Annotated in this window: 441 protein-coding genes, 6 tRNA genes, 3 rRNA genes, 1 pseudogene and 1 riboswitch; of the genes and pseudogenes, 194 read left to right on the forward strand and 257 right to left on the reverse strand. The window is 58.3% G+C overall.

Annotated elements, in window-relative coordinates:
* From Q1B27_RS05620 to Q1B27_RS05635, 4 genes are all read left to right on the forward strand, one after another.
* The coding region (locus Q1B27_RS05620) for a hypothetical protein (protein WP_299844943.1) at positions 1 to 356 on the forward strand (356 nt) is incomplete at its 5' end.
* Positions 357 to 817: 461 nt separating this feature from the next.
* Entirely contained in the window at positions 818 to 1,162 is a 345-nt protein-coding gene (locus Q1B27_RS05625; RefSeq protein WP_299844944.1) for a YbaB/EbfC family nucleoid-associated protein, read from the forward strand.
* 13 nt (positions 1,163 to 1,175) lie between these two features.
* Complete coding sequence (recR, locus tag Q1B27_RS05630) at positions 1,176 to 1,769, forward strand: recombination mediator RecR (RefSeq protein WP_299844948.1); 594 nt, start codon at positions 1,176 to 1,178, stop codon at positions 1,767 to 1,769.
* An 82-nt stretch (positions 1,770 to 1,851) separates the two neighbouring features.
* Positions 1,852 to 2,880, forward strand: a complete 1,029-nt coding sequence (locus Q1B27_RS05635) for a hypothetical protein (protein ID WP_299844951.1) — start codon at positions 1,852 to 1,854, stop codon at positions 2,878 to 2,880.
* Between the two features lie 82 nt (positions 2,881 to 2,962).
* Here the strand turns inward: Q1B27_RS05635 and Q1B27_RS05640 are convergent, their stop codons facing one another.
* Positions 2,963 to 3,715 carry a DUF1013 domain-containing protein gene (locus tag Q1B27_RS05640; protein WP_299844954.1) on the reverse strand — a complete coding sequence of 251 codons (753 nt, stop codon included), beginning with the start codon at positions 3,713 to 3,715 and terminating at the stop codon, positions 2,963 to 2,965.
* 131 nt (positions 3,716 to 3,846) lie between these two features.
* Between Q1B27_RS05640 and Q1B27_RS05645 the strand changes: the two genes are divergently transcribed.
* Entirely contained in the window at positions 3,847 to 4,476 is a 630-nt protein-coding gene (locus Q1B27_RS05645; protein WP_299844957.1) for a ribonuclease T2, read from the forward strand.
* Between the two features lie 3 nt (positions 4,477 to 4,479).
* Here the strand turns inward: Q1B27_RS05645 and Q1B27_RS05650 are convergent, their stop codons facing one another.
* The 9 genes from Q1B27_RS05650 to hemP all read right to left on the reverse strand — a co-directional run bounded on the left by Q1B27_RS05650 (position 4,480) and on the right by hemP (position 11,863).
* Complete coding sequence (locus tag Q1B27_RS05650) at positions 4,480 to 5,547, reverse strand: DUF1513 domain-containing protein (protein WP_299844960.1); 1,068 nt, start codon at positions 5,545 to 5,547, stop codon at positions 4,480 to 4,482.
* Position 5,548: 1 nt separating this feature from the next.
* Positions 5,549 to 6,556, reverse strand: coding sequence for an imelysin family protein (locus Q1B27_RS05655; protein ID WP_299844963.1), 1,008 nt, complete (start codon positions 6,554 to 6,556; stop codon positions 5,549 to 5,551).
* Entirely contained in the window at positions 6,556 to 8,097 is a 1,542-nt protein-coding gene (locus tag Q1B27_RS05660; RefSeq protein ID WP_299844966.1) for a di-heme oxidoredictase family protein, read from the reverse strand. The genes Q1B27_RS05655 and Q1B27_RS05660 overlap by 1 nt, the downstream gene beginning before the upstream one ends.
* Positions 8,057 to 8,542, reverse strand: coding sequence for a bacterioferritin (bfr, locus tag Q1B27_RS05665; protein WP_299844969.1), 486 nt, complete (start codon positions 8,540 to 8,542; stop codon positions 8,057 to 8,059). Before bfr ends, Q1B27_RS05660 begins: the two co-directional genes overlap by 41 nt.
* Entirely contained in the window at positions 8,485 to 8,784 is a 300-nt protein-coding gene (locus tag Q1B27_RS05670; protein ID WP_299844972.1) for a (2Fe-2S)-binding protein, read from the reverse strand. The genes bfr and Q1B27_RS05670 overlap by 58 nt, the downstream gene beginning before the upstream one ends.
* 9 nt (positions 8,785 to 8,793) lie before the next feature.
* A complete protein-coding gene (locus Q1B27_RS05675) occupies positions 8,794 to 9,819 on the reverse strand; it encodes a hypothetical protein (protein ID WP_299844975.1) in 1,026 nt (341 codons plus the stop codon).
* A gap of 106 nt (positions 9,820 to 9,925) precedes the next feature.
* Positions 9,926 to 11,203 (reverse strand): imelysin family protein, encoded by a 1,278-nt coding sequence (locus Q1B27_RS05680; protein WP_299844978.1) that lies wholly within the window; start codon positions 11,201 to 11,203, stop codon positions 9,926 to 9,928.
* A gap of 16 nt (positions 11,204 to 11,219) precedes the next feature.
* Positions 11,220 to 11,699, reverse strand: coding sequence for a hypothetical protein (locus Q1B27_RS05685; RefSeq protein WP_299844981.1), 480 nt, complete (start codon positions 11,697 to 11,699; stop codon positions 11,220 to 11,222).
* Positions 11,696 to 11,863 (reverse strand): hemin uptake protein HemP, encoded by a 168-nt coding sequence (gene hemP, locus Q1B27_RS05690; protein ID WP_299844984.1) that lies wholly within the window; start codon positions 11,861 to 11,863, stop codon positions 11,696 to 11,698. The genes Q1B27_RS05685 and hemP overlap by 4 nt, the downstream gene beginning before the upstream one ends.
* A gap of 509 nt (positions 11,864 to 12,372) precedes the next feature.
* Here hemP and Q1B27_RS05695 point away from each other — a divergent pair.
* From Q1B27_RS05695 to Q1B27_RS05725, 7 genes are all read left to right on the forward strand, one after another.
* The gene (locus tag Q1B27_RS05695; RefSeq protein ID WP_299844987.1) at positions 12,373 to 14,196 is read left to right on the forward strand and encodes an ABC transporter ATP-binding protein; all 1,824 of its coding nucleotides are present in this window, start codon (positions 12,373 to 12,375) and stop codon (positions 14,194 to 14,196) included.
* Positions 14,197 to 14,378: 182 nt separating this feature from the next.
* Positions 14,379 to 14,558 (forward strand): periplasmic nitrate reductase, NapE protein, encoded by a 180-nt coding sequence (locus tag Q1B27_RS05700; protein ID WP_299844990.1) that lies wholly within the window; start codon positions 14,379 to 14,381, stop codon positions 14,556 to 14,558.
* A gap of 22 nt (positions 14,559 to 14,580) precedes the next feature.
* Positions 14,581 to 15,069 carry a ferredoxin-type protein NapF gene (gene napF, locus Q1B27_RS05705; protein ID WP_299844993.1) on the forward strand — a complete coding sequence of 163 codons (489 nt, stop codon included), beginning with the start codon at positions 14,581 to 14,583 and terminating at the stop codon, positions 15,067 to 15,069.
* Entirely contained in the window at positions 15,066 to 15,329 is a 264-nt protein-coding gene (locus Q1B27_RS05710; protein ID WP_299844996.1) for a chaperone NapD, read from the forward strand. The genes napF and Q1B27_RS05710 overlap by 4 nt, the downstream gene beginning before the upstream one ends.
* 22 nt (positions 15,330 to 15,351) lie before the next feature.
* Positions 15,352 to 17,856: a nitrate reductase catalytic subunit NapA gene (napA, locus tag Q1B27_RS05715; protein ID WP_299844999.1), complete on the forward strand. Its 2,505-nt coding sequence runs from the start codon at positions 15,352 to 15,354 to the stop codon at positions 17,854 to 17,856.
* 4 nt (positions 17,857 to 17,860) lie between these two features.
* Positions 17,861 to 18,325 (forward strand): nitrate reductase cytochrome c-type subunit, encoded by a 465-nt coding sequence (locus tag Q1B27_RS05720; RefSeq protein WP_299845002.1) that lies wholly within the window; start codon positions 17,861 to 17,863, stop codon positions 18,323 to 18,325.
* A 32-nt stretch (positions 18,326 to 18,357) separates the two neighbouring features.
* Positions 18,358 to 18,963, forward strand: coding sequence for a NapC/NirT family cytochrome c (locus Q1B27_RS05725; protein WP_299845005.1), 606 nt, complete (start codon positions 18,358 to 18,360; stop codon positions 18,961 to 18,963).
* Between the two features lie 93 nt (positions 18,964 to 19,056).
* On the opposite strand, the gene Q1B27_RS05730 is transcribed toward Q1B27_RS05725, so the two are convergent.
* The 4 genes from Q1B27_RS05730 to Q1B27_RS05745 form a co-directional block, all read right to left on the reverse strand.
* Entirely contained in the window at positions 19,057 to 21,228 is a 2,172-nt protein-coding gene (locus tag Q1B27_RS05730; protein WP_299845008.1) for a hypothetical protein, read from the reverse strand.
* 230 nt (positions 21,229 to 21,458) lie between these two features.
* Complete coding sequence (locus Q1B27_RS05735) at positions 21,459 to 22,229, reverse strand: enoyl-CoA hydratase-related protein (RefSeq protein ID WP_299845011.1); 771 nt, start codon at positions 22,227 to 22,229, stop codon at positions 21,459 to 21,461.
* Between the two features lies 1 nt (position 22,230).
* Positions 22,231 to 23,544, reverse strand: a complete 1,314-nt coding sequence (locus Q1B27_RS05740; protein ID WP_299845013.1) for a hypothetical protein — start codon at positions 23,542 to 23,544, stop codon at positions 22,231 to 22,233.
* Positions 23,541 to 25,172 (reverse strand): amino acid adenylation domain-containing protein, encoded by a 1,632-nt coding sequence (locus tag Q1B27_RS05745; protein WP_299845016.1) that lies wholly within the window; start codon positions 25,170 to 25,172, stop codon positions 23,541 to 23,543. The genes Q1B27_RS05740 and Q1B27_RS05745 overlap by 4 nt, the downstream gene beginning before the upstream one ends.
* A gap of 152 nt (positions 25,173 to 25,324) precedes the next feature.
* Here Q1B27_RS05745 and Q1B27_RS05750 point away from each other — a divergent pair, with 152 nt between their 5' ends.
* The 4 genes from Q1B27_RS05750 to Q1B27_RS05765 all read left to right on the forward strand — a co-directional run bounded on the left by Q1B27_RS05750 (position 25,325) and on the right by Q1B27_RS05765 (position 29,199).
* Positions 25,325 to 26,137 carry a DUF6502 family protein gene (locus tag Q1B27_RS05750; protein WP_299845018.1) on the forward strand — a complete coding sequence of 271 codons (813 nt, stop codon included), beginning with the start codon at positions 25,325 to 25,327 and terminating at the stop codon, positions 26,135 to 26,137.
* 1 nt (position 26,138) lies between these two features.
* Entirely contained in the window at positions 26,139 to 27,026 is an 888-nt protein-coding gene (locus Q1B27_RS05755; RefSeq protein ID WP_299845021.1) for a DUF5666 domain-containing protein, read from the forward strand.
* Between the two features lie 142 nt (positions 27,027 to 27,168).
* On the forward strand, positions 27,169 to 28,017 hold the full coding sequence (locus tag Q1B27_RS05760) for a crotonase/enoyl-CoA hydratase family protein (protein ID WP_299845024.1): 849 nt from the start codon (positions 27,169 to 27,171) through the stop codon (positions 28,015 to 28,017).
* Between the two features lie 135 nt (positions 28,018 to 28,152).
* Positions 28,153 to 29,199 carry a serine/threonine protein kinase gene (locus Q1B27_RS05765; RefSeq protein WP_299845027.1) on the forward strand — a complete coding sequence of 349 codons (1,047 nt, stop codon included), beginning with the start codon at positions 28,153 to 28,155 and terminating at the stop codon, positions 29,197 to 29,199.
* 121 nt (positions 29,200 to 29,320) lie between these two features.
* On the opposite strand, the gene Q1B27_RS05770 is transcribed toward Q1B27_RS05765, so the two are convergent.
* The 12 genes from Q1B27_RS05770 to Q1B27_RS05825 form a co-directional block, all read right to left on the reverse strand.
* Complete coding sequence (locus Q1B27_RS05770) at positions 29,321 to 29,965, reverse strand: RluA family pseudouridine synthase (RefSeq protein ID WP_299845030.1); 645 nt, start codon at positions 29,963 to 29,965, stop codon at positions 29,321 to 29,323.
* Positions 29,966 to 30,077: 112 nt separating this feature from the next.
* Complete coding sequence (locus tag Q1B27_RS05775) at positions 30,078 to 32,525, reverse strand: FAD-dependent oxidoreductase (protein WP_299845035.1); 2,448 nt, start codon at positions 32,523 to 32,525, stop codon at positions 30,078 to 30,080.
* 135 nt (positions 32,526 to 32,660) lie between these two features.
* Positions 32,661 to 33,626 (reverse strand): GlxA family transcriptional regulator, encoded by a 966-nt coding sequence (locus tag Q1B27_RS05780; protein WP_299845038.1) that lies wholly within the window; start codon positions 33,624 to 33,626, stop codon positions 32,661 to 32,663.
* Between the two features lie 9 nt (positions 33,627 to 33,635).
* A complete protein-coding gene (locus tag Q1B27_RS05785; protein ID WP_299845041.1) occupies positions 33,636 to 34,538 on the reverse strand; it encodes a homocysteine S-methyltransferase family protein in 903 nt (300 codons plus the stop codon).
* A 94-nt stretch (positions 34,539 to 34,632) separates the two neighbouring features.
* Positions 34,633 to 35,688, reverse strand: a complete 1,056-nt coding sequence (locus tag Q1B27_RS05790) for an alcohol dehydrogenase family protein (RefSeq protein ID WP_299846804.1) — start codon at positions 35,686 to 35,688, stop codon at positions 34,633 to 34,635.
* Between the two features lie 2 nt (positions 35,689 to 35,690).
* The gene (locus Q1B27_RS05795; RefSeq protein WP_299845044.1) at positions 35,691 to 38,135 is read right to left on the reverse strand and encodes an FAD-dependent oxidoreductase; all 2,445 of its coding nucleotides are present in this window, start codon (positions 38,133 to 38,135) and stop codon (positions 35,691 to 35,693) included.
* 68 nt (positions 38,136 to 38,203) lie between these two features.
* Entirely contained in the window at positions 38,204 to 38,581 is a 378-nt protein-coding gene (locus Q1B27_RS05800; RefSeq protein ID WP_299845047.1) for a GFA family protein, read from the reverse strand.
* Positions 38,578 to 38,967, reverse strand: coding sequence for a GFA family protein (locus tag Q1B27_RS05805; protein WP_299845050.1), 390 nt, complete (start codon positions 38,965 to 38,967; stop codon positions 38,578 to 38,580). The genes Q1B27_RS05800 and Q1B27_RS05805 overlap by 4 nt, the downstream gene beginning before the upstream one ends.
* A 2-nt stretch (positions 38,968 to 38,969) precedes the next feature.
* Positions 38,970 to 39,587 (reverse strand): LysE family translocator, encoded by a 618-nt coding sequence (locus Q1B27_RS05810; protein ID WP_299845053.1) that lies wholly within the window; start codon positions 39,585 to 39,587, stop codon positions 38,970 to 38,972.
* Between the two features lie 4 nt (positions 39,588 to 39,591).
* The gene (locus Q1B27_RS05815) at positions 39,592 to 40,164 is read right to left on the reverse strand and encodes a helix-turn-helix domain-containing protein (protein ID WP_299845056.1); all 573 of its coding nucleotides are present in this window, start codon (positions 40,162 to 40,164) and stop codon (positions 39,592 to 39,594) included.
* Positions 40,165 to 40,480: 316 nt separating this feature from the next.
* Positions 40,481 to 40,933, reverse strand: coding sequence for a GAF domain-containing protein (locus Q1B27_RS05820; RefSeq protein ID WP_299845059.1), 453 nt, complete (start codon positions 40,931 to 40,933; stop codon positions 40,481 to 40,483).
* 28 nt (positions 40,934 to 40,961) lie between these two features.
* Positions 40,962 to 41,333 carry a hypothetical protein gene (locus tag Q1B27_RS05825; protein WP_299845062.1) on the reverse strand — a complete coding sequence of 124 codons (372 nt, stop codon included), beginning with the start codon at positions 41,331 to 41,333 and terminating at the stop codon, positions 40,962 to 40,964.
* A 91-nt stretch (positions 41,334 to 41,424) separates the two neighbouring features.
* Between Q1B27_RS05825 and Q1B27_RS05830 the strand changes: the two genes are divergently transcribed.
* Positions 41,425 to 42,021, forward strand: a complete 597-nt coding sequence (locus Q1B27_RS05830; protein ID WP_299845065.1) for a TetR/AcrR family transcriptional regulator — start codon at positions 41,425 to 41,427, stop codon at positions 42,019 to 42,021.
* A gap of 1 nt (position 42,022) precedes the next feature.
* Here the strand turns inward: Q1B27_RS05830 and Q1B27_RS05835 are convergent, their stop codons facing one another.
* Complete coding sequence (locus Q1B27_RS05835; protein WP_299845068.1) at positions 42,023 to 43,195, reverse strand: acetyl-CoA C-acyltransferase; 1,173 nt, start codon at positions 43,193 to 43,195, stop codon at positions 42,023 to 42,025.
* 94 nt (positions 43,196 to 43,289) lie between these two features.
* Between Q1B27_RS05835 and Q1B27_RS05840 the strand changes: the two genes are divergently transcribed.
* The 4 genes from Q1B27_RS05840 (at position 43,290) to Q1B27_RS05855 (ending at position 46,323) form a co-directional block, all read left to right on the forward strand.
* On the forward strand, positions 43,290 to 43,628 hold the full coding sequence (locus tag Q1B27_RS05840) for an STAS domain-containing protein (protein ID WP_299845071.1): 339 nt from the start codon (positions 43,290 to 43,292) through the stop codon (positions 43,626 to 43,628).
* 36 nt (positions 43,629 to 43,664) lie between these two features.
* Positions 43,665 to 44,105, forward strand: coding sequence for an ATP-binding protein (locus Q1B27_RS05845; RefSeq protein ID WP_299845074.1), 441 nt, complete (start codon positions 43,665 to 43,667; stop codon positions 44,103 to 44,105).
* Between the two features lie 229 nt (positions 44,106 to 44,334).
* Positions 44,335 to 45,912: a gamma-glutamyltransferase family protein gene (locus Q1B27_RS05850; protein WP_299845077.1), complete on the forward strand. Its 1,578-nt coding sequence runs from the start codon at positions 44,335 to 44,337 to the stop codon at positions 45,910 to 45,912.
* A 21-nt stretch (positions 45,913 to 45,933) separates the two neighbouring features.
* Positions 45,934 to 46,323, forward strand: a complete 390-nt coding sequence (locus Q1B27_RS05855; RefSeq protein WP_299845080.1) for a rhodanese-like domain-containing protein — start codon at positions 45,934 to 45,936, stop codon at positions 46,321 to 46,323.
* 19 nt (positions 46,324 to 46,342) lie between these two features.
* On the opposite strand, the gene hspQ is transcribed toward Q1B27_RS05855, so the two are convergent.
* Positions 46,343 to 46,669 (reverse strand): heat shock protein HspQ, encoded by a 327-nt coding sequence (hspQ, locus tag Q1B27_RS05860; RefSeq protein WP_299845083.1) that lies wholly within the window; start codon positions 46,667 to 46,669, stop codon positions 46,343 to 46,345.
* Positions 46,670 to 46,925: 256 nt separating this feature from the next.
* On the opposite strand from hspQ, the gene Q1B27_RS05865 reads away from it, so the two are divergent.
* Positions 46,926 to 47,537 (forward strand): transglycosylase SLT domain-containing protein, encoded by a 612-nt coding sequence (locus tag Q1B27_RS05865; protein WP_299845086.1) that lies wholly within the window; start codon positions 46,926 to 46,928, stop codon positions 47,535 to 47,537.
* 44 nt (positions 47,538 to 47,581) lie between these two features.
* Here the strand turns inward: Q1B27_RS05865 and Q1B27_RS05870 are convergent, their stop codons facing one another.
* The 4 genes from Q1B27_RS05870 to Q1B27_RS05885 form a co-directional block, all read right to left on the reverse strand.
* The gene (locus tag Q1B27_RS05870; protein WP_299845089.1) at positions 47,582 to 48,187 is read right to left on the reverse strand and encodes an outer membrane lipoprotein carrier protein LolA; all 606 of its coding nucleotides are present in this window, start codon (positions 48,185 to 48,187) and stop codon (positions 47,582 to 47,584) included.
* A gap of 175 nt (positions 48,188 to 48,362) precedes the next feature.
* Complete coding sequence (locus Q1B27_RS05875; RefSeq protein ID WP_299845093.1) at positions 48,363 to 51,221, reverse strand: DNA translocase FtsK 4TM domain-containing protein; 2,859 nt, start codon at positions 51,219 to 51,221, stop codon at positions 48,363 to 48,365.
* 18 nt (positions 51,222 to 51,239) lie between these two features.
* Positions 51,240 to 52,418: an aminotransferase class I/II-fold pyridoxal phosphate-dependent enzyme gene (locus tag Q1B27_RS05880; RefSeq protein WP_299845096.1), complete on the reverse strand. Its 1,179-nt coding sequence runs from the start codon at positions 52,416 to 52,418 to the stop codon at positions 51,240 to 51,242.
* Between the two features lie 220 nt (positions 52,419 to 52,638).
* A complete protein-coding gene (locus Q1B27_RS05885; protein ID WP_299845099.1) occupies positions 52,639 to 53,967 on the reverse strand; it encodes an amidase in 1,329 nt (442 codons plus the stop codon).
* A gap of 91 nt (positions 53,968 to 54,058) precedes the next feature.
* On the opposite strand from Q1B27_RS05885, the gene Q1B27_RS05890 reads away from it, so the two are divergent.
* Entirely contained in the window at positions 54,059 to 55,276 is a 1,218-nt protein-coding gene (locus Q1B27_RS05890) for an FAD-dependent monooxygenase (protein ID WP_299846806.1), read from the forward strand.
* Positions 55,277 to 55,325: 49 nt separating this feature from the next.
* Here the strand turns inward: Q1B27_RS05890 and Q1B27_RS05895 are convergent, their stop codons facing one another.
* The 3 genes from Q1B27_RS05895 to Q1B27_RS05905 form a co-directional block, all read right to left on the reverse strand.
* A complete protein-coding gene (locus Q1B27_RS05895; RefSeq protein ID WP_299845102.1) occupies positions 55,326 to 55,772 on the reverse strand; it encodes a hypothetical protein in 447 nt (148 codons plus the stop codon).
* Between the two features lie 67 nt (positions 55,773 to 55,839).
* Positions 55,840 to 56,400 carry a 16S rRNA (guanine(966)-N(2))-methyltransferase RsmD gene (rsmD, locus tag Q1B27_RS05900; protein ID WP_299845105.1) on the reverse strand — a complete coding sequence of 187 codons (561 nt, stop codon included), beginning with the start codon at positions 56,398 to 56,400 and terminating at the stop codon, positions 55,840 to 55,842.
* On the reverse strand, positions 56,397 to 57,608 hold the full coding sequence (locus tag Q1B27_RS05905; protein WP_299845109.1) for an FAD-dependent oxidoreductase: 1,212 nt from the start codon (positions 57,606 to 57,608) through the stop codon (positions 56,397 to 56,399). The genes rsmD and Q1B27_RS05905 overlap by 4 nt, the downstream gene beginning before the upstream one ends.
* Positions 57,609 to 57,700: 92 nt before the next feature.
* Here Q1B27_RS05905 and Q1B27_RS05910 point away from each other — a divergent pair, with 92 nt between their 5' ends.
* The 13 genes from Q1B27_RS05910 (at position 57,701) to Q1B27_RS05970 (ending at position 68,925) form a co-directional block, all read left to right on the forward strand.
* Entirely contained in the window at positions 57,701 to 58,189 is a 489-nt protein-coding gene (locus Q1B27_RS05910; protein ID WP_299845112.1) for a peroxiredoxin, read from the forward strand.
* A gap of 176 nt (positions 58,190 to 58,365) precedes the next feature.
* A complete protein-coding gene (gene gpmI / locus Q1B27_RS05915) occupies positions 58,366 to 59,889 on the forward strand; it encodes a 2,3-bisphosphoglycerate-independent phosphoglycerate mutase (RefSeq protein ID WP_299845115.1) in 1,524 nt (507 codons plus the stop codon).
* A complete protein-coding gene (locus tag Q1B27_RS05920) occupies positions 59,880 to 61,013 on the forward strand; it encodes a peptidase M23 (RefSeq protein ID WP_299845118.1) in 1,134 nt (377 codons plus the stop codon). Before gpmI ends, Q1B27_RS05920 begins: the two co-directional genes overlap by 10 nt.
* A gap of 7 nt (positions 61,014 to 61,020) precedes the next feature.
* Positions 61,021 to 62,355, forward strand: a complete 1,335-nt coding sequence (locus tag Q1B27_RS05925) for a S41 family peptidase (protein WP_299845121.1) — start codon at positions 61,021 to 61,023, stop codon at positions 62,353 to 62,355.
* A 187-nt stretch (positions 62,356 to 62,542) separates the two neighbouring features.
* A complete protein-coding gene (locus tag Q1B27_RS05930; protein ID WP_299845125.1) occupies positions 62,543 to 63,247 on the forward strand; it encodes a M50 family metallopeptidase in 705 nt (234 codons plus the stop codon).
* 339 nt (positions 63,248 to 63,586) lie between these two features.
* Positions 63,587 to 64,537 (forward strand): 4-hydroxy-3-methylbut-2-enyl diphosphate reductase, encoded by a 951-nt coding sequence (gene ispH / locus Q1B27_RS05935; RefSeq protein WP_299845127.1) that lies wholly within the window; start codon positions 63,587 to 63,589, stop codon positions 64,535 to 64,537.
* 246 nt (positions 64,538 to 64,783) lie between these two features.
* Positions 64,784 to 65,056 carry a hypothetical protein gene (locus tag Q1B27_RS05940; protein ID WP_299845130.1) on the forward strand — a complete coding sequence of 91 codons (273 nt, stop codon included), beginning with the start codon at positions 64,784 to 64,786 and terminating at the stop codon, positions 65,054 to 65,056.
* The gene (locus Q1B27_RS05945) at positions 65,053 to 66,057 is read left to right on the forward strand and encodes a hypothetical protein (RefSeq protein WP_299845133.1); all 1,005 of its coding nucleotides are present in this window, start codon (positions 65,053 to 65,055) and stop codon (positions 66,055 to 66,057) included. Before Q1B27_RS05940 ends, Q1B27_RS05945 begins: the two co-directional genes overlap by 4 nt.
* A gap of 123 nt (positions 66,058 to 66,180) precedes the next feature.
* A complete protein-coding gene (locus Q1B27_RS05950; RefSeq protein ID WP_299845136.1) occupies positions 66,181 to 66,792 on the forward strand; it encodes a LysE family translocator in 612 nt (203 codons plus the stop codon).
* A gap of 4 nt (positions 66,793 to 66,796) precedes the next feature.
* Entirely contained in the window at positions 66,797 to 67,249 is a 453-nt protein-coding gene (locus Q1B27_RS05955) for a DUF3429 domain-containing protein (RefSeq protein WP_299845139.1), read from the forward strand.
* Positions 67,246 to 67,836: a class I SAM-dependent methyltransferase gene (locus Q1B27_RS05960; RefSeq protein WP_299845142.1), complete on the forward strand. Its 591-nt coding sequence runs from the start codon at positions 67,246 to 67,248 to the stop codon at positions 67,834 to 67,836. Before Q1B27_RS05955 ends, Q1B27_RS05960 begins: the two co-directional genes overlap by 4 nt.
* Positions 67,829 to 68,305 (forward strand): ribonuclease HI, encoded by a 477-nt coding sequence (rnhA, locus tag Q1B27_RS05965; RefSeq protein WP_299845145.1) that lies wholly within the window; start codon positions 67,829 to 67,831, stop codon positions 68,303 to 68,305. Before Q1B27_RS05960 ends, rnhA begins: the two co-directional genes overlap by 8 nt.
* A complete protein-coding gene (locus Q1B27_RS05970; protein ID WP_299845148.1) occupies positions 68,302 to 68,925 on the forward strand; it encodes a trimeric intracellular cation channel family protein in 624 nt (207 codons plus the stop codon). The genes rnhA and Q1B27_RS05970 overlap by 4 nt, the downstream gene beginning before the upstream one ends.
* On the opposite strand, the gene Q1B27_RS05975 is transcribed toward Q1B27_RS05970, so the two are convergent.
* On the reverse strand, positions 68,926 to 69,186 hold the full coding sequence (locus Q1B27_RS05975) for a DUF167 domain-containing protein (protein WP_299845151.1): 261 nt from the start codon (positions 69,184 to 69,186) through the stop codon (positions 68,926 to 68,928).
* Between the two features lie 109 nt (positions 69,187 to 69,295).
* On the opposite strand from Q1B27_RS05975, the gene Q1B27_RS05980 reads away from it, so the two are divergent.
* Complete coding sequence (locus Q1B27_RS05980; protein ID WP_299845154.1) at positions 69,296 to 69,874, forward strand: nitroreductase; 579 nt, start codon at positions 69,296 to 69,298, stop codon at positions 69,872 to 69,874.
* Positions 69,871 to 70,575 carry an EI24 domain-containing protein gene (locus Q1B27_RS05985; RefSeq protein ID WP_299845157.1) on the forward strand — a complete coding sequence of 235 codons (705 nt, stop codon included), beginning with the start codon at positions 69,871 to 69,873 and terminating at the stop codon, positions 70,573 to 70,575. The genes Q1B27_RS05980 and Q1B27_RS05985 overlap by 4 nt, the downstream gene beginning before the upstream one ends.
* On the opposite strand, the gene Q1B27_RS05990 is transcribed toward Q1B27_RS05985, so the two are convergent.
* Together Q1B27_RS05990 and mce are read right to left on the reverse strand one after the other, a co-directional pair.
* The gene (locus tag Q1B27_RS05990; RefSeq protein WP_299845160.1) at positions 70,544 to 70,825 is read right to left on the reverse strand and encodes a DUF1467 family protein; all 282 of its coding nucleotides are present in this window, start codon (positions 70,823 to 70,825) and stop codon (positions 70,544 to 70,546) included. The genes Q1B27_RS05985 and Q1B27_RS05990 overlap by 32 nt on opposite strands.
* Positions 70,825 to 71,229, reverse strand: a complete 405-nt coding sequence (gene mce / locus Q1B27_RS05995; RefSeq protein WP_299845163.1) for a methylmalonyl-CoA epimerase — start codon at positions 71,227 to 71,229, stop codon at positions 70,825 to 70,827. Before mce ends, Q1B27_RS05990 begins: the two co-directional genes overlap by 1 nt.
* 150 nt (positions 71,230 to 71,379) lie before the next feature.
* Between mce and Q1B27_RS06000 the strand changes: the two genes are divergently transcribed.
* Positions 71,380 to 72,096: a response regulator gene (locus Q1B27_RS06000; protein WP_299845166.1), complete on the forward strand. Its 717-nt coding sequence runs from the start codon at positions 71,380 to 71,382 to the stop codon at positions 72,094 to 72,096.
* On the opposite strand, the gene Q1B27_RS06005 is transcribed toward Q1B27_RS06000, so the two are convergent.
* The 6 genes from Q1B27_RS06005 to Q1B27_RS06030 form a co-directional block, all read right to left on the reverse strand.
* A complete protein-coding gene (locus tag Q1B27_RS06005) occupies positions 72,093 to 72,809 on the reverse strand; it encodes a GNAT family protein (protein WP_299845169.1) in 717 nt (238 codons plus the stop codon). The genes Q1B27_RS06000 and Q1B27_RS06005 overlap by 4 nt on opposite strands.
* A gap of 64 nt (positions 72,810 to 72,873) precedes the next feature.
* Positions 72,874 to 74,103 carry a DUF1501 domain-containing protein gene (locus Q1B27_RS06010; protein WP_299845172.1) on the reverse strand — a complete coding sequence of 410 codons (1,230 nt, stop codon included), beginning with the start codon at positions 74,101 to 74,103 and terminating at the stop codon, positions 72,874 to 72,876.
* 12 nt (positions 74,104 to 74,115) lie between these two features.
* Positions 74,116 to 75,510 carry a DUF1800 family protein gene (locus Q1B27_RS06015; RefSeq protein WP_367181337.1) on the reverse strand — a complete coding sequence of 465 codons (1,395 nt, stop codon included), beginning with the start codon at positions 75,508 to 75,510 and terminating at the stop codon, positions 74,116 to 74,118.
* 92 nt (positions 75,511 to 75,602) lie between these two features.
* A complete protein-coding gene (aspS, locus tag Q1B27_RS06020; RefSeq protein ID WP_299845174.1) occupies positions 75,603 to 77,378 on the reverse strand; it encodes an aspartate--tRNA ligase in 1,776 nt (591 codons plus the stop codon).
* A gap of 202 nt (positions 77,379 to 77,580) precedes the next feature.
* A complete protein-coding gene (locus Q1B27_RS06025) occupies positions 77,581 to 78,225 on the reverse strand; it encodes an aminotransferase class IV family protein (RefSeq protein ID WP_299845177.1) in 645 nt (214 codons plus the stop codon).
* Positions 78,180 to 79,304, reverse strand: a complete 1,125-nt coding sequence (locus Q1B27_RS06030; RefSeq protein WP_299845180.1) for an aminodeoxychorismate synthase component I — start codon at positions 79,302 to 79,304, stop codon at positions 78,180 to 78,182. The genes Q1B27_RS06025 and Q1B27_RS06030 overlap by 46 nt, the downstream gene beginning before the upstream one ends.
* A 201-nt stretch (positions 79,305 to 79,505) precedes the next feature.
* Between Q1B27_RS06030 and carB the strand changes: the two genes are divergently transcribed.
* Entirely contained in the window at positions 79,506 to 82,805 is a 3,300-nt protein-coding gene (gene carB / locus Q1B27_RS06035) for a carbamoyl-phosphate synthase large subunit (protein ID WP_299845183.1), read from the forward strand.
* A 205-nt stretch (positions 82,806 to 83,010) separates the two neighbouring features.
* On the opposite strand, the gene Q1B27_RS06040 is transcribed toward carB, so the two are convergent.
* Entirely contained in the window at positions 83,011 to 83,751 is a 741-nt protein-coding gene (locus Q1B27_RS06040) for a methyltransferase domain-containing protein (protein WP_299845186.1), read from the reverse strand.
* Positions 83,752 to 83,813: 62 nt separating this feature from the next.
* Here Q1B27_RS06040 and gloB point away from each other — a divergent pair, with 62 nt between their 5' ends.
* Together gloB and clpA are read left to right on the forward strand one after the other, a co-directional pair.
* On the forward strand, positions 83,814 to 84,581 hold the full coding sequence (gene gloB / locus Q1B27_RS06045; RefSeq protein WP_299845189.1) for a hydroxyacylglutathione hydrolase: 768 nt from the start codon (positions 83,814 to 83,816) through the stop codon (positions 84,579 to 84,581).
* Positions 84,582 to 84,737: 156 nt separating this feature from the next.
* Positions 84,738 to 87,071: an ATP-dependent Clp protease ATP-binding subunit ClpA gene (gene clpA, locus Q1B27_RS06050; RefSeq protein ID WP_299845192.1), complete on the forward strand. Its 2,334-nt coding sequence runs from the start codon at positions 84,738 to 84,740 to the stop codon at positions 87,069 to 87,071.
* 116 nt (positions 87,072 to 87,187) lie between these two features.
* Here the strand turns inward: clpA and Q1B27_RS06055 are convergent, their stop codons facing one another.
* The 3 genes from Q1B27_RS06055 to Q1B27_RS06065 form a co-directional block, all read right to left on the reverse strand.
* A complete protein-coding gene (locus tag Q1B27_RS06055) occupies positions 87,188 to 89,146 on the reverse strand; it encodes a peptidoglycan -binding protein (RefSeq protein ID WP_299845195.1) in 1,959 nt (652 codons plus the stop codon).
* 3 nt (positions 89,147 to 89,149) lie between these two features.
* A complete protein-coding gene (locus tag Q1B27_RS06060; RefSeq protein ID WP_299845198.1) occupies positions 89,150 to 90,346 on the reverse strand; it encodes a biopolymer transporter ExbB in 1,197 nt (398 codons plus the stop codon).
* A gap of 68 nt (positions 90,347 to 90,414) precedes the next feature.
* Complete coding sequence (locus Q1B27_RS06065) at positions 90,415 to 90,945, reverse strand: gamma-glutamylcyclotransferase (protein WP_299845201.1); 531 nt, start codon at positions 90,943 to 90,945, stop codon at positions 90,415 to 90,417.
* 73 nt (positions 90,946 to 91,018) lie between these two features.
* On the opposite strand from Q1B27_RS06065, the gene Q1B27_RS06070 reads away from it, so the two are divergent.
* Complete coding sequence (locus tag Q1B27_RS06070; protein ID WP_299845204.1) at positions 91,019 to 92,017, forward strand: DUF2125 domain-containing protein; 999 nt, start codon at positions 91,019 to 91,021, stop codon at positions 92,015 to 92,017.
* A 106-nt stretch (positions 92,018 to 92,123) separates the two neighbouring features.
* On the opposite strand, the gene Q1B27_RS06075 is transcribed toward Q1B27_RS06070, so the two are convergent.
* From Q1B27_RS06075 to Q1B27_RS06095, 5 genes are all read right to left on the reverse strand, one after another.
* Positions 92,124 to 92,738, reverse strand: coding sequence for an extensin family protein (locus Q1B27_RS06075; protein ID WP_367181338.1), 615 nt, complete (start codon positions 92,736 to 92,738; stop codon positions 92,124 to 92,126).
* A gap of 3 nt (positions 92,739 to 92,741) precedes the next feature.
* Positions 92,742 to 93,656 (reverse strand): prephenate/arogenate dehydrogenase family protein, encoded by a 915-nt coding sequence (locus Q1B27_RS06080; RefSeq protein WP_299845207.1) that lies wholly within the window; start codon positions 93,654 to 93,656, stop codon positions 92,742 to 92,744.
* Positions 93,653 to 94,738: a histidinol-phosphate transaminase gene (hisC, locus tag Q1B27_RS06085; RefSeq protein WP_299845209.1), complete on the reverse strand. Its 1,086-nt coding sequence runs from the start codon at positions 94,736 to 94,738 to the stop codon at positions 93,653 to 93,655. Before hisC ends, Q1B27_RS06080 begins: the two co-directional genes overlap by 4 nt.
* Positions 94,739 to 94,849: 111 nt before the next feature.
* The gene (rpsD, locus tag Q1B27_RS06090) at positions 94,850 to 95,470 is read right to left on the reverse strand and encodes a 30S ribosomal protein S4 (RefSeq protein WP_085802413.1); all 621 of its coding nucleotides are present in this window, start codon (positions 95,468 to 95,470) and stop codon (positions 94,850 to 94,852) included.
* A 278-nt stretch (positions 95,471 to 95,748) separates the two neighbouring features.
* Positions 95,749 to 96,813 carry a Hint domain-containing protein gene (locus Q1B27_RS06095; protein WP_299845218.1) on the reverse strand — a complete coding sequence of 355 codons (1,065 nt, stop codon included), beginning with the start codon at positions 96,811 to 96,813 and terminating at the stop codon, positions 95,749 to 95,751.
* A 216-nt stretch (positions 96,814 to 97,029) separates the two neighbouring features.
* On the opposite strand from Q1B27_RS06095, the gene Q1B27_RS06100 reads away from it, so the two are divergent.
* Positions 97,030 to 97,812, forward strand: a complete 783-nt coding sequence (locus Q1B27_RS06100) for an arylmalonate decarboxylase (protein WP_299845220.1) — start codon at positions 97,030 to 97,032, stop codon at positions 97,810 to 97,812.
* A gap of 170 nt (positions 97,813 to 97,982) precedes the next feature.
* Here the strand turns inward: Q1B27_RS06100 and Q1B27_RS06105 are convergent, their stop codons facing one another.
* The 11 genes from Q1B27_RS06105 to Q1B27_RS06155 all read right to left on the reverse strand — a co-directional run bounded on the left by Q1B27_RS06105 (position 97,983) and on the right by Q1B27_RS06155 (position 106,804).
* Positions 97,983 to 98,564: a GNAT family N-acetyltransferase gene (locus Q1B27_RS06105; RefSeq protein WP_299845223.1), complete on the reverse strand. Its 582-nt coding sequence runs from the start codon at positions 98,562 to 98,564 to the stop codon at positions 97,983 to 97,985.
* Positions 98,561 to 98,953, reverse strand: coding sequence for a ketosteroid isomerase-related protein (locus Q1B27_RS06110; RefSeq protein ID WP_299845225.1), 393 nt, complete (start codon positions 98,951 to 98,953; stop codon positions 98,561 to 98,563). The genes Q1B27_RS06105 and Q1B27_RS06110 overlap by 4 nt, the downstream gene beginning before the upstream one ends.
* On the reverse strand, positions 98,950 to 99,411 hold the full coding sequence (locus Q1B27_RS06115) for a low molecular weight phosphatase family protein (RefSeq protein WP_299845228.1): 462 nt from the start codon (positions 99,409 to 99,411) through the stop codon (positions 98,950 to 98,952). Before Q1B27_RS06115 ends, Q1B27_RS06110 begins: the two co-directional genes overlap by 4 nt.
* Positions 99,412 to 99,416: 5 nt before the next feature.
* The gene (locus Q1B27_RS06120; RefSeq protein WP_299846811.1) at positions 99,417 to 99,896 is read right to left on the reverse strand and encodes a UPF0262 family protein; all 480 of its coding nucleotides are present in this window, start codon (positions 99,894 to 99,896) and stop codon (positions 99,417 to 99,419) included.
* A gap of 109 nt (positions 99,897 to 100,005) precedes the next feature.
* Complete coding sequence (locus tag Q1B27_RS06125) at positions 100,006 to 101,211, reverse strand: RidA family protein (RefSeq protein ID WP_299845231.1); 1,206 nt, start codon at positions 101,209 to 101,211, stop codon at positions 100,006 to 100,008.
* Positions 101,212 to 101,339: 128 nt separating this feature from the next.
* Complete coding sequence (locus Q1B27_RS06130) at positions 101,340 to 102,326, reverse strand: MBL fold metallo-hydrolase (RefSeq protein WP_299845234.1); 987 nt, start codon at positions 102,324 to 102,326, stop codon at positions 101,340 to 101,342.
* Positions 102,327 to 102,447: 121 nt separating this feature from the next.
* On the reverse strand, positions 102,448 to 103,398 hold the full coding sequence (locus Q1B27_RS06135; protein ID WP_299845237.1) for a LuxR C-terminal-related transcriptional regulator: 951 nt from the start codon (positions 103,396 to 103,398) through the stop codon (positions 102,448 to 102,450).
* A gap of 55 nt (positions 103,399 to 103,453) precedes the next feature.
* Complete coding sequence (gene hisD / locus Q1B27_RS06140; RefSeq protein ID WP_299845239.1) at positions 103,454 to 104,755, reverse strand: histidinol dehydrogenase; 1,302 nt, start codon at positions 104,753 to 104,755, stop codon at positions 103,454 to 103,456.
* A 152-nt stretch (positions 104,756 to 104,907) separates the two neighbouring features.
* Positions 104,908 to 105,378 carry a DUF2948 family protein gene (locus tag Q1B27_RS06145; RefSeq protein ID WP_299845242.1) on the reverse strand — a complete coding sequence of 157 codons (471 nt, stop codon included), beginning with the start codon at positions 105,376 to 105,378 and terminating at the stop codon, positions 104,908 to 104,910.
* A complete protein-coding gene (gene murA, locus Q1B27_RS06150; RefSeq protein WP_299845245.1) occupies positions 105,375 to 106,643 on the reverse strand; it encodes a UDP-N-acetylglucosamine 1-carboxyvinyltransferase in 1,269 nt (422 codons plus the stop codon). The genes Q1B27_RS06145 and murA overlap by 4 nt, the downstream gene beginning before the upstream one ends.
* Before the next feature lie 5 nt (positions 106,644 to 106,648).
* Entirely contained in the window at positions 106,649 to 106,804 is a 156-nt protein-coding gene (locus Q1B27_RS06155; protein WP_299845248.1) for a hypothetical protein, read from the reverse strand.
* 86 nt (positions 106,805 to 106,890) lie between these two features.
* Between Q1B27_RS06155 and Q1B27_RS06160 the strand changes: the two genes are divergently transcribed.
* Positions 106,891 to 106,965 (forward strand) — tRNA-Thr (locus Q1B27_RS06160).
* Here the strand turns inward: Q1B27_RS06160 and Q1B27_RS06165 are convergent.
* Both Q1B27_RS06165 and Q1B27_RS06170 read right to left on the reverse strand, forming a co-directional pair.
* Positions 106,944 to 108,509, reverse strand: coding sequence for a recombinase family protein (locus Q1B27_RS06165; protein WP_299845251.1), 1,566 nt, complete (start codon positions 108,507 to 108,509; stop codon positions 106,944 to 106,946). The genes Q1B27_RS06160 and Q1B27_RS06165 overlap by 22 nt on opposite strands.
* Positions 108,496 to 108,828 carry a hypothetical protein gene (locus Q1B27_RS06170; RefSeq protein ID WP_299845254.1) on the reverse strand — a complete coding sequence of 111 codons (333 nt, stop codon included), beginning with the start codon at positions 108,826 to 108,828 and terminating at the stop codon, positions 108,496 to 108,498. The genes Q1B27_RS06165 and Q1B27_RS06170 overlap by 14 nt, the downstream gene beginning before the upstream one ends.
* Before the next feature lie 214 nt (positions 108,829 to 109,042).
* Between Q1B27_RS06170 and Q1B27_RS06175 the strand changes: the two genes are divergently transcribed.
* Positions 109,043 to 109,765, forward strand: a complete 723-nt coding sequence (locus Q1B27_RS06175; RefSeq protein WP_299845256.1) for a hypothetical protein — start codon at positions 109,043 to 109,045, stop codon at positions 109,763 to 109,765.
* Here Q1B27_RS06175 and Q1B27_RS06180 read toward each other — a convergent pair.
* From Q1B27_RS06180 to Q1B27_RS06195, 4 genes are read right to left on the reverse strand one after another with little or no spacing between them, the layout of a single operon-like run.
* Positions 109,738 to 110,454, reverse strand: a complete 717-nt coding sequence (locus Q1B27_RS06180; protein WP_299845259.1) for a hypothetical protein — start codon at positions 110,452 to 110,454, stop codon at positions 109,738 to 109,740. The genes Q1B27_RS06175 and Q1B27_RS06180 overlap by 28 nt on opposite strands.
* Entirely contained in the window at positions 110,429 to 110,929 is a 501-nt protein-coding gene (locus Q1B27_RS06185) for a TIR domain-containing protein (protein WP_299845262.1), read from the reverse strand. The genes Q1B27_RS06180 and Q1B27_RS06185 overlap by 26 nt, the downstream gene beginning before the upstream one ends.
* 12 nt (positions 110,930 to 110,941) lie before the next feature.
* Complete coding sequence (locus Q1B27_RS06190) at positions 110,942 to 112,390, reverse strand: SIR2 family protein (protein WP_299845265.1); 1,449 nt, start codon at positions 112,388 to 112,390, stop codon at positions 110,942 to 110,944.
* Between the two features lie 15 nt (positions 112,391 to 112,405).
* A complete protein-coding gene (locus Q1B27_RS06195) occupies positions 112,406 to 112,777 on the reverse strand; it encodes a TIR domain-containing protein (RefSeq protein ID WP_299845268.1) in 372 nt (123 codons plus the stop codon).
* Positions 112,778 to 113,665: 888 nt separating this feature from the next.
* Between Q1B27_RS06195 and Q1B27_RS06200 the strand changes: the two genes are divergently transcribed.
* Positions 113,666 to 114,172 carry an antirestriction protein ArdA gene (locus Q1B27_RS06200; protein ID WP_299845271.1) on the forward strand — a complete coding sequence of 169 codons (507 nt, stop codon included), beginning with the start codon at positions 113,666 to 113,668 and terminating at the stop codon, positions 114,170 to 114,172.
* 30 nt (positions 114,173 to 114,202) lie between these two features.
* Here the strand turns inward: Q1B27_RS06200 and Q1B27_RS06205 are convergent, their stop codons facing one another.
* The gene (locus Q1B27_RS06205; protein ID WP_299845274.1) at positions 114,203 to 115,021 is read right to left on the reverse strand and encodes a hypothetical protein; all 819 of its coding nucleotides are present in this window, start codon (positions 115,019 to 115,021) and stop codon (positions 114,203 to 114,205) included.
* 210 nt (positions 115,022 to 115,231) lie between these two features.
* Between Q1B27_RS06205 and Q1B27_RS06210 the strand changes: the two genes are divergently transcribed.
* Together Q1B27_RS06210 and Q1B27_RS06215 are read left to right on the forward strand one after the other, a co-directional pair.
* Complete coding sequence (locus Q1B27_RS06210) at positions 115,232 to 115,903, forward strand: recombinase family protein (RefSeq protein WP_299845277.1); 672 nt, start codon at positions 115,232 to 115,234, stop codon at positions 115,901 to 115,903.
* Positions 115,904 to 116,026: 123 nt separating this feature from the next.
* Positions 116,027 to 116,245: a hypothetical protein gene (locus Q1B27_RS06215; RefSeq protein WP_299845280.1), complete on the forward strand. Its 219-nt coding sequence runs from the start codon at positions 116,027 to 116,029 to the stop codon at positions 116,243 to 116,245.
* Positions 116,246 to 116,256: 11 nt separating this feature from the next.
* On the opposite strand, the gene Q1B27_RS06220 is transcribed toward Q1B27_RS06215, so the two are convergent.
* From Q1B27_RS06220 to Q1B27_RS06245, 6 genes are all read right to left on the reverse strand, one after another.
* Complete coding sequence (locus Q1B27_RS06220; RefSeq protein ID WP_299845283.1) at positions 116,257 to 116,838, reverse strand: hypothetical protein; 582 nt, start codon at positions 116,836 to 116,838, stop codon at positions 116,257 to 116,259.
* Positions 116,831 to 118,768: a type IV secretory system conjugative DNA transfer family protein gene (locus Q1B27_RS06225; RefSeq protein ID WP_299845286.1), complete on the reverse strand. Its 1,938-nt coding sequence runs from the start codon at positions 118,766 to 118,768 to the stop codon at positions 116,831 to 116,833. The genes Q1B27_RS06220 and Q1B27_RS06225 overlap by 8 nt, the downstream gene beginning before the upstream one ends.
* 64 nt (positions 118,769 to 118,832) lie before the next feature.
* Positions 118,833 to 119,000, reverse strand: coding sequence for a hypothetical protein (locus Q1B27_RS06230; protein ID WP_299845289.1), 168 nt, complete (start codon positions 118,998 to 119,000; stop codon positions 118,833 to 118,835).
* A gap of 84 nt (positions 119,001 to 119,084) precedes the next feature.
* Positions 119,085 to 120,143: a hypothetical protein gene (locus Q1B27_RS06235; RefSeq protein WP_299845292.1), complete on the reverse strand. Its 1,059-nt coding sequence runs from the start codon at positions 120,141 to 120,143 to the stop codon at positions 119,085 to 119,087.
* 111 nt (positions 120,144 to 120,254) lie between these two features.
* Positions 120,255 to 121,520, reverse strand: coding sequence for a relaxase/mobilization nuclease domain-containing protein (locus Q1B27_RS06240; protein WP_299845295.1), 1,266 nt, complete (start codon positions 121,518 to 121,520; stop codon positions 120,255 to 120,257).
* Entirely contained in the window at positions 121,517 to 121,873 is a 357-nt protein-coding gene (locus tag Q1B27_RS06245) for a hypothetical protein (RefSeq protein WP_299845298.1), read from the reverse strand. Before Q1B27_RS06245 ends, Q1B27_RS06240 begins: the two co-directional genes overlap by 4 nt.
* Before the next feature lie 321 nt (positions 121,874 to 122,194).
* Between Q1B27_RS06245 and Q1B27_RS06250 the strand changes: the two genes are divergently transcribed.
* Genes Q1B27_RS06250 through Q1B27_RS06275 form a run of 6 tightly spaced genes read left to right on the forward strand, consistent with a single transcriptional unit; the run spans position 122,195 to position 128,739 of the window.
* Positions 122,195 to 123,241 (forward strand): rod shape-determining protein, encoded by a 1,047-nt coding sequence (locus Q1B27_RS06250; RefSeq protein WP_299845301.1) that lies wholly within the window; start codon positions 122,195 to 122,197, stop codon positions 123,239 to 123,241.
* 31 nt (positions 123,242 to 123,272) lie between these two features.
* A complete protein-coding gene (gene mreC, locus Q1B27_RS06255) occupies positions 123,273 to 124,199 on the forward strand; it encodes a rod shape-determining protein MreC (protein WP_299845304.1) in 927 nt (308 codons plus the stop codon).
* Positions 124,192 to 124,725: a rod shape-determining protein MreD gene (locus tag Q1B27_RS06260; RefSeq protein ID WP_299845307.1), complete on the forward strand. Its 534-nt coding sequence runs from the start codon at positions 124,192 to 124,194 to the stop codon at positions 124,723 to 124,725. Before mreC ends, Q1B27_RS06260 begins: the two co-directional genes overlap by 8 nt.
* Positions 124,722 to 126,665, forward strand: coding sequence for a penicillin-binding protein 2 (gene mrdA / locus Q1B27_RS06265; RefSeq protein ID WP_299845310.1), 1,944 nt, complete (start codon positions 124,722 to 124,724; stop codon positions 126,663 to 126,665). Before Q1B27_RS06260 ends, mrdA begins: the two co-directional genes overlap by 4 nt.
* Positions 126,662 to 127,801: a rod shape-determining protein RodA gene (rodA, locus tag Q1B27_RS06270; RefSeq protein ID WP_299845313.1), complete on the forward strand. Its 1,140-nt coding sequence runs from the start codon at positions 126,662 to 126,664 to the stop codon at positions 127,799 to 127,801. The genes mrdA and rodA overlap by 4 nt, the downstream gene beginning before the upstream one ends.
* Before the next feature lie 5 nt (positions 127,802 to 127,806).
* Complete coding sequence (locus Q1B27_RS06275; protein WP_299845316.1) at positions 127,807 to 128,739, forward strand: glyoxylate/hydroxypyruvate reductase A; 933 nt, start codon at positions 127,807 to 127,809, stop codon at positions 128,737 to 128,739.
* Here Q1B27_RS06275 and Q1B27_RS06280 read toward each other — a convergent pair whose 3' ends face one another.
* Positions 128,740 to 129,516, reverse strand: a complete 777-nt coding sequence (locus Q1B27_RS06280) for an SseB family protein (protein ID WP_299845319.1) — start codon at positions 129,514 to 129,516, stop codon at positions 128,740 to 128,742.
* Positions 129,509 to 130,096: a uracil-DNA glycosylase family protein gene (locus tag Q1B27_RS06285; protein ID WP_299845322.1), complete on the reverse strand. Its 588-nt coding sequence runs from the start codon at positions 130,094 to 130,096 to the stop codon at positions 129,509 to 129,511. The genes Q1B27_RS06280 and Q1B27_RS06285 overlap by 8 nt, the downstream gene beginning before the upstream one ends.
* A 182-nt stretch (positions 130,097 to 130,278) precedes the next feature.
* Here Q1B27_RS06285 and Q1B27_RS06290 point away from each other — a divergent pair, with 182 nt between their 5' ends.
* The 4 genes from Q1B27_RS06290 (at position 130,279) to Q1B27_RS06305 (ending at position 133,681) form a co-directional block, all read left to right on the forward strand.
* A complete protein-coding gene (locus Q1B27_RS06290) occupies positions 130,279 to 130,623 on the forward strand; it encodes a helix-turn-helix transcriptional regulator (protein ID WP_299845324.1) in 345 nt (114 codons plus the stop codon).
* Complete coding sequence (locus Q1B27_RS06295) at positions 130,616 to 131,644, forward strand: permease (RefSeq protein WP_299845327.1); 1,029 nt, start codon at positions 130,616 to 130,618, stop codon at positions 131,642 to 131,644. Before Q1B27_RS06290 ends, Q1B27_RS06295 begins: the two co-directional genes overlap by 8 nt.
* Positions 131,645 to 131,758: 114 nt before the next feature.
* The gene (locus tag Q1B27_RS06300) at positions 131,759 to 133,006 is read left to right on the forward strand and encodes a Na+/H+ antiporter NhaA (protein ID WP_299845330.1); all 1,248 of its coding nucleotides are present in this window, start codon (positions 131,759 to 131,761) and stop codon (positions 133,004 to 133,006) included.
* 119 nt (positions 133,007 to 133,125) lie between these two features.
* Positions 133,126 to 133,314: riboswitch (cobalamin riboswitch) on the forward strand.
* Positions 133,315 to 133,417: 103 nt separating this feature from the next.
* The gene (locus tag Q1B27_RS06305; RefSeq protein ID WP_299845333.1) at positions 133,418 to 133,681 is read left to right on the forward strand and encodes a hypothetical protein; all 264 of its coding nucleotides are present in this window, start codon (positions 133,418 to 133,420) and stop codon (positions 133,679 to 133,681) included.
* Positions 133,682 to 133,956: 275 nt separating this feature from the next.
* Here Q1B27_RS06305 and Q1B27_RS06310 read toward each other — a convergent pair whose 3' ends face one another.
* The gene (locus Q1B27_RS06310; protein ID WP_299845336.1) at positions 133,957 to 134,178 is read right to left on the reverse strand and encodes a DUF1127 domain-containing protein; all 222 of its coding nucleotides are present in this window, start codon (positions 134,176 to 134,178) and stop codon (positions 133,957 to 133,959) included.
* Positions 134,179 to 134,427: 249 nt separating this feature from the next.
* Here Q1B27_RS06310 and Q1B27_RS06315 point away from each other — a divergent pair, with 249 nt between their 5' ends.
* From Q1B27_RS06315 to Q1B27_RS06330, 4 genes are all read left to right on the forward strand, one after another.
* On the forward strand, positions 134,428 to 135,501 hold the full coding sequence (locus tag Q1B27_RS06315; protein WP_299845339.1) for an Mrp/NBP35 family ATP-binding protein: 1,074 nt from the start codon (positions 134,428 to 134,430) through the stop codon (positions 135,499 to 135,501).
* 126 nt (positions 135,502 to 135,627) lie between these two features.
* Positions 135,628 to 135,930 carry a hypothetical protein gene (locus Q1B27_RS06320; RefSeq protein WP_299845342.1) on the forward strand — a complete coding sequence of 101 codons (303 nt, stop codon included), beginning with the start codon at positions 135,628 to 135,630 and terminating at the stop codon, positions 135,928 to 135,930.
* A gap of 2 nt (positions 135,931 to 135,932) precedes the next feature.
* Entirely contained in the window at positions 135,933 to 136,625 is a 693-nt protein-coding gene (locus Q1B27_RS06325; protein ID WP_299845345.1) for a response regulator transcription factor, read from the forward strand.
* Positions 136,610 to 137,599, forward strand: a complete 990-nt coding sequence (locus Q1B27_RS06330) for a HAMP domain-containing sensor histidine kinase (RefSeq protein ID WP_299845348.1) — start codon at positions 136,610 to 136,612, stop codon at positions 137,597 to 137,599. The genes Q1B27_RS06325 and Q1B27_RS06330 overlap by 16 nt, the downstream gene beginning before the upstream one ends.
* Before the next feature lie 113 nt (positions 137,600 to 137,712).
* On the opposite strand, the gene Q1B27_RS06335 is transcribed toward Q1B27_RS06330, so the two are convergent.
* Together Q1B27_RS06335 and Q1B27_RS06340 are read right to left on the reverse strand one after the other, a co-directional pair.
* Positions 137,713 to 138,459 (reverse strand): 2-dehydro-3-deoxygalactonokinase, encoded by a 747-nt coding sequence (locus Q1B27_RS06335; RefSeq protein ID WP_299845353.1) that lies wholly within the window; start codon positions 138,457 to 138,459, stop codon positions 137,713 to 137,715.
* Between the two features lie 6 nt (positions 138,460 to 138,465).
* Positions 138,466 to 138,882, reverse strand: coding sequence for a TIGR01244 family sulfur transferase (locus tag Q1B27_RS06340; RefSeq protein ID WP_299845355.1), 417 nt, complete (start codon positions 138,880 to 138,882; stop codon positions 138,466 to 138,468).
* A gap of 120 nt (positions 138,883 to 139,002) precedes the next feature.
* On the opposite strand from Q1B27_RS06340, the gene Q1B27_RS06345 reads away from it, so the two are divergent.
* The 4 genes from Q1B27_RS06345 to Q1B27_RS06360 all read left to right on the forward strand — a co-directional run bounded on the left by Q1B27_RS06345 (position 139,003) and on the right by Q1B27_RS06360 (position 143,909).
* Positions 139,003 to 142,578, forward strand: a complete 3,576-nt coding sequence (locus tag Q1B27_RS06345; protein WP_299845358.1) for a hydantoinase B/oxoprolinase family protein — start codon at positions 139,003 to 139,005, stop codon at positions 142,576 to 142,578.
* A gap of 138 nt (positions 142,579 to 142,716) precedes the next feature.
* On the forward strand, positions 142,717 to 143,175 hold the full coding sequence (locus Q1B27_RS06350) for a MarR family transcriptional regulator (RefSeq protein WP_299845361.1): 459 nt from the start codon (positions 142,717 to 142,719) through the stop codon (positions 143,173 to 143,175).
* Entirely contained in the window at positions 143,172 to 143,549 is a 378-nt protein-coding gene (locus Q1B27_RS06355; RefSeq protein WP_299845365.1) for a hypothetical protein, read from the forward strand. Before Q1B27_RS06350 ends, Q1B27_RS06355 begins: the two co-directional genes overlap by 4 nt.
* A gap of 45 nt (positions 143,550 to 143,594) precedes the next feature.
* On the forward strand, positions 143,595 to 143,909 hold the full coding sequence (locus tag Q1B27_RS06360; protein WP_299845367.1) for a monooxygenase: 315 nt from the start codon (positions 143,595 to 143,597) through the stop codon (positions 143,907 to 143,909).
* A 127-nt stretch (positions 143,910 to 144,036) separates the two neighbouring features.
* Here the strand turns inward: Q1B27_RS06360 and Q1B27_RS06365 are convergent, their stop codons facing one another.
* Positions 144,037 to 144,504, reverse strand: coding sequence for an Lrp/AsnC family transcriptional regulator (locus Q1B27_RS06365; protein WP_299845369.1), 468 nt, complete (start codon positions 144,502 to 144,504; stop codon positions 144,037 to 144,039).
* Positions 144,505 to 144,651: 147 nt separating this feature from the next.
* On the opposite strand from Q1B27_RS06365, the gene Q1B27_RS06370 reads away from it, so the two are divergent.
* A complete protein-coding gene (locus Q1B27_RS06370; RefSeq protein ID WP_299845372.1) occupies positions 144,652 to 145,086 on the forward strand; it encodes a universal stress protein in 435 nt (144 codons plus the stop codon).
* A 26-nt stretch (positions 145,087 to 145,112) separates the two neighbouring features.
* Positions 145,113 to 146,657, forward strand: coding sequence for a sodium:alanine symporter family protein (locus Q1B27_RS06375; protein ID WP_299845375.1), 1,545 nt, complete (start codon positions 145,113 to 145,115; stop codon positions 146,655 to 146,657).
* Positions 146,658 to 146,745: 88 nt separating this feature from the next.
* Here Q1B27_RS06375 and Q1B27_RS06380 read toward each other — a convergent pair whose 3' ends face one another.
* Together Q1B27_RS06380 and Q1B27_RS06385 are read right to left on the reverse strand one after the other, a co-directional pair.
* Entirely contained in the window at positions 146,746 to 147,492 is a 747-nt protein-coding gene (locus tag Q1B27_RS06380; RefSeq protein ID WP_299845378.1) for a class I SAM-dependent methyltransferase, read from the reverse strand.
* Between the two features lie 146 nt (positions 147,493 to 147,638).
* Positions 147,639 to 148,121 carry a GNAT family N-acetyltransferase gene (locus Q1B27_RS06385; protein WP_299845381.1) on the reverse strand — a complete coding sequence of 161 codons (483 nt, stop codon included), beginning with the start codon at positions 148,119 to 148,121 and terminating at the stop codon, positions 147,639 to 147,641.
* Between the two features lie 138 nt (positions 148,122 to 148,259).
* Here Q1B27_RS06385 and Q1B27_RS06390 point away from each other — a divergent pair, with 138 nt between their 5' ends.
* On the forward strand, positions 148,260 to 148,985 hold the full coding sequence (locus tag Q1B27_RS06390) for a metallophosphoesterase family protein (protein WP_299845384.1): 726 nt from the start codon (positions 148,260 to 148,262) through the stop codon (positions 148,983 to 148,985).
* A gap of 189 nt (positions 148,986 to 149,174) precedes the next feature.
* Positions 149,175 to 150,350, forward strand: coding sequence for an acetyl-CoA C-acyltransferase family protein (locus tag Q1B27_RS06395; protein ID WP_299845387.1), 1,176 nt, complete (start codon positions 149,175 to 149,177; stop codon positions 150,348 to 150,350).
* 15 nt (positions 150,351 to 150,365) lie between these two features.
* Here the strand turns inward: Q1B27_RS06395 and pbpC are convergent, their stop codons facing one another.
* Genes pbpC through Q1B27_RS06410 form a run of 3 tightly spaced genes read right to left on the reverse strand, consistent with a single transcriptional unit; the run spans position 150,366 to position 158,419 of the window.
* Positions 150,366 to 152,414 (reverse strand): penicillin-binding protein 1C, encoded by a 2,049-nt coding sequence (gene pbpC, locus Q1B27_RS06400; protein WP_299845390.1) that lies wholly within the window; start codon positions 152,412 to 152,414, stop codon positions 150,366 to 150,368.
* The gene (locus Q1B27_RS06405) at positions 152,401 to 152,979 is read right to left on the reverse strand and encodes a putative glycolipid-binding domain-containing protein (protein WP_299845393.1); all 579 of its coding nucleotides are present in this window, start codon (positions 152,977 to 152,979) and stop codon (positions 152,401 to 152,403) included. The genes pbpC and Q1B27_RS06405 overlap by 14 nt, the downstream gene beginning before the upstream one ends.
* Positions 152,980 to 152,992: 13 nt before the next feature.
* Entirely contained in the window at positions 152,993 to 158,419 is a 5,427-nt protein-coding gene (locus Q1B27_RS06410; RefSeq protein WP_299845396.1) for an alpha-2-macroglobulin family protein, read from the reverse strand.
* Between the two features lie 134 nt (positions 158,420 to 158,553).
* On the opposite strand from Q1B27_RS06410, the gene Q1B27_RS06415 reads away from it, so the two are divergent.
* Entirely contained in the window at positions 158,554 to 160,758 is a 2,205-nt protein-coding gene (locus Q1B27_RS06415; RefSeq protein WP_299845398.1) for a response regulator, read from the forward strand.
* Here Q1B27_RS06415 and yaaA read toward each other — a convergent pair.
* The 3 genes from yaaA to Q1B27_RS06430 all read right to left on the reverse strand — a co-directional run bounded on the left by yaaA (position 160,755) and on the right by Q1B27_RS06430 (position 163,954).
* Complete coding sequence (gene yaaA / locus Q1B27_RS06420) at positions 160,755 to 161,519, reverse strand: peroxide stress protein YaaA (protein ID WP_299845401.1); 765 nt, start codon at positions 161,517 to 161,519, stop codon at positions 160,755 to 160,757. The two genes, Q1B27_RS06415 and yaaA, sit on opposite strands and share 4 nt — an antisense overlap.
* A gap of 27 nt (positions 161,520 to 161,546) precedes the next feature.
* Positions 161,547 to 163,586 (reverse strand): DNA helicase RecQ, encoded by a 2,040-nt coding sequence (gene recQ / locus Q1B27_RS06425; protein WP_299845404.1) that lies wholly within the window; start codon positions 163,584 to 163,586, stop codon positions 161,547 to 161,549.
* A 77-nt stretch (positions 163,587 to 163,663) separates the two neighbouring features.
* Complete coding sequence (locus Q1B27_RS06430) at positions 163,664 to 163,954, reverse strand: YggT family protein (protein ID WP_299845407.1); 291 nt, start codon at positions 163,952 to 163,954, stop codon at positions 163,664 to 163,666.
* Positions 163,955 to 164,081: 127 nt separating this feature from the next.
* On the opposite strand from Q1B27_RS06430, the gene Q1B27_RS06435 reads away from it, so the two are divergent.
* The 6 genes from Q1B27_RS06435 to radC all read left to right on the forward strand — a co-directional run bounded on the left by Q1B27_RS06435 (position 164,082) and on the right by radC (position 169,457).
* Positions 164,082 to 164,618 (forward strand): acyl-CoA thioesterase, encoded by a 537-nt coding sequence (locus tag Q1B27_RS06435; RefSeq protein WP_299845410.1) that lies wholly within the window; start codon positions 164,082 to 164,084, stop codon positions 164,616 to 164,618.
* Between the two features lie 53 nt (positions 164,619 to 164,671).
* Positions 164,672 to 166,057, forward strand: a complete 1,386-nt coding sequence (locus tag Q1B27_RS06440; RefSeq protein ID WP_299845413.1) for an MFS transporter — start codon at positions 164,672 to 164,674, stop codon at positions 166,055 to 166,057.
* Positions 166,036 to 166,959: a penicillin-insensitive murein endopeptidase gene (gene mepA, locus Q1B27_RS06445; protein WP_299845416.1), complete on the forward strand. Its 924-nt coding sequence runs from the start codon at positions 166,036 to 166,038 to the stop codon at positions 166,957 to 166,959. Before Q1B27_RS06440 ends, mepA begins: the two co-directional genes overlap by 22 nt.
* A 91-nt stretch (positions 166,960 to 167,050) precedes the next feature.
* The gene (locus Q1B27_RS06450; RefSeq protein WP_299845419.1) at positions 167,051 to 167,674 is read left to right on the forward strand and encodes a queuosine precursor transporter; all 624 of its coding nucleotides are present in this window, start codon (positions 167,051 to 167,053) and stop codon (positions 167,672 to 167,674) included.
* Between the two features lie 310 nt (positions 167,675 to 167,984).
* Entirely contained in the window at positions 167,985 to 168,407 is a 423-nt protein-coding gene (arfB, locus tag Q1B27_RS06455) for an alternative ribosome rescue aminoacyl-tRNA hydrolase ArfB (RefSeq protein ID WP_299845422.1), read from the forward strand.
* Between the two features lie 102 nt (positions 168,408 to 168,509).
* A complete protein-coding gene (gene radC, locus Q1B27_RS06460) occupies positions 168,510 to 169,457 on the forward strand; it encodes a DNA repair protein RadC (RefSeq protein ID WP_299845424.1) in 948 nt (315 codons plus the stop codon).
* A gap of 124 nt (positions 169,458 to 169,581) precedes the next feature.
* On the opposite strand, the gene Q1B27_RS06465 is transcribed toward radC, so the two are convergent.
* The 7 genes from Q1B27_RS06465 to Q1B27_RS06495 form a co-directional block, all read right to left on the reverse strand.
* On the reverse strand, positions 169,582 to 170,781 hold the full coding sequence (locus tag Q1B27_RS06465; protein WP_299845427.1) for a hypothetical protein: 1,200 nt from the start codon (positions 170,779 to 170,781) through the stop codon (positions 169,582 to 169,584).
* Complete coding sequence (gene pncB, locus Q1B27_RS06470; RefSeq protein ID WP_299845430.1) at positions 170,778 to 172,070, reverse strand: nicotinate phosphoribosyltransferase; 1,293 nt, start codon at positions 172,068 to 172,070, stop codon at positions 170,778 to 170,780. The genes Q1B27_RS06465 and pncB overlap by 4 nt, the downstream gene beginning before the upstream one ends.
* A gap of 208 nt (positions 172,071 to 172,278) precedes the next feature.
* Positions 172,279 to 172,536 (reverse strand): YjhX family toxin, encoded by a 258-nt coding sequence (locus tag Q1B27_RS06475; RefSeq protein WP_299845433.1) that lies wholly within the window; start codon positions 172,534 to 172,536, stop codon positions 172,279 to 172,281.
* Positions 172,537 to 172,791: 255 nt separating this feature from the next.
* Complete coding sequence (locus Q1B27_RS06480) at positions 172,792 to 174,840, reverse strand: hypothetical protein (RefSeq protein WP_299845435.1); 2,049 nt, start codon at positions 174,838 to 174,840, stop codon at positions 172,792 to 172,794.
* Complete coding sequence (locus Q1B27_RS06485) at positions 174,837 to 177,584, reverse strand: DUF4159 domain-containing protein (RefSeq protein ID WP_299845437.1); 2,748 nt, start codon at positions 177,582 to 177,584, stop codon at positions 174,837 to 174,839. The genes Q1B27_RS06480 and Q1B27_RS06485 overlap by 4 nt, the downstream gene beginning before the upstream one ends.
* Entirely contained in the window at positions 177,581 to 178,459 is an 879-nt protein-coding gene (locus tag Q1B27_RS06490; protein WP_299845440.1) for a DUF58 domain-containing protein, read from the reverse strand. Before Q1B27_RS06490 ends, Q1B27_RS06485 begins: the two co-directional genes overlap by 4 nt.
* Positions 178,456 to 179,463 (reverse strand): MoxR family ATPase, encoded by a 1,008-nt coding sequence (locus Q1B27_RS06495; protein ID WP_299845443.1) that lies wholly within the window; start codon positions 179,461 to 179,463, stop codon positions 178,456 to 178,458. Before Q1B27_RS06495 ends, Q1B27_RS06490 begins: the two co-directional genes overlap by 4 nt.
* Before the next feature lie 69 nt (positions 179,464 to 179,532).
* Between Q1B27_RS06495 and Q1B27_RS06500 the strand changes: the two genes are divergently transcribed.
* Positions 179,533 to 180,120 carry a DUF1285 domain-containing protein gene (locus Q1B27_RS06500; RefSeq protein WP_299845446.1) on the forward strand — a complete coding sequence of 196 codons (588 nt, stop codon included), beginning with the start codon at positions 179,533 to 179,535 and terminating at the stop codon, positions 180,118 to 180,120.
* A 1-nt stretch (position 180,121) separates the two neighbouring features.
* Complete coding sequence (locus Q1B27_RS06505; protein ID WP_299845449.1) at positions 180,122 to 180,826, forward strand: SDR family NAD(P)-dependent oxidoreductase; 705 nt, start codon at positions 180,122 to 180,124, stop codon at positions 180,824 to 180,826.
* Here the strand turns inward: Q1B27_RS06505 and glcF are convergent.
* From glcF to Q1B27_RS06525, 4 genes are read right to left on the reverse strand one after another with little or no spacing between them, the layout of a single operon-like run.
* On the reverse strand, positions 180,823 to 182,145 hold the full coding sequence (glcF, locus tag Q1B27_RS06510) for a glycolate oxidase subunit GlcF (protein WP_299845452.1): 1,323 nt from the start codon (positions 182,143 to 182,145) through the stop codon (positions 180,823 to 180,825). The genes Q1B27_RS06505 and glcF overlap by 4 nt on opposite strands.
* Entirely contained in the window at positions 182,142 to 182,510 is a 369-nt protein-coding gene (locus Q1B27_RS06515; protein WP_299845455.1) for a hypothetical protein, read from the reverse strand. The genes glcF and Q1B27_RS06515 overlap by 4 nt, the downstream gene beginning before the upstream one ends.
* A complete protein-coding gene (gene glcE, locus Q1B27_RS06520; RefSeq protein ID WP_299846813.1) occupies positions 182,507 to 183,643 on the reverse strand; it encodes a glycolate oxidase subunit GlcE in 1,137 nt (378 codons plus the stop codon). Before glcE ends, Q1B27_RS06515 begins: the two co-directional genes overlap by 4 nt.
* A 53-nt stretch (positions 183,644 to 183,696) precedes the next feature.
* Positions 183,697 to 185,136: an FAD-linked oxidase C-terminal domain-containing protein gene (locus Q1B27_RS06525; protein WP_299845457.1), complete on the reverse strand. Its 1,440-nt coding sequence runs from the start codon at positions 185,134 to 185,136 to the stop codon at positions 183,697 to 183,699.
* Positions 185,137 to 185,218: 82 nt separating this feature from the next.
* Here Q1B27_RS06525 and Q1B27_RS06530 point away from each other — a divergent pair, with 82 nt between their 5' ends.
* Entirely contained in the window at positions 185,219 to 185,938 is a 720-nt protein-coding gene (locus Q1B27_RS06530) for a DUF599 domain-containing protein (protein ID WP_299845460.1), read from the forward strand.
* A 35-nt stretch (positions 185,939 to 185,973) separates the two neighbouring features.
* Positions 185,974 to 186,333 carry a hypothetical protein gene (locus Q1B27_RS06535; RefSeq protein WP_299845463.1) on the forward strand — a complete coding sequence of 120 codons (360 nt, stop codon included), beginning with the start codon at positions 185,974 to 185,976 and terminating at the stop codon, positions 186,331 to 186,333.
* A gap of 41 nt (positions 186,334 to 186,374) precedes the next feature.
* Here Q1B27_RS06535 and Q1B27_RS06540 read toward each other — a convergent pair whose 3' ends face one another.
* On the reverse strand, positions 186,375 to 187,169 hold the full coding sequence (locus Q1B27_RS06540) for a DsbA family protein (protein ID WP_299845466.1): 795 nt from the start codon (positions 187,167 to 187,169) through the stop codon (positions 186,375 to 186,377).
* Between the two features lie 216 nt (positions 187,170 to 187,385).
* On the opposite strand from Q1B27_RS06540, the gene ampC reads away from it, so the two are divergent.
* Complete coding sequence (gene ampC / locus Q1B27_RS06545; protein ID WP_299845468.1) at positions 187,386 to 188,543, forward strand: class C beta-lactamase; 1,158 nt, start codon at positions 187,386 to 187,388, stop codon at positions 188,541 to 188,543.
* Positions 188,544 to 188,597: 54 nt separating this feature from the next.
* On the opposite strand, the gene Q1B27_RS06550 is transcribed toward ampC, so the two are convergent.
* Complete coding sequence (locus tag Q1B27_RS06550) at positions 188,598 to 188,777, reverse strand: zinc-finger domain-containing protein (protein WP_299845471.1); 180 nt, start codon at positions 188,775 to 188,777, stop codon at positions 188,598 to 188,600.
* 74 nt (positions 188,778 to 188,851) lie between these two features.
* Between Q1B27_RS06550 and Q1B27_RS06555 the strand changes: the two genes are divergently transcribed.
* Positions 188,852 to 189,781 (forward strand): ABC transporter ATP-binding protein, encoded by a 930-nt coding sequence (locus tag Q1B27_RS06555; RefSeq protein WP_299846815.1) that lies wholly within the window; start codon positions 188,852 to 188,854, stop codon positions 189,779 to 189,781.
* A 20-nt stretch (positions 189,782 to 189,801) separates the two neighbouring features.
* On the opposite strand, the gene Q1B27_RS06560 is transcribed toward Q1B27_RS06555, so the two are convergent.
* The 14 genes from Q1B27_RS06560 to Q1B27_RS06625 all read right to left on the reverse strand — a co-directional run bounded on the left by Q1B27_RS06560 (position 189,802) and on the right by Q1B27_RS06625 (position 201,285).
* A complete protein-coding gene (locus Q1B27_RS06560) occupies positions 189,802 to 190,272 on the reverse strand; it encodes a DUF1203 domain-containing protein (protein ID WP_299845473.1) in 471 nt (156 codons plus the stop codon).
* A gap of 88 nt (positions 190,273 to 190,360) precedes the next feature.
* Positions 190,361 to 191,068, reverse strand: coding sequence for a VPLPA-CTERM sorting domain-containing protein (locus Q1B27_RS06565; RefSeq protein ID WP_299845476.1), 708 nt, complete (start codon positions 191,066 to 191,068; stop codon positions 190,361 to 190,363).
* Between the two features lie 130 nt (positions 191,069 to 191,198).
* Entirely contained in the window at positions 191,199 to 191,987 is a 789-nt protein-coding gene (locus tag Q1B27_RS06570) for an ion transporter (RefSeq protein ID WP_299846817.1), read from the reverse strand.
* A gap of 132 nt (positions 191,988 to 192,119) precedes the next feature.
* Complete coding sequence (locus Q1B27_RS06575; protein WP_299845479.1) at positions 192,120 to 192,410, reverse strand: SCP2 sterol-binding domain-containing protein; 291 nt, start codon at positions 192,408 to 192,410, stop codon at positions 192,120 to 192,122.
* Positions 192,411 to 192,583: 173 nt separating this feature from the next.
* Positions 192,584 to 193,027: a molybdenum cofactor biosynthesis protein MoaE gene (locus Q1B27_RS06580; protein WP_299845482.1), complete on the reverse strand. Its 444-nt coding sequence runs from the start codon at positions 193,025 to 193,027 to the stop codon at positions 192,584 to 192,586.
* Between the two features lie 3 nt (positions 193,028 to 193,030).
* Positions 193,031 to 193,276 carry a molybdopterin converting factor subunit 1 gene (gene moaD / locus Q1B27_RS06585; RefSeq protein ID WP_299845485.1) on the reverse strand — a complete coding sequence of 82 codons (246 nt, stop codon included), beginning with the start codon at positions 193,274 to 193,276 and terminating at the stop codon, positions 193,031 to 193,033.
* Positions 193,276 to 193,941: a CDP-diacylglycerol--glycerol-3-phosphate 3-phosphatidyltransferase gene (pgsA, locus tag Q1B27_RS06590; protein WP_299845488.1), complete on the reverse strand. Its 666-nt coding sequence runs from the start codon at positions 193,939 to 193,941 to the stop codon at positions 193,276 to 193,278. Before pgsA ends, moaD begins: the two co-directional genes overlap by 1 nt.
* A 46-nt stretch (positions 193,942 to 193,987) precedes the next feature.
* On the reverse strand, positions 193,988 to 195,859 hold the full coding sequence (uvrC, locus tag Q1B27_RS06595) for an excinuclease ABC subunit UvrC (RefSeq protein ID WP_299845491.1): 1,872 nt from the start codon (positions 195,857 to 195,859) through the stop codon (positions 193,988 to 193,990).
* A gap of 294 nt (positions 195,860 to 196,153) precedes the next feature.
* On the reverse strand, positions 196,154 to 196,933 hold the full coding sequence (locus tag Q1B27_RS06600; protein WP_299845494.1) for an SDR family oxidoreductase: 780 nt from the start codon (positions 196,931 to 196,933) through the stop codon (positions 196,154 to 196,156).
* A gap of 13 nt (positions 196,934 to 196,946) precedes the next feature.
* Positions 196,947 to 197,912 carry a calcium/sodium antiporter gene (locus tag Q1B27_RS06605; RefSeq protein WP_299845497.1) on the reverse strand — a complete coding sequence of 322 codons (966 nt, stop codon included), beginning with the start codon at positions 197,910 to 197,912 and terminating at the stop codon, positions 196,947 to 196,949.
* Positions 197,913 to 198,080: 168 nt separating this feature from the next.
* Positions 198,081 to 198,878: a S49 family peptidase gene (locus Q1B27_RS06610; protein ID WP_299845500.1), complete on the reverse strand. Its 798-nt coding sequence runs from the start codon at positions 198,876 to 198,878 to the stop codon at positions 198,081 to 198,083.
* Positions 198,879 to 198,996: 118 nt separating this feature from the next.
* Positions 198,997 to 199,758: an ABC transporter permease gene (locus tag Q1B27_RS06615; protein ID WP_299845503.1), complete on the reverse strand. Its 762-nt coding sequence runs from the start codon at positions 199,756 to 199,758 to the stop codon at positions 198,997 to 198,999.
* On the reverse strand, positions 199,755 to 200,681 hold the full coding sequence (locus tag Q1B27_RS06620; RefSeq protein WP_299845506.1) for an ABC transporter ATP-binding protein: 927 nt from the start codon (positions 200,679 to 200,681) through the stop codon (positions 199,755 to 199,757). Before Q1B27_RS06620 ends, Q1B27_RS06615 begins: the two co-directional genes overlap by 4 nt.
* 100 nt (positions 200,682 to 200,781) lie before the next feature.
* A complete protein-coding gene (locus Q1B27_RS06625) occupies positions 200,782 to 201,285 on the reverse strand; it encodes a CoxG family protein (RefSeq protein ID WP_299845509.1) in 504 nt (167 codons plus the stop codon).
* Positions 201,286 to 201,405: 120 nt separating this feature from the next.
* Between Q1B27_RS06625 and Q1B27_RS06630 the strand changes: the two genes are divergently transcribed.
* The 4 genes from Q1B27_RS06630 (at position 201,406) to Q1B27_RS06645 (ending at position 205,085) form a co-directional block, all read left to right on the forward strand.
* Entirely contained in the window at positions 201,406 to 202,392 is a 987-nt protein-coding gene (locus tag Q1B27_RS06630) for a DMT family transporter (protein WP_299845512.1), read from the forward strand.
* A 60-nt stretch (positions 202,393 to 202,452) separates the two neighbouring features.
* On the forward strand, positions 202,453 to 203,535 hold the full coding sequence (locus Q1B27_RS06635; RefSeq protein ID WP_299845515.1) for a CaiB/BaiF CoA-transferase family protein: 1,083 nt from the start codon (positions 202,453 to 202,455) through the stop codon (positions 203,533 to 203,535).
* 318 nt (positions 203,536 to 203,853) lie between these two features.
* On the forward strand, positions 203,854 to 204,327 hold the full coding sequence (locus tag Q1B27_RS06640; RefSeq protein ID WP_367181340.1) for a hypothetical protein: 474 nt from the start codon (positions 203,854 to 203,856) through the stop codon (positions 204,325 to 204,327).
* Positions 204,324 to 205,085, forward strand: a complete 762-nt coding sequence (locus Q1B27_RS06645) for a hypothetical protein (protein ID WP_299845521.1) — start codon at positions 204,324 to 204,326, stop codon at positions 205,083 to 205,085. Before Q1B27_RS06640 ends, Q1B27_RS06645 begins: the two co-directional genes overlap by 4 nt.
* Here the strand turns inward: Q1B27_RS06645 and Q1B27_RS06650 are convergent.
* From Q1B27_RS06650 to Q1B27_RS06660, 3 genes are all read right to left on the reverse strand, one after another.
* Positions 205,082 to 205,477: a cytochrome c gene (locus Q1B27_RS06650; protein ID WP_299845524.1), complete on the reverse strand. Its 396-nt coding sequence runs from the start codon at positions 205,475 to 205,477 to the stop codon at positions 205,082 to 205,084. The two genes, Q1B27_RS06645 and Q1B27_RS06650, sit on opposite strands and share 4 nt — an antisense overlap.
* A gap of 105 nt (positions 205,478 to 205,582) precedes the next feature.
* Positions 205,583 to 205,837 (reverse strand): hypothetical protein, encoded by a 255-nt coding sequence (locus tag Q1B27_RS06655; RefSeq protein WP_299845526.1) that lies wholly within the window; start codon positions 205,835 to 205,837, stop codon positions 205,583 to 205,585.
* Between the two features lie 142 nt (positions 205,838 to 205,979).
* A complete protein-coding gene (locus tag Q1B27_RS06660; RefSeq protein ID WP_299845529.1) occupies positions 205,980 to 207,557 on the reverse strand; it encodes a lysine--tRNA ligase in 1,578 nt (525 codons plus the stop codon).
* Between the two features lie 118 nt (positions 207,558 to 207,675).
* Between Q1B27_RS06660 and Q1B27_RS06665 the strand changes: the two genes are divergently transcribed.
* The 3 genes from Q1B27_RS06665 to Q1B27_RS06675 all read left to right on the forward strand — a co-directional run bounded on the left by Q1B27_RS06665 (position 207,676) and on the right by Q1B27_RS06675 (position 209,561).
* On the forward strand, positions 207,676 to 208,101 hold the full coding sequence (locus Q1B27_RS06665; RefSeq protein ID WP_299845532.1) for a tellurite resistance TerB family protein: 426 nt from the start codon (positions 207,676 to 207,678) through the stop codon (positions 208,099 to 208,101).
* A gap of 61 nt (positions 208,102 to 208,162) precedes the next feature.
* A complete protein-coding gene (locus tag Q1B27_RS06670; protein WP_299845535.1) occupies positions 208,163 to 208,399 on the forward strand; it encodes an Lrp/AsnC ligand binding domain-containing protein in 237 nt (78 codons plus the stop codon).
* 19 nt (positions 208,400 to 208,418) lie between these two features.
* On the forward strand, positions 208,419 to 209,561 hold the full coding sequence (locus Q1B27_RS06675) for an ABC transporter substrate-binding protein (RefSeq protein ID WP_299845538.1): 1,143 nt from the start codon (positions 208,419 to 208,421) through the stop codon (positions 209,559 to 209,561).
* A gap of 69 nt (positions 209,562 to 209,630) precedes the next feature.
* Here Q1B27_RS06675 and ade read toward each other — a convergent pair whose 3' ends face one another.
* Positions 209,631 to 211,325: an adenine deaminase gene (gene ade / locus Q1B27_RS06680; protein WP_299845541.1), complete on the reverse strand. Its 1,695-nt coding sequence runs from the start codon at positions 211,323 to 211,325 to the stop codon at positions 209,631 to 209,633.
* A gap of 109 nt (positions 211,326 to 211,434) precedes the next feature.
* On the opposite strand from ade, the gene Q1B27_RS06685 reads away from it, so the two are divergent.
* A complete protein-coding gene (locus Q1B27_RS06685) occupies positions 211,435 to 211,824 on the forward strand; it encodes a DUF2147 domain-containing protein (RefSeq protein ID WP_299845544.1) in 390 nt (129 codons plus the stop codon).
* A 23-nt stretch (positions 211,825 to 211,847) separates the two neighbouring features.
* Here the strand turns inward: Q1B27_RS06685 and Q1B27_RS06690 are convergent, their stop codons facing one another.
* The 4 genes from Q1B27_RS06690 to Q1B27_RS06705 are packed head-to-tail and all read right to left on the reverse strand — an operon-like array spanning position 211,848 to position 215,029.
* Positions 211,848 to 213,119, reverse strand: coding sequence for a beta-ketoacyl synthase N-terminal-like domain-containing protein (locus tag Q1B27_RS06690; RefSeq protein ID WP_299845546.1), 1,272 nt, complete (start codon positions 213,117 to 213,119; stop codon positions 211,848 to 211,850).
* Positions 213,116 to 214,294, reverse strand: coding sequence for a beta-ketoacyl-ACP synthase (locus Q1B27_RS06695; protein ID WP_299845549.1), 1,179 nt, complete (start codon positions 214,292 to 214,294; stop codon positions 213,116 to 213,118). The genes Q1B27_RS06690 and Q1B27_RS06695 overlap by 4 nt, the downstream gene beginning before the upstream one ends.
* A complete protein-coding gene (locus tag Q1B27_RS06700; protein ID WP_299845552.1) occupies positions 214,272 to 214,553 on the reverse strand; it encodes an acyl carrier protein in 282 nt (93 codons plus the stop codon). The genes Q1B27_RS06695 and Q1B27_RS06700 overlap by 23 nt, the downstream gene beginning before the upstream one ends.
* Before the next feature lie 2 nt (positions 214,554 to 214,555).
* Entirely contained in the window at positions 214,556 to 215,029 is a 474-nt protein-coding gene (locus Q1B27_RS06705) for a hypothetical protein (protein WP_299845555.1), read from the reverse strand.
* On the opposite strand from Q1B27_RS06705, the pseudogene Q1B27_RS24505 reads away from it, so the two are divergent.
* The 3 genes and pseudogenes from Q1B27_RS24505 to Q1B27_RS06715 form a co-directional block, all read left to right on the forward strand.
* Positions 215,017 to 215,106 (forward strand): annotated as a pseudogene (locus tag Q1B27_RS24505) (hypothetical protein); the annotation flags it as partial. The gene Q1B27_RS06705 and the pseudogene Q1B27_RS24505 overlap by 13 nt on opposite strands.
* 48 nt (positions 215,107 to 215,154) lie before the next feature.
* Positions 215,155 to 217,239 carry an ATP-binding cassette domain-containing protein gene (locus tag Q1B27_RS06710; RefSeq protein WP_299845557.1) on the forward strand — a complete coding sequence of 695 codons (2,085 nt, stop codon included), beginning with the start codon at positions 215,155 to 215,157 and terminating at the stop codon, positions 217,237 to 217,239.
* Between the two features lie 100 nt (positions 217,240 to 217,339).
* Entirely contained in the window at positions 217,340 to 218,425 is a 1,086-nt protein-coding gene (locus Q1B27_RS06715) for a 3-oxoacyl-[acyl-carrier-protein] synthase III C-terminal domain-containing protein (protein ID WP_299845560.1), read from the forward strand.
* Between the two features lie 124 nt (positions 218,426 to 218,549).
* Here Q1B27_RS06715 and Q1B27_RS06720 read toward each other — a convergent pair whose 3' ends face one another.
* The 21 genes from Q1B27_RS06720 to msrP form a co-directional block, all read right to left on the reverse strand.
* The gene (locus Q1B27_RS06720; protein WP_299845562.1) at positions 218,550 to 220,514 is read right to left on the reverse strand and encodes a vWA domain-containing protein; all 1,965 of its coding nucleotides are present in this window, start codon (positions 220,512 to 220,514) and stop codon (positions 218,550 to 218,552) included.
* A 2-nt stretch (positions 220,515 to 220,516) separates the two neighbouring features.
* Entirely contained in the window at positions 220,517 to 221,854 is a 1,338-nt protein-coding gene (locus tag Q1B27_RS06725; protein WP_299845564.1) for a serine/threonine-protein kinase, read from the reverse strand.
* Positions 221,855 to 221,886: 32 nt separating this feature from the next.
* Complete coding sequence (locus Q1B27_RS06730; RefSeq protein ID WP_299845566.1) at positions 221,887 to 223,509, reverse strand: SUMF1/EgtB/PvdO family nonheme iron enzyme; 1,623 nt, start codon at positions 223,507 to 223,509, stop codon at positions 221,887 to 221,889.
* A complete protein-coding gene (locus Q1B27_RS06735; RefSeq protein WP_299845569.1) occupies positions 223,487 to 224,536 on the reverse strand; it encodes an ABC transporter in 1,050 nt (349 codons plus the stop codon). Before Q1B27_RS06735 ends, Q1B27_RS06730 begins: the two co-directional genes overlap by 23 nt.
* A 134-nt stretch (positions 224,537 to 224,670) precedes the next feature.
* On the reverse strand, positions 224,671 to 225,348 hold the full coding sequence (locus Q1B27_RS06740) for an ATP-binding cassette domain-containing protein (protein ID WP_299845572.1): 678 nt from the start codon (positions 225,346 to 225,348) through the stop codon (positions 224,671 to 224,673).
* 26 nt (positions 225,349 to 225,374) lie between these two features.
* Entirely contained in the window at positions 225,375 to 226,622 is a 1,248-nt protein-coding gene (locus Q1B27_RS06745) for a trypsin-like peptidase domain-containing protein (protein ID WP_299845575.1), read from the reverse strand.
* Positions 226,622 to 227,728: a serine/threonine-protein kinase gene (locus Q1B27_RS06750; protein ID WP_299845578.1), complete on the reverse strand. Its 1,107-nt coding sequence runs from the start codon at positions 227,726 to 227,728 to the stop codon at positions 226,622 to 226,624. The genes Q1B27_RS06745 and Q1B27_RS06750 overlap by 1 nt, the downstream gene beginning before the upstream one ends.
* A 1-nt stretch (position 227,729) precedes the next feature.
* Complete coding sequence (locus Q1B27_RS06755; protein WP_299845580.1) at positions 227,730 to 228,947, reverse strand: protein phosphatase 2C domain-containing protein; 1,218 nt, start codon at positions 228,945 to 228,947, stop codon at positions 227,730 to 227,732.
* Positions 228,947 to 229,591: an FHA domain-containing protein gene (locus tag Q1B27_RS06760; RefSeq protein ID WP_299845582.1), complete on the reverse strand. Its 645-nt coding sequence runs from the start codon at positions 229,589 to 229,591 to the stop codon at positions 228,947 to 228,949. The genes Q1B27_RS06755 and Q1B27_RS06760 overlap by 1 nt, the downstream gene beginning before the upstream one ends.
* A gap of 27 nt (positions 229,592 to 229,618) precedes the next feature.
* Positions 229,619 to 231,142, reverse strand: a complete 1,524-nt coding sequence (locus Q1B27_RS06765) for an FHA domain-containing protein (protein WP_299845584.1) — start codon at positions 231,140 to 231,142, stop codon at positions 229,619 to 229,621.
* Positions 231,143 to 231,164: 22 nt separating this feature from the next.
* On the reverse strand, positions 231,165 to 231,623 hold the full coding sequence (locus Q1B27_RS06770) for a hypothetical protein (protein ID WP_299845586.1): 459 nt from the start codon (positions 231,621 to 231,623) through the stop codon (positions 231,165 to 231,167).
* A gap of 59 nt (positions 231,624 to 231,682) precedes the next feature.
* The gene (locus tag Q1B27_RS06775) at positions 231,683 to 232,426 is read right to left on the reverse strand and encodes a hypothetical protein (RefSeq protein ID WP_299845589.1); all 744 of its coding nucleotides are present in this window, start codon (positions 232,424 to 232,426) and stop codon (positions 231,683 to 231,685) included.
* Between the two features lie 144 nt (positions 232,427 to 232,570).
* A complete protein-coding gene (locus tag Q1B27_RS06780; RefSeq protein WP_299845591.1) occupies positions 232,571 to 233,527 on the reverse strand; it encodes a dialkylrecorsinol condensing enzyme in 957 nt (318 codons plus the stop codon).
* A 177-nt stretch (positions 233,528 to 233,704) separates the two neighbouring features.
* Positions 233,705 to 233,781 (reverse strand) — tRNA-Met (locus tag Q1B27_RS06785).
* Between the two features lie 77 nt (positions 233,782 to 233,858).
* Positions 233,859 to 233,973, reverse strand: a 5S ribosomal RNA gene (rrf, locus tag Q1B27_RS06790).
* A gap of 82 nt (positions 233,974 to 234,055) precedes the next feature.
* Positions 234,056 to 237,496 (reverse strand): 23S ribosomal RNA (locus tag Q1B27_RS06795).
* Positions 237,497 to 237,905: 409 nt separating this feature from the next.
* Positions 237,906 to 237,981 (reverse strand) — tRNA-Ala (locus tag Q1B27_RS06800).
* Between the two features lie 20 nt (positions 237,982 to 238,001).
* A tRNA-Ile gene (locus Q1B27_RS06805) sits at positions 238,002 to 238,078 on the reverse strand.
* Positions 238,079 to 238,246: 168 nt separating this feature from the next.
* Positions 238,247 to 239,712, reverse strand: a 16S ribosomal RNA gene (locus Q1B27_RS06810).
* Together the 16S, 23S and 5S rRNA genes with 3 tRNA genes alongside form the textbook arrangement of a ribosomal RNA operon.
* Before the next feature lie 908 nt (positions 239,713 to 240,620).
* On the reverse strand, positions 240,621 to 241,226 hold the full coding sequence (gene msrQ / locus Q1B27_RS06815; RefSeq protein WP_367181341.1) for a protein-methionine-sulfoxide reductase heme-binding subunit MsrQ: 606 nt from the start codon (positions 241,224 to 241,226) through the stop codon (positions 240,621 to 240,623).
* 36 nt (positions 241,227 to 241,262) lie between these two features.
* Positions 241,263 to 242,186: a protein-methionine-sulfoxide reductase catalytic subunit MsrP gene (gene msrP / locus Q1B27_RS06820; RefSeq protein WP_299845592.1), complete on the reverse strand. Its 924-nt coding sequence runs from the start codon at positions 242,184 to 242,186 to the stop codon at positions 241,263 to 241,265.
* Positions 242,187 to 242,535: 349 nt separating this feature from the next.
* On the opposite strand from msrP, the gene Q1B27_RS06825 reads away from it, so the two are divergent.
* Positions 242,536 to 243,015 (forward strand): fasciclin domain-containing protein, encoded by a 480-nt coding sequence (locus tag Q1B27_RS06825; protein WP_299845595.1) that lies wholly within the window; start codon positions 242,536 to 242,538, stop codon positions 243,013 to 243,015.
* 49 nt (positions 243,016 to 243,064) lie between these two features.
* Here the strand turns inward: Q1B27_RS06825 and Q1B27_RS06830 are convergent, their stop codons facing one another.
* From Q1B27_RS06830 to clpB, 4 genes are all read right to left on the reverse strand, one after another.
* Positions 243,065 to 244,678, reverse strand: coding sequence for a hypothetical protein (locus Q1B27_RS06830; protein ID WP_299845598.1), 1,614 nt, complete (start codon positions 244,676 to 244,678; stop codon positions 243,065 to 243,067).
* Between the two features lie 133 nt (positions 244,679 to 244,811).
* Positions 244,812 to 245,753 (reverse strand): hypothetical protein, encoded by a 942-nt coding sequence (locus Q1B27_RS06835; protein WP_299845601.1) that lies wholly within the window; start codon positions 245,751 to 245,753, stop codon positions 244,812 to 244,814.
* Positions 245,740 to 247,824, reverse strand: a complete 2,085-nt coding sequence (locus tag Q1B27_RS06840; protein ID WP_299845604.1) for a glycosyltransferase family 2 protein — start codon at positions 247,822 to 247,824, stop codon at positions 245,740 to 245,742. Before Q1B27_RS06840 ends, Q1B27_RS06835 begins: the two co-directional genes overlap by 14 nt.
* 294 nt (positions 247,825 to 248,118) lie before the next feature.
* Entirely contained in the window at positions 248,119 to 250,737 is a 2,619-nt protein-coding gene (gene clpB / locus Q1B27_RS06845; protein ID WP_299845607.1) for an ATP-dependent chaperone ClpB, read from the reverse strand.
* Between the two features lie 237 nt (positions 250,738 to 250,974).
* Between clpB and Q1B27_RS06850 the strand changes: the two genes are divergently transcribed.
* A complete protein-coding gene (locus Q1B27_RS06850; protein WP_299845610.1) occupies positions 250,975 to 251,286 on the forward strand; it encodes a hypothetical protein in 312 nt (103 codons plus the stop codon).
* 88 nt (positions 251,287 to 251,374) lie between these two features.
* On the opposite strand, the gene Q1B27_RS06855 is transcribed toward Q1B27_RS06850, so the two are convergent.
* A complete protein-coding gene (locus Q1B27_RS06855) occupies positions 251,375 to 252,217 on the reverse strand; it encodes a spondin domain-containing protein (protein ID WP_299845613.1) in 843 nt (280 codons plus the stop codon).
* A gap of 238 nt (positions 252,218 to 252,455) precedes the next feature.
* On the opposite strand from Q1B27_RS06855, the gene pyrF reads away from it, so the two are divergent.
* Together pyrF and Q1B27_RS06865 are read left to right on the forward strand one after the other, a co-directional pair.
* The gene (gene pyrF, locus Q1B27_RS06860) at positions 252,456 to 253,148 is read left to right on the forward strand and encodes an orotidine-5'-phosphate decarboxylase (RefSeq protein ID WP_299845616.1); all 693 of its coding nucleotides are present in this window, start codon (positions 252,456 to 252,458) and stop codon (positions 253,146 to 253,148) included.
* 341 nt (positions 253,149 to 253,489) lie between these two features.
* The gene (locus Q1B27_RS06865; RefSeq protein WP_299845618.1) at positions 253,490 to 254,743 is read left to right on the forward strand and encodes a DNA polymerase IV; all 1,254 of its coding nucleotides are present in this window, start codon (positions 253,490 to 253,492) and stop codon (positions 254,741 to 254,743) included.
* A gap of 7 nt (positions 254,744 to 254,750) precedes the next feature.
* Here Q1B27_RS06865 and Q1B27_RS06870 read toward each other — a convergent pair whose 3' ends face one another.
* Positions 254,751 to 255,614, reverse strand: coding sequence for an N-formylglutamate amidohydrolase (locus tag Q1B27_RS06870; RefSeq protein ID WP_299845621.1), 864 nt, complete (start codon positions 255,612 to 255,614; stop codon positions 254,751 to 254,753).
* A 146-nt stretch (positions 255,615 to 255,760) separates the two neighbouring features.
* Here Q1B27_RS06870 and Q1B27_RS06875 point away from each other — a divergent pair.
* Both Q1B27_RS06875 and ykgO read left to right on the forward strand, forming a co-directional pair.
* Positions 255,761 to 255,835, forward strand: a tRNA-Val gene (locus Q1B27_RS06875).
* Between the two features lie 76 nt (positions 255,836 to 255,911).
* The gene (gene ykgO / locus Q1B27_RS06880; RefSeq protein ID WP_005850168.1) at positions 255,912 to 256,037 is read left to right on the forward strand and encodes a type B 50S ribosomal protein L36; all 126 of its coding nucleotides are present in this window, start codon (positions 255,912 to 255,914) and stop codon (positions 256,035 to 256,037) included.
* 78 nt (positions 256,038 to 256,115) lie between these two features.
* Here ykgO and Q1B27_RS06885 read toward each other — a convergent pair whose 3' ends face one another.
* Positions 256,116 to 257,591 carry a PLP-dependent aminotransferase family protein gene (locus tag Q1B27_RS06885; RefSeq protein WP_299845625.1) on the reverse strand — a complete coding sequence of 492 codons (1,476 nt, stop codon included), beginning with the start codon at positions 257,589 to 257,591 and terminating at the stop codon, positions 256,116 to 256,118.
* Between the two features lie 171 nt (positions 257,592 to 257,762).
* Between Q1B27_RS06885 and Q1B27_RS06890 the strand changes: the two genes are divergently transcribed.
* Genes Q1B27_RS06890 through Q1B27_RS06910 form a run of 5 tightly spaced genes read left to right on the forward strand, consistent with a single transcriptional unit; the run spans position 257,763 to position 263,586 of the window.
* Positions 257,763 to 259,319 carry an ABC transporter substrate-binding protein gene (locus Q1B27_RS06890; protein ID WP_299845628.1) on the forward strand — a complete coding sequence of 519 codons (1,557 nt, stop codon included), beginning with the start codon at positions 257,763 to 257,765 and terminating at the stop codon, positions 259,317 to 259,319.
* Positions 259,320 to 259,332: 13 nt separating this feature from the next.
* On the forward strand, positions 259,333 to 260,289 hold the full coding sequence (locus tag Q1B27_RS06895; protein ID WP_299845631.1) for an ABC transporter permease: 957 nt from the start codon (positions 259,333 to 259,335) through the stop codon (positions 260,287 to 260,289).
* The gene (locus tag Q1B27_RS06900) at positions 260,286 to 261,113 is read left to right on the forward strand and encodes an ABC transporter permease (RefSeq protein WP_299845633.1); all 828 of its coding nucleotides are present in this window, start codon (positions 260,286 to 260,288) and stop codon (positions 261,111 to 261,113) included. The genes Q1B27_RS06895 and Q1B27_RS06900 overlap by 4 nt, the downstream gene beginning before the upstream one ends.
* Positions 261,110 to 262,750: an ABC transporter ATP-binding protein gene (locus Q1B27_RS06905; protein WP_299845635.1), complete on the forward strand. Its 1,641-nt coding sequence runs from the start codon at positions 261,110 to 261,112 to the stop codon at positions 262,748 to 262,750. The genes Q1B27_RS06900 and Q1B27_RS06905 overlap by 4 nt, the downstream gene beginning before the upstream one ends.
* Positions 262,750 to 263,586: an alkaline phosphatase family protein gene (locus Q1B27_RS06910; protein ID WP_299845638.1), complete on the forward strand. Its 837-nt coding sequence runs from the start codon at positions 262,750 to 262,752 to the stop codon at positions 263,584 to 263,586. The genes Q1B27_RS06905 and Q1B27_RS06910 overlap by 1 nt, the downstream gene beginning before the upstream one ends.
* 281 nt (positions 263,587 to 263,867) lie before the next feature.
* Here the strand turns inward: Q1B27_RS06910 and Q1B27_RS06915 are convergent, their stop codons facing one another.
* From Q1B27_RS06915 to Q1B27_RS06945, 7 genes are all read right to left on the reverse strand, one after another.
* A complete protein-coding gene (locus Q1B27_RS06915; protein ID WP_299845641.1) occupies positions 263,868 to 265,013 on the reverse strand; it encodes an iron-containing alcohol dehydrogenase in 1,146 nt (381 codons plus the stop codon).
* Positions 265,010 to 266,413 carry an aldehyde dehydrogenase family protein gene (locus Q1B27_RS06920; RefSeq protein ID WP_299845644.1) on the reverse strand — a complete coding sequence of 468 codons (1,404 nt, stop codon included), beginning with the start codon at positions 266,411 to 266,413 and terminating at the stop codon, positions 265,010 to 265,012. Before Q1B27_RS06920 ends, Q1B27_RS06915 begins: the two co-directional genes overlap by 4 nt.
* A gap of 27 nt (positions 266,414 to 266,440) precedes the next feature.
* A complete protein-coding gene (locus tag Q1B27_RS06925; RefSeq protein ID WP_299845647.1) occupies positions 266,441 to 267,796 on the reverse strand; it encodes a glutamine synthetase family protein in 1,356 nt (451 codons plus the stop codon).
* An 80-nt stretch (positions 267,797 to 267,876) separates the two neighbouring features.
* Positions 267,877 to 268,914, reverse strand: coding sequence for a TRAP transporter substrate-binding protein (locus Q1B27_RS06930; protein WP_299845649.1), 1,038 nt, complete (start codon positions 268,912 to 268,914; stop codon positions 267,877 to 267,879).
* 62 nt (positions 268,915 to 268,976) lie between these two features.
* Positions 268,977 to 270,302 carry a TRAP transporter large permease subunit gene (locus Q1B27_RS06935; RefSeq protein WP_299845651.1) on the reverse strand — a complete coding sequence of 442 codons (1,326 nt, stop codon included), beginning with the start codon at positions 270,300 to 270,302 and terminating at the stop codon, positions 268,977 to 268,979.
* Complete coding sequence (locus Q1B27_RS06940) at positions 270,302 to 270,856, reverse strand: TRAP transporter small permease subunit (protein WP_299846821.1); 555 nt, start codon at positions 270,854 to 270,856, stop codon at positions 270,302 to 270,304. Before Q1B27_RS06940 ends, Q1B27_RS06935 begins: the two co-directional genes overlap by 1 nt.
* Positions 270,857 to 270,890: 34 nt before the next feature.
* Entirely contained in the window at positions 270,891 to 271,676 is a 786-nt protein-coding gene (locus Q1B27_RS06945) for an N-formylglutamate amidohydrolase (protein WP_299845653.1), read from the reverse strand.
* A 143-nt stretch (positions 271,677 to 271,819) separates the two neighbouring features.
* Between Q1B27_RS06945 and Q1B27_RS06950 the strand changes: the two genes are divergently transcribed.
* Positions 271,820 to 272,692 (forward strand): MurR/RpiR family transcriptional regulator, encoded by an 873-nt coding sequence (locus tag Q1B27_RS06950; RefSeq protein WP_299845656.1) that lies wholly within the window; start codon positions 271,820 to 271,822, stop codon positions 272,690 to 272,692.
* An 18-nt stretch (positions 272,693 to 272,710) separates the two neighbouring features.
* Here the strand turns inward: Q1B27_RS06950 and Q1B27_RS06955 are convergent, their stop codons facing one another.
* Positions 272,711 to 273,742, reverse strand: coding sequence for a zinc-ribbon domain-containing protein (locus Q1B27_RS06955; RefSeq protein ID WP_299845659.1), 1,032 nt, complete (start codon positions 273,740 to 273,742; stop codon positions 272,711 to 272,713).
* Positions 273,743 to 273,903: 161 nt separating this feature from the next.
* On the opposite strand from Q1B27_RS06955, the gene Q1B27_RS06960 reads away from it, so the two are divergent.
* The 5 genes from Q1B27_RS06960 to Q1B27_RS06980 all read left to right on the forward strand — a co-directional run bounded on the left by Q1B27_RS06960 (position 273,904) and on the right by Q1B27_RS06980 (position 277,966).
* Positions 273,904 to 274,581 (forward strand): cell division ATP-binding protein FtsE, encoded by a 678-nt coding sequence (locus Q1B27_RS06960; protein WP_299845662.1) that lies wholly within the window; start codon positions 273,904 to 273,906, stop codon positions 274,579 to 274,581.
* On the forward strand, positions 274,578 to 275,483 hold the full coding sequence (locus Q1B27_RS06965; RefSeq protein WP_299845664.1) for an FtsX-like permease family protein: 906 nt from the start codon (positions 274,578 to 274,580) through the stop codon (positions 275,481 to 275,483). Before Q1B27_RS06960 ends, Q1B27_RS06965 begins: the two co-directional genes overlap by 4 nt.
* Positions 275,480 to 276,220 (forward strand): 1-acyl-sn-glycerol-3-phosphate acyltransferase, encoded by a 741-nt coding sequence (locus tag Q1B27_RS06970; RefSeq protein WP_299845667.1) that lies wholly within the window; start codon positions 275,480 to 275,482, stop codon positions 276,218 to 276,220. Before Q1B27_RS06965 ends, Q1B27_RS06970 begins: the two co-directional genes overlap by 4 nt.
* Positions 276,207 to 276,809 carry a pyridoxamine 5'-phosphate oxidase family protein gene (locus Q1B27_RS06975; protein ID WP_299845670.1) on the forward strand — a complete coding sequence of 201 codons (603 nt, stop codon included), beginning with the start codon at positions 276,207 to 276,209 and terminating at the stop codon, positions 276,807 to 276,809. The genes Q1B27_RS06970 and Q1B27_RS06975 overlap by 14 nt, the downstream gene beginning before the upstream one ends.
* Positions 276,810 to 276,925: 116 nt before the next feature.
* On the forward strand, positions 276,926 to 277,966 hold the full coding sequence (locus Q1B27_RS06980) for a sterol desaturase family protein (RefSeq protein ID WP_299845673.1): 1,041 nt from the start codon (positions 276,926 to 276,928) through the stop codon (positions 277,964 to 277,966).
* A gap of 51 nt (positions 277,967 to 278,017) precedes the next feature.
* Here Q1B27_RS06980 and lpdA read toward each other — a convergent pair whose 3' ends face one another.
* The 9 genes from lpdA to mdh form a co-directional block, all read right to left on the reverse strand.
* Positions 278,018 to 279,412 carry a dihydrolipoyl dehydrogenase gene (gene lpdA / locus Q1B27_RS06985; RefSeq protein ID WP_299845675.1) on the reverse strand — a complete coding sequence of 465 codons (1,395 nt, stop codon included), beginning with the start codon at positions 279,410 to 279,412 and terminating at the stop codon, positions 278,018 to 278,020.
* Between the two features lie 127 nt (positions 279,413 to 279,539).
* Positions 279,540 to 279,929 (reverse strand): MAPEG family protein, encoded by a 390-nt coding sequence (locus Q1B27_RS06990; protein ID WP_299845678.1) that lies wholly within the window; start codon positions 279,927 to 279,929, stop codon positions 279,540 to 279,542.
* A 59-nt stretch (positions 279,930 to 279,988) separates the two neighbouring features.
* The gene (locus Q1B27_RS06995; protein WP_299845680.1) at positions 279,989 to 280,492 is read right to left on the reverse strand and encodes a hypothetical protein; all 504 of its coding nucleotides are present in this window, start codon (positions 280,490 to 280,492) and stop codon (positions 279,989 to 279,991) included.
* Positions 280,493 to 280,670: 178 nt separating this feature from the next.
* On the reverse strand, positions 280,671 to 282,194 hold the full coding sequence (odhB, locus tag Q1B27_RS07000) for a 2-oxoglutarate dehydrogenase complex dihydrolipoyllysine-residue succinyltransferase (protein ID WP_299845683.1): 1,524 nt from the start codon (positions 282,192 to 282,194) through the stop codon (positions 280,671 to 280,673).
* Between the two features lie 3 nt (positions 282,195 to 282,197).
* Positions 282,198 to 285,158 carry a 2-oxoglutarate dehydrogenase E1 component gene (locus Q1B27_RS07005; protein ID WP_299845686.1) on the reverse strand — a complete coding sequence of 987 codons (2,961 nt, stop codon included), beginning with the start codon at positions 285,156 to 285,158 and terminating at the stop codon, positions 282,198 to 282,200.
* A gap of 111 nt (positions 285,159 to 285,269) precedes the next feature.
* Positions 285,270 to 286,151, reverse strand: a complete 882-nt coding sequence (gene sucD, locus Q1B27_RS07010) for a succinate--CoA ligase subunit alpha (RefSeq protein ID WP_299845688.1) — start codon at positions 286,149 to 286,151, stop codon at positions 285,270 to 285,272.
* 4 nt (positions 286,152 to 286,155) lie between these two features.
* Positions 286,156 to 287,349 (reverse strand): ADP-forming succinate--CoA ligase subunit beta, encoded by a 1,194-nt coding sequence (gene sucC / locus Q1B27_RS07015; RefSeq protein WP_299845690.1) that lies wholly within the window; start codon positions 287,347 to 287,349, stop codon positions 286,156 to 286,158.
* A gap of 148 nt (positions 287,350 to 287,497) precedes the next feature.
* Positions 287,498 to 287,872, reverse strand: a complete 375-nt coding sequence (locus Q1B27_RS07020; protein ID WP_299845692.1) for a thiamine-binding protein — start codon at positions 287,870 to 287,872, stop codon at positions 287,498 to 287,500.
* Between the two features lie 91 nt (positions 287,873 to 287,963).
* Positions 287,964 to 288,926, reverse strand: coding sequence for a malate dehydrogenase (mdh, locus tag Q1B27_RS07025; protein ID WP_299845693.1), 963 nt, complete (start codon positions 288,924 to 288,926; stop codon positions 287,964 to 287,966).
* A gap of 160 nt (positions 288,927 to 289,086) precedes the next feature.
* Between mdh and Q1B27_RS07030 the strand changes: the two genes are divergently transcribed.
* The gene (locus Q1B27_RS07030; RefSeq protein WP_299845696.1) at positions 289,087 to 289,842 is read left to right on the forward strand and encodes a sulfite exporter TauE/SafE family protein; all 756 of its coding nucleotides are present in this window, start codon (positions 289,087 to 289,089) and stop codon (positions 289,840 to 289,842) included.
* Between the two features lie 38 nt (positions 289,843 to 289,880).
* Here the strand turns inward: Q1B27_RS07030 and Q1B27_RS07035 are convergent, their stop codons facing one another.
* Positions 289,881 to 290,192: a hypothetical protein gene (locus Q1B27_RS07035; protein ID WP_299845699.1), complete on the reverse strand. Its 312-nt coding sequence runs from the start codon at positions 290,190 to 290,192 to the stop codon at positions 289,881 to 289,883.
* Between the two features lie 206 nt (positions 290,193 to 290,398).
* Between Q1B27_RS07035 and Q1B27_RS07040 the strand changes: the two genes are divergently transcribed.
* The 4 genes from Q1B27_RS07040 to Q1B27_RS07055 are packed head-to-tail and all read left to right on the forward strand — an operon-like array spanning position 290,399 to position 293,057.
* Complete coding sequence (locus Q1B27_RS07040; RefSeq protein WP_299845701.1) at positions 290,399 to 291,259, forward strand: CoA ester lyase; 861 nt, start codon at positions 290,399 to 290,401, stop codon at positions 291,257 to 291,259.
* Between the two features lie 6 nt (positions 291,260 to 291,265).
* Positions 291,266 to 291,823 (forward strand): NnrU family protein, encoded by a 558-nt coding sequence (locus Q1B27_RS07045; protein WP_299845702.1) that lies wholly within the window; start codon positions 291,266 to 291,268, stop codon positions 291,821 to 291,823.
* On the forward strand, positions 291,820 to 292,023 hold the full coding sequence (locus Q1B27_RS07050) for a DUF1737 domain-containing protein (RefSeq protein ID WP_299845704.1): 204 nt from the start codon (positions 291,820 to 291,822) through the stop codon (positions 292,021 to 292,023). The genes Q1B27_RS07045 and Q1B27_RS07050 overlap by 4 nt, the downstream gene beginning before the upstream one ends.
* Before the next feature lie 2 nt (positions 292,024 to 292,025).
* Positions 292,026 to 293,057, forward strand: coding sequence for a MaoC family dehydratase (locus Q1B27_RS07055; RefSeq protein ID WP_299845706.1), 1,032 nt, complete (start codon positions 292,026 to 292,028; stop codon positions 293,055 to 293,057).
* Between the two features lie 272 nt (positions 293,058 to 293,329).
* Here Q1B27_RS07055 and Q1B27_RS07060 read toward each other — a convergent pair whose 3' ends face one another.
* Entirely contained in the window at positions 293,330 to 294,151 is an 822-nt protein-coding gene (locus Q1B27_RS07060) for a helix-turn-helix transcriptional regulator (protein WP_299845707.1), read from the reverse strand.
* Between the two features lie 168 nt (positions 294,152 to 294,319).
* Between Q1B27_RS07060 and Q1B27_RS07065 the strand changes: the two genes are divergently transcribed.
* The 5 genes from Q1B27_RS07065 (at position 294,320) to Q1B27_RS07085 (ending at position 301,494) form a co-directional block, all read left to right on the forward strand.
* Complete coding sequence (locus tag Q1B27_RS07065; protein ID WP_299845709.1) at positions 294,320 to 295,855, forward strand: ABC transporter substrate-binding protein; 1,536 nt, start codon at positions 294,320 to 294,322, stop codon at positions 295,853 to 295,855.
* A 71-nt stretch (positions 295,856 to 295,926) separates the two neighbouring features.
* Entirely contained in the window at positions 295,927 to 297,972 is a 2,046-nt protein-coding gene (locus tag Q1B27_RS07070; protein ID WP_299845711.1) for a CocE/NonD family hydrolase, read from the forward strand.
* Positions 297,973 to 297,996: 24 nt separating this feature from the next.
* Positions 297,997 to 298,932 carry an ABC transporter permease gene (locus Q1B27_RS07075; protein ID WP_299845714.1) on the forward strand — a complete coding sequence of 312 codons (936 nt, stop codon included), beginning with the start codon at positions 297,997 to 297,999 and terminating at the stop codon, positions 298,930 to 298,932.
* Positions 298,932 to 299,801 carry an ABC transporter permease gene (locus Q1B27_RS07080; protein ID WP_299845716.1) on the forward strand — a complete coding sequence of 290 codons (870 nt, stop codon included), beginning with the start codon at positions 298,932 to 298,934 and terminating at the stop codon, positions 299,799 to 299,801. Before Q1B27_RS07075 ends, Q1B27_RS07080 begins: the two co-directional genes overlap by 1 nt.
* A gap of 7 nt (positions 299,802 to 299,808) precedes the next feature.
* Positions 299,809 to 301,494: an ABC transporter ATP-binding protein gene (locus Q1B27_RS07085; protein WP_299845718.1), complete on the forward strand. Its 1,686-nt coding sequence runs from the start codon at positions 299,809 to 299,811 to the stop codon at positions 301,492 to 301,494.
* A gap of 243 nt (positions 301,495 to 301,737) precedes the next feature.
* On the opposite strand, the gene Q1B27_RS07090 is transcribed toward Q1B27_RS07085, so the two are convergent.
* The 7 genes from Q1B27_RS07090 to Q1B27_RS07120 form a co-directional block, all read right to left on the reverse strand.
* Complete coding sequence (locus tag Q1B27_RS07090; protein WP_299845721.1) at positions 301,738 to 302,517, reverse strand: succinate dehydrogenase iron-sulfur subunit; 780 nt, start codon at positions 302,515 to 302,517, stop codon at positions 301,738 to 301,740.
* A 13-nt stretch (positions 302,518 to 302,530) separates the two neighbouring features.
* Positions 302,531 to 302,854, reverse strand: coding sequence for a succinate dehydrogenase (locus Q1B27_RS07095; protein ID WP_299845724.1), 324 nt, complete (start codon positions 302,852 to 302,854; stop codon positions 302,531 to 302,533).
* A gap of 2 nt (positions 302,855 to 302,856) precedes the next feature.
* Entirely contained in the window at positions 302,857 to 303,651 is a 795-nt protein-coding gene (locus Q1B27_RS07100) for a hypothetical protein (RefSeq protein WP_299845726.1), read from the reverse strand.
* A complete protein-coding gene (gene sdhA, locus Q1B27_RS07105) occupies positions 303,651 to 305,456 on the reverse strand; it encodes a succinate dehydrogenase flavoprotein subunit (protein WP_299845729.1) in 1,806 nt (601 codons plus the stop codon). Before sdhA ends, Q1B27_RS07100 begins: the two co-directional genes overlap by 1 nt.
* Before the next feature lie 18 nt (positions 305,457 to 305,474).
* Positions 305,475 to 305,846, reverse strand: a complete 372-nt coding sequence (sdhD, locus tag Q1B27_RS07110; RefSeq protein ID WP_299845732.1) for a succinate dehydrogenase, hydrophobic membrane anchor protein — start codon at positions 305,844 to 305,846, stop codon at positions 305,475 to 305,477.
* A gap of 12 nt (positions 305,847 to 305,858) precedes the next feature.
* Entirely contained in the window at positions 305,859 to 306,242 is a 384-nt protein-coding gene (gene sdhC / locus Q1B27_RS07115; RefSeq protein ID WP_299845735.1) for a succinate dehydrogenase, cytochrome b556 subunit, read from the reverse strand.
* A 404-nt stretch (positions 306,243 to 306,646) separates the two neighbouring features.
* The gene (locus Q1B27_RS07120; protein ID WP_299845738.1) at positions 306,647 to 307,024 is read right to left on the reverse strand and encodes a rhodanese-like domain-containing protein; all 378 of its coding nucleotides are present in this window, start codon (positions 307,022 to 307,024) and stop codon (positions 306,647 to 306,649) included.
* Between the two features lie 112 nt (positions 307,025 to 307,136).
* On the opposite strand from Q1B27_RS07120, the gene mutL reads away from it, so the two are divergent.
* The 3 genes from mutL (at position 307,137) to Q1B27_RS07135 (ending at position 310,790) form a co-directional block, all read left to right on the forward strand.
* On the forward strand, positions 307,137 to 308,972 hold the full coding sequence (gene mutL, locus Q1B27_RS07125) for a DNA mismatch repair endonuclease MutL (protein WP_299845741.1): 1,836 nt from the start codon (positions 307,137 to 307,139) through the stop codon (positions 308,970 to 308,972).
* The gene (locus Q1B27_RS07130) at positions 308,969 to 310,204 is read left to right on the forward strand and encodes a DNA recombination protein RmuC (protein ID WP_299845744.1); all 1,236 of its coding nucleotides are present in this window, start codon (positions 308,969 to 308,971) and stop codon (positions 310,202 to 310,204) included. The genes mutL and Q1B27_RS07130 overlap by 4 nt, the downstream gene beginning before the upstream one ends.
* Positions 310,205 to 310,340: 136 nt before the next feature.
* Positions 310,341 to 310,790, forward strand: a complete 450-nt coding sequence (locus Q1B27_RS07135) for a GNAT family N-acetyltransferase (protein WP_299845745.1) — start codon at positions 310,341 to 310,343, stop codon at positions 310,788 to 310,790.
* Between the two features lie 25 nt (positions 310,791 to 310,815).
* On the opposite strand, the gene Q1B27_RS07140 is transcribed toward Q1B27_RS07135, so the two are convergent.
* Together Q1B27_RS07140 and Q1B27_RS07145 are read right to left on the reverse strand one after the other, a co-directional pair.
* On the reverse strand, positions 310,816 to 311,658 hold the full coding sequence (locus Q1B27_RS07140; protein ID WP_299845747.1) for a DUF1989 domain-containing protein: 843 nt from the start codon (positions 311,656 to 311,658) through the stop codon (positions 310,816 to 310,818).
* 262 nt (positions 311,659 to 311,920) lie between these two features.
* On the reverse strand, positions 311,921 to 313,900 hold the full coding sequence (locus Q1B27_RS07145; RefSeq protein WP_299845749.1) for a protein meaA: 1,980 nt from the start codon (positions 313,898 to 313,900) through the stop codon (positions 311,921 to 311,923).
* Positions 313,901 to 314,099: 199 nt separating this feature from the next.
* Between Q1B27_RS07145 and Q1B27_RS07150 the strand changes: the two genes are divergently transcribed.
* Entirely contained in the window at positions 314,100 to 314,897 is a 798-nt protein-coding gene (locus Q1B27_RS07150; protein ID WP_299845751.1) for a hypothetical protein, read from the forward strand.
* Positions 314,898 to 314,909: 12 nt separating this feature from the next.
* On the opposite strand, the gene Q1B27_RS07155 is transcribed toward Q1B27_RS07150, so the two are convergent.
* Entirely contained in the window at positions 314,910 to 315,521 is a 612-nt protein-coding gene (locus tag Q1B27_RS07155; protein ID WP_299845753.1) for an N-acetyltransferase, read from the reverse strand.
* A gap of 51 nt (positions 315,522 to 315,572) precedes the next feature.
* Here Q1B27_RS07155 and Q1B27_RS07160 point away from each other — a divergent pair, with 51 nt between their 5' ends.
* From Q1B27_RS07160 to Q1B27_RS07180, 5 genes are all read left to right on the forward strand, one after another.
* Positions 315,573 to 316,943 (forward strand): 1-acyl-sn-glycerol-3-phosphate acyltransferase, encoded by a 1,371-nt coding sequence (locus Q1B27_RS07160; protein WP_299845756.1) that lies wholly within the window; start codon positions 315,573 to 315,575, stop codon positions 316,941 to 316,943.
* Between the two features lie 142 nt (positions 316,944 to 317,085).
* Positions 317,086 to 318,375: a crotonyl-CoA carboxylase/reductase gene (gene ccrA, locus Q1B27_RS07165; RefSeq protein WP_299845759.1), complete on the forward strand. Its 1,290-nt coding sequence runs from the start codon at positions 317,086 to 317,088 to the stop codon at positions 318,373 to 318,375.
* 178 nt (positions 318,376 to 318,553) lie between these two features.
* Positions 318,554 to 320,188 carry a GMC family oxidoreductase gene (locus Q1B27_RS07170; protein ID WP_299845762.1) on the forward strand — a complete coding sequence of 545 codons (1,635 nt, stop codon included), beginning with the start codon at positions 318,554 to 318,556 and terminating at the stop codon, positions 320,186 to 320,188.
* A 12-nt stretch (positions 320,189 to 320,200) separates the two neighbouring features.
* Complete coding sequence (locus Q1B27_RS07175; RefSeq protein WP_299845765.1) at positions 320,201 to 321,301, forward strand: mandelate racemase/muconate lactonizing enzyme family protein; 1,101 nt, start codon at positions 320,201 to 320,203, stop codon at positions 321,299 to 321,301.
* Positions 321,302 to 321,377: 76 nt separating this feature from the next.
* The gene (locus Q1B27_RS07180) at positions 321,378 to 321,527 is read left to right on the forward strand and encodes a hypothetical protein (RefSeq protein WP_299845768.1); all 150 of its coding nucleotides are present in this window, start codon (positions 321,378 to 321,380) and stop codon (positions 321,525 to 321,527) included.
* A gap of 139 nt (positions 321,528 to 321,666) precedes the next feature.
* Here the strand turns inward: Q1B27_RS07180 and Q1B27_RS07185 are convergent, their stop codons facing one another.
* Positions 321,667 to 322,731 carry a ferredoxin--NADP reductase gene (locus Q1B27_RS07185; RefSeq protein WP_299845771.1) on the reverse strand — a complete coding sequence of 355 codons (1,065 nt, stop codon included), beginning with the start codon at positions 322,729 to 322,731 and terminating at the stop codon, positions 321,667 to 321,669.
* Positions 322,728 to 323,510: an MOSC N-terminal beta barrel domain-containing protein gene (locus Q1B27_RS07190; RefSeq protein ID WP_299845774.1), complete on the reverse strand. Its 783-nt coding sequence runs from the start codon at positions 323,508 to 323,510 to the stop codon at positions 322,728 to 322,730. Before Q1B27_RS07190 ends, Q1B27_RS07185 begins: the two co-directional genes overlap by 4 nt.
* A 451-nt stretch (positions 323,511 to 323,961) precedes the next feature.
* Here Q1B27_RS07190 and Q1B27_RS07195 point away from each other — a divergent pair, with 451 nt between their 5' ends.
* Positions 323,962 to 325,374 (forward strand): alpha/beta fold hydrolase, encoded by a 1,413-nt coding sequence (locus Q1B27_RS07195; protein ID WP_299845777.1) that lies wholly within the window; start codon positions 323,962 to 323,964, stop codon positions 325,372 to 325,374.
* A 245-nt stretch (positions 325,375 to 325,619) separates the two neighbouring features.
* Here Q1B27_RS07195 and Q1B27_RS07200 read toward each other — a convergent pair whose 3' ends face one another.
* The 5 genes from Q1B27_RS07200 to Q1B27_RS07220 all read right to left on the reverse strand — a co-directional run bounded on the left by Q1B27_RS07200 (position 325,620) and on the right by Q1B27_RS07220 (position 329,447).
* On the reverse strand, positions 325,620 to 326,606 hold the full coding sequence (locus Q1B27_RS07200; RefSeq protein WP_299845779.1) for a hypothetical protein: 987 nt from the start codon (positions 326,604 to 326,606) through the stop codon (positions 325,620 to 325,622).
* A 273-nt stretch (positions 326,607 to 326,879) separates the two neighbouring features.
* Entirely contained in the window at positions 326,880 to 327,203 is a 324-nt protein-coding gene (locus tag Q1B27_RS07205) for a hypothetical protein (RefSeq protein WP_299845782.1), read from the reverse strand.
* 49 nt (positions 327,204 to 327,252) lie between these two features.
* Positions 327,253 to 327,498, reverse strand: coding sequence for a GlsB/YeaQ/YmgE family stress response membrane protein (locus Q1B27_RS07210; protein WP_299845784.1), 246 nt, complete (start codon positions 327,496 to 327,498; stop codon positions 327,253 to 327,255).
* 47 nt (positions 327,499 to 327,545) lie between these two features.
* Positions 327,546 to 328,373, reverse strand: coding sequence for a 2,3,4,5-tetrahydropyridine-2,6-dicarboxylate N-succinyltransferase (gene dapD, locus Q1B27_RS07215; protein WP_299845787.1), 828 nt, complete (start codon positions 328,371 to 328,373; stop codon positions 327,546 to 327,548).
* A gap of 153 nt (positions 328,374 to 328,526) precedes the next feature.
* Positions 328,527 to 329,447: a threonine/serine dehydratase gene (locus Q1B27_RS07220; RefSeq protein ID WP_299845789.1), complete on the reverse strand. Its 921-nt coding sequence runs from the start codon at positions 329,445 to 329,447 to the stop codon at positions 328,527 to 328,529.
* A 79-nt stretch (positions 329,448 to 329,526) separates the two neighbouring features.
* On the opposite strand from Q1B27_RS07220, the gene Q1B27_RS07225 reads away from it, so the two are divergent.
* Positions 329,527 to 330,348 (forward strand): LOG family protein, encoded by an 822-nt coding sequence (locus tag Q1B27_RS07225; RefSeq protein ID WP_299845792.1) that lies wholly within the window; start codon positions 329,527 to 329,529, stop codon positions 330,346 to 330,348.
* Here the strand turns inward: Q1B27_RS07225 and Q1B27_RS07230 are convergent.
* From Q1B27_RS07230 to Q1B27_RS07250, 5 genes are all read right to left on the reverse strand, one after another.
* Positions 330,345 to 330,722, reverse strand: a complete 378-nt coding sequence (locus Q1B27_RS07230) for a hypothetical protein (RefSeq protein ID WP_299845795.1) — start codon at positions 330,720 to 330,722, stop codon at positions 330,345 to 330,347. The genes Q1B27_RS07225 and Q1B27_RS07230 overlap by 4 nt on opposite strands.
* A 10-nt stretch (positions 330,723 to 330,732) precedes the next feature.
* On the reverse strand, positions 330,733 to 331,506 hold the full coding sequence (locus tag Q1B27_RS07235; RefSeq protein WP_299845798.1) for a DUF6478 family protein: 774 nt from the start codon (positions 331,504 to 331,506) through the stop codon (positions 330,733 to 330,735).
* A 343-nt stretch (positions 331,507 to 331,849) separates the two neighbouring features.
* Positions 331,850 to 333,124 carry a folylpolyglutamate synthase/dihydrofolate synthase family protein gene (locus Q1B27_RS07240; protein WP_299845801.1) on the reverse strand — a complete coding sequence of 425 codons (1,275 nt, stop codon included), beginning with the start codon at positions 333,122 to 333,124 and terminating at the stop codon, positions 331,850 to 331,852.
* Complete coding sequence (gene accD, locus Q1B27_RS07245) at positions 333,121 to 334,056, reverse strand: acetyl-CoA carboxylase, carboxyltransferase subunit beta (RefSeq protein WP_299845804.1); 936 nt, start codon at positions 334,054 to 334,056, stop codon at positions 333,121 to 333,123. The genes Q1B27_RS07240 and accD overlap by 4 nt, the downstream gene beginning before the upstream one ends.
* 63 nt (positions 334,057 to 334,119) lie before the next feature.
* On the reverse strand, positions 334,120 to 335,007 hold the full coding sequence (locus tag Q1B27_RS07250) for a type II CAAX endopeptidase family protein (protein WP_299845807.1): 888 nt from the start codon (positions 335,005 to 335,007) through the stop codon (positions 334,120 to 334,122).
* A 127-nt stretch (positions 335,008 to 335,134) separates the two neighbouring features.
* On the opposite strand from Q1B27_RS07250, the gene ilvD reads away from it, so the two are divergent.
* Positions 335,135 to 336,862 (forward strand): dihydroxy-acid dehydratase, encoded by a 1,728-nt coding sequence (gene ilvD, locus Q1B27_RS07255; protein WP_299845810.1) that lies wholly within the window; start codon positions 335,135 to 335,137, stop codon positions 336,860 to 336,862.
* 260 nt (positions 336,863 to 337,122) lie between these two features.
* Here ilvD and Q1B27_RS07260 read toward each other — a convergent pair whose 3' ends face one another.
* The 5 genes from Q1B27_RS07260 to Q1B27_RS07280 all read right to left on the reverse strand — a co-directional run bounded on the left by Q1B27_RS07260 (position 337,123) and on the right by Q1B27_RS07280 (position 339,806).
* Positions 337,123 to 337,683: a F0F1 ATP synthase subunit B gene (locus tag Q1B27_RS07260; protein ID WP_299845813.1), complete on the reverse strand. Its 561-nt coding sequence runs from the start codon at positions 337,681 to 337,683 to the stop codon at positions 337,123 to 337,125.
* A gap of 4 nt (positions 337,684 to 337,687) precedes the next feature.
* Complete coding sequence (locus Q1B27_RS07265; protein WP_299845815.1) at positions 337,688 to 338,269, reverse strand: F0F1 ATP synthase subunit B'; 582 nt, start codon at positions 338,267 to 338,269, stop codon at positions 337,688 to 337,690.
* 90 nt (positions 338,270 to 338,359) lie between these two features.
* Positions 338,360 to 338,596 (reverse strand): F0F1 ATP synthase subunit C, encoded by a 237-nt coding sequence (locus Q1B27_RS07270; protein ID WP_085799500.1) that lies wholly within the window; start codon positions 338,594 to 338,596, stop codon positions 338,360 to 338,362.
* An 84-nt stretch (positions 338,597 to 338,680) separates the two neighbouring features.
* Positions 338,681 to 339,472, reverse strand: a complete 792-nt coding sequence (locus Q1B27_RS07275) for a F0F1 ATP synthase subunit A (protein WP_299845829.1) — start codon at positions 339,470 to 339,472, stop codon at positions 338,681 to 338,683.
* Positions 339,462 to 339,806 (reverse strand): AtpZ/AtpI family protein, encoded by a 345-nt coding sequence (locus Q1B27_RS07280; RefSeq protein WP_299845834.1) that lies wholly within the window; start codon positions 339,804 to 339,806, stop codon positions 339,462 to 339,464. The genes Q1B27_RS07275 and Q1B27_RS07280 overlap by 11 nt, the downstream gene beginning before the upstream one ends.
* A gap of 314 nt (positions 339,807 to 340,120) precedes the next feature.
* On the opposite strand from Q1B27_RS07280, the gene Q1B27_RS07285 reads away from it, so the two are divergent.
* On the forward strand, positions 340,121 to 340,999 hold the full coding sequence (locus Q1B27_RS07285) for a DMT family transporter (RefSeq protein WP_299845837.1): 879 nt from the start codon (positions 340,121 to 340,123) through the stop codon (positions 340,997 to 340,999).
* Here Q1B27_RS07285 and Q1B27_RS07290 read toward each other — a convergent pair whose 3' ends face one another.
* The 3 genes from Q1B27_RS07290 to Q1B27_RS07300 form a co-directional block, all read right to left on the reverse strand.
* Positions 341,000 to 341,422 (reverse strand): universal stress protein, encoded by a 423-nt coding sequence (locus Q1B27_RS07290; protein ID WP_299845840.1) that lies wholly within the window; start codon positions 341,420 to 341,422, stop codon positions 341,000 to 341,002.
* A 141-nt stretch (positions 341,423 to 341,563) separates the two neighbouring features.
* Complete coding sequence (locus Q1B27_RS07295; protein WP_299845843.1) at positions 341,564 to 343,012, reverse strand: PepSY domain-containing protein; 1,449 nt, start codon at positions 343,010 to 343,012, stop codon at positions 341,564 to 341,566.
* A gap of 46 nt (positions 343,013 to 343,058) precedes the next feature.
* The gene (locus Q1B27_RS07300) at positions 343,059 to 343,430 is read right to left on the reverse strand and encodes a DUF2946 family protein (RefSeq protein WP_299845846.1); all 372 of its coding nucleotides are present in this window, start codon (positions 343,428 to 343,430) and stop codon (positions 343,059 to 343,061) included.
* A 164-nt stretch (positions 343,431 to 343,594) separates the two neighbouring features.
* On the opposite strand from Q1B27_RS07300, the gene Q1B27_RS07305 reads away from it, so the two are divergent.
* Positions 343,595 to 343,942: a metalloregulator ArsR/SmtB family transcription factor gene (locus Q1B27_RS07305; RefSeq protein ID WP_299845849.1), complete on the forward strand. Its 348-nt coding sequence runs from the start codon at positions 343,595 to 343,597 to the stop codon at positions 343,940 to 343,942.
* Positions 343,943 to 344,087: 145 nt separating this feature from the next.
* On the opposite strand, the gene Q1B27_RS07310 is transcribed toward Q1B27_RS07305, so the two are convergent.
* Both Q1B27_RS07310 and Q1B27_RS07315 read right to left on the reverse strand, forming a co-directional pair.
* The gene (locus tag Q1B27_RS07310) at positions 344,088 to 344,969 is read right to left on the reverse strand and encodes a DMT family transporter (RefSeq protein WP_299845852.1); all 882 of its coding nucleotides are present in this window, start codon (positions 344,967 to 344,969) and stop codon (positions 344,088 to 344,090) included.
* A complete protein-coding gene (locus Q1B27_RS07315) occupies positions 344,966 to 345,847 on the reverse strand; it encodes a LysR family transcriptional regulator (protein ID WP_299845855.1) in 882 nt (293 codons plus the stop codon). The genes Q1B27_RS07310 and Q1B27_RS07315 overlap by 4 nt, the downstream gene beginning before the upstream one ends.
* A 239-nt stretch (positions 345,848 to 346,086) precedes the next feature.
* Here Q1B27_RS07315 and Q1B27_RS07320 point away from each other — a divergent pair, with 239 nt between their 5' ends.
* The 17 genes from Q1B27_RS07320 to rpmE all read left to right on the forward strand — a co-directional run bounded on the left by Q1B27_RS07320 (position 346,087) and on the right by rpmE (position 356,521).
* Complete coding sequence (locus tag Q1B27_RS07320; RefSeq protein WP_299845858.1) at positions 346,087 to 346,899, forward strand: peptidoglycan-binding protein; 813 nt, start codon at positions 346,087 to 346,089, stop codon at positions 346,897 to 346,899.
* Positions 346,900 to 347,016: 117 nt separating this feature from the next.
* A complete protein-coding gene (locus Q1B27_RS07325) occupies positions 347,017 to 347,559 on the forward strand; it encodes a hypothetical protein (RefSeq protein WP_299845860.1) in 543 nt (180 codons plus the stop codon).
* 183 nt (positions 347,560 to 347,742) lie between these two features.
* Positions 347,743 to 349,248, forward strand: a complete 1,506-nt coding sequence (ffh, locus tag Q1B27_RS07330; protein ID WP_299845863.1) for a signal recognition particle protein — start codon at positions 347,743 to 347,745, stop codon at positions 349,246 to 349,248.
* Positions 349,245 to 349,754 carry a GNAT family N-acetyltransferase gene (locus tag Q1B27_RS07335; protein ID WP_299845866.1) on the forward strand — a complete coding sequence of 170 codons (510 nt, stop codon included), beginning with the start codon at positions 349,245 to 349,247 and terminating at the stop codon, positions 349,752 to 349,754. Before ffh ends, Q1B27_RS07335 begins: the two co-directional genes overlap by 4 nt.
* Positions 349,751 to 350,278: a GNAT family N-acetyltransferase gene (locus Q1B27_RS07340; protein WP_299845869.1), complete on the forward strand. Its 528-nt coding sequence runs from the start codon at positions 349,751 to 349,753 to the stop codon at positions 350,276 to 350,278. Before Q1B27_RS07335 ends, Q1B27_RS07340 begins: the two co-directional genes overlap by 4 nt.
* A complete protein-coding gene (locus tag Q1B27_RS07345; RefSeq protein ID WP_299845872.1) occupies positions 350,275 to 350,805 on the forward strand; it encodes a GNAT family N-acetyltransferase in 531 nt (176 codons plus the stop codon). Before Q1B27_RS07340 ends, Q1B27_RS07345 begins: the two co-directional genes overlap by 4 nt.
* Positions 350,802 to 351,323, forward strand: coding sequence for a GNAT family N-acetyltransferase (locus Q1B27_RS07350; protein ID WP_299845875.1), 522 nt, complete (start codon positions 350,802 to 350,804; stop codon positions 351,321 to 351,323). The genes Q1B27_RS07345 and Q1B27_RS07350 overlap by 4 nt, the downstream gene beginning before the upstream one ends.
* Positions 351,320 to 351,892: a GNAT family N-acetyltransferase gene (locus tag Q1B27_RS07355; protein ID WP_299845878.1), complete on the forward strand. Its 573-nt coding sequence runs from the start codon at positions 351,320 to 351,322 to the stop codon at positions 351,890 to 351,892. The genes Q1B27_RS07350 and Q1B27_RS07355 overlap by 4 nt, the downstream gene beginning before the upstream one ends.
* A 1-nt stretch (position 351,893) precedes the next feature.
* Entirely contained in the window at positions 351,894 to 352,499 is a 606-nt protein-coding gene (locus tag Q1B27_RS07360; RefSeq protein WP_299845881.1) for a GNAT family N-acetyltransferase, read from the forward strand.
* Positions 352,492 to 352,791 carry a chorismate mutase gene (locus Q1B27_RS07365; RefSeq protein ID WP_299845884.1) on the forward strand — a complete coding sequence of 100 codons (300 nt, stop codon included), beginning with the start codon at positions 352,492 to 352,494 and terminating at the stop codon, positions 352,789 to 352,791. Before Q1B27_RS07360 ends, Q1B27_RS07365 begins: the two co-directional genes overlap by 8 nt.
* Positions 352,792 to 352,848: 57 nt before the next feature.
* Positions 352,849 to 353,268 carry a 30S ribosomal protein S16 gene (gene rpsP, locus Q1B27_RS07370; RefSeq protein ID WP_299845886.1) on the forward strand — a complete coding sequence of 140 codons (420 nt, stop codon included), beginning with the start codon at positions 352,849 to 352,851 and terminating at the stop codon, positions 353,266 to 353,268.
* Positions 353,269 to 353,285: 17 nt separating this feature from the next.
* A complete protein-coding gene (bluB, locus tag Q1B27_RS07375) occupies positions 353,286 to 353,915 on the forward strand; it encodes a 5,6-dimethylbenzimidazole synthase (RefSeq protein ID WP_299845889.1) in 630 nt (209 codons plus the stop codon).
* 3 nt (positions 353,916 to 353,918) lie between these two features.
* Positions 353,919 to 354,062, forward strand: coding sequence for a hypothetical protein (locus Q1B27_RS07380; RefSeq protein ID WP_299845892.1), 144 nt, complete (start codon positions 353,919 to 353,921; stop codon positions 354,060 to 354,062).
* Positions 354,059 to 354,568: a ribosome maturation factor RimM gene (rimM, locus tag Q1B27_RS07385; RefSeq protein ID WP_299845894.1), complete on the forward strand. Its 510-nt coding sequence runs from the start codon at positions 354,059 to 354,061 to the stop codon at positions 354,566 to 354,568. Before Q1B27_RS07380 ends, rimM begins: the two co-directional genes overlap by 4 nt.
* Before the next feature lie 84 nt (positions 354,569 to 354,652).
* Positions 354,653 to 355,450, forward strand: coding sequence for a tRNA (guanosine(37)-N1)-methyltransferase TrmD (gene trmD, locus Q1B27_RS07390; protein ID WP_299845897.1), 798 nt, complete (start codon positions 354,653 to 354,655; stop codon positions 355,448 to 355,450).
* Positions 355,451 to 355,903: 453 nt separating this feature from the next.
* Positions 355,904 to 356,287: a 50S ribosomal protein L19 gene (gene rplS / locus Q1B27_RS07395; RefSeq protein WP_299845900.1), complete on the forward strand. Its 384-nt coding sequence runs from the start codon at positions 355,904 to 355,906 to the stop codon at positions 356,285 to 356,287.
* Positions 356,288 to 356,299: 12 nt separating this feature from the next.
* Entirely contained in the window at positions 356,300 to 356,521 is a 222-nt protein-coding gene (gene rpmE, locus Q1B27_RS07400; RefSeq protein ID WP_085800384.1) for a 50S ribosomal protein L31, read from the forward strand.
* Between the two features lie 277 nt (positions 356,522 to 356,798).
* Here rpmE and Q1B27_RS07405 read toward each other — a convergent pair whose 3' ends face one another.
* Complete coding sequence (locus tag Q1B27_RS07405; RefSeq protein WP_299845908.1) at positions 356,799 to 357,323, reverse strand: hypothetical protein; 525 nt, start codon at positions 357,321 to 357,323, stop codon at positions 356,799 to 356,801.
* Between the two features lie 429 nt (positions 357,324 to 357,752).
* Between Q1B27_RS07405 and Q1B27_RS07410 the strand changes: the two genes are divergently transcribed.
* The gene (locus Q1B27_RS07410) at positions 357,753 to 358,898 is read left to right on the forward strand and encodes a YwqG family protein (protein WP_299845911.1); all 1,146 of its coding nucleotides are present in this window, start codon (positions 357,753 to 357,755) and stop codon (positions 358,896 to 358,898) included.
* Positions 358,899 to 359,110: 212 nt separating this feature from the next.
* On the opposite strand, the gene Q1B27_RS07415 is transcribed toward Q1B27_RS07410, so the two are convergent.
* The 4 genes from Q1B27_RS07415 to Q1B27_RS07430 all read right to left on the reverse strand — a co-directional run bounded on the left by Q1B27_RS07415 (position 359,111) and on the right by Q1B27_RS07430 (position 361,767).
* Positions 359,111 to 359,242 carry an entericidin A/B family lipoprotein gene (locus Q1B27_RS07415; protein WP_299845914.1) on the reverse strand — a complete coding sequence of 44 codons (132 nt, stop codon included), beginning with the start codon at positions 359,240 to 359,242 and terminating at the stop codon, positions 359,111 to 359,113.
* Positions 359,243 to 359,324: 82 nt separating this feature from the next.
* Positions 359,325 to 360,917: a histidine kinase dimerization/phosphoacceptor domain -containing protein gene (locus Q1B27_RS07420; RefSeq protein ID WP_299845917.1), complete on the reverse strand. Its 1,593-nt coding sequence runs from the start codon at positions 360,915 to 360,917 to the stop codon at positions 359,325 to 359,327.
* A gap of 152 nt (positions 360,918 to 361,069) precedes the next feature.
* Positions 361,070 to 361,624: an RNA polymerase sigma factor gene (locus tag Q1B27_RS07425; RefSeq protein ID WP_299845920.1), complete on the reverse strand. Its 555-nt coding sequence runs from the start codon at positions 361,622 to 361,624 to the stop codon at positions 361,070 to 361,072.
* Positions 361,621 to 361,767, reverse strand: a complete 147-nt coding sequence (locus Q1B27_RS07430; RefSeq protein WP_299845923.1) for a NepR family anti-sigma factor — start codon at positions 361,765 to 361,767, stop codon at positions 361,621 to 361,623. Before Q1B27_RS07430 ends, Q1B27_RS07425 begins: the two co-directional genes overlap by 4 nt.
* A gap of 142 nt (positions 361,768 to 361,909) precedes the next feature.
* On the opposite strand from Q1B27_RS07430, the gene Q1B27_RS07435 reads away from it, so the two are divergent.
* Positions 361,910 to 362,728, forward strand: a complete 819-nt coding sequence (locus Q1B27_RS07435; protein ID WP_299845926.1) for a response regulator — start codon at positions 361,910 to 361,912, stop codon at positions 362,726 to 362,728.
* A gap of 65 nt (positions 362,729 to 362,793) precedes the next feature.
* Here the strand turns inward: Q1B27_RS07435 and Q1B27_RS07440 are convergent, their stop codons facing one another.
* Positions 362,794 to 363,291, reverse strand: coding sequence for a DNA starvation/stationary phase protection protein (locus tag Q1B27_RS07440; protein WP_299845929.1), 498 nt, complete (start codon positions 363,289 to 363,291; stop codon positions 362,794 to 362,796).
* 79 nt (positions 363,292 to 363,370) lie between these two features.
* A complete protein-coding gene (locus Q1B27_RS07445) occupies positions 363,371 to 363,541 on the reverse strand; it encodes a DUF1328 domain-containing protein (RefSeq protein ID WP_299846823.1) in 171 nt (56 codons plus the stop codon).
* Between the two features lie 162 nt (positions 363,542 to 363,703).
* Between Q1B27_RS07445 and Q1B27_RS07450 the strand changes: the two genes are divergently transcribed.
* Both Q1B27_RS07450 and Q1B27_RS07455 read left to right on the forward strand, forming a co-directional pair.
* Positions 363,704 to 364,033, forward strand: a complete 330-nt coding sequence (locus Q1B27_RS07450) for a hypothetical protein (RefSeq protein ID WP_299845932.1) — start codon at positions 363,704 to 363,706, stop codon at positions 364,031 to 364,033.
* The gene (locus tag Q1B27_RS07455) at positions 364,033 to 364,407 is read left to right on the forward strand and encodes a phage holin family protein (protein ID WP_299845935.1); all 375 of its coding nucleotides are present in this window, start codon (positions 364,033 to 364,035) and stop codon (positions 364,405 to 364,407) included. Before Q1B27_RS07450 ends, Q1B27_RS07455 begins: the two co-directional genes overlap by 1 nt.
* 33 nt (positions 364,408 to 364,440) lie before the next feature.
* Here Q1B27_RS07455 and Q1B27_RS07460 read toward each other — a convergent pair whose 3' ends face one another.
* Entirely contained in the window at positions 364,441 to 364,845 is a 405-nt protein-coding gene (locus Q1B27_RS07460; protein WP_299845938.1) for a hypothetical protein, read from the reverse strand.
* Between the two features lie 81 nt (positions 364,846 to 364,926).
* On the opposite strand from Q1B27_RS07460, the gene Q1B27_RS07465 reads away from it, so the two are divergent.
* On the forward strand, positions 364,927 to 365,658 hold the full coding sequence (locus Q1B27_RS07465) for a Crp/Fnr family transcriptional regulator (protein ID WP_299845941.1): 732 nt from the start codon (positions 364,927 to 364,929) through the stop codon (positions 365,656 to 365,658).
* Between the two features lie 63 nt (positions 365,659 to 365,721).
* Positions 365,722 to 366,771, forward strand: coding sequence for an AI-2E family transporter (locus Q1B27_RS07470; protein WP_299845944.1), 1,050 nt, complete (start codon positions 365,722 to 365,724; stop codon positions 366,769 to 366,771).
* Positions 366,772 to 367,025: 254 nt separating this feature from the next.
* Here Q1B27_RS07470 and Q1B27_RS07475 read toward each other — a convergent pair whose 3' ends face one another.
* The 4 genes from Q1B27_RS07475 to Q1B27_RS07490 all read right to left on the reverse strand — a co-directional run bounded on the left by Q1B27_RS07475 (position 367,026) and on the right by Q1B27_RS07490 (position 371,126).
* On the reverse strand, positions 367,026 to 367,214 hold the full coding sequence (locus Q1B27_RS07475; RefSeq protein WP_299845947.1) for a PLD nuclease N-terminal domain-containing protein: 189 nt from the start codon (positions 367,212 to 367,214) through the stop codon (positions 367,026 to 367,028).
* 72 nt (positions 367,215 to 367,286) lie between these two features.
* A complete protein-coding gene (locus tag Q1B27_RS07480) occupies positions 367,287 to 368,225 on the reverse strand; it encodes a mechanosensitive ion channel domain-containing protein (RefSeq protein ID WP_299845950.1) in 939 nt (312 codons plus the stop codon).
* Between the two features lie 231 nt (positions 368,226 to 368,456).
* Complete coding sequence (locus tag Q1B27_RS07485; RefSeq protein ID WP_299845953.1) at positions 368,457 to 369,548, reverse strand: Hint domain-containing protein; 1,092 nt, start codon at positions 369,546 to 369,548, stop codon at positions 368,457 to 368,459.
* Positions 369,549 to 371,126 carry a Hint domain-containing protein gene (locus Q1B27_RS07490; protein WP_299845956.1) on the reverse strand — a complete coding sequence of 526 codons (1,578 nt, stop codon included), beginning with the start codon at positions 371,124 to 371,126 and terminating at the stop codon, positions 369,549 to 369,551.
* Between the two features lie 299 nt (positions 371,127 to 371,425).
* Here Q1B27_RS07490 and dapE point away from each other — a divergent pair, with 299 nt between their 5' ends.
* From dapE to rnr, 3 genes are all read left to right on the forward strand, one after another.
* Complete coding sequence (gene dapE / locus Q1B27_RS07495) at positions 371,426 to 372,577, forward strand: succinyl-diaminopimelate desuccinylase (protein WP_299845959.1); 1,152 nt, start codon at positions 371,426 to 371,428, stop codon at positions 372,575 to 372,577.
* 4 nt (positions 372,578 to 372,581) lie between these two features.
* Entirely contained in the window at positions 372,582 to 373,148 is a 567-nt protein-coding gene (locus Q1B27_RS07500; RefSeq protein ID WP_299845962.1) for a TIGR04282 family arsenosugar biosynthesis glycosyltransferase, read from the forward strand.
* A 191-nt stretch (positions 373,149 to 373,339) separates the two neighbouring features.
* Positions 373,340 to 375,592 (forward strand): ribonuclease R, encoded by a 2,253-nt coding sequence (gene rnr / locus Q1B27_RS07505; protein ID WP_299845965.1) that lies wholly within the window; start codon positions 373,340 to 373,342, stop codon positions 375,590 to 375,592.
* Here rnr and Q1B27_RS07510 read toward each other — a convergent pair.
* Positions 375,576 to 375,983, reverse strand: a complete 408-nt coding sequence (locus Q1B27_RS07510) for a DUF1801 domain-containing protein (RefSeq protein ID WP_299845968.1) — start codon at positions 375,981 to 375,983, stop codon at positions 375,576 to 375,578. The two genes, rnr and Q1B27_RS07510, sit on opposite strands and share 17 nt — an antisense overlap.
* 84 nt (positions 375,984 to 376,067) lie before the next feature.
* Here Q1B27_RS07510 and Q1B27_RS07515 point away from each other — a divergent pair, with 84 nt between their 5' ends.
* Both Q1B27_RS07515 and Q1B27_RS07520 read left to right on the forward strand, forming a co-directional pair.
* Positions 376,068 to 376,748: a YafY family protein gene (locus Q1B27_RS07515; RefSeq protein WP_299845971.1), complete on the forward strand. Its 681-nt coding sequence runs from the start codon at positions 376,068 to 376,070 to the stop codon at positions 376,746 to 376,748.
* Between the two features lie 102 nt (positions 376,749 to 376,850).
* On the forward strand, positions 376,851 to 378,194 hold the full coding sequence (locus Q1B27_RS07520) for a lytic murein transglycosylase (protein WP_299845974.1): 1,344 nt from the start codon (positions 376,851 to 376,853) through the stop codon (positions 378,192 to 378,194).
* A gap of 116 nt (positions 378,195 to 378,310) precedes the next feature.
* On the opposite strand, the gene Q1B27_RS07525 is transcribed toward Q1B27_RS07520, so the two are convergent.
* The 6 genes from Q1B27_RS07525 to Q1B27_RS07550 form a co-directional block, all read right to left on the reverse strand.
* A complete protein-coding gene (locus tag Q1B27_RS07525; protein ID WP_299845977.1) occupies positions 378,311 to 378,940 on the reverse strand; it encodes a tetratricopeptide repeat-containing protein in 630 nt (209 codons plus the stop codon).
* Complete coding sequence (locus Q1B27_RS07530) at positions 378,891 to 379,598, reverse strand: ABC transporter ATP-binding protein (RefSeq protein ID WP_299845980.1); 708 nt, start codon at positions 379,596 to 379,598, stop codon at positions 378,891 to 378,893. Before Q1B27_RS07530 ends, Q1B27_RS07525 begins: the two co-directional genes overlap by 50 nt.
* Positions 379,583 to 380,356 (reverse strand): ABC transporter ATP-binding protein, encoded by a 774-nt coding sequence (locus Q1B27_RS07535; RefSeq protein WP_299845983.1) that lies wholly within the window; start codon positions 380,354 to 380,356, stop codon positions 379,583 to 379,585. The genes Q1B27_RS07530 and Q1B27_RS07535 overlap by 16 nt, the downstream gene beginning before the upstream one ends.
* On the reverse strand, positions 380,353 to 381,333 hold the full coding sequence (locus Q1B27_RS07540; protein WP_299845986.1) for a branched-chain amino acid ABC transporter permease: 981 nt from the start codon (positions 381,331 to 381,333) through the stop codon (positions 380,353 to 380,355). The genes Q1B27_RS07535 and Q1B27_RS07540 overlap by 4 nt, the downstream gene beginning before the upstream one ends.
* Entirely contained in the window at positions 381,326 to 382,195 is an 870-nt protein-coding gene (locus tag Q1B27_RS07545; RefSeq protein ID WP_299845989.1) for a branched-chain amino acid ABC transporter permease, read from the reverse strand. Before Q1B27_RS07545 ends, Q1B27_RS07540 begins: the two co-directional genes overlap by 8 nt.
* A gap of 66 nt (positions 382,196 to 382,261) precedes the next feature.
* Positions 382,262 to 383,554, reverse strand: coding sequence for an ABC transporter substrate-binding protein (locus Q1B27_RS07550; protein WP_299845992.1), 1,293 nt, complete (start codon positions 383,552 to 383,554; stop codon positions 382,262 to 382,264).
* 478 nt (positions 383,555 to 384,032) lie between these two features.
* On the opposite strand from Q1B27_RS07550, the gene Q1B27_RS07555 reads away from it, so the two are divergent.
* The 3 genes from Q1B27_RS07555 to Q1B27_RS07565 all read left to right on the forward strand — a co-directional run bounded on the left by Q1B27_RS07555 (position 384,033) and on the right by Q1B27_RS07565 (position 386,502).
* A complete protein-coding gene (locus tag Q1B27_RS07555; RefSeq protein WP_299845995.1) occupies positions 384,033 to 384,761 on the forward strand; it encodes a FadR/GntR family transcriptional regulator in 729 nt (242 codons plus the stop codon).
* 505 nt (positions 384,762 to 385,266) lie between these two features.
* Positions 385,267 to 385,722 (forward strand): glycine/sarcosine/betaine reductase selenoprotein B family protein, encoded by a 456-nt coding sequence (locus tag Q1B27_RS07560; protein WP_299845998.1) that lies wholly within the window; start codon positions 385,267 to 385,269, stop codon positions 385,720 to 385,722.
* 78 nt (positions 385,723 to 385,800) lie between these two features.
* Complete coding sequence (locus Q1B27_RS07565; protein ID WP_299846001.1) at positions 385,801 to 386,502, forward strand: hypothetical protein; 702 nt, start codon at positions 385,801 to 385,803, stop codon at positions 386,500 to 386,502.
* Between the two features lie 89 nt (positions 386,503 to 386,591).
* Here Q1B27_RS07565 and selD read toward each other — a convergent pair whose 3' ends face one another.
* The 5 genes from selD to gcvH all read right to left on the reverse strand — a co-directional run bounded on the left by selD (position 386,592) and on the right by gcvH (position 392,650).
* A complete protein-coding gene (selD, locus tag Q1B27_RS07570) occupies positions 386,592 to 388,793 on the reverse strand; it encodes a selenide, water dikinase SelD (protein WP_299846004.1) in 2,202 nt (733 codons plus the stop codon).
* 33 nt (positions 388,794 to 388,826) lie between these two features.
* Positions 388,827 to 388,922: transfer RNA gene (locus Q1B27_RS07575), tRNA-Sec, on the reverse strand.
* Positions 388,923 to 388,925: 3 nt separating this feature from the next.
* Positions 388,926 to 390,863: a selenocysteine-specific translation elongation factor gene (selB, locus tag Q1B27_RS07580; protein ID WP_299846007.1), complete on the reverse strand. Its 1,938-nt coding sequence runs from the start codon at positions 390,861 to 390,863 to the stop codon at positions 388,926 to 388,928.
* On the reverse strand, positions 390,860 to 392,254 hold the full coding sequence (selA, locus tag Q1B27_RS07585; protein WP_299846010.1) for an L-seryl-tRNA(Sec) selenium transferase: 1,395 nt from the start codon (positions 392,252 to 392,254) through the stop codon (positions 390,860 to 390,862). Before selA ends, selB begins: the two co-directional genes overlap by 4 nt.
* A gap of 36 nt (positions 392,255 to 392,290) precedes the next feature.
* On the reverse strand, positions 392,291 to 392,650 hold the full coding sequence (gcvH, locus tag Q1B27_RS07590) for a glycine cleavage system protein GcvH (protein WP_299846013.1): 360 nt from the start codon (positions 392,648 to 392,650) through the stop codon (positions 392,291 to 392,293).
* Between the two features lie 169 nt (positions 392,651 to 392,819).
* Here gcvH and Q1B27_RS07595 point away from each other — a divergent pair, with 169 nt between their 5' ends.
* Entirely contained in the window at positions 392,820 to 393,707 is an 888-nt protein-coding gene (locus Q1B27_RS07595) for a LysR substrate-binding domain-containing protein (RefSeq protein WP_299846015.1), read from the forward strand.
* A gap of 10 nt (positions 393,708 to 393,717) precedes the next feature.
* Here Q1B27_RS07595 and Q1B27_RS07600 read toward each other — a convergent pair whose 3' ends face one another.
* The 10 genes from Q1B27_RS07600 to Q1B27_RS07645 all read right to left on the reverse strand — a co-directional run bounded on the left by Q1B27_RS07600 (position 393,718) and on the right by Q1B27_RS07645 (position 406,459).
* Positions 393,718 to 394,356 (reverse strand): glutathione S-transferase family protein, encoded by a 639-nt coding sequence (locus tag Q1B27_RS07600; protein WP_299846018.1) that lies wholly within the window; start codon positions 394,354 to 394,356, stop codon positions 393,718 to 393,720.
* 12 nt (positions 394,357 to 394,368) lie between these two features.
* Positions 394,369 to 395,145: an SDR family NAD(P)-dependent oxidoreductase gene (locus tag Q1B27_RS07605; RefSeq protein WP_299846021.1), complete on the reverse strand. Its 777-nt coding sequence runs from the start codon at positions 395,143 to 395,145 to the stop codon at positions 394,369 to 394,371.
* Between the two features lie 3 nt (positions 395,146 to 395,148).
* Entirely contained in the window at positions 395,149 to 396,012 is an 864-nt protein-coding gene (locus Q1B27_RS07610; RefSeq protein ID WP_299846024.1) for a CoA ester lyase, read from the reverse strand.
* Positions 396,013 to 396,039: 27 nt separating this feature from the next.
* Entirely contained in the window at positions 396,040 to 397,467 is a 1,428-nt protein-coding gene (locus Q1B27_RS07615) for an aldehyde dehydrogenase family protein (protein WP_299846027.1), read from the reverse strand.
* 17 nt (positions 397,468 to 397,484) lie between these two features.
* Positions 397,485 to 398,660 carry an iron-containing alcohol dehydrogenase gene (locus tag Q1B27_RS07620; RefSeq protein WP_299846030.1) on the reverse strand — a complete coding sequence of 392 codons (1,176 nt, stop codon included), beginning with the start codon at positions 398,658 to 398,660 and terminating at the stop codon, positions 397,485 to 397,487.
* Between the two features lie 21 nt (positions 398,661 to 398,681).
* Positions 398,682 to 399,863: an aminomethyltransferase family protein gene (locus Q1B27_RS07625; protein WP_299846033.1), complete on the reverse strand. Its 1,182-nt coding sequence runs from the start codon at positions 399,861 to 399,863 to the stop codon at positions 398,682 to 398,684.
* A complete protein-coding gene (locus Q1B27_RS07630; RefSeq protein ID WP_299846037.1) occupies positions 399,860 to 402,190 on the reverse strand; it encodes a molybdopterin guanine dinucleotide-containing S/N-oxide reductase in 2,331 nt (776 codons plus the stop codon). Before Q1B27_RS07630 ends, Q1B27_RS07625 begins: the two co-directional genes overlap by 4 nt.
* Positions 402,187 to 404,262 (reverse strand): proline/glycine betaine ABC transporter permease, encoded by a 2,076-nt coding sequence (locus Q1B27_RS07635; protein ID WP_299846040.1) that lies wholly within the window; start codon positions 404,260 to 404,262, stop codon positions 402,187 to 402,189. The genes Q1B27_RS07630 and Q1B27_RS07635 overlap by 4 nt, the downstream gene beginning before the upstream one ends.
* Before the next feature lie 3 nt (positions 404,263 to 404,265).
* The gene (locus tag Q1B27_RS07640) at positions 404,266 to 405,342 is read right to left on the reverse strand and encodes a glycine betaine/L-proline ABC transporter ATP-binding protein (protein ID WP_299846043.1); all 1,077 of its coding nucleotides are present in this window, start codon (positions 405,340 to 405,342) and stop codon (positions 404,266 to 404,268) included.
* A 166-nt stretch (positions 405,343 to 405,508) separates the two neighbouring features.
* Entirely contained in the window at positions 405,509 to 406,459 is a 951-nt protein-coding gene (locus Q1B27_RS07645) for an ABC transporter substrate-binding protein (RefSeq protein WP_299846046.1), read from the reverse strand.
* A 179-nt stretch (positions 406,460 to 406,638) separates the two neighbouring features.
* Between Q1B27_RS07645 and betI the strand changes: the two genes are divergently transcribed.
* Positions 406,639 to 407,322 carry a transcriptional regulator BetI gene (gene betI, locus Q1B27_RS07650; protein ID WP_299846049.1) on the forward strand — a complete coding sequence of 228 codons (684 nt, stop codon included), beginning with the start codon at positions 406,639 to 406,641 and terminating at the stop codon, positions 407,320 to 407,322.
* On the opposite strand, the gene Q1B27_RS07655 is transcribed toward betI, so the two are convergent.
* A complete protein-coding gene (locus Q1B27_RS07655; protein WP_299846051.1) occupies positions 407,319 to 408,224 on the reverse strand; it encodes a DMT family transporter in 906 nt (301 codons plus the stop codon). The two genes, betI and Q1B27_RS07655, sit on opposite strands and share 4 nt — an antisense overlap.
* Before the next feature lie 212 nt (positions 408,225 to 408,436).
* On the opposite strand from Q1B27_RS07655, the gene Q1B27_RS07660 reads away from it, so the two are divergent.
* The 3 genes from Q1B27_RS07660 to Q1B27_RS07670 are packed head-to-tail and all read left to right on the forward strand — an operon-like array spanning position 408,437 to position 411,689.
* Positions 408,437 to 410,092: a choline dehydrogenase gene (locus Q1B27_RS07660; protein ID WP_299846053.1), complete on the forward strand. Its 1,656-nt coding sequence runs from the start codon at positions 408,437 to 408,439 to the stop codon at positions 410,090 to 410,092.
* Between the two features lie 30 nt (positions 410,093 to 410,122).
* Positions 410,123 to 410,512 (forward strand): VOC family protein, encoded by a 390-nt coding sequence (locus Q1B27_RS07665; RefSeq protein WP_299846056.1) that lies wholly within the window; start codon positions 410,123 to 410,125, stop codon positions 410,510 to 410,512.
* Between the two features lie 7 nt (positions 410,513 to 410,519).
* A complete protein-coding gene (locus tag Q1B27_RS07670; protein WP_299846058.1) occupies positions 410,520 to 411,689 on the forward strand; it encodes an aminomethyltransferase family protein in 1,170 nt (389 codons plus the stop codon).
* A gap of 18 nt (positions 411,690 to 411,707) precedes the next feature.
* On the opposite strand, the gene Q1B27_RS07675 is transcribed toward Q1B27_RS07670, so the two are convergent.
* Both Q1B27_RS07675 and Q1B27_RS07680 read right to left on the reverse strand, forming a co-directional pair.
* A complete protein-coding gene (locus Q1B27_RS07675; protein ID WP_299846061.1) occupies positions 411,708 to 413,333 on the reverse strand; it encodes an amidohydrolase in 1,626 nt (541 codons plus the stop codon).
* Between the two features lie 79 nt (positions 413,334 to 413,412).
* A complete protein-coding gene (locus tag Q1B27_RS07680; RefSeq protein WP_299846064.1) occupies positions 413,413 to 415,008 on the reverse strand; it encodes an ABC transporter substrate-binding protein in 1,596 nt (531 codons plus the stop codon).
* A gap of 196 nt (positions 415,009 to 415,204) precedes the next feature.
* Between Q1B27_RS07680 and Q1B27_RS07685 the strand changes: the two genes are divergently transcribed.
* Genes Q1B27_RS07685 through Q1B27_RS07695 form a run of 3 tightly spaced genes read left to right on the forward strand, consistent with a single transcriptional unit; the run spans position 415,205 to position 418,891 of the window.
* Positions 415,205 to 416,107, forward strand: a complete 903-nt coding sequence (locus Q1B27_RS07685; protein ID WP_299846825.1) for an alpha/beta hydrolase — start codon at positions 415,205 to 415,207, stop codon at positions 416,105 to 416,107.
* On the forward strand, positions 416,104 to 417,369 hold the full coding sequence (locus Q1B27_RS07690; RefSeq protein ID WP_299846067.1) for a malonyl-CoA decarboxylase: 1,266 nt from the start codon (positions 416,104 to 416,106) through the stop codon (positions 417,367 to 417,369). The genes Q1B27_RS07685 and Q1B27_RS07690 overlap by 4 nt, the downstream gene beginning before the upstream one ends.
* A complete protein-coding gene (locus Q1B27_RS07695) occupies positions 417,362 to 418,891 on the forward strand; it encodes a malonyl-CoA synthase (RefSeq protein ID WP_299846070.1) in 1,530 nt (509 codons plus the stop codon). The genes Q1B27_RS07690 and Q1B27_RS07695 overlap by 8 nt, the downstream gene beginning before the upstream one ends.
* A gap of 729 nt (positions 418,892 to 419,620) precedes the next feature.
* Here the strand turns inward: Q1B27_RS07695 and Q1B27_RS07700 are convergent.
* Complete coding sequence (locus tag Q1B27_RS07700; RefSeq protein ID WP_299846073.1) at positions 419,621 to 420,922, reverse strand: ABC transporter substrate-binding protein; 1,302 nt, start codon at positions 420,920 to 420,922, stop codon at positions 419,621 to 419,623.
* A gap of 156 nt (positions 420,923 to 421,078) precedes the next feature.
* Between Q1B27_RS07700 and Q1B27_RS07705 the strand changes: the two genes are divergently transcribed.
* From Q1B27_RS07705 to queF, 5 genes are all read left to right on the forward strand, one after another.
* The gene (locus Q1B27_RS07705) at positions 421,079 to 422,443 is read left to right on the forward strand and encodes an NAD(P)/FAD-dependent oxidoreductase (protein WP_299846076.1); all 1,365 of its coding nucleotides are present in this window, start codon (positions 421,079 to 421,081) and stop codon (positions 422,441 to 422,443) included.
* Positions 422,444 to 423,042: 599 nt separating this feature from the next.
* Complete coding sequence (gene queC / locus Q1B27_RS07710; RefSeq protein ID WP_299846079.1) at positions 423,043 to 423,735, forward strand: 7-cyano-7-deazaguanine synthase QueC; 693 nt, start codon at positions 423,043 to 423,045, stop codon at positions 423,733 to 423,735.
* Positions 423,735 to 424,091: a 6-carboxytetrahydropterin synthase QueD gene (gene queD, locus Q1B27_RS07715; RefSeq protein WP_299846082.1), complete on the forward strand. Its 357-nt coding sequence runs from the start codon at positions 423,735 to 423,737 to the stop codon at positions 424,089 to 424,091. Before queC ends, queD begins: the two co-directional genes overlap by 1 nt.
* Entirely contained in the window at positions 424,088 to 424,801 is a 714-nt protein-coding gene (gene queE / locus Q1B27_RS07720) for a 7-carboxy-7-deazaguanine synthase QueE (protein WP_299846085.1), read from the forward strand. Before queD ends, queE begins: the two co-directional genes overlap by 4 nt.
* A 14-nt stretch (positions 424,802 to 424,815) precedes the next feature.
* On the forward strand, positions 424,816 to 425,283 hold the full coding sequence (gene queF / locus Q1B27_RS07725; protein WP_299846088.1) for a preQ(1) synthase: 468 nt from the start codon (positions 424,816 to 424,818) through the stop codon (positions 425,281 to 425,283).
* 195 nt (positions 425,284 to 425,478) lie between these two features.
* On the opposite strand, the gene dnaN is transcribed toward queF, so the two are convergent.
* From dnaN to rpsT, 3 genes are all read right to left on the reverse strand, one after another.
* A complete protein-coding gene (gene dnaN, locus Q1B27_RS07730) occupies positions 425,479 to 426,597 on the reverse strand; it encodes a DNA polymerase III subunit beta (protein ID WP_299846090.1) in 1,119 nt (372 codons plus the stop codon).
* Positions 426,598 to 426,762: 165 nt separating this feature from the next.
* Positions 426,763 to 428,118: a chromosomal replication initiator protein DnaA gene (dnaA, locus tag Q1B27_RS07735; RefSeq protein ID WP_299846093.1), complete on the reverse strand. Its 1,356-nt coding sequence runs from the start codon at positions 428,116 to 428,118 to the stop codon at positions 426,763 to 426,765.
* Positions 428,119 to 428,641: 523 nt separating this feature from the next.
* On the reverse strand, positions 428,642 to 428,905 hold the full coding sequence (gene rpsT / locus Q1B27_RS07740) for a 30S ribosomal protein S20 (RefSeq protein WP_299846096.1): 264 nt from the start codon (positions 428,903 to 428,905) through the stop codon (positions 428,642 to 428,644).
* 568 nt (positions 428,906 to 429,473) lie between these two features.
* On the opposite strand from rpsT, the gene Q1B27_RS07745 reads away from it, so the two are divergent.
* Entirely contained in the window at positions 429,474 to 429,971 is a 498-nt protein-coding gene (locus Q1B27_RS07745) for a L,D-transpeptidase family protein (RefSeq protein WP_299846099.1), read from the forward strand.
* 80 nt (positions 429,972 to 430,051) lie between these two features.
* On the opposite strand, the gene Q1B27_RS07750 is transcribed toward Q1B27_RS07745, so the two are convergent.
* Positions 430,052 to 430,708 carry a YggS family pyridoxal phosphate-dependent enzyme gene (locus Q1B27_RS07750; protein WP_299846102.1) on the reverse strand — a complete coding sequence of 219 codons (657 nt, stop codon included), beginning with the start codon at positions 430,706 to 430,708 and terminating at the stop codon, positions 430,052 to 430,054.
* A gap of 195 nt (positions 430,709 to 430,903) precedes the next feature.
* Here Q1B27_RS07750 and Q1B27_RS07755 point away from each other — a divergent pair, with 195 nt between their 5' ends.
* Entirely contained in the window at positions 430,904 to 431,419 is a 516-nt protein-coding gene (locus Q1B27_RS07755; protein WP_299846105.1) for a DUF3576 domain-containing protein, read from the forward strand.
* Between the two features lie 38 nt (positions 431,420 to 431,457).
* On the opposite strand, the gene Q1B27_RS07760 is transcribed toward Q1B27_RS07755, so the two are convergent.
* Positions 431,458 to 432,108 carry a carbonic anhydrase gene (locus Q1B27_RS07760; RefSeq protein ID WP_299846827.1) on the reverse strand — a complete coding sequence of 217 codons (651 nt, stop codon included), beginning with the start codon at positions 432,106 to 432,108 and terminating at the stop codon, positions 431,458 to 431,460.
* Positions 432,109 to 432,260: 152 nt separating this feature from the next.
* On the opposite strand from Q1B27_RS07760, the gene Q1B27_RS07765 reads away from it, so the two are divergent.
* The 5 genes from Q1B27_RS07765 (at position 432,261) to Q1B27_RS07785 (ending at position 436,727) form a co-directional block, all read left to right on the forward strand.
* Positions 432,261 to 432,641 carry a hypothetical protein gene (locus tag Q1B27_RS07765; RefSeq protein ID WP_299846829.1) on the forward strand — a complete coding sequence of 127 codons (381 nt, stop codon included), beginning with the start codon at positions 432,261 to 432,263 and terminating at the stop codon, positions 432,639 to 432,641.
* 67 nt (positions 432,642 to 432,708) lie between these two features.
* Positions 432,709 to 434,088 (forward strand): M17 family metallopeptidase, encoded by a 1,380-nt coding sequence (locus Q1B27_RS07770; protein WP_299846107.1) that lies wholly within the window; start codon positions 432,709 to 432,711, stop codon positions 434,086 to 434,088.
* Entirely contained in the window at positions 434,085 to 434,921 is an 837-nt protein-coding gene (locus tag Q1B27_RS07775) for an NlpC/P60 family protein (protein WP_299846111.1), read from the forward strand. Before Q1B27_RS07770 ends, Q1B27_RS07775 begins: the two co-directional genes overlap by 4 nt.
* Positions 434,918 to 435,883, forward strand: a complete 966-nt coding sequence (gene speB, locus Q1B27_RS07780) for an agmatinase (RefSeq protein ID WP_299846114.1) — start codon at positions 434,918 to 434,920, stop codon at positions 435,881 to 435,883. Before Q1B27_RS07775 ends, speB begins: the two co-directional genes overlap by 4 nt.
* A 4-nt stretch (positions 435,884 to 435,887) precedes the next feature.
* Positions 435,888 to 436,727, forward strand: coding sequence for a class I SAM-dependent methyltransferase (locus Q1B27_RS07785; protein ID WP_299846117.1), 840 nt, complete (start codon positions 435,888 to 435,890; stop codon positions 436,725 to 436,727).
* Here the strand turns inward: Q1B27_RS07785 and Q1B27_RS07790 are convergent, their stop codons facing one another.
* Positions 436,728 to 437,159 (reverse strand): hypothetical protein, encoded by a 432-nt coding sequence (locus Q1B27_RS07790; protein ID WP_299846119.1) that lies wholly within the window; start codon positions 437,157 to 437,159, stop codon positions 436,728 to 436,730.
* Entirely contained in the window at positions 437,156 to 437,500 is a 345-nt protein-coding gene (locus Q1B27_RS07795; RefSeq protein WP_299846122.1) for a DUF2794 domain-containing protein, read from the reverse strand. Before Q1B27_RS07795 ends, Q1B27_RS07790 begins: the two co-directional genes overlap by 4 nt.
* Positions 437,501 to 437,629: 129 nt before the next feature.
* Between Q1B27_RS07795 and Q1B27_RS07800 the strand changes: the two genes are divergently transcribed.
* Positions 437,630 to 438,001 carry a cupin domain-containing protein gene (locus Q1B27_RS07800; protein WP_299846125.1) on the forward strand — a complete coding sequence of 124 codons (372 nt, stop codon included), beginning with the start codon at positions 437,630 to 437,632 and terminating at the stop codon, positions 437,999 to 438,001.
* A gap of 58 nt (positions 438,002 to 438,059) precedes the next feature.
* On the opposite strand, the gene Q1B27_RS07805 is transcribed toward Q1B27_RS07800, so the two are convergent.
* The 4 genes from Q1B27_RS07805 to Q1B27_RS07820 form a co-directional block, all read right to left on the reverse strand.
* Positions 438,060 to 438,218, reverse strand: a complete 159-nt coding sequence (locus tag Q1B27_RS07805; RefSeq protein ID WP_299846128.1) for a hypothetical protein — start codon at positions 438,216 to 438,218, stop codon at positions 438,060 to 438,062.
* A 490-nt stretch (positions 438,219 to 438,708) separates the two neighbouring features.
* On the reverse strand, positions 438,709 to 438,978 hold the full coding sequence (rpsO, locus tag Q1B27_RS07810) for a 30S ribosomal protein S15 (protein WP_299846131.1): 270 nt from the start codon (positions 438,976 to 438,978) through the stop codon (positions 438,709 to 438,711).
* A gap of 159 nt (positions 438,979 to 439,137) precedes the next feature.
* Positions 439,138 to 439,590, reverse strand: a complete 453-nt coding sequence (locus Q1B27_RS07815) for a hypothetical protein (protein WP_299846134.1) — start codon at positions 439,588 to 439,590, stop codon at positions 439,138 to 439,140.
* A gap of 91 nt (positions 439,591 to 439,681) precedes the next feature.
* A complete protein-coding gene (locus Q1B27_RS07820) occupies positions 439,682 to 439,993 on the reverse strand; it encodes a DUF5665 domain-containing protein (RefSeq protein WP_299846137.1) in 312 nt (103 codons plus the stop codon).
* A gap of 279 nt (positions 439,994 to 440,272) precedes the next feature.
* Here Q1B27_RS07820 and Q1B27_RS07825 point away from each other — a divergent pair, with 279 nt between their 5' ends.
* From Q1B27_RS07825 to Q1B27_RS07850, 6 genes are all read left to right on the forward strand, one after another.
* Positions 440,273 to 441,298: a BMP family protein gene (locus Q1B27_RS07825; protein WP_299846140.1), complete on the forward strand. Its 1,026-nt coding sequence runs from the start codon at positions 440,273 to 440,275 to the stop codon at positions 441,296 to 441,298.
* Positions 441,299 to 442,858: an ABC transporter ATP-binding protein gene (locus Q1B27_RS07830; RefSeq protein ID WP_299846143.1), complete on the forward strand. Its 1,560-nt coding sequence runs from the start codon at positions 441,299 to 441,301 to the stop codon at positions 442,856 to 442,858.
* Positions 442,848 to 443,897, forward strand: coding sequence for an ABC transporter permease (locus Q1B27_RS07835; RefSeq protein WP_299846146.1), 1,050 nt, complete (start codon positions 442,848 to 442,850; stop codon positions 443,895 to 443,897). The genes Q1B27_RS07830 and Q1B27_RS07835 overlap by 11 nt, the downstream gene beginning before the upstream one ends.
* 4 nt (positions 443,898 to 443,901) lie before the next feature.
* Positions 443,902 to 444,846: an ABC transporter permease gene (locus Q1B27_RS07840; protein WP_299846149.1), complete on the forward strand. Its 945-nt coding sequence runs from the start codon at positions 443,902 to 443,904 to the stop codon at positions 444,844 to 444,846.
* Positions 444,846 to 446,123, forward strand: a complete 1,278-nt coding sequence (locus Q1B27_RS07845; RefSeq protein WP_299846154.1) for an amidohydrolase family protein — start codon at positions 444,846 to 444,848, stop codon at positions 446,121 to 446,123. Before Q1B27_RS07840 ends, Q1B27_RS07845 begins: the two co-directional genes overlap by 1 nt.
* A 133-nt stretch (positions 446,124 to 446,256) precedes the next feature.
* Positions 446,257 to 447,696, forward strand: coding sequence for a mannose-1-phosphate guanylyltransferase/mannose-6-phosphate isomerase (locus tag Q1B27_RS07850; protein WP_299846157.1), 1,440 nt, complete (start codon positions 446,257 to 446,259; stop codon positions 447,694 to 447,696).
* 60 nt (positions 447,697 to 447,756) lie between these two features.
* Here the strand turns inward: Q1B27_RS07850 and Q1B27_RS07855 are convergent, their stop codons facing one another.
* The 3 genes from Q1B27_RS07855 to Q1B27_RS07865 form a co-directional block, all read right to left on the reverse strand.
* On the reverse strand, positions 447,757 to 448,578 hold the full coding sequence (locus tag Q1B27_RS07855) for an ABC transporter ATP-binding protein (protein ID WP_299846160.1): 822 nt from the start codon (positions 448,576 to 448,578) through the stop codon (positions 447,757 to 447,759).
* 1 nt (position 448,579) lies between these two features.
* Positions 448,580 to 449,398: an ABC transporter permease gene (locus tag Q1B27_RS07860; RefSeq protein WP_299846163.1), complete on the reverse strand. Its 819-nt coding sequence runs from the start codon at positions 449,396 to 449,398 to the stop codon at positions 448,580 to 448,582.
* Between the two features lie 75 nt (positions 449,399 to 449,473).
* Complete coding sequence (locus tag Q1B27_RS07865) at positions 449,474 to 450,532, reverse strand: ABC transporter substrate-binding protein (protein ID WP_299846166.1); 1,059 nt, start codon at positions 450,530 to 450,532, stop codon at positions 449,474 to 449,476.
* Positions 450,533 to 450,674 lie beyond the last annotated feature (142 nt).

Raw genomic sequence — 450,674 nt, forward strand, 5'->3', positions numbered from 1 at the left:
ATGCTGAGGATCTGAGATCTGTGCCGCCTCGCATGGTCAGCAAGGCAGCGGCCCACCAGACCGCCCCGCTGGATGTTCGGCCGGACCTTTGGCCGCAGATGGTGACATTCGAGGATTTGAACGATCCTTCGACAGTGCAGGAAGTCGATGCTGACGATCTGACAGAGCATTTCGGCGCAGGCTACGCACTAAGACGCATCACCGTTCGGGCGACCCAGGACCCCGTGACAGAAGGGCGTGTCGAAAAGCTGCTGCCCTGTTTGAACTCGGGACATCAATGTATCCCGCTTAACAAGAGCTTACCCTTTGGCCACCCATTACGAAACATTCTGAATGTCATGTTTCGAAGGACGTAATCATGACCATTTCGAAAGATCTTTTCCTCTCTATCCTTGCCATGGATTCCTACAACCAAGGCTATGGCAGGGGCATTGTTCATGACAAAAACCAAATTGGAACTGCGTCCGTAAGCACTGATTCTGAAGAGGTGTTCAGGGACCCGGACGCGGACGGATTGGGGAGGGACAGGATAACTTCACCGCCGTTTGTTTCATCAGGCGCGTATCCGCAGACAACTAGACCGATGAGCAGCTCTCTGGCACGGCAGTTTTAGTTTCTTAGCACGACCTATGACGAATAAAGAGCGGCCATTGAAGCGTGTGCAGCGAATGTAAATTCTGTCCCGCTTAGCCGAGTTTCAAATACCGGATGCTTGCATAAAGCACTTATCTACCAAGTTGACGGTCCCTTTGTCTTGTTCCTGAGGCGTCAGGCCCGTATCTAGGCGGTAACTAAACCGACAACTGAGGAAGATATCATGTTCAAAGGATTGGGCCAGATGGGCGATATGGCCAAGATGATGAAGGCCGCGCAGGAAATGCAGCAGAAAATGGCCAGCCTTCAGGAGGAAATGCACAGCCTGATGGTCACCGGCGAAAGCGGTGCCGGTCTGGTCAAGGCCACCTGCACCGCCAAGGGCGAGCTGAAAGGCCTCGACATCGACCCGTCGATCTTTAACGCCGACGACAAGGAAGTGGTCGAAGACCTGATCCTGGCCGCAATCAAGGACGCGCAGCAAAAAGCCAGCGCACGTGCCAAGGAAGAAATGGGCAAGATCACCGAAGGCATGGGCCTGCCCAAGGATATGGACCTGCCGTTCTGAAACAGGCCACCTGATGAACGGCACGCGCGATATCGACGCTCTCATCCAGATGATGGCGAAATTGCCGGGTCTGGGCCCGCGCTCGGCCCGGCGGGCGGTGCTTCACCTCATTCGCAAGCGTGATCTGCAGCTGATCCCATTGGCGGACCTGATGCAGACCGTTGCGGCAACCGCGCGCGAATGCCTGAACTGCGGCAATGTCGGCACCACCGATATCTGCGACATCTGCGAGGCCGAAAAACGCGCCAACGGTTTGCTCTGCGTGGTCGAGGATGTGGCCGACCTCTGGGCGATGGAGCGCGCCGGCGTGTTCAAGGGACGCTATCATGTTCTGGGCGGCACGCTGAGCGCGCTGGATCAGGTCGGCCCCGACCAGCTCCGTATCCCCAAGCTCATCGACCGGGTCGACAGCGAAGCGATCACCGAGGTGATCCTGGCGCTCAACGCCACCGTCGACGGGTTGACCACAGCGCATTACATCGCCGACCAGCTGGAAGATCGTGTGACGCTGACCTCATTGGCGCAAGGGGTGCCGATCGGTGGCGAATTGGACTACCTTGACGACGGCACGATCAGCGCCGCGCTTTCAGCCCGCAAGGCACTCTGACAACATCAGAACAATTGAAAAGAAGCTTGTGGTTTGCGCTATCACGCCTAGGCTGAGAACAGGGACGGGCGGAAGATAGGATATGCGGACACGGTTGTTACTCTGGCTCATCACGGTTTTCACCGTCTGGAGCGGGTTTGCCCAAGCGCAAAGCACGTTGGAGCGCGCAACCGAATACTGGCTGAAAGGTCGCGATCAGAAAAGCCTGATTATGTTGGCGGAACTGGCACGTGCCGGGAATGCGGATGCGCGTTTGCTGCTGGGCCGGATCGAAACCACCGACCTGGGGCCGTCACCTTTTCGGATGTCCCTGAGTAAAGATGAAACACGTGCACTGTTTCGCGATATTTCGGAACATACGCTATTTGGCAAAACCTGGATTTCTGTCGAGGCCGCATTGGGCAATGAATACGCCCACGCCTTTCTTCGCGCGGCGCAACCCGTGCCCCGGCTGGGCCTGATCGAACGGCTGAACCGGTTGCAGGAATATCAGGCGGCGGATCATCCGACGCGCATTGTGGCGCTATATGGCAACCAATCGATGCGTGACAAGCTACGCGCGTCCGAGTTTCTGATGTCGGACCTTGAGCCCTATCTTGATTACCTGTCCGGCACCCCGGAACCGCGCGGAGATGGTCTGGCGGTGCTGCGCCATATTGCGCCGGACCTGCGCGCCTCGGTGTCTGCGGATGATGCCGAAACGTTGGGGATGGCCGGTATTCTGTCACTTGGATATGGCTATGGTGACCACTCATCCGGCAACCGGTGGCGCGCGCCTGTTGAAAGCTGGCTGCTGTCTTCACCGTCCACAAAACCTATTGCTGATCTATGTGCGGTCGAATGCGGCGGCGCGAAGGCGAACTGCGCCTTTGCGTTTCTGGCATTGTCGGGGGGATATTTTGAAGCCATCCGCGTCGATAGCCCGTTTGAGAAACTGATCCCACAGGCACAATTTGTAAGCAGCCACAGGGCACGTATTATGGTTTTGCGACGGGCTGCATTGGCCCGATCCGAAACCAACCTCACATGGTTGGCGGATCACAAGCAGATCGCAGAGATTTCTGAATGTGCGGCGGATCTGATTATCAATGAGCGCCAGAAATATCAGTAGCACTGACGCCGGGCATTTCGCACCCCTGAACGAAAAACCCCGGCCTGTCTGACCGGGGTTTTCGCAGTATATTCGAGTTGTCTCAGGGCTGTTCGTCTTCGTCGTCGCCCTTGTTTTCCGGCAAGTTGAAGAAGCTGTCGGCGTCGAATTCCTTTTCCTCTTCTTCATCGTCATCGGTGCTACCGCTGAGGCTGAAGGTCTCCAGACCCTCAATGGCGGTCGGAATGCGCGGCTCGGCTTCTTGTCCCAGGCTCTGTTCCGTGCTCAGAAGCTTGCGACGCTCGTCATCGCTCATCGACTCGCCTTCCTTGGCCTTCTTGGCCGCAGCTTTTTGCACGGCGGCGTCCAGTTCAGACTGTTTGCAAAGGCCAAGCGCAACCGGATCAATCGGTTGAATGTTGGAGATGTTCCAATGGGTCCGTTCGCGGATCGCCTGAATTGTCGGCTTGGTGGTGCCGACCAGACGAGCAATCTGGCTGTCGGCCAACTCAGGGTGGAACTTGACAAGCCACAGAATCGAGGCTGGGCGATCCTGACGTTTGCTAAGCGGTGTGTAGCGCGGGCCGCGACGTTTTTCTTCGCCCTGCGCGGCAGCGTTGAACTTGAGCTTCAGCTTATGCAAAGGGTTCTTTTCGGCGGCGTCGATCTCATCCTGGGTCAGTTGGTTATTGGCGATCGGATCAAAGCCCTTCACGCCTGCGGCCACATCGCCATCGGCAATGCCCTGAACCTCAAGTTCATGCATCTCGACGAAATCCGCGATCTGCTTGAAGCTGATCGTTGTGTTGTCCACCAGCCAGACGGCTGTGGCGCGGGCCATAAGCGGTTTTGCCATATCTCAGATCTCCTACAGGCATATCTTTCCCGTCGCCTGGAAAGGCGGTCCCGGGGGCCGGGACGGGTTTCCGTTGTCGGGGAACTTGGGCGCTATATAGTGACGTCGAACAAGAAAAGAAAGTCCGAAATATGCGCGCCCTGTTGTTGTTGCTGATCTCTGCCACCGCTGCCCTGGCCGAAGGTGAGCGTGCTGGCGAGTTTGATTACTACGTGCTGTCGCTCAGCTGGTCGCCGACATGGTGCGCAATCGAAGGCGATGAAAGAGGATCACCGCAATGCGACGCATCCGCCGATCACGGTTGGGTCCTGCACGGTCTCTGGCCACAATTTCATCGCGGCTACCCGTCCCACTGCCAATCCGCTGAACGTCCTCCGTCCCGCGCCATGACCGCAGAAATGGCTGATATCATGGGAACATCCGGGTTGGCCTGGTATCAGTGGAAAAAGCATGGCACCTGTACTGGCCTGTCCGCCCCGGCATTTTATGCACACGCGCGCGAGGCCTATAAGGCTGTGAACCGGCCCGAGGTTTTTCGAAAACTCACCAAACCGGTCACGTTGCCAGCCAAGGTGGTCGAAGAAGCGTTTCTGAAGGCCAATCCTGACTGGGACGCCGATATGCTGACAATCACCTGCCGCGATGGGCGTATTCAAGAGGCACGGCTTTGCCTGTCCAAGAATCTCACACCCGTGCCATGCGGCCGCGATGTGATAAGGGACTGCCGGATGAAAGACGCGCTTTTTGATCCGATACGATAAGGGTTAGCCTATTGCCACCAGGTGATTGTCCCATTGGCAATCATGCACCCGGCGCTCTTGTGCGGCACCGACCAATATGCGCCCCGTGCCAGTCGTAAAGACGAAATCTGACCCGCCCGCCGCCACACCGCAAATGTCCGTTTCCATCAGTTGACGCCGCAGTTTTCCCGTCGTTTCAAAGATCAGCGCCACACCGCCCCGTGGACCAGTCAGGGCAATTTCCCCGCCATTTCCGGAAAACGCCACGCTGCCTGCATAACCCTGCATCTCGCGCTCCAACCCACGTCCGGTTTCGTGGAACATCAGGGGTTGCCCCCGCCGGTGGGTCGCCAAGAGAGGGGGCGTTTCAGCCAGATCGCCCTGCCATTGGCAAGCAACGGCGACATGCCCGTCCGCATGCACCGCCAGATGTCGCATGGAATTCCTGTGCCACTCCACAGGTGGCTGGTGCTGTTCCAGCAAGGCCCCATTCAGCGCCAGATAGCTAAGATTTGGACGCATATCTGGCAGGTTCAGCTTGGCGCGTCCAGCATCGGGGTGGGTTTCAATACCCCCATTTGCCACCAAAAAAGTTTCGCCATCCGGCATCAGGCGCAGTTCATGTGGGCCAACACCGCCAGACGGCATCGCCCCGATGCGCCGATAGTTATCCTTTGCGTCCCACATGCCGATCATGCCACGCGCGTCATTGAAATGATTTTCGGTGGTGAGCAGTACTGCGCCATCACCAGAAAAGGCCCCATGACCATAGAAATGATGTCCTTCTGGCGCTTCCAACCGCGACACCATCTGACCGGATTTACAATTGATGACCATCGCAAACCTGCCCGGACGCCGGGCAAACGCAACCGCAAGCGCCTGGGTCGGATGGGCAGCGGCTGCGTGGCCTCGCCCTGGCAACGGAATGCCGAAAACCACCTCGCCCAAACCGTTCAGGCCAAAGAGGGCATACCGCCCAGAAGGCAGGCGCGCCGCAGACAAATAGGCGGGATTACCGGTTTCAGCCCACCCGACATGCGGCATCAGGCCGGTTGTCAAAAGCCCTCCGAGAAAATGGCGCCGCGACGTCATGTCAATCTCCATCCAGCGCATTAAACCCGGCGATGACCCCCAGATGAGCGCCAAGGTCCTGATCGACGATCCTCCGGATGGCGTTCAGGTCATTCAACAGCGCCTCAACCCTGATCCTGCCCTGTGGTGTAGACACACCGGCAAGCGTCGGGTCACCAAGCTCAGCGGCGCTCTGATCGAACCGTGTCAGCGCATAATCAAGACGGCTGGCCAGGACCGGATCATCAGCCGCCAATCGCAACGCCAGCCCACCACTGCCCGCTACCGCCTGACGGATCAGTGCCAGACTTTGACCCGACCGCCAGGCCTCGGCCCGTTTCGGGCGCGGTTTTTCAAACGTCCCCAATGGGCGTCCGAACCGCATGTCAGCCGTGAATTGCAAGCCGGTCGAAGCGGATTTGTAAAGCACCTGCAAGACTTCATCGCCTGAGCGATAAGGCGCATCCGGACCGGGCGCGGTCAGCACCGGAGCATAGCCGTGCCATGCCAGATCCAGATCCTGCGCAGTTGCGTGAATATCCCGGGCCACGGCCCGCACCAGCGCACAGCGCTGATCCGGCGTACCAAGCGTTGCGATCTCGGGATCAAACAGCAGGTAATCCAGCGCATAGAACCCCCGCGCCGCAATCGAAACCTGTTCATAGGCTTCAGGCGTCAGAGCATCGGGATCAGGGTTCAGCAACAATTTCCGCAGGGCTTTGGGTGTCTTGCCGCGCGGATCGGGCCAAAAAGCCAGCGCAAAGGCGCGGTTTTCCTGTTCAGACGGCCCAAAACGCAGATGGCTGACCCGGGCCCATGCCCGAAATGCCTCGATATATTTCCGGCGCAAATCAGCGGCGTTGCAGGAAGATTCAGTCTCGTCCGCCATGATCGCCGTCTTTTGGTTCAGCTCTGCAAAGCCCGGCAGAATATCCTGCTCGACAATCTCCTGAAAGGGTATTGACTTGCCGTCAGCAACCGCAGAAACCGGTCCTATAACCAGCAAAATAAGAACAAGAAGACGTCTCATCATAGGCTTTCCAGGAAACGGATCAGGGCGGCCCGGTCCTCGGCAGGCATATCGATCACCGCATCGCGCTGCAGCTCGGCCTCGCCACCATGCCACAGCACGGCTTCGAGAAGCGATCGTGCCCTGCCATCGTGCAGAAAATAACTATGGCCCGAAACCTGTTCGGTCAATCCGATGCCCCACAGCGGCGGTGTACGCCATTCCTGGCCTGTTGCACGTGCCTCGGGCCGGTTATCTGCCAGCCCCTCCCCCATGTCATGCAGCAGCATGTCGGTATAGGGCCAGATCAACTGAAAACTCTGCTCGGGCTGGTCTTCCAAACGATGCGTCACATAGGCGGGCCGATGGCACGATGTGCACCCCAGCGCATTGAACATTTCCTTGCCGCGCAACACTTGCGCGTCCCCCACGTCACGGCGGGCGGGCACGGCCAGGTTGCGGCTGTAAAATGACACCAGATCCAGACCTTCCTGCCCAATTTCATAGACCCGGTCGTCGCCATCCCCATGCGGGCCAGCACGACAATCGGTCTGCGCCTCGGTGCATTCGCCCCAAGCCCCGGTAAAGAGCGGATTTGAGATCCCGATATCCCCGGCAAACGCACCGGCAGACTGATGGCGCACCGTCGGTGCCCCAGCCTTCAGGCCAAACCGTCCCAACATCGGTTGATCATATTCGACCGACCAGACAATATTCGCCCGTCCCGAGATACCATCGCCATCGGTATCCTCCGGGTCAGCATTGGCAAGAATATCCGCCGCCGGGATTGCCTCAAGCAAGCCAAGCCCGATCATCTGGGGTGCCACACGGGGTGACAGCATCGCCTGCGGATGCAGCGGGCCATACCCCAGATCGGCAGCGGTATAGGTTGGGCGGCGCAGTGAGGCGACTTCACCATCCGACAATGCAATTTCGAATTCTTCGTAATCAATCTGCAACCGGTATTCCGAAGGATGCCCGGGCAGGCTGAAATCCTGTAACTGCGTGCCGTAGGTCGGGTCAGGTGCCGTGGCTATATAGTCCTCGATCTCGGCGACCTCTGTTCCTGCGTCACCGGGAATAGAGATGCGCAGAAACATTGAGATCGCGTTGTCTTCGGGCCCTTCGGGCGGATGGCCGCGCCCGTCTTTCAGATGGCACCGCTGGCACGAGCGCGCATTGAAAAGCGGCCCCAGCCCATCCGAGGCCAGCGTAGAAGAGGGCGACGATACCCAGAGTTTGCGGAAAAGCCCGTTGCCGACCTTGAAATCCAGCTCATCGGCAAACGGCATGTTGCCCGAGGGTTGTGAAAACGCATCGGCGTTATTGCGGACCCGCACCGTGGCAGCACCCGCCGACATATCCTCGAACTGTTGCGGCGCGCCGAAATCCGAAGGCGGCGCAAGAACCGCTTCGATCCGCGTCTGTTCCTCCGCTGTTCTGGGAATGATATTCAGATGGGGCTCGTCCAGCGGGCCCGCCACAGCAGCAGGGCCAAAAAGCCCCGCTGCCAGTACGATACTACTCGGCTTCGTCCATTTTCGACGCGTTGAGATGGGCATAGTTCTGCGGTCCGATCTTATCCAGCAGATCAAGCTGGGTTTCCAAAAAGTCGATATGGCCTTCTTCGTCTTTCAAAAGCTCGTCAAAGAGGTCTTTCGTCACATGATCACCAACCTTGTCGCAATGCTCGCGGGCTTCTTTGTAAAGTGCGCGCGCCTCCTGTTCGGCGGCAAGGTCGCATTCCAGCGTTTCCTTGGGCGACTGCCCGATCCGAAGCGAGTCGAGCTTTTGCAGATTGGGATGCCCTTCCAGAAAAATGATCCGTTCTATCAGTTTGTCCGCGTGGTTCATCTCTTCGATGCTTTCTTCGCGGCTTTTCTTGGCCATATGGCCGAGGCCCCAATCCTCTTGCAGCTTGTAATGCAGCCAATACTGGCTGATTGCCGTCAGCTCACTGCGGAGCGCGCGGTTGAGGTAGTCAATGACTTTACTGTCGCCTTGCATGTTTGGTTTTCCTGTGTTGACCGCGGCCTGAGCGCGCGGAGTTCCATGGGGACTTCCAGATTATCGTTGCTGCGCATCGTCGCAAGAAACAACGGCATACATCCGCCGCAATCCGCTGCCTTGCCAAGCGCGTGATAGATCTTTCCAGGGGTGATCAGGGCCGCGTTGTCGGCGGCCCTCATCCAGTCGATAGCGGCGTGAATGTCGTGATCTGCAATGTTCTGACAATGGCAGACGATCATAGACTTTCCTCAGAAGTTATAGGCAAACAACGTGCCGATGGTGTGGTTGCGCTCTCCACTCTCGCGCCCGTATCGGTATCCGATGGCGCCGGTGAAATTCTCGAAAAATTCCATTTCGGCAGACACTGTGGCCAGGTGGTCTGTCGACATCGTCTCGACATCGCGAACCGAATAGACCGCCGAGACCGTTACCGGACCAACCGGTGCCGCGACGCCCAACGTGCCATAAGTGGTCGAATTGCTGGTGCCGTCGAATTCGTCGAACCAGGCGATCTCGGCCAGCAGTTCCAGCGGGAATGACCCGCCGTCGAAGGTATGATTGACCCCGAAAACAAGGCCGGTCTGATCAGCCGTATCGCCCCTGCCCTTCGCCTGATACTGGATACCGGCATTATAGCCTGTCGACCCGAATTCACCCGACACTGACAAGGCAACGGATTCCGGGCTGCTGGTATTGGAAACACCGCCGGCACCGCGATTGTTCTGTCCCCGTTCGGTCCCGATGGAATCACTCAGGATCGTCCGATCCGCCTGAAACACCGAAAAGGTCAGTTCATGCTCACCGTTTGCAGCGGCAAACGGCACGATCACCGCACCGCCCAGCCTTTCGGTGATTTCGTAATCTTCTGCAAAGTCAACGCCATAGATACCAGGCGCCGCGTCCCAGGCCGATCCAAAGGCCGGGTTGAACTTACCCAGGACAACCTGTGCGGCACCAAAATCATGGGCAAAGAACAACTCTTCGGCATAGAACCCGTGATCTTCGAGGAAACTGTCGCTGGTCGGGTCGATGACCTGCTCTATCAACAAGGTCGCGTTCACCGAAGTCCTATCGGTGAAGGCAAAGGACAGCCCGCCTTCAATGGTTGCGAAGGTATTGTTGATTTCCGCTGTCGGGTCCGTTGAATCGTAGGTAAAATCGCTTTGTAATTCGATACTGAACTCAGCCGAGAACGGCCCGCTGCCCTCTTCCGCCAGGGCAGCACCAGCCATGCCAAACAGCACCGCGCCCGATGCCAAAACGTAAGTCTTCATGTCTCTCTCATTTCATTTGTCATGGCTGGCTGTGTCACTGCTGACTGGCGCGCTGTTATTCGGTCTGCGCCCCACTGATCGGGGCGCAGAGATTTCCTGCCGGTTTTTACTGGAAGACCGCCGTTGGGTTATCGAGGCTGTCTGAGCCTTCGAACTCGATCTGGCCAAGGCCAAGCACCCCGACCACCCGTTCGATCGAACGGGTCTGATCAATCAGCCCATTCACGCCACCCATGACCAGGGCCTCACCGCCCTCATTACCGGCTTCCAGCATCATGTCATAGCTAAAGCCCGCTTCGGCAGCGGTCTTGATCCGGCCAAGCGCCAGCATCGTTCCGGCCAGTTTGGTTCGCATTTCAGCGTCAAGCGTAGCGTCCGTTGCGGCCACCAGATCAGACAGGGACGGCCCGGAAATCAGCGATCCGTCAATCCGCACATATTCGCCCAGATAGACGTTCTGCACTCCCAGACCGTCGTAATAATGGCTGTTATGGGTGTTGTCCGAGAAACAGTCATGCTCTTCCTCGGGGTCATTCAGCATCAAACCAAGCCGCATCCGTTCGCCCGCCTGTTCACCGTAGGAAAGTGACCCCATGCCGGTCAGGATCGCGGAAATCCCATTGTCTTCGCTGGCTGTCAGCTCTGCGCGCGCGGCACCGCCATCGGCCCATTGCGACGCCATCCATTCCAGATCGCTCACCAAAAGATCGGTGGCCGCCTTCAGGTAAGCGGCCCGACGATTGCAATTGCCGCCAGTGCACGCGTCACCCGTCGCATAATCCGTCCAGGGGCGGTTGCCAGCACCAGCGTCGTGACCGTTCAGGTCCTGACCCCAGAGCAGGAATTCAATTGCGTGATAGCCGGTTGCCACATTGGCTTCGATCCCATCCGCCTCGTGCAGCGTCTCGGCCAGCAATTCCGGCGTGATCTGGCTGGCATCCACAGCATTGCCCGACAGGCTGAAGGACGGGTATGCCACCACGTTCAGAACAGCAAAGGCGTTTTCGTCAGACGCGCCGCCATAGCCTGCATCGACATAATCAATCAGCCCCTCATCCAGCGGCCATGCGTTAACCTTGCCTTCCCAGTCATCCACGATGGCATTGCCAAAGCGGTAGACTTCGGTCTGCTGGTACGGCACGCGCGCCGCGATCCAAGCCTCTTTTGCAGCCTCAAGCGCCTGCGGGGATGGATCGGTAATCAGCGCGTTGATCGCGGTCTGCAAATTCTGGGCCGCCACTAGACTGTCGGCATATTTTGCCTGGGCGATGTTGGCGTATGTTTCCAATACGTCCGATTTGGTCACATCGCCTGCGGCCATAACCGCAGAACCGAAACCAACGCTGAGGGCAAGCGCGCTGGTGGCAAGAATGAGGGTCTTCATGGATTGGCTTCCTTAGCTAATGATAGGTTGTGTGTCTTCGCGGTTGCTGCTGCGCCAGGCGATCGGCCTTCAGGCCCATGCGTTTCAGCGCAAACCCGAAATCTTCCGCCAGACCGACAAGCGTTCCCGCAATGTCGGGCCGAACGATATTGATGGCGATCAGCATGGCATCCTCGCGGGCGCCCTCGCTGGCATAGCCGATGAAATTGGCAAAGCAGGATTCGTCGGCACCCACGCAATTGCAGGATACGTTATGGCGCATCAAAGGTCGCCGGCCGTGGCGCGCACAAAGTGCACAAAGTTCCTCAAACGATTTCAGAACCCTGCGCCCATGTACCGGACCAAGGGCCGTTGCGAAATCATTCCAAACCTGGGTTTGCGAATCCGGGCCATCGCTCCAGAGGCGCAGGTAAAGGATCGCCCCTGCCTCCACAGGTCCCAGCTCGGCCATATGCCCAACAGGTGCGGCGCCACGAAAGGAAACAGGCGCGTTCATTTGGTCAAAATCAGCTTGCCCGCGCGGGTGATCCGCAGGGTATAAAGCTGATCCTCAAGCTTGATCTTTGCCAGATCGCCACCCTTCGTCAGATCCTGCGCCTCGTAAAGCGGCAGGGTATCAGCGGGGCGATATACGGTCTCCTTGGCCACGCTTACCACCATAGCCCCCTCCATTCGGTACGCTCGACCGCGTCCAGACAGCATTCGAGACTGAGGAAAGAAGGAACGCCGAAATCGAACGCCGCACAGATCAACTCCGTGCGGCTTCGGGGGATTGTCGGGTGATCCGCGAAATTTTGTGCCAAGATTTGCATCAGCCACTCCGTTTGGTGATCTGTGTTTCATTGGCTTACCCGGAATCACCGAGTTGGCTTGCTTTTATTTCTGAGTTATTTTGTCGGATAAGTCAATCCGACTATTTTAGTCAAGCATCAAAAACCCCAAATCCGCCGGGGGCCACACAGCCCTCGAAGACCGCCCCGCACCACAATTCCGCATTTGGGTGCTGACAGACTCGTCAAATTTTGATAGCTGTGCCTCACGACTCATGAAGGAGAGATGTCGATGAGAATGTTCAGGACCCCACCCCACAGCTGAAAAGCCGGTCCTGAAAGGGTGGCTTCAGCCCCCCGACTCATCCCAATCTTATCCTGCGCCCTACGGAGGGCATCATGTTTCGAAAATTCGAAAACCTCATCAATCCATTTGCCCCTGTTGCGGCTGAAACGCCGCCCTCTACCCTGTGGGCCTATATCCGCACACAGCTGAAACCGTTTCACCGGTGGCTGCCCTGGATCGCCCTGGTGGGGCTGGTCGTGGCATTGATGGAGAACTGGTTGATATTCTATGCCGGCAGGCTGATTGACCTGATGACCCAGACCGGCCCGACCGTATTCTGGCAACAGCATCAGGCCGAGATTCTGCTGGCGGCCTTCTTCGTGCTGTTTCTGCGGCCCTGCCTTTTTGCCCTCAACCATTTGTTTTTAGGGCAAACCCTGGCATCGAACCTGCAAGAGCAGGCCAGATGGCGCGCGCATAAACACCTGCTGGGCCAATCGTCGGGCTTCTTCCAGAACGATTTTGCCGGGCGGCTGGCCAACCGTGTCATGCAGATCGGTCCCGCCGTCGAAGATAGCGCCTATCTGGCGTTCGAAGGCCTGTGGTTTTCGATGACCTATGTAGCCGGGGCCATTTTCATCCTCAGCCAGATGGATGTTCGGCTGGCCATACCGCTCGCACTCTGGCTGGTTGTCTACATCATCTATGTCTGGAAAATCGCCGTCCGCGTCGCCACCGCCTCGGAAAAGTGGTCCGACGCGCGCTCGCTGGTGACGGGACGGGTCGTGGACGCCTATGCCAATATCGAAACGGTCAAGCTGTTCTCGCACGGGGACCGCGAGCAGACCTACGCCCTCTCCGCCATGCGCCGGCTGCGCCTCCGGTTTCAGCGCTTCATGCGCCTGATGACCGAGATGGAATTTGGCCTGAACCTGATCAACGGCATGTTGATTGTCGGCGTCATTGCACCGGCAATCTGGCTTTGGACCAGGGGCGAGGTCACCGTGGGCGAGGTTGCGGCAGCCACCGCGCTTACCATCCGTCTGAACGGCATGAGCGGTTGGATCGTCTGGGTCACCATCCAGTTATTTGAAAATGCCGGGGTGATCCGGGAAAGCCTGCGGTCGATTGCTGTTGCCCATGATGTTGTGGACAAACCAAACGCCCTTACCCTGACTGTGGAAAGCGCCGATATCCAGGTCGAGAATCTCAGCCATCACTACGGCAAGAATCACGGCGGTCTGGACGGCATCAACCTGACCATTCCCGCAGGGCAGCGTGTCGGCCTTGTGGGGCGGTCAGGTGCGGGCAAATCAAGCCTCGTCAACTTGCTCTTGCGGTTTCGCGATGCCGAAAGCGGGCGCATCCTGATCGATGGGCAATCCGTATCGGATGTCACGCAGGACAGCTTGCGCAAGCATATCGGCATGGTGACACAGGACAGTTCCCTGCTGCACAGGTCGGTGCGCGCCAACATCCTCTATGGCAATCCCGATGCGACCGAAGCTCAGATGATCTCGGCTGCGCAACGGGCAGAGGCGCATGAGTTCATTCAGGATCTGCGCGACCCCGAAGGACGTGCCGGTTACAATGCACAGGTGGGGGAACGCGGAGTGAAACTCTCTGGCGGTCAACGCCAGCGCATTGCGATTGCCCGCGTGATCCTGAAGAACGCCCCGATCCTGATCCTGGACGAGGCCACCTCGGCGCTGGACAGCGAAGTCGAGGCCACCATTCAGGATACGCTCTACGGGGTGATGGAAGGCAAGACCGTGATCGCCATCGCCCACCGCCTGTCGACCATCGCGCAGATGGATCGCATCGTGGTGCTGGACGAAGGCCGGGTGGTCGAGGATGGCAGCCATACCGACCTGCTGGCGGAAAACGGCCTCTATGCCAGCCTTTGGGCACGGCAATCGGGCGGTTTTCTTGGGTAGAGCCCCCGCCGCGCGCACCTGATGTCCTTGGTGCCCCAAACAAATCACCGGATCCGACCCTGCGCCGGGTCCGGCAAGATCGGGGTTTGAATTGACGCCAGGCCCTAGACAACCCAGCGCGCCTGACGCAAAGTGAGATTGGAAACGCGCGAACTCAAAATTTGAATCTTCAGGGAGGCTCTATGAGCCAATTTGAGAGCGAGTCGCGTGCGCAAGTTGACGTTGTTTCTAAATCCAGCGAGCTGCGTATCTTTTTCTTTCTGGCGGTGCTCCTGGCACCCATTCTCAGCTTTGTTCTGGTTGGCGGATACGGATTTCTGATCTGGATGTCGCAAATACTGCTTGGCCCTCCGAGCCACTAAGCCGGAGATGAGCACGCAAGACATGAACCGTAGGAATTTCCTGCGCGGTGCGTCGCAGCCAGCTTTGGCGGTGCAGCGGCCTCCTTGGGTGCGGCAAGACGCCTTGACGAACTGCACCTCTTGCAATGACTGCGTGTCTGCCTGCCCCGAAAACATCCTGAAGCTCGACGATGCGGGCCTACCGATGGTGGATTTCTCGGATACCGGATGCACCTTTTGCGGTGACTGCGCCGCATCCTGCACCCAGGGCGTTTTCGACGCGCAAAGCGAGCCCGCCTGGCAAAACAGCCTGACGGTTTCTGGCGACTGCCTGCTTGCCTCGGGCGTGTCGTGCCAGCTTTGCACGGATTTTTGCGACAGCGAGGCGCTTGTGTTTGACCTCTCCCAACGTCCGGTGGGCGCCTTGAGGGTGGATCACGATAGCTGCACCGGCTGTGGCATGTGCATCGGTGCCTGCCCTGTCACCGCCATCACCCTTGCGCCACTGACCGAAAGGGAGGTCGCCGCATGACCCAGAAAACACATATCTCCAGCCTTCTGATCACCGCGAAGCCGGACCTGGTGCCACAGGTCGTCAACAGCATCACCGACATGCCCATTGCCGAGGTCGCGCATTCCGATGCAGTCGGCAAAATCATCGTGACGCTCGAAACCCCCGATGAAAGCGCCATCGTTCAGGCGCTTACCGATATTCAACTTCTGGACGGCGTTGTCAGCGCCGCCCTTGTCTACCATCACGCCGAAGCCCTGGCTGACGCGTCCGCCCCGTAACCGAACCAGAAGGAAAACTGCCATGGCAGAATTTACCCGTCGCGATGTCATCAAAGCCCAGGCCGTGGCCGCCGCAGCCGCAGCGGCTGGCGTAGCGGTGCCCGCCGCCGCGCAGAACCTTGTCACCGAGGCTGAGCTGACCGAACTGAAATGGTCCAAGGCGGCCTGCCGCTTTTGCGGTACGGGCTGTTCGATCATGGTGGCCACCAAGGCCGGCCGGGTCGTGGCCACCCACGGCGACAGCAAGGCCGAGGTGAACCGCGGCCTGAACTGCGTCAAAGGCTATTTCCTGTCAAAGATCATGTATGGCGAGGACCGCCTGACACAGCCTCTCTTGCGCAAGACCGACGGCGTCTATGACAAGGAAGGGGATTTCACACCCGTCTCCTGGGACGAAGCCTTCGATATCATGGCCGAGAAATGGAAAGCCACGCTGAAAGAAAAAGGCCCGAAAGGCATCGGCATGTTCGGATCGGGCCAATGGACGGTCTGGGAAGGCTATGCCGCTTCGAAACTGATGAAGGCGGGTTTCAGGTCCAACAATATCGACCCCAACGCGCGGCATTGCATGGCCTCGGCCGTGGGTGGATTCATGCGCACCTTCGGCATTGACGAGCCAATGGGGTGCTATGACGATTTTGAGAATGCGGATGCTTTCGTTCTCTGGGGCTCGAACATGGCCGAGATGCACCCCATCCTGTGGACCCGGATTGCCGATCGCAAGTTCAGCCACCCGCATGTCAAGGTGGCGGTCCTGTCGACCTTCAAACACCGCAGTTTCGACCTGGCCGACATTCCAATGGTGTTCACACCGCAAACCGATCTGGTGCTGCTGAACTATATCGCCAATTACCTCATCCAGAACGACGCCGTGAACCAGGATTTCGTTGGTAAACACGTCAATTTCCGCCGGGGTAACACCGATATCGGCTATGGCCTGCGCCCTGAACACCCGCTGGAACAGGCCGCTGAAAACAACGACAAGGCGGGCGGTTCTTCTGAGATGACCTTCGAGGAGTTTGCCGAATTCGTCGCCCCCTACACGCTGGAATACGCTGAAGAGATGTCAGGCGTACCGGCCCACCGGATCGAAGAGATGGCAAAGCTCTATGCCGATCCGGATACCAAGGTCATGTCGCTCTGGACCATGGGCGTGAACCAGCACACCCGCGGCGTCTGGGTCAACAACATGATCTATAATATCCACCTGCTGACCGGCAAAATTTCGACCCCGGGCAATTCGCCCTTCTCGCTGACCGGCCAGCCTTCGGCCTGCGGCACCGCGCGCGAGGTCGGCACGTTTTCCCACCGCCTGCCCGCCGATCTTGTGGTCGCGAACGAAGAACACCGAAAGTTTGCCGAGAAGATCTGGAAACTGCCCGAGGGCACGATCCCTGACAAGGTCGGCGCCCATGCGGTGCTGCAAAACCGGCTGCTGAAGGACAGCAAGATCAATTGCTACTGGGTGCAGGTGAACAACAACATGCAGGCCGCGCCCAACATGATGGAGGAAGGCTATCCCGGCTATCGCAACCCCGACAATTTCATCGTGGTCTCGGATGCCTACCCGACCATCACCGCCGAAGCCGCCGACCTGATTCTGCCCACCGCCATGTGGGTCGAAAAAGAGGGCGCTTATGGCAATGCCGAACGCCGCACGCAATTCTGGCACCAGTTGGTCGATGCGCCGGGGGAAAGCATGTCCGACATGTGGCAGTTGGTCGAATTCTCCAAGCGCTTCACCACCGACGAGGTGTGGGAGGCCGGCATTCTGGACGCCAACCCCGACTACAAAGGCAAGACGCTCTATGACGTGCTCTTTGCCAACGGTCAGGTCGACGCCTTCCCGCTGAGTGAAACCAGCCCGGACTACAACAACCACGAAGCAGCCGCTTTCGGCTTCTACATCCAGAAGGGCCTCTTCGAGGAATACGCCCAGTTCGGGCGCGGTCACGGCCATGACCTGGCCTCGTTCGAGACCTATCACAAGGAACGCGGCCTGCGCTGGCCGGTTGTCGATGGCAAGGAAACGCTGTGGCGCTTCAAGGAAGGCTCGGACCCCTATGCCAAGGCCGGATCGGATTATGATTTCTACGGCAAGCCGGACGGGCGCGCGGTGATCTTTGCCCTGCCCTATGAACCCCCCGCCGAAAGCCCGGATGACGAATACCCCCTCTGGCTGTCCACCGGTCGGGTGCTGGAACACTGGCACTCCGGCTCCATGACCCAGCGCGTGCCGGAACTGTACAAGGCAGTGCCCGATGCGCTCTGTTACATGCACCCTGATGACGCCAAGGCCCAGGGCCTGCGGCGCGGCTCCGAAGTGCGCGTGTCTTCGCGGCGTGGCGCGATCATTACCCGCGTTGAAACCCGTGGCCGCAACAAGCCGCCGCGCGGGCTGATATTCGTGCCCTGGTTCGATGCAAGCCAGTTGATCAACAAGGTGACACTTGACGCGACCGATCCGATCTCGAAACAGACGGATTTCAAGAAATGTGCCGTCAAAGTCGAACCGGTAACGGGGTAACATCATGAAAAAGCTTCTTATTCCCGCCATCATCGCCTTGTCCGTCTCGGCAGCTTTCGCCGAAAACCAGGTCGCCACATTGCGCGGCACTGCTCCTCTGGATGAAAACCCGGATGCCCCGGTCATCCCCAAAGTCGTGAATTCCGATATCCGGCAGGTGCGCAACTACCCGGAACAGCCACCGGTCATTCCGCACAAGATCGATGGCTACCAGATCGACATCAAATACAACCAGTGCCTGACCTGCCACGCCCGGTCGGCGATCGAAGTCAGCCAGGCGCCGATGGTGTCGATCACGCATTTCATGGACCGCGACGGGCAATTCCTTGCCTCGGTCTCCCCCCGGCGGTTCTTCTGCACACAATGCCATGTGCCCCAGTCCGAAGCCCGGATTGAGCTGAAGAACACTTTTGTCGATGTGGATGAGGTTCTGGATTACATTCAGTCCCAGGGCGGGGGTAGCGAATAATGCGCCGAATGATATCGCGATTCTGGCGGGTCATGAGCAAACCCGCAACGCATCTTTCGCTTGGCTTCCTGACGATCGGGGGCTTTGTGATGGGGGTCATCTTCTGGGGAGGGTTCAACACCGCGCTTGAACTGACCAATACCGAGGAGTTCTGCGTCAGCTGTCACGAGATGCGCGATAACGTCTTCGTCGAACTTCAGACCACGGTGCATTATTCCAACGCCTCGGGCGTGCGGGCCACCTGCCCGGATTGTCACGTCCCGCATGCCTGGTCGTCCAAGATCGCCCGCAAGATGGCCGCCTCCAAAGAGGTCTACGGCAAGATTTTCGGCACCATCAGCACCCGCGAAAAGTTCGAGGCCAAGCGGCTGGAACTGGCCAGCCATGAATGGGCTCGGTTCGAGGCAAATGACAGCCTGGAATGTCGCAACTGCCATTCGTCCGAAAGCATGGACATCACCCTGCAAAGCAAACGCGCCTCCGAGGCCCATGAGCGGTTCCTGCTGACCGGAGAGAAAACCTGCATCTCCTGCCACAAAGGCATCGCGCATGAATTGCCGGATATGAGCGAGGCGGCCTGGCACGGGAAAGGCGACCCCAAGCTGGTGCAATCCTACCTCAGCTCGGTCGCCGACTGACGGGTCTGGCCGGGGGCATCCTCCCCCGCGCCACACTCTAAAACGAGCGGTTTACAGACTTGCAGCGCCACGATCAGCGGCGCTGCAAAGCCATCAGGGCGCCGCGGCGATATGTTCGATATCAATCACCGGCCCGGGTTCACCATCCTTGCCGATCGACGAATAAACCGCCGTCACGATCAACGGCGAACTGCTGTCGATCACAACGAAACCGTCAAGGAAATCCCCGTCGACCATCTGCGTTTTCTCCATCAACTCATCGCATTGCACGGCCATCGCCTGCCCGGCGGGCAGCACTTCGCGTTCAGCAATCGGTATGACCTTGCCCGGCTTTTCCCGACCCGGCGGGACTGCAAGCGCCAGCGCCTTGGACAGGCGTGCGGGTTTCTTGCCAGGGTTGAACACGTTCACCGTCGTCGCATAACGCCCAAGGGCAAAATTGACGCTGCGGTCATCGGTGGCGCTGCCGCAGATCACTTTCGCCGGATAGACCGAGCGTTCATTGCCACCACCGCTGCCACCATCGGGGCAAAGGTCGATGATCGTATCGGCCGTTACCGCATTCGTCGGATCCTTGACGCCCACGGTCAGCAGGGTCGGACCGGCGACCGCATCTTCGGGCACCAGAATGTCAAAGCTGGCATCACCCTCCTGATTGGTCACGACACCCGGTTCAATCTTGGCCTCACCCAGATAGGCCATGACCTCGCGACCATTGGCCAGCCCCTTCACCTCGACCCCCATCAGATCACCGGCACAGGCCGGGCCCGCCGTCACGACGCTTGGGAAGTCGGGATCGGGAAAGCCCAGCACGGCAGCCGCGTTCGGCCCCTCATCGACAAAGGTTTCACCATCGCCAAGGTTCACAACCGTCGCCGATTGCACTCGCAACCCATCGGGAAACAGCCTGCCGGTGGTCACATCCAGACCCAGCGACCCAAGGGCGGCGGCGCTGAACGTAAATTCCATGTCCGACGCCAGAACCTGTGGTGGCAACGCATCGGGGCCGTGTTCAGTGACCCGCACATTATGGCCGATGGCCGCGACACCCGGGACATTCTGCACCACCAGCGCGTTCCCCTGTGCCACGCGCACCTGCACCGGACCAACACCGTTTTCATTGGCCTGCGCCAGCACGGCCAGATCAACGCCGGTCAGCGTGGAATTGGGCACCAGCGGCGCAAGCGGTGCGCCGGTCGTGCTGTCATTGTCGGTATCCATCGCCACCAGATGCAGCACCTGATTGGCCCCCAGCGCGCCCTGAAGCCGAATAACCAGCCGCAGGCCCTCGCCGCGTTCGGTATCGTCGACCGCGACGATCTTGCGGATATCCATCAGGTCGGGAATGTTGGCTTCATCCGGGTCACCGCGCCCGTCGATCAGGCCCAGAACATCCCCAGTCCCGGCTGGCGGATCCAGTTGGGTTGAACCTGACAGCCTGTCGCGCGCGGCGTTACACTGGCTTTCGGTAATCAGGATCGTGCCGGCGCCGCTATCCATGATCGACCCGGTGGCATCCCCCGCGGTGGCACATGTCTGATCCGGGTGACAGATACCCAGCTTATGCCCGACCTCATGGCCCAAGGTGCGTTCGGTATTGGCATCGCCCACGAAGGTCGGATCAATGACCGCCAGCGCCGGGCGTTCCAACGGCATGTCGTCGCTGACATCGTCATAGTCCAGCGCAACCCCGGCGACCCCGACCGAGACCGTGTTGTCATTCTCGTCCCGGCCAATGAACCGACCCAGAGACAGCGCCAGCAGGCCCTTCTCCTGCTCGCCCCAGGCCAGGTCGCAATTCTGCCAAAGCTGCCGAAGCTCGGAATAGTCGCGGTCCAGCGCGGTGCCGTCATCCGGCCCGTCCGGCACGCGGATCACCACATCCCCGGGATCGTCGTCATCCAGCAGCGGATCATCGATATCGGCGATCTGCTGATAGTCATCCTTCACGACCCCCGCCGCCGACCGCAGCGTGATCCGGCATTGCGGAATCCAGATGCATTCCGACGCCCGCTCGTGGCGACGCCACAACATGTCCTTGAAACTGGTTTCGCCCACAAGCGACGGATCATCCACCGACGGGGCCCCGATCAGGCCGCACCACCGCAGGCCCACGGCCAGCGCTTCGGTGTCACTGTCCAGCACCTCATCGGCCTTGAGATCGGGCGTACAGGCCTGCGCCTCGGCGGGGCGTTGCGGCGCCGAAATGGCCATTACAGTGGCCGAGCATAACAGCGCAAAAAGCTTTGAAGATTTCATTGTCATGGGAAAACCTCATCAATCGAAATGGAAAATGCAGTCTTTTAAAAACAACCTAGGATAGCATAATTTGGCGCGTTTGGATACGTGCCCGCTGCACAGGCAGCCCGCCCAGCCCAGAGGGCGAGGCCAGCACATATGCCCGTTTCTTCTCTTTCAGGTTTTGCAACCGCGCGGTGACCCTGGCCGTACGCTCTGTATCACCGGGCCAAGGCGCGCATCCGATCCAAGGGGCTTCAACCCTCGTGGAACACCGGCTCCCGCTTCTCCAGACACGCGGCCATCCCCTCGCGCTGCGCCGGTAAACCATAGAGCGCATGATAGATCTGCCGCTCATACCGCGCGCCCGTCTCAAGCGTGCTTTGGTCGGTCATGTTCACGCAAGCCCTTGCCATCTGGGCAATATCCCGGGGATAGCCCGCAATAGTGTGCGCGGTTGCCAAGGCGACATCATCCAGATCGCCGGCAGGCACGACCCGGCTGACCAACCCCATCTGCAAGGCCTCGGCGGCGTCGATCATGCGCCCTGTCAGGATCATGTCCATGGCCCGCGCCCGACCGACCAGCCGGGTCAATCGCTGGGTGCCGCCGATGCCGGGAATGCAGCCGATCCTGATCTCGGGCTGGCCGAATTTGGCGGTCTCCGCGGCGATGATAAGGTCGCACATCATCGCCACCTCGCATCCCCCGCCCAGCGCATATCCGCCGACCGCCGCGATTTTGGGCAGGCGCAACGCAGCAAACCTGTCCCATCCGGCGAAAAAATCGCGCGCCTGCATGCTGGTGTAATCCTGCACCGCCAGCTCGGCGATATCGGCCCCCGCCGCAAAGGCGCGCTCATTCCCGCTCAGGATCAGACACCCAATACCCGCCGCGCCATCAAACCCGGTGGCGGCATCCAGCACCTCCTCCATCACCTGGGTGTTAAGCGCATTCAACTGCTTCGGGCGGTTGAAGCGGATCATGGCGACCCGCCCTTCGGTTTTCACATTGATCGTTTCATACATCTCAGCTGTCCCAGATCGCGCCATAGGCGGGAATGCCCAGGCTTTCCATGTCATACACGACCTTGCGGGTCAGCTTCTGGTTCGAGATGACGATCACCGCCTCGGCCCCGCTTTCACGTACCGCCTGCAAGGCCAGCGCCGACAGGTTCGGCTTGCCCTCTTCATCGGTATCCCAGATCAACGGATGCTCGGTATGCGCCTCGATCTCATCGACCAGCGCGTCGCCATAGGTCTTGCGCGGACTGCGGGTGGACCAGATCAGGCGATTGGGCACTTCCCCCGCCAAGAGATGCGGCAGGATTGGCCCGATACCCGACCCGGTGCCGACATAGACCACCCTCCTGAACAGCACCTCGATCCGGGCGACACCGCTGGTGGTGATGCCCTTGACCCAGACCTTATCAGGCGGCGATGAAATGAAATCCCCGGTCCAGTCCCCGGCCCGGGAAATCGCCAGCCGGTAGCCCGAGGCACCCGGGGCAGGAATATTGGCAAAGGAATGGTATTCACCAAACGGTGTATGGCTGATCGCGTTCGAACTGCCCGGAAAAGGGGTGTCGCCGTAATCGAACCGCGCCAGCACCGCGTGATCAGATGGTTTGACGATCTCGACATCCACCTTCTTCAGGCTCAACCACGGCGAGATTATCGACAGCGTGATCAGGCACAGCATCCAGAACGCCGGGGTTTCGGTCAACACACCACCCATGTCGCGCGTGATCGAAACGGTCTGCGCCCAGAAAAGACCCAGCACCGTCCACCCGGCAAACCGGTGGATTTTTTCAAACGCGTTGTGAAACCGCGCCCGGATCGGGCCGATCGCGGACACGATCATCAGCACCATCAGCGCCACCATTGCCGCACTCAGCCCAAGGGTCAGGTCCGACGGCAGAACCGCGCCATTTAACCGGTTTGCACCCATCGCAAACAGCAAAAAGGCAAACCAGATCGTGCCGGCGACCGTCCCACCGGAATGCAGCCCGCCAAAGTGAAACACCTTGCCCGCGCCCCAGCGGATCCATAGCGGCCAACTGACCGGCACCCGCGTCGCAAGCCAGAACAAGGCATTCACAACCCGTTGCTGGCGGATCAGGATGCCCAGAGACAGGTTGATCAGCGCCATGTCGGCAATCGGCGCCAGCGCATAGGCCCCATCCGCACCCCAGCGCCCGTCGCGCAGGCCGGTCGCAAAAACAAACAGGTTTACCGCCGCCACGATAAAGGCAAGGCGACGATACTCCATGAACGCGGGATGGCGCGTGATCCGCCGCCAGTTCAGCCGCTTGCCGGTGACATTCGTGGTCTGGGTCGTCATTGCGCCTGCTCCCCTGTTTGCGTCGCGAAATGCTCTTGCGCGCGTTTCAGCAACAGCCGCTTGTCAAGCTTGCCGCGCGGCGTCCGGGGCAATGCCGCCACCGGCAATACCGCGGCCGGGCTGCAATAATAGGGCAGACGTTCGGCCACCTCGTGGGCGGCCTTTTTCGGACAGGCCGTCGCCGGAGAGATAAAGCTGACCAGCGTCCGGTTGTCATATTTCAGCGTCACCGCCTGTTGGCAGCAATCCGAGGCTTCGAGCGCGCTTGAAACCCCGTCCAGCTCCACCCGAAAGCCGCGAATTTTCACCAGATCGTCAACCCGGCCGAAATGCTCCAGCGCGCCATCCTCGGTCCAGCGGCCCAGATCGCGGGTGCGAAACATCATGTGGCCGGGACGGAACGGATCGGGGCGGTACCGCTCAGCAGTCAGGTCCGGGTTCGCCAGATACCCGGCTGTCACGCAATCGCCACCGGCCCACATCTCGCCCTTGTGGCCGATGGGCACCGGGCGCAAATCCTCGTCCAGAACATAGACCGTGTTGTTGGGCGTCGGGCGACCGATGGTCAGGATCGGTTTATCCGGCCGATGCGGATCCGCGGTATTGATGATCGTCGTCTCGGTCGGACCGCAGGAATTGTAGAACATGCAGAAGCCGGACCAGGTATCCGCCAGGGGGCGCGGGCACGGCTCCCCGGCGACAGCCGCCACCTGCACTTGCCGGCATCGGCTGGCGTCAAGCGAATTCAGGATCGACGGGGTTGCGATCAACACATCGACCATCTCGGCGGTTTCCTGAATCGATGTGCCGCGAATGACAAGGGTTGCACCGTTTGACAGCGCACCCAGCGTCTCCCACGCGGCCATGTCAAAGGCGATGGACAGGATCTGCCCGACACGCCGCCCCGGGGCCATGCCCAGATCACCGGGCGCGGTCAGCAGGATGTTGGCCAGGTTTGCATGGGTTACCTGAACCCCATTCGGCACGCCCGTGGTGCCCGATGTAAAAAGGATCATCGCCACATCCTCCGGTCGCGCCGGAGAAGTCATCGTGGCGGTCACGGGCTGGTCTTGTGCGGCGTGTTGCAGGACCTGGTCAATCGCAATCAGGGTCTGGCCCGCATCAACCGGCACCAGATCAGCCATCTCGCTGAGGGTCAGGATGACATTTGCCCCGGTCACCCCGGCGATATGGCGCAGCGTTTCCGCCGGGGCCACGCCGACATGCTGGGGCACATAGGCCGCGCCCAGCTTCATGATCGCGGTAATGCCGATCACCATTTCAAGCGATCGCCGCAGGTAAAGGCAGACCGCGTCGCCCCGCCGGACACCCTGCGCGCACAACACATCGGCAAGCCTGTCCGACGCCAGATCAAGCGCGCGGTAGCTCAGGCGCTGGCCCGCCGCCTCGGCCGCCACAGCGTCGGGCTGGGTCCGCAATTGATGCAGAAGTGCGGCGGCAATCGTCGGGAAACGCGGGTCCACTTTCGGCCCCCAGCCAAACCTGTGAAACCGGTCATGATCAAGCGCGCTGAGCATCGCAAGCGGATCGTGCTCTGCCGTCTTGGCGGCGCGGGCGCCACTCAGGGGGTGAAATTCTTTCAGGTCGCTGGCGGTAATGTTCTGCATGGCACTTTCTTTCGGAGGATTGAGGTGCTATTTTTGGTAATGGGAAAATTTCCCACCGCCAATTCACATTACTTTGAAGAGCACTCACAAAACCGTTGGAAGAATTACTTAAGTGTTAATGCTAGAGCGATAGGGCGCCAAAGAGACTTCAGATGACACGCGAACCGACCGATCCTTTTGAAACCGCGCTTGCCGCGTTGCTGGAACCGCTGGCGCGGGCGATGGTTGCCCGTGGCGTGACGATCGGCACCGCCTCCGAGGCGCTGAAAAAGGCGCTGCTCCAGGCGGCGCTGGCCACGTCCGAAGACGAAGTAAGCGATAGCCGCGCAAGCCTGCTGACCGGCATACATCGCAAGGATATCAAACGCTTGCGCCAATCGGATGGTAACCTACCGGCGCGCCGGTCCTGCAATGCCGCAGCACTTGCCATCAGCCACTGGGCCACCGATCCGGACTACCAGGAAGCCTCAGGCGCCCCCCGCGACCTGCCCCGCCAGGGGGATAAAACCGGCCCCGGTTTCGATGATCTGGTCCGAAAAGCCCGCATTGACATGGCCGCGGGCACGGTGTTGCAAGCCCTGCTGGATCAGGAAATCGTCACCCCGACAGACGACGACACCTATCGCCTTCTGACGCACGCTTTCTTGCCGAAGGCCGGTAATAATGAGCAGGTCGCTGCTTATCAGGCGACGCTTTCGCCGCATCTGATGGCCTCAACCCACAACCTGCTATCAGGTCAGAATGAAGAACGGTACTTTGACCGCGCGGTGCGCTATTCACATCTGTCCGACCACTCTGTCGAAGAACTGCGCAAGACCGCCAGCGCCCGGGCACAGGACCTGCTGCAAGAGATCAACGCCCTGGCCCGGAAATTGCAGGATCGCGATGACGAAGATGGCAGCGATGGCCAGTTCGTGCTGGGCGCCTATATCCTGCCAACACGACCCGCTGACAAGGATGAGTAACGTGGTCCTGCGCCTTGTCATCCTGCAACTGGTATTCTTGCTGCTTGCCCCCCTCTCCACCGCGCAGGAGGACGAGCGTGAAGGCGGCATCATCGGCACCGGCATCGTCGGAACGATCACCCATCTGGGCAGCATCTTCGTGAACCGCCAGCATATCTTTATCGACGATGCGCTGCCCGTGACCGGTGCCGTCCCGCCCCGCAGCGCCGGTGCATTGCGCGTGGGTCATGTGGTGTCCGTAGTCGTGCGCCCCGACGGTGACAAATGGCGCGCGCGGCATATCCGGCAGATCCTGCCCCTGGTCGGTCCGGTCGAGGCGATCGGCCAGGGCACGCTTACCGTGATGGGAACATCCGTTAAACTCGATGAACCGGACCCCCGCCTGCAAATCGGCGACTGGGTTGCCGTCAGTGGCCTGTGGCAAGGGCAGGCTGTTCGCGCCTCGCGGGTCGAACCTGTCCCCGATGCCGACCGGACAGCCCGCCTCAGCGGCACCTATTTCGGTACCGACAAGGATGTCCGCGATGTGGTCGGCGGCACCGTGATCACGGGTATCAAGACCCAACATCTGAAATCGGGCGATCTGATACGGGTTTTCGGCCAGCCGGTCCCGGGCGGCATCAATGCAACCCGGCTGGAATCCAACTTGTTCGATACCACGGTCGGCATCATTCAGGCCGAAGGCTATTTCTCGGCCCCGCGCCCGGACGGGCTCTATACGATATTGGGTACCGGCCTTGTGGCCTATACCGACCAGCCCAACATGGTGGATGCGGTCAAACGGACCGTGCTGTGTGGCAGGGATGGCGATCTTGGAAATCCGACGATTGCCCTTGATGACATGGAAAATGCGAACGCTCTCCTCGGTCGACTGGGCTGCACGCCCTAGGGTCACACGCACCGGCATCTTTTACCGCACCAGCCTGTCAGTTGGCGGCGTATCGCGACGACGCCCCAACCATGTCCGATCTTGACGGCCCGCACCAACGGCGTTTCTTCTGGGCAAGGCCGTCAAACACAAGGGATAGAGCATGGGATCAGTTCTGTATGAAAAAGACGGGCGGATCGGGCGGATCACGCTCAACCGGCCCGAGGTGATGAACGCGATCAACGATGACCTGCCGCGCGACCTCGCCGCTGCGGTGGCAAAGGCCGATGCTGACCGCGATGTCCATGTGATGGTCCTGTCCGGCGCGGGCAAGGCGTTCTGTGCCGGCTACGATCTGGCCCATTACGCCGAAGACCCGCACAACAAACTGACCCAGGACATGCCGTGGGATCCGATGCAGGATTTCCAGTTCATGTGGGCCAACACGCAGGCCTTCATGAGCCTCTTTCAGGCCATGAAACCGGTGATCTGCAAGGTGCATGGCTTTGCCGTCGCGGGCGGGTCCGACATCGCGCTCTGCGCCGACCTCACGATCATGGGCGACAATGCGAAGATCGGCTATATGCCCAGCCGTGTCTGGGGCTGCCCGACTACCGCCATGTGGGTGCATCGCCTAGGCCCGGAACAGGCCAAGCGGATGATGTTCACCGGCGACAAAGTGTCAGGGATTGAGGCCGCCAAGATGGGGCTGGTGCTGAAATCCGTGCCCGATGACCAACTCGATGCCGAAGTCGACGCCTTGGCCACCCGCATGGCCACGGTGCCGATCAACCAGCTTGCCATGCAGAAGATGGTGATCAATGCCGCCATCGAGGCGCAGATCAACCAGACCCAGAGGCTGGCGACCGTGTTTGACGGCATCACACGGCATTCGCCCGAAGGCATGAACTTCAAGGCGCGGGTAGAGGATGTTGGCTGGAAACAGGCGGTGCAGGAACGGGACAACGGCACGTTTGACTGGACCAGCAACAAACCGATCCCGCCCGAGTGAAAGCACCACCTGCACAACCGGTGCATCAGATAGGCGCGCGACCGCCTCACCAATAAATCCCAAAGCTCAGGGGCGGTCCCGGCACCTCATCGTGACCCCTAGTGCCCCCCCGCGAAACCCTCTAAGACACCCTTCATGAAAACCGATGCAGATATCGCCAACGCTCGCTTCGTGCCCGGCACGGTGCACAAGCGCGATATCTTTTCCGAAACCATTTCCGGAACGCTAGATGGCATTCCCGACTTCCCCGTAGTCCTGCGCAAGCTGGACGGGGTGCCGTTCTATGCCCGTCCGATTGCATGGTATCTCGCCCGCAAAGAGATCAAGGGCCTGCGCGCCGTGCAGGGGATCGAAGGCACCCCGCTGCTGGTGCGCGTCAACAAGACCGGCCTGCTGCGCAGTTGGACGCAAGGCACGCCGCTGCAACTGGCCAAACCCACCGATCCCGGCTGGTATCGCGACGCCAAACGCCTGCTGCGGCAGATGCGCCGCGCGGGCGTCACCCATAACGACATCGCCAAACCACAGAACTGGCTGATGACGCCGGATGGCCGCGCTGCCGTGATCGACTTTCAACTGGCCTCGGTGCATCGCCGCCGCGGCACGCTCTTTCGCACCATGGCGCGCGAAGATCTGCGCCACCTGCTGAAACAGAAACGCGCCTATGCCCCCGATCTGCTGACACCTTCCGAAATCCGGATGCTTGCGACCAAGGCCCTGCCCGCGCGCATCTGGATGGCGACCGGCAAGCGGCTCTATAATTTCATTACCCGCCGGTTGATGAACTGGTCCGATGGCGAAGGCACCGAAGATCGCATTTCCCGCGATGGCCCGGCGCTGATCGCGGCGCTGACCGCCCATGACCGGGTCAGCGACGTGGCACTTCACACCTACGCGCTGCCCGCCAAGGGCGTGGGCCTCTATGCCTTCGTGGAAACCGATCTGAGCAGCCGCGATCTCACCGCGCTCGCGCCCGAGCCCAAGCCCGAGCTGATCCAGCCCGTCACCGCCCTGCCCCGGACCGAAGACGGCCATTTGCGGGACGATGCGCTCAACCTGATCGCAACCAACCGCCTGGACGAGCTGGAATTACTGCAATCCGATGATCCGGCCCTCGCCGCCCAACTGGCGCCAATCATCGCCGGGCGGCTCAACCTGACCGACCGGGTGCTGCGTGCCTGACCGCGCGGCCTGTTAATCCCGCATCTGCCGGCAAAAATACCTACGTAATACCGACAAAATACCGACGTGATACCGACAGGGGTTTTGCCTTGTTAACCAATGGATTAGCAGTGATTCGCCGCTAAAACGGTACCGGTGCCTTGAAGGACATGCCGCGCCCGCTTTCCGGATGCGAGATTCGAAGCTCCTTAGAATGCAGCATCAGGCGCGGATGGTCCGCCGCCACACCGGTCGCATATAGTGGATCGCCCAGAATGACATGGCCCAGGGCCAGCATATGCACCCGCAACTGATGGCTCCGCCCGGTCTTGGGGGTCAGCTTCACCCGGGTCTCGTCATCGCCATAGCGCATCACCCGCCAATCGGTCTCGGCGGGTTTGCCGGTCTCATGGCATACCTTCTGCAACGGCCGGTTCGGCCAGTCCACGATCAGGGGCAGATCGACAGTGCCGGTCTTTGGCTCAAGATGCCCTGAAACCCTTGCAATATAAGTCTTTTTCGTGGCGCGCTTTTCAAACTGCATGCTCAGGTTTCGCTGCGCATGGGGCGTCAGGCCAAACACCATCACGCCGGATGTGTCCCGGTCCAGCCGATGCACCAGCAACGCCGTCGGGAACGCCTCCTGCACCCGCGACAGCAGGCAATCCGCCAGACGCGCCCCCTTGCCCGGCACCGACAATAGCCCCGCAGGCTTGTCCACCACGACGATCTCGTGATCTTCGTGCAAAACGTCAAGCGGCGTATCGGGCGGGCAGTAATCAGACATGCCCGCCGCATACACCAACATCACGGCTGCCACCAGTCCCGAGGACGACGCCGGAGGCGGAAGACGAGAGATCAAGCGCGGGCCGCTGGCCCGCACAATTTAATAACGTTTTCTAGGCCTTAGCGCGTTCACCCTTGGGGTCATACATCGGCTTCAGCGACGCCTCCGCCTTGACTCGCGTCCCCGCCACGTCGATCTCATAGCTCGATGCCAGCACCTGCTCGGCGCTCTCTCCCTTGCACGGCACATATCCCATTCCCATCGCCGCCCCCAGGTGGTGACCATAGTTGCCCGATGACAGATATCCCACAATCTCACCGTCCCGCAAAAGCGGTTCATTGTGATACAATAGTGGTTCAGGATCAGTCAGTTTGAACTGTACCATCCGGGCCGCAAGCCCCTCGTCCTTCTTCCTCAGAACCGCATCACGACCCATGAAATCAGGCTTGGCGGTCTTCACGGCAAAGCCCAGGCCGGCCTCCAGCACATGATCCTCGCAGGTGATGTCATGGCCGAAATGACGGAACCCCTTTTCGATCCGGCAACTGTCCATCATGTGCATCCCGCATAGCTTCATGCCATGCGCCTGCCCGGCCTCATGCAGTACCTCGAACGCATGGCCTGCCATGTCGGAGCTCACATAGATTTCCCAGCCCAGCTCACCCACATAAGTCACCCGGTGCACACGGGCGCCGCCAAAGCCCAGCTCGATCTCCTGCGCGGTGCCGAAGGGATTGACATCGTTGGAGAAATCATTGGGTGACACCGCCTGCAAGACCTCACGCGCCTTCGGCCCCATGACAGCCAGAACACCCTCACCGGCGGTCACATCGGTGATCGCCACGTTGAAATCACCCTTGTGCCGCATCATCCAGGTCTGGTCGGCCAGTCGTGTCGCGGCGGGTGTCACCACCAGATAAACGGTCTCAGACAGGCGCGTCACGGTCACATCCGCTTCAATCCCGCCGCGATTGTTCAGAAACTGGGTATAGACGATCTTGCCCACAGGCACCGAATAGTCACCACCGCCCACATGGTTCAGGAAGGCTTCCGCATCCGGACCTTCGACCCTGATCTTACCAAAGGACGACATGTCATACATGCCCACACCGGTACGAACCGCATTATGCTCAGCAGCGGCATTGTCGAACCAGTTCTGGCGGCCCCAAGTATATTGGTATTCGCGTTCCTGGCCCTCATTGGCGAACCAGTTGGCGCGCTCCCATCCGGCAATCTCTCCCATCACAGCACCCTGCTCCAACAGGTGATGATGGAACGGTGTGCGGCGCACCCCGCGCGCCGTGCGCTTTTGCAGATAGGGGAAGTGATCAGCGTAGAGCAGACCAAGCGTTTCTTTCGACCTTTCAAAGAGATAGTGCTTGTTGCCCTGGAACGGCTGCATCCGCGAAATATCGACATCACCCAGATCAAACGGCTTTTCACCGCTATCCATCCACTGGCTCAGCGCATGGCCCGCACCGCCGGCCGACTGGATCCCGATCGAGTTGAAACCAGCCGCCACCCAAACATTATCCATCTCGGGCGCAAGCCCCAGGTGATAGGCGTCATCGGGGGTAAAGCTCTCGGGTCCGTTGAAGAAGGTGTGAATCCCCGCTTCGGCCAGCAGTGGCATGCGGTTGCAGGCCGCTTCGAGAATGGGTTCGAAATGGTCGAAATCCTCGGGCAACTGGTCAAACTCAAAACTCTCGGGAATGCCATTCATACCCCAGGGTTTCGAATTGGGTTCAAACGCGCCCAGCAGGATTTTCCCTGCATCTTCTTTGTAATAGGCGCATTCGTCGGGCACGCGCAGAACCGGCAATTGCCCCAATCCGCTGATGCCTTCCGTGACGATATAAAAATGCTCACAGGCATGCAGCGGTACGTTCACGCCTGCCATGCGGCCAACCTCGTGGCCCCACATGCCCGCGCAATTGACGATCATGTCACAGGCAATATGGCCCTGCTCCTGCCCGTCATCACTGGCCCAGTCCACACCGGTGACACGGCGGCCATCGCGGGCGATCCCGGAGACCTTGACGCGTTCCTTGACCAGCGCCCCGTTCTGCCGTGCGCCCTTGGCCAGCGCCAATGCGATATTCGCGGGATCGGCCTGCCCGTCGGTGGGCAGCCAGACACCGCCGGTCACGTCCTCAAGATTGATATGCTCGTAGCGTTCCTTGACCTCTTTCGGCGACAGCTCCTCTACCGGAACGCCAAAGGCTCGGGCCATGGCCGCCTGCCGGAACAGCTCTTCCCGACGCTCGCCCGTCAGCGCAACCGAGACGGAACCGCCTTGCCGCAACCCGGTGGCAACCCCGGTTTCCTCTTCAAGCCCCTTGTAAAGCTCAGCTGAATAGCGCGCCAGTTTGGTCATGTTCGACGATGCCCGAAGCTGCCCGATCAGACCTGCCGCGTGCCAGGTGGTACCGCTGGTCAATTGCTTGCGCTCCAAGAGCACGACATCCTTCCAGCCCATCTTGGCCAGGTGGTACGCCACCGAGCAGCCTACGACTCCGCCGCCTATGATGACCACGCGCGCCTGTGAGGGAAGTTCCATGTCTTAGTCTCCTGTCAAACTTGGCAAAAATCGCGCAATGCGACAGCCGATATTCTGGATGATAGAGGCCAATTTAGCGAAACGCGGGCTGGCTACCCGGCGCGATCCGTCAGACAATCTGTGATTTTCAACATCTCAACCGGAATCCGGCGTGCCCATCCGCTGTTGTTTTCGCGCGGCCTGCGGTGTCAAACCAAACTGCGCCCGGTAATGCGGGGTAAAACCGCTGGGAAAACCGCAAGCCAAGGCGATCTCGTTAATCGGCATCGAAGTGTTCAGAAGCAGGTTATTCGCCTTGTTGAGCCTGAGGGCCCGGTAATATTCAGCCGGACGGCTGGCCAACTTGTCGCGAAAACGCCGTTCCAGTGAACGCGAGGAAACCCCGACCAGACGCACAAGCTCTGCGATCGGCAGCGGCTCTTCGATATTGGCCTGCATCAGCGCGATACATTCATCAAGTTCCTTGTCACCGGTCAGCGCCACGCTGCTGCCCCCAAAGGGTTGCAGCGTGCCCAGGTCGCGAATGCGGTCATGCAACAAAACATCCGCAACCGCCGTAACCGTGGTGGATGGGATATGCCGCGCCATGATGGTCAGCACCATATCCACGGTCGATCCCATACCGGCGCTGGTGGTGATCTGACCCTGTTCCGTCGCCAGCACATGAGACGTCTCTTCAAAGTCTATCTGTTCCTGCAATACCGCGCGATTTTCCCAATGGGTGGTCATACCTGTATCGCCACGCTCGCCAATATAGCGGCTGGCGGCTTCGGCCAGCAAAATGACCTTGGTACCGCGGCTGACATAGGTGTCGATGACCCGCCCCATCGACAGCGCCGGATGCGCCGGATCAGAATTTCCAAGAGCAAAGACATAGTCCGCTTCGGGGTACGATTCAAAGGGCACCGTTTCCACAACCGCGTCTGACGGGCAGGCCACGGGGCCGCCCTCGGCCGAAAGGCTGCGCCAGGTAAATACCTGTTTCAGCATGATCCGGTTTGCCAGTCGTAACTGGTCGACGACGCCCGCATATTCGGTCAGCACAAAACCCTCTGTTAACAACAGATCGACATGGACTGGTCTGACTTCGGGTTTCGTCATCTCATAACCTTAAACGATCTGATGCCCGTTTGCTTTCAGCTGTCGCGAAAGCTCGGCAATGTGATCCGGCCCCACCTCACAGCACCCACCCACGATTGTGGCACCCTGCCCGATCCAGCCCTGGACAAATTCTGCATAGGCAAGCGGTGTCAGATCGATGCGCGCCTCAAGTGCATCGACGGTTGGTTTATCTTCCAGAAAACCATCGCTGATATGGGTAAAGCCATTGGCATAGGCACCAAAAGGCTTGTCAAATCCCCTGATGATATCCAGTGCCGCCGTCACCGCTTCGGGGCGCGAACAGTTGACCAGCACCGCATCGGGCTGATGCACCTGAACCAAGGGCAACAATCCTTGCAGGTCTTCGCCCGAACGCAGTTTGGTGCCGTCCTCATCGTCTACGGTCACCGCCAACCAGACAGGCTTGCCCGCCTGGGCAACGCCACGCAAAACGCCTTCGGCATGTTCCAGCGACGACACGGTCTCTATCAAAAAGAAATCCACCCTGTCTTTCATAAGCTCCACAAGCTCTGCAAAGGCCGGCGCTGCCGTCTCGGGTGGCAGGCAGATATCAGGCCTGTAGGACGCCTCCAACGGGCCAAGTGCCCCCGCGATCCGACCTGCACCACCATTCCCAGCGCATGCGGATTCGGCCTCGTGCAGGGCATTTTCCACCAAATCCGGCATCAGTTCAGGGTCAAGATCAACCTTCCGCAACCGATCGCGATGCACGCAATAGGTGTTAGTTGTCGCAATCGTGGCACCGGCACGGAAATATTCCTCATGCACCTCCTGCACCATACCGGGATGATCCATCATTACCTGGATCGACCAAATCGTTGTGGGCTTATCGCCGGAACGTTTCATCAACTCCTGTCCGATTGAACCGTCCAGCAATGTGATCTGCGTCATGGGTATTTCTCCGCGAATGTCGTCTGTTGTGGACGTTTGTGCCCTTGGCAAAAGCATCAACCAAATTTGTGCAACATTAGATTATGGCAGCGCATCAGGGCAAAAGAACCAGTTTCCCGGGATAGACCTTTGCCGCGAAATCTGCCTGAGCGTCGCCAATCTGCCTCAAAGGATATGTCTTGGATACAAGCGGGCGGATTTGTCCGGTATTGATCAGATCGACCAGCGCGGTAAAACTTTCGGCGGGCTGATAGGTCACCCCGAAAATCGTCAGGTCATTGAGGTAGATCGTCCGTAGATCAGCCTCTACCATCGGTCCGGCAATCGCACCTGCGGTGGCGTATCGCCCTCCGGGTTTCAACGCATCGATCAACTTGCCCCAATCGGGGCCGCCGACCAGATCAATTGCAACATTGATTGTATGCGGACCCGGCGTTTCACCGCGACCCAGCACTTCGCTGGCCCCGGCAAGACGCACGGCATCGGCCTTTTCACCGCTCGCCTGCGCGATCACCTTGGCACCACGCAATGCCGCAAGTTGCACCGCTGCCAGTCCGACACCGCCAGAGGCGCCCGTAATCAGCACCGTTTCGCCGTCAGCCACCGATGCGCGGTCGATCAACGCCATCGCTGTGCCAAAGGCACAAGGCATCGCACCAATCTCGACATCAGTCAGCAGTGAGGCACTTACATCATGAAGCCGATCCGCGGGAACCTTGCAATATTGCGCAAACGCCCCGTCATATTCCGATCCAATGACATCTATTGCCACCGGATTTTCAGAGGTTGGTACCGGTTGATTGGTACCACATGTCACCCGCATACCCGGCGAGAATGCCGTGACATCCGCGCCGGTCGAAACGACTTCACCGCAAAGGTCCGCCCCCTGAATACGCGGAAACTTCAGCGCACCCGACCAGCCGCCGCTATCGATATCATCAACGGCACCGCCGGTATCCGTCGCCCCGGTCACAGACTTCGAATACCAGCCGGTGCGGGTGTTGATATCGGTGTTGTTCACACCGGCGGCCAATACCTTTACCAGCACGTCCCCGGCACCGGGTACCGGCACCGGGATGTCCTCACGCCATTCCAGTGCCTCTGGCCCGCCGTGACGTGTCAGATAAACACCGGACATGGTGGCGGGTATGGTCACGCCCTGATCCTTTCGTTCTGCGGATCCCATAGCGGTTGATCCGGCTGCACCACAGCCTTGCATCTCTCACCGTAGATTTCCACCTCAAGCTCGGTCCCCGGCTCCGCCAGATCGGCCCGGACCATTGCCAACGCGATGCTGGCATTCACCCGATAACCCCAGGCTCCGCTGGTGGTTTCCCCGACCACTTCGTCGCCCTTCCAGATCGTCGACATATAGGGCGCGTCAGCCTCCTTGGCGTCAACGATCAGGGTCGAGAATGCCTTGCTGCGTCCTCGTTGTTTTTCGGCCAAAAGGGCGGCCTTACCGTTGAAATCCTGCGGCTTGTCGAACTTTACAAACCGATCATGACCACCTTCAAGAAGTGAATAATCCGTGCTCAGGTCGCCTTTCCACGCGCGGTATCCCTTTTCGATCCGCAGAGAATTGAGCGCATACATTCCAAAAGGTGTCGCCCCCGCGTCAAGAATTGCCTCGTAGATCGCAGGCATCACAGCGTTTTCGGCATGCACCTCCCATCCCAGTTCCCCGGCAAAGGAAACCCGGGCAAGAAAGGCTTTCTGGCCGGCAACCGTGCAATGCTGATGCGTCAGCCAACCCAGCGACAGGTCGGCGTCGGTCAGCCCTGACAGGATCTCACGCGATTTGGGGCCAGTCACGATCAGCGCCGAACGCTCGGTCGTGGTCTCATTGATCGTCACGCCATTGGGAACCGACTGACGCAACAGATCACCGTCATGCCATTGCGCGGTGGCAGCGGTGATCAACACAAAGCTGTCCTCTGCCAGGCGTATGCACGAGAATTCCGTCAGGATGTGACCCCGGCTATCCGCAACGTACACAAGGTTCATCCGGCCAATCTTGGGCAGGCCACCGGTCACGAAACCGCGTAGCCACTCGTCAGCACCCTCGCCCTGCAACCAGAACCGGCTAAAGCCCGGCAGGTCCAGAACGCCACAACCGTCGCGTACCGCTTCACATTCGTCTTTGACGCGCTGTTCCCATGGGCCGCTACGATTCCACGTCTGGGTGCTTTCCTCGGACGTATCGTCACCCGGCTTGGCAAACCAGTTGGCGCGCTCCCAGCCGTTGTAACTTCCCATCACGCCGCCCAATTCGCGTATTTTCGCATCGTTCGGGCTGAGCTTTTTGTCCCGTCCTGCGGGCCATTCATGATGCGGGAAGTGCATTGCATATTCATGGCCATAGGTTTCAAGCGCCTTGGCCAGGCAATAATCATGATCGGCGTAGTCCGTGTAACGCCGTGGATCGACCGCCCACATGTCACGTTCTGTTTCGCCATGCATGATCCATTCCGACAGCACCTTACCGGCGCCACCCCCCTGCGCGATCCCGAAGGTAAAGCTGTGGCCTTCAAAGGCATTCTTTACACCGGGCATCGGGCCAATCATTGGCAGTCCGTCAGGCGCATAGGGTATCGGGCCGTTGATATTGCGACCAACACCGGCTTCGCCCAGTAGTGGCATGCGCGCCATCGCGTCTTCGATATACCACTCCAGACGTTCCAGATCGTCAGGATAGAGCTGGAAACTGAAATCATGGGGCATCGGATCGTCGGGCGTCACCCAATGCGCCTTGCAGTTCCGCTCATAAGGGCCAAGGTTCAGCCCACTTTTTTCCTGACGCAGATAATAGGACGTATCCACATCCCGGATCATGGCAACCTTTTTGCCGTTTTCCTTGCTCCAGGCTTCCAGTTCGGCGATTGGCTCGGTCAGGAAGTATTGGTGCGACATGACCACCATCGGCACCGTGCGCCCGCCGAAGGGTTTGAACATCTCACCCACACGCTGCGCGTAATACCCTGCGCAGTTGACAACATACTCACAGCGGATTTCACCTTTCTCGGTTTTGACAATCCACTCGTCGCCATCTTTGTCGAGGCCGGTTACCGGGCAGAAACGCTCGATCCGACCACCGGCCTGACGCGCCCCCTTGGCCAGCGCTTGCGTCAACTGCGCCGGATCGATGTCACCATCCAGCGGATCCCACATGCCACCTTCCAGGTCATGGGTTGCCATGAAGGGATTATATTGGAGAAGCTCTTCTGGCGTGCAGATATCCATCTGAAGGCCCTGATAACGGCCCATCCCGGCCACGCGCTCGAACTCTTGCATGCGCTCTTTGCTATGTGCCAAACGTATCGAACCGGAGACATGGTAGTTCATCGGATAATCGACGTCTTCACCCAATGTGCGATACATTTCGGCCGAGTAGCGCTGCATGTTCATGATCGCCCAGGAACCGGCAAAGTTGGGCACATTGCCCGCCGCATGCCAGGTCGAACCCGCTGTCAACTCGTTCTTTTCCAGCAGGATGCAGTCTTTCCAGCCGGCTTTGGCCAGATGATACAGGGTCGAGGTGCCCACGACGCCGCCGCCGATGATCACCACGCGGGCTGTTGATGGAAGGTCAGCCATTTTTTGGTCTCCGTTGTTCTAGTGTTCGATGTTTCATTGTTCGGTCTGATCTGGCGGTGCGATGCCAGTCAGGATTTTTCATGTTGTGGCAGGCCATCGGCGATCTCGTAATAGTCACCTTTGTCTGCAACAAAGATATGGCTCTCTAGCCTGATGCCGGTCGGTTCCGTCAGCGCCCCAAGCGAAAAGCTGATCGCGTCTTCGTCATGCGCTTTCCAGAACAGGAACGATCCGCAATTTGGGCAAAACCCGCGTTTTGCGGTCGCGCTGGCCTCGTACCATTTTATCGGGCCGACAATGATAAAATCGCTTTCCGCGGCGCTGGACGAGGCCCAGTGATGCCCCGATTGCTTGCGACACTGGCCACAATGACAGGCGGTCGCCCGGCCCAGGGGGCCATTAACGGTAAAACTGACGTCTCCGCAAAGGCAATTTCCTGCGATCATGATGTCTCTCCCTTATGCTGCGGCAATCCATCGGCGATGTCATAATAATCGCCCTTGAAATCCACCCAGTAATGTCCTGAAAGAGCCAGCCCCTCGGTGCTGTCCAGCGCGGCCATGGCAACCATCACCGTCGGCCCTTCATTCGTGCGCCAGAACAAGGTTGATCCACAGTCGCGGCAAAATCCACGCGCTGCGAACTCGCTGGACCTGTACCATGCCAACCCGTCTTCGCGCGAAAACCGCAGCGCTTTTTTCGGTGCGGCCACGGCGCTGAAGTAATGCCCCGACTGCTGGCGGCACTGTTTGCAATGGCAGGTGATCGGATCCTCCGACACCGCGTCGATGGTAAAGTCCACTGCACCACACAGGCAAATTCCGCGGCGCATGTTCAGGCTCTCCCCGGTGTGGTGGCGCTGCCAAGCACCACGCCGTAGATAATGAAGCACGAGGCCAACGCCCGCCGCAGCCAGACATTGAACACAGCCCCCAATGCCGCCCGGCCCAGTCCGGCACCAAGCGCAGTGTAGGCCACATAGCTCAGCGCGGTGAGGCTTAGCGCGGTCGGAAAGATCACCCACATTTGCTGACCGATGGGCACGTCCGGCTGGACGAACTGACTGAAGGCAGCCAGATACCCGGCCACGCTTTTGGGGTTTATCGTGGCAATAACCAAGGCCCGCCAATAAACTGAGCCTTGCGGCGCATCCACCGTCACCATCCGTCGCGCCATGATCCAACCACGCACACCCAGATAGATCAAAAATGCCGCTCCAAGCAGTTTCAATGCCTGAAACGCTGCGGGTGAGGCGATGATCAGCGCCGTGACCCCAAGCGCCGAGAGCGTCAGGAAAAGCGTTGCCTGGGTCAGGATCGCCAGCACTGCCCAAAGGCCGCGGCGAAATCCGATCGTTATGCCATTGGTGATGCAATTGACCGCATTGGGTCCGGGTGTTGTCACGAAAACCACCCAGAATAGCGCGAATATGTTCCACCCTTCCCAGCTCATGAAATCAATACACCGGTGGGGCGATCACCCAGATGGCAACCGCCGGGTCGTCATAGGGGTTGATCCATTCGTGAGGCTCGCCTCGAATACGGAAACTGTCGCCGGGATTGATGATGTAGGTCGTCCCACCGATCATCAGATCCAATTTGCCAGATATCAAGAAACCGACTTCCTGCGTTGGTCGCGTAATGATCTCACCAGCGCGGCTTTTCGGTGCGAAGGTCGAATGCACCATTTCGAAATCATCCGTCAGGTCGGGCGAAAGCAACTCTTCGATCAGGCCACCTTCGCCAGTTCCAATCTGTCGTCGCGCTCCTTGACGCACCACAAATCCTGTCTCACTTGCAGCACTTGTAGTCTGCCCGAAAAGCATTGAAATCGGCACATCAAGAGCTGCTGCGATCGCCCGCAGGTCATTGATCGACGGTTCGGATTTATCGCGCTCGACCTGGCTCAGCCAACCCACGGATCGACCCAATCGTTCTGACAGCTCACTCAGTGTTACGCCGCGCACTTTGCGCAAAGCACGCAAGTCAGCCCCGAGGGTTCGCGAAGAAGCAATATCTGACTGGTGCATCGGTCGGGTCTCTGAGAATCACGGCGATGAAAAATTGTACCGTATTTTCACGATGCCTCGAATCAGTGAAATTTCAAAGCTTTTTTTCATGCGCGCAGAGCGGAATCGGCGTTTGATTCCGATAATCCTTTCGCGCAATCCCCTCAATTCAGGCATATGACGCCGCGTCACATCGCCCAAATCGGCAAAAGGTAAGGTTTTCCTAACTTGGCAGGCTCCCGAAAAACCCCCAACGAGCGCGAATTACCACTCACGGACGCTTGCCCAAAAGGCACGTCGCCCATCGCCCCGGGGTCGCCTCGGGGCGATACGCTCCTTATTTTGCAAATACCTGATCCAGAATAGTGCGTAGGGAAACAGCGTCGTCCTGCGTGAATGCGTCAGGTTGATCACTGTCAATGTCCAGCACCGCCAGCAATTCACCGGTCCTGTTCCAAACAGGCAGCACGATTTCTGATCGGGTCGAGCTGGCACAGGCTATGTGATCCGGGAAGGCATCGACATCCGCAATCAATTGCACCTCTCCGGTTCGGGCCGCCGCGCCGCAAACTCCCCGGGAAAAAGGAATGACAAGACAGCCATGCCCGCCCTGATATGGACCGATCTTCAAAAGCTCCGGACCGACCACCCGATAAAACCCTGTCCAGTCAAAACGGTCATCCGCATGATGCACTTCACAAACAACCGTTGCCATCAAGGCCACGACATCGTCTTCGCCTTCGGTCAGGGCAGCGATGGATTTGTTCAGGGCATCATAATCTGCGCGCATCTTTGGCCAGCCTCAAGATCGGTACGCCTCAGACCGGCGCACCACGGCGGCGTTTAAACACGATCACCAAGACCGCCGCAATGGCCAGTTGTCCGGCGATCACCGCCGGCCAAATCAGGGCAAATTGTGCATCGAAATACTTGTGCGGCCCAAAAGAAACAGCTGCCGCGAATGCCGCCAGCACCGCAAGCCCCCGCCCCATGCGCGTTTGCCCCAACATCAGCGCCGCCACGGATGCAGACAGTGCCATCCCAATAAACGGTGCAATTCCAAAAAGCGGCGTGGCCTCTGGTGGATGCGGCATCACTTGCGCGTAAAGCGACCCAAGCATGACAAGCTGTAACACGATCAACGTAGCTAAAGCAGCCTGCATTCCAGCGATGTTTCTCTGATCGGTCATACTGCCGCTCCAATATCCGTACCAATATGTACACCTTGCATTATCCGTAATGATATGTACGGATACAGTCAAGAGCCAAAATGAGGTGATGATGAAGCATGACAAGAGATCAGCGCGTATGTTGCAAATCGAAGAGGCCGCCTATGTCCTTATTCAGGAAAAAGGCTATGCCAGCACCTCGATGCTGAACATTGCCAAGCGCGCCAAAGCTTCCAATGAGACGCTTTATAATTGGTATGGCGACAAGCTTGGCCTGTTTCACAGCATGGTGGAAAGCAATGCCAAAAAGGTCAGTAGCGTCTTGCAGGAAGCCATCGAGAAGAATGCTGATCCGATTGAGACGCTGGTGCTTTTCGGCACGGCGTTGCTTGAGATGCTGACAGGGGACCGCGCCGTCGCCCTTAATCGCGCTGCGGCAGCTGATGCAAGCGGCACGTTGGGCAAAGCGCTGGCGATTGCGGGGCGCGATGCCGTCGCCCCCCTGATCGGAAGAACTTTAGAACAAGCAAAACAGGCAGGAGCGCTGCGTTTCAGCGACACTCAATCCGCCACCGAACTCTACCTCAATCTGTTGATCGGCGACATGCAACTGCGCTGCGTCACAGGGCAGATTGCCCCCCCAAACGCGACTGCCCGATCCGCACGCGCATATCGGGCAGCGACTTTGTTACAAAAGCTACTGGATTAGATCAGACCAGCTCGATCGCGATCGCCGTACCTTCACCGCCCCCGATGCAGATGGCCGCAACACCGCGTTTCAACCCGCGTTTTTCCAAAGCGTTCAGCAATGTCACCATGATACGCGCGCCCGACGCACCGATCGGGTGACCCAACGCGCAAGCTCCGCCATTCACGTTCACCTTGTCCCGCGATAATCCCATCTCGTGCATGAAGGCCATGGGCACGACGGCAAAGGCTTCGTTGACCTCCCACAGATCAACGTCACCCTTGGACCAGCCAATTGATTTTAATAATTTTTGCGCCGCAGGGACCGGTGCGGTGGTAAACCAACCGGGCGCCTGCGCATGGCTGGCATGACCCATGATCCGGGCCCGTATTTTCAAACCCTGCGCCTTGGCCGCTTGGGCCGAAGCCAGGACAAGCGCCGCTGCCCCATCCGAGATCGAGCTGGCATTGGCCGCGGTCACAGTACCCTCTTTATGGAATGCAGGCTTCAGTTGCGGGATTTTTTCGGGACGCGCCTTGCCTGGTTGTTCATCCTCGGAAATCACGATCTCCCCCTTGCGGGTCGCGATCGTAACCGGTGCGATCTCTCCCTCGAAAGCCCCCGATTTCTGCGCCGCAAGCGCACCATCCAACGATCCAATGGTATATTCGTCCTGGGCTTCGCGGGTGAACTGGTATTTTTCGGCGCAATCCTCGGCAAAAGTGCCCATCAGGCGGCCCTTGTCATAGGCATCTTCGAGCCCGTCCAGGAACATATGATCCTTGACCTCCGCGTGACCGATCCGGGCGCCACCGCGCATTTTGGGCAACATATAGGGCGCGTTCGACATGCTCTCCATCCCGCCTGCAATCATCGTGTCAGCGTGGCCCAGAGCGATCTGATCAAACCCCATCATTGCAGCCTTCATGCCGGATCCACACATCTTGTTCAGCGTCGTGGCCGGCACGTCCTCCCCCAAACCGCCAGCGAAACCTGCCTGTCGCGCAGGCGCCTGCCCTTGGCCAGCGGGCAGAACACAGCCCATCAATACCTCATCAACGCTTGCCGCTCCGGCATCGGCCAGCGCCGCCTTGATCGCCGCGCCGCCCAACACGGCGGCGTCCACTCCGTCGAAATCGCCCTGAAACCCACCCATCGGTGTGCGCGCGGCCCCGGCTATGACAACTTCCTTCATCGGATATCCTCCTGAATTTTAGGCATCTGCATACCGAATGGTAACGAATGCAGTCTAGCCTCAGTGGTACTACTACTTACCATGCGAGGGCGCTATGGATCTGCAAACCACCATTCACGAGTCAATCAATGTCATCACCGTTAACGCCGAGCGCATAGATGCCTCGGTCGCGATACAATTCAAAGATGCGATGCGCGCCGTGACGGATGACGGGCCTGACCACATGGTTCTTGATCTCGGACAGGTGGCATTTGTCGATTCCAGCGGGTTGGGGGCCATTGTCGCGGCGATGAAACAGATGGGCAAGGATCGTAAACTGGATCTGGCGGCGTTGACGCCGGATGTGGCAAAGGTTTTTCGGCTGACACGAATGGATACTGTTTTCGACATTCACGAAAACGTCCAACAGGCAGCCCCACGCGCCGCTGGCTGACACAGTTTTTCGGACGGTTTCCAGTCGGAGGCGGCAGTGGAATTCAGAACCAACCAACATGGGTTTTCCATCTCCACGATCGGAAACGAGCGGTCCGTACGCGAAGCGCTTGCCAAAACGCGTAGTGCGTTGGGCGATAGCGGTATCAGCGATGATCTCTGCTCAACCGTTGAAATCGCATTGGCCGAAGCGTTGAACAACATTGCTGAGCACGCATATGCCACCACTACCCCAGGCCCGCTCGAAATAGCAGCATTACTCGGGCCCGACGGGCTTGAATTCAATTTGCGCGACCGTGGTAACGCGCTGCCGGGTCTGACACTGCCCGAAGGAAAATTACCTGAAAGGGACGTACCGCTCGACGATCTGCCTGAGGGCGGGTTTGGATGGTTCCTTCTGCGCAACCTCGCAGAATCACTCACCTATAAACGAGAGAATGGCGAAAACTGCCTGACATTGGTGTTTGCGCAAAAATAATTGCAGGTTTGGGTAGATCAACTCAATTGTCGCAATATTGCCGCAAAGCCTTCGCAATCAGGCCCAACTGCACCAACATACCAATACCTGTAGCTGCATATGGCTTCCCTCGGCGGCGCGCGTTTACAGCCCCCACCCAGTGCGTGTCGCCGAGGACACTTTTCCCAAAGATTGGCAATCCTGAAAGACAGCCCTAGTGTCTGCCATGACACTAATCTTGGGACCAACCATGCGCGACTTTCACCTGCCAGGCCGTTCATCCGTTCTTGCCATCAACGGCATGTGTGCAACCTCTCACCCGCTAGCGGCCCGCACGGCCGTTAATATCCTCGAGCGTGGGGGAAATGCGATGGATGCGGCCATCGCCGGCGCAATTCTACTTGGTATTTGCGAACCTCAAATGACGGGCCTCGGTGGCGATTGTTTTGTTCTATTCAACACACCCGGCAATGACGAGGTGCGTGCGTTCAACGGGTCGGGCAAAGCACCCCATGCGGCAAGTGCGGAAGCGTTGCGCGCAAAGGGTCATGACACCGTGCCGCTCAACAGTGCCGATGCCGTCACAATTCCCGGCGCCATCGACGCGTTCTGCCGTCTCAGCGAGACACATGGCAAACTGGGTCTGGATGCCCTGCTGGCGCCGACGATCCACTATGCCGAAACCGGTATTCCCGTCGCGCCTCGCGTGGCCAGCGATTGGCCTAGTGCTGCCAAAATGCTGCAAGGTCACGGGCTCACCCATTACATGCCTGGCGGCATCCCCCTCAAGACCGGTCAGATTTTTCGGGCACCTCAACAATCCGAAGTATTGCGGCGCATCGCAAAAACCGGACGTGACGCCTTTTACACAGGTGAAATCGCCGACGACATGCTAGCAACGCTCAATGCCGCGGGAGGTACGCACACGGCTGAGGATTTCGCCTCCGTTGCCGGCACCGATGCGACACCCATCAGCGGCGCCTACAAAGACATCGAAATAGTGGAGCATCCGCCAAACAGTCAGGGCGCCACAGCGATCCTGCTGCTCAATATCCTGAAACATTTCGACATTGCGGCGCTGGACCCGCTCGGCAGCCAACGCGCCCATATCGAAGCCGAAGCCAGCAAACTCGCCTATGATGCTCGCGATCGTATCCTAGCCGATCCCGACAGTACGGCCCGGCTTGGACATTTGCTTTCAGAAGATACAGCGGCCCAACTCGCCGCATTGATCGACCCCAAACAGGCACAGCACAAGACAAGCACACTGACCGAGGCGGTGCATCGCGATACCGTTTACATCACGGTAGTAGACCGGGATCGCATGGCCGTGTCGCTGATCTACTCAATTTTTCATGGCTTTGGCTCCGGGATCGCCTCGGAGAAATTCGGCATCCTTTTTCACAATCGCGGTGCCGGTTTCAATCTGATCCCGGGGCACCCGAATGAACTGTCAGGTGGAAAGCGCCCGATGCACACGATCATCCCTGCCATGCTGCGTAAAAACGCGCGCGTTACCATGCCTTTTGGCGTGATGGGCGGGCAGTACCAATCCTGCGGACACGCCCGATTCGTCAGTAACATGGTGGATTTTGGCATGGACGGGCAAACCGCCATCGACGCGCCGCGCTGTTTTACCGAAGCCGGGCAATTGATGGTCGAACGCGGATATGACGATCAAACCCGCGCGGAACTGGCTGATCTGGGCCACGATGTGGCGATCCGCGACCAAGCAATTGGTGGGGCACAAGCCATTGCGATCCGCGACGATGGCGTTCTTGAAGGTGCCAGCGATGCGCGTAAAGATGGCTGTGCACTTGGATATTGATCCACGACACGGAGGGTCGGCATGGCAATTCGCCCGGTAAAAGAGTTGGTCAAAGAGGCCAAAACCCAGATCACAACGCTTTCTGTGGCCCAAGCCCAGGCACAGCAGGCCGCTGGCGACGCGCTCTTGGTCGATATCCGTGACCCCCGCGAATTGGCCCGCGATGGCCGCATTCCGGGTGCATTTCATGCTCCGCGCGGGATGCTGGAATTCTGGATAGATCCCACCAGCCCCTACCACAAACCAGAACTTGCAACCGACAAAACCTTGATCCTGTTTTGTGCAAGCGCCTGGCGCTCGGCCTTGTCAGTCAAAACATTGCAGGACATGGGTGTTGAGAAGATAGCCGAAATCGACGGCGGATTCGGCGCATGGCGAAAGGCCGGCGCGCCAATCGAACGCGCCGAGTGACCTTTGGGACGTTCCCGGCTTAATTCAACTGGAAATGAAGCGGATACTGACCATCTTCAAACGGACCGAACATGTCGGGGATGTCCGGGTGTTCGACCGGTTCGCCCGAATAATCCGCAATCAGGTTCTGTTCGCTGACATACGCCACATAGTAGCTTTGGTCATTCTCGGCCAGAAGGTGATAAAACGGCTGATCCTTTACCGGACGGCTTTCCTCGGGGATCGACGAATACCATTCTTCGGTGTTGGAAAATTCCGGATCAACGTCGAAAACGACACCGCGGAACGGGTGTTTCCGATGGCGGACAACCTGTCCGAGATGATATTTTGCACGCGTTTTTAACATTACATAACAGCCCTTACCATAGACATTAACGCTTACAAGGCCAGTTTGTCCAATGATAGCTGCAATTTAGGCCGGAAACAGTCTGTGAACTAAGCCTTGACAGTCCGCTGCGCGGTTTCCCGCCACCCCTTGCGGTAACTTTACGCCAAATACAATCACCAATTGAAAATCAAATTTGCCGACGACCTGAATTCGAGATTCCCTCAAGCCCGATTTTCCGCTAAACTAATAAAAAACAAAAAATAGCGAGAGGCAGATGAGCAGAACTCTTCGCGCATTTATGGCAATCGCGCTGTTGGCATCCTGTGGCAGCAGCGGTGGTGATCGGGGCCCGGCCCCTCGTGATCTCGATAACGCCTGCGCAATCCTAAGCGACCGGCCGGAATTCAGGCGGGCCTTCAACGCAGCAGAGCGACGCTGGGGTGTGCCTGTGCCCGTGCAAATGGCCACGATTTACCAGGAAAGCAAGTTCAAGGCCGACGCCCGAACGCCGACGCGCTGGACACTTGGCGTCATTCCGATGGGCCGCCAAAGCTCGGCCTATGGGTATTCACAGGCCCTTGACGGCACGTGGGACGAATACAAACGCGAAACCAGCCGCCGCCGGGCGCGACGCGACAATATCCACGATTCGGCCGATTTCATGGGGTGGTACATGTCGAAATCCCGTGAACGCCTTGGGATTTCGCTGGCCGATACCCGCAGCCAGTATCTGGCATATCACGAGGGTCGCACCGGATTCTCGCGCGGCAGTTACAATGGCAAACCATGGTTGCTGCGGGTCGCAAACGAGGTCGAAACCAGATCACAAATCTACAGCGTGCAGCTATCGCGTTGCGGTGGGCGACGGTCGGGCAGCCTGTTCTGAGAAGGGGCCGCATCTCCGGCCCCCCTCGTTTCAGCGCATCCGGTCTACTTGTCCTGACGGATCACAGCGCCTTTGGGCAGGGCAAATATCTCGTCCTTGAAACGTCCCCCCTTGGTCAATTCCCCCAGCACCACCGTCGTACGTGATCCGGCATTGTCATTGATCACCCATTGCCGCAGCTCGACCGGAGCGCCGGTAAACACCAATTCGATACTGCCATATTCTGGGTGTTCCGGATCCTGCGCCGTGACGGTCGTTGTCTTGCCGTCACTGGTATGGCCCACAACCATTCGCGCGCGCCCAAGATCAACGTTGCGCGCCAGGATGATGCTCAACGGGGTGCGACGCAACGGATAGGCCTCGGCCTTCTGGTTGGACTTAGCGTCGGCGATGCCCACATGCACACCGTCCGACACCACAAGGGTGCGATCCGGTGGATTATATTCGAAACGCACCCGCCCGGGGCGTTTGATATAAATCTGCCCGGTGCTGATCGTACCGTCATCATTGATCTGGGTGAACTCACCCGTAGCGGTCTTCATCCCGTTCAAATATTGCGAAATCGTGGGCAGAGACAGCTTTTCCGCTGCCGCCGGCAGGGCCGTCATCAGCGCGATCAGACCCGCCGCGAGGGTACGAGAGATTTTCATCACAAACCAACTCCATTCAGTCGTTCTACGCCCGCAGATGTAGGTATCGCGGCACTGTTATACGATATCAGCCCGGTTTTTCGGGGGTATCGGTCCAGAAATGCAAGGGTTCAAGCAGAATTGATCTGTCATCGGCACGACCGGCGTTTTGACGCCGCCGGTCGCGCTTTGTCGCTCAGGCCTGCTCCGGCACCAGAATTTCGCGTTTACCGACGTGATTGGCGGCGCTGACGATGCCTTCATCCTCCATCTGTTCAACCAGACGGGCCGCCTTGTTGTAGCCGATGGCCAGTTTGCGCTGAATGTAAGAGGTGCTGCATTTGCGATCCTTGATGGCGATCGCCACCGCCTGATCGTAAAGCGCGTCTTCGCCATCGGTATTGCCACCGGTATTCAGCCCCAGAACGGCGTCAATGCTGTCGGCTTTTTCCTCGCTCGGGCCGCTCAAAACGCTGTTCACATATTCCGGCGGACCATAGGCCTTGAGGTTCGTCACCACTTCTTCGACCTCTTCATCGCTGACAAACGGCCCGTGGCAACGGGTGATCTTGCCGCCACCCGCCATGTAAAGCATATCGCCCATACCCAAAAGCTGCTCGGCCCCCATTTCACCCAGAATGGTGCGGCTGTCGATTTTCGAGGTGACCTGGAATGAAATCCGCGTGGGGAAGTTCGCCTTGATCGTGCCGGTAATCACGTCCACCGAAGGGCGCTGCGTGGCCATGATCAGGTGGATTCCGCTGGCCCGTGCCATTTGTGCAAGACGCTGAATACAGGCCTCGATCTCTTTGCCCGCAACCATCATCAGGTCGGCCATTTCGTCGACGATGACCACGATATACGGCATTTTCTCGGGGGCGAATTCTTCGGTCTCGAACACCGGTTCGCCGGTCTCATCGTCAAACCCGGTCTGAACCGTGCGGCTGAAAAGTTCGTTCTTCGACAGCGCTTCATGCACGCGGCCATTGTAACCGTCGATGTTGCGCACGCCCATTTTTGACATCTTGCGATAGCGGTCTTCCATTTCCGCCACGACCCATTTCAAAGCAACCACGGCTTTTTTCGGGTCGGTCACAACCGGGCTCAGCAGGTGCGGAATGCCATCATAAACACTCAGCTCCAGCATTTTGGGGTCGATCATGATCATCCGGCACTCATCCGGCGTCAGCTTGTAAAGCAGGCTCAGGATCATGGTGTTGATGGCCACCGACTTACCCGACCCGGTGGTTCCCGCAATCAGCAAGTGAGGCATTTTCGCCAGGTTGGCCACGATCGGATCACCGCCAATATCCTTGCCCAGGGCCAGCGGCAGCTTCTGGTTGCCATCGCCATAGTCCCGGCTTGACAGGATTTCACGGAAACCCACCATCTCACGGTTTTCGTTGGGTAGTTCAATACCTATCACACTGCGCCCTGGCACGGTGCTGACCCGTGCGGACAGCGCCGACATCGACCGCGCAATATCATCTGCCAGACCGATAACCCGGCTGGCCTTGAGGCCCGGAGCAGGCTCCAGCTCGTACATCGTCACCACCGGGCCGGGACGGACGCTCACAATCTCGCCTTTGACACCGTAATCATCCAGCACCACCTCAAGCATCCGGGCGTTTTCTTCCAGCGCCTCATCACTCAGATGATGGCGCTTGATGTTGACCGGGTTCGACAACAGGCTCAGCGGCGGCAGCTCATATTGCACGCGCTGCTTGTCCTCAAACTGCAATTTGGGTTGCGCTTCGGCCATCGCCCGGGTCGACGGTTGAACCGCCTTTCGCGGCGGATGCTGCACCACTTTGCGTGGCTCGGCCACCGGAATACGCGGCGCTTCAGACGCTGCATATGCTTCGGTTTCCGGCTCGATCACATCCTCTGCCGGGGCCTCGGGAATGTTCATATGCGGCTCGGCCATCTGTGCGGCGGTTAGTGGTGGCTCGCTTCTAAGGCCGGGCGCTGCAGTGTTTAGGATCAACGGATCGGGTCCACGGCCACGCCCCTTGGTCAAGGGCGCAACGGCTTCGACCTGGACCGCCGGATTTTGGCGTACGCGCGACCGGATCACATCGGCAATCTTGGCGCTGATACGCTCGTCACCGGGCGCATCAGCCTCACCCTCATAGGGTTCAGCCTCGACCAATTCCGGCTCGGGCATACGATCAGGACGCCGGATCAACGAAGGCATCCGCGACAACAGACCACCGGTTTTCTCGACCGGTTCAACCACGCCGTCATCATGGCCCATCACCGGCGCGGTTCGCGTCACCATCGGCTCTTGCATGCGGCGCGAATGATCCAGCGCCTCATTCTCTGCCGCCGCGCTGATACGACGCTCGCGACGATCCGCCAAACGTTCCTGCATGGCCCGCGTGGTGCTTGCGGCCCCCGCAGCGCCCTTGCCCAGCAACGTCATAAGGCTGGCATAGGTCATGATCACGCCGATCAGCAGGAACCGCGCAATACGGCCGACCTCTGCACGGGTAAAGCCCAAAACAAAGGCACCCAGCACCAGCATCGCCACGCCCAATACGACCGAAAGCAGCTTCAAGCTCAGGCTCGCGCTCAATGGCAACACCCCCAGGGCCGTACCCAGAACCGTATCTCCAAACAGACCTCCCAGCCCGAAATTATGGGTGGCGTTCCATTCCGCACCCGGCGTCAGGGAAGAGGCATAAAGCGCCAGAACCGCAATCCAGATCGGCGCAAAAATCAATCGGCCAATGGCGCGTTCCTGACCCAGATGCAGCGTAAAACGTGCGCCCCAGGCACCCAGCACGACGGCCAGACCCCAGGCTCCCCAACCGACGATCATGAACAACGGTGCGGCGATCGACGCGCCGATTGATCCCAACCAGTTTTCGACCGGCGCATCCGTGGCCGACATCCAGCTTGGATCGTCAGGGCTGTAGGATACGATCAGGGCCGCCGCCATTGCGCTCAGGCACAACAGTACCAACCCCAGCAATTCCTTGCCGCGTTTCTCGATCGCCTCGGCCATGTTGCTGTCCAACAGCGGATCGCGTCCCCGTGCCTGATATGCCATGTCTTCCCTCTTTTGCACTCAACTATACAGACAGTCGCGAAGCCGGGTGAGGCCCTGCGCCATCTCTTCTATTGGGGCCACCATCGCGGCCCGGATATATCCTTTGCCGGGGTTTTGTCCCCCGGCCTCACGGCTCAGATACGCGCCGGGCAGCACCCGCACGCCAGTCTCAAGCCATAATTTCATCGTCGCCTCTTCACCGTCATCCACCGGCAACCACAGGAAAAACCCTGCTTCTGGACTGGTGTAGCCCGGCACACCGCCCATGATCTCATCGGCCTTGGCGTATTTCGCCGCATAAAGCGCGCGGTTTTCGCGCACATGCGCCTCGTCATCCCAGACCTTCTCGGCCGCATGTTGCAAAGGCATCGGCAGGGGTGCGCCCGCATAATTGCGCAATTGCCTGACCCGTTTGATGCTTTCCGGGCCGCCGGCGATGAACCCACTGCGCAGACCCGGCAGGTTGGACCGCTTCGAGAGCGAGTGAAACACCACCACCCGTTCCGGGTCCGCATTCAAATCCCGCGCCACTTCCAGCGCACCAACCGGTGGCTCATCGCGGTAGATCTCGGAATAGCATTCATCCGCGAAAATCTTGAAATCATATTGCTCGGCCAGACGGATCAAACCTTCCCAATAGGCACGGCTGGCCACCGCGCCCTGCGGGTTGCTGGGTGAACAGAGATAGGCCACCGCCACCTGGTTCAGAACATCGGCACTCAGCGCCTGAAAATCCGGTAAATATCCCGTTTCGCGCGTCGCAGGCACAAACACCGGTTCCGCCCCCACGCTCAGCGCCGCCACCATATAGACCTGATAAAACGGGTTTGGCAGCAGTACCTTTGGCTGCGCGCCACCCTTGATCTCGGGGCACAGCGCCATCATCGCATTGTAAAGCCCTTCGCGCGTCCCGTTTAATGCCATCACCTGGGTTTCCGCATCCAACGTCACATCATAGCGTCGCGCCACCCAGTCACAGATCGCCCGGCGTAGACCCGGCGCCCCCTCATTGACAGGATAGTTTCCAAAACCATCCGCATTTTGCGCAATGATATCAACGATCCAGCGGGGAAAATCATGTCCCGGCTCGCCAATGGTCATATGCATAACGTCACCGCCGGGCGCGTGGGCGTCCAACAGGCTCCGCAAACGCGGAAACGCATAGGCCGGTAGGTTCGAAAACCGCTCGGGAAACATCACATACTGCCTCAAGGTTCGGGATCGTTATCGCCCCGTTTGTCCTGAATCTACCCTAATCGCGGCTCAAAGGTCCAGCAAAACCAAGGCCCTAAAGGTTAATTGTGGCATTTTTGGCAACCAACCGGAACGACCCCCGCAAGCCCCTTGTTTTCAAGGCTACAAGGGTTCTTACCTCCGGCTCCTTCCCGGCAAAAATATTCCTGTCACGGTCGAATATTCAGCTTAATGCCACCTCGGCTGCCGCCGCCACCCGCAAAAGCCGTTCTTCGGCAAAGGGCTTGCCACACATCATGATGCCGCAACTGGGTATACCTGTCGGCAGCGTAACCGCGCAAAGCCCCATCAGGTTGCCCACCCGCGTATTACGCAGCGCCAGCAGATTCTCGGTCAGATAATAATCTTCATCGGTCATCAGCCGCTCGGCCTCCGGCGGCAAGGTGGGCGCGGATGGCAGGATCACCGCGTCATATCCGGCCACGCGCGCATGCCATTGCGCCCGTAATACCTCTAGCCGCTGCCACGCGGCGACGTAATCCGACGCCTTGAAATCCCGACCTGATCGGAACCGTTCGAGGATCGGCGCAAACATCTTGTCGGGCGCGGCTTCAATTTCTGTCCCCCAGGTACCATAGGCCTCGGCAGTGAATAAGATGCCCGACATTGGCATCGCCTCGGCCACTTCCGGCGCATCGATCTTGTCGATCATTGCCCCCGCTGCCTGCAATCGGTCCACCGCGCTGCGATAGCCCGCAAGCGGTGCATCGCGCACATCTTCCATCACCTCGGTCTGCAATGCGGCCAGCCGGATACCGTCCAGCGATGCGCCGCGCAAATCGACCGCACGCGTCCCCTCCAGAGCCGCCAGCATCAGCGCACAATCCTCAACCGACCGGGACAGCGGCCCGACCGTATCGAATTTTTCACATAGGGGAACAACACCTTCCAGCGAGACGCGGCCGCTGGTGGTTTTCAATCCGATCAGATCATTCCACGCCGCCGGAATGCGCACCGAACCGCCCGTATCTGATCCGATCCCGCAGGCCGCCAGCCCAAAGGCGACCGAGGCCGCCGCCCCCGAAGAGGACCCACCCGGTACGGCCTGCACATCGTTCACATTGGGCGGTGTCGCGGTAATCGGGTTCAGCCCCAGCCCGGAAAAGGCCAACTCGCTCATATGGGTCTTGCCCAGACAGATCAGCCCCGCCGCCGTGGCCGCCCGCAGTACTTTCGCGTCACGTCCCGGCACCCGGCCTTGCAACAGGGCCGACCCTGAACAGGTCTCGGTTCCGGCGGTATCAAACAGGTCTTTCCAACTGATCGGCACCCCGTCAAGCGGCCCCAATCGCTGCCCCATCCTGGCCCGGTCTGCCGCGGCGGATGCCTCGGCGCGTGCCCGGTCATGGGTGATGGCCGAATAGATCCGATCGCGCACCGGGTGGCTGTCAATTGCCGCAAGATAGGTCTCGGTCAGGGCCACCGGGTCGATCTCGCCAGCGCCGATTTTGTGGCCAAGATCGGCCGCGCTCATCCATAGCCATTCTTGCATCACCACCTCCTTGAAACCGCCTCATCAATTTTCAACGGTAGCGGCAGTGCGGCACATGGACAATCCCACGCCGCTCGCCATATGTAACCTTATGAAACATGACAGCGAAATCCTGATTGTCGGCGGCGGCCTGAATGGTCCGGCGCTCGCGCTTGCGCTGGCTCAGTCAGGCCATTCGGTCACCGTGATCGACACGCTCAGCGAAAAAATCCGCAAAAATGCGGCGTTTGACGGGCGCAGCTATGCTTTGGCGCTGGCCTCGGTCAGGTTGCTGCGCGCCATTGGCATCTGGGATCGGGTGGCGGAAAATGCGCAACCGATGCTGGAAATCAAGGTCACGGACGGGCGCGCGGGCGAAGGTGCCTCGCCTTTGTTCATGCATTTCGACCATGCCGAAATCGAAGAAGGCCCGATGGGCCACATGCTCGAAGATCGCTTCCTGCGCCGCGCCTTTCTTGAGGCGATGGAAGAAACCCCCGGCATAACGCATCTCTCGGGTGAAACCGTCGTTGCGCAGGAAATCTTGCCGGCTGGCGTCACAATCACGCTGGCCTCTGGCAAGACGCTTGCCGGCAAGCTACTGATCGGGTCTGATGGGCGCGCTTCGGGCACGGCGCAGCGGGCGGGCATCCAGCGCACCGGTTGGGGTTATGGCCAGACCGCGCTGGTCTGCGCCATCGAACATGAACTGCCGCATGAAGGCATTGCGCATCAGTTCTTCATGCCGCCGGGCCCGCTTGCCATCCTGCCGCTTCCGGGGAATGTCAGCTCTATCGTCTGGAGCGAATCTGACGAGACCGCTGCCGAGTTCACCGCCCTTTCCGATACCGATTTCATGGAAGTTCTGCGCCCCAGGTTCGGGGATTTTCTCGGCCAGATCAAGCTGCGGGGCAAACGCTTCACCTACCCGCTGGGACTGACGGTTGCGAATTCATTTGTCGCGGATCGACTGGCCCTGATCGGGGACGCCGCGCATGGCATGCATCCGATTGCCGGTCAGGGCCTCAATGCCGGACTTCGGGATGTGGGCGCTCTGGCGCAGGTTCTGGATGAGGCGGCCCGGCGTGGCGAGGACATCGGCGCGCCGGACGTTCTGGCACGTTACCAGCAATGGCGGCGCTTCGACACGGCCACGTTGGCCCTGGCCACCGATTTGACCAACCGGCTGTTTTCCAACGATAACCCGTTGCTCAGGCTGGGCCGCGATCTCGGGATGGGAGCGATCAATGCCATGCCCACCCTGCGCCGTAAATTTATTCGGGAGGCCGCCGGTTTAACCGGTGACCTCCCGTCTCTGATGCGCAACTGATCTCTGCGCGACAGGCTTTGCCTGCCCCATACCGGTAAAAGCGTTCTGCTTAGTCGGCAAACGCCTCAAGCACGTCACTGTCTTCATGCTCGGGCGCGACCAGTTTCAGAACCGGCGATTTGGGGCGTTCTGCCACCGGATCACCGGGACGCACAGCGCGCTGAGGCACGCAATCGACTTCATCAACCGGGCTGGATGTAAAGACCCGGCGCGCTGACAGGTCGACCACATCGGACGCCTGACGTTCGCGCAGTGTCACATGCGGTACCTCGCGTTCTTCCCAATACGCGGGGTTCCTAAGAATATGTGCGGGCAGTCTGTCACGCAGCAGTACACGACGCTTCTGCTTTTTTACCACAACCTCATGGTTCTGCCCGGCATGGCTGTCAGGATCACTCAACACCACATCCCGCAACATCTGTTCGCGTGCTTTCAACGCATTAATCTCAGACCGAATTCCAGCCAACTCATCAGCGATATTGCGGGTGTGAAACATTTAAACTCTCCGTCCTGGTGACAAACAGAACAAAAACAGAACTTGATTAAAACTGCGTGAAAATGATTCAGGTTTTGTTCTCAAGGAACGAAATTTTTGTATCCCCGTAGGTTCGCGCCTCGATCAGGCGCAGCGCGGCCGGGACTTCGAGAGCCGCGCTTTCCTCCCAGACGATCAACGCCTCCGGCGCGATCCATCCCCCCGACAGCGCCGCGCTCAGCGCCGCCTCGCCAAGCGCCTTGCCATAAGGCGGGTCCAGAAAAATCAGGTCATAGCCCTGATCCGGGTTCTCGCCCAGCCGCCTGGCATCGCGGCGAATGACCTTCACCTGCGCCGTTGCCCGGCAAAGCGCGATATTCTCAGACAGGATTTTCTGCGCCTTGCGCCCATCCTCGACAAAGGTCACGCACTCGGCCCCGCGCGACAGCGCTTCAAGTCCCAATGCCCCGGTGCCCGCAAAGATATCCAGCACCCGTGCCCCGCTTGCCGGATCGCCGTAGCCCCCGGCCAGCACGTTGAAAAGGCTTTCGCGCACCCGGTCGGCCGTGGGCCTGAGATGCGCAGCCGCGTCCCCCTTCCCGACCGAGGCCAATGTCCGGCCCCGATGCGCACCGCCAATGATTCTCACGCGCGCATCAATTGCTTCAGATCGGCCTCCGGATCGGCAACGATGGCCGGATCAGCGGTCTTGCCGCCATCTATCAGCCGCTTGCCGACCATATAGGCACGCGGCTCGTTCATCGCGTCCACGGCCAGCAACTGATCGCCCTTGTAATACCAGAAAGAGGCATGCCCGGGCCCGTCACCGGGCCGTGTCACAATCCGGTCATAGCCGGTATTCAGCCCGGCAATCTGCAATTTCACATCATACTGATCCGACCAGAACCACGGCTGCGGCACATAGGTCTTGCCCGCACCCATGATATTCTCGGCAACACATTCGGCCATGTCGATCGCATTGGGCACACTTTCAAGCCGGATGCGCCCCCCCGCATGCGGGAAAGAGGCGCAATCCCCCGCCGCCCAGATCGCCGGGTCGCTTGTCTGCCCCTGCGCGTTGACCCTGATACCGTTCTCGATGTCCAGACCGGCAGCCTCGGCCAATGCCGTGGCGGGCATGATACCTACGCCCACGATCACGAAATCCACCTCCAGTTCGCTACCATCGATCAGCCGCGCACCGCTGACATGACCGTCCCCCAACAGCGTCTCAAGGCCCACACCCTCGCGGATATCAACACCGTGCCCCTGATGCAGGTCGCGGAAAAAATCCGAGGTTTCAGGCGCCGCAACCCGTTGCAGGATACGGTCGGCCATCTCGACCAGTACAACCTGCAAGCCTTTGCTTGCCGCCACCGCGGCCGCCTCAAGCCCGATATATCCACCGCCCACGATCAGCACACGTTTGCCGGGGCCAAAGCCGGGTTCCATCGCATCGACATCCTTGAGGTCACGCACGACAAAGACACCGTCCAACGCGCCACCGATCGCCGCTGGCAACCGCCGCGGGGTCGATCCGGTCGTCAGCACCAGATGATCATAACCGACACGGGTCTCGCCCAGGATGACCTCCTGCGCGGCGCGGTCAATGCCACTCACCTGCGCCGCCAGTCGCAGATCAATATCGTTTTCCTCGTAAAAACTCTCGGGTCGCAGATAAAGCCGCTCCAGCTCCATTTCGCCCAACAGGTATTTCTTCGACAAAGGCGGACGCTGATAGGGTGGCACCGGCTCTTCGCCAATCAGGGTCACCTGACCCTCGAAACCACCATTGCGCAGCTTGGCCACCAGAGACGAACCAGCCTGCCCTGCCCCAATCACAACTACGTGCGTCACCCCGCCTACTCCTTATTTCGCCGTGGCTTTGCCACCTGTCCCGGCCTATATCTACACCCACCCGAAACGCAATTGATAGACAGGATGCGACAATGAGTATTTCTACCGGCGACAAACTTCCCGCAGCGACCCTGATGCAGATGGGTGCAGAAGGCCCCGAGGCGGTGGCGCTGGACGATAAGACCAAGGGCCGCAAGGTGGTGATCTTCGCCGTGCCGGGCGCCTTTACACCCACATGTCATTCGGCCCATGTGCCCAGTTTCATCCGCACCAAGGATGACCTGGCCAGCAAGGGTGTGGACGAGGTGATCTGCATTAGCGTCAATGACCCGTTCGTGATGAAATCCTGGGGCGAGGCAACAGGCGCATCTGACGCCGGCATCACCATGCTGGGCGATGCGGATGCGTCCTTTACCAAGGCCATCGGCATGGATTTCGACGCCCCGCCCGCCGGCCTGCTGTCGCGATCCAAACGCTATGCGATGCTGGTCGAAGATGGCACCGTCAGCCTGCTGCAAGCCGAAGAAAATCCCGGCGTCTGCGAGGTTTCCGGCGGCGAGGCGCTGCTGGACTCGATGTAAATAGACCCAGCGGGGTGCGTGCGTATGGCGCGCCCCGCCCCTGCCGGGCCGCCCCGGCAAAGCCGCCACTGCGCCACACCTGACGCTAATGTTGTAATTCCTGCGCCTGTTATCGCAAACGCTGTTCACCCTGCCCGCCGAACTCGCTAGAAGGCGTCCATCAGGCAGGAGCAGTCATGACCACACCAATACCCGTCGTCCTGTGCATTCTCGATGGATGGGGCCTCTCGGACCGACGCGAGGCCAATGCACCTGCTTTGGCAGCCACGCCGACCTTTGACCGGCTGATGGCGACCTGCCCCAATAATACACTGATCACCCACGGCCCCGATGTCGGCCTGCCCGAGGGGCAGATGGGCAATTCCGAGGTCGGGCATATGAACATCGGCGCGGGCCGCGTGGTTGAAATGGATTTGCGCCGGATTGATCACGCCATCCGCACCGGCAGTTTTGCCACCCTGCCCGGCGTTCAGCGCTTTGCCGGAAAACTGAAAGCGTCCGGTGGCACCGCGCATTTGCTGGGGGTTCTGTCGGATGGCGGCGTGCACTCGCATATCGAACACATGATCGCCGCCGCCCGCGCGCTGACCGATCACGGGCTACGGGTGGCCATCCACGCATTCACCGACGGGCGTGATGTGGCACAGGTTTCGGCCAAGACCTATCTTGAGGAATTGCGCGAGGCGTTGCCCGACGGGGCCTTCATCGCCACCGTGTCGGGGCGATATTACGCGATGGACCGCGACAATCGCTGGGACCGGGTAGAGCTGGCCTTTCAGGCGCTTGCCAATGCCAAGGGATACACCGCCGAAACCGCCTCGGACGCCATCGACAACGCCTATGGCAAGGGCCGCACGGATGAGTTCATCAAACCGCGCGTGCTGGGTGATTATGAGGGCATGAAAGACGGCGACGGCATTTTGTGCCTGAATTTCCGCGCCGACCGCGCCCGCGAAATTCTGGCGACCTTCGCGGATCCGGATTTCGATGCGTTCGACACCGGCCCGCGTCCCGATTTTGCGATTGTCAGCGGTTTCACCGAATATTCCCGCCGTCATTCCAACTACATGGATTGCATCTTTCCCGATGAGCGCCCGGAAAACACCCTGGCCGAATGGGTCGGAAAACAGGGCAAGTCCCAGTATCATTCCGCCGAGACCGAGAAATACCCCCATGTCACCTTCTTTCTGAATGGCGGCAAGGAAACGCCCGAACCGGGCGAAGACAGGTATCTTGCCAGTTCACCCGATGTCGCCACCTATGATCTGCAACCCGAAATGTCTGCGGCCGAGGTGACGGACCATTTCGTCGAAGCGATCAGGAAGGGCTATGACCTGATCGTGGTGAACTACGCCAATCCCGACATGGTCGGCCATACCGGCGATTTGCAGGCCGCGATGGCCGCCTGCGAAGCCGTCGATCAGAGCCTGGCCCGGGTGACCGCGGCGCTTGAACAGGTCGGCGGCGCCATGATCGTCACTGCCGATCACGGCAATTGCGAGGTGATGGTCGATCCCGACACCGGCAAACCGCACACCGCCCATACCCTGAACCCGGTACCCGTGATCTTGCTGGGGGGGCCGGACGGGGCGCAGCTGCGCACAGGGCGTCTGGCCGATCTGGCACCAACATTGCTGGACCTCATGAACCTCGCGGTGCCGCCCGAGATGACCGGCAAGAGCCTGATCACATGCGGCTGATTGCGGCCCTGCTTGCTGGAGGCACCATTGCCGGGGCCTGCCTGGCGCAGGAAAACCGCGCCGCCGATGCCGCCCGCGCCGCCGCCGACCGCCTGGCCGAGGCCGCGATCCGGCTTGACGAGGCCGATGGCGCCCGCAATCGCGTCAAGGCATTGACGGAAACCGTGCACGCCTTTGAAAGCGGGCTCGAGGCCATGCGCGAGGGCGTGCGCCGCGCCGCCATCCGCGAAGAGGTGCTGAGCCGCGAATTGCAGGCGCGCGAAGCCGAAATCGCGCAGCTGCTGGGCGTGCTGCAATCCATGGGCAGCGCCCCTTCACCGGTGCTGCTGCTGCACCCGTCCGGCCCGGTGGGCACCGCACGCTCGGGCATGATCCTGGCCGAGGTCGCCCCGGCACTCAACGTCCGCGCCGCCGAACTGCGCGACAAGCTGCAAGAGATCAGCGTGCTGCGCGCGCTTCAGCAAAGTGCCGCCGACAAACTGCAACAGGGGCTTGATGGCGCACAAGAGGCGCGTACCGCCCTGTCGCAGGCCATTTCCGACCGGACCGACCTGCCCCGACGCTTTACCGAAGACCCGGTCAAGACCGCCCTGCTGATCGCCTCGACCGAAACGCTCGAAGGTTTCGCCAGCGGTCTCAGCCAGATCGCCGTGGGTGAAAGCTCGGGCAGCCTGCCCGACATTACCGATCGCAAGGGCACGCTGAAACTGCCGGTGCAGGGCCGCATCCTGCGGCGCGCGAACGAGGCAGACGCCGCCGGCATCGCCCGTCCCGGCATCGTCATGGCCACCCGTCCCCGCGCGCTGGTCAGCACGCCCACCGCCGCAACGCTGCGCTATACCGGCCCCCTGCTTGATTACGGAAATGTTATCATTTTGGAGCCCCAGGCCGGGATTCTGCTGGTGCTTGCCGGGCTTGACGTGGTCTATGGTCAGACAGGACAGGTACTTCCGGCTGGCAGCCCCGTGGGGTTGATGGGCGGCGTTGACCCCGATCCCGGCGCTTTATTGCCACGCGACGGTCAGGAAACGGCTACCGGTCAGACGCAAACCCTCTATATAGAGGTAAGACAACAAAACACGCCCGTGGACCCGGCACAGTGGTTCATGACTGACGAAGGATGACTACGCGATGAAAAAATTCCTGATGGCCGCCGCGGCCGGAACGCTGGCCGGCGTTGTTGTGACGACACAGGTCGCTGCCCCGTTGCTGGCACAGGAAGCCAACAAAAGCACGGATGTCTACGAGCAGCTTGACCTCTTTGGCATCATCTTTGACCGGATCCGCACACAATATGTCGAGGAAGTGGACGAGGGTGACCTGATCGAGGCCGCGATCAACGGCATGCTCACCTCGCTTGACCCGCATTCCAGCTACCTGTCGCCCGATGATGCCGCCGACATGCGCGTGCAGACCCGTGGCGAATTCGGTGGTCTGGGCATCGAGGTCACCCAGGAAGACGGTTTCGTCAAAGTCGTCTCACCGATTGACGGCACCCCGGCGGATGAGGCCGGGATTGAATCTGGCGATTTCATCACCCATGTCGACGCCGAAAGCGTGCTGGGCCTGACCCTGGACGAGGCTGTCGATTTGATGCGCGGCCCTGTTGGCAGCGAGATCGTGATCACCATCGTCCGTGAAGGCGAGACCGAACCGTTTGATGTCTCGATCGTGCGCGACACCATCAAACTGACCGCCGTGCGCACCCGCACCGAACAGGACACCGTTGTCCTGCGCGTCACCACTTTCAACGATCAGACCTACAAGAACCTCGAAAGCGGTCTTGCCGAACAGGTCGAAGAAGCGGGCGGCATCGACAACATCCGTGGCATCGTGCTTGATCTGCGCAACAACCCCGGTGGCCTGCTGACCCAGGCGATCCGCGTTTCGGATGCCTTCCTGGATGAGGGCGAGATTGTCAGCACGCGGGGCCGCAACCCCGAGGATGGCGACCGTTTCAATGCCACCGCCGGTGATCTGGCGCAGGGCAAGCCGATCGTTGTGCTGATCAATGGCGGTTCTGCCAGCGCCTCCGAGATCGTGGCCGGTGCCCTCAAGGATCACCGCCGCGCCATCGTCGTGGGCACAAAAAGCTTTGGCAAAGGGTCGGTTCAGACGGTCCTGCCGCTGCGCGGTGACGGCGCCATGCGCCTGACCACGGCGCGCTATTACACGCCGTCGGGCCGGTCGATCCAGGCTTTGGGCGTGTCCCCTGACATCGTGGTTGAACAGCCCCGCCGCACCCCCGAATCCGAGGAGGAAGAGGAAGAACAGCGCGGTTTCCGTTCCGAGGCTGATCTGCGCGGCAGCCTGAACAATGACAGCCTGTCCGAGGATGAAATCCGCCAGATCGAAGAGGATAACGCCCGCGCCGAAGAAGCCGCCAAACTGCGCGACGAGGATTATCAGCTGGCCTATGCCATCGACATCCTCAAGGGTCTGACCGCGCTGAACGGCAACGATTAATCCGGGGCAAATCCCGAAAATTCAAACGCCGCGGTGCCACTAACCGCGGCGTTTTTCTGTTCCGGCATGGCTTGCAGGGATGCCAATCCGGTAATCCTGCCAATGCCAACCTCGGCATCTGCCGCGCCCCTTTTATCTTGCGGCCTGCCGGTTTGACATTTTCCAACCATCCATGCGTGATCGCGTCATGAAAATGATCACGGGCCATTGGCAACTTATTCTCATCACCGGGATCGTGTTCTTGCTGTGGAACACGCCCGCAATATTTCCCCTGAAAATCCTGATCGTGTTCATGCACGAGCTGTCTCATGGGCTGGCCGCACTCCTGACCGGCGGTATGATCGTGGACATCACCCTCTCGCCGCAACAAGGCGGCCAGATCCTGACCCGCGGCGGCAGTGCCTTTGCAACGCTGTCAGCCGGGTATGTGGGCTCGCTCCTCATCGGTATCGTGTTGCTGATCCTGGCGCTGCGCACCAACGCGGACCGGCTTCTGCTGGGGTTTTGTGGCGTTGTCATTCTTCTGGTCACCGCATTTTACATTCGCGATTCCTTCGCCCTTATCTTCTGCGCGATAACCGGCATTCTGATGCTGGCAGTTTCCCGATACCTCAGCATTGCCATCAACGATATGGTCCTGCGGGTCATTGGCCTGACCAGCATGCTCTATGTTCCCTATGACATCTTTGACGACACCATCGCCCGGTCGGGGATGCGCTCCGACGCGTATATGCTGGCAGAACGGGTCGGCGGCACTGCTGCGCTGTGGGGGGCCATCTGGTTGGTTCTGAGCCTGGCGGTGATCCTGCTATGTCTGAAATACGGGATTGGTCAGAACAGCAACATCACCTTCGTGACGGCATCGGACAGGCACAGATCAGGCCCGCGTTAGGCAGATCAGAGCGGACCGTTAAGGACAGACCGACCGCCTTCCAAAACGCGGGTGACGACCCTGCCACCATCCCCGCGCCATACCAGGCAAGATACCCGCACGCCCGCCGTTCGCCCTGTTAACCCCGCAAAACACCGCTTTCGGCACCGACGTAATACCGACAAAATACCGACGTTATACCGATTTCGGTTTTCGTCCAATTTCAATGCATTAACCCGATTCGTCGCAAAATCCGGCGATGCACCGTGCGTAACGTGTCGTTTCGCAACGCCCGCCTCCGCCGCTACGCACTGGACGACACCCGTCAGAAGCCTTACCTCTGACCCGACAGGAGACGCCATGACCAACCCACCGCTCACTCTTTTTCTGGCCGCACCCCGTGGTTTCTGCGCCGGGGTGGATCGCGCCATCAAGATCGTCGAAAAGGCGCTCACCAAATGGGGCGCGCCGGTCTATGTTCGCCACGAGATCGTGCATAACAAATTCGTCGTCGATGACCTGCGCGCCAAGGGCGCGGTCTTTGTCGAAGAGCTTTCGGAATGCCCGACCGATCGCCCGGTGATCTTCTCGGCCCATGGCGTGCCCAAATCCGTCCCGGCCGAGGCCGCCAGCCGCAAAATGATCTATGTCGATGCCACCTGTCCGCTGGTTTCAAAGGTGCATATCGAGGCCGAGCGTCACTCGGGCGCCGGACTTCAGATCATCATGATCGGCCATGCGGGCCACCCGGAAACCATTGGAACCATGGGACAATTACCAGACGGCGAGGTGCTGCTGGTCGAAACCCCGGATGACGTGGCGCATATCGACGTGCGCGATCCCGACAAGCTGGCCTTTGTCACCCAGACCACCCTCTCGGTCGATGACACCGCCGATATCGTGGCCGCCTTGCAAACGCGCTTTCCCAACATCAGGGGACCGCACAAGGAGGACATCTGCTATGCTACCACCAACCGGCAAGAGGCCGTGAAAGTGATGGCCGGAAAGGTCGATGCGATGCTGGTCGTCGGCGCCCCCAATTCATCGAATTCCCGGCGCCTGGTCGAGGTCGGCACCAAGGCAGGTTGCGCCTATTCCCAACTGGTTCAGCGCGCCACCGATATCGACTGGCGCGCGCTGGAAGGGATCACATCCCTTGGCATCACCGCCGGGGCTTCTGCCCCCGAAGTGCTGGTGGACGAAGTGATCGAGGCCCTGAAATCCCGCTACAACATCACCATCGCCGAGGTCGAAACCGCCAAGGAAAGCGTGCATTTCAAAGTGCCCCGCGTGCTGCGCGAAATCGCCTGACGCTCCCGCCGCAGCCTGCAAACTGCCGTGACATCTTCGCCTTTCCAAGGCGTTGTTTTTGTTGATAACTTCGACAGAAACTGTGCCATGCGCCCGTCGCGAAACCTCGCAGGTCGCCCAGCGTCCTGACGATCAAGGTCAAAGACACAGACGCGGAACCTGGCCCATACAACCCAGAGCCGAACCGTCAGATTGAAATTTTCCCGAAGCCGTGGCAAAATACCTCAATATTTTGGAGTATTTAGCATGAACAAACATGATTTGATGGAGGCCATGACCTCCGGCGCAGATTTCAGTCAATTCAGTCGGGAAGAACTGGCCGAAGGGCTAAATGAACTGACATTACAGATCGTTGGCGGTAAAAGCCGCTCGAAAAATATTGGCCAATCCATTTTCGACGGAACCGGCATCGCAAATACCGCCGGCGTCGTCACCGGCGTGCCCATGGAGGCGACGATCACCTGTCCCAACCCGCTTTGCCGACAGCGCATCGTGCTTGACCTGAGTGATTTCGCATGACCACCAAAGACAAGTCCCCCGCCGACGACGCAAACCAGGCATCCGCCGCGCCACAAACCGAAGCAGTGGCCGGCAGGCAGCCGCCAAAAAAGGTCAAAGTCTCTGCAGCCGCACACCAGATGAACCTCGAAACAGTCGGCGGCAGAACCGGAACGAATGGCAAGGTGTTGTTTCCCTTCGACATTCAGAACGCCGAAAGTAACGCGGGCTGGTCGGTCGTTTCCAATTACGAGCTCGACTCAACCCCTGAGCAAGCCGAGGCCATGCGCCATACAATGAAAGTGCTGGCGCTGCTCGAAAGGTTCTATACCGCCTGCAAACCCAAGGATGCCAAACTGCTCAGCTACCAGTTGCGCGAGACCGCCCGCGGGATTGCGCAATCGGGAAACCGGCCCAACAAACTGGCCGATTTCGCAATTCAGGTAGGGGATCTGGAGCGGGAAATCGCGCTGCGTTGTCTGGCGCCAATGGCCCGCAAGCAGCTAAAATCAGCAGCCGTAGGCTCGTTGGTTTTCTTCTTCATATTGTCGGGTTTCTGGTATTTCGCGGCCTCCTTCCCCGAAATGATCGCCGGTAGCATCCTGTCAACGAACGGCGCACTTCTTCCGCTCGGCTTCAATCTCGGCCTGATCGCCATTGGCGTTCTGCTGGGCCGTTTCGTGGTCTTCATGTCAATGCTGCGGACCATCGTTTCCGGCGAAAAAGACTACTATGTTGTCGTGCGCGAAATACCGACCGGTCTTGGACCTTTGCGCGATATCGTGGTCGCCTCGGTTCTGTTCCTGATCCTGAAGTACAAGATTGTCAGTGTCGGGTTCGCAGACGTCACCATCGGCACGGCCGCGGCAAGCAGTGGTGTGCTTGGATCAGCAGAGAACGCTAAAATCTTCGTTCTGGGTTTTCTCGTCGGTCTGGTGATCCCGTTGGTTGTTGACCGGATGCTGCGCACGTCGCGCGACCTTGTGGAATCCTCGACCGATGTGCCAGAGCCAAGCGGTTAAATCGCACCGGTCAAAGGAAATCTCTGCCTGCAAAATCCCCCTGTCAGTTGAGGCTATGCCGGGTTGACAGCCCGGTCTGGCTATGGCCCCACTGGGCCAATCGCAAAACAGGACGTTGACCGAATGACCGTGCAGTTTCTTCTGACCGCTCTCGTGGTTGTGCTGATCCCCGGGACCGGCGTGATCTACACCTTGGCAATTGCCTTGGGCCAAGGCACGCGCGCCAGTATCGCCGCCGCCCTGGGCTGTACCCTTGGTATTGTTCCGCACCTGTTGGCAGCAACGCTCGGACTGGCGGCGGTGCTGCACGCCTCTGCGCTTCTTTTTCAGATGGTGAAATTTGCCGGCGTGGCCTATCTGCTTTACCTCGCCTGGCAGGCACTGAAATCAGGTGGCGCGCTCTCGGTCGAGGGGAATCCCACCACCCAGTCAAGCTGGCGGATTGCCCGGCGCGGTGCGCTGATCAATATCCTGAACCCCAAGCTTTCGGTCTTCTTTCTGGCACTCCTGCCCCCCTTCCTGTCCGGCAACCCCGCCGCCGCCACGGTCGAAATGCTGGGCCTTGGCGCGGTCTTCATGGGTCTGACCTTTGTCGTGTTTGTTCTTTACGGGGTTTTCGCCGCCACGGCGCGCGCCCGTGTTTTGTCCTCGCAGATTGCGATGCGCTGGCTAAACCGCAGCTTTGCCGCTCTCTTTGCGGCCCTTGGCCTACGTCTGGCGCTGGAGAAGGGGTAACCCCATGACAACAATACCCCGCACACCGCTGACCCTTGGCCTGGCGGGCCTTATCCCGTTCCTTTGGGGCGCGCTCACCGTGCTGTCACCCGATCTGGCCACCTGGACAATCCAAACCATCGGTCCACGGTTTGCCGGACCCTATGTGATGTTGTTCTATGGCGCGGTGATCCTGTCATTCATGTCCGGCGTGCTCTGGGGCTTTGCCACGAAGCTGTCGGGTGCACAGGCCAGCACCGGCTACATCCTCTCGACCTTTCCGGCACTCTGGGCGTTTTTGATGACAGGCGGTGGGCCGGTCGGTGCGGGCATTTCTCTGATGGTGGGGTTCATCGGGCTGCTTGGCCTCGACTGGCTTTTCTGGCACTACGGCGTGGCACCGGCATGGTGGATGCGCCTGCGCCTTCTTCTGACCGCCGTCGTGCTTTTGTGTCTGACGATCGGAGTCACCCAATGAGCAGCGATATCGAAACCCTCAAGGTCTATGGTGACATGGCCGATGACTATGCCGCCCTGGCGAACGAGATCGCCGATCCGGCGCTGACCACTTTTATCGGGGCGCTGCCCAAGGGCTCGCATGTGCTTGATCTGGGCTGCGGACCCGGTTTTGCGGCCGGGCACATGGCCCGCGCAGGCCTGACAGTCGATGCCACAGATGCAGCCCCGGCAATGGTCGAACTGGCCGGCAAGCAGGACGGCGTCAACGCCTGGGTCGCCACTTTCGATGACCTGACCGGCAGTAGTCTTTACGATGGGATCTGGGCCAATTTCAGCCTGCTGCACGCCCCCCGCGGAGACATGCCGCGTTATCTCGGCACCCTGCGCGAGTTGATAAAGACCGGCGGCATGTTCCATATCGGCATGAAAACCGGGACCGGCGAACACCGCGACGCCCTTGGCCGACTGTACACCTATTACACCGAGGAAGAATTGACCGTTCTGCTCAATGACGCGCGCTTCACCCCCTTTTCCAGCACGACGGGCCGCGACAAGGGTCTGGATGGCGAATGGGCCGATTGGGTGACGATCACCGCCCATGCCTGAACTGTTTGCCTATACAGACGGGGCCTGCTCGGGCAATCCTGGCCCGGGCGGCTGGGGTGTGCTGATGCGCGCGATGGATGGCGACCGGATCGTCAAAGAACGCGAATTGCAGGGTGGCGAGGCCGAGACCACCAATAACCGGATGGAGCTTCTGGCGGCGATCCATGCGCTGGAAACCTTGGAACGCGCCAGCGCCATCACCATCGTGACCGACAGCGCCTATGTTAAAAACGGCATCACGGGGTGGATGTTCGGCTGGAAACGAAATGGCTGGAAGACGTCGAACAAGAAACCTGTGAAGAATGTCGAACTATGGCAACGTCTGGATGAGGCGCAGGCCCGCCATGATGTGACCTGGGAATGGGTCAAGGGACATGCGGGCCACCCGGAAAACGAACGCGCGGACGAGCTGGCACGTGCCGGCATGGCCCCGTTCAAGCCCAAGAAACCCAAGAAGGGTCAGGAATGACAGCTCTCACCCTACTTGATTATACCTCAGTGCTGATCTTCGCGCTGACCGGCGCGCTCGTGGCAAGCCGGGCGCAGCTTGATATCGTGGGCTTTGCTTTCATGGCCTGTATCACAGCCGTGGGCGGCGGCACGGTGCGCGACGTTCTTCTGGATCGCAACCCGGTCTTCTGGGTTGGCAATCCCACCTATATCTTCATCGCCCTTGTCGCAGCCGTCTTCATCTATTTCACCGCCCACAAGGTCGAAAGCCGCTATCGCTGGCTACTTTGGCTTGACAGTTTCGCTCTTGCTGTGGCCGTCCCTGCCGGCATGGCCGCAGCGATGGTGATGCTGCAACCGATGCCGATCATGGTGCTGATGGGGGTGGCCACGGGATGTCTGGGCGGCCTGATGCGTGATGTGGTCTGCAACGAAGTACCGCTGGTCCTGAAACAGGGAGAGCTTTACGTGACCGCCGCGCTTGGCGGTGCTTTGGCTGGCATCGTGATGATGCAATTCACCCATCTGACCATGCCTGTTCTGCTGGTCTGTGCAATAACCACCTGGGCGCTGCGGGCCGGATCGCTGCTTTTTGGTTGGCAATTGCCGGTCTACAAAAGCCGCCCACCCCGGCAGTGATCACCCGGCCAGCACCTTGAACAGCTTGTCTCTAGCGGTTTGACCGCGCAGTAACGTCAGACGCGATTTGGGAATACCAAGCGCCTTGGCCAGCAGCTTCTGAACCGCAGCGTTGGCCTTGCCATCCTCGGGGATTGCAGTGACGTAAATCCGCAGCATCCCTTCATCGGCCACAACGCGGTCTCGCGACGCTTTCGGCGTTACACGCACGGCGATCTGATTGCCGGCCTGTGCGAGATGGCTGAGATCAGGCAGTTTCATGCACATGGCCTAGTGTTTATCCCATGCCCTGCCAAGGGGCCGCTTCCGGCCCTTGACCTTGGCCTTCCGACCCCCGACATGTAGCGCAACGAAAATACCCGAGGACAGCATGCCCGATCCCAACCCCGCCGCGTTAGAATTTCTGTTGAACCGCCGGTCGCGCCCGGCCAAAACCCTGACCGGCCCGGTCCCCACACGCGATGAGCTGATGCCGATCCTCCAATCCGCGGCGCGCAGCCCGGATCACGGCAAACTGGAGCCCTGGCGCCTGATCGTGCTTGAGCATGCGGCCTTGCAGCGTCTGGCCACGCTGGTTCCGGAAACCGGAAAACGGCTGGGCCGCACCCCGGAAGAGATCGCCAAGGCACAGGACCAGTTTGCCAAGGCCGATCTGGCCGTCGCGGTGATTGAGGTGCAGAAACCATCGCCGAAAATTCCCGCAATCGAGCAAAGCTATTCGGCCGGTGCGGTCTGCCTCGCGCTTCTCAACGCGGCATTGGCGTCGGGCTGGGGTGCAAACTGGCTGAGTGGCTGGGCCAGCCATGACCGCGCATTTGTCACCCGGGCCCTGGGTCTTGAAAGCCATGAGCGGATCGCCGGTTTCATCCATATCGGCACCGAAACCAATGCCCCGCCAGAACGCCCCCGTCCGGACCTTGATCAGATCATCAGCTGGGTCAGTGAATGATATTTGCCTCCTTCTTCAAAGCGGTATCGCAAATCGGTGATCCACGGTTCCGCAAGGTACTGTTGCTGGGCGTTGGCCTGACCCTGGCCCTGCTAGTTGCTGTCTACGCCGGATTTCTGGGCTTTCTGCAATGGGCGCTTGGCGACGGGGCCGAATTGCCCCTGATCGGCACTGTCACCTGGCTGGATGATCTGCTGGGCTGGGGCAGCCTGTTCCTGATGATCATCCTTTCGGTCTTTCTGATGGTGCCGGTGGCCTCGGCCATCACCTCAATGTTTCTCGATGAGGTGGCGAAGGCGGTTGAAGAGCGGCATTACCCTCACCTGCCCGCCGCACCCAGGGTGCCGATCTGGGATGCCATCCGCGATACGCTGAATTTCCTTGGCGTGCTGATTGGCGCCAATATTCTGGCGCTCTTTGTCTATGCGCTGGTGCCGCCGGCCTCGATCTTCATCTTCTGGGCGCTCAACGGTTATCTGCTGGGGATGGAGTATTTTCAGCTTGCAGCCATGCGCCGCCTGGGCCGAACAAAGGCCGCCGCGCTGCGCAAGCAGAACCGCGGCACGATCTGGCTGGCGGGCACGCTGATGGCAATGCCGCTGTCATTGCCGCTGATCAACCTGATCATCCCCATTCTGGGGGCCGCGACCTTTACCCATATCTTTCAGGCTATTCAGGCGCGGACAGGCCCATCCGGTTGAACATGTCGATATCGCGCACGGTGATTGTACCGGTGATGATGATATAGGCCGCAATCGCCCAAAACACCGCTGCCACGATCGTGGTGATGATCGCCTTTTTCTTCAGATGATGCTGTTGTGGCGACCCGTCATGAGTACCGGGAACGATATCACCGGCCTCGCCCTGGGTCTGAATCCGGATCGGCAGCGCCACCAGAAACGTCATGAACCAGAACACCAGATAAAGGACAATCCCCGAGGCGATGCCCATCAGACCTGCTCCAACTCGACCAGGCAGCCGTTGAAATCCTTGGGATGCAGGAAGAGGACGGGCTTGCCGTGGGCGCCGATCTTTGGCTCTCCGCTGCCCAATACGCGGGCGCCGGTGGCTTGCAGATGATCGCGCGCGGCGATGATATCCTCGACCTCATAGCAGACATGATGGATGCCGCCCGCCGGGTTCTTTTCCAGAAATCCGTTGATCGGGCTGTCGTCGCCCAGGGGGTAAAGCAGTTCGATCTTGGTGTTGGGCAATTCGATGAAAACCACCGTTACACCGTGGTCCGGCTCATCCTGCGGCGCGCCGACATTAGCCCCCAGGGCGGTGCGATATTGCGCCGATGCGGCCTCCAGGTCCGGGACAGCAATGGCGACGTGGTTGAGGCGTCCAATCATGGTCAAATCCTTCTGCAAGCAGTTTGGCGTTGTTATGGGGGCAGCGGGCCGCGCTGACAAGCGACAGAGGGACGCAACCCTACGATTAACCAACCGTTAGGCATGTGGGCGTAATTGTGTTCAGGCCGATGCAGACTAAGGAGCAGAAAGATGGATGATTTAAGCGATCTGCCGCCGATGCGGATGCCCACCAGCAATCGCCCGCTTTTGGGGATGACCGTGCTTGTTGTCGAAGACAGCCGGTTCACTTGCGAAGCACTGCGTCTGATGTGTCTGCGCAGCGGCGCACGGATCAGACGGGCGGATTGTCTGCGCTCAGCCCGGCGTCACCTGCGCGTCTATCGTCCCTCGATTGCCATCGTCGATCTTGGCCTGCCAGACGGTTCAGGCACCGATCTGATCGAAGATCTTAACAACGCAACACCGCGCGTCGGCGTGATCATGGCCACCAGCGGTGATGACGATCTGGAAGAGGTTGCGCTGGCTGCGGGTGCCGACGGATTTCTGTCCAAGCCGCTCAGCAGCGTTGGCGCATTTCAACAGGCCATTCTGGACAAGCTTCCCGCTGATCGTCGCCCTTCGGGCCCGCGCGTGCTCAGCGATGATATCATCAATCCCGATCCGGTGGCCTATCGCGACGACATGAGCCATGTCGCCAATCTGCTAGATGATCACCAGGAAGGGCCGGTGCTGGATTACGTGCTACAGTTTCTGGGCGGTGTCGCCCGCAGCGCCGAAGATGGTCAGCTGGAAGAGGCGGCAACCGATCTGGCGGAAAGCATGGCGGACAAGACCGCTTTGCCGGTCAAAATCGCCCGTCTTGCCGGACTGGTTCATGAACGTCTGAACACCCGCATCGCCATCTAAAGCGATGGATCAGAGGATTTACGCACAAGGCGTGTCAGATCGCTGAGACGCTCGCGTTGCTGCCCCTTTTCGTCAAAATTCCCGGGCGCTAACCAGATTTGGAATGCCTCTTTCAAGGCAGGCCATTCTGTATGAATGGCCGCAAACCACGCAGTGTCACGATTGCGCCCCTTGACGATTGTCGCCTGCCTGAACACCCCCTCATAGCTAAAGCCCAACCGCTGCGCTGCCCGGCGTGACGGCTGGTTAAGCGCATCACATTTCCATTCATAGCGCCTGTATCCGGCCTCGAACGCCCATTGCATCATCAGATACATCGCCTCGGTCGCCGCAGGGGTGCGCTGCAATTGCGGAGCCATTGCAATATACCCGACCTCGATCGAGCCGCTGGCAGGCTTGATCCGCAGATAGGATGCAAAGCCGCCAAACGCCTTGCGCTCCTTGTCATAAATGGCCTGAAAGACGATATCGTTTGTACCGGTTGCCTCACGCATCCAGCGGTGAAACTGCGAAGACGACGCGAAAGGGCCGGACGGCATGTAATCCCAAACCCAGTCATGGCCATCGAACGCCTTATAGAGCAGCGCCGCATGGCGGTCCGCTGACAATGGCTCCAGCCGTGCATAGTGTCCGTCCAGCACCAAGTCTGCGGGCCGGGGTGGCACTTGCCAGCCTTCAACGACCGGTCCAACGGGTCGGGGATCATGTGTCATCTTGCCTCCTGCTGCGGCATGGCCGGACGATAGCCCGGTGCACAACACACGGCAAAGCAATTTGTCAGAGGATCAGGCCGGGGTTACTGCCCATGTCGAGATCGGGGAAGACCGTGGTTTCCAGCAGATGACTGTCCAACCCGAAAAGCTGGCGCAGCATCCAACCGGTATGCGCTCGCAAATCTCGGGTCGGCAACAGATCGCGACGCATGTAAAGGTCTGCCTCGCTCAATCCCGGCCAATCGGTCACCACCCGTCCGCCCCGGATCGCTCCACCGGCCAGCAGCATCGCACCCGCCGTACCATGATCGGTCCCCGCCGATCCGTTCAGCCGCGCGGTGCGGCCAAACTCGGTCATCGCCACGACAGCGGTCTTGTCCCAGACCGGACCCAGGCCCTGTTTCAGCGTCAGGATCGCAGTCTGCAACTGATCCAACGCCTTGGGCAGGGTCTTGGTCTGGTTCGTGTGAGTATCGAACCCGCTTAGGGAAAAGGCCGCGATCCGGGTATCGCCGCGCAGGCGGTCAGCCGCGAAACCAGCGATGCTTTCAGGCCGGTTGCCCTTGCGCACCCCGCGCATCGTGCCCTTCATGGCATCCATCATCTCGGCACTGTCGGTGGGCTGCGCTTCTCCGGCCATCTCGGCCTCGAAACCCGACAGCATGATGGCCTCCATCGCCGCATCGCGAAACAACGGATCATCATGCATGATCTGTTCCAGCAACAGCTCTGCTTGCGGTGTCAGCGTCAGCCCCGCATCGGGCGACCATTCCGAAATCCGCGCCTTGCCTCGGGTCAGCAGCATGTCGGCGCGTCCGATGGCATAGGCCGTCTCGGCCTCGGCCTCGGGGACATTTTGCAGCAGCCGGTTCAGCCATCCATCACGGACACGCCCCTCGGCGCTCAGCCCGATCCCGGCCTGCAGGATGTCCTGCCCGTCGAAATGACTGCGCTTGTCCCGGTAGGGGGTCGACACCGCGTGAACAAACCCCAGATCGCCCGCCTGCCACAGCGGCATCAGTCGCGCAAGTGATGGATGCAGCGCAAAATACCCATCCAGATCCAGCACATCCTTGCCTGATCCCGTGCGCAGCGCTGCAAATTCACGGGCGCCGTAGGGCCGCACCACGTCCAGCCCGTCCATCCCGCCCCGCAGGATGATCACCACCAGCCGGTTCTCCCACGGCGCGCTGGCAAAGGTGACCGGCGTCAGCAACGGGCTCGCGGCCAGGGAACATCCCAATGCCAGACCATTGCTCAGAAAACTGCGGCGGGACTGTTTTCGTGTGGTCATTGCGTGATCCCCTTACATCCGCTGGAACGCGGGTGAGGCCAGAATCAGCCCCACGCCCTCGGTCCTGCTTTCGGCGGCACCCGCGGCAAATCGGACCGCCTCGGGCGCATCGCGGCCCAGAGCCACTTCAACAAATTCTCGCGGATGGGGCAGCACGCGGCGCAGTTTATACGGCACGCTCATCGCCCATTGCAGCCGTGCTGCCAAACGCTGCGGCGTGATCCATTGCTCATCCGCCTCGGGCCATCCATCAGGGCCCGGTGCCTGCCCCCAGGCCTGTCCCATCAGGGTCATCGGGCCAAAGAAGGTGCCCAGCAATCGCGACGGCTTTGTCAGGGCCGGATGATCTGGCGCGATATCCAACGCCCTGAGGGTCGAGCTGACAAAATCCAGCGGCTGCTTGACGTTGCGGTTGCTGAAATCCCAGGCCGACGGGTGGTTCAGCATGACCTCGTAGACCGCATGCAGATCGCTGGCGGTCTCAAGATAGCGCTTGGTCATCGCCTCGATCAGCGCCGGGTCGGGCGTGTCCGAAATGAAATGCACCGCCAGCTTGCGGGACAGATGCGCCGCGGTGACGGGATGCACCGCCAGATCGAAGAGCAGCGCGTTGATGTCGCTCATCTTCGGTGTATCGCCGCCATAGATCGTGCCCAGGATCGTCTCGGCCCCCGGCTCGGCTAGGTTGGGCTTGAAGGTGACACCGTCACGGATCGAGAAATGCAGCCCGGTCAGTAGCTCGGCCAATTGCCGCACATCCTGCTGCGTGTACGGCCCCTTGACCCCCAGCGTGTGCAACTCCAGCAATTCGCGCGCCAGATTCTCGTTCAGCCCGCTTTTCTTCTTCTTGTTCTTCTTGCGGTTCCGCGCAGCAGAACTGTTGGGCCCGATCGAGCTGTTCTGATCAAGATACACCAGCATCAGCGGGTGGGTCGTGACCTCCCGCAGCATGTCGATGAACCGGCCCGAAACATAGGGGCGAATGGCCTCTTCGATATAGATCGGATGCGCCATTCGGGTGATCTCATCGCGGCCCACGGCCGTGAAATGATCCGCCCAGAACGCGGTCAGCCTTTCGCGCATCCCGTCTTCGCCATGAACCCGCCGCAAGAGCGTCTGGCCAAACCAGCCGATCGAGGCCTGACGCATCGCGCGCGTATGCACTTTGTAGCGTTTCTTGCCCGCCTGCCGGTCTGCCTTGGTTTCTGCATGGAAATACGCATCCCGCGCATCGGCAAATTTCAACGCCTGTTTGCGAATGCTTGGCAATCTTGGAATTTCAAACCGCCGCGCGGCCTCATCCGGCCCTTTGAGCCGCGCCAACATCTCGGACGTCGATCCCGCAGGTGCAAGGCGCGGGGACAACCCGCAGCCAAACCGGATTTCTGCGCGTTCAGGATCAAACATCATCGACACCACACATCTCTCACCCTGCCAATATAGCATTTAACGGGTCAGTTTGCAGGTTCCGTCGCTGCGCCGGGCAGAAAAATGCGCAGCTAGTCCTGGGGGATCACGCGCAGGCTCAGTTCCATCAACTGGTCGCTGGTCGGATCGGACGGTGCATTCATCATCAGGTCTTCGGCGCGCTGGTTCATCGGGAACATGATGACCTCGCGGATATTGGCTTCGTCGGCCAAAAGCATCACGATCCGGTCGATCCCTGCCGCGCATCCTCCGTGGGGAGGCGCGCCATATTGGAAAGCGTTGACCAGCCCGCCGAAACGCTTGTGCACTTCGTCCTCGCCATACCCCGCCAGGTCGAACGCCTTGATCATGATATCCAGCTTGTGGTTCCGGATCGCACCCGACACCAGTTCATAACCATTGCATGCAAGGTCGTATTGGTACCCCAGCACATTGAGCGGATCACCCGAAAGCGCGTCCAGCCCGCCTTGCGGCATCGAAAACGGGTTATGGCTGAAATCGACCTTGCCGGTTTCCTCGTCGGCCTCGTACATCGGGAAATCGACGATCCAGGCAAAGGCGAACCGGTCCTTGTCGGTGAGGCCCAACTCCTCGCCAATCACCGTGCGCGCCTTGCCCGCAACGCTTTCAAACGCCGCCGGTTTGCCGCCCAGGAAGAAGGCCGCGTCGCCCACCTCCAGACCCAGTTGCTGGCGGATCGCCTCGGTCCGCTCAGGCCCAATATTCTTGGCCAGCGGTCCGGCTGCTTCCATGCCTTCACCCTGATCGCGCCAGAAGATATAGCCCATCCCCGGCAGGCCCTCTTTCTGGGCAAACGCATTCATCCGGTCGCAGAATTTGCGGCTGCCACCAGTGGGGGCCGGGATCGCGCGGATCTGCGTACCGTCCTGCTCCAGCAGCTTGGCGAAAATGGCAAAGCCAGAGCCGCGGAAATGCTCCGAGACATCCTGCATCTTGATCGGGTTGCGCAGGTCAGGCTTGTCGGTGCCATACCACATCGCACTGTCGCGATAGGAAATCTGCGGCCACTCGGCATCAACTTTCCGGCCACCGCCGAACTCTTCGAAAACACCGGCTATGACTGGCTGGATGGTGTCGAACACGTCCTGCTGCTCGACAAAACTCATCTCCATATCCAACTGATAGAAATCAGTGGGTGAGCGGTCGGCACGCGGGTCTTCGTCGCGGAAACAGGGTGCGATCTGGAAATAGCGGTCAAAGCCCGACACCATGATCAGTTGTTTGAACAGCTGCGGCGCCTGCGGCAGGGCATAGAACTTGCCCGGATGCAGGCGGCTTGGCACCAGAAAATCGCGCGCGCCCTCGGGCGAGGATGCAGTAATGATCGGCGTCTGATATTCGCGAAACCCGGTATCCCACATGCGTCGGCGGATCGAGGCCACGACATCCGACCGCAGTTTCATGTTGTCCTGCATCGCCTCGCGCCGCAGGTCCAGATAGCGATAACGCAGGCGGGTTTCCTCGGGGTATTCCTGATCGCCGAACACGATCAGCGGCAACTCGCCGGCGCTGCCCAACACTTCCATCTCGCGGATATAGACCTCGATCTCGCCAGTGGGCAGTTTCGGGTTGATCAGGCTTTCATCGCGCGCCTTCACTTCGCCGTCGATCCGGATGCACCATTCCGAACGGACATTCTCAAGCTCGGCAAAGGCCGCGCTGTCACCGTCACACAGCACCTGCGTGACACCGTAATGGTCGCGCAGATCGACAAACAAAACGCCACCGTGGTCACGGATGCGATGCACCCAGCCAGACAGGCGAACGTTGTCGCCCACATTGGTTTTGGTCAGTTCGGCGCAGGTATGGCTGCGATAGGTGTGCATGACGTCCTCATCTGGCCCCGTCCGGGACCTCTGGCATTGGTTCGCGCCGATACACCTTGCCTATGGGGCAAAGTCAAGGGGCGGTTGCCCGAGATGGCGGATTAGAGCGTTTCCAGTTTTCGTTGAAACAAGCATCATCGCTTTTCGCGTTTGAGCGTGGCGAGAGGCAGCGAACAAGCGATTCAATGGGAATGGAAACGCTTTAGAGGCCGACAAGCCGTGACGGGATCAGCCCGCGCAGGGAATTGCCCACATAAATCGCGCGTGCCTGCCGCAGATCATCCACAGTCAGAACAGCTTCCTGCGCCGCACCTTTCGCGATCATCTCTTCGCGCAATACGCCCGGCAGAAGGCCACAGCACAACGGCGGCGTGATCAGACCCGCACCCAGATCGACAAAAAGATTGGTGATCGTCCCTTCACACAGTTCCTGGCGTGCATTCAGAAACAGCAGTTCATCGACGCCCGCAGGCAGGTTGGCGCGGGCCGTATCATAGACGTGCCGTTGGGTGGTTTTCACATGCAGCCACGGATCATCGGCATCCAGAACCGCATCCGACAGCCCGACGCACCACGCCGCGCCCTCTGCCATCGCCTGAAACGGCGCGCTGGTCACCTCGGCCTGGCCTTTCGCGTCAACCGTCAGGCGCACCCGCAGCGGCGCATCGCCCTCCAACGTTTCCAGCGCTGCCTCGACACCCTTTGTTTCGATCCCCAGCCGCGCGGCACTGCGGACAAGCCGCGCCAGATGCCGCGCCCGGCGCAGGATGCCGCTACCCGGCTCCCAGCGGAAGGTTTCGATCAGGCGAAATCCGGGATCAGACGGCGGGCAAAGCGGGCTTTCCACAACGCTTCCTCATATTCGGCCTCGGCGGTGCTGTCATAAACCAGCCCGCCACCCACGTTCAGCGTGGCGCGGCCCTGATCCAGCAGAAGCGTTCGGATCGCGACGTTGAATTCCGACCGCCCATCGGGCGCGGCCCAGCCAATCGTGCCACAATAAATCTCGCGCGGGGCGGGTTCCAGCTCTCGCAGGATCTCCATCGCGCGCACCTTTGGCGCCCCGGTGATCGACCCGCAAGGGAAAAGCGCGCGGAAGATATCGCCAAGCCCCGTGCCCTCCACCATCTGGCCGGTAACCAGTGAGGTCATCTGATGCACGGTCTCGTAGCTTTCGATTGAAAACAGCTCCGGCACCTCGACACTGCCCGGCTCGCTGATCCGCGACAGGTCATTTCGCAGCAAGTCCACGATCATCAGGTTCTCGGCGCGGTTTTTCTCGTCCGTTTGCAGGAAAAACCGATGCCGCGCATCCTCGGCAGCGTCATCGCTGCGCGGCATGGTGCCTTTCATCGGCCGGGTCTCAATCCGGCCCCGCGTATCGGTGCGGAAAAAAAGCTCGGGCGAACGCGATAGGATTGACGGTAACCCTTCCTGCTCGACCATCGCGCCAAAGCGCACCGGCTGTATCCGGTCCAGCGCATGATAAAGCGCCGCAGGCTCACCGGTCATTTCCAGATCAATCGGGAAAGTCAGGTTGGCCTGATAGATGTCGCCCGCACAGATGTAGTCATGGACAGTCTGAAACCCGCCCGCATAGCGCGTCGCGTCCCAGGCGGGCACAAACCCGTCCAGCCGCGCGTCACCGGGGCGCAGCGCATCGGCGATCGACGGCCAGTCATAGACCGCGAACTGCAAGAGCGGCAGGCGGCGATCCTCGGGCAAAAGCGGGTGCAGCTTCGGTTCAAGCACATAGCCCAACTCGTAGGTCGCATACCCCGCAACCCACAGCCCGTCGGCCTGTGCGGTATCGAGCGCAAACAATGCACCGGGCACCTCCTCGGGCGTTTCAGCCACGATCAGCCGCTGCGCCCGCGCAAAGCTGCACGCGCTGCCGTCCGGGCCATGATCAAAGCGAATCTGCACGCTTGGCGTCCTCTGCCACTGTTCTGGCCTTCGTATCTAGCGGCCAAAGCTCTGAATGACACCCTTAAAAGCGTCCATTTCACCGGGATTTACGATACCGCCCGCAACCCCCTTGCGCCGGGCTTGATCATGTCTATAACCCACAACAATTTGCGCATCCGGGCCTTGGCCCGCGCCCATATAGCTGCTCTGGGGATCACCATGCCGAAAAGAACTGATATCTCATCCATCATGATTATCGGGGCGGGTCCGATTGTGATCGGACAGGCGTGTGAATTCGACTACTCGGGTGCCCAGGCCTGCAAGGCCCTGCGCGAAGAAGGCTACCGCGTCATCCTAGTCAACTCTAACCCGGCCACCATCATGACCGACCCGGAACTGGCCGATGCCACCTATATCGAACCGATCACCCCTGACGTTGTCGCCAGGATCATCGAAAAGGAACGCCCCGACGCATTGCTGCCCACGATGGGTGGTCAGACGGGGCTGAACACCGCGCTTGCCGTGGCCGATCTGGGCGTGCTGGAAAAATTCGGCGTGGAACTTATCGGCGCCAACCGCGAAGCCATCGAGATGGCCGAGGATCGCAAGCTATTCCGCGAGGCGATGGACCGTCTGGGGATCGAAAACCCAAAGGCCACGATTGCCAACACGATAGAAGAATGCATGGCGGCGATTGACTATGTCGGGCTTCCCGCGATCATCCGGCCCGCCTTCACGCTGGGCGGCACCGGCGGCGGCGTCGCCTATAACCGCGACGATTACGAGCATTTCTGCAAATCGGGCCTTGATGCCTCACCCGTCAACCAGATCCTGATTGATGAATCACTTCTGGGTTGGAAAGAGTTCGAGATGGAGGTCGTGCGCGACAAGGCCGACAACGCGATCATCGTCTGTGCCATCGAAAACGTCGACCCGATGGGCGTGCATACCGGCGACAGCATCACCGTCGCCCCCGCCCTGACCCTGACCGACAAGGAATACCAGATCATGCGCAACGGCTCCATCGCCGTGCTGCGCGAAATCGGGGTCGAAACCGGCGGATCGAACGTGCAATGGGCAATAAACCCCGAAGATGGCCGCATGGTCGTGATCGAAATGAACCCGCGCGTCAGCCGCTCTTCCGCGCTGGCCTCCAAGGCCACGGGCTTCCCGATTGCCAAGATCGCGGCCAAGCTGGCGGTGGGCTACACGCTGGATGAGCTGGACAATGACATCACCAAGGTCACGCCCGCGTCGTTTGAGCCGACGATTGATTACGTGGTCACCAAGATCCCACGGTTCGCCTTTGAAAAATTCCCGGGGTCTGAACCCTACCTGACCACCGCAATGAAATCCGTGGGCGAGGCGATGGCCATTGGCCGCACCATCCACGAGTCGTTGCAAAAAGCGCTGGCCAGCATGGAAACCGGCCTTACCGGTTTTGACGAGATTGCAATCGACGGCGCACCGGACAAGGCCGCCGTGGTCAAGGCCCTCAGTCGCCAGACGCCCGACCGCATCCGCGTGATTGCCCAGGCCATGCGCCACGGGCTCAGCGACGATGAAATCCAGGCGGCCACCGCCTTTGACCCATGGTTCCTGGCCCGCATCCGCGAGATCGTCAACGCCGAGGAAGACGTGCGCGCAAACGGTCTGCCGACCGACGAAAAGGGCCTGCGCGCCCTCAAGATGCTGGGATTCACCGATGCGCGCCTCGCCAAGCTCACCGGCTTTACCGAGGCCGACATACGTCGCGCCCGCCATGCCCAGGGCGTCACCGCCGTGTTCAAGCGCATCGACACCTGCGGCGCCGAATTCGAAGCCCAGACGCCCTATATGTATTCCACCTACGAGGCGCCGATGATGGGCGAAGTGGAATGCGAAGCGCGGCCCAGCGATCGCAAAAAGGTCGTCATTCTGGGCGGTGGCCCCAACCGCATCGGCCAGGGGATCGAATTTGATTATTGCTGTTGCCATGCCTGCTATGCCCTGACCAAGGCGGGCTACGAGACCATCATGATCAACTGCAACCCAGAAACGGTCAGCACCGATTATGACACGTCTGACCGGCTCTACTTTGAACCGCTCAGCTTTGAACATGTGATGGAAATCCTGCGGGTTGAGCAGGAAAACGGCACGCTTCACGGCGTAATTGTGCAATTCGGCGGCCAGACACCGCTCAAGCTTGCAAACGCGCTTGAAGTCGAAGGTATCCCGATCCTCGGCACCTCACCCGACGCCATCGACCTGGCCGAAGATCGCGAACGCTTCCAGGCGCTGGTCAATCAGCTTGAGCTGAAACAGCCCAATAACGGCATCGCCTCAACCGACGCACAAGCGCTGGCCATCGCCGAACAGATCGGCTTTCCGCTGGTCATCCGCCCTTCCTACGTTCTGGGTGGCCGGGCGATGGAGATTGTCCGCGACATGGCGCAACTGGAACGCTACATCGCCGAAGCGGTGGTCGTGTCCGGCGACAGCCCGGTGCTGCTTGACGGCTACCTTTCGGGTGCGATCGAATGCGATGTCGACGCGCTTTGTGATGGGACCGACGTGCATGTCACCGGTATCATGCAGCATATCGAGGAGGCCGGGGTGCATTCCGGCGACAGCGCCTGTTCGATCCCGCCCTATTCGCTTTCGAAGGACGTGATCGCCGAGATCAATCGCCAGACCGAGGCACTGGCCCGCGCCCTCAACGTCGTCGGCCTGATGAACGTGCAATTCGCGGTCAAAGGCAATGACATCTACCTGATCGAGGTGAACCCCCGCGCCTCGCGCACCGTGCCCTTCGTCGCCAAGGCGACGGATAGCGCTATTGCCTCGATTGCCGCGCGCCTGATGGCTGGTGAAAAGCTAAGCGATTTCACCTTCCGCGGCCCCTACCCCGCCGACGCGAAACCCGGAACGCTGCCAATGGCTGACCAGATGACATTGGCCGATCCCAACATGCCGTGGTTCTCGGTCAAAGAGGCGGTGATGCCTTTCGCCCGCTTCCCCGGTGTCGATACCATTCTGGGCCCCGAAATGCGCTCCACCGGCGAGGTGATGGGCTGGGACGTGTCCTTCCCCCGCGCCTTCCTCAAGGCGCAGATGGGGGCCGGTACGCAATTGCCGGAGGGTGGCAAGGTGTTTTTCTCGATCAAAAATGACGACAAGACGCCGCAATTGGTTGAAACCGCGCGGATGCTGGTCGATTTGGGTTTTGCCATCGTCGCCACCCGCGGCACGGCGGCCTTCCTCGAAGGGCATGAGATCGCCTGCGAAGTCGTCAACAAGGTCTACGAGGGCCGCCCCGACGTGGTCGACATGCTGAAAGACGGGCAGATATCGTTGGTGATGAACACGACCGAAGGTGCTCAGGCCGTCCAGGACAGCCGCGAAATCCGCTCGGTCGCGCTTTATGACAAGATCCCCTATTACACCACCGCAGCCGCCGCACACGCCGCCGCACAGGCCATGCAGGCGCGGCAGGAAGGTGAGATTAAGGTGATGCCACTACAGGGAAGTGCGGCCTGATCGGTCATCCAACGAAGCTGAGGTCAGAGGCCGCGCAGCACGCCGATCCGGGCATTTCTGCCCGGCTGGCCCTGGCAGAGCTTTTTTGTAAATCCAGCCTCACGCGGGCAAGTTCGAACATCTGCATAGCGTAGCGCAGCTTGCGACGGCCGCCATCGCCAAACCGTACGGAATATGTGTACGTCCTGTACGTTGTGTACGAAACTCAGACCGGTTTGGCCTCTGGGTTCGGGCGCAGAACTTCAAGCGGTTTGCGCACCTTTTCGCGCAGTCCCAGCCCGCTGGACGCCTGCACGCGCTTGGTGGCCTCAACCAGCAAAACACCGCCCGCCGCGACCATCGACAGCTTGCCGCCCAGGCTTTCCCACATGCCAGCGGTCTTGCGCCAAAACCGCCGTTCCGACGGGGGTTGATATAGCGTCATGGCGTGATTGACCGGCATAAATTCATGCGATTTCAATTGGCTCTCCAACTGTCCCTGACTGTAGGGACGGCCAAAGCCAAACGGTGTCTTGTCACTGCGCGACCACAATCCGGCCCGGTTGGGCACGACGAACAAGACCGAACCACCTGGCCCCAGAACGCGCCAGCATTCTTCCAGCAGGGCAGCGGGCTGTTCACTTGTTTCCAGCCCGTGCATCACCAGCAATTTGTCTACATGTCCTGTCTCAAGAGGCCACCAGGTTTCCTCGCAAAGCACTGAAACATTTGGACAATCCGATGGCCACCCGATCACCCCCTGGGGCGCGGGCATCAGGGCCACCACCCGCCTCGCATCACCCAGATAGGGCCGCAGGAATGGCACGGCAAAGCCATAGCCCACCACCGTCTGCCCCTTCGCTTCGGGCCAGATTCGCATCATTTCAGCCCGCACAGTCTTCTGCGCCGCACGCCCAAGCGCACTGCGGTAATAGAAATTGCGAAGATCTTGCACATCAAGATGCATTGCGGCCCGGCCCGTGATCGGTCACTCTGACGTTAACCATATCCTTCAAATGGGGAAAGACCATGACATTGCAAATCCTGACCATCCCCTGCCTGTCAGATAATTACGCCTATCTTGCGCATGATCCCGCCACCGGCCAAACAGCCGCCGTGGATGTCCCCGAGGCCGCGCCGATCCTCAAAGCCCTTGCAGGCAAGGGCTGGGTGCTTAGCCATGTATTGATCACCCATCACCACTACGATCATGTCGATGGCTTGGCCGACCTTCTTGCCGCAGCCCCCGCACAGGTCGTCGGCGCCACTGCCGACGCACACCGCCTGCCGCCGCTGGATATTGCCGTTACAGAGGGCGATACGGTCAAGATCGGGGAGCAAACGGGCCATGTCCTCGACGTTTCAGGGCACACCGTCGGGCATATCGCGTTTCATTTCCCCGACAGCGCGGCCATCTTCACTGCTGACAGCCTCATGGCGCTTGGATGCGGCCGGGTGTTCGAAGGCACCATGCCGCAGATGTGGCACAGCCTGCAAAAACTCGCAGTGCTATCGCCCGAAACAACCGTCTATTCCGGCCACGAATATACGCAATCCAATGCCAAATTCGCGCTGAGTGTTGATCCCTCAAACAGCGCGCTTATATCTAGGGCAACTGCTGTGGATGCTGCCCGCGCCAAGGGTCAGCCCACCGTCCCCTCAACCCTCGCAGAAGAATTGGCGACCAACCCGTTCCTGCGCGCAACTGACCTCGATATTCAGGCCCATCTGGGCATGGTCGGGGCCGACCCCGCCGATGTGTTTGCAGAAATCCGCACACGCAAAGATTGTTTTTGACACGCCAAACCCCAGTGAAACCTCAACAATGTCAGGAAAAGTGACCGCATTGTGCCAAAAAAGCCTTGAAGCGCCCACGATATCGACCAAACTTTAATGTTATGAGGCCATGGTCAGGGAAAGAAACCCGGACCCAGATCAGAAGGAGCACCGAACGTGCCTTCATTCTCGAATACGCTGGAACAGGCAATTCACGCAGCATTGGCATTGGCCAACGCCCGGCAACATGAATTCGCCACGCTGGAGCACCTGTTGCTGGCGCTGATTGACGAACCCGACGCAACCCGCGTGCTCAAGGCCTGTAGTGTCGATACCGAAGATTTACGCACAACGCTGGTCGAATTCATCGACGACGATCTGTCCAATCTGGTGACCGATATCGAAGGTTCCGAAGCGGTGCCGACAGCGGCCTTCCAAAGGGTCATTCAGCGGGCCGCAATTCATGTACAATCCTCCGGCAGGACAGAGGTGACAGGCGCAAACGTTCTGGTCGCCATCTTCGCGGAACGCGAATCGAATGCAGCGTATTTCCTGCAATCCCAGGACATGACCCGCTATGACGCCGTCAATTTCATCGCTCACGGTGTTGCCAAGGATCCGGCATTCGGCGAAACGCGCCCGGTCTCGGGGGCCACGGATGATGGTCAGGAAAACGCGCAATCGACAAACGAAACCGACGCGGTCGAGGCGGGCGAATCCGCTCTGGCCAAGTATTGCGTCGATTTGAATGAAAAATCTCGCCGGGGTGATGTCGATCCGCTGATCGGTCGCGATCATGAAGTGGAACGCTGCATTCAGGTGCTGTGCCGCCGTCGCAAAAACAACCCGCTTCTGGTAGGTGATCCCGGTGTTGGCAAGACTGCCATCGCAGAGGGACTTGCGCACAAGGTCGTAGAGGGTGAAACACCCGAAGTATTGTCGAACACCACGATCTTCTCGCTGGATATGGGCGCGCTGCTGGCTGGTACGCGCTATCGCGGTGATTTCGAAGAGCGGCTGAAAGCGGTTGTTACCGAGCTGGAAGATCATCCGGATGCGGTACTTTTCATCGACGAAATTCATACGGTGATCGGCGCGGGCGCCACATCGGGCGGGGCGATGGATGCCTCGAACCTGCTGAAACCTGCCCTTCAGGGCGGCAAGCTCCGCTGCATGGGCTCGACCACTTTCAAGGAATTCCGTCAGCATTTCGAAAAGGATCGCGCGTTGTCGCGTCGGTTCCAGAAAATTGACGTGGTGGAACCCACCGTTGAAGATACGGTCAAAATCCTCAAAGGTCTGAAGCCTTATTTCGAAGAGCATCACAGCGTCAAATATACCGCCGACGCGATCAAGTCTGCGGTAGAGCTCTCGGCGCGCTATATCAACGACCGTAAATTGCCCGACAAGGCGATTGATGTGATTGACGAGGCCGGGGCGGCGCAACATCTTCTGACCGCGTCCAAGCGGCGCAAGAATATTGGTGCCAAGGAAATCGAAGAAGTTGTCGCCAAGATCGCGCGCATTCCGCCCAAAAACGTCTCTAAGGACGATGCCGAGGTGCTCAAGGATCTAGAAAAATCGCTGAAGCGGGTTGTGTTTGGCCAGGACAAAGCGATCGAGGCGCTCTCGTCGTCCATCAAACTGGCGCGGGCCGGTCTGCGCGAACCCGAAAAACCGATTGGTAACTATCTCTTCGCTGGCCCGACCGGTGTGGGTAAGACAGAGGTGGCCAAACAGTTGGCCGATACCCTTGGGGTCGAACTGCTGCGCTTTGACATGTCGGAATACATGGAGAAACACGCGGTCTCACGTCTTATTGGCGCGCCACCGGGCTATGTCGGCTTTGACCAGGGTGGCCTGTTGACCGACGGCGTCGATCAGCATCCGCATTGTGTCTTGCTGCTGGACGAGCTTGAAAAAGCGCATCCGGATGTCTTCAACATCCTCTTGCAAGTCATGGATCACGGCAGCCTGACGGATCACAACGGCCGCACCGTTGATTTCCGCAATGTCGTTCTGATCATGACATCGAATGCAGGCGCATCGGAATTGGCAAAAGCCGCGATCGGCTTTGGTCGCGACCGTCGCGAAGGCGAAGACACGGCCGCGATCGAACGTACCTTTACGCCCGAGTTCCGCAACAGGCTGGATGCCGTGATCTCCTTCGCGCCGCTTGGCAAGGATGTCATTCTGCAAGTCGTCGAGAAGTTCGTACTACAGCTTGAGGCGCAGCTGATGGATCGCAACGTTACCATCGAGCTGACAACACCCGCCGCCGAATGGCTGGCCGAAAAGGGCTATGATGACAAGATGGGTGCGCGTCCGCTGGGCCGGGTCATTCAGGAATACATCAAGAAGCCTCTGGCCGAGGAGTTACTCTTTGGCAAACTGGCAAAAGGTGGCATCGTCAAGGTGGGCGTCAAGTCCGGCAAGATCGACCTGAAGCTCGAAGGCCCCGACCAGCCCCGGATTTCTGGCAAAAAACCACCCCTGCTTACCGCTGATTGACGCTTCGGGAACAGGCGGCCTTACCAAAACACTAAGCCATAAAAAATTAACCGCAGCCATGCTGGGCTGCGGTTTCTTTTTGTTCTGAAGTGAATTTTTTTCGTTCCTGCTGCACTTCACTTCCCGGTGAATTTCAATTCGATCCGCCGGTTCTGAGCGCGCGCCTCCGCCGTGTCAGCAGGATTGATCGGCTGATACTGGCCGAACCCATTCGCTGACAAACGGTCGGGCGGCATGCCCAGCACGTCAATCATGTAGCGGACCACGGACAGCGCCCGCGCCTGGCTTAATTCCCAGTTATCGCTGAATTGCGCAAATGCCCCCAATGGCACATCATCGGTGTGGCCATCCACCTGCAACACCCAATTGATCTCATCAGGGATTTCATTCGCGACATTCCCCAGAATATCTGTGACCTTGGCGATCTCAGCCTGACCCGCTGACGACAGCCGTGCTTCACCGGGCGCAAAGAGGACTTCGGACGAAAACGCAAATCTGTCGCCGACGATCCGAACCCCTTCCTGCGCCCCAAGGACATCGCGCAATCGGCCAAAAAACTCGGAACGATATCTTTCGAGGTCCTGTTTCTCGGCCTCCAACAACTTCAATCGTTCTTCCTGCAGCTTGCGTTTTTCTTCTTCCAGCTCACGGGCACGGCGTTCTTCGGCCGCGACGCGGGCCAGTGCCGTATTCAGATCCCGCCCCAAGGTCTGAAGCTGAATATCCGAAGCGGCTTCGCGCGCCTCGGCATCGTCCAACAAGGCCTGAAGCCCCGACAATTGTTCACGTAACGCCGCCAGTTGTCGGTTCAGCAGCGCCTGCTGACGCTGTGCCTCACTGGCCAATTCCTGCTGTTCGGACAACTCAGACTGTGCCTGCGCCAAAAGAGCTGCACGCTCTTCAGCCTTGCTCAGATTGGCGCCTGCATCACTCTCGGCTGCCAGTTTCGCCGCCAAAGCCGCCGCCAGTTGCTTGCGAACCTCCGCCGCATCCAATGCCTCGGCCTGCACCGATTGCTGCGCCGCCAGCGCTTCGGCCAGTTGCTTTTGCGCAGTCTTCAACTCAGCCGCCGAATTGGCAAGCGCGGCCTCCAGTTCCGCAATCCGCGCAGCCCGCTCAGTGGCTTGCGTCAGGGCCGAGCTTTCAGCCGCACCCACCTCCGCAAGCTGGGCCTCAACCGCGGCCAAGCGTCCTCGTAACTCTGCGACTTCCGCGTCACGTTCGGCCAAAGTGCCTTCAATCGTGGCAAGCGATGTCTGCGCATCATCCTGGGCCAGCAACGCCGCCGCCAGTTGAAGGTCCAGATCGTCGCCCGCAATTTGCGCCGCCGCCAGCATGGTCAGCGTTTCCTCGGCCTTGCGACGTTCTTCCTCCAGCGCCAAAGTCATCGCCGTCAATTCGGCCTCTGCTCCCTTCAGCTTTTCGCGAAGCGCCTCTGCCGCCGCAGCCTCGGCCAACCGGGCCTTTTCCTCTGCGCTCAACTGCGCCTCAAGATCAGTGACCTGGGCTCCCAAAATTCCTTCGGTCTTGGCATTGCGGCGGCGCAAATCGGCCACCAGGGCATCCAGTGCCGCGCGCCGGGCCGCAGCAAGGCGCGCCGCTTCGGCCTGTGCGTCCACCTCGTCGCGCAATCCCGCCAGCGCCAGTTGCAACGCCTCCTGCTCGGACAAAAGAGCGTCCTTCTGACCCTCCAAGGCTGCAACCTGTCCGCGCGCCTCATCCCGTTGTGCCAGCAGCCCTGCAACCTGTTCCTCAAACGAGGCGATCCGCGCTGATTGTTCCGCATCCCGCTGGCGGGCATCGCTCAGGGTCGCGGATAATTCACCGACACGCACATCCAGCGACGCGCTGCGGTCCTGTTCCAGACCCAAGGCCTGGGCCAGCGCTGCAACCTCGGCGGAGAGGGCATCCAGTTCCGATGCCTGCCCGCTGATGGTTTCACGCAGGACGAACTGAACGATCATGAAGATCGTCAACACGAACATCAGTACCAGTAACAGGCCTGTCATCGCATCCACGAACCCCGGCCAGATCGAGGCCTGAAACCGCGCGCCGGTGCGTCGTGAAAGGGCCATGTGCTACCCGTCCCCCAAGCCGCTCGATCCGCTTCCACCCGTCCGGGTCTGCTCCAGCACCCGCGTCAGCGCCGCCAGATCGGTGCGCAACTCGGTCATGCTTTCCTGCCGCCCGGCGCTGATCTCTTCGAGAATACGCAGCATCTGCACGTCGATCGACCGCAGACGCATCCGGCTTTCGGCATCAATCCCCTCGTCGCCCCGTTCAACCAGCTTTTCGATCAACCGTTCCTGACTTTCCGCCAGCCGCATGAGCGCGGCATCGCCTGAGTTGCTTGTCGCTTGTGTCTCCAGCCGGTCGGTCAGGCGCTGCACGGAATCCGCCAGCACACCCAGTTTCTCGTCCACCATCGCCCGGCTGACATCCGATTGGGTCAGCATCATCTGCAACGATTCCATCTGTTCGCCCATGTGATCGACCACACCGGCCAGAACGTTCTGCTCGACGCTGCCATCGCCCTCGCCGGCCGAAAACCCGACCCGGGTGATGGTCGACATCCATTCCTCAAGTTCACGGTAGAACCGGTTCTGCCCGTGGCCCGCGAAAAGTTCCAGAAGCCCGACAACCAGCGATCCGGCAAGCCCCAGAAGCGATGAGGCAAAGGCGACACCCATGCCGCCAAGCTGTGTTTCAAGGCCGGACATCAGGCGGTTGAACACCTCGACCCCGCCTTCGCCCTCCTGCGGGGCCAGTGATCGGATCGTATCGACCACCGCCGGAACGGTCGTGGCAAGCCCATAGAACGTCCCTAAAAGGCCCAGGAAAATAAGCATATTGACGATGTAGCGCGTGATCTCGCGCGCCTCGTCGATACGCTGCGCCACGGAATCCAGGATCGAACGGGCCGATGTCGAAGCGATCTGCATCCGTTTCCCGCGCTGTCGCAGCAAAGTCGCCAGCGGCGCCAGCAAGAGCGGGGCCTTGATGAATTCATGCCCCGGGCGTTGCGCTGCGAACCCTTCGATCCAGTGGACCGATCCGATCAGTTGAAACACCTGCCAGAAACAGGCCAGCACCCCGATGATGAAAACGAAGACGATGAACCCGTTCAGCCACGGGTTGGCCTCGAACACCGGCAAGACGCGCGGCAGGGCCAGAAACGCCCCCGCGCCGGTCAGTCCCAGCACCGCCAGCATCAACATGATCTGGCGGACAGGATGTGAAAACTGCGGCTCGACCTCGCGGTCCGGCTGGTCCATCTGGACGCTCCCGACACTTGTTCTTGTTGGCCTGCACCCTACGCGCAAGCGCCAATCAAGCCAAGGAATTATGCGACAAGGGCGCGCACACGGGCGGTCAACCACTCAAGGTCGCTATCGTGTATGCCAAGCTCGCTCAGATGTGACGCGGTGTTGTAGAGATATTCGTCATTGGGACCGCGCCCCCCGGTCGCGCCCGAGATGATCCGCGCCTGCTCTTCCAGCGCCAGACCACCGCAATATTGCACATGATGCGGGTCGACGACATAGGTCACCGCCTCGACATGACGGCCATCTGCCAGGCGGATTTCCAGGAATCTTTCCAGATAGGCGGAAGAGATCAATTCACGTTCGCGCAGGTAGTCCAGCGTGGCCTGCTCGGCCCCCTCGGCCACGGCAAAGGCAACCCCCTGACAGGTCGCATGGTCATCCTCGTCCAGCGCCAGAACAAGGCCGGGGTTCTCGTCGGTTCCGCGATGATGGACCGAGCGCATGCAAAAACTGCGATGATACCCCGGCAGCGTCGCGATCACCTGCTCGCTGACCTCGAAACCCGGGTTCCACACCAGCGACCCATAGCCGAAAACCCACATCGTCATATCGCTGTTCCTCGTGCTTTTTACCCTATAAACACCAAAGCCATCGGGCATTAAAGGGGCACCGGAAATGAGAATGCTGCTCACCCTCATCCTGCTGGCAGCAATCGGCTGGTCAGGATATTGGTTTGTCGGGTCACAGACATCGCAAAGCGCGTTCGAAACCTGGTTCGACGCGCGCCGGGCCGAAGGGTGGGCTGCGGATTACAGCGACCTGAAGGTGCAGGGCTTTCCCAATCGCTTCGATGCAAGCTTTACCGATGTTTCTCTGGCCGACCCGGGCACCGGGCTGGCCTGGGATGCACCGTTCTTCCAGATCCTCGCGCTCAGCTATCAGCCGAACCATGTCATTGCCGTCTGGCCGAAACAGCAGATGATCGCCACGCCACAAGGCAAATACAAACTGACCAGCGACGACATGCGCGCAAGCATCAGGCTGGAACCTGATACCCAACTGGCGCTGGAACGCACCACGCTGACGGCGGAAAAACTGATCGTCACACCATCGGCCACCCCGGCTCCGACGCGCGCTGACGCCCTCTCATTGGCCGCGGAACGGGTCGAAGGAACCCTTGCCACCTATCGTCTTGGGTTTTCCGCCGACGGGTTGAAGCCCTCTGCGCCCTGGGTTCGGCTGGTTGATCCAGGCAGCACGCTGCCGGATACGCTCAACGCGCTGACGGCGGACCTGACCGTGCGGTTCGACAAGCCCTGGAACCGCTCGGCGATTGAAATCGCCCGCCCCCAGCCCCGTCATATCAGGGTGAAACTGGCGCAGGCCAGCTGGGGACAGCTTGATCTGCAATTCGCAGGCGAGGTGGATGTAGATGAAAGCGGCCAACCCAAGGGCGAGGTCACGGTCAAAGCCGAAAACTGGCGCGAGATCCTGAAGCTTGCCGTCGCATCCGGTGCATTGCCCGAGGGTCTTGGCTCAACAATCGAAGACGGTCTTGGACTGGTCGCGGGTCTGTCCGGCAGCCGCAAGTCGCTGGATATCACTTTGGATTTTCGCGATGGTCGGATGTTTCTGGGTCCGGTCCCCATCGGCCCGGCACCAGTCCTCACGATCCGCTGAACGGCCCAGAGCGTTTCCAGTTTTCGTTGAAACAAGCATCATCGCTTTTCGCGTTCGAGCGTAGCGAGAGGCAGCGAACAAGCGATCAATGTGAACTGGAAACGCTTTAGCGGCAGTAGGAACCGCTGCGATGCCGCGCTGTGTCGAAATGGAAATGATCGCGATGATGCCGGTCGGAATTTGGCCCCAGAACGGTACCAAACGGCCCGCAGGCGCTGCGATGCATCTTTTTCAGAATGCGGCCTTTCCGGCCACTGCCCCAGTGCTTCAGCACCGAAATTTCGCTGCCATCGGCCAGCGTGAAGGCTGAAATATCAATCGCCCGGCCCTTGCCATGCTCCGATATCTTGGCCCCCCTGCGGCTGTTGCGCGTGCGACAGGCATAATGCGCGGCAACACGTAGGCGCACGACGCCGCCACCACGTTTGCCCACCGCCGGTTTCATGCCCTTATCAATCCACGATTTCAGCGTCCGGGCAGTACGACAATCCATCACCGATTGCTGGCTCAAGGCGACACCGCTGACCGAGCTGATCTTGACCGCATCATCCAAACCGCAGCCCCGCAGCTTGCCGGGGACATTGCCAACGTTGGTGCCTTGAATAGACGCGTCACCGCAAACCGCCCCGCGTGCAACCGTGCCCCTGGTAGAATAGCCCGGGCCATTGGCCGAAGAGGAACACGAGGCAAGAACCAGGGAAATCATTACCAAAACACGCATTATTCATACCTTTCCGCGGCCAAAATCTGGGGCATCAGTATCCTGCCCTGCGTCGATGATGCCTTTCCGGATCGCACGCGTACGGGTGAAATAATCATACAGATGCTCACCGTCACCATCGCGAATAGCTTTCTGAAGCGCAAACAATTCCTCGGTGAACCGGCCCAGAATTTCCAGCGTCGCATCCTTGTTCGTCAGAAACACATCGCGCCACATGGTCGGATCACTCGCAGCGATCCGCGTAAAGTCGCGAAATCCTGCGGCGGAATATTTGATCACCTCGCTGTCTGTTACCCGGCGAATGTCATCAGCGACACCCACCATCGTATAGGCAATCAGGTGGGGTGCGTGACTGGTGACGGCGCAGACCAGATCATGGTGATCCGCGTCCATTTCATCGGTCTTCGCACCCATGCCGTGCCAAAGACTCTCAAGCCGATCGACAGCGGTGCGGTCGCTGCCGGCAACCGGCACGATAAGCGTGTATTTGTTGTCGAAAAGTTCAGCAAACCCCGAAGTAGGCCCGGAGTGTTCTGTCCCTGCCATCGGGTGCGCAGGCACGAAATGCACGCCCGTGGGCAGATGTGGCGCCACCGCGGCGATCACCGCCTTCTTGACCGAACCCACATCGCTGACCGTAGCACCCGGTTTCAACGCCGTTGCGATTTCGGCTGCGACCACGCCCATTGCGCCCACCGGCACGCAGAGCACCACCAGATCAGCGTCCCGCGCCGCCTCTGCGGCGCTGTCACAGACCCGGTCACACAGGCCAATCTCACGGGCAGTATCACGGGTCTCGGCAGAGCGGGCATAGCCTGTCACCTCACCGACCAACCCCTTGCGCTTCATCGCCCAGAACATGGACGAGGCGATCAGGCCCAGCCCGATCAGCGCCACGCGGTCATAGATCACGTTCATACCTCGTCCCCCATGAACTGCCCCACCGCATGGGCCACCCGGCGGCAGCCGGGTTCGTCGCCAATGGTGATCCGCAGGCAATTGGGCAGGTTGTAGCCCGCCACCTTGCGCACGATCAGCCCTTGCGATTGCAGATGCGCATCACAGGCTTCGGCCTCTTCCCTGTCGGCAAAACGCGCCAGAATGAAATTCGCAAGCGACGTGTCGGACACCACCCCGTGTCCCGCCAGCGCCTCGGCCAGCCAGGACCGCAGGCGGTTGTTGTCATTCCGGCATTTCTCGGCCCAGGCGGTGTCACGCACGGCAGCCTCAGCCGCAGCCAGTGCCGCGTTCGACAGGTTGAACGGGCCCCGCACGCGGTTGAGCACATCAACCACATGTTGCGGGCCATAGCCCCAGCCCACGCGCAACCCGCCCAGACCGTAAAGCTTGGAGAAGGTGCGCGTCATCACCACGTTCTCGCGGCTGTCCACCAGACCGGCCCCGCCGTCATACCCTTCGACATATTCCGCATAGGCCCCGTCGATCACCAGCAACGCCTGCGGCGGTAACCCGTCCGCCAGCCGCGCCATCTCGGCCTCACCGATCATGGTGCCGGTGGGGTTGTTGGGATTGGCGAGGAAAACCAGCTTGGTCCGCTCCGTGCAGGCCGCAAGAATGGCATCCACATCGGTGACCCGTTCGCGTTCACGTACCTCGACCGGGGTCGCACCATTTGCCAGTGACGAAATCCGGTACATCGCGAACCCGTGTTCGGTGTGGATCACCTCATCCCCCGGACCGGCATAGGCCTGACAGAGAAAGGCGATGATCTCATCGCTGCCGACACCGCAGACGACGCGGCTTGCGTCGACACCATGCACCGCGCCGATCGCGTCACGCAGCGCAGTATGATCGGTCGATGGATAGCGGTGCAGATCAAACGCCACCTTGCGGAACGCCTCTTTCGCCGCCTCGCTGGGGCCAAAGGGATTTTCGTTCGAGCTCAGCTTGACCACGTTGCTGACACCATCGATATGCGCCGCACCGCCCTGATACAGCTCGATGTCCATGATCCCTGGCTGGGGTGTGATAATCGTCATTACTGCGCCTCCCGTGGCGTTTTCTATCTGCGGTGCCGCACCTTGACCAGCACCAAACGAAAAGGGCCGCGGCGGTTTCCCGTCGCGGCCCCTGGCAGACTATGGTTAGGCTTAGTTCTGCGCGTAGAATTCGATGACGAGGTTCGGTTCCATCATCACCGGATAAGGCACGTCGCTCAGACCCGGAGTGCGGACGAAAGTTGCAACCATCTTCGAATGATCGGCGTCGATGTAATCGGGCACATCACGCTCGGCCAGTTGCGTGGCTTCCAGCAGAACCGCCATTTGCTTGGACCGGTCACGCACTTCGATCACGTCACCCTCTTTCACGCGGTAGGAGGGGATGTTGACCTTCTTGCCGTTCACGCGGACATGGCCGTGGTTCACGAACTGACGCGCGGCAAACATGGTGGCAACGAATTTGGCACGGTAGACAACCGCGTCCAGACGACGCTCCAGCAGGCCGATCAGGTTTTCGCCGGTGTCACCCTTTACACGGGCGGCTTCGGCGTAAACGCGTTTGAATTGCTTTTCGGTCAGATCGCCGTAGTAGCCTTTCAGCTTCTGCTTGGCGCGCAGCTGCAGACCGAAGTCCGAGATTTTGCCTTTGCGGCGCTGACCATGCTGGCCGGGGCCGTATTCGCGACGGTTGACCGGGGATTTCGGACGACCCCAGATGTTTTCGCCCATCCGGCGGTCGATTTTGTACTTGGCAGACGTGCGTTTGGTCACGGCTGTTCTCCTTCAGTTTTGCGTGCTCCGCTGCCCGAAAGCTGCGGAATTGAAGGGCGTTGTCCTCTGGATTTCTCCTGACAGGCATCCCCTTGCGAGGGCCACCAACACCAATGAATGCGCGCTTATACTGCGCCGCAGCACAGAGTCAACACGCGCCGGGCGAAACACCCGGATTATTTCCCTGGTTTGCAATAGACACCTGGCGACAACAGGATCCGCGTCAATCCAAATGCAGGAGCAGTGCCCGAGCGGCCCGATGGGCAGGCGTTGCGGTTCTACGCCGCCTCATGCGCCAGGATGGCCGCCTCGGAACTGCTCAGATTGCGCCGGGCGAAACAGCCATAGGCAAGCGGCTCGTATTCCAGACGCGCATTCAGCTCCAGCAGGCGCTTCTTGTCGTCCGCATCCAACATCTCAAGCGAGGTGCTGGCCGGATGGAAGCTTTCGGTCTCAATCCCGTTCGCCCAAAGCACCTGATGCTGCGGCAACAACAGATGAACATATGTGACCTCGCGCACCGCCAGGTCGACCGAAACCGTTGACCCGTTGATCAGATCCTTGGCCGACACCAGCACTTCGGGCACGTTGAAAAGCGACCGCGCCACGTCCCCCTTGATCAACATCCGGTGTTCCGGGCTGACCAGCAATTCGGCATCCGGCCGGTCAATCCCCAGGGCACCGGCGCGAATGCGTACTGGCCGCAATCGTGGCATCGCAAACAGGCGCGCGCCGGTCATCCGCCGGCTGCCGACCCATTCGATCTCCTGCGCGCCATTATCCTTGGTCTGAACGAAATCGCCCTCGCGCAACTCTTCCACCAAACGCGGCCCCTGCGGCGTTTCGATCCGGGTGCCGGGGGTAAAGCAGATCACCCCGCCCGCCATCGGTTCGGTGCTGGAACAGCGCAATCCTTCAAGGGAATGATGCACAATCCACATCTCGGTGTCGCGTGGTGGAATTTCATCAAGGAACATCAGCAGCGGCGGTGCCCCGCGCCCCACTTCGATCATCGTCACGGTATAGCTCTGCGCCCCGTCGGTCACCACGAAGCCGCTATCGGTCAGCGGGTCCTCGATATCGACCTTTTCCAGATCCTTGGTATGTGTAATCGCTGCACCAACAAGTCGCCGCACGATCCGTGCCGCACGCTTGCGGTTCGTCATATCACCGTCTGCCCGCTCAAGGCGCAGGAGTTCACCTGGACCGTCCACCCGTACGACGTCACCCCGCCAAGACCACGCGGCCCCCACACTTAACGCCTGTACCGGGGCGGCTTCTAAACCGTCCACTTCCGTCTGCGACCAGGAGATGACAAACGTGCCTCGAAAGCCCGTCTTCATTGCCTGTATGCCTGCCTTTTATTTTTTTTATTAAGGAAAGGTTAACAGACGCGAATCACCCTGGGAAGCCCTCCGATTCGCAATTTGTTAACTTTTTGGATGCCCGTCGCATCCTTCCCACAACCCAAAAGGATAGGGTGTCGGGGGAAATCACGGCGATTGCCCGAAAGGCCAATAAATGTAGACTGTTCAGCAACGCAACCGCAGGAGCGTCCGATGAACAAGCCCGATGATCTTACCGCTGCCGCTCGGCAAGCCGTTCTTGAGAACGTGCAATTTGACGATGGGCGCAACGCCCGCGCCAGGATCGGGTTCGTGCTGATCCCCAATGAACAGACCATCGAAGAGGACATGATCCGCCATATGCCACCCGGTGTCGGCGTCTATTTCAGCCGCGCCACCATGCCGCGTGAAATCTCGACCGAAAGCCTGGCGCAGCTGCGCGGGTCGCTGGCCGAAACCGCCGCGCGCATTCTGCCCGATGACGGGCTGGACGTGATCTGTTTCGGCTGCACGTCCGGCACCGTTGCCGTCGGCGAAGACGCCTCCTGCGCCGAACTTGCCAAGGGTGCGCCGGGGGCCAAGACATCGACACTGGCTGGCGCCGTGCGCAAAGCGCTCACAGCGATGGGTGCGCGCAGCATCACGCTTGGCTCCCCTTATGTGGCCGAACTGAACGACAATGTCGCCGCCTATCTGACCGGGGCGGGTTTCAACGTTGTCGCCTGTCATGGCATGGGGCTGGATTACGACACCCAGATGATCCGCGTCGCACCCGACTACCTGATCGACTATGCCCGTGCCATCGACACGCCCGAGGCCGATACCATCCTGCTCAGCTGCGGCGCTCTGCGCAGCATCGACGTGGTGGACGAGATCGAACAGCGCCTCGGCAAACCGGTGATCTGCAGCAATCAGGCGATGCTGTGGGATTGCCTGCGGCAGGCTGGAATTGACGACCGGCTGCCCGGTCTGGGCCGTCTGCTGCGCGAACACTGATCCCGTCTAGGTCGCTCAGGCCCAGGCCGGCTTGCCCGAAAAACAGCCGCGCGCTTTGTTAACCACGGCCTCGTCGGTGCCAAATACCGACGTAATACCGACGTGATACCGACGTAATACTGCCCGGGGCTTTACCTTGTTAACCAGTGGCTTGACCCCGATTCGCCGGATCAGAGCGTCCGCATCCAGAATTGCAGCGCATGATCCGTCTCGGCGGGCTGGTCAATATCCTTCCAGCAATACCGTGCAATCGCCCCGTCGACGGGTGCGTATCCGCGTTTGCGCCAGAACGGATCAAGCGGGGCATAGCCCCCGGGTTTGAGCGGATGATCATACGGTCTGATCACCCCGCAAAAGGCCGAATATCGCCGCCCCAGATCGCGGCCATGCGCCTCGCGCGCATCGAAAAACGCATGCCCGACACCCTGACCCCGGTATTGCGGCAGCAAGACGCTTTCGGCGCAATAGAATATCTCCTCAAGTTCGATATCCTGCCCATGAAACGCCCCGGCAAACTCGGCGTGATCTTCCATCGGCGTCCCGGTGGATGCCCCCACCAGACGGGCACCGTCAAAGGCCCCGACAAGGATGGCATCGGCGCTGTCCCGATAGGTTTGCAGATAGCTGCGCTCGTAGGCGACATCGCCATCGTAAAGATAGGGATAGGCGCGAAAAACCTCGATCCGCAGCTGGGCCACATCTTCCAATGCCGCGCCCAGCGCGTCGCCCGTCAGCCGCTCAACCCGGATCATGACACCTGTCGCGTCCAGTCTGCCAGATTGTAATAGGTCACGACACGCGTGATCATGCTGTCTTTCAGGGAAAAGAAAGACCCAGCAGGCAAGCGATAGGTTTGTCCATCGGCTTCGGGCAGGCCCTCATCAGTTTTCAGATAGGTGCCGTTGACCACGAATTCCGCCGCGGCCCGGGTGCCGTTTTCAGCCTCGAAAATCACCATATCCGTCAGCTCTTCGCGATAACAGCGGTTCATATGCTCACAAAAGCTGCGGAACAATTCCTTGCCCTGACGCACCTGACCTTCGTTCACATAATGCTCAACATCATCCGACAAACAGGCCAGCATTCCCGGCACATCGCCGGTGTTGAAAGCATCAAAATAATCCTGAATGACGATCTTCATGTCTGCTCCTTCGGAGGGCCCCAGCGTTCTGTCAGATGGCCGATAATCTGGTCGCGGGTCTGTCGGTATGATCCCAGCTTGGCCTCGCGGGTTTCCCCCAGACCGGTCGGGTCCATGATCGGCCAATAGATCACTTCAAGGTGGAAAACCCGGGTCAATTCCAATGCCCGGCGCTGGCTGGCCGGGCTGAGTGAGACAACCAGATCGAACGATGACAGGTCATCACCCCACTGCTCCATCTCATCGAAACTGCGGGTCCGGTGGCGGTCCAGCTCGACCCCGATTTCGCCACAGACGGCAATGCTGAAACCGTCGATATCCATGTCGCTTTTGACACCAGCAGACTGCACGTAAGTATCTGTTCCATAAAACTTCTTCATGATCCCTTCTGCCATGGGAGACCGCACGGCATTGTGGTCACAGCAGAACAGAACGGACTGAGGAAGCTCCTCAACCATATGCATCAGGCCCCGAAATGCAGCACGCAAATCAGCGTGAAGAGGCGGCGGGCGGTGTCATTGTCGATCTCGGCCTTGCCTTCCAGCCGTTCCTCCAGAATACGGGCGCCTTCGTTGTGAATGCCTCGACGGGCCATGTCGATGGTTTCGATCTGGCTGGGCGGCATGTTCTTGACCGCATCAAAATAGCTTTCGCAGATCTGCCAGTAATCCTTGACCACTTGGCGGAACGGACTGAGCGACAGGTGAAACTCTGCCGCCGGCTCCTCGGCCTCGGTGCGGATATCAAAGACCAGACGTTTTTCCCTGATGGACAGCTGCACCCGGTAGGGACCGGGCGGCACGATACGGTCGTCGCGCTTGGGCAGATCAAAGGTATTGCCTTCGATCAGGTCAAACATTGCCACTTTCCGCTCCTGCTCGATCTCGGGCGTGGGCGGGGGCAGGTTGGCGTCATCCAATTCGATGTGGCTGATACGGGTCATCTCACGGTCTTTCCACTTGGCAAGCTGGCAAATCACTAGCGCAGGATCACCGCGTGGGCAATCCGGGATCAGATCGCAGGGTATTGCCGCGGCGGAATGGGCACAGCCCTCAGGCATCCAGAATGGCCGTAACTTCGATCTCGATCACCATATTCCGGTAAACCAGCGCGGGCATCGGTATGCCAGTAGTGGCCGGACCGGGCGCGGTATAGGAATTCGAACGGATCAGCAGGTTCTCATGCAGCGCCTCGGCCGAGGCATTGCCTTGATAAAAGGTCGTAACCTTGACGACATCATCCAGCCCCGCGCCCAGATCGGCCAGCACCTTTTCGACATTCGCCATCGCGCGCCGGGTTTGCGCCACCATGTTCCCCGGATCAACCACGTTGGCGGCACTGTCCAGCGACACCTGTCCCCCCACATGGATGACCTGCCCGCATTTGTTGCCGTGTTTGTAAGGCAGCGGCGTTGTCCAGTCCCAGTGTCCCACAGGCCAGGCATGGGTTTTTTCGCCCTTCATCGCGGTGACGTAAATCTTGGTCATCACCTCCGGGTTTGGAAAATACGGCACAGGCATTCCGGTGGGCGCGGGCCCGGGATCAGGAAAGTAACCGGCGCGGATTTTTGCAGGTTCTTCCCAATCCTCCGCTGATCCGGCCCCCACATAGAATACATTCAGCTTGACCACGTCGCCCATATCCGCCCCGGCCGAGGACAGTGCCCGTGACAGCTGATCCATCATGATCTCGGTCTGGCGCACTACATCTCCGGCGGCCTCTACGCGACCATCACACGCGACTGCAGAGATATCGCCCGTGAAAATCATATCGCCACACACCACCAGATGCGAAAAAGCCTTTGACAATGCGGGCATATCGGGCAGATGAAGGCACTGGCGTGGCACGGGCCGATCATCCTCGCCCCGCATGGCGACACCTTCGATTTCGATCATCATCTCCGGATAACACAATTCAGGCAGCGCGATCAGGTTGACCACCGGCTGCGCCCGCCCCGCCAGAATGCCTGCCAACTGATCCAGCAGACGCGCCTCGGTCGCGGCGTCACCGACAAAATAAACCACCAGCCGGACCAGATCTTCGACACCCACGCCCAAATCCGTCAGGACATCCGACAGATACTGCATTGCCGCGTCACATTGCGGGTGGATGTCGCCGGGGTTGCGCACCACTCCCTCGGCGTCCAGATCAACCTGACCGCCGGTAAAGATCATCTGCCCGGCACGAACCCCGTGCTGATGGGTCAGGTTGACCGGCCAGTTCCAATGCCCCTCGGGCCAGCTATAGCGTCGTTTCATCCATGATATCCGGTTGTAGGCGTCGCTTCAGGTAGCACGCTACACGACACAGGGCCGACGTCCAGTGAGTGGATGAATTTGCCGGAGCGGCTGTCTTGTGAGGGAGGCCGCCCCGGCCGCGGCCCGGGTCAGGCCGTCTGCGCGTTGTGGCCGAAATACATGAATTCGCGATCCATCTGGGCCACATCCGCGGCGTTGAGTGACAGGCTTGCACCGTCCAGCATCTGATAGCTTTTCTGCGCCTTCACCCAGTCATCCGCCACCTGAAGCGTGGTCAGCGTGTAGCTGGTGGTCTCGTTCAGATAATGGGTGGGGATGATCACCTTGGGCTTCAGCCGTTCGACGATGTCATTGCCCATGTCATAAGACAGAATGTGCTGTGAGCCGTCGACCGGCAGGGTCAGCACATCGACCTGACCAATCGTATCCCAGAACCCCTCCGGTGGATTATGGCGGTTATCGCCCCAGATCAGCGTTCGTATGCCGCCGGTTTCGACCAGATAGACGACCATATCCATATGGCCCACATTGTTGGGCGGGCAGGCCTCGACCCCGAATTCGGCCAGCGCATCGGTCCAGCTGTACCAACCGGGTGCGACGCAAGCATGCTTGTCGGCAAAGCCCGTGATCTTCAGATCGGCAAACTCGAAATTGCCCACCATCCGGTCCAGCACCATGGTCGAGACCGGCCGGTCAATGGCGTCATGATCGAAATGCGTGTGGGTCGACATGCAGATATCGGCCGGCGTTTCAGGGAATTCGTTCTTGAACCAAAGCCCCCAAGCGCCTGACGGGTCATCCCGCCAGGGGTCAAACAGAACCGTGGCTCCGCCCGGCGAGGTGATCTTGATCGCGCAATGGCCGAAAAAGTCGATGCCGACCGCGCCGTCGACCATACCGCCGGTGGTGGCTTGCAGATCAATCACGTGGTTGTTGTTGCCCGGTTGAAGCCAATCCGTGGAATGGGCGCGCGCAGCGGTGCCACTCAGCAGGGTTGCGGCGGCCCCGACCCCTGTCGCCCCGGCGGCCATGAAGAAGGACCGGCGCGAGAGGCCCGTTGCCAGATCATCTTTCGCACCGTTCAGCACGGTCGGTTTCAGGTCGTCTTTTTTCATGTTTTTTGTCCCTGTTGTCAGATTTCGCGCAGGCCATGCCCGGCACTTACAGGCTAACAACGGTGACGCGTTCCGTGATTACGGAAAAATCATGGGGAAAGTATGGGGATTTCCCCCATAGTCACTGGATTGACAAAAGAAGACTGCGCAGGTTCTGACTGCTGCCGTGAATACCCAGCTTGCGGCGGATATTGTTGCGGTGAAAATCAACCGTGCTGGTTTCGCGCGCCAGGGTCTGCGCGATTTCCTTGGTGGTCTGGCCCCGCATCACCATCTGCGCGATCTCCAACTCGGCCGGTGTAAGCGCTTCGAACGCGGTCGCCAGTTTGCTGGAATAGGACGCCGAGATGGATTTGAGGCTGCTTTCCATCAGTTCCAGATAGGTCAGGGCCACCGGGTCGCGGCTCAACCTCGTGCGCAACCGCGATAGATGCGGCATCACCAGACCTTTGATCTGACGCAGAAATTGCTGGTCGTAATCCTGCCGTGCCTGCTCGACATTTGACAACAATACACGCAGGGCGGTGTTGGCCTCTTCCAGTTCCTGCGTGCGTTCGCCCACGCGTTTTTCAAGGTGGTCCAGCGTTTCCTGCAATTGCGCCTCAAGCCGGGTGCGGGCGTCGATCTCGGTCAGCAAGACCAGGTCGGCCTCAATCACGCGGGCAAATTCCTGAAGGCCTTCGCGAAACAGAAGGGCGCGTTTGTTGCGCCGCCGGTCCAGAACGCAGATCGTGCCAAACACCGCGCCATCGGGCCATTTCAGCGGGTAGCCGATGTAAAAGCTCATCCCGTGTTCAAGGTCTTCATTGTCGCGCCAGCGCGGTTCGCAAGGCGCGTCTTCGACAACCAGTTCGCCATCATTGTCAAAGACACCCTGACAATAAAGCTTGTCATGCAGCCGGAACTCACGACCAACCTCATAGGGATTTTCCTCGGTCCGGCTGGTCACAAACACCGCGTGGCGTGGCGCCATCGTTCGCATCACAAGTCCCGCGGGCACATCGGCCAGCTTCGCGATCAGGTCAATGATCCGCTGCCAGTTGGCAATGGTTTCTTCGGGGATATTGGGCATGTCGCGCGTCATCGCCCAAGTCTAGGACGCACCGGCGCGATTGGGCAAGCCCAGCTCAGTCGTTCAGATGATCCAACCGCGCGCGCACGGACAGGCCATGCGCCTGCAGGCTTTCGGATTTCGCAAGGGTTTCCGCCGCCGGGCCGATCGCCCTGAGCGCTGCCGGCGTCATTCGCGCCAATGTCGTACGCTTGAGAAAATCCATCACGCTCAACCCGCTGCTGAACCGCGCCGACCGCGCCGTTGGCAATACGTGGTTCGGCCCGCCCACGTAATCGCCGATCGCTTCGGGTGTCCAGGCGCCCAGGAAAATCGCCCCTGCATGGGTGATCTTTTCCGACAGCGCATCGGCATCGGCCACGCAAAGCTCCAGATGCTCAGGCGCAACGCGGTTCGACAATTCGGCAGCCTTGCCCAGATCGGGCACCACGATCACCGCACCGTAGTCCCGCCAACTGGCCCCGGCGATCTCGCGCCGTTCCAGGGTTTCTAGGTGCCGGTCAATGGCGCCTCCGACAGCCCGCGCAAAACCGGCATCATCCGTGATCAGGATCGACTGGGCACTTTCGTCATGTTCGGCCTGGCTCAGCATATCCAGTGCAATCCAGTCCGGGTTGTTGTCTGCATCGGCGATCACCAGAATTTCAGAGGGGCCGGCGATCATATCGATGCCCACTTTCCCGAAAACACGCCGTTTCGCGGCGGCGACAAATGCATTGCCCGGTCCGGTAATCTTGTCCACCCGGGCGATGGTCTCTGTGCCATAGGCCAGCGCGGCGATGGCCTGTGCGCCGCCGATGCGGTAAACCTCGTCCACCCCCGCCAGCCGGGCCGCCAGCAGAACCAGCGGATTGGCCTGCCCGTCCGGTGTCGGCACGGTGATTGCCAACCGCTCAACTCCGGCCACTTTCGCCGGAATCGCGTTCATCAACACCGATGACGGGTACGAGGCCAGACCGCCCGGCACATAAAGCCCCGCGGCACTCACCGGCGTCCAGCGCCAGCCCAGCAAGGCACCCTGCGCGTCAGTCCAGCTTTCGTCGCTTGGTAATTGCCGTTCATGGTAGGATCTGATCCGGTCTGCTGCCACCTCAAGTGCCGCGCGCTCGGCATCCGGAACATTTGTAATCAGGGCGTCGATTTCCGCCTCGGTGAACCGCAACTGATCCGCACGCAATGCCATCCGGTCAAACCGCTCGGTCAGCTCGATCACGGCCGCATCGCCGCGCGTCTGAACATCGGCAATTATTTCGGCAACCACGTTGTCCACATCAGGGCTGTCTTCGCGCTTGGCGCCCAGAAGCCTCTCGAAAGCTTCCTCGAAATCCGCATCCTCTGCGTTCAGATATACCGGCATGGACAAGCCTCCTTGGTCGGGCAGAGGCTTACTGCGATTGAGACCAAGGCTCAAGGTGCCCCGGATGGTTTCCACACCACCCTGAAATCAGGTCCCCAAGCGGCCCGCAGGGCCGCCCCCGGGCGACGCGCATCCGCGCGCCGCAATCACTTTCAGGCGCCGTGATCCGGGGATTTCTTCGACGGGGCGGCATAGGGCCGGGTTACATCTTTCAAAGTTACTTCCAGCGCTTCTACCTTCAGGCGGATCGCGCCATCACCGGCAAGTGTCATCATGACATGACCAGTACCGTCTTTTTTGGGTTCGAAAGACACCGACAGCAATGACAGGATCATGTCTTTTTCGCGCCGGTCGATGCCCTGACTTGAAACGTGCAGAACATTGTCCACAACCAAGAGCGACCGCACCCGTTCCGGCCCGTGGCGGTCGCGCCCGTCATCTTCCCATCGAAACCGGTTCAACAGCAACGCGAAACGGCGCTCGCCAGCCCGCCATGTCATCTCGGTGATTGGAAAGATAGAATCCTGCGTCAACGACGAGATTACTTTGAGATCATCCTCATCCAGCGCCCCAAGGTTCAGCGGCGCCTCGCGACCATCTTCAAACCGTGCGTCATCATTCATCTGTTCGAAACCCGTTCAATTTTTGCACCCATGCCTTCGAATTTTCGCACCACCTGCTCATAACCGCGATCCAGGTGGTAGACCCGGCTGACAACCGTTTCTCCTTCCGCCGCCAAACCCGCCAGGAGAAGCGACACACTGGCACGCAGATCGGTTGCCATGACGGGGGCACCTTTCAGCCGTTCAACACCTGTTACGGTGGCTGTCCCGCCGTGCACGTCGATCTGCGCCCCCATGCGCGTCAGTTCGGGCGCATGCATGAAACGGTTCTCGAAAATCTTTTCCTCCAAAACCGATATACCCTCGGCGGTGCACATCAACGCCATCATCTGTGCTTGCAGATCCGTCGGGAAACCGGGGAAAGGTTCCGTCGTCACATTGACCGAACGAATACGACCATTCTTACGCGCCACTTTCAGACCTTTGTCGGTTTCGGACACAGAGATCCCCGCCTCATCCAGCTTTTCGCAAAACGCCCCCACAAGGTCGATCCGCCCGCCTAGGCACTCCACCTCGCCACCACAGATCGCGGGGGCCAGCATATAGGTGCCCAGTTCGATCCGATCGGTAACCACCGGATGCGTAGCACCCCCCAGACGATCCACGCCTTGAATGGTGATCGTTCCGGTTCCGTCGCCTTCGATCTGCGCCCCCATCCGGCGCAGACAGGTGGCAAGATCGACGATCTCGGGCTCGCGCGCGGCGTTCTCCAACACGGTCGTGCCCCTGGCCAGCGTCGCGGCCATCAGAACGTTTTCAGTCGCACCGACCGAGGCAAATCCGAAGGAAACTTTCGCGCCTTTCAACCCATTCGGCGCATTGGCATGCAGATAGCCATCCCGCAATTCAATCTCTGCCCCAAGTGCTTCCAACCCCTGAATGTGTAAATCCATCGGCCGCGCGCCAATGGCGCACCCACCGGGCAAGGACACAACCGCGTGGCCCAACCGCGCCAGCATCGGTCCCAACACAAGGTTCGACGCCCGCATCTTGCGCACGATATCATAATCGGCCACGTGATTATCGAGGTCATGACTGGACATCACCAACACCTGACCGTCCTGCAGGCTGGACACTTCACAGCCCAGCGAGCTCAGCAATTCCGTCATCGTCTTGATGTCCGACAGGCGCGGTGCATTGGTCAGCGTCAACGGCTCGTCACTCAACAAAGTGGCCGGCATCAAAGTCAGGCAGGCATTCTTGGCCCCAGCAATGGGGATTTGCCCGCTCAGCGGGCCATTGCCCGTCACTACAATCGAATCCATCCGCTCTACCCTTTGCCTTCGTCTTTACCTGTATCGACTGTATTGCGCGCCCGTATCTGCGCTTTGCGTCGCGCAAGATTTGCCTTTAGCGCTTGTTTCAGCCGATCTTCGCGCGTTTCACCGGTCTGTTTCGGTTTCTTTGTTGGCGCTTTTTTATCCATGGACACTCTCTACCTCAGCTGCGAATTAGGGTCCAGATAACCCTTGCACCATATGCAATAAGGGTCTAATCAGCGCGCCACGATGTGCTGCTGTAGCTCAGTGGTAGAGCGCACCCTTGGTAAGGGTGAGGTCGGGAGTTCAATCCTCCCCAGCAGCACCATTAACTTTTTCACCCCCGGAAAGCATACCTAACGCCTTGAAAGGCAACGCTATTTGGGGTGTTCTAGGTCCATCAATTCGATGGTACGAAAATCCGCCAGAAAAACCCAATCTCAGGACGATTCTGCGCAGATTTACATCGCCACTTTCCCATATTTTCCAAGGGCTTGAGAGGAATTTGAGGGAGAGTTCTAGAAATTCCTCATACCTCTTGGGTTTTGAAGCCTTTTCTGCAAGGCTTTCAGCCATGAGCACCTTCGTTTTCTCAAGTTCAGTGATCTTGTTTTCATAGGCACCAATGACGGCATCGTTGCTGGCCTGCATAATGCGCGAGAGTAATGCTTCGATTTGCATCTCTACATCTGTAATCTGGCGCTTGGTTGAACGCGCGGCATCTTTGGCTTGAGCCAGTCGCGCATCCCATGCACGTCTGAACATGGCTTTAGCCAAGGCCAAGTATTTAGGACTCGGTTCCAGCGTTTTGACGACATCTGCAAATGCGCCTTCAATTTTGTCACGTGGGATAGATTTCCCATAGCTATCGCAGCCTTTCGATTGGCACAGGTAATAGGGATAGTACTTGGTTTTCCCTTTTGACCATGAAGAGCGCAGGTTGCTTCCACAGTCCCCGCAGGTGGCAAAACCACGAAGTGAGAAGTCTTCGCCAATGTCCGCACGTGCAGGCGCATATCCAGTGGTTTTAAGGCGCTCTTGAACCTTTTCAAATGTCGCCATTGAGATAAGAGGCCCGTGCTGGCCTTTCAGCCAGTTCAACTCATACACCTCACTACAGATATAGCCCACGTAGAGTGGGTTGGTCAGTAAATCTGTGACACGCTTATCCCGAACCTTGCCGTTCTTATTGTGCGGGTAGTCTGGTTTGGATTCCAAAAACCGTTTCACTTCCGCCTGTGTTTGGAAACGCCCAATTGCAAATCCTTCGATAGCCTCGCGAACAACGCCCGCATGTGGCTCATCTGGCTTCAGCAATTTGCCATGCCCTTTGACGGTCTGATATCGAAAGCCAACAGGCGCGTTGTGGACCCAGTATCCTAACTGCATGCGGGCTTTCATTTTTTGCGCCACTTGCCGCCCGTTCTGTTTACGCTCTAGCGCCCCCTGAGCGGCCATAATCGTTTCGATAAATTCACCTTCGGGCGTCTCATCAAACTTGAAGTTCAAACATTCAATTGTCGCGCCGCGCGCACGGAACGCTTCACGCAGATCAAGGTGAAACCGCGTGTCCCGCGCAAAGCGTTTGAGATCATCAAAAATCACGACAAACTGAGTATCTGGTTGAGCGTCCAAGAATGAAAGCAGCGCCACCATTCCTGGTCTTTTCATAAAATCACCACCGCCAGTGATCGTATCAGGGAACACGGCAGCGACTTCATGTCCCTTTGATGCCGCAAATTCGCGACAACGGGTTTCTTGGCTTTGGAGACCGTGACCGTCCGCTTCTTGTGCGCGTGACGACACGCGGCAGTAGATCAACGCCTGCCTCGGAGTATCTGTATTTGGTGTTGCGTATCTATTCTGACGCATGCGGACTCCTTTCACTCGGCCCCTCGCGATGTGGGGCTGATGCCTGTTCAAATTCTGATGTTGTATTATTCAAGTTTAGCACATCTCGTATCGGCACTTCAGCCAAAGAGATGTCTTTTCCACAAGCCTGCTGAACAGGGTGGACGCCGAAACCAAGATCAACAAAATTGACGACTATCGACCATAGCGCCTCGATCAGCTCGCGTTTGTCTTCATCTGAGATATCCTCATCTTCGAAGAAGGGCCGATAGGCATCCCAATCAATCGTCAGGCTTGGCGGGGCCGTTTCGGGATTAAACTCTGGGGGGATGTCGGTCATGGCCTGCTTCTTTCTGCCTCTTGGCGTTTCTCTGGTTGGGAGTCTCCTTTGTTGCCTCTCACTATAAGAGAACATAAGTGGAACAATATAGGATATTATTCCCAAGACCCAAAGCATGAATTTTCTGACTTCGAGGTCTGGATATCCTAAAATACCGCTGTAATGGCCGTAGGTTGCGGGTAAAATCGGGTAGTTTTGAGGCAAGGATTTTGATGTGGATAACAATTGGAAGACAGCAACCAAAGCTGACCGTGCCGCCCTTTATCATGTTGCCCGTGCTGTCGCGGACACCACCAACCTAAGTGTGGAAGCCATTATGGAGCAAGCCTTTGGTCACAAACTGATGGTTGGCACCGACTATCTATCAAATTTCCGCAGCGGAGCCATCGGACGGCCCAAAGCCAAGCTGATTCACGCTTGGATCACAGAAAACCATCCCGAGACGGCGCATGCAGTTGATCCCAGATTATTTTCGAAACAGCGTACAAACGCATGGGATAGTTATGTCGAGGCGCACGGCATTCGTGGACAACTACAAATCAAACACTTTACCAAGGACGAATTGAACCTCATCAAAAAGGTTAAAGATCGTGATGCGCCAGATGCGGCACTCAAACTTGGGGAAGAGTTTTGCTTTTTCCTTCGGTCCGACGTCCACGCGCATGCTATCGGGTTTGAACGATACAAAGGGGAATGGCACGTGATGCCGTTAGGCCCGAATGGCTCGCATACCTTTCAGCTACAAAGTGACGAACCTCATTTCCCAATTGATGTGAATGGTGAAATTGAACGGCTTTCTGAAGAAAGCGATTTGGACATGCATCGCTTTGCCTTCGTTGTCTCGCAAGATGCAAGTGACTTACCCTGCACTCCCGATATCAAGGATATCGGCCAAGCTGCAAATCTGCACTATATAGACGTTTTATTCTCGGCCTGAAATTTATAGACCAATGGTAAAATCTGCTCATTGGCGTCCTTCAGCACCGCCCATTCCTTCGCGCCAACCGTTTGCAACTGGTCCCAGTGGCCAAGTTTTGCATGAGCGATATCCGCAAAAAAAACCTCTGGATCACCGAGATCATGGATGAGATTTGTGGCCTCGGCTGATTTTGCCATCTCAACCGCATCAAAATAGGCAGATAAAATCACCTCTTCTGCAAACTCCTGAATACGCTCAGCATTAGGCAGATCACCAGTATTTAGAGACGCGCCAACGGACCACATATCGCCCACATGCCCAAGTAGCTGAAATATTCGTGTCGCGGCCTTGGGATGGGTTTCGCTAGGATTGGGGTTGTCCGTATCAATCTTCTCAATCAACACCATCACAGAAGCGATACTGGCAATCGTGACACGCAATTCGGCCCAATCGACCTCATCCATGTTGCCTAGCATTTCTTCTAAGGCCTCATGATCGGCTTGAAGTTCCAGACATCGCTCCACCTTGTCCCAGAGTTCGCGCGGAAGGTCAGGTTCTTGAATCTGTGACTTGCCTGACTTCGAAACCAGATTGAACGTCGGAATGCCTTCGAGAATTGAAAAGTGGCCTAGCTCGATATGGGCGCGTTCATGAAGGGTGATCCAAATTTCGGAAATTTGATCAATCGTTGTTTTTCCGAATTTCAATAGCTTCTTCGATCCAGTCCTCAATGTGATCCTCAATGTAGCTGTATACACCTTTGCTGGTTGTGCGAGGTGGATCATAGGCTTTTGCAATCGTCGAAAGCCTTTTTCCTGTCGGGCCATGAGTTACATAATACAGAGGATTGGCTCCTTTGTTCGATTGCTCCCCTTTGCTATTCGTAATGTTGTGGATATAGATCACCACGACACCTTTATTGCTGTCCCAAGCCTCCTTTATTTCGTAGTTAATCCACTTGCGGTTGGCAGTACCTGATCCAGCCAAAATGATAGTGCAGGATCGACCTTTCATCTGATCCTTGATCCACTTTCTTATCTCAGCATCACCGCCATTTGTGACGGTTTCCCAATCATTGTCTGATGCAGGCTTGTTTCCCTCAACTGTTCCAATATTTCGTATTTTTGAGGCGCGCCAATTGTCGGGCTTATAGTGGAAGCTGTAGAAGCATTTTCTTGCCATTTTTATTAATCCTTATTTATTGATCTCTTTCAGAATGCGCATCACCGCACTCAGAATTTCACTGAAGGGCTTTGTGTCATCGCCTAGCGTGGCGAAGGAATCTGTGACGATTTGAGATGTCTGCCCATTGTGCGCCTCAAAACTATCATTGACCTCATCCCAAAGCTGTTTTGCCATGAAACCAGTTGCACCAATTGGCAGAAGGAACAGTCCCTTTTCTTTTGCGATCTCAAACTCTTCGCGCATACCGTTCGATAGCACAATATCTTCGCCATCCAGCTTGTTGCCGATAACAAAAATGGCGACTCCTGAAAAGGAGAGCATATCTTTTCTATAGTCCGTCCAAAGCTGTTGTAAGTTCGTATTTTTTGTTGCTTGTTGAGGAAACGGGCGAAGAATTAGTCGCTCACTTCGTATGGTCTCACCATAAGCCATATAAATTTGCTCAAGAGCACCAGTTATAACCGCGCTGCCGATGCCGAGACCAAACCCTGATACAACACGAAAACCCTCTTTAATTATAGCTTTACTAAGATCAGCAACGAACTGATGAGTCTCTTCCTCGGTTCTAGGATCGTAGCTATGAGCAGCACCTGATATGAAGACCGTGTCGCGTCTGTATTGTTTCTCCAAGCTTTCCAATATCTCTGTGATTTCGTGATATTCATCAATCATGAGCGACTGGATGCCATAACCAAGCAAATCCTGAACAAAGTACTCCTGCTTGCGCTTCCGATATTCAAAATCTGCCTGATCTTTACAGTCTTTCAATTGAACTGTTCTCAAGATGCAATGGTGCATTCGTTGGTTTTCATCGTAAGCGATGCGGACTCGGCTAAGTATGTAGTCGATATTTGGGTCAGAAAAACTAAAGCCAAGAAACAAAAATGTCTTTGAAGTGATGTCACCAGTTAATGCATTTATAAATGGCTGCTTTTCAACGTGATACTTTTCGTAATCCAGTCGAGTGAGAACCGCTTCATTCGGATGCTCAACGTCGCCGTGCATTTTGTAGACAATCGCATCACGCCTAGGTGTTGTTTTTAAATGATGCGCTTTCGTAAACTTTACGTCAGGTATTTTGCCCGCATTTTCCAGTGATTTTTCGATTAGCTTATCATAGTTGGTCGTCCAAAATGTTGTAATTGGAAGCCGCGCAAGAATCTGATGATTGGCAGTGGCTTCGGTCTTACCGCAGAAATTTGTGACCAGAAGCTGGTTCAATTTGCTCCTATTTTTGCCCTTTTTATTGTAGTGAAACTGCGCCAGAGAGACCAAATTAGCCTGCTCTTTTTCAATATCTAGCTCAAGTTCTTCAGCTATTGGTTCCAACAGCTCAGCCCAATTGACAAAACCTGCTGCTACGGACATACCAGCTCCGAGAAATACAGCGAGATTTTCTTCTTGTAGCTCTTCAGAAAGCGCGCGAACGAGTTGATCTTTTTGTGCCTGCGATGCCACTTATACTGCCCCTACTTATCTCAACAGCTTTTTCAAATTTTCCCAACTCCAACGATAGAGTTGGCCGGCGCCGGGGACCGCAGTGTAGTTGCCATCCTTGTACCCAATAACCTGTACTACTCGCTTTCCAGCAGCGCGCGCCATTTTGATTTCTTTCAACACGCCTTGCGCCCGATAAGTTTGAGGGCCGACCATCACAACTACTATGTCGGACCGCTTGATTGCTGAATTAGCCTTTGCTTCCCAATCTCTTTCAGGAGCAGCTTCTTTTAGCGAATTGTCGATCACCTCAAATGGCGAATCCTGCATCCGCGACTGTCCAATGATAAAATCTTTGAGCCTTTTGTCGTTATCAAAGTCAAAGCTCACAAATACTCGTTTCTTCATAATTTGAGTTTCCTATTCGTACTACGAGCGGTTCCAAGTTGTGCAATCCACAGACGTTTACACCACAGTCTCTCACCTACCCTTGATTGAGATCAAAACATCGCAACTGGTGTGATGCAACCAACATTCGCGACTTATTCACAGATCGAAAAACGATACATTGTGATCGTCACCTGACGCCTTTAACAGGGTTACTCTTGCAATAACTGAACCACTAGCGATTGTGGCGAGATGTGGGTCGTTGACCCGTTTGCGCTGCGATCCGTGCGGGCACCTTTCGGTATTGGTGAATACCGCGAGATGTGTGTCAGACGACACCTTGCGCTGCGATCCCTGCGGCCATCTCACGGCATTTACTGATGTCGCAAGATGTGTGTGGTAGTACCACACGATCTTGAAAAGGGGGACGCTGCGCTCCCCCGTTTTATCCCCCAAGCTGATGGTCATGAAGCGGCATTGAGCCTTTCCTGACCATGCAAACATATCATTGTTTGATCCCTCGTCAGGGAGATTTCACCTCTCCCCCACACCCCATAGATCAACCCTGCGCGGATTGAATGCCGTCAGCATTTCGACGCTGAACCTGAGCAAGGAGAATTCTTTCACCCTGCACCCATCGACTTGGGCGGCGTTCCTGCCCCCAAGACCCCTGACCATATTCATGGAGACCAAACGGTTCAGCCCGTTGGATCGCTGTCTTGGGACAACTGTCCCTAGCGCGGATCAAAGGGTGGGTCCTCGCCATGCTCGCTTCATGTGCATTGCAGCTGCGCGTGGCTCTGGTCCCGTGTGGCGGACACACGCCTTTGATCCTTGCACCCCCGTTCCTCGGCGGAGGCCAGACGGTTGCATGCGCAACACGTCAGAACAAGAAGAGGAACAAGCACCATGACAAAATTACAAGCACAACCTTACGATATTTCAGCCAGTGGGTTTTATTTTGACCGCTTGGAAGACTACCAAGCCAAGGTGGTGAAGGCTCGAAACGACTACGGTGACCCCATCGAGGAATTTGAAATCCAGTTTATTGATGGTGATCATATTGATTGTGATCTGGCCAAGGCGTGGAGGATCAATCAAGCCAATATCGGACGGTATTTCGAGGCGGTTGATGATTGGGACGATTACGGCAAACAGGTATTTATCATTGCCGTTGGAGAAGCAGGTTATAGGTTTGACCCTGAGACAGTCTCGCCCGCTGATTTTGACGTTAATATTTCTTATGTCAGTAGCATGAGGGAATTGGCCGAGCAGTTTGTTGAAGAAGGTTTGTTTGGAGATATTCCCGGTCACCTGAGCATTTACATCGACGTAGATGCCATCGCCCGCGATCTTGCCTTTGATTACACTGAAACTGAAATCGCAGGTCAGAAGGTGATTTATCGTGTGGGATGAGGAGCCGATGGCTCCTCATTGTTTTGCCGCTTAAAGCTTCGCATCCTCGCCGCTTGGCGTTTCGGTGGGTTTGATATCCATTTCCTGATCAATCAAGGCAGACTCGGCTACAAACCGAAAATCCCCGATATTGACCCTCAAGTAGGCAAGCAAACCATCAGCGGAGGACGCCTCGATTGTCATCGCAGCCATGCAATCCTCTGACATCGGAGGGTTGGGGTTGAGCGGAAAGTAGGCCTGTCCGTTTTGAACCCACTCAATGTTCTTGGGACATTGAGAATGCTCCAGTTGCCTTGTGATGTCATAGCCCTTGGCATTGGCCAAATCAGAAAATCCGTATGCTTGCCAAACATCCGTGTCTAGCAGTGGGGCAAGTTCTTCATCGCTTCCATAGAGAATAATCTCATCCTCATTGTAATAGTAAAATAAGGTGTGACCGCCCGCGCTGGACGGAAAGCCGTACTTGCTCAAAAGCTGTTGCCGTGTGTCTGCCGCCAACGGACGTTCACCCTGTGGAAAGCGAGCTTCCCGCCGCAGCGAATACAAACGATTACCTGAGTAGTGGCCTGTGAAGTAAAACCATACCTTTTCGTTACCTGCGATCAGGTTGATGCCGTAGATGAACTCTTGGCGAGATTGTGGATGATGGGATTTGGTGATGTGCGGGCGCGCATTGGGAAAATCGGCCTGAATGAGGTTTAAAACCTCCTCGGCACTCATACCAATTGAGAACCCGCGCGTGTCTTTATCAATGGTTGGTTCGGGCAAATCCTGAGCCAACGCCGAACTCGCCATTAGCGCCGCGCCACAAAGCGCGTTGCTCATTGTCTTCATGGTCTTGGAGATCATCGACATACATCCTCGTTATTGTGAACGACGACTTTCAGTCGGAATTTCGGGTGATGCCGAAAAAGGGGTCCCTTTAACTACCAATACCATATTCACCCCATCGGAATCCGTTTTGACTGTTTTCCACAGATTTTTGAACGGAGTCAGACCAACAGAAACAAGGATGCAAGCGGCTTTCAAAGGGACCCCTTTCGGCAAGGAGAAAATGCCATGAAATCCGCTTGTTCTATGAATATTGGCTGTCACACTGGGGAGGTGAAACAACGAAAAATCAAGAAATGTGAGTCCGTTCAATCAGATACCCGAAGAGGGCGAAAGATCGGCTATGTGCGTGTTTCTGATGCCGATCAATCGGAAGCGCTGCAAATTGATGCGCTCAAGGCTGCTGGATGCGTTAGGCTCTATACCGATCACGGCGTGTCGGGTGCAAAGACAGAACGGGCAGCCCTTGATCAAATGCTCAAAGAGTTGAAACAAGATGATACTTTAACGGTCTGGAAACTCGACAGGTTGGGTCGATCTACAATACATCTGTTGTCGATCTTGGAAGACCTACAAAGCCGAGGCATTCATTTCCACGCCATCACACAAGGTATCGACACATCAACAGCCGTAGGTAGGATGATCTTTGGTCAGTTGGCCGTATTTGCTGAATACGAGCGCAGTCTGATCAGCGAGCGCACCAAGGCGGGCATGAAGGCTGCCAAGAAACGCGGGGTGCATGTTGGGAGGCCTAAGATGTCGGCGACAATGGAACGCGCGCTCGATGAACTTACGCAAGTAGACATTGCATATTCCGTCTCAGAAGAAGAGCTGAATGACCGCATTGAACAAGCTGATATGATCCTTCCTGCTCAAACCACCAGTAAGACAAATCACTAACTAGTCGACCGTTCGATGTGGGTTGATAAAGAGCGGGACATCCTCGCCATCTTTATGTCTTGTCGCCTCATCGTGAACTAAGCACATTTCGAGATAAGTGCTAAGACTTAGGCGATTGCCTGAATGACCATGTCGCTCAATATCAAGGCTTTTGACCCACTTTCTCATATCCATGCCGACGCTGACGAGCCAATCGTAGTGCTGCCAATGCGTTGCTGGCAGCTTTACAATTTCGTCAACGCCCAACGCATTTTCCAACATGCGCCCGATCCACTGCTCCTCTGGAAGGAAGGTATTATTAATAATAGTCATCTAGATATTATGTCACAATTGCTGACGTAAAAACAGATATTTTAGATGTCGATATCATTCTCGTTTGACTGAGAAATTGGGTGCTCAATGTCTGCTTTTTCGATACCATTGTCTTGTTCCAACGCATCCATAACAACTTGCTTCTCCAAGAATGCCTCGGGTTTCTTAACCCATTTTCCTCGATCAAAATGAGCTAAAATTTCTTCTTTGCCGACCTCGCCTTCGGTCACCGTCAATCGAGTGATAAGTCCGCCATCAATCCCGCGTTCGCTCTTTTCTTCCTCTCTATACACAAGAACATTCAGCCCTTCGTTCTGATATTCTAAGTTGATGTCGTTACGGTCCAGATTGACTTCAATTCGCCTGTCAGGCGTTTCTTCTGATGTCACCGTGATGTTGACGTCGCGACGACCTTTCACCGCGACCGTGCCAGTTGGCGAGAATGACCTAACATTGTTAGATACAGAATTGGCAGGCTTGTGTCGCCGTTGGGTGCCATCTTGGTCCGCTACTGTTCGTTGGTCTTTTTGTTCAGACGCCGTTTTTCGAAACTCGATTTCTTCTGAGGCTTTAGCGCCGCGAAAATCAATTTTCTTTCTTGGTTCTTTGTCATCATCAGACATCCGAGGACTCCTTGTTCAAAATATCCTTGGCTGGTGATTGTTCAGCAGTGTCGATGGGCGGCGTATGCAGGTTTGTACCAAGCTGTTTCAGCTCGGCATTTTCAAACCAAGTGACCTTTTGGGCGCGCAGTGGATGCATATTGTCGATGAATGCAATTTGTGTGTCACCGCTCAAGCGCATCAGTTCATCTGGGTAGGCCAGCTTGCGGTTTGAGGCAGAGCGCGTGTCTGTTTCTGTTGATGAGCTTGATTGGCCCGACACAACATTGGCAAGGGCAGATGAAAAGTTCCATACGGTTGTATCACCGCACAGGCTGGAAAAATATTCGGCGGTCTGTTTGTCTGATGAGCCAAAATAATTGATCATGCCAGCATTGGCGACGAACGATTGCCACCCTTTATCGTAAATGCGTTCAAGCTGATTGAAATCTTGAATGATACACCAAAGCTGCAAGCCGAACCCCGCCATGAGACCATAAGCCTGTTCAATCATGCTCAGGCGGCCAAGGGCCGCAAACTCATCCAAGATGAAGAGAACGGGTTTCTCTGGCTTGGTTGCAATGTCTCGTGCATTTACTGTGACGGCTTGCTGAACAAGCAGGCGCAGCCACCGTCCAAATGTATTGAGGCGATCCGCTGGTAAAACCAGATAGATTGTCATCGGTTTCGTTTTCAAATCTTCGAATTTGAAGCTCGATGTCATCAGATTTTTTCGCAGACGCTCGCTGTCCAGAAAATGCGTTTGCGCTTGGGCAGACGCAATCACATTGGAGAGTAGTTTTTCATCTTTTTGAATACAGCGGTGACCAGTGCTGGAAATGATATGATGAGCAGATTTCGCCATTTTCTGGAAGGTTTCTTGCTGTTCAGGACCACTGCTAACCAAGATATCGCGCACACGGCCTAGATGGCGTTGACCATCCTCGTCTTTGGACGATGCGACGTAGAGCAGAAGCCCTTGTAGGAGCGCTTTGGCTTCTTCTTCCCAAAAGTTATCAGAGTGATTGCCCCCGACCACCAAGGCGTCGGCAAGGATCATAGAGTTTTCTGTGATATCAGGATCGCGCTTGTCCAGCCAATCCAGCGGATTAAATGCGGAAGCTTCAATTCCCTCAACATCAACAATTCCCCAAGGGTCAACGATATGAACTTCCTGCCCCATTTCTTGACGCCGTTTCGCAGTGATCAGGGCATTTTCCCCTTTGGGGTCAATCACCAGCATGGACCCTTCATAAGTCAGCAGGTTGGGAATGATCTGAGTTGTGCCTTTGCCTGAACGCGTTGGCGCAACCGTCAACAAATGACGATCTCCCTTATAGGAGATTTTCTCGGCCTGACCTTCTGGACGCTGATATTCCCCAAGACGAATGCCGCCTTCACCAAAGACATTATTTTCTGCTAGATCATCCCCATTTGCCCAACGGCTTGACCCGAAGGTGGTTGGCACTTCCTGCAATGCGCCCAGTATTCCATTGGTCCAGTAACCCAACGCAATGGAGAAACCGATGACAGCCACGACAAATGCTGAACTCCATCCAAGGGGGCCGTTGACGGCGACACCGACGAGGAAAAGTAAAAAAGCCCCAAGATATAATGCGACCTGCCGTATCTCCCGTGCAGCGGGAGAAAACAGCCAACCCAATCCAAAACCTAATCCGATTGAACCGATCATTATGATCAGGCGAACAACCTTTTCTATTGAACCGTCGCCTCTGCGGCCCGAACCACCAAATATAGATTGGGCTGCTGCTTCTGATGCGCATAGGCATACGATACCCACTGCCAGCCAGAGGACCGGCAGCAAAGATTTATGATTCATCGAATTCTCCTTGAATTGAAGGACTTTGGGGATTGGGGGGGTGACCAAGGTTGCCGTTTGGAACAGGACGAGCGCCATCGCGACCACCCCGACAGCCGTCAGGTGCAGCATGGATTTTACCACCAGTTTAAAGGGGGGGTAGACGGCCCCGCCAAAGCAGCGCCGTCAAAGACCGTTACGAGGTCTTTTTGTTCCAGGCACTCTCGTAAGCCTTCTTCTGCTCCGCGAGTTTTTGCAGGCGACCCTGCTCATGCTCGTGGCGCTGCTGGGGTGTTGCCCCGTAGGGGCACTGATTATCGTTGTAGCCGCCCTTCCAAGCGGGATCATTGGTTCTGTAAGTCATAGAGTTCTCCTGAGCAAAAGACGCTGCACAGCACAACGCCTATGCCCAGAAGGTGTGGCACAGATTCGCTAAATACGCAATATGTTAATTTAACTTATTGTCTTTTCTTGTGGCTCTTAGGCGGGACATGCTGTTACGTGAAGCTTCCCTCTGTTTCTCGACTTTTTTTGCAGGTGACTTGTTAAAGTCTTCTACAGAACGACCCTGAGATGAGGGTAGCAAAAATTCAAAATTATCTATTATCTTCCGCCGCTTATACAAAGCATCGTAAAGGCTTTTATCCCATGATTTGATGTGGCTTCTGGCGATCATGGCGGGGCGTTCAGGTGTTCCTGTGAGGCCTTCGTAGACACGCGCGAGGAAGGTTTCTGGTTTCTCGGACCTATCCTTGCGTTCTTTATAGAGTTCTGGCGCTTTGGTGGGGAGCGAGACTTCTGGCTCTGTGTTTTCTGCGGTCAGAGCCGCCACATTCGTCTTGAAGATTTCAAAGGCTTCTGGGTTGTGCTCGCCTACTGCACGAGCCTCGTTGAAGAGCTGGTGCATTCGTCTTTCAATGTCGTCTAGTCTAATCTCCGTGTGGTCCAAATAGTGTTCTTCGTAATTTTTTCTGTTTAATTTTATGCCCTTATAAGAATAACATAACCGAGTTTTGATTAGCAAGAATTTCCCCAAAGCGAGTCGCACAGGGCCAATCTGATGCTCAAAACCCTTGCCTGACTTAAAGCTCAGCGTTGCAAGTTGGCTATTCCGAATATTTTCCAGAACTGAAAGCTCTTCGTAGAGTTGGTAATTTTCGCTCTGATCAGTTGCATCAAGCAGCCGCTCAAGTGAGTATTTCTCGGCCACAATGAGATCACATGCGATTAGACGTTCAGCCGCTTCTTGAGTTTCTGCGTCTCGGTCGCGAAAGAAGTTCATTTCCGTGACCATAGTTTCGCGATCAGAGTCAAAGTGGGTGTTTTTTCCATCAGACTTAACGAGGCGAGAATAGATGCGCTTGAAATAGTTTGATCCAGCTTTCAGCCGGACAACTACACTCTCCTTTTGTCGAGGGACTGCGCCGTTTCGAAGCTCATTCAGGTCTATGTCTGCAACGGAGGCTTGGACCGCAGTTTTGAAGGATTCGATGCTTTGTGTTCCCATTCGGATCACCTGTTGATGTTGGTCAATACCTTGATACAACTTATTGACCCTTGGTTCCAGCGGTGGGTTTTGTAAGCGCGAATAGCTTCTTCAATGCGCTGCTATGCGCGACTAGAGTGCCAGATCAAGGCCCTTTTCATGTCTACGAGAATGCCGCCGTGAGGCAAGCTTCAAATTGAGCGATCGCCTTATGTTGGTAGCCAGAAACCGCCGTTCATCTGATTGCTTACGCTGAAGCTTTTGAAACTCGCGCTGCAACGTTCGGCGCTCTTTCATTTGTTCCTCAACCATGAAATCTCGCTGTCTCTGATCACGGCTGGCACAATGTCGGGCGTCATACTCGTTTTGGGATTGAATGGATTTGGCTTTACCTGTCAGGCGATCAAACAACCCACGCAAACCTTTATTGAGCCTGTCTGATCGTTGCTTGGTTTCTTTGATCCTGCGCTTTTCTTGCCCATCTTTCAGTTTTTGCCGTTCCACGCGGTGCGCCTGTTTAAGGGCGTGATGATCTTCGCGCAGCGGATTAAATTCACGGGACTGCCGATCTTTGATTTGCGCGATATATTCCCGCATTTGCCCCGTGACTCTGGATCGAATAGTAAAGCTCGTTTCGTCAACCGACGGCAGGTTCTCAGGTGAACCCAGTTTCGCCCTTACTTCTTTGACTTTGAGGCCGGTCCATTTGGCAATTGAGTGAACATTGCCCTCAACATCCAAGGCGACAAATCCACGTCGATCACCACGGGCTAGGAAATAGCCACGATCTTCCAAAGCATTCTTAAACCCAATCTGACTGTCACAGCGCTTCCAAGCTTGGCGGAATATCTGTTTGATCTCGTGTGGATCAAGGTTTTGACGTTTGGCCTGCTGCCATTCTTCCAGTGTGAAATTCAACGGTGATTTATTGCCGTAGGTGGCAAGCCCATCTGGAAGCACCCAACCATAATCCAGAAACAAGTCTCGTGACAAATCCCGCAATTTGTTCTTGAAATGCGGTAAGTTGATTGCCTTCATTTCGTCCGTGTCAATGCGAGACCACACCACATGGGCATGCCGCCTTCCTTCCTTTTCGTGCATCACAATGGCACGGGGCTGGCCTGACAGGCCAAGAACTTGTTCAGCGCGATCCGCTGCATCCACAAAATCCTTTTCCGTACCGATGTGATCAGCAGGGGGATTGAGGCTCAGTGAAAACATGAACTGGGTGCATTGGGTTGCTTTGGAAATGGCATAGGCTTCAGCCAAAGCTCCATGCAAATCATCAGCCATGAAACCGCTGACTTCTAAAACGGTGAGATGGTCATTGTCGCGCTCATTCGTCAAATGATCGGCCAATGCGCGCGCACCAGATCGTTGCGAGCCTTTGAGGATCATCCCTTTATTCCTAATGCCTGCATCAATGTAGCCCGCATCCATGCGACTTCGGCAATGGCAGCTTTCAGATCAGCTTCCAGTTCTTCGTCAACGATCAACGTGCCTTGATGCATGCCTTTGGCGATTTGATTGAGATTGTTTGCATGGCGTGTCTGCCCAAGACGCACCAACACTTCGGCCAAGAGCTGTTGCTCCGCAACAGGTGGTTTTTTCCGCCTACGGTATTTGGGAGCCTCGTCGGCAAAAACCACGGATTTGATATATGACCCCAACGGCATAAAACCCGCTTGGGATTCAAGCTGAGACCGTTCCTCTTGGGTCAGTCTTAATGAAAACGGTGCGGGACGGCTCATGGGCGCGGTCCTCGCAGCGCTGGTAACTTTGATTTCGCATTCGATGGGCCTTGATCGATGATACGCAATCTATGCGCCAGTTCAGGATCGGATTGCAGATACCGCTCCCATTCCTCAAGATTTTCCAGCAATTCATTGGGATCAAAGTGTTCTAGGTTTTCGTCCCCCAGTGCACCAGTACCCTGACATTCCGGCAACTACGTGCTGAGAGCATAAAAACAGGGACTTTCGCCTGTTCATGTTGGCATCTATAAGGTTTATCAACGCATCGTGTGCAATCACGGGCCTATTGAGCAATAACACCACAGGACGACGCGTATCATGTCGATTTTGCACAGAATTCCCGGTCTGTTTTCTCAGGACATGGCCATTGACCTGGGAACGGCCAACACATTGGTTTACGTCAAAGGGCGCGGCGTAATACTTTCCGAGCCATCTGTCGTGGCCTATCACGTCAAGGATGGCGTCAAGAAAGTGCTCGCTGTAGGCGAAGATGCCAAGCTGATGCTGGGCCGCACCCCCGGCAGTATCGAGGCGATCCGCCCGATGCGCGAAGGGGTGATCGCGGACTTCGACACCGCCGAGGCGATGATCAAGCATTTCATCCGCAAGGTGCACAAACGCTCTTCCTTCTCGAAGCCCAAGATCATTGTCTGCGTGCCGCATGGTGCGACGCCGGTTGAAAAGCGCGCGATCCGCCAATCGGTGCTAAGTGCCGGCGCACGCCGCGCTGGTCTGATCGCCGAACCTATCGCGGCGGCCATTGGTGCCGGTATGCCCATAACCGATCCCACCGGAAACATGGTTGTGGATATCGGTGGCGGTACGACCGAAGTGGCGGTTCTTTCGCTGGGCGATATCGTCTACGCCCGCTCGGTTCGTGTTGGTGGTGACCGCATGGATGAGGCGATCATCAACTATCTGCGTCGTCAGCAAAACCTTCTGGTGGGCGAATCCACAGCAGAACGTGTGAAAACCTCGATCGGTACTGCACGGATGCCGGATGACGGGCGTGGCAGCTCGATGCAAATTCGGGGCCGCGACCTGCTGAACGGCGTGCCCAAGGAAACCGAGATTAGTCAGGCCCAGGTGGCCGAGGCATTGGCCGAACCCGTGCAAGCCATCTGTGAGGCGGTGATGACCGCGCTCGAAGCCACCCCGCCCGATCTAGCAGCAGATATCGTTGACCGTGGCGTGATGCTGACCGGCGGCGGTGCGCTGCTGGGGGATCTGGATCTGGCGCTGCGCGAGCAGACTGGCCTTGCGGTTTCGATCGCTGATGACAGTCTGAATTGCGTGGCACTTGGCACCGGCAAGGCGCTTGAATTCGAAAAACAATTGCGTCACGCGATTGACTACGACAGCTGAGGCGACCACCTTTTAGATAAAAGGAGAGCCATTGGCAAAAGACCGAGGACAATCCGGCGAATTCACCGGCCCGCTAAAGCGCTTGCTTTTCGGGGTTTTGCTGTTGTTTCTGCTCGGCTTTTTCCTGCTTTGGCGCATTGACAGCCCTCGGGTTGAACGTTTCCGAGCACAAGTGGTCGACAGCGTCGTACCCAACTTTGAATGGGCGATGGCACCGGTGACCGGCACCGTCAATATCCTGCATGATTTTCAAAGCTACAGCCGCATCTACCAGCAAAACCAGGAACTGCGGCGCGAGTTGCAGCAGATGAAAGCCTGGAAAGAGGCGGCGCTGCAGCTGGAGCAGGAAAATGCGCGCCTCTTGGATTTGAACAACGTGCAGCTTGATCCTCGCCTCACCTTCGTGACCGGAGTTGTACTAGCCGATAGCGGATCACCCTTCCGTCAGTCGGTGCTGCTGAATGTTGGCGGGCGCGACGGCATTGTCGACGGTTGGGCGGCCATGGACGGGCTGGGCCTTGTGGGTCGCATTTCTGGCGTTGGCAACAATACCGCACGGGTGATCCTGCTGACCGACACCTCAAGCCGTGTGCCGGTCACCATCCAACCCTCGGGGCAACAGGCGCTTTTGATCGGTGACAACACTGCCGCCCCTCCGATTGATTTCATTGAGGACGCAGACCAGGTTCGTCCCGGAGACAGGGTCATGTCCTCGGGCGATGGTGGCGTTTTTCCAGCCGGGCTGCTTGTCGGCCAAGTCGCCGAAGATCCGGGTGGACGCATGCGGGTAAGACTGGCTGCCGATTATGAGCGATTGAAATTCCTGCGTGTTCTGCGGGATTATGGCAACGAAGCGATTTCCGATCCGGGCGGCCTGATTGCACCCAGGACACTGACTGATCCCTCCGAAACCCCCGAGACATCCGCCGACGCGGTATTGGAGGGTGAAAATGGCTAATGCCCGGCGCCCCTGGATCATGCGCAGCCTCTTTTTTCTTGTCTGCATGGTCTTGCTTTTCGTCCAGCTTTTGCCGCTCGATACAGTGCCCAAGGTCTGGGCCGCGCCAGAATTGATCGTGGCTGTCACCTTCGCCTGGGTCATCAGGCGACCCGAATTCGCACCCGCTGCCCTGATCGCGCTGATTTTCCTGTTGGCGGATTTGCTGGTGCAACGCCCGCCCGGCCTATGGGCCGCGCTGGTATTGTTAGGAAGTGAAACGCTCCGCAATCGCGCGCCTGGTCTGCGGGACCTGACTTTCCCGGTCGAATGGCTGACGGTTTGCACCACATTGGTGATCATGACGCTCGGATATCGCGTTATTCTGGGCCTGACGGTGGTCGATCAGGCCCCGCTTGGCCTCAGCCTGATCCAACTGGTCATGACCCTTGTCGCCTATCCGATTGTCGTTCTTGTCACGCAATCCGTCTTTGGCGTGCGCAAACGTGTGCCTGGCGATCGGAATGGACTGGGGCATCAGATATGAAACGCCCGACACGTGATAGCGCCGACAGCCTGCGTATGATCACCCGGCGCGGTTTGATTCTTGGCGGTGCACAGGCCGGGTTCATGGGATTGCTCGCGCTCAGGATGCGGTACATGCAGGTTGAACAGGCTGATCAATTCCGCCTGCTGGCCGAGGAAAATCGCATCAACATCCGCCTTATTCCGCCCGCGCGCGGGCGGATATTTGACCGCACAGGCGCGATTGTCGCCGAAAACGCGCCCAGCTACCGCATTACGATGGTGCGCGAAGATGCCGGGGATGTTGAAGATGTGATCGCCCGCTTGTCCAATCTGGTCGAGCTTGACCCCGATCTGCTTAAACGCGCGCGTCGCGAGTTGAAGGAATTGCGCGGCGATACCCAGGTCACCGTGGCCGACCGCGTCAGCTGGGAAGATATCAGCCGTGTGGCTGTGAACGCCCCTGCCCTGCCCGGCGTGACACCCGAGGTTGGCCTGTCACGCCATTATCCTGGTGGCGGCGATTACGGTCATATCGTGGGATACGTGGGCGCGGTCAGCGACCGCGACCTTGAACAGATCGATGCGCCTGATGCTCTGTTACTGATTCCGCGATTCCAGATCGGCAAAATCGGGCTGGAGGTCAAGAAAGAGGACACTTTGCGCGGCACGGCCGGCACCAAACGGGTCGAGGTTAATGCCGCCGGGCGCGTCATGCGCGAGCTGGACCGCAAGGAAGGCGAGGCTGGCAAAGACATCCAGATCACCATCGACAACAAGCTTCAGGCCTATGTCAACGACAGGCTGGATGGTGAAAGTGCGGCCACTGTCGTAATTGACTGCGAAACCGGTGATCTGCTGGCCTGTGCCTCATCGCCCAATTACGATCCCAACCTTTTTGTGCGTGGCATCTCAAGCGCCGATTACAAGGCACTTCTGGAAAACAAGTATCGGCCCTTGCCCAACAAGGCGGTGCAAGGGGTCTATCCGCCCGGATCAACGTTCAAGATGGTTACCGCCCTTGCCGCCCTCGAAGCAGGCGTCGCCGATCCGGGCGAGACGGTCTATTGCCCCGGTCACCTCAGGGTTGGCGGGCGGCGTTTTCACTGCTGGAAACGTGTCGGGCATGGCAATGTCGACCTGCACCGCTCGCTCCGCGAAAGCTGCGACGTGTATTACTATGAAATGGCACAGCGCGCGGGTATTGAACGGATCAGCGAGATGTCGCGAAAGCTGGGCCTTGGCATTGAACATGATCTGCCAATGACCAGCGTTTCCAAAGGCTTGGCACCGACCAAGGAATGGAAACTGGAAAGCAAAGGCAGTGAATGGCTGCGCGGTGACACGGTGAACGTGGCAATCGGTCAGGGCTATGTGCTGGCCTCGCCTTTGCAGCTTGCGGTAATGACGGCGCGACTTGCAACAGGCCGGATGATCAAGCCGCGATTGATCAAATCCATCAACGGCGTCGAAGAACCGGTTGAACCAGCCGAGAACTTGGGGATCAACGAGAACCTTCTGCGCCTGGTGCGCAAGGCAATGTATGCGGTGTCAAACAGCAGGCGCGGTACGGCCTATCGAAGCCGGATAATCGAAGATGCGTTCAAGATGGCGGGCAAGACCGGCACAAGCCAGGTGCGGAACATCACCAAGGCCGAACGGGCGCGCGGCGTAACCCGCAACCGCGATCTGCCCTGGGAACGCCGCGACCATGCACTATACGTGAACTTTGCCCCGTTCGACAAACCCAAGGTCGCCGTTTGCGTTGTGGTCGAACACGGCGGCGGCGGATCCACCGCAGCGGCACCGATAGCGCGTGACGTAACCTTGCAGGCGCTTTACGGCGGTGAACCCCCCTTGACAGCTTACCCGGAAAGAGACCGCGCCCGCATCAAGACCCAGCAGGAAAAACTCCGTCAGATCCGACCTGATCGTGAGAAAGACAAAAGCGACCGCGCATGAGCTATCTTGAATATACCGTCAAGACGACGCCCACAGGGCTTCGCAAAGTGCTTTACCTCAACTGGCCATTGATCATCCTGTTGATTGCGGTCGCATCAGCCGGGTTCCTGATGCTTTTTTCCGTTGCGGGCGGGTCGTTTACACCTTGGGCCGCACCACAGATGAAGCGGTTCGCACTTGGCCTTGTCGTGATGTTTTTCGTGGCAATGGTGCCGATCTGGTTTTGGCGAAACATGTCGGTTGTCGCCTATATTGTCGCGTTTCTATTGCTGATCGCGGTGGAGCTTGTGGGCATCGAAGGCAAGGGAGCTCAGCGCTGGATCAACCTTGGTTTCATGCGTTTGCAACCCTCGGAATTGATGAAAATCGCGCTGGTGATGGTGCTTGCGGCCTATTACGACTGGCTGCCGCTGAAGAAGACATCACGACCGTTTTGGGTATTCATACCGGTGGTGCTGATCCTGATCCCGGTGGCGCTAGTGCTCAAGCAACCCGATCTTGGCACGTCGATCCTGCTGATCACTGCAGGGGCACTGATCATGTTTCTGGCGGGGGTGCATTGGGGATATTTCGCGGTTGTAATCGCTGCGGTGGTTGGATTGGTCACTGCGGTTTTTCAAAGCAGGGGAACACCGTGGCAATTGCTGAAAGATTATCAGTTCCGACGAATTGACACGTTCCTTGATCCCTCCAGCGATCCGTTGGGGGCGGGCTATCACATCACGCAATCAAAAATCTCTTTGGGATCAGGAGGTTGGACGGGGCGTGGATTTATGCAGGGAACGCAATCCAGGCTCAACTTCCTGCCCGAAAAACACACCGATTTTATTTTTACGACCCTTGCCGAAGAATTTGGATTCGTTGGCGCTTTCTCACTCTTGTCGCTCTACGCGCTGATCATTTTCTTCTGCGTCATCGCAGCGCTGTCGAACCGGGACCGGTTTTCGTCTCTGCTAACCCTAGGAATCGCCTCGACTTTCTTCCTGTTCTTTGCGGTCAACATGTCGATGGTCATGGGATTGGCTCCGGTTGTGGGCGTGCCCTTGCCGCTGGTCAGCTACGGCGGGTCGGCGATGTTAATTCTGCTTCTGGGCTTTGGACTGATCCAAAGCGCGCATATCCATAAACCAAGGTGATCTGAATGCCCGTCAACGTGCTGTTCGCCGCCCTTGCGGAGCGGTGGGAAACCTACGAAACCCCTTTGAAATCAGCATTTTCCGCCGCCGGGATCGACGCAAATCTGAGCACCGATCTGCCTGCGGAAGAGGTTGATTACATCGTCTATGCCCCCAATAGCGATGTGCAGGATTTCACGAAATTCACCCGCGCCAAGGCAGTTCTTAACCTTTGGGCGGGGGTTGAGGACGTGGTGGGCAATGAAACGCTGCGCATTCCGCTAGCGCGGATGGTCGATCACGGGCTGACGCAGGGAATGATCGAATGGGTGACCGGTCACGTGCTGCGCCACCATTTAAACACCGACCTGCATGTTAACGGCCAGGACGGCGAATGGCGCAAGGAAATCCCGCCGCTGGCGGAGAATCGCGGCGTGACGATCCTGGGGCTGGGCGCGCTTGGGGCCGCCTGCGGCACCGCATTGGCGGGGCTTGGGTTCCGCGTCACCGGGTGGAGCCGGTCGCCAAAGGATGTGCCCGGCATCACCTGCCTGTCCGGAGATAGCGGGTTGGCCCAGGCGCTGAGTACTGCGGAAATTCTTGTGCTTTTACTTCCATTTACGCCGCAGACTGAGAATATCCTGAACGCCGGCACCTTGGCGCAGATGCCCAAAGGCGCAGTGATCATCAACCCCGGACGCGGGCCGTTGATTGATGACGACGCGCTACTGAACGCGTTGGATGCGGGCCAGATTGGTCATGCCACGCTGGATGTATTCCGCGTGGAGCCGCTGCCCCGCGATCATCCCTATTGGGCGCATCCAAAGGTTACCGTGACCCCGCATATCGCGTCGGAAACGCGGCTCGAGACGGCCGCACAGGTGATTGCCGAAAACATCCGCCGGGGCGAGGCGGGTGAGCCGTTCCTGCACCTGGTGGATCGCAGTCTGGGGTATTAACTACCTGAGAATAGGCGGCTTTTCCGGGTCTGATCCCGGGGCTGCCCGCGCCGTGACCTGCGGCTGGGGCAGATCGAATCGCAACCCGCATTTCGCCAGTTTTGCCGCCGCCGGATCCGTGGCATCGAAAAAACCGACATCAATTGTGCCGGCCTCAAGGCCTGAAAAAACAAGGGCCTGGGCCACGGTTTGCGTCAATGCGGCATGGGCATCGGGACGGGCGTTAACAAAGCCAAGCAGATGGCCGGCGCTGCCGTTGGCGTAATCGGCCCCCACCAGATAGGCGAGGTCCGCTAGTCCCTCGGCGGCCGCGAGGCGGGTGTCGAGCGCGCTCAGGAATGCCTCTGGTAACCCCTTGGGTGTGTTGAATTTTTCCACCTTCTGAGAGATTTCATCGGGGGTGGTTTCCATATCGGCCAGCCAGTCCACGGCCTCGGCAGGCAGCAGGATCGACGAGGGTGCGACATCGAGGTTGAATCCCACGCCCAGCCCCTGCTTGGCCAGAAGTTGAAACACCGTGCGGCCCGATAAGGCCGCATAGGGCGAGGTGATGCCGGTAAATTGCGTCAGTCGGTCCTCGCGGTCGAAGATCAGAACAAAGGATTCATCTGTTAAATCAAATACATGCGGGGAAATCTGATCACCATTGGGCTCTGATTCGAGCAGCAGAAACAGCTCGCTCACGACCAGCTTTTCATAGAAGTGCAGGCGGGCGGCGTCATCGTTAACGTCGGCCTGCATGGCGGCATGGGCGGCGTCCAGAATGGTCTCAGCCATGCATAAGCCTTTGAACCTGCGCGCGTAATTTCGGCAAAAGATTTTCCTCGAACCACGGGTTTTTCTTCAGCCAGCCTGTATTGCGCCACGAGGGATGAGGCAAGGGAAAGAGGCGAGGCGCGTGCGATTCCCATGCCCTGACCGTATCTGTCACGCCGGTTTTCACACCCATATGGTATTTATGGGCATAGCCACCCACAAGCACAGTAAGCTCAACCTTATCAAGGGTTTGCATGACCTGATCGTGCCATGTCGTGCCGCAAATCCTGGGCGGTGGCAGATCCGATCCCTTGGCGTCGTAGCCCGGAAAACAAAACGCCATCGGCACCACCGCCACACGCGATTTATCGTAGAAATCCGAAGGGCTTAACCCCAACCAGTCACGCAGGCGATCCCCCGAGGGGTCATCGAACGGCTTGCCCGATTTATGCACCCGCATGCCCGGCGCTTGCCCCGCGATCAACAGCCGCGCCGAGGGCTGGAACCAGACCACGGGTCGCGGTTCATGCGCCGTGTGGGTTTCGGCGAAGCGGTCAGCGCACAGGCGACAGCGGGAAATGTTAACGGCCAGATCGGTCATGCAAGAGGTGCAACTGTGTAAACTGTGTACGCGGATTGTGTACACTTTCGGGGTCGGGCGAAAGGTTCATCCTTCGGGTGCGAACGATCGGCGGGATCATCGGGTCGATCTGCAAGAGCATATTTCGATATTTTTCGAAATGAAGCTTGCGTGGTCGAATTCATTTCTATAATTCTAGAAATATGAAACAGACAGCGATTCCCGATCTTGATCTCGCCCTTGCGGCCTCGACCTTTGCGGCGCTTGGCAGCGAGCAGCGGCTGGCGGTGTTGCGCAGCCTTGTGCGCGCCGGACCCGAGGGGCTGAGCATCGGCGAGTTGGGCGAACGGACCGCCGTGACCGGATCGACCCTGACCCATCACATGAAAATCCTGGCACAGGCCGGGCTGGTCACCCAGGAACGGCGCGGGCGCAGCATCATCTGCGCGGCGGTCGCTTATGACGAATTGAAAAGCATCTCGGAATTCCTGTTGCGCGAATGTTGCGCCGACAGCGATCATCCGCATGAAGGACATGGCCATGACTGACACGACGGTACATTCGCAAGGGCCGAAATGGCGCATCGACAAGGCCTGGGGCGCGCTGATTATCATTTTAGCGCTGGTGGCCGTGTTCGACCGGGCGCAGCTGTGGCCAACGATCACCTTTGCCAGCGATGCGCTGTGGCACACCGCGCCGTTCATCACCTTCGCGGTGCTGGCGGTGGCCTATATGAAGGCCAGTGGAGCCGAAACCTTGCTGGCCAAAGCGTTCGAGGGGCGGCAGGCGCGGATGATCGTGCTGGCGGCCCTATTGGGGGGCTTGTCGCCCTTCTGTTCCTGCGAGGTGATCCCTTTCATCGCCGCGATGCTGGCGCTTGGCGCGCCCTTGGGGGCGGTGATGGCGTTCTGGCTGGCCTCGCCGCTGATGGACCCGGCGATGTTTCTGATCACCTCCGGCACGCTGGGCTGGGAATTTGCCTTGGCCAAGACGGTGGCGGCGGTCGGTATCGGCCTGATGGGCGGTTTCGCCACCATGATGGCCGCCAGAAGCCCGGTTTTCGCCGATCCTCTGCGTGAGCGGAAGCAAAGCTGTGGCAGTTGTTGCAGCAGCAACAAGCCGTTCGAAGGCACTCCCCTCTGGGCGTTCTGGCAGGAGGCACCGCGGCGCGAGGCCTTCCGCCGCACGGCGATGGACAATGCGCTGTTCTTGCTGAAATGGCTGGCGCTGGCCTATGTGATCGAGGCGCTGATGCTGGAATACATCCCGGCTGATCTGGTGGCGCAGGTGCTGGGTGGCGACGGTCTGATGCCGATCATTCTGGGGGCACTGGTGGGCGCACCTGCTTATCTGAATGGCTATGCGGCGGTGCCGCTGGTCGATGCGCTGCTGGCGCAGGGCATGGCGCAGGGCGCGGCGATGAGTTTCGTGATCGCGGGCGGCGTCAGCTGCATCCCGGCGGCCATCGCGGTCTGGGCCCTGGTCAAGCCACGGATTTTCGCCGCCTATATCGGCTATGCGATGCTGGGCGCGGTGCTGGCCGGTATGGCCTGGCAGGCCGTGGCCTGACCCGTAAAGGACGCGCAAGGGGTGCAACCAATGGCCGTGCGACGGACCTCTTGTTGCCCCATAACTTGAAATATCCTAATCCTGAAAGAAAACACCAAAAGCAGGGTGGGACATATGTATCGCGTCTGGAATTTCGTCGCCGAATATTCGCTCTTGCTGATTTTCGGGGCGATCATTGCCCTGATCTGGGCCAATATCGACGCGCATAGTTACCACACTTTCACCGAGTTCGTGATCTGGGATCATGCGCCCATCGGCCACCTGCATGACGGGCACCGCACGCTGACGCTGCACTATCTGGTCAATGACGTGCTGATGGCGCTGTTCTTTGCCATCGCCGCCAAGGAAGTGTGGGAGGCGGTGATCCTCAGGAACGGGTCGCTGCGCGGGAAAAAGGCCGCAACACCCTTGTTTGCAACGGCGGGCGGCATGTTCGGGCCCATTGCCATCTACCTTGGCCTGGCCCTTCTCATGGGATCGGATACCTATGATGCGGTTGCCAATGGCTGGGCCATTCCAACCGCGACCGATATTGCCTTCAGTTACCTTGTCGGGCGGATCGTCTTTGGCGCGGGGCACCCGGCGGTGCGGTTCCTGCTGCTTCTGGCAATTGCCGACGACGCGGCGGGGCTGATCATTCTGGCGATCTTCTACCCGTCAGGCGATCTGGCGCCGCAATGGCTGCTGTTTTCCTTTGGGGCGGCGGCTGCGGTGTTTGTGCTTTTCAACTGGTTCCCGCGCTATCTGGACCGGGGCAAACAGGACCGGCCCAATTCGACACGGATGCGCACCGGCCTTGGCGGCGCGCCCTATATCATTGCGGGTTGCGCCAGCTGGTACGGCTTCATGCAATCGGGCCTGCACCCAGCGCTTGGCCTGCTGCCGGTGGTGCCCACGATCCCGCATGCCGACCGTGCCTTTGGCATTTTCCACGAGGCCGAGAAATACCTTCAGGATCTGCTGAACGTGTTGGAACATGCGCTGAAACACCCGGTGGAAATCGTTCTGTTCCTGTTTGGCCTGATGAATGCGGGCGTCGAGATGTCGGCGATTGGCGATGCCACCTGGCTGGTACTGGCGGGGCTGATCGTGGGCAAACCGGTGGGCATCCTGCTGTTCGGCTGGCTGGCGGCCAAGCCGATGGGGCTGGGCATTCCGCAGGGCATGCGCATCGTCGACCTGGTGGTGATCGGCTTTGTCGCCGCCATCGGCTTTACGGTTTCGCTTTTTGTCGCCTCGGTCGCGTTTGAGACCGGGCCGGTGCAGGATGCGGCCAAGATGGGCGCGCTGTTCAGTTTTGCGGCGGCGATTCTGTCGATCATCGCGGGCAAGATGTTGAAGGTGGAAAAGAAAGACCTCTGAGGCAGCGGCGAGTCCCCTGGAAAAACCTGTCAAACATGGCGAATCGCCGGGGGGCTGATCGTGCCCGGACCCGTTTTGGCGAGCAGTGCAAATTTGTCTTGTGAGCGCATCCGATATCGGCCAATGTCGGGCTCTGAGGTGCCGCTTGTCAGAGCGGAGAATTGGGAAGCCGGTGCAATTCCGGCGCTGCCCCCGCAACGGTAAGGATGGGGGATGCTGCAAATACCACTGGGCCATGAGGGCCTGGGAAGGTGCCGCATCCGTACCCCCGCCAAGTCCGGAAACCAGCCTTGGACAAACGTCAAACCGCGGGGGGCGGTGGGGACGGTTGCCACGGCCAAGAACGCCCGCAATCCCCTTGATCCTCCTCCGCCCCATCCGGCCCGGGGTGTGGCCGGGGAGAAGAAGAAAATGACTGTCTCACATATTCTCAACGGGCTTGAGACGATGGATCTGACCGGGCCCGATGCGGCGCAGGCCGCGCGCATGGGATTTCTGGAATGGGCCTTTTGCGATCGCGAGGGCGGCACCCCGCAGGCCGCGCGTGCGGCCCTGGACTGCCCCGAGGCGCGCAATGCCAGCAGTGACGCGGCGCGTGCTTTCGTGGGTTATCTGCACGAAGCGACGCAGGTCTTTGTCCGGCCGACCCGCCGCCGGGCCCGTCTGCTTCACTAGGGTCCAAAACGAAAAAACGGCGGCACCTGAGGGGAGGAGAGGGTGCCGCCGTTCAGTCAACGTTTGACCGCAGGGAGGGCGCGGCCATTCGCAATCTTGGGTTGGGCCAGAGGCCCGAGGGTATTGTCAGTGGCGGCACCTAAGGGAGGAGAAGGTGCCGCCACCGATGTCAGATGCCCCCAGGGAGGAGGAGAAGGGACATCCGATAGCGATCGCGATGGCGGGGAAGCCGGACATGGCTTGCGACCCGGAATATCGCGATGATATTTGGTTGCTTACGCACCTGCGCCGTAAACAGCCTCGTAGGCCGCAGCATGGATCGAGGCACGGTTCAGGCCCAGATCGGTCAGTTCGCGGGTGTTCAGGTCAGACAGCTCGGCCACGGTGCGGCGATACGCGCGGTAATCCGCGATACGGGTCATCAGCGCATAGATCGACGCGCTCAGGTCAAGCGCCAGGCCGCTGGTTGCGGAACGGGTTTCAGTTGCAAATGCCATCTCTCGGCTCCTTGCGAATGGTTGGTGGCGCGGCGTCCAGATGTTTCTGCCGCGTGTTGTTGAGCTATAGATACGCCGATGCTGCACATGCACAACCCCCGACCCAAGCAATGCTGCTATGCAGCATTTGCATGGGTAAAGCTGACCTAACGTCATATTATTGCTCAATTTATTGGTTAACGCGCAGGGCCCACTTGCCCTTTGCATGAAAACAATGGCCTATGGCGCATGGCTTGACGGAGGGGAAAGATGACGGTCTTGAAAAGCGATATCGACGCCCGGCTGGCGACGCTGGAACTGCCCGATGGCGGCAATCTGATCTCGCGCGATATGATCCGGGCACTGAGCGTCGAGGGTGGCATCGTGCGGTTCGTGATCGAGGCCCCCAGCCCCGAGATCGCCCGCCAGATGGAACCGATGCGCGCCGCGGCCGAACGCGCGGTGGCGGCATTGGACGGCGTCGAACAGGTATCCGTCGCGCTGACTGCGCATGGCCCTGCGGCCAAGGCGGCGGAACCGCCCAGCCTCAAGATCGGCGGCCATCCCAAACCCCAATCGACACCGCTGAAACCGGCCAGTGTGAGATCCATTCTGGCAGTGGGATCAGGCAAGGGCGGCGTGGGCAAATCCACCGTCTCCTCCAATCTTGCGGTGGCACTGGCGCGGGCCGGGCGGCGCGTGGGCCTGCTGGACGCGGATATTTACGGGCCGTCACAGCCGCGGATGATGGGGGTCAGTCAGCGCCCCGCCAGCCCCGACGGCAAGATCATCGAGCCGCTGCATGCGCATGGTGTCACCTTGATGTCGATCGGGCTGATGCTGGACCCGGACAAGGCCGTGGTCTGGCGCGGGCCGATGCTGATGGGGGCGTTGCAGCAGATGATTTCCCAGGTGCGGTGGGGCGATCTGGACGTGCTGATCGTCGATCTGCCGCCGGGCACGGGCGACGTGCAGCTGACGCTGTGCCAAAAGGCCGAACCGTCGGGCGCGATCATTGTCTCAACCCCGCAGGACGTAGCGCTGCTGGATGCGCGCAAGGCGATGAACATGTTCGATACGCTGAAGACCCCGGTGCTGGGGCTGATCGAGAACATGTCGACCTTTCACTGCCCCAATTGCGGGCACGAGGCGCAGATTTTCGGCCATGGCGGGGTCAAGGCCGAGGCCGAACGGCTGGGTTTGCCCTTTCTGGGCGCACTGCCAATTGATCTGGACACGCGGCTGGCAGGCGACAGCGGCACGCCGATCGCGGCGGGGGATGGCCCGATGGCCGAGGCCTATGCCGCGCTTGCCGACAGGTTGATTGCGGGCGGGATCGCGTAGCGCAAGGACGGGCATTCCGCTCATCACGACGTAAACTGCGCAAAAACTGCACAACTGCTCAGGCGCGGCTGCACGGCGGCCCGTTATTGCTGGTCGCAACAGGCAAGCAAGGCAAGGAACTGATCAATGAAAACCTGTATTCTGCGCGGCGTCCCGCCATCCCTCCGTCAAGACGGTTGGTGGCTGGGTCCAATCACCTCCACCGGCCCGACGCCAGACCAACCGCACGCCGCGCAGAACCCAAGGCGCTACGCGCTACATGCGCTGCTGCTGGCGGGGTTGATGGCGGTCACGCAACTGCCCGGACTGTCCGATCCGCGCACCACTCCCGTTGCGGTGGCCTGCGGGGATGTGGACGAATTGGGCTTTCATGCGGCAACCGGTTTGCGTAGCCTTGAGGCAGTTCCGCAACAAGGCACGCCGCTCTGACAATGACGCAGATCCTGATTATCGACGACGACCCGCAGATCCGGGATGTGCTGCGCATCGCGTTGAAACAGGCCGGCTACGCGGTGGCCGAGGCCGGTGACGGTGCCGAGGGTTTGGCCAAGGCCAGGCGCGGCAAGTCCGATCTTATCGTGCTGGATATCGGCCTGCCCGAGATGGACGGGCTGGAGCTGTGTCGGACCCTGCGGGCCGAACATGACACGCCGATCCTGTTCCTGACCGCCCGCGACGAAGAGATCGACCGCGTGCTGGGGCTGGAACTGGGCGGCGATGATTACGTGACCAAGCCGTTTTCCCCGCGCGAGCTGATCGCCCGCATCCGCGCCATCCTGAAACGCAGCAATTCTGGCGCGGTGACGAGCGCGTCACAGCCGCTCAACCGTGGCGCCCTCAGGCTTGATCCGGAGCGGCATCTTTGCATCGTGGCCGGACAATCGGTGACCCTGACCAATCGCGAAATGGCGTTGCTGAGCCACCTGATGGCGCGGCCCGATCACATCGCCACCAAGGCACAGCTGACCGATGCGGTTTATGGCCCGTCGATCCATGTCTCGGACCGGACACTGGACAGCCACCTGCGTAATCTGCGCGCCAAGCTGGCCGAGGCAGGCTGTGACGAGGCTATCGAGACAGTGCACGGTGTCGGCATTCGGATGGGACCATGTCAGAGCCGGTGAAATCCAGCATCCGGCAGAAATGGCGCCCACCGCTGGCGCTGGTCATCGGCGGAACGCTGGCCGCGGTGCTGTGCCTGCCACTTCTGGGCATCGGCTATTTCAGACTGGCGGGCAACATCCTGGGCTGGGGCGAGACCGCCTGGCTGATCTTCTGGATGGCGGTGATCGCCACGGCCATTCTGGGCTATCTGCTGTGGCGGTTGGTGTTGCGTCCGGTGACCGCCCTGACCGCCCATGCCAACGCGGTGCGTGAAGGGCGTGGCGATACCCCCCTGCCCCCGCATTTCGGCACGCCCGAGATAACCGCGCTCGGTCAAGCCGTGGTCGAGATGGGCGCGACGCTGAACAACCGCGAGGCCGGGCTGCGCGCCTTTTCCAACCATGTGACACACGAGCTGAAATCACCCCTGACCAGTATCAAGGGTGCAGCGGAACTGCTGGAAGGCGAGCTGGAGGCCGAGGATCGCAGCCGACTGACACAAACCATCCTGACCGCGACCGGCCAGATGCAGGCGCAACTGGATGCGCTGCGCCGTCTAGCAGCGGCACGCGACCCGGTCGGGCCCGGCCCATCCATCCTGTCGGAGATGATCGAGGAGGTCAGCCGCGATACTGGCCTGCCCATCTCGCTGGAAGGGGATGCCACCGTCCCAATGGACCGGCAGGCAGTGCAGGTGATCCTGGGGCATCTGGCACGAAATGCACAGGCGCATGGCGCCGATCGGCTGAACATCAGCGCAAGGCGCGGCGGCTTTCAGGTCAGCGACAATGGGTCAGGCATTGCGGCGGGTAATCGCAACCGGATTTTCGACCCGTTCTTCACCACACGGCGCGGATCGGGGGGCACCGGCATGGGACTGGCGATCGTCCAGACCATGCTGCAAGCTGCCGGTGGCACGATCCGGCTGGTCCCGTGCCAGTCGGGCGCAATGTTCCAGATCAGTTTCCCGCCTGCACCGGAACGGTTTCGCTGAAATCTGCGCCTCCGGCGGGAGTATTTTTGCCAAGAAGAAGAACGGCGCCCTGCTTCTTCTTGGCCGAAATACTCAAAAATCCAGATGGCCGCGGCGCCGCACAGCGCAAAAAATCAGGCCGAGCCTTGCGATACCATCCCCAGATTCTGTGCCAGCGCAAGAAGCCCGTCCCGGATCAGCTCATCAGGCGTGTGCGCCACAAAAGGGACCTCTTGCAGCGTCAGGGCGCTGGCATGGGGCGACAGGGCGGCTTTCGGCCCGATCAGCGCCAGTTGCTGACCCAGCCAATAAACCCGTGCCGCAGCCAGTTCTGCCCCCAGCAGGTGGCCGGTGGTTGTAGCGGGGCGACCTGTGACCTCGGCTTCCCGCAGGTGCGCGGCCAACCGTTCGGGGCGGCTGAGGCTGTCGGCGACGGCCTGCGGATCGGGCGTGTCGCCGCCCGACAGCACCCGGATCAGGCGCAGGGTCAGAAAGCTGGCAAAGCTTACCACCTCATTGGCGCTGACATGCACCCAGTGGGTCACATCACCCTCTGCCACGCAGATCACGCCATCCCAGTTGTCGTGCCCTGCCAGATAGCCCGCGATCCAGAGGCGCGGCCAGCCGCCCAGCACACCCGGGGGCTGATCCTGCGTGATCGCCGGCAGATTCTGACCGCCAGAGGGCAGCAGCGCGGAGGGCACCGCGTCGGGCGGGCCCTCGCCAATGTGGATGATGGTGTCGGTTTCGGCGTCAAGCGCACTGATCGCATCGGCCTCGGTCGCGCGGCTGGCCCGGGCCGTCACGTCACCACCGTCAAAAGCGAAGGCTTGAAAAGCCCCCGCGTGCCGGCCAATCGCAATCCAGGAAACGTCCGCCAAAGCCGGTCAGCTTCGCGACATTTGACCAAGAACACCCGACATGTCGTAGCCCGCATTGCGGGTCAGCGACAGGATATCCTCGGGCGAGCGGTCGCCGAACTGCGCGATGGTCCAGAGCATGGTGCAGCGTGTCCCACTACGGCAATAGGCCAGCACCGGCTGCGGCAATTGCGCCAACGCGTCGCGGAATTCATTCAGATCGTCCGGCAATACCACGCCCGAGGTGATCGGCACCGAGCGGACCTCGAGCCCGGCATCCAGCGCGGCTTTTGATACCTCTTCAAAGCAGCACTGGGTCGGGTCCTCGCCATCGGGCCGATTGCACAGGATCGAGCGGTAACCCGCCGCGACAATGGCCGGTATGTCCGATACCTCGATCTGGGGGGACACGGTGAAATCGTCGGTGATCTTGCGCAGGTCCATGGGCATGCTCCTTTGGCTGTCGCACATATGCGCAAAATCGGGGGGCAAGATCAATCCACTGGCGTTGACATTCGTGCATCCGGCGCCAAACGTGGCGGGACGTATTCAAGGGGGACGGCGATGAGCGGGCAATGGGAATTCTGGATCGACCGGGGCGGAACATTCACCGATATCGTGGCCCTTGATCCGAGCGGCGACGTGCATACGCACAAGCTTCTGTCCGAAAACCCCGAACGCTACGCCGATGCTGCGGTGCAGGGCATTCGCGAGGTGATGGGGGTTGACGGCACTTTCCCCGATGCGTCGATCCGCGCGGTCAAGATGGGCACGACCGTGGCCACCAACGCGTTGCTGGAGCGCAAGGGCGAGCGGGTTTTGTTGCTGATCACCAAGGGGTTTCGCGATCTGCTGTTGATCGGCTATCAGACCCGGCCACGGCTTTTCGACCTGGAAATCAAGCGGCCCGATCTGCTTTATGAGGACGTGGCCGAAATCGACGAACGGCTGGATGCCGAGGGCGCTCTGGTGCAGCCGCTGGACGAAGATGCCGCGCGCGCCACGCTGCAGGCGGGGTTCGACAAGGGCATTCGCGCCGTGGCCATTGCCGGGCTGCACGCCTACATGAACCCCGATCACGAACGCCGCGTGGCCGAGATGGCGGCCGAAATCGGCTTTACCCAGATCACCGCCAGCCACCAGGTGTCGCGCCTGGCAAAGCTGGTCGGGCGCGGCGATACGACCGTGGTCGATGCCTACCTGTCGCCGATCCTGCGGCGCTATGTGGATCAGGTGGCCGGCGCGCTGGATATGGGGCGCGCCTGCGATGCGCTTTTGTTCATGCAAAGCTCAGGCGGGCTGACCGATGCGCAGCTGTTTCAGGGCAAGGATGCGATCCTGTCCGGCCCGGCCGGGGGGATTGTCGGTATGGTCAAGACCGGCGAGGCCGCGGGGCATGCGCGTCTGATCGGCTTTGACATGGGCGGGACCAGCACCGATGTCAGCCACTATGCGGGTGATTTCGAACGCAGTTTCGAGACCGAGGTGGCGGGCGTGCGGATGCGCGCGCCGATGATGGATATTCATACCGTGGCGGCGGGCGGCGGCAGCATCTGCAAGTTCGAGGATGGCCGGTTTCAGGTGGGCCCCGAAAGTGCCGGTGCCGATCCCGGCCCGGCCTGCTATCGCCGCGGCGGGCCGCTGGCGGTGACCGATTGCAACGTCATGCTGGGCAAGCTCAACCCCGATCACTTTCCGCATGTTTTCGGGCCCGAGGGCGATCAGCCGCTGGATGCGGACGTGGTGCGCGAGAAATTCGCGGCGTTGGCGCGCGACGTGGCGGCGGAAACCGGCGAAGACGAACGCTCCCCCGAGGATATGGCCGAGGGGTTCCTGCGCATCGCCGTCGACAACATGGCCAACGCGATAAAGAAGATCAGTGTCCAGCGCGGCCATGATGTGACCGGTTATACGCTGCAATGTTTCGGTGGCGCGGGCGGGCAGCATGCCTGCCTGGTGGCCGACGCGCTTGGCATGACACGGGTGCTGATCCATCCGCATGCCGGGGTTCTGAGCGCCTACGGCATGGGCCTGGCCGAAATCCGGGCGCTGCGCGAGGTGCAGATGGATGCGCCGCTGGCGGCGGTGGATCAGGCCGCGGCGGCGCTGGCGCGGATCGGTGACGAGGCGCACGCCGAGGTGGCCGGGCAAGGCATTGACGACATCACCATCCTGCGTCGGGCACATCTGCGCTATGACGGGTCACACCAGCCGCTTGATGTGCCGTTTGGCGCGCCCGACCGGATGCAGGCGGATTTCGAGGCCGCGCATAAGCAGCGCTTCGGGTTTTATTCGCCCGAACGCGCGATCCTTTTCGACATGCTGAGCGTCGAGGCGATCGGCCAGACCGGTCAGGCGCCCAGCCCCGCCCTGCCCCATGGCGATGGCCAGCCGGTGGCGCATATCGCGATGCATGCCGATGGCGCCTGGCAGGACGTACCGCTTTATGACCGCGACAGGCTAGGCCCGGCGGCGCGCGTCAGTGGCCCGGCGGTCATCACCGAACCTACCGGCACCAACGTGATCGAGCCGGGCTGGGCCGCGCATGTGGACACGATGGGCAACCTGATCCTGGAGCGCGTGACCGCCAAGGCACGCGACCGGGCGGCGGGCACGCAGGCCGATCCGGTGCTGCTGGAGGTGTTCAACAACCTTTTCATGTCCGTGGCCGACCAGATGGGCGCGACGCTGGCCAATACCTCGTGGTCGGTGAACATCAAGGAACGCTACGATTTTTCCTGCGCGATCTTTGACGATCAGGGCGATCTGGTGGCCAACGCGCCGCATGTGCCAGTGCATCTGGGCTCGATGTCGGATGCGGTCAAAACCATCATGCGGCTCAACCCGGACGCAGCCCCCGGCGACGCCTATATGCTGAATTCGCCCTACAATGGCGGCACCCATCTGCCCGATGTCACCGTCATCACCCCGGTTTTCGTGGAGGGCAAAGCCGCCTTCTGGCTGGGCTCGCGCGGGCATCACGCCGACATTGGCGGGCGCACCCCGGGCAGCGCCCCGCCCGACAGCAGCCATATCGACGACGAGGGCGTGCTGATTGACAACGTCAAGCTGGTCGATCGCGGCACGCTTCTGGAGACCGAGGCCGAGGCGCTTCTGGGAACCTGCAAATACCCCTGTCGCAACATCAGCCAGAACATGGCAGACCTGAAGGCGCAGGTGGCGGCGAACGAGACCGGCCGGCAGGAATTGCTGAAAGTCGTCGACAATTACGGGATCGACGTGGTGACCGCCTATATGGGCCATGTTCAGGACAATGCCGAAGAAAGCGTGCGCCGGGTCATCGACCGGCTGCGCGACGGGCAGTTCACCTACCCGATGGACCACGGCGCGGTGATCGAGGTCAAAGTGACCGTGGACCGTGCCGCGCGCGAGGCGGTGATTGATTTCACCGGCACGTCCAACCAGCATGCGGGCAATTACAACGCGCCGAAATCCATCGCCTATGCGGTGGTGCTCTATGTGTTCCGCACCATGGTCGGCGCGGATATCCCGCTGAACCAGGGCTGTCTCACGCCGCTGAAAGTGATCGTGCCGGATGGGTCGATGCTGAACCCGGTTTACCCGGCGGCGGTCATTTCGGGCAATACCGAGGTCAGCCAGGCCACCTGCAACGCGCTTTACGGCGCACTCGGTGTGATCGCCGGAAGCCAGGCGACGATGAATAATTTCGTCTGGGGTAATGACGATTTCCAGAATTACGAGACCATCGCCGGGGGCACCGGCGCGGGCCCCGGATTTCAGGGCTGCGACGCGGTGCAGAGCCACATGACCAACACCCGGATGACCGATCCCGAAGTGCTGGAGAAACGCTTTCCGGTCCGGCTGGAGGATTTCACCGTGCGCCCCGGATCGGGCGGCGCGGGCCAATGGCGCGGCGGTCACGGGCTGGTCCGGCGGCTCAGGTTCCTGGCGCCGGTTACCGTCACGACGCTCAGCAATCACCGGATCATCCCGCCCTTTGGCGGCGATGGCGGCGCGCCGGGTATGGTCGGGCGCAATTGGGCCGAACTACCGGATGGAGAAGTCCGCGAGATGCCCGGCAATGGCGAGATTGACCTGCCTGCCGGCGCGGCCTTTGGCATGGAAACGCCGGGCGGCGGCGGCTGGGGAAAGGTCTGACGCGGAAGATTTTGCACATAAGAATATGGATCGTATGCCCCGGGCAGACGGGCGTTGACCGGTCGGCAAATGCCCTGAGTGACGAAAAAACTTTCGCCCCATCTTGTAATTATCCCTAACTAGGGATAATTGACCGTCATGAAACATGAGAATCAGAACCGAGAAAACCAAACCCTGGTGCTGGCCCTGCTGCGCAGCCAGCAACTTTTCCTGCGCGCAATGGGGCCGGTGTTTCGATCCGCAGGCCTCACGGCGTCTCAATGGGACGTGCTGGAAACGCTTAGCAACAAGCAAGCGTTGTCGATCAATGATCTGATGCGACTGACGCTCTCGACCTCCGGCAACCTAGATGTTGTGGTCAAGAACCTGATCCAGACCGGCTTGGTCGAGAAAACGATTGATGAAACCGACAGACGGGCGCGGGTTTTGCGTCTGACCCCTGCCGGACATCAAAAAGTGGCCGAGTTCCTGCCAACACATAATCGCGCCTTGGACCAGATTTTCTCGGGTCTCAGCGCGCACGATAAACGTGAGACGATCAAGATGCTCAACCGGCTCCGTAAAAAGCTGCCGCAACCACAGAAAGGCCGAACATGACAAACAGAACTTTCCTGACAGCACATGGCGTAATCTATATTTTCTTCGCCCTCGCGCTTTTCTTTGCCCCGGCCATTCTTTGGCCGAATTACGGCCTGCAACTGAACGATCAGTATGCGGTGTTCCTGTCCCAACATAACGCGATCTTCCTTGGTGGCATCGGGATCATCAGTTTTCTGTTTCGCGATGCTGGCAACGGCAACGACACCGCCCGGAAAATCTTGGCTGGCCTGATGTGGACCAATCTGCTTGGCGTCATCATCACGCTTTATGCCTGTTTGACCGGAATATTCACCGGGTTCGGCTGGTCCGATCCAATCTTCTTTGCGCTGCTTGCCGCCCTGAGCTTTGTGCAGCTTGGCAAGAACCGCTGATTGCACGCAAGTCACCGCAACCACCACATCGAGGAAAACCAAACCATGAGCACGCTAAAAATCTGGGACCTGCACATGACCTATGATGGTCCGATCACTGACGCGTTTCTGGCAGGCACCAGAGAGCTTGCCGAGAGCATTGCCCAGGAGCCCGGCATCATCTGGAAAATCTGGACCGTCGAAGAAGGCACCAACCACTACGGGTCCACCTATCTGTTTCGGAATCGCGAATATCTTGAGGTCTATAAGGCGATGCACGTGAAGCGCCTCGAAGCGATCGGGATCACGGTGACCGCCGACCACATATTCGACGTGATGGAAGATGTCAGCGCGATCAACAACGCCCCGCTTGCCGGCTAGCGATGAATCCGGGCCTCAAGCCGACCGGCAGAGGCCCGGATACGCGCCGCAAAATTGACACTGGTAAGCGGCTGCCAACCCACGTGTCAGGGCCAGAAAAGATCACCCAAGATCACGGCATCCCGCGCTATTCCACCATCGCATCAAGGTTGTAGCCCTTGAACTCCTTCAGCGTCGACAGGCTGAGAAGGGTTTTGACCTGCGCGACCGAGGGGATTTCAGATAAGCGGTTGCGGTAAAAATCCTCGTAATCCGAGGGGTTACTTGCCGCGACCCGCATCAGATAGTCGAATTCGCCGGAGATCCGATGGCATTCCAGCACGTCGGGCATCGCCCTGATCTTCTCTTCGAACGGCTCCTGATCGCGGTTGTAATGCGACGACAGTTTCACCTCGATGAAAACCTGCATTTCCAGCCCGACCGTCTTGCGATCGACAATGGCCGCATAGTTCAGAATTGTGCCGTTGGATTCCAGTATTTTGACGCGCCGGTGACAGGCGGACAGCGACAAACCCACCTTTTCCGAAAGGCGATTCATCGGGATCTGGCCATCTTTTTGAAGTATGGAAAGAATGCGGTAGTCTAGTCGATCCATTGTAAAATTTCCTAACTCTATCCTTTATTACGCAAGTATTTCCAAAAATTTCCCATAAGACAACACGCTTCAAGGTTTTTTGTGGCGCAACCTGTGGTATTGTCAAATGGCGCCAGACACGGCGCAATGACAAAACGGGAGGATTTAATGTCCGGAAAAATCGTCGTCGGCTATGACGGCAGTGAAGCGTCCAATCGGGCGCTGGATTTCGCTGTTGAACGAGCTAAAAGTCAGGGTGGCAGCGTGATGATCGCCCATGTTCTGGAATGGTCAGCCTATTCCTTTTTGACCCCGACCGAACTGGAAGAACGGCACAAGCGCCGCAACGAGGAATTGGCGCGGGCGAAAGAAGCGCTGATGGACCCAACCGTCGCCCGGCTTGCCGACAGCGGCGTGGCGGTCGAAACGTCCATCAAATACGGCCATATCGCCAATACATTGGCAAATATTTGCAAGGAAAGCGACGCCAGTCAGATCGTGATCGGACGCGACGGTGAAACCAGCCTCGGTTCACGGGTCTTCGGCTCGGTCGCCAGCACGCTGGCACAGGCCGCACCGGTGCCCTGCACCATCGTGCCATAAACAATAAGAAACTCAGGGATAGTCATATGTTTCGCAATCTAACCTATACGGCAAGCGCCGCGGCCGGGCTGGCAATGACCAGCGCCCCGGCGATGGCCCAGACGCTCGACGAGAAGGTGAACGAGATGTTCGCCAATTCGACCGGCTGGTTCGTCAACTTCATCTTCAGCCCGTTTCCGGGCACAACCTTCCCCTGGATCGTGATGTGGCTGGTGGTCGCCGCCACCGTGTTCACGATCTATTTCGGATTCATCCAGTTCCGCGCCTTCGCGCATTCGATCTCGTTGGTCAAAGGCGATTATTCCGACCCGAACGATGCCGGTGAGGTCAGCCATTTCCAGGCTCTTGCCACGGCGCTTTCGGGCACAGTGGGCCTGGGTAACATCGCCGGCGTGGCGGTGGCCGTGGGCATTGGTGGCCCGGGTGCTACCTTCTGGATGATCCTGGCCGGCCTGATGGGCATGGCCTCGAAATTCACCGAATGTACGCTGGGCGTGAAATACCGCAACGAATACGAGGACGGCACCGTTTCGGGTGGTCCGATGTATTACCTGACCAAGGGCTTTGCTGAACGCGGCGTGCCCGGGGGCAAGATCCTGGCGGTGATGTTCTCGATCTTCTGTATCCTCGGCGCCTTTGGCGGCGGCAACATGTTCCAGGCCAACCAGGCGCATGCACAGATCTCGGGCGTTGTTGGCGACTACCCAGGCTGGATTACCGGGATCGTCTTTGCCTGTGTCGTCTTTGCAGTCATCGTTGGCGGCCTGAAATCCATCGCCAAAGTGACGGAAAAGGTCGTGCCTTTCATGGGCGTGATGTATGTGCTCGCCGCGCTGGTCATCCTGCTGATGAACGCGGACAAGATCGGCTGGGCCTTCGGTCAGATCTTCAACGGTGCCTTCACCGGTGCTGGTGTTGCCGGTGGTATGGTCGGCGCGCTGATCCAGGGCTTCAAACGGGCCGCCTTCTCGAACGAGGCGGGCGTTGGTTCTGCCGCGATCGCCCACTCGGCGGTGCGCACCAAAGAGCCGATCACCGAAGGGTTCGTTTCACTGCTGGAGCCGTTCATCGACACGGTCGTGATCTGCACCATGACAGCGCTGGTGATCATCATCACCGGTCAATTGATCCAGGACCCGAATACCGGCCTCTACCTGCTGGATGAGGGTGGCGCGACCATTCAGACCATTGACGGCAACAAGGGCGTGGCGTTGACATCGGCGGCCTTCTCCTCGGCCTTCGGATGGTTCAAATACGTCCTGGCGATCGCGGTGATCCTGTTTGCCTTCTCGACCATGATCAGCTGGTCCTACTACGGCCTCAAGGCCTGGACCTACCTGTTCGGCGAGGGTCACACCAAAGAGCTGGTGTTCAAGATCATCTTCTGCGTCTTCGTGGTCATCGGTGCCGCTGCCAATCTTGGCCCGGTCATCGACTTCTCGGATGCGGCGATCTTTGCGATGGCGGTTGTGAACATCTTCGGCCTCTACTTCCTGATGCCGATCGTCAAGGCCGAGCTGGAAAGCTACATGAGCCGTCTGAAATCAGGCGAGATCAAGAAATACGCCTGATCTTCGGTAACAAAAACATCAAGGGGCCGGTGCATAATGCGCCGGCCCTTTTTATATGCCTGCCCATTTGTTCGCACCACACTGTCAATTATCGAATTCGGGCCGCTATGAAATGCAGGGGCAAGATAAAACGCCGCCGCTCATCCCCCAGGCTGGCAAGCGCCTCTTTCTCAACAGCCGCTAGAATCTCCGAATGACCGTCCAGTTGCGCCTTGCGATAAGCCGACCAAGATCGGACAAACCCGGCAATTTGCGGGGCAGTCCAGTGCAAACTGCATACGAAACCTGGCACTGCCACGGGGTCAAACGGCATCTGAAGTTCTTCTCTCGAATACCCCCGCCAACTCAGCCGGTTGCCCTCGGACCAATAGGGTTCAAGAATTTTGATCACCGGATCAACAAGACGATCTTGCACATCCGTTTCGGTTTCCGCGCCGTGATACGTCCAGGCGCAAAAAATCGCGTCCTTTCGTGCAACACGGTGGACCTCTTCCCAAAACGGCACATGATCGAACCAATGCAGCGCCGTCGCCACCGTGATCGCGTCGACGGAATGCGACGGCAGGCCCGATACATGGGCCGCCCCTTGCGCATAGGTGATTTTTGAATGCTTGGGGGCCTGGCGTATTTGCTCGGGGTCAATATCCGTGGCGTGAATGCGTGCAAAGTGATCCGAAAGCTTTAGGGCGGCCTGACCGGAGCCGGTTCCCACATCCCACGCCAAATCATGCCGGGTGGCTTCACCGGCGATCCATTGAAACATCGCATCGGGATATGTGGGCCGCGATGAATGGTAAGCCTTGGCGTTCAGACCGAATGTCGTCGCATTTTCCATGAACGGCTTCTAGCATATGACAGCCCCCGGCGCGAATGCGGGGCCGCGATCAGAGCGATCCCCTGACCACCATGATCAGACGAAACCCCATCATCGCATCACCGAAAAAAATGCCATCTGCCCGGCACGTCCTGAACCGGCAACGGCTAAAGTCGCAATTCCCGCTCATGCTCGGTGATGTGGTCGCGCGGCGGTGGCAAGGCCCCGGTTGCGCCCGTTGATCTGAACCCCGCGCCCCGATAAAGCGCGATGCCCGCAACGTTCTGATCGGCGACATCCAGCACCAACCTGTCGAAACCGGTATCCCGCGCCCAGTCGATGACCGACCGGACCAGAGCAGCGCCAATGCCCCGGCCGCGTGCCTCGGGCGCTGTCCACATTCCGAAAAGGCCCGCCACACCGGCCCGGCCTTGCCACGGGGCACCCGAGACGACACCAATATCGCCCCCCTGCGCCATCGCCACAAAGGTTGCCGACCGGTCTGACAGCCGCTGCTGCCAATCGGCAGGGTTCAGTCTGGTTTCTGCGGCCAGCGTGCTGCCAAACGCATCAGGCGCATCGGCCAGCCCCGACAGACGGATCTTGCGGTACCGCTGCCATTGATCGGGCAAGAGGCGCTCTATCTTCAATCCTACCTCCCTCACATCGCCTATGTGGGTCGCATCCGCGCCCATGATACAAAGCCAAAGCCAGATTATCCCGCCCACCCCCGCGGTCCCTAATCTTTTCCGGTGGACATTTGACCGCCGCCACGGCTTTTTGTCCACATGACCCGACCAATTTACGTCATCCCCGATATTCACGGCCAGTTGGCCCTGCTTGATGAGGCGCTTGCCCGGATCGAGACCGATGGCGGCGCGGACGCCAAGGTGGTCTTTCTGGGCGATTACGTGGATCGCGGTCCCGACAGCCGCGGTGTGATCGAAACGCTGATCGCCGGTCAGGCCGCAGGCCGGGACTGGATCACGCTCAGGGGCAATCACGATCAGATGTTTCTGGATTTTCTCGATCAGGGGACAATCGACAGCCCAAGGCTCAGCAAGCCCGGTTACAGTTGGCAGCATCATCGGCTGGGCGGGGTCGAAACCCTGGCCTCCTACGGTGTGACCGCTTCTGCCGATACACCCCGGCATCCTGAGGCCCTGCGCGCCGTGCCGTCGTCGCATCGGGACTGGCTGGCTGGTCTGCCGCTTTATCACCTCGCCGGAGAGGTGCTGTTTCTGCATGCCGGGATCAAACCGGGGCTGCCGCTTGATCAACAGGATGGCGACGATCTGATGTGGATACGAAACGAGTTTCACAAATACAGGAAACCGCATCCCTGGCTGATTGTGCACGGCCACACGCCGGTGGATTTCCCCACCCATTTCGGCAACCGGATTGATCTGGATGGCGGTGCGGGCTGGGGCCGTGCCCTGTGGCCGGCGGTTTTTGAAGGGCGCGATTGCTGGCTTCTGACCGAGACCGGGCGCGAGCCACTTATCGCCGGATAGGCCCGTCAGGCCGGTGCAAAACGTACGACCCGTACGCCCCTATCGGCAAACACCCCGATTTACGTACGGAACGCATGTACGATCCGTACGCTTTGTACGTTTCAGCGGGACGCGTGACGTAACATCACATTGTGATGCCCTGGTGGTTTCCGCTAGTTTCGGACGACTCATAAACACAGGAGATTTCCCATGACCGATATCGTTCTTCTCGATGGCGCCCGTACTGCAATCGGAACCTTCGGCGGCTCGCTTGCCGGGGTGCCTCCCACCCAGCTGGGCGCGACCGTCGCGCGCGAGGCGCTGGCGCGCTCCGGCGTTGAGGGCGCTCAGGTGGGGCACGTGGTTTTTGGCCATGTAATCAATACCGAACCCCGCGATATGTATCTGTCACGCGTGGCGGCGATGGATGCGGGCATTCCCGATGCGGCGCCCGCGATGAACGTGAACCGCCTGTGTGGATCAGGCGCGCAAGCTGTTGTTTCCGCGATACAAAACCTGATGCTGGGGGATGCGGATTTTGCCCTGGCCGGGGGCGCTGAAAGCATGAGCCGCTCTCCCTTCATCGTGCCCGATCAGCGGTGGGGCGCAAAGATGGGCGACGTGCGGACGCTTGATATGATGCTGGGTGCGCTCAACTGTCCTTTTGGCACCGGCCATATGGGTGTGACGGCCGAGAATGTCGCGGCCGAGCATGACATCAGCCGCGAAGATCAGGACGCCTTCGCTGTCGAAAGCCAGACCCGCGCGGCAGCAGCGATCGAAGCAAGCCATTTCAAATCCCAGATCGTCCCGGTCGAGGTAAAGGTGCGGCGTGAAATGGTCGCCTTTGACACCGACGAACACCCCAAACCGACAACCATGGAATCCCTCGCCGGTCTACGCGCGGTATTTCAGAAGGACGGTTCTGTAACCGCCGGAAATGCAAGCGGAATTAACGATGGCGCCGCTGCCGTGGTGATGGCCCGGGCCGACGCCGCTGAGGCTGCAGGCCTGAAGCCCAAGGCGCGCATTCTGGGCTACGCCCATGCCGGCGTCCGCCCCGAGGTGATGGGCATCGGCCCGGTGCCCGCAGTGGAAAACCTGATGGCCCGCACGGGTCTTTCCGTGTCGGACTTCGACGTGATCGAATCGAACGAAGCCTTCGCCGCGCAGGCCTTGGCCGTCAACAAGGGGTTGGGGCTGGATGCGGCCAAGGTCAACCCGAACGGGGGTGCCATCGCGCTTGGCCATCCGGTGGGGGCAACGGGCGCAATCCTGACGGTCAAGGCGCTTTATGAGTTGGAGCGTATCGGTGGATCAAAAGCGTTGATCACCATGTGCATTGGTGGCGGACAAGGCATCGCCCTGGCTATCGAGCGGCTGTAGGGCAATCGCAAAATACTAGTCGATCCGCACCGTCACGCGCGCGGATCGACCCGCTGCATCAATCACCGAAAGCTTTGAAAACCCTCTGGAAATCCCCGGTAGGAACGCCTCGCGCCCATAGTCACCCGTCAGAACCGGGAATCCATTTGCCAACCAGGTAAACGGCGGAATGCCATCGCGGATTTTGACCGGAACCGGCCCGTCGATCGCCAGCCGTGCACCGTCAGGCGGGAAAACCAGCTTGGGCGCATCGGCTGCGGCCTCAAACACGGCATCGCGCCCGGCAAACCGTTGCAAGGGGCGTGGCAATTCAGCGGTCGACACGATCAGTGTTTCCGGCGGTGGCGGCGGCAGCGGATCGGATTTCGCTTTCAGCCGCTGGAACGCCTCGAACAGTACCGGTGCCGCCAGTTCGCCACCAAAAGCGCCCGGCACCGGCGTGCCATCGGGGCGCCCGATCCAAACACCTGCCACATGCGCCCCGTCAAACCCGACGGCCCAGGCATCACGATGCCCATATGACGTGCCGGTCTTATAGGCCAACCGTCCGGGCGGCGCGCCGGGTGGCGGCGCGAGTGAGCCAAGGATATTACCCACCTGCCACGCCGCTGCGCGACTGATTACCTGTTGCTTTGGGGTATCCGGCGGCCCTGTCATCTGCCAATGCAGGGGCACAGACCCGCCACTATTGGCCAGCATCGCATAAAGCTGGACAAGATCGGTCAGCGTTATCCCGACGCCGCCAAGGGCTACAGCCATACCTGCCTGCTCGCCAGGCAGGCGCGCCTGAATACCGGCCTGTTTGAGCGCATTCATCAGTTGCGCCGGGCCGATTTCGTCCACCAGCAGGATGGCGGGAATGTTCAGCGATTGCCGCAAAGCCTCGGCCACGGGCAGTTCACCGCGAAACCTGCCATCAAAGTTCTGTGGTGCATAGCTGCCAAAGGCTACAGGGCGGTCGTCAATCAGTGTTTGCGGGTGGGCAAGACCCCGATCAAACGCCATCCCATAGACGAGCGGTTTCAAGGTTGACCCTGGCGACCGCAGCGCACGGGTCATGTCGACAAATCCCTGACGCGTATCGGAGGCGGCATACCCACCTGATCCGACCGAGGCCAGCACCTCTCCGTTCCGGTGATCCGCGATCACGACGGCGGCAGACAAGTCCCCGGGCAATCCCCGCAAAGTGGATTTTACCAACCTTTCAATGGTTTGCTGCAAGTCACGGTCCAGAGTCAGACGATGCTGCCCTGCAAAAGGATCACGCGCCAATTCGCGATCACTGAGATGCGGCGCGAGCGCCGGGAACGGGCGTCGACGCGCAGGAACAGGTTCGGACAAGGCAGCGGTCTCGGCCTCATCGCTGATCACCATCTGCGCCTTCATTCGCGCCAGCACGCGGTCACGTGCCATCCAGGCGGCGTCACGATCACGGTCCGGGCGGCGGGCTTCGGGCGATTGCGGCAGCGCCACCAGCAGCGCCGATTGGGCGGGCGTCAGGCGCACGGGTTCTTTGCCAAACCACGCCAGCGAGGCCGCCCGCACCCCCTCAAGATTGCCCCCGAAAGGTGCGCGCGTCAGATAAAGCGCCAGAATCTGCTCTTTGTTCAACCGTTTTTCAAGTGCCAGGGCCACGCGTATCTGGCGCAGTTTTCCGTGCCAGCGCCCGGTACCGCTATCCTCCAGCAACCGGGCCACCTGCATCGTGAGGGTTGAGCCACCCGAAACGATCTGCCCGTTCCAAAGCGCCTGCGCACCCGCCCGTAGCAAGGCCCAAAAATCCACGCCAGCATGTTGATAAAAGCGCTTATCTTCATAGGCGATCAGCATGTCCAGATACGCCGCGTCTGTCTGGCCCGGCCCTGATGCCAGCCGCCAGCGCCCGTCGGCCACGGTATAGACGCGCAGCATCTGGCCGTTGCGATCGCGGATTTCGACCGAGGTTTCGCTGATCAGTGGCGGTAGGTCGGTGGCGTCGACCCACCGGTCCATCGCATCCCGCGCGGTGCCCAGCATCAGCAGGGCCATCGCCAGCGCGAAGATCAGTCGGTCAGGTCGTCTCATGCGTCACCTCACCCTCCCACATGCCGGGATAAAGCGTCACGAAACCGGAATGATCGACGCAAAGCTGCGTGGCATATCCCGTTTGGGTCGCGGTGTATGACACCAGTTCAACCGAGCTACCCGCATCATAGGTCTGATCAAGCCTCCGCAGATCGCAATCGGGATAGAGCAGCCATGCGGCGCGGGTTTTCAGGACCGATGTGGGGGCTGCCATCACCCGACGCAGTGGCATCAGGTTGGTGGCCGGCGAAAAAGACAGGTCGACATCCTTCGCCCCGGAAACCTGGGGCTGATCCACTTCGTTCAAAAGCCATTGCCCACCATTGCATTCCAGCCGCAGGCTGATGTCGCGTTCTCCATGTCGCCCTGCCACGTCCGCGCCCAGCGTGTGCCATTCGAAATCGCAACGCACCACGTAATCCAAGGCGGCAAAGCCATCATCGTCGCGAAACCGGGCGTGCCCAACCAACAACCAACCGTGGTCAACCCGCGCAAGGCGGCACTTGTCGTCACCATCGCGATCCAATGCCCGCCAATGGGCTGTGGCGATGGTCTGTCCAGTCATGGTGCATCACCCGTCACGGGCGCACTGCCATCTGTCCGGACCCGGTACGGGCGCGATAGTTCGGGCGGTACATGTCCTCGACCGTAGCCGCCGGGTGATGGTATTGTCCGGGTGAGACGGCCCGCACGATGTAAGCCAGCTGAAACGCCTTGTCGCTGCGCCAGTCCACCGCCGCAAGAAACCGGTCAGAGCGGAATTCGGTATGACGTGCTTCTACCGGGTTCAGCCAGTCCAGCGCGCGAATGTCGCCCGACCGCAAGAGGTTGGGATTGTCGATCTCAAGCCCTGCTGGCAGTGGATCATTGACCATCAGGCGGGCCTCGCCGTTCTCGAAGGGTGAGACTTTCAACACGGCAACCAGCCGGGTGCCCGTGGCCACGCCCTCCAAGGTCACCGCGTTCCCGTCCATGTCGTAGTAACGCCGTTCAATGGCATAGCCATAGCCCCCCGCATCCAATGGTACTTCGGGAACGCCGATCGTGGTCAGGGTGATGTCGGTGGCCGCAGTCGAGGTATTGTGGATGGCCTGTGGGGTCAGCGCGTTTGCCTCGATCCTCTGCACGAAGGGACCGGAGACAGCCGTGCCATTCAGTTTCAGGCCAGCGGTGGCCGGATCGTCAATCAGCGCCTTTGCCGCCAGCAGCGTCCAGACCTGTTCCTGCGGCGACATATGCGGGCCGTCAGCACTCAGGGCATTGCTCAGTTGTTTCTGATCCACTGCATTGCTACCTGCCTCAACCGCAAGCGCAAGAACGGCGGCGCGGTCCCGCCGGTTGGTACCATAATCGGCACGCCATACCTGTGGCTCCGGGCCGGTGCGCGCATCAATCATCCTGCCAGCCTTTGCAAAGAGACGATCCGCGCGGGTCTGGTCACCATAGGCCGCCAGGGCCGCGCCCAGTTGCGCCACTGCCAAAGGGGTACCCAAGGCATCGGATTTGACATCAGCATAGTAGCGCAGGTCGCCCATCCGGGCCGCTCCCTCGCGCGCGAGGACCAGAAGGGCATAGGCGATATCCTCACCGCCCTTGTCGAAATCAGGGGCATAGTTCACCCGGTTGCGCAGATTATCCATCGCCATCGTGAAGGCCTGTGCCGGGACGTCGTGACCTTGAGCGCGGGCGCGCGACAGGAAATCGGCGACATAGGCGTCGAGCCAGAAATCGCCCGACCCGGCACGCCACAATCCGAATGCGCCATTGCTGGACTGACGCGTCAGAATGCGATCAACGGCCTGCGCGATACGCGTTTCGATCTGATCGGCATTGCCCAACCCCACGGCCTGCGCCACCTGGTCGAAATACAACAGCGGCATGGCCTGCGAGGTCACCTGTTCGGTACAGCCATAGGGATAGCGATCAAGCGCCGTCAGCAAGGCGGGTGCGTTGAGCTTGGCCAGTGGTCCCGCCGACACGATCGCACTGCCAGTTCCCGTGCGCAGCCCGGCGAAAACTTCAGCGTCCAGCTTGAACGTATCACCCGCCGCCAGTGCAAAGCGCCGTGTTGTCGCGATCGCTGGATCATTGGCCCGCACCGGCAGGGTCAGCGATTTGGTCAGTTGTTTGCCGTCAGGCGTGGTCAGGGCAATTTGCACCTGGTGGTCACCCTCGGTCCGCGCCGCAACCGGCACGCTTAGCACCAGTTTCTTACCCGTTGCGATGTCAACGCCTGACGGGATAGCGCCAGTAAGATCAACACCCGTCGCCGTAACATCCAGCCCCATGCGGCCACTGGAGCCGTCGGCATGGACGATCTCCAGCAGCATCTGGCTGGTATCTCCGGGGGCCATGAACCGTGGTAGCGTCGCGGTCACCACGACCGGATCGCGGACCAGCACATCGCGTTCGGCCTGCCCCACACCGGTGTCGGACCAGGCAATCGCCATCAACCGCACGGTTCCGTTGAAGTCCGGGATGTCGAATTGCACGCGGGCCTGCCCGTCCGACCCCACACGTACCGGTCCCGAAAAAAATGCCACGAGTTTCTCCGTGGGCGGCGGTGACTTCAACTGCATTTGGCTGCCTGCATCGCCGCCAGAGCGCACCTGCCCTGCCGCCCCGTTCATTCCGTCGATCAATCGACCGTAAATGTCGCGGATTTCGACGCCCAGACGGCGCTGGCCAAAGTAATGCCCGCTTGGATCCGGGCTTTCGAAACCAGTGAGGTTCAGAATACCCAGATCAACCGCCGCCAATGTGACATATCCGGCTTTGTTGGCGTCCAACCCCTCCACCTTGACGACCACATCCAGAGGGCCACGCGGGCTGGCCTTCTCGGGCGCTTCGATCGTGACAGATAATTGCTGCTCGCCGGGATCAATTTTCGCATAGCTCAGACCCAAAGCACGGGCAGGGTTCTGACCGGCAGATACCTGCATCGGTCGGATCACCTGCGCAGTTACATACGCGCCTGCCCCCCAGTCATCCGTGACCGTCAATGGGATCAGGTTTTCACCCTCGACCACCTCGATCGCCTGCATGTCAATCACCCGGTTCGACATCACGGTGATCATCGCTGTCCCGGCATAGCGGGGTACAATCCGCAACTCCGCGGTGTCGCCACTGCGGTAGTCAGGTTTATCCAGCGACAGCTCCAACGTATCGGGTGTTTGCGAGGCATCGGCGGGCGCATACCAGCCCGCGTAGAAATCAACAGAGGTAGCCACATAGGCGCCATCGAGCCGTTCGACAACCAGTTCATAACGCCCCCAGTCAACGGGGGTAGAAACGGAAAATGGGCCATCCTTCAACGAAATCTCGGCCGTTGCGACACGGCTGCGCGTTGTAATCGGCTCCCAATTCCAGTTGCCATATTGCTGATACCATTGATAGCGAGTCTCGACCCGGTTCAATGTCCAGCGCACCTGCATCGGCGCGGAGGTCAGTTCGCGATCAATTCCGACGATCTGAAATGCCGCTTCGGTGCCTTGGGATACGACGCCGTCAAACTCGGGTTTGATCCCGATCAGTGGCCCAGCCGGCGCCAGCATTTGGGTCAACCGGCGCTCTACCGGGCGGCCCGATCCTTCTTGTACACGGATGATCGCTTCGACTTCGTAGGGTCGATCAGCAAGCTTGGCCGCAGGGACCGGCATCGGCAGTACTGCGCGGCCATCTTCGCCAGTCGCACCGCCATCTAGATAGCTGGTTTGCGCGCCAGCGATCTCGTCATAGCGACCGAATTGATAGCCGGGGAAATCAGGCAGTTGTCGTTTCGCCCGCAAGCTTGCCGTGCCTTCCACTTTCAGCCCGGCACCCGGCGCGCCAAACAGATAACGCGCCTCGACAGCAAGTGGTGGCGTGTCGCCAGGGCGGATTCGTCCTTCGGGCAGCGATAATTCGAAATCTATGCGTTCAGGCAGAAAATCCTCGACCAGCACCTGACGGCTGACCAGTGCTGGGGCATCGACATCGGCCTTGATCTCGATCGTCCAGGTACCGCGCGGGGCGGTTGCGCCGACGGGCATGTCAAACACATGCCCACCCGCGTCATCCTGTGGGGACACATGGCGCGCATATTCGACACCGTCAGGACGGGTCAGGATCGCGGTCAGCGGCAGGCCGGGAATGGCCACCGTCTGACCATCACGTGCAAGCGCCGTTGCATGGATCACTTCGCCTGCGCGATAGGCCCCCCGGTCCGTTGCCAGGAAAACATCAATCGGCGGGGCCGCAGGGCGGCCCTCGACGCCGCGATCCGACAGATCAAACGCCGGGTCGGTCAGCGACAGAAATGCAAGATCTTCGTCGCCCATACGGGCCAGTATCAGGGCTGGCGCTGCGCCGCTTGTGCCTCGCGTCAGTCCGGGCGGGAAAAGCGCATGACCGTCCGCATCGGTCTTCAACGTCGCCAATTCCCGATTGGCGCGCGACAACAATGTCAGGTCAATCCCTTCGCGGACCTTTGCATCCGACAGGCCGCGCACGAACACATGCAACCCGTCGTTGCCCTTCAACGTGGTCAGGCCCAGATCGGTCAGAACGAACCATTGCGTTGCTCCGGGGTCGTCGTAAAGCTCCCGCCCCTTCACCCGCGCGCTCAGCGCGTAGATGCCCGGTGGCTGATCAACCAGAACGTCACCCAGTGGCAGGCGGGTTGTCATCGTCTGGTTCAGGGCGTTCTGCACCTCGCCCACACCCGTCCACACCTCCTCGGCCACGTCATTGGAGAATGCCTGATCCTGATATTCGCTGAGAGGACGGCCAAAGTAATCATCCTGGATCGCCCGCAACAGATTGCGGTCACTCACCCGGCGCAACAATAACTCGACACTGTCCAGATTGACCGTCTCGATTGGCAGGGCGGCATCGACAGCCTTGGGCAGAACATAGGCACGACCCGCGAAATTGACCGCCGGAGACCGGTCGCGAACGTAGAGCGAGAGGTCAACATCCTTGTGCAACTGCTCGCCGCTGGCCGCGGGTAACCCTTTGCGGAAGGTGATTGAATAGCGCTGACCGTGCTGGACGCCATCGACACAGATTTGCCGATCCTCAGCCTGCACAACCAAACCGGGGTCAGACAGCCTGACATAAGGCGTATAATCCGTGCCAGCCTTGATCAGCGGTTCGGAAAATTCGGCGCAGATGCGTGGAGCGGCGCTTTCATTGTCGCTGCGATGCTCGGTAATGCGAAAGCCATATTTGGCGATGGCTTTTTCCAAGGTGTTTGCCAAATCCTGTCGCGGTTGGATTTCCTGCGCCAGTCGCAAGGCGCTGATCATGTCGCGCCCGCGCTTGTTACGCTCCAATGCATCCGCCATCTGCGCCAGCGCCGACACACGCGCCGGATCGCCAAGCGCGCGCAAATAGGCGTTGATCGACGCGGTGACAGCCTGCACCTCGAAGCGGCGTGTGTCTGACGAATTCTGCGATTTTGCCAACAATGACAGGCGGGCATAATCCGCCCAAAGATCGCTGCTATCCGCACGCGAAACAGCAGCCCCGGTCCAACGCATCGCATTCAGGTGATCACCTTTTGCCTCGCGCTCGCGGGCGGCCTTCAACAATGCCTCGACATCCCAGCTGCCTGCCGGATGACGCCAGCCGATGTCTTCCGCAAGCTTCCGGGCCCCCTGCAAATCGGGTTCAGACAGAAATCCAAGTTCGGACACCCGCGTGGCAGCACTCGTCAGAACGTGAGGATCGGTCGCCAGCATCTCGGCCGATATCGCGCCGTCATAGGGTTGCCGATCTGAAACGCTGCTTTTGGGAAAACAGGCGTTTGAGCGGGTATTGAACGTGTAGGCCTTGCACGCGCCATTACTGAAACATGCCCGTTGACAGGCTTCGACCGTTGTATCGAACAGAGGGTCAAGATCGGCCCCGTAGAAATCCACATCGCGGATGACGACCTGGTGTCGATCCGGCACCACCGTCTGGGCAATAGCCACCGAAACGTAACTTGTTAGGAACAAAGTTGAAATAACACGACGGAGCATCCGACCCTCCAGATTATACGGGGTTCATCGTGCCACGGCGTGCCGCAGCTGACAACGATTCCAAAAGCGCGCTTTAAGTAGTTCTTCACCACAATAGCCGATTGTGCCCCGAACGGGCCTTTCGGAGGGCTGGCATGAGTCTTGCCAACAAATTATCGGAAGAACGGCGCGCACGTCTGGCCGCCGAACGACTGCTTGAGCAGAAGCAGGCTGAATTACAGGCAGCCAACCGCAAGTTGGGCAAGCACGCACGCGCGCTTTCGGACGAAATCGTGGAAACCCGGGCCGAGGTTCAAAATGTTCTTGATGAAAATCAGCGGGTAAAATCCGACCTGACGGTCGCCAACCAGAAGGTCGAAATCGCCGAGCGGCGCCTTTGGCATTCCATTGAAACCATTCAGGACGGGTTTGCCTTTTTCGATTCTGACAGCCGGATGATAGCGGCGAACAACGCCTGGCTGGGTGTTTTTGACGGGTTGGAAGATGTCAAACCCGGCGTCAGTTATATCGAGGTTCTGCAATTCGTAACCGAAGAGGGGATCGTCAATATCGGCGATATGAATCCGGCAGACTGGCGGGAAAAGATGCTGGACCGATGGCAAAGTACAACACCCGAGCCTGAGGTCATTCGGCTATGGAGCGGGGAATACATCAAGCTAATCGATCAGCGTGGTAATGGCGGTGATATGGTCAGCCTGGCGCTGAACATCACCGAAACCGTACGCTATGAAAAGCAACTGACGGATGCCCGCACCAAGGCTGAGGCTGCAAGCCGGGCCAAATCATCATTCCTGGCCAATATGAGCCATGAAATCCGCACGCCGATGAATGGTGTCGTTGGCATGGCGGATTTGCTGCAGGATACCGATTTGACGGACGAGCAGCAGCTTTATGCGGAAACCATCAAGAATTCCGGCGAAGCCTTGCTGGTGATCATCAACGACGTGCTGGATTATTCAAAAATCGAGGCCGAGAAACTGGTTCTGCACGAGGAGCCCTTTGATTTCGAACGCTGCATTCATGAGTTGGTCATGCTGTTGCAACCTTCCGCCCGTGATAAGGGACTGGATCTATTGGTGGATTATGACCTGTTCCTGCCAACGCAGTTCGTGGGCGACAGGGGACGCATCCGTCAGGTCATGACCAACCTGATGGGTAACGCGGTCAAGTTCACCGAAAGCGGCCATGTTTCGATCCGCGTCGTGGGTGTGGCAGCGGAAGACAGCGATATGGCGGATTTGCATGTTTCGATCGAAGACACCGGCATCGGCATTCCCGAGGACAAGGTGGGCCATATCTTCGGTGAATTCAATCAGGTTGACGATGAACGGAACCGTAAGTTTGAGGGCACCGGCCTGGGGCTGGCGATCTCGCAGAAACTGATCAAGATGATGGGTGGCAAAATCTGGGTCGACTCGGTCGATGGCGAAGGGTCGAGCTTTGGGTTTTCGATCTCGCTTCCGCGGGCCGAGGCGATCGATCCAGACAGCACCCGGATGCCTGATGGTCTAAAGCGGGCGTTGATTGTGGATGACAGCGAAGCCAATCGCGACATTCTTACCCGCCAGCTTGGCGTGCTTGGCATCGAAACCTTACCCTGCAAAAGCGGGATCGATGCCCTGACACAGCTTGATGCGACCATTGATCTGATTTTGACCACCCACGCGATGCGGGAAATGGACGGGATGGAGCTGTCCGAGGCGGCGCGCGAAGCGGGCCACCAGACCCCCATCGTGATGATGAGCGCCAATACTAGCGCAGCCGAGCAGGATCCGTCGCGCCCTCACTTGCATGCGCTCTTGCAAAAACCGGTTCCACGGCAAGAGCTGTTTGCCGCCTTGAAGTCGATCAAGGTGGATACACCGGCAACCCTTGAAGAGGCACCAACGGCAGAGCCTGTGTCCGAGGTGCAACCGGACGAACCCGCAACCGAATTACGGGCGATGCGTGTTCTTGCGGCTGAGGACAACAAAACCAATCGTCTGGTTTACACAAAGATGGTCAAGGCGTTGGATATTGACCTGCAATTCGCAGAAAACGGGATCGAGGCGGTCGAGCTCTACCAATCCTTTGATCCAGATATCGTCTTCATGGATATTTCGATGCCGCAAATGGATGGCAAGGAAGCCACCCAGAAAATCCGCGAGGTCGAACAAACCACCGGCAAACGCGTGCCCGTCGTTGCCATGACGGCGCATGCAATGGACGGTGATCAGGATGGCATTCTGGCCGCAGGCCTGGATTTCTACCTGACAAAACCCCTGAAAAAGAAAGCCATCATCGAACGTATTTCAGAGGCACAACCCACATCAGCCCGTGATCCGGTTGGGGACAATTAAACCTGCGGGTAGTCGCGTAAAAAGACCCAATTAGCATCGTCAGACAGATCCTGGCGATAGCGATACCCGCCAACATCAAAGTCCTTGATCGCATTCGGGTCCGTCAGGCGATGCTGAATGATAAAGCGTGCCATGGCACCACGCGCCTTCTTGGCGAAGAAGCTGACGATCTTGGCAGCCCCAGCCTTTTCCTCCATGAAAACCGGCGTGATCACCCGCAGACCAAGCGCGTTGCGGTCCACCGCGCCAAAATACTCCTGACTGGCGCAATTGATCAAACAATCGGTCTGAACTTCCTCGGCCTGAGCGTTGAGCATCAGCGATATCTGATCGCCCCAAAAATCATAAAGCGATTTGCCGCGCTCATTTTTCAGACGGCTGCCCATTTCAAGCCGATAGGGTTGAATTTCATCCAGCGGGCGCAGAATGCCATAAAGACCCGACAGAATGCGTAGATGGTCCTGGGCCCAGTTCAATTCATCTTTATCCAGGCTGGTGGCTTCGAGCCCCTGATAGGTATCACCGGCAAAGGCCAAAGCCGCTGGCTTTGACTGCATCCGTCCAAATTCGCTGAAGCGTTCTGCATTCAGCCTTGCCAGGTTTTCACTGATCCCCATCAGCTTTTGCAGATCTTTGGTTGAAAGATCGCGGGCGATGTTTGCTAATGTATCCGCCTGTTCCAGAAAGGCCGGCTGCGTCGGTGCAACCTCCCCCACCTCGCGCATGTCCAGTTTCTTGGCAGGTGAAACAACTACCAGCATCCCGCATCCCCCATTTTTTTGTATGATCTAGACCGCCGCCCGCAAAACGTCCAGAAAAGCTGCCCCAAATCTTTCAGCTCTTTTATCCCCCAAAAGACGCGCCATCTCACCCGCGTCGCGCGGACGAGTCGAGGCAACCCGCGCCAAAAGCGATGCCGAGCAGCTGAGCGGGCGGTCAATCCCCCCCTCACCGCGCGCCAGATCGGCCTGCGCTTCAAGCAATTGATCATAAAGCTCGCCGGCATCGCGCCCTGCCAGCTTGCGCCGGGTCGGATGCACCTGAAGCGCCTCTCCGTTGACCACCTGCAAGAACGCATCGCCGTAGCGTTCCAGCTTTTTCGCGCCCACGCCGCTGATGCGTGCCATCTGATCCAAATTAGCCGGTCGGGTTTCAGCCATTTCAATCAGCGTACGATCAGTGAAAACCACATAGGCTGGCACGCGCGCGGCTTCGGCCAGAGCGCGTCTTTTGGCCTTGAGGGCCGATAAAAGCGGTGCGTCTTCATCCGACACCAGGGCTTTGGCAGCGGGGCGACGGGATTTGGCGACCAGCGTATCCCGGCGCAGCGTGATACTTTGCTCGTCCCGCAAAATGGGTCGGGCCGTTTCCGTCATGCGCAAGGCGCCATGACGCTCGGGATCAGGTCGCACCAGATCATGCCCCATCATTTGTCGGAACACACCTTGCCAGGTGCGACGGTCCAGATCCTGCCCCACCCCAAATGTCGGGAGGCGATCATGCCCACGGGCACGCACTTTTTCAGTTTCATTACCGGTCAGGATATCAATCAGGTGCCCTGCCCCGAAAAACTCATCTGTGCGCAATATGGCCGATAGCGCTTTGCGGACCGCCTCGGTGCCGTCAAAAACCTCAGGTGGGGTTTCGCAAGTATCGCAATTGCCGCATCCCGCTGTCTCTTCGCCAAAATACCGCAACAGCACGGCGCGGCGGCATTCCTGCGCTTCGGCCAGACCCAACAGCGCATTGAGCCGCGCGTGATCGGCCATCCGCCTCTCCGGCGGGGCAAGGCCCTCGTCGATCTGGCTCCGACGCAGGCGGATGTCATCGGGCCCATAGAGCGTCAGTGTTTCGGCAGGAGCACCGTCGCGGCCAGCGCGCCCGATCTCCTGATAATATGCCTCGATCGACTTGGGTAAATCGGCATGGGCCACCCACCGTATGTCAGGCTTGTCGACCCCCATGCCAAAGGCCACGGTGGCAACGACGATCAGCCCGTCTTCGGCGTTGAAGCGCGTTTCAACGATTCGGCGATCCTCGGCCTCCATTCCCCCGTGGTAGTGACACGCATTGTGCCCGCCGTCGCGCAGCGCCTTCGCCAAGGTTTCTGTCTTGGCGCGGGTGCCGCAATAGACGATACCGGACTGACCCTTTCGGGCGTCTGCGAAATCCGTGATCTGTCGGCGTGGCCCGTCTTTGGCTGCAAAGGCAAGGTTGATATTGGGTCGGTCAAATCCGTGCAAAAAGCTGGCTGGGGGCTGACCATCAAACAGTTTTTCAACGATTTCATCGCGGGTTTCGGCATCCGCTGTCGCTGTGAACGCGGCCAATGGCACGTCCAACACTCGCCGCAAGTCACCGATACGCAGGTAATCCGGCCTGAAGTCATGCCCCCATTGTGATACGCAATGCGCCTCGTCCACGGCAATCAGGTTAACCCCGATCCGCCGCAACATACCAAGGGCAGACCCCGCCGCCAGCCGCTCTGGCGCGATGTAAAGCAATTTCAAACGACGCTCTTCCAGCGCCTGCCAGACCTCATCGGTTTCCTGATCGGTATTGCCCGAGGTCAGCGCCCCTGCTTCGACCCCTACCGCCCGAAGTGCGCGCACCTGGTCGCGCATCAACGCAATCAGCGGTGAGATCACCACCGTCACCCCATCGCGCATCAGTGCCGGAAGTTGAAAACACAGGGATTTTCCGCCACCTGTTGGCATAATCGCCAACACGTTTTCACCGTTCGAGACGGCATTGACGATATCCTCTTGCCCGGGGCGAAAGGCATCGAATCCGAAAACATCGCGCAAAAGCGTGGCAGCGCCTGGCATGGGAACCCTGTAAGATTTTAGTTATCTGCTCTTACGGGAAATCATTTCACACTACGATTTGCTGAACAAGTGTCAGATCAGTAATAAAACGTCGCCACGTTGTTGATCAGGATGATTCTGATCGCATAGACGCCGATCAGCGCGATCAGCGGTGCCAGATCAATACCTGAAATCGGTGGGATGAAGCGGCGAATGAAATTATAGGCCGGTTCCAGCAAGCGGTTGAGAACGTGCCAGATTTGCGCGACCAGCGGCTGACGCAGATTCAGCACCTGAAAATTGATCAACCAGCTCATGATCACGTGAGCGATAATAAAGAACCAGATGATATCCAGAATAAGCATCAGGATCTGGAAAAGTGACAGCATCGGCGCATTCCCTTGTCGTAATTGCCTTCACAGGTAAGCGGAGCGCCGCAAAAGCGCAAGCCTGACGCGGGGTTGTGGTTGACGTCGAGAATTCCCGCAAACAGATAGCGGACAAAGGAGAGGCCCCATGTATCCTGCCATTCGCTTGATTGCTCAAATGATCAAACATCGCAATGACCCGCCGCTGCCAGTGACCGGCACGCATGTGTCGCGACACATGTGTCTGCCCTGGGATATCGACATGTGGATGGAGCTGAACAACGGTCGCACGCTCACGCTTTACGATCTCGGCCGGACAACTGCGGCACAGCGCGCCGGGCTGGTCAAAGTGTTGCGCCGCAAAAAGTGGGGCCTGACGATGGCGGGGGCCAGTGTCCGGTATCGCCGCCGCATCCGCACGTTTGAAACCGTCGAAATGCGCTCTCGTTTATCGTGGTGGGATGACAGGTTTTTCTATGTCGAACAGTCGATGTGGAAGAAAAACGGCGAATGCGCCAACCACATTGTCTATCGCTCGGCGGTGACAAGCAAGGCGGGCATCGTCGCCCCGCAAGCCGTGGTCGATGAAATAGACGCGACCACGCAGAAACCAACTGTACCGGAATGGATCGCGGCCTGGATCGAGGCCGAGGAAAAGCGTCCCTGGCCACCCATGCAGGAATAACTTGCCAGCCCCTGCGATAGACTGTCATATCCCCGCAAGAACTGAGGGATGGCATGGGCGAAGTTTCACAGCGAAAACGCATCTGGGGCTGGTACTTCTTTGACTGGGCCAGCCAGCCGTTTCACACCCTTCTACTGACCTTCGTTTTTGGCCCCTATTTTGCAGGCGTTGCCGCCGAATACTACATGACATCCGGCCTGGGCGAAGAGGTTGCAGACGCCCGGGCGCAAAGCCTCTGGTCGCTCTGCCTGACGGTCACAGGCCTGATTATTGGGTTTGGCGCACCGATCATGGGGGCCTTGGCGGATACCGCGGGCCGACGACTGCCGTGGATCATCGGCTTTTCGGTTTTATACGTCACCGGGGCGTTCTCGCTTTGGTGGACCTTTCCGGATGGGTCAACAATCTGGTGGATGCTGATGGCGTTTGGCATCGGGTTTATCGGTGCTGAATATGCCCTCGTATTTGTCAATTCACAGCTGCCGTCGCTCGGAAATCAGGCCGAGGTGGGTGAGATTTCGGGCTCGGGTTTTGCCTTTGGCTATCTGGGTGGCATCGTGTCGCTGGTGATCATGCTCCTGTTCTTCATGGAACTTCCGAATGGCAAGACACTGATCGGCGCAGACCCCGCCTTTGGCCTTGATGCCAGCACGAATGAGGGTACCCGTATCGTCGGTCCTTTTACCGCGCTTTGGTTCCTGATCTTCATTCTGCCCTACCTGCTCTGGACTCGCGACACCAGGACGCCACCCCAAGGCAAGGGTGTTGGCGACGCGTTGAGATTATTGACAAATACTGTCAAAAGCCTGCGCCGCAGACTCAGCCTGTCTGCCTATCTGGGATCGTCAATGTTCTATCGCGATGCCCTGAACGGCCTTTATGGATTTGGCGGTACCTATGCGCGCCTGGTGTTGAATTGGGAATTGGTCTCAATCGGGGTCTTCGGCATCATCGCGGCCATCTCGGCAGCGGCATTCAGCTGGGTTGGCGGCAAATTCGACAAACGCTTCGGGCCACGCCCGGTGATCATCGTCTCGATCTGGGTCTTGATCGCGGTCTGCGTGACAATCGTGTCGATGGATCGCCAGCAGATCTTTGGCATTCCACTTGAGGAAGGGTCAGGCGTGCCCGATATTGTGTTCTTTGTCTGCGGCGCTCTGATCGGTGGCATGGGTGGTGTTTTGCAAGCCTCCAGCCGGTCGTTGATGGTGCGCCACACCGACCCCAAGGCACCGACCGAAAGCTTCGGGCTTTATGGCCTCTCTGGCCGCGCAACCGCCTTTATGGCGCCCGCGCTGATCGGCGTTGTTACGGCGCTAAGCGGCAGCGCGCGCATTGGTGTTGCCCCGCTGATTGCACTTTTCCTGATCGGCCTCTTCCTGTTACGCTGGGTCGAGGCAGAAGGAGACAGCGAGACATGGACCGTTTCTTCAAACTAGCAGCTCTGACTTTGGGCCTTGCCGGGTGCGGCGGATCAAGCCCGGATGCGCCGGCGCAGGTACAGGCCCTTTCGACCCAAAACATCCCCCCCGCGATGATCGGTGTTGAAGCCAAGCAATTGTTCGGCAAACACGCGCGCGGAACAGCCCAATCTGCGGCGCCGTTTGGCAGCTACGCCAAGGGCTGCATGTCTGGCGGTGTGCAACTGCCCGAGACCGGCCCCACCTGGCAAGCCATGCGTCTCAGCCGGAACCGCAACTGGGGCCAGCCTCAGACCGTCGACTTCATTCAAAAACTCTCACGTAAAGCCGCCGCACAACCGGGTTGGAATGGTCTCTATATCGGCGATATCAGCCAACCACGCGGTGGCCCGATGCTGAGCGGTCACCGCTCGCATCAAATGGGCCTTGATATCGACATCTGGCTTCGTCCTGCCACCGACATGACCATGTCGCGTGCCGCGCGCGAAAACATCTCATCAATCTCAATGCGCCGCGCAAAGGGTGCCTATACGAATTCCAACTGGACCCGGCAGCATCATGAGATCGTCAAGGCCGCGGCCCAGGATCCGCGTACCGCGCGTATCTTCATCTTTCCCGGCGCCAAGGTGCAGATGTGCAAAGACGAAACCGGTAACCGCGACTGGCTGCACAAGGTCCGGCCTTGGTGGGGCCATCACTACCATTTCCATGTCCGGCTGAAATGCCCTGATGGATCAAGGGGTTGCGTCGATCAAGCGGCCCCGCCCACAGGCGACGGCTGCGCCGAGGCGCAACAATGGGTAAGGAACATCCTGAACCCGCCACCGCCCGATCCGAATGCGCCAAAAGCAAAACCACGGCGGGAACTGACCATAAAAGACCTGCCCGGCCAATGCGTGGCGGTGCTGCAATCGCAGTGACACCCTTGAATTGAGGCCATCCTGGCGGTAAAGGCGGACGGTCCTTTGCGAAGGACCTTTCGCCGCAACCGTGCAATATTGGTCTAACAACATGAAAACGCATCTTTTTCCCGGCATTCTGGCGATGGCCGCCATTGTTGTGGCCTCGAATATCCTGGTGCAGTTCCTGTTTGGTCAGTGGCTGACATGGGGGGCATTCACCTATCCGCTGGCGTTCCTGGTGACGGACATCATGAACCGCGTCTACGGGCGCGAGGCCGCGCAAAAGGTTGTTTTTGCGGGATTTATCGTCGGTCTGATCTGTTCGTTCATCGGGACGCAGATCGTGGGGGAATACGGGCCGTTGGTGACTTTGCGAATTGCGATTGGCTCTGCCATTGCCTTTCTGATCGCACAACTTATTGATATCGCTGTGTTTAACCGCCTGCGCGAGGGGCGCTGGTGGACTGCACCTGTGGTGTCGTCGCTGGTAGGCAGTTCGATCGACACGGCGCTGTTTTTTACCATCGCATTTTCGGCATCACTCATCTGGCTGGAGCCGGGCAATGATGTGGGCTGGGCGAATGAGGTTCTGCCGCTTCTGGGCACCGGCCCTGACGCCCCGCTCTGGGTCTCGCTTGCCGTTGCGGACTGGCTGGTCAAACTGGCGCTTGCCCTGATCGCTCTTGTGCCCTTCCGCATCATCGTGGGGTCGTTAACCAATCGCACCACATGATTTTGTTTTGACAAACGAAAAATCTGTGGCAATCTACCTGTGAGTTCAACAGCAGAAAGGAGGTGCCCATGTCTATAGAGGTAATGGGGAGAGGTGTCGGAACAGTTCAGGAGGGTCGGACCTAGGGCAGCCCCTGGGTGACGTAAACTACCTGAATTGGTGCGCCTAACCGGCCCACCTCCGCTGACTTCTAGAGGGCCGCTCCGACATCCGGGCGGCCCTTTTGAGTGGCCAAAACACCAATGTCGGTATTACGTCGGTATACTGTCGGTATTACGTCGGTATTTTTTCCCGCCCGGAAGGGGGCGACATGTTGCAGATCAATGAAACCATCACCATCGAAGGCTGGGAACTGACCGAGCAATTCATCCGCGCCTCGGGCCCCGGCGGGCAGAATGTGAACAAGGTCAGCTCTGCCGTTGAATTGCGGTTCGAGGCCGAACGCTCCCCCAACCTGCCCGATGCAGTGAAACGGCGGCTGAGGCGGCTGGCGGGCCGGCGCTGGACCAAAGAGGGCGCGCTGGTCATTCAGGTGGACGAGACCCGGCACCAGGCCCGCAACCGCGACATCGCCCGGGAACGGCTGGCCGAACTGATCCGCAAGGCGCTGGAAAAACCCAAACGCCGCATCCCGACAAGGCCGACGCTGGGGTCAAAGAAACGGCGGCTGAAGGCCAAGAAGGTGCGCGGCGAGGTGAAGGCGCTGCGCGGGCGGGTCGACAAGACCGACTGACAGGCACCCACCGCATGCCCACGGCCTGATCTGCCTTAACCCCGGATTAACCAAGAACCTCAAATATCAGGGCGCAGGATACCTTAGCTTCGGGGGATCAGCATGGCTGGTAAATCAGGCAATCAAATTGGCGCAGGATGGGAACGGGTGAAAGAACTGACCGGCTTGTCAAAGCACAAACCACAGGTCGCGACCGGGACACGCGGATTTTCCGAAGAGGCGCTGAGGGGGCTGGAAGAGCTTGACGCCCGCAGCGTTCCGCCGGATGTCGACGCGCGTCCGGCTTTTGAAAAGACCTTTCGGGACAATCCGCGCCTGTCGCCGGACGTGGCCTCGGGCGGCGGGCTGGTCATGGGCGCCGACGGCGTCAAGCGACCGCATTATTGGGGGCACCGGGCGCGGCTTCGTACACGGTTCCTGACGGGCGGGCACAAGGCGATGCCGGAATACGAACTGCTGGAACTGCTGCTGTTCAACGCCATCGAACGCATTGACGTGAAACCCCTGGCGAAACGCCTGCTGGCAGCTTTTGGCGACCTCAACGGCGTTGTCGCGGCCTCGGAACACCGGCTGCTGAAGGTCGAGGGGGCGACGCATAAGGTCTATCTGCAACTGCGCATCGCCGAGGCATTTGCCCATCGCATGGGTCAGGCCAAAATATTGCAGCGCGATGTGGTGTCCTCGTGGGATGCGCTGATTGACTATTGCCGCACCTCGATGGCGCACCGGGATACCGAACAGTTTCGCGTGCTGTACCTGGACCGGAAAAACACCGTCATCTCGGACGAGGAACAGGCGGAAGGCACTGTTGACCACGTGCCCGTCTACCCGCGCGAAGTGGCCAAACGCGCGCTTGAACTGAACGCCAGCGCGCTCATCCTGGTGCACAACCACCCCTCAGGCGACCCGACCCCAAGCCCGGAGGACATCCAGATGACCAACCAGATCCTGGCCGCCTGCAACACCATCGGCGTCACCATCCACGACCATGTCATCATCGGTAAAGAGGCCGAGACCTCGTTTCGCTCGCGGGGGTTGTTGGTGGGTTAGGTTTGATGCGGCGAAACGGTTGAGGTGATCCGGGTGCACCAGCGGATGGATGCGAGGCGGTGAGTTTAAAGGAGTGGTGGGGTGAAACCCCACCCTACGGCCTACTGCTTTATGTCCAGAATATTTACCCTCCAAAACGCGCCAGAAGCGAAGCCAGACGCAGAGCATCAGTTGAAGTCATTCCACTAGGTTTTGAATCTTTGGAACCACCAATTTCACTCTCAATTTCATCGGGCAATTTAGGATTCAATACTCTTGCGGCCTCGCTGTGCTTTTTGGCGATTTCTTCTACCAGTTTTTGCGCTGCAGAAGACGAGTTGCGAGCATTCCTGAGAAAAACAATTGCCGCTCCGCCCAAGAATATCACGATTGTTGCTCTTGCCACCAAGGACGCCAAAGTCGCGCGCTCGTCGAATGAAGAGGGCCACAACGCTAAAGAGGATGTAGCTGCTGCCAAAAATAGGAAAGCCAAGCCTATAGATAACTGACGAAACCGTAGGTTTCTCCTGAGATCACGACCCAAAACAGCAATACCTTCATCCAAAATTTGAGTCCATCTTGTGTCCTCTTTCTCGCCAGAACTTTGGTCGGTTTCTTGAAAGTTTTGCCCGAGGTCCCGAAATTGAGCGCTAGGTGTCGGGGCAACGATTTGAACAATTTTGGTAACTGACGGCCCGACTAAAGCTAAAGAAAGCATGAAAATACAAGCAATCACAATCAAAAATACCGACGCTGAAAGCAAGGTCATAACAAGGAGGAATATCTGCAAAGAACCAAAATTCACAACTGCAAAACAATGGATTTCACTGAAGGCGTCGCCATGAAAGTAACAAGTTTCTGGCACAACTCTTGGAGTCGTGGAACCACTATTTCTACTAGACCCAATAGACGGTGTAACAGGCCCAGTGGAACCAGCGAGCGGCGGCGTACCACCGCCAGTAAGGCCTCCACCTCCTCTGCTACCGGCTGAAGACCGTAGATCACCCCCCGACCCACCACCAGTTTGAGCCAGAACAGCAGAACCCATCGCTATGTCATTTGAAATGCTTATGTCGCTTTCAGCAGTTTCAATCTCTCCAATCTGGGCCGGTATTAAATTTCCCGCTTCGACTGAAAAGCCATTAAATCCAACTCGATTTCCCAACGGAGTTGATTCATCTGCGTATTCCAGTTTGCCGGAGTGTTCGCCGCCTAGATGATCAGTCCACTGTTTATCTTGAATATTGGTTTTCTGCGCCGCAGGTGCCGCAAGGGCTGCAAAGGAACTGACCGTGAGGACGACCAAACACGTCTTCATTTCGCGCGCTCTCAATAATATTTTCAAACCACCACTTCCAACTCCGCTTGTTCTCCCACGCCAAACACCCTTTTATATCGCTCTATCTGGTCTGCCGGACCCATGGCTTTGCGGGGGTTGTCGCTGAGTTTCACGGTGGGGCGGCCGTTGGCGCTGACGGCTTTGCAGACGAGGGAGAACGGGTCGAGGGCGTCGTCGGGGACGAGGCCGCGGAAATCGTTGGTCAGGAGCGTGCCCCAGCCGAAGCTGACCCGCGTGCGGTCTTTGAACTGGGCGTGAAGCTCGGCGATTTTTTTCTCACCCAGACCGTCGGAAAAAATGACCAGTTTCTGCATCGGATCTTCGCCGCGGGATTTCCACCAGTTGATGGCGATCTCGGCGCCTTCCGCCGGGTCGCCGCTATCGATGCGGATACCTGTCCAGCCGGCCAGCCAGTCGGGGGCGTTTTTCAGGAACCCCGCGGTGCCATAGGTGTCGGGCAGGATGATGCGCAGGTTGCCGTCATGTTCCTCGTGCCAGTCGGAGAGCACGTCATAGGGCGCGCGGGCCAGTTCGGCGTCGGTGTCGGCAAGGGCGGCGTAGACCATCGGCAGTTCGTGGGCGTTGGTGCCGATCGCTTCGACATCGCGGTTCTTGGCAATGAGGCAGTTGGAGGTGCCGACGAACTTTTCGCCAAGCCCCTCGCCCATGGCCTGCACGCACCAATCCTGCCAGAGGAAGGAGTGACGGCGGCGGGTGCCGAAATCGGCGATCCTGAGGCCGTCGACTTCGCGCAGGCGTTCGACCTTCTCCCAGAGCTTGGTCATGGCGCGGGCATAGAGAACCTGCAGTTCGAACTTGCCCATGGTGTTGAGGACGGCGCGGGAGCGCAGTTCCATCAGCACGGCAAGGGCGGGGATTTCCCAGAGCATGACCTCGGGCCACTTGCCTTCAAATGTCAGCTCGTACTGGCCGTCGTGTTTTTCCAAGTGGTAGGGCGGCAGGCGCAGGTTCTCGAACCAATCCATGAATTCGGGGGTGAACATCTGGCGCTTGCCGTAAAAGGTATTGCCGCGCATCCAGGTGGATTCGCCCCGGGTGAGGGAAAGCGAGCGGATATGGTCGAGCTGTTCGCGCAACTCGCCCTCGTCCACCAGGTCGGCGAGCCTGATGGATTTGGTGCGGTTGATGAGCGAGAAGGTGACCTGCGTGTCGGGCTTGTTGCGGAAGATCGACTGGCACATCAGCAGTTTGTAGAAATCGGTGTCGATCAGGGAGCGGACGATCGGGTCGATCTTCCATTTGTGGTTATGGACGCGGGTGGCGATATCGACCATTGGGGCGGCTCCGATTGCGATGCCTGATCCGTTAAAGCAAAGGGGGGGCTGGGTGGCAAGCCTTGAGCCAATGACCCGGCGGCAGGGAGTGGCCGCCCCCGCGCGGGAGGCGGCCCTTGAGGGGCGGGCAGTGTCCGGCGCCGTAGCGCCAGTTGCCGCGTGTCCGGGTGCCAGTCTGGCCGGGTCGGTTTCATGATCCTGTCCTTTCCTATCGTTGGTTAAGCTCTGCCCGGACGGATCTGATGCCCAGTCGCGAGGCGCGGTAGGGTTTACCGTTCTGCGAGTGGATCAGACGCCGTCGTTTCAGGCGGGTGAAGACTTCGAGCGTGCAGTCCGACAGGACATTGCCGTCACGCGTGAAGCAGGTGACCTTGCGAATTTTGCCATTGTCGCCACGCAGGTAGTGGATCGCGCCACCAAGTGCGAGTTCGTGCAAAACACGCTGTTCGTGCTTTGATATATTCAACGGGGTATCTCGATTTCATGTGAGTACGGGAACAGGGCCTCTCAGCGTGGCGCGTGAGGGTCCTTTTCGTGTTCGCGTTCCCGGTCGTCCGAGGATGATCAGGAACGGGCGGTTGCCCGGGGCTCTGACATAAAATCTCCATTGCCTGAGGGGGTCTGCCTCAGGTCACAGATGATTTAGTAACGGATGGCGAAAAGGGCAAGGGGTGCGACAGAGTTCCGGCAGCGGCCGTGTCGGTTCTGCCACGCGGCTGCGTCAGCGCCGCCCTTCGCGGAGCCAGCCGGCAAGGATCAGCGTGGAGGTCAGCAGCAGGACCAGCCAGGCGGGCATCAGCGGCAGTTGCGTGACCGAGCGGGTTTCATAGGCGCCGCGCGGGGTGATGCCGATCCAGTCACGCCCCGCCGCAGGACGGCCCGCGCGCACGGCACGGATACGCGGCACACCATCCGACAGCGCCTTGGCCCCGCCGCCAGTCGGGTCGATCAGCGGCATCAGCGCGTCGGCGCTGGCGATGGTTTCCTCGAACTCCACAGGTGCCGCCGGGCCCAGACCGATGACCGCGAACTGATCGCCGTGGGTCAGCCGGTAAAGCCCAATCTCGGGCCCGTCATAGATCGTCTCATATTGCCCCGGTGAGACCTCTTCGAGCGGCAATTCAACCACGTCGCCGGACGGGGTTTCGATGGTGACATCGCCCACGTCCTGATCCAGTGAGCGACGGATGATGCGCATGGTCTGACCGGTGGCCTCGGCCCACAGCGCCTCTTCCTCAAGCTCGGGTTCTTTCATCATCCAATGGGCCAGACGACGCAGCAATTCCAGTTGCGGCCCGCCGCCCTCATAGCCGCGATGCCAGAGCCACGCATGATCCGAGGCCAGCAGCGCCACGCGTCCCTCGCCCACACGGTCGAGGATCAGGAGCGGGCGTTCATCGGCACCCGACATGACCACCTGACCGGTTTCGCCCTCAAGCTCGATCTGGCGCAGCCAGCGGCCCCATTCGCTGCCCTCTTCCGGTTCCAGACCGGCGGTCACCGGGTGGCGCTGGCCAAGTTCTGTCACCTTGGGGCGATATTCCTGTTCCAGCACGCGGGCGGTGGGGCGGGCGGGCACGATGGCCTCGATGGGTGTGCGGTAGATACTGTCGGCGCTGGCGAAATCAGGCCCGGCGGCGATCAACATCGCGCCGCCGTTTTCGACATAGTTGCGCACGTTATCCAGATAGATCGACGGCAGGATGCCACGGCGCTTGTAGCGGTCAAAGATGATCAGGTCGAAATCCTCGATCTTTTCCAGAAACAGCTCGCGCGTGGGGAAGGCGATCAGCGACAATTCCCGCACCGGGACACCATCTTGTTTTTCGGGCGGTCTTAGGATCGTGAAATGCACCAGATCAACCGAGCTGTCGGATTTCAGCAGGTTGCGCCAGGTGCGCCCGCCGGGATGCGGCTCGCCCGAGACCAGGAGCACGCTGAGCCGGTCGCGCACGCCGTTGATCTGGATGAGCGCGGTATTGTTGCGGTCGGTCAGTTCGCCGTCGACCTCGGGTGTGGTGAATTGCAGCACGTTGCGCCCGCCATGTGGCAGTGTCAGGGGCAGCTTGATCTCTTCGCCCAGAGGGATGTTGAACCGCTGAGGTTCTTCGCCATCGACCGAGATGTCGATGGGCACGTTTTCAATGCCCTCGGGCGCGGCCCCCAGATCCTCGATCGTCAGGGTCATGGTGACCTCTTCGCCAAGGATGGCAAAGGCAGGGGCGTTCTTGATCGTCAACCGGCGATCCCAATCGGTATCGCGACCGGTGTGCAGCAGGTGCAGCGGGGCGGGCATATCGGGGGCACGGTCCAGATCGTGCAGGCGGCCATCGGACAGCATGATCGCGCCCGCGATGCGCCCTCTTGGTTCTTCGGCCATCGCCTCGGACAGGGCCGACATCAGCTGGGTGCCGGTATTTTCCTCACCATCGGGCACGGTGATGCGCCTCACCTCGGTATTGTCGCGGGCGTCAAGGCGCGCGGCGATGGCATCCTTGGCGGCCTGGGTTTGGGCGGCGCGGTCAGACAGGTTTTGGCTGGCGCTTTCATCCTCGACCAGAAGCACGATATCGCTGAGCGGTTCGCGATCTTCCTGCTGATAGACCGGACCGGCCAGTGCGGCCAGAACGACAAAGGCGGCCAGAGCCCTAAGCGCCCAGCCCGAAAGCCCCCGCCACAGCGCCAGCGCGATGCCCGCCAGTACCATGGCGCCCAGCGCGGCGATCAGCCAGATCGGCAGGAGCGGGTCGAAGATGATGCTGGAGGTCATTGGCCCAGCCTTTGCAGCAGCGCAGGCACATGGACCTGATCGGATTTGTAATTGCCGGTCAGAACATGCATCACCAGATTGACGCCAAAGCGGTAGGCCAGTTCACGCTGACGTTCCCCCGCAAAACCACGGCCCACCGGATACATCGGGTTGAGGCGCGTATCCATCGCCCAGGCCGCGGCCCAGTCATTGCCCCCGATAACAACCGGCGTCACGCCGTCATTGAGGTTGCGAAACGGCATGCCCTCGATCTTTTCGGCATCGGGGGGCGCGGCCTCGACCCAGACAGAGCGGCCCATGTGGCGACCGGGGAAATCCTGTAACAAATAGAACGTCCGGGTCAGAACGTGATCTTCGGGCAGTTGTTCCAGCGGCGGAATGTCCAGCGGTGCGGCGAGTTGTTTCAGCTTCGTCCCGTTGGGCGATGATGCGCCAAAGCCCGCGATATTGGCATCGCGCGTATCGAAAAGGATCATGCCGCCGGTGCGCAGATAGGTGTTGAGCTTGACATAGGCGTCAGCGGACGGCGTCGGTTGGCCGGGCGTGATCGGCCAGTAGAGCAGCGGGTAGAAGGCCAGTTCGTCGCTTTCAAGGTCTATGCCGATCGGTTCGGCGGGTTCGACCGAGGTGCGGAAGAAAAGCGTCTGACCCAGGCCGAAAAGCCCTGCGCGGGCAGCCTCGTCCAGTGTTGCGTCGCCGGTCAGGACATGGGCGAGCACGACTTCGGAGGTGGCAAGCCTGGTCTTTTCATCCTGCGCCTGGCCTTGGTCAGGCAGCATCAGCCCAGCCAGAACAATGAGCGCGGCGCGGGCCGGCAAGAGCCGTCCAGACAGGGCCAAAGAGGCAAGGATATCTGCCGTCAGCAGCACCAGCGACAGCGCCAGCAGCCAGCCGCCCAGCGGGGCTTCGGCCGCGCGGGTCAGACCCGCAACGGGAATGCGCGCGGGCCAGTTTGTCGGCGTCAGGCTGGTGTCGGCAGCGATGACATTGCGCGCCAGACGACGATCAGGACCGTCATAGATGCCAGGGCGCAGATCGGGGCCAAGGGCATCGCCGATCAGCCGGTCACCGGGCACCCCCGGCAATGTGCCCGCATCGGCCAGCGTGCCGAACCCGTCAAGCACCTGCACCGGCTGCCAGATCGTGCCTTCCAAATCCTTGGCTTCGGGCGCGCTGAGCGAGGACGAGACCGCCAGCCGTTCCAGCATCTGCACGAAAAGCCCCGACAGCGGCAGCGAGGACCATTCGGCATTGGCGGTCACATGGAACAGGACCACCTGCCCGTCGTCGATGCGTTTGCGCGTGACCAGGGGCGTGCCATCGGAAAGCTGTGCGATCACCCGGTCGGCAAGTGTCGGATCGGGCTGTGCCATGACCTGCGCGCTGACAGTCACGTCCGACGGAATGGCAAGGCGGTGGAACGGGCTTTGTTCGTCAAAAGGCGCCAGCGCCTTGGGCTCCCCCCAGCTCATCGCGCCGCCGACCATGCGGCCCCCGACGCGCAGGCGCACGGGCATCAAGGGCGCCTCGGTATCGCGTGATACATCGCTGGCGGCCAGGCGCGGCCCGGCAAACCGCAGCAGCATGCCGCCCTTGCCGGTCCAGTCCAGCAACGCCGCCTGTTCCGCACCCGACAGCGTGGCCACATCGGCCAGCACGATCACGTCCGGGTTGGCGGGCAGCACGTCCATCAACGCGCCGTCCAGAATATCGGCGGTGGGTTCCAGCGCCTGTTTCAGGTAGTGCAAGGGCGAGAGCAGCTCCAGCCCCTCGCGATCCTCGCGCCCGGCGATCAGCGCCACTTCGCGGCGTTTCAGACTGTCATCGGTCAGGCTGATCGCCCCCGCATGATCCTGCGCTGCGATCTCGAAATGGGTCAGGCGGCCACGCAATTCGGCCGGCAGGGACAGTTCGCCCTGCGCCTGCGTTTCATCCTCGGCAAATTGCATGGGAAGGTTGGCCAGCACGCGGGGCACACCTGATGGATCGCGGCCATGGGCCTCGACAACCACATCGCGTGCACCGGTGGGCCGGGCCCGGGTTGCTGTCAGTTTCACCACACCGTCGGCCATCTGCGCCGGGGCCAGGGCCAGTATCGGGCGGGGGCTTTCATAGACGCTGACAGGGCCGCGCGCCTCGAACGCGTCCAGCAAGGCATCGCGACCGTCATGCGCCAGCCCGTCCGAGAACCAACGCGTTTCAAACGCCTCATCACCCAATTGGTCAATCGCGGTCTCGGTCATTTCGGTGGTGGCAGTCCAGGGCAGTGGCTCCAGCCCGGTCAGGCGACTGCGCCACGCTTCGGCAGACTGAAACACTGGCACTTCCGGATCACTGAGCCGCAGAATGGCCACAGGGCGCGATTGCCGTCCTGCCTCGGCCAGCATCCCGTCCAGCAATTCCCGTTGCGCGGGCCAGTCGCGGGCGCTGGCCCAGCTGGCATCAAGCGCAATCAGCAGCGGGCCGCTATCGACCTCTGCCGATCTTTCCTCCGGGTTCAGCACCGGACCGGCCAGCCCGATGATCACCGCCGCAACCGCCAGCATGCGCAACAGCAACAGCCACCAGGGCGTGCGGTCAGTCACGCTGTCATCGTCCCGCAACCCCAGCAGCAGCACCACACCGGGGAACATGCGGCGCACGGGTGCAGGGGGCACGGCACGCAGAATCAGCCAGAGGATGGGCAACGCCGCCAGTGCCAGCAACAACCATGGCGCGGTGAAACCGATGGGGCCGATCATCATCTGAGCTGCCCCCTCTCGAACGCGCCATAAAGCCACAGCAGCGCGGATTGCGCGCTGTCGGACGTGTGGTGGCACTGATATTGCCAGCCGGTCGCCAGGCTCAGCGCTGACAGCTCATCCTTGCGCGCGGCCAGACGTTCCAGATAGCGGTCGCGCAATTCACTTGCCTTGAGGGTTTCATGCGCCAGCGTGCCACCGACACTTTCGAAAATCGTGCGGCCGCGATAGGGAAATGCTTCTTCCGCCGGGTCAAGAACCTGCAGAACGATGCCCTGAATGCCGCGATCCGCCGCCTCGGTCAGCGCGGCGCGAATGGGGGCGATATCGCCCATGAAATCCGAGATAAAGAGCGCGCGACCATGCGCCATCAAACCGTTGGTGTCGGGCGTGGCGTAATCATCCGTGCCATCCTGACCCAAGGCTTCGGTCAATCGCCTGATCTGCGGCTCACCCCGGCGTGGCGGCAATGTCTGCCCGGTCATGCCCACCCGTTCGCCACCCCGAATAAGCAGCAACGATACCGCCAACGCCAACAATCGTGCACGCTCGGATTTCTGCGGTAGCTTGTCATCCGACGCGAACCGCATCGAGGCGGCATTATCGACCCAAAGCATCACGCTTTGTGCAATCTGCCATTCGCGCTGGCGCACGAACTGCATGTCGCTGCGGGCAGAACGCCGCCAGTCAATCGTGCGGCGCGAATCCCCCGGCTGCACCGGGCGATATTGCCAGAAATCATCTCCCAGCCCGGGACGTCTGCGCCCATGTTCCCCCAGCAGCACCGTCCCGGCCAGATGCTCGGCCCGCGCCAGCAAAGGCGGCAGGCGCGCGGCCTCGGCCTCGGCCCGGCTGCGGAGGGGGGCGGTTTGATTCACGCGGCGGCCTCGCTCCGGGTGATGTTTTCGACCGTAGAGGTGATCAGATCGCTCAGTGTGTCACCGCGGGCACGGGCGGCAAAGTTCAGCGCCATGCGGTGGCTGAGCACCGGCTGCGCCATCGCCGCCACATCATCGACATCGGGCACCAGACGGCCCTGCAACATCGCGCGCGCCCGCACTGTCAGCATCAACGCCTGCGCCGCACGCGGGCCGGGGCCCCAGGCCACAGCGTTGCGCACGGTTTCAGATGCGGTCGCGTCTTCGGGGCGGAAAGCGCGCACGAGATCCAGAATGACCTCCATCACCTGTTCGCCCACAGGCATGCGACGCAGTAGGTTCTGCGCCTCGATCAGCTCGGGCGCATCAAAGACCTGATGCGCCTCTTCCTCGGTCGCGCCGGTGGTGGCGATCAGGATCTCGCGCTCGGTGTCGCGGTCAGGATGTGGCACGTCGATCTGCACCAGAAAGCGGTCAAGCTGGGCCTCGGGCAGCGGATAGGTGCCCTCCTGCTCGATCGGGTTTTGCGTGGCCAGCACGTGAAAGGGTGCTGTCAGCGGACGGTCCTGCCCGGCGACGGTCACCTGGCGTTCCTGCATTGCCTGCAAAAGGGCGGACTGGGTGCGCGGGCTGGCGCGGTTGATCTCATCCGCCATCAGTAGCTGGCAGAAGATCGGGCCGGGGATGAATTTGAACGCACGAGAGCCGTCATTTCCGGTCTCCAGCACTTCGGAACCCAGGATGTCAGCGGGCATCAGGTCCGGCGTGAACTGAATGCGGTTGCCGTGCAGGCCCATCACCGTGCTAAGTGTTTCAACCAGCCGGGTTTTTCCCAGGCCGGGCAGGCCGATAAGCAATCCGTGACCGCCACACAGAAGCGCCGAAAGCGACAGGTCAACCACCCGTTCCTGGCCGATGAAACGCTTGGTAATCGACACGCGCGCCTGTGCCAGTTTGTCTTCCAGCGCCTCGATACCAGCCAGCAGATCGGCGTCATCACTCATGGCAAAACTCCTGTTGCACCTATATCATCCCGTAAGAGTGTATAGCTATGGGCGGAAATGGCAAAAGCAATGAGCAACAAATACGTCACAACACCGTCAGCAGAGGGGATTGCCGCCTCGGCGCAAGCCGCGAAGGGTAAAAACAAAGGGTTGCCGCCGGTGCATTTGTGGAATCCCGACTTTAGTGGCGACCTGGATATGCGGATCGCGCGGGACGGCACATGGTTCTATCTGGGCACGCCGATCACCCGGCCCGGGCTGGTGCGGCTGTTTTCCACGATTCTGAAGCGTGAAGGTGATGATTACTTCCTTGTCACCCCGGTTGAGAAGGTCGGTATCACCGTCGACGACGCGCCGTTCGTGGCGGTGGATTTCGAGGTGACGGGCACAGGCGGCGCGCAGGCACTGAGTTTCGAGACAAACGTTGGCGATACGGTGACCGCAGGTGCGGATAACCCGATCCGGGTGGAACGGGATGCCGACACCGGAGAGCCATCGCCCTATGTGATGGTGCGCGCCGGGCTTGAGGCGCTGGTAGATCGCAAAAGCTTTTATCGGCTGGTCGACATCGGTGCCCATCATGACAGCTGGTTCGGGCTGTGGTCTGACGGGGAATTTTTCCGCATGATCCCATCTGATGAATTGCCGGAGGGCTAGGATGATAAGCACCCCATTAGCAGTGATCGTGGGCGTGGGCGACGGGTTGTCGGCCTCCCTGGCGCGAGCGCTTTCGGGCGCGGGATATAGCCTGGTCCTCGCCGCGCGGAATGCCGAAAAGATCAAGGGGCTGGCCGCGGAAACCGGCGCCAAGACCGCGGCCATGGACGCCACTGACCCGGCCGCGGTGCGGGAGCTTTTTGACGGCCTTGCCGCCACGCCCCGGGTGGTGATCTACAACCCTTCGGCCCGGGTGCGCGGCCCCATTGCCGATCTGGACCCCGAAGAAGTGCGCCGTGCAATCGAGGTCACCGCCTTTGGCGCGTTTCTGACCGGTCAGGCAGCGGCCCGCAAGATGCTGGAGAACACGGGCGAAGTGCGCGGTACGATCCTTTTCACCGGGGCGTCTGCCGGGGTGAAGGGATTTGCCAATTCGGCCCCTTTTGCGATGGGAAAATTCGCCCAGCGCGGGCTGACGCAGGCGATGGCGCGCGAATTGCACCCGCAAGGTATCCACGTGGTATGGGTCAATATCGACGGCGGAATACGCAATCCAAAGCGGCCCGAGCGTGTGGATCCGGAAGGCAAGCCCGACAGCATGCTTTGCCCCGACGCCATTGCCCGCGCCTATCTCGGATTGATCGAACAGGACCGGTCAGCCTGGAGCGATGAACTGATCCTGCGGCCCTGGGTGGAAAGTTTTTAGCGCAGAATGGGCACCGCCGGTTGCGGCACTGGCCCGTCGCTCAGCGCGCGGGGCTTTGGCCCGCCGGTGGCCCAATCCAGCAATTCAACCGTGTGCAGAATGGGTACCCCGGTGCCCGATCCGATCTGCATCATGCACCCGATATTACCCGCCGCGATCACGTCGGGCGCCTTCGCCTCAAGCGTCCTGATCTTGCGCGCCTTCAGCTTGGCCGAAATCTCGGGCTGCATCAGGTTGTAGGTGCCCGCCGAGCCACAGCACAGATGCGGGTCAGCCGGTTCAACAATGGTAAAGCCCGCGCGTTTCAGCAGATCCTTGGGATAGGTCTTGATCTGTTGACCGTGTTGCAGCGAACAGGCGGCATGATAGGCGACGATCATGTCTTTATCGCCCCCTTCGGGCAGATCAAGCTGCATCAGAAGTTCCGAGACATCCATCGCGATGCCCGAGACCCGCGCCGCATCACCTGCCAACGCCTCGTTCCGGAACATGTGGCCGTAATCCTTGACCGTGGTGCCACAGCCGCTGGTGTTGATCACAATGGCATCGAGTCCCTGCCCGTCCATTTCAGACGCCCAGGCGCGGATGTTCTTGGCAGCGGTCGCATGGCTTTCGGATGTCTTGCCCATGTGATGGGTCAACGCGCCGCAGCACCCCGCGCCTTCGGCCACCACAACCTCGCAGCCCAGTCGGGTCAGCAGGCGGATGGTGGCATCGTTGATATCGGTATTCAGCGCCTTTTGCGCGCAGCCGGTCATCAACGCCACGCGTTTGCGCGGCGTCCCGCGTGCCGGAAAACTTTGCGGATCGTCGTTACGACTGACCGGCGGGATCACCTTGGGCGCCATCTCCAACATCGCACGCAGACGGGCATCCGGCATCAACCGGGCAAAGGGCCGCCCGATCTTGGCGCCCAGCAGCGCCAGGCGGAACCGCGTGTGATAGGGCAGAATCTTCGACAAGATCCAGCGCAACGCCCGGTCATCCCAGCGACGTTTGTAATTCTGTTCAATATATTCGCGGGCATGGTCCACCAGATGCATGTAATGCACGCCCGACGGGCAGGTCGTCATGCAGGCCAGGCAACTGAGGCACCGGTCGATATGCGTGACGGTCTTGGCATCGGGCTGGCGGTTGTTTTCCAGCATGTCCTTGATCAGATATATCCGGCCCCGCGGGCTGTCCAACTCATCCCCCAAGACCTGATAGGTGGGGCATGTCGCGGTGCAGAACCCGCAATGCACGCAAGAGCGCAGGATCTCATTCGAACGTGCTATACCGGGGTCTTGCAGCTGTTCAGGGGTAAATTCTGTTTTCATTCTTCGGCCATCATCTGTGCGGTATAAAGCCCGAACCACGGAAGGGTGGTCGCCATCGCGCCAATGGCGATGATGAACTTGCGGGCGGTGGCGGATTTCAGGCGATACTGGGCGGCAAGCGTGCAATAGGCCAGCATCACGATCCAGGCAAACCAGCTTGCGACCACCGCCGCCAGGCCGGGATAGGGGCTGGGTGCCAAGGCCGGAACGGCCCAGCGACCAAGGGCAAAGGCCGCCGCCATCAGACAGGCCGCCACGCCCATCAGTGCGGCGATACGGTGCCTGCTGGGCCGATGACGCGCCAGCACCCAAAAAACGAGCGGCCCCACCAGAAAAACCATCAAAAAGGTGATGGCCAGTTTCATGCCGCCTGCCCCATCAGGCCTGGGTTGAACAAGCCGCGCGGATCAAATTTGCGGCGCAACCCGTCCTGAAGTGCTGCGATGGCGGGGGCAAGCGGCTGGAACGCCTCGGCGCTGGTGCCACGGATCAGCGTGGCATGTCCGCCTCTCGCGGTCACGGCAGCGCGAATCCGGGTCGCGTTCAGCCCCGATCCGTCGGCGACCAGCAACCAGACCAACCCACCGCCCCAATCATAAAGCGCCTCAACCCCGGGCAAACCGGCCACGATACCGGGCGCGTCCGAAGGTTTGACCGACAGCCGCCAGACATCGCCCGCGCGCCCTTCGAACGGGACCACGTCGCGGATATAGTGCCACCCGGCACGGGTGCGTTCCGGATCGGTCTCGACCGTGAAATCGCCAAAGCCTGCCAGCAGTTTCTGCATTTCGCCCGCGCGATAGGCGACCGAGTTTTCAAACCCTTCCAGCCGGATCATGGTCACCGGCGCGCCGTCCATTCCTTTTTGCAGGTGCGCGGCACCGGTCACTTCATAGGGCGATCCAAGCGCGGCACTCAGCGCCTTAACCGCCTGCGCATCGCTCAATCCTTCCAGCAGCAGAACACCGGTCGCATGGGATTTGGGCAGCACTTTCAGCGACACTTCGGTCAGCACTCCCAAGGTGCCATAGCTGCCCGCCATCAGCTTGACCAGATCATAGCCGGTGACGTTCTTCATCACCCGGCCACCATTCTTGAGGACCTGCCCCTGCCCGTCGACGAACCGCACGCCCAGCAGATGATCGCGGCAGGCACCTACCTGAATACGGCGCGGCCCTGAAACGTTGGCCGCAACGACGCCACCGATCGTCGGCGCGCCTGTGGTGCCCAATAACCGGCGGTGATCCATCGGCTCGAACGCTAGGCGCTGCCCCTCGGCATCCAATGCCTTTTCAACCGCTGATAGGGGCGTGCCCGCGCGAACCACCAGTGTCAGCGCACCGGGTTCATATAGCTCGATCCCGGTCAGCGCGCTGGTGGACAGCACGGCGCCATTGGTCGGCGCGCCGATGGGCCGGGTGCCGCCGCCCTGAATGCGCAAAGGTCCATCCGCCTGCGTGATCAATTCGGCCAGGTCAGCCTCGGTTTCTGGGGTCAATGCTGTCATCTTTCAAAAACTTCTCCGGGGGGGTGGCTGCCGGGGCAACGTCCCTATTCCGCTGCAATCCGGCGGGTGTCAGAGGCGGCCAGTGGAAATACCTTGGCCGGGTTGAGCAACCATTTGGGATCAAAAACATCCTTCACGGCCATCTGGATATCCAAATCGCCCGGCGCGTACTGGTCATGCATCAGATCACGTTTTTCAATGCCCACACCATGTTCACCGGTCAGGCAGCCGCCGACCTCGACACAAAGCCGCAGGATGTCGGCACCGAAGGCTTCGCAGAGTTCCAAATCACCGGGCTTGTTGGCGTCAAACAGAATGAGCGGGTGCATGTTGCCATCGCCCGCGTGGAACACATTACCCACATCCAGTCCATATTCCTTGCTCATCTCGCCGATGCGTTTCAGCACATAGGGCAACTGGCTGACCGGGATCGTGCCATCAAGGCACATGTAATCATTGATCTGGCCCATCGCGCCAAAGGCCGATTTGCGGCCCAGCCATATTTTCGCGCTTTCCTCGGCCGAATTGCTTTCGCGCAGTTCGACCGGGTTATGGCTGCGGGCGATCTGCATGATGGTTTCCAGCTGTTCATCGATCTCGGCATCGCTGCCTTCAACCTCGACGATCAGCAGCGCCTCGCAATCCGGGTAGCCCGCCCCGGCAAAGGCCTCGGTCGCGCGAATGCAGGGACGGTCCATGAACTCGATCGCCACCGGCAGCACGCCCGCCTTGATGATATCGGCCACGCAGGCCCCCGCCACAACGATATCGTCGAACCCGATCAGGACGGGCCGCGCGCCTTCGGGCTGGCGCAGGATGCGCAAGGTCGCCTCGGTCACCACGCCAAGCTGGCCCTCGGAGCCGCAGATCAGGCCCAGCAAGTCCAGCCCTTCGGCATCCAGGAACGCGCCGCCGATTTCGGTCACGGTACCATCCATCAGCACCATGGTGACCCCCATCAGGTTGTTGGTGGTCACGCCGTATTTCAGGCAATGCGCGCCGCCGGAATTCATCGCGATATTGCCCGCGATGGCACATGCCAGCTGGCTCGACGGGTCGGGGGCATAGAAAAACCCTTCGGTTTCGACCGCGCCGGTCACACTCAGGTTGGTACGGCCAGACTGGACCCGGATAAAGCGGTTGTCGTAATCGGTCTCCAGCACCTCGTTCAGGCGCGCGACCCCCAGGATGACGCTATCCGCCGTGGGCAGCGCGCCGCCCGCCAGCGACGTGCCCGAACCACGCGGCACCACCGGCACGCCCATGTCATGGCAGATGCGCAGCACGTCCGACACCTCTTGGGTGGACGCAGGCAGCACCGCCAGCAGCGGCGGGCATTTATAGGCGGTCAGCGCGTCGCATTCATAAACCCGAGTCTCGCTCGGCTCGGAAATAATCGCATCCGCAGGCAGAACCGCCTGCAAACACGAGATCAATTCGGCCTTGCGGGCCATGATCTTTGGATCCGGTTTTGGCATTTCCATCTGGCAATTCCCTTAATTGGTAAAGTTTTATAACCAATTTATCCCACTGGCAAGTCAAACCTCGGCACGATATGCGTGATACATGGATCTGACAGAACGACTTTCACACTTTACCACATTGGACATCACCGCGCTGGCCCTGTTGGTCATCGGATCAATCGTAATCGGCTATATCATTGAAAACGATTTCAAAAACATGAAATCTGTCACCACCCTGATGGCCGATTACCGGCGCGAATGGATGGTGCACATGGTCACCCGCGAGCCGCGCGTTTTTGACGCGCAGATCCTGTCGATGATCCGGCAGGCAACCTCGTTTTTCGCCTCTGCCGCGATGATCGCGATCGGTGGATGCCTTGCCTTGCTGGGCAATACCGACCAGTTGATGGGCATCGCCCAGGACCTGACGCTGGAAAGCGACCCCAGCATCGTGTGGGAGCTGAAAGTGCTGGTGATCCTCAGCTTTCTGGCCAACGCCTTTTTCAAATTCGTCTGGTCCAACCGCCTGTTTGGCTATTGTGCCGTCTTGATGGGCGCGGTGCCCAATGACCCGTCCGACCCAAAGGCGCCGATACGCGCGCAAAAGGCGGGTGAGATCAACATTACCGCCTCGCGTAGCTTCAATCGAGGGCTGCGCTCGGTCTATTTTGCGCTGGCCGCTTGCGCCTGGCTGCTGGGTGCGGGCGCACTGATCGCGGCCACGGCGATGACCTGCCTGGTGCTCTTCCGGCGCGAATTCGCGTCACGCTCGAAAGAGATATTGCTGTGGCCCGAGTGTAACAACAGTGACACACAGTCGTGACTCGAATTTCTGACGCAGCCTGGTTAAATGGGGCCATGAAAAAACTCTCACTCCTACTTTTCGGTTGCCTGATGGCGCCCGCTGCCTGGGCAGACGGACCCACAATCATTGACGTCACGATCAAGAAGATCGGCATGGTCTGGCGCGTCGATGTGACCCTTGAACATGGCGATACCGGATGGGATCACTATGCCGATGGCTGGGAAGTTCTGGATGCCAACGGCAACCGGCTGGCCCATCGCGAACTCATGCACCCGCATGTCAATGAACAGCCCTTCACCCGTGCGCTCAGCGGCGTGGTATTTCCCGATGGCACCCGCGAGGTGTTCGTGCGCGCCAAGTGTTCGGTCGACGGCTGGTCAGGTGAAAAGACGCGGGTCGAGCTGAAACCCTGACCAACCCGATACCCCCTGCACCCGTAGAATGTCCTGAAGGCTCAGCCTGAACACGGGCCGGGATCTGTCATCGCGCGCTCGGCCCGGACCAGACGTTCAACCATCCGGCGGTCGACCCCACCCAGAACCGCCGTGCGGCCCACCACCAGCGCGGGCGTACCGATGAACCCGAACCGGCGGGCCAGCGCGGCGGTACGCTGCAACTGGCGCTCGGTCTTGCGTGCGGTCATGTCGCGCAACAGCCGCGCCGGATCAATCCCGACCTCTTCGGACAATTGCCGCAGATAGGGCGGCGTGGGCACCACCGGCGTCCCCATCAGACGCTCGTGAAACGCGTCATAGGCCCCTTGCGCCCGTGCGGCCACCGCGGCCCGTGCCGCAACGCTTGAAATCTGCCCCAGCAGCGGCAGGTCATGCCAGGTGACCTGAACCCCGCCTCCCTGCGCCATCTGCGCCAGCATCGGGCTGACCTGACGACAGTAAAAGCAGCGATAATCGGTGAAATAGGCGATCTGCACATGCGCCGGATCACGGGGCTGATCATCGCCCGGATCGAACAGCGCGCCGCATAGCGCCCCGTCGCTGATGGTTTGCGCGGTGCTGCCCTCATCCGAACTGCTGCCAATTCCGACAAAGGCCGTCGCCCCGCCCGAGATTGGCCCGCCCGCGATGCGGCGAAACCCCGGCACGCCGGCGACGGGTTCAAACTGCAACCCCGGCTCGGTCAGCCGCCGCAACAACGCCGTACCGCCATAGGCCGCTGCCACCACCGCCCCGAACCCGGCCAGACGCAGCAGGCTGCGGCGGGTTGTCTTTGGCGGCGGCTGATCCGGCATGGGCAACGAAAACCTCGGTAAATCGCGATAAACTTCCGCGCCACGTTGACGCCCCGGCGCGGCCATGTCCAGAGGCAGAAATCAACCCTTCGTGATCCTGAAAAAGCGGCTTTTGGCCGACCGGAAACCGCGCGCTTGTGTGCCTGCGCACAGCGTCCTACCTACAGTCCTGCAGAACAGGCCACGGTTTAGATAACGACTAACGCAGGAGAAAACATGAGCATCTTCAAGTCCTTACGTATTTCCACCGTCAGCCTTTGCCTGGCCCTGCCTGCGCTGGCCCAAACCGATCAGGCATTCAAGGAAATCGCGCAAGATGCCTTTGGCGACGTGATCGCCGAGCACGATATTCCCGGCATGGTGATCGGTGTGACAATGGGCGGTCAGCACCACATCTACACCCACGGCATGGCCTCGCGCAGCATGGGCACCCCGGTTACCGCAGACACGCTTTTTGAACTTGGGTCAATCAGCAAGACCTTTACCGCGACGCTTGCCGCGCTGGCGCATGGGCGCGGCCAACTTGATCTTTATCGCCCCGTGACCGATGCCGAACCACAGCTTGACGGCAGTGCCTTTGACCAGATCACAATCATGGATCTGGCCACACACACCACCACTGGCCTGCCGCTTCAGGTGCCGGGTGCGATCACCACCGAAGACGCACTGATCGACTGGCTGAAAGAATGGCAACCGGATGACAGCCCTATCCCGATGCGCAGCTATTCCAACATCAGCGTCGGCCTGCTGGGCCGGGTCACGGCCGCTGCTCTGGGCAGCAGTTATGCCGAGGCGGCAGAGGGAACGCTCTTTCCGATGCTGGGTCTGGAAAACACCTGGATCACCGTGCCGGATGCCGCCATGCCCAATTACGCCTTTGGCACCTCGCGCAAGGACGGTAGCGAAATTCGCGTGAATCCGGGGGTTTTCGATGCCGCCGCCTATGGCGCGAAATCATCTGCCAATGACATGCTGCGCTATCTCGATATCCAGCTTGGCAAGGTCGACATCACCCCCGAGGCGCGCGACGCCATAGCGCTGACGCAACAGGGCCAGACCAGAACCGATTATTACACCCAGGCGATGATCTGGGAGCAGTACCGCTGGCCTGCCGATCTGGATACCTTGCTGGATGGCAATTCCAGCAAGATGGCACTGGAAGGCCAACCGGTCACCCGGTTCGACCGGCCCGAACCGCCGCAGCCGAATATTTTCGTCAACAAGACCGGCTCGACCTTTGGGTTCGGAGCCTATGTTGCGATGTTGCCGGAGCAGGATATCGGTGTGGTCGTGCTGGCCAACCGGAATTATCCGAATGCGGATCGGGTCAAGGCCACGGTGGCATTGATTGAACGGCTGGACGAGCTTCGGTAATCAGGCCCTGCCGGGTGGGTGCGCGGCGTCGCGCGCCCCGAACGCCAAATCCGATCAGACTTTGCCTTCGAATTCCTTGTGCACCATCTTGCAGTCGCAATAGGGGCATTCGACCCAGCCACTATCCAGCGGGATCTGCAACCAGACACGCGGATGGCCCAGCGCCCCTTCGCCGCCATCACAGCTGACGCGGTAACTGTCCACAATCCTGATCTCGGGGGCCTCGGTCGTCATCGGGGCGTTTCCTTTTGGCTGCACTTGAACTAGGTGCGACTATGAGCGATCCATTGGGCAGGGGCAAGAGGAGCATGGGCTTGAACGCCATCGAAATACGCGGGCTGGTGAAAACCTATGGCGGTCGCCGGGGCAGCCCCGAAAAGCTGGCGCTGAAGGGGATTGACCTGGATATCCCGCGCGGATCGGTCTTTGGCCTGCTGGGGCCCAATGGCGCGGGCAAATCCACGCTGATCAACATCCTTGCCGGTCTGGTGATCAAATCCGCCGGTCAGGTCACGATCTGGGGGTTCGATCAGGATGTGAACCCGCGCCAGTCGCGCGCCTCGATCGGGGTGATGCCGCAGGAACTGAACCTTGATCCCTTCTTCACCCCGCGCGGCGCGCTGGAGGTACAGGCCGGGCTTTACGGCGTACCGAAATCCCAGCGCCGCAGCGATGATATTCTGGCGATGGTCGGCCTGTCGGACAAGGCCAACGCCTATGCTCGCACCCTGTCGGGTGGCATGCGGCGGCGGCTTTTGCTGGGCAAGGCGCTGGTGCATATGCCGCATATCCTGGTGCTGGATGAACCCACGGCGGGCGTCGATATCGAACTGCGCCAGATGCTGTGGGAAAACATCCGCAAGCTCAACGCGCAGGGCATGACCATCATCCTGACCACGCATTACCTGGAAGAGGCCGAAGAGATGTGCGACGAGATCGCCATCATCAACCGCGGCGCGCTGGTCGCCCGCGATAGCACCGCCAACCTGCTGGGCCGGCTCGATACCCGCACCATGATCATCCACCCCGACAAACCCGTGACCGCCCTGCCGGAAGCCGAGGGGCTTGAGGTGACCACCCGCCCCGACGGCGCGCTGGCGATCACCTATCAATCCGCCCAGACCCCCGCCGACGCCGTGCTGGAGGCCGTGCGCACCGCGGGTATCCGCATCCGTGACGTGAAAACCGAACAGGCGGATTTGCAGGATGTGTTCCTGGAACTGACCCGCAGCCATTGAACGACGGGCCAACCGGTCCCTTATCCGCGATCTATGCGCGCCTGATAGCAATTATTGCGCGACGACCGGACATGGATATAGGCCACATCTGGATTGGCAAAAACCTCGGCGGCGCGGTTGGCGACATCCGCGGCCTCTGTCACCGCCCCGGTGCCATAGACGATCCGGTCATTGGCCCCGTATCCCTTGAGCAGGAAATCAGGGCTTGCCTGCAAGGTCGCCGGTGTTTCCGCTCGGGTTCCAAAGCCCTCACATGCCTTGGCACAAACGAAAACCGGGCCGGTTTCGGCATAGGCATCCAGCGCCTCGAACGGGCGATAGGCGACCAATAGCATCTCGTCACCGGGCGGAATGATCGTCAGGCAATGACGGCACTGATAGCCGCCATCATCGGCGATCTGCCGTTCAGGCGGATTGCCATAAGCATCGGGCGCTCCCGTCTGATAGGCACGGGCAATCTCGGTCGGCATGGCGGTGTATCTGATCTGCATGGGGTATCCTCTCAAGTCAGGTGATACCCCATATTTGCCCATTTCACCGCCCCCGGACGACCCGGAACCTGCGCAATTATTCGCGCGCCTAGGACCGTTTGCGGCCCAGCGCCCCCAGACCAGCAATACCGGCCAAAAGCAGAAACACGCTGGCCGGAAGCGGTACCACGGGTGTCGCCAGCCCGGTGATCGTGAGGCTTATCAACGGATCATTCGGGTCCGCGTCAGACCGGCGCCCGAAAAGGGTCATCGTGCCCTTGTTCTTGAACCGCGTGGCATTGGTCTTGATCGCCGGAAACAGGGATTCGTCCCGCACCCCCGGCGGATTGAGAAAGTCGTTATGCAGCGGATCACCATACCGGAAGGTCAACAGATCGCCATCGGCCGAGCGGGACACCGAGGTTGGCCCCTTGTCGCCCTGCGCGTCGGTCAGAAAATCCACGTCAAGCAGGTTGAAACCCGCAAATCCGGTAAGCGAAAAGGCAACAATATCAAACCGCTCCGAAAACCCCCCGCTGTTGAAAGGGTCGCGAATGCGCGGGCGGAAACTCAGGGTATTGAGGGTGTTCGACAGAACCACGCGGTTCTGCACCCTATAGGTGGCCTGAAAGAAGCCTGCGCCAAAGGCTGCGTCGATGAGGTTGTCGTTGACGATAACCCCGGCCTGGTCCGGATCGGCAGCAACCGAAGTGCCGGTCGGAAAGATGACACCGCCGGGTGAAAGCGGCGCTGCGACAGCGGGCGGGCTGGTGATTGCGAATACCGCAATGGCGGCCAAAGCTCTGACGGAAAACATGAAAATACCCCTTTGATAATAAAAAAAGTAACTAAAAAGTCTCTTTTATTACCATGAAAACAGGGTTTTTCAAAATGAGCGCGCCAGTTTTCGCCTAATACAGGCCGACCCGGTACAAGCGCGCCGGGGGCTACCCTTTGCCGGCATCGTTCCTTGACTTGATCAACGCTTCGATTTCACCCAGCCGGTTCAGAACCTCATCGCGGTAGGTATCGGTGCGCTCGTTATTCTCCTCGTGATGCGCGTCCTGCATCGAGTTCACGATCAAACCCACAAGCAGGTTCACCACCGCAAAGGTCGTGATCATGATGAAGGGCACAAAGAACATCCAGGCGTAGGGATAGACCTCCATCACCGGGCGCACGATCCCCATCGACCAGCTTTCCAGCGTCATTATCTGGAAAAGCGAATAGCCCGACCGCCCCAGCGTACCGAACCATTCCGGGAAACTGGCGCCGAAAAGTTTGGTCGCCATCACCGCGCCGATGTAGAAAATCACCCCCATCAGCAGGAAGACAGACCCCATGCCGGGCAGGGCATTGACCAGCCCCTCAACCACCCGCCGCAGTGACGGTGCGACCGACACAACGCGCAGCAGCCGCAGAATACGCAAGGCCCTCAGCACGCTCAGACCCTGCGCCGAAGGCACCAGCGAAATGGCGACAATCACGAAGTCGAAGATGCTCCAGCCGCGCCGGAAAAATGCGAAGCCCCGCGCATATAGCTTCAGCGCGATCTCGATGACGAAAACGCCCAGACAGATCGCATCCAGCAGCAGGATCAGCGACCCGGCGCGCGCCATCACCACGTCCGAGGTCTCAAGCCCCAGAATGACGGCATTGAACAGGATCACACCAAGGATGAAATTCTGCACCGCAGGCCGATCGACAAAATTGGCCACACGGTCACGAGAGGTCAGGGGGGAAAGCGTGCTATTTTCGGTCATGCTCGCGGATATGGGGCACGAAAGCCGCCGTGGCAAGATCGCACGCCCCCGCACGTGCCAATTCCTGCCGTCATGACGCTACCTAAATGCGTGCTTTCCCGGCAGTCAGCCCGTCAGAATGCTGCTGACCTTCAGCGCCCGCTGCGCGTTCCCCTCGACCTTCAGCTTGCCCGACATATAGGCCATGACCGGGTTTTGCTCTCCCGACAGGATATCGCGAAAAACCGCATCGCTGGCGATCAGCACCACATCCGCGTCATCATCGCCCGCGCGGGCACCTGCCTCGTCCAGCATCACGCTGCCTTCGCCGGTGATCACCAGTTTTGCCGTACCCCTGATCTGACCTTCCGCCTTGGCTTGCAGATTGTCGATATAGGCCTGAACCACGTCACTCATACACGTATCCTCATTCATTCGAAGTTAGTCGCCAGCATCATGTGCCGCCCCGTGGTGATCAATCGCAACCTCACGTCATTTCCATCCAGAACGTACGGGACGTACGCAAGATGCGCGGATCACCCCGATTTACGTACGGAACACGCGTACGGACCGTACGGAGTGTACGAAAGTCACCAGCGTTTCAGCGCGTCTTCATCCTCGTCCCGCGCGGCGACCCAATCGGCATCCTTGTCCGAGACCTCTTTTTTCCAGAACGGCGCACGGGATTTCAGGAAATCCATAAGGAATTCAGCGGCTTGAAAGGCATCAACCCGGTGGCGTGACGCGGTAGCGACCATCATGATCATATCCTGCGCTTTCAGCGTGCCGTGCCGATGGATGATCAGAATATCCCCTAAATTCCAACGGCTTAACGCCTCGTCAGCGATCTTTTTCAGCGCCTTTTCCGTCATGCCGGGATAATGCTCGATTTCCATCGCGTGCAAATCGCCCTCACCCAGATCGCGGACCACACCGGTAAACGTGACGACCGCTCCCATACCCTGTTGACGTTCGGCAAAGGCGTTGGCCTCAACACCAAGGTCAAACGGGTCTTTCTGCACCCGGATATCCATGTGCTAACCCCCTGTCATTGGAGGGAAAAAGGCAACTTCGCGGGCGTTTTTCAGGGGGGCATCGAAATCGCTCAGCTCCTGATCAATGGCCACCCGCAACGCGCTCAGATCGGCGAATGCCGCCGCGTAGCGCGGCTCGCGGGCGCGCAATTCGTTAACAAGCGCCATCACCGTGGCGGGATTCGTGTCAATTTTTTCCTTGGGATGTCCGATCCGTTCCCGAACCCAGGCGAAATAAAGCACGTCCATCAGCGCTCATCCTTCAGGTAAGGTATTGATTTATTGAAGTAATCAAAGCCCGTAATGAATGTCAGCGCAGCCGCGATCCAAAGCAGCCAAAGCCCGATAAACCCGGCCCATTCCATGCCGCTCAGTTTCCATTTCAGGCCCAGCACATCTTCTTCCCGGCCTTCCAGAATGTCGATTACCATCGTCTCATCCATGCCAAAGACCGACATTCCAAAGTAATGTTCGAACACGCCTTGGGAAAAAAGTACAGCGATTGCAATCATTTGCGCGGTGGTTTTCCATTTCGCAAGTTGGGTCACCTTCAACGTGCCCGCGGTATCGCCCAAATATTCCCGCAACCCCGAGACAAAAACTTCCCGAAACAGAATCACCGTCGCCGGCAACACCAACCAAGGCGAATAGCTGGAATACCCCACGATCACCATCAACGCGATCACCACCATTGCCTTATCGGCAATCGGATCCAGCATCGCCCCCAGCTTGGTCTCTTGCTTCCAACTGCGCGCCAGATGGCCGTCGAACCAGTCGGTGATTGCCGCTCCGACGAACAGCAACAAGGCAAACCAATCGGCGTAAGGTCTTGTAAAATATAGAAACATCACGGCAACGCCCGGCGCCGCAAGAAGCCTGAAAACCGTAAGGATATTCGGGATCGTCAATGTCATGAATCGGTTCTACCCGCATCTTTGCGTAAGGGAAAGCATCGCCGGTTCAGCCTTTTTCATGAAAGAAATCATAAACCTTCTGCGCCAACGCCTCGGACACACCGTCAACTGCCTTGAGATCCGACAGATTGGCACGGCTGACCGCCTTGGCCGACCCGAAATGCGCCAGCAAAGCGCGCTTTCGCGCAGCCCCCACGCCAGGCACCTCATCCAGTGGATTGGCAATCGCGGATTTGGCGCGTTTCGCCCGGTGTGTCCCGATGGCAAAGCGATGCGCTTCGTCCCTAAGTCGTTGAATAAAATACAGAACCGGATCATTTCGCTGCAGTGCCATTGGACGCTTGCCAGTTCGGTGAAACTCTTCCTTGCCGTGATCCCGGTCCACCCCTTTGGCCACGCCAACCATCGGGATACCCTCAACCCCCATTTCACGCATGATGCTGGCCACGGCGCTTACCTGCCCTGCACCGCCATCAATCAACAGCAGATCAGGCCAATGCCCCTGATCCCGCTCGGGATCTTCCTTGAGCAGCCGTTTGAACCGTCGGCTCAGTACTTCCTTCATCATCCCGAAATCGTCACCCGGTGTCAGATCGTCACCTCGGATGTTGAACTTGCGATAGCTGTTCTTCATCAACCCCTCAGGGCCTGCGACGATCATAGCGCCCACCGCATTCGTGCCCTGAATATGGCTGTTATCGTAGACCTCGATACGCTGTGGCGGACCTTCCAGATCGAAGGCTTCTGCCAATCCTTTCAGGAGCCTGGCCTGGGTCGCGGTTTCGGCCATCTTGCGTCCAAGGCTTTCGCGCGCGTTGCGTGCGGCCCCATCCACCAGCTCAGCTTTTTCGCCGCGTTTGGGCACAAGAATTGCGACCTTGCGACCCAGTTTACCACTTAGCGCGTCCTGCATCAGGTCGGCATTTTCAATGGGATGCGACAGGATCACCTGACGGGGCGGCTCTTTGGTATCGTAAAACTGGCCGACGAATGCCTCCAACACCTCGGCCTCCTCGACATCTGCGCCAACACGCGGATAGAAATCGCGGTTGCCCCAGTTCTGTCCCGCCCGGATAAAGAACACCTGGACGCAGGCCTGGCCGTTTTCCAGATGCAGCGCCACGATATCGGCCTCGGTCACTGTGCGCGGGTTGATACCCTGATTGGTCTGCACCTGGGTCAGCGCCTTGATCCGATCACGCAGGGTGGCAGCGCGTTCAAACTCCAGCGCCTCGGAGGCCTCGGCCATTTGTGCAGCCAGCTTCGCCTGAATTTCCGTCGACCTACCAGAGAGATAACGTTCTGCATCAGACACGGAGGCCGCATATTCAGCCTTCGAGATATGGCCGACACAGGGCGCGGTGCAGCGTTTGATCTGGTATTGCAGACACGGTCGCGTACGGCTTTCGAACATCGCATCGCTGCAATTGCGCAACAGGAATACTCGCTGCAATTGGGCCAGGGTGCGATTGACGGCCCCCGCCCCTGCAAATGGCCCGTAATACGCGCCTTTTTCCTTTTTGGCGCCCCGATGTTTCTTGATCATCGGAAAGTCATGCGCCTTGGTCACCAGAATATTCGGAAAACTTTTGTCATCGCGCAGCAGCACGTTGAAATGCGGCTTGAGCTGTTTGATCAGATTCTGCTCCAGCAACAGCGCTTCGGTTTCCGTCTTGGTCGTAAGGAACATCATCGACGCGGTTTGCGAGATCATGCGGGCGATCCGTCCAGTATGCCCGGTGGGCCGCGCATAACTGGAAACACGTGCCTTCAGGTTGCGGGCCTTGCCCACGTACAGCACCCGCGCCTGCGCATCGAGCATGCGATACACACCCGGAGAAGCGTCCAATGTCCTGAGGTAGGACTGGATTACATCATGACCGGTTTTCGGCGAATTTTGCTGTGCTGTGTCTACCATATTCTTTCGGGTATGATTCTCTGCTTTGGCTGCAACCATATCGCGGGAGGGGCAAGAGGAAACCTTTCCACGGTTCATGTGGATAAGTCTGAAGATAACTTTCCGTGATCAGGAAATTTTCGTTATTTATTGCTCACTTCCTTGATTTGCCTATTTTTTAGGCACTTTTTCAACTCTTTGATTTATAACATTAAAAATCTTCTGAAACGCCAAAATATTGAAAACATTAAATCTTTTGTAACAAGAAGTTAAATTGTGTGTCACAGGTGCAAAACTCAGGGTTGAGGCAAAGATTCACTCAACACCCAGCACATCAGGTGTCTGCCATCCCAAGTGCTGTCCGCCATCGGTACAGATCAATTGCCCCGTCACAGATGGCGCGTCCAGCAGGTATCCCATGGCGGCAATGATATCGCTTTCATTTGCGCCGCGTTGCAGGATCGTAGCCTGCCGCTGCCGTTGGAAATGGCTGTCGCTTTGACGATGGCCCTGCAATGTGGGGCCCGGGCCGATCGCATTGACACGCACACGGGGGGCAAGCGCCTGCGCCGCCGTCTGAGTCAGGGTCCAGAGGCCTGTCTTTGCCAGGGTATACGTCATGAATTCGGGCGTCAGCTTGCGCACACGCTGGTCAATCATATTGATGATAAGACCCTGAGCCACAGGCTCTCCCGCGTCATCCAGCGTAGGGTCCGGCACATCCGCAGCCATTGCCTGCGTCAGGACGAACGGCACGCGAAGGTTGCTTTCCATATGCCGGTCCCAGCTGGTGCGGGTGGCAGTGGAAAGTGTGTCATATTCGAAGATCGAGGCGTTATTGATCAGCGTGGTCAGCGAACCGCCCAGTGCTTGGGCGGCACGCGGTACAAGCGTGGCGACTTGAGCGTCATCCAACAGATCAGCTTCGAGCGCCACGGCTTTGCGACCCATCGCCTTGATCTCGGCCACAACGTCCTGCGCCGCAGCGCCAGACGTTGCGTAATGTACGGCCACGTCATGCCCGCGTCGAGCCAGATCTATCGCCATGGCGCGGCCCAACCGTTTGCCTGCGCCGGTAACCAATGCCCGCGTCATCGCGCACCTCCGTTCAGATCAGCACATAGGTGATATAGACCAAATATAACCCGGTCAGAGCGATCCCCCAGGTTCGTCCGATATCTTGTTTGAAAATGACAAACGGGATCAACATCAAAGAAGCACCGAGCATCACCCAAAGATCAAATTGCAAGAATTGCGGATCTACAGGTATGTGCCCAACAAGCGACGTGATGCCGATAATAGCCAGCAGGTTGAACATGTTCGAACCGATAACATTCCCCAACGCCACATCGGCTTGACGTCTGAGTGCCGCCATGACCGTGGTTGCAAGCTCTGGCAGCGAAGTGCCGACGGCAACCAAGGTCAAGCCGATGACCGCGTCACTGACACCATAGCGCCGCGCGATGATCGACGCGTTATCAACCAGAAGATCGGCCCCCAAGGGCAGACCGATCAGGCCAAGGATCAGAAAGACAATGATCTGCCACCAGGGCATATCAGGATCAGCACCTTCGACATCTTCACCCTCTTCGGCATCGGCCAACGCCATCGCTGCCATTTCGCGGCGATGCCGGTTCGCATCCCGGAACGCGTCACCAAGCACGAAGGCCAAGGCGGTCAACAGGATCAGACCCGAAATAAAGGTGAACTCACCAGTGAAGGCGAGAGCAATGAAAAGCAGCGTTGCTGCCATCATGAAGGAATAGGTCTTGCGGCATTTGCAACCGCTTGTATGCAGGCTGGCCAGCAATGCAGGCACCCCCAGGACCAGCAAGACATTTGCAGTGTTCGAACCAATCACATTACCAAGCGCGAGGCCCGGTTTATCTTCCAGAACAGCATTGATCGAAATCAGCAACTCAGGGGCGGAGGTGCCAAAGGCCACGATTGTCAGGCTGACGATCAGGGCTGGAATGCCCACCCGAAGGCTGAGGTTGACCGCTCCCTTGACCAGCGCGTCCCCTGCTAAGAGCAGGATCACGAGGCCCAGGCCAGCAAGCAACCAAGGGATCATTTACGCGCCCCTTTCTGGCAGGCACAGGGACCCTTTCCAATACGAAACCGCCCGCATTTAGGGCATTTCGCAGACGCCAGTTTTTGCTGCCCGGGAAAACGCAGCTTTCCGAACATCGCCAGTACGCCCATGGCCACGAGAAAGAGTATGACAATCTTTATGATCACGTCAGAGCCCGAACCGCGCGTAGTCGGCGCGTTCTTCGATTGCCGCGATGGCGTCTTGCGCCATGGTCGACCCGAAACGTTGCAACAAACCACGCTTGCGACCGTAATTGGCAAATTGCACCTTGTCGCCGTAAAGCTCTTTCAGCTTGGGTACCAGATGGCCAATACCGTCCACCAGACCCAGTTCTATCGCGCGGCGACCCAACCAGAATTCGCCGGTGAACAGATCCTGCTTGTCGGTCAGGCGATCTCCGCGCCGTGCCTTCACATGATCGGTGAAGGCATCGTGCAACTGCTCCAGAATGTTCTTCAGGCGGGCAACATCCTCGGGCTTTTCAGGCTGGAACGGGTCCAGCATGCTTTTGGATTTGACCGATGTATGAACCCGTCTCTCAAGACCTTGACGGGCCAGAAAAACCGGCGCACCAAACCCGGCTGCAATCACACCAATGGATCCCACGACCGATCCGGGATCAACCCAAATATCATCTGCCGCAGTCGCCAGCCAATAGCCGCCAGAGGCTGCAACGTCTTCGACAAAGGCATGCACCGGGATGGCTTTTTCCTCGGCCAGGCGCCGAATGCGAGCCGCGATCAGCGAAGATTGAACGGGCGAACCACCCGGCGAATTGATGACCAACGCCACCGCCACGGGCTTGCCGCGCTTGAAGGCCTTTTCGATCACCGGCGTCATCGTTTCTTCGCTCAGTTGCGCACGGCTACCAGCACCAATGGACCCGGACAAACGGATCACGGCGACTGTGGGGTCAGATTTTACAAATGGGATCCAGCGTTTCATGAAGCCCGATGTAGAATGCCGGTGCCCTACAAACAAGGCAACAAGTCGCACGCAAATGCATAGTTGCCTAAAAAGTTATGAGCCAAGGGCAAATAAGTCACGCCAGATCAAGGATGTTTCATGACTTGATGCGGTATCCCGTCTTGAAAATGAACCAGATGATGGCTAGGCAAATTCCGGTGAAAACGGCGATTGCCAGCAGGCTGAACCCGATCGCCACATCCGCGGTGCCAAAGAATGACCAGCGGAAACCCGAAATCAGGTAGACTACAGGGTTGAACAAAGTGATCGTTTGCCAGACCGGCGGCAGCATCGAGATCGAATAGAATGAGCCACCAAGGAAAACCAATGGGGTGATCACCAAGAGTGGGATCAATTGCAATTGCTGAAAGTTCTTTGCCCAAATGCCGATAATGAACCCAAAGAGTGAAAACGACAGGCAAGTAAGAACCAGAAACGCCATCATTGCCCAAGGGTGCTGAATATCGAGATCGACGAAAAACTCGGCCGTGATCAGGATGACCACACCGATGAAGAGCGACTTGGTCGCCGCTGCGCCGACATATCCCATCACGATCTCAAGGAAATTCACCGGAGCCGAGAGCAGCTCGAAAATCGTCCCAATGAATTTCGGAAAGTAGATTCCGAACGATGCGTTGCTGATAGATTGTGTCATGACCGAAAGCATGATCAGCCCAGGTACGATAAACGCACCATAGGTAACCCCATCAACCTGATCTATACGGCTGCCGATGGCGGCCCCAAAAACCACAAAATAGAGCGAGGTTGAAATGACAGGTGACAGAAAGCTTTCCATCAGCGTGCGGAAAAACCGCTTCATCTCGTAGATGTAGATCGCCTTGATTGCAGGAAAATTCATGCTGCATCCTCCTGAACAAGACCAACGAATATCTCTTCCAGGCTGCTTTGCGTGGTTTGAATATCGCGCAGCGACAGTCCCTCTTTCGCCAGTGCTTGCAGCAAGCGTGTGATCCCGGTCCCCTCGCCGCGGGTGTCATAGTGGTAACTCAAACTCGCCCCGTCCGCGGTCAGTTCCAGATCATAATCTGACAATGCGTCTGGTACCGCTTTGACCGGTTCCTGAAGGTCGATTCGCAGCGTCTTTTTGCCCATACGCGCCATCAGCGATGCCTTCTCCTCGACCAGGAGCAATTCACCTTTTGAGATCACCCCGACGCGGTCAGCAATCGCCTCTGCCTCTTCGATGTAGTGCGTTGTCAGAATAATGGTCACGCCATCGGCCTTCAGCCCTTCGACGATTTTCCACATATCTTTGCGCAGCTCGACGTCAACACCCGCCGTAGGCTCATCCAGAAACAACACCCTTGGTTCATGGCAGAGCGCCTTGGCAATCAGAACGCGGCGCTTCATCCCGCCAGACAATTCCATGATCCGGCTGTCCTTTTTATCCCAAAGCGAAAGCTGCCGCAGGATACGTTCGATCAAAGTATCGTCGCGTTTTTTACCAAAGAGACCCCTGGAAAATCGGACAGTGTTCAGCACTTTTTCAAATGGTTCCAATGCCACTTCCTGTGGCACCAGACCGATCAGTTGCCGGGCGCCGCGAAAACCCGTCTGGATATCAAATCCGCCCACGCTTGCCGACCCTGAACTAGGTGTTGTTATCCCGCAAAGGGTAGAAATTAAGGTTGTTTTCCCCGCGCCATTGGGGCCGAGAAGCGCCAATATCTCGCCCTCTTCGATGTTCAACGTGACACCTTTTAGTGCCTCGAAGCCACCTTTGTAGACCTTGCGCAAATCATTGACTTCGACAATGGGCATTTTGACATCCTTCACGTGATCCGCGAGACCCTATGTCATTCACGAAGCCGTGAAAATGCCAGATTGGAGCAGAGAAGGCTCTGCGCCCATGCACATAGTTTCAGCTGATAAGGCGCTTGAGCCAGCCCTTCTTCTCCGCCTCAGGTTCACCTTCTTCCTCGGAGGGGCCTTCAAGCACTTCCTCGAAACGAGCAAAAAACTGGTCCGCCATTTTCTTGGCGAATCCATCCACGATGCGGCTGCCCAACTGTGCCAGCTTACCGCCAACCTTGGCCTCAACATCATAGATCAGGCGTGTGCCGGTTTCGCTGTCTTCTAACCTGACATCAGCACCGCCCTTGGCAAAACCCGCCGCACCGCCTTTGCCTTCGCCACTGAGGGTCAGGCTTTCACCTTCCACCATGTTAGAAAGAGTGACAGACCCTTTGAAAGTGGCTTTGACCGGGCCGACCTTCTGCACCACAACGGCCTCGAACCCATCTTCGGGTGTGCCGCTCACCTCTTGTGCGCCGGGCACACATTCCTTCAGCATTTCAGGACTGAGAAGTGCTGCCCAAACGGTTGCACGATCCACTTTGATGTCTCGTTCATCACTCATCTTCATGGAACAGCCCTTTCGTCTGATTTTCCAGTCATTCTACTGCGCCAGCAAAAGTCTGAAAAGTCGCAAACCGGCGTGACCGCTATAGACAAAAGTGGTAGTGCCCGCTGGAAAGGAACCCCGATGACGGTAGAGACAAGACTTCAGAACCCGGCATTGGGCATCGGATTCATTCTGATTGGTATTCTGGCGATTTCCATCAACGACATGTTGATCAAGCTGTTGTCGGGCGGGTATCCCCTGCACCAAATGGTATTCACCCGGTCGATGATCGGGATTTTTTTCAGCCTGATACTGGTTCAGCTTGAGGGTGGATGGCAAATACTGCGCACCAAAACGCCCGGGCTGCATATTTTGCGCGGTGTGATGCTGGTGACGGCCAACCTCACCTTCTTTTCGGCTCTAGCAGTATTGTCGCTTGCCGAGGCAACGGCGATTTTCTTTATCGGCCCGCTGCTGATCACATTGTTAAGCATTCCAATCCTGGGAGAAAAGGTTGGCCCGTTGCGCCTTGGGGCGGTTGTTGTCGGCTTCATCGGAGTCTTGATCATGACCCGTCCCTGGCAGAGTGGCGAAGCGCGCGAAGTGTCACTTTTGATTTACCTGCTTCCGATCCTGGCCGCGCTGACTTACGCGATCAATCAGGTTCTGACCCGCAAATTGGGCGCCACAACAAAGGCATCGGTGCTCGCGGCTTATTTGCAAGGTCTCTTCATCATCGTCAGCCTGGGATTCTGGGCCGTTGCAGGCGATGGCCGTTATGCAGAAGGGTTAGAAAATGAAAGTCTGATCTTTCTCCTGCGCGCCTGGGTTTGGCCAAAGGGGCAAGATCTTTACCTGTTTTTTGGGCTTGGACTGAATTCAGCAATCATAGGTTACACATTGGCACAAGCCTATCGGCAAGCGGACGCTGCAACGATCGCACCGTTCGAGTATCTGGGATTGCCGCTTGCGGTCTTCTGGGGCTGGTACATGTGGGGTGACCTGCCAGACATGATTATCAATGCCGGTATCGCGCTTGTGCTGGGTTCGGGGATTTTCGTATTTCTGCGTGAACGGCAAAAGAAACTGCGCGATCTGGCGCACAAAGATACCCATCGCCGCTTCTGATCTCCCTTTCGCGCGAACCGCGCCCATCCTAGAGTTCGGCAAAAGATCGGAGGGTTCATGATGTTGCAGGGGACACGAATAATCGAGATTGAAGGGCTGGGTCCCGGTCCCTTTGCGGCAATGCTGTTGGCCGATCTAGGCGCCGAGGTGATCGTTATTCATCGTCCCGGCCCTGCTCCGGAAATTACAGGCGACCCCAGTATACTTGACCGGGGTAAGAAATCCGTCACGCTTGATCTCAAAGATGGCAAAGATCTGGCAGCGGCGCGTGCATTGATCAACTCTGCCGATGCGATGATCGAAGGTTTTCGCCCAGGCGTTATGGAACGTTTAGGGCTTGGTCCCATAATCTGCCTCGCCGACAATCCCAAACTGGTCTATGGCCGCATGACGGGATGGGGCCAGGACGGCCCACGCGCCTCGACGGCCGGACATGATTACAATTACATCGCCACCTCCGGCGCGCTTTGGTACACGTCCCTGCCGGGTACGCCACCGATTGCGCCGGCAACACTTGTGGGTGATATCGGCGGCGGCGCGCTTTATCTGGTGGCCGGCATTTTGGCCGGGCTGCTGAGTGCGGCGCGCACTGGCAAGGGCACCGTTGTCGATGCTGCAATTGTCGACGGATCGGCCCACATGATGACCCTATTGATGGCGATGCAGCCCGCGGGTAATCTGAAGATGCAACGCGGCCAGAGTCTCTTGGACGGCCCGCATTGGTCGCGCTGTTATGCCTGCGTTGATGGCCATTTTCTGAGCGTTCAGTGTCTGGAGCCAAAATTCTATGCCGAGTTTTTAAGCCTGATGGGATTGGATAACGATCCGCGTTTTTCTGAGCAATTTGACCGCTCGCTTTGGCCGGACCAAACCGAAGCAATGGCAAAGATTATCGGGTCAAAACCCATTGCCCACTGGCGCAATCTCTTTGATGGATCGGATGCCTGTGTCGCACCCGTTCTTTCCCCAGAGGACGCCGCTCAAGAGATGCATATGTCGGAGCGGGATGTCTGGCAAAGAGTTGATGGGCGTTTGCAACCCGCTCCGGCCCCACGCTTTGACGGGCAGTCGGGTGAAATCGTCGCCCCACCCAGGCGTGGCCAGCATACGGAAGAGATATTAGCGGAGTTACACAGCAGATAGCGGCATCAAAACTCTTTTCCTGATCGGCCATTCACAGATTGGGGATCGAGTTCGCATTCTCTCTCGCACCCACTTTCATCTCTTGTTAACGTGGTGCTCATGCGTGTGTTGCTTCTTCTGTTACTGACCCTCTCCGCTTGTGGCCGGCCCTTGACCCCGGCCGAAAAAAGCTTTGCGACACAGATACATGGACCCACTATAGACACATCACGCATCAGAGCGATCCATGGTTCACCAGTTGGATCGGTAACATATCAGCGTCCCAAGCGCCCCCGGCTTGCATGCCGCGAACTGATACTTCCAGAGCCGAAGACAGAAATGGTAACGGTTGGTCCAGTCGCAATGGTCGTCCACAACAAGGTCTTCTATGCGCGCGACTGGTATCTTGAGGATTACCTTGAAAACTATCCACAAGAATTGAACCTTTTGACCGCGATGCTATTTGCCCATGAAGTTACACATGTATGGCAATGGCAAAACCGGGCGACGACCGGCTACAGCCCAATACGTGCAGCGCGCGAGCATCAAGGCGGCGCAGACCCCTACCTCTACGATATAAATACAAAAACTGACTTTCTGGACTATGCGTATGAACAACAGGCCAGCATCGTCGAAGAATATGTTTGCTGCGCGACGCTTGACCCGAACGCCGCCCGTACGAAACGACTTGAAGCATTGTTGAAGGGAGCTTTCCCGATGCAGAAATTGAGCATACCGGAAACCGTTTACTTGCCTTCTGAAGAGGCGAATATCCGAGGTATTTGCAGCCAGCAACCGGAGGGCGCCGGGTGACCTTTGTTGCTGACAATCAATTTTCTCTGCTCATGGCGTTCTTTCTGGCAGGCCTGATCGGCACTGCAATTATTTTTCGTAAACCAGCAGGTCACCGTGCCTGGCTGATGGCAGACCTCATCTGGGTCGTGCTGGGTGGGTTCGGCGCGTTGGTGGCCGTTTTGGCAGGTATCTACAAGGCCGACAGCGGCCGTATTGATCGCCAGATCGACATCGCCTATGCCGCCACATCCGCCTTCGACAAGGATGCTGCCCGCTTTCGCTTGACCTATTGTGAAAATCTACAGACCGGAAACATTTCGACACTCTGCGACAAGGTCGATTTCTTGTCGGCGTCAACCGCAGAAAACGCGGAACTGCCCCTATTCATCGCCGTAACGGATGAGGTCGCACCGCTAAGTGGGCTCAACTTCATCGTGCGCGGCATGGAAAGCGATGACCAGGTGCAAGCGATGGTGGAGAAGGCAGACAGTTTTGATGCCGGACAGTTTTTAACTTTCGCCCCGCTCGACCAAGATACGATCCCGGCGATGGAGGCCTTACGCGGGACCAATCCCGCCATTGCAGCAGATTTTCAGATCATCGCACAAAGTTACAACGATTTGGTAGCACAGGTCGGCAAGCTGAAAGATGAGTGGGAGTTCTTGCAAGCCAATTCCCATATCCTCGTATTGCAAATTATCGCGCTTTGTTTGGTGAGTTTCGCGGCGCCCTTTCGACTGGGTAAATCCATTGTGGAATTACGCCGGGGCAGCTAACGCTGAATGCTCTCAAGATACGCAAGCAATGCTGCCAATGGTCGTGGTGTCGGTGTGAGCACACCATCGCCCACATCCAGAGGCACAGTATCCCCTTGCAATAGCAAACCAAATTCAGGCATCTCGCTACCCGGCAATCCGGTTCGGTCATAACCGTCGATCACCGATAGCACCCGCGCCTTGGGGAAAACCCCATCCTCTGTCAATTGCGTCAGATCCGCGGGTGGTGGTGAATACGACGCAGCCCAAGGCCCATTCCCCTTGCCTGTTGCGCCATGGCATTGCGCACAGTTATCTGCATAAAGCGCCTGACCTTCAGGGGCTTCCGGCATCGAAACTGTCGTGCACGCCGCAACAACAGCTAAAATCCATAGAAATCTTAGATGCTTCATACCTGTCCTCCTACGTCGATCCTTTCATGAATCAACGCGGAGCAACTTGATCTGACTCAAAGAAAATATGTGACGTCGACGCAGAACTGACGAAGACAGCTGCTGTTATTTCTTGAGCCTGCGCAGCCCTTCATTTTTGCAAATCTGGTCACCTTCAGCGATCGTCATACCCGGAGGTATCGAAATCGCCTCATCCCAAATGACCTGCCGGTGTGTATAAAGTTGGCAGACCACCGGACCTTTCGGGGAAGACAGTTTGACCGGGGTCGTTTCATACTTAACCGGATCAACACTACAGCCTGCCAGTACCAAAACAGCTGCACAGCCCAGGAACGGCGTCACTTTTGACAATTTAGACATCTCGATTCTCCACTCTTTATACTCAACGCCGCATTGCGGAATTCGCTTAACGGTTCAGGCGGCAGTTCTGTACGCGCCTATAGGACTATGATTTACGAATTGTTAACCACGGTCATATTGTGTTTTCTTACCAACCGGCCTTTTACCCCACCAACTTGCCCGCTAAGGCGTTGTCGATCAACTGGATCGTTTCATCCACCCCGTAAAGTGCAATAAATCCGCCGAAACGCGGCCCCTGACTTGCGCCCAGAAGCACCTCATACAGCGCCTTGAACCAGTCACGTAGCGGATCAAACCTTTCGCGGCCACAGGCAAAAACGATCCCCTGAAGTTCTTCCGCATCCAGCCCACCAGCCCAATCTGCCAATTGTGCCCGCAAATCTTTCAACGCTTCACGCTCCAAGTCGCTTGGCAAGCGATAGGTTTTCGTGGGTTTTACAAAATCATTGTAATAGCGCACGGCAAAACCAGCGGCGTGATCCATGTCGGGATTGGATTCCGGATTGGCCTCGGGCGCATAACGCTGGATGAACCCCCACAACTGGTCCTTATCCTCAGCCCCGGCAACAGAGGCAAGGTTCAGCAGCATCGAGAATGGCACGACCATACGGCTTTCGGGAACATCCCCGCCGTGAATATGCCAAACGGGATTGTTGAGCTGTCCCTTGGCTTCCTGTGTCGGATACGCGCGCAATTGTTGATGATATTCATCCACCGCCTTCGGGATCACGTCAAAGTGCATCCGCTTGGCGGTCTTGGGCTTTTGGTACATGAAATAGGACAGGCTTTCAGTCGCCGCATAGGTCAACCATTCGTCGATCGAAACACCGTTACCGGATGATTTCGAAATCTTGTGCCCCTGATCATCCAGAAAAAGCTCATAGGTGAAATGTTCGGGCGCCTTCTGACCAAGGATTTCACAGATGCGGTCATAGATCGACGTATTGGTCGAATGATCCTTGCCATACATCTCGAAATCGACACCGAGTGCCGCCCACCGGGCGCCGAAATCAGGCTTCCACTGCAATTTCACATTGCCACCAGTAACAGGCAGCGTCATCTCCTGCCCGTCTTCATCGTCAAAGGTTATGGTGCCATCTTTGGCATTCACCTCTTTCATTGGCACATAAAGCACTTTGCCGGTTTCAGGATGAATTGGCAGGAAGATTGAATACGTCTGCTGGCGCTCTTCGCGCAGGCTTTTCAACATAACCGTCATAATATCGTCATAGCGCTCAGCAGCGCGCAACAGTACCTCGTCAAACCGACCTGAACGGTAGAAATCGGTGGCGCTGATAAACTCATATTCGAACCCGAACGTGTCCAGAAACCGCCGCAGCATGGCATTGTTATGGTCGCCAAAGCTGTCATGCGTCTCGAACGGATCTGGCACGCTGGTCAGTGGTAGTTGCAGGTATTGTTGCAGTTTTTCAGGATTGGGCACATTGCCCGGCACTTTGCGCATGCCATCCAAATCGTCCGAGAAACAGATCAACCTTGTCGGAATATCCGAAATCAATTCGAACGCACGCTTGATCATCGATGTGCGCGCGACCTCGCCAAACGTACCGATATGCGGCAGGCCTGACGGACCATAACCCGTTTCAAACAGGACATATCCCTTTTCCGGTGGCGCTTTCTGATAGCGTTTGAGAACGCGGCGTGCTTCTTCAAAAGGCCAGGCTTTCGATTGCATTGCGGCGTCACGCAGATCAGACATTCGGGATACTCCGGTTTTCCTGGCGCATTCGTCGCGCCAAGGCTAGTGCGCTTCCTATTGCTCACCGGGCTGACAGTCAATATTCTGCACCGCAACAACGCATTGCAAAGGACATCCGATGACCGAACAAATCCAGCATCCCCTGACACCTCAGGACTGCCTTGTCGCGGTGATGATCGCTGTTTCTGCCTCGGATGAGAACATCCGCATTTCCGAACTGGTCAAGATTGAGGTTGCCGTAAACAACCTACCGGTCTTTGCCGGCTATGACCTTGATCGGATGCGGGTGATGTCACAAACCGTTTTTGACCTGTTCAGCGTCGAAGACGGGTTGGATGCACTATTCGGACTGGTGCGCGACAATCTGCCAGCGCGACTGTTTGAAACGGCCTACGCGTTGGCTTGCGATGTGGCGGCTGCTGATGGCACTTTGGACGAATCCGAGCTGCGCATCCTTGAAGAAATCCGCTATGAGCTTAATGTCGACCGGCTGCACGCGGCCGCCATCGAACGCGGTGCGCGCGCGCGGCATCTGACCGCCTAAGCCCTTTCCTTCCGTTGCAAATTTGGTCTTAATGGCGCCTGAAGTCACGGGAGGATTTTAGATGCGTTGCGTTTTCGTCAATATCCGCTGCAAGCCGGGCACGTCATATCACGTCGCCGAACAGATCGCGTTGCGCGAAATCCATTCCGAGTTGCATTCCACATCCGGGCCCTTTGACCTCCTGCTAAAGCTCTACGTGCCCGAGACCGAAGATGTGGGCCATTTCATCAACGAAAAACTGCTCGACATAGACGGGATCGAGCGGACAGAGACAACGCTAACCTTCAAGGCGTTCTGAACTAAAAGGGAGACGGAGTATGAAACTGAAATCACTGATCGCAGCAGCCTGCATCGGAGCGCTGGGCACAACGGCACTGGCCGCTGATGGCAAGGTCAAGGTAGGTATGATCACGACACTTTCAGGTGGTGGTGCTGGCCTTGGTATTGATGTGCGTGACGGTTTCATGCTGGCCGCAAAGATGGCTGGCAATGACAACCTGGAGATTGTTGTCGAAGACGACCAGCGCAAACCTGAGATCGCAGTACAACTGGCCGACAAGATGATCCAGTCGGAGAAAGTGGATGTTCTGACCGGCATCATCTGGTCAAACCTAGCGATGGCCGTTGTACCTGCCGCGACCGCACAGGGTAAATTCTACCTCTCGCCGAATGCCGGACCGTCCGCATTGGCGGGCAAAGGATGCCATCCGAATTATTTCAACGTCGCATGGCAGAACGATAACCTTCACGAAGCAGCAGGCGGTTACGCAAATTCGGCAGGCTTCAAGAAAACCTTCATCCTCGCGCCGAACTATCCAGCGGGCGTGGACGCATTGACGGGTTACAAGCGCCTATACGAGGGCGAATTGGCGGGAGAGATTTTCACCAAACTCGGGCAAAAAGATTATGCCAGCGAAATCGCGCAAATCCGCGCAAGCGACGCCGACAGCATCTTTTTCTTTCTACCCGGTGGCATGGGTATTTCCTTCCTCAAGCAACTTTCCGACAGCGGACTTGATCTACCAGTCGTCGGCCCGGCTTTCAGCTTTGATCAGGGCATCCTGCAAGCAGTCGGCGATGCTGCGATGGGTATAAAAAACACCAGCCAGTGGAACAAAGATATCGACAACGACGCGAACAAGACCTTCGTTGATGCGTTTCAGGCCGAATATGGCCGTCTTCCTTCGCTTTATGCCAGTCAGGGATATGATACCGCCAACCTGTTGATCAGCGCGATGGGCAAAGCCGATATCAGCGATGCAGATGCTTTCCGCGCCGCTTTGATGGAAGCCGATTTTGCATCGACCCGTGGGGATTTCAAATTCGCCACCAACCATCACCCCGTGCAGAATATCTATGTCCGCGAAGTGATCAAGGAAGGCGATGTTTACACCAACAAGATCATCGGCACGGCGCTGGAAAGCCACGCCAATGTCTATGTTGATGAATGCAAGATGTAGTCACCGAAACTGCATGTCATACAAGCGCGGTCCCAAACGGGGCCGCGTTTTTCTTTGGAGGTGACTGGATTATGGAATTATCTCAAATTTCTCTACGTCGACCAATCCGCGATCCGTGATTTTTAGCGCCGGTATGACAGGCAGGGCCAGAAAGGCCAATTGCAGAAACGGCTCTTCTAGTGTCACGCCCAAGCCCCTAGCCGCGTCGCGCAGTTCAACCAACCGGTCGCGTACAAATTCGAACGGTTCGAGGCTCATCAATCCAGCGACAGGCAAGGCAAGCTCCGCCAGAACTTGACCACCATTCGCAACAACGAACCCGCCTTCGATTTCGCTTAGCCTGTTAGCAGCCAGCACCATATCGTCATAGTCAATTCCAACGCAGGCAATATTGTGGTGATCATGGCAAACGGTCGAAGCAATAGCGCCGGATTGCAGTCCAAAACCCCGGACGAATCCGGTTGATATGTTTCCGTTCCGACCATGCCGTTCGATCACCGTGATACGTGCCAGATCACGCGCTGGATCGGGACGCTTGTCACCATCCTCGATCACGATGTTCTCATGCAGATGCTCAGTGATGATCTTACCTTCGATAATTCCGATCACGTCCGTGGTTTCATGATTGCCAGTATTTCGGAAATCGCGCGCCGTAATCTTGGGTGCGCTGACCGACCCGCGGCCGACAGGGGCCACGCTTCTACGGGCCTGGAATGCCCTATCGTCCACGACTTGCCCGGCGCAAAGTACCAACTTCGCGTCGCAAGCATCCAACGACCGCACGGCCACGATATCGGCACGTTGCCCGGGCGCAATCTGACCGCGATCCTTAAGGCCAAACGCTTCGGCTGCCGATAAAGACGCCGCGCGATAGACCGCCAGTGGAGATGATCCAAGGGCAATCAGCGTCCGGATCATATAGTCCAGATGGCCGTGTTCAGCGATATCAAGCGGGTTCCTGTCATCGGTACAAAGGCACATATACGGCGATGCCCGCTCGGTAAGCAGCGGTTGCAGCGCGTGCAAATCCTTGCTGACCGATCCCTCGCGGATCAGAACGCGCATCCCCTTTTGCAGTTTCTCCCGCGCCTCTTCCTCGGTCGTCGCTTCATGCTCGGTACGAATACCCGCAGCGATATAGGCATTCAGGTCGCGGCCAGTAAGCTGTGGGCAATGGCCGTCAACATGCCGACCTTCGAACAGGCTTAATTTGGCCATCGCTTCGGGGTCACGGTGGAAGACGCCAGGGTAGTTCATAAATTCCGCCAGACCAATTCCAGAAGGGTGATCCATCAGTGGTTTCAGATCTTCAGCGCTTATGCGGGCGCCAGATGTTTCCATGTCCGTCGAGGGCACGCAGGAAGAAAGCTGTACCCGAATATCCATCACCGTCGATTCACTGGCTTTCTGGAAATAACGTATACCTTCCGGGCCAATCACATTGGCAATCTCATGTGGATCACAAATTGCAGTCGTCACGCCACGCGGCGTAACACAGCGGTCAAACTCAAACGGCGTGACAAGTGAGCTTTCAATATGCAAATGCGTGTCAATGAAGCCCGGTACCAGGATCAAGCCGGTTACATCAATCACACTCTTAGATTGATACTCATCCCCGATGCCAACAATCGTGTCTGCGCAAATCGCCACATCGCCATCCAGCAACGCACCCGTCACCAGATCAAAAACCCTACCCCCACGCAACACGAGATCGGCGGGCAAATCACCGCGACCCTGCGCGATACGACTTTCAAGTTCAGCCATCAGAACGCTCCGTCATATTGGCTTTTGAAACCTGGCTCATTTCACTGTAGCATTTTCTCAGGCTTGTCGATTCTTTGAATGTTCTGAGTGCGAAAGTGATAACCAAACAATGAAAAATATCTTTGTAACGGCCGGTGCAATTTGCCTATTTGGAAGCGCACTGGCAGCTGATCCGATCGAAGGCAAATGGCGCACGTCCAAAGACGATAACGGTTTTTCAGGGCTGATTCATATTGCACCTTGCGGTGATAAACTGTGTGGCAGATTGCTAAAATCCTTCAATGCAGAGGGCAAGGTTTTTGCATCGGAATTCGATGGCAAGAACATCCTGACTGAAACAGTTCCCAAAGGCGATGGCGAATATCGAGGCAGAGCGTTCTCGCCCGATCGACGCAAAACCTATAATTCCAAGCTGAAACTGAACGGTGATAAGCTGAGTGTTTCTGGCTGCATCCTTGTCATCTGCCGAACCGGCGATCCTTGGACCCGGGTTGAGTAAGCCGCACTATATCCTTCAGCGCATTAGTCTTGCTGCCTGTCCCGTCCGATCACGATACAACTATTTTGACCTCCGAACCCGAAGGAATTGCTAAGCACATGTTGCAATTGGGCGGGGCGAGCAACATCAGGCACAACATCGAGCTGAATATCCGGGTCAAGTTTTGATACATTGATCGTCGGGTAAACAACCTGATCGCGCAGCATAAGAACCGACGCGGCCACTTCGATCACACCTGATGCGCTAAGCGTGTGACCGATCATGGATTTGATCGAACTTACCGGAATTTGTGGTAGAAGCTCCCCGAAGACCGCCTTGCATCCAAGGAATTCAACCCTGTCGTTTTCGGGTGTAGATGTTCCATGTGCATTGAGATAGCTAATATCCGATGGCTTTAGACCCGCATCGGTAAGCGCGTTCTGCATGACATCGACAATACGCTGCGCATCCGGTTGATGCCGCAACCGGTGATACCCGTCCGCCGCTTCTGCAATCCCTTCGACGACACCCATGATAGATGCACGACGGTGCAGTGCCACACTTCGCGTTTCCAGAACCAACGCAGCGGCACCTTCTCCTGGAACGAAACCATCACGATCCGCATCAAAGGGGCGAGAGGCCGTGCCCGGATCATCGTTGCGAGTGGATAATGCCGAGATTTTCCCAAATCGGGCCAGCATTTCAGGGCTCAACGACGCATCTGAAGCTACTACGATAACCCTATCGGTTTCACCACTGCGGATAGCTTCGGTCGCCATAATGACCGCCGTCGCCCCCGATGAGCAGGCCGTGGTAATCGTCTGAGGCATGCCGACGATTCCGTAATGCGCCATCAATCGCTCAGTTATCGCCCCTGGGCGAAGCCGGTCGTGCATCCGCCTGAACTCTGGATCTGCCGCAGACTTCAACAGGTCAGCGTAACCGACCTCTCTGCGTTTTGCGGCCTCGGCAAGGTTGAAACGATCTGACCAACCCATCTGGAGCGGCGGCAACCCAATTACGAGTTCAGCGGGCAAGTTGCCGTCGTCGATCAATCCGCTTTGGGCAATTGCTTCTTCAATAGCCAAGACGGCAATTGCTTCTGTCATTTCGACCGGGAGCAAATCAGGGGGCAATAGATTGTCGATACTGGCCGCTATTCGGGTGCTCAGGCCGTCAGTTTCAAACCTTGTAATGGCCGAAACCGCTGAATTGCCAGAATGCATCGCGACAGCGTTCACTTCAGCGCCGCGCCCGAAAGCGGTGACAATACCCAATCCCGTAATAACGACATCGCGCATGGAACCCTGGGTCATTCCGCAGGGCCCAACAAGGCCGCGGCAATGCCCGCGCGATGACCAACCATAGCGGCAATCATATTGCTGGCATCACCATGCCGAAACTTGCATATGGCCGTAGTGATCAAACCTAGAAAATGCGCTTCCATGCCGTGGCCAAGGATATCAGTGCTGGTGATGTCAGAAACGGGCAACTCCAGCCCTGCCAATGCATCAAATTCAGCGCGTGTTCGGGCAGGCAATCCGCATGCAGCCGACAATATCCGGGGTGCGGAGCATGATTCAGACAAGCGCTGAATCAATTTCGAGTAGCTCGCCTGTAGACACTCTCCTTCCGACGCGGACCAATCTGTTGCGAGCCCAGATATTATAGCGTGGATCGACGCATTCCGGGCGCGCGCGTGAGCGACAGACTCGAGGACAAGGAACGATGCCAGACTACCCGGCAACAGGCCATTGCGATCCGCATTTGCAACTCTACTGGCCGGGCCACTCTGTGCAATTCCGCCGATGACCATTCCGATAAGACGATCTACGCATTCCGCATCCTGCACACCGCCAACCAAGATGATATCGGACTGGCCGTGCGCAATCCGTTTCACTGCGGTGGACAGCGCCGCGACCCCTGCTTCTTCCTCGCCCATGAAAGTGCGAGATGCACCACCAACGCCGTGTACGACGGCAATATTCCCCGCAAGCATATTGGGCAATTGGGACAAAAAGTAAGATGGCCGCATCTTGCGCATCATGAGCGCGTTCAAATCGGAGCCAACGCTGGATATTTCTCTAAGGATAGCCTCATCCGCATCAATTTCTCGCCCGCCGCCATTCGTGGCCAAATTCATGTCCACCTGTTTGCTCTGAATTGCAGTATTCAGCCCTGCATCGTCCAAAGCACAACCTGCAGCGTGAACACCCATGAGTTGCCAGCGCTCCATTTGGCGTTGATCACTTTTCTTCGGAACCCTTTCCGTCAGATCAACAGTCGCCAAGGGTAATATTGCGTAGGGTGGAAATTGCGACACATCGGGGGGTGCGAGTGGCCCGCCTTCCAATGCCTCGAAATGCGCAGTCGACCCCTCACCGAGACAGGACAAGATGCCAATACCTGTTACAGCAACCTGATGCATAAAGGCGCTACTGTCATTCCAGAGATTGCGAAATACATTCTCAGGATGCTTTCTCTGCGACAAGTTGATCAATCCGGGCACAGAACATCTTCAATGTAAAAATAGGTGCCTCGGACAAATCTTTTTCTTCGGTCTCCGCGCCCCATTTCTCGGTCGGGATGCTGACATCGAAGAGATCCTCGATGGCGAAGGTCAGATCATAAAGATCAATGGAATCCAACCCCAGATCACGCAGGATATGGCTGTCGGCTGTTATGCTTTCATGTGGAACATCGTAAGATTCCGAGATGGTTTGTGCAACTTTTGCAAACGTATCATTCATAATCACATCTCAAAGAAAACTGACAACCGCATTAACATCGCACATGTTGGTGCTTTGTCAACAATCGGACTGGCGAACGACGAGGTGCCTAACACACATTTCAGTGACGCGCGCAGGATTGTCGAAAAAGTACAAAACCGTTGATCTGCAATCTGACGCTCTATATCGTCGCGAGCAGGGAAGGTGGATGATTTATCCAATGAATTTGATGTATTGGCCCGGTCCAAAGGATCCGTGGCCAGAGGTGGCGACACGGTAGCATGGTCGATTTTGTATCGTTGAAATGTGCCGTTTTTGATACGGGCGGGTAATTGAATTGAAGTTTGATATTGAGTTTGTAGGGGGCGGCCCTGAAAGGGCCGAAGGACTGACCGCAATTGGGCGCGGGGTTTTTTCAATTTCATCCAGCCGGCGATGGCTGATTGGGCGATCCAACGAAGCAGATATATCTTTCCCAAATGACATGCATTGTTCACGCAAGGCAGCCTATTTGGTTGCTCAGGGCTCTGATATCTATCTTGATCCCATTTCCGAAACATCGCCCTGCGTCGTAAATGGAAAACCGATTTCAGGACGCGCCGCTCTTGGTGAGGGTAGTGTGGTGGAAATTGGCAGGCAAAAATTTGTCATACGCAATCTGCAATCGAAGGCGCAGCCATCACAATTTGCCGACCCAGAGAAAACATCCATCCTCACGGATGCCTTTGAGCGCCCGACGAAGACATCTGGCCCGTCACAAATACCGATCCACGAAAAATCGACAATTATCGGTCGTGGAACAGCTGCAAATACGGTGACACTGAAACACCCCACAGTATCACGTGTACATGCCGAAGTACGACAGCGCAGCGGCACCGCATTTATCCGCGACCGGGGTAGTGTGAATGGCACTTTTGTAAACGGTAAGCGGATCAGCGGTGCGATGGCGCTGTCGGAAAATGACAGCGTCAGCATTGGCCCTTTCGCATTTCAGTACAGTAAGTCGGCCTTACGGGCGATAAGATTTGATGAAAACGCTCCGGTCCTTGAAACCATGGGACTGACCGTCGATGTCAAAAACCATTCTGGCGGTGGCCAGTTGCGCATTCTGGATGATGTGAACCTTAGCATCGCCAAGGGAGAATTCGTTTGTATCGTCGGCTCAAGCGGCTCGGGGAAATCCACCCTTGTCAACCTGCTGTCTGCACGGACTCTTCCAACATCAGGCGTTGTGCACATGAAGGGTGTCAACCTTGCCGCAAACTTTGCAGCGCTCAAGCATGACATGGCGTATGTTCCACAAAACAACGCGTTGCATGAGACCCTAACACTGCGCCAGGCATTGAACTTTGCCGCCAAACTGCGCCTGCAACCCGACCTTACGGCCAAGGCACGCAACAAGATCGTCGAAGATGGCGCCAAAGCAGTTGACCTTGACGGACGTCTGGATATGAAAATCAAGGATCTGTCGGGCGGGCAAAAAAAGCGCGCTAGCCTTGCGAGTGAAATCCTTGCTTCACCTGCGGTCCTGTTTCTTGATGAGGTTACGTCGGGGCTGGATGAAGCGACAGACCGCGAAATCATGGAGTTGATGCGGAAACGAGCGGATGCTGGGATGACCGTAATTTGCGTCACCCACACGCTCGCCAACATCCATGCCTTTTGTGACAAGCTGGTGGTGATGGGAAATGGCGGCATCCCCACCTTCATCGGCTCGCCCCGTGAAGCCCTTGATTTTTTTGGTGTCGAAACGCTGGGGGATATTTTTGACAGCCTGAGCGAAGCAGGTCCAAAGCGTTGGCGCGAGAAGGCCAAGCAAAGTCTTAGCAGTTTTCAGAATGTAAAATCCGCCCCCGCGTCGGCACAAGCTACCTCTGTTGCCGCAATACCAGCACTGACCAACCGTACCAGCATCATAAGACAGCTTGGGATTCTGACACATCGCAGCGCGCTATTGACCATTGCAGATACAAAATACCTTCTGATGGCCGTGATCCAGAGTTTCATGATCGGGGCGATGCTGGGCTATGCTTACTCCGAATTCGGCGATCCCGGGGAAGAAATCACCTCTCGGATCGCGCTTTTGATGGCATTGGGAACATCTGCGCTATGGCTTGGAACGACGAGCGCCGCAAGCAACATTGTCGGAGAAGCGCTTATTTTTCAGCGAGAACGAGACGTCAACGTTTCAACGATCGCTTTTGTGCTATCCAAATTCATTGTCTCTGGATTCTTTTCGGTTCTTCAAGTCTCGCTTGTGTTGTTTCTTGCCGCTCAATTAGCTGAGGACTTGCCCGGGAACGACTTTATCCAATGGGGATTTATGGCGCTCGGCGCGTTGATAGGCGTCGGCATGGGGTTGGCGATCTCAGCCTTTTCTAACACGCAAGAACAGGCCAATACCATCGTTCCGCTCGCGCTGATACCTCAATTGATCCTTGCGGGTGTTCTGGTACCTGCATTGCCTGAACTGGGCGTCTGGTTTTCCAAGGTATCCATCAGTGCCTTCTGGATGACCGAAGGGATGACGGACATTTACATTCGTTTCGCTGACAAGACACCGACACAGATAAATTTGACGACAGGGCGGTCCGAAGAACTGGAAGCAGAATCCGCTTTCCTGGCCTTCATCGTACTGACGCTACATCTCGGGGGGTGTGTGATGGGCGCGATCGGCCTTGCTCTGAACCGCTTCAACCGGCGATAAATTCTCGCCGTCATCTGGTCGAATCAACCAGCCCATCCAAGGGGTCACGATGAAAGACGTTTACATCAGCAGCACCGGTGCCTTCCTGCCAGGCAATCCAGTGCCGAACGACGAAATGCTAGAATTCCTTGGAGAAATCGATGGGAAATCAAAGCGATTTCGCGATTTCGTGGTGCGCCAGAACGGTATCAAAACCCGGCACTATGCTATTAACAAATCGCAAGAGCTGTGCTGTTCAAACGCGGAAATGGCGGCAAAAGCCGTCAAGGAAGCGCTTCGCAATGCTGACCTAGAGACCAAGCAGCTTGAATGCCTGATGGCGGCGACAACAATGGCTGATCTGATTGTGCCGGGACACGCCAGCGCCGTTCACGGTGAATTGGGTGGTGGTCCCATGGATATCGCCAGTTTTCAGAGTGTCTGCGCCAGCGCGATGATGGCGGTCAAAACAGCATGGATGAATGTCAGATGCGGCGAAGCTTCCAACGCAGTGGCGGTCGGTTCAGACCTACCGAGCATCCGCTTTCGTCCCATCGCCTATACGCCGGCAAAAGAGGCTATTAAAAACCCACAGGTACGGATGTCGGCAGAATTTCTGCGCTGGACATTGTCCGATGGTGCCGGCGCTGCCCTGCTGGAAAATACTCCTCGCGGACCATTGTCATTGCGAATTGATGGCATCAGAACACAGTCTTTTGCACACCTGTTTCACACTTGCATGTATGCAGGAATTGCACCTGATAAGCTGAAGGACCTCAAGCAGAACTGGTCCACCCATTCCGAAGGCGTGCCCGGATCTGCCGCAGATGGCGCGATGATGCTGCTTCAGGACATGTCACTCTTGAAAGAGATATTTCAAGTTTGGGCAGACGAGGCTCGCAACATCGCCGATTCCGGTCACTTCGACCCCGAGAACGTAGATTGGTTCCTGTGCCACTATTCAGCAGAATCTTTAAGGGACGAGTTTGCCAATCTTCTTCGCGAAAGAGGCGTTGATATCGCGATGGAAAAATGGTGGTCAAATCTTTCATGGCGCGGGAACACAGGCGCTGCCAGTGTCTTCCTGCTGCTTCATGATTTCCTTAGAAGCGGGCAGGCGAAACCCGGCGAAAAAATATATTGCATGGTTCCGGAAAGCGGCCGCGCATTGATCAGTTCAATGTTCCTGACCGTCGTTGCTGTTTGAGGCATCCGGTCAGAAAAGACATATGAAAAAGGCTGTGGCACCCCAGAATGATTATCTGAGCTTCCCAACCATGTGCGTATCTATTCAGCCGATAAACGCCCTAGACAGATTTTGAAACGGGCGCTTAAGGCAGATCGTTCAGTTTCATAGGATAGACTAAAGCATCGGCCCCGGTCCCTGCACCCAGATAGTCCACCCACAGATCCGTTGTTTCATTGAACCGCGAATAGAGCTCGATCTTGTCAGCCAGCACGGTTAACCGGGTTTGCTGCTCCGAAAGTGACATGTCGATCCACTCCTCTTCTGTCACTTTCATAATGTCGGAGATGTAGGGCAACCCATCCAGTAACTCCGAAATCGAAACGGCCTCTGCCAGGGTCGTGTCCGCATTCCGGGCGACCTTCTCTGGTCTGCGGGCCATATCGGCTGCCGCAGATAGCACTTCAGAAAACATCTGATCCGATGACAGGATATTTTCTTCACCTTTTTCAAAGATCACTCTCATCGCTTCACTTAGGTCACTCAGCTGGGATTTGGTCAACAAAAGCCTAATCGACAAAGGTTTCAGGCCGGGCCGGTCAAAATCACGATCGGCAACATATGCCTCGAACACATCCGGCGCTTTCGCACCGGACTGACGACCCAGATATGCAAGCTGCATAGTACGACCCGCTGACTGCAATGCCGCTGTGAATCCATCATCCGCAGATGATGCATCCGGGATAGGTCTACTTCCTTCATCGTCTGGGATCACACCATTCCGGAAGTCGAGAACCTGCTGGGTTGCTACGGTGCCAATTTTACGAGCGGCCTCGCGATAAAGCGTTTCATCCCCGTTTTCGACCGGCAGATAAAGAGAATCTTGATTGCTGCGTCTGACAAGTTCTCGATAGGCACCTTCCGCCTTTGCATGATCCTTCCGACCTTTTTCGGTCTTCAGATGCAGAACAGACGTAAATGCCTGCAAGCGTTCTTTCACAAGGGAATTCAGTGCGGCCGCTGTCAGCCCGGTAGCGCTATATTTGTCACTTGCCTCACGTGGGCTGGCATCGGTCACCAGCACGATGTAGCGCGCACCATACTCGGACCAGTCCATCGTTTCGACAGCATGATCAATACCCATATAGGCATCTTCGCGGAAATTGCGGCTGGTGCTTTCAGCCTCATTCATCTGATCAATGCCAGCAAAGAACGTCTGCGCGTCCCGCCCTTCGTTGAGGTTAACAAAGGTTCTCACGTCATAGCCAAGATCTGGCGCGGCTTCGATGTTATCGCGATAGCCGATCAAACCAAACGAAACGGCATCCTCAATCCCTTTGTCCGCAAAGCTCTGGTAAACCTCTTTCAAGGCGGCCTCGGTGCCTTTGATGTAGGGTTCCATCGAGATCGTAGTATCGACAACGAAAACAATCGCCGCGCGATAATTTTCGCGATCAACCTCTGGCAAAGGGGTGTTTTCGGTTATTTCGCCGGAAGAATTGCCAGTAGCGCCAGCACGCGCAACCGCCACTTTCAGCACGTTCACGAAAGCATTATTGGATTCCAAAATCGCCTCTTCGCTCTTGAGAATTGGCATAACGTAGAGGTTCTTACGTAAATCCGGTGTCGCGCGCGGCCCCAATGCCACGATGTCATCGCTTGGTGCTCCGCCATTCTCAGCGGCCAGGGCACCTTCGCGAAAATCGGCAGCTACGCGGGCGGGGTCCTCACTTTCGACGGTTTCGTAGACGCCGTCTTCCGTTCTGAAGAACAGCACACGACCAAGGTTTTCAGAACCTTCAAAGGTCGCAACAATGTTTTGCCGCCACGGCGTCGATTTAGATTCCTCGATCCAAAAAAGCGTCTCGCCTTTGTCGTCCGGACCTACCTGGATCCAATCCCCATCTTGTGCATAAACGTAAAGGGGTTGAAGCGGTGCCAGTGATGCCCCCGCTGTACCGTCCGGGCTGTCATATTGATTTGTGACCTCTCTGATCAGCACACGTTTGTACAGCGTATCTTTGCCGTCCATTTTTTGCGGTTCGCGCGCGGATCCGGGCGCTGCAACAAGCGTTGAGATTGCAAAGGCAAGGAAAATAAGTGGGCGCATTTCTAGTTCTCCAATCTGCTGATTGCATCACTGACGTCTTGAGAACCAAGATCAGCAGCCGATTTGTAATAGCGAAGAGCAGTTCGAGGGTCAGGTGCCTCAAACGCCGATTTTTCAACTTCGAATGTCTCTGGGTCGGCCATTTCAGCGATCATGATATAGGCTTTGATCCGCACCTCATTTGACTCAGAGGTATCGTCACCCATCAGTTTCAAAGCGGCAAAGGCACCATTCCGTTCATCAAAACTTTCAGAGGTGCGCAGTCTGTTGGCCTCAGCAAAAGGATCATCCTTTTCAAGTATGGTCTCGGTCACCTCAGCTTGATCTTTAGATTGGCCGTTCAAGTCAGGCTTGTTTCCCTGCATCATGAAAAAGACAACGGCTGCAATCACCGCTGCGACACCGACAACTCCGCCGACCAACGGTGCTTTGCTTTTCGATTGTCCTTGCGTGACCTTTTCGACTGCAATCTTCGTATTGTCGCTCGCTTCTTGGGGTTGGCCTATCCCTGAAAGCGCCCGTTCAAATACCGGCGTGATCGGACTTGGCCGTTCGTCAGGGTTGGCCCGAAGCAAAGAAGATAGAACATCGGCTACTTGCGGACCTACCTGGTCCTCCGGGATCAACAAATCTTCACGACGCGCCATTCCCGCGCGCATCCCTTCGCCCTCTCCGGGCACAGGAAGACCGGCAATTTTCATCAGAACCAAACCAAGCGCGTAAGCGTCCGTGCGTGCGCTGACCTTGCCTTCGCCCACCCCCAACTGCTCGGGCGCGCAATAACTGAACTTCCCTGCAAAATCATCGCCGAGGATTGTTTTTTCAGTGCCAATGGTGTTGGAGGCTAGCCCGAAATCGATCAACTTCGCCCCCTGAATATCACCATCGGGGACGAAAATATTATCCGGTGCTATGTCGCGATGGACGATACCGACAGCGGCAATCGCATCTAACCCACCAGCTAGCCTACGTCCAAGTTTTAGAACATCGTCGGGCGATAACCGTGCCCCTTTCGCGACGTAGTAAGACAGGGGTTCACCTTCGAGCAACTCCATCACCAGATAAAGTCGCCCATCCTTATCTTGCAGTGTCGTTTCGTATCTGACGACAGCTTCGTGCTGGATGCTGCGCAACAGATTGGCTTCGCGCTTAAACAGATCAATCGCTCTGGTATTTTCCACGAAAGAGGCTGAAATCACCTTGATTGCAACGTCGTGATCCGTGGCCAGGTTGACCCCGGCGAATGTGGCCCCCATACCGCCTTCACCCATTAGCTTGGTGATTTTGTAGGTATCCTGGATAATGGTGCCGGGTTGTAGACTTTCACTTAGCACGTTCATCTGTTGCCTCCTGACGATTGGGGAGTTGCATTTTATTCTGCTTCATTTCGGGCGATGGTAAGCAGGTTGTTTTCGATTTCTTCAAGGTCTGTAAATCCCTTAGACACGCGATCAGCGAGAGCATTTTCCAACGCTCCAAGACACTTTTTGCGTCGCTCCCCGTCTTTTTCGACATCTGGTGCAATGAATGACGACTGGCGCACAAGCAATGACAGTGAATAGTCGTCTCCAAGTCCTTCGACGATCTCTCCGAAATCTTCGAGGTCGCGCGTGGCATTCCTTTGAATTTCGTTGAGTTTTTGGTTCGCTTCGTCACGGGCAACAGCGAGTTCATCCAGCGTTGCTTGATCACCGTTCGCTATCGCTTCGGCTTCGATCTCATCATAGGTTTCCAGAACGGAATTTATCGCTTCCGCATTACGCAACCGGCCGACGGTCTGATCGCAAAGATGCGTGCCGCTTTCCATAACCAATCGAATTGAACGATTACGCTGTGCATTACGCGCGGCACGCGAAGCTGCAATTGTGTCCTTTACAACCGCCAACTGCTGTAGACTTTGCGGCGTCTCCATCTGCTCTTCTAGGGATTTAAGAATTTTATCGACATCCTGCTCGGAGGATTTCAAGCTGGTATCGCCCTGGGCCAATCGGTCGAGATCCTCTATCATCTGCTCGGTTTGTTCTGAAGATGTGATGGACAAACCGGCAATTGTCAGCCGCAGCCCAGTGTAACGATCCGAGAACGGAGTATTGCTACTCAGGTTATATGGCGGCACTTCGAAACGGGTTGCACTGGTAATCGACGCAAGTGCGGTGCGGGCATCTCCTCCTCGTTTGACAATACCACCGGCTTGTCCATGCAAACGTCTATGCCTAACCAGTGAGAACGGCGTTTCTACAACCTCAGCCACATTTCCCAACATATCGTGCAGACCCAAAGGATTGGCGTTGAGCGTACCTATCACCTGCACCTTACCACCGGCGCTTTCAGTTCCACCATGTGCGATGAATTCAGATAGTTCTGATCCATCTGGCACCGGCGGTCGTGGCGCTCGGAACCCGACATCTCCCACCGGTATCCCGCCGCGGGCGGCAAACTCCCACTCATCTTCGGTCGGCAGTCTTAAAAAACCTTTGGTGTTCTCGGCGCTCGGCAGGCTGTCCGCAGCTTCGTTGAGCAGCCAGATCGTATACTTTTCTGCGAACTGGGCCATCTCAAGTGGCGTGCGACTTACCACGGGAATAAAGCCGCGCTTCCGTGGTTTACCTTCCGGGCAAGCATCGCCCATCACAACATCCCACTGGACCTGAGCGACCTCGTATTTACCCAAGTAGAACAGACCCTTTGGATTATCCCCTCCGGTGCTGAAACTACCGGATAAAAAGGATCTACGCAGACCGTTGAGATAAGGGGCGTCTTCGCCTTCCTGCCCTAGCAATACACGGACGTCCCCGATGGTACCTTCTGTGCTAGGCGTCTCAACCGGTCTGAATGCCATTGCTCCACCACAAGGCATTGGCAAGATAAGATCATCTGCCAATGGAGCGGGATTGAAGTATCGCTCCGCCCATGTGATTTCGGCAAATGACGGAGCGGATTGGGCCGAGAAAGCAGCCGCCAAAAGGGTTACCTTAAGAGGTGCGAAGAACTTCATCTGACTTGATTTCCTTAATTGCTAAAACGGCCCACATGGACGCTGTGATTGCTGTCATCAGACCCAAAACGAATGTCCCAAATAGGTGTTGCGGGCCAAGCCAGGCAATACGTTCAAATCCTTCTGGCGTGAAAAAACGATTGATGAAGACAATGGACGGCAACACGAACAGAAGCGTGATAAACACACCGCCCAATACGAGTATTACGCTTTGAGTGACTGGGATCAGGCGGCGTGAGGACTCGGTCAAACCTAGTAAATGCAAGAGACTAAGCGATGTTCTTTGCCTCTCCACTGCGCCACGCAGATTGGATGCCATGGCGGCCCAAAATCCAATTACCGCCAGCGCGGCAATGATCACAAACAATAGGTTGAGGTTACGCTGGAATGACAAAAGAAGTTCTACATTCTGCGCCCGTGGGCGGACATTCACGCCCTGAGCAGCCAGGTTTTTCTCCAGTGCAGAAATGTCAGCCAGAGATCGAGTGTAAAGCCGAAAGCTGGCGAATGTTTCCGGCATTGCTCGGGGCTCGGCCCAGTCCTCGGCTGTCACGCTGGCATCGTCGCGAAATCTTTCGATGGCAACCATATCCTGCACCGCGATGAACAACGCCGACCGACCGTAGTTTTCCGCCGGAACAATCCCTGCAACAACCACATCCTGGGTCGCTGTCTCTACCACATTATTGAGCCTGCGATTGATGCGAATTTCAATCGTGTCACCGGGCGCGACCTCAAGCTCATCCGCCAGACGCGTGCTGAGAGTGGCAACACCTGGTGCCACATTTGCCGTTGTGCTGATCGGGTCACCAGCCGCGGAAGGAATCAACACAACTTTCCGTACCAATTTGCGCGCTTGCCGGTTACGGACCGCATTCGCCTGTGCGTTAATGCTGCGCGTTGCAGGCGTCACGAAAAGCACATCGTCGCGCGCAGTCAGTTTTTTGAAAAAATCTGCATCGTGGCGACCGGTGCCAATGGCGATCAGTTCTCGATTGGCAGGGTCTTCAACCAATCGTCCCAGCATCGCATCAATCGCCCCGTTCTTAAGCGCAAGTATGATCAGCAGAGGGGCCAAAACACCGACCAAGGCGGCAATGAAACAAGCCGCAGCTTGCCAATCATGGCGCAGTTCCCGACTTGCCAGAAAAAGAGGAAGCTTCATGCTGCAAGCTCCGCATCAAATACGCTGTAAAGGGTGCCGCCGCGCACCTCGGTCCGATGATGTGCCCGTGGGCTCCCTGAAAAAGCGCCGCGTGCAGCTTGGTGGCTTGCCAGAACAACACCTGCACCTGCCTCTTCCGCCAGCAGCGCGATCAAACTTTCGACCTGATCTACATTGCTGGGATCAAGCGCCGAAACGGGTTCATCCAATAATAGCAACGCAGGTTTGGCTAAAAACGATCTTGCGATACCAACTCTTTGCCGCTGACCTACCGAGATTTGCTGTGGTTTTCGTGTTTCCAGCCCCTGCAGTCCGAGGCCGTTGATCAAATAGCTCAGCCAATCAGAATCCGCCGCTATCTGAGCGACCTGGCATGGCAGCGTGATGTTTTCCTCGACGCTGAGATAGGGCACAAGAGCGCTTGTCTGTAAAACAAATCCCATGGTTTCCGGACCTGGTGCGCGGTTGGCGATCTGCTGGTGTGACATCATGTGAACCATTTTCGCAGAACGGTCCGGGGCGATTGCGCCAGAAATTAGCCCCAGTACTGTGCTTTTACCCGCGCCACTAGGGGCATCGAGCACGATAACTTCACCGCGATGAAGCTTCAGCCGATCAACGACAACACCAAACTCATCCGACAGCCGAACGCCAAGCGCCTGCACATCCAGCACAACCTGTTTCGTGCCTTGGCCCACTCTCAATCTCCCTTGGTCAGCGTCAGCGGCACGCCGCCAAGAGAAATCCGACTACGAGTATTGATTTGCTGGGGCGATTTCGCCGACAGCTTCTTGCCATCAACAGATGTCCCGTTCGTAGAACCCTGGTCGATGATGTAAAGCTTGCGATTGCGCAATCTCAGTTCTGCATGTTCCCGGCTTAGCTTGGCATGATCAACTCGTACATCGACCTGATCCCCACGTCCAATCATGACACCCTTGGTCAATTGCTGGGAATCCAACGGCACCGACTTTCCCTGGATTGCAACTCGCAACATTGGCTTTGCTCGGGATGCACCGGGTGGTGGCGGCGGGGGTGTTTGACTCGGTGTCGCCATGCTGCCTGCGGCACCTCCAGATACCGCAGCGCCAGCGATCGTCTGCCGACGTCTGAACAATGCGAAACCGGTTGCCAAGATTGCAACGGTTGCGAGCAGAATTAAAGTTCGGGGTTCAAGCAGGAAGCTGTTCCAGCCCGAACAAGCGCGACCCACCATTTTTGGCTTGGCAATGGTGCCTTCCAGAAAATCGAGAATTGTCTTTGCCGAAGAGGAAAAGAATGCGCCGTCAACGTCTTCGACGGGCTTGGCTGTATTCAAGCCGACAACTGTTCCACAGGGATTTACCAGCGGACCACCAGAATTCCCGCCGTTGATCGCCGCATTATGTTGCAATTGTTCGACAAGAACCGGTTGCCCATACCAATTTCCGTTAAATCGTTTGCCGACAATGCCGCTGGTGATCGTAGGTTCATATCGGCTCAGATCATCATTACGCACAATGAAATCGTCGGAAAATCCAGGAAACCCAACCGCGTAAACAGCATCGCCTTGTTCAATTGTATAATCAGCCAGAGGCAAAATCTCTGGTTCGAATTCATGGCCGTCCAACGGCGTCAGTCGCAACAACGCCATATCATGAGTTTTCGACGTTCTCAGAACTTCTGCTTGAAAAACATACAGTTCTTCTGCCCCTGCGTAGGCAACTTTTATTTCCTGTCCACCATCAACGACATGATGGTTCGTTAAAAATAAGAAAGACGTTCCTCGTCGACTGGTCTCTACGACGTAGCCTGACCCGACTGCTGTGCCTTTGGCTACCTTTACAAAAACGCGCCCGACGGATTGATCCACATAGCGCGCCAATTCTCTTTGATCTTGTGCCCAACCTTGTGTTGGCAAGATATAAAGGCTGATCAGAACCAGGCAAACACGGATCACATTACGCATCAGTTCAATTTCTCAATATCGTAGACATAATAGAGCAACGCAAATGCCGACGCGATAAGCACACTGCAAAGCAATAACAGCTTCGCGCGCGGTTTATGCGTTTGGTTTTGCGCATCCATCGTCCAGTCTTCTTCTTCAGTGTAATAGGCTTCGTCGCTTTGATTCTGTTGCATCTGCTTCCACGCGTCGGGCGCAATACGCTCAGCAAAATATGAAGCGTTTTGGATGCGCTGCTTCGGCATCAGACCACAGCCATGATCAATGGCCTCAAGGAACTCGGGGTCATATGCATCCTCGCCCTGGGTAAGTTCCTGTTTCTGCGACAACGGTTCGTAGGGATCAGAACGACCACTAAGAACGGCCCTGGCGCGGGTCATTGCGTCAGGGGGCAGTTTGCGAGCGACCAATTGATAGAGCACAACAGAAAGCGCATATAGATCGGTCCACGGACCTTCGGCAAAGTCACGTCCAAATCCGGACATCTCTGGCGGGATTTGTTCGATCGCAGCATAGCTACGAGTAAAAATCATTTCCTTTTTTTCCCGGCGTGACAATCGCCGGGCCGCGCCGAAATCAATCAGCACGGGTTCACCATTGCGACGTAGCATGATATTGGCGGGCTTCACGTCGCGATGAATCAAATGTTCCCGATGCAACGCTTCCAGCGCCCAACAGACCGATGTTACAAGTTCCACCAGTAATGCTTGTGGTATATGACCGTAGGTTCGGATAAGACGCTGTGCCATTCGATCCAGACTGTCGCCTTCAATGAATTCCATCACGCAATACGCCGTGCCAGATCTTTCAAATGCGCCGCGAACGCGGACCAGCCCCTTTCGACGAGGCAATTCCTTTAGGATATTAGCCTCAGTTATGAACGCCTGTAGGCCACGTTCGTAGGTATCGCCATGTCCGAATGACGCGCTCACATAGCCAGTTTCGGCGCGTTCAGCGAAATCTTCAGGCAAATACTCCTTGATGGCATAAACTTGGCCACTGTTTTTTTCCTCAGCCCGATAAGTGATACCAAATCCGCCCCGGCCGATCACATTCTGAAGACGAAATCCCCCAATTTCAGTCCCATTGCTCAGCGCGACGGCAGCCATATCAATTTCCGCCCTCTGAAGTTGTGTCAGCGTCGCCTTCGTTTTCCAAAGATGTCTCAGGCTCTGTAGGCGCGGGATCAATCGTATCGCCCGATGGCGCGCCTTCTTCTTTGTCCGGATCTATGGGGTCTGTATTTTCGGTTTCTTGCTCTGGCGTGTCGGTAGTCGTGCCCTCTTCAGGGTCAGCTTCGCCAGCGATGTCTGTATCGGGCGTCGCATCACCTTCTATTTCTGTGCCTTCATCTCGGCGAATATCCAACGGGCCATCAATGGTGCTTGTGTCTTCAGCAGGCATTTCTGGCGTGGGAACTGGATCAGGCTCACCTGGCCAAAGAGCCCAGGCTACGATCGCACCCGTGACGATCGCACCGCCAGCGGCGGCTGCAATCGCCACGATTGGCAACTTTGCTGACGCATCAGGCTGCATGTTCCATTTGCTATTGCTTTCGTATCCCGAATAGCTCTCTTTGGAATGCTGCATCACGATGATGCTGGTGTTGTCCTGTCGCGGACGTTCCCGGCCCTTAACCGCAGCAAGCAGCGCGTCGGAGATGGCTGACGGCCCCTTTGCGGCATTTGCCTGCGCGATCCGCGCTATATCATCATCCGACAGTGTTTCGACGCCATCCGATGCCAAGATAAGCACGTCGCCAGGGTCGCTTTCGATTACGTTCAGGTCGATCATTTTGATCGGCGCACCGGTCAGAACCGAAAGCAGCGCGTTTTTCTTGGGGTGCGCTTCTGCCTCTTGCAGAGAAATCTCGCCACGTTCAACCAGCTCCAGTAACTCACCAAAATAGGAATGATTGGCGTTTAATCTGCGTAGCTGTCCATGGCGCAACAGAAACAGAATTGAATCGCCGACCGAGACCCATACCATACGCCCCGCTGCGACCAGAACCCCAACCAGCGTGCAGCCCATGCCCTTGAGTTCCGGGTCGCGGGCGACTTCGGCGGCGATAGCTTCGTTAGCCACCTCCAGGGATTCCTGCAAGCGTCCCCGTGGGCGCATGTTGGTGGATCCGTTTTCGAAATGCTCTTTAAAGGCGTCGAGCGCAAGATTGCTTGCGATCTCACCGCCAGCGTGCCCGCCCATCCCATCGGACAGCAGCATCAACAAGTCACTATTGTTGCCATCCGCACTCTGGCGGGCCACTCTTACGGCATCTTCCTGCTTTTCTCGATCTCCGAGCGACTGCCCTGTTGCAACACGTTCCATCAAGCTTGAGAATTATCACTAGACTCGCTTGCTGCGGATGCTTTGTCGAGATCAGACCAGTCAAAACCGCTACCGCAGAAGGCTTTGAACATCACCTTCGTAACCTTGCTCAATTCAACCACAGCGTCATCTTCAAGCGACATGGTATTCATCAAAATCTGGCCATTGACCCGACTGACATTTTTTCCGGATCCATGTGCGATAAAAAATTTGCGATCATCTTCGTCATAGATAATCCGAATATGATCCTCGGAAGAGATCAGATTATCGCCAAACGGCAGCGAACAACGTGCCGAGCTGCCACGCCCAACGATGTTCATACCTGTCCCAAGAGAAACTGCATGGCCCAGACCCGGACCTTTAACCACTACCAACCATCCCGTGACCGGATCGCTGTCAGCATCAAAGCCAGATTTGGCTTCAAACTGGTTCGCATTTCCACGTGTGAAAATCTCAGTCTTATCGCTGGCAGGTTTCGCCGGCCCATCCAGCTGAACAGTTGGCTCGTCACCGCCCACAAAGGTTTTGTCATCGAAGCCATCTGTATCCAGCGTCTCTGTCAAATCCGAGGGTCGCACGGTGTTCTCAGGGCTTTTCCCACCCTGAGTTTCATCGAAAATCCATTTCGTTTTGTCATTACTCATGTGCGTATGTCCTTCATTCGGAGATCTCTAGGCAGCCGTAAGTTTGGCCTTCACCTTACCAAAGGTGATAATATCACCCAAACCAACGGACTGAGTGCCTTCGATCCTGGTGTCGTTGATGTACGTTCCGTTCAAACTGTCCATATCGGTGATCGAGAAGCCGCCATCGCGGTTTCTATAAATCTGTGCATGCAGCCTTGAGATGCTGTCAGCTTCAATGACAACATCATTAGATGTGCTGCGACCGATATTTACTCTCTGTCCCGTAATCGGGCTGCGACCACGCTTACCTTCAAATACAAGATAACCGCTGATCTGCACCGGGGCAGGTTCTTTTTCAACCACCGTTGGTTCTGGAGGCTCCGGTGGCTCAAGGTCTTCTTCAGGAGGGACCACATCCGCCAGTTCCGGCTCTGCTTCGGATTTACCGCGCGCGGCCAAAATAACGAGTAGCAGCAACAAAGCGGCCAACCCTGCACCTGCCCCATAAACATATGTTGCGGGGTACCCGAATATCATCTCTTCTTCGGAGTCGCCCTCAGTGCCTTCCTGGTCGCCCTCATTTCCTGCCGCAGAGGCCGGGGTAAAAGAAACCGAGACATCGCGCGCCACCAGATCTGGTTTTCCAATAACGGGCTCTTCAATTGTCACGGAAATGGTTGCTGGCTGAGCTTCTCCTGCCGGTAAAATCAGACCGGAATCGCGCAGGGCGCTTTGGAATGTTGCCACAAATTTGCCTGTCGCATCCCCAGCGGCTGTCGGATTTTGCAACGGCGCGATGGCCGTCTGCCCCAAGGTTCCGTCGGCAAGGGCCAGCATGTAAGCAATACCTTCGCCCGAGGCACTGGCACCGACGGGGCGCCAATATGTACCAAGCGTCGAGATAATAACCTCATTCTCGACAGCCTGCGCTACGATCTCAGATACAGGTTGACCGCCCTCATCCTGGCCATCACTGACAAGGATGATATTTCTGAACACCACGTCATCACGGGCCGACAGCACCTTGATCGAGTCGCCCACAAATGTGCCGATCAACGTATTCGTGCCACCGAGCGACAAATCATCCACCGCCGACAACAATGCTGACTGGTCCGATGTGAAATCCTGTAAAAGGCGTAACCCTTCGTTGAAACCATAGATCGCAACAGATTCGGTTTTTGGCAGGCCCTTCACAATTTCCGAGATCAGCGTTTTCTCTGTCCGAAAGGTAGCGCGCCGACCACCATTCGGGCCCGGCGAAAGATCCACGAGCAAAATTGTTGCTGAAAGCGTCAAGCCGTCCGGGAAACGGGCACTGCCTTGGCGTGCAAACTTAAATTCAGGGTCCTTCTCACCTGTTCCATCAGACTGCAAACGGCCCACTTTATACCCTGGAGGGACACGTAAAGTACAGCTATCATCCGGTGTTGGCTTTGACGGGGCGCAATCAAGAATGCTTGTCCCATTCTCTGGATATTGCGTCGCCGCATTCGTGTCCTGCGCCGTGACGGCTGTGGCTATTCCGGTGCATGTGCCCAAGATAAGGGCAAGAGTAATACGCCAATTCATCATTTTTCCTGCCCGGCGCTAATCAGGACGACAGCAGTCGAACGGTTGATCTGATTTGGTCCAACTCTTTGCGTGCCACACCAGGATCGCCGCCGTTATCAACATCGTTCTGAACGGCCACGGCCTGACGATCGAGTTGGGCAAGTCGAGCTCTTGCGGCCTCATCGCCCGCTAGTTTGGCGCGGGCATTTGCAATCTCAGCGCGCACGGAACTCACCTGACCGCGTAGCGACGCAATCGTTGCCGCATTGTTTTTACGTTGACTTTCCAACGAATTGATGCGCGTCCGCGTATTGCTATTTGATCGAGCAATCGCCGCCGCTTCGGCTTCTTTTGCGGCAATCTGCTGATCATACACGCCGCCCTTTTGAGTATTCACCAAATTATCGAAAAAAGTGGCGTCAGCAGGGTCCGTTGCCCCTGTACAGTTCGCCAGCGCGAGCGCAGACATTGTGGATAGAGAGATGGCGATCTTTTTCATGAATAAGTACCCCTTATAATCGACTGCCCCGCCAATTTTGGCGGGGCGAGCGAAAATTATTAACTTGAGACGAGCTTGACCGTGCCACGCAAGCTTTTCAAACGATTGCTTGTGCTATCCACCGCGCGCTTTGTATTGGTAAGCTTCTGCCCGTTTTGCTTTTCTGCAGAGACAAGCTTGGCCTTCTCGTTTGCCATGTTCTTCTCGCTTTTCTGCAATCCCGAGCTAATCGTCTTACGGTTATTATTGATTGCGCTGATACGGGCATCCACAGACGATTTGCTGACCTGGCCAGCCGCCAATTGACGCCGCAATGACGCAATCTCGGAATTTTGGCGTCGCACCACAGATCGAAGGTTCTTCTCGATGCCATTCAGTCGCTGATTGACACCTTTCAATCGGGCTATGGTTTGATCCGCTTGCACCAGCTCGCGTTTCGCCGTTGCGGCTTTCTGGCCAACTACGCCCCCGGCAACTGCGCCAGCACCGGCACCATATAATGCGCCTCTGCCGCATTTTCCGCCGCCGATGGCAGCTATTGCGCACCCTAACGCGGCACCAGCGGCCGCTCCTTGCAGGACATTCTTGATTACAATGTTCCGGGTCACCTTATCCAGGTTCGCCACTTCACGCTCAAGCGCGATTTCTTCTCGCGTTTTCCCGGCAGCTATGGATTTAACGGAGCCTGACTGAGAAGAACTTGATGTGCCGAAAGGTGATCCACCCAATGTGGTTTCATTACAACCTGTCAGCACCAACGAGGAACACACAGCACTAATAAATACGGATTTCCGTAGCAACATTCTAAATACCCCCAAATACACAAAAAATCTTTTTTGATTCGTTCGTTAAATAGACGTTAAGCCAAAAAAAAAAATCGGTAAACCGTGGCAGTTCAAATTGGTTACTGGTTAATCCATTGCGCGGGCACCAGTTTCTAGCCCGCGTTATCTTTCGGTATGGGTTTCCCCCGACGGTTGGGAATAGTATGCGCATTCCGCTTCGATCCTCTTTCGTAGAGCCGGCCGCAGAATTGCCTTGGCAAGCGCAACGATTGGCACCACGGTTAAGATGAGCGCTATGAGAAATAGGACAAAAAAACATAACACCAGACGCCGCAACCTGGAGTTTGGCGGTCCAATCCAGCGCAACAGCTTGCCCCAAACAGCGAAGCTTCGTGTACCCGCCTTTTCACTCTGAATAAGCTTGTCGTTGATCCGCACTGCGCCAAGCCCGACCAGCATCGGCGAGCAATCGTTGGTATCGCGCTCCGTGAGGGCGTCACTGATTGCGCGTCCAAACCTCTGGGCTTCGGAAATATCGGCGTCGGGCACACCAGCGCGCGGAACAAAGCCACTAAGCCAGGGTCCGCGATAGCCCGTCAGAACCCAGATCGGTGTTGAGAGAAATGTCATGGCGCTGTGACTCCGGTCAGTCAATGCAACATTGTCGATCAGGATCGCACCCAACCGGTGAAGATGTGCTTTCATGCGTTCTTGCGCCATTAACCACATGTTTCTGCAGCCAATTACCGTAACAACCCTTTGCCCAGAAAGAAGTTTCTTTGCCTCTATTGTCTTGAGAAACGAGGAGACAGGAAGAGACGGTGCGAGAAACCAGACCTGATAACCGATGATTACCAGATCAAAGTCTATTGCGTTAAGGTCTGTCTGGTCGGCGGTTTGCAAGGTGACCTCTGGGCCATCTTCATAGACCGTCTCCGGAAACACATTGAAGAATTGCATTAAAGGCCAAGGGAAAGGATATGCTCTCTTTGGTTGGATCGTCGCGCAAATCACCTCAATACCCGCAGCGCGCATCGGGTCGCAGATACTGTTCAGTATTCTGTCAATCTGCCCCGACTGGGAATAGCTAATCGTCAGCACACGCTTTGGATCTTGCATCAGGACCTTTCCAGCCACACTGTGGCAAACATCACCACACCGACTATTGCGCAAATAAGCCGCGCGGTCATCACTTTGAGGCACCTGCAAATTTGATTTTTTTGGCCCAGAGGATCGACAAAAACCAATAGCCTAAAAACAACAAAAGCGCCCCTAAGGGCGCTTCGGAAGTTAGGTTGGTTGCGGGAGCAGGATTTGAACCTGCGACCTTCAGGTTATGAGCCTGACGAGCTACCGGGCTGCTCCATCCCGCGCCAATAATGCGCACCCCAAGAGTAATAGTAGTTGGGGCGTCATCGAAAGAGAGATACATTTTCAAGGGCCTTACTAGGTTTGGCGGCGACCTACTCTCCCACGCCTTAAGACGCAGTACCATCGGCGCTAAGGCACTTAACGGCCGGGTTCGGGATGGGACCGGGTGTTTTGCTCTTGCTATGACCACCAAACCAAGAAAAGCCCTCGAAATCCAAGTCGCGTACGCTGTTTAAGTGTATGCTTTTGATCGTAGAAATCTTGCTTCTACTGGATCAAATCAAGCCTATCGGACAATTAGTACCGGTCAACTGAACGCATTGCTGCGCTTACATCTCCGGCCTATCGACGTGGTGGTCTACCACGGTCCTCAGGGATACCTTGTTTTGAGGGGGGCTTCCCGCTTAGATGCCTTCAGCGGTTATCCTGTCCGAACATAGCTACCCAGCACTGCCGTTGGCACGACAACTGGTCCACCAGTGGTTCGTTCACCCCGGTCCTCTCGTACTAGGGGCAACTCCTCTCAAGTATCCTACACCCACGGCAGATAGGGACCGAACTGTCTCACGACGTTCTAAACCCAGCTCACGTACCTCTTTAAACGGCGAACAGCCGTACCCTTGGGACCTGCTCCAGCCCCAGGATGAGATGAGCCGACATCGAGGTGCCAAACACTGCCGTCGATATGGACTCTTGGGCAGTATCAGCCTGTTATCCCCGGCGTACCTTTTATCCGTTGAGCGATGGCCCTTCCACTCGGGACCACCGGATCACTATGGCCGTCTTTCGACTCTGCTCGACTTGTCAGTCTCGCAGTCAGGCTGGCTTCTGCCATTGCACTCAACGAGCGATTTCCGACCGCTCTGAGCCAACCTTCGCGCGCCTCCGTTACGCTTTAGGAGGCGACCGCCCCAGTCAAACTACCCGCCACACAGGGTCCCGGATCCGGATAACGGACCGCGGTTAGACATCAAGCAGAACAAGGGTGGTATCTCAAGGGTGGCTCCACAGAAACTAGCGTTCCTGCTTCAAAGCCCACCACCTATCCTGCACATGTTCGGCCTAATGCCAATGTGAAGCTGTAGTAAAGGTGCACGGGGTCTTTCCGTCTAACCGCGGGAAACCTGCATCTTGACAGGTAATTCAATTTCGCTGAGTCGATGTTGGAGACAGCGGGGAAGTCGTTACGCCATTCGTGCAGGTCGGAACTTACCCGACAAGGAATTTCGCTACCTTAGGACCGTTATAGTTACGGCCGCCGTTTACCTGGGCTTCAATTCAAGGCTCTCACCTCTCCTTTTAACCTTCAGGCACCGGGCAGGCGTCAGACCCTATACGTCGTCTTGCGACTTCGCAGAGCCCTGTGTTTTTAGTAAACAGTCGCCACCCCCTGGTTTGTGCCCCCAGCCAATACTTGCGTAGAAACTGGGCCTCCTTCTCGCGAACTTACGGAGGTATTTTGCCGAGTTCCTTCAACATCGTTCTCTCAAGCGCCTTGGTATTCTCTACCAGTCCACCTGTGTTGGTTTAGGGTACGATCTGATGATGGAGCTATTTCCAGGAACCAATTAGCGGCCCACCCAATCCGATAAGGGTGAACAACCTTCATGATCCGTCACTTCCATCTGGCTCAGGAATATTAACCTGATTCCCATCGTCTACGCCTTTCGGCCTCGACTTAGGGGTCGGCTTACCCTGCTCAGATTAGCTTTAAGCAGGAACCCTTGGACTTTCGGCGAGAGTGTCTCTCACACTCTTTGTCGCTACTCATGTCATCATTCTCACTAGTGATCTCTCCACCGGATCGCTCACGCGCCGGCTTCATCGAAAGCTCCGCTCCTCCAACGTACCGCGAACGGTACTAAGGAGGAATGGAACTATGTCACACTACGCTCTGCTACCATGCCTTACGGCATCCTAAGCTTCGGCTCATGGCTTGAGCCCCGTTACATCTTCGCCGCAGGATAACTTATTTAGACCAGTGAGCTGTTACGCTATCTTTAAAGGATGGCTGCTTCTAAGCCAACCTCCTGGTTGTTTTGGTCGTCCCACCTGCTTTCCCACTTAGCCATGAATTGGGGGCCTTAGCTGTAGGTCAGGGTTGTTTCCCTCTCCACTACGGACGTTAGCATCCGCAGTGTGTCTGCCATCTAGTACTCCTCGGTATTCGGAGTTTGGTTAGGATCAGTAAGCCTGTGGGGCCCCATTACCCATCCAGTGCTCTACCCCCGAGGGTATTCGGATGACGCTCTACCTAAATAGATTTCGCAGAGAACCAGCTATCTCCGAGTTTGATTGGCCTTTCACCCCTAGGCACAGCTCATCCCGATCTTTTTCAACAGATGTGGGTTCGGTCCTCCAGTAAGTGTTACCTTACCTTCAACCTGGCCATGCCTAGATCACTCGGTTTCGGGTCTGATCCACCTAACTCATTCGCCCTATTAAGACTCGCTTTCGCTGCGCCTACACCTAACGGCTTAAGCTTGCTAGATAGACCAAGTCGATGACCCATTATACAAAAGGTACGCCGTCACAAGACTGGACACTAATAACAATCATTTGGTTGGGATTGAGACCCGGAATTGGACCGTTTCCAGACCAGGATTGTCGCTGTAGATTCCGAGGTTCGATCGATGATCGACACTCAGGCTCATACGAACACCTGATTTGTTCTGATATCCAACTGACAGACCCGATCGGAATTCGACGGGGCCGCCAAGGTCCACACCATCACCCTCTTCGTAGAGGCCGGTCATGGCGTGAAGTTGCAGGAATAGATTCTGTTTGCGATTTGAGAGGGTGTAGGCATGACCTGCACCGGCCCATAATTCGCCGTCAGTTGAAGCAGAAATTCCCCAAACTCGCTGGAACGGTCCGTCTGCACGGCTCGTTTCGCGGCGAAAGTAGAATTCTTCTCCGACTTCATCTTCCTGAAAGTACGTGTTTCCGACAGACAAGCTATTATAGGCTTGTACTTCGTTTTTCGCGAAGCAGCCCTCATTCGGGCAGTGATTTACGCCAGCATCAATCAATCCTGCTACCAGGAAAACGACTGCTGCTGTTCCATCTGTTATAAAAGCTAAATCTGACACGTTTTGCTCCATCCGCGATTCATTGATCACGTTCTGGAACAGATTGTCATTAGAGTCCAGTCAAGCTCCGACTGATTGTAGGCGTTCGGTTTCAGGTACTGTTTCACTCCCCTCGTCGGGGTGCTTTTCACCTTTCCCTCACGGTACTGGTTCGCTATCGGTCAGTAAGGAGTACTTAGCCTTCGAAGGTGGTCCTCCGATCTTCAGACAGAATTTCACGTGTTCCGCCCTACTTAATACGTCCAATCATGCTTCATATACGGGGCTGTCACCCACTATGGCCGTGCTTCCCAACACGTTCTATTCACATTCATGGCTCGGCTGGTCCCCGTTCGCTCGCCGCTACTAGGGGAGTATCAATTGATTTCCTTTCCTCCGGGTACTTAGATGTTTCAGTTCTCCGGGTTTGCTCTTAAAAACCTATGTATTCAGTTCTTAAGTACCTGTTTCAGCCCATTATTGATTACCAGAGGTAACAATAACAAACTGTCAGGTGGGTTGCCCCATTCAGAAATCCATGGATCAAAGCTTATTCTCAGCTCCCCATGGCTTATCGCAGAGTATCACGTCTTTCATCGCCTCTTACTGCCAAGGCATTCACCAAACGCCCTTCTCGCGCTTGATTTGATCCAGAAAAAGCAAGACTTGCGCCCTGCGCGACAACGGAAGCTGGTAAGAAACCGTCACCTTATTCTGAACCAAAAGCATACTTTCCCGCACTCTATCAAAGAACCTCATGTCGGTGAGGTCCCCCGTAAGATAGAGTACTTAATGAGCAATCCGTGCGGATTGCTCGGGTTAGTGTACTTGACTTGGACAACTCTGTTCGTTTCAGCCGGCAGACGCATGGCAGGTCGAGGAAACAACCCGGTCATACGCTCGCATTGGACCGAAGTCCGCCGCACCAAACTGAGATCATCCACTTACTTATGGCGATCAAACAGTGTTGATATTTGTATCTCTCTATACGATGTCAATTCGTCCAATTGGACGGTTAAGAACTGCAAACAGTGCTTAACGGTCAAATCGGGATATGGTGGAGCCTAGCGGGATCGAACCGCTGACCTCCTGAATGCAAATCAGGCGCTCTCCCAGCTGAGCTAAGGCCCCATAATGTCCTCATGGGACAATGGTGGGTCGAGGAGGACTTGAACCTCCGACCTCACGCTTATCAGGCGTGCGCTCTAACCACCTGAGCTACCGACCCAGACAGGCCGGTAGGGCCTGAAAACTTGTCTGAAGAGATATGAGGACGGTCCGGTCCACGTTGGTATCTGCAAGCAGATCCAACGGATGTGATCAGCTTTGTTTGCTGATCTTCTGCTAAGTGTTCCACGATCAAGGGCAAGCCCTGTGATGCTAGGAACATCCTTAGAAAGGAGGTGATCCAGCCGCAGGTTCCCCTACGGCTACCTTGTTACGACTTCACCCCAGTCGCTGAGCTCACCGTGGTCCGCTGCCCCCTCGAAAGGTTGGCGCACGGCCTTCGGGTAAACCCAACTCCCATGGTGTGACGGGCGGTGTGTACAAGGCCCGGGAACGTATTCACCGCGTCATGCTGTTACGCGATTACTAGCGATTCCGACTTCATGGGGTCGAGTTGCAGACCCCAATCCGAACTGAGACAGTTTTTGGGGATTAACCCATTGTCACTGCCATTGTAGCACGTGTGTAGCCCAACCCGTAAGGGCCATGAGGACTTGACGTCATCCACACCTTCCTCCCGCTTATCACGGGCAGTTTCCATAGAGTGCCCAGCCGAACTGCTGGCAACTAGGGATGTGGGTTGCGCTCGTTGCCGGACTTAACCGAACATCTCACGACACGAGCTGACGACAGCCATGCAGCACCTGTCACTGATCCAGCCGAACTGAAGGAAACGATCTCTCGTAACCGCGATCAGGATGTCAAGGGTTGGTAAGGTTCTGCGCGTTGCTTCGAATTAAACCACATGCTCCACCGCTTGTGCGGGCCCCCGTCAATTCCTTTGAGTTTTAATCTTGCGACCGTACTCCCCAGGCGGAATGCTTAATCCGTTAGGTGTGTCACCGAATAGCATGCTACCCGACGACTGGCATTCATCGTTTACGGTGTGGACTACCAGGGTATCTAATCCTGTTTGCTCCCCACACTTTCGTACCTCAGCGTCAGTATCGAGCCAGTGAGCCGCCTTCGCCACTGGTGTTCTTCCGAATATCTACGAATTTCACCTCTACACTCGGAGTTCCACTCACCTCTCTCGAACTCTAGACTAGTAGTTTTAGAGGCAGTTCCAGGGTTGAGCCCTGGGATTTCACCCCTAACTTTCTAATCCGCCTACGTACGCTTTACGCCCAGTAATTCCGAACAACGCTAACCCCCTCCGTATTACCGCGGCTGCTGGCACGGAGTTAGCCGGGGTTTCTTTACCAGGTACTGTCATTATCATCCCTGGCGAAAGAGCTTTACGACCCTAAGGCCTTCATCACTCACGCGGCATGGCTAGATCAGGCTTGCGCCCATTGTCTAAGATTCCCCACTGCTGCCTCCCGTAGGAGTCTGGGCCGTGTCTCAGTCCCAGTGTTGCTGATCATCCTCTAAAACCAGCTATAGATCGTAGACTTGGTAGGCCATTACCCCACCAACTATCTAATCTAACGCGGGCCGATCCTTCTCCGATAAATCTTTCCCCCGAAGGGCGTATACGGTATTACTCATCGTTTCCAATGGCTATTCCGTAGAAAAGGGTACGTTCCCACGCGTTACTAACCCGTCCGCCGCTCACCCGAAGGTGCGCTCGACTTGCATGTGTTAGGCCTGCCGCCAGCGTTCGTTCTGAGCCAGGATCAAACTCTCAAGTTGAAAAGCTGTTGCCAGCTTATCCTTGACGTTCGAACCTCTGCACATATTGATCCGGCCGGCATGACCGGATCGTACTGTCTGTTGTGCTTCTGGTTTCATAAGAAACCGGAAACCGTCCAAACAGTGAAGCTGTATCTACATGATCGGCCGAAGCCTAGTAGAGCGACATATGTGCAGTTGTTTGTTCATCGAATGAACCAAACCGCCCACATATCTCTTCAGATACTATCGATTTCAAAGAGCGTAGAGACAAAATCAACCGGCTGCGCTTGAACTTTCTAGCGCGACCCGCCTCATCTACCTCAGTATTTTCTTACCGTCTGATCCTCTAGAGCGTCGCTCCGTTGTCCCGTCTGGCGTCCCGTTGTGCGCCTCAGCGCCGCCGGTGAGGGGGGTTCTACGGTTAGTCGCAGGTACCCGCAACCCCTTTTTTTCGTAAACGTCATCTTTTTTTCAAATTTCTATTTTTCCCTGCAAAAATATGTACTTACGTCTCTAAAATTTCAATAATCGCCCTAATCTGGTAATTTTCTTGCCCACCGCATACCTAATACACCCCCACATATTGGGTTTTCCACCGGGTTATCCCCAAGAGGCAGCAGACTCACCCAGCGACTCCCTCCAAATTTCGGATAATTAGGCCTTCCTCTCCACCAGATTCCCCCAAAATCGCGATTCTTCCGACTCGGTTCGTGAATTCTGAGCGAGTCGGCTTTGAATCTTGGTTGGTTGGCAAACAGATCAAAGAGACTCCCAATGAGGCCCTGAGCAGACCCAGGCAATCCCACCGCTTCCGCTGTGGAGAAAGTTCATCCCCTTAAATCTGACCCGGAAGCGCCCTTCCGGTCTGGGTCCATCACTAGCGAAATCGATTCAGAGCTATCGACCTGTTCGGAAATCCCTGTGCGTCACGTCTTGGGTGAACGCGCTTTCTGTTTGAATCGCACAAACAGAAGCAAAAGGATGATGGCCAGAAAGATCATGGGCCGCACTTGCCAACCTTTGACCAGCATCAGGTAATGCAATCCTCCAAGGAAGGCGATTGGATAGGTAAGCTTGTGCAATTGACGCCAGGATGTCCCCAATCTACGAACCGAGGCATTATTGGATGTCAGCGCCAAAGGGACCATTAAAATGAAGGCCGCCATTCCAACGGTGATGTAGGGGCGTTTCAGGATGTCTGCCCAAACCCGATCAAGGGCCTGAACGTCCAGCACCGCCCAGGTCAGCAAATGCACCAGTACAAAGAAGAAGCAGCTTAGACCTATCGCGCGGCGGAATTTCAGGAGGCTTATCCCGCTAAACCGTCTAACTGGGGTTACGACCAGCCCGGCCACCAACATATAAAGCGCCGCCTCACCCAAAGCATGTTCCAACGCCTCAACCGGGTTGGGGCCCAACTGTCCATCGATACCCAACCAAAAAAGCCATAGCGTATATATTAGAGAGCCAACATAGATCAGCCCGGCTGGTACCGCCCGAACAGGTCCATTGATAGCGGCAGCAATACTCACATTAGCCTCTTGAGCAACCAAACCAATTTAGAGCGATCAGTGATGTTCCAACAGGTCCATGCCTTCATAAAGGCTGGCCACTTCTTCTTCGTAGCCGTTGAACATGAGTGTCGGCGTTTTCTCGGCAAAGAGCCCCTGTCCCAGAAGCTGCTCGTATTCCTGCGACCAGCGCGGATGAGATCTGTTCGGGTTCACATTAGAATAAAAGCCATATTCGCGTGCGCTATATTTATTCCACGCGGTCGGCGGTTCATCCTCGGTCAACGTAATACGCACAATCGACTTGATGGATTTGTAGCCATATTTCCAAGGCACGACCAACCGCAACGGCGCACCGTTCTGATTGGGAATGTCCTTGCCGTAGATACCGGTCGCCACAAAGGTCAACGGATGCATTGCCTCATCCAACCGCAACCCTTCGACATAGGGCCATTCGATCACAGGTTGCCGAACCCCGGGCATTTCATCAGGGCGCAGCGCGGTTTCAAATGAGACGTATTTTGCATTGCTCTGCACCCCTGCCAACTCCAGCAGGTCAGCCAGCTCAAAACCATTCCACGGCACGATCATCGCCCAGCGTTCGACACAGCGGAAGCGATAGATCCGTTCTTCGATGGTCATCTTCGACATAATGTCTTCGAAAGCATAGTCACCGGGATTATCTACCAGCCCATCGATTTTTACGCTCCAGGGGGCCGTCGTCAGCATATGCGCATATTTGACGGGATCACCTTTGCCAGTTCCGAACTCATAAAAGTTATTGTAGCTGGTGATATCGTCCCAGGAATTAGGTTCACCAAGGCCTTCGCCCTTCCACGGCCCCATCGCCAGCGCTTGCCCACCCACGCCACCGGCGACAATGCTTCCGGCAAACCCTGCCATCAACTGTCGCCGATTGAGAAACGCAGCCTCACAAGTCACATCACTTTCCTTCAGGGTATTCTTCCAGCGATAGGCCATCTATGTCTCCAAAACACAGCTTTAGTTCACACAACTTACTATGCCACTAAATCCATCAGGGATTTCTGGCAAAACAACATCCCTCACAATGAGTTCGATTATTGTAACAATAGCATCTCTACGCGACCGGTTCTGCGCTCAAGGCATGTCCGCCGCGAAATACGCCCGGATCAGCCTTCAGAGATAACATCTTTGTGACTGGAAGTCGAAAATCGCCCGGGCTTAGGCGCAAGGCCGATCAAGTCAAACGTCATCGGCGACTTTCCCCGGCGATCCAAACTAATTGCAGCGCCGTAGTTAGCGCAGATGTCACTCAGGCATCATGCACTCAACGTGAAAGGAACTCTGAATGTTTCGTAGAACTTACCTCGCCCTGACTGCCGCCGCCCTGATCAGCGGCCCCGCTTTTGCCGGAGACATGAAGAAAGATATCGTCGACACTGCAATGAGCGCCGGAAATTTTGAGACCCTTGTTGCCGCCGCGAAAGCCGCCGATCTGGTCGATACCCTGAAGGGCGATGGCCCCCTCACTGTCTTTGCCCCGACTGATGAGGCATTTGCAGCACTTCCCGCTGGTACGGTCGAAGACCTGCTGAAGCCAGAGAACAAAGACCAGCTTGCCGCAATCCTGACATATCATGTGGTGCCGGGCAAAGTGATGTCGGGCGATCTGTCTGACAACATGACAGCCACCACGGCCCAGGGCGGCGATATCACCATCAACACTTCCGATGGTGTGACCGTGAACGGCGCTAACGTCGTAAGTGCTGACATCGAAGCATCGAACGGCGTCATCCACGTTATCGACGCGGTCATTCTGCCAGAATAAGCCGTACTGGTTTCGGCCTGAGGGCGCAGATTTCTGCGCCCTTTTTCGTTTACCGTTTGTGAATCACCGCAACCTGATCTTTGCGCCCCTTCTGATATCGTACCGGTTCGACGATACAGCCAGAAATATCCCCGCGGAGCGCATTGAACTCGGCGGCAATGGCAGGGTCGGAATGCTGGAATTCTCGATGATCCAGCCAACTGCGGAACAAGGCGGCGGTTTTGGTGATGCCGGGTTTTTCATATGGCTTGGGCTGCCAACGCAAATCCTCAATGACATAAAGCCCGCCAGATTCGAGGCGTGGGAAAATCTCCAGAAAGGCATTCTGCTGGTGATGGCTCGCGTGGCTGGCATCATCTACCACAATCGTGGGGGCCGGGCTGATTTCTTCAATCGCTTTCGTGATCTCGGTACGCACATCCATATCGCAGCGATGGAAAGTAAAGCGATCATGCTTGAACCAGCTGAAATCCGAGACATCCAACCCATGAATATGCGCCTTGGGGAAATATTCCAGCCACATGCGGATTGACGGCACATCCGTGGTCTCACGATCCTTGTCGATCCCATGCTCGGGCCCGCCAATCAACAACCCCATCTCCAGGAAATTGATCTTCCGGCCCCGGTAGGGGTGAAAGAGCATATGATAAAGCTCGGTGTACCGATGCTTGGTCGATCCCTTGTCCGATCCGTACCTGTCGGCTAGATCGGTCATGTTCTCACCACCCTTGCCGGTCACGGCGCGTGGCACCGGGGCCGCGACGGGCGCGGATTTCACCTTGGCTTTTGCGGGTTTGCTCTTTTCCTTGGTTGCCTGCATTTCTGCCTTCTCCTCGCGCGACATGACCGGTGCGGCGTCTGTGTCGATTTGATGTTTTTTCAAAAGCATATCCATATAGCTGCCCTCGCCCGGAAGCCCCCCGCGCTTCGACAGGAATTCCCGGACCCGGCGCCCGTAGAAATGGATCGAATAGGTATTGGGCGTGACCACGGCCTCCACCCGGTCTTTCAACTTGGGCTGCATCAATTGACGCCGCTGGCGGAACCCGACCGGATACAGCCCCTCAACCGGTAGGGCATATTTCGCCTCACCGGTCTTTTGCAGATAATGTGTCACCGCATGCGGGCCCCAGACGCCCCAGGCCATTTCACCCACATGTACGGGCTTGCCCTCATCTTTCAGCTTTTGCAGCCGCGCGGTTTCCTCGGCCGACGCCCATTCTGGAATGCCATATTCATCCTCGGTCATCTCCAGCATCTGCCCCAGGGCATCGCTGTCGGGCGGCAGGCCCAAAACGCCGCCGTTGATATGTCGCTTGCTTTCCCAACCAAAGAAATGCCCGGTCTCGCTTTCGAAGGTCTTGACGCAATAGGCATCCAGATCAGCCCAGATCATCCGGTCATTCTGTTGCAGCAGGTGATAACGGAATACGTCCGAGAAAAGCGCAAAGCTGCCAGTACGCCCATGCTGAATGAAACGGTCGATTTTCAGTACCGTATCACCATGTACCAGCTCTACCCCGTCCGGTACGTTCTGGACGTCCTTATAGTGGTAGAGTTTTACGTGGTGCCCGGCATCCAGAAACGATTGCGCGCACAGCACCTCGACATAGCTTAATGCGCCTTCGACCCACAGCATGCCGATTTCGTAATCCCTGCTCATCTCCGCCCTCATTTATCTGCGTGCCCTTATTCGCCAAGGCACGTCATTTTTTCGTTAACTTCTACGTGGACCCAAGACACCACGCAAGAAAATCGATCCTTTGTTCCGCCGCGCGCCAAAGAGTGTTGCAAACTCACGCATCATCCGCCCGCAAAAACCGTACTCCGTCCATCTTTGCGATTGCACCGATATCACGCTCATATATCCGCATCAGATGGTTGCGCTCATGATCGCTCCAGGGGTCATACCCCGGATACACGTCACCTCGCGGAAACCGTTCCTGGATCTCGACCCGTTTCTCCAACGCCGCGTCTCCGCCAATCCGGCTGATCTCGATCAGCAACTCCTTCACCGCCCGATGTGATGCCGAAGGTCGCCCGCGCGAGCGTTTGGGCTCCACCAACTTGCCCACATCTATATCGGGGCCGCACAGGTTCTGAATAATCCGCTGCGATAACTCGCCAAAGTCCTCATGCCGCCACAGGACCAAACTTGCGTCCGGAAAGGCACCGCGTACAACCTCGATCAACCCCGTCCAACTAGGCAGGTTCGACAGCAATTTTTGCTTCATCTGTGTCTCGGAGATGATGTTGTCCCCACTGGCCGAACGCAGGAACTCCACATAAGCCGACGCAAAAAAATCAGCGTAGTTGCGCAACGCCAGATGCACCTCATGCACCTTATGGGGAATTTCTCGCGCAAAAATCGGGATCAGCACATCACGACGCTGATAAAGAGCGCCTGCATTCACACACTGCCCGCAATGCCCCGGCATGTTTTCATCCGACAGGATGATGCGGTCGCCGCGTTTTGCACGTATCTTTTTAAAGAACTTGCGGGTCTGCTTGCGCAGCTTTTCGTCCGGAAACTTGGTGCGATAATTTAGCCCCAGCTTTTCATATCCGTTCAGCTGACAAGGATAGGTAAACTCTTTGCGTGTGTCGCGGTGGTGCACGTAATGCACGCCGCTCTTGCTCATGCGCCCGGCATTGCGCTGCAGGATCGACTGAACATAACTGGTCGCTGTCTTGTGAACCCCGCCATGAATCACGACATGCGGTTCAGGCCGAGACATCTTCGGCCTGCGCCTCTGTCACATCCGGCGCCGCGTTGATCTTGCTGATCCGGTCACGAAACTCATCCCAACCATCACGTTTCATCAGATCCTTGATCTTGCCGCGATGCCAATCACAGGCACCTTCGTGCAATCGCGCCAGTTCAGGATCTTTCAACAGCCTGGCCATCTCGGCCCTGAGTAACGGCAATCTGGCATGGATCGAGGTGTCGCGCGTGCTGTTGTAATTCATCGTCGACCAGTAATTCTCACCCTGATCGTCGCCCACGTGATTGGTCCGCCCCCGGTCGCGCTTAACCAGAAAGCTTTCGACCGATCGCACCGCATAGTGATGCAGCCGCACCAGGTCATGCGTGAAGGCACCGTGGGTTTTCCAACCGCCTTCCAGATAGCTGTCGGGCATCGGACGCCCGCCACCATCGACCCATTTCACATCGCCCTTGTCCAATCGAAAGGCCGGACGATGGATGCGCAACCTCTCCAACCGTTCGGATCGACGCACCAGCGTTTTCATGCCCCGCGCCCGGAAATTGGGGTATTCATCCTCGCCCAGGCAGCAATCGAACTGCTCGGTCACGAACCCTTCTTCATAGGCCATCCGACCGCTATTGCCGAAAAGCTTCCAGCAGACCGACACCGCATCGGCATCGCCCACGGCGGCGAAAAGATCGTCCAGACGGCCCTTGCCCACCCGCACGTTCAGAAACTCATCGCAATCCGCACAGATCAACCAATCTGCATTCTGAACAAGCGGTTCGGACTGGCTGACCCGCAAGGCAGTCCGCTGCGGGCTGCCGCCTTTCTTGAACTTGTTCTCGCGATGCTGCGCCAGGCCCAGTTCCTGCAAGCGATCGGCGATCTTGTCGGTATTGTCGTCGCAATCATTGGTGTAGATCAGAAAGTCGGTGAATCCGATGGCCCGGTTGTAGGCCACCCATTCCAGCATGAACGGGCCTTCATTCTTCATCGTCGTGACAATGATCCGGCTGCCCATATCTTTTCTGGCAATTCGCGCTGGGGCTTTCCCACCGGTGTTTTCCGGCGGCACGATCCGCGCCTGCTTGCCAGCCTCATCAGGCCGTTTCAGGTTCTTGATATATTCGGGTTGCGCGGCCAAACCGGCCTCAACTTGCTTCACTGGTTCAGCGTTTGACTCAGGCGTATCTGCCCCTTCACCGGCCACCGCATCAGCACGTTTCTTATTGCGCAAGCGAATACGGAAGGCCTTATCGATCCGTTCACCCAGTTCAATGCGCCCCATTTCGCGGAAATAGGCGGACAAAGACCCCCTGTACCACGGCAAATAGCGCCGTGCGCGATAAAGCCGATAGAATTCCAGATCCGTCAGCTCATCAAAAATACAATGGTTCATCACTGGTTTCAGGGCATCTATCTTACGTAAGAACACAGCCGTCTTGTGGTTCGAGAACCAACAATTGAACACCCGGATATTGTCGCCCGAAAACCGATCAACATGCTGCTGATCCAGCTCGTGATAGGGGTCGTAAAAAATGTTCACCCGCCCCAGCTTCTTGGTCAGCTTCGCCGCATCGCCCAGGGGCAGCGTCCAATCCTGCCGCTGGCCGTTTTCATACCGTGTTTCCCAGGGCACCAGATCGGGGTTCAGCGTGCTTTGCGGGTTGACCGATACCACATGCGCACCTGGCACCAGCGACCCATAGGCAATCGCGGCATAGCCGCCCATCGAAACGCCCGCAAAAACAACCCGGTCATAGCGGTCGAAAAACCCATCCTTCGCCAATTGTTTCATCCGGGCGATCAGATCAGGATCGCGATACCAGTCGCTGACATGCGCCATGATGCCCAAATGCGAAATCTGCTCATCCTGCGCGTATTTGAATGCCCATGGTTCCCGCTCAACCGAAGTATCGCCGACATTCGACAGATTATCGAACGTCACCAACAACCGGCTCACCGGGCGGCGCACAAACATCAGACTGTGCCGTAAATTCTTCTCCAGAAACCCTTCACCCTCACCGCCAGGGCGCAGCTCGTTCAGCCATCTCGGGCCCAGCTGGGAGTCATCGGGTGCAGGTGCCTGCTCTGCCATCGCTCAATCTTCGTTCTTTGTCTTGGGGCCGCCGTGTGGGGCGCTGCCGATGCCAGTATAGGCATTGCGGTCAAATCCACGCAACAACAGTCTCATAACTCCACTATTGTTTCATTAATCGAAACACGGATGTCACATCCTCTCGGTAGATATGACACCTCTCACCGCGCGCCCCGAGCACGAGACCGAAGGTCGAGGACGAGAGATCATGCGTGCGCGACAGCGCACTCCTTCAGGAAAAAGCCGAAAAGAAAAACACCCCACGAAAGATCTCGCGGGGTGTCCAAGGTAATATCAGTGCACAACAGCATCTTCAGGCGGTTGCCGCCCCGATGTGCCCACCCGGTCACCGATGATCAACCCTTCGGACCCGGCACTGACAGGCACCACGGCCCCGTCCAGTATATCGCCCGCCAGCAGCATCTCGGCCAACGGGTTCTGCACAGCGCGCTGAATGACACGCTTCAAAGGTCGTGCACCAAAGACCGGATCATAGCCTTCATCGGCCAGCCAACTGCGTGCCGCCTCGTCCATCTCCAGAGTGATGTTGCGCGCCGCCAGACGTTTGGCCAACCGCGCCAGTTGAATATCGACGATTCCGTCCATATCCGCACGGGCCAAACGGTCAAAGATGATCGTCTCATCCAGACGGTTCAGGAATTCAGGGCGGAAATGCGCCCGCACCGCATCCATCACATCACGCTTGGCATCACTGGCATCTGCGCCCTCAGGCAACTGGCTCAAGGCCTGCGCCCCTAGGTTCGATGTCAGCACGATCAGCGTCTGCTTGAAATCGACCGTGCGACCCTGACCATCGGTAAGCACACCGTCATCCAGCACCTGCAACAGCACGTTGAAGACATCCGGATGTGCCTTTTCGACCTCGTCGAACAGCACCACTTGATAAGGCCGACGCCGGACCGCCTCGGTCAGCACACCACCTTCATCATACCCGACATAGCCCGGAGGCGCCCCGATCAGACGGGCGACCGCGTGCTTCTCCATGAACTCGCTCATGTCGATGCGCACCATGGCACTGTCATCGTCAAACAGGAACTCGGCCACCGCCTTGGTCAGTTCGGTCTTACCCACGCCCGTCGGCCCCAGAAACAGGAACGAACCCAAAGGGCGCCCTTCATCATTCAAGCCCGCACGCGCCCGGCGCACGGCGTTGGCCACAGCCTTGACGGCGTTGTGCTGACCGATCACACGCTTGTGCAGACCCTCTTCCATACCCAGAAGCTTTTCACGTTCGCCTTCCAGCATCTTGGCAGTCGGAATACCGGTCCAGCGCTCAACCACCTGGGCAATTTGCTCTGGCCGCACCGCCTCTTCCACCATCATGCCGTTCTCCTCGGCCTGCTCGGCTTCCGAAAGCTGCTTCTCCAATCCAGGAATGACGCCATAGGACAACTCTCCGGCCTTGGCCAAATCGCCCTCGCGTTTTGCAATCTCCAGCTTGGCACGGGCATGATCCAATTGCTCTTTGAGATCGCGGGCACCGGCCAGCTTGTCGCGTTCCGACTGCCACTGCGCCGTCATCTCGCTCGAGCGTTCCTGCAAATCCGACAGCTCTTTCTCAAGTTTCTCCAACCGGTCCTTTGACGCCGCATCATCTTCTTTCTTCAGCGCCTCTGCCTCGATCTGCTTTTGCAGGATCTCACGGTCCAACGCATCCAGCTCTTCGGGCTTGCTGTCCACTTCCATGCGCAGTCGGCTCGCGGCCTCATCCATCAGGTCGATGGCCTTGTCCGGCAGGAAACGGTCGGTGATATAACGATGCGACAGCGTGGCCGCCGCAACCAACGCGCTATCACTCACCCGCACCCCGTGATGCAGCTCGTATTTTTCCTTGATGCCGCGCAGAATACTGATTGTATCCTCCACCGTCGGCTCCTCGACCAATACAGGCTGGAACCGCCGCGCAAGCGCCGCGTCTTTCTCCACGTGTTTGCGGTATTCATCCAGCGTCGTGGCACCGACACAATGCAGCTCTCCCCGCGCCAAGGCAGGCTTGATCAGGTTGGCCGCATCCATGGCGCCATCTCCCTTGCCCGCGCCGACCAGCGTGTGCATCTCGTCGATGAACAGCACAATCTCACCGGCGGCAGCAATGACCTCGTTCAGAACCGCCTTCAACCGTTCCTCGAACTCACCGCGATATTTCGCACCCGCGATCAACGCGCCCATATCGAGCGAGAGCAGACGCTTGTTTGCCAGACTTTCAGGCACATCGCCATTGACGATACGCAGCGCCAGTCCCTCGGCAATCGCAGTCTTACCCACGCCCGGCTCACCGATCAGCACAGGGTTGTTCTTGGTCCGGCGGCTGAGAACTTGCATCGCGCGGCGAATTTCATCGTCCCGACCGATGATTGGGTCGATCTTACCCTCTTCGGCCGCCTTGGTCAGATCATGTGCATATTTCTCAAGCGCCTCATAGGTATCTTCAGCGCTTGCCGTATCGGCTTTGCGGCCTTTGCGGATATCGTTGATCGCCTCGTTCAGCTTTTGCGCCGAGACAGCCCCGGCCTCCAGCGCGTCCTTTGCCGGAGATTTGACAATTGCCAATGCGGTCAGCATCCGTTCAACCGGCACAAAACTATCCTTGGCCTTGGTGGCCAGCTTTTCCGCCTCATCCAGAACCTTGCCTGTCTGGCTGTCCATATAGACCTGCCCGGCATCGCCGCTGACCTGCGGGATCTTCCGCATCGCGGCATCCAGCGCCTCGACCACGCGCTCGGGCGCGCCGCCCGCACGTTTGATCAGATTGCTGGCCAATCCTTCGGTATCGTCCATCAAGGCTTTGAGTATATGTTCGGGCGCCAATTTCTGGTGGCTTTCCCGCATCGCGATCGTCTGGGCGGCCTGAATGAAACCGCGCGACCGCTCCGTGAACTTCGATAAGTCCATGGGCATTCTCCTTTTTGCAAGCGTTACCCCGGTGGCGCACCCTGCGATAGGCATGTGCCGGTCGGGAACCTTATGACCTAAATGGGTAACAACTGCGTTATCTTCAAGCCAGCAAGACAGCAAAAATTACACCGACAAACATTTTCGTGAATCCTCTTGGAACTTCATCATCCTGTCATACTTATCAACATAGTTATCCACAGGCCCATCAGAGGCTCGAGCAGAAGGAAGTTAGAAATGCGTACCGAAAAACTGCAACTTTCGGACATCCGCTATAATCCCGAATACAGCGCCTTTGAGGCGATCGTTAAGATTCATGATCGCGGCGAAAGCTATGAATATCCCACGCATATCGTCGCGCCGCTTCAGGCCGAGTTCAGCCTGATTGCCCGCGGGCTTGTTGAAAAGGCCCATCGCGCGCATCAAAATGAAACGCCGACCCTTCGTTTGCGCAAGGCTACCGCACCGGTTCAGACCGTGAACCGTCCGGCGCCCCGGTTTCGCGAAACGCCTCTGATGATGCGGATGCTGCGCGCACTCGCCGCCTGATTCCTCAACGTCACAACAGCAAAACGGCCCGTCCTCAGACGGGCCGTTCGCATTCAAGCAGCATCGAAACTGCCCGACATGATGCGGTTTAGGCCGCGTTCTTTCTTTTCCGCAGCAGGCGCAAGCCACCAAGCGACGCAACACCAAACAGACCCAACAGGCCGGACGCCGGCAATGGTACCGCAGCCGGCACTTCGCGGATCGTGATCGTCGCCACCGAGAACGCATTGCGATCTGCGGTGAAATCGATCAGGTCGCCATTCAACGTGCCCAACGGTGTCTGGGCACCGGCAAATCCTGCGAAGGATTCCGCCGCGTGGATCACACCATTTTCGTCGGCACCCGCATCCGCATCCTGACCGACCACAAAGGCCGGACCACCCAGCAGGTCATTGATCTCGGTGCCTGCATCCCACAAATAGGCAGCCGTCACGTTGATCACACGCTCGCCCAGGAAACCGCCGCTGCCATCGAACAGCGAAAAGGCCAACGGATCGTCATTGCCCAGAAACGTGTCATTTGACGGCACCAGCATCGACAGGAAGGTGAAGTAGCGGTTCACCGAACCGTCAACGTCGATGGTTGCACGGGTGGTCTCACCGGGATCGACGGTGGGCGGGCCACTACCCGGCGCCGTAACAACGGTCGCGACCGAATCAGGCGATACCGCCAACCGCTCGTCCGGCAACAGGCTGGGGCTGCCAGTTTCAGCGATCCGCTGAACGCCCGCACTTGCGTTGTCGCCTGCATTAAACGCGTCGAAATTGCCGTCATGGAAGGCCGAATAGACCGGCGTGATCGCAAACCCGCCGATCTGCGCGGTATTGGTGATCGTAATCTCCAGCGTCGTGGCCTGCGCCATTGTCGCAAGCGACAGCGCGGCAACTGTCGATGCAACGGCATGTCGCCCGATATCTTTTATTCTGAACATAAGAAGGTTCCTCTCTGAAAAACACCGCCAGAGAAGCCCGGCGGGTTGGGGCAAAATGCCGTGTATTCAAGCAGTTCGGAAAACACGTCTGCTGACTTTGCCGTGGGTATGCTTGAGCATTTCGTGAAGGTTTCGTGATCACCTTCGGCAGCGTTGCGGCCTGCGCCCCCGCATCCCCGCTTGACGGCACAAGCCCCGCTCGCGAAAAGGGCCAAACCCCAAAGTGAAAGGCCCGCCCATGTCCGATGACCGCCTGATCGTTGCGCTCGATGTTCCCAACGCACTCCAGGGCCTGCAACTGACCGAACAACTGGGCGATGCCGTCTCGTTCTATAAAATCGGTCTGGGCATGCTGACCGGTGGCGGTCTGGCCCTGGCGAATGAGCTCAAGCAGGACCACGGCAAGCGCATCTTTCTGGATATGAAACTTTTTGATATCGGGGCGACGGTCGAAAATGCGGTACGCGGTCTGGCGCAGTTCAATCTCGATTTCCTCACCGTTCACGGCGATCCCCACGTCGTGCGCGCCGCCAAGGAAGGGTCCGCAGGCAAGGAATTGAAAATCCTGGCCGTCACCATCCTGACTTCGCTTGACCGGAACGATCTGGATGCCGGGCTGATCCGCCCGGGGGACGTGCCCGAGATCGTCCGCGAGCGTGCTGCCCGCGCCTTCGATGCCGGTGCCGATGGTGTCATCGCATCGCCGCAGGAAGCAGCAATGATCCGCGCGCTTCCAGAGGCTTCCAGCAAGCTGATCGTGACCCCAGGCGTTCGCCCCACAGGTGCCGAGCTTGGTGATCAGAAACGCGTGGCGACACCCGCGCAGGCCATCGCCGATGGTGCGGATCACATCGTCGTGGGCCGCCCGGTCTGGGCCGCAAACGACCCATCCGCCGCGGCCCGCGCCATTCTGGACGAGCTTTCCAGCTAAGCGGCTGTTCCCTGACGGAGTTCGCGTACGCTCACACATTCGAGTGATGCGCTCAGGGCGCGCAGCCCTTGGGGTTTCACCCCAAACCCCTGCGCATTGCACGAAAGGGAAGCTTCCCCGTCTTCACAGTTCCAAAATTCACTTGCCAAAGACAATCCAAACATTTCCCAGCCAGACAACATCCGATGGGCGCGTCACATTCAAGGCAGCTCCCGAGGCGGACGGCGACGCCGGACAACGAGAGATCAAGCGCGCCGAAGGCGCTCCATTTGAAAGCCCTGTTTCCCACCCTCTGATTTGGCTACACTAAACCCGCCAAGACCTCCGCATGGGACCATCTGATGCCCGCCCTTTGCCGCGATTGCCTGACACAGTTTGACACCGGCCCACGCTGCCCGTCCTGCCGCAGCCCCCGGATCAAATCGCATGCGGAACTGTTTGATCTTTCCATTGCCCACATGGATTGCGACGCGTTCTATGCCAGCGTCGAAAAGCGCGACAATCCCGATCTGGCTTCGAAACCCCTGATCATCGGCGGTGGGCGGCGCGGCGTCGTCTCAACCGCCTGCTATATCGCCCGCATTCGTGGCGTCCGTTCAGCCATGCCCATGTTTCAGGCCTTGAAACTTTGCCCCGAAGCGGTCGTGCTTAAACCCCGAATGGAACTCTATGCCGAAACCTCCCGCGCGATCCGCCAGATGATGAACGAACTGACCCCCTCAATCGAACCGCTGTCTCTGGACGAGGCCTTTCTGGACCTCACCGGCACCCGACGTCTGCACGGTGTCCCGCCCGCTGTCATGCTGGCCCGACTGGTCCAGCGCATGAAGACCGAACTGGGTCTCACCGGCTCCATCGGGCTGTCGCATAACAAATTCCTCGCCAAGGTTGCCTCGGACCTCGACAAACCCCACGGGTTTTCCGTGATCGGTAAGGCAGAGACAGGTGACTTTCTGCGCGACAAACCCGTCAGCCTGATCTGGGGCGTCGGTCAGGCCACGCGCACCTCCCTCGACAAGGCCGGCATCCGCACCTTCGCTGATCTGCTCAGATGGGACCGCGAGGAACTGATCGCGCGTTTTGGCTCGATGGGCGACCGGCTCTGGCATTTGGCGCGGGGTCAGGATCGACGCCGGATATCGGCCAACACCCCGGTCAAATCCATCTCAAGCGAGACCACCTTTTTCGAAGACACCGCCAATGATCATATTCTTGACGGTCATATCTGGCGGCTGTCCGAAAAAGTGTCAGACCGCGCCAAGGCCAAACAAATCGCGGGCCGGGTAGTGACGCTAAAGCTCAAACGTGCTGATCGTTCGCTGATCACCCGGCGTCTGGCCCTGCGAGACCCGACCCAGATGGCCGATACGATCTACCGCACCGCCCGCAACCTGATGGATCAGGTCGACGGGAAAGCGCCCTACCGGCTGCTTGGTGTCGGCATTTCCGATCTGATCCCCGAGGACGGCGCCGACCGATCCGGCGATCTGCTGGACCCCGAAGCCAGCAAACGCAGCCAGGCGGAAAAGGCGACCGACAGTATCCGGCGAAAATTTGGCCGCGACGCGATCGTCAAGGGCCGCTCGCTCAGATAGGAAGGCCTTATTCCGCCGCCAGCGATTGCTCCGCAGGGCGACCGATTTCGGCAATATCGGCAATCACACCGGCAAGCAGATCGCGGAAGCTCGCGAAATTGGAATTCGGTCGGATCATCTGTTCGTTCATGTAAAGCGCGCGGTCAATCTCGACCTGGATCGCATGACGTCCGCGCAATGGGCGGCCATAATGCTGAGTGATATAGGCCCCGGCAAAGGGCGTATTGCGCGTCACCACCAATCCGGCATCCCGGAATGCTTGTTCGACCCGATCAACGATAGCCTCATCGGCAGCGGCCCCGAAACGATCGCCCAACACGATCTCAGGACGGCGGATACCTGACCGGGCCACCGAATCCATCGCCTCGTGCGGCATCGAATGGCAATCAATCAGAATCGCCTGACCGAACATCAGATGCGCCTGATCCAGCTGGGTCTGCAAAGCCTCGTGATAGGGCCGCCAATAGGTCTCGATCCGTGCTTCGGCTTCGGCCATGCTGATCTTGCCGGAATAGATCGCCTTGCCGTTGGCCACCACCCGCGGCACGACGCCCAGACCAGAGGCCACGCGCGGGTTATGTCCCAGGCGCGGCGCCCCCTCGATCAGGGCCGGATCCAGCTCCTCGGCGCTGCGGTTCAGATCGACAAAGGCACGCGGCGCGCCAGCCTTGAGAAACGGCGCCCCGAATTTCGGTGCCCGGTCAAACAGTTGATCGACAAACGCATCCTCGGAACTGCGCACCGTATGTTCGTTCAGATTGATCCGCCGGATGAAACTCCACGGATAATCGCGCCCGCTATGGGGCGACGCGAACACCACACTGGTCGTGCGCCGCTCGGGGTGGATCAACTGATAGGCAACCTTGGGCATCTTTTCTCCTGCTGCCGATGATAATAGACCTAATTTGGCATTCTAAAAGCCCTTGATCCCCGTCCCGACTCCTTTTATAGACACGGCTCACCGGCGCGGATTTCCGCGCCCCTATTTATTGGGGGCAACTGAGGCGCAGGTAAAACGGGCGATTAGCTCAGCGGTAGAGCACTTCGTTGACATCGAAGGGGTCACAAGTTCGATCCTTGTATCGCCCACCATATTCACTGCTTCGCTCCGGCGGGGCACCCGACAACCCCAGGCGCTGGCCCGCGCCGCGACATAAAGGAGAGGACCATGAAGGTTCGTAACTCGCTTCGCTCGCTGAAGAACCGGCACCGTGATTGCCGCGTCGTGCGCCGCAAAGGCCGCGTCTACGTGATCAACAAGACCCAGCGCCGGTTCAAAGCCCGCCAAGGCTAAACCAGCACCACGTTTTGTGGTCGACCGATAACCCCGCCCGAACCGGCGGGGTTTTTCTTTTGCAGGCGATGCGCCGTATCACCCAAGACACCGCTGCAAGATCGCGCATCCCTTGGTGATTTCCTCTTCATCACTGGACGCGAACCCGACAAGCATTCCCTTTCTCGGAGAGGCCCCGCTTCTGTAGTAATAAGATAGCTGTTCGACCCCCAGGTTCCTGTCATTGCAGCGCGCGATGATCTGATCGTCATCCACGGTCTGATCCCTGAAATAGCACATATTGTAGAACCCTGCGGAAAATGCCGGCGGCTCGAACCGGTCGGCAAAATCCCGACGCAGAATGTCCAACAGATGCTCTTGTCGCCGGGCATAGATGCGGCGGGTCTTGTGCAGGTGGCGCGAATAATGGCCGTCGGCAATGAAATGGGCCAGTATTTGCTCGGTAATCTGCGGCGTGGCGCGATAGCGAACCTGAATCAGCCGCCGGCAACGCGCCGCAAGCTGTCGCGGCATGATCATGTAACCGACCCGCAGCGTCTGTAGCAGCGACATGCTGAACGCGCCGATATAAATCACGCGGTCACTCCGGTCCATGGCCTTGAGCGGCGGGATCGGGCGGCCCTCGTACCGAAACTCGCTGCCCAGATCATCTTCGACGATCACGGCGTTGTTTTCAGACGCCCAGTTCAGCATCTCAAGCTTGCGTTTGGCGGGCATCGTGATGGCCAGCGGTTGCTGTTTGGCGGCTGTCACAAAAGCCAGCTTGATCCGCCTTCCGGGCAGTGACGATGGGTTCGCACCATTCTCATCCACGGGCATCTGAAGAACGTTGCAGCCATGCGATCTGAAGGTTGAATAGATCGCCTGCATCCCGGGTTCCTCGAATGCCACCGTATCGCCGGGATCCAGCAATAGCTCCGTCAGCAGATTGACCGCATGATGCGCACCCAGGGTCGTCACGACCTCTTCGGGATCGCATCGGATGCCCCGGCTCACCGCAATCTGACTGGCGATCTGCTGCTCCAGCAAAGACGGCGCATCCCCATCGCGATACCACATCACATGCGAATCCACCTTTGAAAACAAATCCTTGGTCAGCTTCGCCCAGATTTGGAAAGGGAACAGTCGATGATCCGGGGCGGACATATGCAGGTATTTTGAGGTCTTGTTGGAAACCCGCGAATCCCGCCAGCTCAGATTTCGCGCATGTTTCGACAACATCGCGTCACCGCTCCAGGTGTCCTTGGGCGGCGCACTCTGCGATCCCGAATGGTCCCCGATGTTGAGGATGGTCTCGACATAGGTCCCGCTGCCCTCGATCGGTCTCAGGTAACCTTCGGCGGTCAACTGATCCAGCGCCGTGACCACGGTGAACCGCGACACGCTCAGATGCTGGGACAACGCCCGTGACGATGGCATGCGCGCGCCGCCGCGCAGGCTGCCCGATAAAATCATCTCGCGCAAATTCACATATATCTGGCGATGCATCGGAATGCCGCTCTGGGGGTCGATCACCAGCCCTTCGATAAATGCACCGTCTTTGGGCCTTGCCATCTGGCACCCTTATCTCGTTGTCACCGGATCACGATAAGTGGACTGGTCATTTTTATCAATTGTGGCCATGTTTCCGGTACACTTTTATCCGCTAACATCGCTCTCAACGAACAACCGGGTTGCAGCTAAACACCGACACAGCAATGCCAGCCCGCCTTTAGGGAGATTTCGATGTCACAGAAAACCAAAGACATATCGCGCCGCGGCTTCTTGCAGCGCAGCGGGGCCGCCGGGCTTGTGGTCACCGCGTCCGGGCTGGTGCTGCCACAGGCTACGCTGGCCGACACGCCCAACAAGGGTGGTCATTTCGTGCTGGGTCTCAAAGGCGGCGAAAGCACCGACACGCTTGACCCTGCCATCAACCTTGGCAGTGCCAGCTCCTATGCACTCTATGCCTTTGGGGATTACCTGATCGAGATTGACCCGGATGGCGGCCTTGTGCCCGCCCTTGCCGAAAGCTGGGAGGCCGCGGAGGGCGGCAAGGTCTGGCATTTCACCATCCGGCAGGGGGTCGAATTCCACAACGGCAAGACCCTGACCGCCGAAGATGTGGTCAAGACGCTTCAGCGTCATTCCAACGAAGATTCGCAATCCGGTGCGCTTGGGATCATGCGCGGCATCGAAACGATCACCGCAGACGGCAATACCGTGTCGATGACCCTGGGCACTGCCAACGCCGACCTGCCCTACCTGATGACCGATTATCACCTTGTGATTCAGCCGGATGGCGGCATGGACAACCCCGCCGCGGGCATTGGCACCGGCCCTTACAAGCTGACCAGCGAAGAACCCGGCGTGCGCTACACCTTCGAAAAGTTCGCCAATCATTGGAACGATCAGGTGGGCCATTTCGACAGCCATGAAATCATCGTGATCAATGACGACACCGCCCGCGCCGCAGCCCTGCAATCGGGACAGGTGCATGCGATCGACAAGGTGCCGCCCCGGGTGGCCGACCTGATCGGTCGCGCGCCGGATGTGGCTGTGGGCGTCACCCCGGGCCGGGGCCACTACATCTTTGTCATGCACACTGACACGCCGCCCTTCGACAACAAGGATCTGCGGCTGGCGCTGAAATACGCCATCAACCGGCAGGAACTGGTCGACACAATCCTCAATGGCTATGGCGCGATCGGCAATGACATCCCGATCAACGATGCCTATCCCCTCTTTGACGACAGCCTGCCCCAGCGCGACTTCTCGCTGGAAAAAGCGGCAGAGCATTACCAGAAATCCGGCCATGACGGATCGCCCATCGTGTTGCAGGTCTCCGATGCCGCCTTCCCCGGCGCGATTGATGCGGCACAGCTCTTCCAGCAAACCGCCAACGCCGCCGGCATCCCGCTTGAGGTCAAGCGCGAGCCCGCCGATGGCTACTGGTCCGAGGTCTGGAACAACCAGCCCTTCTGCGCCTCTTTCTGGGGCGGGCGACCAGTGCAGGACCAGATGTGGTCAACCGGTTACCTGTCGACCGCCGACTGGAACGATACAAGGTTCAAGAACGCCGAATTCGACGCCCTCCTGCTCGAAGCCCGGGCTGAGCTTGACCCCGCCCGCCGCAAGGATCTTTATGCCCAGATGGCCCGGATCGTCTGGGAGGAAGGTGGACTGATCAATCCGATGTTCAACAATTTCATCGACGGCTATTCCGAAAAGCTGGGCGGCTGGACCCGGCATTACAGCCAGATGATGAACGGCTTTGCGGCCAAGCTGACCTGGCTCGCCTGAAGAAAGACGGCTGATGCATCCCATGCTGAAACTCCTGATCCAGCGCCTGTCGCTGGGTCTGATGTTGCTGGTGGCCTCGACGGTGCTGATCTTTGTTGGCACCTCGATCCTGCCGGGAGACGTGGCGCAGGCCATCCTCGGTCAGTCAGCAACGCCCGAAGCATTGGAAAACCTGCGACAGGAAATGGGTCTGAACGATCCGGCCCTGACGCGCTACTTCAGCTGGGTCGGCGGCATTCTGCATGGCGATCTGGGCACTGCCTTGACCAACGGCGCCGACATTTCCGCCTCGATTGCACGGCGGCTTGGGAACACGCTATTTCTCGCCTTCTGGGCGGCGATCATCTCGGTGCCGCTGGCGATCACGCTGGGTATTCTCTCGGTTCGGTTCCGCAACCGCTGGCCCGACAAGCTGATCTCGGCTGTGACCCTCGCCACGATTTCGCTGCCGGAATTCATCATCGGCTATTTCGTCATGTTCCTCATTGCGGTCAAACTGCGGTGGGTGCCCTCGGTCTCGCTGATCAATGACGGGATGAGCCTTGCGGAAAAGCTCAACGCCATCGCCCTGCCCGTCATCGTGCTTGTCTTCGTAGTCCTCGCTCACATGATGCGCATGACCCGCGCCGCGATCCTGAACGTGATGGAATCCGCCTATATCGAAACCGCCGAGCTCAAGGGCCTCACCGGCGCGCAGGTCATTGTCGGCCACGCCCTGCCCAATGCCATCGCCCCCATCGTCAACGTGGTGATGCTCAACCTCGCATATCTGGTTGTCGGCGTCGTCGTGGTCGAGGTGGTCTTTGTCTACCCCGGCATGGGGCAGTACCTGGTCGATCACGTCTCGAAACGCGATGTGCCGGTGGTGCAGGCTGCAGGACTGATCTTTGCCAGCGTCTACATCCTGCTCAACACCGCGGCTGATCTCATTGCCATCGTCAGCAATCCGCGGCTGAGGCATCCAAAATGATCCGCACGCTTCGCAAGATACCCGCCAGCGCGCTCATCGGCCTGACCATCACAGCGCTCTATTTCGTCATAGCCGTGTTCGCGCCGCTGATCGCCCCCTACGGGCTGGGCGAAGTCGTCGGCAAGGTGTGGGAACCCGCCTCGGAAAAATTCTGGCTTGGCACCGACAATATCGGCCGTGACCTGCTGACCCGGATGATCTATGGCGGGCGCACAACGATCTTCATCGCCACGGCAGCAACGATCCTGTCTTTCACCGTGGGCTCGGTGCTGGCCTTCATGGCGGTGGTGATCGGCGGCTGGTTCGACGTGCTGATGTCACGCTTTGTCGATCTGATCATGGCCATTCCCGGCCTGATCTTCGCACTGGTGATCCTGTCGGTCGTGCCCGCCTCAATCACCGTCCTGATCATGGTCATGGCATTTCTCGACGCCACCCGCGTCTACCGTCTCAGCCGGTCCGTGGCCGAAAGCATCTATGTCATGGACTATATCGAAGTCGCCAAGCTGCGCGGCGAAAAGACCGGCTGGATCGTGACGCGTGAAATCCTGCCCAACGCGCTCAGCCCGCTGGTCTCGGAACTGGGGCTGCGCTTCATCTTCATGGTGCTCTATCTTTCAACGCTGTCGTTCCTTGGCCTCGGCATCCAGCCGCCATCGACCGATTGGGGCGCCATCGTCAAGGAAAACAGCGACGGGCTGGTCTACGGTATCCCCGCCGCGCTGGCCCCGGCCATCGCCATCGCCACACTGGCCATTTCGGTCAACCTGGTGGCCGACTGGGTGCTGTCGCTGACCACCAGCCTGAAAGGGGGCCGGCAATGAAACCACCCCTCCTGCTGGAAGCCAAAGGCCTGAAAATCGGCGCAACGATCAGACAGCCGGGTGAAAAGCCACGCCAGATCGAGATCGTGCACGGCGTCGATTTCACCCTCGAAAAGGGCAAGGTGCTGGGCCTGATTGGCGAATCCGGGGCCGGGAAATCCACCATCGGCCTGGCCACGATGGACTACGGGCGCGGCCCGGTCCGGATCACCGGCGGCGACGTGCTGGTCAAGGGCGCCAATATCCGCCGGATTTCCCATGATGCACTACGGGCGCTGCGCGGCAAGGTCGTCACTTACGTCTCGCAATCCGCCGCCGCCTCGTTCAACCCGGCCCGCAAGCTGATGCACCAGGTGACCGAGGCGTGCCTGCGCCACAACATCTGCTCGCAGTTCGAGGCCGAGGCCCGCGCCGTCGCACTTTTCAAAAAGCTCAGCCTGCCGGACCCCGAAACCATCGGCGACCGCTACCCGCATCAGGTGTCGGGCGGGCAGTTGCAACGGGTGATGACCGCGATGGCGCTTTGCCCCGAACCCGATCTCGTGGTGTTTGACGAACCCACCACCGCGCTGGATGTGACCACCCAGATCGACGTTCTGGCCGCGATCAAAGAGGCGATTGCCGATACCGGCGTCGGCGCGCTCTATATCACTCACGATCTGGCCGTGGTCGCGCAGGTTTCAGATCACATCATGGTGCTGCGCGATGGCCATATGGTCGAATACGGCACGACCCGGCAGATCATCGACGACCCGCAACAGGATTATACCCGTGCGCTGGTCTCCGAACGCTCGGACCTTGCACAGGAAAAGTCCCCCAAGGGTGATCCGGTCCTGTCGCTAAACGGGATCAGCGGCACCTATCCGGGCGTCAAATTCGACATCCTCAAAAACGTCAGCATGGACATCCTGCCCGGACAGACGCTGGCCGTGGTGGGTGAAAGCGGCTCGGGCAAATCCACCACCGCGCGCGCCATCACCGGATTGATGCCACCGCATACCGGCGAGATTCTGTTTGAGGGGCAGCCTTTGCCGCCACGCCTCAAAGACCGCAGCAAGGATCAGCTGCGCGAGTTGCAGATGATCCACCAGATGGCCGATGTGGCCATGAACCCGCGTCAGACCATCGCCACCATCATTGGCCGCCCGCTCGAATTCTACTTCGGCATGAAGGGTGCCGCGAAACGCCAGCGCATCGTTGAGCTTCTGAACGAGATCGAGCTGGGCGAAGAGTTCCTGACCCGCTATCCTGCCGAACTGTCCGGCGGTCAGAAACAACGCGTCTGCATTGCCCGCTGCCTTGCCGCCAAGCCGAAACTCATCATCTGTGACGAGGTCACGTCGGCGCTTGATCCGCTGGTCGCCGCAGGCATTCTGCGGCTGCTGCTCGACCTGCAGGCGCGCGAAGGTGTCAGCTATCTTTTCATTACCCATGATCTGGCCACCGTCCGGGACATCGCCGATTCCATTGCCGTGATGCTGAATGGCGAGGTGGTCCGCTATGGCACCAAATCCGAGGTGCTGACTCCGCCCTTTGACGACTACACCGATCTTCTCCTGTCCTCGGTGCCGGAAATGCGGCCCGGCTGGCTTGAGGACGCAATCAAGAACCGCCGCATGGAGGCTGCCGGATACTGATGGATACGAAACTTCTCCTGCTCATTATCGACGGGGTGCCCTGGCGCAACTGGCGCAGCCTTTTCGGCAATCTCGAAGGCTGGGTCGATACGGGCGAGGCGCAGGTCTGGAAGATACGCGCGCCGCTGCCCTCCACGTCGGCCTCCTGTTACGCTTCCATCCATACGGGCGTGGTTCCCGCCACTCACGGAAGTACCGGAAACCACGATGTGTTCCGGATCGCCATGCCCGATATTTTCTCCGAGATCCGCAAGGCCGGTGGCACAACCGGTGCCGTCACCCATTCCTACTGGTCCGAGTTCTTTAACCGCGCGCCTTTCGATCCGGTGCGCGATATCGAATATGACGAACCCGACAGCGACAGTATCAACCACGGTCGGTTTCACACGATGGAAGGCTACTGGCACGCCAACCAGATGACCCCCAGCGATGCGGATCTCTTTGCCACGCTGACCATGCTGACCGAACGGTTCGGGATCAATTACGGCATCCTGCATACCTGCACCCTCGACAGCATGGGGCACCGTTTCAAACATGATTGTCCGGAAATGGATGGCTCCTGTTTTGCCCTCGATGCACAGCTCGCCCCCTATATCAGGCGCTGGCGCGATGCCGGGTACGAGATCATCGTGACCGCCGATCACGGCCAGTCCGATCGTGGCCATCACGGCGGCAGGGGCGAGGATCAGCAGGATGCCGCACTCTACTATTTCGGCCCGGCCAAAGGCCCCGATCCCGACACGCTTCTGCACCTCACGCAGATCGCGCCCACCGTCCTCAGCCGCCTTGGCGCACCGGTCCCCGACACAATGAAAGAACCGGTGTTTCTTACGTAACCCTGCGCTGCCGGGGATGCCTGCGACACAGGCGTGCATCGGGCAGCATCCAGTATCTCCCTGACGCAAAGTTTCGCGTCACTCGGGCGGCGTCACGTCAAACGCCGCCCCCTTTTTTTGCCTTATCAGATATGCGCATTGGCGGTTTCGCCGCACGCCCTGTTAACGGGCGACTTTACCGCTGCAAATACCGACGTAATACCGACGTTATACCGACACGATACAGCCCCCGGTTTTGCCTTGTTAACCAGGGGCTTGGCACCGATTCGGCGCACAACCCGTCAGATCACCGCCCGGAACAGTCCCTTGAGGTTGTCCAGCGTCAGTTCCACAGGGTTGCCGCCGCAGCTTGGGTCTTCCAACGCCATCGCGCTCAGCTCGTCGATCCGGTCGTCACCGACACCCATTTCCCGCAGCTTGCGCGGGATACCAAGACTGTCATTGAACGCCTGCACGAACTCTCGGAACCCGTCGAACCCGCCGGTAATTCCCAGATAGGGCGCAGCCAGATCAAACCGGTCCTTGATCACTGGCGCATTCATCTCCAGCACCGCGGGCATGCAGACCGCATTGGTGGTGCCGTGATGGGTATTGTAGACCGCACCGATGGGGTGGCTCAGCGCGTGAATGGCCCCCAAGCCTTTCTGAAACGCCGTCGCCCCCATCGCCGCCGCGCTCATCATGTTGGCCCGCGCCTCAATGTCAGTGCCATCGGCATAGGCGCGCGGCAGATTGTCGATCACCAGCCGCATGCCTTCCAGCGCAATCCCCTGGCTCATCGGGTGGTAATGGGGGCTGGAAAACGCCTCAACACAATGGGCGAACGCATCCAATCCCGTGCCCGCCGTGATGAACTTGGGCATGCCCACAGTCAGCTCCGGATCACAGATCACGACCGAGGGTAACACCTTGGGATGAAAGATGATTTTCTTCACATGGCTCTCGGAATTGGTGATCACGCTGGCGCGTCCCACCTCCGATCCGGTGCCCGCGGTGGTAGGCACGGCCACAATGGGTGCGATGGCGTCGGCATCCGCCCGGGTCCACCAGTCGCCAACGTCTTCGAAATCCCAGACGGGCCGTGACTGCCCGGCCATGAAGGCAACCATCTTGCCCAGATCAAGCCCGGAACCACCGCCAAAGGCGACCACCCCGTCATGGCCTCCGGCCTTGTAGGCCGCGACCCCGGCATCAAGGTTCTTTTCGTTCGGGTTCGGATCGACATCGCTGAACATGCCCCGGCCCAGCCCGGCGGCCTCCATGATGTCCAGCGTGGCGTGCGTGACCGGCAGATCGGCCAGGCCCTTGTCGGTCACCAGCAGGGGTTTCCTGATACCCGCCGCCGCGCAGGCGTCGGGCAATTCCTTGATCCGGCCAGCGCCGAATTTCATCGCGGTCGGGTAGGACCAGTTTCCTGTCAGGCTCATGATGTCACCTTTTTCAAATGATAGGATTTGGGGCGTGTCAGATTGTGATAGCCGATGACCGACAAACCGCCGCCCCGGCCGGTATCCTTGCAGCCGGTCCAGCACAGGCCCGGGTCAAGATAATCGGCCCGGTTCATGAAAACGGTGCCGGTCTCAACCCGGTCACCCACCCGCGCCGCCCGGTCCACATCACCGGTCCAGAGGCTGGCGGTCAGACCGAAATTACTGTCGTTCATCAAGGCGATAGCCTCGTCATCATCCTTGACCGGCATGATGCCCACGACAGGCCCAAAGCTCTCGTCACGCATCACCCGCATGTCATGGGTCACGCCTGTCAGAATCTGCGGCGTCAGATAGGCCGCGCCATCATCCTCGGGCATGGTTTCGATATGCGCCTTGGCGCCATCGGCCAGCGCCTCGTCGATTTGCGCCCGCACTTCCTGCGCAAACCTCACATTCGCCATCGGCCCGATCGACGTGTCCTTGTCCAGCGGATTGCCCAGCTTATAGCCGCTCACAATTGCCACGGCCTTTTCGACAAAAGTGTCAAACAGGCTTTCATGCACGTATATCCGCTCGATCCCGCAGCAGCACTGGCCCGAGTTGAACATCGCCCCGTCGATCAACGTGTCCACCGCCGCATCCAGATCGGCATCCTCCATCACATAGCCCGGATCCTTGCCGCCCAGCTCGGTGCCGACCCCGGTGAAAGTGCCCGCCGCCGCGCGTTCCATCGCCTTGCCGCCGCCCACCGATCCGGTGAAGTTGACGAAATCGAACGCCCGGCGCGCAATCAATTCAGACGTGGTGTCATGATCCAGAAACACGTTCTGAAACACGTTCTCGGGCACGCCTGCCGCGTGGAAGGCTTTCGCCATCCGCTCCCCCACCAACAGGGTCTGCGTGGCATGTTTCAACACCACCGCACTGCCCGCGATCAGGGCAGGTGCCACGGTATTGATCGCCGTCATATACGGGTAATTCCAAGGCGCCACCACGAACACCACACCATGCGGCACCCGTTTGATATACCGTCTGAACGTCTCGTCCTCGCCCACCTCGATATCGGCCAGAGAGGTCTCGGCGATCTTGGCCATATGGCTCGCACGCTCGTTGAAGCCGCCGAATTCGCCACCATAACGAATGGGACGGCCCATCATCCGGGCCAGTTCCGGCACGATGTCATCATTCATCTCACCCACGGCGGCAACGCCGGCCATGACCAGATCAATCCGCTCCTGCAAAGGCCGCGCCGCCCAATCCACCTGCGCCGCGCGGGCCGCCTTGGCCACCGCCATTGCCGCCTCGCGCGACAGCACATCGCGCTCGGCAAAAACCGATCCATCAATCGGCGAGATACACCTGAGTGTCGTCATCTGATCCTCATCTGTTTCGGGCATTCGCGCCCTTCTTATTGGCCAAAATACTCAAGCCCGCTCAAACCCGCGCGCCACCTCGTAATCCGTCACCACGCGGTCAAAATCCTCGATCTCGACCTCGGCGGCACGGACATAGTGATCCACCACGTCATCGCCCATCGCCGCCCGCAACATGGCCGACCCCTTCAGCGTGACCATCGCATCGCGAAGGGTCTGCGGAATCATACCGCTCTCGCCCTCATAGGCGTCTCCAGAAAACGGGGGATCCAGCTCCAATTTCTCTTCGATACCGGCAATCCCGGCGGCAATCTGCGCGGCCATCGCCAGATAGGGGTTCAGATCCGACCCACCCACGCGGCATTCAACCCGCACCGCCTTGGTGCCGTCGCCGCACAGCCGGAAACCCGCCGTGCGGTTATCGACCGACCAGATCGTGCGCGTCGGCGCAAAGGTGCCCTTCTGGAAGCGTTTATAACTGTTGATATAAGGCGCCAGGAAATAGGTGAAATCAGGTGCGTATTTGAGCAAACCGGCCATGTAAGTTTTCATTAACGCCGACATGCCAAGTTTGTCTTCAGCATCAAAAAACGCAGGTACACCGTTTTGCCACAGCGACTGATGCACATGGGATGAACTGCCCACCTTGTCATGATGCCATTTCGGCAGGAAAGTCACCGCATGACCCTGCTGAAATGCGATCTCCTTGACCGCATGCTTGGCGATGGTGTGATAATCCGCCGTGTCCAGGGCAGCAGCATATTTGATGTTCAGCTCTTCCTGCCCGGTTTCAGCCTCGCCCTTTGAATTCTCAACAGGGATGCCAGCATTCCACAGATGATTGCGGATGGGCCGCATCACGTGCTCTTCCTTGGTGGTCTGCAAAATGGCGTAATCTTCGTTGTACCCACTGATCGGCTCCAGATCGCGGAACTTCTCCTTACGGATCTCGTCAAAGCTCTTCTCGAACAGGAAAAACTCCAACTCGGTCGCCATCATTGCGTCATAGCCCATCGCCTCAAGCCGCTTGATTTGTTTTTTCAGCACCGCGCGGGGGGAATGGGGCACGTCCTTGTGGGTGTAATGATCCAGAACGTCGCACAGCACCATAACGGTGCCCTCCAGCCACGGAACCGAACGCAATGTGCCGAGGTCCGGTTTCATCACATAGTCGCCATACCCCGATTGCCAACTGGTCGAGGCATAGCCATCAGGCGTCGCCATCTCCAGATCGGTGGCCAGCAGGTAGTTGCAGCAATGGGTCTCTTCCCAGGCGCCAGCAATGAAATGCCCGGCGTGAAACCGTTTTCCCATCAACCGGCCCTGCATATCGACGAGACACGCCAATACGGTATCAATTTCGCCCGAGGCGGTTTGTGCTTTCAGATCTTCGAAACTCAGGCTCATTCTAACAATCCGTTCTGTCGGGTTTCAAATGATGTCCGGCCCCGGGCAATGCCGGGACCGGAAAATGATATCAGGTCACTTCAGCCGTTTGTGTAGGGCGGTCCGGCCTGGTTGATGACCGAGTTGTATTCGCTGAAAATGTTGATGATTTTCTGTTGAATCTCACCCTCCTCGGCGATCTCCTTCCAGAAATCCTTCGCAGCATTCTCGACTTCGGCCCATTCCTCGGCGGGTACGGTGCGCAGTTCAAGCTTGTCGCCATTGGCACGCAGATTCGCTTCACCCCCCCAGTACCACTGGTTGCGATAGGTGTGCCCTGCCTCAGTCGCCGACATAACCAGTTGCTTAAGGTGATCCGGCAGATCGGCCCAGCGTTGCTGGTTGACGAACCACGATCCGATCCACGCGCCCGAGATATTGTTGGTCAGGAAGTAGTCGGTTACCTCGGCCCAGCCAACGGTATAATCCTCGGTGATACCTGACCACGCCATACCGTCCAGCTCGCCGGTCTGTACGGCAACCTCTGCATCCTCGTAAGGAATATTGACCGGCACCACGCCAAATTTGGCCAGGAAACGACCCGCCGTCGGGAAGGAATAAAGCTTGAGGCCATCCAGATCGGCCACCGACGTGATTTCTTTCTTGGTGTTGAAGTTGCACGGGTCCTGGCCAGCGGCGGAAATCCACTGGACGCCGACCTTCTCGTACTCAGCCCGCCAGATATCGGCCAACCCATACTGGTTAAAGAGGACCGGCACATCGAGGATATGCTTGGTCGCAAACGGGAAATAGCCCCCGAACTGACGCAGTGGCGTGGGTGACGCCATTGAATCGTCGTCCGAATGCACCGCGTCGATGGTGCCCCGCTGAAGCGCCTGGAAAAGCTCTCCGGTGGGTACGATCTGGTCCGCGTAAAACAGCTCGATCTCCATCTCGCCATTGGCGGCGTCGTTGACATAATCGACCATCGGTTTGGTCACATGCTCACCCAGGGCAGCACCGGCATAGGTCTGGAAACGCCATTTAATCGGCGCCTGGGCTTTCACGATCGCCGGTGAGGCCAGCGTTGCCGCGGCACCGACACCAGCGGTTGTCAGAAACTTTCTTCTAGTCGTCATCGTTTTCTCTCCTGTTGTTTGCTCGACAATTGTTGCTCCGTTGCTGGAGTTCTCAAAAATTCCTATTTTCCATAGACATAATCCGGCAGCCACAGCGCCACTTGCGGGAACATCATGACCACCGCCAGCGCAAAGGTCATCACCAGCACAAAGGGAATGATCGACCGGTAGATGTCATGGATCGATATTTCTGGTGGCGCCATGGCCCGCATCAGAAAGAGGTTATAGCCGAAGGGCGGCGTCATATAGGCAATCTGGCAGGTGATCGTGTAAAGAACGCCATACCAGACCAGATCGAAGCCAAGCGCGCCAACAAGCGGAACGTACAGCGGGGCGACAATAACCAGCATCGCCGTATCGTCCAGAAATGTGCCCATCACGATAAAGCTAAGCTGCATCAGAATGAGGATCATGATGGGCGAGAGGCCCATCTTTTCGGTAAAGAGGCTCTCGATCGCCTTGACCGCGCCCAAACCGTCAAAAACCGCGCCGAAAGCAAGTGCTGCCAGGATGATCCACATGAACATGCATGAAATGCCCAGCGTGTTACGCACACTGGTCTCGAATACCTTGCGGGTCATGCGACCTTTCAAGATCGCCGCAACAAAGGCAGCCATTGCCCCAATGGCCGAGCTTTCAACCAGCGAGGTCCAGCCTTTGACAAACGGCACCATCATCGAGAAAAAGATCACCAGTGGCAGCAGCCCGGCACCCAGCAAGCGCAGTTTTTCGGGCCACCCCACGTTGCGTTCTTCGGGTGGCAGAACGGGGCCCAGCGACGGAGTGATTTTGCAGCGCACGGCGATATAGATGATGAACATCGCCGCCATCATCAGCCCCGGAAGCACGCCGGCAAGCCAGAGCTGGCCGACAGGTTGGCGTGCAATCATCGCGTAAAGCACCAGCACGACAGAGGGTGGCACAAGGATACCAAGGGACGATCCAGCCTGTATGACCCCGGTCACCATACGCTTGTCATACCCACGCTTCAGAAGCTCGGGCAGCGCGATCGTGGCACCGATGGCCATACCAGCAACACTCAGGCCGTTCATCGCTGAAATCAGCACCATCAGCCCGATCGTTCCGATCGCCAACCCGCCAGACAGTCCGCCCATCCAGACATGGAACATCTTGTAAAGATCATCGGCGATCCGGCTTTCGCTCAGGATATAGCCCATGAAAATGAACATTGGCAGGGTCAGCAGCGGATACCATTTCATCAACTTGATCGCAGCCGCAAACCCAAGGTCATATCCGCCCCGATCGCCCCAGAGCAGCAGGGCCGCCACAACAGCCACAAAACCAATGGCGCCGAACACGCGCTGCCCGGTCAGCAGCATCAGCATCATGGTCGAGAACATCAACAGGGCAATCAACTCATACGACATCAGATTTCATGCCCCCGGATGCGCAGGATATCTTTGCAAAGTTCAGAAATCGCCTGAAGCAGCATCAGGAAGATACCAATGACCATGATCAGCTTGATCGGCCACAGATAAGGTCGCCAGGCCGAGGCGCTGCGCTCCATATGCCCCAATTCAGCCGCGGCTGCTTCTGGTCCGCCGGTCATGAATGCACCAACGAGCGACGCGAAAAAGCCAAAAGGCTCGCCAGAGAAGTCACCTAGCGAATAGGCGGTTGAACTGATCCCGCCCCACAGCAGAATGATCAGATAGAAGATCAGGAAAAACACCGTCATGGCATCGACCCATGCACGCCGATGATCACTCCACGAGCCATAAAAAAGGTCCATCCGCACATTCGATCCAAGCTGGATCGAATACGGCCCGCCCAGCATATAATAGACAACCATGCAGAATTGAGCCATTTCCAGCGTCCACAGCGTTGGAACAAAGAAGGTTTTGGAAACTGACGACCACAACAAGACGCCGATCATGGCAAAGACGCCATACATGATCACCCGTCCGATAAACCGGTTCATCGCATCTATGCTGCGGATATAACCCAGGAACAATTTACGCACGCCCGGCCCCTTCCAGCGACAGCGCCTTGAGCGCGGGGGTGAACAGCGTCAGTAATTCTTCCGCCATTTTCCGTTCATCGTCAGGCGTGTTCAGCAAATCGTTGCGCACTTCCAACATCACATTGGCAAGACCATGAGATTGCCCGTGAATCTTCAGCGAATGCGTTACTCCGTCAGCGGGGCCATAGGGTTCGTTCCTTTCGATCCGGCGGTGCGGCAACAGATGCGCATTGGCCAGCATCGCGTCCGCAAGGCGCGCGTCCTCATCGTGCAGAATTCCGATCTCGACCGCGCGCGCCTGATCAAAATAGACCGGTGTGAAACTGTGCATCGTGATCAGAATTGTGGGTCGACCCGCCGCTATCCGCCCAGCGATAACACCCTGCACCGCATCGCAAAACGGACGGTAGGCTGTGGCAACGCGCTCCTCACGGTCAGCGGGTGACAGATTGCGATTCCCGGGAATTTCAAACTTCTCGGATATCTCGGGTATAGCTCCCTCTGCCTCGGGCGGGCGATTACAATCATAGACCAGCCGCGAGACACAAGACGCCACCACCGGCGCATCCAAAGCCGCCGACATCAATAACGCAACCGATCGCGCGCCGGGATCCCAGGCGGCATGGCTGGAACGCGCCTGCGCCTCAAGACCCAACCCGTCATAGCGCGCCGGGATATGGTTTGAAGCGTGCTCGCACAGGATCAGCGCCGCACCCGCACCATGCGGGTTCAACACTTCGACCGCTTGTGATGAATCGGTGGCAACGCCGCCAGACATCCCGAACTCCCCCATGAATTGGAAATATCTTTTCGCAACACAGATTATGTGTCAATATATTTTCAGAGATTTTTCGCGCTTGAAGAAATATTTACAGAAGCGCAGCAATCCGAATGCGAAGACGCCATAGATGGGGAATGCCCTTGACCAACCCGACCGCCACCGTGCGCGATCTGATCCGCGAGCATTACGCCACGCTTACCCAATCCGAGCGTAAGTTCGCGAATTCCTTACTGGAAAACTACCCGGCGGGGGGTCTGGCCTCGATCACCATCGTTGCGGAAAACGCGGGTGTTTCGACACCAACCGTCGCGCGCATGGTGCAGAAACTGGGCTTCAAGGGCTACCCGCATTTCCATAAATCTCTTTTGAAAGAGCTGCAGGCCAAAGTCTCGGGTCCGACTCAGCGGCGCGAAAACTGGGTCAGCGACGCGCCGGAGTCGCATTTGCTGAACAGATTTTCCCAAGCCGTCACACAAAATCTCAGTCAGACATTCTCGAACGTGGAAACCGATCGCTTTGACGCGGCTGTGCGTCAGTTGGCCAATACCGATGGACGGCTTTACGTGGTCGGCGGCCGGATCACTCGCGCCCTTGCCGATTATGCCTTTACCCATTTTCAGGCAATCCGACAGCGGGTGACGCATATGACGTCCTCATCCGCCACCTGGCCACATTACGTGCTGGATATGGTCGAAGGCGATACCCTGCTGATGTTCGATGTCCGCCGATACGAAACCAACCTACAAAACCTTGCCAAGCTTGCGGCCGAACGCGGTGTGACCATCATACTGATCACCGATCAATGGGCCTCTCCAGTGACGGCCCACGCCAGTTTCACGTTCAATTGCTGGGTCGAAATCCCTTCGGCCTGGGATTCGAACATTTCCACCATGATGCTGCTTGAAGCGTTGATCGCCGCAACACAGGAAGAAAAATGGCCAGAAACACGCGACCGGTATGAACGCCTGGATGAGCTTTTCGATCTGACCCGATTGTTCCGCAAATTTACCTAAACGGTTGCCCTTGGCCTATTATTGCGGTGCCGTCGTTGTGCCGACCATGTCATTCAGCCACAGGCGCCCGGCATTCACCGTATCTACATAGGTCGACATCACCCCGGCAAGTGCGGGCACTTTCTCGGCGATCATCGGCCCCAGAAGATAGAGAACCACCAAGATCAGTACCAACAGCACCGCACGCATAAAGCCACGATTGAAACCGCTTTTGCGCGCCACCGCGACATCACCCGATGCTGCATCACCTGTCGCATGATCCGCCTCGGCGCGGGCACTTTCTGAATCAAGGGATGAATTGATTTCGTCGATATCAGGCAGCAGATTACGTCGCGAGATCAGGCCCGGATCGGGTTCGGGTTCGTCACCATCGTCGCCATCATCTTCGGGCAATCCGCGCAGACGCGCCATACGTGACTTGGCCTGCTGTGAGCGTTGATCGGTTTCGTCAGATCGCTCTTCCAGCCCCAGATCAGGCTGAGTTTCCAAACCGCCGCTGTCTTCATTGGCGCGCGCTTCCTGCTCTCGCGCGGCTTCTTCACGCAAGACATCGGCAATCGAAGGATCAAGCCCGCGTCTTTGGGGACGAGGTTCTTCTTCCTCAATGCCTTCGTTCGCTGTCTCTTCTTCGGCAAATTCCGGCGCTTCATAGGATTGAGGTTCGTCATCCTCAAGTTGAGGCTCTTCATCGCTGTCCTCTAGGTCAGGGTCAGCGGCGTCCTCAGAATATTGCTGGGGCTCGTGATCAAATGCGGATTCATCATCTGCCTCAGGCTCCTCTTCCTGGGTTTCTTCCGGTGCGAACTCTTCCTCTTCCGAAGCAAATTCATCTTCTTCCGGTGCAAAATCCGGCTCAGCCTCTTCCTCGGGGCTGTCCCACCCAGGATGCGGTGCCTCGGCCTCTTGTGGTTCTTCAGAGGGTTGGTGATCAGGATGATGCTGAAACCATGTATCGCCGCAATTCGAACATTGCACATCGCGGCCCGTTTCTGGGATCACCTCGTCCGGGACTTCATACTGTGCCCCGCAATTCGGACAAGTCAGCCTCATGTTGCCACCTGTTGCCTGCCGCCGTTGTCCGGCCAAATTCATTGGCGCTACCTTATGCCGGAAAATCACGCCGGAAAAGGACAAAGAAATTCGGCTTTGTAATGATTGCACAAGTGTGTCCTCTAAGGCATTTAGGGCGTAATAAGCGCAAGGGGGCAGCCGTGATCGAGCTGGAAAACGTAGCCTACAGCTATGGCGGAGGCGAGTTGCTGAGTGACATATCGCTCAATCTACAGGCAGGATCGTTTCATTTTCTGACCGGGCCTTCGGGGGCCGGCAAGACCACATTGATGAAGCTGTGCTATGGTGCGCTGCTGCCAACATCCGGCGAAGTGCGGTTGTTTGACCGCGATCTGCGCACATTAGAACGCGACGACATCGCAATGACGCGCCGCCGGGTGGGCGTGGTACATCAGGATTGCCAGTTTCTCGATCACCTGTCGGTTTCCGAAAATATTTCGTTACCGCTGATGGTTTCTGGCCGCGACGTGCAAGGCGAGGCTGCAAATCTGAAAGAGCTGACAAGCTGGGTTGGCCTGACTGACCGCGCCTCCGCCCTTCCTGCTGAACTTTCCGGCGGTGAACGTCAGCGCGCCGCGCTGGCCCGGGCTGTCATCATGTCACCCGATGTGATCCTGGCGGACGAACCTACGGGCAATGTCGATTGGGACATGTCACAACGCCTGCTGAAACTGCTGCTGGAACTTAATCGAATGGGCAAAACGATCATGATCGCCACGCATGATCTGGCGCTTGTACGAGCCGCCAAATCGCAGGTTCAGGCCCGTGTATTGAGAATTTCAGGCGGACAATTGCAATTGGCGGGGGCCGATTTATGATCAGCAAGTCCCGCAAGATCATCGAGCTTCTTGCTGGTGATGCCCAGGCTGACAAGGTCGTGCCTCCCACCGGTTTCACCGCATCGCTCACGCTTTTCAGTTCAGCTGCCATGGCCTTTCTGGCGGTCTTTGCACTTGCTCTGTCTCTGGCCACCGGGCGATTGGCCGACCGCTGGGGCGACGAGTTGGCCCGCAGCTCGACCTTACGCATTTCGGCGCCATCCGATCAGATGGCAGCTCAGACCGCAGCCGCATTGAACGTGCTGAACACCACCAAGGGCGTGGCAACCGCGCGTGCCCTGGATGACGCCGAACAACGTGCGCTGCTTGAACCCTGGTTTGGTCCTGACCTGCCGGTAGAAACGCTACCGATCCCGCAGCTGATCGAAGTGATCGAAGACACCGGGGGGTTTGACGCCGACGGATTGCGCCTGCGCCTTGCGGCCGAAGTACCCGGCGCGGTGTTGGATGATCACACCCGCTGGCGGCGCCCGCTGATCCACGCCGCGACCCGGCTGCGCCTTCTGGGGTGGGTCTCGCTCGCGTTGATCGGCACGGCCACTGCCGCGATGATTACGCTCGCCGCAAACGCCGCGCTGGCGGCGAACACGCAGGTCATTGCCGTTCTGCGTCTGGTCGGTGCTCGCGATACCTATATCGCTCGTGCCTTCGTGCGCCGATTTACGTTGCGGGCGCTTGTCGGGGCGGCGTTTGGCGTGGTCCTGGGAACGGCGGCCATTCTCCTTCTACCCTCCGCAGACACAGGCGGTGGCTTTCTGACGGGCCTGGGCTTTCGCGGGCAACATTGGCTCTGGCCGCTGGTCATCCCCCCACTGGCTGCTATCGTAGCCTTCATCGCCACCCGTGCAGCTGCCCGCAGAACGCTGAAGGATCTGACATGAGCTACGCCCTGCAATGGATACGCTCATTGCTATTCAGCCTTTTGGCTTATGTGATGATGGTTTTCCTTGGCATCGTATTCTTTCCTTGGGCGATCGTCAGCCGGCGCGGGGCGCTCGCCGGGTGCCATGCCTGGTGCCGGTGGATTCGCTGGAGCGCCCGCTGGATGGTCGGGTTGCACACAGAAGTGCGCGGCACGCCCCCTACCGACGAGGTGATGATTGCCGCCAAACACCAGTCGTTCCTGGATATAATCTTGATCTTCGGCGCAATACCGGCCGGAAAATTCATCATGAAACGAGAGTTGATGTTTGCGCCGGTCATTGGTCAATATGCCTTAAAAATCGGCTGCGTGCCGGTCAATCGCGGCCAGCGCGGCAAGGCGATCAAGAAGATGGTCGCAGATGTCGCGAAAGGTGCACAACATCCGGGCCAGTTGATTATCTACCCGCAGGGCACGCGCATCGCGCCAGGCATCAAGGCGTCCTACAAAGTGGGCACGGGTGTGCTCTATGAACAGCTTGGGCAGGATTGCGTACCCGTGGCTGCCAACGTCGGTGTTTTCTGGCCCAGGCGCGGCATTTACCGAAAGCCCGGTCTGGCCGTGGTTGAATTTCTGCCGCGGATCAAAGCCGGGCTCAGCAAGGCAGCCTTCATGGAAAGGCTTGAGGATGAGGTCGAAACGGCCTCGAACAGATTGATGCGCGAAGCGGGGTTTGATCCGAATGCAATGGATTGATGATATCACGGCGCTTGAGGCGCTTTATGGCGACCCTGCTGAAATGTCGTTGCGCAAGGTCGCATACCGGCTGACACCGCTTTATCGAAAATGGATCATGACTTCGCGCTTTTGCGTGCTTAGCACGATTGGTCCAAATGGCACCGACGGAAGCCCGCGCGGCGACGATGGCCCGGTGGCAACCGAACTGGACGATCAAACCTTGGCCATACCCGATTGGCGCGGCAATAACAGACTGGATTCCCTGCGAAATATCGTTGAGGACGGGCGCGTATCGCTGATGTTCATGGTGCCCGGGTCGAACACCGTCGTGCGGGTCAACGGCACCGCGAAACTGACCATTGACGAAACGTTGCGTACCCGGTTCGAACGCAAGGGCCGCCTGCCCGCAACCGTGATCGTGATCGCCATTGCCGAGATTTATACCCAATGCGCCCGCGCACCTGTGCGAGCGGGTCTCTGGACCCGCGACGACAGCACAGACCTGCCGTCAGTGGGCGAAATTCTGGCGGAAATGACCGATGGTGAAGAAGGCGGAATAGCCTATGACTCAGCCTGGAGTGCCCGCGCCGCCAAGACCCTATGGTAGGCATCTCACCCACCATTTCTGACCCGATTGCCATCAGAATTTCACAGAAAATTCACAGAATTAGGCTGAAATAAAGTAAGTTTACACCGGGTAGAACATAAAAAAGACGGGCAGAGATGAGCTATTTATTCGACCTGATGGCGCTTTACGCCGATTACATCGTTTATTTTTTCAGTTTTCTGTGGGATCCGAACAGCCGCTTGTTCCTCTTGTATCTCGCGGTCGGGGCCGGGTTCGCCTTTGTCATCTACAGGCTGAACAAGCACCATGTCAGCGGCCCGGATGCGGATCGTGACAGCAAGAACTTTCTGAGTTTCCTATTGCCCACACATGTTTGGTCGCACCCGTCTGCCTGGCTGGATGTGCGGTATTTCTTCTTTCACCACTTGATCGGCCACTTTCTTTTGTTCGGTGTGTTGGCAGGATGCACAACATGGGCCTACGCGCTGGTCACCGGCGGTGCGAACCTGGCTGAAATGGCGCGCCTTGGCGACATGCAATCCGAACCCTTCGATTTCCTGATTGCCCTGGGATATATGTTCGCATTCTTCGTGATCGGTGATTTGATCGGTTATGTCATTCATTACCTTCAGCACAAAATTCCGATCCTATGGGAGTTCCACAAGGTTCATCATAGTGCCGAGGTGATGCATCCCATCTCGAACTTCCGTGAGCATCCGATCGACAATCTTGCTTACAAAGCCGCAATCGGGGCGGGCTATGGCGCGTTCATCGGTCTGGCGTCAAATACTCTGGGTTATGTGCCAAACATGCCCGCCGTATTCGGCGTGCCAGTGCTGATGTTCGTTTTCAACCTTATGGGCTATAATCTGCGCCATTCGCATATCTGGCTGCGCTGGCCCGGTGCCTGGTCAAAGATTTTCCCATCGCCCGCGCATCACCATGTGCATCACAGTTGCCACCCGCAACATTTCGACAAGAATTTCGCTTTCATGTTCCCACTCTGGGACGTGCTTTTTGGTACCTACGAGATGCCCGAGGATAACCGGGATGTGAAATTCGGTGTGGCGGGTATGAAGTCAGGCGAAATGGATACCTGCGTGAAGCTCTATCTAGTGCCGTTCAAAAAGGCATTCCGCCGGCTACAACCGCGTGAGAAAAAGCCAACAACCAAATCAATGCCACCGGCAGAATAAAAAACGCGCGGGACAATCCCGCGCGCGTGATCTCTGCCAGACAATCCAAAATCAGGCGTGAATGGCCCCATCGCCACAGGCCAGTGCTGCCTCGCGCACGGCCTCGGAATAGGTTGGGTGGGCATGGCAAGTCAGTGCGAGATCCTGCGCCGAGGCCCCGAATTCCATCGCCACGCAAACCTCATGGATCAGATCGCCTGCTGCCGGACCAATAATATGCGCTCCAAGGATGCGATCGGTTTCAGCGTCCGCAAGGATTTTCACAAAACCATCGCCAGCGAATACAGCCTTGGCGCGGCCATTGCCCATGAATGAAAACTTGCCAACCTTATAGGCGCGATCCTGGTCCTTCAAATCCTGTTCCGTGGCCCCGACGCTCGCCACTTCGGGATGGGTATAGATCACGCCCGGAATGACACCGTAATTCACGTGCCCATGATTGCCCGCGATCACATCCGCCACGGCCATGCCCTCATCCTCGGCCTTATGGGCCAGCATCGGGCCGGCGATGGCATCACCGATCGCATAGACACCCTTCAAATTGGTCTGCCAGTGATCGTCGGTCTTGATCTGACCACCTTTCGTCACTTCGATACCAAGCGCCTCAAGTTCCAGACCGTCCGTATAGGGCCTGCGACCCGTGGCAACCAGAACCACATCGGCATCAATACTCTCTTCCTTGTCGTTCTTGCGCACCTTGTAATGCACCTTGGCCTTGGTCTTGAGCGTTTCAACCTTCTGCACAGCCGCGCCCATGACAAACTTAATGCCTTGTTTTTTCAATGTTCTCTGGAACGTCTTCTGAATTTCGGCATCCATACCAGGCGTCACCGCATCCAGGAATTCGACCACAGTAACATCCGTGCCCAGACGCGCATAAACCGATCCCATCTCAAGTCCGATTACACCCGCGCCGATCACCACCATCTTCTTGGGGATCTTGGCAAGCTCAAGCGCACCGGTTGACGTCACCACGATCTTTTCGTCAATCGTGACCTCGGCACCCGGCACATTCGACGCCTCGGATCCGCTGGCGATGATGATGTTCTTGGCCTCGTGAACCTCGTCGCCCACCTTGACCTTGCCCGCCTCGGGGATCGACCCCCAGCCTTTCAGCCAGTCCACCTTGTTCTTCTTGAACAGAAATTCGATACCCTTGGTATTCTGCCCGATCACGTCATCCTTATAGGCCAGCATCTGCGTCCAATCGACCGATGGTGCCTTACCCTTCAGGCCCATCTTGGCAAAATTATGCTGCGCCTCATGCAATGAATGCGAGGCATGCAGCAGCGCCTTTGACGGGATGCATCCCACGTTCAGACAGGTCCCGCCAAGGGTTTCGCGTCCTTCGACACAGGCGGTTTTCAGACCCAGTTGGGCACACCGGATGGCGCAGACATAGCCGCCGGGGCCTGAACCGATTACGATGACGTCATAATTTGCCATGATCATTTTTCCCTGATTTTCGACGTCGGTATTACGTCGGTATTTCGTCGGTATCGCGTCGGTACAAATTCGGCGCGGCCCTCGGTGCAAGTGGACCCGGAATTTGCCGGAAGGTCAACCAATGCGCTCATATCAATGCCGCCAGTAGCATGAGGGTTGTCGCCAGAATCCCCACCGTCCAGATCACTGACCGCCACGGCACCCAGCCAAACAGATAGGCCGGCACATAGGCGATACGGGCGCAAAGATAGGTAACGGCGCACGCGCCCGTGAACCCCGAGGACTGGTTTGAGATCGCGATCACGCCACAGGCTATTCCAAACAGGATCAGCCCCTCGAAGTGATTGTTCATCGCACGATGCATCCGGCCCGCTTTCCCGCTCAACGCGATCACGTCATCCCGAGGGGTCAGCGCGGTTTTCGTCCCCACCTGTAGCTGACCAAATACCGCATAGAGGCAAATCTGCACGACCTGCAACAGCGCGGCCAGGGTCAGGGCAGTGAGTTCCAAAGTCATCAGGGCCGCTTTCTTTTTTTCACAGTACCCGGCAGAGGACGCGACCACGGGGCCAGTATTCACTTTCCACCAAAAGTCAGGCTGCCACTGCGATACTCGTACTCATCCCGGGATTTATCACGGGGCCGCATCGCAACGCCGATCTTTGCCGCGGCAATTACAGCCCCGGTTACATTCGTCGCGGATTTCAGGCTTGTGAGAGATTTCTTCGCCTTCGCCTCGGTCTTGTTATAGGGCTTCAATGCGATCTTCTTGGTCTGATCCTTATACGTGCACCTGACAGTCACCGGTTTGGTTTTCGGGCCAAAGACCGGCACGGTCACCTCTGCGGGCGATGTGAATTGTGATTGAAACCCCTGCCCCGTCATCTTGCAGGACGCGCCCGTAACTTCCTTCCGCTCACCACTTTCCTTGGAGTAGGTGCGAAACTTGAAATCGGCCACACCAGCGGGTGAAATCCGGTCGGTCGATTCATAAGGGACCGGCGCTTGAGAGATTTTCGTACTCTGGCACGCCCCCAATGCCATGATCGTCACCATACCCGGTACGGTCATCCAATTCATTTTTGCCCCCTTCGCACCACTTACTGAACCAACAGGCTGCACCAGATTGGGTCACCACGTCAAAACTTTGTTCGAACGGGTAATTCGCACATGTATTCTGGACCGTTGCACCACGATCAACACATGGCATACTTCGCCCTGCCGTTGTCCGGTAAGTGGGTTTCACCCCACGACCAGCCTACAGATCCATCAAGAGCCGCCGCGGATCTTCCAGCGCGTCCTTGACCCGCACAAGGAATGTCACGGCGCCTTTGCCATCGACGATCCGGTGGTCATAGCTGAGCGCCAGATACATCATCGGACGGGCGACGATTTCGCCGTTGACCACCATCGGGCGCTGCTGGATTTTGTGCATGCCCAAGATGCCCGATTGCGGCGGGTTGAGAATGGGTGAACTCATCAGTGAGCCATAGACGCCGCCATTCGAAATGGTGAAGGTACCACCCTGCATTTCGGCCATGCTCAGCTTGCCGTCGCGGGCGCGGGCGCCCTTTTCGGCGATGGCTTTTTCAATCGCGGCAAATCCCATCTGGTCGGCGTCACGAATGACAGGCACCACAAGGCCCGTAGGAGTACCCGCAGCGATGCCCATATGGACGAAATTCTTGTAGACGATATCGGTGCCGTCAATCTCGGCATTGACCTCGGGCACCTCTTTCAGCGCATGGCAGCAGGCCTTGGTGAAGAAAGACATGAAGCCCAGCTTGGTGCCGTGTTTTTTCAGGAACTCGTCTTTATATTCATTGCGCAACGCCATGACCGCGGTCATGTCGACCTCGTTATAGGTCGTCAGCATGGCAGCGGTGTTCTGGCTGTCCTTGAGGCGGCGGGCGATGGTCTGACGCAGGCGCGTCATCTTCACCCTCTCCTCTCGCGCGGCGTCATCGGCAGAAACCGGGGCACGCGGGGCGGGCGCAGTCGGCGCAGCCGCTGGGGCCGGCGCGGGTGCCGCACTTGCCGCCGCAGCCGCCTTGGCAACATCCTCTTTCATCACCCGACCATCGCGGCCCGAGCCCTGAACCTGATCGGATGATATCCCCGCCTCGGCCATTGCCTTTTTGGCAGAGGGTGCATCTTCGACATCTTTGCCGCCGCCAGAGGATGCAGGCGCCGCAGCGGGCGCATCGGCAGCAGGCGTTGCAGCGGCACCATCGCCGCCTGAAATCACCGCCAGCTTGCCATTGGCCTGAACGGTATCGCCTTCCTTGGCCAGAATCTCACCCAGCGTGCCGGATGTCGGGGCAGGCACCTCGACCGACACTTTATCGGTTTCCAGCTCACACAGCATCTCATCTTGTGCGACCGCATCGCCCACCTTCTTGAACCAGGTCGAGACTGTTGCCTCGGTCACTGACTCGCCCAGCGTGGGCACCATCACATCGACATTTTCACCACTGCCGCCACCTTTGCTGGCCGGGGCTGTTTCGGCCTTGGCCTCCGCCTTGGGGGCGGGTGCTGCACCTTCACCTTCGGTGATCGTGGCCAGCAGCGCATCCACGCCCACGGTGTCGCCTTCAGCGGCAACGATTTCGCCCATAACACCGGCAGCGGGCGCGGGCACTTCGACGGTGACCTTGTCGGTTTCCAGCTCGCACAGCATTTCATCGACAGCGACAGCATCGCCGGGCTTCTTGAACCAGGTGGCAACGGTGGCCTCGGTCACGGATTCTCCCAGCGTTGGGACGCGCACTTCGGTTGTCATGATTTATTTCCCTTCGATGGTCAGCGCGGCATCCACCAGCGCCTCTTGTTGTGCTTTATGTTGTGCCGCCAGCCCTGTTGCGGGCGACGCCGATGCCGGACGCCCTGCATAGCCGGGCCGTGTGTGCTTGGCCTTGATCCGGGTCAGGACCCATTCGATGTTGGGTTCGATAAAGGACCAGGCACCCTGGTTCTTGGGCTCTTCCTGGCACCAGACCACCTCGGCCTGCTTGAACCGTCCCAGTTCCTGCACCATCGAGATGGCCGGGAACGGGTAAAACTGTTCGACGCGCATGATGTAGACGTCATCAAGGCCCCGGCTGTCGCGTTCCTCCAGCAGGTCATAATAGACCTTGCCCGAACACAGGACCACGCGCTTGATCTTCTTGTCGGCGACCAGCTTGGTGTCGGAATTGCCCAGTTGCGCATCGTCCCACAACACCCGGTGGAAACTTGATCCGGTGGTGAACTCTTCGGCTTTCGACACGGCCATCTTGTGTCTGAGCAACGATTTCGGCGTCATCAGGATCAGCGGTTTGCGGTAGGTGCGGTGCAATTGCCGACGTAGAATATGGAAGTAGTTCGCTGGCGTTGTGCAATTGGCCACGATCCAGTTATCGCCGCCGCACATTTGCAGGAACCGCTCCAGCCGCGCCGACGAGTGTTCGGGCCCCTGCCCTTCGAACCCGTGGGGCAGCAGGCAGACAAGGCCCGACATTCGCAACCACTTGCTTTCACCGGAACTAATGAACTGGTCGAACATGATCTGCGCGCCATTGGCAAAGTCGCCAAACTGCGCCTCCCACATCACCAGCGCATTGGGTTCGGCCAGCGTGTAGCCATATTCAAACCCCAGAACGGCATATTCGCTGAGCATCGAGTCGATGACTTCGTATTGCGACTGGCCCGCGCGTATGTTGTTGAGAGGATAGTAACGCTCTTCCGTTTCCTGGTTGACCAGCCCGGAATGCCGTTGACTGAACGTCCCGCGGGTACAGTCCTGACCGGACAGACGCACGGGGAAACCTTCGAGCATGAGCGAGCCAAAAGCGAGCGCCTCGGCCGTGGCCCAATCGAATCCTTCGCCAGTCTCAAACATCTTGGCTTTGGTTTCCAGCAGACGTCCCACGGTCTTGTGCAGCGGGAACCCTTCGGGCGCGGTGGATAGCGCCTTGCCGACCTCCTTGAAGGTTTCGGGTTTGACCGAGGTGGCACCGCGTTGGTAATCCTCGTCCTTACGGTCCAGATGCGACCACTTACCGTCCAGCCAGTCGGCCTTGTTGGGCTTGAAGTTGGTCCCGGCCTCGAATTCGTCCGCGAGGAATGCCTGGAACGAGGCTTTCATATCTTCGACCTCGCCTTCGGGCATCAATCCGTCTCTGATCAGGCGGTCGGTATAGAGGCTGAGCGTCGTCTTCTGCTTCTTGATCTTCTTGTACATGATCGGATTGGTGAACATGGGCTCGTCGCCCTCGTTATGGCCAAACCGGCGGTAACAAATGATGTCCAGCACCACGTCCTTGTGGAATTTCTGGCGGAATTCGGTGGCCACTCTGGCGGCATGCACGACTGCTTCGGGGTCGTCACCGTTGACATGGAAAACCGGCGCCTCGACCATCAGGGCCACATCCGTCGGATAGGGGCTGGAGCGGCTGAAATGCGGCGCGGTGGTAAACCCGATCTGGTTGTTCACGACGATATGCATCGTGCCACCGGTCCGGTGCCCCTTGAGGCCCGATAGGCCAAAGCCTTCAGCCACGACACCCTGCCCGGCAAAGGCCGCATCGCCGTGCAGCAGAATGGGCAGCACCTTGGTCCGGTCAGCGTCGTTCAGCTGATCCTGTTTCGCCCTCGCCTTACCCAGCACGACGGGATTCACCGCCTCAAGATGGCTGGGATTGGCGGTCAGGCTGAGATGCACATTGTTGCCGTCGAACTCGCGGTCTGAACTAGCGCCCAGATGGTATTTCACATCGCCCGAACCATCCACATCCTCGGGCTTGAAGCTACCGCCCTGGAATTCGTTGAAGATTGCCCGATAGGGCTTGCCCATCACATTGGCCAGGATCGAAAGACGCCCGCGATGGGGCATGCCGATGATGATATCCTGAACCCCAAGCGAGCCACCGCGCTTGATGATCTGTTCCATCGCCGGAATCAGGCTTTCGCCGCCATCCAGACCGAACCGTTTGGTGCCCATATACTTGACGTGCAGATACTTTTCAAAGCCCTCGGCCTCGACCAGCTTTTTCAGAATGGCCTTGCGGCCTTCACGGGTGAACTGGATTTCCTTGCCAAAGCCTTCGATCCGTTCTTTCAGCCAATTGGCCTGCTCGGGGTCCGAGATATGCATGTATTGCAGGGCAAAAGTGCCGCAATAGGTGCGTTTGACGATCTCGAGTATCTCGCGGATCGACGCGATCTGAAGGCCCAGCACATTGTCGATGAAAATCGGCCGGTCCATATCGGCCTCGGTAAAGCCATAGGATTTCGGATCCAGCTCGGGCCGGTAGGGCCGGTTCCAAAGGTCCAGCGGATCCAGATCGGCATTGAGGTGCCCACGAATGCGGTAAGACCGGATCAACATCAGCGCCCGGACACTGTCGAGCACCGCGCGCTGGATCGCGTCATCGCTGACTTCCACACCCTTTTCGGCAGCCTTGGCGGCGATCTTCTTGCCCGCTTCCTTAGCCTCGGGGGCGGCGGGGTATTCACCTGTCAGCGCGCCAGTCAGATCGTCATTGGGTTCTGGTGGCCAGTCGCCCCGCGCCCAGCTTGGGCCGGCGGCCTCTTGCTTTACGCTGACCTCATCATCGCCCAACTGCCTGAAAAACGCTTGCCAGGCCTCGTCCACCGCGTTCGGGTCATTGGCATATCGGGCGTAAAGCTGCTCCAGATACTCCGCATTATGCCCCTGCATGAACGAGGAGGCGTGGAACTGGTCGTTGGGGGATTGTTCGGTCATGATGTCACCTTGGGAAAAAGCGAAAACCGCCGGTCAAGGCGGTTGGGCGGGCCTGAACCCGCCAGAGCGCACGCCGGGCTGACGCCCGGCCTGCATATTTTTGGCCTGCGATCAACCGATCGCCTCTAGCACGGCCTCGCCCAGACCGGCGGGGCTGTCGGAAACGACGATCCCAGCGGCGCGCATGGCTTCGATCTTGTCCTCGGCACCGCCCTTGCCACCGGCAACGATGGCACCGGCATGGCCCATACGACGACCCGGAGGCGCCGTGCGGCCTGCGATAAAACCGGCGGTCGGTTTCCAGCGGCCCTTTTTCTTTTCGTCGATCAGGAACTGCGCGGCTTCTTCCTCGGCTGATCCGCCGATTTCACCGATCATGATGATGGATTGGGTTTCATCATCGGCCAGGAACCATTCCAGCACGTCGATATGCTCGGTGCCCTTGATCGGGTCGCCCCCGATTCCAACGGCTGTGGACTGGCCCAGACCCAGATCCGAGGTCTGTTTGACCGCCTCATAGGTCAGCGTGCCCGACCGGCTGAGAACGCCGCAGGACCCGCGTTTGTGAATATGGCCCGGCATGATGCCGATTTTACAGGCGTCGGGCGTGATCACGCCCGGGCAGTTCGGCCCCACCAGGCGGCTGCTGGACCCTTCCAGCGCGCGCTTGACACGCATCATGTCCAGCACCGGAATACCCTCGGTGATGCAGATGATCACCTCCATCTCGGCGTCGATCGCCTCAAGGATAGAATCCGCGGCAAAGGGCGGCGGTACGTAGATGACGCTGGCATTCGCGCCGGTGCCGTGTTTCGCCTCGTGAACCGAGTTGAAGACCGGCAAATCGAGATGCGTCTGCCCACCTTTGCCGGGCGTCACGCCCCCAACCATCTTGGTACCATAGGCGATGGCCTGTTCGGTGTGGAATGTGCCCTGCGAACCGGTGAGGCCCTGACAGATGACTTTGGTGTTTTCGTCGATGAGTACGGCCATATTCTTATCCCTTCACCGCTTTGACGATCTTTTCGGCACCGTCTTTCAGGTCATCCGCGGCGATCACGTCCACGTCTGAATTATTGATGATCTCTTTGCCTTTCTCGACATTAGTGCCCTCCAGGCGCACCACCAGCGGCACCTGCAAACCAACCTCTTTCACCGCGGCAACAACGCCTTCGGCAATCACATCGCAGCGCATGATGCCGCCGAAGATGTTGACCAGGATGCCTTTGACCTGCGGGTCGCTGGTGATGATCTTGAACGCCTCGGTCACCTTTTCCTTGGTGGCGCCACCGCCCACGTCAAGGAAGTTGGCAGGCTCGGAGCCGTAGAGCTTGATAATGTCCATCGTCGCCATCGCCAGGCCCGCGCCATTGACCATGCAGCCGATCTCACCATCCAGCGCGATGTAATTCAGGTCGTATTTCGACGCTTCCAGTTCCTTGGGGTCTTCTTCGGTCACGTCGCGCAACTCGGCGATATCGGGGTGACGATAAACGGCGTTGCTGTCGAAACCCATCTTGGCGTCGAGACATTTCAGATCGCCCTTGTCAGTGGTGATCAGCGGGTTGATCTCAAGCATCTCCATGTCCTTTTCGAGGAACATTTTGTAGAGGGTGCCCATCAGCTTGACGCATTGCTTGACCTGTGGCCCTTTCAGGCCCAGTTGAAATGCGATGCGACGGCCGTGGAATGGCTGATAGCCGGTGGCAGGGTCGATGCTGAAGCTCAGGATCTTTTCCGGGGTCGCATGCGCCACTTCCTCGATGTCCATGCCACCTTCGGTCGAGCAGACAAAGCTGACGCGACTGGACTGGCGGTCCACCAGCAGCGCCAGATACATTTCATTCTCGATGCCCGAACCGTCTTCGATGTAGATCCGGTTGACCTGCTTGCCCACGTCACCGGTCTGTTTGGTCACGAGCGTGCGGCCCAACATGCGCTTCGCCTCATCCGCGGCTTCCTCGACCGATTTGGCCAGTCGCACACCGCCCTGATCCCCGGCGCCGGGTTCCTTGAACTTTCCCTTGCCACGTCCACCGGCGTGAATCTGCGCCTTGACCACCCAAAGCGGGCCATCCATTTCGCCCGCCGCTGTCTTGGCCTCTTCGGCGCGCAAAACAACGCGCCCGTCCGAGACCGGGGCACCGTATGAGCGCAACAGTGCCTTCGCCTGATATTCGTGAATATTCATTGAACTATCCCGTTTTGCCAGATTTGCCCCGATATACCCACAGTATGAACCGGGATTTAAACGCCTTTTTGCATTTTCACGCCAAATTTAATGAATTGTGTGTGGTTTGTGATCACAGCCTCAGATCATGTGATCACAAACTGATGGCTCATGCGTTTTCATCGCCCGGAGATTCGCTTTTGGAAAACGCCGGACGGGCAAACATGTGGTTTGCTTTGGTCACGCCACGGTCATAGGTGCAGAAGGTGTCGGTGGCCTGCGGAGTCGTGTTGTGAATTTTGATGTTGGTGATCACTTCGACGGCACCGACATCCAGGCAACGTTGCTGGGCGCGTTTCACAACCTCCAGCAGATGATCCAAGTCACCGCGCATCGTGGTTTCCATCGCCGACACCTGATAGGGCACACCGGCCTCCTTCACCACCTCGATAGCCTGATCGACAACTTCAAAATTGTTACCTTCGCGCAGGCGGGGAATAACCTGAAAAGCGAGGTAAACGTCATTCTTCGGACCGGTTGTCATCTGAAGCCTTTCCAAGAACTTGATAAAAAAACGCCCCGCCTGCCGAAACAGACGAGGCGCGTATGCCACAGGTTTGACAGGTAGGCTGGCTTTAGGCCAGCGAGTTGTCGATCCCTTTGCAGGCCTCGACCAGGCCCTTGACCGCCTTGACCGAGCTGTCGAACATGTTCTGCTCGTCCTTGTCCAGCTTGATCTCGACCACTTTTTCGATGCCGCCGGCGCCGATCACCGTCGGGACACCAACGTAGAAGCCATCAAGACCATAAGCACCGTCTACATGGGCGGCGCAAGGCAGAACCCGTTTTTGGTCTTTCAGGTAGGCCTCGGCCATTTCGATGGCGCTGGTTGCAGGCGCATAGAAGGCCGAACCGGTCTTGAGCAGGCCAACGATCTCAGCGCCGCCGTCGCGGGTGCGCTGGACGATTGCGTCCATCTTCTCCTGCGTGGTCCAGCCCATCTTGATCAGATCGGGCAGCGGGATGCCCGCGACTGTCGAATACCGTGTCAGCGGCACCATCGTGTCACCGTGACCACCCAGAACGAAGGCGGTGACATCTTTCATCGACACGCCAAATTCGAGGCTCAGGAAGTGACGGAAACGGGCACTGTCCAACACCCCGGCCATGCCACAGACCTTCTCATGCGGCAGGCCCGAGAATTCGCGCAAAGCCCAGACCATCGCATCAAGCGGGTTGGTGATGCAGATCACAAATGCGTTCGGCGCATGATCGCGGATGCCTTCACCCACGGATTTCATCACCTTCAGGTTGATACCCAGCAGGTCATCGCGGCTCATCCCCGGTTTACGCGGCACACCGGCGGTCACGATACAGACGTCGGCCCCGGCAATATCCGCATAGGATTGGGTGCCCGACAGCGTGGCGTCAAAGCCCTCGGACGGGCCGGATTCTGCGATATCAAGCGCCTTGCCTTCAGGGGTGCCTTCAGCGATGTCAAAAAGCACAACATCACCCAGTTCCTTCAGCGCTGCAAGATGGGCGAGCGTGCCACCAATCTGTCCTGCGCCGATCAGCGCGATCTTGGGTCTGGCCATTGGATTTATCTCCGATCGGTTAAAATTCGCGTATGGGCCTAGTCCCATTCCGCCCGGGGCGCAAGGGTGCCGCACTGCGGCATAGCGGAACAGCGGGGCTGTCACGCGCCCCGCGATGCCGGTAAGACTGCAATTCAGAAGGATTTTACGGAAAGCCGGGATGGCAGGACACGATATCGGCATTATCGCCCTTGGTGCGCTGGCCGCGATCTTTGCGGGCGTATCCAAGGGCGGTTTCGGCTCGGGCGCGGCTTTTGCCAGCGTGTCCGTCCTGGCCCTGGTGCTGCCGCCCGCGCAGGCCCTGGGCATCATGTTACCGCTGCTGATGCTGATAGATGCAGCGACCCTGCGGCCCTATTGGCGGCGCTGGTCCTGGCCGGAAACCCGCGCCCTTCTTTGGGGCGGAGTTCCCGGCACGGCCCTCGGCGCGGCGCTCTATACCATCGCGGATGCGGATCTTTTCCGCCTGCTGATCGGGGGGATATCGCTGGCATTCGTGGGCTGGCAGTTCAGCGCCCGCGCGGGGCTGATCCATCCCGCACGCACACCCCTGCCGGGTTGGGCGGGTCTGCTGGCGGGTATTATCGCGGGATTTACCAGCTTTGTCAGCCATGCGGGCGGGCCGGTGGCCGCCGTTTACCTGCTGTCACGACGATTGGATAAAACCGCGTTCCAGGCCACGACCGTGCTGCTGTTTGCGCTGCTCAATGTGATGAAGTTCGTGCCCTATGCGTATCTGGGCATCTTTACCGCCGAGACACTCAAGCTCGACCTGATCCTTGCCCCGTTTGCACTTTTCGGGGCATGGCTGGGCGTCAAGGCCCATTGGCTCGTTTCCGAGCGCATGTTTTTCGCCGTCACCTACGTGGCCCTTACCGTGACCGGCCTCAAGCTGATCTGGGACGCACTCGGCTGAGGCGAAGGTGCGTTCAGAACACGCACCTGTCACTCGCCTCAGGCGTCGTTGCCTTCCGCCGGCAGAACTTCGGCCAGTTCTTCAAACGCCTGACCGCTGGCAACTAGACAGGTCAACCCGTTGGCGGTGGTCACGATGATCGTCCACGAGCCTGAACTGTCCGAGGCAAAAACCTCGACCACGGCATTGTTGGCACCAAGGCCCATCGACTGACGGGTTTCGCCATATTTGCTGGCCAGACGGTCGACAACCATTTCACGCGGCGCACAATTGGGACCGGACTGCGCAACTGCAGGACTGGCCATCAGAACCGCTGCTGCTGCGGTACAGATTTTCGTTATCATCTTCATTTTAACACCCTTTCTGTGTGGGTCCCTGCCTTTGCGTGAACAAAGCATGCACAAAACTATGTCAAAACAGGGTTAATACGGAGGCCGTTCCCGAAATTTTCCGGCATATTCTGCGCTGCGGCGAAAAAACCCTTGAAGTTTTTGGGCGAAAAATGGCATCTCTGCGCAAGATTATTGCGAGCATTTCGCACAGAAGGAGCCGAGACATGGACGCCAGCACACACCCCTACCGATCGGTTCTCTATATCCCCGGCTCAAAAGAACGCGCGCTGGAAAAAGCCCGCACGCTGCCCTGTGATGCGATCATTTTTGATCTGGAAGATGCGGTGGCCCCCGATGCCAAGGCCGAGGCGCGGCAAACCCTTTTTCAGGCGTTGCGCGATGGCGGCTACGGCAAACGCGCCAAGATCGTGCGGATCAATGCGCTGACCACCAAATGGGGTCTGGAAGACGTGCAGCTCCTGCGCGACGCCGGTGCCGATGCGATCCTGCTGCCCAAGGTCAACACCCGCTCGGACGTTGATAACCTTGCCGACATGCTGGACCCGTCGATGCCGATCTGGACGATGATGGAAACGCCGGTCAGCGTGTTCAATGCGCGCGACATCGCTGCCCATGGTCGTGTGGCTGGGCTGGTGACCGGCACCAATGACCTGACCAAAGATCTGGGCAGCCGCATGCGCGCCGACCGCCTGCCACTGATGAGCGCGTTGCAAATGATCGTCATGGCCGCCCGCGCCGCGCGGATCGTCACCATCGACGGCGTTTATAACCGGTTCCGCGATGGTGACGGGCTCAAGGCCGAATGCGAACAGGGCCGCGATCTGGGGTTTGACGGCAAAACACTCATTCACCCGGCGCAGATCGACGTGACCAACACCGCCTTCGCCCCCACCAGTTCCGAGATTGATCTGGCCGAACGCCAGATTGCAGCCTATCAGGAAAGCCAGGCCTCGGGTCAGGGCATTGCCGTTGTCGACGGGCAGATCGTGGAAAATCTGCACGTCGTGGCTGCAAGACGCATTCTGGCCAAGTCGAGTGCCATCGCCGAAATGGCAGCGGAGTAGACACCCATGATCCTTCTTATCCTCGGCCTGATCCTCTGGATTGGTGCGCATTTCTTCAAACGTCTCGCCCCCGATGCACGGACAAAGATGGGCAATAAGGGCCGCGGCCCGATCGCCCTGAGCATTCTGGCAGGCGTCGTATTGATGGTGCTGGGCTACCGCGCGGCCGAATTCACCTCGGTCTACACCCCGGTCCCCGGCATCGGCCACCTGAACAACCTTTTGATGCTGGTCGCCGTTTTCTTCTTTGGCATCGGCAGCGCCAAGGGCGTGCTGGTCGACAAGGTTCGCCACCCGATGCTGACCGGGATGGTGATCTTTGCCTTTGCCCACCTGCTGGTGAATGGCGATCTGGCGTCAATCATCCTCTTCGGTGGCCTGGGCCTATGGGCCATTGTTCAGATGTTGCTGATCAACAGCGGCGATGGCGCGTGGGAACGCCCGGCGCCCGGCACATTGAAGGGCGACATCAAGAATGCCATCATCACCCTGGTGATCTACGTGGTTGTCACCGGCCTCCACGTGTTTCTCGGCCACAATCCGTTCATGGGAAGCTATGCATGAAACTTTACCGTTTCCTCAGCGCCGATGACACATCGGGTTTCTGCCACAAGGTGACCGACGCGCTGAACAAGGGCTGGGCGCTTTATGGCGATCCGACCTATGCCTATGACCACGCCAACGGTGTCATGCGCTGCGGTCAGGCGGTGACTAAAGAGGCCGACGGAACCTATACGCCGGACACGAAACTGGGAGAGCAGTGATCATGGCCAAGACCAATCCGGGCCGGTTTTTTGAAGACTATACCGTGGGTGAAACCATCCACCACGCCGTGCCGCGCACCGTGTCTGGGGGCGAACGCGCGCTCTACCATGCGCTTTATCCGGCGCGCCACGCGCTCTATTCCTCGGACGAATTCGCCCGCTCCTGTGGCCTGCCCGCCAGCCCGCTGGACGACATCGCAGCGTTCCACGTGGTCTTTGGCAAGACCGTGCCCGATATCTCGCTCAACGCGCTGGCCAATCTGGGCTATGCCGAAGGGCGCTGGCTGAAGCCGGTCTATCCCGGCGACACGATCCATTCCACGTCCGAGGTCATCGGGGTCAAGCAGAATTCCAACGGCAAATCCGGCGTAGTCTGGGTCCGCACAAGAGGGCGCAATCAACGCAACGAGGTGGTGCTGGATTACGTCCGCTGGGCGATGGTGCGCAAACGAGACCTGGATGCTCCCGCGCCCGATCCCGTGATCCCGACGCTGAAACCGTCGCTTGAGGCAAGCGATCTGGTGATCCCCCAAGGCCTTGATTTCAGCAATTACGATTTCACCCTCGCCGGAGAGCCGCATCGCTGGGGCGACTACGAGATCGGTGAGAAGATCGACCATGTGGATGGCGTCACCGTGGAAGAGGCCGAGCATATGATGGCCACGCGCCTCTGGCAGAACACGGCCAAGGTGCATTTCGACACAGGGTCGCGCCCCGATGGCCAACGGCTGATCTATGGCGGGCATGTAATCTCGATGGCCCGGACGCTCAGCTTCAACGGCCTCGCCAATGCCCAGATCGTTGCAGGTCTGAACGGCGGCAGCCACGCCAACCCCTGCTATGCGGGCGACACGGTCAAGGCCTGGTCCGAAGTGCTGGATAAGGCCGAGACCACCGCCCCCGGCGTTGGTGCCCTGCGCCTGCGTCTGGTCGCGACCAAAGGAGGAGAGCCGTTTACCCTCAGGGGCGAAGACGGCAAATACCTGCCCCACGTGATGCTCGACCTGGACTATTGGGCCCTGATCCCGATGTAACGTCGGGCGCGCTTACCAACTCGCTGTTTCCAGCCTGAGAAGCTTGCATGAAAGCAAAGATTGCATTGCGCTCACAGGAAAAATGTCTAATTCTCACAGCGCGCACAGTTGAAAAACGCCGAAAATGCGCAAGAGCCGACACCGCTAAGCAGTGTAAAGACCGGCCTATCGGTGCTGCACGCAGCGAATTTGAGAAGAGCAAATTAGTCAGCGCGGGACACATCCGACCTATACCTGTTGAGCGTGAACGACGGCGATTTCAACATGGCGCATCAAGTCACATCGCCTCGCGGTCTGAACGCCGTTTCGTTGGACTGCATCTGATTGGTGACACGGTCCCGGATGTATTTCGGGATCTCGCGGGATTCCAATGTAAATGTCCCACATCCCGACAAGGCTGATCGAAGGTCTATTTCCCGGCCGAGAAAGCTGTAGATGATCCGATAGCAGGCAATGTCGCGCACAGAGTCCGTGGCAATCCCCATCGTTAATCCCGAGAGGTATTTGGAGGCTTTCAGATCGGTTGTGTAGACGACAGTCTGCCAGATACGTTTACCCGCGAATTTCTCTTTTTCGTATATGAAGAGCCGTTCAGCATTGTAGAGAGCCACGCCTTCGTACTTGCTTACCTCTGCTGCACCATCGCTACTTTCGGGATAGCGTTCGAAATTCTGCGTGAGAATTGCGCCCCGATGATCATAGATGTGGATGAGTGCCCGGATGATCCGATCGGGCATGTTGCCAACAATGAAATGCGTATAGTAGTAGCCTAAATAGGGTTTGATTTCGCGATGAGATTGGGCGTTGCTGTGAACGCTGGATGAAATAAAATCCTGCGCCGGCAAGTTCTGTCCCATCGCAGGCGGGCGGAGCGCGATCAACTCCCTGAATTCTCTGTTCGGCATCAGAAGTTCGGTTTCCTCGACACCAAAGAAGTCCGAAATCTTGCGGAAGCTGCTCAGCGAAGGCGTGCTCTTGCCGGACAGGTATTTTGTGAATTGCTGGCGCGAGATCCCGATGGACCGGCACACATGAGACACTGACGGGCAATACCCGCATAACAGTTTGAGGTTTTCTGGCAGGGCGCTTGGCATAGATCAAAACATCAAACGTTAAGTATCGACGCTAAAAGTTTACATTTCGCGTCAGTTTAGAGCAATGGTTTTAATTGTGTGAGAGTCTGGCTGTTTCTACGCTTGGACCATCTGCTTATGAGCATCAGCCGCAAGAGCTGGTGCCGCCTACCGTCAACAGGGGGAATCATGCTATTATCTCGAAACCTTATATCATTGCGGGCCGTGTCGGTTGCGCTTGCGCTGTCCGTCACGACAACCGCCGGCACCGCGGTCCATGCCCAGGAACTCAAAGCCCAGGTCGAGGCCGACTTTGGTCAACTTGATCCTGCTTTTTGGCAAAGCACAGCCGATCTGAACGTAATCCACGCTGTGTTTCCGAAACTGATCGAATTCAAAAACAGCGAAACATGGGAGTGGGAGCTCTCCTCGGCGGAAAGCATTGAACAGGTGGATGAAGTGACCATCAGATTCACGCTGAAACCCGGGCTGATGTGGACCAATGGCTATGGCGAGGTGACAGCCGAGGACGTTGAATATTCATTCGAGCGTTTCAAGGACGAAGCTCTCGCCGCGCCGAACGCGGGTGACTGGGCGCCGCTCAAGGATGTTGAAGTGATTGATAAATACACCGGCATCATTCACCTGAATGAGCCGTTTGCACCGGTTTGGTGGAGTACGCTGCCCTATTCGGCTGGTGCCATTCTGAGCAAGAAAGCTACTGAGGAACAGGGGGGTAAATTCACCACTGACCCCAAGGCAACGGCGGGCCCTTACAAGATCGAGCGTTGGGATCAGGGGCAACGCACCGTTCTTGTTACGCATGATGGCTGGAATGGCGAAGCACCAGGCTATGAGCGCGTCGAGCTGATCCCGATCAACGATCCGAAGGCCGCAGAAGTAGCTTATGAGGCCGGGCAGGTTGACATCGCTGCCGTTGCGATCAGTTCTGTGCCCGAGTTGGAAGCCTCCCTGCCTGAGGATGCTCGCCTTGAGGTGCGCCCGACCGCCGGTTATCTCTGGCTGGGACTGAACGCCGAAAACCCGGACTTGCAGGATCCGAAAGTGCGCGAGGCGATCAAGCTGGCGGTCGATGTTGATACCATCATCGAAGGTGCGTATTTTGGAATTCCTGACCGGTCGACGGGCCTTGTTGCCCCAGGCCTGGTGGGTCACCGCGAGATCGAGATGCCAGGTCGCGATGTCGCTGCGGCGCAGGCGCTGATGGCCGAAGCCGGCGTCACATCTCTGGATCTTGAACTGGAGCATCAGAATTCGACCGATCTTCAGACAGCGGCACTGATCATTCAGGCCAATCTGGCCGAGATCGGCATCAACGTTCAGCTCAATACCCACGAAACCGGGACATTCTGGAGCCTGGGGGATGAAAAAGGCGTCAACATGCAGATGACGCTCAAGGAATTCACCAGCCCGCCGGACCCGGCATGGTCAACGCAATGGTTCCTGGAAGAGCAAGCAGGAATCTGGAACTGGGAGTGGTTCAAGAGCGACGAATTCGAGAAACTGCACTATACCGCCATGGCCGAGGTTGATCTGGAAAAGCGGGCCGAGATGTATCACCAGATGCAGGAACTTATGGATGCCTCGCATTCCTATATCTGGCTTATCCATCCGCCTGTGTCCCTGATCCACACCAAATCGGTCAATCCCGGGCTCTATCCCAACGGTGACTACAAGTTGCAGGATTTTCAGCCTGCGAATTGAGCAATCGCTTTGTGTCGGCGGGCAGTGGTGCCCGCCGGTCCTCTGTTCCCTGACAAGCCCGAGCGAACCCCATGAAATACGAGAACCTGACGCCGGTAGAAGTGCCGCCTTCCGATCTGCCATATGATGTCATTGACGAAGAGATTTATATTACCGTCTCAGATGGCACGCGGCTGGCGGCGCGCCTCTGGCGGCCGGTTGCCGACGAGGCCGGGACTTTTCCGGCGATCCTTGAATACATCCCCTACCGCAAGCGGGACGGCACGCGGACGCGCGACGAGGAACAGCACGGCTATCTGGCCGCACATGGATATGTCTGCGCCCGTGTTGATATGCGCGGGTCTGGGGATTCCGAAGGCATCCAGATGGATGAGTACCTGCCCATCGAACAGCAGGACGGCCTGGACGTGATCGACTGGCTGTCGCGGCAATGCTGGAGCAACGGCAATGTCGGGATGTTCGGCCTGTCCTGGGGGGGTATCACGTCGTTGCAAATGGCGTGCCACCGCCCCCCCGCTCTCAAGGCCATCGTGCCGGTCGGGGCCTCGGATGATCGCTATTATGACGATGGTTGTTACTTCGTCGGGGGCCTGGCAGGCGAGACGATTGGCTGGGGCGGTGTGATGTTCGGCTTCAACGGACGACCCCCAGATCCGGAGCTTTACGGCGACGGCTGGCGCGATGCCTGGATGGCGCGCCTGTCTGAACCGCCGCTTTTCATGAAGACCTGGCTGGAGCATCAGCAGCGGGACGACTACTGGCTGCAGGGCACGGTCTGCACGGATTATTCGCGGATCGAAATCCCCGTCTATGCCGTGTCGGGCTGGACCGATTGCTGGCCCAATACAGTCATGCGACTGATGAAGAACCTTGGCTGCACCCGGAAAGGGCTGATCGGGCCGTGGTCACATCTTTTCCCGGATCGCGCGCTGCCGGGGCCGGGCGTCAACTTTCTGGACGAAATGCTGCGATGGTTCGATCACTGGCTAAAGGGGATAGAGAATGGCATCGAAGACGAGCCGATGCTTACACTCTACCGGCAGGAAAACGTCTCGCCCGATCCCCGGCACGCCTGGCGCGACGGGGTCTGGCTGGATGCAGAAAGCTGGCCGGATGCAGGCCTTACCTATCGCGAGCTTTACCTGTCGCCCGCGGGAATTTCGGACAATCCCGCTGAAGGCACAATTTCAATCAACTCACCGCAATCTCTTGGTATGATGAGCGGAGATTACATGCCCCTCGACACGGATGCACGCAAGGCGCAGATGCCAGGCGAACAGCGGGGCGAAGATGCCGGGGCGCTGTGTTTCGACCTGCCCGTGCGCGGCGACCCTTTCGATATCATCGGGACGTGTGTTGCCGAGTTCGAGGTCAGCACCGATGCGGGTAACGGGCTGTTGGCCGTCCGCCTGTGTGATGTGTCACCAGACGGGTCATCCACGCTGATCACCTATGGCATCATGAATCTTGCGCAACGCGATGGCCGCGAGGTGCGGGCCGATGTTCAGCCCGGCACGCAGTATCGCGTTTCGCTGGAGCTGAACGATATCGCGCATCGCATTGCACCCGGGCACAGGCTGCGCGTCGCCGTTTCCAACGCCATGTTCCCCATGGCCTGGCCGGTGGCCGAGAACCACACGCTCACGCTCCACCTTGGCCATTGCAGGGTTCGGGTGCCACATGCTGATCTGGCAGAAAGCGATGAGTCGCGTGTCGTTTTCAGTAACCCCCGCATCGCGCAGGCCGCCCCGGTGGATGTTCCTGAGCCGGGCTCGCCCAGCCGGACCATCGAGGAAAACCTGAGCACGGGCAGGCGCACCCTGACGCTGCGCGAGGAGTTCGGGAATTACCACCTCAGCAGCGCGGATATCACCGTGTCGGGCTTTACCCAGGACCGGTTCGAGATCGGCGACCACGATGTGACGACCGCCCGCGCCGAATACGACTTTCGCATGTGCTACACCCGCGAGGGGTGGGATGTTGCCACCGAGGGCCGCATGGTGATGACCTGTGATACAAACACCTTCTATCTGCGTGGTGAGGTGCGCGCCTTTGAGGATGGTCGTGAAATCTATCGCCGCGACTGGGATGAGCGCATCCCGCGGAAAGGGTTCTGACGTGACGCATATGAGGGCACTCCGATGATCGCCTACGCGATCCAGCGTATCCTTATTGCCATGCTGATCGTCCTTCTGGCCGTGACGACCCTCTTTGTGATGATCCAGTTCGTGCCGGGTGATCCGGCCAATGTGATGCTGGGACCCCGCGCCACACCCGAGCTGAAAGAGGCCCTGCGCGAACGGCTGCACCTGAACGATCCGTTTATCGTGCAGGTCTATCACTTTTTCATCGGTGTCATGCGGGGCGATCTGGGCGTCGACCTCACATCGAACCGCCCTGTCCTGAACATCCTGATCGAACAGGTGCCCTATACCGCATCGCTGGTGCTGGCCGTCCTGCTGATTGCGCTTCTGGGTATCCCCATCGGCACCTATGCTGCGGTCCATCGCGACGGGCTATTCGATCAGGTCAGCGGTGTTGTGTCGGTGTCACTGATTGCCATTCCGCCCATCGTGATCGGGCTCTACCTCATTCTGATCTTTTCTGTGCAGTTGCAGTGGCTCCCGGCCATCGGCGCCGGTGAGGGCCCGTGGGAAATCATCCTCCACCTGATCTTGCCCACGCTGGCGATCGGCCTCACCTGGATCGGATATGTGTCGCGGCTTGTCCGCGCCTCGGTGATCGAGGTTCTGGGGCAAAACCACGTCAAGACAGCCCGTGCCTTTGGCATCCCAAACCGCAGGGTCATGCGGGCCTATGTGTTGCGTGTCGCACTTCCGGCCACGGTAACCGTCCTGGGGGTCAGCATCGGCTTCATCCTGTCCAGCGCAGTGATCGTCGAGATCCTTTTCGCCCGGCCCGGCATCGGCAAGTTGATGTATGACGCGGTCATCAGCCGGAACTATCCGGTGGTTATGGGCACCGTCCTGGCCAGCACCCTGTTCATTGTCACCGCGACAACCATCGCCGATCTTCTGAACGTGATGCTCGATCCGCGCTCTAGAGAGGCGGGCTGATGGCGCAGGGGATAAGCACACTCAGCCGCGGGGCACGCGCGGGTAGTTTGCTGCGTGCCCTGTGCAAGACGCCGCTTGGTGCGATCAGCGTGGTGATTGTGCTGACATTCTTCGCCGTTGGCATAACGGCCGATGTCATCGCGCCCTATGATCCGGTGAAACTTGATATCCGCGCCAAGCTGCAAGGCCCGTCGGCCGAGCATTGGCTGGGTACGGACCAGCTTGGCCGCGACGTGCTCTCCCGCTTGCTGGTGGGGACCAAGGTGGCATGTTTCCTGGCCGTTACCTCCGTGTCGATTGCCCTTGTTGTCGGCATTGTCCTTGGCATGCTCGCCGCCTTCACAAATCGCTGGATCGACTGGTCCATGCTGCTGATCTTCGACACGGTACGATCCTTTCCCACAATCATGTTCGCCTTGACGGTGGTGGCGCTCTTCGGGCCCAGCGTGAACTCGATCATTGCGATTGTGGTGATCTCGACTTTTCCATCCTACGCTCGGCTGGTGCGGACACAGGTCATGTCCCTGCGCAATGCCGAATTCATCGAAGCACAGCGTGCGATGGGGGCCAGCACGGCACGCATCCTGCTGCGCCATATGCTGCCCAACGTGATCGGCCCGGTCCTGATCGTGGCCAGCATGGATATCCCGCTGGTGATCGGCGTCGAGGCCGGACTGAGCTTTCTGGGGCTGGGCGTGCGCCCGCCAACACCCAGCTGGGGCACGATCCTGAATGACGGTTTTTCCTTCATCCGCAACACGCCCTGGATCGTCATAGCAGGCGGCCTGCCGCTGATCTTCACCACGGTGGCCTTCACCACACTCGGGGAACGATTGCGCGATATTCTTGACCCGAAGCTGCGCAAATAGGTTCGCCATGAGCACCCAGCCCCTCCTTGTCGATATCCGCAACCTGACCATCCGTTTCGGCGCGGTCGAGGCTGTCCGCTCGGTCACCATGCAGGTCGGTGCCGGGCGCATCATGGGGCTGGTCGGTGAAAGCGGATCGGGTAAGTCCACCCTGGCCAATGCCATCATCGGATTGCTGCCGCCCGCGGCAGAGATCACGCAGGGATCGATGACATTTGAGGGGCGGGACCTGCTGTCCTTTTCCAACCGCGATTGGCAAAGGTTTCGCGGTCAGGGCGTCTCCTATGTCTCGCAGGATCCGATGAGCGCGCTCAATCCGGCGCTGCGCATCGGTGAGCAGATGCTCGACATCCAGCACTGGAACGACGGGGGCCGGCCCGAGAAGATGCAGGTGGCACTGAATGCGCTGAAACAGGTGAAGATGCCACAGGCCAAGGCGCGGCTGGGCATGTATCCGCACGAACTGTCCGGTGGGCAGAAGCAACGGGTCTGTATCGCCATGGCGATCATGGCACGTCCGAAACTCTTGATCGCAGACGAGGCGACGACGGCGCTCGACGCCACGCTCGAAGTGGAGATCGTGAAACTGCTCAAGGAGCTGCAGCGCGATATCGGCTGCGCGATGCTCTTCGTGACGCACCATCTTACGGTGGTGGAGGAGCTATGTGAGGATGTGACGGTCATGTATCACGGCGATATCCGCGAGAGTGGCACCGTTCAGGATGTCTTCTCGACCCCATCGGAAGCATACACCCGAAACCTTCTGTCCTGCGATCCCTCGCGGATCGAGGAGAAGTGCCGCCGCCTGCCGATCATGTCAGATCTGGGCCTCAAATCCATCGCTGATCCGGAACGTGACGCGGCGCGCATCGACCAAACTGCCAAACCACTCTTGTCGATACGCAACCTTGATGTAACCTTCCGCAAACCACGCAGCATCACCGACCTCATCAGTGGCACACCCGAACGCCGGGTCGAAGCGGTCAAGAGCGCTTCGATTGACATTTCACCAGGCGAAACCGTGGCACTGATCGGGGAAAGCGGCTCGGGCAAGTCGACATTGGCGCGCGCGGTGTTCCGTCTGGTGCCCGCCGGGCGCGGCGAGATTGAGTTTGACGGCACGGATCTTCTCTCTATCAGCCAGCGAGAGATGCGACCGTTTCGCAATGAAATGGCCATGATGCTTCAGGACCCAATCGGCAGCCTCAGCCCGCGGATGCCGGTTGGCACATCCGTCATCGAGCCCCTGATCATTTCGGGCCAGTCCAAGGGCAAGGACCTTCGGAGTGAGGCGATCAAGCTGCTCGAACTTGTGGGTCTCGACGAGGGTTTTGTGAATCGCTATCCACATGAGATGTCAGGCGGTCAGGCGCGCCGCGTCGGTGTGGCCCGTGCCTTGGCACTGCGCCCAAAACTGGTGATCGCGGATGAACCGACCGCGGGGCTGGATGTCTCGATCCAAGGCGAGATTTTCAACCTGCTGGCCGAGCTGCGCGAAACCATGTCCCTATCCATCCTGATCATCACGCACAACCTGCACGTCGTGCGGCACCTCGCTGACCGAATGGTGATCATGTATCACGGTGAAATCGTGGAAACCGGTCCGACCGAAGACGTCGTGAGCGCGCCGCAGCACAGCTACACCAAGGTTCTTCTGGCCGCCAACTTGCACGCGAAATTCGGCACCGGTTAAAACGCTTCGACGCAACTTTGCAGAGCTCCAGAGCTGAAAGGCCTGGCCGTGACCATCATCAGCGCTTGTAAGAAAAGTCATACGTTCATGCAGCTTTTAACGAGAGCTTCGGTGAAATGTACTGCACTGCCAAATGAGTGACGCTGCGCATATGAGGCGTTTTTACGCGCGCCTTGGCCACACCCGCACAAGTACCCTTAGCCCACCTGGCAGGTCAAAATGCTCTCGCTGACAAAGACGGCGTCAAACCGCGCGTTCGACCATCATTTTCTTGATCTCGGCGATGGCTTTGGCGGGGTTCAGACCCTTGGGACAGGTCTTGGTGCAGTTCATGATCGTGTGGCAACGATAAAGCTTGAACGGGTCTTCCAGATCGTCAAGCCGCTCACCCGTCGCCTCGTCCCGGCTGTCGATGATCCAGCGATAGGCATGCAGGAGCGCTGCGGGCCCAAGGTATTTGTCGCCGTTCCACCAGTAGCTGGGGCAGGAGGTCGAGCAGGAGGCGCACATCACGCATTCATAGAGACCATCCAGCTTTTCGCGGTCGTCAATCGACTGTTTCCATTCTTTCGCCGGGCGGTTTGTCTTGGTCTCAAGCCACGGCATGATTGACGCGTGCTGGGCGTAGAAATGCGTCAGATCCGGGATCAGGTCCTTGACCACGGGCATATGCGGCAGCGGATAGATCTTCACGTCGCCCTTGATCTCATCCATCCCATAGATACAGGCCAGCGTATTGATCCCGTCGATATTCATCGCGCAGGACCCGCAGATGCCCTCGCGGCAGGACCGGCGGAAAGTCAGCGTCGGATCAATCTCGTTCTTGATCTTGATCAGCGCGTCCAGAACCATCGGGCCGCAGCTGTCCATATCCACGAAATAGGTGTCTACGCTGGGGTTTCTGCCGTCATCGGGGTTCCAGCGGTAGATCTGAAACTTGCGGACATTGGTCGCGCCCGTGGGTTTGGGCCAGGTCTTGCCCGTCGTCATGCGCGAGTTCTTGGGGAGTGTCAGTTGTACCATTGTGTCAACTCCTTCATATGCCCAGCAAAGTGATGCTGTTTTCTGCAATACAGTTCACGGCCTCGGGGCGCTGAGCAATCTCAACCACCTTGTTGACCGTTGATTCGGTTACGCCCGTGGCCGAGGCACTGGCGATACTTATGATTTCACCGGCGCTGGCCGCGTCGATGATGCAATCGGTGATGGGCGCAGCATTCACGCCCGGAAACCGGTTTGCGACGATGCCGTTGACCACCGATTTCGCCCGATCCCGCGCCACCACGTCCGCGGCCTCATTGACCGCAGTGCAGGCGGTCAGCAGAGTGGCGGAAAGGGCCAATGTCGCGATCACACGCATCCTCAGTTCCCCACGCAATAAGACGTGCCACCATACAGGACGGAGGCGTGTTTCGGACAAAGACCGCTCGACCGTGTTGCCGGGCGTGCTGGCGCTGCAGCCACCGTGCTTCGTCGCGTCGTCGCGACCGAGCCGCTTGTCGGTGCCCGGCCAAGTGCACGATCCGCGCAGGCATTGATCCGTTCGGCTTTCTTGGGTGTGACCCAGCCGCTGGACAGAATACGAAGGACCGTGCCACCGCCACTGCCCGGCTCAGCCTCGTAGATGCCGATGCGGGCCTTTCCACGCACACCCAGCCTGTCCTTGCAATTCAGGATCACGGCGCGCTGCCCTTCCGGCGACATGGTGGTGCGCGCGGTGCGGGGTGAGCTTCTGTTCACCGACCAGGAGCCATAGGCGGCTTCGGTCTTGCGCAGATATTCCGTCGCTTTGCCCAGAACCAGCACTTTACCCAGGCTTTCGGGCGTCGCCCCGATATAAACATCGTCAAAGAAGGTTTTCACCTGGCCCTTGGGAATGACGGGTTGCGGACCTGCGGTTCTCTCAACGCATTGATTGATTGCGATCGCGGTCGCCGAGGAGACCTTGGGCGAGGGAATGATCTCAATCTTGTTCGATTTGACTCCGCCGCCAGCCCTGTACCGCCGGGCCAGGTTAACGGGCGGTGACACCCCGTTACTGGCCGCGCAACTCCACACCGTTTGCAGCTGTTTGTTGTATCTGGCGCGATCTTCCGGACTTGGGCCACAACCGGACAGCCCGACGGCAACCGCGAGCAAACAAAGGGCAATACGCATCAAAATGTCCGTTCCTTCGGGGCAATTTTCTTGAGGCTGATCCCGCCTTCATCTTCGGTGGTCAAAGGGTCTTCGATGATCGGACGATAGCTGAGATCGACTTTCTTGCCGTCGATCCGCGCAATGGTATGGACACGCCATTTCTTGTCGTCGCGTTTCGAGAAATCCTCATGCGCATGTGCGCCACGGCTTTCCTGACGCGCCTCGGCACCAGAGATGGTAGCCAGCGCGTTGGGCATCAGGTTGGTCAGCTCCAGCGTCTCCATCAGGTCCGAATTCCACACGAGGCTGCGGTCGGTGACCTTGATGTCGTCAAGCTTGGCGGCGATGGCATCCATCTTTTTGACGCCCTCTGCCAACGTTTTCGAGGTCCGGAAAACCGCCGCGTCTTCCTGCATGGTCCGTTGCATTTCCAGCCGCAGATCGGCGGTCGCAGTGTCCCCATCGGCGTTGCGCAGCCCGTCAAAGCGTTCGAAGGCCTTGTCGACCTGCCCGCTATTGGTGGCGGGCACCGCCGTATCGGCATCGACAACCTTGCCCGCGCGAATGGCGGCGGCGCGGCCAAAGACCACAAGGTCGATCAACGAGTTTGATCCCAGGCGGTTAGCACCATGAACACTGGCACACCCGGCCTCGCCCACGGCCATCAGGCCGGGCACAACCGCATGCGGGTCTTTTTTCGTGGGGTTCAGCACCTCACCCCAATAGTTCGTGGGGATGCCGCCCATGTTGTAATGCACGGTGGGCAGAACCGGGATCGGTTCCTTGGTGACGTCCACGCCGGCAAAGATCTTGGCGCTCTCGGAAATACCGGGCAGGCGCAGGTTCAGCGCTTCGGGTGGCAGGTGCGACAGGTTCAGGTGGATATGGTCCCCCCCATCGCCCACGCCGCGCCCTTCGCGGATTTCCATCGTCATCGAACGGCTGACATAGTCGCGCGGCGCCAGGTCCTTGTACTGCGGCGCATAGCGTTCCATGAAACGCTCACCCTCGGAATTGGTCAGATAACCGCCTTCGCCGCGCGCCCCTTCGGTGATCAGACAACCCGAGCCATAGATGCCAGTGGGGTGGAACTGCACAAACTCCATATCCTGAAGCGGCAGGCCCGCGCGGGCCACCATGCCGCCACCGTCACCAGTGCAGGTATGGGCCGAGGTGGCGCTGAAATAGGCGCGTCCATAACCGCCCGTAGCCAGCACGACCATCTTGGCGTTGAACACATGCATGGTGCCATCGTCCAGCTTCCAGCACACGACACCGGTGCAGGCACCGTCATCCGACATGATCAGATCAATGGCAAAATATTCGATGTAGAATTCGGCATTGTTCTTGAGGCTTTGACCGTAAAGCGTGTGCAGAATGGCGTGGCCGGTACGGTCTGCGGCGGCACAGGTGCGCTGCACGGCAGGGCCTTCGCCAAACTCGGTCGTGTGGCCACCAAAGGGGCGCTGATAAATCTTGCCCTCTTCGGTGCGCGAAAACGGCACGCCGTAATGTTCCAGCTCATAGACCGCCTTGGGCGCCTCGCGCGCAAGATATTCCATCGCGTCGGTATCGCCCAGCCAGTCGCTGCCCTTGACCGTATCGTACATGTGCCACTGCCAGTGGTCGGGGCCCATATTGCTCAACGATGCGGCAATGCCCCCCTGCGCCGCGACCGTGTGCGAGCGGGTCGGGAACACCTTGGTCACGCAGGCGGTGCGCAATCCCTGTTCGGCCATGCCCAGCGTGGCGCGCAGACCCGCGCCCCCAGCACCGACGACCACGACGTCATAATCATGCGTCTCGTATTCGTAAGCAGCCATTCGTAGTTACTCCGGTCTTTAAAGGGCGATCTTGGCGATGGCGAAAAGGCCGGTCGCCATGGCGCCATAGGAAAGGCAGGCCAGCAGAATGATGCAGACCTTTTGCGTGGTGCCGTGCACGTAATCCTCAAGCAGGACCTGCGCGCCATCGCGGAAATGCTTGAAGCCGACGATGATCGTCAGTCCCGCGATGATCGCCGGGAACGGGCGCGAGAAGATGTCCAGCACCTCGGCATGGGATTTGCCAAGCGCGGGTCCAACCGTGAAGACGAATAGCGGCACCAGGATCAGCAGCGCCACGCTGGACAATTTCATCGCCCAGAAATGATGCACACCGGATTTGGCAGACCCCATACCCACGGCGCGTTTGCGGTCAGTCAGATAGCTCATGTTCGGGCCTCCTCAGACGACGATGACAGTGAAAATGGTCAGGCAGACCGACCCGATGATCACGGCCCAGCCCAGAGCTTCGGCCTTGTCGATCTCAAGCATCATGGCGTTGTCCCAGATCAGATGCCGGATACCCGCAAGCGAATGATACCAGAGCGCCCAGACCGACAGGAACATGATCAGGTCGCCAAACCAGCTTGTGATCACCGCATCGGCAACGGCGAAATATTCCGGCGATGTGGCAGCAGCCAGAAACCACCAGACGATCATCAGCGCCGCCAGCAACAGGGCGTTGCCGGTGATCCGGGTCAGGATCGAACTCATCGATGTCAATTGCGGCCGGTAGATTGTCAGGTGTGGCGAAAGCGGGCGGTTGCCCCTGTTCACGTCAGCCATATATCGCTCCCATTCTTGTCGCGGTATGGGGATATGCCACAGGCCGGGCACCCCTATTAGGGCGCCATACTAACGAGACTGACGCGCTTGCCCAGCCCTATTTCCCGGGCTTCAATGGCAAATTGTCGCGAAATATCAGTTTTGTGATCACGTCATTTGTGCTGTGATCACAAATATCGCCCATCAGGGTAAATCACCGAAAAAAGCCGAATCTACCGGCACAACCGCATCGAATGGCAGCGCCGCTTTGGGCGCACCACCCTCGGCAACGCGGCCTGTCACCAGATCAGGCCCCTGAAATGCTGCTGTGACAGCTCGTGATTTCGGTGCATTTTTACGGCGGGATGTCTTAGAACGCGCAGGCCGGTCTGGCCATTTTCACACTGAGCCAGGCGGCGCATGATTTAACCGTTGATCCGCTGGGGTGCCCCGGTCGCCATGTTGATGCCCAGATAGGGCAGTTTCGCCGCTTTCCACGCGCCAAAGCCGCCCCCCATATGGGCCACCTGCGTGATCCCGGCCTCAATGCAGGCCCGCGCCACCTTTTCCGACCGCACACCGCCCGCGCAATGGAATACCATCCGCTTGTCCGACTGCCCCGGCAACTTCTCGGCCCGAAAGAATGACATCGGCGACAACAGCGCGCCCTCGATATGCTCCAACCCGTATTCCTGTACCGTGCGCACGTCGATCAGCACGATCTCGTCCGCCGCCCAGGCGCGTGCCACCTCGTCCACATTCCAGGTTTCCAGCACCGCGTCGCCTATCTTTTCACTCTGCATTACAGCCTCTTTCGGGATTGGGTTTCGTCCCCGAAATCTTATCTCGCATCGGCTTTGACCACCACCGTTATCCGGTTCCCGAATCGCGATATTTTGTGCTAAGTCTTGTGGCATGGCCCAATCCGCCCCCCATATAAGCGAAAACCAGCCCGTTATTCGCCAACTCGACGATGCCGCGATCAACCGCATTGCCGCCGGTGAAGTCGTTGAACGCCCGGCCTCTGCGGTCAAGGAACTGGTGGAAAACGCGCTGGATGCGGGGGCGACCCGGATCGACATCGCCTATGCCGATGGCGGCAAGACCCTGATCCGCGTCACCGATAACGGCTGCGGCATCGCTCCCGGTGACCTGCCGCTGGCGCTGGCGCGCCACGCCACCTCGAAAATCGACGGGTCCGACCTGCTGAACATCCACACTTTCGGCTTCCGGGGCGAGGCGCTGCCATCGCTTGGCGCCGTGGGTCGGTTGACCCTCACCTCGCGCGCCACCGGGCACGAGGCGGCGGAAATCACAGTCACCGGCGGGCAGGTGAACCCGGTCAGACCCGCCGCGCTGAACGCGGGCACCATCGTCACCCTGCGCGATCTTTTCTATGCCACCCCGGCGCGGCTCAAGTTCATGCGCACCGACCGGGCCGAGGCGCAGGCGATCACCGACACGGTCAAGCGCCTTGCCATGGCCGAACCCTTCGTGGGCTTCACTCTGCGCGACACGTCCGGTGGCGGCGAAGGCCGCGTCAGCTTCCGCGCCGATCCGGAAACCGGTGATCTATTTGATGCGCTGCACGGCCGTCTGGCGCGCATTCTGGGGGCGGATTTCGCCGAAAACGCGCTCAGGATCGACGCCACCCGCGACGGGTTGCAGATGACCGGCTACGCCGCCCTGCCGACCTATTCGCGCGGCTCAAGCGTGGCGCAATACCTATTCGTCAATGGCCGCCCGGTGCGCGACAAGATGCTCTATGGCGCGCTCCGCGCTGCCTATCACGACTTCCTCAGCCGTGATCGCCACCCGGCGGCGGCGCTTTTTATCGACTGCGATCCGACGCTGGTGGATGTCAACGTGCACCCGGCGAAATCCGAGGTCCGGTTCCGCGATCCCGGCCTCGCCCGGGGCCTGATCGTCTCGGGCCTGCGGCATGCTCTGGCCGAGGCCGGGCACCGCGCGTCGACTACCGTGGCGGGGGCCACGCTGGGGGCCTTCCGCCCTGAGCCCACCGGTCCGCGCATCTATCAGATGGATCGCGCGTCCCCCGTTGCCCGTGCCGCCGCGTATCAGGCGCAGGCCCCCGGCTTTGACGAAATGCGCAGCGATTACAGCGCCCGGGTCGAGCCGGTGATCGAAGAACCGGAAACCGCGTCGCAGGATCTGCCGCTTGGTGCCGCCCGCGCCCAGGTGCACGAAAACTACATCATCGCCCAGACCGCCGATGGCATGGTCATCGTCGATCAGCACGCCGCCCATGAACGGCTGGTCTATGAGCGGCTGAAAACCCAGATGGCCGAAAACGGCGTCGCCGGTCAGGCGCTGCTGATCCCCGAGATTGTCGAGATGTCCGACGGCGATAGCGCCCGTTTGATGGAACTTTCAGACGAACTTGCCACCCTGGGTCTGGTGATTGAACCATTCGGGCCGGGCACGATTGCCGTGCGCGAAACCCCCGCCATCCTGGGGCAATGCGATGCCCGTGCCATGGTACTCGATATCCTTGACGAACTGGCCGAACAGGGCGACAGCCTCAGTGTTCGCGCCCGGATCGAGGCCATTCTCAGCCGCGTCGCTTGTCATGGCTCCATCCGCTCCGGTCGCCGTATGCAGGCGGACGAGATGAACGCGCTTTTGCGCGAGATGGAGGCAACCCCGCATTCCGGCCAGTGCAACCACGGGCGGCCCACCTACGTTGAACTCAAACTGGCCGATATCGAACGGCTGTTCGGACGCACATGATCCAGATCGGCAGTCACGCGTTTGACCTCAATGACCCGGCGACCCTTGCGGCGCTGATCGGGGCCGGGATATTGCTGATCATCCTTGTCCTTCTGGTCATGACCGTGCGCGCCGCTGGCCGCTCGGCCCGGTCGGTCGATCAGGTCAGCCATCAGGTCGGACAGCTCAACCGCGATGTACAGACCCTGGGGCAGAACCAGCACCAGCTTTCCGGCAACCTGCAAACCGTCAGCGAAACCCAGACCAACGCCCAGTTGCAGGTTATCCAGACGGTCGAATCCCGGCTTGCCGACGTGCAGTTGCAGATGAACGAAAAGCTGGCAGAAAACGCCCGCCGCTCTGCGCTTGCCCTCTCCGAGATGCAGGAACGGATGAAAGAATCCCTGCACGGCTCGTCGGAAAAGACAACCGAATCCCTGACTCAGTTGCAAGAACGGTTGGCCACGATCGACAAGGCCCAGACCAATATCGAAAAGCTCAGCGGTGACGTGCTGACTCTGCAGGACATCCTCAGCAACAAGCAGACCCGTGGGGCCTTTGGCGAAATCCAGCTAACCGATATCGTGTCCAAGGCGCTGCCTTCGGACAGTTACACGATGCAACACACGCTTTCGAACGGGAAGCGCGCCGATTGCCTCATTCACCTGCCCAATCCGCCGGGCCCCATCTGCATAGACAGCAAGTTCCCGCTGGAGGCCTACGAGGCGCTGCGCAACGCGTCCAGCGACTGGGAGGCGAACGAGGCCGCCAAGTTTCTGCGCAGCTCCGTCAAAAAACACATCAAGGATATTTCCGAGAAATACATCCTCGATGGTGAAACCGCCGATGGCGCGCTGATGTTTCTGCCGTCCGAGGCGGTCTATGCCGAGTTGCACGCCAATTTTCCCGAACTGGTGCGTGACGGTTTTGCCGCCCGGGTTTGGATCGTGTCGCCCACCACCTGCATGGCGACGCTGAACACCATGCGTGCGATCCTGAAAGATGCCCGGATGCGCGAACAGGCGGGCGCCATCCGCAAGGCGCTGAAGCAGCTTCACCGCGATGTCGAAATCATCGGCGAAAAGGCCGGCAAGCTGGAAACCCATCTGCGTCAGGCCGGGGATGATGTCTCGGGCGTGATCACCGCCGCCACCCGCGCCGGGAAACGCGCCGACCGGCTCGACAATTTCGATTTCGAGGAACTGGCCCCCGACGCCGACCCGACCATCGTGCAACTGGCCAAGGATCGCTGAACGGTCGCCGCGGGCACGATTGTGTACACAATCCGCGTACACAGTTTACACTATTGCAACTCTGACCTCTGGTTTTCCCGCTGCGAACCGCGATAAGCTTGCTCCATTCGTATGACCTCAGAAACAGGCCGCTCATATGTCAGATCACGTTACCATCCGCCCGATTGAACCCGCCGACAAGGCGCAATGGCACGCGCTTTGGACAGCCTATCTGGAATTCTATGAAAGCAGCGTTTCCGACGCGGTCTATGAGGCCACGTTCGAACGACTCTGTTCGCATAAGCGCCAGAATCAAAAGGCTTTTGTTGCTGTCCAAGGTGGCGATCTGGTGGGGCTGGTGCATTACATCTACCACCCCCATAATTGGCGGCTCGAAGATGTCTGCTATCTTCAGGATCTCTATGCCGACCCGGCCGTGCGCGGCACCGGGGTGGGCCGCAAACTGATCGAGGCGGTCTATGCGGCCGCCGATACCGATGGCTGTCCGTCGGTCTACTGGCTGACGCAGGATTTCAATAAAGAGGCCCGAAAACTCTATGACCGGATCGCCACGCTGACCCCGTTCATTAAATACGCGCGGTCGTGAAACCCTGCGTTTTCAATGGGTTGCGTCAATCCCTGTGCTGGCGGTTATAGCCGTTGACCGGGGGGCTTTGCCAACCGTCCAGTGCGCCTGGGGCGGGGGCGAAAACCTCGACCAGCAGCGGGAAACAGGCCGCCTCGTCGCTGGAATGCTCAGACGAACAATCCCCGCCCGGGCAGGCCGACAGCGCGCCCAGAAGGTCAATTTCTGCAAAGAATTCAAGGTGATCGCCGGGGCGGACGGGGCTGGCTTTCATGAAGTATTGCCCGGTGTCGCGGGTAAAACCGGTGCACATGAAGACGTTGAGAACGTCGTGCACATGCGGTTCGGCCTCAGCGTATGACATGCCGGTATCTTCGGCTAAGGCCCTGATAAGATTGGAATGACAGCAATGGTGATAGTGTGATCCGCTCAGCAGATTGCCGGTGTAGGGATCGCATCTGGTGCCGATCACATCATGGACCGAACCGCCGAATTCGTCGATCCCATACCAGCCCAGCGTGTCAGTGGTAATCGTCGCCATTGGGCGCAGGGTCGGGAAAGAGGACCACATCCGCTCACCCACGCTCAGGTGCGTGCCGTGCAGCGCGCGCGATTTGCCGGAATAGAAACGCTCGGACAAGTCATTGGAATTCCAGAGATTTAGATCGCCCACCTGCGGCCCGTCGACCGAGCTGATGCGAAAGAACTGCCCGGCGGGCACTCGGAAACAGGCGGCTTCGCGGGCCGGAACCAAAACCTCATCCGTCTTCTCCGCCGTCTGTCGCGCCGCCTGATAGTGCGCCAGATCGGGGGCTGGCAGGGTGTCGTTAGGATAGCAAATCACCGGCTTCACTGCGCGGCGGATTTCGGCGTCGGAGGGGATGGTCATGGCTGTGTCCTTGGGTCAATCGGGGTCACTCTAGACCCGAAATTTCCAAAGGCAACGGCATGTCTGGCGCCTGGTGATGTGAATCGGGGTTAATACACTGGAATCACGGCATTTTCGAAATCGGTATAACGTCGGTATTTTGTCGGTATTACGTCGGTGCGAAATACCGAAATGCGGCGCGCACGCCGGGATTAACAGAGCGCGCGGTTGTCGGCGATACGCGGTGGGGTGAAACACCACCCTACCACATGCCCGGCCAGAGTTATTCGGCGGCGACGGCCTTGGGATCGGCCAGCGTAACGATGTCCATCATGATCGTGTTCAGCTCAAAATCCTTGGGCGTGTAGACCCGCGCGACGCCCATTTCCAAGAGTCGCCGGGCGTCATCGTCGGGGATGATGCCCCCCACGATCACCGGCACATCGCCCAGACCCGCAGCTCGCATCCGCTCCATCAGCTCTTCGACCAAGGGCAGGTGCGAGCCGGAGAGGATCGAGAGACCAACCACATGGGCCTTGTCCTCAAGCGCGGCATTCACGATCTCCTCGGGCGTCAGGCGGATGCCTTCATAGCCGATATCCATGCCGCAATCACGGGCACGGAAGGCGATCTGTTCGGCCCCGTTGGAGTGTCCGTCAAGCCCGGGCTTGCCGACGAGGAACTTGAGGCGGCGGCCCAAACGGTCGCTGACCGTGTTCACCGCATCGCGGATTTCGTCCAACCCTTCGGTCTTGTTCGACGGGCTGGCGGAGACACCCGTGGGTCCGCGATATTCGCCGTGAATCTGGCGCATCTGCGCCGCCCATTCGCCGGTGGTAACCCCGACCTTGGCGGCCTTGATCGAGGCGGGCATGACGTTTTCGCCCTTGGCGGCGGCCTCCCGCAACTCGGCAAGCGCCGCTTTTACCGCCTCGGCGTCGCGGTCACTGCGCCACTCGTTCAGACGCGCGATCTGTTCAGCCTCGACCGCCGGGTCGACCACCATGATGCCACCATCGCCGGTCATCAGCGGGCTGGCCTCGCCTTCGGTCCATTTGTTGACGCCGACGACAACGGTTTCATTCTTTTCGATCCGGTTCAGACGTTCAGCGTTCGAATCCACCAGCCGCGATTTCATGTACTCGATGGAGCCGATGGCACCGCCCATGCTGCCCAGATTGGCCAGTTCGTGCCGCGCGCCATCTTTCAGCGCTTCGACCTTGGCATCGACCGCCGGGTTACCTTCGAAAAGGTCATCGAATTCCAGAAGGTCGGTTTCATAGGCCAGGATCTGCTGCATCCGCATCGACCATTGCTGATCCCAGGGGCGCGGCAGGCCAAGCGCTTCGTTCCACGCCGGAAGCTGTACCGCGCGGGCGCGGGCCTTTTTCGAAAGCGTGACTGCCAGCATTTCGATCAGGATGCGGTAGACGTTGTTTTCGGGCTGCTGTTCGGTCAGCCCTAGCGAATTGACCTGCACGCCGTAACGGAAACGGCGGAATTTCGGATCCTCGACACCGTAGCGATCCTGCAGGATTTCATCCCAGAGATCGACGAAGGCGCGCATCTTGCACATCTCGGTGACGAAACGGATGCCAGCATTGACGAAGAAGGAAATCCGACCGGCAAGGGCGGGGAAATCGGCGGCCGGGACACGCGGTTTCAGCTCGTCCAGCACGGCGATGGCGGTGGCGAGCGCGAAGGCCAGTTCCTGTTCGGGTGTGGCACCAGCCTCTTGCAGGTGATAGGAACACACGTTCATCGGGTTCCATTTCGGCACGTGGGTATAGCAATATTCAGCCACGTCGCCGATCATCTTGAGGCTGGGTTTCGGCGGGCAGATATACGTGCCGCGCGAAAGGTATTCCTTGATCAGATCATTCTGCACCGTGCCCTGCAATTTACCGACATCGGCGCCTTGTTCCTCGGCCACGGCGATATAGAGCGCCAGCAGCCAGGGTGCGGTGGCGTTGATCGTCATCGACGTGTTCATCTGTTCCAGCGGGATCTGGTCGAAAAGCGCGCGCATGTCGCCAAAATGCGAGACCGGCACGCCGACCTTGCCGACCTCACCGCGTGCGAGCACGTGGTCGCTGTCATAGCCGGTCTGGGTGGGCAGATCGAAGGCGACGGAGAGGCCGGTCTGGCCCTTGGCGAGGTTCGAGCGGTAGAGCGCGTTTGACGCCTTGGCGGTGGAGTGACCGGCATAGGTCCGGATCAGCCAGGGGCGGTCGGTTTTGCGGTCTTTCTGCATCTGCGACATAGTGGGACCTCGTGAATCAGCTTGCGCAATTTTGTTACGTTAGGCGATTGATACTTGGAAGATTATACCGATGTCAATTCGCTGCGTTGCAGCAACCGACACGGGTGTTGACCAATTCATCTTGACCGATGAGCCTGCAAACTCTAGGGCAAGACCGCAGCGCAACCGCCCTGCATGTCCGTTTTGATGAGGGCTGACGATGATCGGACAACAAGAAATCATGTATGATATAGATACAATTTACATCGCCGTCGGCCTGATGGTTCTCATGCTGATAGCGATGATTATCGGCTATCTGGTCGGCGACAAGCGCAAGCGGAATGCCTCGGAAGAATTCAGATCGCAGACCACCGCGGTTCAGGGGTCGTTGCTGGGTCTGTTGGCACTGCTGTTGGGTTTCACCTTTTCGCTGGCCCTGGCGCGGCATGATGCGCGGTCGGCGTCGATCGTCGAAGAGGCCAATGCCATCGGCACCGCGTGGCTGCGCATTGATTACCTGCCCGAAGCCATGCAGGAAGAGGTTCGGGTCGATCTGCGGCGGTATCTGCGGTTGCGGGCCGAAGCGGGCGAGGTGACGGCCGACCAGAAACAGCGCCGGGCGCGGCTGGTGGCCAATGCTGAAGGCGCGTTTGAGGAACTGTGGGAAGCCGCCGCACAGGCGACGCAGAACCCCGGCGGCCCGGCGGCGGTCGCGTTCGCGGCCTCATTGAACGATATGATTGATGCCCTGAGCAGTCGGAATGCCACGATCGAACGCCACGTCCCCGAGGTTGTGCTGATGATGATGTTCCTGACATTCATCCTGTCGGGTGCGATGCTGGGCTATTCCTCGGGTATTGCGGGCAGCAAACCCGCCACACCGGTCTATCTGATGCTGTTGTTGATCGTGTTGCTGGTGTTCATGATCGTTGATCTGGACCGGCCACGGCGAGGGTTGATCGAGGTGGATCAATCACCCATGAGCGCGCTACTGGCAGCAATCAAGGCCGAGAAATAACCCTCGTTCGGCTTATGGCCGATCAAGCGCGCATTGCATCGCCGTCGCCTGGCGGAAGCCGAAGATATGCCGCAAGGGGCCGGTATGGGTGGTGTCGATGGCGACGAACCCTTCGCGTTCATAGAGTGCACGGGCGCGCGGGTTGCTGTCGATCACGTCCAGCCTGACGGCAGAAAGACCGGATTGCCGCGCGTGGGACTTGATCGCACTCAGCAGCGCGGTGCCCACACCTTTGCCCCGCGCGGCCGCGCCGACACAGATGCCGTCCATCAACAGGATGCCGGGCTGAATCTCGCGCTCCAGCGTTGACAAAATCAGCCCGCGCCAGGTGCCGCCAATCCAGCCATAGGCGCGGGTCATGTCGCGGAGGGATCCGCCGGTCAGGCTGCCCTCGCTAGTCTTGAACCCGGCGATGCCCAACAATGTGCCGTCGCGGTCCACAGCCGACAATGCGTAATCCGGGTTCATGGTGGCCTCGAAAAACCCACAGGCGCGGGTGTCCGGCCCCATGATCTTGCCAAGCTTGCCTTTGAAAGCGTCCCAATACAGCGCCGCTGCGGTGGCGCGATGGGAGGGCGCGAAACCGTTGTGTATCGAAAAATCCGCCAAGGTATCCTCGTTCATTATTACCGAACAGATATTTACCCTGCGCGCCAATACTGCAAGAGTCCCCGCATGACACGTGCTGTTGAAATGCCGCTTTGGGCGCTGGTTCTGCTGCTGCTGTTCGCGGCGGTGACCTTTGCCTCGCATTTCCTGTTTCCATCGGTGCGCTGGTTTTTCCGCCGCCGGATGGAGCGGGCGGTGTCGCGGCTGAACCAGCGGCTGGAGCGCCCGATCGAGCCGTTCAAGTTGGCGCGGCGCTATGACATGATCCAGCGGCTGATCTATGACCCCGAGGTGACGCAGGCGGTGGCGGATCATGCCAAGGCCGAGGGAATCCCCGAAAACGTGGCGTTTGAGCAGGCCAAGAGATATGCGCGCGAAATCGTGCCCGGATTTTCCGCGATGGCCTATTTCGGCGTGGCGATCAAGCTGGCCAAATGGTTGAGCAGTTCGCTCTACCGGGTGCGGCTGGGGCATTTCGACGAAGCAACCCTTAGCAAGATCGACAAGAACGCGACGGTGGTTTTCGTGATGAACCACCGCAGTAACATGGATTACGTGCTGGTGACCTGGCTGGCGGCAGAGCGGTCGGCGCTGAGCTATGCGGTGGGCGAATGGGCGCGGGTCTGGCCGCTGAGCAAGCTGATCAAGGCGATGGGCGCCTATTTCATCCGGCGCAAATCGCGCAATGATCTCTATCGCCGGGTGCTGGCGCGCTATGTCGGGTTGGCAACCGACGGCGGCGTTACGCAGGCGATGTTCCCCGAGGGCGGGCTGAGCCTGGATGGCAAGCTGGCCCCGCCCAAACTGGGATTGCTGAAATATATCGTCGAAGGGCGCAATGATACCTCGCGGGATGTGGTGTTTGTGCCCGTCGCAGTGAATTATGACCGGGTGTTCGAAGATCGGATCCTGGTGGCAGCCGGGCAAAAGGGCGAACGACGGTTCAGGGCGCGGATCAGCGTCGTCACACGGTTTATCTTTCGCCAGATCCGGCTGCGGATCACCGGTAAATATCATCGCCACGGCTATGCCGCTGCCAGCTTTGGCGCGCCGGTGTCACTGAACACGTTTCAGCAGGAACACCCGCGCGGCGATGTCAAGGATCTGGCCCGACTGCTGATGCAGCGGATCGGCGAGGAAGTACCGGTGCTGCCGGTGCCACTGGTGGCGCGCGCGATGATGCTTTCGGATGATCCGATGACGCGCAGCGAGCTGGAGGCAGAAGTCCATAAGATGACGGTGCAACTGCCGCAGGCGCATGTCCATATGCCCCGCGAAGACGACGCCTATGCCGTCGAGGTCGGCCTGCGCAACCTGATCAAGCGCGGGCTGGTCGCAGAACGCGAGGAAAAGCTGTCTCTGGTCAACAATGAACGGCCTATCGTGGCCTATTATGCAGCCTCGATTGAGCATCTATTTCGCACTCGCAGCGAGTAACGGTGTATTTTTCTGCAACTGCTCGGTTATAAAATTACAAAAACCACCCCAACGGCATTGCATTGTTGCGTGACCACCGCTAGTTATTGGCCGGAAATCGCGATTCTGCATCGCGGCGAAACGCTCTGATATGGAGGCCCAAATGGCTTTGGATACGGAAACCGGCATCGCACCCTACGATGCACCCGAAAAGGACCTTTATGAAGTCGGTGAAATGCCCCCGGTCGGCTATGTTCCCAAGCACATGTATGCCTGGGCCATCCGCCGCGAGCGTCAGGGCGAACCCGATCAGGCCATGCAGCTGGAAGTGGTTGATGTGCCCCAACCCGACAGCCACGAGGTGCTTGTCCTGGTGATGGCCGCTGGCGTTAATTACAACGGCATCTGGGCGGGCCTCGGCATTCCGATCAGCATGTTCGATGTCCACAAGGCCGACTACCACATTGCCGGGTCCGACGCATCAGGCATCGTCTGGGCCGTAGGCGACAAGGTCAAGAGCTGGAAAGTGGGCGACGAGGTCGTGATCCACTGCAACCAGGACGACGGCGACGACGAGCATTGCAATGGCGGCGACCCGATGTATTCGCCCAGCCAGCGGATCTGGGGCTATGAGACCCCCGATGGTTCCTTTGCCCAGTTCACCTGCGTGCAGGCGCAGCAATTGCTGAAGCGCCCCAAGCACCTGACCTGGGAAGAAAGCGCGTGCTATACGCTGACGCTGGCCACCGCGTACCGGATGCTATTTGGTCATCACCCGCACGAGCTGAAGCCCGGTCAAAACGTTCTGGTCTGGGGGGCGTCCGGCGGTCTGGGCTCTTACGCGATCCAGCTGATCAACGCGGCGGGTGGCAACGCCATCGGTGTCATCAGCGAGGAAGACAAGCGTCAGTTCGTGATGGATCTGGGCGCCAAGGGTGTCATCAACCGCAAGGACTTCAACTGCTGGGGACAACTGCCCACGGTGAACACCCCGGAATATGCCGAGTGGTTCAAGGAAACCCGCAAGTTCGGCAAGGCGATCTGGGACATCACCGGCAAGGGCAACAATGTCGACATCGTTTTCGAACATCCAGGCGAAGCGACTTTCCCGGTATCCTCTTTCGTCTGCAAGAAGGGCGGCATGGTGGTGATCTGCGCGGGAACGACGGGGTATAACTGTACCTTCGACGTGCGCTACATCTGGATGCATCAGAAGCGCCTTCAGGGCTCGCACTTCGCCCACCTGAAACAGGCGGCGGCGGCGAACCAGCTGATGGTGGAACGCCGGCTTGATCCCTGCATGTCCGAAGTGTTCCCGTGGGATGAAATCCCGGCGGCGCATGTGAAGATGCGCAAGAACGAGCACAAGCCCGGCAACATGGCGGTGCTGGTACAGTCCCCCAAGACCGGCCTGCGCACCGTCGAAGACGTGGTCGAAGCCGGAAACAAGTAAACACCGTTTTGTCCGCGTCTAACCGGGCGCGGCATGAGTGAAATTCGGGAACGCCTGCGCAAGCGGGCGTTTCTTTTTTTGCGTCTTAGGCCACCGCGATGCCGATTTCACTTCAGCATCTTGCCTCTGCCCGATCCTGTGCTACTGAATTCGCAATTCGGGAATGAAAGACCCTTGCATGACGGCACCAGACGCAAGCGCGCGAAGCTATGATTACATCATCGTCGGTGCCGGATCAGCCGGGGCAGTGCTGGCCAATCGGCTGAGTGCGGATGCGCGCAATTCGGTGTTGCTGGTCGAAGCGGGGGGCAGTGACCTGTCGCCGTGGATCAGGATGCCCATCGGCTATGGCAAGGCCTATTACGACGGGCGTATCAACTGGAAATTCAAGACGATGCCCGTGCCGGGGCTGGGCGGACGGATCAGTTACTGGCCGCGCGGGAAGGTCATTGGCGGCTCGTCCTCGATCAATGCGATGGTCTATGTGCGGGGTCACCCACAGGATTATGACGACTGGGCGGCGGATGCGCCCGGCTGGGGCTGGGACGCGGTTGCGCCGGTCTTTCGCCGGATGGAGGACTGGTCGCGCGGGGCCGATACGCATCGCGGCGCGGGCGGGCCGTTGGCGGTGCAGGATATCGCTGAGGTGGTGCATCCGCTTTGCCGCAATTATCTTGAGGCCGCAGCCGAGGCCGGTATCCCCTTCAACGCAGATTATAATGGTGCCAGCATGGAGGGTGCGGGCATCTATCAGATCACCACGCGCAAGGGGCTGCGCGCCTCAACCGCCGCGTGCTATCTGCGCCCGGCGCTGAAACGGCCAAACCTGACCGTCGCGCTGCATGCCCATGTCACCCGTCTGACAGTCGAAGACCGCCGCGTGACCGGGCTCAGCTATCACCAGAAGGGGCGCGAACATACGGCGCTGGCGGGGTGCGAGGTGATCCTGGCCGCAGGGGCGATCAGCAGCCCGATGATCCTGCAACGGTCGGGCATCGGGGCGGGCGAAATGCTGCGCGACAAGGGCATCGACGTGGTGCTGGATGCGCCCCATGTCGGACAGCACTTGCAGGATCACCTGGGGCTCGACAATCTTTACCGCGCCCGGGTGCCGACGCTCAATCAGGTGTTGCGCCCGTGGTTGGGGCGGCTGCGCGTGGGTGTGGAGTATGTGCTGAAACGCTCCGGGCCGCTCAGTCTTTCGGTCAATCAGGGCGGCGGATTCGTGCGCCTGCGCCCTGGCGACGGGCACCCCGATCAGCAGCTTTATTTCTCGCCGCTCAGCTATACGCGCGCGCCTGTGGGCAAACGCCCGCTGATGACGCCCGATCCGTTTCCGGGCTTCCTGCTGGGGTTCAACCAGTGCCGCCCGTCCAGTCGCGGGCATCTGCAGATCGCGTCTGCCGATCCTTTTGCCGCGCCCGAGATCCATCCGAATTACCTCTCTACCGAAGAGGACCGGCAGGCGATGATCGACGGGATGAAACTGGTACGGCGCATCGCGGCGGCCCCGGCCCTGGCATCGGTGATCGAGGCCGAGATGCTGCCCGGCCCGGATGTCACGGACGATGCGGGCATCACCGACTATGCCCGCGACAATGCCTGGACGGTGTTTCACCCCTGCGGCACCTGCCGGATGGGCAGCAATGCAGCGCGCTCGGTGGTTGATCCGCGCCTACGGGTGCACGGGCTGGCGGGGCTACGGGTTGCCGATGCGTCGATCTTTCCGGTCATCACCTCGGGCAATACCAACGCGCCCGCGATCATGGTGGGCGAGAAGGCCAGCGATATGATACTTGAAGACAATATGTGAGGGAGCTGCCAGATGACACCGATCCGTATCGAAACCTTTACCAATGAATTCGTAGGCTTCGTCCGTGTCACCGATCAAGAGGGTCAACAGGGCTGGGGTCAGGTATCGACCTATCATTCGGACCTCACCTGTCAGGTTCTGCACCGGCAAGTGGCGCCCTGGGTGCTGGGGCAGGACACGACCGATCTGGACGATCTGCTGGATCTGGTGGCCGAGCGCGAACATAAGTTCCCCGGCTCCTACCTGCGCCGTGCGATGGCGGGTTTCGATACTGCCCTGTGGGATCTGCGCGGCAAGCTGGCAGGCAAGCCGGTTGCAGCATTGCTGGGTGGCAGCGCCGGCACCATTCGCGCCTATGCCAGCTCGATGAAGCGCGACATTACCCCGACGGACGAGGCCGCGCGGATGACCCGGCTGGCGGATGAAAAGGGTTTCACCGCCTTCAAGGTCCGCGCCGGGGCCGAGGTAGGGCGCGGTCAGGATGAATGGCCGGGCCGCACCGAAGAGATCATCCCGACCATGCGCCAGGCCCTGCCCAACGCCGACCTGCTGATCGACGCCAATTCCTGCTACGCGCCCGCGCGCGCCATCGAGGTAGGGCATATGTTGCAGGATCACGGCTTTGGCCATTACGAGGAACCCTGCCCCTATTGGGAGCTGGAGCAGACCAAGGAAGTCACCGACGCGCTGGAGATCGACGTGACCGGCGGTGAGCAGGATTGCGACCTGCCCACCTGGCGGCGGATGATCGACATGCGCGCCGTCGATATCGTGCAGCCCGATATCCTTTATCTGGGCGGTATCGCTCGGACCCTGCGCGTTTGCAAAATGGCACAGGACGCGGGTCTGCCGGTCACCCCCCATTGCGCCAACCTGTCGCTGGTCACGCTTTTCACCATGCATCTGCTGCGGGCCATTCCGAATGCCGGGAAATACCTGGAGTTTTCCATCGAAGGCGCGGATTACTACCCGTGGCAGGAGGGTCTGTTTGTCGAAGACCCCTATGGCATCGAAGACGGCCACGCCCGGGTCACGGACCAGCCGGGTTGGGGCGTCGAGATCAACCCCGAGTGGCTGGCCCGGTCGCAATATCAATGCTCGGAACTGGCGTGAAGCAGTACCCAAGGCGCGATCGATTCCATTTTCATACGCTATAGGTGGCCCGCGTGAGGAGAGCCCTGCCGCTTGATTGCGCCAGTCGTTTCTTGTTCTGGACGGGCCTACGGCCTCGATCGACATTTCGGTGCGGGCACGGATCATCTGCCTGCCGGAATCGTTCCGTGACGATATTGTGCTGATCTATCTCTGTATCAGCCATGACCTGAGCCTGTGGCGCTAGTGCTGGGACGACATTCTGGCGATGTATCCAGTACGTGTGAACGACGCATGCAAATGGCGGACACATTTTTGATCATTGGTGCCTTCCAGCGGGGAAATTTAAATCCACCTTTCAATGGAAAAAAGCGCCGCCTTTGGTTCTAGAGATCAAAGTCGAGCCAGAGTGTTTCTGTAGCACAAGGGCGTGACTGGCAGGCGAGGACGTATCCGCGTTCGAGGTTGCGTTTAGACAGGGCCTTGGTCGTCGCCATCTGTACTTTGCCGGATTTGAGCGCGCTCATACAGGTGCCGCAATGCCCTTCGGTGCAGGATACCGGTGCGTCTATGCCCGCGTCCAATGCTGCCTGAAGCAGGGTCTGGCCCGCCTTGTAGGGCACCATGTGATCAACGCCATCCAGAGTGAGGCGAAAGTCATTTATCGGCGCCTCTTGTGGGCCGGTGTCTTGCGTGGCGTCAGGGGTCTTTGCCACATCGTCGTCGGGCGACACAAAACGCTCGGTCATGATGTAGGCGCGATCACCGAGGGCGTCGGTCAGCGTGTTCTCGGCCATGTCCATCAGAGGCGCAGGACCGCAAATATAAGTGTCCGCATCATGCCAACCCCTGGCCAGCGAGATCACATCCTCTTGTGTCAGGAAGCCGTCGCGATCATCCAGACGATGCACGCAATCAAGCCGCCCGGAAAACTTCTTTTGCAGCAATTCCAGCTCATTGTGATAGATGATCGAACTGGCATCACGATTGGCATAAATCAGGCGAACCTGACGCCCGGTTTCAAGAAGCGCTTTCTTGAGAAGTGAAATGCAGGGGGTGATGCCGCTGCCGCCTGCAATCAATAGCAATGGCGCGTCCCTGTCGCGCAGCACGAAACGGCCAGACGGAACGGTTGCCTCGATCCGCGCGCCTGCACTGAGATGATCGTTGAACCAGTTGGACCCACGCCCGTCTTTGACCCGTTTGACACAAATCCGCATGTCGGGATCAGCACCGGGTGCGCTGGAGAGAGAATAGCTGCGGGTGATATTGCGGCCCTGAAACGGAATGCGAAAGCTCAGGAATTGCCCGGGCGTGTAGCGAAACAGCGGTGCCTCGCCGCGTTCCGGGACCAGAACAAAGCTTTTGGCGTCGCTGGTTTCTTCCCGGATCGCCTTGACCGTCAGCCGGTAATGGGCCGGGCCAGTCGCGACGCTTTGATCATTGCTCATGAGAGGTAGATCGGATCACCCTTCTTGACGCGCCCCTCTTGCAGGACTGCTGCAAATACGCCCGCGTCACCACCATGATTGCGGCTGACATGCTGCAGGAGTTTCGGTGACTCCTCGGATGTATCAGGGTCCAGCGTGATCATCTTGCACCGCGGATCGCGTTCGATCACCGCAACCTCGAGCTTGTCCCCGATCTTGATCGTCTTGCCGACAAGCGAGAACTCGAAATAGGGATCTTCCTGATTTTCCCACTCGACATAGAAATTCGCCCGGAACCGGCGTTTGTCTACCTCCATCCCGGTTTCCTCGCCCAGTTGCTTGGCGGCAGATGTCGAAAAGATAGATAGAGGGCGGCAATCGTGCTGGCCCTTTTGTGTTGCGTGAACGCGGAGTTTGCGTCCGGCTGCCTTTTCCATATCGTCGAGAAACGCCTGGCTTTCGATGTCATGGGTCGCCCCTTCGGGCGTTGTGACATCGACTTTGAAAGCATCCGCATCGGGGTAGACCGGGTAGATGCCAGGCGCTAGCCCTTCGAACGCATCCAGATCCTTGGGCAAGAGCAGATCATCGCCATCACGGTATTGCGCTTTGTATAGCACAAACTCTTCCTGATCGCGCCCGGTATGCCAGGGAAAGGCCGGATCACCATCCTCGGCAATCACACCAAAAACCCGATCGCCCATCAATCCTGCGAACCCCGCGTACGCATGCGGCAATTCTTCGCCGCGCATGCCTTTCACAGGGTAGCGCCAAATGCTCTCAACTGTCCCAAGCTTCATAAATAGTCTCCCAATGTTTTCTAGAAATCCGATACTCATAAAGTGAAATCGGTGCTCAAAGGAGCGCCGTGAACAAATGTTTATTCGGCAACCAGCTTAATTCGCCAGTCGGCCACTTTCAGCAACATTTGCAAGTATAGGTAGAATGCAGATGACTGCCAACTGATGCACATGAATGCTAGGCGAATAACTGCTGCGACATGCGAAAGAGACATCCGGCGACTGTCGCGGCGAAGTGGGGCTGCTCTCCTTCCGGACATACATACCGTTTGCGAAAATACGCTGTCCAAGACAATTACGAATGCCAGGATTGCACATCTTTCATCTGTCGCAGGGCATTTACTGGTCTCGTCTTTTCCTGTGAAGTCAAAATCAAGGTTCGTAAAATCTCAACCAACTGGTTGGTTGCCATAAGGGAGACTGAGCCCTGAGACTATATCTCGCTATTGCGATGATCTTTATTTCGCTGGCCATCCTGGAACTTGCGCGCCACGACATTGAGATAACACGGTTCAATGTCGGGCAAACGCCGGTCGCGCGCTATGCGGTAGCGGACGCCAAGGGCCCGGCGATCGTTGTTGCACATGGGTTCGCAGGCTCACAGCAGATGATGCAGGGCTATGCGCTGCCCCTCGCACGCGCGGGCTATCGCGTCTTTGTTTTTGAGTTTCTTGGCCATGGGCGTAACTCTACGCCAATGTCGGGCGATGTTTCGGCGGTGGATGGCACGACGCAGTTATTGATGGAACAGGTAGCAGACGTGATGAATGCCGTTGCGCCGGAGTCTGGTCCGGTCGCATTGATCGGACACTCGATGGCGACTGATATCTTGGTGCGTGTGGCTGCATCCCGTGACGATGTTGGTCCGCTTGTTTTGATATCGGCCTTTTCACAACAGGTTGATGACCGCGTGCCCGACGATCTGTTGCTTGTGGTCGGCGCATGGGAACCGAGGTTGCGCCGCTTTGCGGAGGACCGTTTGCAGATGGTCGATCCCGAAGCGAGGGCCGGGGACACGGCCACAAACGGCATCGTATTGCGGCGCTATGTTGTCGCGCCCTTTGCAGAGCACGTTTCGGTCTTGCAAAGTCGCACGGGTCGGCGCGAAACGCTGACATGGCTGGACCGCGCTTATGGGCGTACCTCCGACATCACCATATTGTCGACAGGATGGGCGATCCTTGGTCTGTTGGGTGGACTGGTGATGCTCTTTCGCCCGATATGTCGTCTGCTCCCGAAACGCGAGATACCTCATCAGTCACTGAGTCTCGGGCAAACTGCTCTTGTTCTGACGATACCGATGTTAGTCGCCCCGGTAATTGCGGTTACTCTGGATGTCGATGTCCTGCCCGTTCTGGTGGCTGATTACCTGGCGCTGCACATGCTCGTGTTTGGTGGTGTACAACTCGTATTGTTGCGGATGTGGCGTATCCCGGCAAGCTCCCTGGCCTGGCCTGCGCTCGGCGTGTTGTTGTTGGCCTGCGCCTTGTTCGGTTTTGCGCTGGATCGATACGCCGCGAATTTCTGGCCGACGGCTGAACGGTTCTGGATCATCGTCGCAATGATGATCGGGACGCTTCCCTATATGACAGCCGATGCTATTTTGACCGCCAATCAAACAGTTTTCAGACGGCTTTGGACACGCGCAAGTTTCCTCGCATCGCTTGGGATCGCTGTCGCGCTCGATTTCGAGGGATTGTTCTTTTTGATGCTGATTGCTCCCGTGCTGTTTCTTTTTTATGTCGTGTTCGGCGCGATGGGCCGGGACGCTTCAAATCGATCTGGGCCGCTGTCCTCCGGCCTGGCGCTGGGGATGGTATTGGCCTGGGCCCTTGGTGTCAGCTTTCCAATCTTTGAAGCATGATGGCACAATAGCTGTCATCCTTCGGCCACCCAAATGGCTGTGTCGCAGCGCGCCGAACCGAAGCTTCGCCGTGTCAGCAAAAGCGTTGAACGCATAAGCCCCACACAAAGCGGAGAAAGCAGTTTCGGCATGAATTTCCGATATCGGCGTCTAATGGGGCAAAGGCCGCAGATTTGCGGTAAATCGCGAAATTTGCGCCCCAAGGTTTCATATCGCTCTGGCACGGCACGCGCGCGCCAGCTCTGTCACCGTCGCTTGCAGATCGGCAAGACCAGCGGCGGCTGTTTCGGCAAGGACCGCCTCCATTTATTGATAATCGGCTGGAGAGTTCGCTTGGGCCAGAATTTGGGCGAGCCGATCGTTTTCAAGCAGGCCGCGTTCCAATAGAGACCGGCGCGAGAAAGAGAATTCCGGTTCTTCACCGCATTTGCGACAGCGTTGATATCGCTGGATTCCGGATAGATGTAGAGCGTCGTCGGGTTTCCCTCCACCAGTTCCAGAATGTCCTTGGACGCAGACTGTGACCAGGTTGTGCAACCGTTGCTGCGACCGCCGGTATAGTTCACCAATTTTCCGTAAGGGACATACCCTTCATTGTCGGCATGGGGGCTTTGGGGATTCTTGAAGCGACACTGCCACTTCAGGAAAACGGCTGGATGCCCACCGATGGCCCGCTCTCTTGCATTTGCTGTATCACCTTCGCCGTCAAACAACAGGAACGTGCGATAGAAAGGAATCCTTTTGCCCGATTGACGAAAGTAACCTTTGAACGACGTCCTGGTTTCGGCCGTTAGATAGGATCCCCCCGTTGTCAGCTTCGACCCTTCTGCATTGCTGAAATTTTTCGCACATTGGCGGCTGTTCGAGAAATTCGCGCGTTGCAGTTTGCGCCCGTTGCCGTAACCAGACGGAACCGCGCGGAACGATTTGCTTGCCTCGCAAATGATATAAAATCGACCTCCCGGTTTGCCATCCCGCGAGGTGCTTGGGCGCGTCGCATCCTTGGCAAGATAGCAGGGATTCGTGACCGCGCCCTGGCGTAGTTTTCGTTGATATAGCGCACGTGCCCTAGCCAGGACCACCGGGGCGATCTGGTTATCGCCTGTACCAACATGCTTTTGCAGCCAGGCAGGAATTTCCGAATTTTGTGGCGCCGCCTTAGCTGGTAGTGAACCCGACAAGGCAACAATGATCAGGGCCGCAACGGAGAGACGAAGTAAATTCAACAGCAACGGTCAAATCTCCTGCCAGACAAGCCTCACGACGCGCAAATCACAAGTCGCAGGGCAAAGGTGACCCCGCTGTGGCCCACAGTCAATAGCGGAGGTGGTCCGCCTCCTACATCCGAGTTTACCAGACAGACAACAACCACCTTACTGGCGGAATGCGAACCCTGGATTGCTTTAGTGAAATGACCGCCTGGGCGTTTGCCCGGCCTCGAATACGCTGCGGCATCTTGTTGACGCGCGCCGCATTGGTCAAATCCGCCGAAGGGGCGGGCGATGCTAGTCGAAAAAAGGTGTGACTTGCGCGACGATCACCGCGTTTTCGTCCAACGCACGCTGCATCAGTTCACGCTCTTCATCGCTGATCTCGTGCCCCTCGGACAAGCGTTCTTCCAACGTGCCATAGCCCGATACGTCCAGCGGGGCAGTGTCGGCCTGTTTCAGAATGGCGACAGTTTCGCGGACCGCCTCGGCCTCATCCACACCACTGGCATAGATCACGAGCGCCGCACCGGTGGCCTTATCGGCCAGCCCGTCGCCTTCCTTGCGCCCGATCTCGACCAGCAGGGTATAAACCTGTTGGGTACGCTTCTGTTTGGTCACCTGATGCTCCTGCTGGCAAGGTAATATTTCTGTCCGGTCGCGCCCGGCGTCAGCTTCGGATACGGCGCACGACCCAGATCAGCCCGCACGCGCCGGCAATGCCGACAATCAGTTGCGGCACGACACTGCTAGAGGCGTAGATGCCCAGCATCTGCAGGATCAGGTTCAGCACCACGGCGCCCACGATACCCAGCACGATGTTCGTCAGGATACCAGTATTTGCCTTCATCAGATTGCTGGCGATCCATCCAGCAATCCCTCCGACAATGATCGAGCCGATCAATCCAAGTCCCATTCACCTCTCCTTGCATCGTCCCAGGAAGGGACAATGCTAGCGGAGGATCAATCGCGGAGCAATTCATTGATCCCGGTTTTCGAACGGGTCTTTTCGTCCACGCGTTTCACGATCACGGCGCAATAAAGGCTGATGTCGTTCTTGGTGGGCATCGACCCGGCGACGACGACTGAATAGGGCGGCACCTCACCATAGAACACCTCGCCGGTTTCGCGGTCCACGATCTTGGTCGACTGGCCGATGAACACGCCCATGCCCAGGACCGAGCCTTCGCGGACGATACAGCCTTCGACCACCTCGGACCGCGCGCCGATAAAGCAATTGTCCTCGATGATCGTCGGCCCGGCCTGCATCGGTTCCAGCACGCCGCCAATACCGACGCCACCACTGAGGTGGACGTTCTTGCCGATCTGGGCGCAGCTGCCCACCGTGGCCCAGCCATCAACCATCGACCCCTCGTCGACATAGGCGCCGATATTCACGAAACTCGGCATCAGCACGACGCCCGGCGCGATATAGGCCGAGCGGCGCACGATCGATCCCGGCACGGCGCGGAACCCGGCAGCGCGCCATTGCGCCTCGTCCCAGCCATCGAATTTCGACGGCACCTTGTCCCACCAGCCGGCATTGTCCGGGCCGCCTTCGATGATGGCCATGTCGCGCAGACGGAAAGACAGCAGAACCGCCTTTTTCGCCCACTGGTTGACATGCCAGTCGCCATTCTCACGTCGCTCCGCCACCCGCAGACTGCCACTGTCCAGCGCCTGCAACGTGTCTTCGATCGCTTCCCGGGTCTCTCCGGTTGTGGCGGTCGTGATCGTGTCGCGCGTATCCCACGCGGCTTCGATGGCTTGTTCAAGCTGTGCATTCGACATGGCGGGCCTCCCTGGGGTCAACTATCGGTTCTTGCAATGGCCTATATGCCGCGCGCGTGCGATGCGCAATGCGACGCAGCATGCGATATTCGCGCCAGCAAAGACGCGTGAGGGCACGGGGGAGGGCGGGTGGGACGTGCCCGAACGCGTCTTTCACACTAGCGGATCAGGCGCGACATTCCCGCCACACAACAACACCGCAACCCTTTCACCGGGCGCCGGCCGATAGGCCCCCGACATCAGCGCCGCCAGCGCCGTGGCGCCCGCAGGTTCGACCAATTGCCGCAATTCCCGCCAAAGCCAGCGCTGCGCCGCTAGGATCGCCTCGTCGCTGACCAGAACCGATCCCACGCCCTGCGCCTGCGCCAGGCCAAAACAGATATCCCCGATCCGGCGCGCGCCCAGGGCATTCGCCGCCACGCCCGATACCTCGACATCCACAGGCCGCCCCGCATCAAGGGCGGCATGCAACGCACGGGATGTCTCAGGCTCGACCGCCACGATCCTGCGCCGACCACCCAGCCACGCCATCGCCCCGGCGATCAATCCGCCACCCCCGACGGCAATCAGCAGCGTGTCCGCCTCCAACCCTTGATCTTCCCATTCGGCCATGCAGGTCCCCTGCCCCGCCACCGTCGCGGGCGCATCATAGGCATGGACCTGCATCGCGCCGGCCGCGTCTTCAACCTCTCGCGCCATCGCCAGCGCGTTCGCATATTCGCCGGGCACCACGGTCAATTCCGCGCCCACCCGTTCGATCAGGGAAATCTTGGACGGGCCGGCCATTTCCGGCACGAAGATCCGCGCCGTGTGGCCCAGCTCATGCGCCGCGAAAGCCACTGCCGCACCGTGATTGCCGCCCGAGGCCGCCACCAAGCCGGCAGCCGGCACAGGTTGTGACAGCAGCGTGTTGAACGCGCCGCGGGCTTTGAAACTACCAGTATGCTGCATCTGCTCCAGCTTGAAAGCAACCGGCAGTTCCACACCCGGAACGGGCGCGTTGATTACTGGGGTGCACCGTACATGCCCCCGATTGCGCTGCGCCGCCGCCGCGATCTGATCTTTCCAATCCATTTCACGCCCCCGTCACTGGTCAAGTCCGATCCACTCCTATACGCCTTGTTAACCAGACCCAAGCAAGGATGTGCCGGATATGAAAGATGACCGCCGTAGCCAGTTCCGTGATGCCCATTCCGACCGTTCTTCGGCCGAACAGGTGCCTGACACGCCGCAAACTCGCGCGCCGGCCTATCGCCTTGCCTTCAACGACCTGGATTTCATGTGCCGGGACGAATTGCGCCCCGTCAGACTGCAGCTGGAACTGCTCAAGCCCGAGATGATCCTGAATGAACGCGGCATCCAAAGCACTGTGGTGCTGTTTGGCGGCGCCCGCATTCCGGAACCCGCCAAGAAATCCGAAGCACGCACCGAAACGCTGGCGGACCTGTCGCATTACTATGACGAGGCGCGGGAATTTTCCCGACTGATGACCGAAAAATCCATGTCGACCTATGGGCGCGAATACGTCGTGGCAACCGGCGGTGGCCCCGGCGTGATGGAGGCTGGAAACCGTGGCGCAGTCGACGCGGGCGGCAATTCCATCGGCCTCAATATCGTGCTGCCACATGAACAGGCCCCGAATGAATATGTCACGCCGGGGCTGTGCTTCAACTTCCACTATTTTGCGATCCGCAAGATGCATTTCCTGATGCGGGCCAAGGCGATCTGCGTTTTCCCCGGCGGCTTCGGCACTCTCGATGAAACCTTCGAAGCACTGACGCTGATCCAAACCGACCGGATGAACCGCGTCCCGTTCCTACTCTTCGGTGAGAAATTCTGGCGCTCGATCATCAACTGGGAAGCCCTGTCGGATGCAGGCACGATCTCACCCGAGGATCTGGACCTGTTCCGCTTTGTCGAAACCGCCCAGGAAGCGATGGAGATCATCGACAACTGGGAAGAAGAAAACGCCTAGGTCGTTTCCAGACAGTGCCGCCGGAATGCGCGTTTGAGCATGTCCAGTTCCTCGCGCAAAAGCGCCATTTCTGCGCGGATATCATAGCTGAGGGCGTCACCTGACATCAGCGCAAAACTGTCCAGCGTTTCACCGCTGCGTTTGTCGCTGATCAGAAAGGTCTGCACTCCGTCGGCAATCATCTGGACCGGGATCGGCACCCGCACCACCCACAGTTTTTCGTCGGGCTTTTCAGTCACCTGCACGCCCGGAACCTGATTTTGCAGATGCGTTACCTCGATTTCAGGCTGGTAGTTGCCTTCACCTTCATAAGTCAGCACGCCCTCCCAGACGCCTTCGAAAAGGCGGGTCTTGGTCAGTGTCAGCTCATTCATATCAGCCCCCTCAGAACTCGGCCCGTGGTCGCCGCCCGAAGGTCAGATCACGTAGGATTACCTGGCTCATCTGCGGGTTTTCAAAAATCAGGTCGATCCAGGCGCGTTCGATCCGTTTTTCGTTGAGCTGGCTATAGGCCAGATCAAATTCGACCATCACGTTTTCTTCGTGCAGCGGTAGTTCTCGTACCAGCTGTTCGGTGTTGGGCCCGTGCTTGATGTTGAGGCGCGCGAAGATTTCCAGCGGCTTTTCCATCTCGACGATCGTGTCCATGCGGATCAGATGGCGGCGGGTCAGCCGATCCACGGCTTCGAACGGCAGATCCAGCACCAGCGACAGGAACGAGCCGTCAAAGCTGAATACGTCCATGCGCAAACCGAAAGGCGCCAGATCGGCCTCGCGGCTGTTGCGAAGCTGGCGCAGGGTCAGTTCGGAATGTGCACAATCATGAAACAATGTCACCTCGTCGCCCAGCATGGATTTGCTTTCGACCGAGGACAGGCCGGGCGTGGCCAGCGGCTCGCGCCAGAGCGAGGGCCGCCACGACCAATCGGTGCCATGTGGTTTTGGAAACGCGTTCGAGCCGATCATCGGCAGGGCCAGGCGGTTCTCGGCAACCGAGACAACTTCGTTCAGCGAATACATCAGCTTGCGAGCGCGCGCACGCTCAGCTCGCAACAAGGAATGGCGCATTTTCGATGCGTCACGCGCAACGCGGCCCCATCGCCGCAGTTCGCGCCTGTGACGGGTCCAATCAAGTAATGCGCTGCGTAGTTTGATCATCGCGGATCCATCTTGCCCTGGTTCCGTTCCAGTCTGCCCTTGTAAGCTCTTCCATAGCATTAACCAGGAATTGGAAACAATCCATCCCATTCGACGGATTATGCAATCGGGCATCGATACAAGCCGGATTGCGACGTCGGATGAAGGGCGATCAAAAAGAAAGGGGGCCGTTGATCCGGCCCCTCAATCCGTCCTGCCTGGTGTCTTCAGTTGATGGTCTAGATGCTGAAATGCCAGTGCGTATTATTTGATTGCATCAGGTATAGGCGACGCCAAAGGAATCGGTCAACAGAAAGTGATTCGTTTGGCGTTTTTCTTTGGTTTTCAGCGGTGAAACTGGCCGCTACCCGTGTTCCCGCAGAATATGCCCAGCCAGATATAGCGAGCCACAGATCAGGATGCGGGCATGGGGCGTTTCAGCGACGATCCTTCTGGCTGCTTCCAGCGCTGTTTCGGCCGTGCTGGCCTGCATTCCGGCATCCCTTGCAGCTTTGGCTGTTTCATCGGCCGGCAGGGTGTTCGCCTCGCCCGGGATAGAAATCGCCGTAAGGCTGTCGGCGCGACGGGCCAGCGGTGTCAGATACCCCGAGATATCCTTGGTATTGAGCATGCCGCAGATCAGATGTGTGGGGCGCGATGGAAGGGTAGAAAGGTGCGTGCCAAGCGCCTGACCCGCCGCTGCGTTATGACCACCATCCAACCAGAGTTCGGCCTGAGGCGCGGCATCAATCAGCGGTCCGGTTTCCAGCTTTTGCATCCGGGCAGGCCATTGTGCCTTGGTCACGGCAGCCTCATAGGATCGCTCGCCCATATTCAGGTAGCGCAATACCGCCAGCGCGGCCCCGGCATTGTCGATCTGATGCGCACCCGGCAGGTTGGGCAACGGCAAGTCCAGCAATCCGGTCTCGTCCTGGAAAACCAGCCGACCGCGTTCCTGAAACACATGCCACTGCTGACCCTGGGCAATCAGCGGCGCGCCAAGGCGTTCTGCTTTGGCGTCGATCACCTCCATCGCCTCTTCCGATTGCGGACCGACAATGCACGGTACGCCACGTTTCAGGATGCCAGCCTTTTCCGCAGCGATCTTTGACAGTGTATCACCCAGAAACTGTTCGTGGTCGATCGAGACCGGGGTGATCACCGTCAGTGCAGGTTTGTCGAGCACGTTGGTCGCGTCCAGACGCCCCCCAAGCCCAACCTCAAGCAAAGTGAAATCTGCTTGTGTGCGGCTCATCGCCAGAATAGCGGCGCATGTGGTGATCTCAAAATAGGTGATCGTCTCGCCGCCATTGGCGGCATAGCATTCGTCCAGCACAGCGGTCAGATCGGGTTCGGAAATCAGCTCGCCCGCCAGCCGGATACGTTCGTGAAACCGTGCCAGGTGTGGCGAGGTATAAGCATGCACGCGCTTGTCCGCCGCCTCAAGCCCGGCGCGGATCATCGCCTGGGTCGAGCCCTTGCCGTTGGTCCCGGCCAGATGGATCACCGGCGGCAGCCTGTCCTGCGGGTTATCCAGCGCGGCCAGTAGGCGCCAGACCCGATCCAGCGTCAGGTCGATGATCTTGGGGTGCAGCGCCATCATCCGGTCAAGAATGACGTCCGATTGGGGCGCGGTCATTTTTTTGCGGGCTTTTCGGCCGTTTCCGTCTGGGTCTTGGTGTCGGGCGCTTCGGGGGCGGGCAGGTCGCCCTTGACCGCCGGGGGCAGCCCCAACAACATTCGCGTAATCGTGATCAGTTCGTTGCGCATCTGCGGACGCGGCGTGACGCGATCCAACATGCCGTGATCCAGAAGGTATTCGGCGCGCTGGAAACCTTCGGGCAGTTTCTCGCGGATCGTCTGTTCGATGACGCGCGGCCCGGCAAAGCAGATCAGCGCGTTGGGTTCAGCGATATGCACATCGCCCAGCATCGCATAGCTGGCGGTGACGCCCCCGGTGGTGGGATGGGTCAACACGACGATATAGGGCAGACCGGCCTCTTTCAGCATCTGCACGGCCACGGTGGTGCGCGGCATCTGCATCAGGCTCAGGATGCCTTCTTGCATGCGTGCGCCGCCCGCTGCGGAAAACAGGATCAGAGGGCGCTTCAGGCGCACGGCCTCTTCTGCCGCGGCGATGATCGCATTGCCCACATACATGCCCATGGACCCGGCCATAAAGCTGAAATCCTGCGCCGCTGCAACAATCGGCGTCCGGCCCATTTCGCCGGTGGCGACCAGCATCGCCTCGGCCTCGCCCGACGCTTTTTGCGCCGCCTTCATCCGGTCAGGGTATTTCTTCTGATCGCGAAACTGCAACGGATCAGCTTTCGGTGCGGGAACCTTCACCTCGGTAAAGATGCCGCCATCGAACAATGCCTTGAACCGGTTGCGTGGTGTGATTCCCATGTGATGTCCGCACCCGGTGCAGACAAACAGGTTTTCGCTGAGTTCACGGTGAAACAGCATGGTGCCGCATTCATCGCATTTGGACCAAAGGTTTTCGGGCATCTCACGGCGCGAAAAGATCGAATTGATCCGCGGGCGCACGTAGTTGGTGATCCAGTTCATCGGGGCAATGGTCCGTTGTTCATGTTGCCGTCCAGAAATAAGCGCGCCCGGCGGGAATTGCAATCAACGTCGCAGGGCCAGACGCGCAGTTAGCCAACTGCAAAGAAGTAACAAGAGGTCAATCGGTGCCCACGTGATCAACGCGTCTGAAGATGCTAGGGAAAACGGAAAAGTATAAAGCGCCAAGCCGTCAAATGCCCCTTCCGGCGCGGCAAAGGCAATAGCGCTGAAATTATTGACCATGTGCAGTGCAATGGCAGGCCCCAGCGTGCCTGAACGCGCGGTCAGGTCCGCTGCGGCCAGACCAAAGAACGTGGCCCAGAGCACGATGATCAGCGCATTCGTAGAAGGCAATGAAGAATCGTAATGCAGCAAACCAAACAGTAGGGACGGCACACCGATCCAGATCAGGGGGTGCCGGAACTGTGCCGCCAGCTGGCTTTGCAGATACCCGCGAAACGCCAGCTCCTCGGCCGATGTCTGGATCAGCAGGCCAAAAAGAGCGAGGGGTAGCAGACCAAGCCACCGACCAAAATCCAAATTTTCCGTCGGTGTCAGACCGTCCGGCAGGGGTAGAAAGGACGTCACCGCAAACAGCAGTACCAGGGCAAAGATCACCCGTCGAAACTGATATAGTGCCAGCGGTAGAGGCCCGATCAGGGACATCACCCCGCGTTGGTGCAAGATACGAAGCGAAACCGCCAATGCCACGCTCAGCAATGCGAAGAGACAAAGGCTTATTACAACGCCTCCGGGGGTGCGCGCGTTTTCCAATGTCGCTGTAAGGCTCGTGCTCAGCTCGTTCGGCAAAAGCGCAAACACCACCATCCAGAAAAAGTAGTTAAGCCCCCAGCAGACCAGAATGGTCAAAATCATTCCCGCCAGCAGCAAATGCAGGCTGGCCGAGGGCCGGGCGGGCGAAACCAAAATCTCATGAGGGTCATATCGCATGGACGCACACTAGGGGCCTCCAACAGGCGGTGCAATCCGATGGTACAGGGTTTACGCTTAGGAACCCGCTTGCCCAACAGCCCCTCGTGTCCTAGACCGTTGCTGATCAATTTCACGAGGCCTCGCCATGACCAAATTCGACAAAGCCAAGCTGCCCAGCCGCCATGTAACCGAAGGCCCCGCGCGAGCGCCGCACCGGTCGTACTACTATGCGATGGGCATGAGCGAGGAAGAAATTCACCAGCCGCTGGTAGGTGTCGCGACCTGCTGGAACGAGGCCGCACCTTGTAACATCGCACTTAACCGTCAGGCCCAATCGGTCAAAATGGGTGTGAAATACGCCAGCGGTACACCGCGTGAGTTCACTACCATCACCGTGACCGATGGGATCGCAATGGGCCATGAGGGAATGCGCAGCTCTCTTGCCAGTCGTGAAGCCATTGCCGACACGGTGGAACTGACCATGCGCGGCCATTGCTATGACGCATTGGTTGGTCTGGCCGGGTGCGACAAGTCGCTGCCAGGTATGATGATGGCGATGGTGCGTTTGAATGTGCCGTCGGTGTTTCTTTATGGTGGGTCGATCCTGCCGGGCCGCCTGGATGGTCGTGACGTGACCGTCCAGGACGTCTTCGAAGCGGTGGGCCAGAACCAGGCCGGGAACCTCAGTGAATGCGAACTGGAGAAGCTGGAAAAAGTGGCTTGCCCGTCGGCAGGTGCCTGCGGCGGCCAGTTTACCGCCAACACCATGGCCTGCGTTTCCGAGGCGATTGGACTTGCGCTGATGAACTCCTCCGGTGCGCCCGCACCTTACGAAAGCCGCGATCAATACGCTGAAGCTTCGGGCACAGCTGTAATGACGCTGCTCGAGAAAAACATCCGCGCCCGCGATGTGGTGACGTTGAAATCGCTGGAAAACGCTGCCCGCGTGGTGGCCTGCACCGGCGGGTCGACCAATGCCGGGCTGCACCTGCCCGCGATTGCCCACGAGGCGGGGATCGAGTTCTACCTCGACGATGTCTGCGATATCTTCAAGGACACGCCGTATTTTGTAGATCTCAAACCGGGTGGTCAGTTTGTGGCCAAGGACCTTTACGAAGTCGGTGGTGTGCCCGTGGTGATGAAGGAACTGCGCAAGGCGGGCCTGATCCACGAGGACTGCTTGACCGCCGATGGCATCACCATGGGTGAAGCACTGGACAAGATCACGCGCGAGGCCGATGGACGGGTAATCTATCCGGTTGATACACCGCTCAGCAAGACCGGTGGTGTTGTTGGGCTGAAGGGTAACCTGGCCCCTTCCGGTGCAATCGTCAAAGTGGCTGGCATGACCGAAGAACAGCAGGTCTTTACCGGCCCCGCCCGTGTGTTCGAATGCGAAGAAGATGCCTTTGCCGCCGTGCAGAAGCGCTCTTACGAAGAGGGCGAGGTAATCGTCATCCGCAATGAAGGCCCTGCCGGTGGCCCAGGCATGCGCGAAATGTTGGCGACAACGGCGGCGCTTTCCGGTCAGGGCATGGGTAAGAAAGTGGCTCTCATCACCGATGGTCGTTTCAGCGGCGCGACGCGAGGGTTCTGCGTGGGTCATGTCGGCCCCGAGGCTGCGCATGGCGGCCCGATTGCTTTGCTCCAGAACGGCGATGTGATCACCATCAACGCGATCACCGGAGAAATAAGTGTTGATTTGAGCAATGAGGAACTCGCCAAGCGTAAGGAAAACTGGGCGGGTCCACGTCAGACAATGTATGCCTCGGGCGCGCTGTGGAAATACGCCCAGCTTGTGGGCGAGACCTACAAGGGTGCGGTTACCCATCCCGGTGGTGGCGAAGAACGCCACGTTTACGCCGATATCTAACCTAGCACAGGCCCGACGGCGCGACTGTCGGGCCTATTCTTTTGCTGGGCGGTCGAAACGGTCGTTCATTGCATAAATAGGGTGGATAAATCCACGCATGCGGCCTGTTTCTTGGGTTGCAGCGCGCAGGTTTCACCCATTCTACGGATTACACTTCCCAGCGTTTCAACCTTTCAACTGCGCAATACTGAACACAAAAAAGAAAACCCCGGGCGTTTCCGACCCGGGGTTTATCTTTTGGATTGATGCGAGCTTACGCGTCAGTGAAGTTTCGCATCCACGTCTTCGATGGCGCTTTCGATCAGCTTGTTGGCGTCCGCCGCGGTCATTTGTTTGGCGATCACGTCCTTGGCCGCGCCAATCGCGATCTGAACAGCGCGGTCGCGCACTTCCTTCAGGGCCGCGGATTGGGCGGAGGCGATCTGATCTTCGGCGGCAGTCAGACGGCGCGCGATCGAAACCTTCAGATCTTCCTTGGCCTGCTCGGCCGCGACCTTCGCCTCTTCCTTGGCGTGGGCCACGATACGATCAGCCTGATCCTGCACTTCTTTCTGCTTGCGTTCATATCCCGCCAGCAGTGTCTGTGCTTCTTCACGCAGGGCGCGGGCTTCGTCCAGCTCGGCCTCAATCCCCTGGGCGCGTTTGTCCAGCATGCCACCAAGCAGCGATGGCACCTTGAGATAAAGCAGCACGCCCACGAACAGCAGGAATGCGATCAGCACCACGAAGTTGGTATTGGCCAGTGACAGGAACGGTCCCGAAGCCGCCAGCGCCGGGCTGGCGGTGGTCACGGCAGCGAGGGTTGCAATAGCGTAGCGCATGATCTTACCCCTTCATCCGTGCGGTGACAGCTGCGGTCACAGTCTTGGCGTCAGCCTTGCTACCCATCGACGCCACGATTTCCTTGGCGGTGTCCTTGGCGACGACCTTGACGCTATCCAGCGCCGAGGCGCGGATATCGGCAATGGCTTTTTCGCTTTCGGCGGATTTGGCAGCAATCTCGGCGTCAGCCTTGGCGATCGCCTCGTCCAGATCGCCCTGAATGTCGGCCTTGGCCTGGGCGACGATGTTCTGTGCCTCGGCACGGGCATCAGCCAGCGCCTTGTTATAGGCTTCTTCGGCCTCGACAGCCTTGGCTTTCAGGTCTTCGGCAGCAGCGAGATCATTGGTGATCGACCCCTGACGCTCGGCCAGGATTGACGCGATGCGCGGCAGGGCGATGCGCGACAGGATAAAGAAGATCACGACCAGAGCGACCAGTAACCAGAAGATCTGGTTGCCCATCCATTCGCCGCAAAGCTGTGGCATGCCGATGGCACCGCCATGCGAGTCAACGCACTTGCCGGCTTCTTCAAGCGAGAGCGGGCTTACGTGGCCGCCTTCTGCCGCTGTTGTTTCGGTTGCCATGTCGTCGTCCTCTCTTATGGAAACTTTCCAGTTACACCGGATGGAAGAGTTGCCCCCGCCATCCGGCCGTAAGGATCAGGTTCCGTAAGCTTAGACGGCGAACATCAGCAGAAGTGCAACGAGGAACGAGAAGATCCCCAGCGCTTCCGAGAACGCGATACCGATGAACATGGTTGCAGTCTGGCCACCGGCGGCTGACGGGTTGCGCAGGGCGCCCGACAGGAAGTTACCAACAACGTGGCCCACACCAACAGCAGCACCGCCCATGCCTGTACAGGCCAGACCAGCACCGATGTATGCACCCATTTGTACGACGTCACCTTCCATTTGATTTCTCCTTACGATGGAATTGAGTTGTTCTTTTTGTTCGGGTGGCGTGCGAAATCCGCACGCCAGATGTTTGTGTTACCCTTAGTGGCCACCCGGATGCAGCGCATCCTTCAGGTAAACGCAGGTCAGGATCGTGAAGACATAGGCCTGAATGAAGGCCACCAGCACCTCAAGTGCGTAGATCGCGGTGATCGCCAGGATCGACAATGGCGTGACCAAAAGGCCGATACCGGTCGAGATCATGACCATCGGCGCAAAGGCCGCAAAAACTTTGATCACCGCATGGCCGGCCATCATGTTACCGGCAAGACGGATCGAGTGGCTGACCGGACGCACGAAGTAAGAGATCACCTCGATCAGTGCCAGAATGGGTCGCAGCGGAAGCGGCGCAGAGCCAATCCAGAAGACACCCAGAAAACCCAGACCGTGCTTGAAGAACCCCATCAGCGTGACGGTCAGGAAGACTGCCATCGCCAGAACAGCGGTCACCGCAATGTGACTGGTGGTGGTGAAGGCGCCGGGCAGCAAACCCAGGAAATTCGAAAAGACGATAAAGATGAACAGCGTCATGATGTAGGGGAAATACGGCAACGCATCTTTACCCGCCACATCTTCGACCATCTTGCGGATGAAACCATAGCAGAGTTCCGCGATAGACTGAATCCGTGTCGGCACAACCGAGCGCCCCGAAGTGCCCAGAACCAGCAGCGCGATCACGCAAATCACGGTGATCGCCATCCACAGCGTTACGTTGGTGACGGTGAACAGGCCAACCGCGCCATCGCCAAAGAGCGGCTTGACGATAAACTGATCCATCGGATGGAAAACCAGTTCTGCGCCTTTTTCTGCGGCATCTTGCGATTCAGTCGCCATTTTTCATCCTCTCGTCGTCACCCGGTTCGGGTGTGGTCTCTTGCTTGTGCTGGATCTCCTGTGCGCTGCGCATCATCGTCTTGATGCCCGCCGCCAGACCCAGCAATGTAAAAATCACGAGGAAGATCGGAAGTGTCCCGAACAGGCTATCCAGCCCGAACCCCATGCCAAAGCCGATCAACAGACCGACCACTAATTCGATCACCATGCGCCAGGCCAGATGCGCCTGAGAATAGTGCGTTTCCTGATGGGGCTTCGGCGCATCCTTGGCCTTCAGCGCGTCGATCCTGGCTTCAAGCTGCGCCAGGCGCTCGCTTTGATCCGGATCTGTCACGCGGATTTACCCCCTTGAAACGGTTGCCCTTTGCTATGCGCGGCACCGCTATGAGTCAAGCGCAGGAAGTGAGCGGCCAGACAAGGTTTAAGCCACTGAAATAAAAAGATTTTACAGTCGGAAAAATCGAACCTGAAAATGCGGCCCCGCTCCGGAAAGGCGATTTCCTCGGATTTACGATATTCAACCATCTGGTTGATCTTTTGAGGTGCGATCCAAACCGCCTGACCAGAAAGCTGCGGCCCAGCGATCTTTTCTAGACACAAGGGCACAAGGCCGGATAAGCCTGTCCGGTCAAGTGTCAGGGTCGAGAAATGACAAAACAGCACGCAACGGCAATCATCCTGCTGGGGGCAACTTTCATGAGCTTTGTCGGCCTGCTGATGCGGTTGATCGACGGCGCGGACGGCTTTCAGATTTTGACCTATCGCTCCATCTCGCTGGCTGGAATGGTGGCCCTGGTGGCCTGTCTGCGGCGAAAAGTTTCGCTGCCACGGTTCCTTGGCAGCCTTGATCGCAACGACCTTTTTATGGGCATGGCGCTGTCGGTTGCGTTCACGGCCTACGTGTTCGCCATGCTCAATACGTCAGTGGCTTCGGCGCTGTTCATCCTGTCGGTCACACCGCTTTGTGCTGCGGTTCTGGCCTGGGTCTGGATCGGAGAGCGGCCCACCGGCACGACATTCATCTCGATGTTCCTGGCGGTCCTGGGGGTCGGCGTGATGGTGCAGGGCGGTGTTGATCTGGGCCGGACAACCGGCAATGTGATCGCTTTCGCATCAGCGCTGACATTCGCGCTGATGTTGACCCTGGCGCGTCGTTCTCGCAAGCCCGATGTGCTTGGTGGCACTTTTCTGGGTGGTGTGTTCTGCCTGATCATCGGGGGTGTCTGTTCGCTTGGTATAGGACAGGGGCTGCAGGTCTCTGTCTATGACTTCTGGCTTTGCCTGTTCATGGGCGGCTTCACCATCGGTATCGGCATCGCTTTTGTAACCTGGGGCACGCCTTATGTGCCTGCCGCCGAAGTCAGCCTGCTTGTCCTTCTGGAAAGCGTGTTGGGACCGATCTGGGTCTGGCTTTTCGTGAACGAAGCCATGACCCTGCCGGAAATGATCGGTGGTGCGATCGTGTTGCTTGCCGTTGCCATGCAGGCGGTGCTGGGGCGGCGCAGGCGCGGGCTGCAACCGCTGTAGTCAGCCCTGGTTTCGCACGACAAAAACCGAAACCGGCGCATGGGCCGCGACACGTCCAGCATGTGAGCTCACCAGATACTCGACCCATCCGGGTTGGTGGGACGCCATAACGATCAGATCGGCGCCGGTATCGTCAATCGCCTCCATCAATGTTCTGTCCACTTCAGCGCTTGGGTCGGGGACATCATAGACCTTGCTGTCGACATCAATGCCCTCAGCCTGCTCGATCTGCGCCGCATAAGCCGCCAGCAGCCGCCGGTATTCCTCGACCGAATGCGACACCATCCCGTTGATGCCCCCGGCAACGCTAATCAGGGTCAACCTTGATCCATGGCGCCGGGCCAGATCACCTGCGACCTTGATGGCTTTCGCCAGCTTCTCTTTGGCGGCCAGATCGAACGGCACCATGATATGTTTGAACATGTTCTCCCTCCTTGCATTTTCGTGTTCGCGACAAAGTAACAAAATAGAGGGTTCCAGCGTTTTGCGCCTTGTTCTGCGTCAATAGCTGCCGGGTTTCGCCCCGCCGCGACCAGATGGCAACGGGGCGAGTATTTCACACGATCATGAGACGAGGCGCTGCAATCCCGGCACGCGAGAAATGATCAGAAAATCAAGCAACATCACGGTCAATAGCGTGATCCCCGCCATTGGAAACGCCATCGAGACCAACAGCCCAACCAGAACCGCGCCTTTCCAGAACGGCATTGATGCGGGCAACGGCGGCGCTGCCAGACGTGCCGTCTTGGCTGGGCGGCGCATCCACCACATCACAACCGCACTGAGGCATAGGAAGATGACCGTCAGGCAAAACAGCGTGTTGGCCAGCACCGACCACAGGCCCAGCGTGCCCATATGCAGCGCTATGCCGACAGCCATTGCCTTGCCTGCCAGTGAATAATCCTCATAGCGGATATCGGCCAGCACCTTGCCGGTGTAGCGATCCACATGCACGGTTCGGTCCGATGTCGGATCAGGGCTGTCATTGCTCATGGAATCGCGGCTGAAAGTCCAGACACCGGTCTCACCCTGTGGCAGGCTAAGCTGATAACGTCCGGCAAAGCCGATTTCCCGCGCCAGCGCATCCATAGACGTAAGCGTCGGCGCCGGACCGGGAACAACTTCCGCACCTGCTTCGGTTGTCGTGCCCACAGCACCCGTATCAATCGCACCGTGCCCGGCATGCGGGTCGGATTCCGGCAGCGGTGTCAGTTCCAATGCCCAGGGCACCTCCTTGCGGCCACCGTTCAGGCTGGCATGGGTCTTGTCCGACAGCGGTGCATCCCATTTTTCAGCCGGAAACTGGCTCCAGGCCTGAGTGAGTTTTTCACCCCAGACGCCGGTCCAGGCCAGGCCCGAGACCAGAAAGAAGGCCAGAATGATCGAAATCCAGAATCCGCCCGCACCGTGGAGCGATTTCCACATGCTCCGGCCCCGTCCCAGTGTCGGGAACAGCGCTTGCCGCCAGTTGCCCTTGCGCGGCCACCACATATAAAGCCCAGTCGCGATCAGAACCATCCCCAACGATGCCGCAATCTCGATCATCCGGTCACCGGTCACGCCTAGCATCAGGTCACTGTGCAGATTGTCCATGAAGTCATACCAACCCGACCGGCGCGGATAGATTTGCAGCACCTCGGCGTCATAGGGGTTGATCGTCACCATGTTTGCATCGCCGGCCAGATCGACGCGGAACACCGCCGCCATGTCAGGACGATAAGGTGACATGTAGGTCTTGAGCTCGCCACCCGGCACGGCAGCAACCGCCACGTCTGCCAGCTGCGAAACCACCAGAACCTCTCCATCCGGCGTGACGGGAAAACGCTCGCCATCGCGACCATCCAGATAGGCCAGCCACAGCATGAACATGCCGGTCACGGCGAGCAGCATAAAAAACGGAATGATGTAAAGCCCGGCGTAGAAGTGCCAACGCCAGGCGGCTTTGTAAAACTTAGTATTATCCTGAGTGTCCGTCACATCCGCGGTGACAGCATTGCTATCGATCGAGACCATTGGTCCCCTCCATTATCTGATCTGTTGTCTGGGTTTTCGGGTCAGATCAGACCACGGGCGGAGCCCGCGCAGGATAATGCGAGGTGTCGTGTGAAATTTCAGCAAATCGCCCGGTGACCGGGCTAAGCGTTCCGAGCGCGACGGCGAAGAGTGCTGGCGTTTCCTGCGCCCCGGTCAAACACAAACCTTGACCCAACAGCCACCAACCACAGTCGGTTGAAGTATGTTCGCCTTCGATCGGCGTGCCGTTTTCATCGACAATGACGGTCATGGGGCCATTGCCGGTGCACAACACAACCTCCATGCCCTGTGCGCCGCGCGCGGCCATCGTCCCTTGCGGGAAAATCGACATGGTCAGCACAGGCAGCAGCAGTAATGCCGTCAGTAAATATCGCCGGAAATTTGTCTGGGCCGCCATCATCATGAGATGTCGCTACTGCAATCACAAACGCACGACCAGTGTTTTCTCAATTTTAGCGGGAAATTGGGATGGACCGCACGGTGGATTGAAAGATCAGGCAACAAACACGCCTGAAAATTCAGCAATTGACCTTGCCTTTGCATTGCCCGTACCACGGGGCCATGTCTGATCCGCTTGATACAGTCTTTGCCGCGCTTGCCGATCCGACGCGTCGCGCGATTCTGTCGATGCTACTTGAAGATGATATGGCCGTGACCGACGTGGCAGAGCCTTTCGAGATGTCATTGGCGGCGATTTCCAAACACCTTAATATTCTCAGCCGCGCGGGCCTGATCAGCCAGGAACGGCGCGGCAGGGTGAAATGGTGCAAACTGGAGCCTGATGCGATGAAAGATGCGTCCGTCTGGATGCAGGGTTTTGGTCAGTTCGAGCCAGTCAATCTGGATGCGTTTGAGCGGTTTCTGGCAGTTGAAAATCTGGCGGGCGGTTCAGACGACCCCCAGAAATAGCAATCCCAGCGCGACCATCAAAACAGTACTTTCAAGGCTAAGCATAAAAAATCCCCCATACGTCGAGCAGTGCCGTAGCCCTACACCACAAAGGAGATCGCCTTTAACGGGAATATATGCACGCTTTTCCCCTGATTACGCGGCGTTACCCTTCATCCTTCAGCAGCATGAACAGAGCCGCGACCGTCAGCGCGACACCGATCAGGATCAACCCGGGGGGCAGGCCGTGACCAAGTGCTGCCTGCCAGCAGATCACCCAGCTTGGGGTCAGGTAGGTATAGGCCATGACCTTGGCGCTTGGCAGCCTGAGCGAGGCATATTGCAACAGAACGAACGTCACCGCTGTGGCGAAAATCGCCGTGTAGGCGATGGTGATCCAGACGATCCCTGGCAGCAAGGTCCAGTCGGTCGCCGCGATGTCACGCCAGCCGGCCAGCACGATCAGAATGGCGGCACCGGACATTGCGCCAAAGGAAAACACCACCGGCTGCTCGCCCCGGTTGAGCTTGCGCACCAGCGGCGTATAGAACGCATGCGCCACGCAGCCGACGAAATAGATCGCCTCGCCGCGCCCCACCTGAAACGCCAGCATTGCCTGCCAGTCAGCGCGAAAGATCACCCACAGGGCCCCCACCCCGCCCACCGTCAGTGCCAGTGCCATGCGGCGCGTGGTGATCTGGCGCAACAACCAGTAGCCGAATATCCCGGATATGATCGGCGTCAGTGTGAACACCGCCGAGGCTGAAACCGGTGGCGCGGTCTTGAGCCCCTCGAACATCAGCACGAAATAGATGCCCATCGACGCGCCCATCAGCAGATAGCGCCAGGGCGCTGCCAGCGCGCTGCGCGAAATGCCGGTCGTGCCCAGCGCCACCGCGCCCACCAGCACCGAAGCCAGGATGAACCGCACCGCGTTCAGCGCCGTGGGCGCGATATGCGGTGCCGCCATCGACCCCAATGCAAATGATCCCGCGATCAAACCCGAGAAACACAGCATCGCAAGATGCCCGCGCAAACTGTCGCTCATATGGCGTCCCAGCGCTTGGTGTGGTTCTTCAGGAAAGTCAGAAACGCCTGCACCTTGGTGGTTCGGTGTAGATCCATATGGGTGACCAGCCAAAGCGGTGCCAACCATTCGTCCAGCGGCGCATGTATCTCGACCAATCCACCCAGCTCCGCCGCGTGCAACTGCGACATGAAACCGATACCAATGCCCGCCTGCACCGCCCGGCGCATCGCATGGACATCACCGCTACGAAACACGACGCATTCAGCCGCGACATTCTCGCGGAGCCAGCGGTAGAAAGGCGCGCGTGACTTGGGGTCATCAGTGCCGACAAACCGGTGGCTGTCATATTCGGCAACGGTGCCGGGAATCCCGTGTTCTGCGATATAGCTCTCGCTCGCATAAAGCGCGAACTTCTGCTTCAGAAAAGGCTGCACCACGTTATCGGGCTGATCCGGCACCGATCCGGCACGAATGGCCACATGGGCCTCACCATATTCCAGACGAAAGAGGCGGTCGCCGGTCAGATAGCGCACGATCAGGTCCGGATATTGCTGCTGAAACTCCGCAAGAACGGGCACCAGCATATGGCTCATACCACCCAGCGAAGTCACCACCAGCTCGCCCGAGACCGCATCGCCCTGTCCTTTGATCCGGCCCGCCAACTGGCTGAACTGATCATCGGTGGCCTGCGCGACCCGCAGCAGATCATCACCTGCCTCGGTTGGCGTGTAGCCCCGCGCGTGACGTTGAAACAAACGCACGCCCAGCCGGTCCTCCAACGCGTCGATATGGCGGATCACTGTGGCATGATGCACGCCCAGCACCTCGGCCGCACCGCTGACTGTCCCAATCCGCGCCACGTTGTAGGCGGTTCTGATCTCGTCCCAGTTATCCATTTTCAATATGTCCAAACATCCTGCGCGATAATGCACACACTCTACCTTGTTCCGCTATAAGGTTCAAAATTGCAATGTTCCACCAGCTTGTCCCGGCGGCATGCTTTCAAGATCGGGATATGGCTGAGAACAGCCTAAGCGCTGCCGCTGAATTTTGAGAAACGACCCTTTTGAGGTAATATCAAGCCGCAATCACGCGTTTAGATTGCGGAGCGATTTTTTTTAAAGGAGATTTCGAGATGGAAGAACGACACCTTCAACTCGTCCTGGCGGCGGCGGGGTATTACGCCGGGGGGATTGATGGGCAGGTTGGCCCAGAGAGCATGGATGCCATTCGCGCAATCGAGGCAAACAACACCGAAGGATATGCCTTTGATCCGACCACGACGACCGAAAAGCGCCGCTATGTCGCTGCCCTTCAAGCCGGACTGACCGAACTTGAATACGACCCGGGTGTCATAGATGGCTGGTACGGTGTTTTCACCGAAGAGGCTCTGAACGCCTTCCTCTACGAGATGGGCCACGACAAACCCGAGGTCATCGACAGAACCCCGCTGCAGAATGCCCCGGCCTCTTCTGACATTCCGCATCAAAACGATGTGGCGGCTGTCTATGGCCGACCCGGTCCTGATATCGAGAGCAAACTGGTCACCATCGAACTGCCCTTCAGCCTCAAGATCGACTGGAACCTGCGTAAATCAACCCGCCGGATTCGGGTTCACCGATTGGCGGCAAAACAGCTGGAGACCGCACTGATTGCGGTTCGGGATCATTACGGGGCGCAGGTCATGGCTGATCTTGGCATAGATCGCTATGCCGGTGCTTATAATCATCGCCGGATGCGCGGTGGCAGCAAATGGTCGATGCATGCGTATGGCTGCGCAATTGATTTCTACGCCCAGCCAAACGGCCTGCGCACGCGATGCCCCCAGGCGCTGTTTTGCGGGGATGAATATCAACCTTTCCTCGACATCATGGAGGCGAATGAGTGGTTGCCCGCCCTGCGCCTATGGGGGGCAGATGCGATGCATTTTCAGCGGGCGCATCTCTAGCGGCTTCTAGCAAAGTGTACCGGCGAAACGGGCCAAATATCCGGCCTAAAAATCTGCTGTCCTTGACGTGCAGACACAATCTATATTCCGCAAAGAAACTTTCCTATAACCGACAGCATGAAGATCAAAAAGAATACGCCAGAATTGCTGATTGCGGGAGAAACCCCTTGGTTTTTGGCGATCATGCTGCTGTTTTTCACCCTCACCTTCGCCGCCATCGGCCTGTTGACCCTGACCCAGCACTGGGCCGGTCTGATCTTTCTCTTTGTCGGCGGCGGGCTGGGGGTCGGCGCGATGTGTGTCTTTGTCGAGCGTCTGCAACTGATCCTTGATGCCCGGGCGGAAACACTGACGCTGCGCAGCCGAACGATGTTTCGCTACACCGAAACGGTTTTGCCACTGAAAGACGTGCTGCGCGCCGAAACCGAAACCGGCCACAGCAACAGCCGTAACGGCGTCAATTCACCGCAATCCCTGTCGCGCGTCACCTTCATCATCCGCGACGGCTCGGGCACCGACGGGACGACAATTCTGCCCCTGACATCGGTCATGTCCACCGGCAAAGGTGCCGCCACCGTCACTCACGCTGCCAATGAATGGCTGAAAGATCTGCGCGGCAGCGAAACATTACACGACGCGACCTGCCCAACCACGGCTTGACTCACCCGCATACCGGGCATAGAAGCCACGGCAAATCCGGGAGTCTCATAATGCTTCCGGTCCCTTGGGATTGTCCCGGGATCGACCTCCGTCAGCGCGTTGCGCCCACGGGGGCCTTTGTGATTTGAACCGTCGCCCCTAAATTGGCGGCAAGACGTAACCGGCAACAGGAGGCCGTGGGCCATGTTTGAAAATCTATCCGAACGCCTGTCCGGCGTCTTTGATCGCCTGACGAAACAAGGGGCGCTATCCGAAGACGACGTCAAGACCGCCCTGCGCGAAGTGCGCGTGGCCCTGCTTGAGGCGGATGTGTCGCTGCCGGTCGCCCGCGAATTCGTCAAGAAGGTTCAGGAGCAGGCCACTGGCCAGTCGGTAACCAAATCGATTACACCCGGCCAGCAGGTCGTCAAGATCGTGCATGATGCACTGGTTGACACCCTGACCGGTGAGGGTGAACCAGGTGCCCTGAAGATCGACAACCCGCCCGCGCCTATTCTGATGGTCGGCCTGCAGGGTTCGGGTAAGACCACGACTACCGCCAAGCTGGCCAAACGGCTCAAGGAAAAAGACGGCAAACGCGTGCTGATGGCCTCGCTCGACATCAACCGACCGGCGGCGATGGAACAGCTGGAAATCCTCGGTCGACAGATCGGTGTCGACACATTGCCTATCGTCAAGGGCGAAGATCCGGTTGCGATCGCCAAACGTGCCAAGACCCAGGCCAGTCTGGGCGGCTATGATGTCTACATGCTGGATACTGCGGGCCGGTTGCATATCGACGCCGAGCTTATCCAACAGGCGGCACAGGTGCGCGACGTCGCCAACCCGCGCGAAACCCTGCTGGTGGTCGATGGCCTGACCGGTCAGGACGCGGTCAACGTGGCCACTGAATTCGACGACAAGATCGGTGTTTCCGGCGTTGTTCTCACCAGGATGGACGGCGACGGGCGCGGCGGTGCGGCACTGTCGATGCGCGCAGTCACGGGCAAGCCGATCAAATATGTCGGCCTTGGCGAAAAGATGGACGCGATCGAAACCTTCGAACCCGATCGCATCGCTGGCCGTATCCTTGGCATGGGTGACATCGTCAGCCTTGTCGAAAAGGCCCAGGAAACCATCGAGGCCGAACAGGCTGAAAAGATGATGAAGCGCTTCCAGAAGGGCCGCTTCAACATGAACGATATGAAGATGCAGCTTGAGCAGATGATCAAGATGGGCGGTATGGAAGGTGTCATGGGGATGATGCCGGGCATGGGCAAAATGGCCAAGCAGGTTCAGGATGCCGGTTTCGACGACAAAATTCTCAAGCAGCAGATCGCGCTCATCCAGTCGATGACCAAGATGGAGCGCGCCAATCCGCAGATCCTGCAAGCCTCTCGCAAGAAACGCATCGCCAAGGGCGCGGGGCTTGAGGTTTCCGAGCTCAACAAGCTTCTCAAAATGCAGCGTCAGATGGGTGACATGATGAAGAAGGTGGGCAAGATGGGCAAAGGCGGCATGCTGAAACAGGCGATGAAAGGCATGTTCGGCAAAGGCGGCGCCAGCCCCGAGGAAATGGCCGCCGGCATGGACCCCAAGGCGCTGGAACAAGCGGCCAAACAGATCGGCAAGGGCGGCGGCCTGCCCGGCCTCGGCGGTGGCGGCATGGGCCTGCCCCCGGGTCTCAGCGGGTTTGGCAAGAAAAAGTGACTCAACTTGTGCTCAATACCGAGCGTTTGACGCTAAGGTTGCCGAAGCTCGAAGATTTCGAGCATTGGGCCACCTTCTTTGCGTCTGAACGTTCTGTATTTGAGCGCGGGATGCGCAATCGAAAAGACGCCTGGACAACATGGGCGGCGGATGTGGCGCTGTGGCAGCTCAAGGGCTACGGACCATTTGGCATCGACACCCGCGATACCGGAACATATGTGGGCGAGGTCGGAATCTACGAACCCGAAAGCTATCCGGAACCCGAGCTGGGGTGGTTTGTCACGCCCGACGCCGAGGGCAAGGGTTACGCCCAGGAAGCGGCGCGCGCAGTTATGTTCTGGGCCCGCGAAACACTCGGCTGGAACCGGTTGATCAACATCATCGACCCGCGCAATGACCGCTCGATCGCCCTGGGGCAGCGACTTGGCGGCGTTATTGATCCCGATGCCGATGGCGAAACACCGGGCGATATCGTGATCGTCCATGATCTGCGGGGCGGGTCATGACACGTACACTCGATCTCCCTCAACTGGAAACCGAACGTCTGATTCTGCGCGCGCCTGGCGTTGCGGATACCGCACCGATGCTGGGCTTTCTGGCCTCCGAGCGTGCCGAGTTCTACGGCGGACCGATGAATGCCTATGACGGCTGGCACAAGTTTTCCGCCTATGCCGGGCAATGGCTGCTGCGCGGTTATGGTATGTTCAGCGTTGCCCTGAAGACGACCGACCAGTGCATCGGCATGGCGGGCCCCTTTCACCCCGATCATTTCCACGAACCGGAAATGTCCTGGCTGCTGACAGACGCCGAGTTCGAGGGCAAGGGTTATGCCGCCGAAGCCTGCCTTGCGGTTTTGGATCACCTGTTCACGTCCCACGGCTGGAGCAGCGTCGTCAGCTATATCGACCGCGCCAATACCGCATCACGCAAGCTGGCCGAACGGCTGGGCGCCTGCCACGAGGCCCGGGCGGAGGACGTCGTTCCCAATTGCGACAGCTATCGCCATTTTCCAGCGGGGGGTGGCGCGTGACACTAACGCTCAACATCCCCCGGCTTGAAACCGACCGGCTGATCCTGCGCGGCCCCGAAGCGCGGGATTTCGAACCGATTGCCGCCTTCTATGCAGATGAAAACCGGTCCTGGGGCTTTGGCGGACCACTGGACCGCGCCGACGCCTGGCGCTGGATGGCCACGTCCATTGGTCATTGGGCGCTGCACGGCTACGGCTTTTTCACAATGGAACTCAAAGACAGCGCCGCCGCCTGCGGCCTGACCGGGCTCTGGAATCCCGAGGGCTGGCCCGAGCCGGAATTGGGCTGGGTTGTTTTTGAAGGGTTCGAAGGCAAGGGCCTAGCCCGCGAAGGGGCTGAGTGTGCCCGACGCTGGGCGTACCATGATCTGGGCATGACCACGCTCACTTCAAATATCAAGCCTGGCAATGATCGTTCCATCGCGCTCGCGACCCGCATGGGCGCGCAGTATGAAAAGACTTATGTCAATGTTCATCTGGGCGAGGATCTACTCTATCGCCATCCGTCCCCCGAGGCGCTGTCATGAACATCGCACCCCACGCGCCCACCATCGAAACCCGCGACCTGATCCTGCGCGGCTATCGCGAAGGTGATTTCGAAGCCATCGCAGCCTTTGGCGCGTCCGAACGTGCACGATTTGTCGGCGGGCCGCAGGACCGCTGGGACAGTTGGCGTGCCTTCATGGCCGGTATCGGCCATTGGACATTGCGCGGTTATGGCATGTGGGTGGTTGAGCATCGCGAAGCCGGCCACGTCGCGGGCCGTGTTGGCATGATCTACAATGACGGCTGGCATGAACCCGAACTGGGCTGGCACATTTATGACGGTTTCGAAGGTCAGGGTTTTGCCTATCAGGCCTGTATCGCGGCGCGCGCCTATTCGGCACGGCATTTCGGACTTGATGCGGTGATTTCCTATATCGACCCGGAAAATACCCGCTCGGTCGCGCTGGCGCAACGGCTTGGCGCAACCTTCGAAAGCGAAAGCGAAGTCCTAGGCAAGCCCTGCCATATCTATCGCCATCCGCACGAGGTGCGCCCATGACGCTGCCCTGCGAAATGCCAGCAACCGGTCCCGCCGCGGAAATGGTCGCGAGCCTGCAAGCCATCCTGCCAAGGCTGACGACTGATCGCCTTTGTTTGCGCGCGCCCACCGTGACCGATTTTGCGGCCTATGCCGACATCTACCTGTCACCGCGCTGGCTCCATGACGCGCCGCAAACCCGCCACGACGCTTGGCTCGATTTTTGCGAAATGGCCGCCGGCTGGCTCTGGCGCGGCGCCGGTATCCTGTCGGTCGAGCTCAGCGAGGATCGCACGCTTCTGGGTTTCGTCGTCCTCAATATCGAATATGGCGATCCGGAAATGGAACTTGGCTGGATGCTGACGGCATCCGCCGAAGGACAGGGCTATGCCACTGAGGCCGCGAAGGCGTTGCGCAATTGGGCGGCGGATGAGATCGGTGTGACCCAGCCGGTCAGCTATATCAGCCACGACAATAACCGCTCAGCCGCCACCGCCGAACAGCTTGGGGCGTCGCGCGATACCGCCGCCGAGGCGGATCTGGATCAACTGTGCCAGGTCTGGCGCCACCCGAAAGCGGGGGTGCACTGAAATGTCGAACGACACCATCCCCATGATCGAAACCAACCGTCTTGTCCTGCGCGGACCCGAGCCCGAGGATTACCCGAATTTCAAGGCGACCTTCACCTCGTACCGCGCGCGGTTCATGGGCGGGCCGCTCAACAAATACGAGGCATGGATGCTCTATGCCGCGGAGATCGGCCATTGGAACATTCGCGGATACGGCATGTGGATGATCCACGACAAGGCCAGCAATGACACCCTCGGCATGGCCGGGGGCTGGTTTCCTGCAGGCTGGCCCGAACGCGAAATCGCCTGGATCATCTGGCCCGAGAAGGCCGGCAAGGGCTACGCGCTCGAGGCGACCCATGCGGCGCGGCGTCACTTCTACGACCAGCTGGGCTGGGACGGGGCGGTCAGCTATATCGACCCCAAGAACCTCGACAGCATCCGCCTGGCCGAACGCCTTGGCGCGGTCAAGGACAAGGATGCCGCCACCATCGACGACAATGATGCGGTCTATCGCCACCCATCGCCCGCGCAATTGCAATCCAGTCAGATCGCCGATGGCATCGCGCTGGAAATCAGCCACTACAGCGACCCGCTATTCAAACCGAAAGGAATGCCCGTTGACTGATGATCATTCCCAGATCGCCGCCGAGCTTCTGAAAGAACACCGCCACAGCATCGACCGTCTTGATGCGGTGCTGGTCTATACGCTGGCGGAACGGTTCAAGCACACGCAGGCTGTGGGCCAACTCAAGGCCGAACACACCCTGCCCCCTTCTGATCCGTTGCGCGAAAGCCAGCAGATCGAACGGCTTCAACGCATGGCGATCGAAGCCGATCTCGACCCCGAATTTGCCACGAAGTTCCTAAACTTCATCATTGGCGAAGTCATCCAACACCACAAGAAACATCACGAATAACAAAGATGTAGGGCGGGGTTCACCCCGCCACCCCAGCCATTCAAAGGAGAAAACACCATGGCTATGAAAATTCGTCTCGCCCGCGGCGGCTCGAAAAAACGTCCCTTCTACCGCATCGTGGCCACCGACAGCCGCATGCCGCGCGATGGCCGTTTCATCGAAAAGCTCGGCACCTATAACCCGCTTCTGCCGAAAGACAGCGAAGACCGGGTCAAAATGGATCTCGAGCGCGTTCAGTACTGGTTGGGCCAGGGCGCACAGCCCACCGACCGGATCAGCCGCATGCTGGAAGCCGCCGGCGTTCTGGAGAAAAAAGAGCGTTCGAACCCCAAGAAGGGTGAACCCGGTGCCAAGGCCAAGGAGCGCGTCGAAGAGAAAGCCGCCAAGGCCGCAGCTGCTGCCGAAGCCGCCGCCGCCCCTGCCGAGGAAGCCCCGGCCGAGGACGCGCCTGCTGAAGAAGCGACCGCGGAAGAGTAAGGCGGGTAGGCACTGGAATGTCGCAGTTTTCCAAGGGCTTCCAGAACGACCTGCAAAATCTGATGCGGTGGCGGCGCGATGTGCGCCGCTTCCGCCCGGATGCTGTGGACGAGGCTCTGCTGACGCGGTGCCTCGACACTTTCCTATTGGCCCCCTCGGTGGGGCTTTCCGAACCCTGGCGCATCGTCCGGGTCGACAGCGACAGCGCCCGCCAGGCGGCGCTTGAAAATTTCCAGACCGCCAACGCCGAAGCGCTGGCGGGCTATCATGGTGACAAGGCCAGGCTTTACAGCGGCCTGAAACTCTCGGGCATGCGCGAGGCGCCGGTGCAACTGGCGATCTACTGCGCCGAAGAGACCGACAAGGGCGCGGGCCTTGGGGCCGCCACCATGCCCGAAACGCGACGCTATTCGGTGGTGGGCGCGATCACTCACTTTTGGCTGGCCGCCCGGGCGCTTGGTCTGGGCGTTGGTTGGGTCTCGATCCTTGATCCCGATCAGTTGTCGCGCGATCTCGAAACGCCTGCCGACTGGCGGCTGGTGGCCTATCTCTGCGTCGGCTGGCCCGAAGAAGACAGCCAGACCCCCGAACTTGAAACCGCCGGCTGGGAAACCAGACGCAACCGGCTCCCGATCGAGGTACGCTGACCCATGTTTCGACCGATCCGTACCCTTATCATGATGGCGCTGGTGTTCATCTCGGGCGTTTTCTACGAACGCTACCAGCATGGCGAACGCTGCATCGCCGCAGGTGGTGAGATGAAATCTGGCCTGTGCACGGGGGCAACAGGATGAACAACGATGCCCGTATCTGCGTCGGCGCAATCGCCGGGGCCTTCGGTGTCCGGGGCGAGGTACGGCTGAAAAGCTTTACCGCCACGCCCGAGGATATCGAACGCTACAACCCGCTTTATTCCGAAGATGGCCAGCAAAGCTTTAGCGTCAGCCTGATCGGTCAGACCAAGAACGGCTTTACCGCACGGCTATCCGGCGTCCAGACCAAGGAACAGGCCGATGCCCTGCGCGGCGTGCGATTGTTCGTGGACCGCGACAGGCTGCCCGGCCTTCCGGATGATGAATATTACCATGCCGACCTGATCGGGCTTGAGGTTTACGACACCGGCGGCACCCTTCTGGGTCGGGTCGAAAATGTGCTGAACCACGGTGCCTCTGACCTGTTGGAGATCAAACCCGCAACGCCCGGCGATACCATTCTTCTGCCCTTCACCGTCGCTGCGGTTCCGACTGTAGACCTGACTGCTGCCCGGATCGTCGCAGACCCGCCCGACGGATTGTTTTAGGCTGATGCCCGCACCGTGCCAACAGGCCCTGCGTCACCGACATGTTCTTGCCTCCGGCGCCCCCCGACGCTACAGCCAAAGCCCATGACCGAAAAACCCAGATCATATGGCCGCAAGTCGATCAGTGCCACTGCACAGCCGCGCGAATTGATCACGCCAACGCCCACGCTCAAAGATGCCTGGGCGGCGCGGATCATCACGCTTTTCCCGCAGGCTTTTCCCGGCGTTCTGGGCGAAAGCCTAACCGGCAAGGCGCTGAATGACGGGCTTTGGACGCTGCACACTACCGATCTGCGCGGTTTTGGCGAGGGCAAACACCACAATGTCGATGACACTCCGGCGGGCGGCGGCGCGGGTATGGTCCTGCGCGCCGACGTTGTGGGCCGTGCGATTGAACACACCCGGACCACCGCCCCCAAAGGGGCGCCGATTATCTATCTCAGCCCACGGGGCGCACCGTTTACGCAGGACATGGCTCGCGACTGGGCCGCCAGACCCGGCGTCACGCTGCTCTGTGGTCGGTTCGAAGGCGTCGACCAGCGGGTGCTGGATCACTATGACGTGCAAGAAGTCAGCCTGGGTGATTTTGTCCTGACTGGCGGTGAGATCGCCGCACAAGCGATGATCGACGCCACTATCCGCCTGCTGCCTGGCGTGCTGGGCAACGCTGACAGTACCGACGAGGAAAGCCATTCCAACGGCCTTCTGGAACACCCGCAATACACCCGCCCCGCCGAATGGATGGGTCACAAAATACCCGAAATCCTCACCTCAGGCGATCATGGGAAAGTCGCCAAGTGGCGGCGCCAGATGTCGGAAGAGCTTACCAAGGCCCGGCGTCCGGATTTATGGGCGCGGTACTCATCCAAATCCCAAGAATGAACATCGGTCGGAGTTCAATCTACACCAGTTTTCTGATGGTTTAGCCGCTGTCGCTAGTTCCAAATCCTAAGCTATGGCGGATTGGCAATATGGGTTCGCCTACAGTGGCGCAATAAACACTATTGGAATTCTGCGAAAAACTGACATGCGAGGTGCGCAGATGATTGCAGACGCGCAAACTGATCCGTCTCTACCGATCGGGCTTGATCCGCGCGCCAAATCCACCTATACCCCGCTCGTTCGGAATCGCTTTCGCGGCTTCGGGCCTGTTTGCTATGGCACACCCTCGCAGCCTTCTTCGGCATTGGTGGCGTACACGGCAATCAGATGAACAGATAATGACGACCTGTACCTTGGGCGGGCACATCGCGTGGACCCGGAAGAAGACCCAAAGCTCTGAGGACGCGCCACACCTTTGCGGGCTAAAACCGCAAGCATATAGGAGTAGAAGCGATGGATATTATCGCTCAGCTTGAGGCGGAACAGATCGCCTCGCTCGGGAAGGACATTCCCGATTTCAAACCCGGCGACACCGTTCGCGTGGGCTACAAGGTGACCGAAGGCACGCGTTCGCGCGTTCAGAACTTCGAGGGCGTTTGCATCGCCCGCAACAACGGCACAGGCATTGCCGGATCGTTCACCGTTCGCAAGATTTCCTTTGGCGAAGGCGTGGAACGTGTGTTCCCTCTCTATTCGACCAATATCGACAGCATCGAGGTTGTGCGCCGTGGCCGTGTCCGCCGCGCCAAGCTGTATTACCTGCGCTCGCGTCGCGGTAAATCGGCGCGTATTGCTGAGAACGCCAACTACAAGCCCCGCAAGGGCGCGCAAGCGTAAGGAACCGACGAGATGAAAAAAGACATCCATCCCGATTATCACATCATCGACGTCAAAATGACCGATGGTACCGTGTTCCAGACCCGCTCGACCTATGGCGCGGAAGGCGAACAGCTTAACCTTGATATCGACCCGACCGTTCACCCGGCCTGGACCGGTGGCGGGACTCGCCTGATGGACGCAGGCGGCCGTGTGTCGAAGTTCAAGAACAAATACGCCGGTCTGGGCTTCTGATCCCACGCTGCCAGATTACCATCGAAACGCCGCTCCTGACCGGGGCGGCGTTTTTCGTTGTCGGCTGATGATCAAGCCGGACAGGAGAAAAAAAGTCGCGCAGAAAACTCAACAGATTGCGCCTAAACCCTTTACGACATGGTCCAAGTAACACCGACCACACCACCCCGATGGTCAGCGGACACCTCGAATTGCACAAAAAATTTGGGTGCCAGGTTCTTAACCAAACCCGGCACCCGATAGCGCGTTTCTAAATAGATTTCAGGACGTCCCGCACCTATTTCTCTGCTACTTTTTCCAGCGTTCTTTCGGCATAGGCATTCACCAGCGCGTTGTAGAAGTCGTCCTTTGATGGCGGGATAAATACCGTCCAGCCTTCCTCATTGGCTGTATCAGCCGTCTGTGCTGTCAGTCGCAAAGGGAAACTGCTTATCGGTGCGTCATCTGCTGTTTGCTTAACGTTTGCCCCATCAGCATTCAGGCTTTCGTAAACCGCAATCGTGCCTTCGAGCTGATTGAACTCACCGGAATCTGGCAAAATGGTATCGCCATCGACTGCCACTTTATTGATTTCAACCCGAATGCGCGGCGCCTCTGAAATCGGCTCAATCATGGCATGCTGCGAAAGCGCAGCCTCCAGGTCTTTGTCCAATTCGGGCCAGTATGTCAGCGCGTTACTGTCAGTGAATGCAGACAGGTCTACCACAACATCAACATCGGAAAGCTTTGACTCGCCCGCAAACGCAGGCAACGAAATCAAGACCGTTGTACAAACCAGTGCAGTTTTTTTAAGCAGTTTCATAACGTGCTCCTTTCCATATTCTATTGCAGCAGTGTCATGGCCTTTCAGACCACGAAGGTTACTGCGACGTGTGAAAAGACAACTGCGTGTCGGCCTTCCAGTTCCCAAAATTTTTCCAATTTAATTCCGAAATTTGAATTTTGACCTTTTTGGGCACGGTTATCTGCACCGCAATTTTTCTGATAATTCGAGGGTTCTGCCGACTTTTGAAGGAGGAGCGATTCAAACATCAAATTGGAAAAAACTGACCGAAATAGCGCCTATGTCGGGCCCTTCAGATCGGGCTGCTCAGCGATGGATGTCGGACAATTCTAGCAGGGCATTCGCCACGTTTCGGCAGCAATATCGCCCAAATTTTCGCCAGTATTCTTTGTATTTCAACTTTGGAAACCGCGGGCCACGATCTGCTGCATCTAAAGGAGCGTAAAATTGACGACCTTTACCGGATATGCACGTATTCTTGGTCTCATGCTCTTGGGAGCGGCAGTGGCACAACTAGCGATCTCTTCAGACACGCCACCGTATTTGACACTCATTTTCGGCATCGGCTTATTGCTGTTCTCTCAGTCAGCAACCAAGTACCTCCTTCTTGGTCTCGTGAACGCAAGCACATGGTATCACGGCAAAAGACTTCCAGGGTATCGAAAGCTGCCCAATATCCTGAACTGGATCCGTTTCGAGCTGACAGCAACACGCGCAGACCGCAAAAGCAAAGCCAAGGCCAAGCGGCGCACCAGAGAGATCAAGGCCGAACAAAAGCGTCAAGCGGAGCTTCGTGAACGCTACAAGGACGTGACCTATACAACAGATGAGGTCGCGGCCTTTTTCCTGCAACATTCAGTGCAAGTCGCATACCTTGCCCTGGACGCAAGCAGCTCGCCCAGATCGCGCAGCCGCTTCGGTGACGTTCCAAGAACCTATCCCGGATTCGAGTGGCCAAGATCCGATAAGACAGGGCTTCCATTGCATTTCCTCGTTGAATTGCACCTGTCCGAAATTCCACCGCTGGAAGAAACCGCAGCCTTGCCCGTAAATGGCGTTCTATTGTTCTTCAGCGACCTTTCCAACAGTAACTGGGTTACACCACGCGTCCTATTCACTGAACGGGTAGAAGAACGAGCTCAGGTGCCCGACGACCTGCCTGAAGTCGGCGAATATATTGGCCAATATGTAAAACGTACGGGCGCATCCACCTTGCGTTTGATGCCTGAATTTGCCCTTCGGCCTGTTACCCGCGATATTTTGCAACCGCCATCCAGCATGCCAGCTGACGTGGACTGGAAATTGGTCAACGCCGCACAAAAACACAGCGAAAAGGTTTACGAAAAGCATGTTTCAGACACGCCAGAACTGCAGCTAAGCAGCAAATATTTCAACAATCACACAATTGGCGGGCCAGCCTCTGAAGTGCCGAACCCAACTGGCGGAAAGGGTTTCAAGCTTCTTCAGCTCGATAGCGATACGAAGTTGGGATTGATGATTGGCGATTGCGGCGTGGTGGAGTTCTGGATTGATCCAGACGATCTCGCCGCCGGACGTTTTGAAAAGGTCTGGCTTGCGTCCGCTAGTGCATGAGTATCAAAGCGCAGAACCTTGGACAGCGCTCTGGAAAAAAGCTGTGTCAGTTCCAACCGCGCACTCGAAAACGCGCCTTACCATCCCGGACGATCATCAAATGCCCGGGATGGAATAGACTGGAATATCTGGAAATTTAGCGCCGACACTCGGCTGACCGGTCAATGAACATTTGAAAGGTCAACGCTGAAGGCTGCCAAAAGAAGGCCGGATTACTCCTCGGCCGCTTCGCTGATTGCTTCGCCGGCGCTTTCGATATCACGCCCAGCTCCTTCGATGGTTTCACAGGCCGTCAAACCCAAAACTGCGACAAGGGACAGCGAAATTGTTTTAAAACGGGTCATAGTCACACTCCATTTCCTTGTTGTACGGGGTCAACGCGCGTCGCCAGTCCAAGTTCCCAAAAAATGCAGAAACTTACATGGGTTACTCCAAAGGAATGTCCTCATCCTGGTCTTCTTCCAGACGGGTGAATGTCAAATGCAGCTCAAACCTATCAGGCAACCTGTTCACATCCAGGGTGCCATCTAGTTGGGACACGAAGGAGTCGATCAAACGAGAGCCGAGACCTGACCCCTTCGCATCATCATCATTGTTCATTTCGCGATCAGGATCATGCGAGTTGACAATGCTCAGGCTGACGCGATTTTCTCCCAAATCGCGCAGCACGATGTTGATCCACGGCACTTCACCCTGCGCGGCACCGCAATATTTGACCGAGTTTATTGCAGCTTCGGTCGCAAGCAACGTCAGGGGAACCGACTGATCCGGCGTGATCTCCACGGGGCTTAGATCGGTGGTAATCGCAACCCGGTTTTCCGGCTCGTCGATGCTGCCGACCACGACCAGTTGCTTGATGATGTCATCCAGCAATTGATCCGCCCGCACCATCGACAATTTGCGCGACAGATAAAGGTAACGGTGAATCGCGGACAGGGCCATCACGCGGTCCTGCACGCGCCTCAACAGGTGCTTGGCTTCATCACTTTGAGTGTTGCGGATCTGGATGTTCATGATGCTGGAGATCAACTGGAGATTGTTTTTGACGCGGTGGTGGACCTCGCGCAACAACGTGGTCTTTTCCTCCAGATCCTCCTTCAGCAAACGGTCCTGTTCGGCCAGTTTATGGGTCATGGACCGGAAGGCCTCTGCGACGATTTCCAACTCCTCCGGCGCATTATCAAGTTTTTCGTCATCGAAATCGGCCTTGCCGCCCGCATAAAGCCGCATCCATTGACGCAGCTTGCGCACATGCCTGACGACCAGCCTATTGACCCCAAAATAGGCCACCGCCATTGCCGCGATCCACATAAGAAGGGGGAAGTAAAGCGCCGCAGATTCCCCGCGCCCCGTCAACGAGCGTTGATTGCGCGGCTCCCAGCTACCCAGTGCGTAGACGGTATCATCCACGATCGGCACAACGGCAAAATCACGCACTTCCCCCCTGCGGTTGATGGCGCGGAAGGTCTGCTGATTATCCAACGTCAGATCCTCGAGCGTGCGATCCTGGGGAAGAATGGCGCGGCGGTCATCCTGGAACGCCTCGGTCGCCAGGATTTCACCGTCATTGTTGAACACCAGCAGATCCGTCGCTTCGACGTTTTCCGTCAGCAATGCATTGGCGAGTTTCAGGGGTATCGAGATCCACACATAGCCAATAAGGTCGCTTTGGTTGGACACCGGCACACTTACATTCAGCGCAATGCGACCGTCCAGCGCCGCCAGCGGGTGGGCATCCACACGCCGTTCAGGCAGGGTGATCAGATTTTGGAAAAACTGCGATGTGCTCATATCGACGCGATCTCGTGTCGATGAGCAGGTCATCTGGCCGTCAAGATCAACGAAGCCAGCAAACGTGTACCGTGGGTCGAATTCGATCAACTGCTCCAAAATCTTATCGCAGCCATCCAACTGACCCTGGAACACGCGCGCTGCGGCGCTGATAGCCTCAACCGCACCGAATGCGGATTGGATCAGCTCGCGTTCCTCGGCGGCGGCACGCCTTGTGCGATCCAGCAAGGCAATTTCAGAAAGGGCGCGCGACTCCTTGAGAACTTTGGATGTTTGATAGATGGAAATTAGCCCGAGGGGCAGAACCGCGATGGATAAAACTGCGATCAGCTGAAGCGCAAGGCGAGATCTCGCGCTGCCAACTCGCCGCTTCGACCCGATCATGCAGCGGGCTGCCCCGTCACCACCGCAAGGGTTGCGGGGTCCGTCAATTCCAGATCTTCTTCATCGTCAAGATGCATCAACTCCGCCAACCTTTTACGCGCCCGGTTCGTGCGGCTCTTGATCGTACCGATGGCACAGCCGCACATTTCGGCCGCATCTTCATAAGAAAACCCTTCTGCGCCGACCAGAACCAACGCTTCGCGCTGTTCATCCGTCAACTGGGCAAACGCCTCGCGAAAATCGTTCATGGCCAGACGGCCATCATGCTGCGGCTTTTCCGACAGCGCCTCCGCCATCACGCCGTCCGGATCTTCGACCTCTCGGCGACGTTTGCGATGCAATGAATAAAATGTGTTGCGCAAGATCGTGAACAGCCATGCGCGCAGATTGGTGCCTTGCTGGAATTTGTCGAGGTTGCTCCACGCTTTGACCACTGTGTCCTGCACCAGATCATCAGCCGTCGCGGCATTACGCGTCAGGCTCAGCGCGAAGGCACGCATCGCTGGCAGGTGCTCAACCAGCTCATCTCTGGGATCAATTTGCTCTGTCACGCGTCTGAACCGTCGTCTTTTGGTTTCTTCGACTGCTCTTGCTGACGCAACTGGTCAAGCAACTGAGTGAACCTGTCCGGCACGGGTTCGTTCGCCGCTTCCGTATAGACGCGACGTAGATTTTCATCGATCTGTTGATCCACTTGGGGATTCCTGCGTTTTTTTGTCATCGCGCTCGTGGCTCTGTCACTCTAAAATGGTCACGTAACACCCTATATGTTGGGAACCCAACGCAGGCTCAAGGCGTTAGGTTCCGAAGTTTCGCAATTTTTTTGAGGGCACGAAATGAACGACATGCAAAACCAGGGCGATCTGTCATCCGCAATTGGCACCGAACTGCCCTATTTGCGGCGGTACGCGCGCGCGCTGACCGGCAGTCAGGAAAGCGGCGACAAATACGCCCTTGCAACACTCGAAGCGATCCTGGAGGACGCGGAAATAATTTCCACCGGGATGCCGATCAAGGAGGCGCTGTTCAAAACCTTCAATTCGATCTGGCGGTCATCAGGTGCGCAAATCGCGGGTGACGGGGATATGTCGCCCGAAGAGGCCCGCGCGCAAAAGCTTCTGTCGGATCTGACCGACAACACGCGTGAAGCACTCCTTTTGCACAGTATCGAACGCTTTACCCTGTCTCAGATCGCTCAGATCATGGATATAGACGAGGATGAGGCCGCCGAACTGCTCGATATCGCCCGCAAGGAAATGCAGCAGAACATCCATGGCCGCATCATGATCATCGAAGATGAGGCGATTATCGCGATGGACATATCGGGCATCGTCGAACAGATGGGTCACGATGTCACCGGCATCGCACGCACACGCGACGCCGCGGTTGAACTGGCCCGCAAACAACCGCCGGACATGATCCTTGCAGACATTCAGCTTGCGGACAAATCTTCTGGTATTGATGCGGTCAATCACATCTTTGCCGAAATGGGTGAAATTCCGGTGGTGTTTATCACCGCGTTCCCCGAACGCCTTCTGACGGGCGAACGCCCGGAACCAGCCTTCCTGATCACCAAGCCCTATACAGAAGATCAGGTTCAATCAGCGGTCAGCCAGGCCATGTTCTTTGCCAGCTCAGAAAACATTGAAGGCTGAAAACCCCAACAAAAAAGCCCCGCCAAAGCGTCTCTGGCGGGGCTTTAGTTTGTACAATTCTGCGATTATTCAGCAGCGATGGCGCGCAACATCCATGTAGCTTCCTCATGAAACGCCGCCCGCGCGGTCGCCAGATCTTCGGTCACCGGGTCACGATGATCGCCGGCGGTTTCGATCAGATCATGCAAACGGTGCGCAATCCGCTCGTGATCATCCGCCAGATCGACCACCATTTGTCGTGCAGTCAGCCGCCCGCCCTTATCGCCAATGACCGAATTTCCGGTCACGGTCGACAGGGTCATGGGTGCAATTTCACCCAGCGCGCGAATGCGTTCGGCCAGCGTGTCGGCCGCCTTGAACATATTCTCGTACTGCTCTTCGGTCAGTTTGTGGATCGAATAGAACATCGGGCCTGTCACGTTCCAATGATAGGCATGCGTTTTGAAAACGAGGCGATAGGTGTCGGCCAGAATGTTCGTCAGACCGTCGGCGACAGCCTTGGTATCGCGTACGCCCGTGTCGGTCTCTGTGCGTTGCGTCTGTGCTTGAAGCATGTCTTGCATTTCGTCCTCTGCTTTGAGTGGATGGAAAAAGTGCGCTCCGTTTGGAACGCACTTTTGTCGTTTGCCGTCTCAGCGCTGGTTACGGCGTGCGGCCTTTGAGCGCTCGCATGACCATCGCCAGTACGAAAAGGGCGATGAATACGAAGAACAGGATTTGTGCGATCCCGGCCGAAGCGGAAGCGATGCCACCAAAGCCGAAAACGGCAGCGATGATTGCGACGATCAGGAATGTAAGTGCCCAACTAAGCATTTTTTGAGTTCCTTTCATTTGATTGGCTGAAGGTCCAACGTCCAATTTGCCTTTCGGTTCCGAAATCGTTGCAAAAAAGAAAATCGGCGTTTCAGACAGTTTTATCGGAACAAGCGCAGGTGAGCCGCGTTGAGGCCGTGAACCAAGTGAAAGGAGTTTCAAATGGCACAGTCAAAAGCCGGCGCCAAAACGAGCACGCCAGAGACCGAGCGCCTGTCGGCCCAAATCGACGCCTTGGAGGACAGCATCGCAAAGATTTCCAAGACGCTGGTCGAGATGGGGTCGGCCCGTCGCGACGCCGTGATCAGTGACGCAACCGAGAAAGTCGCACATCTGAAGACCAGCAGTGAAAAACACCTGCAGGAAATGCAGGACAAGGCCGAGGATATCGCCAATCGCACAGGCGACGCCGTGCGCCGGCAACCGGCAACCGCTGTCGGGCTTGCCGTGGGTGTGGGCTTCCTTCTGGGCTTTCTCAGCGGGCGCAAGTGATGCTTCATCAGCTTGCAAATGATGTAAAAGATACCGCGCGTGCGACGGCACGTGCGGCTCTTTTCTCGACATTGGGTGGGATTTTCGCGCTTGTCGGTACGGGTTTTCTGACTGTCGCCTTATGGCTTCTTCTGGTCACTCTCGAAAGCGCGATCTTCGCGGCTTCTGTCATTGGTGCGCTCTACTGCGCCTTTGGGTTCATCCTTATGGCGGTGGGTCTGAAAGGCAAAGCCCAGCCTTCCGGCAGGTATGAATTCAGCAGCGGACGTACCGGCGACGCTGACGCAGCCAACGCGCCGCGAGAGCCGTTTCTGCAAGTGGCAGAAGGGTTCGCAATGGGCCTCAAGGCCGGTCGCTCGGCTCGGTCCAGGTAAATTCGACGCACATTCTTCTGACTGCAAGCTCCCCTACATTAGGGGAATTTGCATTTCTTCCAGAACACTGCGCACCATCTCATCTGAAAACGGCCTGACAAGCATATGCCACCCACGTTGCTGTACCTCAGCTTCGTGGGTCTCTCCTTGCGTCAGGACAATGCGCGCTCCGCTATGTTTCAACGCAACGTGAAGCTCGGTGCCATCAAGATCTGGAAAACTCATTTCCAGAAACGCTACCGCCAGCGTTGGTGTCTGCGAAAGCTTTTCAAGAACCTCACCCGGACTGGTCGCGTGGATCACATAACACCGGCAACATGTCTCGAGAGTGTCGATCATATCGGCTGCGATGATCGGGTTTTTTTCCAGTAACAGGAAAGTGGGATGGCCATTTGCATTGGTCAAAGGTTTGTTCCGAATTGTCAGACTGGAATCCATGGGCGTTTGTCCATTTTTTGGTCACCTTGGAACAAAACGCACCCCTGCGCATTAAACTATGACATATCCGAGGGGTCGAAAATGCCGATCAAATGCCAGCACTGCCCACTTCGAAAAAAGTCCCTGTTCGACGAGATGACCAGTGACGAGGTCCGGTTCATGCAAACCTTCAAATCGGGTGAGTTGAGGGTCGAAGCAGGCACAACGCTGATGATGGAGGGCTCCAACAGTCCGCAGCTTTTTACCGTGCTCGAAGGTATGGGCCTGCGCTATAAAACGCTCGAAGATGGTGACCGTCAGGTCATCAACTTTATCCTTCCAGGTGATTTTCTGGGCCTTCAGGCCGGCGTCATGCAAGAGATGCAGCACACGGTCGAAGCCAGCACCGATATGTTGCTCTGCGTGTTTGACCGCAAGTCGCTTTGGAACCTTTTTGAGCACCACGCCGAGCGTGCCTTCGATCTGACCTGGCTGGCCGCAGTAGAAGAACATCTGCTAGGGGAAAGCCTTGCAATCCTTGGGCAAATGAGCGGGATCGAGCGCGTGGCACGCGCCTTTGTCCGGCTCAATGACCGCTGCGATGCGCTGGACCTGAAAAAAGGCGCCTTTATACCATTGCCCTTCCGGCAACAGGATCTGGCGGATGCCCTGGGCCTGTCGCTGGTTCACACCAACAAGACGTTGAAAAAACTGCGCGACCAATCGGTGGCCAACTGGGCCAATGGCAAGCTTGAGGTGATCAATTACGACCGCCTGTGTGACATCGCACAGCTTGACCCCACCCGTGATCCGATCATTCGCCCTCTTCTGTGACCGGAATTCACAATCACCACATCAGACCAACCATACAAACCCGAAGTAAAGGCAGAAATTTCCATGTCCGACCGTCAAGTGATAATTGACCCTGCAGTTCGGGTCGCCGTTTTGATCATCGCCACGATACTTACTTTTGTCGCGCTAAAACTGGGGCAGGACGTCTTTGCACCCCTGGTCCTGGCTTTGGTCACAGGCATCATTTTAGGTCCCTTCACCGACCTGTTGCAGCGCGCGGGGCTGCCTGTGGCCTTTGCCGCTGTCACCGTGTTGGCGATCGGTGTTCTGTCCATCGCCGGGCTCGCGCTTGCAGCCGAACCGCTCATTTGGCGCATTGTGGACGAATTGCCAAAGCTCAAATGGGAAGTGAGTAATCTTATCGAAGAGTTTCGCGGCATCATTCAGGGCCTGGATGAGGTCAACAAAGAAGTCGAAGAGGTTTTGGGCGCGGTCAATGAAAACAGTGAAACCCCAGCCGCCGTCGAAGACAGCGCCGTGCCCACGGTGACCGATGCGCTTTTCCTCGCACCGGTTCTGGTGGCACATTTTCTGATATTTGCAGGGTCGCTCTTTTTCTTTTTGCTGACCCGCAAAGGTATCTATGACTGGGTTTCGCGTTTTTTGGGCGGCGACACGGATCAGGACAGTTTCAAGACACGCGTGCGCCGCGCCGAGCAGATGGTCTCGCAATATGTTCTAACCATCTCGGTCATAAATGTTGGGCTGGGCTTCGCTCTCGCGATGTCACTGTGGCTGGTTGGCGTGCCTGCCCCCTTTGTCTGGGGCGTCGCAGCCACTTTGCTGAATTTCGTGCTGTACCTGGGGCCGCTGGTGCTGACATTCAGCCTTCTGCTGGCCGGTCTCTTCGCGTTCGACGGGATCACGGTGCTTGTGCCACCGCTGATTTTCCTGACACTCAATGTCATTGAATCCCAGATGGTGACGCCCAGCATGATCGGCAGGCATATCTCGGTTAATCCTCTGCTGGTTTTCGTGTCGCTGCTGTTCTGGCTGTGGTTTTGGGGCCCGATCGGCGGCATCATCGCAATCCCGCTCCTCGTGATCGCGCTTGTTATGCTGAACCTGTTTGAAGATAATCCGGAAACCACCTGATCACGCCCCTAATACACTCGGGCAGGCCCAGTCGGCCACGCTCCTGAAAGCGGCGGGTAATTTGCTTAAACAAGCCGCTATTTGCAGCACGCACGGGCCTGACATTGGTACCATATGACGCGAGGGCGGGTATCCCACGAAGCATTGCGCAATGTGCTGCGGGGTGGCACTTGATGCGCCCTGTTTCCTTGCTCACAAACTAAAAAAGGCGCGCAGTTTTCACCGCGCGCCAATTGTGCCTGAAACTCTGGCTGTCAGGCCATGCCTTTGGCCGATTTTGGTCCAGCCAACAGCCAAACGATGAAGCCAATAATCGGCAGGATCAGAACAAGCAACGTCCATATAACCTTGCCGCCCGTCGATGCGCTTGAGCCGATGATCGACACGATGGCCCATATGTTCAGGACCAATACGATAAATCCACCTATGCCAGCATATTCCATTTAATCTCTCCGCTTTTACGGTTGCATTGCAGGGTCAACGCGCAGGGCTGCACTAAAGTTCCCGGACAAGAATTACTCCGCCGCCACCATCTGCATGTCGTCACGGTCCGAGACCAGTTTGACCGACGGCGTGTCGTGTACAAGCGTGCGTGTGGGGAAGGGAATGTCGATATCCGCCTCATCCAGCGCTTCCTTTACCTTGCGCTTCATGTCGGCCTGATACTGAAAATACTCAGACGCGTCACACCAGACACGCACCAGAAAATCGACGCTGCTGCTGCCCAGGTTGTTGACCTGGATGAACGGCTCCGGATCTGCGTGCGAACGGTCGTCGGCCATAATCGTTTCGCGGATGACCTGCTCGGCCTTGCCCAGGTTGACGCCGTATCCGACACCAAAAGTCCATTCCGCGCGGCGCGTGGGGTACACCGAATAATTGTGGATCGTATTGCCCCAAACCTCGGAATTCGGCACGACGACCTTTACATTTCCCAGATCAGCCAGTTCGGTGTAGTTCAGCGTGATATCTTTGACCGTTCCCATCACATCGTCAATTTCCACGAAATCGCCGATTTTCAGCGGACGGAACAGGATGATCATCACCCCGGCAGCGATGTTCGACAAGGTGCCCTGCAGCGCAAGACCAACAGCCAGACCCGCGGCACCGATCACCGCCACGATGGACGTGGTCTGAACACCGAACGTGTTCAGCACAAACAGGGCCGTGAAAGCCAGAATTGCGTAGCGCGCGATGTTCGACAGAAAGTTGAACAGCGTGTCATCCAGCCGCGCATGTTTGTCACTCAGCTTTTTGATGCGTCGCTTGAGAAAACCCGAGACGGTAAACCCCAGCAAAATGATCGCAATGGCACCGGCAATGCTGCCAGCAAGGCTCAAAATCGCCTCGAATGTCAGCATGTCCGCCATCGCTTTGCCATCATAGATATCTGTTGTCCAAATTGACGATATCCAGCTTGCGGTACTGTCCGCCACGGTTTCTAGATTTTCCATGTTTAACCTCGAATTCTGCTTAGATTCTCAAATCAACGCATAATCACCGAGGGAGTTCCTTAAAAAACCGTACCCATCTGAAGACTATTAATTTTATACACCATGCACCTGCATGCCGCTGTTAATTTCCAACCGAACGCGGCTATTTCCCATGTTTTCTTGATTTTTTCTGAAAGTGCTTTTTTACCAAAGAACCCTTTGTCCGCGTGGCCGAATGTTGCCGCGTTTCCGTCAGGCCGCGCGGTGCATGGCCAGGGTAATCGCCTCGAATGGCTTCAGCACCGGCCAGATCGGTTTGGGGTGTTCCGGCAGACGGGACCGGTCAACCGCAGCAAGTACGCTGGACGCCAGTTGTTCGGGTTTACGACGCAACCGGCCCACATACAGGCTTTCGACCGGGCAACCTGCGGCCAGGATCGCCTCGTGGCCGGGCAGTAGCAGATGATGATAGGTGATCAGATCGGGGCCATCGGCAAACCGGGTCGACACGCCGTTGACCAGATGCCGCGCAGGCACCAGCACCGCCTCTTTGCCGAACATGTATTCAACCTCTGACCCGCCAATCACCAGCCGTTGCTGCTGGGCCACGACGATATCGCGGTGCAGGCCAAAATAGGGCGCGCGGATCAGCACCGGGCGGAAACTGCCCCGTGCGGGCACCGTACGACGCACCGTATGCAGCACTGGCACCTGTTCACCGCTCGCGGTTTCCACCATATCACCGCGCTGCAGCCGATCCGCGTATGTTTCTCCCTGGGGGGTGGCGATCAACACGCTTCCAGTCAGGCCGGGCATTGGCCCGACCGGCTCGACTCGCGACGAGACGGCGATGAAATCGACCTCTGGATGCAGCTCGCGCTGAAGCGGTTCCATGATCACGGAACGCATATCGCTCAGCGGGATCGGATGCGGCGGCGCAAGCGTGACCGATTGGGCAATATCCGAGCCCGGCTGCTCCAGCGTCAACAAGCCCCATTTGCCGGGCGCATCCCAGCTATAGGTCAGACGCAGCACGCTGGTGCGGGTGTCAGGATCATGCGGCAGGGTGAAATGGCGCACATCGTCACCCTGGGTTTCGACCAATATGATCCCGCCGCCGGGAAGCATCTGCAGGGAAAAGCTGCCAGCCCAGGGGTAATGCCGTCGAAAGGCCAGCAGGGTTTGCGGCTTTTTCTCGGGCGTCAGCCGGGTCTCCAACATCAACGTGCCACGGGGCATCAGCGCCGCAGGGTCGCGCGGATTACCGACAGGCCCGGCCTGATCACCCAGACCGCTGGTGTCAAACTGCCTGCCATTCTGATCCGCGATGCCGATCCAGCCCATTCAGGCGACCCGCGTGCCGGTCATCAGCAACTGCGCCTCATAGCGTTTCAGCGTGCGCCGCGCGGCAGGGCTGTAACCCGCGCCTGTATTGGGATCAATCTCGGGGAAAAGCGTGCAGATTTCCGCGACGATATCGGCCTCGAAACTTTTCGCGGTCTGCGGGCCGGGCAGAAAACTCTCAGTCTCCAGCCCCTCTGAAAACACCACCTGGTGCCGGTCAAAAAGGATGTGGACATAATCCACCATACCGCCTTCCACACGTCGCACCGAACTGTCGTTGATCAGGTCACGGGCGGCGACCAGCACCTCTGCCTCGCCGAACAGCAACTCGGCCAGACTATCGCGGATCAGCACGCGGTGCAGGGGCGACAACAGCAATTCGCGATGCGTACCAAACGTGTTCCGTGCGATCCGGATCGGGGCGTAATCACCGGTGGCGGGCACCCGGCGCTGCCCGATCCAGCGCAGCGGTTGCGCCCCGTCATCCTGGGTCATCACCAGATCACCGGGCGTCAGATTGTCGACCGGCACTTCACCATCCGGTGTACGGATCAGCGTACCGGCAACAAAACACGGGATCGACGAAACCGTGACAAAGCCCACATCGGTCGCCCCGGTGGAGCTTGAAACCTCGTACGTAAAGCTGAAATTCTCGACATCCCCATCGCCGACCATGGTGATCGTGCCATCGGCATTCAGCGTGATCTGCTGGCCGCTGGCCAGGGTGATGGTACTGCCCGCAACCACGTCCTGACCATTGATCTGGGTGATGGTCAGCGTGCCCCCGGTCGTGTTCACGTCATTACCCAGGATGTCTATCGTCTTGCTGCCGGTGGGGAACAGGTTCGAGTTGTCATCGGTCGCGACCAGCGTCGTCTGCACGCTGTCCCCGGCCACCAGCAGGGTGGAATCGTAGCGGTTGTCAGCCACGTCCGCGATGCCGATCCGGATCGAGTTGACGACGCCGCTATTGACCGGAATGGTCAACGTCATCGTGACGGTAAACCCGTCCATCTCGGTGTTGAACTGATCGGCCGTGTTGTCGATGAACAGGTTGCCATTGGCCCCGGAATTCAGGTTGCCCGGATCAATATCACCATCGCCGACGGCCAGATCGACCTGTGTACCGTTGATCCAGACGCCGACGAAATCTTGAAACTGGCCATTGGTGAACTCGGGATATTCCTCGGACGAGAAAACGAACTGCATCGACATGACATTGCCGGTGGGGATGAAATCCACATCCAGATAGGAGGCATCGAAGGTGTTGGTCCCGGCGGCGGCGTTGAAATCGGGGTCGTTATTCGGCCCGCTTGACCCGGTTGTCGTACCGGTCCGCAGGTTGGATTGCGACGCATTGTTGGTGAACCCGCGCAGATCACCGGTTGAGAACAAGACACCGCTGTCGCCGGGGGTGACCCCGGGCGCGATCGCATCGCCATTGGTGTAGATCCCCGACGAGTCGTTATCGCCCGTGTAGGACGCGCCGATAACGGTCACGCCATCGCCAAAGATTTCCTCCGCCATCTGCACCGCAGTGGCATTCCTGTTGATCGGTAGTTCCGTACCTGCAACCATTTACTGCCCCAACCTAACCGTTGGAGACAGCGCAAAACGCCAGCGTGGCAGGGTTTTCCCCGCCTTATGTTATTTGGACAATTTGCTTGCCCGCTCGATATGGGGCCTTTGCGGCCCCGCTGATTTTGCCCTGCCTCGGGTCATTTATTAAGGATTGGTTAGCAAAAAAATTAACCCCTGTTAAGAATTTTTCACCTCACGGCGTACATTCCGGTCAATTGTGCGTTTTCTGTGGCATTTGCGCTTTGCCGCAAAGCAGGGTACGCCCGGCCAACCGAGTTTTTCGCCCATGAGATACCATGCCACAGACCCCTGTAGACCCCGTAGAACTAACCGCTGATTTGGTTCGATGCCCGTCCGTCACGCCCGCAGAGGGCGGTGCGCTGGTACTGCTCCAGGAACGGCTTGGCGCGGCGGGTTTTACCTGCACCCGGGTTGATCGGGGCGGGGTGTCCAACCTCTTCGCGCGGTGGGGCGCAAAAGGCGCGGCGAAAACCTTCGGCTTCAACGGTCACACGGATGTGGTGCCCTTGGGGGACGAGGCCGCCTGGACGATGCCACCCTTCGGGGCCGAGATCAAAGACGGCTACCTCTGGGGGCGCGGCGCGACCGACATGAAATCCGGCGTGGCGGCCTTTGCCGCGGCGGCAATGGATTTCGTGCAGGATACCCCGCCCGACGGCGCGATCATCCTGACCATCACCGGCGATGAGGAAGGCGATGCCGAAGACGGCACAACCGCCCTGCTGGACTGGATGAATGGCAATGACGAGGCGATGGATGTCTGCCTTGTGGGCGAACCGACCTGCCCTGACAATATGGGTGAGATGATCAAGATCGGACGGCGCGGGTCGCTGTCGGCCTGGATCACAATCACTGGCGTGCAGGGCCATTCCGCCTATCCGCACCGGGCCTGCAACCCGCTGCCCGCGATGGCGCGGCTGATGGATCGGCTGTCGTCGCATGAGCTGGATCAGGGCACCCAGCATTTTGATCCCTCGACGCTGGCCGTCGTCACCATCGACACCGGCAACTCGGCCACCAACGTGATTCCCGCCGAATGTCGGGCAACGGTCAATATCCGTTTCAACGATGCCCATAACAGCGCGTCGCTGATCGCGTGGATGCAGGATGAGGTGGATAAGGTGGCTGAGGAATTCGGCGTTACCGGCGCGCTGGAGGTGAAAGTCTCGGGCGAAAGCTTCCTGACACCGCCGGGGGCATTGTCGAATCTGGTGGCCGCTGCGGTTGCGGCGGAAACCGGCGTGACGCCGGTGCTGTCAACAACCGGCGGCACGTCCGACGCGCGGTTCGTTAAGCATCACTGCCCGGTGGTGGAATTCGGACTGGTCGGACAGACCATGCACCAGGTGGATGAACGCGTGGCGGTGGATCAGATCGGGCAATTGAAGGCCGTCTATTCCCGCATCCTGCGCGACTATTTCGGCTGAGGTCATGCGCCCCACGCTGGTCGTCATGCTGAAGGAACCGCGCCCGGGCCGGGTCAAAACCCGCCTGGGCCGCGACATCGGTATGGTGGGTGCCGCGTGGTGGTTTCGTCATCAGGTAAGGCGGCTCCTGCGCGAGGTGGAAGACCCGCGCTGGCATCTGGTTCTGGCGGTGGCCCCGGATCACGCTGGCATGGCGTCGCGGGTCTGGCCCGGCCATCTGCCGCGCGTGCCGCAAGGGTCCGGGGATCTGGGCGCTCGCATGGGCCGTCTGATGCATACCCTGCCGCCCGGCCCGGTCTGCATCATCGGCGGCGATATCCCGGATGTGCGCAAAGAACATATCGCCCGCGCCTTTCGCGCGCTCGGGGCCCGCGATGCGGTCTTCGGCCCGGCCCCCGATGGCGGCTACTGGCTGGTCGGTCTGAAACGGGTTCAAGTGCCTGCCAGCCTGTTCCGGCATGTCCGCTGGTCAACCGAACACGCGCTTGCCGACAGCATCGCCAGCCTGGGCGGCGCGCGGGTCGCGTTGACGGATCGGCTGCGCGATGTCGATACCGTCGCCGATCTCTGATCCGCCGGTACCAGATCGAGTGCGCTGACGCGCACGCAGGGTCTCTCGTCGTCGTGCTGCGCCCTCCTCCTCGGGGTGCCAGAGCCGGTGAGGGCACATGTGTACACAATCCGCGTACACAATTTACACAGTTGCAACTCGGTCCGCTTTGCCATGTGGTGCGGCGGTTTCTTTCATGCTAGGCCAGCGGCATGAGCCAGATGCCCTCCAAGGAGGAGATCCTGCAATGGATTTCCGACCACCCGACCCAGAGTTCAAAACGCGATATCGCCCGTGCCTTCGGCATCAAGGGGGCCGCGCGGATTGATCTGAAACGGCTGTTGAAAGAGCTTGAGGCCGAGGGCCATCTGCAAAAGCGCAAGAAGACCTATCGCGACCCCGACAAGCTGCCACCGGTTGCGGTGCTGCGGGTGTCCGAACAGACCCCCGATGGCGATCTGATGGCGACCCCGATGGAATGGCAGGGCGAAGGTGACGCGCCCCTGGTGCTGATCGTGGCCCGCGCCAGCGACCCCGCGCTGGGCGATGGTGATCGCATCTTGGCGCGGCTGACCGAGGTAAGTGGCGAAACGCATGGCTACGAGGGCCGCCTGATCCGACGGATCGGCACCAACCCCCTGAAAGTGCTGGGGGTTTTCCGCAAGCGCACCGAAGGCGGACGGATCGTGCCGATCGACAAGGGTGACGGCAAGGAATGGGACGTCCTGGGCGATGCTACCGGCGGCGCCAAGGATGGTGAGCTGGTCGAGGCGGAACAGGCCGGTCCCAAGGGGCGCATGGGGCTGCCGCGCGCCCGGGTGGTACAGCGTCTGGGCGATCCTTCGGCGCCGAAGGCCGTGTCGCTGATTGCTATTCATCAGCATGGCATCCCGGATGATTTCCCCGACGAGGTGATTGCCGAGGCCGACAGGATGAAACCCGCGGGCCTCAAGGGCCGGGATGACCTGCGCGATATGCCCCTGATTACCATCGACCCGGCGGATGCGCGCGACCATGACGATGCCTGCTGGGCGCATGCGGATGACAACCCGAAAAACGAGGGCGGCCATGTGATCTGGGTCGCGATTGCCGATGTGGCGCATTACGTGACCCCGGGGTCCGCGCTGGATCACGAGGCCAGAAAACGCGGCAATTCCAGTTACTTCCCGGATCGTGTCGTGCCGATGCTGCCGGACCGGTTGTCGGGCGATCTGTGTTCGCTGCACGAGGGCGTGCCGCGCGCCTGTATCGCCGTGCGCATGCAGGTCAATGCCCATGGCGAAAAGATCGGGCACCGGTTTTTGCGCGGACTGATGCGCTCACCGGCATCGCTGAATTACCGCGAGGTGCAGGAGGCGATGGACGGCACCCCGAATGACAAATGCACCCCACTGATGGACGAGGTGATCCGCCCGCTTTACGCCGCCCATAACGCGCTGAAACAGGCGCGGAAAAACCGCCAGCCGCTGGATCTGGACCTGCCCGAACGCAAGGTCATGCTAAGCGATGAGGGTGTGGTGGAAAGCGTCAATTTCACCGACCGGCTGGACGCGCATAAGCTTATCGAGGAATTCATGGTGCTGGCCAATGTGGCCGCCGCCGAAACCCTGATCGCCAAGAAATCCCCCCTGCTTTTCCGGGTGCACGAGGAACCGCCGCCCGAAAAGCTCGATAGCCTGCGCGAGGTGGCCGAAGCAGCAGGGCTGGTGCTGGCCAAGGGGCAGGTGTTGAAAACCGCGCATCTCAATGCGCTGCTGCATGCCGCCGCAGATACTGATCATGCCGAACAGATCAACATGTCGACCCTGCGTGCCATGACCCAGGCCTATTACGCCCCCGCGAATTTTGGCCATTTCGGCCTTGCACTACAGGCCTACGCGCATTTCACCTCGCCGATCCGCCGCTATGCCGACCTGATCGTGCACCGGGCGCTGATCTCGGCGCATGGCTGGGGGAAAGACGGCCTCAGCAAAGACGATATGGACCGGCTGGAAGGCACGGCCGCGCATATCAGCGATACCGAACGCCGCTCGATGATGGCGGAACGGGATACAAATGACCGCTATCTGGCCGCCTTCCTGTCCGAGCGTATCGGCGATGAATTCAGCGGCCGGATCAGTGGCGTGGCCAAGTTCGGGGTCTTTGTGCGGCTGGATGAAACCGGGGCCGATGGGCTGATCCCGGTGCGCTCATTGGGGCGGGAGTTTTTCAATTTTGATCGCGAAGCGGGCACCCTGACCGGATCGGATACCGGGGTCGAGATCGGTCTGGGCCAGCGGGTCACCGTGCGACTGGCCGAAGCGGCCCCGGTGACGGGCGGGCTGGCGCTGGACCTGATCAGCCTTGATGGCAAGGCGATGCCCAAATCAAACCCGGGCAGACGCGGTAAACCCGCCAAACGTCAGCTGTCCAATGCCAAACGCAAATCCGACAAGGCAAAACGCAAGGTCAAGCGGCGTCGCTGAGGTGATAGGTCAGCGCGTGGCGGATCAGATGTGTCAGGCGCTCGGGCTCGATCTGGCTTGGCTCGTCGAACAGCACGGCGCGGTTGCCATCAATCCGGTCCCAGCCGGGAAACGCCTGCGCATAGCTGGCGATGATCGTGCTTTGGCAATGGGCGAAAATCGCGAAACGCGCATCCTTGTGCGGCCCCAGTCGCAGCGTCGAACCCGCCCGGGCTTTCGTCAGATAAGCGGGCTGCCCCCATCTAAGCGCCTCTTGCAACCCGCCGGTCTGGGGCAGGGTACCGGCTGTTTGAAAAATCAACGCCCGCAACGCAAGAACACCTGACCGCGTCAGCGGGTCATAGCGCGAAATAACACGATCCACATCCGAAGAGATCACAGGGGTTTCCATCTGGTTTCTCCCGCCAGGTGACGGCTGAGATTTAACATTCCTACATGATAGTAATTGTCAGCATGTGCGAGGATAGTGATCACCATGACACGCACACACCGCCTTTTCCAGTTGATGCAGGCCCTGCGCAATGCGGCCCCCCCGGCGACGGCCTCGAGCCTGGCGCAGTCACTTGGCGTAACACCGCGCACAATCTATCGCGACATAGATGCGCTCAGGGGGTTGGGCGCGGTGATCGACGGTGCTGCGGGTTTCGGCTACACGCTGGTCGAAGATGCGGCGCTGCCACCGCTCAGCTTTGCCGATGAGGAGTTAGAGGCGTTGGTTCTGGGCCTGCGAGAGGTGGGCGTAGTGGGTGATCCGGCGCTGGCCAAGGCCGCCGAAAGCGCCCTGTCGAAACTGCGCGCGCGGTTGCCCGCCAGCCAGGCGCATCGGCTGGAACACGCGGTACTGACCGCCCGCCGCTTTGCCCCCTTGCCGGAACCCGGCGTTGACGTCATCGAACTCAGGCAGGCCACATGGGACGAACGCACCATCCGGTTCGACTATTCCGATGTTGAATCACGCCAGACCACGCGCAGCGCCGATCCCTTGTCGATCGTCTACATGCAGGCCTCGCATTGTCTGCTGGCGTATTGCCACCTGCGAAGTGACTTTCGGGCATTCCGGCTGGATCGGATGCGAAATCTGGACGTGACCAGCGCGTCGTTTCGCCCTCGGCGCGTGCCGATGCTGCGAGAATGTCTGGCACAAATGAGCGCATGAGGGACTGAATTCGGCAGAACCTTGCAGCACCTCCTTTTGAGTACTTCCGATTTGTCCGGGTTCGGACTATGTTTAAAGAAAAGAGCAAAAAGGGGCCGGGCAATGCGTATCACTGCTCTGTTGGCCGCAGTAACAGGCACATCAATCGGAATTTCGGCGCTGGCGGCAGCGCCGGTGGAAACCTCTCTCAGGCCGCATGTGCGACCGGGCACGATGACAACCGATGCGGTGGTCATCAGTATCGACATCCCCGTGCGCAGCCTGCGCCCGGTAGCACGCCCGGCCGTTCAGACCGGCGGCGATGAGGTGGAGGTCATCAAGGTCGCCACCTCAAATCCTGCCTTTGAGAAATGGATCAGAGGGTTCCGGGGCCGCGCCCTGAATGCCGGGATCAGCAGCAAGACGTTCGAACGCGCCTTTCGCGGGGTCGCGTACAATCCGGACGTCGTCAAGAAAGACCGCAACCAGGCCGAATTCAAACGCCATATCTGGGATTATCTGGACAGCGCCGCCTCGCCGCCGCGGGTCGAAGGCGGGCAAAAGGCGCTGCGTAAACACAAACGCGCCCTGACCCGGATCGAGCAGGCATATGGCGTTGAAAAAGAGGTCGTGACCGCCGTCTGGGGGCTGGAAAGCTATTATGGCACCCGCAAGGGTGACACACCCCTGATCGGCGCGCTGGCGACACTGGCCTTTGACGGGCGGCGCGGCGCGTTTTTTGAAAAACAGCTTATCGCGGCGCTCAAGATCATCCAGTCCGGCGATGTAGCCCCTAAGAACATGACCGGCTCATGGGCCGGCGCAATGGGGCACACCCAGTTCATCCCGACCTCATATCTGGCCTATGCGGTGGATTTCACCGGCGATGGCAAGCGTGACATCTGGTCGGATGACCCCACCGATGCGCTGGCGTCCACGGCGGCCTATCTCAAGCGGTTCGGCTGGCGCAAGGGCATGCCCTGGGGCGTCGAGGTGCGGGTGCCGCGCGGCGTGTCCCCGGGTTCGGCCAAGCGGATGCCGTCGGACTGGGCGGCACGCGGCGTGGTCGGCGCCGATGGCAAACCGGTGCGCGATTTCGGCTCCGCCCGCATCCTGCAACCGGCGGGTCCAAATGGCGCTTCCTTCATGGTGTTCGCCAATTTCGACGTGATCAAACGCTACAACAACGCCGATGCCTATGCGATCGGCGTCGGCCACCTGTCGGACCGGATCGGCGGCGGCCCCGAGATACGGGCCAGCTGGCCGCGCGGCTATGACCCGCTAACATTCGATGAACGGATGGAGGTGCAGCGCCTGCTCAAGCGCAAGGGCTATAAGCTGGAAAAAATCGACGGCATCATCGGACCGAACAGCGCCAAGGCGATCCGGCATTTCCAGCAATCCGTTGGTGTGAAACCAGATGGCTTCCCTTCGAAAAGCGTTCTGAAACTGCTCAAAACACGGTAGGGGAAAACCGCCCAAGATTTTCAAGATGAAGTTCCGGTGTGGCACTGCACGGGCATTTCAGGCACTGCCCGACAAACGGATAACCCCCGCAAACGGTGAAAGCCCGGCGATCGGCGCTAAGCCTGATCCGGTTCCGCATCAATGATCAGCAGGCAGGCGCCCAGCACCTTGCGCGTATCATCATAGACATTCGGCCGTTCGCCCCGCCAGCGGGCATAAAGGCGACATCCGGGTTTTTCCCCTTTGGCCATCGCCTCAAGGGCTGCGCGCATCTCGGCGGCGATCTTGCCCAGACGCAGGCGCATATTGTCGTGATAGGTATCGCGATGCCGCGCCTCCATCCGCAGATGAAACAGCGAGGACCGGGCGCGCGGGGCGATCTGCATCTCCGCCACCGACACCTCGGCGCAGGCATCCCATTGCGCCGCCGCCTTCGCAAAACAGGCGGCGGCCCTCGGCCCCTGCCCCGTTGCGCGTGCCATGATGCCAAGGTTCGCAAGCACCGTCGCCCGGCGCAGGTCATCGCGCGCGAAACACAGCCGCGTCACCCAGGATGCGCGACGGAAAAGCTGCCCGGCACGCGGTCGAGCACCGTCGACCCATGCGGCATTCGCCTTTTCCATCAGCCCTTCCCAAAGGATATCCGCACGTGACCAACCCGCCTGTCGCGCCACGCGCGCCTGCGGACTGTTCAGGTCAAATCCCCAGATACGCGGCGCGAACATGGTCATTGTCATGTAGCTCATTCGCAGGCCCCTCCAGCGCCATGTTTCCGGTTTCCAAAACGTAAGCATGATCGGCCAGTTCCAGCGCCAGTTCGGCATTCTGCTCGACCAGCACGACCGACAGGCCCTGGGCGTTGATTTCCTCGATGATCACGGCAATTTCCTCGACGATCACAGGCGCCAGTCCCATCGACGGCTCGTCCATCAGCAAAAGCTTCGGCGCGGACATCAGTGCGCGGCCAATCGCCAGCATCTGCTGCTCACCGCCCGACATCGTCTTGGCCATCTGGCGGCGCCGCTCCTTCAGACGGGGGAACCGTCCGAACACATTTTCAAGATCAGCCTCCACCGCCACCTTGTCACGGCGCAAGAACGCGCCCGTCCGCAGGTTCTCCTCGACCGTCATATCGGGGAAAATCCGGCGACCCTCGGGCACATGGGCGATACCGTGGGCCACCACCTTGTCCGAGGGCAACCCATCAATCCGCTTGCCGTTGAAATGAATCTCACCCCCCACCAGCGGCACCATGCCCGACATCGCGCGCAGGGTCGTGGTCTTGCCCGCGCCATTGCCGCCGATGATGGTCACGATCCCGCCCTCGGGCACCGAGATCGAGATGTTGCGCACCGCCGACACCTTGCCGTAACTGACCGAGATATCCTTCATCTCAAGCAACATGGCGCGCCCCCCCCAAGATAGGCTTCGATCACCGCCGGGTGGTTGCGGATCTCTTCGGGGCCACCTTCGGCCAGGAACTTGCCAAAGCTCATGCAGGTGATGGTATCGCACAGCCCCATGATCGCCTGCATGTCATGTTCGACGATCAGGATGGTGATCCCGTCCTCGCGCAGCTTGCGCATCAGGTCCATCATCTGACGGGTCTCTTCCGGGTTCATGCCGGTGAACGGCTCGTCCAGCAGCATCACGTCCGGGTGGCTGGCATAAGCCACCGCCATGCCCAATGCGCGCTGATGCCCGTGGCTCAGATCGCCCGCCAGATCACCCTTCAGATGATCGAGACCAAAGAATTCCAGCGCCTCGCTGGCCCGCGCCTCGGCCCCGTGCCGGTCATCCCGGTCCCAACCGATAATGGCAGCAAAGATATTGGGGCGGAACGGCATATGCGTGCCGACCAGCGCGTTCTCCATCACCGTCAACTCGGCAAACAGGGTCGAATGCTGGAACGTCCGCACCACGCCGCGCCGCGCCACCTCGTGCATCTTCAGGCCCGATATGTTTTCGCCCCGCAGCCGCACCTGGCCTTCGGTCGGCTTGTAAAAGCCCGAGATCATGTTGAACGTGGTGGTCTTGCCCGCGCCATTGGGGCCGATCAACCCGTGGATTTCGCCGTGATCGACCTTGAAGCTCAGGCCATCCACCGCCGTCAGCCCGCCGAACCGCATGGTCAGGTTATCCACTTCCAGAAACTGGGTCATGTCTTGGCCTCCTGCCCGGTTGCATTATCCGGCGCCTTGCGGCTGAAAATCTTCTGCACCACGCTTTCCAGCCCCTTGGGCATGAACAGAATCGACAGGATCATGATCGCGCCATAGATCAGCGGGCGCATCTGCTCGAACCCCATTTCGCGCAGGACTATCTCGTTCAGGATGGTCAGCACCACGCAGCCCAGAATGGGCCCGTAAAAGGTGCCGGTCCCGCCGACGATGGCCCATGTCAGCACGAACACCATCACCTCGACATCAAAGGAATTCGGGTTGATCGTCCCCACGTAATGCGCCAGCAGCGCGCCGCCGATACCGGCGAACCCGCTGGCGATGGCAAAGGCCAGCGTCCGGTAGGCGCGCAGGTTCACACCCGAGGCTTCGGCCAGCTTGTCCTGCCAGTGCACCGCGTGAAAGGTCAGGCCCACCGGGCTGCGCTCGATCCGCCATAGCACCCACAGGCAGACCGCCACCACCGCGCCCGACAGGTAGTAATAGCTCACCGGCTCGAAGAAATCGAAATCATAGATGCCGATGGAAAAATCCGGCATCGGGTCGATCCCCTTGATGCCCTTGGGCCCGCCAAACGGGTCGCGAAAACGTTTCCACAGCAGGCGGATGATTTCCCCCGCCGCGAAACTGCCGATCAGGAAGTAGAACCCTTTCATCCGAAAGAGGGGAAAGGACAAGACAACGGCCAACAGCGCCGCCGTGATGCCGCCCAATAGGATCGACACCGGCACGTAGATCCCCATCTCCTTGGTGAAAAGCGCGCTGGCATAGGCGCCCACGCCCATGATCACCACATGGCCCAGTGACCATTCGCCCGTGAGGGTCAGCAACCGGTAAGACGACACCAACAGGATGTTGATGGTCAGGAAAACCAGGATTTCCTGTTGCGAAAAGCTCAGACCATGCGGCAGGGCAATCAGCGCCACCGCCCCCGCCAGAAAGATCAGAAGGTTACGCACGATCCGCACTCCCGAACAAACCCGTGGGTTTGACGATCAGCACCAGCAACATCAGGCTGAGGCCGGTGATGTCGGCAATCACCCCGTCAAAGAAGGTGGTCACGAAAGTGTGGACAAAGGCATAGGCGACCGAGGCGACAATCGCGCCCTCCAAGCTGCCAACCCCGCCGACGATGATCACGATGAACGCCGTCACGATGACCGAATGGCCCATATGCGGATTGACCGATACCAGCGGCGCGGTCAGCGCCCCCGCGATCCCCGCCAGACCCGCCCCGATGAACATCGCGATGCGTGCCGTCTGATTGATCGAAATACCCTGAAGGGCTGCCGCCTCTGGGTCTTGTGCTGCCGCCCGCAAGGCCCAGCCGAAGCGTGTGCGTTTCAGGAAAATCCACAAGGCGCTCAGCAACACCACCGCCGCAATGATCACGAAGAGTCGCGACAGGGGCAGGCGCACCCGTTCGGAAAACTCGATCACATGCTGGGTGACGGGCGGAATATGCTCCATCCGCACTCCAAACCCCATGACCGCCAGCGATTGCAGGATCATCAAAAACCCGATCGACGCAACAAGCCCGCCCAGCGGATTGTCCCTCAGCGGTCGGAACAGGGCCCGCTCCATCGCCAGCCCCAGGCAACCGACAAAGATCATGCCCACCGCCACCGCCAGAAAGAATGGGATCTGAAAATCGGTATATAGCAGGACAACAGCATAGGCACCTGCCATGTAAAGCTCGCCATGGGCGAAATTCACGACGCCCATGACTCCGAAAATCAGCACCAGGCCCACGGCAATCAGCGATATGTAAGAGGCAGCGTAAACGGCGTTCAGGCCGGTCTGCGCAAGAAGGTCCAGCATTTCAATATCTCGACTATGTGAAAAACCGGGGCGACGCGGGATGCTGCATCGCCCCGAAGATTGGGATCAGCTGCGCTGGTCCCACATCTGGTCATACGCCTTCATGTGTTTGACCAGCAGATCGCCATGCTTGTCATACCAGGCCGGAATGTTGCGGAATTCCTTGATCCTGGCCTTGCCGCTCTCGATCACGACCACCGGCCAGTCGCCGACCAGAGCATTGTCGATGCCAAAAAGCTCTTCGCCCCACCAACTGGCGTCGCCAAAGGCGTGCTTGCCGGTGCCACCGTCCTTCATCGCGGCAATCACCGCGTCGGGCTCGGCCGATCCGGCCTTTTCTGCAGCGGCCTTCCACAGGTCCATGATGCTGGCATATTCCCAGCTCACCGCGCCCCACTGACCGGGGTAGCGCTTGTTGAACTCGAAATAGAAGCCGTTGGGATCCTCGAAATTGATGTTCTCGGCATTCAACGCCATGTCGTCGAAATCCGGGAACTGGAAGACAAAACCTTCCAGAAACTCTTCCGATGTCTTCTCGATCATCTGGTCATAGAAATCCGCCGTGCAGCTGATGATCTGACCCTCATAACCCTGCTGGAACAGCTGCTCGGCGATGGGATGCACATAGTCGGAATAACAGGTATCCAGACAGACAATATCCGGATTGCCCGAGATCAACTTGGTCACCACCGGCGCGAAATCGGTCGTCGCCGGATCAAACAGCAGCGGATCGTCCAGCATCTCGATCCCCGCCGCCTCGAACGCCGCAAGGTAGGTCGCAACCGACGGCAGGCCCAGCGCATCGTCCTGCGCGCACATCACGGCGGTCTTCAACTCGGGCTTGTTCTCGGCCAGCCATTCGACACCGGTGACGTTGTAGATCGGATGCACCTCGGCGGGCGCGATCAGCGTCGTGGTGTCGGGGCTCAGGTCGCTGGGCAGCAGGGTCGAAAACAGCATGCCGGTCTTGTCGGCCACCGGCTGCACGCCGGGCCAGGTATCACCACCCAGCATCATGATGAAGCTCACGCCATCTTCGCGAATAAGCTTGGTGGCACCCGTGCGCGCCTTGGCCGGGTCATATTCGTTGTCATAGCCCACGAACTCGACCATGTAATCGCCATCGCCCAGCTTGATACCGCCCGCGGCATTGACCCGCTCGGCCCAGATTTCACAACCGTCCAGACCAGGTTTGCCCCAGGCCGCCACCGGGCCGGTCAACGGCGCCAGAAAGCCGATCTTGATCACCTTGTCCACCGCCAGCGCCGCGCGCGGCAGGCTGGATGAGGCGGCAGCGGCCGCAGTCGATTGCAGGAAGGTCCGGCGCGTCAGGCCCGATTTCACAATCTTCGATAACATTGAAATTCTCCCATATTGCCCTGCCCGTTTGCCGGGCGGATATCTTTGCAAGACCGTTCCGTGCACGACCGCCCTGAATGTCAGAAGCAAGAGAACCAGTTCGCGCAAATTGGTTTGGTCTCATACCGAAACGCTAACAGACATCCCACGATCTGCCAAGAAAATTGGTTCCTTTTTTACCAAAACTGGCTTTTTTGGTGCAATTTCGGTTCCTTGAGTGAACCAATTTTGGAAAATTCCATCACAAACTCATAAGGTTAACGGTTCGGCTGTCAGACCACATAAAATCCGGTCACAAAGTACCAATTCGGCCTGATTTGCGCTATACTGGTTCAAACCGGCCCCCTCCCGGCTTGGCAGACGGCCCGCCGCCTGCCGCATCCGGCGATCAAATTGGCGCAATTCGCTTCCCGCCCACAGACGACCCCGCTATGGTATATGCCAAGCTCAATCGGGGCAATCGCTTGCCAGGATCCAGATGAACAAGAATATCGACGAAACCGCTTCGACCATTGTCACGTCACAGCCCATTGGCGCGACCGTGCAGATCGTGGTCGATACGCTCTTCGCCCGGATCAAATCCGAAGAATACCCGATCGACACCCGCCTGCCCTCGGAGCGCACGCTGGCCTCGGAACTGGGTGTCGCCCGGAACACCGTGCGCGAGGCGCTTGATGTGCTGGAAACCCAGAAAGTCATCCGTCGCCGCGCCGGATCGGGCAGCTTTGTCACTTACCGCTCCAGCACACCGCGCAACGCGCCCGCGAACTCCGTCGCGGATGAGACCAGCCCGCTGGATCACCTTGTCGTGCGCGGCATTCTTGAGCCTGAAATGGTGCGCCTTGCGGTCGTCAACATGACGCCCCGGATGATCACCGAACTCAGCGAGACCCTTTCGAAAATCGAAACCATCCAGACCGACGTGGATCAATTCATCGAGTTGGAAGAGAAGATATACATGCAGATCGCCGAGGGCACCGGCAACCCGCTGCTGGCGTCCTGTTACAAGCTGTCGATCGACACGTATCGCCAAAGCTTCCGCACCAAGCTGCGACGCCGCAACCTGACCCCCAAGCGCATTCAGGACTACCAGAAACGCTATAACACGCTCTTCAACGCCATCGCCTCCCGTGATGTAGCGTCAGCGGTGGAGTTCATCAAACTGCACCTGGTGGAAGAACAGCAACTGCTGTTGCAGGAATTCTAATATTCTCGCCAATGACGGCTCAGAGCCCTGAGCGGAAGTGTCAATATTTTGCTGCGCGCGCTCGCTGCGTGGATTCTTCTGCGCGGGCACAAAAAATCTGCGATGCAGTGCAGCGTCGTATCCGATCATTCGTGAATGACGCAGCAACTTTGAAGCGGATAATTCACAGGTTGCGAGACGATTCTAACTTCGATGTCTTAACCCAAATGACAGTTATTGGCGGCTCAGCTGCGTGGCCAACATCATCCGTGCTTTCGCTGTGGCGCGCGCTAAGCCCGGCTTTTGGCAGATGTGCGCCTTTGCGTTTGTCTGAATACCAAACCCTTGCTGTCTATTGCCCTGTCGGTTCACGGTCAAACCAAGGGAGGTCGTCATTGCGGTTGATACCGGCTCAAACTCTTCAGTCATGCTGAATATCAAGTTCAATATGTTTCGCTTGCCGCATTGCCTCTGCCGTTTCATTGTAAGTCAGCGCGGCTCTTTGTGCTAATGCAGGAGAATTTATGTGACCAAGATATCCGAAATGCCCGCAGTGGGCCGGGGGTTCATTTCAAATCTCGACTTGCCGGTTGCAGACGACCCCTCATGGATGCGCCCAGTACCAGCGAAGGAGCGGCGGATATCGATTGTTTCGACAGCAGCCGTGCACAAACGTGAGGACAAACCATTTTCCTGGCTGGCCAAGGATTACCGGGCCTTTCACAAGACAGACCGCGATCTGGTGATGACCCATGTGGCCGTCGAGTTTGATCGTTCGGCCTGGCAGCAGGACCTGAACACAATCGTTCCGCTTGATCGGCTTGAAGAGATGGCCAGTGACGGCGAAATCGGTTCGGTTGCAGATGAGCATTATTCTTTCATGGGGGCAGCCGACCCGGTCACCATGGAAAAATCAGCCCGTCAAGCCGCGGCGAGAATGAAACAGGATGGCGTGAATACGGTTTTCCTGATCCCCATATGACCGTTCTGTACGCGCGCCGTGTGCGGGCTAGCTCATTATTTTGAATCCGAGGGCTTATCGACTGTTCTGGTTGGCTTTGTGCGTGAGCATATTGAGGCGATCAAACCACCCCGGTCCCTGTTTCTGGACTTCCCGATGGGGCGCGGTATGGGCAAGCCGAATGACCCGGCGTTCCAGAAAAAGGTCATACGCGCGGCATTTGAGTTGCTTGACGCGCCCACCGGGCCAGTGATCGAGGATTTCCCGGAGGTCATCCCGGTGAAAGACGGACGTATGGGGTATGCCCTGCCGCCAGAGCTTGTGCTGAGTATCGATGATATTGGGGATGTGGATACCGTTCTGGCCGAGGTGAAGGCCGAAATGGAGGCTCTTCGACCCGACTATGACAGGGCTGTTGCTGCGCGGGGGCGTACAACGGTTGGGGCCAGCGGTCTCGCCATCGAAGAGTTCGCGCCCTTCGTGTCCGGGTTCCTGGGCGGGGAGATTCCCCAAAGCCCCAGAAAAGGTATGCCGGCCATTCCGCTGCTGAAGCTCGTGGTCGAAGATCTTGAGGCTTATTACACCGAGACACGCACCCACCGCGATGGCATCGATGATCTGGAACTGATGGGAAAATGGTTCTGGGAGGAAAGTAAGGCCGGACGGATGCTGCTTTTGCTCGAAGCTGTGTCGATCGCATCCGATAACAAGGTGATGCTTCAGATTGTCGAAATGTCCCTGATGGCGCCACGTTTCTGGTCAGAAGGTCCCTTGCCGGGAACATCAGCGGCAGGCTGGTAACCTATGTTGGCAACGCAGGCCGAATCGCGAACGGCTTGGGTCACGACACTGATCTTTGCCCCCTGATGGGCAAAGGCAGGATGTTCAACTCAGTGCTGCAATTGGCCCAAACTGATGTAACTGGGCTTACCTGTGGTCACGTATCCTATGGCGGTGGCGTGGATAGCGCCTCCCTGCCTGAGCGCGTCGATCACTCTCGGGGCAGACGGGCCCGGAAACGCACCAAGCAATCCGCCGGAGGTCTGCGGGTCAAAGAGAATTTCAGCATCTTCATCGTTGAAATCGTGACCAATATACCTTTCAGCGGCTTCGCGATTGCCAGGGTGCAGCGTGCTCTGAACACCTTCTTTCAAAATTGTAGCTGCTCCCGGCAGTATCGGAAGGCGCTGCGGGTCAATCACCACATGGGCATCCGATGCCAAGACCATTTCTCCGAGATGGCCCAACAAGCCAAACCCTGTCACATCAGTGCAGGCGGACGCATCATACGTCGCAAAAATACGGGCGGATTTTCCGTTAGAGACCAGCATCGACGCAATAGCGGCCTGCAGGTCGTCATGCCTGACACGGCCCTGCATCCAGCCCGCGAGCAAGGCACCTGTCCCCAGCGGTTTTGTCAGGATCAGCACATCGCCGTCGCGCAGACCGGATTTTGTCATCAGTTTATCTTCATCGGCATATCCTGTGACGGACAAGCCGAATGACATCTCCTGCCCCTCTCCGGTATGGCCTCCCACAAGCCGGACACCTGCATCGCGCAGGATCTCATGGGCTCCGCTCAGCACCTGACGCAGGTCCTCCGCCAAAGCGGCCTCTGTTGCGAAAGGTAGCGTGACCAGGGCCAGCGCCGTGCTGGGCTCAGCGCCCATTGCATAGACATCGCTTAAAGCATGGGTCGAGGCGATCCGGCCCAAAAGATACGGGTCGTCAATGAAGGCTCTGAAATGATCCACTGTCTGCACGGCCACCTTACCCGGCGGCGGACGGATCACCGCGGCATCATCAGGCGCTGAAAGGCCAATTAGGACGTCGTGATTTTTGTCGGGCTGAAATTCCGACAGCACCTGGCCCAGTATGTCGGCGGATACTTTTGCGCCGCAGCCGCCACAGCGCATCGATGACATCTCGGAGACCTGCTTCATGTTCGACAAACGGTATTTGTCCATCCAACGCCGATCAATCCAGTCTTTCACGCGCCAAACCCAGGCCCCTTCCATCGCCAAGGGCCCGTATGAGGCAATCGCATTGCGATCCCCGGTGGATATCAGCGCAAGGGTTCTTTTCTGCGGCGAAAAATGTGCCGAAGGATTGGTGCCCGGATTGTTCAGCAGTGTTTCTGCCAGAACCGGGCCTTGTCGCACGGCATAAACACCATTCTTCGCCAGCGGCGGATCAAACGACGCGATATCACCCGCAGCAAAGACGCGCGGATCTGAAACCGACTGAAGCCGCGTGTTCACGCGGATGAACCCGGCGCCGTCCAGCGCGAGACCTGTGTCGCGCAACCATCCCGGTGCGCTGGCATGTGTTGCGATTATCTTGGCATCCGCGCACAGCCTGAACCCATCCGGGCCATAAACAGCGTTCTGTCTGATACAATCCACCACCTGCCCGGTATGAACACGTATGTTTTTGCGCCGAAGCGCCGCTCGCAGGCGTCGACGCACCGATGCTGAATGATTGGTCAGAATGTCTGCTTTGTCGGTGATGACATGAATGTTCATCCGATGGGGATTTTGCGCCCTCTCAAGCGCCGCGCTCAACCGGTGATGCAGACACAACGCGACCTCGACACCGCCCGTGCCACCGCCGACGATCACAAGCTCAACCTCCCGATCAAGGGCAAGCAAATCCGGCTCTACGCGATGCCATTGATCCAGAAAGGCATGAACGGGTTTGACGGCCAGGGCATGGTCGCGCCCCTTTATCATGGCAAGCGCCGGGGTAGAGCCTATATCGAAGGACACCGTGTCAAACGCCACTGCCGGACGATCCGCGCACAGCACACGACCAGTTGATAAATCCAAACCGACCGCGCGTGATTGATACATTCGCGCCCCCGCCGCCATTGCAAACGGAGACAGGTCCACATGGCATTCATCAAACCGGTAATGTCCTGCCAGATAGCCCGGCAGCATTCCGGAATAGGGCGTCTCGATATCCCGTGAAATGAGCGTTAGTCGCACCCCTTCAGGGCGGCGCATGGCGAATTGGCGCAATACTTCGACATGGCTGTGACCCCCGCCCACCAACACCAGGTCGTGCTCGACTGAATGCAGTTGCTTCATCATCCGGACCGCGCCGCTAAACGCATCGATTGGGGTTGGCGAAAGAGCGTGGGAGTCGAACCCACCAGAGACGTTGTACGCCCCTCACTGGATTTGAAATCCAGGCGCCCCACCAGGGTGCGATCCTCTTCCATTCTAACCATCATGTGGTACCTTAAAAACATTGTCGGCGGAACGCCGAATGCGCCGCACATTACCGTTCCTTTCTGTGAAGCCCACCCGGTCGAAATACTCCAGAACATCTATGACAAAATTTCGGCCCAGCTCAGTCTGATCTCGATAGTCAACTGTCGTGAAATAGCCGTCGGGGCAATGTGTCGCCAACCGCTCGGCAACGGCCCCGAGCTTGGTCAGATAGGGTTTCGGGACATAGCGATTTTTGCCAATCAGAACCATATCGCCAAATTTGCAGGCCGTTTTCAATGCCGCTTCGAGCGTTTTGACATCAACACACAGATCTTCTGCGGCATGATGTAGGCTGAGCGGCGTACCTGACTGTGGTGCCAGTTTGGGAGCCACACGTGCCAATAGCTGCTGGTCGCGTTTGGAGAATTGGATACTGTGCGACCGCAAATGAAAGCGATTGCCCCGCATGCACAACCGCTGATCCTTGGTCAGGGCGGCCAAGGCATCTTCAAGAGCAGCGACTTCGATCCGGGGGGCGAGTGACAATCGAATGTCCTTGATGCTTGCACCGGGCGACGTCGGTCTGGACAGGTGAAATGTTTCAACGGCTTGGACAATTTTGGCCTGTAATGCCTGCCATTGTGTTTCGCAGAAAACCCGTTGATCAGGGCCTTGGCCCACACGCTGCAAGCCAAGCGCGTCAACAAAGGTGTCGATCCGGGGGGCGGGAAGATTGTGCGCAACAGAAAACGGCGCGATCAGGACGCCGGTTTCACTGACCTCAGTCCATGCACGCAGTGCAGCAAGGGTTGATGAATGCCTCAGGGCGTTCAGGGCTGCGAGCCGGGCGGGCCGGGCGCGGCCACGTTTGGGGGAAAACGGATCAATCACCCGACCACCGGCTATGGTGCGTTGCGCAGATTGATCGCGCAGCACAAAATGGTCACCATGAAGGGCGAAGGCGTCGCGCGATGCCACCAGTTGCGCCAATCCGCACGCGCCTGCGGGAATGGCACCGCCCGATAATACCGCGACTCGAGCCGAGAGGTGGTCCGCACCGATATGCAGATGCGTGGGGGTCCAGTGTTTGAGCGGACCATCTTCGCTCTCCAGCACCTGCAACTCGACGTCGATACGCCGCGTCGGGGCATACAGGCTGGACTGCATGAGCCAGTTTCCCCGCCGGATCCGGTGTTCACTTAGGCCGCGCCCAGCAATGTTTATCGCGCATCTCTCACCGGCTTTGGCACAGTTGCTTTCACTATTGTGCACTCTGATCCCGCGCACTCTGACACTGGACCCATCAGCCGAGAGTATCAGCTCGTCGCCGGTGTGGATGGCGCCGGAAAACACCATACCCGTCGCAACCAAGCCAATGCCTTTGAGTGTAAACACCCGATCAATGGCCATGCGGAAATGGTGATCTACACTCCGGCTGCGCGCCTCCTTTTTGCGCGCCCGAAGTGCTTTCATCAGCGCGTCGATTCCCTCGTTATCGGGCGCGCAGACGGGATAGATGGCAGTGCCTTCATGTCCTCCCTCCCCCAGGAGTTCGCTCACTTGATCCGTAACCTCCTGAACGCGCGCAGGTGAGACGCGATCAATCTTGGTCAGTGCGACGATGTAGTGGCGCATACCCAACAGGCCAAGTATGGCCAGATGCTCGCGTGTTTGCGGCATCACCCCATCGTCGGCAGCGACCACAAGCAAACCCAGATCGATGCCGGCGACACCGGCCAGCATGTTGCGAATGAACTTCTCATGTCCCGGAACATCGACAAACCCCAAAATCGCATCGTCATCGGGCAGACTGTGATAGGCAAACCCGAGGTCCACAGACAAGCCACGGGCCTTTTCCTCGGGCAGACGGTCTGTATCCACGCCGGTCAGCGCCTTGACCAGCTCGGTCTTGCCGTGGTCCACATGTCCTGCCGTTGCTATGATCATTGTGCCGTCAGGCCCGCCAGATTTTCAACAAAACCGTCTTCATCTTCGAGGCATCTGAGATCAAACCACAGGGCATCATCGGAAATGCGCCCGATCACCGGAACCGGCAAGCCCCGAAAGGCCTTCGCGAGCCTGTTCAGAACGGCTCCGGGGCGGCGCAGATCAGGCCGCGTTATCTTCAACGCTGTGCTTTCCAATCTATCAATGGGCAAGGCTCCGCTGCCCACTTGGGCGTAGGTCTGCGCCACCGCAACGTCGAAGGGTCGGCAACACTCCTGAACGGGGATGACCAGACGCATCGCCAAGTGTTCAATCTCTGCAGGGTCACGCATCAAAAGGCGCAGTGCCGGCAGCTCTTCCACCAGCCGCTCGGGGTTGGTGTAGAGCTGCAGAACGGCCTGCAGGGCGGCCAGGGTGAGTTTGTCGGGCCGCATGGCCCGGGTCATCGGGTTGCGCTTGAGCCTGTCGATCAGATCGCGACGGCCGGCAATGATGCCTGCCTGCGGTCCGCCAAGCAGCTTGTCACCGCTAAAGGTCACCAGATCGGCCCCGGCTTGCAAGGCCTCGGTGACGGTTGTTTCATGCGGTAGATTGTAGGGTTCCAGATCAATCAGAGTGCCGCTGCCCAGATCCGTGACAAGGGGCAGATCATGGCGATGTGCGATCTCGGCAAGGTCTTGTTCCGACACGTTCTTGGTGAAGCCTTGCATTTCAAAATTGCTGGTATGAACCTTCATCAGCAAGGCAGTTCTGGGGCCAATCGCAGCCTCAAAATCGGCGTCATGTGTACGATTGGTGGTGCCAACTTCCACCAGCTTGCAGCCTGCACGGGCCATGATGTCTGGCATGCGGAAGGCTCCGCCGATCTCGATCAGCTCACCCCGTGACACCGGCACCTCTTTGCGCTGCGCCAGGCTGTTGAGCGTCAGCAACACAGCTGCTGCATTGTTGTTAACAACAAGCGCGCCTTCTGCCCCGGTTAACTGGCACAGCAGAGCTTCGGCATGCCTATGCCGATCACCGCGTTTGCCAGTGTCCAAGTCAAATTCCACGTTGCTGGCACCACGCGCAACCTCGACCATCGCCTGTATCGCGGATTGGGGCAGCGACGCGCGTCCAAGATTGGTGTGCAGCACTGTGCCTGTCAGATTGTAGACTGGCCGGAGCGACGGACGTAAAACGCGGTCTGTCTCGTCAGAGAGCGATTGGACCAGCGCCGACATATCCGTAGACTCGCCTGCCAGCAAGCTCTGGCGTGCCTGTTCCAAGATGCCCTGCGCACAGCGTATGACCAGGGCCGCGCCATGATCACGTACCAAGTCCTGTACAGCTGGCGTGTTCACAAGGCGATCCACTGACGGTAGGTGTTTTGGCGCATCGATGCGCGTCATCTCAGCTCCTTTGGCGTTGCTGCGATCCGAAGTGGTTCAGGCGATCATATCCTTATAGGCCACCTCGTCCATCAGGCCGTCCAGAACCGCCATGTCAGCCAGTTTGATCTTGAAAAACCATGCGGCACCGGTGGGGTCTTCGTTCACCAGATTGGGCGCATCCACCAGCGCATCATTCACCGCGACAACCTCACCGTCATACATGGCCGAAACCCCACTTGCCGCTTTGACGCTTTCGATGACGACGACCTCATCGCCGTGACTGACTTGCGTGCCGGGTTCAGGCAGTTCCACAAAAACAACATCCCCCAACTGTTCCGCTGCATAATCTGTGATCCCGACAATGACGACTTCGCCGTCGACCCTGAGCCAGTCATGTTCTTCGGTATATTTCATCAGCTTATTTTCCCGTTGGGCGCACTTGCGTTGCACAGGTCTTGGCAACCTGCCCAGCATCTCAAGGGCACGAAATTCATGTATCGAAAGTCAAGGTTGACCCGGCCTTCAACATTTAGGCAAGCAAAACTTGTTGACAGGTAGATTAAGTAATGCTGAAGATGACAACATGAATGCTCCTTTGATCCCCGGCTCGATGCGATTTGAGATTGACGTGTTGAAGACGTTCATCGCGGTGGCTGATACCGGTTCGGTCAAGCTCGCATCTGAACGTGTTGCGCGGTCGTCTGCGGCTGTGTCTATGCAGATGAAAAAGCTGGAGAATCTGGTTGGCGCACCTGTGTTTCAACGTGCCGAGGGTGCCATGCGCCTGTCTGCGATTGGCGAACGTCTGATGCCCCATGCGCACCGCATTGTGCAGGCAAACGATACCGCCATTGCCGAAATGCAATGCCCGGATATCGAGGGGGTGGTCCGCGTCGGCATCTGTCTGGAAAATTCCGAAACCCGCATGCCCGAAATTCTGGCCGGATTTTCACAAGCACATTCCAGCGTCACCGTTGAGATTGTCTCCGGCGACGCTCAGGATTTGGCTGCGATGCTGACCAAAGACGAGCTGGATATTGCAATTCTGACGGTCGGCGGCGGCGCACCACCCGAAGAAGGAGACCGGCTGCTGCATGAACAACCTTTGGTTTGGGCCAACCATAGAAACGGACATCGAGACAAGGAACGACCCTTGCGTCTGGCGGTCGCATCTGTGGGTTGCCCATGGCGCCTTGCCGCGCTCGATGCTTTGAAACGCGCAGGCATTCCCTATCGGATCGCCTATCTTTCAAACGTATCGGAATCGCAGCTTGCAGCGGTTCGGGCGGATCTTGCGGTGGCGGCATTACCGCTGAGCCGTATAACCAACTGCAACCAACCCATCTGCGTGAACGAGGACCTGCCCAAGCTTCCCTACACGCAAATCATTCTGCGAACCTCCATCAACCCGGGCGAAAACGCCAAAGCACTGGCGGCACAAGTACTCTCGGCCTTTAACCGGCCACCTTAGGGCAAACTATTCAATATTGCGGATTTGCGATCCAGGGTTTGTAAACACGCTGCACGCTTGGCCGTTGCAGCACTTTGTCAGCGATACGTTTAGCATTAGGAAATTCGGACATGCTCGGGTGCCCTTTAGACGTGCGCAGCCACGTCGTGAGCATGAAAAGATAAATGTCGGCCGCGCTGAATTGAGTGCCAAGCACCCATTCTTTGTCACCGATTTGATCGTCGATCACCGTCCAGGTTTCCCTGAGCCGTCGGTTGCCCCGCCGCTGCGCGCTTGCTTCATCGCAGGACGCGTCAACAAAACGGTCCGGGTAATAAGTCAGCTGAAAAGCGTTCTGAACCGAGTTGGAGAAATAGACCAGCGTTTGCAGATACGTCGCCCGCGCCGGAACATCAATGGCCGGGGCCAACCCTGCCTCGGGATGCCGGTCACACAGAAACATCGTGATCGCGGCGCATTCATACATCGCGCCATCTTCCCACAACAGGACCGGGACCCAGCCATTGGGATTGACCGCCAGCTGCTCTAGCGGGCGCGGCTCGTCCATCTTGACCGATGTCTCAATAAGCTCATAAGGCGCGCCGATTTCTTCCAGCAAAACACGGACGCCCATGGAGGCGCTCTTGAGTGCGTAAAACAGTTTATACATCCGTGTGGTCCCCTAGTAGGTCCATGTTTCGGTATGCGGCCTGATTTCGACTTCGTTGCTCCAGGCCCCTTTGGGCTGTTGAAGTGTCAGCCAATAGGTTTCAGCGACATCATTGGGGTCCGCCAAAGCCGCCTTATCGCGGGCCGTGCCATAGATCCCTTGCATGATCGGCACGTCAAGATCGCAATCGAGCCTCACATGCACGATATGAACCCCGTCTTTGGCATAGGCTTTTGTCAGGCTCTGCGATAACGCCCGAAGGCCAAATTTCCCAATCGCATAAGCCGGATGCGTGGCCGAACCCCGGAACGCCGCTGTCGCACTTGAGAAAAAGAACGTTCCATGCCCACGCGCACGCATCTCAGGCAACAAGGCCTTCGCGGCAGCAAAGGCCCCCACTACCTCAAGGCGGAAGGTATCTTCCATCCTGTCATAGGTCATGTCCAGCGGGTCACATTTCGTGAATTCGCCCCTGACATTATAGATCAGCACATCAATCGGGCCTATGTCCGCCGACAGCGAGGATAGTGTCCGTTCGAGGGATGCAGGCTGAGTTGCGTCAGCGCTGCGGTGCCATACTCGAGTGGTCGGCCGTCCTGCCCGTACTGCGTTGCGTGCCGCTGCGCAGCTTTCTTCGGATCGAGAGATCAACGCGATGTCATATCCACCGCGGGCAAACCTTTCCGCCAATGCCGCGCCAAGCCCTTCACCAGCGCCAACAATGGCGCAGATGCCTTGACGTTCAGTAGCCTCAGGCAAGGCAGAGCCCGGTGTGCAATCGTGGCCCATTCCTCATCTTCCCATCCTGTCCGCGATGGCGACAATGCGGTACATGTCGCGCAGAACCGGTTTTTCGATCAGCTTGCCGTCGATTACGACAAGCCCGGTATTTGCCGCCTCGAACTCGGCAATGATGCGGCGGGCGCGGGTGATCTGCGCCTCGGTTGGCGTAAAAACTTCGTTGAGCGCGGCGATCTGTTTTGGGTGGACCGAGCCTTTGCCCGCAAAGCCCAGATCGCGCACTTTCTCGGCTTCAACGCGCATCCCGACCGGATCGTCGAGATCAAGAAACGGCACATCTATTACATCGAGACCGGCTGCGGCCGAGGCATGGACCACGCGAGAACGTGCATAGATCATCGACTCGAACGTGTTATGGCAACGCAGTTCGGCCGCCATATCCACCCCGCCAAAGAACATCGCATCGATCCGGTCTGAACACTTGGCAATTTCGAACGCCGCCTCCAGCCCCTCATTCGTTTCAATGATCACATGCAGCCGCGTCGTATGCCCCGCCTCGGTCAGCAGCTGATCGAGCATCACTACCTCATCTGACGTACGCACTTTCGGCATCATCAACGCGGGTGGCGGGGTATCCGTAGCCAGTATGGCCTGTACGTCCTCAATCCCGAACCGTTCACGCATCGAATTGATCCGCACGATACGTTCCACACCGTCATCGGGCTGCGGCTGTTCGAACAGGGCAAGAGCCTTTTGGCGGGCCTCGGCCTTGTCCTTGGGCGCAATCCCGTCTTCCAGCTCGACACAGACGATATCCGAACCAGACGCCAACGCCTTGGGAAACATATCAGGCCGCAGCCCCGGCGTGAAAATAAAACTCCGGCGGGGGCGCGGGATGCGTGCAGTCATTGTCATCACTTCCTTCCTGTCAGCCAGTTCCGGTCAGGCGATCCCATGTAGGGTTTTTGTTTCAAGATAGTCTTCCAATCCCATCAAACCGCCTTCGCGGCCATTGCCGGACTGTTTGTAGCCACCAAAGGGCGAGCCATAGTTGAATCCCCCGCCGTTGATGTGAATAGCACCGGCGCGGAGGTGGGAAGAGACGCGCTCCGCGCGGGCCGAGCTGCCGGTCTGAACATAGGCGGCAAGCCCGTATGGCGTGTCATTGGCCATTGTGATGGCATCGTCCTCATCTTCGAACGGGATGATCACCAATACCGGGCCAAAGATTTCTTCCTGCGCGATCCTCATCTCGTTGCGGACATCGGCAAAGAGGGTGGGCTGGACGAACCAGCCGGTTTCAAACCCGTCAGGTTTACCCAGGCCCCCCGACAGAAGGGTGGCGCCTTCGTCGATCCCGACCTGGATCATGGCCTGAACGCGGTCGTACTGAATGCGGTCAAACAGCGGGCCGATGTGATCGCCTTCTTCGGCGGGGTCGGCGACTGCGATAGACTCTGCCGCATGTTTTGCGATTTTCAGCGCCTCGTCATAACAGGATCGCTCCACCAAAAGCCGCGTAGGGGCATCGCAGGATTGGCCGGTGTTGAACATGCACTCCAGCACGGATGCGCTCACGCGTTCTTCCAGATCGCAATCCGCAAAAACAAGGTTGGGGGATTTACCACCCAGTTCCAGCGTCACCCGCTTGACCGTCTCAGCGGCATCACGCGTCACCGCTGTACCCGCACGGGTTGACCCAGTGAAGGACATCATCTGCACATCCGCGTGACGGGACAAGACAGAGCCAACGTTGCCCCCGTCGCCATGCACCACATTAAAAACACCTGCTGGATAGCCCGCCTCGTGAATAATCTCGGCATAGACCATGGCCGAGACCGGCGTGTGTTCCGAGGGTTTCAGAACGCAGGTGCACCCCGTTGCAAGCGCCGGAATGACCTTGAGCGCGATCTGGTTCATCGGCCAGTTCCACGGCGTGATCAGGCCACACACACCGATTGGTTCGCGAAGCAGAATATCGCCATTGGCAAGTGTCGTGCGCTCATCAAGCATCTCCAGCGCATCAATAAAGCCCTGGAGGTGGCCAATAGCGGCATCAGCCTGCGCATCGCGGGCCATAGAGATTGGCGCGCCCATTTCCATGCGCATGGCCTGGGCGAGATCCTCGATACGGTCTTCGGTGACCGCCTTCAGTCGCTGTAATAGCGCCAAGCGTTCCTCTTTGCTGGTTTGAGAGAAGCTGTCAAATGCGGATTTCGCCGCGGCAACGGCCCTGTCTACATCCTCGGCATTGCCCATGGCCACGGTGCCGATCTGTTCTTCGGTGGCCGGGTTCATGACCGGCATCGTTGCGTCCGAGGCCGGTGCAACCCATTGCCCGCCAATATAGAATTTCAGAAGATTATCCATTGATACCATGTCCCTATTCATCGTGCCTTGGCGATGGCTGTTTCGACAAGTGTGCGCATCTCGGAGATGCTGGCGGTGCGGGGGTTGGTGCCTGCCGCGCTGTCCTGCAAGGCCTTTTCGGCAATTCGAGCTGCGCAATCGGAAGGGACGCCGATCCCGCTGAGAGCGTGGGGAATGTTGATGTCGTCCAGCATCCGTTCAATCTCGGCAATGAAGGCGTCAACCGAGGCGTCCTGCAGGCCCATCGCATCGGCCATGCGTTTCACTTTGTCCTCCATGCCCGGCAGGTTGAACCGCAAGACCACGGGCAGGATAATCGCATTGGTCAGCCCGTGCTGCGTATTGAATTCGGCCCCCACCATATGCGAGATCGCATGCACATGCCCAAGGCCTTTGAGGAAGGCAATCCCTGCCAGACAGGACCCGGCCAGCATGCCGCCACGTGCTGCCATGTTTTCAGGCTCGCGCACGGCCACGGGCAACCACTTCGCAACCAGCGCCAGACCTTCCAACGCCAGACCATCGCAAAGCGGGTGAAAGCCCGGGACGCAATAGGCCTCGATCGCGTGCACCATGGCATCAGCCCCGGTCCATGCGGTCAGGTTGGCGGGCAGGCCAACCGTCAGCTCCGGGTCCAGCAGCGCCAGAGACGGCTGCAATTGCGGATGGCAGATGCAGAACTTCATCCCCTTGCCAGTATGGGTGACCATCGCCGTGCTTTCGGTCTCGGCCCCAGTGCCTGAAGTGGTGGGAATGGTGATCAAGGTTGGAAAAGCCTGATCAGGACCGATCTCCGCCGGTGGCTTCTCCCATTCAAAATCCCAAAGATCTATGTCGTTTCTAGCGGTCAGGCAGATGGCTTTGCCGCCATCCATGGCACTCCCGCCCCCAATGGCGATAATCGCGTCATGTCCGCCCGAACGAAAGGCCCTCCGCCCTGCACCGATCTCATCGTCACGCGGATTTGGCGAGATATCCGAGAATAGGCCTGACCCAAGCCCGGCCTCGGAAATAAACCCCTGCAATGGTTGGATAAAGGGTAGGTCACGGCTGCCTTTATCGGTCACGATCAACGGGTTGGACAGCCCAATAGCGGCGCAACGTTGCCCGATTTCGGACAGTCGGCCCGGCCCATAGGCAATGGGGATTGGGAACGTCCAATCCTGCGGTTCCAGAATGTCTGTGTCAGTCATGATATGTATTGCTTCGCTTGGTCAGATTGCAGGGCGTTCGGGGATGCTGCGGTCTACACCGCGCACAATGTTCTTTTCTTGGTCAAAGAACGGTGGCTGGACGATGTCGCCACTGTGCAGGCTGCCGTCCGGCAGGCGCATAGAAAGGGTGCGACCGACCCAATCGCCGGGTGCATTGAAATGCACATAGCCCACCCCAACGCCCAGAGTGGGTGACGGAATGCCGGCGGTGATCCGGCCGACCACGGTGTCACCCTCCATAACCACGCTGCCCGCAGCAGGGGTTTGAGTGGCGCATGTCAGACCAAACAGGCAGGACCGCGTATCCTTGCCCACCAGGGCATCGCGCCCGACGAAATCGCCCTTTTCCATATTGATAAAAGGGGCCAGTCCCGCCTCGTACGGTGTCATGTCCGGCGTCATGTCTGTCAGGTTGCCAAGGATGCCCCCTTCGATCCGGCGGATAGTCAGCGCACGGGTCGATGAGAATTCCATGCCATGTGGTTCCCCACAGGCCATCAAATGATCCCAGAGTGCCAGGTGATCGGTTTTGGCCCCGTCAGAGTAGACTTCGAATCCAAGCTCATTGGTGAACCCGGTGCGCGAGACATAAAGGGTCTGACCACCCAGATCAAAATAACCCGAACGGAAATACTTCAGGGTCTCGTCAATCGCCCCTCCGGACGCCGCTTTCATGATCTCAATCGACGTCGGCCCCTGAATTTGCAGCACTCGGCTGTGCGGGTCGGAAATGCTCACGTCAAAGCCTCCGGAATGCGCCATCAGCCATGCCTCGAACGGGCCATCGGCCTGAACGTACCAGAACCGATTTTCGCCGAGTTTGAACATGACACCGTCCATGAAAACACCGCCCTGAGGCGTGCAGGCGATGGCATAGTATCCGCGCCCTTCAGCCATGGTGGCGACCTTGCGGGCAAGTACTTTTTCAAGGAAGGGCACAGCGTCCGGCCCCGAGATTTCAATGGGCTTTTCGGGCACGTCAAAGATCAGCGCCTTCTGGCGCAGGCACCAGTATTTTTCGAGATAGTCTTCGCCGGTGAAGATCGGGAAGTAGCGCCCGGCATAGACGCCGCGGATCATTTCCGGGCAATCGGTGCGTTCGATAAAGGGGGATTCCTCAAAGCGGCGGGCGCTGATGGAAACGTTGTTTTGCAGGTCGGAGGCTTCCTGGAGGTTGCTCATGTCTTAATCTCTGGATCGTTAAGTGTGTTGGGTCGAATGATGGAAGGAGGCTCATGGGCGGTGACCTTGGGCGGCGCTTCGGTGAAAAGTTCAACCTCTATCAGGCAGGAATGCGCGCTCGGGCCCTGGCCTAGTTTCGAGGTGCCCTTGTCGCGAGTCAGGACATTGGGATTACCGTGTTTGCACAGGCCGTTTTCATCCGGATCATACCAGGCGCCGGTGCTCATCTGCACCACGCCGGTGCGTATGCCCGGGTCAATCACAACCCCGCCCAGACAGGCACCCCTGTCATTGAACAAGCGCACGATATCGCCATCCTTCAATCCGCGCATCGCGGCATCATAAGGGTGGATGTGTAGCGGTTCTCGCCCCGCAATTTTTTTGGCTTTGCTCACACCGCCATGATCAAGTTGCGAATGCAGCTTGTCGCGGGGTTGGTTGGAGATCAGGTGCAGAGGGTACGCATCCACAGCGCCAAGCCATTCATAAGGCGCGCGCCAAACCGGATGCCCGGGGCAATCCTCATACCCGAAATCGGCGACACTCTGACAGAAAATCTCGATCTTGCCGCTGGGGGTGGCCAGAGGATTGGCAACAGGATCAGCGCGGAAACCCTCCAGCATGATCATGGGCTTGGCCGGATCATCCAGCTTGAACCAGCGCTGCTTGATGAACTGATCATAGGGGGGGATTTCAATGCCCTGATCAGCACAGTTCTGCTGTGTCTGATCGTAAATCCAGCGTTGCCAGTCGGCTTTGCTGCGCCTTTCGGTAAAGGCATCTGCGACACCCATCGTACGGGCAATATCTGTGAAAATGTCATAGTCGTCGCGTGCCTGCCCATTGGGCTCGGTCAGCTTGGACATAGACACCACGTATGGATCGCGCGGGGTCATTGCCATGTCGTCGCGCTCCAGTGGCGTGGTGCAGGGCAGCACAATATCGGCATGTTTGGCCAGTGGGTTCCAGCACCATTCGTTGACAATAATCGTGTCGGGTTTCTGCCACGCCTGCCTCATCAGGTTCAGATCCTGATGGTGGTGAAACGGATTGCCCCCCGCCCACCAGACCAGCCGCGTGTCAGGGTATTCATAGCGTACGCCGTCAAAATCAAACGGCTCTCCGGGCTGCATCAGCAAATCCGTGATGCGCGCCACCGGGATAAAATCCTTAACCGGGTTCTGCCCCTGAGGAAAGGATGCCCCAGGGATAATCGTATGATTGCCCCCGATGAAGTTCATCGCGCTGTAACCAAAGCCAAAGCCCCCGCCGGGCAGCCCAATCTGACCCAACATTGCCGCCAGCGTGATTGCCATCCAAAATGGCTGTTCGCCATGATCTTGCCGGGTCAGGGACCAGCTGACCGAGATCATCGTCCGCTCGGCCGCCATGCGCCTCGCCAGCGCGCGGATTGTGTCCGCGGGAATTTCACAGATATCCGCAGCCCAATCCGCCGTCTTTGGTGTGCCGTCGGTGTCGCCCATCAGATAAGGCAGGAAGGCGTCAAACCCTTCTGCGTAGCGTTGAAGGAAGGATCGGTCAGTCAAACCGTCCATCTCGATCGTATGAGCCAGCCCCAGCATCAACGCCACATCCGTATTCGGACGCAAGGCCAGCCAATCGCCGCCCACATCATCCAGCACGTCGGATTTTAGCGGGCTGATGTTGACGAAATCAATGCCGGCCTTTCCGGCCGCAAGCAGGCCGTCGCGCTGGACATGACAGCCGGTACCGCCCTGGCTGATCTGACCGTTCTTCAGAGGCACCCCCCCGAAACACACAAAAAGCTGCGTGTGATCGCGGATCACATCCCAACTGGTGCAGGTATCCAGATAATCGCGGAAACTTCCAAGGATATGCGGCACCATCGCCTCGGCCGCGGCAAAACTATAGGTGTATTTTGAGCTGGTAAAGCCGCCGATGCAGTTCAGAAACCGCTTGAGCTGACTTTGGGCGTGATGGAACCGCCCGGCACTGGCCCAGCCATAAGACCCGCCAAAGATGGCCTGATTGCCATACGTCTTGCGCACCCGGTTCAGTTCCTGTGCGACCAGCGTGTTGGCTTTGTCCCAGCTCACTTCGACAAAAGGATCGGTACCGCGCTGGTCCGTCCGGGTTCCCGGCCCGCCCGTCAGCCAGCTTTCCCGCACCATCGGCGCATCCACCCGCGTGGGGCCGTGCTGTACATCCAGTATGCCGGGACCAATGGGCGAAGGATCGCGATCATATTCAAAGGCCTGCAATTCCTGCACCCGACCATTACCCACCCGCGCGCGATAGGTGCCCCAATGCGAGCTCGTCAATGGCAGATCGTCTTGCCGGGTCATTCGACACTCAATCCCAGTTCTTCCTGACGCTTGCGGCTCCAGGCGTGGGTCATGCGGTCGGTGATGATGGCGATGATCGCCATGCCGATCCCGGCGATGATACCGACCCCGAAATCGCCGTCACTGAGGCCGATATAGACGATCTGTTCAAGGCCATTGGTACCAACAAGAGCAGCAATCACCAGCATCGCAATGCCGTACATGATGGTCTGGTTCAGCCCCAGCATCATCACCGGCAAAGCAAGCGGGACCTTAACCTGCCACAGCATCTGACGGTTTGTGGCCCCGATCATGGTGGCGGCTTCGATAACGGTCGCAGGCAGGCTGCGCAGCCCGTGTTCGGCATAGCGGATGGCAGGGACAATCGCATACGCGATGATAGCCAGAAGGGCAGTGAATTCGCCGATCTTGAACACCATCACAAAGGGGATCAGCAGCACAAACAGCGGCATCGTCTGTAACGTGTCATTGAACGGGCGCACGATGGCTGAAACCGTATCGTTATGTGCGGCCCAGATCCCAATGGCTGTACCTGCGAGGAAAGAGATGAGCACGGCGATACCACAGAGGTAGATCGACAACATCGCCTCGGGCCAGATGCCGGTGACGACGATGAAGCCAAGCCCCAATGCAGTCCCAAGGCCCAGAGCGCGCCCACCGATTTTCCAGCCCGCCACGGCACAGATCAGCAAAAGCGCAGGCCAGGGCATTCCTGTGAGACCGAAATAGATCACGATGGCAAAGATCAGGATCGCAATACCGGCATTGACCTTGCCGCGGTAACCGGCCCATCCGGCCAGACCAGTCATGACAAGCGCATAGCCGATCTTGTGCGCAAGCGTCAGTTCAAATCCCCAGGTGAAGGGGCTGACAGCGCCCTGAAGGCCGATCTTGGCGGGGAGCATGACAAAGAAGAAGGCCAGTTTCTTGACGGCTTCGATCTCATCACGGAAATTGACCACCATATAGGTCAACCCGTCATTCATCCCCTTGGCGGGGCTGACTTCCCATGCGCGCGGCCATTCGTTCAGGTCACCAATGATCTGCGCCAGAACGAAAAACAGGGCAGCACCAAGCGCCGCGACAATCCAGATACGGTACTTTTGGGCAAAGCTTTTGGCGTCGGGGTCGTAATCCCCGGACCGGGCCGCAAGGCCGACAGTGATCCGGTCAATCACCATGGCCATCAGCGCAATCACCATGCCAGCCAGCAGGCTTTCGCCGAACTGGGCCTTGCGGATGGTCGACAGAACCTCCCAGCCGATATCGGCGGTACCGCCGATTATGGATGCGATGATCACCATGGAAAGCGAGGCCATCGTCGCCTGATTGACACCCAGAAGAAGCTGTCTGAGCGATGAGGGCACGCGCACCTGCCAGAAAAGCTGACTGGGCTTGGCCCCTGACATCAACCCGCTTTCGATCACCTCGGGCGACACGCCCCGCAGGCCCACGATGGTGTTGCGCACCATCGGTGGAAAGGAATAGAGCACGCTGGCAATCAGCCCGACCACCGTGCCAAAGCCGAAAAGCATCAGGATCGGCAGCAGATAGGCAAAGGATGGCACCGTCTGAAGCACGTCCAGCATGGGCATGATCGCGCGCTCGGCGCGGTTCGAAAAGAACCCCCAGACCCCAAAGGCAAAGCCCACGAGAATGGCCAGCGGCACCGAGATGGCCACCAGTGACAAGGTGTTCATGCTTTCGGCCCAGTAGCCGATAACCAGCATGTAGAGAATCGAGAACAGCGTGAACGCCGCCAGCTTCCACCCCGACGCCGCCCAGGCGATAGTACAAAACAGGAAAGCCGTCACCGACCAGGGCAACGCGTTAAGCACAAAACGCACCGCCTTGATCGGCCATTCCAGCGCCCAGGAGATACCGAGGAAGAACCAGCCAAGATAGGCGACGATCCAATCCATGATGGCGTTGAGCCAGTCGGCAATCGGCAGGATCAGATCCTTGGGATACTTGGCCAGCCAGGTCCATTCACCCTGAAGGGCAAGACACAATAGCGTCACGCCAATCACACCCAGCCAGTGCAAATCGCCACGGGTGAATTTGAACGGCATGCCCTATGCCTCCTCGGGTGCCGGAATACAGCCAGCGGCCAGTGCCGCCGTAAGACCGCGCGCCGTTGCAACACCAAGGACAGAGCCGTCTTCCCCTTCTACGACAACACCGCTGTTATTAGCGGCCAGTCTGGGCAGCAGTGTTTCCACCAACGTCCCCCTAGCGACACGTTTCAGCTCGGCGGTTTCTGAGGCCGTATCATCAAGTATATCTTCGGCGCGCAAAATACGTTCCCACGGGACGTCCTGTGTGAACTCGCGGACGTAACCGTCAGCTGGGTTCAGGATCAGGTCAATCGGGCGCCCGATCTGCACCACCGCCCCGTCGCGCATGATCGCCATGCGGTCGGCGATGCGCAGGGCTTCTTGGAAATCGTGGGTAATAAAAACAATGGATTTATGCAGCTTTTCCTGAATGCGAAGGAATTCGTCCTGCATCTGTTTGCGGATCAGCGGGTCAAGCGCTGAAAAGGGTTCGTCCAGGAACCAGACATCCGGCTCAACCGCCAACGAACGTGCGATGCCCACGCGCTGTTGCTGGCCGCCGCTCAGCTCTTTGGGGAAGTTGTTTTCACGGCCTTCCAATCCGACCAGTTCGATCACACGTTCGGCCTGTGCATAGCGCTCAGTCTCGGTGACCCCCTGCAGTTTCAGCGGAAAGGCAATGTTATCGATGACATTGAGATGCGGCATCAGACCAAAGCTTTGGAACACCATGCCCATCTTGTGACGACGAATGTCGATCAGCTCGGCATCGGATTTCTTCAGCAGGTCTTCGCCATCCAGCAAAATTTCCCCTGCCGTTGGTTCAACCAGCCGGGAAAGACAGCGCACGATGGTTGATTTGCCGGATCCAGAAAGCCCCATGATTACAAAAATTTCACCGGCGTGAACGTCAAAACTGACATCTGCATTTGCGACGATATGGTCCGCATCGCGAATGGCATCTGAATGTTGGACGGCGTCAGTTACACGCCCCTGCGTACCCTCGAAGAACTGTTCGGGTTGCCTGCCATAGACCTTCCAGACGTTCCGGCATGACAGTTTTATGTCACTATGGTCATTGGTCGGGGTCTTCATCTGATGCTCCGGATCGAAGGGCTGTATTGCGTCTCAATTGTATGGATCATGTCACGCGTGATGAAACCGTTGCCGGTTTGGTCAGATGTGGCAAACGAAATCTGTTTGGTGATCGGGGCGGCCAGTCAATAAATCCGCCCCGATCCAAAGCAATGCATCAATAGGGTTACTGCATTGCCTCGTCGATCCAACCCTGCCACTTGGCCTCGTTTTCGGCCAGCCATTCAGCAACGACCTCGTCGAGATCGCGGCCCTGATTGTCCACGGCCAGGATTGCGGCATTTTGTTCTTCATTGGTCTGAGAATAGAGCGACAGCATTTTGTAAGCGGCGGGCCACTTCTCCTCGAAACCACCCCAGACGACCTTTTCGACGCTAGCCTGTTCAAACCCGCAGGCAGTCTCGCGATCCTGATTTTCTTCGATGCAGGCCTCGTCTGTCGGGTTCCACTCAACCCAGTTGAGATCCAGGTCGGCGAAAATCCAATGGGGCTGCCAGATCATCATCAGGATCGGGTCACCCGCAGCATAGGCTGATTGCAGTTCGGCCATCATCGCGCCTTCGCTGCCACCCGCGACCGGATTGAATGGCAATTCGATCCCGGCCACAACATCGCGTGACCGCGTACCCCAGTCAGCCGGGTAAGTGATCAGACGGCCGTTCGGGAATGTTTCAGCCGAGGCAAAGGCCTGGGCGCAATCATAAAGCGCCTGATAGCTTGGCAGGCCAGGACATTTTTCTTCCATGTAAGGCGGATAGATCCAGCCTTCACGCGGTTCCAGCCCCAGATCGCCCAGCACAACGATATCCCCTGCCTCAACAGCCTTGGGGTACAGATCACCAATATTGTTGGTCCAGACCTCTGCCTGGAAATGCAGATTGCCCTGCGCCAGCCCCGCATGCTGTGGCAGCGCGCCCGCACTGACATATTCAATGTTGTAACCCATCTTCTTGAGCAACTCGCCAGCAATTTTTGTCGATACATGCTGGCCGGTCCAGTCATTCATAATGACCTTGATGACGTCATCGTTTTCCGGAACGTCAGCCGCAATGGCCGCGCCTCCGGATACAAGCAGAGCGAGGGCAGCGCCTCGCGCGGCGTTCAGAATACTTTCCATGTTTCCTCCCGGTTTTCAGATGTGATGCACGATTTTGTTTTCAGCGCACATTCATCCTTGGTCTTATTGTTCCAAAAACTTACCATTAGAAAGTTTTTCGTGTCAATGGTTGAATCTTTTGGGTTTTGCCGCCACAATCAGATGTGAGATGCAGTTTAGTTTAATGAGGTTTTCATCAGATGCGATCCAGTTCCATTCGAGCGATCAGACGCGCCGAGCTATCACGCGCAGCCTTTGAGGCAGTGATTCGATATGGATTACGCAAGACAACACTGGACAAGGTGGGCGACATTGCAGGTGTGTCGAAAGGCGTTGTTCTGCACCATTTCAAAGACAAAAGCGCGTTGCTTGAGGCGGTGTTTCGCAGATCAAACTCGTTGCTCAGCGAATCCGTCGTCGAGCTTTATCGCTATGCAGAAACCCCTTACGAGCGGCTCTGGGCAATTATTGTTGCCAATTTCTTTGAAACGATCTTCAATCGCAGGGTCTGTCAGGCATGGGTCTCTCTGATCTCGGAAGTGCCGCATAACCAGGAATGCCAACGCGTCCAGATCGCCAATAACGAACGCATCAGAAGCAACCTGATGCACGAACTGAAACATTTCTTGCCAGAAGATGAAGTCGCACAGGTAGCGCGCCACTTGGGTGTTCATATCGATGGCATTTGGGTGCGCGCCGGCCTGTTGCCCGACCCTATCGAAACCAGTGCAGCCGTCTCCGAGATGGAATATGCCGTTTCAAAACTGCTGCCCTTTGACGAAATCAGCGCCGCAAAACACAAAGAAGCCCGCAAGAAGATCGAAACGATTGCGCAAATTGCGCTGGGCTCCAAGGCGTTCCAAGAAAAATCCTTGCGGGTCTAACGGGCTGTCAAATGCGCCTTGCGCGCGGAACGCAGTGACAAAAGCGGGTCCAGCATGCTCGCCCCTGTGATCAGGATTACGCCAGTCAACTCGCGCATGCCAAATGGCTCTCCGGCCAACAGGGCCACGGAAACTGCCCCGACAACGACTTCGGTCATGAACAAAAGGCCGACCAGGCCAGGACTGAGGAATTTCGGCCCCCAAAGGGACGCATAGGTTCCGGGCAAGATCAGCAGGACCATGAAAACCAGCAGCGTCGGCAACGCGGGCAGGGTCTGGGCGACACTTGGGACATGGTGAGAGGCCAGCAAGACCGCGGCACCAACCGAAAACACCAATGACCACTGAAAGAACCCAACTGTCAAATCGATGGCCGAATGATCGCTTTTCATGCGAATGCGTACCGCCGCGACTGCCCACAGGATGCCGGCGCACACTCCGAGCCAGTCGCCGATATTTTGTGGAACCGGGAACCGCACACCCAGTCCGAATATGGTCAACATGCCGGCAATCGCCAGTGCCATGGCGATGATGCGGGTCGGTGTAATCTCATCGCCCAAAACAACTCGCGCCAGGATCGTCGCCCAAACCGGTGTGAGGTAAAACAGCAATATAGCGCGCACAACCTCGGTGTAGACGATGGAGGTTGAATACAGCAGCAATGCCCCACCCGAGAGTATTGCCGTTATCTGCAATTGAACCCCACCCTGACGAACATGCTGCCATCGCCACAGGGTGACAGGTAAAAGGCATATCGTCGGGACAAGAAAATAGACAACCGTGATCCACAGCCCATGCAAGCCGGCGTCTTCGAGTATCCTGAGAGGGATCCAGAACAATCCCCAAACCGCCCCGGCATAAAGACAGGCAAGTTTGGCTTTGAATTCAACAGGCGCGCTCACGGAGCGGCCCCTGCCGTTGCAGGGCGGGCGTTAAAAAATAGCTGCACAGGAAACCTTCAGCGGACGGTGATTTCTCTAACTAACCATTGGTAAGTTTATTGTCAAAAGGTAAGTTATTCTTTATAAAAGGTAGTCAGGGGATGCGCAAAGCAACCGTTCATGGACCACAGGATTCGCTGCTGGGTTCGTCACCACGCCAAGGGAAGACCGACATGGAATTTGATTACATCATTGTGGGCGCGGGATCAGCGGGCTGTGTCCTCGCCAATCGCCTGACCAGTGATGCAAAAAACCGGATTTTATTGCTAGAAGCAGGCCCGGACAATACCGCGCTTTCCCTGAAAATGCCCGCCGCCGTCTTGTCGAACCTGAACAGCACCAAACACAATTGGGCCTTTCAGGGCGAACCCGAGCCAGAGTTGAACGGACGCCGTATTCAGCATGACCGAGGCAAGGCCATAGGCGGATCTTCGTCGATCAACGGAATGGTTTTCATCCGCGGACACGCATTGGATTACGAAGGCTGGCGTCAGGCTGGCTGCAAGGGCTGGGGCTATGCCGATGTACTGCCCTACTTTAAGCGCATGGAAACCTATGGCGGTGGCGCAGATGCATATCGGGGGGGCACAGGCCCGCTCTACGTGCACCGTGCTGATCCCCAAGACCCGCTAACACTGGCGTTTCTCAAAGCCGGGCAAGAGGCTGGATACCCCGCCACCGACGATGTCAGCGGTTTTCGCCAAGAAGGCTTCGGCGTCTCCGACCGCACCGTTTTCAAAGGCGAGCGGTGGAGCACAGCGCGCGCCTATCTTGACCCCGTGCGAAAGCGATCGAACCTGACAATCAAGACGCAGGCGCAGGTTCAAAACCTGATCTTTGACGGGACCAAGGCCGTGGGGGTCGCTTATACCGACAACACCGGGACTGCGCAGACCGTGCATGTGCGAAAAGAAATCATCCTCAGCGCAGGCGCAGTTGGGTCACCCCATATCTTGATGCTGTCTGGGGTTGGCCCAGCTGAGCATCTTCAGGATATGGGCGTTGACGTGCTACACGACCTGCCCGGCGTGGGGCAGAATCTGAATGACCACCCCGATTTCGTGCTGAAGTATAAATGCAAGCAACCCGTTTCTTTTTGGCCCAAGACAAAGCCGCTGGCCAAGCTTGCGGCTGGGATTCAATGGATCACGACACGCAGTGGCATCGTGGCATCCAATCTGTTTGAAGGGTTGGGCTGCATCCGGTCCGGGCCGGGTGTGGAATATCCCGATTTGCAGATCATTATTTCACCAATCGCGGTTGATGACGCAACTTGGGAACCGCTTCAGGAACACGCCTTTCAAATCCATGTTGGCCTGATGCGCGCACACAGCCGGGGCAAAATCGAACTGCGCTCGTCTGATCCCAGTGATCCTCCGAGCATCTTGGTGAATTATCTGAAGGACGCTCGGGACCGCGAGTTGATGCGCAAAGGCATCCGGTTGGTCCGAGACCTTGTTGATCAACCTGCGTTTTCTAACCTCAGAGGGGATGAGATTTTTCCGGGCCACGATGCCCAATCGGACGAAGATCTTGATCAGGCTCTGAATGCGCACGCAACGACACAATGGCACCTGTCCTGCACGGCCCGGATGGGTGCCGCGACCGACAAGGGCGCTGTAGTTGATGCCAGTGGACGGGTGCACGGTCTGTCTGGACTGCGGGTGGTCGATGCGTCGATCATGCCGTTTGTCACCAACGGCAACACCAATGCCCCCACCATCATGCTGGCCGAAAAACTGAGCGATGACATACTGGGCCGCGCGCCGTTGCCCCGGATAGAAACTGACGTCTGGCGCAACACGGAATATGCAACCTGCCAGCGATGACTGGCTTTCATCCCACAATGGAGTGACCTTATGATCGGTTATGTAATGGTAGGAACCAATGATCTGGACCGAGCTGCTGCGTTTTACGATTCTATCCTTGCCCCGTTGGGTTTGATGCAAGTCGAACGCGTGGAAACCTTCTCCGCCTACGCCCCCGTGGCCGCGAAAGACGCAATTGAATTCTACGTCACCACGCCATTCGATCAGCGCCCAGCGACGCCCGGTAACGGTATGATGATCGCGCTTGCCGCCCCGTCCATTCAGGCCCTTGAACAATTTCACACAGTTGGTTTGCAAAACGGTGGTACCGATGAAGGCGCCCCCGGCCCGCGCGAAGAAGACAGCGACATATGCTACGCCTATGTCCGCGATCCGGACGGCAACAAGATCTGTGCCTTTTGCTTGGATCCGCAGGATTAGGCAACCGATGAACGACCTTCCCGCCCTCGACCCAGCCCGCATTTTCCCGACCTATGTCGGCAGCAACGAACTGTCGCCCTTTTATCCCTGCTATGCCAACGACCAGACCGTGTTGCGGCTGGCGGCTGGCCGCTTCTTTGCCCATTACAACGGCGATGATCCGGTTGCGGGCTACTGGGCCTTACGCAAACACGCGGCCCTTTATGACGTGCCCGAACGCCCGGTCGCGATTTCTGGGCCCGATGCCGTGCTTTTCCTTGAACGCATCCTTGCGCGCCGCATCGCCAATATGAAACTGGACAGAGGGCGTTATGCCGTTGCCTGCACGCATCAAGGCGGGGTGTTCATGGATGGCATCCTGTTCCGACTGGCCGAGGACCGGTTCTGGTTCGTGCATCCCGATGGCGATCTGGACACGTGGCTTTTGGCCCATAACGACGGCTTCGATGTCACCGTCAGCGATCCGCATTCCCGCGTGTTGCAGATCCAGGGACCAAAGTCCTATCAGATCATGCAGGGCGCGTCGTCGGGCGCCATTACAGAAGACCTTAAGTATTTCCACGCCGGCTTTTTCGATCTGGGCGGTCAGCAGGTCTATGTCTCGCGCACCGGCTGGACCGGCGAGTTGGGCTATGAAATCTACACGCTTGGAGAAGCGACGGATTGCCCCCGGCTGTGGGATCATCTGATAGCACATGGCGCGCCCCACGGCATGGTCTTCAGTTCCATGCAATCCATGAACACCCGCCGTATCGAGGCCGGCATTCTGGACAGCGGTAGCGATTTTGACAGTACCATGAACCCGTTCGAGGCGGGGCTGGAGCGGTTTGTCGATCTGGACAAGGAGGGCTTCATTGGTCGCGACGCAGTGCAGGCCGCCTCCCCCGGCACCCGGCTCTATGGTCTGCGCTGCGATGGTGTCATCCCAAGTGGCGGCGATGTGATACTGGACGGCAACGCGGCTGTCGGAAAGGTCACGACCGGCGCGCAGTCACCTTATCTGGGCTGCGGGATCGGATATGTCAGGTTTGATGAGCCCGGCGATTGGCACGGACGACAATTGACCCTGCGACCCGCCCGGTACGGTGAGGCCAGCTGCGACATCGTGGAGCTGCCGTTTTACGATCCGGACAAACGCTTGCCGCGTGGATTGCCCCTGGAAGAGCCCCCCGGCTAGACGTCAGCCACCTGCACATCACTCGGAGCGATAGACACATGTTCCCCGGCGAATGGTCCGGGCGACGCGCGTCTGGCTCAGCAGCTCGGGCCGTGCCACCGGATTGTGCGTCAGAATGGCAAAGTCAGCCAGTTTGCCGGGCTCGATAGACCCGCGCTCGCCTTCCTGAAATACCTGCCAGGCAGCTGTGATTGTCTGGGCCTTGAACGTCGAAAGCACCGAAATCCGCTCATCTTCGCCCAGCACCCGCCCCGTTGCCGTGCGCCGGTTCACCGCGCAATGGGCCAGATGCAGGGGCCGCGTGGGCGTGACCGAGGCATCATTGTGGATTGTAAAGGGAACCCCCATTTTCTCTGCTGATGCCGCCGGAGAGATGCGCTCTGCGCGTGATGGCCCCAGAAAGGTATCGAAATGGCGGTCCCCCCAAAAATGGATATGCGCCGAAAAGAAGCTAATCGTGACGCCCATGTTGGCCATTCTGTGCAGTTGATCGTCTCGCAGGACCTGCCCATGGATCACGGTATGACGGTGGTCATCCCGAGGATTCGTTGCCAATGCGTCGGATATCGCATCCAGAAACATATCTGTTCCAGCGTCTCCATTGCAGTGACAATGGATCTGTAACCCCATGCCATGCAACTTCGTGACGTTCTCGGCGAACTCTTCTTCGTCGCAATAGGGCATGCCAGACGGCGCCGTTGGGTTCGAGGGACGGTGGTAGGGCGTTGTCAGATAAGCGGTCTGCAATTGAAACGCCCCATCGGTGAACAGCTTGCGCGGACCCAGTGAAAAGTAAGGTGTGTCAGGCCAGTCCAGATCAATCTTTCCCTGCGACAGGCCGGGTTCCAGCGCCGCTTCGGGTAAAAGAACGAGATCAATACCCGGGTCATGACCCTCGGGCAGCCCGGCGAAGTGTTCCAGAAGACGTTTGGAGGCCCATGCATTCTGGGCAAAGGTCACGCCCTGTGCCAGATAGTTATCGCGACAAGCATCGAACCCCTGCCAGAACCGTGCGCCATCAATCAGAAAGTCTGTCGCGCCCAGATCGCCCATCGCCGAGATACCTTCGATCAGGCCTGTCAGCGCGCCGGTCTGGGGATCGCGCCCAAAGCGCCCTCCAACCGGATCGGGCGTGTCCGCAGTCAGGCCTTGTGTTTCCAGCGCCAGTGAGTTGGCAACGCCGTTATGTCCCGACGCGTGGATCACCCAAATCGGATGATCGGTTGAAACTCTGTTAAGCTCGGCCAGCGTAGGCATGCGGTTTTCTGCGATTGCAGTATTGTCGAACAAAACCCCCATAACCCACTCGCCCCCGGGTGTTTGCGCGGCTTTTGTAGAGAGACGATCAAGCGCCTCGGCCATTGTGGAACAGTCCCCTCTTGGTGGTGCTGCCAGGTCCACCCGAAACAGCGCGATAAACCCGGGATCAGGGAAATGCCCATGCGGGTCGATGAATGCGGGGATCAGACATCGCCCCCGCAGATCGACCTCTTCTACAATCCGGTCCGGCCCGGCACGCAACTCGGCCTCGTCGCCGATCGCCAAGATTCGGTCACCACCGGTCAAGACCGCCTGCACCTTAGGCTGGTCGTCGTCCATCGTCAGAATGTCACCGTTAAAGTAAAGGGTAGTGGATCGAGACATGGGTCAGGGGTGCTCCGGGCCGGAAACAAAAAATTCCGCGCCAAGGAATGGCGCGGAATTAAGTTTTACAAGTCTAATATCAGACCATCCACCAACGTTCCATGATCCGCCGGCCATCAAAACCGCGCACCCAAGACACATCGCCATGGGCGATCTTGTCGTTGCGGGCATGAACCGAGTTGCCGAACATCGGGATGATGCTGCCACCGTCATCACGCAGCAGTTCTTGCATCTCGCGATACATCTCGCCTCGCAATTCTTCGTTCAGCTCGGCCCGGGCCGATTTCAACAATTCATTGAACCGCGGGTTATCCCATTGCGACTCGTTCCACGCCGCGCCCGGTGCAAAGGCTGTGGACAGCATCGCGTCCTCGGTCGTGTACCCACCCCAATAGCTGGCGCTCCAGGGCTTTTTCATCCACACATCGGACCAATAGCCATCGTTGGGTTCACGCACGACATTGATGTTGATCCCTGCCTTTTTGGCCGAGGCCTGGAACAGCACGGCCGCATCCAGCGCCCCACCAAAGGCGGCATCCGACGCGCTTAGGTCGACAGTGATGTCACCTAGCCCGGACTTCTGCCAGTGATGTTTGGCCTTGTCGGGATCATAGCTGTTCTGTTCGATATCGCCCGCGTGGTAACGATACGACGGTCCGATCGGGTGGTCATTGCCGACAACACCGTGACCGAACAGAATCTTATCGACAATCTCCTGCCGGTCGATGGCGAACTTCAAAGCCTTGCGCAGATCGGGATTGTCGAACGGTGCGATCTCACTCATCATCGGGAAAGTATAGTGCAGTGGGCCAGCGCCTTCTTCGATGATCACGTCAGAGCGTTTTTCAAGCATGGATAGCGTTTTCAACTCCACGCTGCCGATGCAATCGACCTCGCCGGTAATCAGCGCATTCGTCCGTGCCGATGAATCCACGATCGACATCAGGTCGATCGTGTCTGCATGCGCGGCCCCTTCCTTCCAGTAGTTTGGGTTCCGCTCGAACTGATAGATCTGCCCGGGTTGTTCATTCTTCAGAATGTATGGGCCCGAACCACCACCGGTCCAATCGATCCCGCCATCCTTCGATGGGTAGATGGTGAACAATGCCTCGTTGAAGTTGTACGGGAAGTCCGCGTTGCCCTCGGACATCGTAATGACCAGCGTATCAGAGCCATCGGCCTTGATCTCGGTGACAGTCTCCAAAAGCGGTTTGCCGACCGATGTAGTATCTTCACCTCGGTGATAGTTGAGCGATGCGATCACATCGTCGATGGTCATCGTCTTGCCGTTGTGAAATTCCACATCCGTGCGCAGTTTGAACGTCCAGACCGTCGCATCAGGTGATGACGACCATTCCGTGGCCAGCGACGGCACCAGATTGCCAGAGGCATCCACCTCGGTCAGGGTGTTGGCGACGCCGTAAACGGCCGTCCACTGGATGCCGTTGGTGATCGTTGCCGGATCAAGCGTGTCGGAGGTCGAGCCGTGCGCCATGGCCAATCGCATATGGCCACCTCTCTTGGGGGTCGAAGCATGCGCCTTGCTGAAAAGGCTCGAACTTGCACTCAACGCCATCCCAAGAGCTGCGGTTCGACCCATGAATTCGCGCCGCGACATGCGGCCCTTTTCGATCTGGCCAACCAGCCATTGCGCGTGTTTGTCGCGATCGTTCATTTTTTACTTCCTCCCATGTTGTGACGCGCGTTTGCAGTTCACGCGCGGCAGGGGACAAGCAGCCCCATTGCCAAAAAACCTACCATTGGTCAGTTTTGTAAGTCAATGTTAATTTTATAGACGATAAGTTCGTTTTTACTGGTTTCGGCGACAACCAACAATTAGATTGCGCTCAAAGAAGGAGCAGCAATTGACAGTGCCAGGGCATCTCAGCACGGAAGCTCGGCGTATTCTGAGCGAAGAACAGAATGCGCCGTCCAATCGCTCGGCAGAAAACCTGCCGGCGTTGCGAGCAAAGACAAAATCTTTCATCGCACCCGCCGTCGAGCGGATTTTGGAAGCTAACAGTGTGATGACAAAAGGCATCATCATCAACGGCGTGCCTTGCTTGGAAGTGAGACCACCTGAGCTCACGGCGCCTTGGCCCATTCTTTACGGTTTCGGCGGTGGATTCGTTCAGGGCAGCCCATTTGAGGATTTGACAATCGCCGCACCACTCTGTGCGATGACAGGCGCAAAGTTGGTTATACCAAACTATCGTCTGGCGCCGGAGCACCCTTGGCCAACTGCAATCGACGACGGTTTTGCCGTTTACCAGGCACTTTGCAAAAAACCATTCGCGATTGTCGGGGAATCTGCGGGTGGCAACCTTGCCCTCGCACTGATGCTGCGCGCCCAAAAGGCGGGCCTGCCTTTGCCCGGTGCAGTTGCGCTAATTTCTCCATGGTGCGATCTTGACACTTCCAGCGATAGCCAGGCGTTCAATGATGGGCGGGATCCGTCCCTTACCACGCAATGCTCCGAGGCCGCGGCAAGGCATTATGCCGGGGATAACGATATCACAAACCCGGACATTTCCCCGATCTACGGAGACTATAACTGCAGTTTTCCGCCATGCCTCATCACGACAGGCACGCGCGATCTGTTGCTTAGCCTGTCAGTTCGACTGGCAACGGTCCTTCGAGAGAGTGGCATCAATGTAGATTTGCAGGTCTGGGAAGGCCTGTGGCATGCCTTTGAATGGGATGACCGCATTCCAGAGTCAAATAAGTCCCTAAGTAACATCGCAACATTTCTGGCAAGGCATTTTATTCAATGACTCTGACTGATCTTCTCTCAACGGTGTTCGAACGGCGATATCGCCGTAAGATACATGGGGCAATTGATGGCCGTCCCATTGCCGAATTGGCAGATGCATTGGTCGGATCCACTGGGGAAGTCTCTGGTCTGGCGCTTGCAGAGGAAATCTTGTTGCGGTTCGAGGCGATGGACGACGACACGAAGCTCGGGTTTTTTCGCTACCTTGCCACTGCAATGAACATTGATCCGGAAACCGTTCGGGCCACCCTGCACGAATATGAAGAAGGCCCATCAAAAGCATCCTACCGCGCCTTTGCTGCAGCGGCGGAACCAGCCCGACAGGAAATGGTTCGACGCTTGAATCGAGTTCCAGGTGCCACGGGTGCGCTGGTACGTATGCGTGCCGATCTCCTCCGGCTCGGGCGGGGAGAGCCTGACCTTGAGGCATTGGATCTGGATTTCCGGCATCTATTTGCCAGTTGGTTCAATCGCGGTTTTCTGGTGTTGCGCCCGATTAACTGGGAAAGTCCGGCGCATATTTTGGAGAAGATTATTGCCTATGAGGCGGTGCATGCCATCGATAGCTGGGATGATCTGCGTCGCAGGCTGGAACCAACAGACCGGCGTTGTTTCGCCTTCTTTCATCCCGCGATGCCCGACGAACCGCTGATCTTTGTAGAGGTTGCTCTGACCAAGGGCATTCCGGTATCAGTACAGACCCTGTTGGCGCAGGATCGTGAGGCCATGCCCGAAGAGGAGGCTGATACGGCGGTTTTTTATTCGATCTCCAACTGCCAGCCCGGGTTGGCCAGCATTTCGTTCGGGAATTCACTGATCAAGCAAGTGGCATCGGATCTGGCGTCGGAACTCCCGGAGCTCACGACGTTCGTCACTTTGTCCCCCATCCCCGGCCTGACCAGATGGCTGGAGAAGGAAAACAACGAATGGGACGACGATCAACCGCAACGGATGAAGGCGCTGGCCGCCCATTATCTGCTTAATGCCAAGGGACAGGACGGCCTTCCGTTCGACCCAGTCGCGCGCTTTCACCTTGGAAATGGGGCGTTTGTCCATGCGGTGCATGCGGATGCTGACACTTCGGATAAAGGCCGAACGCAGTCTGGTGGAACCATGGTGAATTATCTCTATGACCTATCCAAGGTTTCTCGGAACCACGAAAATTTTGTGACAACCAAAGAGGTAGTGGCAACCGCGGAAGTAAAAACTCTTGCCGGTACCGCCACTTACTCACAGACGCAGGGAAGAATTTCCAATGGTTAACCCTCTTTATGATGGCCTATTCGGACGACACGCAGGGAAGACGACGCCATTCCTGCATCTTCTGGACGAGTCAATCATCACGCATCAGGACTTTCTCGGCCGCGCCGCCCAGATAGCCAATGTGATGCAACAACTTGGCTTGAAACCCGGTGATCGTGTCGCCGCTCAGATCCAAAAGTCACCGGAAGCCCTGGCACTGTATGCGGCCTGCGTACAAGCGGGTCTCGTATTCCTGCCACTGAATACCGCCTATACAGTCAATGAACTCACCTACTTCATCGAAAATAGCGGCGCCTCTCTGATTGTCTGTGACGGCCGGAATAAAGCGCAGCTTGCACCAGTGGTAAGCAAGCTGTGCGCAAAGGTTGAAACCCTGAATGCGGACGGAAGCGGCTCGCTTAAAGCCAAGGCGCAAGAGATGCCCACCACGTTTGCAACGGTTGACCGCTCCGAAAACGACATTGCCGCATTTCTCTATACATCAGGAACCACAGGGCGATCGAAAGGTGCTATGCTGACGCAGCAAAATCTTCTATCGAACGCGCTGGCGCTGGTTGAGGCTTGGAAGTTTACCGCAGACGACGTCTTGCTTCACGCCCTTCCAATCTTCCATACTCACGGTCTGTTCGTGGCAACCAACGTCACTCTGGTAGCCGGTGGCAGCATCATCTTTATGCCGAAATTTGATCTCGATGTGATGGTCGAACGTATGCCCGAGGCGACAACCCTGATGGGTGTTCCAACATTTTACACGCGCTTGCTGGAAGACGAGCGTTTCAACCTGGCATCGACCGCGCATATGCGGCTGTTCGTGTCTGGTTCCGCGCCACTGCTGGCGGAAACTCACGTTCAGTTTGAAGAACGTACGGGGCACCGCATCCTCGAACGATACGGTATGACCGAAACCAACATGAACACCTCCAACCCCTATGACGGGCATCGACGTGCAGGAACGGTGGGCCTGCCGTTGCCAGGGGTCGAGGTCAGAATCTGTGATGCCGATGGCAATGAATTGCCTCAAGGCGACATTGGCGAGATCGAAGTGCGCGGCCCAAATGTCTTCAAAGGTTACTGGCAGATGCCTGAGAAAACCGCCGCCGAACTACGCGAGACAGGGTTTTTCATCACCGGTGATCTGGGGCAAATTGACGAAGATGGCTATCTCCATATTGTTGGGCGCAACAAAGATCTGATCATTTCCGGTGGATACAATATCTACCCCAATGAAATCGAGCTGGTGCTGGATGATCAACCCGGCGTTCTGGAAAGCGCGGTTGTTGGTGTGCCCCATCCCGATTTTGGCGAAACCGTCATTGGCGTGGTGATCGCCGAGCCGAGCCAATCACCTGATCTTGACGCAATGATGGATGCCGTACGTGTATCACTTGCCCGCTTTAAACATCCGCGCAAACTAATCCTGCTGGATGAATTACCGCGGAATACGATGGGTAAAGTTCAGAAGAACATTCTGCGAGATCATTATAAAGTCATGTTCGCGCCCGCCTGCCCCGAGATTCGCTGACCCGTGCGGCGAAAGGTCAGTTTGGAATCCCGCAACAATGACCGATTTGAACGACTGCTTCGCTGACAAATGCTGCAGAGCCAAGCGCGCACCGCTGCATTTGCGAACAAATGCTGCGTCAGCAATAGCTGCAACGGCATCAGACCGGTTTGTCCGCATTGCCGGCATCCGGGACTCTTATTGGTCTATCGGTGGTATCCGCAAAAAACGAGCGCCTATAAGCCGCTCTTCTAGCTTCCTCGCCTGTAAGCAGTCGCTGCTGTTTCGGTAAATTTGGATCGGGTTTGAGCAGGTTCGACCGCGATTGTCTTTCATGACAAAGGAAACACCTCGCTTCGACGGTAAAAACTCAGGCTGATACGCAGGATGCAGGTTTTTAAGCTTCCTTATCAGCGCGGTTCTGAATTGAGGTGACGAGACAGGCAGTTGAGAAGACATGTTTCAGCATAAGCGCCTACACAAGAACAAGACAACTGCAGCTTGGTCTGCTTTTCAGCAACTCGTGACCGTACGACCTATTAAGCCTGCCGGATACCGAAAATCGCACCGACGTAATACCGACAAAATACCGACGTTATACCGACATGGGTTTTTCAGCGTTTTCAGTGAATTAACCCGATTCTCCCACAGCAGGCTCAGAAACTGAGTATTTCGACGGTCGAGAATATCCCGCAGAACGAACAGACCGCCAATATCTGATGTTGGGCTTTAGCCCACCACCAACCGCTCTCAGCTCTCCACCGTCCGCGCGCTCAGCTCCGGGCCCGCATCCGTGCGATTCAGCCGTTGCTGCCACATCTGTCCCAGGTCCAGCATCTCGGCTTTCAGCAGATCGCTATGCCGCGCCAGCCAGTCGGGGATCGCGCCGAATTCGACGATCCGCGCCTTGCCCTTCTGCACCGTCACCACCGGCCAGTCACCGATCAGCGCGTTGTTGATACCAAAGATATCCCGCCCCCACCATTCCGCATGGCCAAAGGCATGGGTCACGTGGCCCAGCTGTTTCATCGCCGCCAGCACCGAGACCGGATTGACCGTGCCTGCCTTTTCGACAGCCGCATGCCAGATGTCCAGAATGGCGGCATATTCCCAGCTCACCGCGCTCCAGCTGCCGGGAAAGCGGTTATTGTATTCCTCGTAGAACACATTGGGTTGATTGAAGAAAAACGCCTTTTCCCTAAGCGCCGGATCATCGAAATCCGGGAATTGAAACACCACACCTTCCATGAATTCGCGGCTGGTTTTCTCAACCAGCGCCTCGTAATGGTCCAGCGTGCAGGACAGAATCTGCCCCTGATAACCTTGGCGATAAGCATATTCCGTCATCGCATGCACCATCGGTGTATAGCTGGTGCACCAGCATAAAATATCCGGATTTTGGTCCAGCATCGGCTGCACGATCGCGGCGGCATCGCCGCCCTCAGCGGGGTATTTCACCTCGTGGACAATTCCGATCCCCGCCGCCTTGAACGCCGCGCGATAGGTAGCCAGCGACGGCAATCCCATACCGTCGGTCTGTGTGCACATTGCCACGGTCTTCAACCCGGGTCGCGTGCGCGCCAGCCACTCCACCCCGGTGACCACATAGATCGGATGTACCTCGCTGGGGGCAATCAGATAGGGCGTGTCGGGGGAAAGGTCGCTGGGCAAAAGGGTCGACGTCAGGATACGCCGATCCCCCAGGAAATCGGCCACAGCGGCAAAGCTGTCCCCGCCCAGCATCATCATCAGCTTGATCTCATGTTCCTGCACCAATTGCATCGCACCATCGCGCGCCTCAACCGGGTCATCGCCGCAATCATACGCATGAATTCGGATCGGATACCGCCGCCCACCAATCAGCAGGCCACCGGCATTGTTCAGCCAGCTTTCCCAGATTCGGCAGCCATGTAATCCCGGCAATCCCCAGGATTCGACCTGCCCCGACAAGGGCGCCAGAAAACCGATGTCGACGGTTTTCGCCATTCCAACGGACAATCTGGGCAAGGCCCCCGATATCGCCAAACGCTGCGCAAAGCTCGAAGATTCCATGATTTCTTCTACACCCTTCTGTTATCTCACCCAATCAATTTGCCACCGCATCCCGATTATTGTTGACATATTGGTACAGTATTTGGCTTACTAAAAGGAACCAAAAGTACCAAATAATAAAATTTGGTTCATACCAATCGCAGGGAGAACATCTGAATGGCCAAGAAACGCGTTGCAATCATCGGGGCCGGTCCGTCCGGTCTGGCTCAGCTTCGGGCATTCCAGTCCGCCGCCAAGAAGGGCGAAGATATCCCGGACATCGTCTGCTATGAAAAGCAGTCCGACTGGGGCGGCCTGTGGAATTACACTTGGCGCACTGGTGTCGATGAGGATGGTGAGCCATGCCATTGCTCGATGTATCGCTATCTTTGGTCGAACGGCCCGAAGGAGGGTCTGGAATTTGCCGACTACACGTTCGACGAACATTTCGGCAAGGAGATCGCCAGCTACCCGCCGCGCGCGGTCCTCTTCGATTATATCAAGGGCCGGGTCGAAAAAGCTGGCGTGCGCGATTGGATTCGCTTCAACAACGTCGTGCGCGATGTACGCTTTGATGACGCCAGCGGTAAATTTACCGTCCGCGCCCGCGACAGTAAGGCCGACAGTGAAACCGAGGAAGAATTCGATCACGTGATCGTTGCCTCGGGTCATTTCTCAACGCCGAACGTGCCCTATTACCCAGGCTTCGAATCCTTCAACGGACGGGTGCTGCACGCGCATGATTTCCGCGATGCCCGTGAATTCAAGGACAAGGATCTGCTGATCCTCGGCACTTCCTACTCAGCCGAAGATATCGGCTCGCAATGCTGGAAATATGGCTGCAAATCCATCACCGTTGCTCACCGTACCGCTCCGATGGGGTATAATTGGCCCGAAAACTGGCAAGAGGTGCCCGCTCTGGTCAAGGTCGAAGGTCGCACCGCGTATTTCAAGGATGGTACCAGCAAAGAGGTGGATGCGATCATCCTGTGCACGGGTTACCGTCATCACTTCAATTTCTTGCCGGACGACTTGCGCCTCAAGACCGCGAACCGTCTGGCGGCGGCAGACCTTTATAAAGGCGTCGTCTGGAACAAGAACCCCGCAATGTTCTATCTTGGCATGCAGGACCAGTGGTTCACCTTCAACATGTTTGACGCCCAAGCCTGGTGGGTGCGTGATCAGATCATGGGCAAAATCGCCCTGCCCGACGCCGCGACCATGGCGGCAGATCCGAAAGCCCGCGAAGCTGCCGAAGACGCGCTTGAGGATGATTATGCCTGCATCCGCTATCAGGGTGACTATGTACAGGAGCTCATCGACGAGACTGATTACCCCAGCTTCGATGTCGAAGCGGCCAATCAGGCCTTCTTTGCCTGGAAGAAGCACAAGAAGAAAGGAATTATGGAATTCCGCAACCACGGCTACACATCGCCAATGACCGGCAAGCAGGCACCGCCGCATCATACGCCTTGGAAAGATGCGCTGGATGACAGTCTCGAAGCCTATCTGCAAACAGAAAAGCAGGCGGAAAACGCCTGACTTGCCGCCACTCCGGTCGCTATCTCCCCTAGGGCCGGGGTGGCACCCTTCCTGGACTTACGCCCCGGTTGCACCTTCTGCACCGGGGCGTTTTTTATCTGACAGCTAGTGGTCCATTCGCCTCAGATCAGTGCGACAAATGCTGCCGGAAGCGCCAGCATACCCGAAACAATAAGCGCGACCGAAATTCCAAGACCTTTGAACATCCTATTCCTCCATGAGATGAGTTTAATAACCTTCGAGGAACTAGCCCGGATACGCCCGGTAAGGATGTGGCAGCCCGTCGCATCAAACCGGTTCCAGAAAATAACCACCATCAGGGTGCACCCGACTTGGAAATAATTGCCGCTGCCGGCAGCGGAACAGGATCAGGCCGAAAATCACTCAAAACCCGCTGTCGACGCCACGCGACACAAAGAGCGACGGTCGAAATTTCCTCGCCGAAATATATCACTATATTTCCGGCGGTTATCCAAAACCACATCCATCCGTGAAAACGTCATTTGCCAAACGCGAGCTTATTGTCTAAATGCCCCCCTTGTTCACACCCCGTGAGCGCCGGTCGCAGCCTACCCGGCTTATAAAACAAGGACCTGACGATGAAGACACTTGTCATCTGCTCCGGCGGATTGGACTCGGTTTCGCTTGCTCACAAGGTGGCGGCGGAAGCTGAGCTTATTGGCCTGATCTCGTTCGATTATGGCCAGCGCCACCGCAAGGAGGTCGACTTTGCCGCCCGCGCCGCAAATCGGCTGGGCGTGCCGCATGACCTGATCGACATGCGCCATATCGGCAAGCACCTGGGCGGGTCGGCCTTGACCGACGATCTGGACGTGCCCGATGGACATTATGCCGAGGACAACATGAAGGTCACCGTGGTGCCCAACCGCAACGCGATCATGCTGGCGATTGCCTTTGGCATGGCGGCGGCGAAGGGGGCCGATGCGGTGGCCGCGGCGGTGCATGGCGGCGATCATTTCATCTATCCCGATTGCCGCCCCGATTTCATCGACGCCTTTCAGGCGATGCAGGACAGGGCGCTGGACGGCTACGCCAGGGTCACGCTTTACACGCCGTTCGTGCATATCCCGAAATCCGCCATCGTGACCGAGGGCGCGAAACATACCACGCCGTTTGCCGATACATGGTCCTGCTACAAGGGCGGTGACCGGCATTGCGGGCGCTGCGGCACCTGCGTCGAGCGGCGCGAGGCGTTTGACATCGCGGGCGTGGCCGACCCCACTCACTATGCCGATCCGGATTTCTGGAAATCGGCGGTAGGGGCGCATTGATGTACCGGATCACCAAGGAATTTCACTTCTCGGCCAGCCACCAACTTTGCGCCCTGCCCGACGATCACCCCTGCGCCCGGATGCATGGCCATAATTATATCGTCGAGGTCGAAATCAGCGCCGACACCCTCGATGAAAACGGTTTCGTTCTGGATTACCGAGAACTTGGTCCTTTGAAACGCTATATCGACGAGGAACTCGATCACCGACACCTCAATGACGTCTTCGGGCATGACATGGTCACCTCGGAACGGCTGGCGCGGGATATCTATGACTGGTGCCACACGCGGTGGGACCAGGTCAGTGCCGTGCGGGTGTCGGAAACCCCGAAGACTTGGGCGGAATACCGGCCATGACCCGGCTGCGGATCGCCGAAATCTTTGGCCCGACCATCCAGGGTGAAGGATCGGTCATCGGCGTGCCGACCGTGTTCGTGCGCGCTGGTGGCTGCGACTACCGGTGCAGTTGGTGCGACAGCCTGCACGCGGTCGACGGTGAGCACCGCCACGAGTGGGCCCGAATGACAACCGAGGAAATCTGGACAGAGATAAAGAAGCTTTCCGACAGCACGCCCCTGACGGTTTCACTTTCGGGCGGAAACCCGGCCATTCAGGACTTTGGCCCACTGATCCAATTGGGCAAATCCCACGGCTACAGCTTTGCGATGGAAACCCAAGGCTCGGTCGCGCGGGCGTGGTTCAACGAACTCGCGCCACTGATCCTCAGCCCTAAACCCCCATCATCGGGGGAAGAGGTGGATTGGAGTGACTTTGATGCTTGTATCAACGCTGCAGGTGTGGCCGAGATCACCCTAAAAATCGTTGTCTTCGATGACGAAGATTACCTCTGGGCCCGCGATGTCGCCGCGCGCTACCCCTCGCTGCCGCTTTACCTGCAACCTTGCAACCACACGCCGCCTGATGCCGACAGCGACGCGATTGACATGGCCGGTATCATGGACCGCTATGAGTGGCTGATCGAGCGCACATTGGCTGATCGCTGGTTTGCCCCCCGTATCCTGCCGCAGCTGCATGTGCTGGTCTGGGGCAACAAACGCGGCGTCTGAAACAGGAGTTTCCCATGTCAAACCAGAATATCTACCAAAACCTCACACAGCTGGGCGGCAAGACCGAAATGCCCAACTCTCCGGAAGAGGCGGTGATGGAAAAGGTGCCAAACCCGCAGGCGGGCACGGATTACGCGGTGCGTTTCACCGCGCCGGAATTCACCTCGCTCTGTCCGATGACGGGCCAACCTGATTTCGCTCATATCGTGTTGGATTACGTGCCTGGCGACTGGCTGGTCGAAAGCAAATCGCTGAAACTGTTCCTCGGCTCCTTCCGCAACCACGGCGCCTTTCACGAGGATTGCACCGTCACCATCGGCAAACGCTTGGTTGAACTGCTGGAGCCGAAATGGCTGCGGGTCGGCGGCTACTGGTATCCGCGCGGCGGCATCCCGATCGACATCTTCTACCAGACCGGCGAACAACCGGCAGGCGTCTGGATTCCCGATCAGGGCGTTCCCACCTATCGCGGTCGGGGGTGAGGCCGGTAGCTGAACGTAAATTCAGCCTGCATAACAGGAAAAAATGCTGAAATTACAGCGAACAACCACAGTGCTTGCGCTGACTGTGGCAGGGTGGGCCTCCAAACAAAGTGGCAACCAGTTGCCACGCATTTGGGCCTTTATTCAGAAACAGTCCTGCTTCTTTTGTTTTGTCTAAGTCCCGAATAGCTCGGCTCAAACCCGCATAGGCATGACGACATAGACCGCCGACGTATCGTTGCCTTCTCGCATCAGGGTTGGGTCTCCGGCGGAGTTGAAGAGGAATACGGCGTTTTCGCGGTCAACCTGGCTGGCGATTTCCAGAAGGTATTTGGCGTTGAAGCCGATTTCCAGACGCTCATCCCCATAGGCCACGGCCAGTTCTTCTTCGGCAGCGCCGCTATCAGGCGCGTTTACCGACAGGATCAGGCGATCCTCGTCCAGCGCCAGTTTCACCGCACGAGACCGTTCCGAGCTAACGGTGGCAACGCGGTCGACAGCCTGCGCAAACTCGGCGGCGTCCACCTCCATCTTGCGAGTGTTCCCTTGCGGAATGACGCGAGTGTAATCGGGGAAGGTGCCGTCAATTACTTTGGAAGTGAGTGTGATGTCGGGGGTGGCGAAACGGACCTTGGTCTCGGACACCGACACGACAATTTTCATGTCATCATCTTCCAGTAGCTTGCGCAGCTCTCCCACGGTTTTGCGCGGAACAATGACACCGGGCATGTCGGCGGCACCTTCGGGCAGATCTGCGTCGATGCGCGCCAGACGGTGGCCATCGGTGGCAACACAGCGCAGCTGTTTGCCGCCTTCGGCCTCGGCCACATGCATGTAGACGCCATTCAGGTAATATCTTGTTTCCTCGGTGGAAATCGCGAATTTCGACTTATCAAACAACCGCCGCAGATCTGGTGCCTTGGCCGAGAAGTTGCAGGCATATTCCGAACTTGCCATGACCGGAAAATCTTCTTTCGGCAACGTCGCCAGATTGAAGTTCGACCGGCCAGCCTCGACCGTCAGGCGCCCAGACGTACCATCATCGGCCAACGTCACCAGCGCGCCATCGGGCAGCTTACGCACGATCTCGTGGAGCGTGACCGCGGAAACGGTGGTGGCTCCGGCACGTTCGACCTGGGCGGGGGCCTTGTCGACCACCTCGATATCCAGATCGGTGGCGCGGAAATTCACATCGCTACCTTCGGCCTCGATCAGGACATTGGCGAGGATTGGAATGGTGTTGCGGCGTTCGACCACGGATTGTGCCTGGGATACTGCTTTGAGCAGCGTGCCACGTTCGATGCTGAGTTTCATACCCTTGCTCCCTGTCGAGGTGCCGATCTGATGCCGGAAGGGCAAGGTAGCAACTTACGTCTTCGGCTCAAGCCCTTAATTCTCGTTTTCCGCTCAAATGGTCAGAGGGTCAAGGGCACCCCGCCCAAAGACGTGTCCGGGCGGGGGAAGCGTGGTGAAAAGGACTCAGCTTTCCAGGGTGCGGCGCAGAAGTTCGAGGTCTTCGGCGATCTGGCCGTCCTGTGCACGCAGTTCGTCGATGCGTTTGACACCGTGCATGACGGTGGTGTGATCACGCCCACCAAAACAACGGCCGATTTCCGGCAAGGAGCGACTGGTCATCTGTTTGCACAGATACATCGCCACCTGACGCGGGCGGGCAAAGTTACGCACGCGCTTGGGGCCGATCATGTCCGAAAGGCGGATGTTGAAATGATCCGAAACCTTTCGCTGGATTTCCTCGATCGAGATCTTGCGCTCGGACGCGCGGAGCACATCAGCCAGGCAATCCTGGGTCAACTCCAGCGTTATCGGTTGCTTGACCAGCGAGGCAAAGGCATAGAGCCGGGTCATCGCGCCCTCAAGCACGCGGACATTGGTACTAATCCGGTGGGCCAGGAATTCCAGTACGCCCTGATCCATATGCAGGTCGGGGTATTGCGCGCCGAACTGTTCGACCTTGGATTGCAGGATGCCAAGGCGCAATTCGTAATCCGTGGGATGCAGATCCACCACCAAACCGCATTGCAGGCGCGACTTGATCCGGTTTTCAAGATTTTCAATCTCACCCGGGGCGCGATCCGCCGAGATGATGATTTGTTTGTTCTGATCGACCAGAGCATTGAAAGTGTGGAAGAACTCTTCTTGGGTGCTATCCTTGCCGGCGATGAATTGTACATCATCGACCATCAACACATCGACCGAGCGGAAGACCTGCTTGAAGTCCATCATCTTGCGGTCGCGCAAGGCCTGAACAAAGCGATACATGAACTGTTCGGCCGACAGGTAGACGACATTCAGGTCAGGCCGACGGGCCTGAAGCTCCCAGGAGATGGCGTGCATCAGGTGGGTTTTACCAAGGCCAACGCCACCATATAGAAAAAGCGGATTGAACGTGACAGGTCCGCCTTCGGCGACACGTTTGGCGGCGGCATGGGCCAGTTCGTTCGGCTTGCCGACCACGAACGTGTCAAAGGTAAAGCGATCATCCAGTGGGGCGGCGGGCATCAGGCTGTCATTGCCGTTGCTGACAACGGACTGCAGGGCGGGCTTGGCTAGCGCGGCCGGTTTGATGCTTGAGTTGGCTGCGACCTGAAACTTGATACGGCGGATATCGGTCGACACCGTATTCATCTGATAGAGGATCAGATCCCCGAAATTATGCGATACGTAATTACCCAGAAAACTTGTAGGTACACTGAACGTCGCCACACCATCGGCAACATTTTCCAGTTCAAGCGGTTCGATCCAGTTCTTATAATTATTCGATCCAACCGTTTTCAGGAGTTCCTTTTTAAGTTCGCCCCATTGTTCCTGTGTCATACTTCCCCGTCTCATACACTTTAACCTGCCCGTCCCCGGCACAGGTACTCCCCGACATTTTTGCGCAGGTACTCCCCGACCTGCGCCGCTCTGCGATCCAGCTGAGACAACCGGAACAAACCTCTCCTGCCCGGTTACAATCAGTAACCGACGAAAAGACCTTTGATCGGACCTGTCATACCGCAGCAACATGACGAAAATCAGGCACCGCACCCAAGAGGCGCAGGGGCTTTTATCTGTCATGTGTTGCGGTACAAACCTGTAAGACATGGCCGGGGTTTCCCCCGAGCGAACCCACCAATCTTATCCCCATAAGACGGTCTGGATTCGTTAGCAGCCTGTCCCCCCAAGCATGAATCGCAAGATGAAACTAACAAGTCAGAGAGGGCTCGGGCAACTACTCTTCTTTCTTGACAAGCGCTTTGGGCAAAAAGAATCTGTTGCGCTGTGTCAAAGGTGAGACATTAAAAAAGGCGCCGGACAAAGCGGCGCCTTTTGCGATCAATACCTTAGACAGGCTTCTTCAGCCGATTGCCTTTACCCGGGCTGCGAGGCGCGAAATTTTGCGTGCAGCAGTGTTCTTGTGGAAGACGCCTTTGGTGACACCGCGCATCAGCTCTGGTTGAGCGGTACGCAGCGCAGCAGTTGCGGCATCTTTGTCACCCGAGGCGATCGCCTCTTCGACTTTGCGCAGGTGGGTGCGAATGCGCGAACGACGCGCCTTGTTAACGGCAAAACGCTTTTCGTTCTGACGTGCCCGTTTCTTTGACTGTGCCGAGTTGGCCATTTGAATCTAACCCTTGATCTGGTTCAGTGACTATTGCGGTGCGCGTGCATATCCCGAACCGGGCCCCAATCTCTCGGGAGTGATTCTTGCCTGAGCGGGCATCACGCGCATGTATGGTGGCGCTCTATAGGGAAGTTTATCAGTGTTGCCAACCCAAAACAGCCCGGCACAGGTCAAGCGGGATGCCTGCCACGTCAATGAGTTTTTCCTCATCTCCGGCAAGCCCCTCCGGGCATCTGATTTCCCAAGACAACACACCCTTTCTATAAGAAATGCCTCAATGGGATATTGTATAGTTGAAAGTCCGGCGGATCATTGGAATTGATCGGAGCAAAATCCGCAGATCCATTTCTGATTACAGTCAGGAGATCCAACGTCGCCGCGACGCCAGCCAGAAATCTTTGAGTGTCCGAAGTCGTCAAATTCGCTACCTTGTTCTGATCCGACCGAGCTTGCCTCTGCTTGAGTCCTTGGCAACGCAGCTCTTGCGATCATCTTGTGCAATGCCTGCCGCGGCACCCGCCAATGTCGCTTTTCAATATCGCATTGCTGGTGCAGTCTTGCAGGAATGACACCGGATGATCTTGTACTGACGCCTACGGGCCTGCGTTTCCAAGGGCAGCGATTTCCCTGTTCCATCGGGCGTGGGGGTATCCGGTCTGACAAGCAAGAGGGGGATGGAGCGACACCGGTAGGGACGCATCGGATTGTTGCTACGCTGTATCGCCCGGACCGGATGGCGCCTCCCGCGACCTGGGCTATACCGATCCGGCCCGGCGATCTGTGGTCAGATGATGTGGCGGATGCGGCATATAATCTGAAAGTGCGCGCGCCCTATGCTCACAGCCATGAAGTTCTGCGCCGGGCCGATCCACTATACGATCTGATTTTGGTGACAGATTGGAACTGGCCCCACGCAGAAAAAGGGCGTGGATCGTGCATCTTTATCCACCAATGGCGAAGACCCGGTTTTCCCACGGAAGGCTGTGTCGCCTTTCGCCGGGACCATCTGCACCGGATCGCCCGGACGATCTCACCCGGCACGCGTTTGATTGTGAGACCCTAGTGGCAACGCGCTGGTTTCGCCCATCCTACGGTTTTGACCGCAACAAGTTCGAAACGCATTACTGGGTTTGATCCATACCTCTATGCACCGTAATCGCGCGCACCGAAAATTGCGCTGCCGACACGGATATGGGTAGCGCCGAGCGCAATTGCACTCTCAAAATCGCTGCTCATCCCCATCGACAAGCCAGTCAGCCCGTTGCGCTCGGCGATCTTGGCCAGAAGCGCGAAATGCAGGCTTGGTTCTTCGTCAACGGGTGGGATGCACATCAAGCCCCTGACCGGCAGATCAAGGCCGCGGCATTCGGCCACGAAAGCATCCGCCTGCGCTGGCATCACCCCTGCCTTCTGATCTTCCTCACCGGTATTGACCTGCAAAAACACGTCCGGGCAATGGCCGGTCTCATCCGCCAGACGGGCAATGGTTCCGGCCAATTTCGGGCGATCGACTGAATGTATGGTCTGGAACAGCTCAAATGCCTGACGCGCCTTGTTGGTTTGCAATGGGCCGATCAGGTGCAGATCAATGCCCTCATAGGATTTGCGGAAATCCGGCCATTTGCCTGCGGCCTCCTGCACCCGGTTTTCACCGAAGATACGGTGGCCCTCGTCCAGCACGGCCTGCACGCGGTCATTGGGTTGCACCTTCGATACGGCGATCAGGGTCACGCTGCCCGGATCGCGGCCAGCGTCGGTTTCGGCTTTGCGGATACGGGCGGTGATGTCAGAGAGGCTCAACTTTCAGGTCTCCGGTCAGGGATCGAACAGCCGGTCAATCGGCGCAGAACAGGGATAGACCGAGTGGGCACGGGGATGCAAACTGTCTTTGACGTCGGCGGTCCGACCGCCGTTCCCGCATGAGCGTCAGCAAACACCTTGCCCCACTGTCCCGCGTTGGATAGTAGGGTTAAGGAAACAGTTCCGGATGGTAAGATGATCCACTTGCGTTTGAAGAAAATCGGCCTGGCGCTGGCATGTGTACTGATGGTTGCGTCCTGTGGAAGCATTCGAGACAGGTTCTCGGGCGGCAGCAGCAGCGCGGATGATACGGGCGAAGAAGCCGCGCCGGTCAATCGTGTTGGCGGACCGCCCCGGAAGCGCCAAGTTGGAACCGGCTCCAGCTTGCTCGATGCGTTCAAAGACAGCGAAGCAAACGTCAAGGTCAACCGTTTCTTGTGGACCGCGTCGCTGGACGTTCTGAGCTTTCTGCCAATTCAAACCGCTGATCCGTTTACCGGCGTGATTTCAACAGGTTATGGCCGCCCACCCGGCGGTGGACAGGCTTATCGGGCCACTGTTCTGATAAGTGATCCGGCGCTGGATGCACGGTCGCTTAAAGTGGCACTTCAAACGCAGCGCGGGCCGGTCAGCAATGCAACGCAGCGCGCGGTCGAGGATGCGATTCTAGCGCGGGCGCGGCAGCTAAGGATTAACGCGGGCCGCTTCTAAAGCCCGCGTCTTTTCTGAAAAGCAAATCTCTACATCAGTCAGACTGGCACGAATGACTTTGTCGTGTTGCTGTACTGTTCGATTCCGCCTTCGCCGATGTCATGCCACAGCCCGTGCAATGTCAGGTGGCCACTGTCGACGGAGGCTTTGACAAAGGGGAAGGTCATCAGGTTTTCCAGCGATACCAAAACCGCCTCTTTTTCCAGCGCGGCGGTGCGCTTTACCGGGTCCTTGATGTTCTTCACACGCTCATAACCCGGGCGTAGGATATCCATCCAGCGACCCACGAAAGATGATTTTTCTTCCAGCTCGGGGGCGTTGCCGGAACACATGTCGTGGCAACCCTGAACCCCGCCACATCCCGAATGTCCCAGCACAATCACATGGGCTACCTTTAGAGCGGTCACAGCATATTCGACCGCAGCCGACGTACCGTGCTGTGCACCATCGGTGACGTAGGGCGGTACCAGATTCGCGATATTTCGGTGCAGGAAGAACTCGCCTTGATCTGCGCCAAAGACCGAAGTGACATGCACGCGGCTGTCGCAACACGAGATCACCATCGCACGCGGATGCTGACCGGATTCGGCCAGGCGGCGATACCAGGCCTGATTTTCGGCATAGGAGGTCGCTTTCCAACCGTGAAAACGTTGGATCAGATAATTTGGCAGTGGCATGGCATGTTTCATCGTCATTCCCGCTATCGCTGAACGTTTCGCTCGTAGTTATTAGAAATTCGAGAAGAATTCGAGAGAGAATTTTCCCGGCACGAAACGATTTGGGAACTGCTTTCATCGATAGTCATCTCAGCTATGGGGGCGGTGAAGCAAAAGGTGAGAATGTGGAACAGGTGACTTTGCTGAGACAAGATGAAACGGTTCGGGTAAATCCCGACCGGCTGGAGGAATTGTATCACCAGCTGGGCGAGGCCGGAGCTGAAGATGTCGTGTGCCGTGCCCTTGAAGAACTGGCAGCGCGTTTGTCGCACACCGAACGGTGTTACCGTGAAATGCGTCATGGTGACATGCGCAAGAGCGCACGTTCACTGGTGGCGATTGCCGAACAGATTGGCATGTCCCTGCTGGCGCAGGTCGCGCTGGATGTCACCATCTGCATCGACGCAGGCGACAAGATTGCCCTTTCAGCCACCATGGCGCGTATGCTGCGCATCGGTGAGCGTTCCTTGACCGAAATCTGGGATTTGCAGGACCTTTCCATTTGATGACTTGAAGGTCGCGCACAGACCGATAGGCTGGGTCAGGAAATGACCCGGCAAAAAGGCTTGCGCGATGCCCCTTACTTTTGCTTCTGACAAAACGGATGCCCGGCCCCTGCATGTAATTGCGACAGACAGCCTTGAAGGCTGGCTGGAAACCCAGTCGGATTTGGTTTCTGCCTGGGTGAAGAATGCTGGCTTTTCGGGGGCATTGGGCAGCACTTTGCTGATCCCGGATGAGGACGGCGCTGTGAACATGGCGCTGGCCGGATATGGCACGACATCGGCACGAGCGCGCGGGCGGTTTCATCTTGCCGCTGTGGCGGCGAATTTGCCCGAGGGCGCCTACAGGTTGCAAGGTCTTGACCCCGAACGCGCCGCCGAAGAGGCGTTGGGCTGGCTGCTGGCCGGTTATGCCTTTGACCGCTACAAGGATCAGAAATCGGCCAAGGCCCGACTAATTGCGCCTGCGGGCGTCGATGCTGACCGGTTGGAGATCATCGCCGCGGGTGAGGTGCTGACGCGCAATCTGATCAACACGCCTGCGGCGGATATGGGGCCGGATCAGCTTGAGGCAGCATGCCACGATCTGGCCGCGCAGCACGGTGCCGAGATCAGCGTGATCCGCGGAGACGCGCTGCTGGAACAGAATTTCCCCATGATCCACACGGTGGGACGTGCCGCTGAACAAGCGCCCCGACTGATCGACATCAGTTGGGGCGATACCGGACCCGCGCTGACGCTGATTGGCAAGGGCGTGTGTTTTGACACGGGTGGGCTGAACCTGAAGCCCGGTGGCAGCATGGGGTTGATGAAAAAAGATATGGGCGGGGCCGCGACAGTGTTGGGGCTGGCGCATATGATTATGGCACTGGGGTTGAAGCTGCGATTGCGGGTGTTGATTCCGGCGGTTGAAAACGCGGTCAGCGGCAATGCCTTTCGACCCGGCGATATCCTGACCGCCCGCAACGGCCTGACGGTCGAGATCAACAATACGGATGCCGAAGGTCGCCTGGTGTTGGCCGATGCGCTGGCTCTGGGGGCCGAGGATGCGCCAGACCAGATGATCTCGATGGCGACACTGACCGGCGCGGCGCGTGTGGCAGTGGGGCCTGACCTGGCACCTTATTATACCGATGATTCCGCAATGGTGGCAGCGCTGGAAATGGCAGCCGACCGCGTGGCTGACCCGGTTTGGCGGATGCCGTTTCATATGCCCTACGAGGCGATGATCGAGCCGGGGATCGCCGATTTGGACAATGCGCCCAAAGGCGGTTTTGCCGGATCCATTACCGCCGCGCTGTTTCTGCGCCGCTTTGCCGGTGAGGGATCATATACGCATTTTGATATCTATGCCTGGAACCCGAACGCTACCCCGGGCCGTCCCAAGGGCGGCGTGGGCATGGGCGCGCGCGCATTACTAGAGGCATTGCCAGAGGTTATGGGACTATGAGCGACCGTCGGCTGACACCCGCCAACGAACGTGTCGCGGCAGAAACCTTACGCGGTTCGGTCAAGGCCGCAACCTATGCCAAGGGGGTAGCGCGTCAGGTATCAGTACCGGTGGCAGACCTGCTGCGCGCGCCGCACGGCAGACGGGAGCGTCAGGCGGTGAGCGGAGAAAATCTGACAGTATATGAGGATCGCGAGGGATGGTCTTTTGTCCAACTCAGCCGGGACGGCTATGTCGGGTATGTATTAAGCGAACAACTGTGTGCGCCCAAGAAGATGACCCATCGGGTCCGCACGCGCATGACACATCTATATCCCGAACCGGATCTAAAGTCGCATGAAATAGCGGCATTAAGCCATATGAGCCAGGTAAAAACACTTGGGGAAGAGGGGCGGTTTGCCAAGGTCAGCGGCGGCTATGTGCCGCGCGCGCACCTGTCGGCGCTAAACGATTTGGCGGATGATCCCGTATCCGTGGCCGAAACCTATCTGGGCACGCCTTACCTTTGGGGCGGAAACTCGGGTTTTGGCATTGATTGTTCCGGTCTGGTGCAGGCGGCGTGCCTGTCATGTGGTCTTCCCTGCGCGGGTGACAGCGACTTGCAGGCCGATAGCTTGGGCGATCCCCTGTCCGAGAATGCCCCACTAAAGCGTGGTGATCTGCTCTTTTGGAAGGGTCACGTGGCCTGGGTTTCAGACCCCGAGACATTGCTGCATGCAAACGCATTTCACATGGCAGTCGCATATGAGCCGTTGCATGATGCGATCAATCGAATCGAGGCGCAGGGCGAGGGCCCGGTGACTGCGCGAAAACGTCTGGGAGGACAATCATGAGCGATCCGTTTTTTCACCCTGTTTCGGGATTTGATCTGCCACGATTTGCCGGAGTGCCGACCTTTATGCGGCTGCCCTATGTGCCAAACGGGCACGAGCGGTTCGGCGATGTGCAGATTGGTCTGATCGGGGTGCCGTGGGATAGCGGTACAACCAATCGACCCGGACCACGGCATGGACCCCGGCAATTGCGCGATGCGTCAACCATGATTCGTGCTCAGCATGCGATCAGCGGCGCACGACCGTTCGAAGCTGCCAACTGCGCCGATCTGGGCGATGTCGGACCGAACCCGGCGGACATCATCGACAGCATGGAACGGATCACAGCGTTTTACGATGCAGCGCTGGCTGCTGGGATAACGCCATTGACAGCAGGCGGGGATCACCTGACATCATTGCCGGTATTGCGATCGCTGGCCAAGGTGCACGGACCGATGGGCATGGTGCATTTCGACAGCCATACCGACCTGATGAATTCGTATTTCGGCGGCACGATCTATACCCACGGCACGCCGTTCCGCCGCGCTGTGGAAGAGGGGCTGCTGGATCCGAAACGTGTTGTCCAAATCGGCATTCGCGGCACGATGTATGACACCGAGGATCGCGATTTCGCTGCCGCGAATGGCATCCGCCTGATCCTGATCGAAGAGTTTCATGCCCGCGGTGTCGAAGATGTAATGGCCGAGGCGCGCGCAATCGCCGGCAGCGGCAAGACCTATGTCAGCTATGACATTGATTTCGTCGACCCGACATTTGCACCCGGTACCGGCACGCCCGAGGTGGGCGGCCCAAACAGCTATCAGGCTATCCAGGTTTGCCGCGAGCTGGCCGGGCTGAACATCATCGGGGCCGATATGGTCGAGGTGTCACCACCCTTTGACGCGTCGGGCGGGACCGCGTTTCTGGGCGCCTCGATCCTTTTTGAATTGCTCTGTGTGATGACTGGACAGTCTGGCGATTGACCGAATGGCCGTGAATACGGACGAGCCAGAATACTGGCGATCGGCCCAGCAATGGGTCGATTATCAGGATTTGTTGGATTTGCTGTTGCAGCCAGTGTTGGACCGATTGCTGGTTGAGGCCGAATTGCAACCAGGTCAGCGGGTACTGGATATCGGTTGCGGCACTGGTGCCAGCACGATGGCTGCAGCGCGGCAGGTTGGCGAGACAGGCCATGTGACGGGCGCGGACATTTCCGGCCTCATGCTGGACCATGCCCGCAAGCGGACGGCGCAAGCAGGACTCGACAGGATCAATTATATCGAAGGGGATGCGCAAACCCACGGCTTTGCCGAGGCGGGTTATGACCATGTAATCTCGCGTTTTGGCGTGATGTTTTTCGCCGATCCCGTTGCGGCGTTTCGCAACATCTTGAAGCCGTTGAAGCCGGGCGGCCAGATGGTGTTTCTGGCCTGGTCCGGTCCCGCGCAAAACCCCTGGTTTGCGATCCCCGCCCAAGCGGCGATGGACGTGCTGGGCAAACCCGAACCCTCTGATCCGCGTGCGCCGGGGCCAATGGCCTTTCAGGAGCGCGATTATGTCGACAGCATCCTGAACAATGCCGGGTGGCACGCTGTCGAAATATCAGAGATCGCGCTGGAACTGACACCTAAAGGGTCGGTTGCCGATATTGCCGCTTTTGCGACTCGGCTGGGACCGGCTTCGCGCATCATCAAGGATAAGGGTGGCACCGAAGCGGATACAAAGCGGATCGAAGAAACGGTGGCAGAAAATATGGCGGCCTTTGATACCGAAAAGGGCGTACGGGTACCGGCCATGCTCAATCTGGTGCGGGCGCGGCGCTGATTATTTGACGTCCAGACGCAGAAAGGTAAGGGTCTGTTCAAGCTCAGCCTTGTCCTTGAGCGAGGTCGAGATCACCACTTTACCCCGCTGATAGCGGCGCAACTCGTAACTGTCAGGATGGTTCACATCGGTATCTTCTGGCAGGGATTTGACGCCACGAACACAGACCGGAATGAGGCGGTTCAGGACATCGAATACCGCTGCGGCACCCGGCGCGCGATAATGGAATTTCCAAGTGCAAAGATAGGTTTGCATCCCGGTTTCGTCGCGCGAAAGATCACAGCTTTCGACCTCTCTGAGCAGATCATCGGGTTTGCCATCGGCAAAGTCTGATTGCGCCAGCCCGACAAGCGTTTTCAGTGCGGCGCAATTATCGGCAAAGGCCGGTCCGGGGATGAGCAGGAGGCATATCAATCCCGCACGCAGTTTCATTTGACGGCGCGGATCAGTTTGCGTTCCAGCACGCGCAGCACAGTCCCAAGATTCGAGCCACGTTTGAGCACTTGCCCTTCGGGACCGATCACTGCGTATTCACCTTGTCGCAGACGCAGTTTCGGGCGTTTTTCAATGCGATAGAGTGGCGTTTCTGCGGTGCGCCTGAAAATTGAAAAAACCGCCACATCGCGCAGGCAGGAGATACCATAATCGCGCCATTCACCAGCCGCGACCATGCGGCCATAAAGCGAGAGGATGACGGAAAGCTCGGTTCGGTGAAAGGCAACTTGTGGGGTGCCCTGCGGCCCCGGAAACGGGGTTAAAGACTGAAAACTCATGAGCTAAGTTTGCGCCAAATGGCGGTTTAATCAAGGGTTTTTACGAGAGGCGGTTAAAACAATCTGGTGATTGGCGATAGTCACCAGCTAGTATGATGGCCGCGTGACACCTGCCATTCGGAGCCAGAGATGATCGAATACAGACCAGGAGATGACGTGGGGCCGTTGCAAGATTGGCCCTTTGATAATCCCGCCAGCAATTACGTTATCCGCGAAGGGGAACCACGGGCGTCGGGGCGCATTGATGCGGGTGGGCCGGGATATACAAGCAGGGCGGGCATCTGGCGCTGCACCAAGGGTGTTTTCGACTGTACCGAACAAGGTGATGAGCTGATGACAATATTGTCAGGGCGATGCCGGGTGATTGATCTCGATAGCGGGTCTATCGCCGAGCTTGTGCCCGGCGATAGCCTTTTCGTGCGCGATGAAAGTCGGGTCACATGGGATGTCATCGAGGATGTCGTGAAGGTGTTTTACGGACAAAAAACAGACGGCTACTGATTACGCCTTCACAGCGGAGGTTCACCTGACGCGTCCATGACCAAACCATCGCGCCCGATCACTTGTCGACCGATATCCGTTCCATCGTGACGCTATCGCCCTCGGAGGTATCCTTGGGGAAGGTCAAGGTGGGGGTCAGGCTGTTCATGCTGAAATTCTGCGCGAAAGCGGCGGTGCCGGTCAGCGACAAGGTTAGAAACAAGGTCAGAGTTTTCATTGTCATGTCTCCTGAGAGTGGTGTTAATTTTCTGGATGGAGACAGATATGCCGCAACGTTGTTTCAATATGACGTCGTCAGGGGCCAATAATTGTTTCAAATCATTCAGTCTGGTACGCGTCCGACAAACCCGTCATGACCGATAAAGACGCGTGACACTCCATCTTCTTCACGACGTTCCTCAGCTACGCCGGACAAGATTTCCTTTATCTGGAACTGGGCGCACTTGACCGGACCGACGTGTATATGGCGACGCGACCACGACCATCGCCAAAAGGGATTGCTGCTGACCGTTCACAACATAAACGGTCGTTCTCCACCTAGTGGAAAACTGTGGATCAGGGTTCAGGCTGGGTTACTGATTTTGCGCCAACAAGGCGGGCGGCCGGGATCACGCATTGCGTGCTTTGTTGATCGTTGAAGCAGCTAAAGAAAAACCGCGCCCCGATCAGCACAAGGGACGCGGTTTGAATTCTACGCTCTGGCTGGCTTAGCGGCGGATGCCGAGGCGTTGGATCAGGTCACGGTAACGCGCCTCTTCCTTGCCTTTCAGGTAGTCCAGAAGTTTACGACGCTGGGCGACCATTTTCAGCAGACCACGACGACCGTGGTTGTCTTTCTTGTGGGTCTTGAAATGTTCGGTCAGCGTGGTGATCCGCGAGGTCAGGATGGCAACCTGTACTTCGGGCGAACCGGTGTCACCGTCCTTGGTTGCGAAATCTTTCATCACGCGGGCTTTTTCTTCGACTGTGATCGACATCGGGGTCTCCTTTTAGTCAAGGGTTGAGGGCGCAAGCCGGGATGTCGTCCAGCAGGGTCCTATGGAGAAATCCCTCCGAAAGTCCGAAGAGATGCGAGCGTATAGGAGATATTTCACGGAAAGAAAAGCAGAAACCACCGGGCCGGTGGCGGGCGGTGATCAAGCTGCGGCAGGGATTTCAACACTGCTTTGCGCGACAAGCGCGATGTGGTCAAGTGTCAGCCCCTCGGCCTCGTCCACCGCAGCAATACGAATGCCGTTCAACGTGACATGCGCACGGGAAAGATCGCGCTCGTCTACTTCCAGCCCAACTTCGGGATCTGGATCGAAGTGGTCATTGAAGACGATTACCAGCCGGTCGTCTTCAGCGGAGAAGCTGCTAATGTCCGCAGCGTCGGTTCGCGTGGCGAAGACGTTATCTTCCACTTCTGCCGCATCACTCTCAGCCTCGATCAAGTCCTCACTGTCAGTAGCACTAATATCAGACGGTTCAGCACCATCTTCCAGACTATCGTTTTTCGGATCTTCCTTGGGATCGTAGGCAAGGTCCAGCCATACCAGAGCGGTCGCCCCGACAGCCAACATTCCCATTAAACCAGCAAGCAACAGCATCACGCGATTCCGAACATAATAAACCGTCGCAAAGTGGGCCATAACTTGGGCTTCAAATCAATTGAAACTCATATTCGTGGTAAAAAAACCCTTAATAATCAGGGCGTCTGGGGTCAATCTCACGCGCAAGCTCACCCAGCCAATCGCCCACGAGAGGGAGCCATTCGAATTGCGCCAGCCAGTAGACCAAGACCGACAAAAGCACCGTTGCCCCCATGACCGAACCCAGCCCAAAAGCCAGCCCGCGCAGAAACTGAAAGCTGACAAGACGCCAGACGGAATTGTGCATCCGGATAAAGCGGTGTTTGTTCAGGACATGCAGCTCGGTTGTCAGTTTCGCCAGCATCGCCGCCTGATTATGGCTGAGCATTTCGCTGTCCTGGCCGTTCTTTTTGAATTTCATTTGCGGCTCCTGAGATGCGCTTTGCCGGGCGATTTCGATTAGTCTACAAGCAGTTGGCGCATTCAACCAGTTTCCTGCACAGATTTTCATATCTTCATGGATCACGGGGCTGCTGTGCAGGGCCTGAGGATTGGATGAACCAAACCTTAAAAATTCTGACATAGGAAAGGGCAAATCCACGGCCTATAACTCGGCTGAGCGGAATCGTTTTTCTTTGCAATTTCGCATTAATTATTTTACCAAACGGTAAAAGAAAAAACAAAACTGGGAGGAAATCATATGAAACGGACTGATCTGCCAACGCGCGGCGCGCTGTCACGACGGGCATTTTTGGGCACCACGGCGGGGGCCACGCTGGTGGCAAGTGCACCGGTCAAACTGCTGGCGGCAGACCCTATAAAGACGGCGGGCATCTACACGGTGCCGGTCGAACAGCAATGGGTCAGCCGCATTCACAAGGCTGCCGTGACCGCGCAGGAGCGCGGCGATATCAGCTACACCTACTCGGAAAATGTCAGCAACACCGACTATACCCGCGTGATGCGCGAATATGCCGAACAGGGCCACAAGCTGATCATCGGCGAGGTGTTCGGCGCCGAGCAGGAAGCCCGCGAAGTGGCGGCGGAATACCCAGATATCGCGTTCCTGATGGGATCGAGCTTCAAGGAAGACCCGAGCCTGCCGAATTTCTCGGTATTCGACAATTACATTCAAGACGCGTCCTACCTGTCTGGGATCATCGCGGGGTCGATGACCACGACCGGCAATATCGGCATGGTCGGCGGCTTCCCCATCCCGGAAGTGAACAGGCTGATGCATGCCTTCATGGCGGGCGCGCATGAGATGAACCCGGACATCAAGTTCCAAGTCAGCTTCATCGGCTCGTGGTTCGATCCGCCCAAGGCCAAGGAAACCGCCTTTGCGATGATCGAAAACGGGGCGGACGTACTTTATGCCGAACGCTTCGGGGTTTCGGACGCCGCACAGGAAAAGGGCATTCTGGCCATCGGCAACGTGATCGACACGCAAGCGGATTATCCCGAAACCGTCGTCGCCTCGGCAATTTGGCATTTCGAACCGACACTGGATGCGGCGATTGCGCAGGTTCAGGCGGGCACGTTCGCCGCCGCCGATTACGGTGTCTATTCCTTCATGAAGGAAGGCGGCTCATCACTGGCACCGCTTGGCACGTTCGAAGGCAAAGTACCGCAAGAAGCGATGGATATGGTTAACAAACGCACTGAAGAGATCAAATCCGGTGCCTTCAGCGTCGAGATCAACGACGAAGAGCCGAAGTCGTCGTAAATGGCAAAGCAGGACGACGTGCAAAAACGCGCGCAGGTCGTCCTGCGCCTGGACAGGATCACCAAGACCTTTGGCGCGCTGGTCGCAAATGATGCGGTCAGCCTATCACTGCACCGGGGTGAGGTGATCGCACTGCTGGGCGAAAACGGCGCGGGCAAGACCACGCTGATGAACATCCTCTTTGGCCAGTACACCGCCGACAGCGGCACGGTCGAAGTCTTCACCCAGACCATTCCGCCGGGAAATCCGCGCGCCGCCCTGGATGCGGGCGTGGGCATGGTGCACCAGCATTTCACGCTGGCCGATCACATGACCGTGCTGGAAAATGTCACACTGGGCACGCATTCGCTGTGGAAGACCAATCTGGACAGCGTGGCGACACGGGCCAAGATCGTACGCCTGGCCGAAGAATTCCGCCTGCAGGTCGATCCCGATGCCATCGTCGGCACGCTGACCGTGGGCGAGCGGCAACGGGTCGAAATCCTCAAGGCGCTCTACCGCGATGCGCGAATCCTGATCCTTGACGAGCCCACTGCCGTGCTGACGCCGCAGGAAACCGACGATCTTTTCGAGACCCTGCGCGAGGCGGTCGATCTGGGCCTGTCGATCATCTTCATTTCGCACAAGCTGCACGAGGTGATGGCGATCTCGGATCGGGTGCTGATCCTGCGGCATGGCAAGATGGTGGCCGAGGAGCGCACCAGCGACACCGATAAACACAAGCTGGCGGCGCTGATGGTCGGCAGCGAGGTCCATGCGCCCGAAGTGGCCCCGGCCACCCCCGGCCCCGCGCTGATGAGCCTGGCAGACGTCTGCACCCCCGACAAGGGCAATGCGCCCGGCCTGAAACAGGTGACGCTGGATCTGCGCGCCGGGCAGATCACCGGGCTGGCGGGCGTGTCGGGCAACGGACAGGCGGCGCTGGCCGATCTGATCGGCGGGCTGATCCAGCCGGAAAGCGGCACGCTGACGCTGGAGGATGGCGCGCATCCCAACTGGACCGCCCGCGAGGCGGTGCATAGCGGCGTGGGCCGCATCCCCGAGGACCGGCACAAAACCGGCACCATCGCCGAGTTCGATCTGACCGAAAACGCCATTCTGGAAAGTTACAAGGACGCGCCTTTCAGTCGCCGGGGCTGGATGAACTGGGGCCGCGCCGAAGCGTTCACCCGCGAGGTGATCGACACGTATGACGTGCGCTGCCCCGGGCCCGGCACGCGCATCCGGCTGCTGTCCGGCGGTAACATGCAAAAACTGATTCTGGGCCGGGTGCTGGAATCCGAGCCGCGCATCATCCTGGCCAATCAGCCGGTGCGAGGGCTGGATATCGGCGCGGTCAACTACGTGCATTCGCGTCTGCTGGAGGCGCGGGACAAGGGGGCGGCGGTGCTGCTGATCTCAGAAGACCTGGATGAGATTATGGCCCTCTCGGACGTGATCCACGTAATTTCCGAAGGCCAGCTTTCCCCCGAATTCGCCCGCGGCACCATGAGCCCGGCCGAGCTGGGCGTGTGGATGGCGGGCCATGGATTTGAAGCGGAGCCTGCGCATGCGTCTTGAACCGATCGCCAACCCGGGCGTGGCCCGCTCGACCCTGCTGCCGTTCGCCGCGATCAGTTCGACCGTGGTGATCGCGTCACTGCTGGCGATGATCGCGGGGGCCAATCCGTTTCTGGTGCTGGGCGAGATTCTGAAAGGCGCGGCGGGGTCGAAATTTGCCCTGCTGGAGACCCTGAACCGGGCAACACCCCTAATCTTTACCGGTCTGGCGGTCGCTGTCGCCTTTCGCGCCAAGCTGTGGAACATCGGCGCCGAGGCGCAGCTATATGCCGGGGCGCTGATCACAGTCGTGCTGGGCACGGGCATGCTGAACTGGCCCGCCGGGCTGCTGCTGCCGGCGATTGCGGTCGTCGCTATGCTTGCGGGCGCGGTGGTGCTGCTGATCCCTGCCCTGCTGAAAGTCCGGTTCGGCGTGGACGAGGTGGTGACGACGCTTCTGTTCAATTTCATCTTCCTGCTGTTCATTTCGATGCTGCTGGAGGGGCCGCTGAAGGACCCGATGGGCATGGGCTGGCCGAAATCGGCGCGGCTGATCCCCGAGGCGCGGCTGCCGCGTATCTTTGACGGGCTGCGCCTGCATTGGGGCTTTGCGCTGGCGCTGATCGCGGCCGGTGTCGTCTGGGTGATCGAACGCCGCACGACGCTGGGATACGAGATGCGCGCCGTGGGCCTGAACCGTGAAGCGGCGCAATTCGCGGGCATCCCGGTCAATACGGTGCTGATCAAGACGGCGCTGCTGTCCGGCGGACTGGCGGCGCTGGCCGGCTTTTCCGAGGCATCGGGGCTGAAAGGCAACCTGACCTTGGATCTGAGCCCCGGCTTTGGTTACACCGGCATCATCGTGGCGATGCTGGCGCTGCTCAATCCGCTGGCGGTGGTGGCGGCGGCGCTGTTCGTCGCGGGCATTTTCGTGGGCGCGGACAGCATGAGCCGCGCAGTGGGCGTGCCGACCTACCTGGCCGATATCATGTTGGCGACGGCGCTGCTGCTGATGGTGCTGGCGATCATGCTGACGCGGTTCCGGATCGTGAGGGAGTAGGGATATGGACCTGATAGACATCCTGCTGTCCGCCAGTTTCTGGACCGCCGCGATCCGCATCGCCAGCCCGCTGATCTTTGCCACCCTGGGCGAGCTGATCTGCGAACGCGCAGGCGTTCTGAACCTCGGTATCGAGGGGATCATGGTGGCGGGCGCCTTTGCCGGCTGGATGGGCGCCTATTCAGGCCTCGGCCTGTGGGGCGGTGTCTGTGTGGCGATGGCGGTGGGGATGATGTTTGGCCTCATCCATTCGCTGCTGACGGTGCCCTTTGGCCTGTCGCAGCACGTGGTCGGGCTGGGGGTGACGCTGTTGGCCACGTCAATGACCTATTACGCCTATCGCCTTGCCCTGCCCGAGGTGACATCACCACCCAAGATCGACGCCTTTCAGCCGTTTGAAATCCCGATCCTGTCGGACCTTCCGCTGATTGGCCCGGCACTGTTTTCGCAAACCCCGCTGACCTATCTGGCCTTTGTGCTGGTGGTCGTTGTCTGGGCGGTGCTCTATCGCACGCCCCTGGGGCTGGCGCTGCGGGCTGCGGGCGAAAACCCCGCCGCCGTGGCGGCACAGGGGCTGTCGGTCACCGGTATCCGCATGGGTGCGGTGATCGTGGGCAGCGGGCTGATGGCCGTGGGCGGGGCGTTCCTGACCATGTCGGCGTTTGACAGCTTCTTTTTCGAGATGGTCAACGGACGCGGCTGGATCTGCATCGCGCTGGTGGTCTTTGGCGCGTGGAAGCCGGGCAAGGCGCTTCTGGGCGCGATCCTCTTTGCCGCGTTTGACGCGCTACAAATCCGCATTCAGCAGACACCCCTGGGGGCGGATATCCCCTATCAGGTGTTCCTGATGATGCCCTATTTCCTCAGCATCCTGGCGCTGATCGTCATGTCGCGCCGGGCCGAGGTGCCCGCCGCGCTGATGGTACCGTTCAACAAGGGGGAACGCTGATGTTCGATCTGATAATCAAGGGCGGCACGCTGCCCGACGGGACGGTGGCGGATATAGGAATCACCGGCGACAGCATCGCCGAAATCGGTCGCATTGATGCCGATGCCGCGCAGGTGATCGACGCCAATGGCGATCTGGTCAGCCCGCCTTTCGTCGATCCGCATTTCCACCTGGATGCGACGCAATCCTACGGCATTCCGCGGATCAATGCCTCGGGCACATTGCTCGAAGGCATCGGCCTTTGGGGCAAGCTGAAAGAGGTCATGACCCAGGACGACGTCGTGACCCGCGCGCTGACCTATTGCGACTGGGCCGCCAGCATGGGGCTTTTGCACATCCGCAGCCATGTCGACACCTGCGATGACCGGCTGCTGGGGGTCGAGGCCCTGCTGGAGGTGCGCGAGAAGGTGAAGGGCTATATCGACCTGCAACTGGTCGCCTTCCCGCAGGACGGGTTCTACCGCGATCCGACGGCGCGGGAAAACACCATTCGTGCGCTGGATATGGGCGTCGACGTGGTGGGGGGCATACCGCATTTCGAGCGCACGATGGCGGATGGCGCGGCGTCGGTGCGTGAACTCTGCGAGATCGCCGCCGAGCGCGGGCTGATGGTCGACATGCATTGCGACGAGAGTGACGACCCGCATAGTCGTCATATCGAAGCGCTGGCCTATGAAACCCAGCGGCTGGGGTTGCAGGGTCGTGTGGCCGGATCGCACCTGACCTCGATGCATTCGATGGACAATTACTATGTCTCGAAACTACTGCCGCTGATGGCCGAGGCCGAGGTGGCGGCGATCCCCAACCCGCTGATCAACATCATGTTGCAGGGCCGTCACGACACGTTCCCCAAGCGGCGCGGGTTGACCCGGGTCAGGGAAATGCTGGCAATGGGCATCCGCGTTGGTTTTGGCCAGGATTGCGTGCTGGATCCGTGGTATAGCCTCGGCACCGGTGACATGCTGGACGTGGCCTTCATGGGGCTGCATGTGGCGCAGATGTCATCGCCGCAGGACATGCGCAAATGCTTTGACATGGTGACGACAGACAGCGCCGCGATCATGGGGCTAAGCGATTATGGCCTGAAAGTGGGCGCGCAGGCGTCGCTTGTGGTGCTGGATGCGGGCAACCCGATCGAAGCGGTGCGGTTGCGCGCCACACGGCTGCATGTGGTGGCCAAGGGCAAGCTGATCAGCTCCACCTCGCGCGGCGATGCGTCACTAAATCTGCCCGGGCGCGATGACACGGTGCGCAGGCGGCACAGCGCCCATAACTGACCCGCCGGCTGCACCGAGATATCGAAAATTCGCCATATATTAACCATATCGGCTGGTTCATATGCTGTGCGCTGCGAAATTTCGTGTTATGCGTGCGCCAACTTCCGTGTGACCCTGGCCAGGAGACTGTTTTTTGACCAAGATTACCCCTGTATTGCTTGCCGGTGGGTCCGGCACGCGTCTGTGGCCCCTGTCGCGCAAAAGCTATCCCAAGCAATTCACCAAACTGGTGGGCGACCAAAGCCTATTTCAGGCCTCGGCCAGTCGCCTGTCGGGGGCGGATTATGCTGCGCCGGTGGTGATCACAGGGTCAGATTTCCGGTTTATCGCTACCGAGCAACTGCGCGCCGAAGGGATCGAGAACGGCACCGTCCTGATCGAACCCGAAGGGCGCAATACCGCACCTGCGGTTCTTGCCGCAGCACTGTGGCTGGAGGCACGCGATCCGGACGGGCTCCTGCTGGTGGCGCCATCGGATCATATCATCCCCAGCAGCGCCGATTTTGCCGCCGCTGTACAGATGGGCAAAGATGCCGCGATGGCGGGCAAGCTCGTCACTTTCGGCATCGCCCCCAACCGGCCCGAGACCGCTTATGGCTATCTTGAGCTGACTGCTGACCCCACGAATGCCAAAGGCCCGATCCCGCTGGCGCGGTTCGTGGAAAAACCCGATCGCGCGACCGCGCAGATCATGCTGGATAGTGGCAATTACCTGTGGAACGGCGGCATTTTCCTGTTCTCGGTCAAGGGCATTCTGGACGCGTTCCATACCCACGCGCCGCAGCTGGTGGATCAGGTCCGCGCGGCGGTCGAAAAAACCCAACCGGATCTGGATTTCTTTCGCATCGACCCCGCGGCGTGGAAGGCGGTCGAGGATATCTCGATCGACTACGCGGTCATGGAAAAGGCCGACAACCTCGTGGTGGTGCCCTACACCGGCGGCTGGTCCGACCTGGGGGATTGGGATTCCGTCAGCCGCCATATGGGCGCGGATGCCGAAGGCAATTCAGTGCATGGTTCAGCCACGGCGGTGGATTGCGAAAACAGCCTGCTTCGGGCCGAAGATGACGGGGTTGAACTTGTCGGGCTTGGGTTGCACGACGTGATGGTCGTGTCGACCCGCGACGCGGTGCTGGTGGCGGATAAATCCCGCGCGCAGGATGTCAAGAAAGTCGTCGATCAGCTGAAACAGAAAGACGCCAAGCAGGCGACCGAATTTCCCTGGGACCAGCGTCCCTGGGGCATGTTCGAAACGCTTGCACTTGGGGATCGGTTTCAGGTCAAGCGCATCGTCGTCAAACCCGGCGGTATCCTGAGCCTGCAAAGCCATCACCACCGGGCCGAGCACTGGATCGTTGTGGCGGGCACCGCCAAGGTCACGATCAATGACGAAGTCAGGCTGCTGTCGGAAAACGAAAGCGTTTATATCCCGCTGGGCGCCGTGCACCGGATGGAGAACCCCGGCAAGGTGCCGATGGTGCTGATCGAGGTACAGACCGGCAGCTATCTGGGCGAGGATGACATCGTACGCCTGGAAGACGTCTATGACCGGGGACAGGGCGCGAAGGGTTAATCGCGTTTCCCCGGCGCCGCGTTGCGCCTGCAACCAAATAGAACCCGGTCTGCCCCTGAGTCAGAGAACCTCCGAGGCGCCCTGCTCTCGCATCATTCGCATGATCTGGCGTTCCAGCGCACCATAACCGTCCATCGCGATCACCTCTTCCTTGTTGGTAAAGCGCTGGCCCTTCTTGAAATCCGGCACGATGATCTCGTGCACGCGACCCGGATGGCTTGAGAGGAACACGATCTTGTCCGCCAGGTAAATGGCCTCTTCGATATCATGCGTGACCATGACAACGGTCGTATTGGCGTTCTCGGCGATGTCGACAAGCAACTCCTGCATATGCCAGCGGGTTTCCGCGTCAAGCGCCCCGAAAGGCTCATCCATCAGCAGAAGCGCCGGATCATTGGCCAGCGTACGGGCAATGGCCACGCGCTGTTTCATCCCACCGGACAGTTGCGACGGGTAAACCTCGGAGAATTTACTGAGCTGCACAAGGTCGATATATTTCTGCGCCCGCGCCCGACGCTCGGCCACCGGAACGCCGTTGATCCGCATCCCGTATTCGACATTGCCGCGCACGCTCAGCCAGTCAAACGACGTGTAGGCCTGAAAGACCATGCCGCGCTCGCGGTCGGTGCCGGTGATTTCGTGATCGTCCAGCGAAAGCACACCCGCGGTCGGCGTCTCAAGCCCCGCAACCATGCGCAGGACGGTGGATTTGCCGCAGCCCGACGGGCCAAGGATCACGCAGATCTCGTTTTCCTCGACGCCGAAACTCACGTCACGGATTGCCTCGATCTCCTTGTCATCCGGCAGGGGAAACCGCTTTGACACCCGGTCGATCCTAAGCTTCGGACCAGCCTCGGCGGTAGTGGCGGATGGATGCGCCATCTCAGCTCTCCCTGCTGTAAAGATAGGGATAAAGCCACCTGTGCAGCTTGCGGAACAGGATGTCGAAGGTCAGCCCCAGGGCACCGATCACGATAATCCCGGCCATGATTTCATCGGTGTGCAGAAAACGGCGCGCCCGCATCATCATCGCCCCGATCCCGGTGGTCGATGCGACGATCTCGGCGATCACCAGATAGGTCCAGGTGACGGCCAGCATCTGCCGCATTGCGATCAGGACATTGGGCATCGCTGCGGGCAGAATGATCGTGCGCACGATGGTCCAGCGATTGCCACCCAAGGTCAGGCCGGTCTCAACCAACTCGCTGCGCACCTGCTTTGTGTGATCCATGATCAGCGTGATCAGAAAGAAGATCACACCGATAATGAGAAGCACCAGTTTCGGTGTCTCACCAGTCCCGAACCACATCAGGAGGATGGGAATGAACGACGGCGCAGGCAGGTAACGCCAGGCTGAAACAAAAGGGTTTGCAACCGCCTCGATCGCGGGAAAGGCGCCCATGGCGATGCCCAGCGGCACGGCGATGGCGCAGGCAATGCCAAAGCTCAGGACCACGCGCCAGACGCTGATCAGGATATCCGATACAAAGTCACGGTTGATCAGCATATCGATCAGAGTGGCCACAATCGCATGGGGCGCGGGAACCAGAAGGTCGTTCACAAGCCCCGCCAGCGAAACGCCTTCCCAGACGGCAAAGAACAACGCCCAGATGAAGATGGCCGACAGAAAGCCCTGCTTGCGCGAGACGGGTTTGCGCAGCTGCAACCACGGCTGCCGGTGAGCGCGGTCAGGTTCGATCATCGGGGTCCCCTCATTTCACGGTGTGAAACGGGCCGGCGCGCATCGGAACACGCGCCGCCCCGGTTTCGGATCAGGCTATTCGCGCGCCGCGAAGGACTGACTGTAACCGCTGGCCATCAGATCGGACATGAGCGAACAATCAACACCCGCCTCGGGGTCGTGCGTTTCGGTCATGAGGCCCAGCCGGACCCACCAGTCGTTGATGCTGGCAACCACGTCCTTCATCGCACCGTTGCCAATGTCAAAAGGCGGCTCACCCTCCATGACGCCACAAACCTGCGCGGATTCGTTGAAGTCGTACATGTAAATGCCGCCATTCAGGAACTTGCCATTCGTCCCGATGACCGATTCGACATCCGCCAAAGGCCATTTCAGGAACTCGGACAGGATCTCGTTACCTTCGGCGGTATTCTCATGCCACCACCCCAGGGCGTCGAAACGCGCCTTCAGCATGGCCTTCGCGGCATCGCGGCGTTCGGCCACGAAATCCCCGTTCATATAGACCACATCCATGAAAATCCCGGTCTTGAGCATCTCCGGATCGGCGGTGTTCACGGCCGAGGAAGAGCCCGGCAGGTTTTCCATCACCTTGGTGATCCAGGGCTCGTACAGATAGGCCGCGGCCAGATCGCCCGACAGCATCGGCCCGACGGCCTCATCCGCAAGCAGGTTCACCCACTCGACCTGCTCAAGCGAAACGCCCTTGCTGTCCAGCCAGACCCCCATCAGCAACTGGCCGATATAGGCCTGCGGTGCGCCGATGCGCTGACCTTTCATGTCCGATACATCCACATCGGGCGCGAGGATCACGTGATCGACGCCATAGGACGGGTTGGTAAAGGCCACATTGACCACCCCTGATCCGCGCGCGATGGCCAGCGGTGTGTAATCGCCCGTGCATTCATAGACATCCAACTGCCCTGCCGCGAGGGCCGCGTGCCCGCCCAGAGGGTCATCGAAGATCACCATGTTGATGTCATAGTCATCCGCCAGACCCTTCTGACGCGCGATCTCATGCATCGCATAGCCGGGCCACGAGACGCAGACACCTATATTTATCTGTTCCTTGGCAACGGCGATTGCCGGCAATGTCAAAGCCAGGGTCGCTGCGGCGACCGAAAATTTGTTGATCATGACGAACCTCCCACGGGTTTCTAATTATTGTTTATTTTTATTGACTAAGAAACTTTAGTCACTAAAAATATAAGTTGTCTACAAAAATTTTATTGGATCGGCGTCGGATTTGACCTCTGGTGTCTGCGAAGATCAGGGAAAT

Source organism: uncultured Roseovarius sp. (assembly GCF_947489715.1).
Classification (GTDB): Bacteria; Pseudomonadota; Alphaproteobacteria; order Rhodobacterales; family Rhodobacteraceae; genus Roseovarius.

What these genes read in the sequence shown, in the direction of transcription:
- Q1B27_RS06325 (WP_299845345.1), top strand. Translation starts at nt 135,933, where the DNA reads ATGACGCAGATCCTGATTATCGACGACGACCCGCAGATCCGGGATGTG.
- rpsP (WP_299845886.1), top strand. Translation starts at nt 352,849, where the DNA reads ATGGCTATGAAAATTCGTCTCGCCCGCGGCGGCTCGAAAAAACGTCCC.
- Q1B27_RS07440 (WP_299845929.1), bottom strand. Translation starts at nt 363,291, where the DNA reads ATGCAAGACATGCTTCAAGCACAGACGCAACGCACAGAGACCGACACG.
- Q1B27_RS05940 (WP_299845130.1), top strand. Translation starts at nt 64,784, where the DNA reads ATGAACAAACATGATTTGATGGAGGCCATGACCTCCGGCGCAGATTTC.
- ilvD (WP_299845810.1), top strand. Translation starts at nt 335,135, where the DNA reads ATGACCAAATTCGACAAAGCCAAGCTGCCCAGCCGCCATGTAACCGAA.
- Q1B27_RS06850 (WP_299845610.1), top strand. Translation starts at nt 250,975, where the DNA reads ATGCGTACCGAAAAACTGCAACTTTCGGACATCCGCTATAATCCCGAA.
- Q1B27_RS07755 (WP_299846105.1), top strand. Translation starts at nt 430,904, where the DNA reads ATGATCCACTTGCGTTTGAAGAAAATCGGCCTGGCGCTGGCATGTGTA.
- Q1B27_RS07235 (WP_299845798.1), bottom strand. Translation starts at nt 331,506, where the DNA reads ATGATCAAACTACGCAGCGCATTACTTGATTGGACCCGTCACAGGCGC.
- Q1B27_RS07070 (WP_299845711.1), top strand. Translation starts at nt 295,927, where the DNA reads ATGAAATACGAGAACCTGACGCCGGTAGAAGTGCCGCCTTCCGATCTG.
- Q1B27_RS07545 (WP_299845989.1), bottom strand. Translation starts at nt 382,195, where the DNA reads ATGCTGGACCTTCTTGCGCAGACCGGCCTGAACGCCGTTTACGCTGCC.
- Q1B27_RS07060 (WP_299845707.1), bottom strand. Translation starts at nt 294,151, where the DNA reads ATGCCAAGCGCCCTGCCAGAAAACCTCAAACTGTTATGCGGGTATTGC.
- mepA (WP_299845416.1), top strand. Translation starts at nt 166,036, where the DNA reads ATGGACCGTTTCTTCAAACTAGCAGCTCTGACTTTGGGCCTTGCCGGG.
- Q1B27_RS07305 (WP_299845849.1), top strand. Translation starts at nt 343,595, where the DNA reads ATGTCTGATCCGCTTGATACAGTCTTTGCCGCGCTTGCCGATCCGACG.
- Q1B27_RS05975 (WP_299845151.1), bottom strand. Translation starts at nt 69,186, where the DNA reads ATGAAACTGCCTGATCTCAGCCATCTCGCACAGGCCGGCAATCAGATC.
- Q1B27_RS06295 (WP_299845327.1), top strand. Translation starts at nt 130,616, where the DNA reads ATGACTGACACGACGGTACATTCGCAAGGGCCGAAATGGCGCATCGAC.
- mrdA (WP_299845310.1), top strand. Translation starts at nt 124,722, where the DNA reads ATGAAACGCCCGACACGTGATAGCGCCGACAGCCTGCGTATGATCACC.
- Q1B27_RS06405 (WP_299845393.1), bottom strand. Translation starts at nt 152,979, where the DNA reads ATGACTGGACAGACCATCGCCACAGCCCATTGGCGGGCATTGGATCGC.
- Q1B27_RS06330 (WP_299845348.1), top strand. Translation starts at nt 136,610, where the DNA reads ATGTCAGAGCCGGTGAAATCCAGCATCCGGCAGAAATGGCGCCCACCG.
- Q1B27_RS06245 (WP_299845298.1), bottom strand. Translation starts at nt 121,873, where the DNA reads ATGAGCCGTCCCGCACCGTTTTCATTAAGACTGACCCAAGAGGAACGG.
- gcvH (WP_299846013.1), bottom strand. Translation starts at nt 392,650, where the DNA reads ATGAAATATACCGAAGAACATGACTGGCTCAGGGTCGACGGCGAAGTC.
- dapE (WP_299845959.1), top strand. Translation starts at nt 371,426, where the DNA reads ATGCCACAGACCCCTGTAGACCCCGTAGAACTAACCGCTGATTTGGTT.
- Q1B27_RS07095 (WP_299845724.1), bottom strand. Translation starts at nt 302,854, where the DNA reads ATGCGTGTGATCGCGACATTGGCCCTTTCCGCCACTCTGCTGACCGCC.
- Q1B27_RS07295 (WP_299845843.1), bottom strand. Translation starts at nt 343,012, where the DNA reads ATGGTCTCGATCGATAGCAATGCTGTCACCGCGGATGTGACGGACACT.
- Q1B27_RS05660 (WP_299844966.1), bottom strand. Translation starts at nt 8,097, where the DNA reads ATGCCCATCTCAACGCGTCGAAAATGGACGAAGCCGAGTAGTATCGTA.
- Q1B27_RS07275 (WP_299845829.1), bottom strand. Translation starts at nt 339,472, where the DNA reads ATGGCGACTGAATCGCAAGATGCCGCAGAAAAAGGCGCAGAACTGGTT.
- Q1B27_RS06580 (WP_299845482.1), bottom strand. Translation starts at nt 193,027, where the DNA reads ATGGATATCCGGGTGCAGAAAGACCCGTTTGACCTTGGTGTTGAGGCC.
- Q1B27_RS07840 (WP_299846149.1), top strand. Translation starts at nt 443,902, where the DNA reads ATGGACCTGATAGACATCCTGCTGTCCGCCAGTTTCTGGACCGCCGCG.
- Q1B27_RS07745 (WP_299846099.1), top strand. Translation starts at nt 429,474, where the DNA reads ATGACACCGGATGATCTTGTACTGACGCCTACGGGCCTGCGTTTCCAA.
- Q1B27_RS06775 (WP_299845589.1), bottom strand. Translation starts at nt 232,426, where the DNA reads ATGTTGCTACGGAAATCCGTATTTATTAGTGCTGTGTGTTCCTCGTTG.
- Q1B27_RS07465 (WP_299845941.1), top strand. Translation starts at nt 364,927, where the DNA reads ATGCCGATCAAATGCCAGCACTGCCCACTTCGAAAAAAGTCCCTGTTC.
- recQ (WP_299845404.1), bottom strand. Translation starts at nt 163,586, where the DNA reads ATGCCAGGCGCTGCCACGCTTTTGCGCGATGTTTTCGGATTCGATGCC.
- rpmE (WP_085800384.1), top strand. Translation starts at nt 356,300, where the DNA reads ATGAAAAAAGACATCCATCCCGATTATCACATCATCGACGTCAAAATG.
- Q1B27_RS07475 (WP_299845947.1), bottom strand. Translation starts at nt 367,214, where the DNA reads ATGGAATATGCTGGCATAGGTGGATTTATCGTATTGGTCCTGAACATA.
- Q1B27_RS05925 (WP_299845121.1), top strand. Translation starts at nt 61,021, where the DNA reads ATGAAAAAATTCCTGATGGCCGCCGCGGCCGGAACGCTGGCCGGCGTT.
- Q1B27_RS07820 (WP_299846137.1), bottom strand. Translation starts at nt 439,993, where the DNA reads ATGAAATTCAAAAAGAACGGCCAGGACAGCGAAATGCTCAGCCATAAT.
- Q1B27_RS07290 (WP_299845840.1), bottom strand. Translation starts at nt 341,422, where the DNA reads ATGTTCAAACATATCATGGTGCCGTTCGATCTGGCCGCCAAAGAGAAG.
- Q1B27_RS06015 (WP_367181337.1), bottom strand. Translation starts at nt 75,510, where the DNA reads ATGTTTGATCCTGAACGCGCAGAAATCCGGTTTGGCTGCGGGTTGTCC.
- Q1B27_RS07825 (WP_299846140.1), top strand. Translation starts at nt 440,273, where the DNA reads ATGAAACGGACTGATCTGCCAACGCGCGGCGCGCTGTCACGACGGGCA.
- Q1B27_RS07535 (WP_299845983.1), bottom strand. Translation starts at nt 380,356, where the DNA reads ATGACCCAGTTTCTGGAAGTGGATAACCTGACCATGCGGTTCGGCGGG.
- accD (WP_299845804.1), bottom strand. Translation starts at nt 334,056, where the DNA reads ATGAACTGGATCACCAACTACGTGCGCCCGCGGATCAATTCGATCTTT.
- Q1B27_RS07065 (WP_299845709.1), top strand. Translation starts at nt 294,320, where the DNA reads ATGCTATTATCTCGAAACCTTATATCATTGCGGGCCGTGTCGGTTGCG.
- Q1B27_RS07350 (WP_299845875.1), top strand. Translation starts at nt 350,802, where the DNA reads ATGAACATCGCACCCCACGCGCCCACCATCGAAACCCGCGACCTGATC.
- hspQ (WP_299845083.1), bottom strand. Translation starts at nt 46,669, where the DNA reads ATGTTAAAAACGCGTGCAAAATATCATCTCGGACAGGTTGTCCGCCAT.
- Q1B27_RS07485 (WP_299845953.1), bottom strand. Translation starts at nt 369,548, where the DNA reads ATGGGCTGGATCGGCATCGCGGATCAGAATGGCAGGCAGTTTGACACC.
- Q1B27_RS07675 (WP_299846061.1), bottom strand. Translation starts at nt 413,333, where the DNA reads ATGTCTCGATCCACTACCCTTTACTTTAACGGTGACATTCTGACGATG.
- Q1B27_RS06240 (WP_299845295.1), bottom strand. Translation starts at nt 121,520, where the DNA reads ATGATCCTCAAAGGCTCGCAACGATCTGGTGCGCGCGCATTGGCCGAT.
- Q1B27_RS06415 (WP_299845398.1), top strand. Translation starts at nt 158,554, where the DNA reads ATGAGTCTTGCCAACAAATTATCGGAAGAACGGCGCGCACGTCTGGCC.
- recR (WP_299844948.1), top strand. Translation starts at nt 1,176, where the DNA reads ATGAACGGCACGCGCGATATCGACGCTCTCATCCAGATGATGGCGAAA.
- Q1B27_RS06155 (WP_299845248.1), bottom strand. Translation starts at nt 106,804, where the DNA reads ATGGATAAAAAAGCGCCAACAAAGAAACCGAAACAGACCGGTGAAACG.
- Q1B27_RS07155 (WP_299845753.1), bottom strand. Translation starts at nt 315,521, where the DNA reads ATGAACGAGGATACCTTGGCGGATTTTTCGATACACAACGGTTTCGCG.
- Q1B27_RS06365 (WP_299845369.1), bottom strand. Translation starts at nt 144,504, where the DNA reads ATGGATCGACTAGACTACCGCATTCTTTCCATACTTCAAAAAGATGGC.
- ade (WP_299845541.1), bottom strand. Translation starts at nt 211,325, where the DNA reads ATGGCTGAACTTGAAAGTCGTATCGCGCAGGGTCGCGGTGATTTGCCC.
- queE (WP_299846085.1), top strand. Translation starts at nt 424,088, where the DNA reads ATGACCCGGCTGCGGATCGCCGAAATCTTTGGCCCGACCATCCAGGGT.
- Q1B27_RS06125 (WP_299845231.1), bottom strand. Translation starts at nt 101,211, where the DNA reads ATGAAACGACGCTATAGCTGGCCCGAGGGGCATTGGAACTGGCCGGTC.
- Q1B27_RS07435 (WP_299845926.1), top strand. Translation starts at nt 361,910, where the DNA reads ATGAACGACATGCAAAACCAGGGCGATCTGTCATCCGCAATTGGCACC.
- Q1B27_RS06725 (WP_299845564.1), bottom strand. Translation starts at nt 221,854, where the DNA reads ATGAACGTGCTAAGTGAAAGTCTACAACCCGGCACCATTATCCAGGAT.
- Q1B27_RS07360 (WP_299845881.1), top strand. Translation starts at nt 351,894, where the DNA reads ATGTCGAACGACACCATCCCCATGATCGAAACCAACCGTCTTGTCCTG.
- Q1B27_RS06955 (WP_299845659.1), bottom strand. Translation starts at nt 273,742, where the DNA reads ATGAGGCTGACTTGTCCGAATTGCGGGGCACAGTATGAAGTCCCGGAC.
- Q1B27_RS07500 (WP_299845962.1), top strand. Translation starts at nt 372,582, where the DNA reads ATGCGCCCCACGCTGGTCGTCATGCTGAAGGAACCGCGCCCGGGCCGG.
- Q1B27_RS06565 (WP_299845476.1), bottom strand. Translation starts at nt 191,068, where the DNA reads ATGTTTTCCGTCAGAGCTTTGGCCGCCATTGCGGTATTCGCAATCACC.
- Q1B27_RS07835 (WP_299846146.1), top strand. Translation starts at nt 442,848, where the DNA reads ATGCGTCTTGAACCGATCGCCAACCCGGGCGTGGCCCGCTCGACCCTG.
- uvrC (WP_299845491.1), bottom strand. Translation starts at nt 195,859, where the DNA reads ATGGTAGACACAGCACAGCAAAATTCGCCGAAAACCGGTCATGATGTA.
- Q1B27_RS06070 (WP_299845204.1), top strand. Translation starts at nt 91,019, where the DNA reads ATGCTGCTCACCCTCATCCTGCTGGCAGCAATCGGCTGGTCAGGATAT.
- rnr (WP_299845965.1), top strand. Translation starts at nt 373,340, where the DNA reads ATGAGCCAGATGCCCTCCAAGGAGGAGATCCTGCAATGGATTTCCGAC.
- Q1B27_RS07760 (WP_299846827.1), bottom strand. Translation starts at nt 432,108, where the DNA reads ATGAAACATGCCATGCCACTGCCAAATTATCTGATCCAACGTTTTCAC.
- Q1B27_RS06235 (WP_299845292.1), bottom strand. Translation starts at nt 120,143, where the DNA reads ATGGGAACACAAAGCATCGAATCCTTCAAAACTGCGGTCCAAGCCTCC.
- Q1B27_RS06675 (WP_299845538.1), top strand. Translation starts at nt 208,419, where the DNA reads ATGAAACTGAAATCACTGATCGCAGCAGCCTGCATCGGAGCGCTGGGC.
- Q1B27_RS07480 (WP_299845950.1), bottom strand. Translation starts at nt 368,225, where the DNA reads ATGGAAAATCTAGAAACCGTGGCGGACAGTACCGCAAGCTGGATATCG.
- Q1B27_RS06145 (WP_299845242.1), bottom strand. Translation starts at nt 105,378, where the DNA reads ATGAATGATGACGCACGGTTTGAAGATGGTCGCGAGGCGCCGCTGAAC.
- Q1B27_RS06440 (WP_299845413.1), top strand. Translation starts at nt 164,672, where the DNA reads ATGGGCGAAGTTTCACAGCGAAAACGCATCTGGGGCTGGTACTTCTTT.
- Q1B27_RS06655 (WP_299845526.1), bottom strand. Translation starts at nt 205,837, where the DNA reads ATGTCTAAATTGTCAAAAGTGACGCCGTTCCTGGGCTGTGCAGCTGTT.
- Q1B27_RS06135 (WP_299845237.1), bottom strand. Translation starts at nt 103,398, where the DNA reads ATGCCCAATATCCCCGAAGAAACCATTGCCAACTGGCAGCGGATCATT.
- pgsA (WP_299845488.1), bottom strand. Translation starts at nt 193,941, where the DNA reads ATGACATTGACGATCCCGAATATCCTTACGGTTTTCAGGCTTCTTGCG.
- Q1B27_RS05800 (WP_299845047.1), bottom strand. Translation starts at nt 38,581, where the DNA reads ATGATCGCAGGAAATTGCCTTTGCGGAGACGTCAGTTTTACCGTTAAT.
- betI (WP_299846049.1), top strand. Translation starts at nt 406,639, where the DNA reads ATGCGATCCAGTTCCATTCGAGCGATCAGACGCGCCGAGCTATCACGC.
- Q1B27_RS07150 (WP_299845751.1), top strand. Translation starts at nt 314,100, where the DNA reads ATGATCGGACAACAAGAAATCATGTATGATATAGATACAATTTACATC.
- gloB (WP_299845189.1), top strand. Translation starts at nt 83,814, where the DNA reads ATGACATTGCAAATCCTGACCATCCCCTGCCTGTCAGATAATTACGCC.
- Q1B27_RS06300 (WP_299845330.1), top strand. Translation starts at nt 131,759, where the DNA reads ATGTATCGCGTCTGGAATTTCGTCGCCGAATATTCGCTCTTGCTGATT.
- Q1B27_RS05645 (WP_299844957.1), top strand. Translation starts at nt 3,847, where the DNA reads ATGCGCGCCCTGTTGTTGTTGCTGATCTCTGCCACCGCTGCCCTGGCC.
- Q1B27_RS07670 (WP_299846058.1), top strand. Translation starts at nt 410,520, where the DNA reads ATGAACGACCTTCCCGCCCTCGACCCAGCCCGCATTTTCCCGACCTAT.
- glcF (WP_299845452.1), bottom strand. Translation starts at nt 182,145, where the DNA reads ATGAAAACAGAATTTACCCCTGAACAGCTGCAAGACCCCGGTATAGCA.
- Q1B27_RS07695 (WP_299846070.1), top strand. Translation starts at nt 417,362, where the DNA reads ATGGTTAACCCTCTTTATGATGGCCTATTCGGACGACACGCAGGGAAG.
- Q1B27_RS06065 (WP_299845201.1), bottom strand. Translation starts at nt 90,945, where the DNA reads ATGACGATGTGGGTTTTCGGCTATGGGTCGCTGGTGTGGAACCCGGGT.
- Q1B27_RS05680 (WP_299844978.1), bottom strand. Translation starts at nt 11,203, where the DNA reads ATGAAGACCCTCATTCTTGCCACCAGCGCGCTTGCCCTCAGCGTTGGT.
- Q1B27_RS05745 (WP_299845016.1), bottom strand. Translation starts at nt 25,172, where the DNA reads ATGCAGAACATTACCGCCAGCGACCTGAAAGAATTTCACCCCCTGAGT.
- Q1B27_RS07090 (WP_299845721.1), bottom strand. Translation starts at nt 302,517, where the DNA reads ATGGTACAACTGACACTCCCCAAGAACTCGCGCATGACGACGGGCAAG.
- Q1B27_RS06120 (WP_299846811.1), bottom strand. Translation starts at nt 99,896, where the DNA reads ATGACCCGTATCAGCCACATCGAATTGGATGACGCCAACCTGCCCCCG.
- carB (WP_299845183.1), top strand. Translation starts at nt 79,506, where the DNA reads ATGCCGAAAAGAACTGATATCTCATCCATCATGATTATCGGGGCGGGT.
- Q1B27_RS06500 (WP_299845446.1), top strand. Translation starts at nt 179,533, where the DNA reads ATGAGCAACAAATACGTCACAACACCGTCAGCAGAGGGGATTGCCGCC.
- Q1B27_RS05850 (WP_299845077.1), top strand. Translation starts at nt 44,335, where the DNA reads ATGCGCGACTTTCACCTGCCAGGCCGTTCATCCGTTCTTGCCATCAAC.
- Q1B27_RS06230 (WP_299845289.1), bottom strand. Translation starts at nt 119,000, where the DNA reads ATGACTTACAGAACCAATGATCCCGCTTGGAAGGGCGGCTACAACGAT.
- Q1B27_RS07225 (WP_299845792.1), top strand. Translation starts at nt 329,527, where the DNA reads ATGAAAGATGACCGCCGTAGCCAGTTCCGTGATGCCCATTCCGACCGT.
- Q1B27_RS07795 (WP_299846122.1), bottom strand. Translation starts at nt 437,500, where the DNA reads ATGAGTTTTCAGTCTTTAACCCCGTTTCCGGGGCCGCAGGGCACCCCA.
- Q1B27_RS05825 (WP_299845062.1), bottom strand. Translation starts at nt 41,333, where the DNA reads ATGACCGATCAGAGAAACATCGCTGGAATGCAGGCTGCTTTAGCTACG.
- Q1B27_RS05820 (WP_299845059.1), bottom strand. Translation starts at nt 40,933, where the DNA reads ATGCGCGCAGATTATGATGCCCTGAACAAATCCATCGCTGCCCTGACC.
- Q1B27_RS07445 (WP_299846823.1), bottom strand. Translation starts at nt 363,541, where the DNA reads ATGCTTAGTTGGGCACTTACATTCCTGATCGTCGCAATCATCGCTGCC.
- sucD (WP_299845688.1), bottom strand. Translation starts at nt 286,151, where the DNA reads ATGGCCGTACTCATCGACGAAAACACCAAAGTCATCTGTCAGGGCCTC.
- Q1B27_RS05950 (WP_299845136.1), top strand. Translation starts at nt 66,181, where the DNA reads ATGACCGTGCAGTTTCTTCTGACCGCTCTCGTGGTTGTGCTGATCCCC.
- Q1B27_RS07145 (WP_299845749.1), bottom strand. Translation starts at nt 313,900, where the DNA reads ATGTCGCAGATGCAGAAAGACCGCAAAACCGACCGCCCCTGGCTGATC.
- Q1B27_RS07260 (WP_299845813.1), bottom strand. Translation starts at nt 337,683, where the DNA reads ATGCGCTACGCTATTGCAACCCTCGCTGCCGTGACCACCGCCAGCCCG.
- Q1B27_RS07805 (WP_299846128.1), bottom strand. Translation starts at nt 438,218, where the DNA reads ATGAAAACTCTGACCTTGTTTCTAACCTTGTCGCTGACCGGCACCGCC.
- Q1B27_RS07865 (WP_299846166.1), bottom strand. Translation starts at nt 450,532, where the DNA reads ATGATCAACAAATTTTCGGTCGCCGCAGCGACCCTGGCTTTGACATTG.
- Q1B27_RS05980 (WP_299845154.1), top strand. Translation starts at nt 69,296, where the DNA reads ATGCCCGATCCCAACCCCGCCGCGTTAGAATTTCTGTTGAACCGCCGG.
- queD (WP_299846082.1), top strand. Translation starts at nt 423,735, where the DNA reads ATGTACCGGATCACCAAGGAATTTCACTTCTCGGCCAGCCACCAACTT.
- Q1B27_RS06945 (WP_299845653.1), bottom strand. Translation starts at nt 271,676, where the DNA reads ATGTCTGGCGGCGTTGCCACCGATTCATCACAAGCGGTCGAAGTGTTG.
- Q1B27_RS06625 (WP_299845509.1), bottom strand. Translation starts at nt 201,285, where the DNA reads ATGAAGATGAGTGATGAACGAGACATCAAAGTGGATCGTGCAACCGTT.
- pyrF (WP_299845616.1), top strand. Translation starts at nt 252,456, where the DNA reads ATGTCCGATGACCGCCTGATCGTTGCGCTCGATGTTCCCAACGCACTC.
- Q1B27_RS07775 (WP_299846111.1), top strand. Translation starts at nt 434,085, where the DNA reads ATGAGCGACCGTCGGCTGACACCCGCCAACGAACGTGTCGCGGCAGAA.
- Q1B27_RS07380 (WP_299845892.1), top strand. Translation starts at nt 353,919, where the DNA reads ATGTTTCGACCGATCCGTACCCTTATCATGATGGCGCTGGTGTTCATC.
- Q1B27_RS05890 (WP_299846806.1), top strand. Translation starts at nt 54,059, where the DNA reads ATGAAACATGACAGCGAAATCCTGATTGTCGGCGGCGGCCTGAATGGT.
- Q1B27_RS05780 (WP_299845038.1), bottom strand. Translation starts at nt 33,626, where the DNA reads ATGACGAAACCCGAAGTCAGACCAGTCCATGTCGATCTGTTGTTAACA.
- Q1B27_RS07030 (WP_299845696.1), top strand. Translation starts at nt 289,087, where the DNA reads ATGGCAGGACACGATATCGGCATTATCGCCCTTGGTGCGCTGGCCGCG.
- Q1B27_RS06275 (WP_299845316.1), top strand. Translation starts at nt 127,807, where the DNA reads ATGCCCGTCAACGTGCTGTTCGCCGCCCTTGCGGAGCGGTGGGAAACC.
- Q1B27_RS07460 (WP_299845938.1), bottom strand. Translation starts at nt 364,845, where the DNA reads ATGGATTCCAGTCTGACAATTCGGAACAAACCTTTGACCAATGCAAAT.
- Q1B27_RS06575 (WP_299845479.1), bottom strand. Translation starts at nt 192,410, where the DNA reads ATGAGTGACGTGGTTCAGGCCTATATCGACAATCTGCAAGCCAAGGCG.
- Q1B27_RS06370 (WP_299845372.1), top strand. Translation starts at nt 144,652, where the DNA reads ATGTCCGGAAAAATCGTCGTCGGCTATGACGGCAGTGAAGCGTCCAAT.
- Q1B27_RS07240 (WP_299845801.1), bottom strand. Translation starts at nt 333,124, where the DNA reads ATGACCGCGCCCCAATCGGACGTCATTCTTGACCGGATGATGGCGCTG.
- Q1B27_RS05650 (WP_299844960.1), bottom strand. Translation starts at nt 5,547, where the DNA reads ATGACGTCGCGGCGCCATTTTCTCGGAGGGCTTTTGACAACCGGCCTG.
- Q1B27_RS06525 (WP_299845457.1), bottom strand. Translation starts at nt 185,136, where the DNA reads ATGGAAATGCCAAAACCGGATCCAAAGATCATGGCCCGCAAGGCCGAA.
- Q1B27_RS07035 (WP_299845699.1), bottom strand. Translation starts at nt 290,192, where the DNA reads ATGAAGATGATAACGAAAATCTGTACCGCAGCAGCAGCGGTTCTGATG.
- Q1B27_RS06060 (WP_299845198.1), bottom strand. Translation starts at nt 90,346, where the DNA reads ATGGACCAGCCGGACCGCGAGGTCGAGCCGCAGTTTTCACATCCTGTC.
- Q1B27_RS06185 (WP_299845262.1), bottom strand. Translation starts at nt 110,929, where the DNA reads ATGGCAAGAAAATGCTTCTACAGCTTCCACTATAAGCCCGACAATTGG.
- Q1B27_RS07320 (WP_299845858.1), top strand. Translation starts at nt 346,087, where the DNA reads ATGGAAGAACGACACCTTCAACTCGTCCTGGCGGCGGCGGGGTATTAC.
- Q1B27_RS05740 (WP_299845013.1), bottom strand. Translation starts at nt 23,544, where the DNA reads ATGACGACCCAGACCACGAATGTCACCGGCAAGCGGCTGAACTGGCGG.
- Q1B27_RS06755 (WP_299845580.1), bottom strand. Translation starts at nt 228,947, where the DNA reads ATGGAACGTGTTGCAACAGGGCAGTCGCTCGGAGATCGAGAAAAGCAG.
- ccrA (WP_299845759.1), top strand. Translation starts at nt 317,086, where the DNA reads ATGGCTTTGGATACGGAAACCGGCATCGCACCCTACGATGCACCCGAA.
- Q1B27_RS06550 (WP_299845471.1), bottom strand. Translation starts at nt 188,777, where the DNA reads ATGACGACCGAGGCCCCCGAGATCAGGATTGTGGACAGTTACCGCGTC.
- Q1B27_RS06685 (WP_299845544.1), top strand. Translation starts at nt 211,435, where the DNA reads ATGAAAAATATCTTTGTAACGGCCGGTGCAATTTGCCTATTTGGAAGC.
- Q1B27_RS07635 (WP_299846040.1), bottom strand. Translation starts at nt 404,262, where the DNA reads ATGCCGTTCAAATTCACCCGTGGCGATTTGCACTGGCTGGGTGTGATT.
- queF (WP_299846088.1), top strand. Translation starts at nt 424,816, where the DNA reads ATGTCAAACCAGAATATCTACCAAAACCTCACACAGCTGGGCGGCAAG.
- Q1B27_RS06115 (WP_299845228.1), bottom strand. Translation starts at nt 99,411, where the DNA reads ATGGTTGAGGAGCTTCCTCAGTCCGTTCTGTTCTGCTGTGACCACAAT.
- Q1B27_RS06535 (WP_299845463.1), top strand. Translation starts at nt 185,974, where the DNA reads ATGAAAAAACTCTCACTCCTACTTTTCGGTTGCCTGATGGCGCCCGCT.
- Q1B27_RS07525 (WP_299845977.1), bottom strand. Translation starts at nt 378,940, where the DNA reads ATGAGCTACATGACAATGACCATGTTCGCGCCGCGTATCTGGGGATTT.
- Q1B27_RS06540 (WP_299845466.1), bottom strand. Translation starts at nt 187,169, where the DNA reads ATGCCGGATCAGCCGCCGCCAAAGACAACCCGCCGCAGCCTGCTGCGT.
- Q1B27_RS07415 (WP_299845914.1), bottom strand. Translation starts at nt 359,242, where the DNA reads ATGACCCGTTTTAAAACAATTTCGCTGTCCCTTGTCGCAGTTTTGGGT.
- Q1B27_RS06865 (WP_299845618.1), top strand. Translation starts at nt 253,490, where the DNA reads ATGCCCGCCCTTTGCCGCGATTGCCTGACACAGTTTGACACCGGCCCA.
- dapD (WP_299845787.1), bottom strand. Translation starts at nt 328,373, where the DNA reads ATGTCGAATGCACAGCTTGAACAAGCCATCGAAGCCGCGTGGGATACG.
- Q1B27_RS06530 (WP_299845460.1), top strand. Translation starts at nt 185,219, where the DNA reads ATGGATCTGACAGAACGACTTTCACACTTTACCACATTGGACATCACC.
- Q1B27_RS05865 (WP_299845086.1), top strand. Translation starts at nt 46,926, where the DNA reads ATGAGCAGAACTCTTCGCGCATTTATGGCAATCGCGCTGTTGGCATCC.
- mce (WP_299845163.1), bottom strand. Translation starts at nt 71,229, where the DNA reads ATGATTGGACGCCTCAACCACGTCGCCATTGCTGTCCCGGACCTGGAG.
- Q1B27_RS06760 (WP_299845582.1), bottom strand. Translation starts at nt 229,591, where the DNA reads ATGAGTAATGACAAAACGAAATGGATTTTCGATGAAACTCAGGGTGGG.
- Q1B27_RS05775 (WP_299845035.1), bottom strand. Translation starts at nt 32,525, where the DNA reads ATGGAACTTCCCTCACAGGCGCGCGTGGTCATCATAGGCGGCGGAGTC.
- Q1B27_RS07660 (WP_299846053.1), top strand. Translation starts at nt 408,437, where the DNA reads ATGGAATTTGATTACATCATTGTGGGCGCGGGATCAGCGGGCTGTGTC.
- Q1B27_RS07075 (WP_299845714.1), top strand. Translation starts at nt 297,997, where the DNA reads ATGATCGCCTACGCGATCCAGCGTATCCTTATTGCCATGCTGATCGTC.
- sdhD (WP_299845732.1), bottom strand. Translation starts at nt 305,846, where the DNA reads ATGAGCTATCTGACTGACCGCAAACGCGCCGTGGGTATGGGGTCTGCC.
- Q1B27_RS06285 (WP_299845322.1), bottom strand. Translation starts at nt 130,096, where the DNA reads ATGACCGATCTGGCCGTTAACATTTCCCGCTGTCGCCTGTGCGCTGAC.
- Q1B27_RS06485 (WP_299845437.1), bottom strand. Translation starts at nt 177,584, where the DNA reads ATGATGATCGGCCCCATCGGTTTCACCGCGCCATGGTTGTTGCTGGCA.
- Q1B27_RS07450 (WP_299845932.1), top strand. Translation starts at nt 363,704, where the DNA reads ATGGCACAGTCAAAAGCCGGCGCCAAAACGAGCACGCCAGAGACCGAG.
- Q1B27_RS06480 (WP_299845435.1), bottom strand. Translation starts at nt 174,840, where the DNA reads ATGACCTCCAGCATCATCTTCGACCCGCTCCTGCCGATCTGGCTGATC.
- Q1B27_RS05760 (WP_299845024.1), top strand. Translation starts at nt 27,169, where the DNA reads ATGGGATCAGTTCTGTATGAAAAAGACGGGCGGATCGGGCGGATCACG.
- ispH (WP_299845127.1), top strand. Translation starts at nt 63,587, where the DNA reads ATGACCAACCCACCGCTCACTCTTTTTCTGGCCGCACCCCGTGGTTTC.
- Q1B27_RS05795 (WP_299845044.1), bottom strand. Translation starts at nt 38,135, where the DNA reads ATGGCTGACCTTCCATCAACAGCCCGCGTGGTGATCATCGGCGGCGGC.
- Q1B27_RS06010 (WP_299845172.1), bottom strand. Translation starts at nt 74,103, where the DNA reads ATGACCACACGAAAACAGTCCCGCCGCAGTTTTCTGAGCAATGGTCTG.
- Q1B27_RS07615 (WP_299846027.1), bottom strand. Translation starts at nt 397,467, where the DNA reads ATGGATAATCTTCTGAAATTCTATATTGGCGGGCAATGGGTTGCACCG.
- Q1B27_RS07080 (WP_299845716.1), top strand. Translation starts at nt 298,932, where the DNA reads ATGGCGCAGGGGATAAGCACACTCAGCCGCGGGGCACGCGCGGGTAGT.
- bfr (WP_299844969.1), bottom strand. Translation starts at nt 8,542, where the DNA reads ATGCAAGGCGACAGTAAAGTCATTGACTACCTCAACCGCGCGCTCCGC.
- Q1B27_RS06515 (WP_299845455.1), bottom strand. Translation starts at nt 182,510, where the DNA reads ATGAAACTGGCCATCACCTTTTTGATGGTTTTTCTGGTGGGGCCGCTC.
- gpmI (WP_299845115.1), top strand. Translation starts at nt 58,366, where the DNA reads ATGACCACACCAATACCCGTCGTCCTGTGCATTCTCGATGGATGGGGC.
- rpsT (WP_299846096.1), bottom strand. Translation starts at nt 428,905, where the DNA reads ATGGCCAACTCGGCACAGTCAAAGAAACGGGCACGTCAGAACGAAAAG.
- Q1B27_RS07455 (WP_299845935.1), top strand. Translation starts at nt 364,033, where the DNA reads ATGCTTCATCAGCTTGCAAATGATGTAAAAGATACCGCGCGTGCGACG.
- Q1B27_RS06495 (WP_299845443.1), bottom strand. Translation starts at nt 179,463, where the DNA reads ATGAGTGATGACGCCGATCTGCTGGCTGGTATCGAGGCGCTGGAAGAC.
- trmD (WP_299845897.1), top strand. Translation starts at nt 354,653, where the DNA reads ATGACCGAAAAACCCAGATCATATGGCCGCAAGTCGATCAGTGCCACT.
- Q1B27_RS05635 (WP_299844951.1), top strand. Translation starts at nt 1,852, where the DNA reads ATGCGGACACGGTTGTTACTCTGGCTCATCACGGTTTTCACCGTCTGG.
- Q1B27_RS07140 (WP_299845747.1), bottom strand. Translation starts at nt 311,658, where the DNA reads ATGACCATCCCCTCCGACGCCGAAATCCGCCGCGCAGTGAAGCCGGTG.
- Q1B27_RS06395 (WP_299845387.1), top strand. Translation starts at nt 149,175, where the DNA reads ATGACCGATATCGTTCTTCTCGATGGCGCCCGTACTGCAATCGGAACC.
- Q1B27_RS06260 (WP_299845307.1), top strand. Translation starts at nt 124,192, where the DNA reads ATGGCTAATGCCCGGCGCCCCTGGATCATGCGCAGCCTCTTTTTTCTT.
- Q1B27_RS07045 (WP_299845702.1), top strand. Translation starts at nt 291,266, where the DNA reads ATGATCCTTCTTATCCTCGGCCTGATCCTCTGGATTGGTGCGCATTTC.
- Q1B27_RS07490 (WP_299845956.1), bottom strand. Translation starts at nt 371,126, where the DNA reads ATGGTTGCAGGTACGGAACTACCGATCAACAGGAATGCCACTGCGGTG.
- Q1B27_RS07230 (WP_299845795.1), bottom strand. Translation starts at nt 330,722, where the DNA reads ATGAATGAGCTGACACTGACCAAGACCCGCCTTTTCGAAGGCGTCTGG.
- Q1B27_RS06005 (WP_299845169.1), bottom strand. Translation starts at nt 72,809, where the DNA reads ATGACACATGATCCCCGACCCGTTGGACCGGTCGTTGAAGGCTGGCAA.
- Q1B27_RS06110 (WP_299845225.1), bottom strand. Translation starts at nt 98,953, where the DNA reads ATGAAGATCGTCATTCAGGATTATTTTGATGCTTTCAACACCGGCGAT.
- Q1B27_RS06200 (WP_299845271.1), top strand. Translation starts at nt 113,666, where the DNA reads ATGACAAAATTACAAGCACAACCTTACGATATTTCAGCCAGTGGGTTT.
- Q1B27_RS07610 (WP_299846024.1), bottom strand. Translation starts at nt 396,012, where the DNA reads ATGACAATGACTGCACGCATCCCGCGCCCCCGCCGGAGTTTTATTTTC.
- Q1B27_RS06195 (WP_299845268.1), bottom strand. Translation starts at nt 112,777, where the DNA reads ATGAAGAAACGAGTATTTGTGAGCTTTGACTTTGATAACGACAAAAGG.
- Q1B27_RS07310 (WP_299845852.1), bottom strand. Translation starts at nt 344,969, where the DNA reads ATGAGCGACAGTTTGCGCGGGCATCTTGCGATGCTGTGTTTCTCGGGT.
- Q1B27_RS07690 (WP_299846067.1), top strand. Translation starts at nt 416,104, where the DNA reads ATGACTCTGACTGATCTTCTCTCAACGGTGTTCGAACGGCGATATCGC.
- Q1B27_RS06885 (WP_299845625.1), bottom strand. Translation starts at nt 257,591, where the DNA reads ATGGCAAGGCCCAAAGACGGTGCATTTATCGAAGGGCTGGTGATCGAC.
- Q1B27_RS06410 (WP_299845396.1), bottom strand. Translation starts at nt 158,419, where the DNA reads ATGCTCCGTCGTGTTATTTCAACTTTGTTCCTAACAAGTTACGTTTCG.
- Q1B27_RS07040 (WP_299845701.1), top strand. Translation starts at nt 290,399, where the DNA reads ATGGACGCCAGCACACACCCCTACCGATCGGTTCTCTATATCCCCGGC.
- Q1B27_RS06970 (WP_299845667.1), top strand. Translation starts at nt 275,480, where the DNA reads ATGAGCTACGCCCTGCAATGGATACGCTCATTGCTATTCAGCCTTTTG.
- Q1B27_RS07815 (WP_299846134.1), bottom strand. Translation starts at nt 439,590, where the DNA reads ATGCTGTTGCTTGCTGGTTTAATGGGAATGTTGGCTGTCGGGGCGACC.
- Q1B27_RS06605 (WP_299845497.1), bottom strand. Translation starts at nt 197,912, where the DNA reads ATGATCCCTTGGTTGCTTGCTGGCCTGGGCCTCGTGATCCTGCTCTTA.
- Q1B27_RS06830 (WP_299845598.1), bottom strand. Translation starts at nt 244,678, where the DNA reads ATGAGCAGGGATTACGAAATCGGCATGCTGTGGGTCGAAGGCGCATTA.
- Q1B27_RS05895 (WP_299845102.1), bottom strand. Translation starts at nt 55,772, where the DNA reads ATGTTTCACACCCGCAATATCGCTGATGAGTTGGCTGGAATTCGGTCT.
- Q1B27_RS07050 (WP_299845704.1), top strand. Translation starts at nt 291,820, where the DNA reads ATGAAACTTTACCGTTTCCTCAGCGCCGATGACACATCGGGTTTCTGC.
- Q1B27_RS07325 (WP_299845860.1), top strand. Translation starts at nt 347,017, where the DNA reads ATGAAGATCAAAAAGAATACGCCAGAATTGCTGATTGCGGGAGAAACC.
- Q1B27_RS05720 (WP_299845002.1), top strand. Translation starts at nt 17,861, where the DNA reads ATGAAAAAGCTTCTTATTCCCGCCATCATCGCCTTGTCCGTCTCGGCA.
- Q1B27_RS06250 (WP_299845301.1), top strand. Translation starts at nt 122,195, where the DNA reads ATGTCGATTTTGCACAGAATTCCCGGTCTGTTTTCTCAGGACATGGCC.
- Q1B27_RS06940 (WP_299846821.1), bottom strand. Translation starts at nt 270,856, where the DNA reads ATGAACCGGTTTATCGGACGGGTGATCATGTATGGCGTCTTTGCCATG.
- Q1B27_RS07530 (WP_299845980.1), bottom strand. Translation starts at nt 379,598, where the DNA reads ATGTTGCTTGAGATGAAGGATATCTCGGTCAGTTACGGCAAGGTGTCG.
- Q1B27_RS05675 (WP_299844975.1), bottom strand. Translation starts at nt 9,819, where the DNA reads ATGAAGACTTACGTTTTGGCATCGGGCGCGGTGCTGTTTGGCATGGCT.
- pbpC (WP_299845390.1), bottom strand. Translation starts at nt 152,414, where the DNA reads ATGAGACGACCTGACCGACTGATCTTCGCGCTGGCGATGGCCCTGCTG.
- clpB (WP_299845607.1), bottom strand. Translation starts at nt 250,737, where the DNA reads ATGGACTTATCGAAGTTCACGGAGCGGTCGCGCGGTTTCATTCAGGCC.
- Q1B27_RS07170 (WP_299845762.1), top strand. Translation starts at nt 318,554, where the DNA reads ATGACGGCACCAGACGCAAGCGCGCGAAGCTATGATTACATCATCGTC.
- rnhA (WP_299845145.1), top strand. Translation starts at nt 67,829, where the DNA reads ATGCCTGAACTGTTTGCCTATACAGACGGGGCCTGCTCGGGCAATCCT.
- Q1B27_RS06910 (WP_299845638.1), top strand. Translation starts at nt 262,750, where the DNA reads ATGGATACGAAACTTCTCCTGCTCATTATCGACGGGGTGCCCTGGCGC.
- Q1B27_RS06375 (WP_299845375.1), top strand. Translation starts at nt 145,113, where the DNA reads ATGTTTCGCAATCTAACCTATACGGCAAGCGCCGCGGCCGGGCTGGCA.
- Q1B27_RS07100 (WP_299845726.1), bottom strand. Translation starts at nt 303,651, where the DNA reads ATGCGTATTGCCCTTTGTTTGCTCGCGGTTGCCGTCGGGCTGTCCGGT.
- aspS (WP_299845174.1), bottom strand. Translation starts at nt 77,378, where the DNA reads ATGCACACCTATCGCAGCCATACCTGCGCCGAACTGACCAAAACCAAT.
- Q1B27_RS06215 (WP_299845280.1), top strand. Translation starts at nt 116,027, where the DNA reads ATGACCATGTCGCTCAATATCAAGGCTTTTGACCCACTTTCTCATATC.
- Q1B27_RS05880 (WP_299845096.1), bottom strand. Translation starts at nt 52,418, where the DNA reads ATGTTTCCCGAGCGGTTTTCGAACCTACCGGCCTATGCGTTTCCGCGT.
- Q1B27_RS05920 (WP_299845118.1), top strand. Translation starts at nt 59,880, where the DNA reads ATGCGGCTGATTGCGGCCCTGCTTGCTGGAGGCACCATTGCCGGGGCC.
- Q1B27_RS06610 (WP_299845500.1), bottom strand. Translation starts at nt 198,878, where the DNA reads ATGAAACGCTGGATCCCATTTGTAAAATCTGACCCCACAGTCGCCGTG.
- Q1B27_RS07130 (WP_299845744.1), top strand. Translation starts at nt 308,969, where the DNA reads ATGATCCAGATCGGCAGTCACGCGTTTGACCTCAATGACCCGGCGACC.
- Q1B27_RS05685 (WP_299844981.1), bottom strand. Translation starts at nt 11,699, where the DNA reads ATGAACGCGCCTGTTTCCTTTCGTGGCGCCGCACCTGTTGGGCATATG.
- Q1B27_RS05725 (WP_299845005.1), top strand. Translation starts at nt 18,358, where the DNA reads ATGAGCAAACCCGCAACGCATCTTTCGCTTGGCTTCCTGACGATCGGG.
- sdhC (WP_299845735.1), bottom strand. Translation starts at nt 306,242, where the DNA reads ATGGCTGACGTGAACAGGGGCAACCGCCCGCTTTCGCCACACCTGACA.
- Q1B27_RS05910 (WP_299845112.1), top strand. Translation starts at nt 57,701, where the DNA reads ATGAGTATTTCTACCGGCGACAAACTTCCCGCAGCGACCCTGATGCAG.
- Q1B27_RS05625 (WP_299844944.1), top strand. Translation starts at nt 818, where the DNA reads ATGTTCAAAGGATTGGGCCAGATGGGCGATATGGCCAAGATGATGAAG.
- Q1B27_RS07705 (WP_299846076.1), top strand. Translation starts at nt 421,079, where the DNA reads ATGGCCAAGAAACGCGTTGCAATCATCGGGGCCGGTCCGTCCGGTCTG.
- Q1B27_RS07700 (WP_299846073.1), bottom strand. Translation starts at nt 420,922, where the DNA reads ATGGAATCTTCGAGCTTTGCGCAGCGTTTGGCGATATCGGGGGCCTTG.
- Q1B27_RS05830 (WP_299845065.1), top strand. Translation starts at nt 41,425, where the DNA reads ATGAAGCATGACAAGAGATCAGCGCGTATGTTGCAAATCGAAGAGGCC.
- Q1B27_RS05885 (WP_299845099.1), bottom strand. Translation starts at nt 53,967, where the DNA reads ATGCAAGAATGGCTATGGATGAGCGCGGCCGATCTTGGCCACAAAATC.
- Q1B27_RS06380 (WP_299845378.1), bottom strand. Translation starts at nt 147,492, where the DNA reads ATGGAAAATGCGACGACATTCGGTCTGAACGCCAAGGCTTACCATTCA.
- Q1B27_RS06435 (WP_299845410.1), top strand. Translation starts at nt 164,082, where the DNA reads ATGTATCCTGCCATTCGCTTGATTGCTCAAATGATCAAACATCGCAAT.
- selB (WP_299846007.1), bottom strand. Translation starts at nt 390,863, where the DNA reads ATGATCATAGCAACGGCAGGACATGTGGACCACGGCAAGACCGAGCTG.
- Q1B27_RS07665 (WP_299846056.1), top strand. Translation starts at nt 410,123, where the DNA reads ATGATCGGTTATGTAATGGTAGGAACCAATGATCTGGACCGAGCTGCT.
- Q1B27_RS06640 (WP_367181340.1), top strand. Translation starts at nt 203,854, where the DNA reads ATGGTAACGGTTGGTCCAGTCGCAATGGTCGTCCACAACAAGGTCTTC.
- Q1B27_RS07300 (WP_299845846.1), bottom strand. Translation starts at nt 343,430, where the DNA reads ATGGCGGCCCAGACAAATTTCCGGCGATATTTACTGACGGCATTACTG.
- Q1B27_RS05990 (WP_299845160.1), bottom strand. Translation starts at nt 70,825, where the DNA reads ATGGGCATCGCCTCGGGGATTGTCCTTTATCTGGTGTTCTGGTTCATG.
- Q1B27_RS06305 (WP_299845333.1), top strand. Translation starts at nt 133,418, where the DNA reads ATGACTGTCTCACATATTCTCAACGGGCTTGAGACGATGGATCTGACC.
- Q1B27_RS07625 (WP_299846033.1), bottom strand. Translation starts at nt 399,863, where the DNA reads ATGAGCAACCTCCAGGAAGCCTCCGACCTGCAAAACAACGTTTCCATC.
- Q1B27_RS06930 (WP_299845649.1), bottom strand. Translation starts at nt 268,914, where the DNA reads ATGACGACTAGAAGAAAGTTTCTGACAACCGCTGGTGTCGGTGCCGCG.
- Q1B27_RS07210 (WP_299845784.1), bottom strand. Translation starts at nt 327,498, where the DNA reads ATGGGACTTGGATTGATCGGCTCGATCATTGTCGGAGGGATTGCTGGA.
- Q1B27_RS06220 (WP_299845283.1), bottom strand. Translation starts at nt 116,838, where the DNA reads ATGTCTGATGATGACAAAGAACCAAGAAAGAAAATTGATTTTCGCGGC.
- Q1B27_RS06635 (WP_299845515.1), top strand. Translation starts at nt 202,453, where the DNA reads ATGTTGCAGGGGACACGAATAATCGAGATTGAAGGGCTGGGTCCCGGT.
- Q1B27_RS06170 (WP_299845254.1), bottom strand. Translation starts at nt 108,828, where the DNA reads ATGACCGACATCCCCCCAGAGTTTAATCCCGAAACGGCCCCGCCAAGC.
- Q1B27_RS07160 (WP_299845756.1), top strand. Translation starts at nt 315,573, where the DNA reads ATGACACGTGCTGTTGAAATGCCGCTTTGGGCGCTGGTTCTGCTGCTG.
- Q1B27_RS06055 (WP_299845195.1), bottom strand. Translation starts at nt 89,146, where the DNA reads ATGGCCCTTTCACGACGCACCGGCGCGCGGTTTCAGGCCTCGATCTGG.
- Q1B27_RS05930 (WP_299845125.1), top strand. Translation starts at nt 62,543, where the DNA reads ATGAAAATGATCACGGGCCATTGGCAACTTATTCTCATCACCGGGATC.
- Q1B27_RS07640 (WP_299846043.1), bottom strand. Translation starts at nt 405,342, where the DNA reads ATGAAGACCCCGACCAATGACCATAGTGACATAAAACTGTCATGCCGG.
- hemP (WP_299844984.1), bottom strand. Translation starts at nt 11,863, where the DNA reads ATGGTGGTAAGCGTGGCCAAGGAGACCGTATATCGCCCCGCTGATACC.
- Q1B27_RS06720 (WP_299845562.1), bottom strand. Translation starts at nt 220,514, where the DNA reads ATGCGCCCACTTATTTTCCTTGCCTTTGCAATCTCAACGCTTGTTGCA.
- Q1B27_RS06615 (WP_299845503.1), bottom strand. Translation starts at nt 199,758, where the DNA reads ATGAATTTTCCTGCAATCAAGGCGATCTACATCTACGAGATGAAGCGG.
- Q1B27_RS07085 (WP_299845718.1), top strand. Translation starts at nt 299,809, where the DNA reads ATGAGCACCCAGCCCCTCCTTGTCGATATCCGCAACCTGACCATCCGT.
- Q1B27_RS07315 (WP_299845855.1), bottom strand. Translation starts at nt 345,847, where the DNA reads ATGGATAACTGGGACGAGATCAGAACCGCCTACAACGTGGCGCGGATT.
- Q1B27_RS07555 (WP_299845995.1), top strand. Translation starts at nt 384,033, where the DNA reads ATGAACAAGAATATCGACGAAACCGCTTCGACCATTGTCACGTCACAG.
- Q1B27_RS05985 (WP_299845157.1), top strand. Translation starts at nt 69,871, where the DNA reads ATGATATTTGCCTCCTTCTTCAAAGCGGTATCGCAAATCGGTGATCCA.
- mdh (WP_299845693.1), bottom strand. Translation starts at nt 288,926, where the DNA reads ATGGCCAGACCCAAGATCGCGCTGATCGGCGCAGGACAGATTGGTGGC.
- lpdA (WP_299845675.1), bottom strand. Translation starts at nt 279,412, where the DNA reads ATGGCAAATTATGACGTCATCGTAATCGGTTCAGGCCCCGGCGGCTAT.
- Q1B27_RS06650 (WP_299845524.1), bottom strand. Translation starts at nt 205,477, where the DNA reads ATGAAGCATCTAAGATTTCTATGGATTTTAGCTGTTGTTGCGGCGTGC.
- Q1B27_RS05840 (WP_299845071.1), top strand. Translation starts at nt 43,290, where the DNA reads ATGGATCTGCAAACCACCATTCACGAGTCAATCAATGTCATCACCGTT.
- Q1B27_RS06310 (WP_299845336.1), bottom strand. Translation starts at nt 134,178, where the DNA reads ATGGCATTTGCAACTGAAACCCGTTCCGCAACCAGCGGCCTGGCGCTT.
- Q1B27_RS05785 (WP_299845041.1), bottom strand. Translation starts at nt 34,538, where the DNA reads ATGACGCAGATCACATTGCTGGACGGTTCAATCGGACAGGAGTTGATG.
- Q1B27_RS06225 (WP_299845286.1), bottom strand. Translation starts at nt 118,768, where the DNA reads ATGCTGCACCTGACGGCTGTCGGGGTGGTCGCGATGGCGCTCGTCCTG.
- Q1B27_RS06390 (WP_299845384.1), top strand. Translation starts at nt 148,260, where the DNA reads ATGACCCGACCAATTTACGTCATCCCCGATATTCACGGCCAGTTGGCC.
- Q1B27_RS07770 (WP_299846107.1), top strand. Translation starts at nt 432,709, where the DNA reads ATGCCCCTTACTTTTGCTTCTGACAAAACGGATGCCCGGCCCCTGCAT.
- hisD (WP_299845239.1), bottom strand. Translation starts at nt 104,755, where the DNA reads ATGCCGGTATATCTGAACGCAGAGGATGCGGATTTCGAGGAAGCTTTC.
- Q1B27_RS07135 (WP_299845745.1), top strand. Translation starts at nt 310,341, where the DNA reads ATGTCAGATCACGTTACCATCCGCCCGATTGAACCCGCCGACAAGGCG.
- arfB (WP_299845422.1), top strand. Translation starts at nt 167,985, where the DNA reads ATGTTGCAGATCAATGAAACCATCACCATCGAAGGCTGGGAACTGACC.
- Q1B27_RS06450 (WP_299845419.1), top strand. Translation starts at nt 167,051, where the DNA reads ATGAAAACGCATCTTTTTCCCGGCATTCTGGCGATGGCCGCCATTGTT.
- Q1B27_RS07250 (WP_299845807.1), bottom strand. Translation starts at nt 335,007, where the DNA reads ATGCGATATGACCCTCATGAGATTTTGGTTTCGCCCGCCCGGCCCTCG.
- moaD (WP_299845485.1), bottom strand. Translation starts at nt 193,276, where the DNA reads ATGGACGTGCTTTATTTCGCCTGGGTTCGGGAACGGATCGGACATCCC.
- Q1B27_RS06105 (WP_299845223.1), bottom strand. Translation starts at nt 98,564, where the DNA reads ATGATCCGGGTTGAGCGGCTGACGGGCGACGCGCTGGGCGCGGCATTG.
- Q1B27_RS07185 (WP_299845771.1), bottom strand. Translation starts at nt 322,731, where the DNA reads ATGAGCAATGATCAAAGCGTCGCGACTGGCCCGGCCCATTACCGGCTG.
- Q1B27_RS06165 (WP_299845251.1), bottom strand. Translation starts at nt 108,509, where the DNA reads ATGCGTCAGAATAGATACGCAACACCAAATACAGATACTCCGAGGCAG.
- Q1B27_RS06905 (WP_299845635.1), top strand. Translation starts at nt 261,110, where the DNA reads ATGAAACCACCCCTCCTGCTGGAAGCCAAAGGCCTGAAAATCGGCGCA.
- napF (WP_299844993.1), top strand. Translation starts at nt 14,581, where the DNA reads ATGAACCGTAGGAATTTCCTGCGCGGTGCGTCGCAGCCAGCTTTGGCG.
- Q1B27_RS07790 (WP_299846119.1), bottom strand. Translation starts at nt 437,159, where the DNA reads ATGAAACTGCGTGCGGGATTGATATGCCTCCTGCTCATCCCCGGACCG.
- Q1B27_RS06870 (WP_299845621.1), bottom strand. Translation starts at nt 255,614, where the DNA reads ATGCCCAAGGTTGCCTATCAGTTGATCCACCCCGAGCGGCGCACGACC.
- sdhA (WP_299845729.1), bottom strand. Translation starts at nt 305,456, where the DNA reads ATGGCTGCTTACGAATACGAGACGCATGATTATGACGTCGTGGTCGTC.
- Q1B27_RS06205 (WP_299845274.1), bottom strand. Translation starts at nt 115,021, where the DNA reads ATGATCTCCAAGACCATGAAGACAATGAGCAACGCGCTTTGTGGCGCG.
- Q1B27_RS05855 (WP_299845080.1), top strand. Translation starts at nt 45,934, where the DNA reads ATGGCAATTCGCCCGGTAAAAGAGTTGGTCAAAGAGGCCAAAACCCAG.
- Q1B27_RS06040 (WP_299845186.1), bottom strand. Translation starts at nt 83,751, where the DNA reads ATGCATCTTGATGTGCAAGATCTTCGCAATTTCTATTACCGCAGTGCG.
- Q1B27_RS06095 (WP_299845218.1), bottom strand. Translation starts at nt 96,813, where the DNA reads ATGAAGACGGGCTTTCGAGGCACGTTTGTCATCTCCTGGTCGCAGACG.
- Q1B27_RS06920 (WP_299845644.1), bottom strand. Translation starts at nt 266,413, where the DNA reads ATGCCCGAAACAGATGAGGATCAGATGACGACACTCAGGTGTATCTCG.
- Q1B27_RS06600 (WP_299845494.1), bottom strand. Translation starts at nt 196,933, where the DNA reads ATGACGCGGGCATTGGTTACCGGCGCAGGCAAACGGTTGGGCCGCGCC.
- Q1B27_RS07190 (WP_299845774.1), bottom strand. Translation starts at nt 323,510, where the DNA reads ATGAAGCTTGGGACAGTTGAGAGCATTTGGCGCTACCCTGTGAAAGGC.
- Q1B27_RS06430 (WP_299845407.1), bottom strand. Translation starts at nt 163,954, where the DNA reads ATGCTGTCACTTTTCCAGATCCTGATGCTTATTCTGGATATCATCTGG.
- Q1B27_RS06560 (WP_299845473.1), bottom strand. Translation starts at nt 190,272, where the DNA reads ATGCAGATCAGATACACCGCCATGCCGACCGAGATTGCCCGTGCCTAT.
- rimM (WP_299845894.1), top strand. Translation starts at nt 354,059, where the DNA reads ATGAACAACGATGCCCGTATCTGCGTCGGCGCAATCGCCGGGGCCTTC.
- Q1B27_RS06630 (WP_299845512.1), top strand. Translation starts at nt 201,406, where the DNA reads ATGACGGTAGAGACAAGACTTCAGAACCCGGCATTGGGCATCGGATTC.
- Q1B27_RS05750 (WP_299845018.1), top strand. Translation starts at nt 25,325, where the DNA reads ATGACACGCGAACCGACCGATCCTTTTGAAACCGCGCTTGCCGCGTTG.
- Q1B27_RS05770 (WP_299845030.1), bottom strand. Translation starts at nt 29,965, where the DNA reads ATGTCTGATTACTGCCCGCCCGATACGCCGCTTGACGTTTTGCACGAA.
- Q1B27_RS05810 (WP_299845053.1), bottom strand. Translation starts at nt 39,587, where the DNA reads ATGAGCTGGGAAGGGTGGAACATATTCGCGCTATTCTGGGTGGTTTTC.
- Q1B27_RS06320 (WP_299845342.1), top strand. Translation starts at nt 135,628, where the DNA reads ATGAAAACCTGTATTCTGCGCGGCGTCCCGCCATCCCTCCGTCAAGAC.
- Q1B27_RS07645 (WP_299846046.1), bottom strand. Translation starts at nt 406,459, where the DNA reads ATGGAAAGTATTCTGAACGCCGCGCGAGGCGCTGCCCTCGCTCTGCTT.
- Q1B27_RS05765 (WP_299845027.1), top strand. Translation starts at nt 28,153, where the DNA reads ATGAAAACCGATGCAGATATCGCCAACGCTCGCTTCGTGCCCGGCACG.
- bluB (WP_299845889.1), top strand. Translation starts at nt 353,286, where the DNA reads ATGTCGCAGTTTTCCAAGGGCTTCCAGAACGACCTGCAAAATCTGATG.
- Q1B27_RS07265 (WP_299845815.1), bottom strand. Translation starts at nt 338,269, where the DNA reads ATGGCAACCGAAACAACAGCGGCAGAAGGCGGCCACGTAAGCCCGCTC.
- Q1B27_RS06345 (WP_299845358.1), top strand. Translation starts at nt 139,003, where the DNA reads ATGAGCGGGCAATGGGAATTCTGGATCGACCGGGGCGGAACATTCACC.
- Q1B27_RS06290 (WP_299845324.1), top strand. Translation starts at nt 130,279, where the DNA reads ATGAAACAGACAGCGATTCCCGATCTTGATCTCGCCCTTGCGGCCTCG.
- Q1B27_RS06780 (WP_299845591.1), bottom strand. Translation starts at nt 233,527, where the DNA reads ATGCAAGATCCAAAGCGTGTGCTGACGATTAGCTATTCCCAGTCGGGG.
- Q1B27_RS06925 (WP_299845647.1), bottom strand. Translation starts at nt 267,796, where the DNA reads ATGAGCCTGAGTTTCGAAGATCTGAAAGCACAAACCGCCTCGGGCGAA.
- Q1B27_RS06555 (WP_299846815.1), top strand. Translation starts at nt 188,852, where the DNA reads ATGGGCTTGAACGCCATCGAAATACGCGGGCTGGTGAAAACCTATGGC.
- Q1B27_RS06765 (WP_299845584.1), bottom strand. Translation starts at nt 231,142, where the DNA reads ATGAATTGGCGTATTACTCTTGCCCTTATCTTGGGCACATGCACCGGA.
- Q1B27_RS06280 (WP_299845319.1), bottom strand. Translation starts at nt 129,516, where the DNA reads ATGGCTGAGACCATTCTGGACGCCGCCCATGCCGCCATGCAGGCCGAC.
- Q1B27_RS07830 (WP_299846143.1), top strand. Translation starts at nt 441,299, where the DNA reads ATGGCAAAGCAGGACGACGTGCAAAAACGCGCGCAGGTCGTCCTGCGC.
- speB (WP_299846114.1), top strand. Translation starts at nt 434,918, where the DNA reads ATGAGCGATCCGTTTTTTCACCCTGTTTCGGGATTTGATCTGCCACGA.
- Q1B27_RS07195 (WP_299845777.1), top strand. Translation starts at nt 323,962, where the DNA reads ATGATCTTTATTTCGCTGGCCATCCTGGAACTTGCGCGCCACGACATT.
- Q1B27_RS06355 (WP_299845365.1), top strand. Translation starts at nt 143,172, where the DNA reads ATGACAAACAGAACTTTCCTGACAGCACATGGCGTAATCTATATTTTC.
- yaaA (WP_299845401.1), bottom strand. Translation starts at nt 161,519, where the DNA reads ATGCTGGTAGTTGTTTCACCTGCCAAGAAACTGGACATGCGCGAGGTG.
- Q1B27_RS06770 (WP_299845586.1), bottom strand. Translation starts at nt 231,623, where the DNA reads ATGAAAAAGATCGCCATCTCTCTATCCACAATGTCTGCGCTCGCGCTG.
- Q1B27_RS06840 (WP_299845604.1), bottom strand. Translation starts at nt 247,824, where the DNA reads ATGGCAGAGCAGGCACCTGCACCCGATGACTCCCAGCTGGGCCCGAGA.
- Q1B27_RS06000 (WP_299845166.1), top strand. Translation starts at nt 71,380, where the DNA reads ATGGATGATTTAAGCGATCTGCCGCCGATGCGGATGCCCACCAGCAAT.
- msrP (WP_299845592.1), bottom strand. Translation starts at nt 242,186, where the DNA reads ATGGCCTATCGCTGGAAGAATACCCTGAAGGAAAGTGATGTGACTTGT.
- Q1B27_RS06990 (WP_299845678.1), bottom strand. Translation starts at nt 279,929, where the DNA reads ATGACTTTGGAACTCACTGCCCTGACCCTGGCCGCGCTGTTGCAGGTC.
- Q1B27_RS07550 (WP_299845992.1), bottom strand. Translation starts at nt 383,554, where the DNA reads ATGTTATCGAAGATTGTGAAATCGGGCCTGACGCGCCGGACCTTCCTG.
- dnaA (WP_299846093.1), bottom strand. Translation starts at nt 428,118, where the DNA reads ATGACACAGGAACAATGGGGCGAACTTAAAAAGGAACTCCTGAAAACG.
- Q1B27_RS07220 (WP_299845789.1), bottom strand. Translation starts at nt 329,447, where the DNA reads ATGGATTGGAAAGATCAGATCGCGGCGGCGGCGCAGCGCAATCGGGGG.
- Q1B27_RS07520 (WP_299845974.1), top strand. Translation starts at nt 376,851, where the DNA reads ATGCGTATCACTGCTCTGTTGGCCGCAGTAACAGGCACATCAATCGGA.
- Q1B27_RS05835 (WP_299845068.1), bottom strand. Translation starts at nt 43,195, where the DNA reads ATGAAGGAAGTTGTCATAGCCGGGGCCGCGCGCACACCGATGGGTGGG.
- Q1B27_RS07605 (WP_299846021.1), bottom strand. Translation starts at nt 395,145, where the DNA reads ATGGGCCACGATTGCACACCGGGCTCTGCCTTGCCTGAGGCTACTGAA.
- Q1B27_RS06855 (WP_299845613.1), bottom strand. Translation starts at nt 252,217, where the DNA reads ATGTTCAGAATAAAAGATATCGGGCGACATGCCGTTGCATCGACAGTT.
- Q1B27_RS06965 (WP_299845664.1), top strand. Translation starts at nt 274,578, where the DNA reads ATGATCAGCAAGTCCCGCAAGATCATCGAGCTTCTTGCTGGTGATGCC.
- Q1B27_RS06700 (WP_299845552.1), bottom strand. Translation starts at nt 214,553, where the DNA reads ATGAATGATACGTTTGCAAAAGTTGCACAAACCATCTCGGAATCTTAC.
- Q1B27_RS06750 (WP_299845578.1), bottom strand. Translation starts at nt 227,728, where the DNA reads ATGGCTGCCGTCGCGCTGAGCAATGGGACTGAAATTGGGGGATTTCGT.
- Q1B27_RS07680 (WP_299846064.1), bottom strand. Translation starts at nt 415,008, where the DNA reads ATGAACGATCGCGACAAACACGCGCAATGGCTGGTTGGCCAGATCGAA.
- pncB (WP_299845430.1), bottom strand. Translation starts at nt 172,070, where the DNA reads ATGGTCGATATCGCCACCCGCGTCCATAACCACAAATGGAAGATCGAC.
- Q1B27_RS06995 (WP_299845680.1), bottom strand. Translation starts at nt 280,492, where the DNA reads ATGAATTGGATGACCGTACCGGGTATGGTGACGATCATGGCATTGGGG.
- ffh (WP_299845863.1), top strand. Translation starts at nt 347,743, where the DNA reads ATGTTTGAAAATCTATCCGAACGCCTGTCCGGCGTCTTTGATCGCCTG.
- Q1B27_RS07785 (WP_299846117.1), top strand. Translation starts at nt 435,888, where the DNA reads ATGGCCGTGAATACGGACGAGCCAGAATACTGGCGATCGGCCCAGCAA.
- Q1B27_RS05805 (WP_299845050.1), bottom strand. Translation starts at nt 38,967, where the DNA reads ATGCGCCGCGGAATTTGCCTGTGTGGTGCAGTGGACTTTACCATCGAC.
- ykgO (WP_005850168.1), top strand. Translation starts at nt 255,912, where the DNA reads ATGAAGGTTCGTAACTCGCTTCGCTCGCTGAAGAACCGGCACCGTGAT.
- Q1B27_RS06745 (WP_299845575.1), bottom strand. Translation starts at nt 226,622, where the DNA reads ATGCGTAATGTGATCCGTGTTTGCCTGGTTCTGATCAGCCTTTATATC.
- Q1B27_RS07510 (WP_299845968.1), bottom strand. Translation starts at nt 375,983, where the DNA reads ATGGAAACCCCTGTGATCTCTTCGGATGTGGATCGTGTTATTTCGCGC.
- Q1B27_RS06620 (WP_299845506.1), bottom strand. Translation starts at nt 200,681, where the DNA reads ATGCCCATTGTCGAAGTCAATGATTTGCGCAAGGTCTACAAAGGTGGC.
- Q1B27_RS05735 (WP_299845011.1), bottom strand. Translation starts at nt 22,229, where the DNA reads ATGTATGAAACGATCAATGTGAAAACCGAAGGGCGGGTCGCCATGATC.
- mutL (WP_299845741.1), top strand. Translation starts at nt 307,137, where the DNA reads ATGGCCCAATCCGCCCCCCATATAAGCGAAAACCAGCCCGTTATTCGC.
- Q1B27_RS07020 (WP_299845692.1), bottom strand. Translation starts at nt 287,872, where the DNA reads ATGACAACCGGTCCGAAGAATGACGTTTACCTCGCTTTTCAGGTTATT.
- Q1B27_RS06100 (WP_299845220.1), top strand. Translation starts at nt 97,030, where the DNA reads ATGAACAAGCCCGATGATCTTACCGCTGCCGCTCGGCAAGCCGTTCTT.
- Q1B27_RS07005 (WP_299845686.1), bottom strand. Translation starts at nt 285,158, where the DNA reads ATGACCGAACAATCCCCCAACGACCAGTTCCACGCCTCCTCGTTCATG.
- Q1B27_RS07055 (WP_299845706.1), top strand. Translation starts at nt 292,026, where the DNA reads ATGGCCAAGACCAATCCGGGCCGGTTTTTTGAAGACTATACCGTGGGT.
- rodA (WP_299845313.1), top strand. Translation starts at nt 126,662, where the DNA reads ATGAGCTATCTTGAATATACCGTCAAGACGACGCCCACAGGGCTTCGC.
- Q1B27_RS06690 (WP_299845546.1), bottom strand. Translation starts at nt 213,119, where the DNA reads ATGACCCAGGGTTCCATGCGCGATGTCGTTATTACGGGATTGGGTATT.
- Q1B27_RS06890 (WP_299845628.1), top strand. Translation starts at nt 257,763, where the DNA reads ATGTCACAGAAAACCAAAGACATATCGCGCCGCGGCTTCTTGCAGCGC.
- Q1B27_RS07800 (WP_299846125.1), top strand. Translation starts at nt 437,630, where the DNA reads ATGATCGAATACAGACCAGGAGATGACGTGGGGCCGTTGCAAGATTGG.
- Q1B27_RS07595 (WP_299846015.1), top strand. Translation starts at nt 392,820, where the DNA reads ATGAATGCTCCTTTGATCCCCGGCTCGATGCGATTTGAGATTGACGTG.
- Q1B27_RS06360 (WP_299845367.1), top strand. Translation starts at nt 143,595, where the DNA reads ATGAGCACGCTAAAAATCTGGGACCTGCACATGACCTATGATGGTCCG.
- Q1B27_RS06935 (WP_299845651.1), bottom strand. Translation starts at nt 270,302, where the DNA reads ATGTCGTATGAGTTGATTGCCCTGTTGATGTTCTCGACCATGATGCTG.
- selA (WP_299846010.1), bottom strand. Translation starts at nt 392,254, where the DNA reads ATGACGCGCATCGATGCGCCAAAACACCTACCGTCAGTGGATCGCCTT.
- Q1B27_RS06315 (WP_299845339.1), top strand. Translation starts at nt 134,428, where the DNA reads ATGACGGTCTTGAAAAGCGATATCGACGCCCGGCTGGCGACGCTGGAA.
- selD (WP_299846004.1), bottom strand. Translation starts at nt 388,793, where the DNA reads ATGATGAAGCAACTGCATTCAGTCGAGCACGACCTGGTGTTGGTGGGC.
- Q1B27_RS07470 (WP_299845944.1), top strand. Translation starts at nt 365,722, where the DNA reads ATGTCCGACCGTCAAGTGATAATTGACCCTGCAGTTCGGGTCGCCGTT.
- Q1B27_RS05945 (WP_299845133.1), top strand. Translation starts at nt 65,053, where the DNA reads ATGACCACCAAAGACAAGTCCCCCGCCGACGACGCAAACCAGGCATCC.
- Q1B27_RS07620 (WP_299846030.1), bottom strand. Translation starts at nt 398,660, where the DNA reads ATGACTGACACAGACATTCTGGAACCGCAGGATTGGACGTTCCCAATC.
- Q1B27_RS06505 (WP_299845449.1), top strand. Translation starts at nt 180,122, where the DNA reads ATGATAAGCACCCCATTAGCAGTGATCGTGGGCGTGGGCGACGGGTTG.
- Q1B27_RS07270 (WP_085799500.1), bottom strand. Translation starts at nt 338,596, where the DNA reads ATGGAAGGTGACGTCGTACAAATGGGTGCATACATCGGTGCTGGTCTG.
- Q1B27_RS07860 (WP_299846163.1), bottom strand. Translation starts at nt 449,398, where the DNA reads ATGATCGAACCTGACCGCGCTCACCGGCAGCCGTGGTTGCAGCTGCGC.
- murA (WP_299845245.1), bottom strand. Translation starts at nt 106,643, where the DNA reads ATGGATTCGATTGTAGTGACGGGCAATGGCCCGCTGAGCGGGCAAATC.
- Q1B27_RS07515 (WP_299845971.1), top strand. Translation starts at nt 376,068, where the DNA reads ATGACACGCACACACCGCCTTTTCCAGTTGATGCAGGCCCTGCGCAAT.
- hisC (WP_299845209.1), bottom strand. Translation starts at nt 94,738, where the DNA reads ATGACGATTATCACACCCCAGCCAGGGATCATGGACATCGAGCTGTAT.
- rplS (WP_299845900.1), top strand. Translation starts at nt 355,904, where the DNA reads ATGGATATTATCGCTCAGCTTGAGGCGGAACAGATCGCCTCGCTCGGG.
- Q1B27_RS07175 (WP_299845765.1), top strand. Translation starts at nt 320,201, where the DNA reads ATGACACCGATCCGTATCGAAACCTTTACCAATGAATTCGTAGGCTTC.
- Q1B27_RS06975 (WP_299845670.1), top strand. Translation starts at nt 276,207, where the DNA reads ATGCAATGGATTGATGATATCACGGCGCTTGAGGCGCTTTATGGCGAC.
- Q1B27_RS07845 (WP_299846154.1), top strand. Translation starts at nt 444,846, where the DNA reads ATGTTCGATCTGATAATCAAGGGCGGCACGCTGCCCGACGGGACGGTG.
- Q1B27_RS05640 (WP_299844954.1), bottom strand. Translation starts at nt 3,715, where the DNA reads ATGGCAAAACCGCTTATGGCCCGCGCCACAGCCGTCTGGCTGGTGGAC.
- dnaN (WP_299846090.1), bottom strand. Translation starts at nt 426,597, where the DNA reads ATGAAACTCAGCATCGAACGTGGCACGCTGCTCAAAGCAGTATCCCAG.
- odhB (WP_299845683.1), bottom strand. Translation starts at nt 282,194, where the DNA reads ATGACAACCGAAGTGCGCGTCCCAACGCTGGGAGAATCCGTGACCGAG.
- Q1B27_RS06670 (WP_299845535.1), top strand. Translation starts at nt 208,163, where the DNA reads ATGCGTTGCGTTTTCGTCAATATCCGCTGCAAGCCGGGCACGTCATAT.
- Q1B27_RS06130 (WP_299845234.1), bottom strand. Translation starts at nt 102,326, where the DNA reads ATGAAAAAAGACGACCTGAAACCGACCGTGCTGAACGGTGCGAAAGAT.
- ampC (WP_299845468.1), top strand. Translation starts at nt 187,386, where the DNA reads ATGAGCATCTTCAAGTCCTTACGTATTTCCACCGTCAGCCTTTGCCTG.
- Q1B27_RS07405 (WP_299845908.1), bottom strand. Translation starts at nt 357,323, where the DNA reads ATGAAACTGCTTAAAAAAACTGCACTGGTTTGTACAACGGTCTTGATT.
- Q1B27_RS06075 (WP_367181338.1), bottom strand. Translation starts at nt 92,738, where the DNA reads ATGCGTGTTTTGGTAATGATTTCCCTGGTTCTTGCCTCGTGTTCCTCT.
- rpsO (WP_299846131.1), bottom strand. Translation starts at nt 438,978, where the DNA reads ATGTCGATCACAGTCGAAGAAAAAGCCCGCGTGATGAAAGATTTCGCA.
- Q1B27_RS07340 (WP_299845869.1), top strand. Translation starts at nt 349,751, where the DNA reads ATGACACGTACACTCGATCTCCCTCAACTGGAAACCGAACGTCTGATT.
- Q1B27_RS05870 (WP_299845089.1), bottom strand. Translation starts at nt 48,187, where the DNA reads ATGAAAATCTCTCGTACCCTCGCGGCGGGTCTGATCGCGCTGATGACG.
- Q1B27_RS05710 (WP_299844996.1), top strand. Translation starts at nt 15,066, where the DNA reads ATGACCCAGAAAACACATATCTCCAGCCTTCTGATCACCGCGAAGCCG.
- Q1B27_RS06825 (WP_299845595.1), top strand. Translation starts at nt 242,536, where the DNA reads ATGTTTCGTAGAACTTACCTCGCCCTGACTGCCGCCGCCCTGATCAGC.
- Q1B27_RS06835 (WP_299845601.1), bottom strand. Translation starts at nt 245,753, where the DNA reads ATGTCTCGGCCTGAACCGCATGTCGTGATTCATGGCGGGGTTCACAAG.
- radC (WP_299845424.1), top strand. Translation starts at nt 168,510, where the DNA reads ATGGCTGGTAAATCAGGCAATCAAATTGGCGCAGGATGGGAACGGGTG.
- Q1B27_RS06350 (WP_299845361.1), top strand. Translation starts at nt 142,717, where the DNA reads ATGAAACATGAGAATCAGAACCGAGAAAACCAAACCCTGGTGCTGGCC.
- Q1B27_RS05970 (WP_299845148.1), top strand. Translation starts at nt 68,302, where the DNA reads ATGACAGCTCTCACCCTACTTGATTATACCTCAGTGCTGATCTTCGCG.
- Q1B27_RS06080 (WP_299845207.1), bottom strand. Translation starts at nt 93,656, where the DNA reads ATGAACGTGATCTATGACCGCGTGGCGCTGATCGGGCTGGGCCTGATC.
- Q1B27_RS05960 (WP_299845142.1), top strand. Translation starts at nt 67,246, where the DNA reads ATGAGCAGCGATATCGAAACCCTCAAGGTCTATGGTGACATGGCCGAT.
- Q1B27_RS06915 (WP_299845641.1), bottom strand. Translation starts at nt 265,013, where the DNA reads ATGAGCCTGACAGGAAACTGGTCCTACCCGACCGCGATGAAATTCGGC.
- Q1B27_RS07600 (WP_299846018.1), bottom strand. Translation starts at nt 394,356, where the DNA reads ATGTATAAACTGTTTTACGCACTCAAGAGCGCCTCCATGGGCGTCCGT.
- queC (WP_299846079.1), top strand. Translation starts at nt 423,043, where the DNA reads ATGAAGACACTTGTCATCTGCTCCGGCGGATTGGACTCGGTTTCGCTT.
- Q1B27_RS05695 (WP_299844987.1), top strand. Translation starts at nt 12,373, where the DNA reads ATGTTTCGAAAATTCGAAAACCTCATCAATCCATTTGCCCCTGTTGCG.
- Q1B27_RS06660 (WP_299845529.1), bottom strand. Translation starts at nt 207,557, where the DNA reads ATGTCTGATCTGCGTGACGCCGCAATGCAATCGAAAGCCTGGCCTTTT.
- Q1B27_RS06735 (WP_299845569.1), bottom strand. Translation starts at nt 224,536, where the DNA reads ATGCTGGGACGATTGGTTGAAGACCCTGCCAATCGAGAACTGATCGCC.
- Q1B27_RS05700 (WP_299844990.1), top strand. Translation starts at nt 14,379, where the DNA reads ATGAGCCAATTTGAGAGCGAGTCGCGTGCGCAAGTTGACGTTGTTTCT.
- Q1B27_RS05875 (WP_299845093.1), bottom strand. Translation starts at nt 51,221, where the DNA reads ATGGCATATCAGGCACGGGGACGCGATCCGCTGTTGGACAGCAACATG.
- napA (WP_299844999.1), top strand. Translation starts at nt 15,352, where the DNA reads ATGGCAGAATTTACCCGTCGCGATGTCATCAAAGCCCAGGCCGTGGCC.
- Q1B27_RS06980 (WP_299845673.1), top strand. Translation starts at nt 276,926, where the DNA reads ATGAGCTATTTATTCGACCTGATGGCGCTTTACGCCGATTACATCGTT.
- Q1B27_RS07855 (WP_299846160.1), bottom strand. Translation starts at nt 448,578, where the DNA reads ATGGCGCATCCATCCGCCACTACCGCCGAGGCTGGTCCGAAGCTTAGG.
- Q1B27_RS06895 (WP_299845631.1), top strand. Translation starts at nt 259,333, where the DNA reads ATGCATCCCATGCTGAAACTCCTGATCCAGCGCCTGTCGCTGGGTCTG.
- Q1B27_RS05955 (WP_299845139.1), top strand. Translation starts at nt 66,797, where the DNA reads ATGACAACAATACCCCGCACACCGCTGACCCTTGGCCTGGCGGGCCTT.
- Q1B27_RS05655 (WP_299844963.1), bottom strand. Translation starts at nt 6,556, where the DNA reads ATGAGACGTCTTCTTGTTCTTATTTTGCTGGTTATAGGACCGGTTTCT.
- Q1B27_RS07630 (WP_299846037.1), bottom strand. Translation starts at nt 402,190, where the DNA reads ATGACCCGGCAAGACGATCTGCCATTGACGAGCTCGCATTGGGGCACC.
- Q1B27_RS07285 (WP_299845837.1), top strand. Translation starts at nt 340,121, where the DNA reads ATGACAAAACAGCACGCAACGGCAATCATCCTGCTGGGGGCAACTTTC.
- Q1B27_RS07355 (WP_299845878.1), top strand. Translation starts at nt 351,320, where the DNA reads ATGACGCTGCCCTGCGAAATGCCAGCAACCGGTCCCGCCGCGGAAATG.
- Q1B27_RS06340 (WP_299845355.1), bottom strand. Translation starts at nt 138,882, where the DNA reads ATGGACCTGCGCAAGATCACCGACGATTTCACCGTGTCCCCCCAGATC.
- Q1B27_RS06210 (WP_299845277.1), top strand. Translation starts at nt 115,232, where the DNA reads ATGAAATCCGCTTGTTCTATGAATATTGGCTGTCACACTGGGGAGGTG.
- sucC (WP_299845690.1), bottom strand. Translation starts at nt 287,349, where the DNA reads ATGAATATTCACGAATATCAGGCGAAGGCACTGTTGCGCTCATACGGT.
- Q1B27_RS05730 (WP_299845008.1), bottom strand. Translation starts at nt 21,228, where the DNA reads ATGACAATGAAATCTTCAAAGCTTTTTGCGCTGTTATGCTCGGCCACT.
- Q1B27_RS05815 (WP_299845056.1), bottom strand. Translation starts at nt 40,164, where the DNA reads ATGCACCAGTCAGATATTGCTTCTTCGCGAACCCTCGGGGCTGACTTG.
- Q1B27_RS07120 (WP_299845738.1), bottom strand. Translation starts at nt 307,024, where the DNA reads ATGCAGAGTGAAAAGATAGGCGACGCGGTGCTGGAAACCTGGAATGTG.
- Q1B27_RS06665 (WP_299845532.1), top strand. Translation starts at nt 207,676, where the DNA reads ATGACCGAACAAATCCAGCATCCCCTGACACCTCAGGACTGCCTTGTC.
- Q1B27_RS05670 (WP_299844972.1), bottom strand. Translation starts at nt 8,784, where the DNA reads ATGATCGTCTGCCATTGTCAGAACATTGCAGATCACGACATTCACGCC.
- Q1B27_RS06730 (WP_299845566.1), bottom strand. Translation starts at nt 223,509, where the DNA reads ATGAAGTTCTTCGCACCTCTTAAGGTAACCCTTTTGGCGGCTGCTTTC.
- Q1B27_RS06900 (WP_299845633.1), top strand. Translation starts at nt 260,286, where the DNA reads ATGATCCGCACGCTTCGCAAGATACCCGCCAGCGCGCTCATCGGCCTG.